The sequence below is a fragment of the Brucella haematophila genome, from assembly GCF_005938105.1.
Lineage (GTDB): Bacteria > Pseudomonadota > Alphaproteobacteria > Rhizobiales > Rhizobiaceae > Brucella > Brucella haematophila.
Genome location: NZ_VCPE01000004.1, coordinates 1 through 405,158 on the forward strand (window position 1 = coordinate 1; position 405,158 = coordinate 405,158).

Here is a 405,158-nt window from a genome sequence, read left to right on the forward strand (position 1 = left end):
TTTTCCATCGTCGCGCCGACTGAAACCCATTGGTATTCGCGCCGTCCCGACGCCTCCCACCCATCAGGAGGCGACCGCCATGGCGAGTGAACTCACTGACGCAGAAAGCAAGTGGCTGAAACGGCTCAAAAAAGCCTTGCGCGAATGCCCGTCCGAACGTCTGGGTTTTTACACAATCGGCGACGACGACGTGTTTGTCTATGACAAGAGTTTCGACGCAAAGATTGAGGAGATAGTGGGCACCGGGAAGGATTTTTGTACTGCGGTATATGAGCTTGACGCTGGCTTAGACAGCATCCTCTTTCCCTCAAACGTCCATTCAACGGCGGGGTGACGGCCATGACAAGTGAACGTCTGAATGCAGCTATTGCCGAAATGGCGAAACAGGACATTACATTCGCGAACTGCGATAGCACTTGGCAAAAGCGGGTCATGACGGCGGTGCTTGCGGCGGCTGACACCCGCCCCGCGCCTGCCGCTACAGATACGGGACTGGTGACGTATGAACCATACATAGAAACCGCATGTTCCAGCGATGACTATTATGAAACGGCACGTATGAAACGCTCTAGTGCAGGTAAATATGTCACCCGCTCGCAGGCTGAGGAGCTATTGGCGGCGAAGGATCGGCTTATCAGCGATCAAGCGGAACAACTTCAATCTGCGTCATTGGTCATAGATGATCTACAAACCGACAACGCGGCGAAGGGTGCGCGGGTTAAGGCAGAGACGGAACTGCGCGAAGATCATCAGCAACGTAACAAGGAACTCGAAGCCAAGCTGGCGGTGGCTGAAAAGGCGCTGGAGCCGTTCAGCAAGTTCGCTGGCGCGGTGTTTGAACGCAACTTCAATAACACCGATGTCATTTTCGAGATTTCAGCATCTGACGGTGGAGTGCTTGAGCTTAAGGGGAAGGACTTCTTCGAAGCCCGCGCCGCGCTGGGAGGGAAGCCGTCATGAGCGCCCTTCTTGTAACTACCGGTGTGATCTCTTTTTTCTTTGCCCTCGGCCTCTATCTGGGGAGAACGTTGAAATGACTTCTGACCTCGTTAACCGCCTCTCCAAGCTAGACGCACCGTGCAACCGGACTGACGTTTTGATCGAATTGGCGTTCTTCAAGCCAGACGAGAACTATAAATCAGCCCGCGCAAACGAGGCCGGGACAAAGGTGATTTTCACCAGAACTAACGGGAAGCGCGAAACATGCCGGGCCTATGACTACACGCTCACGCCAGAGCGACGGGCCAAGTCCATCGCCCTCTTGCGCGCAAAGGAGGCCAGCCTATGACCTCGCGTGACTTCAAACGGTTGCGCCGCATCGCTTCTGGCGCTGAAGTAGCAAGCATCTTTTGGTATTTCACCGATAGAAAGCTGCATCGAGCTGGATTTATCCGCCGATATTACACAGGCGACTACAACAAAGAGCGCCTGGGCATTACCGAGGCCGGTCGCCAAGCCCTGAAAGGCGGTTCCGAATGACTGATCTGTCGAAACTCACGCCACAGGCTTTGAAAGCTGCGATGACGGATGGCACCCAATCTTGGGGCCAGCACGGGAATTCTGAAACGCAGACCCGTTACATGGAGCCGCGCAAATCACGCCGGAAATGCCACTGCGGATGCAAAGGCCGAGAAACCCATATCGGAATGTGCAACGGCGTCGGTTTGGCATCTGGCTGCGAGTGGTCTATGTCGATCTGGGTCAAAGGTGGTCACGGAGCACTCATTCAATACGAAAAACGCCGCGCCGCACTGCGCGAGAAAGGCGGGGAGTGATGCTGACGCCAGAAGAACGCAAGCTTAGCGGCGAAATCTATGAGTACGGTGAGATCGAGCGCGAAGCCGCGATGCTGGCCGATTTCGCTACGCAGGGTGGCTTTTGGTTTCGGTTCTGGAAATGGATCGAGCGCATTTGTCGAGAAGAACGCGAATACCGCATCGATGAGCGCGCCGCACTGCGGGAAAGGGAGTGAGGATGAATAAATCAAAAAACGAGGGAATCAACATGCACCACGAAAACGACAACGAAGCAGATCTGTTAATGGGCGTCGAGCCAATCGCCAAGTATCTGGGCGTCACCAGGCGCCAAGCTTATCGGCTGATCTACGATAAAATTATGCCCAGCTTCAAACTAGGCGGCACAGTCGCTGCTCGCAGGTCCAGTCTCAAAAAATGGATGGAAGGCTTGGAGGCGGAGCACGCAGCGTAGACTGTGTGCCATGTGTCAAATCATGTGCCGTCGATTCCCCGCACAATCCTGAAAATGCCTGATTTTCTTGGAAATTCCTGAACATCTACGGCACACGGTCAATTAAGCCACATCAATCGTAAATATCTAATATTGCTGTACTTTTTTGGTGAGCGCGCAGGGATTCGAACCCTGGACCTACTGATTAAAAGTCAGTTGCTCTACCGGCTGAGCTACGCGCTCCCTGAGGAACAAATCGTCCCTGGAAGTGCGGCGGAACATAAGGGCGAGTTTTCGAATGGTCAACACCATAAAATCACGTTTCTCCAACATAAATTCAAAAAATCATGTCAACTGCACATAATCCAGCACCATAGAGAAATGAGAGGGGTATCAATCAGCGCAAGCTGATGGTTTTTAGCCCCTTTTTGCAAAAGAAAAGCCGCCTCGAAAGGCGGCTTTCTGTTCAATCAGGCCGAATCTATCAACGATACGGCGAATAGCACTGCTGGCGCGGACCGTTATAAGGCTGGAACGTATTGTCCGAGCTGCGGTAAGACCGGTAGCGGTCATAGCACCATTGAATATGTGAGCCGCTATTATAGACCGGTGCGCGATAGACTGGCGGAGGCGGTGGTGGTGGGGCAGCAATAGCGCCGCCAATGATCGCGCCTGCGCCAAACGCCGCCAGCGGATACCACCAGCCATCGCTGTGACGGCGATAGCCGTGGCGATAGCCATGATAACCGCGATGGCCGTTCCAATAGCCGGGCCCCGGACGATAACCACCGCCATGCCAGCCCGGACGCGGTCCCGGACGGTATCCGTTCCAATGTCCGCCGTGGCCTCTCCAGCGATGGTCGCGGACCTGCTGGATGTTTTCGTTGGCCGCAGCCGGTGCCGAAGGCATCATCGGTGCAGCGGATGCGGGTGCGATCGCGCCGATCAGAAATGTCGCGCCAATCGTTCCGGCCAGCAAGGCCTTGCCAGACCAAAAACTTGTGAAGTTGCTCTTCATTATGCTTCTCCTTTTCAGGTGCATGCATCATGAAGTCTCCCACATGAATGCACCCTGAATATGGTTCCCAACAGGGATACATTTCAAGTCTGACAAAAATATATTATTATATTTCAGTAAGTTGCAATGAAATACGGAACAGGGAATCCTGCTAATTTTAAGCGCAACAACAATCAAGCCATGGCTTCTCCCGTACCCATAGGTCAGAATCACACCAACAGATGCCGAAATTGCCTCGGATTCCAAAATTGGCTTAGCGACCACATAAAGCATTGAGTTCCGCTCGACACACCTTATAGAGCCTAGGGAAAGCTGCTGAATCTTGCCCCCAATTTTAATCGGTCTCTGGCCGGTTATCGATGGTTGCTGGAAATATGCAGCATATTGCGAGATTTTGGATATGGGTGGTGCGGCCTTGTTGAATGATGCAACGCGGTGGGGTTCTCAAACAGGCCTTGGTGCGACGGAAGAGGAATGGGTAGAGCTGGTATCCAATCTTTCCGACGACCAATCCCGGCTTTTGTCGGAGCTGGTTGAGCAGCACAAGCAGAGCTTCGTGGAAATTTTCTACAGCCGCCTGATGCAAAACCGCGAAGCCGCAGCCTTTTTGTCACAGACCATCGTTCATGACCGCCTGCAACATTCGCTGAGTGACTGGCTTGTACACCTCCTGGTAAGCCGTCCTACCGATGTCGCGGCTTTCGTTCAGGAACAACGCAAGATCGGCGAGGTTCACGCCCGCATTCAGGTGCCGATCCACATCGTCATGCAAGGCGCGCGATTGCTGAAGAATGAAATCATCCGGCAGTTGAAAGGCAGCGTTCTGGAGCGTGATGCGCTGGCGCGATTGATCGTGCATGTCAGCAATGCGGTCGATATTGCTATTGAAATCATGAGTCAGGCCTTCGTGAAAGATGCGCGCAAAAGCGCCCAGACAGACGAAGCTTATCGCGCCTTCACACTGAGCCACGACATTCCGCTCGAACGGGAATCACAGCGCGCTGCCCTGATGGAGTGGAGCCAGTCCTTGCTGTTCAACCTTTATGGGAACAGCGACAGCCCCCTGCTCTCGCTCGGCAGCTCGGATTTCGGTCTTTGGCTGCAGCACAAGGCTGACATGCTGTTTTCCGGCTCGACGACACTTGAGCGTCTGCGCCAGACCGTCAATCAGATAGATTATGAATTGTTGCCCAACCTGAATACGGCCCGCAAAAATGATCCCGCCGGGCTGGCGGCGATCATGGCCGAGTTCCAGACCAGGATTGGTGAAGCAAAGTTTCTGCTGGCGGAACTGTTTCAGGCGGCGGCAACCATGGAAACTGGGCGCGACCCGCTGACACGCGCCCTGAACCGCCGTTTCCTGCCGCCCATTTTGACGCGCGAAATTCGCATGGCTTCGCAGAAGGGCCTCGATCTCAGCATTCTCATGATCGACATTGATCACTTCAAGCGCATCAACGACACGCATGGGCATGGCGGTGGCGACGCCATATTGCAGCAGGTCGCGGAAACTATACTGGCGCATTGCCGCCCGGGAGATTTTGTCTTCCGTTATGGCGGCGAAGAATTTCTCGTCGCGCTTGTCGAAACCGATGAACACAGAGCCTTTGCAATCGGTGAAGAGCTGCGCGAGCTGGTGCAGCAACAGAAGTTCAACCTGACCAATGGTGCGGTGGATACAGTAACACTTTCCATCGGCATTGCGACTTTCAACGGCCATCCAGATTATACGCATCTGGTCGATGCCGCCGATCAGGCGCTTTATCGGGCCAAACAGTCTGGCCGCAACCGGTGCGAAACCGAAGTGCCGCTCGCGGTTCAGTGAAGAGCAGAGGCATTTTGACATCTGGAAACGCGCACTGAAAACCGCCATATGCTGCCATCATGACCAACACTGCTCCACTCATGGATAGTTCATCCAAGTCGCAACGCGACACGCTCAATGTGCAGTTTCTGCCTGTGGACGCCGATGCGCCGCCGGTGGAATGGCTGGTGGCGGACGGCCTTACCGATTACGAAGACGCCCTCGCCTTCATGGAAGCGCGGGTGCAGGCCATTCGTGAAGGCACGGCGAATGAACTTGTCTGGCTGGTAGAGCACCCTCCCCTTTATACGGCTGGTACGAGCGCGCGGGCGGAAGATCTGCTGACGCCCGACAGCCTGCCCGTGTTCAACACCGGACGCGGTGGCGAATATACCTATCATGGTCCCGGCCAGCGTGTGGCCTATGTGATGCTGGATCTGAAGCGCCGACGCGAAGATGTGCGTGCTTTCGTGGCGGCATTGGAACAATGGATTATTGAAAGCCTCGCCGAATTCAATGTGAAGGGCGAGCGCCGCGAAGATCGCGTCGGAGTCTGGGTGATGCGCCCTGAAAAGCCGCGCCTTGCCAATAGCGATATGTGCGAGGACAAGATTGCGGCCATCGGCATTCGTCTGCGTCGCTGGGTCAGCTTTCACGGCATCGCCATCAATGTCGAGCCTGATCTCGGCCATTACGGCGGCATCGTACCATGCGGTATTTCAGAACACGGTGTCACAAGCCTTGTCGATCTCGGCTTGCCGGTGACATTGGGCGATATGGACGTGGCGCTTGGCAAGGCCTTCGAAAATGTGTTCGGGCCACGCGCAATAAAGTAAGCGTCAGGCTTCGACCTTCAGCTTGCGCTCACGCATGAACACATAGAATCCTGAGCCGATAATGATCGCGATGCCGAACCATTTGGACGGCGTCGGAAAATCACCGAAGACGATCAGCCCGACTAGAACTGCATTCACGATTTCAAGATATTGAAACGGGGCCAGCATCGAGGCTGGCGCCAGCTTGAAAGCGTGCACGACCATCAGATGGCTGACCGTGCCGATCGTGCCCAGAATCAGCAATAGCAGCCATGGCTGGAGACTGTGCGGCAGACCGAAGCTGAGGTCCGCGAACCCCATCGACGGACCGACAAGCATGGCGAATCCTGCAAACACCCAACCGCCGATGCCAGCATAAAACTGCATGACAAGCGGGCTTTCCTTCGCGCCAAGTTTGCGGTTCAGGATCAGATAGATCGCGAATGTCACTGCCGTCGCCAGCGGCAGCAGCGAGACTGCGCCGAAAATCTCGAAGCTTGGCTGAATGACGATCATCGTCCCGATGAGGCCGATGCCGACCGCGCTGAACCGCCGCCAGCCGACTTTCTCCTTAAGGAAGATAGCCGAAAGCAGCGTGAGGATGAGCGGCTCTGCGAAGAACACGGCCATGGCGTCGGCCAACGGCATATATTTAACCGCTGTGAAGAAGCACAGGCCGCCGAATCCCATCAGCACGCCGCGTATGAGGTTTCCGGTCAAATGGTGCGTGCGAAGTGCTGCCACGCCACCGCCTGCTGCAAGCAGAATGAGAAACATCAGCAAGCTTTGTACGAAAAAGCGCATGAAAGTGACGGTTGCCGGGGGCATGTTGTCCATCATGGCCAGCCATTTGCCGATGGCGTCCATCAGCGGCAGCATCAGCACCGAGACGACCATAATGGCCATGCCTTTTACATGCGCTTCTACGCCGCCTGCCGCGCTGCCCTGCATTTCCCCACTCACTCATTTTCTATGGATGCTTGTTCATCCGCTCTATGCGAATGACCCCTGCTAATCCACCTTATTTGTCGAATGAACCGCCGCTTGTTTGACTTTCGCCGTGTTTCTGGTGCAAACCGACGGGAGATCACACGAAAACCTTTGATAAAGCCATGCGAAAGTGGAACGTAAGGCGAACTTCATTCGCCTTTCATGGCTGCGCATGGCATCATTCAGATGATTCGCAGACAGTATATTTTCGGTCCATGTCGAGCCGCCAAGCCGCATGGTCCTTCCTGAAATTCTGACAGAGAGCTTATCGGGCAAAGATGGACGACAGCAACGATCTCTTTTCAAGAGTGGTGAACAATGCCCGGGAGCGGCAGGTGGAACGGCGTACTGAAAAGAGCGCCGCGCCTCAACCCGTCGCGCCGCCGGTGGCGACGCCGTTGCCTTCCACGCCTGCTCCGCAGGCTGCAAAGCCCGTCGCGACCAAGGCCCCGCCAGTGTCATCCGGCGGCGATGATTATAACGCCTCGTCCATTCGCGTTCTCGAAGGGCTGGAGCCGGTACGTCTGCGCCCCGGCATGTATATCGGCGGCACCGATGAAAAGGCGCTGCATCACCTGTTCGCGGAAGTCATCGATAACTCGATGGACGAAGCCGTTGCGGGTCATGCAAACTTCATCGAAGTCAGCCTCGATGCCGAAGGTTTCATCACCGTTTCTGATAATGGGCGCGGCATTCCGGTTGACGAGCACCCACAGGTGCCAGGAAAATCCACGCTCGAAGTCATCATGACCAAGCTGCATGCTGGCGGCAAGTTCGACGGCAAGGCCTATGAAACATCGGGCGGCCTGCACGGCGTTGGTGTCTCCGTGGTCAATGCACTATCCGACGTGCTGGAAGTGGAAGTTGCGCGCAACCGTCGCCTCTATCGCCAGCGCTTTTCTCGCGGCATTCCGCAGGGCGGGCTGGAAGATGCAGGCGAAGTACACAATCGCCGCGGCACGCGTGTTCGCTTTCATCCGGACCCGGATATTTTCGGCAAAGCGGCTCATTTCGATCCGCACCGGCTTTATCGCATGGCGCGGTCGAAGGCCTATCTGTTCGGCGGCGTTGAAATCCGCTGGAACTGTGATCCATCGCTGCTCGACCCGAAAAAGGAAACGCCTGAAAAGGCAGTGTTCCACTTCCCCGGCGGTCTGAAGGATTATCTTCAGGCGTCGCTCGGCAAGGAGCATCAGGTCACCCGCGAGCTTTTTGCTGGCAAGACCGAAAAGCAGGGCGGACATGGCGCGGTCGAATGGGCGGTCACGTGGTTCGGCGGTGACGGCTTTGTTCATTCCTATTGTAATACGATTCCGACCGCCGACGGCGGCACGCACGAAGCTGGCCTGCGCATCGCGCTGACGCGCGGTCTCAAGGCCTATGCGGAGCTGACCAATAACAAGCGCGCTTCGATCATCACGACGGATGACGTGATGGTGTCGGCAGCGGGCATGTTGTCGGTGTTTATCCGCGAGCCGGAATTCGTCGGTCAGACCAAGGACAAGCTTGCGACGGTGGAAGCGCAGCGCATCGTGGAAAATGCAATCCGCGATCCGTTCGACCATTGGCTTGCCGCCTCGCCGCAGGAGGCCTCGCGCCTGCTCGACTGGGTCGTGGATCGGGCGGAAGAACGCCTGCGCCGTCGTCAGGAAAAGGAAACTGTTCGCAAAAGCGCGACACGCAAGCTGCGCCTGCCCGGCAAGCTGGCCGATTGCACGCAGAATGCGGCAGCGGGCGCGGAATTGTTCATCGTCGAAGGTGACTCGGCAGGCGGATCGGCCAAGCAGGCGCGTAACCGTGCCACGCAGGCGATCCTGCCGCTGCGCGGAAAGATTCTCAACGTGGCCAGTGCGGGCCGCGAGAAGCTGACCGCCAACCAGCAGATTGCCGATCTCATTCAGGCGCTGGGCAGCGGCACGCGGAAGAATTATCGCGAAGATGATCTGCGCTATGACCGCGTAATCATCATGACCGATGCTGACGTGGACGGCGCGCATATCGCATCGCTGCTGATCACCTTCTTCTATCAGGAAATGCCGGAACTGATCCGCAACGGCCATCTTTATCTGGCCGTACCGCCGCTTTACCGCCTGAGTCAGGGCGGCAAGACGGCTTATGCGCGCGACGAAGCTCATAAAGACGAGTTGATGCGCACCATGTTTACCGGGCGCGGCAAGGTTGAAATCGGTCGCTTCAAAGGCCTCGGTGAAATGCGCGCCGAGCAGTTGAAGGAAACCACAATGGACCCGAAGAAGCGTACGCTGCTGCGGGTGCAGGTGGATGAAGACTATGTCGATGAAACCCGCAATACCGTCGATGAGCTGATGGGAACCAAGCCTGAAGCCCGCTTCCGCTTCATTACGGATCGCGCCGCTTTCGTGGAAGAACTCGACATCTAGACGACGCTCAACACGGATAGAGCGGCACGCTGGTTCCGGCCAGCCGCCGCTCTTTTCATATCTGAGCCTGATATTCCAATGATTTGAAAAGACTGATGTTTATGCTTTCGCGTCGATACCCAGTCGCGACTCGATATCCTCCAGCGATTCTTTGACGAAGAATGTCTGATCGGCACTCATCGTCAGAATGCGGGTGCCGGTGCCATAGGCATTGTAAGACAGAACGTGGTTGAAATTGATTGCGAGTTTTTCGCCGCTCACATCCGTCAGCATGATCCACATGATAGCCATCCTCCACTAAAATCTGGTTCTCTTTAGAAGGATAGGCGCGCGGGACTGTTCGGCAACCGAGGATGGTTTAAAGCGTTGCACGCATGCGCACTTTTTCAACAACGCGACCCATGCTGGCAGAAGCTTCTTCGCCTTGCCACTCAATGCGGAAGCCCATTTTCTCGTAGAGACCAATGGCGGGAAGATTATCGGCATGCGTGCCGATTGTTGCGGTATCGAAACCGTCGAGCAGAATTTGCGCCATCAGCGCATCGAGAATGCGCCCACCGATGCCCTGCCCATGAAAAGGCGGATCGATCCAGAGATCGGCAATATAGTTGCTGCTGGGAACTCGTGCGCCCCAGCCGAGGATTTTCCCGTTTGCTTCCGCCACCAGAACGCCATCGGCATTTTCATGCAGATAACCGAGGAAATTCGCTTCCAGCTCCACGCGACGCTGATCGCATAACGGACCTGTCTTGGCCGGAATTTCCCATGCCCTGACCGCAAGAGCTACCATGGAAACAAATTCGCCGGGGAAGCCCCGGCGAATTAAGATATCCAAATTTACCACCATTTGGCCGGGGTGAAGCGCCCGGCAGCCTGCTCAATGGCATGGGCTGCCTGAAACAGCGTCTCTTCCTCGAACGGGCGACCGATCAGCTGAAGGCCGAGCGGCAGACCGTGCTCGTTAATACCAGCAGGTACGGCGATGCCCGGAAGACCGGCCATGTTCACCGTCACGGTGAAGATGTCATTGAGGTACATCTTGACCGGATCGTTAGCGAGGTCTTCATCAGCAAGACCGAATGCAGCCGACGGCGTCGCAGGCGTGAGGATAGCGTGCACGCCCTTGGCGAAAACATCCTCAAAGTCCTTCTTGATCAGTGTACGGACTTTCTGGGCGCGTAGATAATAGGCGTCGTAATAGCCAGCCGAAAGCACATAAGTGCCAATGACGATACGGCGCTTCACTTCCTTGCCGAAGCCAGCTGCGCGGGTCTGCTCGTACATGTCGGCAATGTCCTTGCCGGGCACGCGCAGGCCATAGCGCACGCCGTCATAACGCGCGAGGTTGGATGAAGCTTCTGCCGGAGCGACGATGTAGTAAGCTGGCAGCGCATATTTCGTATGCGGCAGCGAAATATCGACGATTTCAGCACCGGCATCCTTCAGATACTGAATGCCCTTCTGCCACAGTTCTTCGATCTCGCCCGGCATGCCATCGACGCGATATTCCCGAGGAATACCAATCTTGATGCCCTTCAGCGACTTGCCGATGGCTGCTTCGTAATCCGGCACCGGCAGATCGACCGAGGTGGTGTCCTTGAGGTCGAGCGAGGCCATGGACTTCAGCAGGATAGCGGCGTCTCGCACGTCGCGTGCAATCGGGCCAGCCTGATCGAGAGACGAGGCGAAGGCGACCGTGCCCCAACGTGACACGCGGCCATAGGTCGGCTTGATACCGACCGTACCGGTGAACGCGGCAGGCTGACGGATCGAACCGCCCGTATCCGTTGCAGTTGCGCCAGCGCAAAGCTGCGCGGCGACGGCAGCAGCCGAACCACCGGACGAACCGCCCGGCACGAGATCGGCATTGGAGCCCTTGGCGCGCCACGGGTTTTTCACCGAGCCGTAAAAGGAAGTTTCGTTGGACGAGCCCATGGCGAATTCGTCCATGTTAAGCTTGCCCAGCATGACCGCGCCGTCGGCCCACAGATTGGCGGTGACGGTCGATTCATATTCCGGCTTGAAGCCATCGAGAATATGCGAGCACGCCTGCGTATGCACGCCCTTGGTCGCGAACAGGTCCTTCACACCGAGCGGAATGCCTTCCAGCGCGCCCGCATCGCCCTTGGCAATGCGTTCATCCGAGGCCTTGGCCATGGAACGCGCCTGATCATGCGTAACCGTCACATAGGCATTGATGGCTTCATTGGCGGTGTCGATAGCGGCTAGATAGGCATCGGTCAGCTCGGTCGCGGTGATGGCCTTGGCCTTCAGCTTGTCGCGCGCTTCGGCAATGGTCAGTGCGGTCAGTTCGCTCATCGTCAAATCCTGTCAGTGCGCCTCGGAGAGACGCTTTTCAAAAAAGGCGCTGTATTCGGAGTCCGGATAGTCCAGAACCACACCGCAGCGCGTAAAACCCGAATTCTCATAAAGCCGCCAGGCACCGGCAAAACCGGGGCCAGTCCCGGTTTCAAGCACAAGGCGCGAAACATTCTTCGCATTGGCCAACCCGACAATCGCATCAACGAGAGCGGAACCCACGCGTTTGCCGCGCACTTCCGGGCGGGTAAACATGCGCTTCAGTTCACCAGTGCCATCTTCGTGCAGCTTCAAGGCGCCGCAACCGACGGCCTTGCCGTCTTCATCGCGCGCCACGAAAACCGTCGTGTCCGGCTCCGCCATCTGCTCGACCGTCATCTTGAACTGGAATTCCAGTGGTGACAGCGGCAGCATATGCGCGTTCAGGTGTTCCACCAGCTCGCGCACATCGTCTTGCAACGGGGTCTCGATCGAAACCCGAATGGTCATGACTTACTCCACGACCTTGGGAACGACGAAGAAATTGTCTTCCGTGACCGGTGCATTGGCGACTACGGCATCAGCAATGCCGCCATCGGTCACTTTGTCGTCGCGCAGACGCATATTCATCGGCGTCACCGAGGTCATTGGCTCGACGCCATCAACATTGACTTCGTTCAATTGCTCGACAAAGCCCAGAATTGCATTGAGTTCACCGGTCATGCGCTCGGCATCGTCTTCACTGACGGCGATACGCGCGAGATGCGCGACGCGTTTGACGGTGGAAATATCGACGGACATTCTGTTCTCCGCAAATGCTAGATCAGGGCGGCGAACCGCCACCCTGAAGGTTCTTTGCTACGGCTATAACGGCGCGATTGTTGAAGCGCAACATTTCTTGCGCTTCTACGGGGTTTAGAAACTGTGAACGGTGCCTGCCGGATCCGCCAGAACCTTCGTGCCCGGATGATCGGCCATACCAGCAATAAACTTGTCCGCCGTCTGGTCGATGATCGGGAAGGAACCGTAATGGCACGGCAATACGGCCTTGAAGTTAAAGTAGCGCTGGCAAGCCAGGGCCGCCACCGCGCCGCCCATGGTGAAGCGGTCACCAACCGGCACGATGCCGATTTCCGGCTGATGCAACTCGTTGATGAGCGCCATGTCGGAAAAAATATCCGTATCGCCCATATGATAAAGTGTCGGGTCATTTTCGAAATGGAACACCAGACCATTCGGGTTGCCGAGCGCCTGCGAAACACCGTTTTGGGTCAGATAAGCGGAGGAATGCAGCGCGTTGACAAAAGTGACCGAGAAACTGTCATGCGTCTGTGTGCCACCAGTATTGCCCATCTCCAGCTTTTCAACGCCTTGCGTACCGAGCCAGCTTGCCAGATCGGCATTGGCGATGACGGTCGCGCCATGATCCTTGGCGATGGTAACGGTGTCGCCGATATGATCGCCATGACCGTGGGTCAACGCAATATGGGTGACGCCCTTGGTCGCTTCCTTGAAGTCGATGCCTTTTGCACCGGGATTTCCGTTCAGGAACGGATCGATGAGGATGACGGCTTGTGCAGTTTCAATACGGAAGGCGGCGTGGCCGAGCCAGGTCAGTTTCATGAAGATTCTCCTTCGATCTCGATTTCCGGGTTGAGAACAGATATGACGCCCATAAAGTTGAAAGCAATATGAAGAGACTTCAAATTCCGATGAGGACTTATGGCTATCGTTGAAATCGAGGAAGTTCCGGCGCTGCTCAAGCCTGGTCATACGATTGCCGGATTGGATCTTGGGACCAAGACCATCGGGCTTGCCGTTTCGGACTTGGGTTTTTCCTTTGCGAATCCGCGCCCGGTCATCAAGCGCGTGAAATTCACGCTGGATGCGCAGGCGCTTTTGAAAGCGCTGGAGGCGGATAAAGTCGGCGTGATCGTGATCGGCTTGCCCATGAATATGGACGGCACCTCCGGTCCCCGTGTTCAGGCGACCCGCGCTTTCGTGCGCACCATGCAGCCGCTCACCGACCTGCCCTTCGTATTTTGGGACGAACGGCTATCCACCGTTGCCGCCGAACGCGCTTTGATCGGCATGGACGTTTCACGCGGCAAACGGGCCGAACGCATCGATTCGGCAGCCGCCGCTTTTATCTTGCAGGGCGCGCTTGACCGCCTGCATCTGATCAGGCGGTCAGAAGCAGACGACGATTAAGTCGGTCAGGGTTGGGCCGGATAAAGCTGATCGAGAATACGCATCGCATCATGGCGCGCATCGAGCATGCCATAGGTGCTGCGCCACTGACCGCCAAGGCGCGTTTCAATAAATGCGTCGGCAATATCGTCTGCGCCAAGCTGGCGCAACTCTGCCGCCGCTGCCGCATAGGCAAGCTGTTCCGTCAGAAGACGCGCGACGCCCTGATCGGTTTCCGTGAGCTGTAGAGCTGCGCGCAGAACGTCGATGGTGCCCTGCCCGCGCTGGCCAAGCTGACCGCCGATCCATTCCAGCACTTCGTCGAACAGGCCCGGCGCACGCGACAGCACGCGCGCCACATCCAGCGCCATGACGTTGCCGGAGCCTTCCCAGATCGCATTGACGGGCGCTTCGCGATAGGCGCGCGCCAGATTGCCCTCTTCGATATAGCCATTGCCGCCAAGGCACTCCATGGCTTCGTAAAGCAGCGCAGGCGCGATCTTGCATACCCAATATTTGACCACCGGCGTCATGCAGCGGGCAAAAGCCGCTTCGGCTCGGTCGCTAGCTGCCATATCGAAGGCACGGGCAAGACGCATGGAAAGTGCCGTGGCCCCAGCAACATCCAGCGCCATATCGGCCAGAACACGGCTCATCAAAGGCTGTTCGATCAGCGGTTTGCCGAAAACCTCGCGATGCCGGCAATGGTGCACGGCTTCTGCCAGACCGGAGCGCATCAGGCCTGCCGATGCAACTGCACAATCGAGCCGCGTCAGCGTCACCATGTCCATGATGGTTTTCACGCCCTCGCCCGGATTGCCGATCAGGTGGCCGATAGCGCCATCGAATTCGACTTCCGAAGAGGCGTTGGACTTGTTGCCGAGCTTGTCCTTGAGGCGCTGGAAGGCAAAGCCGTTGCCTTTACCTTCCGCTGTGAGGCGCGGAACCAGAAAGCAGGAAAGCTGCTCATCGACCTGCGCCAGAACCAGAAATGCATCCGACATTGGTGCGGACATAAACCATTTATGCCCGGTGATTGTATAGGTGCCATCCTCATTGACTGCCGCGCGGGTGGTGTTGGTACGCACATCCGTACCACCCTGCTTTTCCGTCATGCCCATGCCGAGCGTGACACCGTTTTTGCTCAGCGCGGGCTTTTGCGAAAGGTCGTATTTCCGCGACATGACCGCAGGCGACCATTCCTTGTAGATATCTGGCGCGCCCATCACTGCCGCAAGGGAGGCACTTGTCATGGTGAGTGGGCAAAGGTGTCCTGCCTCAAGTTGTGCCGTCAGGTAGAAACGCGCAGCGCGGGCTTGATGGCGACGACCAGTTTCGGCCGGATTATCCTCCCAGATTGAGCAATGCAGGCCGTGCGCAATCGAACGACGCATGAGCGCGTGATAGGCGGGATGATATTCGACAAAGTCGATACGATTGCCCTGCCGGTCATGCGTACGCAGTTTTGGCAGTTCCGTATTGGCCAGCCGCGCCAGATCCTGCGCTTCTGCCGACAACACAAAACGCCCTGTCTGCTCCAGCTCATTATGAAGCTCTGTTGGAAAACGAGCCGCAATCTGCATCAGAAGCGGATCGGCCAGATATGCATTGGTGCCTGCCATGGATGGCGTCTGGTTCGTGACTTCGTGCGTTTTCAAAGGCTCATTCCGTGCTGTTCGTTTGGGGGTAACTTAGTCCTCTTGCATCCAATTTGCTAAGAATTTGCCTTCCTTTCCCGAATTTCTTGCCGGGACGGCACAGGTTTTTCTTGGGGAATCGGCACGTGCCGTTATAAGTGTCTGAATAAAAAAAGCGGCAGGCCGTGGCGAAAATGGTGATTTCGAGAACCGGAGCGCAGCGTACTTTTAGGTACGTGAGCACCGGAAGCGCAGAAATTGCCATTTGCAGACAGGCATGGTGACTTTTGGATCAGACACTAAGGACAGTTGCGGAACCTGCCGTATGGTCCTATACGGGTGACTTGCCATGATAAAAGAACCGGTCTCTCCGCTTTTCCCTCACCGCCACCTGCTTGGCATCAAGGGGCTATCGCCCCTGGACATTCTCTGCCTCCTCGATCTTGCAGATCAGGAAATCGCCGTATCCCGGCAGCCAGAGAAGAAAAAGTCCGTGCTGCGCGGTCGCACGCAAATCAATCTTTTCTTCGAAGCATCGACGCGAACGCAATCGTCGTTCGAACTGGCCGGTAAACGGCTCGGTGCCGACGTGATGAACATGTCGGTCGGCAATTCGTCGGTCAAGAAGGGCGAAACGCTCATCGATACGGCGATGACGCTGAACGCGATGCAACCGGATATTCTGGTCATCCGCCATGCGTCAGCCGGTGCTGCCGCCCTGCTCGCCCAGAAAGTCGGCTGCTCGGTCGTCAATGCGGGCGATGGTGCACATGAACACCCCACACAGGCCCTGCTCGATGCGCTGACGATCCGTCGCGCCAAAGGCCAGATCGAAAACCTGATTGTCGCCATTTGCGGCGATGTGCTCCACTCCCGCGTGGCACGCTCCAACATTCTGCTTCTCAATGCACTCGGCGCGCGCGTTCGCGTCGTTGCACCATCCACGCTTCTGCCTTCCGGCATGGCCGATATGAGCGTCGAAGTGTTCAACTCGATGGAAGAAGGGCTGAAAGACGCCGATGTGGTCATGATGCTGCGCTTGCAGCGTGAGCGCATGGCCGGGTCATTCGTGCCTTCGGTACGCGAATATTTCCGCTTCTACGGCCTCGATAAGGAAAAGCTGAAGCACGCCAAGCCTGATGCGCTCGTCATGCATCCGGGCCCAATGAACCGCGGCGTTGAAATCGCCTCCGATGTCGCCGATGGCCCACAGAGCGTGATCCAGCAACAGGTGGAAATGGGCGTCGCCGTGCGCATGGCCGTGATGGAAGCACTGCTCGATCCGCGCCGTAATCCCAGCAACGGAGAAGCAGCATGAGCGCGGTTCTGTTTGAAAATGCGCGCATCGTTGATCCATCGCGCGGTCTCGATGAGGTCGGCAGTGTGATGATCCAAGACGGCAAGATTGTTGCCGCCGGAGCGGGTGCCCGCAATCAGGGCGCACCGGAAGGTGCGGAGATCATCGATCTGGAGGGTAAGGCCATTCTCCCCGGTCTGGTCGATTCGCGGGTATTTATCGGCGAGCCGGGCGCAGAGCACCGCGAAACCATCGCTTCTGCCAGTCGCGCTGCCGCCGCCGGTGGCGTGACGTCGATCATCATGATGCCGGATACTGATCCGGTTATCGACGATGTTGCACTGGTGGAATTCGTCAAGCGGACTGCGCGCGATACAGCCGTCGTCAATGTGCATCCGGCTGCAGCCATCACCAAAGGTCTGCACGGCGAAGAAATGACAGAAATCGGCCTGCTGCGCGATGCAGGCGCTGTCGCCTTCACCGAAGGTCGCCAGACCATTGCCAATACGCAGCTGATGCGCCGTGCGCTGACCTATGCCCGTGATTTCAACGCGGTCATCGCCTGCGAAACCCGCGATCCTCATCTCGGCGCTACCGGCGTGATGAATGAAGGCCTGTTCGCGAGCTGGCTCGGCCTGTCCGGCAGCCCGCGTGAAGCCGAAGTCATCCCGCTTGAGCGTGATCTGCGCCTCGCCGCGCTGACCAACAGCAAGTATCACGCGGCGCAGCTTTCCTGCGCCATGTCCGCCGACGCCATGCGCCGCGCCAAGGATCTCGGTTCAAAGGTGACGGCTGGCGTGTCGATCAATCACCTGTCGCTCAATGAGAACGACATTGGCGAGTTCCGCACTTTCTTCCGCCTGTCACCGCCGCTGCGGAGCGAACAGGACCGGCTAGCCATGGTCGAGGCGGTCAAGAACGGCACGATCGATATTGTCGTCTCCGCGCATGATCCGCAGGATGTCGACACCAAGCGCCTGCCCTTCTCGGATGCAGAAGCTGGGGCCATCGGTCTGGAAACGCTTCTGGGTGCTGCGCTTCGCCTCTACCACAATGACAGCATTCCACTGCTGCGTCTGGTTGAAGTGCTGTCTACCGCCCCGGCAAAGATTTTCGGTCTGGATGCAGGCACACTCAAGCCCGGCGCTTCGGCTGATCTTGCTATCGTTGATCTCGACGAGCCGTGGATCGTGCGCGAGGAAGACCTGCATTCGCTTTCGAAGAACAGCTGTTTTGAAAGCGCCCGCTTCCAGGGTCGCGTGGTCCGCACTATAGTCGCCGGCAAGACCGTGTATTCGGCATAAGAATCCATGGTCCCGAAAGGGGAATTCTCTCGGGACCATGGACGACAATAAAAGCCAGAGGGAATCTATATGGCCGAAACCGGTTTCTTTAATCTCGTGCTCGTCGCGACACTTATTTTCGGCTATCTCCTTGGTTCCATTCCTTTCGGGCTCATCCTGACCCGACTGGCTGGCTTGGGCGATGTGCGTTCCATCGGCTCGGGCAATATTGGCGCGACCAATGTGCTGCGCACCGGCAACAAGAAACTCGCCGCCGCAACGCTCATTCTCGATGTGCTGAAAGGCACCTTTGCGGTGCTGATTGCGTCGCGCTATGGCGAAGCAGCCGCGATTGCTGCCGGTTTCGGCGCGTTTATCGGCCACCTCTTTCCTGTTTGGATCGGCTTCAAGGGTGGCAAAGGTGTCGCCACCTATCTCGGCATTCTGATTGGCCTGGCCTGGCCCGGCGCATTGATTTTTGCCGCTGTCTGGATCGTGACGGCAATCGTCACGCGCTACTCGTCGCTGTCCGCCCTTCTTGCCAGTATCATCGTGCCGATCAGCCTTTATTTCAAAGGTGACCACGCGATTGCAGGCCTGTTCGCCGTGCTGACGGTGATCATCTTCTTCAAGCATCACGCCAATATAAAGCGGCTTCTGAACGGTACTGAAAGCCGTATCGGAGCCAAGGGGTGATGGAGGGCGCGAATTCGAAAACCGGAATTCGCCTATCAGATCGCCAGAGATTGAACTGGCTGCGCCTTATTCGCACCGACAATATCGGTGCGGTCACGTTTCGCGATCTTATCCTGTTTTGCGGCTCTGCCGCCAATGCACTGGAGCGGTTGCCCGACCTCAATATTCGGGGCGGCAGCACCAGACCGCTGCGCATTACGCCGATGGAAGATGCCGAGCGTGAGCTGGAGGCAATCGAGCGCCACGGCGCGCGCCTCGTCGGCATGGGCGAACCTGATTATCCGCAGCAACTGAAAAATTGCGAAGCGCCACCGCCTTTGGTGATCATCAAGGGCGGCGAAAGCGTGTTCCGCAAGCCGCCGGTTGCCATCGTCGGTTCGCGCAATGCTTCCGTTGCCGGTGCGCGCTTTACAGAAAAGCTGGCTCGCGATCTTGGTGACGCGGGCTTTTCCGTGATTTCCGGCTTGGCGCGTGGCATTGACGCCGCCGCGCACAAGGCCAGCATGACAAGTGGCACGGTCGCTGTGCTGGCTGGAGGACTGGATCGCCCCTACCCGCCTGAAAATCTGCCGCTCTATCGCGCAATTCCGGAACATGACGGCGCCCTGATTACGGAAATGCCGATGGGTGCAGAACCGCGATCCCGCGATTTTCCACGCCGCAACCGCATCATTGCCGGGCTTTCGCTCGGCCTCATCGTCGTGGAAGCGGCGGAACGCTCCGGTTCACTCATCAGCGCGCGCATGGCGGGCGAAATGGGCCGCACGGTCTTTGCCGTGCCCGGCTCACCGCTTGACCCGCGTGCTCGCGGCACCAATGCACTTCTGAAACAAGGTGCAACACTGGTCACGAGCGTAGACGATGTCATTGAAGCGCTCAATCCAATCATGCGACCGAAAGACCTCTTTGCTGTCGATCTTCCGTCGGTTGACGATCTCAACCGAATGGAAGAACCTCTGGACGAAATGCCAGCGCTCATGACGGATGAAGAACGTTACCGCATCGTGGATGTTCTCGGTCCAAGCCCTGTCGATATTGATAGCCTTGTGCGCCATACCGGCATCGGCGCCAGCCAGGTCCAGCTCATTTTGCTGGAACTCGATCTGGCTGGACGCCTAGTACGCTATCCCGGCAACCAGATCGCCCTTCTCCCCGAAGGATGATCTGTAACACATTCGATGAACTTAGAGCCTGAATCAAAAAGGCGGCATGTGTGTGCGAGAATGGTGATTTTCGAATGCCGGAGCGGAGCGTACTATTGGTACGTGAGCACCGGAATGCAGAAAATTGCCATTTGCAGCCACATAGGGCGACTTTTGGAACAGGCTCTTAATGATTCCGCCTTCCCTCAATCAAATCCTTCGCCTCTTCCGACGCCATCTGGATCATGTAAGCCAATAAGGGATTGTCGGTCTTCTTCGCCAGTTTCCCAAGTTCCCCGAGCATCTGTTCTATATAAATAAGTGTTTCAGGATTATCTTCACGACGTTGCTTCATGCTGCCCCCCAACAAATAAGCAAGTACCTTAATTAGAAAATCGCTATGCAAATGAATGAACGCTCCAATCATTTTTGGCTGCAAATCTACCAAAAGTTACATATCTGGCAATCACTATTTATGGTTGTATTTAGCGATTTTTTGTCTCGTCCTCTTGACCAAACGCCGCCCTCTGTTCATGTGGAAGGCAACTATTGTGACGCGGTTGGGAGGCAAAATGCCTCTGCGGGGCGCGAATCTGGGCTGTTTTAAATGAACGTCGTGGTTGTCGAATCGCCTGCGAAGGCGAAAACTATCAATAAGTATCTGGGCTCGAACTATAAGGTTCTGGCTTCTTTTGGTCACGTGCGAGACTTGCCAGCCAAGGATGGCTCGGTGCGTCCAGACGAAGATTTTGCCATGTCGTGGGAAGTGGATGGCAATTCATCCAAGCGACTTTCAGATATCGTCAAAGCGCTGAAAGACAGTGACGGCCTCATTCTCGCAACCGACCCTGATCGCGAAGGTGAAGCCATTTCCTGGCACGTGCTGGAAGTGCTCAATCAGAAAAAGGCGCTGAAGGGTAAGACCGTCAAGCGCGTGGCGTTCAACGCCATCACCAAGAAGGCCGTGCTCGACGCCATCGCCAATCCGCGCGATATCGATGAGCCGCTGGTGGATGCCTATCTTGCGCGTCGTGCGCTCGACTATCTCTTCGGTTTCACACTGTCGCCAGTTCTGTGGCGCAAACTGCCCGGCGCACGTTCGGCTGGTCGCGTGCAGTCGGTCGCTCTGCGCCTCGTCGCTGACCGTGAGTCGGAAATCGAGCGGTTCATTCGCGAAGAATACTGGAACATTGCCGCTCTTTTGAAGACGCCGCGCAGTGACAGCTTCACCGCGCGCCTGACCGCCGTGGACGGCAAGAAGCTTGGCAAGCTCGACATCAAAAATGGCGAACAGGCAACCGGCATCCGCACCATGCTGGAAGGCGCAAGCTTCAAGGCCATTTCGGTCGAAGCCAAGCCGACCAAGCGCAATCCGGGGCCGCCTTTCACGACCTCGACCTTGCAGCAGGCCGCTTCAGGCCAGCTCGGTTTCTCGGCATCGCGCACCATGCAGGTCGCGCAGCGTCTTTATGAAGGCGTGGATATCGGTGGCGAGACTGCCGGTCTCATCACCTATATGCGTACCGACGGTGTGCAGATGGCGCCGGAAGCGATCACTGCCGCACGTCAAGCCATTGGCGAAACATTCGGCGCGAAATATGTGCCGGAGAAGCCGCGCTATTATTCCAGCAAGGCCAAGAACGCGCAGGAAGCGCACGAAGCCATTCGTCCGACTGACTTTTCGCGTCATCCGAAGGAAGTGCGCCGTTATCTCGATGAAGATCAGGCGCGGCTTTATGAACTGATCTGGAAGCGCGCGATCGCCAGCCAGATGCAGGCTGCCGACATCGAGCGTACAACGGCGGATATCGAAGCCGTCAACGGCTCGCGCTCGGCAATGCTGCGCGCCAATGGCTCGGTGACGAAGTTCGACGGTTTCCTTGCAGCCTATATGGATCACCGCGAGGAAGAGGAAGACGACGAGGATAGCGCAAAGCTGCCGGAGATTCGCAGCGGCGAAGCACTGGCACGCGAAAAGATCGATGCGACCCAGCACTCGACCGAACCGCCGCCGCGTTATTCGGAAGCCTCGCTCATCAAGAAAATGGAAGAGCTGGGCATCGGTCGTCCTTCGACCTATGCCGCCACGCTCGCCACGCTGCGCGACCGCGAATATATCAGCATGGACAAGCGCAAGCTTATCCCGGAGCCGAAGGGCCGTCTGGTCACGGCATTCCTTGAAAGCTTCTTCGACCGTTATGTCGAATATGACTTCACGGCGAGCCTTGAAGAAAAGCTCGATCTCATCTCCGACGGCAAGCTGTCGTGGAAGGACGTGCTGCGTGATTTCTGGCGCGATTTCTCTGGCTCGGTCGATGACATCAAGGAACTGCGCGTTACTAATGTTCTCGATGCGCTGAATGAAGAACTGGCTCCGCTGGCTTTCCCGGCCCGCGAAGACGGCAGCGATCCACGGTCGTGCCCGACCTGTGGCACCGGCGTCTTGTCGCTGAAACTCGGCAAGTATGGCGCGTTTGTTGGTTGCTCCAACTATCCGGAGTGCAAATTTACCCGTCAGCTCGGCGGCGAAGCCAATGGTGAGGCCGCAGCAGCCGACGAACCGAAGTCGCTCGGCAAGGATCCGTTCACAGGTGAGGAAATCACTGCGCGGACGGGCCGTTTCGGTCCCTATATCCAGCGCGGCGATGGTAAGGAAGCCAAGCGCGCCAGCCTGCCAAAAGGCTGGACGCTGGATACGGTCGACCATGAAAAGGCTGTGGCACTGCTGTCACTACCGCGTGACGTCGGCCAGCATCCGGAAACCGGCAAGATGATTTCGGCGGGTATCGGCCGTTATGGACCTTATGTCAGCCATGACGGCACATTTGCCAATCTGGAAAATGCCGAAGAGGTTTTCTCGGTCGGTCTCAACCGTGCCGTTTCGGTGCTTGCGGACAAGCAGTCCAAGGGCGGTCGCGGTCGTTCTACCCCGGCAGCACTGGCAACGCTTGGTGATCATCCGGATGGTGGTTCCATCACCGTGCGTGACGGACGCTATGGTCCTTATGTGAACTGGGGCAAGGTCAATGCGACTTTGCCGAAGGGCAAGGACCCGGCAAGTGTCACGCTGGAAGAAGCGCTGGCGCTGATCACCGAAAAGGCCGGCTCGTCCAAGGGCAAGAAAGCCCCTGCCCGCAAATCCGCGGCCAGCACTGAAAAGAAAGCCGCTGCCAAGAAGCCGGCAGCAAAGAAAGCTCCCGCAAAGGCAAAAGCCCCATCGAAGGCTAAGAAGGCCGCAGCGGCAGAGGAGTAACAATTGGCACGTCGTTTTTCCAAACCCGATTCCGGTCGATCCGCACGGACCGAACGGCGTGCAGCACAGGCGAAATCGGAGGCGCATGCGGGCGACCCGCATGCGTTTTTGCCAACGCGTGAGGAAGTCCTCAAATATATCGAGGAAAATCCTGACCGCGCCGGAAAGCGCGAGCTGGCCAAGGCATTCAATATCAAGGGCGATGCGCGGGTTTATCTGAAAGACCTGCTGCGCGAACTGGCCGATGACGGTCTGGTCGAAAAACGTGCACGCAAGCTGTCCCGTCCTGGATCGCTGCCAAGCGTCACGGTACTGGATGTAACGGGACGCGACGACGATGGCGGGCTGCTGGCCCGTCCAACCGAATGGGACGAAGCCGCCTATGGCAAGCCGCCGGTGATGCTGGTGCGCCGCACACGGCTCAACAAGGCATCGGAAGGTGGCCCGGCAGTCGGTGTCGGCGACCGCGTTCTGGCAAAGATTTTCCGCAACGAAGACCGCGACGGCCCGGATTATACTGCCCGCGTGATGAAGCGGCTGGAACACCGCGCCAATGCGGTGCTGGGTGTCGTGCGCAAGCTTGGCAATGGCGAATGGCGGCTGGAGCCTGTGGACCGCAAGCAGGCCGAGGTGCAGCTTGATCCCGCTCAACTGGAAAATGCCGAAAGCGGCGATCTGGTGGAAGTCGAGCTGATCTCGTCGCGCCGTCAGGGATTGCCGCGCGGTAAGGTCCGGCAGGTGGTCGGTTCCATCGATAGCGAAAAGGCGCTGTCGATGATCGCCATTCATGAGCACGAAATCCCGCATGTTTTCCCGGATGAAGTCATTCGCGAATCCGAAGACGCGAAACCCGCCACCTTGGACGGTCGGGAAGACTGGCGCGCTGTGCCCCTTCTCACCATCGATCCGGCGGACGCCAAGGATCACGACGACGCGGTCTATGCGGAGCCGGATAGTGATCCGGAAAACCCCGGCGGCCAGATTGTCATCGTGGCGATTGCCGACGTGGCGGCCTATATCCGGCCCGGTTCGGCACTGGACCGCGAAGCTTTGAAGCGCGGCAATTCAGTCTATTTCCCGGATCGCGTTGTGCCAATGCTGCCGGAGCGCATATCCAACAATCTCTGTTCGCTGCGCGAACTGGAAGACCGCCCGGCGCTGGCTGTGCGTATGATCTTTGCCGCCGACGGTCGGAAGAAATCGCACAAGTTCCATCGCATCATGATGCGCTCTGCGGCCAAGCTTGCCTATGGTCAGGCTCAAGCCGCTATCGACGGCGCGACGGACGATAAGACGGCACCAATCCTCGACAGTGTATTGAAGCCGCTTTGGGCCGCTTACGCGGTCTTGAAGCGCGGTCGCGATGCACGCGAGCCGCTGGAACTCGATCTGCCTGAAAAGAAAATCCTGCTGACGCCGGATGGCAAGGTGGACAAGGTGATCGTGCCTGAACGGCTTGATGCGCATAAGCTCATCGAAGAGTTCATGATTCAGGCGAATGTCGCGGCAGCTGAAACGCTGGAAGATCATCGCCAGCCATTGATCTTCCGTATTCATGATGAGCCGGCGCTGGCCAAGCAGGAGAGCCTGCGCGAGTTTCTGCGCACGCTTGATCTCAACCTCGCCAAGGGCGGGCCGCTGCAACCGTCGCAGTTCAACCGTATTCTGGCGGCTGTCGACGACACAGATCATCAGGATCTGGTCAATCAGGTCGTGCTGCGCACCCAGAGCCAGGCCATTTACAGCCCCGAAAATATTGGACATTTCGGGCTGCATCTGCGCCGCTACGCGCATTTCACGTCGCCGATCCGCCGTTATGCCGACCTTATCGTGCATCGCGCGCTTATCAAGGCGCTGCGGCTTGGCAAGGATGGCATCACCACCGACGAGGAAGCGCGCCTTGACGAGATTTCTGCGCTGATTTCTTCCACCGAGCGCCGCGCCATGCTGGCCGAACGTGAAACGGTCGACCGGTTGATCGCCCACTTCCTCGCTTCGCATCTCGGTGACGAGTATGAAGGCCGCGTAACGGGCGTTACCCGGGCCGGTCTTTTCGTGAACCTTGCGACATATGGCGCGGATGGGCTGGTGCCCATTTCAACTTTGGGTCATGAATACTATTTATATGACGAAGCCAACCATGCGATTGCCGGTGAACGAAGCGGAAAAGGCTTCCGCCTCGGTGATACGGTCACGGTCAGGCTGGTCGAGGCGCTCCCCGTTGCGGGCGCGCTTCGTTTTGAGATGGTATCGGAACCGCATCCCCTGCCGATGTCGACGCGCTCGCATCACAAGGCAAGCAGGACGGTGCGTGGCCGAAAGGGCAAGCCTTCGGGCATCCCGCGTCACAAGAAGAGAGGTCGGTAATGAGCACGCTTGAGGCCAATTCCGCGCAGAACATTCAGGTTTTCGGTGGCGAAGCCAGCAGTAAAGCGCATCCCAAGCGTCCGCTTGGTGAAGCCATGTGGCGCGGTTTCCGCTGCCGCTGCCCGCATTGCGGCGAAGGCCAGCTTTTCTGCGCCTTCGTCAAGCCGGTCGCCAAATGTTCCGTATGCGACGAGGATTATACCGAACAGCGCGCTGACGATCTTCCGGCCTATCTGACGATCCTGATTGTCGGCCATATCGTTGTCGGTGCCTTCATGGGCGTGGAAGCAACGACCAATCTGCCGCTATGGGCACATATGGCGATCTGGGGACCGCTGACGATCATTTTGTCGCTGATCCTGCTTCAGCCGCTCAAAGGGGCAACCATCGGCCTGCAATGGGCGCTGTACATGCATGGTTTCGGGGGTAAGGGCGAAGGCGACTACGGCGACGTGACCTGATCCGTCTATCATGACAGCGACAGTTTCCACTCCCTTGGCTGAACAGAAGAAGAAGGTGCTGCGCCCGCGCGATGCAGCCTCGTTGCTTCTGATTGACCGCTCGGCAGGCACGCCGCGCGTGCTGATGGGCAAGCGTCATCACAGCCTCGCCTTCATGCCGGGAAAATTCGTTTTCCCAGGCGGTCGCGCCGATTCGATTGACGGCGCAATTGCAGCCGCAAACGAACTCAGCCACGATGACACACTGAAACTTTTGGATGGCATGGGCTCTCGCCCATCCATGCGCCGCGCCCGCGCGCTCGGACTATGCGCCATCCGCGAGACATTCGAAGAAACCGGACTGCGTGTAGCCTATCCGGTCGCCGATGATTCTTCCGCTGAACCACCGCACGGCCTTCCGGCCAATCATCAGGACTGGCGGGCTTTTCTCGGTCAGGGCGCTCTGCCTGCACTGTCGAGCCTGCGATATTTCGCCCGTGCCGTGACCCCGCCAGAACATGTCCGTCGATTCGATACCCGCTTTTTCATCGCGTTTTGCGACAGCCTGCCAGAATTCGGCAAGCAACAGCTCGCACCAAGTGGCGAACTGGAGAATCTCGACTGGGTATCGATTGATGATGTGACCAAGCTCGACGTCGCGCTCATCACCCAGATCATATTGAAGGAAGCCAAAAACCTTCTGGCTGAAACACGCCTTGATTTGCCTGCTGCCCTCCCGGTGGTGCAATACCGTATGCGGCACGGCCGCTTTGTCCGTGAAGTGATCTGAACTGATGAATAAAGAAATTCCAGCAACCGACCGTGCTTCTAACAAAACGAGCGCGGCAGGTGTAAAAGGCGCTCCTCCGCAAGAAGGCCAGATGCACTGGCGTTCGCTTGCAGCTGCCATTGCGACCATCAGTGCGGTGGGCGCTGCTATCGGGCTGGGCATTCCGCTTCTCAGCGTGCTGCTGGAAAGCCGTGGTCATTCGGCAAGCCTCATCGGCGCCAATACGGCAGTTGCAGGCCTTGCCTCCATCGCTGCGGCCCCGCTCGCCGCCCCAATCGCCGCAAGGCTTGGCGTGGTCAAGGCCATTTTCCTGATGCTCATCATCGGCGGCGTTGCCTTCCTCGGCTTTCATTTCTTCCAGCCGCTCTGGGCGTGGTTTGCGCTGCGCATCGTGCTGCATTTCGCACTGACGGTACTGTTCGTCCTGTCTGAATATTGGATCAATGCCTCTGCGCCGCCTGAAAAACGGGGGCTGGTGCTTGGCATCTACTCCACATCGCTTTCGCTCGGTTTCGCGCTGGGGCCGTGGCTTTTCTCGAAAATCGGCAGTGCCGGCGGCCTGCCGTTCTTCGTCGGATTCGCGATCATCATGGTTGCGCTCATCCCCGTGACGATTGCCTGGCGCGACAGCCCCGATTTTGAGGAAGGCGAACATGTTCCCTTCCTTCCGTTCATTTTCGCGGTACCGACCGCAACCATGGCGGTCTTCGTCTTTGGCGCCGTGGAAACGGGCGGCTTTGCGCTCTTCCCGGTCTTCGGTGCGCGGATCGGTTATCCGGAAGCAGATGCAGCGCTTCTGCTGACAATGATCGGTCTTGGCAATGTGCTGCTGCAAATTCCGCTCGGGATTATCAGCGACAAGATTCCGGATCGGCGTAAACTTCTGCTGTTTTGCGCAGTCACGGGTCTCATCGGCATGATCGCGCTGCCCTATCTGATGAACCAGTGGTATCTGATGGCGGGCGTCTTGTTTTTATGGGGCGGCGTCGTGGCTGGTCTTTATACGGTAGGCCTTGCCCATCTCGGCTCGGAACTGACTGGCCGCGAACTGGCCTCCGCCAATGCTGCCTTCGTGTTTTGTTATGCAATTGGCATGCTGGCAGGCCCGCAGGCCGTCGGTGTCGGCATGGATGCTTTCGGCCCGGCAGGTTTTTCGTGGACGCTTGGGGTATTTTTTGCCGCATATGCGATCTTTGCAGCAGGAAGACTGCTTTTCAGAAAGAAGCGGTCTTGACTTTTCGGCCCCAATCCGTAGTTATGCGGCGAATTTCCGCTGCCGGGTGAATTGCCGGAATCGCTGGCGGTTACCATCCATAGAGTATGACCCCGGAGAATGGGAACCCGATAAGCGGGTCCGGTTTCCGAAAAGGTGATGCTCCGGCAAAGTTAAAGAGCAGGTATTTCGATATGGCCAAGGCTACGACGATCAAGATCAAGCTTTTGTCGACCGCTGACACCGGCTTCTTCTACGTTACGAAGAAGAACAGCCGCACGATGACGGAAAAGATGACAAAGACCAAGTACGACCCGATTGCGCGCAAGCACGTCGACTTCAAGGAAACGAAGATCAAGTAATTCGTTTCCTGCGTTGCCCTTGCGGCAACCGGAATCAAAAAAGCCGTTTCTCACGAGACGGCTTTTTGTTTTTGATCTGATGTTTATCAAAACAGTCAGGCTGCCGAAGCGACCACCCGATTGCGCCCGTTCTTTTTTGCGAGATAAAGCGCGGCATCGGTTCTGTCGAACAACGCTTCAACGCTGTCACCCATCAGGCGCAAGCCTGCCAGACCGACACTGATCGTCATATTGACCTTGTGACGCCCGCTGGCGACCGAAAAGGGCACAGCCTCCACGGAGGTGCGGATACGCTCTGCAACAGCCGCTCCGGCCTGCAAATCCGTATCCGGCAGCACGACGATGAACTCCTCGCCGCCATAGCGGCACATCAGGTCCATGCCACGGATATTCTTGCGCAGGCGCGAGGCGAATTCACGCAGAACGTCGTCACCCGCATCATGCCCGTACTGGTCGTTGATGCGCTTGAAATAATCGAAGTCGATCATGATGACCGTCAGCGGGCGCTCCCGACCCGTTGCGCGGCTATACAGCACCGGCATATGCGTATCGAGATAGCGGCGATTGTGCAGGCCTGTGAGGTCGTCGGTGACGGCCATGGTGATGGAGCGGTTCAGGCTCTGCCGCAGCAGATCGTTGTAGCACTTGCGCTTGATCTGCGTGCGCAGCCGCGCAAAAAGCTCCAGCTTCTCCAGCGGGCGCATCAGATAGTCGTTGACGCCGAGTTCCAGCGCGCGAACGACAAGCGCGCCTTCATCTTCCCGCACAATGAGGATAATGGGCACCAGTCGGGTGCGCTCGATGGTGCGTAATTGCGAACACAGACGCAGCGGATCGTAATAGGTAAACGCTGCCGAAACGACGATGCTGTCATAATCCGCCTCGATGGCCTTGATCAGAGCGGTATTGGCATCATTGGCGATATCGACGCGGTAGGTTTCGCTCAAAATCAGGCGCAAACGCGCTGCTGCCGTTTCATCTTCGTCCACAATGAGAATACGGGCGGCGTCCTGCCGGTTCGGGCCCGAACCGGAAACCTTGGCTAAAAGCAGCGCTTCAACTTCTGCATCAGCCACGCTGTTGCTGCGCTGGAACAGTTCGTCCGACACCAGCTTCAGCCGGGCGAGGCTCTTCACGCGGGACATCAAGTGAAGATCGTTGACCGGCTTGGACAGGAAATCGTCTGCGCCCGCCTCCAATCCGCGAATCTTATCTTCCGGGCGGTCAAGCGACGTCACCATGACGACAGGAATGTTGGAGGTGCGCGGGTCGTCCTTCAGCTTGCGGCAGACCTCGAAGCCATCCATGCCGGGCATGAGAACATCGAGCAGGACGACATCAATCTGGCCGCCAAGACAAATCTCGAAGGCATCAACCCCGTTATAGGCGCTGACAACTTCATAATATTCAGCAAGCAGCCTTGCTTCCAGGAGCTTCACATTGGAAGCCACATCATCGACGACGAGAATTCTGGCAGTCATGATCCCCCTCGCCTGGTCGAGCCTAAGCGTCGCCCAGATAAGACTTTATCGTTTCTATAAATCTTGGAACAGAAATAGGCTTCGAAATATAGGCCTCACATCCGCCCTGCCGGATGCGCTCCTCATCGCCTTTCATGGCGAAAGCCGTGACGGCGATCACCGGAATATGGCGCAGTTCTTCATCGTCTTTCAGCCACTTGGTCACTTCCAGACCTGAGACTTCCGGAAGCTGGATATCCATGAGAATGAGATCTGGCCGGTGTTCGCGTGCGAGATCAAGCGCCTCGAGACCGTTTCGTGTCCGGATCGTTTCGTATCCGCTGGCTTCGATAAGATCGCGAAACAACTTCATATTCAATTCGTTGTCTTCGACGATCATTACGCTTTTCGTCATCGAAACTTCCCTGGGGCAATTCCCCGGCCCGATTTTTCATTCATCCACTGGCATTGGCTGACACCAGACAGTGCGCGCCGACATTCCCCTCGGTGCACTCTTTGATTTAACCTCATTTCATTGACGAAAGGCAAATAATTCCGTTGTCGCTACAAGGGCATGCATCTTATATGAAAACAATAGCAGGCCTTAGCGGCGGCTGTTTGAATTGCTTGAAATGGAGAGTGACGGTGAAAACGCTTATGAACGAAACAGAAGCGCAAGGCCTCGCCATTGAAGCTTTGGCATGGCTCGCGCAGGATAAGGATTTGTTGCCCCGCTTTCTGGCACTGACGGGCATCGAAGCCTCATCCATTCGTCAGGCTGCGCGTGAACCGGGTTTTCTGGCCGGTGTGCTCCAGTTTTTCCTGAGCCACGAACCGACACTGATGCGCTTCTGCGAGGAAACCGGGCGTGACCCAGCTATCATCGAGAAAGCGGCCTCGTTTTTGCCCGGCGGTGCAGGCCAGCATTTGCAGAGCGGCGCCGACTGATTCGAAGACGCCGTTCTGTTTCAAACCTGATTTCAGGCAGCAGTTGGACCGGTAACAACCTCTTCCGCTGTTGAAACGCTGATAACGTTCAACTCATGTGCTCGCCCGTCGCGTGCGGTCCATGAAATCGACTGGCCGGGCGCAAGGCCGATCAATGCCGTGCCAATCGGGGTCAGAATCGAAACCTTGCCCTGAGCAATGTCCGCCTCGCCAGGATAAACAAGCGTCACACGGCGCTCATGCCCGTCATTGGAACGGAATTCAACCACCGAGCCCATATGCACGACGTTCTGCGGCAGGCGCTTGGCGGGCACGACCTTGGCGCGGTCAAGTTCGGCCATCAACTCGTCGGCGATTTCCTCGTGCTGCTCGGAGACGCTGTTGGCCAGCCCCATCAGGCGCTCGTAGTCAACGTCACTGACGACAATATTAGGCTTCTTGCGATTCTTGACGCTCATGGCGATAGCTCACTGTTATAAAGATAAATATCTCCGAGCGCCTTGGCTCGAAGCGGATGATTGGGATGTTTTTGTGAAAGCGCTTATCGAGTTCGCTTGAGACAAGCGACGAACCATCCCCCGGAGCCCATCTGCGCTAGGCAGGGCTCGAGGGCCTTTATCCCGCGATCGGTTGAACCCGATGGAGTATGGCGGCGAAATGGTTGTTCATGACACTAAACTTGGTGATATCGCTGCCAATGTCAAGAGCATGGCGGTTAGGCTCGGCTCTGCCAGTGGCGCTGGGCAGGATTGATGATATAGAAGGTATGTTCCTTTTATGTTCGTCAGGCCAGCTACATTCCGATGATATCTGGCCCGCCGATAATGCTGTGCATGTTCACGATGGTTGAGAATTTCGCCGGAAACAGTTCTGAGCAAGGCTTATGCCGCGACTGTCTGTCGTTGCAAAAGAGCGCTTCCGTGCGCCGCTGTTACTCCTGCGGCAGTCCGCGCCTGATACGACACCCGGAACTTTACAGGCTGACGCTTGCCCATATCGACTGCGATGCTTTTTACGCGTCGGTGGAAAAGCGGGACAATCCTGAACTGCGCGACAAGCCGCTCATTATCGGCGGCGGTAAGCGCGGCGTCGTTTCCACCGCTTGTTATCTCGCCCGTATTCACGGCGTGCGCTCGGCCATGCCGATGTACAAGGCGCTTGACGCCTGTCCGGAAGCCGTCGTCATCAAACCCAATATGGAGAAATATGCCCGCGTCGGGCGCGAGGTGCGGCAGCTGATGCGCGATCTCACCCCTTTGGTCGAACCGCTTTCCATCGACGAAGCGTTTCTCGATCTCAGCGGCACCGAACGATTGCACAAGGCACCGCCCGCCGTTGTTCTGGCGCGCTTTTCCAAACGTGTTGAAAGCGAAATCGGAATCAGCGCGTCCATCGGCCTGTCCTATTGCAAATATCTCGCCAAGGTGGCTTCCGATCTTGAAAAGCCGCGCGGATTTTCCGTCATCGGAGAAGCAGAAGCGCTCGATTTTCTGCGCGACAAGCCGGTGAGCATGATCTGGGGCGTCGGCAAGGCATTTGCGGCCAAGCTGCAAAGCGATGGCATCCGCGACATCGGTCAGCTTCAGACGATGGACGAAGGCGCGCTGATGAAGGCCTATGGCACAATGGGCCAGCGTTTGTATCGCCTGTCACGTGGACAGGACAGCCGGCGGGTCGAACCTGATCACGACATGAAAAGTATTTCGGCGGAAACGACCTTCAACACCGATCTCTCGACCGCTGCCGATCTGGTTCCGGTTCTGCGTGCGCTTGCCGAAAAAGTATCGCGTCGCCTGAAAGCGGGCGAAATTGCCGGACGCACGGTCGTGCTCAAGCTTAAAACACAGGATTTCAAGCTGCGTACCCGCAATCGCCAGCTTTCCGACCCGACCCAGCTGGCCGACCGCATTTTCCGCCATGGATTGCAGCTTCTGGAAAAGGAGCTGGACGGCACCAAATTCCGACTGCTTGGGATTGGCGTCAGCGAACTATCCTCAAACGACCGCGCCGATCCGCCCGACCTCGTTGACACGCAAGCTACAAAGCGCGCCGTCGCCGAAACCGCCATTGATCGCCTGCGCAACAAGTTCGGGCTGAATGCAGTGGAAACGGGTTATACCTTCTCGAAAGGCAACCTCGCACGCACGCAGACACCATCAGACCGCGACGATGAGGATTGAGTGGTGTGCTGCCTGAGGGCATCCAAACCGCTCTGTTAAGCGACTAAACCAACTTGTTTCGCCGCGAGACTTACGGTTCAATCTCGGTGGATATAGACACGGAGGGTAGAATGCTCACAGGACCACTATGTCGAGCGGGCCGCGCACTCGTTGAAATTTCGCGCGATAATCTTGCGAAGCTGTCAAAAGTGGATGCATCGATTATCGAAGACTTCGAACGCAAAATCGATAAGCCTTCGGCCGAAGTCATCAACAAGCTGCAAGTTGCTTTAGAAGACCTGGGCGCGGTCTTTATCCCGGAGGACGAGCGCGGAGTTGGCGTTCGGTTGAAATTCACCGCCTCGGAAGCCAAACGCATAGCTATCCTTGAAGGTGAAGGCGGCATCATCGCTCAGGATGACGTGACCTGACACACCGCTCGTGTGGCCCCGCAAAGAGCCGTTGGTACGACAAATGCGCAATGCAATGGGAATCATGGCAGCAAGGCGCAAATGAGCGCCTGCCCCGCGTAAACGGGGCAAATCACTCAACCGCCCAAAATGGTCCGTCCACCGGCTAGGCCGGACCCCGAGCCTGTCGGGAATCCCGCCCTGTTCTTGCCAGCCGCGACGATAGTCGCGGTAGACTTTGCGGATTTTACTGTCTGAGTGTCTACGTTTCCGTTCGCTGGTGCGGCGGCAAATGCAGTTCCCGTTACCATGAATGCACCAATGGCTATCAAAGCTATGGCCTTCATCATTCCTCCTCTGCTGGTCTTGCCAGCATGACGCCGAAATACAATGAGATCATGCCGGCGTTGTCACACAATCCAGGTTGAGCAAACGCTAGAATTGGCTTCGGCGCTATACGGCACTTGTCGTATTTCGATACGAGAAGGCTATTTGGATGCGATCAACAATATTGAATCTTTACATGGCTGTAGCATAAGATCGATAATAGAAGTCTGGGCGGGACATGAACCATATTGGCAGGAGAGCCACCTTATGTCACCGAAGCTCAAAGCCGCGCTTGTCGGCGCAATCGTTGCAATTGTCGTAGGCTTCGCCGCATCGCAAGGGTTGATCAGCCAACAGACGGCCGAAGAAATCAAGGCCAAGACAAACGAAGTTCTTTCAGAAGAACCTGCCCCCGCTCCCACACAGACGCCTCAGCCGCAAACGAATGAACCCCAGCCGCAAGCACAGCAACAATAGGCTTGCACCTGTATTCCGACCAGCATCGCGCTAACAGCTGGCTTCGCACGCACAGCGGTTCAGACAGAAACCAACGGTACCGGAGAGGGTGCAGAGTGAACAGATTGCCACACTCAAGAAATTAATCATTGAGTGCCAAACACTTACAGCGATTGCGGGAAAGAGATGGAGGCCTCGCCCGGAATCGAACCGGGGTGCAAGGATTTGCAGTCCTCTGCGTAACCACTCCGCCACGAGGCCTTCCTGAGAGCGTTTCCAAATCAATTGGTTGTGCTCTGCGCAGTTCCAATATTGATCCCCGCCCGCTTCGTCAAGCGATTCGAGACCTTTGTGTAAAAATTCCTTGGTGTTTTCCATTGCCATGCGAATGAACGCCGGAATGCTGACAATCCGTTGCAAATTGGCACGAGTCAAATGTGATCGCGAGAATATTAGAACCTTGCGATCTGTTAACTCGTTGGAAAGAACAGGCTGTGCAACAATAGCACATGAGACAAGCCTCACCATGGAGACGCGTTAAACACGCCGTTTGCGTCGTGTTGAGAGTGGCAGTGCTCGCCGCCCCTATTCTGCTCGCATTGGCGGCCTTGACCATGGTGACCAATCCGGATGGCAACAGGGCGCCAGTTCCAGATAAGGGCGTTTCTGGAGGCACAGCCCCCACCGGCAACTGATCCCGTCAGACTCTGCGATAAATGGAACAGTTTGGTTTCAGCGCGGATAACTGAGCTGTGGAGCAATTTGTTGTTACAAATTGCAACAACGGGAAACCTTGCCGCCGGATCGTCGATTTAAATAGCTTTTAGAGATGCTGCCATCATTCAATTGCGGAGATGGTTTATGGTCAAGCTACAGCTCTTTTTCACAAAAGCCATGCCCTATATGGGAACGGGCTTCATGCTCGTCAATTTTGTGGCCTTACTCTATGCCGTCGTCATCCACTGACGATCTTTATGAGGTCCATCGGCCCCGAAAAGGGCGCCGTAGCGCCCTTCGTTACTTAACGACGTGCCACACGCCGCCCTTGCCATCACCCTTGGCGTCGCCCTTCTTCATGTCTTCGTGGTAACGATAAAGCGGCATGCCTTTATAGGCCCACATGTCCTTACCATCCATGGCCTTGACGACCGAGAAATCTGTGTCCGCTTTCGAGGCCTTTTCTGCATGAAATGCAGGCCACATTTTCAGACATTGGGCATCGCATGACGATTTACCGCCCATATCCTTGTCGAAGGTGTAGAGCGTCATGCCTTTCGGCGTGACCAGCATTTTGCCGGACGGGCTGTCCATCATTTTGGCAGGTTCGGCAGCAAATGCGCCAGCGGTCGACAGCGCGACCAATCCGAGTGCTAGAAACATCGTTTTCACGGCATATCCTCCTTGGATTCGGAAGACAGGCTTATGATCGTTATAACTTTGCCTGTTCCTTCCAAGGAGAATTGTGCGCCCGGTTACCGCCTGAAATATGGCGCAGCATCAGTTCGCGGCAGGAACCGGACAGCTCATATCGCCTTCTTCACAGCTCAGATATTTCTGGAACTGTTCGTTGCGCTGCTTGGTCAGATCGGTTTTGCAAGAGGCAACGAGCATCGAATGGATGGTGCCTCCCGATGAATCCGCGGTCGTGAAATCACATTCAGCATCGCGGAATGCAATCCAGGCACGCTGAGCTTTGACAAACAGCTTCTTGCCGTCCGCATCATCGGCGAGACGCTTCTGGATTTCCTTGAAGCTGGCATTCAGCTTCGTGTCTGCAGCAGAAAAATCATCGCCTGCACACTGGGTCATTGTGGCTTGGTCTTGCGCATTGGCGCATTTATTGGAAGCCGCTGTTGCCGGCAGTGAAAGAAAAAACAAAGAAACACTCAGAGCGGTAATCCGTAGCATTCAAACTCTCCCAAGCGCAAAAGACCCTTTCATAAAACTATAGTCTTTCCTGTTCGCAATGCATCTTAAACAGCTAATATAGGTTAACCGCCGAAAAGCCGAGAAAATTGCGGCTGATATTGCTTATTTCTGATCGCTGCTTGTGGCTCTTTGTTCAATCCAGTCGCGCGCGGCCTGCCAGCTCCCAAAAGCCTTGCGCTGATCGTGGATCGCATAGGCGACCCAACGTTCCCCGGGGTTATCGGAATCTTCGGGGATAATGGTGCCAATGCGATTACCATAGCTGTCCTGCACTGGATAAATCATCGAAGCTCCCTCCCCGGAGATTTTTTGTAATGGTCGTCTGCAACGACCTTTCTGTTCATTGTTTTTACACTCGATTGCCAGCGCCAAACCAGCAGTTATTATTGTTCCCACTATTTTGGGGTATGGCGGAGGAATAAACAATGCTCACTACACTTATAGAACTTCCCACCTACGCTGTATTTTTATTTTTCATCGCCTTTGCGATTATACTGTATAGCGCCGGTTATGGTGCACTGCGATATCTCAGCAGGCACGCGAAGCACGATATCTTTTCCATACCCGCTCCCGCTTTTCTCGGCACGATTGCAACGGCATGGGCGCTTTCAATGGGCTTTGTGGCTGCTGACGCCTGGTCGCTCAATTCCCGCGCCGATTTTTCCGTCAGCAAGGAACGCTCTGCCATCCATCGGTTGCTGGACACAGCGAGCCCCATCGTTCTCGACAACGCGGAATTGAAAACTGCGGTGCTGAACTATCGCACCATCGTCATCGACGACGAATGGGGTCAGCAGAACAATACGGTTTCCACATTGGACGTGGACCACGCGATTCTGGGAATTCGCGCAATCGTCCAAAAGATTGCACTTTCTGGCCTGCCCGGCCCGATAGTTTCGCAGCTCGTCAATGATTTTGATGAGCTTCAGGATGCCCGTAACGAGCGGCTGGCCGTCGCCAGCTCGTCGATTGACGAATCCAAGTGGTATCTCGTCCTGTTCCTGACCTTGCTGACGGCGATCACAATTGCCGCTGTCCATGCTGACCGTCCGCTCGCCGGAAAGCGCGCTCTGGTCCTTTATGTACTGACGGGCACGATCAGCCTCTGGATTCTAGCAAACCACGCCAATCCTTATGTCGGCATGGGGGACCTCAAGCCAGACCTGCTCTTCTCCGCACAACGGCATTCTCCAGCCCCGACACAGCCCGCTGGATCGTGAATGATGATTTTGGCGGGCCATATGGGAAATTGACTGATCACGCGCCTGTGCGCGTCCTGAGCCATTTATTTCGCAACGAACGAACAACATCAGCGTTGCGCTCAAATGCATCACCACATGAGAGCGATTCGCGCTCTGCACATGACAATCTGAAGACGGATGAATTTGGCAAACCAGAATGGACGCAGCACGAATGTGTCTTATTCTGCTGTTAAAGCAAAACTTGATCTGCGTTATGTAAGCTATTGAGATATTAGCGACTTCAAAAGTTGAAGTGGCTCCCCGGGCCGGATTCGAACCAGCGACCAACCGGTTAACAGCCGGTTGCTCTACCACTGAGCTACCGGGGAACAGGTGCTCGTTGCGTCAGCGAGGTGGCGTATAGCAAAAGGATTTCGGGTTTGCAAAGGGCAAAATTGAATTTTTTCCAACTTTTTGCATCTGCCTCACGAAACCCTATATTCTCTGGGACATTCAGACGTAAAAAATATCGAGCAGCAATGGAGAGACTTGGTCCAGTGAACGAAGAAACGAACCCAAAAGCGCCTCGCAAGGTCATTTTGATTCTCGGTCGGCGAATCCCGATTCCTCAATCGGTGATGATGCGGCGCGTTTTGGGTGGTTCTCTGGTGGCTGGGGGCGCACTTGGCTTCTTGCCGGTGCTCGGTTTCTGGATGCTGCCGCTTGGATTGATCGTACTTTCTCACGATTCTCATCGCGTTCGCCGCATTCGCCGGCGCAGCGAAATATACATCTGGCGGAAATGGGTTCGGCGCAACGCGTCGTCAAATGCAAACGGCAGTGCGGGGAGCTGACGCGCCTCCCCCTCGTTAACAACTTCCAGCAACATCCAGAATCAGCTCCAGAAAAGCGATATGGCCCAGCGAGAAGCCGGGCCATCCTGAGTCTGTCGTCAGTTGGTGTTTCAGGACAGGTTCTTCCGCCGTTGCGCATAACTACGCCGACGGACTTCTCCCGGTGTCAGATGGCGGTATTTGCGCAGCGCGGTCGTCATGTGGCTCTGGCTGGAAAAGCCCAGCGTGGCGGCAAGCTCGCTCAAGGAGATATCGGTTTCACGAAGACAGCGTTCAGCTTCGTCCAGCCGCAGCCGCATGAGGTATTGATGCGGCGTGAGACCGAAGCTCGCGCGAAAGCAGGTTGCAAAATGGCCCGCTGAAATACCGATCAATGACGCCATGTCGGGCACAGACACCTGCTGGCGATAATGTTCCTTAAGATAGTTCTCGATCTGGCGACAGGCATAGTTGCTGAGCCCGAACTGCTGCTTGTTGCTGCCCCTAGCGATTGATGCGTTGCGCACCAGCACACCCGTCAGCACGGTGCGGAAAGCATCCATGTAGGCCCCACTCACATGCGGTGAGACTTGCAGCTCGCCCCACAAAATTTGCGCCAGTTGCAGGCATTGCCTGTTGGAAAAATGCAGTGGCGTCCAATTGTGAGAAGCCTCATCACCCTCTTCCGCCGAGAAGAAGGAATCATCGAGCGTAACCGTCAGATGTGCGGTGTTTTTGGGCCATACGATTGCACAGCTCATATGAGCGGGAATGATGAACGTCATCCCCGCTGGACAGTTTATGATTTCCTCAGCCCCCTCGAAGGGTTTCCATTTCAGCCCACGCACCATTTCAAGCACGATGATGGCTATGGTTTCGAGTGACTGATAGGTCCTCTCACCAATGTCTGAAAAGCCATAATCTATATTCTGCTTGTCACCGCCACCCAGCGACGCCAGCTGCATTGAATTGATTACAGGCGATGGATCATAAGTCGATAAATTCATTGAATTATTCTTCATGACTATGCTCATACTATCCTCAATCATCAAACCGGAAAAAAGAATAAATATTGGGAGCACCACGGGTTCAAATGAATGGACTCAAAACCTGTATTCCCCCTGCGTTTCAGAAAATCAAAACGGCCTTCCCTCAAAAACCGTGTGAATGCCGCAAATCAATCATTAGTTGCAATTGAAAGTTTATGCAACCGAATTGTTGAAGCCGCGCAAATCGTGTTGTGACCCGAAGTAAGGCCGCGTTTTTGCACCCTCCCTTTGCTCTTATTAGCAACGTCTCATGTGAATCAGGCGGATATAGGGGCTATTGCACGCCATTGCATTTTTGCTTCCGTCGGAAACAGAAATGCAGCGCGGGTCAGCTTCCCGCGACGGCTCCATCATCGATCTTAAACAATGGACCTGACCTGTCCGAATTGAATGCAAAGCTGTCCACAATGGCTGCCCTGCGTCACACCGCTGTAATAAATCCCCATTAAACAACCATCCATGATGTTGGGGCAGCGCATCGTACCTGTTTCTCCAGTCGAACCAATTTGCCGCTTGTCGAGGTCTCACAAAGATGTTTCAATCTGAATTGCACGGCTGTGCAGAAAGAATAAAAACAGCCGGCGATCCTGGGGAGGAGACGCCTATGCCAGCTTTTCTGGAGGTTGCGAGCGCGCGCGTTCGTTACGGCAATAATGAGGTTCTCAAAGGGGTTGATCTGTCGGTCCGCAAGGGCGAATTCGTTGCCTTGCTCGGATCTTCGGGGTGTGGAAAAACAACCTTGCTTCGTGCAATCGCAGGTTTCAATACACCGAGCAGCGGCGCAATCAAGGTCAATGGTGCGGATGTAACCCGGTTGCCACCAGACAAGCGCGGCATGGCACTCGTGTTCCAGTCCTACGCGCTATGGCCTCACATGACGGTTGCGCAAAATATCGGTTATGGCTTGCGCATTCGTGGCATCGCAAAAGACACAATCAAGCAGAAGGTGCAGGACGTTGCCCGCCTGCTTGGCCTTGATGCGCTGCTGGAAAGAAAGCCCACGGCGCTTTCCGGCGGCCAGCGCCAGCGTGTTGCGCTTGGCCGCGCACTGGCCATACAGCCGGATATCCTGCTTCTCGACGAACCACTCTCCAATCTCGACGCGCGTATTCGCCTGTCGGTACGCCATGAGATTAGCGCCCTGCAACGCCGCTTGGGCATTACGGCCGTGCACGTTACCCATGATCGTGAAGAGGCCATGGTGATGGCCGACAGGATCGTCATTCTCAACAATGGCGAGATTGCCCAGGCTGGCGCGCCGGAGGAGGTTTATAATCACCCAGCCTCCGATTTTGTTGCCGCCTTCATGGGCGCGGAAAACCTGATCGAACTGCCGGTCTCCGTCAAAGCGGACAAGATTGAAATCGCGGCGGGCACACATAACAAGCCGAGCACCATTCCAGCCGGGAGAAGAAACCTTTCCGATGGCATCGCCTCCGCGCGTTTCCGTAGTGAAGCGGCACAACTCGCCAACCCGGGCACCGCGCCTAACCGCAACGAACCCGCACTCGTTCTTGCAGGCACGGTAGAGCAGACCAGCTATCCCGGTGGTCTCTGGCGGCACATGGTTCGTATTGGTGACCGCCACATTATGGTAGATGCGCAGGAGAGCCATCAACCGGGATCAGAGGTTGAAATCCATATACCCGAACAAGCACTTTTTCTCTTCGACAAGTAGTCCCGTAACAGCTTTGCCGGGCGGCATTGCGGCTCGGCCATTGTGAGTACTGCGGGCTTCAAATGGCCCGCAGCCGCCTGAAATTCCCGATGAAACAACAGGATGCATGGCATCCCAATCGCAATCAACAAAACCGGTCCATCCGGATTTAACAGGAGTTTTTCATGAGAACGGTCCTGAAAGCAGCAGTGGTGCTCGGCCTTACCGTTGCCCCTGCGTCTGCCGGCGAACTGACGGTACTCACCGCCGGCGACCAGAACATGGTCGACTACGTCAACCAGTATCTCGGACCTTTGTTCGAGAAGGAAAATCCGGGCACGACCGTGCGCGTTGTCGGCACCGGTCCGGGTGATGCGGGTTCGCAGAAGATTCTCGAACGTTTCGAGGCCCAGTCCAAGGCTGGCGTCGAAAAGTGGGATACGGATGTTGCCGTCATCCATGAGAAATTTGCCGGACCGATGGTCACCGGCAAGTTCCTCGAAAATTATCGTGGCAAGATCGAAACCGGCAAGCTGGTAACCCGCGACAATGCCAAGATGGCGCTCGGTACCAATGTTGACGGCTATGTCATGCCGATGTTCAACAGCCAGACCGCGCTTGCCTATAATCCGGCGCTCGTCCCAAACCCGCCGAAGAGCTACGACGAACTGGTCGCCTGGGCCAAGGAAAACCCGAAGCAGTTCGGCTATAACGGCATCAAGGGCGGCGCTTCGGGCGTCAGTTTCGTGATGGGCTGGATCTATGCCTATGGCGGCGATGCGAACAAGCTTCAGCAGGGACCGTTCGAAGAAGGCGAAGCCAAGAACTGGGATAAGGCTTTTGCATCGCTGAAGGAATTCACCAAGAACGCGACACTGACGCCGGGCAATGCCGGAACGCTCGACATGCTGAGCCGTGGTGAAATCGCCATGGGTCCGGTCTGGGTCGATATGTTCTATTCGTGGAAAGCCAATGGCCAGCTGCCACCGGAAATGAAGCTTGTTCTGCCGGAACCGGGCATGCCGGGCCAGCCGATGCACTATGTGATCCCGGAAAAGAGCGCGAATAAAGAACTGGCCGAAAAGTTCGTTGCGCTGGCGACCAGCCCCAAGGTTCAGGCAGAAGGTATCGTGAAGCGCTTCAACTGGTATCCGGGTATCGACGCCGACAACGTCAAGTCGGAACTCGACGCCGACACCTGGGCCAAGCTTTTCACCGATATCTCGGCTGACGATCTGGCGAAGTTCGGCAAGTCCTTCCCGATTGCTCCTTACAACACCGCGATTCTCGAAGCCTATGAACGTCAGGTTGGCAACTGATAACCGCAGTGCCGGATGCGCCATCTCTGGTGCATCCGGTATTCCATCGTTTTCATGAGGTCTCGAATGTCGCCAAGACTGACGGGTTTACTGCTGGTCGCTCCTGCATTGGCGATCGTCGTGGTATTGTTCATCGTGCCGCTGTTCGGTGCCCTGACCGGTGCATTCTATGTTTCCGGCGAATGGGGCTTCGGCAATTTCACCAAGACATTCGAGCTTTATTCAAGCGACATCCTGTTCACGCTGCTGATCGTCGTGCTGTCTTCAGTGCTGATCGCGCTGTTTTCTATCGCGATTGGTGGTTACCTGACGCTTGGCTCCAATCCACGAGCAGTCGCTGTGCTTCGCTGGCTCTATCGCTGGCCGTTGTTCATTCCGTTTATCGTCGTCGGCCAGATATTACGAACCTTCCTCGCCAAGAACGGTCTGATGAACAGCCTGCTGATCGAAACCGGCATACTGACGCCGTTACAGGCGATGAGCTTTCTTGACTGGCGCGGCATTACCATCGCGTTCGTCTGGAAACAGACACCCTTCGTCACCCTGCTTCTGGCAGGCGCCATGGCGTCACTCGACAGGAGCACCATCGAATCCGCCCGCAATCTGGGTGCAGGACGCCTTCGCATCCTGATTGAGATCGTTTTGCCGCAAGTGCGCCAGACGCTGCTCGTGGGCCTTATTCTAAGCTTCGTGACCATGATGTCGGTATTGTCCGTACCGCTGATGATCAATGCGCAATCGCCCACAATGATCACCGCCAATATGGCCTTCCGTATCAACGCCTATGGCGATTACGGGGTCGCCAACGCGCTCGGCACGATTTCGCTGCTGATGACCAGTCTGGTGGCGTGGATCTATCTGCGCCAGACCATGAAGGAGCACGGTAAATGAGCACCACCTTCGACTGGCGCTGGATTCCGCGCGGCATCGTCCTCGGCCTTCTGGCCTTCGCAATCTTTGGCCCGCTGGCCAACCTCCTCCTGTGGGCCGTCGCGGAACGCTGGTATTTTCCCCACACGCTGCCGCTGCAATATGGTTTCTCCTTCTGGGCCAATGTGTTCTCGCCGCGCGGCAATGCACTGTCTTCGCTTGGAACCAGCGTCCTCATCGCGATCCTGACCGTGATCGTCTCGCTTGGTCTGGCCATTCCGGCTGGCTATGCGCTGGCACGGCTGAAACTGCCATTTCGCGGCCTGATCCTGCTGACGCTTCTGATCCCGCAGGCCTTTCCGAACCTGCCGGTCTATGTGAACATCGCACAGATGTTCTACTCCTTCGGCCTCAACGGCACGATCATTGGCGTTGTGTTGGTGCATGTCACGCATGGGCTTGTCTATGCGGTCTGGATCGCAACCGCTGCCTTCTCAGCCATCGACAGCGAACTTGAAGAAGCGGCGCGTTCCATGGGCGCATCGGCACTGAAAACCTTCTTCGACATCACATTGCCAATTGCTGCACCGGGACTGCTGGCAAGCGCGATCTTCGTTTTCCTGGAATCGCTGGACGAGTTTACCGGCACGTATTTCGTGGGCGCACCGGACATTTCCACTCTGCCGCTCTTGCTCTATACGGCAAGTTCCGGCGGTAATTATCAGATTGCATCAATCAGCGCTCTGATACTGCTTGTACCGTCGATTGCATTCATGTTCGTTGTCGAGCGGTTCCTCCGCGCCGATGTTCTTTCGAAAGTGGGACGCTAGAAATGGCTCAGCAAGATAACGATGCCAATGGTGGCCCACGCTTCATCAGTGCCCATGAAGTGGCGCAGGAGGCTGGCGTATCGAGGTCTGCCGTTTCCCGCACTTTCACGCCGGGCGCGAGCGTTTCGGCTGCAACCCGCGAGAAAGTTCTCAAAGCCGCCGAAAAACTTGGCTATCAGGTCAATGACCTGGCTCGCGGCCTTCTTGCCCATCGCAGCCGCATCGTCGGCATGATCGCCGCTGATCCCGACAGCCCCTTTCGAGCGCGCCAGATCGCAACCCTTTCCCGGCGCCTTGCTGCGCGCGGCAATGTGCCGGTGCTGATCCCCACCGGCCAGCACGGGGAAAACCTTTCTGCGGCCCACGAGGCGCTGTTGCGTTATCGGGCGGAAGCGACGGTGGTCCTGTCGGGCATGCCGTCCTCCTCCTTTGTCGAGCTGGCACAACGTAACGGCCAGCCGCTCATTCTCGTCGGCAGAACAGAGGCCGGAGCAGACCACGTCCACGCCAATAACAAGCTTGCGGCGGAAACCGCCGTCGATGTTTTCGCGGCGCGCGGCTTCAAAAAACTCGGCCTGATCACATCCAATGTCGGCAGCTACAGCCTCGTGGAACGCGAGCAGGCCTTTGTGGCAAAGGCAAACAGTCTCGGTCTGCCGGTAGTCATCCAGCGTGGTGAACTGACCGATTATGACAGCGGGTTCGCCGCCGGTTCCTTGCTGCTTGGCGACAAGGACCGTGTCGAAGCCGTGTTGTGTGTCAATGATCTGATGGCGTTTGGCCTGATGGACTGCGCGCGCGATGTCTACAATCTCAGCATTCCCGATGATCTTTCGATCATCGGCTTCGACAATGTGGCCGAGGCGCGCTGGGGTGCGTATCGGCTGACGACATTCGACCAGAATGCGGAACGCCTGTCGGCGGAGATTGTTCGTCTGCTCGATGAACGGGAAAATGCACCCAACGAGCCGCCACAGACGGTTGTGCTGGATATGCCGCTCATTTTGCGCAGCAGTGTGCGGCCACTGAAGACAGACAATGCCAAGGGTGCAAAGGGTGCCTGACCACATGACATTTCATTCCGTCTGGCTGCGCCCGGCGCGGGGCGACCTGCAGTTCCTCGAAACGATAGTTCGCGATCTGGCACTTCGTTTCAACACCCCGGTTTTCGAACCGCATGCAACATTGATCCCCGATATGCAGCGTTCGGCTGAAGAGTTGCAGCCCTTGATCCTCAGCCTTGCAATGGGGCGCAAGCCGCTGGATGTCAGGATCGAAGGCATAGCGGCAACGGAATCCTATTTTCGTTCGTTCTACGCGGCGCTGGAGAAAACATCACCGCTGATGGATTTGAAGCGGGACACTATCGGCATTTCGGGCATGGACGACCTGGCGAGTTTCGTCCCACATGTGTCTCTCGCCTATGGTGTTCCGGATACGCCCGAAAAGCACGACGAGATGAAACGGCTTTCAGAGGCACTTTCCGGTCGCAGCCTGCGTTTCGACCGTATGGTGATCGTCAGCTCTTCCAGCATGACCCCGATCGACCAGTGGATCGTCAAGAACGAGATTTATCTGGCTGGTTGAACTCATGGAAAAGCCCGCCATTGAATGGCGGGCTTTTCACATTCAGCAGTATTGAATGCGATCAGAGCGGGCGCGGATTGTTGCGATAAACATCCGCAATATCAGCCAGCACCTCGTCCGACAGTTTCAGCTCATGGGCGGCAATATCCGTCTTCAGCTGGTCGACAGTCGTGGCCCCGATAATTACCGAGGTCATGAACGGACGGGTCAGCGAGAAGGCAATGCCCATCTGCGCAATATCGAGGCCGTGTTTCTTCGCAACGTCGATATAGGCGCGAACGACCGGTTCCGAATGGGAATTGTCGCGCCACAGGCCACCGTCAGTCACTGCTGCGCGCGAACCAGCCGGAACAGTGCCACCGAGATATTTACCGGTCAGCACGCCTGCGGCCAGCGTCGAATAGGCGAGCAGGCCGACATCTTCCGCGAGCGACACTTCAGCCATGTCGAAATCGAACTGGCGCTGTAAAAGCCCATATTCGTTCTGGATCGACGCCATACGCGGCAGGCCTTCTTCTTCGGCCATACGCAGCCAGCGCATCGTTCCCCAGGCGGTTTCGTTGGAAAGACCGACATGCCGGATCTTGCCTTCGCGAACCATATCGTCGAGGCCGAGCAAAGTGTCGTGCATGTGCTGCAATTCCGACTTCGCATCGTTTTTGCTGAAATCGAAATTCCAGCCCTGTCCAAAATGGTAATGCGAACGCATCGGCCAATGAATCTGGTAAAGATCGATATGATCGGTCTGGAGGCGTTTCAGGCTGTTCTCAACCGCTTCGCGCACGCTGGCGCGGCTTGGGCGGGCACCACCGCGAATCCACTCCTGACGACCGCCGCCTGCAATCTTGCTGGCGAGAATGACCTTGTCACGCTTGCCTGAAGCCTTGAACCAGTTCCCGATATAGGTCTCGGTCTTGCCGTAACTTTCGGCGCTCATCGGAATGGCATAGCCTTCCGCGGTGTCGATGAAGTTGATGCCAGCATCGACAGCAATATCCAGCTGCTCATGGGCATCAGCTTCGGTGTTCTGCACACCCCAGGTCATGGTTCCGAGGCAAATTTCGGTGACAGAGAGGCCTGTACGGCCCAAGGACTTCTTTTTCACGAGGATTTTCCGGATCAATTGGTCCGCAGAAATGCGGAATAATGTGAGGGGTGAAGTGATAGCCCCGCTTCACCACTCCTGACAACCCTGTCACAAAATATTCAACGATTACAGGAAACGCTCCGCCGAATATGGCGTCGGATCGATATAGGTTTGTTCTCCTGTCATCATTTCCGCAATGAGGCGTCCGCTTGCTGGCCCCAGCGTCAAACCGTGATGGGCGTGACCGAAATCGAACCAGAGCCCCTTGTGGCGTGGTGCCGGGCCGATCACCGGTCGCATGTCCGGCAGGCATGGGCGTAGACCGAGCCACGGCGCGCTATCCACCGGCTCACCGAGCTGCGGCACCAGACGCCGCGCGATCTTCTCCGTTTTTCCAAGCTGGATGCGATTGGCCGCAGCCAAAGGTGATGCGAATTCGATCCCGGTGGTCAGCCGCACGCCTTGCACCATCGGCGCCAATACGTAACCCGCTTCCTCGTCCACCACCGTATGGCCCAGCCGCGTGTTGTTGCGCATTGCGAAATGCAGGTGATGGCCGCGTTTAATGCCAAGGGGTATAGGATAACCAAATCGCCGGAAAATGAGTGCCGACTGCGGTCCAAGCGCTACAACAACTTCACGCGCGCTGACCGGCCCTTCCTGCGTCGTGACCTGCCAGCTATCGCCGTTCTGGGTCAGCGTTGCGGCGTCGCCATGCGCAAATCTGCCACCGCGCTGAAGGAACAGATCGGCATAAGCCTGCACAAGCCCAGCCGGATTGACGACGGATTTCGGGTCGAGCCAATGAATACCGCCGGCCACTTCGCCCAATGCAGTTTCACGCGTGCGCAAGGCGCCGGCATCCAGAATGTCATAGGCAAGATTGAAGCGCTGCAAATTGGGCAGACGACGCACCGCGGCATCAAAAGCGGACTGGTTGCGATAAACCTGCATCCAGCCCTGTTTGCGAATGAGCTTTTCGCATCCCGCTTCGGCCACCAGTGCATCATGCTCATTCACGCTCGCTTCGACGAGCGGCAACATGGCCCGCGTGGCAATTTCCAGACGTTCAGGCGATGATTCCCGCCAATAGCGGAAAAGCCAGCGCGCTATACGCGGAACATAAAGCGGAGAATAGCGAACATCTGTGCGAAGGTTTGTGGCGTAACGCAGAAGCTTCACAAATCCCTGCGGGAAGGAATAGGGAATAACGCTGGAGCGTTCGATCAGGCCCGCATTGCCGAAACTCGTTCCCTGCCCTGGCTCTGCCTTGTCGACCAGACAGACGGAACGCCCGCGCGCCTGCAAATGAAGAGCTGCGGACACGCCGACAACGCCAGCGCCTAGAACGATAACATCCTGATTTTGCATCGGTATTTCCGGCATTCAAATTGCAATACGCGCCGACCCTGGGCCGGCGCGTTTCTGCTTGTAGCAACACTTAAGCATTTCCAGCAAAAGTGCGAAGCGGTTTTGCGTAGGATAATGCGTGAATACTAATGATAGAGCGGTTCCGACGATTCCGTTACAATAGAAACCGCTCTAGCGGCGTTTAGGGATCAATAGATATCGAAGTCGAAATACTTCTTCACGATGGTGGCATAAGTGCCGTCATCGCGGATTTTCTTGATCGCTGCATTGAGCTGTTCACGCAGATCGTTGTCTTCCTGACGGACAGCAATGCCTGCTGCGGTTTCCGTTCCCGGAATATCGCCGAGCAGCTTGCAGCAATCGGCACCATCGGCCTTCAGCCAATCAACGAGCGGGAACTTGTCCGACACAACCGCATCCAGACGACCGCTCTTGAGGTCGGCATTGGCTTCGTCGGCTGTCGGGTAAAGCTTGGCTTCGGCACCGCCCTTGGCATAAACGTCTTCGGCATAGGTCGCCTGCGTCGTGGAGCCCTGCGCGCCAAGCGTTTTGCCCTTCATGGCTTCAACGTCGACGGACTTGATCGGGCTATCCTTCGGAACGGCGACTGCGAGCGGCGTCGAATAATATTTGTCCGTAAACGCAACCTGCTTCTTGCGCTCTTCGGTGATGCTCATGGAAGCGAGAACCGCGTCGAACTTGTTCGCCTTCAGGCCGGGGATCATGCCGTCCCAGTCATTGGCAACGATTGTGCACTTGGCTTGCATGGCGGCGCAGAGCGCGTTTCCAATCTCAACATCCAGCCCCTGAAGAGAGCCGTCAGCGGCGACGAAGTTGAAGGGCGGATATGCGCCTTCCGTGGCGATGCGGATTTCCTTCCATTCCTTCGCCTGCGCTGGCAGAACAGCGACGACAGTGGAAAGACCGGCAAAAAGGCCAGCGGCAAGGATCGATTTCAGCATGGTGGTTTCCCCTTAAATGCTTATTTTTGTTGACTGCTTTAATTAGCCCCGGCGGGAATCCGCAATTTAGTGCAGCGCACGAACCCCATCCGCTTCAGTTTGACTGAAGCACCGGACGCCGCCAACATCAAGTGGCGTTTTGACGGCGTCCGATGATATTTTGCGATCAATAGATGTCGAAATCGAAATACTTCTGACGGATCGTATCGTAGGTGCCGTTTTCGCGAATCTTCTTGATCGCGGCATTGAACTGCTCACGCAGATCGTCATCGCCCTTGCGCAGCGCCACGGCGATTTTCGTTTCAGAACCCGGAATATCGCCGAGGAACTTGCAGCAATCGGCACCCTGCTTCTTCAGCCAGTCAGCGGCGAGAAACTTGTCCGCTGCAATCGCATCCACGCGACCGCTTTCAAGATCGGCATTGGCTTCGTCGGCTGTCGGGTAGAGCTTCACGTCAGCGCCAGCCTTGCCATAAACGTCATCGGCATAATTGCCCTGCGTGGTGCCAGCCTGCGCACCAACGGTCTTGCCATCAAATGCCGACGGTTCCAGCGAGGTGAGATCCGAATCCTTCGGCACGACGACTGCAAGCGGGGTCGTGTAATAGCGCTCGGTGAAGGCAACCTGCTGTTCGCGTTCCGGTGTGATGGCCATGGACGCGATCACGGCGTCGAACTTGTTGGCCTGCAAACCGGGGATCATACCATCCCAATCATTGGCGACGACCGTGCACTTGGCTTCCATGGCTTCGCACAGAGCATTGGCGATATCGAGATCGAAGCCGACGAGCTTGCCTTCAGGCGACATGTAATTGAATGGAGGATAGGCGCCCTCACTGGCGATGCGGATTTCCTTCCATTCCTTGGCCTGAACCGGCAAGGCGATAACGACGGTGGCCAGACCGGCCAGCAAAACTGATTTCAACATGATTTCCCTGTTTCATAGTCCTGTGCAATTCCGGCTGTTGACCGGAGTGCCGTTGCATGAGGCGAGTTCTCGCCCGTTTCTCAAAGCCCTGGTGGCAAGCCCCCATAGGCCAGATGCACGAAAGGGCCCGTCACGCCAAAACGCGACAGGCCCTAATTTGTCAGCCTAGAAGATCAGGCAACCAGACGCGTGGAATGGTCGTCCTGCGCATAGGCCTTGCCGAAGCGGTTCGCGAGGAATGCTTCCAGCGTGATGTCTTCCTGACGAATGAAGCCTTTCTGCGGCAGATCGCCCTTGGCCAGCATGTCGAGCACCGCGCAAATGGCCGAAGCCGTGGTGATCTGGATGCCGGAACGAACGATCTTGCCGACCTGTGCAGCATAGACCTTGTTTGCGTAGGTTTCTTGAACCAGACGGCCATTCTTGGTGCCGGAAACGGTCACGAAGATCACGACAACGTCCTGAAGCGTGGTCGGCAGCGCGTTTTCGAAGATGTCCTTGAGAACTTCGCGGCGATGACGCAGGCCGAGATCGTTCAGAAGCGCCTTCATGAGCGCAACGTGGCCCGGATAGCGGATGGTGCGGTAGTTGAGCGTGCGCACCTTGCCTTCGAGCGTTTCGCACAGCGTGCCAAGACCGCCGGAGGTGTTGAACGCTTCATAGGTCACGCCATCGAGCGAGAATTCTTCGCGTTCTTCCAGAGCCGGAACTTCCGACAGCTCGCCATTTACGATGGCTTCGCAAGGCTCGATATATTCATTGATGACGCCGTCGGTGCTCCAGGTCAGGTTATAGTTGAGAGCATTGGACGGATACTGCGGCAGAGCGCCAACGCGCATGCGAACGCTGTCCAGCTTGTCGAAACGCTTGGCCAGATCGTAGGCAACGATGGAGATGAAGCCCGGAGCCAGACCGCACTGCGGGATGAAAGCCGTCTTGGCACCCTCGGCCAGTTCCTTCACGCGGCGCGTGCTGGCAACGTCTTCGGTCAGGTCGAGATAATGAACGCCCGCCTTGGCAGCGGCTTCAGCAATACGGGTGGTCAAATGGAAAGGAGCGGCGCTGAGCACGGCGAACTTGCCGGTAAGGGCAGCTTCAAGCGCCTTTGCGTCTTCAATGTCGAGCGCCTGCGTCTTGACCGCAGCGCCGGATTCTAGCGCATCGAGCTGTGCCTGCGAACGATCGACAACGGTGACGTCATATTCGCCTGTGGAAGCCAGAAGATCGGCAATGGTTGCACCGATTTTACCTGCGCCGACGACAACGATCTGTTTCATATGTTTTCCCCTTGGCCTTTCTGGTTCCACTGGAATGCAATTCGATGAACAAGAATCGCATAGTCTCGCGCAAAAAGAAGCGTATGAACCGACGATATGACGTTGTTTATTTGCACATTATGCCGTAATAATTATGCACTATGCCGACAAATGCAGACCTGAATCTCATCGCCCTTCTCCGTGAAAACGCCCGCGCCTCTACAGCCGAGCTTGCAAGACGCCTTGGCGTCTCGCGAACGACCGTGCAAAGCCGCATAGAAAAGCTGGAAAAGCAGGGCGTGATCGAGGGCTACACCGTTCGAATCGCACCGGAATTCGAGCGCGATCTCGTGCGTGCACATGTGCTGGTAACGGCGCTACCCAAACTCGCACCAAAGGTTGAAACTGTGTTGCGCGGCATGATGACGGTGCGGACGCTGCACTCCGTCAGCGGTCATTTCGACATGATTGTCGTGGTGGAAGCACCGTCCATTCAGGAACTGGATGCGGTTCTCGACAGGATCGGCGCGCTGGAAGGCGTGGAACGCACCATGTCGTCCATCGTGCTTTCCACGCGTATCGACCGGTAAGCTGCCTTCGGCCTCGGTCAGTCCTTCGAGCTGCCTTCCCATCCGGCATAGAAAACGCCGTTCTGCTTTTCCATGAAAGCGGTCACCGCCTCAACTTCTTGAGGCTCGATGGAGGTGCTGACCAATGTTGCCAGAATCTCGACCGTTTTCGCATTGCGATCGGTTATTTCCACATCGCTGACAGGATATTTCGCGTCTTCCAGCTTTTCGACCAGCAATTCGCGTATCTCCTCCATCCCCTCCTGCGAAGCGATGACGCGCACTTCGTAGGTCTGTTCCAACGCCCGCTCATGGATCGGGATACGGCTGATGAGATTGACGAGGTGACGCAGAAGCGTATTTCCAAACAGGATAAAGGCCGTGAGCAATGCGGCTTCGGCGACCATGTCGGTTCCCGCAAATGCGCCCACCGCTGCCGAACACCAGAGCGTCGCCGCAGTGTTGAGACCGCGCACATTCATGCCCTCCTTCATGATGACGCCCGCGCCCAGAAAACCGACACCCGACACAACATAAGAAATGACGCGCGTAGCCTCGGGCGCACCGGCAATCCGAACCGCGAGATCGACGAAAGCGGCAGCGCCGAGCGCCACCAGAGCATTGGTGCGCAGACCGGCGGTGCGCTGACGATACTGTCGCTCGGCACCGATCAGCGTGCCAAAAATGAATGCCGCCGTCAGGCTGATGACCGTGTCGAAAAAGGGAAAAAGCTCAAATGTCTTCAAAAACTGCATGGCAAAAAGTCCTTATTTGCCGGGCATATATAACAGTTCCTTGAAACGAATATGACGGCACACCGGAGTGTGCCGTCATTGAATTTAAACACCTGTCTGAACGGTTAGTACAGCAGGCGCGCGCGGATCGTTCCGGGGATTTCGCGCATCGCATTCAGAATGTCATCGCTGGCTTCGCCCACGCCGTCAGCTTCCATCACAAGGTAACCCACTTCGCCGTCCGTCTGAAGAAACTGGCTGGCGATGTTGATACCGTGCGTGGAGAAAATATTCATCAGGCTGTTGAGAATACCCGGACGGTTTTCATGCACGTGCATGAAGCGCGTGCCAGTCGGACGCGGCGGAAGCTGAACCTGCGGGAAGTTCACAGCGCCGAGCGTCGAGCCAACATCGGAATATTCAATCAGCTTGCGCGTGACTTCGATGCCAATACGCTCCTGCGCTTCTTCTGTCGAACCGCCGATATGCGGCGTCAGAATGACATTTTCGATATTCTGAATCGGCGAAACGAACTTGTCATTGTTCGAAGCAGGCTCGACCGGGAAAACGTCGATGGCCGCGCCAGCAAGGTGCCCTTCCTGAAGAACCTTGGCCAGAGCATCCAGATCGACAACCGTACCGCGCGCATTGTTGATGAGGAAGGCACCCTTCTTCATCTTGCGCAGCTTGGCTTCGGTGATCAGCTTGGACGTGGACTTGTTCGACGGAACATGCAGGCTGACGACATCGGAAATCTTCAGCAGCTCATCAAGGCTCGCCGTTGGCTTCACATTGCCATATTGCAGCTTGTCGGACGTGTCGTAATAGCGAACGGTCATGCCGAGGCTTTCGGCCAGATTGCCGACCTGCGAGCCGATATTGCCATAACCGATGATGCCGAGCGTCTTGCCGCGCACTTCGCGGCTACCCGTCGCGGTTTTGTCCCAACCACCGGCATGGGCCGATACGGAACGCGGGAAAATGCGGCGCATCAGCATGATGATCTCGCCGATCACCAGTTCTGCAACCGAGCGCGTGTTGGAGAACGGCGCGTTGAAAACCGGGATACCGCGCTTGCGGGCGGCTTTCAGATCGACCTGATTGGTGCCGACGGAAAAGCAGCCGACAGCCACCAGACGGTTCGCCGCAGCAAAGATCTCTTCGGTCAGCTGCGTGCGCGAGCGGATACCGATAATATGCGCGTGCGAAATCGCTTCGATCAGATCGGCTTTGTCCAGCGCTTTGGGCAGGTGCGTGACATTGGTATAGCCGGAGGATTTGAAATACTCGACGGCGGTCTGGTTGATGCCTTCCAGAAGAAGAACATTGATGCGATCACGGGCGAAAGAAAGACGTTCGGTCATTGTCAGGGTTTCCAGGCTGGAACAGCAAACGGTCGGATTACGACATGAATGAAGCGAAATCTGTCGTCAATACGATATTTTCACGCACGTCAGCTGCTTGCGCGGTGGGAGGCCGCCAGTTCTTGTTGCGCGGGTGCTTTAACACCGGAGAACCGCCGGGTACAGATATTAACGACCCTGCCCGCCATCAAATATGAGGTTTTACGGTCACATTTTACGGATCGGCTAGCCTTGTTGCGGAAATGTCGCGGCAGATGGACGAATAGGTCAATCGCGACGCCGAAACGACGACGCATCGATGTCGTGCCTTTGCAGTCTTGCGTAAAGACTGCGGCGCGGCAGTTGCAGCACTTCGGCGGCAGCGCCCACATCGCCATTGCAACGTTCGAGCGTGGCGCGAATGACGCCCTCCTCGAACCGATCCATCTGCTCGGATAGTGGCAATATGCTCGGTTCATGCGCGGGATCATGCCGCAAGCCCAGCACCACCTGCTTGGCATAATTGCGCAACTCGCGCACATTGCCCGGCCAGTCGTCGGAATGGAGCCGCGACTCGATTGCTGCATCGATTGCGGGACGTGGCTGCCCGAACTGGCTGGCGGCTTCATCCAGGAAATAGGCAAAAAGCAGACCGATATCCTTACGGCGCTCGCGCAAAGGCGGGATGCGCAGCCGCACCGTTTCGAGCCTGTAGAAAAGATCGGAACGGAAACGTCCCGCTGCAACGGCGCTGTCCAGGTCGCCTTTCGCGGCGGCAATCACCCGCAGATTGACGGCGCGCGGCTCGCCAGTCAGAGAGGGCAGCTCTCGCTCTTCGACAACCCGCAGCAACTTGCCTTGCAGACTTGCCGACATGCTGTCGATCTCGTCGAGAAACAGCGTGCCCCGATCTGCATCGGCAATCCTGCCGCGCTGGATACGGTTGCCGAACAAAACTTCGTCCGCCACCGCATCTGGAAGTGCGGCGCAATCAATCGCAACAAAGCCACGCGCATGGCGCGCACTCCACCGATGCAGCAGACGGGCGACAAGTTCCTTGCCCGTCCCCGTTTCCCCTTCGATCAGCACGTCGACATCGACGCTCGCCAATTGCCGGATCGTGTCGCGCAGCCGCACCATGACCGGCGTTTCGCCTAACAATGGATAGTCCTGCTCGGCCTCGGCAGCAGCACGACGCAGACGCCGGTTTTCCAGCACAAGACGGCGCATCTCGAGCGCTCTGCGCACACTGGAGATGAGATGATCGGCTGCAAACGGCTTTGCAATAAAATCGAAAGCGCCCTTCTTGAGCGCCGTGACAGCCATGCCGATATCGCCATGCCCGGTCATCAGGATAACCGGCAGTTCCGGATCGCGCGCCAGCAGTGCTTCCATAACGGCATGACCATCGATACGCGGCATACGTATATCGGTGACGACGATACCGGGAAAATCGGCGGTCAGACTGGCAAGCGCCGACTGGCCATCGCCATGAGTTTCAATATCGATCCCGGCAATCTCGAACGAATCCGCAAGGGCCGTGCGAAACGGCGCATCGTCATCAACCAGCATCACGCGCAAGGGTTCACTTTCCGTCATGCTCTCCGTCCTCATGCGCCCGTTTCCAGGTCGCGGCGAAAGCTGCGCCACCCAGTGGCGAAGGAACGACCCGCAGCGTTCCCTCCAGTTCCGTCATCAGATCGCGCGCGATACCAAGCCCCAGACCAAGCCCCTCCGGCTTACCGGTGACAAAGGGGCTGAAAATTTCGTCGGCCAGTTCCGGATCAATGCCGGGGCCGTTATCTGCAACAACCAACGATACTTGCTCTTCGTCTTGTTCGATGATGATTGCGACATGCGGATCGGAATGCGCCGTCACCGCATCCAGCGCATTTTGCAACAAATTGACGAGCACCTGTTCCGAGCGGATACGGCAAGCGAATACCATCAGATCGGAGCGTTCCGGCATATCCAGCGGAACATTGGCATTGCGAAAACGGTCGCCCATGAGCACCATCGTGCCATCGATCAATTCATCGAGCCTTATCGGACGCGCCACGCTGCCGCGCCGACGGGCAAAGCGGCGCATCTCCTGCGTGATGGAACCAATGCGCGCAGTCAGGTCAACAGAGGTCTCGAGATTTGCGGCAACCTTGTCGAGCTTGCCCCTGGACAGATAGTGCTGAGCATTCTCGGTCAGCGTACGAATGGTCGCAACCGGCTGGTTGATCTCGTGCACAAGGCCTGCGGTGATCGAGCCAAGCGAGGCCAGCCTGTTTGCCTGCGCCAGTTCCTCGCGTGCATCGCGAAAGCGCTTGTCGGCACGCTCGCGCTCGATCATCTCGGCACTCAGTTCCGCCGTGCGTTCGGCAACAGCCGTTTCGAGTGCCGCGCGGTCGGCGGCTGCGCGGGCAGCACGCGTCATACGCCAATAGACAGCCGCAGCAAGTAACAGCACCACCAGCATCGCCGCAACCGTGATCAGTCGCGCCAGATCATGTGCCGCCCGCATGGATGGTGCGGTCGGCTCGATATGGACAAGTTTCAGCTCGGTCCCGGCAATGGGTTCTTCAACGACAATGAACGGAGCGCCGGACGGTCCGCGCATCAACCCACCGGGCTCAAACGCATAATGGCTCGGCTGAAGATCGGCGGCATGAAACTGCCCGCTCTGGATGATTTTCGCCCGTTCGGTAGTGGTAATTGGCTGGAAAGACCGCAGGTCTTCCGGCGTATCGGTCGACGCCAGAATGATCCCGCGCGGATCAATCACGAAGGTCTGGCCCGGATCGTTCGCCCATGTGCCGACGAGCCGGTGAAACTCGAATTTCACCACCACCACGCCGACCGGATTGGCCTCGTCGCCAATGCGCTTGGAAAGGAATAGACCGAAACGTCCGCTCAGATCGCCGATGGCATAATATTCAGCGGCACCAGCAGCCATGGCGCCCTGAAAATAGGGGCGGTAGCTATAGTTGCGTCCGACAAAGCTCTCCGGCGTGCCCGCATTCGACGAGGCAATCACTACGCCGTCACGGGCGATGACATAGATGATCGGCGAGCCGATCTCGTGTGCCAGAAAACCGAGATTGGCATTCAAGCGCGCAACGGCATCCTGCGATCCGCCAGCCAGCACATCCCGCAGGTCGCTATATTCTTTCAAGGCGACCGGCAGGAGACGAAATTTGGCCAGTTCACTGTCGATCAGACGTGTTTGCTGACGCGCAACAAGCGTCGCGCTCTGACGCAACCGCTCGGTAGCGCCCTGCTCCGTCCATAGTTTTGCAGCCGTCCAGAAACCCGCTGCCAACACAATAGCCAGCACGAGAAGCAGGAGTTTCACCGCGTTTCGCGACATCCTCATTTGTGCAGGATTATGCAATCGCTCAATGAAAGTCACGCAGATTTTTGCACAAACCACGCAGACTTGCGCCGCATCTCGACTGTTTTTTCAATGAATTTCAACGAATTAAACTTTTTAACGCCGGTCGCTGGCGATTGAAAACCGCGTCCCGCATCTTATCGCCACCACGAAAATGGGAGTTTCGTCAGGAGGAGTTCACCAATGCAGCAACATCAATGCCCGTCTCAGGCTGGCCATATCGGGATTTCAGTTTCCCGAAAGCCAATGGCCGTTTTGTGGCAAAGCCCGGTTCGCTGCTGACCCTCTTTTCGCAATTTTGGAAAATTCGGTTTCGGGTTTCATGCCGTCCGGCACCATGCCCATTGGAAACCCGAAACAAAACAGCACCCGACAGTCAGCGCAACGAAGCCGCGCTTCAGCAACGGGTTGCACCTCAGATATCGAGACATGTGAAGGAACAATAATGGCCTCAATAACATCCGAACGGAGTGATGCGCCGAGCACCAACAGCCGGCTTAAATCGATCATCGGCGGTTCGACCGGCAATCTGGTCGAGTGGTTCGACTGGTATGTCTATGCTGCCTTCACGCTCTATTTTGCACCGCATTTCTTCCCGTCCGACAGCCAGACCGCGCAGCTCTTGAGCGCCGCAGCCGTCTTTGCGGTCGGCTTCGTGATGCGCCCGATCGGTGCGTGGATCATGGGCATCTATGCCGACCGTAAGGGTCGCAAGGCCGGTCTGGCACTTTCCGTTACGCTGATGTGCGCCGGCTCGCTGATCATCGCACTCACCCCCGGATATGAGACCATTGGCATTCTCGCGCCTGCCCTTCTTGTCCTTGCACGTCTGATGCAGGGCCTGTCAGTCGGCGGCGAGTATGGCGCAAGCGCCACCTATCTGTCCGAAATGGCCGGAAAGGACCGTCGCGGCTTCTTCTCGTCGTTCCAGTATGTCACCCTCATCTCCGGCCAGCTTCTGGCCATCCTCCTCCTGATCGTTCTGCAATCGACCATGGAAACCTCGGCGTTGGAAGCCTGGGGCTGGCGTATTCCGTTCTTCATCGGTGCCCTGCTTGCCGTCGTCGTTTTCTGGCTGCGTCGCGGCTTGGCCGAAACCGAGAGCTTCAAGAACGCCAAGGCGAATGATGCGCCGAAGTCGGGCTTCTGGACCCTGATCAAGTATCATCCGAAGGAAACCGCTCTGGTCATGCTGCTGACCGCTGGTGGTACGCTCGCCTTCTATGCCTACTCGATCTACATGCAGAAATTTCTGGTCAACACATCTGGCTTCAGCCGTGAAGTTGCAAGCCAGATCAATGCTGTCACGCTGTTCGTCTTCATGTGCCTTCAGCCAATAGCCGGTGCGCTTTCGGACAAGATCGGTCGCAAGCCTCTGATGATCGCCTTCGGTGCGGCGGGCGTGCTGTTCACCTATCCGATTTTCACCACGCTGGAACAGACCCGTGATGCATGGACTGCCGGGTTCCTCGTCATGGCGGCGTTGATTATCGTGACCGGCTACACCTCGATCAACGCGGTGGTGAAGGCAGAACTTTTCCCGGCGCATATCCGTGCGCTCGGCGTGGCCCTTCCCTATGCTCTCGCCAATACGCTGTTTGGCGGCACTGCGGAATATGTCGCGCTGAGCTTCAAGAATGGCGGCTGGGAACGCGGCTTCTACTGGTACGTCACGGTCATGATCGGCATTTCCCTGATCGTCTATCTCCGCATGCGGGATACGAGCAAGGACAGCATGATCAAGGAAGACTAACCCTGTTACCTCCCAAGCATGAAAAATGCCGGGCCATTGGCCCGGCATTTTTATTCGGAGGGCTCGATTTTCCGGAATGTGCCGGGGCTGCGTCCCATCCATTTCTGAAACGCACGGTAGAATGCGCTGGGTTCGCTGTAGCCGAGTTCAGCAGCCACCTCCGCCACGGTCAGCCTGTCCTCGCTCAAAAGCTGCTGTGCCGTCACGAAGCGCAACTCGTCCTTGATCGTCCCGAAGCTCTGGCCTTCAGCTTTCAGCCTGCGCCGTAGCGTCGGGGCGGACATTTTCAATTGAACAGCCATTTCCTCGAATGAAGGCCATTCCTGAGCGGGAATGTGACTCAGCTGCGCCCTAACCCGCGACGAGATATCGTGGTCGTGACGATAGCGGATCAGGATATTGGCCGGAGCCTCGCGTAGGAAACTGTCCAGCGCCACGTCGCTGCGGATGATCGGCAGAGCGAGATAGGATGAATCGAAAACCAGCCGCGTTGTCGGCTGATCAAAAAGCACCGGTGCGCCAAAGAATTTCCGATAATCCTGCCGGTCCTCGGGCGCCGGACAGGCGAAGTCGAGCGTTCGCAACGGGATGCGCCGCCCCACCAGCCAGCAGGCTACGCCCATCAGGATCAGCCAGTAAGCGCGATAGGCGAAGGCCGGTCGCGGCGGGCCTGCATCCGTCAGCACCACATGCGCCATGCCGTCGCGTATGCGCAATTCGCCGCGCGGATCATCCAGCACGACATTCAAAAACTGCAAAGCGCGGCGCAAAGCGCGCTCCAGAGTGCCCGCATGCAGAACGGCATGGCAGAGCAGGTTGAAACTACCGGGCCGCATCGGACGCGCTGCCAACCCGAAAAACTCATCATCGATGGTCTCGGCAATCAGCCACCACAGGCGACCATATTGGATATTCGTGACCGGCTCGGTCAACCTGTCCGGTAAACCGACTGCCGCCATCAATGGCGCTGTATCGATGCCTCGCTGGCGCACGCTTTCCAGAGCGTCCTCAACGAAGCCGGGTGTGATATTATGGCGTTCCATGAACTGATCTATATTGCAAAAACGATCAGCAATTAAGACCTCTAATGTCATTGTTTGCAATGATTGAGCGATTAACCTCTCCATCGCAGCGTTTCAAGAGGAGTTGGCGTTGCGGTGAGAAGTCTGGGAGGAATACCGGAATGACTGAAGCGTCTGCTGTCACGCAGCGTATGCGTTATGATGACGCCGTGGCAAAGTTTGAACTCGACCAAGCCATCACACAGCTCGTGGGCAATCCCGACACCGGCCTTAATGGCTGCGTTGAATGCTGCGACCGTTATGTCGGTGAAAACCGCATAGCGCTGCGCGCGATTTCCGCCGATGGCCAGTTGACCGAACTCACCTTTGAAGAACTGCGCGATCTCTCGGCAAAGGTCGGCAATGTCCTGAAGGACGCAGGTATCGGCGCAGGCGATGTCGTTGCCGGGCTGCTGCATCGCACACCGGAACTGGTTGCAACCATTCTCGGCGCATGGCGCATCGGTGCCGTTTATCAGCCGCTCTTCACCGCATTCGGTCCCAAGGCCATCGACCATCGTCTCAAGACAAGCGACGCGAAACTGGTCGTCACCAATCTCGCCAATCGCAGCAAACTGGATGAAGTTGAAAACTGCCCGCAGGTCGCGACAATACTCGCGCCCGGCGAAACGGCTCCTGCAGGCGATATTGATTTCCGCGCAGCCCTTGCTGCCGCATCCACCGATTGCCCGCCCGTGATGCGCAAGGGCGATGACCTGTTTATGATGATGTCGACCTCCGGGACGGCAGGCCTGCCAAAAGGTGTGCCGGTTCCGCTCTTCGCCCTGCTCGCCTTTGGTGCTTATATGCGCGAAGCCGTAGGTCTGCGGTCCGACGATATCTTCTGGAACATCGCCGATCCGGGCTGGGCTTACGGGCTTTATTATGCCGTGACAGGACCGCTGCAACTTGGCATTGCCACCACGCTTTACGAAGGCGGCTTTAACGCCGAAAGCACCTACGACATTATCGAACGTCTGGGCGTGACCAGTCTGGCCGGTTCGCCAACCGCATTTCGCCTGCTGATGGCAGCAGGCCCGGAAGCGGCCGCCCGCATCAAGGGGCGTCTGCGCGTGGTTTCGAGTGCAGGCGAGCCACTTAATCCGGAAGTGATCCGCTGGTTTGACGCCAATCTCGGCGCGCCTATCCACGACCATTACGGCCAGACCGAACTCGGCATGGTGGTCAACAACCATCACGGCCTTGAACATTCGGTGCGTCAGGGTTCGGCGGGTTATGCCATGCCGGGCTATCGCGTCGCTGTTCTGGATGAAGCCGGAAATGAACTCGGCCCCAACCAGCCGGGTATCCTGTCCATCGATATCGCAAAATCGCCGCTGCTCTGGTTTTCCGGCTATTACAAACAGGAAACGCCCGCCATTGCGGGCGGCTATTATCGCACCGGCGATACCGTGGAATTCGAAGACGACGGTTCCGTCAGCTTCATTGGCCGTGCCGACGATGTCATCACCTCATCCGGTTATCGCATCGGACCGTTCGACGTGGAAAGCGCCCTGCTTGAACACCCGGCGGTCAACGAGGCAGCGGTCGTCGGTGTTCCCGATCCGCAGCGCACGGAAATCGTCAAGGCATTCGTCATTCTCGCCCCCGGCCATGAAGGCACGCCCGCGCTTGCCGAAGAGCTGGCGCAACATGTGAAGAAGCGGCTTTCCGCCCATGCCTATCCGCGCGAGATCGATTTCGTCAGCGAACTGCCGAAAACGCCAAGCGGGAAAATCCAGCGCTTTCTGCTGCGCAAGGCGGAAATTGACAAACAGCAACAGACAAAAGCCTGAGGTAAAATTATGCAGATTCAAGATCGGGTATTTCTGATCACCGGCGCAGGTTCCGGCCTCGGCGCTGCTGTGGCCAAGATGGTTGTCGAAGCTGGCGGCAAGGTCGCACTTCTCGATGTCAATGCGCAGGCCGGTGAAGCGGCAGCGAAAGCGCTTGGCGCATCTGCACTTTTCCAGCGCACCGACGTTACGAGCGAAGCGGATGGACAGGCAGCCATCGCCGCCGCGTTCAAGGCCTTTGGCCGTATCGATGCGCTCGTCAATTGCGCAGGCGTTGCACCAGGCGAAAAGGTGCTGGGCCGCGAAGGTCCGCACAAATTCGACAGTTTCGCGCGCACCATTTCGATCAATCTGATCGGCACGTTCAACATGCTGCGCCTGGCCGCTGAAGCCATGGCGAAGAATGAGCCGGGCGACGGCGGTGAACGCGGGTTGATCATCAACACCGCCTCGGTTGCCGCCTTTGATGGCCAGATCGGACAAGCGGCCTATTCCGCCTCGAAAGGTGGCGTTGCAGCGATGACCCTGCCCGTCGCACGCGAGCTGGCGCGCCACGGTATTCGTGTCATGACAATTGCGCCCGGCATCTTCGAAACGCCGATGATGGCAGGCATGCCGCAGGAAGTGCAGGACGCGCTCGGCGCATCAGTGCCGTTCCCGTCGCGTCTTGGACGTCCGGCGGAATATGCAGCACTTGTGCGCCACATTGCGGAAAACCAGATGCTCAACGGCGAAGTCATCCGTCTCGACGGTGCGCTGCGCATGGCTGCGAAGTAAACACATCATCAGGAAGCGAGGAACGATCATGTCCAACAGCGATCCTATTGTCATTGTCGGCGCAACCCGCACGCCGATGGGCGGCTTTCAAGGCGACTTTTCCGGTGCGCAGGCGACCGATCTCGGCGCTGCCGCCATCAGCGGTGCGCTGGCCGGTGCCGGTCTCGCCGCGGAAGCCGTCGAAGAAGTGTTCATGGGTTGTGTCCTGCCTGCCGGTCAGGGACAAGCCCCGGCGCGTCAGGCTTCAATCAAGGCCGGTCTGCCCCTTTCAACAGGCGCCACCACCGTCAACAAAATGTGCGGCTCGGGCATGAAGGCCACCATGCTGGCGCATGATCTTCTGCTGGCTGGTTCGGCAGATGTGATCGTTTCGGGCGGCATGGAAAGCATGACCAATGCGCCATATCTGCTGCCCAAGGCTCGTGGCGGCTATCGCATGGGTCACGGCCAGATACTCGATCATATGTTCCTCGACGGGCTTGAGGATGCCTATGACAAGGGCCGCCTGATGGGCACTTTTGCGGAAGATTGCGCGGAAGCCTATCAGTTCACCCGCGAAGCGCAGGACGAATTCGCCATTGCCTCGCTGACCCGTGCCCAGAAGGCTATCAAGGACGGTCTGTTTGCGGCAGAGATCACCCCCGTCACGGTGAAATCCGGTCGCGCCGAGGTGCAGGTTTCAATTGACGAACAGCCCGGCAAGGCGAAGCTCGACAAGATCCCCTCGCTGCGCCCTGCCTTCCGCGACGGCGGCACGGTAACGGCGGCCAATTCCTCATCGATTTCCGATGGCGCTGCAGCACTTGTGCTGATGCGCGCATCGGAAGCGGAAAAACGCGGCCTGACCCCACGCGCGGTGCTGGTTGGCCATGCGACCTATGCCGACAAGCCGAACCTTTTTGCCACTGCGCCTATTGGTGCAATCAACAAGCTTTCGGAAAAGATCGGCTGGAACCTCAAGGATGTCGATCTGTTCGAGATTAACGAGGCTTTTGCCGTGGTCGCCATGGCGGCCATGCGCGATCTCGACCTGCCGCATGACAAGGTCAATATCCATGGCGGCGCTTGCGCGCTCGGCCACCCCATCGGCGCTTCCGGCGCGCGCATTCTGGTGACGCTGCTTGCCGCACTGGAAACGCATGGTCTGAAGCGCGGCGTGGCTGGCATCTGCCTTGGCGGCGGCGAAGCCACTTCCATCGGCATTGAAAGGATCGTGTGATGCTTCTGACCGATACGCAGGAGCAGATCCGTGACGCCGTCCGCGATTTCGCGCAGGAGCGTCTGGCACCGGGTGCTGCCCAGCGTGACCGGGAACATGCTTTCCCGCGCGCGGAACTGACCGAAATGGGCGAACTTGGCTTTCTCGGCATGCTGGTGCCGGAAGAATGGGGCGGCTCCGACCTCGGCATGGTGGCCTATGCGCTGGCTCTGGAAGAAATCGCCGCAGGCGACGGCGCCTGCTCGACCATCGTTTCGGTGCATTCCTCGGTCGGCTGCGCGCCAATCCTGCGTTTCGGAACGGAAGACCAGAAGCGACGCTTCCTGCCCAAAATGGCATCGGGTGAATGGATCGGCGGTTTTGCATTGACGGAGCCGCAGGCCGGCTCCGATGCGTCGGCCTTGAAAACCCGCGCACGGCTTGATGGCGATCACTATGTGATCGACGGCTCCAAGCAATTCATCACCTCCGGCAAGAATGGCGGCGTGGTGATCGTTTTTGCGGTTACCGACCCGGCGGCGGGCAAAAAGGGCATTTCAGCCTTTATCGTGCCAACCGATACGCCGGGCTACGAGGTCATGACGGTCGAACACAAGCTCGGCCAGCATTCGTCCGATACCTGCGCGCTGGCGTTCACCAATATGCGGGTGCCCCTGGAAAACAGACTGGGTGCGGAAGGCGAAGGCTATAAAATTGCACTTGCCAATCTTGAAGGCGGTCGCATCGGCATTGCCGCGCAGGCAGTCGGCATGGCGCGCGCCGCTTTTGAAACAGCCCGCGATTATGCCAAGGAGCGCATCACCTTCGGCAAGCCGATTGCCGAGCATCAGGCCATTGCGTTCCGCCTTGCCGATATGGCGACAAAGATTGAAACAGTGCGCCAGATGGTTCTGCACGCCGCAGCCTTGCGCGAAGCGGGCAAACCGTGCCTGACAGAAGCATCCATGGCCAAGCTTGTGGCGTCGGAAATGGCGGAGGAAGTCTGCTCCGCTGCAATCCAGATTCACGGCGGCTATGGCTACCTTGCCGACTATCCGGTTGAACGCATCTATCGCGATGTGCGCGTTTGCCAGATTTATGAAGGCACGAGCGAGGTTCAGCGGCTGGTGATCGCGCGCGGGCTTTAGCTCTTCAATACCTTGTCGTGAATGATCATGCCTGCCGCCATGGCAGCCACAAATAACCAGACCTGCGGCAGGCCGATAGACAAGGCCGAGACCGCAGGTCCGGGGCAGAACCCCGCCAATCCCCAGCCAAGACCGAACAACGCCGAACCAACCAGCAGAGGCCGGTCGATCTGCGTCTTTTCAGGCAGGTGAAAACTGTCGTCCAGCACCGGCTTTGCCAGCTTACGCTGAAGCATTACCCCCGGAATGGCGACCAGAAGCGCGCCGCCAAGCACGAATGCAAGGCTGGGGTCCCAGTGACCGCTCGCTATGTTCAAAAAGCCCTGCACCCGTGACGGGTCGATCATGCCCGAAAGGGACAATCCGAACCCGAACAGCGCGCCTGCAAAAAGTGCTGCCGCGAGACGGTAATAAGCAAACCTGTTCATAGCAGAACTCCCGCGAGGGTTGCCGCCGCCACACCTGTAATTAGGAACGTGATCGTCGCGGCGATAGAGCGTTTGGAAAAGCGCGCCATGCCGAGAATACCGTGACCGGATGTACAGCCGGAGCCCATACGCGTTCCGACACCGACCAGAAGCCCCGCCACGAGGATGACCGGCCATGAAGCCGCAATGGTTGTGGCAGGAAAGCTTCCGAAAAAGGCGGCATAGACCACAGGCCCAAGAATGAGGCCAAGAACGAAAGCTGCATTGAGCGCGGCTTGGCTTCCGTTCAGCAATCGGCCCACAATGCCACTGATACCAGCGATACGGCCATTGAAAATCAAAAGGAAAATTGCAGCTGCACCGAGAAGCATGCCGCCCGCCAGCGACTGGAGATAGGTCATCATGACAAATCTCCCTTCGGCGCGTCATTACAGAAGATGCTGTAGAGAGCCTCGATGAGCTGCGCCGCCTTGGTTTCCGTCAGGCGATAGAAAATTTGCTTGGCTTCACGCCGGGTCTCGACGATGCCGGATTCGCGCAGCACACCGAGTTGCTGCGACAATGTTGGTTGACGAATACCCAGCCCCTGTTCCAGTTCACCGACCGAATACTCTTTTTCCGCCAGCGCACAGGCCAGCATCAGACGGGCCGGATGCGACAGGGTGCGCAGCAATTCCGCGACTTCGCCTGCGCGATCTTCCATCTGCTGGCGCGACATGTCGGAACTGGTGTCCGTGACCATATTCATCAGACAACTCCAAAATCAATATACACTTACATATAATGTATATTGATAAAATCAAGTGCAGCATCTGGAGTTGCCTGAATGCAAAAATCACCGCCATCCTGACGAATGGCGGTGATTGATCTTTCAGCCGAGGAATTCCTGAACGGCGGTCAGTTCAGTCTGGCGCAATTCATGTCCGCCGGGATGCCAGACAAGATTGACGCCTGCCTTCTGGCTTTCAAAATAGCGCGCCAGCGCCTCTGTGAAATCCGGCGGGCAGATAGGGTCCATACGGCCAGCCGTTATCAGGATTTGCGTGCCTTCCAAGCCCGGATTATCCGCCGGTTTGAACGGGATCAGCGGATGCAGAAGCACCGCCTTGTCAAATATCCTACCCTTCTCGATCAGGAGATTGGCCATGATATTGGCCCCGTTGGAATAGCCCAATGCAATCACTTCCGACGGCTTATATTCTTCGACCAGAGCGGCAATATACCCGGCCATCTTGTCCGTGGCGCGGGCAAGATCCTGCATATCGTAGACGCCCTCGCCCGTCCGACGGAAAAAGCGGGCCGCACCAAATTCCGACACGTCACCGCGCGGCGAAACGATTGTCGCCTCCGGCAAAAGCTGTTCAGCCAAACCGAAAAACTGGTTTTCATCGCCGCCCGTGCCATGAAAGACAATGAACAGCGGCGCTCCGACCGCACCGGCCTTCAGCCGGTGCACGTAGGTTTGATTGGTCATTATTGGTCTCCTCAAGCGTGCTTAGATCTTGTCGAGATGTTCTTCGAGATAAGCACGAAGATGCTGGTGCTGCGACGGCAGTTTCAGGGCTTCGCCCAGATGCGCGGTATCCTCGTCGCGATCAAAGCCGGGTTCGTTGGTTGCCACTTCGAACAAAACACCGCCCGGGGTCCGGAAGTAGATCGCCCAGAAATAATCGCGGTCGATTACCGGCGTTACATTATAGCCGGTATCCATCAGCGCCTTGCGGACTTCGAGCTGCTTTTCGCGGTTTTCGACCGCGAAGGCGACGTGATGAACCGAACCTGCTCCTTGCTGGTTGCGTCCGACAGAAGGCAAGGTCTGAAGATCGATCACGCCAGCCCCGTTGCCTTCCGGCATGATAAGGCGGGTGATGCCGTCCTTCGCATCGAGTTTCTGATAGCCCATATATTTGAGCAGTTCCGACGTCGCACCCTCGTCACGCAAACGCATCGAAACCGAATGAAAGCCGCGAATGGCGTGGTCGGCATCGATGCCTTCATGCGCCCAAGGCTCACGCGGATCGTCCTTCACCTCGACCAGAGCGAAACTGTCACCGTCTGGGCCGTGGAAGAAGACGCGCTTTTCGCCAAAAGCTTCATCTTCCGACTCGACCTTAACGGCTGATTGAGCGAAGCGATCCTTCCAGAAGCCAAGCGAACCTTGCGGTACAGCGAACACAGTCGTGCCCACCTCACCCGTACCATCGCGACCACGCTGGATTCCGGGGAACGGGAAATAGGTCATGACCGTACCGGGCGTGCCGACTTCATCGCCGTAATAAAGGTGATAGACACTCGGATCATCGAAGTTCACGGTCTTCTTGACGCGGCGCAGTCCCAGCACATCCGTAAAGAACTTGTTGTTGGAACGGGCATCTGCTGCCAGCGACGTGACGTGATGGAGGCCTTTGATCTGATTAAGCATGGCGATCTCTCCTGTTGTGTTGCAGCAAGATATAATGATCGAAATGCATCTGGATATATTGACAATCATACACAGATTGTTTCCAGATAGAATACAATGGGCTGACCCTACTATTAGGGTATGGACGCCGGGCCATCAGAAAGTTTAGCTAAAGCATTTCCAGCAAAAGTGCGCAGCGGTTTTGCGTGGGACAATGCGTAAAATGAATAAATCGACCGGTTTCACGATTCCGTTTTAACCGGAACCGCTCCAGTCCCTATCGCAATGACAAAGAAAGGCCTTCCATGGCGTCCGGCTTGTTTGCACTTCTCGATGACGTGGCAGCAATCGCAAAAATGGCGGCGGCTTCTTTGGATGATGTGGCAGGACAAACCGCCAAGGCCAGCGCAAAGGCCGCAGGCATTGTGATCGACGATACGGCGGTGACGCCGAAATATGTTGTCGGACTGAAGCCGGAACGGGAATTGCCGGTGATCTGGAAAATCACCAAGGGATCGCTGCGCAACAAGCTGATTTTTCTGCTGCCACTGGCGCTGATCCTCAGCTATTTCGCACCCGGCCTCATCATGCCGCTTCTGATGATCGGCGGTGCCTATCTTGCTTTCGAAGGCACTGAAAAGCTGGTCGAGTTCTTCATTCCCCACAAGGATGAGGAGAATGTGGAGACCAAGGCCTCCACACCGAAGGAAATTGAAGCAACGACTGTGAGCGGCGCAATCAGGACGGACTTCATCCTGTCAGCCGAAATCATGGCCCTCACGCTCGCCGGTCTGCCGCCATCCAATATCTATACACAAGCAGCAATCCTTGCCTGTGTCGCTGTCCTGATCACCTTCGCCGTCTATGGCGTTGTCGGCTTTATCGTTAAAATCGATGATATGGGTGTAGCGCTTGCCCGCAATGCCCATACCGGTTTCGGCAAGCGGCTTGGCAAAGGGCTGGTTGCGGGCATGCCAGTCGTGCTCAAGGTACTCAGCACCGTTGGTACTGTCGCCATGCTCTGGGTTGGCGGCAGCATTATCGTGCACGGACTGGCATCAATCGGCGTTCACAGCGTCGAGGAATTCATCCAAAACATCGTCACCCATCTGCCAACCGAAGGCAGCAGCTTTGCCGGTGTGCTCGAATGGATCGCGACCTCTTTCCTGCAGGCCGTGCTTGCCATTCTGATCGGGATCGTCATTGTCGGCATCGTCCATACCGTCAAGGCAATCAGGTCCAAATCCTGATCACGCCAGATAGCGCTTGAACCAGTCGATTGTTCTGTCCCAGGCAAGCTTGGCAGCCGCTTCGTCGTAACGCGGCGTGGAATCATTGTGGAAGCCGTGATTGACGCCCGGATAGATATAGGCCTCGTAGGTCTTGCCGTTCTTTTTCAACGCTTCTTCATAGGCGGGCCAACCTTCATTGATCCCCTTATCCAGCTCTGCATAATGAAGCAGAAGCGGCGCCTTGATGCGCGGAACCTCGCTGACCGGCGGCTGGCGACCATAGAACGGCACGGCGGCGGCCAGTTCCGGAAACGCGACCGCAGCCGCATTCGCAACGCCACCACCATAGCAGAAGCCCGTGATGCCGACCTTGCCGGTGGTCAGATCGCTTTTCATCATGAAATCGACGGCAGCGAAAAAGTCATTCATCAGCCTAGTCGGGTCAACCTGCTGTTGTAACTCGCGGCCCTTTTCATCATTGCCGGGATAACCGCCGACCGATGTGAGACCATCCGGCGCGAGGGCAATGAAGCCCGCCTTGGCAACGCGGCGCGCCACATCCTCGATATAGGGGTTGAGACCACGATTCTCATGCACCACCACAACTGCGGGAACCTTGCCCTGCACCTTGGCCGGACGCACGAGATAGGCGCGTACATTGCCGTTCCCGTCTGGCGAGGGATAGGTGATATATTCAGCCAGAATATCAGGATCGGTAAACTCGACCTGCTGCGCCATGGCGTAGTCGGGGCTAAGCGATGCCAGAATGGCGGCTGCCGTCATCGTACCGATGGCGAACTTTGCGGCCCGGTCAAGAAACTCGCGTTTGCTGATCTTGCCATGCGCGTAGTAATCGTAAAGTTCGAGCAATTCCTGCGGGAAGTCCTTTGCCGTCAGACGTGTCATGGTCAGCCCTTTCCTTTAAGGACGATCAGTCTAACACAGGCGGCATTCTGGTAAATGACAGATACCCCACGCCGACAAGCGCGGGGTATCCTCGATCGTTGTGATCAGCGGTAAACGATACCGCCGTCCGTCAGGATGGCCTGGCCCGTGATGTAATCGGAATCCGCGCTCGCCAGGAAGGAAACGAGGGATGCTACATCGTCCGGCGTCTGGGCGCGACCAAGCGCAATGCCGTCGACATATTTCTTGTAGGTTTCACCTTTCGGCGCGCCGGTAATTTCGGAGAACCGCTCGTCGATTTCCACCCACATATCGGTGCCGACGATGCCGGGGCAATAAGCGTTCACGGTAATGCCCGCACTTGCATATTCCTTGGCCGCAGCCTGCGTCAGCGCACGCACGGCGAATTTCGTCGCGGAATAAACGCCGAGCATGGCGAAGCCGTCGTGACCAGCAATGGACGAGGCGTTGATGATCTTGCCCTTCTGCTTGCGCGCCTTGAACTTGGCGGCAGCCGCCTGAATACCCCAGAGCACACCGTCGACATTGATGCGGAAAATACGCTCAACTTCTTCGGGCTTCACATCCGCAATCGGCTGAACCTGCGCGATACCGGCATTGTTGACGATCACGTCAAAGCCGCCCAGTTCCTTTTCCGCATGATCGATAGCGGCGTAAACATCGTCGCGCTTGCTGACATCGGCTGAGAATGTGGACGCCTTGCGGCCCAAGGCTTCGACCTCTTTTTTGACAGCGGCGAGCTTGTCCGCCTTGAGGTCTACCAGAGCGATATCGAAACCATCCTTGGCCAGCCGAAGGGCAATACCCCGACCGATGCCCTGTGCCGCACCGGTAACGAGCGCAACCTTGGTGTTAGCCGACATGATTCATCCTTTCCTGAGTGATTGATGAATGGCAATGCAACGCATCCCAATGGCGATATGGAACACGTCCCGGCGCTATCAACCCATGCCAGCGGCTTGATTTCATTGATTGGGATCAAATTCCCATTATTAGAGCAAAGAAAAATAAAAAGCCCGGCAATGCCGGGCTTTTTGAATTCTTTGATAACCGCAAGGACTGGTCAGATATTGGGTTCGATCTGGCCTTTGGCATCGCCCTTGTTCTTATCCTTGGCGGTGAGCTTGTCGATATAGGCAAGAAACAGCGCCGATACGACGAAGGCCAGATGGATGATCGTGAACCACATCAGCTGGTTCGACGTATAGGTCGTGGCATTCAGGAATATCTGCAACAGATGGATCGACGAGATGGCCACGATTGTCGATGCGACCTTAATCTTCAGCGAACCGGCATCGATTGTGCCCAGCCAGTGCACCTCGTCGCCTGCCTGATCAAAGCGGCTGACAAAATTCTCATAGCCGGAGATGACCACCATCACCAAAAGGCTGGCAATCAGCGCCGCATCGATCAGCCCCAGTATTTTCAGGATCGTATCGGTGTCATTCAGCGACGTGACTTTGGTGGCGAAGTCGAACAGCTTACCCGCAAAGGATACAGCATAAATCGCCAGCGCAATGGCAAGGCCCAGATAGAAAACCACCAACAGCCAGCGCGAGGCCAGAATGATGTTCTCAATGATCAATTCAATGCGTTTCATGGATCCGTTTCCAGGTCTTCATTCAAGACACCTCATAAAAATTTTGCTTGCCACCAAGGATATTGGCCACGCTTGGCGTGGAATAATGCGCAAAAGCCAGAATGGTGATGACGACAACGAATTTCAATAAGTGCCAATGCACAAACCGCGCGTCTTTTAAGCAGACGGCGCTCTTCCCATCGAAAAGACAGCCAGAAGACAAAACCGCCTGCATTCACAAAGGAACGGCATTTTCTTATTTGATGTCATAAATATTGCTTCGCTGTGTCTTGAAAGCCGCTGGTCTAGACAACTCTTTCATAATATAAGGCGCCCCTGATATTTTATTGCCGCCTCACTCAAAAGCGTGGCGTTAAAAGCGGGAACCTAATGAATATCGAGACCGCCGTGAACGACAAAGCCAGCATCTTCGATCTGGCTCCTATTTCCCTTTGGCTTGAAGACTATAGCGGTCTTCGCAAGCAGTTCGACACATGGCGGTCAGAAGGCATTACTGACCTCAAGGCTTTTCTGACGGAAGACACCAGCCGTCTTCGCATCTGCACAAGCCATATCCGGGTTCTGGCGGTCAATCGCAAAACCCTCGCGCTCTTCGAGGCGAACGACATTGACCATCTGGTCGGCAATCTGGAACGGGTGTTCCGTGAGGATATGCTGGAGCCGCATATCGATGAGATGGTGCAGCTCTGGAACGGTTCCGATACGTTCTACAGCAACACGATCAACTATTCGCTGGCAGGCCGGCGCATCGATATCCAGCTCAAAGGCCGCATTCTGCCCGGTCATGAGCACAGCTGGGATCGTGTCCTGCTGTCGATTGAAGATGTGACAACCCGCGAAAATGCAATGCGCGAGCAGGATCGTCACAAGCGCCATGCGCAAGGTCTGTTCGAGCATTCGCCGGTTTCACTGTGGGTTGAAGATTTCAGCCGCATCAAGGAACTGATGGACGATGTGCGCCAGCGCGGCATTGTCGATTTCCGTGTCTTCACCGATGTTCACCCCGAATTCGTGCGTCAGTGCATGAGCGAAATTCGCGTGCTGGAAATCAACAATGAAACGCTTGAGCTTTTCCTGGCACCCGACAAGCCGACACTGCTGCAATCGCTGCCGCAGATTCTGCGCGGAGAAATGGAAGCGCATTTCCGCGAACAGCTCATAGACCTGTGGAACGGCATCCTGTTCCAGCGTCGTGAGGTGATCAACTACGCGCTGGATGGCACCGAACGCCATGTTCTGTTGCAGTTCTCGGTCCTGCCCGGTCACGAAAACGACTGGTCACTGGTACAGGTCGCGCTGACGGATATCACCGCGCGCAAAAAGGCGGAAGCCTATCTGGAGTATCTCGGCAAGCACGACGTGCTGACCAAGCTGCACAACCGCGCCTTCTACGTGGATGAACTCAACCGGCTGGAACGCAAGGGCCATCTGCCCGTCTCCATCATCATCATCGATCTGAACGGCCTCAAGTCTGCCAATGATCTGTGGGGACATGCGTCGGGTGACGGATTGCTGCGCCGTATTGGCGAAGTGCTGAACGAAGCCGTCAAGCTGCCCGGGCATGCCGCACGTATCGGCGGCGACGAGTTCGCAATCGTGCTGCCCTATGTGGACGAGCGCGGCGCGGAAGCCATGGTGGAAGACATCAAGCGACTGGTCGAAATCAACAACCAGTATTATTCGCAGCTGCAGCTCAACCTATCCATCGGTACAGCAACCACCACGCCGGGCGAAACGCTCGAAGCCGTTGCCAAGCGCGCCGATCTTCTGATGTATGAGAACAAGCGCCAGCAATATTCGTCCAAGGGCGGATTGCTTTAACAACAACAACAAAATGGCCGATCCTCTGATCGGCCATTTTGCCTTTTTAATCGTCGAATTTGATCACGGATTTACCGCGCGTCAGATCCGTTACAAGCCGCGACAGATCATCCTGTGCGGCAATGGGCATTGCGCCCGTTATTTCCACGCCGTTGGCCGTGAAATTTTCATGCGCAATCGCGACATGGTCCACAACAGTCAGACGTGCTTTCAAAAGCGCATGGTCGGAAAAATCGCAGGCGAAGGCAAAGCCGATCATCGGGATCACCTCGGTCTTTTCCGCCTGTCGCAGACAGGTTGCGGCAGTGCCGCCATATGCACGCATCAAGCCGCCGCTGCCAAGCAGAATGCCACCGAACCAACGCGTCACCACCACCGCAATATTGTCGAGCTGCTGGCCGTCAATCGCTTGCAGGATCGGCTTGCCTGCCGTGCCGCTCGGCTCGCCATCATCGCTGAAACGATAGTTCTGCCCGATACGCCATGCCCAGCAATTATGGTTGGCTGCAAGGTCCGAATGCTCGCTCAGAAAATCCTTCGCCGCCTGCTCGCTTGCAACAGGCGCAGCAATGGCCAGAAACCGACTTTTCTTGATTTCCTGACTATAGGTTTCGACGCGACTGATCGTGAACATGGCAATCCTGCAACTATGATTTTGCGGCCTATCATGTTCCTGTGTAGATGACGACCCCTTACGCGTTGCTCACCATTGCGCCCACAGCGCGGAGGGTATAAGGCATTTTAGAAATGTGCTGTTTTTTTAACAGCCTTGATCTTCCCGCAATGACTTAAGAGGCCTGCCGATGTTCGATTTGATTGTGAGAAACGCTAATCTCCCTGATGGTCGCGAGAAGCAGGACATTCTGGTCAAGGACGGCAAGATTGCCGATATCGTACCGTCAAAGGGCGAGCATCAGGCAACCAAGGAAATCGACGCTTCCAACCGTCTCGTGACGCCGCCTTTCGTCGACCCGCATTTCCACATGGATGCAACCCTGTCGCTCGGTCTGCCGCGTCTCAACCGTTCCGGCACGCTTCTGGAAGGGATTGCACTTTGGGGCGAGCTGAAGCCGATGCTGACCGTTGAAGCCATGGTCGAGCGCGCCTTGCGCTATTGCGACCTGGCCGTCAGCCAGGGCCTGCTGGCAATTCGCAGCCATGTCGATGTCAGCGATCCGCGTCTTCTCACTGCTGAGGCGATGATCGAGGTTCGCGAGAAGGTAAAGCCTTACATCGACCTGCAACTCGTCGCCTTTCCGCAGGACGGCTATTATCGCTCTCCGGGCGCGGTCGATCTTGTCAACCGCTCGCTCGATATGGGCCTCGATATCGTCGGCGGCATTCCGCATTTCGAGCGGACTATGGCAGACGGTGCCGCTTCGCTGGAGGAGCTTTGCCGCATTGCCGCCGAGCGCGGCCTGCCGGTCGATATTCACTGCGACGAAACCGACGATCCAATGTCGCGTCATGTGGAAACACTGGCCGCCCAGACCGTGCGTTTCGGCCTTCAGGGTCGCGTCTCCGGTTCGCATCTCACATCCATGCATTCCATGGACAATTACTACGTTTCCAAACTCATTCCGCTGATCGCGGAAGCGCAGATGAACGCAATACCGAACCCGCTCATCAACATCACGTTGCAGGGCCGTGCCGACACCTATCCGAAGCGTCGCGGCATGACCCGTGTGCCGGAGCTGATGGCTGCTGGCGTCAACGTCGCCTTCGGTCATGATTGCGTTATGGACCCGTGGTACTCGATGGGTTCCGGCGACATGCTGGAAGTGGGACATATGGCGGTTCATGTTGCGCAGATGACCTCCATTGAAGGCAAACGCCAAGTCTTCAACGCACTCACCGTCAATTCGGCCAAGGCGCTTGGTCTGGAAGGTTACGGTCTTGAAAAGGGCTGCAATGCAGACTTCGTCGTCCTGCAGGCGCGCGACCCGCTGGAAGCGCTGCGCCTCAAGGCAAACCGTCTGACCGTCGTGAAGCGCGGCAAGATCATTGCGGAAACGCCGCAGCGTGTCAGCGCGCTCAATCTTGCAGGCCGTCCGTCTTCGGTCGATGGCGCCGATTACGCACCGCTCGGCTGATTAAACACGAAGCAACGACAAACCGGTGCCTGTTTTTCAAGCGACCGATAAAAGCGCTTGAATTAAAGGCAGATTAGTCGGAAATACGAGACATTGCTCATGCTCCTCCTGATCAGGGCGCAGGGCAATCCGTCGCGCATGGAAAGCACGCACAAACACCACCTTAATGAGGGGTCCAAATGGCCAAACTATCGAACTTTACCCGCCGCGACATTCTTGCAATGTCTGCGGCTCTCGGCGCAACTGCGATTTCCACCCGTGTTTTCGCAGCCGACGAAAAGCTGAAGGTTGCGGGCATTCACGCCTCGCCGGTTGAAAATGCCTGGAACTCGCGCCTGCACGAAGCACTGAAGCAGGCCAATGACGAAGGCGTCATCGAATATGTCTTCTCCGAAGGCGTTTCGGCCAGCGACTATCCCCGCGCCATGCGTGAATATGCCGAACAGGGCATCAAGCTCATTGTCGGCGAATCCTATGCCGTCGAACGCGAAGCGCGTCAGGTTGCGGGCGATTATCCGCAGACGACCTTCATCATGGGTTCCTCTGGCAAGCCGCAGGGCGATAATTTCGGCGTGTTCGGCACCTGGAACTTCGAAGCAGCCTATCTTGCAGGTATGCTGGCTGGCTCGATGAGCAAGTCGGGCACCTTCGGCTCGGTCGGCGCTGTGCCGATCCCGGAAGTGAACATGCTGATCAACGCTTTCCAGGAAGGCGTGAAGGAAACCCGCCCGGATGCGAAATTCATCACATCCTTCATCGGCACCTTCTTCGATCCGCCGAAGGCCCGTGAAGCAGGTCTCGCAGCCATCGATTCCGGCGCGGACATTCTGTTCGGCGAACGCATCGGCACCGCCGACGCCGCCAAGGAACGCGGCATCAAGGCAATCGGCTCGCTGATCGACTATACGCCGCGTTACCCGGATACGGTTTTTGCCAATGCAATGTGGTACTTCCGCCCGATCCTTAATGCAGCGATTGCAGATGTGAAGGCTGCGCAGCCGACCGGCAAGGACTACACGCCGTTCAGCCTGATGAAGGAAGGCGGCAACGACATCGTCTACGTCAAGGGCGTTGCACCGGCAGAAGCCGAAGCCAAGATGGAAGCGCGCCGCGCCGAGATCAAGGCTGGCACCTTCAAGGTCGAGCCGAACCCGGCTGAACCAAAGTAAGACGGCAGCATAACAGGGCGGCATAAAGTGGCATTCGATAGCAAGCAACAGGACGCAACAGCACTCGCGCAGGCGATTGCCGGAGGCGTTTTAAGCGCACGAGAGGCCATGGATGCCGCCCTTGAAGCCGCAGAAAAATGGCGCCCTCTGGGCGCCATCGCATATCTCGACCCTGAACTTGGCCGCACCAATGCCGCAACCATTGACGCTGATGCGGACAAAGCGCCTTTTGCAGGCGTCCCGTCGCTGTTCAAGGATCTGGGCGGCCCCTGTGCCGGTCTGCCAATCCGGCTTGGCTCGCGCGCTTTCGAAAACGCGTCGCCGCAAATGGATTCCGAACTGGGTAGCCGCCTGCGCAAAGCTGGTCTCAACTTCTTCGGCACCACCACTGTGCCGGAATTTGGCCTTGCGCTCGCCAGCGAACCGGCAAGCGGTCCACAGGCCCGCCACCCATTCGATGAAGCGCTTTCGCCTGCTGGCTCATCCGGTGGTGCGGCCGCAGCCGTCGCAGCCGGGATTGTCGGCATTGCACATGCGACCGATGCAGGCGGCTCCATTCGCGTGCCAGCCGCTACCTGCGGTCTGGTCGGCCTGAAACCGAGCCGTGGCGCTATGCCTGCGGGGCCGCATTTCGGCAATTATCTCGCGGGCATTGCCAGCGAGTTCGCACTGTGCCGCTCGATCCGCGATGCCAAGACGCTGCTTCCGCTCGTTGAAGGCAAAACCGAAGGCTTCCTGCCTGATCCGGTAATGGGCACCGGGGAAATGCCAGAGCGCCTGCGCATCGGCTTTGTCACCGAAGACCTTGCTACCTATCCCGTTACCGCGGAACGTATGCAGGTTGTGACCGACGCCGCCCGTTTTCTGGAGGCGCAAGGCCATGCAATCCGCGAAATCCCAGCACAGGACTTAAGCCCGCATGTTGCCTCAAGCGCACGCGCTTTCGACCGCATCATTTCCGTCAATCTTGCCGCCGCAATCGACTTTCTGGCGATCGATCAGGAGAAGCTGGAACCTTTGACCCGCGCCGTTGCAGAGCGAGGACGCGGGCTAGACGCAACCGCGCTCTATCGTGCGATGAACGGTGCTGTCAGCGCTTCGCATATGCTCTGGCAGATTTTCCGCGATATTGATGTGCTGATAACCCCGATGCTGTCCAGAGCACCCTTGCCATTGGGCTCGTTTCCGATGAACCATAGCGATGTGGACATGCAATGGCGGAAGATGAACGAGTTTGCGCCCTATGCGGCGCTTGCCAATATTTCCGGTTTCCCGGCGCTTTCTCTGCCATTCGGAGAAGATGCAGACGGGATGCCGGTCGCCGTGCAACTGATCGCGCCGATGGGCGCTGACCGGCTTCTTCTGAACACCGGTCAGCGGCTTGAGGAAGATGGTCGCTGGCGGCATAAGTTTCCTGTTGCGGGGTTGAACCAATGACGACGACAACAGTTCTTGAACTGCAAAACATCACCAAGCGCTTTGGTGCACTGACCGCCAATGACGATATTTCGCTGAAGCTGGAGCGCGGCGAAATTCTCGCGTTTCTGGGCGAGAATGGCGCGGGCAAGACCACATTGATGAACATCCTGTTCGGCCATTATGTGCCGGATGAGGGGCGCGTCTTCGTGAAAGGCGTTGAAATCCCGCAAGGCAAGCCGCGTGCGGCCATTGATGCGGGCGTTGGCATGGTGCACCAGCATTTCACGCTCGCGCCCAACCTCACGGTTCTGGAGAACATCATCACCGGCACCGAAAGCCTGTGGAAGCTCAAATCCTCGCATGGCGCAGCACGGGCCAAGATCGCGCAGATTGCAGAGCGTTTCGGCCTCAAGGTCGATCCGGATGTGCGGCTTGGCGATCTTTCAGTCGGCGAACAGCAGCGCGTGGAAATTCTGAAAGCGCTCTATAACGATGCGGATGTGTTGATCCTCGACGAACCGACCGCCGTTCTAACGACGCAGGAAGCCGAAGGCCTGTTCGCGACGCACAAGGAAATGGCGCGGCAAGGTCTGTCGCTGATCTTCATTTCGCACAAACTGCATGAGGTTATGTCGGCTGCCGACCGAGTGATCGTGTTGCGCGGTGGCAAGCTTGTCGCCGAACGCAAGGCTTCCGAAACTTCCAAGGAAGAACTGGCAGAGCTGATGGTGGGGCGGCGCGTCTCGCGCCCTGCCCGTGCCGCAGCGACACCCGGCAAGACATTGCTGGAAGCCACAAATGTCACAGTTGTGGAAGACGGAATTGCTCGCCTGTCAGAACTGAATTTTCAGGTTCGCGCCGGTGAAACGCTCGGCATCATCGGTGTGTCCGGCAATGGGCAAGCAGCGCTCGGACGGCTCGTTTCCGGTCTGAGCCAGCCTGCAAGCGGCGCGCTTGTCATGTTCGGGCAAACCGTCACCAAATTCGATCCCCGCCGCTTTGTGGCGGAAGGTGTCGGGCGCATACCGGAAGACCGAAATGCCGAAGGCGCGATTGGCGACCTGACCTTGTGGGAAAATGCCATTTTGGAGCGCGTGCGCGATCCAAAATTCTCGAGCGGCCTTCTCGTCAATCGCACTGCGGCCCGCGAATTCACTGATCGTATCATCAAGGATTTCGATGTGCGCGGCGGCACGCCGGACAGCCGTATTCGCCTGCTTTCCGGCGGCAATATGCAGAAGCTCATTCTGGGCCGCAATCTGGAGACAGCACCACGCATTCTCATCGCCGCGCAACCGACACGCGGACTGGATGAAGGTGCTGTCGCGGCAATCCACACCCGCATTCTGGAAGCGCGCGCCAAGGGTGCTGCCGTTCTGCTAATTTCTGAAGATCTGGATGAAATCATCGGTTTGGCGGATCGTGTTCAAGCGATTGTTAAAGGCCGCCTCTCCCCGCCTATCGACGCAGAAGAAGCCAATGCGCAGAGACTGGGCCTCATGATGGCCGGCGAATGGCAGACAAATACCACGAAGGGGCTGAATTGATGCGTATTGAACGACGCGAAACACGGCCCATCGCATTGGTCGCGACCGCTCCGGTCATTGCGGTTCTGACTGCATTCGTGCTGGCAGGCCTGTTGATTGCCGCCGCTGGCGCACCGGTTCTCGAATCCTTCCGCCAGATCGCCATCGGCGCATTTGGCAACAAGCTTTCGATCAGCGAAACGCTGACACGCGCCACGCCGTTGATGCTGACCGGCCTTGCCGCAGCCGTCGCCTTTCGCTCCAAGCTCTGGAACATCGGCGCCGAAGGGCAGTTCTATATGGGCGCGCTGGCGGTGGTGGCCATGGGCACGCAATTGCAACTGCCAGCTCCTCTCCTCATTCCGCTGCTGCTGATTGTCGGCGCGATTGCGGGCATGATTTTCCTGCTCATTCCGCTCGGCCTTCGCCTGCGCTTCGGCGTTGATGAAGTGGTGACAACCCTGCTTCTCAACTTTGTCGCAGTGCTGTTCGTTTCCATGATGATCGAAGGTCCGATGAAAGACCCGCTGGCCTTTGGCTGGCCGCAGTCGGAACCGGTGCCGGATGCCGCCGTGCTACCGAAAATCATGACGGGTATGCGGCTGCATATCGGCATCCTGATTGCCATCGCGCTGGCGCTGATCATCGCCTATGTGCAGAAGCGCACCGTGTTCGGTCTTGAAACCAAGGCCGCCGGTATCAATCCGGGTGCGGCACGCTTTGCAGGCGTTCCGCTCGGTCGCACACTCATTAAGGTTGCCTGCATCTCCGGCGGACTGGCAGGCCTTGCGGGCGCTATTCAGGTCATGGGCGTGAAAGGCTATGTCACGACCGACCTTTCACCCGGCTTCGGCTATTCCGGCATTATCGTCGCCATGCTTGCCAATCTGAACCCGATCGGCGCGATCTTCTCGGCGCTCTTTGCCGCCGCCATGTTCGTTGGGGCAGACGGCATGAGCCGCGCTATCGGCATTCCGAGCTTTATTGCCGATGTGACTGTGGCGCTGTCACTCCTGACGATGCTCGTCGCTTTGTTCTTCACCCAATACAGGATCGCCCGATGAACGAGTTGATGGATATCCTGCTCTCCGCAGGCCTCTGGGTCTCGGTCCTGCGTATTGCAACGCCGCTGATCTTCGGTACGCTGGGCGCGCTTTATTGCGAACGTGCAGGTGTGCTTAATCTCGGCATCGAAGGCATCATGACCTTCGGCGCGATGATCGGCTGGCTGACCGTCTTTAACGGTGCGGACCTCTGGGTGGGCGTTCTTGCGGCTGCCGCTTCCGGCGCATTGTTCGGCCTGCTGCACGCGGCCCTCACCGTCCCGCTCGGCCTGTCGCAGCACGTGGTCGGTCTTGGCATCACGCTGTTTGCCTCCAGCCTCAGCTATTTCCTGTTCCGCCTGCTGGTGCCGCTTTCTTCAACGCCGCCGACAATCACGCCATTCCAGCCGGTGAATCCATCTTTCCTCGCCGATGTGCCTTTCCTCGGGCAGGTGTTGGGCACACAGACTGCACTGACGTGGCTCGCCATTCCGCTCGCTTTGCTGCTTGGCTATGTTCTTTTCCGTACGCCGCTTGGCCTTGCCATCCGCATGACGGGCGAGAACCCCCATGCTGCCGAAGCGCAGGGCATCAACCCGATCCGCGTGCGCATTTTCACGATCATGTTCGGCAGCGCCTTGATGGCGGTGGGCGGAGCGTTTCTGACGCTTTCGGCCTTCAACTCGTTCTTCCCGACCATGATGCAGGGACGCGGCTGGGTCTGTATCGCGCTTGTCGTCTTCGCATCGTGGAAGCCTGCTCGCGCGCTGCTGGGCGCATTGCTGTTCGCGCTGTTCGATGCGTTTCAGCTTCGCCTGCAAACGGTTTATGGCAAGGCTGTGCCCTACCAGCTTTTCCTCATGATCCCTTACATCATGTCGATTATCGCGCTGATCGTCATGGCGCGACGCGCACGTGTTCCGCAGGCGCTGATGCAGCCTTATCGTCGCGGAGAGCGTTGATCACATAACGGGCGGCAAGGCAGGCAACGGCGAATACGGCCAGCCCGCCGAGAAAGTCGCTCAAATGGTGTCCGCCGTGCAAAAGCAAAGCGGGCGCCATCAGCATATTCAGGGCCAGTACGGGCAAGCGCAGCCACACGATCTGCCATGTGAAAAACACCGACATGACCGCCATTACGGTATGGAATGATGGAAAGCCTATGAGGCCGAGCACATTGGCTGGCGATAGATAGTCGACGCCGTCTTTCGACAAACGAACGAGTTCTGCGGCGTAGGTCGGGCCAACGGGAAGACCAAGCTTTGCCTCGACATTTGCGGGCAGCGTCGAGACGGCGGATGCCCCGAATGACGGGAATAACGCCCATACCACCATGCAAAGCAGCGCGCCAATCATCCCGGTGAGGAGAAAATGCGCGAGCTTGCGGGATTGTCCGGTGAAGCCGAGCAGAAGCACCACGACCACGAGTTGTGGCAGAGACGAGAAATAGACGATTTTCAGAAGCGCCGAGATACCGGGCCGTTCGGAAAAGAACAGGACCAGACTTGGCCAGTGATAGCCCATCAGCTGGTCAACACTCACCCAGAAATCGTCAATTCGCGGGAAATGGATCGGCAGCAACATATAGTTGAAGACCGAGCCAACCAGTGTGAACAGTATGAAACCCGCCGTCAAAATGAGCGTTTCCGAAATACGCGCATCGCGCCTGACATGGCGGTAGAACAGGCCCAGCATGATCGTGCCAAGACCGATCATGCTGAGCATCCCGTAACCCGACCAGTCCACGCGAATACCCTTTGCCGCAATGAGTATGAGGTCGATTGCGCCAAGAGCCGCAACGACGGTCAGAACAAAACGCTCATAACGCGAGAATACCATCAGCGCCCCCAATCAGACGGCATGATCGACGACAGAGCTGAAATTCACGTTAAGCGTGCAAACAAAAACGGCGCCCGAAGGCGCCGTTTTCAACTTAATATCGAGAGCAATCAGGCAACGCTTGCCTTACCGCTCTTCTCGAAGCGCTTGCGCTCATTCGGGTCGAGATAGAGCTTGCGAAGACGGATCGACTTCGGCGTCACTTCAACCAGCTCGTCGTCCTGAATCCACGACAGAGCGCGTTCCAGAGTCATCTTGATCGGCGGGGTGAGCTTCACGGCTTCATCCTTGCCAGCGGCGCGGATGTTGGTGAGCTTCTTGCCCTTGAGCACGTTGACTTCCAGATCGTTGTCGCGGCTATGGATGCCGATCAACATGCCCTGATAAACTTTGACGCCAGCGTCGATGATCATCGGGCCGCGATCTTCCAGATTGAACAGTGCGTAAGCAACTGCTTCACCCTGGTCGTTGGAAATCAGAACGCCGTTGTTACGGCCAGAGATTTCGCCCTTATATGGCTGATAATCGTGGAACAGACGGTTCATGATCGCCGTGCCGCGCGTATCGGTCAGCAGTTCCGACTGGTAGCCGATCAGGCCACGGGTCGGAGCGTAGAACACCATACGAACGCGGTTGCCGCCCGAAGGGCGCAGCTCGACCATTTCGGCCTTGCGCTCGGACATCTTCTGAACAACGGTGCCCGAATATTCTTCATCAACGTCGATGACGACTTCTTCAACCGGCTCAAGCTTTTCGCCGTTTTCGCCGTCTTTCATGACGACGCGCGGACGCGAAACGCCAAGCTCGAAGCCTTCACGACGCATGTTTTCGATCAGAACTGCGAGCTGCAATTCACCGCGACCGGAAACGAAGAACGAATCTTTTTCGTTCGATTCTTCGATCTTGAGAGCGACGTTGCCTTCAGCTTCCTTGAGCAGACGGTCGCGAATGACGCGGCTCGTCACCTTGTCGCCTTCGGTGCCCGCATAAGGGCTGTCGTTGACGATGAAGGACATGGTCACGGTTGGCGGATCGATTGGCTGAGCAGCGAGAGGCTCGCTGACCGAAGGATCGCAGAACGTGTCGGCGACGGTGCCCTTGGAAAGACCGGCGATCGCTACGATGTCGCCTGCCTGTGCTTCGTCAATCGGCTGACGCTCGATGCCGCGGAATGCGAGAATCTTGGAGATACGACCGGTTTCGAGCAGCGAACCGTCCTGACCCAGAACCTTGACGGCCTGGTTCGACTTGATCGAGCCGGAATGAATACGACCGGTGATGATGCGGCCCAGGAACGGATCGGCTTCGAGGATCGTACCGATCATACGGAACGGGCCTTCGGCAACCTTCGGCGCCGGAACGTGCTTGAGCACGAGATCGAATAGCGGAGCCAGACCTTCGTCCTTCGGGCCTTCCGGGTTCAGCGCCATCCAGCCGTTACGGCCAGAGCCGTACAGGATCGGGAAGTCAAGCTGTTCGTCGGTTGCGTCGAGATTGGCGAAAAGGTCGAAGACTTCGTTGATGACTTCTTCATGGCGGCCATCCGGACGGTCGATCTTGTTGATCGCTACGATCGGACGCAGACCAACCTTCAGCGCCTTGCCAACGACGAACTTCGTCTGCGGCATCGGGCCTTCAGCGGCGTCAACGAGAACGATAGCGCCGTCCACCATCGAGAGGATACGCTCAACTTCACCGCCGAAGTCGGCGTGGCCTGGCGTGTCGACGATGTTGATACGGGTATTCTTCCAGACAACCGAGGTCGCCTTGGCGAGAATGGTGATCCCGCGTTCCTTTTCGATGTCGTTGGAGTCCATCATGCGTTCTGCAACGCGCTGGTTGTCGCGGAACGAGCCAGACTGCTTCAGGAGTTCATCGACCAGTGTTGTTTTGCCATGATCGACGTGTGCGATAATAGCGATATTACGCAATTCCATATGGAGATCACTTCTATATGAGTTGGGAGCCGCGCCAACAGACCCGCGCGGAAAATCAATGCGGCGCTCTTACAGGTTTTTTTGCGTTTTAGAAAGGGGCAGCGCGACACTGCCCCTTATTTCTCGCGAAAAACCGTTGTTTAGCGGCGTTTTTACACCGTCATTCTGTCAGTTTTTTGTCAGTATCAGCGCCATGTCGGCGCTGGGCGTTACAACAAAGTGCCGGAAAGAATGACGATGGCAACGCTGAAATAGATGACCAGACCCGTCACATCGACCAATGTCGCCACGAAAGGCGCTGACGCGCTGGCCGGATCGAATCCAAGCCGTTTTAGCGCAAAGGGCAGCATTGAACCGGTCAAAGAACCAAACATAACGATACAGACAAGCGCCATGCCAACGGTCAGAGCGACCAGCATCCAGTGTTCGCCGTAATCATAAATGCCAATCATCTGCCAGACGGCGATGCGGACAATGCCGATGAAGCCGAGGAAACTGCCGAGAGCGAGGCCCGTAGGCAGTTCGCGCAGCGCAACGCGCCACCAATCCTTGAGCTTCACTTCCTGCAACGCAAGCGCACGGATGATCAGCGAGGTTGCCTGCGAACCGGAATTGCCGCCTGACGACATGATGAGCGGTATGAACAGCGTCAAAACGAGCGCCTTTTCCAGTTCCATTTCGAAATGCTGCATGGCGCTTGCCGTCAGCATTTCGCCCAGAAACAGAACACCCAGCCAGCCAGCGCGCTTCTTCAGCATTTCGCCAAAGCCGATGCGCATATAGGGCTTGTCCAGCGCCTCCATACCACCGAAACGATAGGCGTCTTCGCTGGCATCTTCGGTGATGGCGTCGAGCACGTCGTCAACGGTCACGATGCCGATGATATGGCGGCTTTCATCCACGACAGGCACGGCCAGAAGGTCGTGCTTGCGGAACAGACGCGCGACATCTTCGCGGCTGGTGAGCGGGGAAATGGTGATCGGCTCTTCGTCGCGGACAATCGACAGAATCGGCTCTTCCGGCTGACGAATGATCAGGCGGCGCAAGCTGACCACGCCTTCCAAAGCGCGCGTCTTGGGATCGACAACATAGATCGCGTAGACGGTTTCGCGCGTGCGTTCGACCTTGCGAATATGATCGAGCGTCTCGGCCACATTCCAGTTCGACGGCACCGCGATGAATTCGGTCGTCATGAGCGAACCGGCCGTATTCGGCGGGTAGCCCATGAGTTTTTTCAGATTGGTCTTGGTTTCCGGGGCCAGAATGGCGAACAGCCGCGCACGGTCACTCTCGTCGAGTTCCTGAAACACGTCCGTCGAGCGGTCGGCTGACATGCCGTCCAAAAGGAGGCTCGCAAGCCCCGGCGCAAGCGCTGCTACGATTTCGGCAGTACGATGCAGTTCCGGCTGATCAAGCAGGCGGATGGCATCTTCATGGGTGAGCTGTCCGAAGACGGAGATTGCGTCATCATCTTCGAGCTCGTTCAATAGCTCAACGGCATCGCCCGTATGCATATCGGCGATACGTGCAGCAATTGCAGCCGCCGGGAGGTCGGCGACATCGAGCACTTCCGGAGAGAAGTTGTTGTCGGTCATAAGCTTGCCTTTCCGTCGATCCGCCGTCAAAGGCAGATCGTGCAAGCTGACCTCAAGCGATCAGTACACGGCTACCTTGACGGCTGACACAATCGACTGTGACTGTCGCTGGGCATAAGAGAATAAAACTCCGGTTGAAGATTGCTGCCGTAAAGAGATTGCGGACAGCCAGCGTGATGTGCGCTTGGTCGCCCCTAAAGTCAAGCCCCACTCAGGCGAAGTCGAAAGGTTTTTGCAGGCAAAGCGACAAACGTTGTCATCTCCCGCCTGAACCGTAAAAGCCGGTCGAACACCCTTGCCCGCCCGGCAGCGAGACCTTAAGTCTGGATGATCGAATTCAATTTGATCCGGAGTTACATGATGTCCGACAAGTCCACCTATAATCACGCGCTCACAGACTGGAACGGACCGCTGGGCCTGCCGGATTTCACCGCATTCAAGGACGAAGATTTCGCGCCCGCTTTCGATGCAACGCTTGCATCCGACCTTGCCGAAGTGGAAGCCATCGCTAAAGCCACGGGCGAAGCGTCGATTGAAAACACGCTGAAAGCCTTGCAGTTGACGGGCAAGGCGCTCGACCACGTGTCGGCCATTTTCTGGATGCGTGCTGGCGCCCATAGCAACGACGCAATTCAGGCGCTGGAGCGCGAAATTGCGCCGAAAATGTCGCGCCATTATTCGCGCATCATGATGGACCCGGCTTTGTTCGCCCGCATCGACGCGCTCTACGACAATCGCGATATGCTGGATCTCGACACAGAAACCAAACGCGTTCTGGAAAAGACCTGGAAGGGTTTTGTCCGTTCCGGCGCAAAGCTCGATGATGCAGGCAAGGCTGAACTGGCTGGCATCAATGAAAAGCTGGCCGGTCTCGGGGCGCGCTTCGGCCAGAATGTGCTGAAAGACGAGTCGAGCTGGGCGCTGTTCATCACCGATGAAGCCGATCTTGCAGGACTGCCGGATTTTCTGAAAAACGCAATGCAGAGCGCCGCAAGTGAACGCGGCAAGCCGGATGCTTATGCCGTCACGCTGTCGCGCTCCATTGTTGAACCATTCCTCACCTTCTCGCAAAACCGTGCCTTGCGTGAGCAGGCCTTCAACGCCTGGGCCAAGCGTGGCGAAAACGGCAACGAGTCCGATAATCGCGAGATCGTGCGCGAGATGGTCGAACTGCGCGAGCGCAAGGCCCATCTGCTCGGCTATGCCAATTTCGCAGCCTACAAGCTGGATGACACCATGGCCAAAACGCCAAAGGCGGTTATGGACCTGCTGGAACCGGTTTGGGACAAGGCGCGCGCAAAGGCTGCGGAAGAACAGGCCGAGCTTGAACGCCTGATCGCCGCCGATGGCGGCAATCACAAGGTCGCGCCATGGGACTGGCGTTTCTATGCAGAAAAGCTGCGTGCCGAACGCTTTGCCTTCGATGAGGCCGAATTGAAGCCTTATCTGCAACTGGAAAAGATCATTGAGGCCTGCTTCGATGTCGCCACCCGTCTGTTCGGCGTTCGCTTCGAAGAAAAGAAAGGCATTGCCGCCTGGCATCCCGACGTGCGCGTGTTTCAGGTTTTTAACCCGGATGGCAGCGAGCGCGGTCTGTTCCTCGGCGATTATTTCGCCCGGACATCGAAGCGTTCCGGCGCGTGGATGAGCGCGCTGCAATCCAGCCACAAGCTCGACGGCGGTCAGAAGCCAATCATCTACAATGTGATGAATTTCGCCAAGCCCAAGGCAGGCGAACCCGCTTTGCTGTCGCTCGACGATGCCCGCACACTGTTCCACGAGTTCGGCCATGCGCTGCACGGTCTCCTGTCGGATGTGACATGGCCCGCCGTTTCCGGCACCGCCGTATCACGCGACTTCGTGGAACTGCCATCCCAGCTTTACGAACACTGGCTGACCGTGCCTGCCGTTCTGGAAAAATATGCCGTGCATTACCGCACTGGCGAAGCAATGCCCAAGGCCCTGCTCGACAAGGTGTTGGCGGCGCGTTCGTTCAATGCCGGTTTCAACACGGTTGAATTCACCGCGTCAGCTCTGGTCGATATGGCTTTCCATACTGGCAATGAGAAGATCGCCGACCCGCTTTCCTTCGAGGCAAAGACGCTCGAAAAGCTGTCCATGCCGGATGCGATCATCATGCGCCACCGCACGCCGCATTTCACGCATGTGTTCTCCGGCGACGGCTACTCCGCCGGTTACTATTCCTACATGTGGTCGGAAGTGCTGGATGCGGATGCGTTCTCGGCCTTCGAGGAAACCGGCGACGCCTTCAATCCGGAACTTGCAGCCAAGCTGAAGCAGCACATCTATGCCGCTGGCGGCAGTCGCGACCCGGAAGATCTGTACAAGGCTTTTCGCGGCAAGATGCCGACACCGGATGCGATGATTGAAAAGCGCGGATTGAACTAAAGAAAAAGGCCGGGAAACCGGCCTTTTTTATTGCCTATGGCTGAGAATATTGACCAGCCGTCCATAGGGATCGCGGACGAAGAAACGGCGCACGCCCCATTCCTCATCAGCCGGACCATATTCGATTGCAAACCCGGCCTTAACGCAACGCTCCAGCGTGGCGTCCACATCGTCCACCTCAATAGAGAGTTCGGGCACCGGCGTCCCCGATCCGCCTTCGGTCGCGAAAGAGATCTGCACGCGCGCCTGCGCATCGGCTGCATAGGTAACAATCCAGCCGTGATCCATCACCACATCGAGGCCCAGAACCTCGCCATAGAACCGCTTGGCCGCAGCCGGGTCATCCGTGGCGATATTGGCGACGATGCGGCGGACAGCCATCAGTATTCGCCGAGCTTGATATCCGGCGTGTAGTCAACGCCGTCGACTTCCTTCACGACCGGCTGACCGCACTGCATCACGCCAGTTGCCGCGTTGAATGCATAGGTCGGCGAGCCATAGAGCTGCCAACCCTTGTTGAGCGCCGCCGTAACGCGATGACAAAATGCGGAATCATCCGGTCCGGTGATGAAACGATAGAGCTTCATGGTCAGTCTTCCTTTGTTAATTTTTAGACCCGCTTGAGTTCTTGGGTATCACGCATTTCCAAACGCAAAGCCGTTTCACGCTTTTGCTGGAACTGCTTTCGCGAGCAGCCTTTCGGCCATTTCCAGATGCAGGCGTTCGATCATCTGGCCATCGAGTGACACAACGCCCTTATCCGCATTTTCAGGTTGTGCAAACAGCTCCACGACAGCTCGCGCATGCGCTACTTCCTCATCCGTTGGCGAGAAGGCGCGATTGGCAGCCTCGATCTGGCCCGGATGAATCAGCGTCTTGCCGTCGAAGCCCATTGCGGCACCCTGCAAACACTCGGCTTCGAACCCAACCTGATCGCGGAAATCGTTGAAGACACCGTCGAGAACGGTAAACCCGCCCGCCCGCGCCGCGAGAATGATCTGCATGAGCCAGGGCACGAGATAGGGACGCCCGGCCTGCGGGCGAACGCCGGTTGCGCGCGCAATATCGTTTGGGCCGACAACGAAACAGGCGAGCCGCACTGCGGAGCGATGGCCCAGCATGGCAATCTCATCCGCATTCAGAATACCGCGTGGGGTTTCGATCATCGCCCAAACGCCGACAGATGGATCGGCATCCTTGCGATCCAGCCGGTTGGCCGCGTCGATAATGTCCTGCGGACGCTCCACTTTCGGCAGAAGAATGGCGTCGACGCCCATGTCAGCGGCAGCGGCAACATCATCCTTGCCCCAAGGCGTCTCGCCGGAATTGACGCGAATGATCCGCTCAAAGGCCGGTTTCGGATGGGCTGCAAAATGCGCAGCCAATGCCTCGCGCGCAGACTGCTTTGCCTCTGGTGCAACGGAATCTTCCAGATCGTAGATCACACAATCGGCTGCGAGCGTCAGCGATTTTTCCAGCGCGCGCGGATTGGCAGCCGGGACAAACAGAACGGAACGACGGGGACGAGCGATTGTTTTCATGGCCGATTTGTGCACGGAACCGCGCTACGGTGCAAGCCTCCGACACCGGTTAAACACCCCTCCAAAGCAGGGGCTTGAAATCCGGTCCCTGCCCGCCTATTTTCCAGCCTTCGGTTGAATGCGCCAGCCGCCCGCAGGTTTCAAGCCACGGTTAAGCATTCAGACTACACGTTCCTGTCCAGTGACGGCAGAAACGGCAATGCGGGCACCCGTTCATGAAAACGCCGCTCACAATCAGGAGCGAAAACAATGACCACAGCTATAACCGCTGGGCACACCACTATTGACTTCAAGCATCAGGCTCGCCGCTTGCGGCAAGCTTTGAGCGAGGAAGGTATTACCATAAGCCACGGCAAGGCGCTCGATCTCGTGGCCCGCCAGTCGGGCACGCGTGACTGGAATACACTTGCCGCCGCCGGCAGCAAGGCTGAAGCCGCGCCGGTTGCCGTGCAGGACGACACTGCACCCTATCGTGTCGGCCAGCGCACCTCTGGCATGTTTCACACCACGCCCTTCGACGCTCGCATTATCGGCGTCGAGGAAACCATAAAGCCCGATCTGTGGCGGATCACATTGCAGTTCGACCCGGCGATCGATATCGCCGTTTCCCCGAACATGTCGATGCGCCGCAGACGCTTTACGATTGTTGTCGGCAGCGACGGAAAATCCCGCCGCTTGACCGGCAGCGAGAGTGGCGGCGTGGTATTGAACGTCCAATAATTGCGGATGCGGCATTTGCAGCGCATGATTCAGAAAGGTTGACGCGCTTTTCCGACAGGATTATGCGCATCAATCAACAGTCGAACCATCTGCACCGCCTTGAAACGGTCTGGATGGTTCGATAAATCCGCCGCAGGTTGCGACCTATTGGGCAGTTTTGGCCTGAAACGTTGACTCTCGGCAATGCTGATGTAAACCAGTTCGCAATATAGCTAATAGCCAACCGACAGGTTCAGGACATGGATAAGTTCACCAAGCTCACCGGCGTCGCCGCTCCCCTGCCGATCGTCAACATCGACACGGATATGATCATTCCGAAGGATTACCTGAAGACGATCAAGCGCACGGGCCTGAGCAAGGGTCTGTTTGCGGAAATGCGCTTCAACGAAGACGGTTCCGAAAACCCTGATTTCGTTCTGAACAAGCCCGGCTATCGCAACGCCCAGATCCTGGTCGCTGGCGATAATTTCGGCTGCGGTTCCTCGCGCGAGCACGCCCCTTGGGCTCTGCTCGATTTCGGTATCCGTTGCGTGATCTCGACCTCCTTCGCCGACATCTTCTACAATAACTGCTTCAAGAACGGCATTCTGCCGATCAAGGTCAGCCAGGAAGATCTCGACAAGCTGATGGACGACGCCTCGCGCGGCGCCAATGCCACCCTCACCGTCGATCTCGACGCAAAGGAAATCCATGGCCCAGACGGCGGCACCATTTCCTTCGATCTTGACGATTTCAAGCGCCACTGCCTGCTCAACGGTCTGGACGATATCGGCCTGACCATGGAAAAGGCGAAGAGCATCGACACGTTCGAAGCCAAGCGCGCCGAACTGCGTCCCTGGGCCTGATGACACACACTGCGTTTTACGCGGCCTTTATGCCCGGTGGCCTGAGCAATTGAATAGGACACGATTGGCTGGAATGGCCCGAGAAGATCAAAGCGGCGACTGGGCGGGACGTTTCTCGCCCTCGCTGGACGAAGTTGAATCCATCGCGATCGAAGCTCTTGCGCATCTGCCGCAGGAGTTTCGTGCGTTGTGTGGCGACATTGTCATTCAGATCGCCGATTTTCCTGAAGACCAGATCATTGAAGATATGGGGCTGGATACGCCGTTCGACCTGCTGGGCCTTTTTGAAGGTCGGGGCATAGGTGAGCGTTTCAGCCTGCAAACTGGCGAAGGTCCGAACCGCATCACGCTCTATCGGCGCGCCATTCTCGATTACTGGTCTGAAAACGAGGAAACGCTGGGCGATATCATCACCCATGTGCTTATTCACGAGATTGGCCATCACTTCGGCCTGTCGGACGACGACATGGAAGCAATCGAAGCTCAGGCGGAATAATGCTCGGTGGATATCAATTGAAAAAGGCGCCCTGATCGGGCGCCTTTTTGTTTGAGGTCAGGCGACGCTCAAACGCACGTCGATATTGCCGCGCGTGGCATGCGAATAGGGACAAACAATGTGAGCGGCCTGCACCAGCTCTTCCGCTTTGGCCTTTTCGACACCGGGAAGCGCCACTTCCAGCGCAACATCAAGGCCGAAACCAGTGCCGTCTTCACGCGGACCGATACCGACAGTGGCTGTGACCGTGCTGTCGGCTGCAATCGCAACCTTCTCCTTGGAAGCCACAAACTTCAACGCGCCAAGAAAGCATGCTGCATAACCAGATGCGAAAAGCTGCTCAGGATTGGTGCCCTCGCCGCCCTGACCGCCAAGCTCCTTCGGCGTGTCGAGCACGACACTGAGGCGTCCATCTGCGGTCTTGGCGCTGCCGGTACGTCCGCCGGTTGCTGTCGACTGGGTGGTGTACAGAATAGGCATTCGGTTTCTCCTTCAGTTGAATTCATCTTCAAACACAAGCTATCGAAAATTAAATTGCGCGCAATCTAATTTTGCGAAAGAATTTCTCACAATTATGTGATGCACAATGCAATTGCGCATGACTTATGATAAGAAAGCTAAGCGCGAAAACGGCGCTTGAAGGAATTGGCGCATGACACAGGACTCATTTCTGAAACTCTCGAACATGGTCTGCTTTGCGATCTATTCGACCGCGAACGCCCTGACGCGCGCCTACCAGCCAATCCTGAGCAAGCTGGACCTGACCTATCCGCAGTTTCTGGTAATGCTGGTGCTGTGGGAAAAGAACGACCAGACCGTTTCCGAAATCGGCGCGAAGCTCAATCTCGACTCTGGCACACTGACGCCGCTTCTGAAAAGGCTGGAAACGGCAGGCCGCATCACGCGCCGCCGCGACCCACAGGACGAACGGCAAGTGCGTATCACACTCACCGACGAAGGCCTCAAACTGCGCGACGCGGCGGAGACTGTGCCGGATCAGATTTTCTGTGCGCTCGGTCAGCCGGTCGATGATCTGAAGGAGTTGCGCAGCCGCCTGCTCGACATTCGCAGCAATCTGGCCGACAGCGTGGAGCGCTAACAAATCACCTTAAAAGAAAAGCGCCGGTTTCCCGGCGCTTTCGCATTTCACAAGATAGCAAGGCCTATCAGGCAGCAAGTGCCTTCGGCTTGATCAGGTCGCGAGCAACCAGCAGCTCTGCGATCTGGATCGTGTTGAGCGCTGCGCCCTTGCGCAGATTGTCCGAGACAATCCACATGGCCAGACCGTTTTCGACAGTGATGTCTTCACGGATACGGCTGATATAGGTCGCGTCTTCGCCAGCGGATTCATATGGCGTGATGTAGCCACCGTCTTCGCGCTTATCGATAACCTGGCAACCCGGCGCTTCGCGCAGGATTTCGCGGGCTTCTTCCGGCGAAAGCGGGTTTTCGAATTCGATATTCACGGCTTCCGAATGACCAATGAAGACCGGAACGCGAACTGCAGTTGCCGTCAGCTTGATCTTCGGATCAAGCATCTTCTTGGTTTCGGCCACCATCTTCCATTCTTCCTTGGTGTAGCCGTCTTCCATGAAGACATCGATATGCGGGATCACGTTGAAAGCGATACGCTTGGTGAACTTCTTTGCCGTGACAGGATCGGCCACGAAAACAGCGCGAGACTGTTCGAACAGTTCGTCCATGCCTTCCTTGCCCGCGCCGGAAACCGACTGGTAGGTCGAAACGACGACGCGCTTGATCTTGGCAGCGTCATGCAGCGGCTTCAGAGCAACGACGAGCTGCGCGGTCGAGCAGTTCGGGTTGGCAATGATGTTCTTCTTGGTAAAGCCCGTGATGGCGTCCGGATTGACTTCCGGTACGATCAGCGGCACGTCCATGTCGTAACGCCAGGCCGACGAATTATCGATGACGACGCAGCCCTGCTTGCCGATCTTTGGCGACCATTCCTGCGAAATCGTGCCGCCAGCCGACATCAGGCAGATGTCCGTATCGGAGAAATCGTAAGTGTCGAGCGCGCGAACCTTCAGCGTCTTGTCGCCATAGGACACTTCCGTGCCCTGGCTGCGGCGCGATGCGAGCGCAACAACTTCATCAGCCGGGAAACCGCGTTCTTCGAGAATATTGAGCATTTCGCGCCCGACATTACCGGTGGCGCCGACAACTGCTACCTTGAAACCCATTTTTCGTCTCCTGTCCCTCTCCGCTTCCAGATCCGGAACCCCGCAGGCCACGCGGGTTATCCGTCCCCGGGCCAGACCCGGGGAGAGGGCGAGCAGGCCAAGGGAATCAGACCGTTTTCGTGGTCGTTTTAGTGATGGCCGTGAGTTTTTTGGTAATCGAAGGCATGCGCGCTGCCCCGGCAATGATGCCGGCAGTTCCAGACGAAACTGACGCTACGTAAACGCGATCCACGCGAGTTCTCCTTCGTTCGGGATTGCTTTTACGCGCTTTATGAATGGAGTCAATTCTCCACCGCTCCCGCCCTGTATTTTTTTGCGCTGCAAGTAACCACGAGCGGCGTCAAGCTGTCGTTTTTGTCTCATACTAAAGACTACTGCCCGAATCTCCTTTTTAGGTTCATCATAATTTTGTGAGGAGAGCGCCCTCTTGTTGGGAGACAAGTTGGCGCATCAGACTGGTTCCATTTGTACAGCGAATGAAGCGCAGTCTTGCATTACCCATCATGGGCTCTGTTTGGGAGGACAGATTAATGGCAGTCTCGTCAAGTGCCGACGTCGGCACACAGAAAATGACGGGCGAAGAACGCAAAGTCATCTTTGCATCGTCGCTTGGTACCGTTTTTGAATGGTACGACTTTTATCTTTACGGAACGCTCGCTTCCTTTATCGGCGCAGCCTTTTTCAACGAATATCCAGAAGCAACGCGCAACATCTTCGTCCTGCTGGCTTTTGCAGCGGGCTTTCTGGTGCGTCCGTTCGGTGCGCTCGTCTTTGGTCGCCTTGGCGATCTCGTCGGCCGCAAATATACATTTCTCGTGACCATCGTCATCATGGGCGCATCGACCTTTCTGGTCGGCCTTCTGCCCGGCTCTTCCACGCTCGGCATTCTGGCTCCGATTGTTCTGATTGCGCTGCGTATGCTGCAGGGTCTCGCGCTTGGCGGCGAATATGGCGGTGCGGCAACGTATGTCGCGGAACACGCGCCGAATAATCGTCGCGGCTTCTTCACCTCGTGGATTCAGACCACTGCAACGCTCGGCCTGTTCCTGTCGCTGTTGGTCATCCTCGGCATCCAGACGGTCATGAGCAAGGAAGCTTTCGCAGCCTGGGGCTGGCGTATTCCTTTCCTCGTCTCGATCCTTCTGCTCGGCATTTCCGTCTGGATTCGCATGCAGATGAGCGAGTCGCCGGCGTTCAAGCGCATGAAGGAAGAAGGCAAGACCTCGAAGGCACCGTTGTCCGAAGCTTTCGGTCAGTGGAAGAATGCCAAGATCGCGCTTATCGCACTGTTCGGCCTCACTGCCGGTCAGGCCGTGGTCTGGTATTGCGGCCAGTTCTACGCGCTGTTCTTCCTTCAGAACGTTCTGAAGGTGGAAAACCAGTCGGCCAATATCATGGTGGCCATCGCCCTTCTGCTCGGCACCGGCGGTTTCGTCTTCTTTGGCTGGCTGTCGGACAAGATCGGCCGCAAGCCGATCATCATGGCCGGTCTGCTTCTGGCTGCCGTGACCTACTTCCCGCTGTTCAAGGCGCTGACCAATGCCGCCAATCCGGCTCTGGCACAGGCTGAACAGACCATCAAGGCAACTGTCACTGCGGCGCCCGGCGATTGTAACTTCCAGTTCAACGCCACGGGCACGTCCAAGTTCACCAGCTCCTGCGATGTCGCGACCAGCTTCCTCGCAAAAAGCTCGGTGCCTTATGAGGTCGTTCAGACCGCTGCGGCTGGCACGCCTGCAACCGTCACCATCGGCGATGCAACGATCACGTCCTTCGACGCCATTCAGGCTGGTGCAGGTGCTGCCGCCAAGCAGGCTGAACTGGCCCATGGCGTGAACCTTGCTCTCCAGAAGGCGGGCTTCCCGCTGGTGCGCGATCCTGCAAAGGTGCCGGACAGCAAGCTTGATGCTTTCCTGACTGCCAATCCGGAACTCCAGCTCAACGCCGAAGCGGTTCGTGCCGGCGACAAGGCAATGGTTCCTGCTGCCGATCTGGTCAAGCAGAAGCTCCTGACCCAGACTGAAGCCGAAGGCCTCGGCGTCAGCACCGATCAGGCCGTCTACACCATCCCGAATGCAGGCGCATTCAAGATGGTGGCAGATCCGGCCAAGGTGAACTGGGTCATGACGATTGCGATCCTGACCATCCTCGTCATCTATGTGACGATGGTCTACGGCCCGATTGCTGCAATCCTGGTGGAGATGTTCCCGACCCGCATCCGCTACACCGGCATGTCGCTGCCTTATCATATCGGCAACGGCTGGTTCGGCGGTCTGCTTCCGGCTGGTGTGTTTGCACTCAGCGCGGCCAAGGGCGACATCTACTATGGCCTCTGGTACCCGATTGTCATCGCTTCCATCACCTTCGTGATCGGCATGATCTTCGTGAAGGAAACCAAGGGCGTCGACCTGCACAAGCTCGACTAATCCTGCCTCAACAACAATGCGAAACGCCGCCCTTTCGGGGCGGCGCTTTTGCGTCGGCATACGGAATTTCAGCGATATTGCGCTTCGATCTCGATCAGTTTCTGCTTGCGCCAAAGACCCCCGCCATAACCGGTCAACGACCCGTCGGCACCAATCACCCGATGACATGGAATGATAATGGCAATCTGGTTCGCCCCATTGGCACGCGCAACCGCCCTGACGGCGAGCGGCTTGTCGATAGCCTGCGCAAGCTCGCTATAGCTGCGCGTTTCCCCTGCCCCAATCATCTGAAGCTCACGCCACACGGCCTGCGTGAAGGCGCTGCCATGCAAGACCATCGGCAGATCGAAGGTCGGCGACCGACCCTCAAAGAAGGCGTTCAGCTGTCGCTCGACCAGATCATGCGTGCCGAAGCGACCAATGCCGATATCGCCGCGACAGGTGGCATAAAGTATCTTCAACTCGGTAGAGAGCGCCTTGCGGTCGGCAAATTCCAGCAGATGCAGATTTTTCGCATCGCAAATGGCAATCATCGTACCAAGCGGCGACTTGATCCAATCAGCACGCAAGAGGCCGTCACCCCGTAATTTCGCTGGTGGAAGACCAAGGATGCGGGCAAAGGCGCTACGAAACGCTTCCGGCGATTCAAAACCCGCATCAATCTGGGCGTCGATCACCCGGCCTCCATCGGCCAAGGCCTGAAAGCCATGGCGCAGGCGTTCCTGTCGCGCCATTTCCAGAAATGTCATACCGAAATGCCGCCGAAAGCTGCGCCGTACGGTGGAGAGATCAAGGCCCATCCGTGCGACATCGTCTTCGCTCCAGCGGCGTTCGGGATCGGCCTCCAAAGCGTCAAGCAGCCTTTTGATGGAAGGCTCCGCTTCTGCTGCGGGCTGCAACGGATGGCACCTTTTACAGGCGCGAAAGCCATCCGCCATGCATTCGGCAACCGTAGCGAAAAAGCGGCAGTTTTCCCGGCGCGGCTTCCGCGCAGGGCACGTCAGGCGGCAGAAAATGCCGGTCGAAACGACGCCGACATAGGCCCTGCCCTCATAAGAGGCATCGCGGGCCAACAACGCGTCGTAAAGTTTGTCTTGGTTTGGGAGCGTGAACAACATGACACGCATTCTTATCCGTCTATCCGGAAATTACAGCCTCAAATCGGGCATCTATTTTCGGAGCAAAGAGACGATCCCAATTGCTCACTTATCGACCTAAGAAATATTTACAATCGTAAAACTGGGGAAAGTGCTCACAGTGGACACAGATTCCTCTAGGTAAGGGAAAAGTAATTTCGCAATCGACCATACAATCAGTTAAATCCTTATATCCACACCATGGATTGTCGTCGTGGTGTTTAGCCTCATTGGCCACCTTCAGAAATTTCTGCGGGGGCCGTATGTGTAATAAACCCACAGCAGTACTTATGGGCGGGGAGTTTGGAGCAGCGTAAGCTACCATCGGACCCAAAAGTACAATGCCAAATGTCAAGGGTATCGCGTAGTTTTTCATGGCAATCTACCTCCTGATTTCAGTAGATATTTTAGATCCAACGCAAACCTGACGCATGTCCAAGTCGAGGTGAGCAAAAACCCGCTGGTATTATCCAGCGGGCTTTTCAGATTCGCAATTTTTCAGCAGGATGATTAAGCCGAAAGCGCCTTGAACTTGGCGAGGATCGCATCACCCATTTCGGTGGTGCCAACCTTGGTCGTGCCTTCCGACCAGATGTCCGCCGTGCGGATACCATCGTCGAGAACACCGGCAATCGCAGCTTCCAGACGATCCGCTTCGGCAACCAGATTGAACGAATAGCGCAGGCACATGGCAAGCGAAGCGATCATGGCGATCGGATTTGCAATGCCCTTGCCAGCGATATCCGGTGCCGAACCGTGTACCGGCTCGTAAAGCGCCTTGCGCTTGCCGGTCTTGGCATCGACTGCGCCGAGCGAAGCCGATGGCAGCATGCCGAGCGAACCGGTCAGCATGGCAGCGACGTCGGACAGCATGTCGCCAAACAGATTGTCGGTCACGATGACGTCGAACTGCTTCGGCCAGCGGACGAGCTGCATGCCGCCAGCATCGGCCAGCATATGCTCCAGTTCCACGTCAGAATGCTTTTCCTTGTGACGCGCAGTGACGACCTGATTCCAGAGCACGCCCGACTTCATCACATTGCGCTTTTCCATCGAGGTGACCTTATTGCGGCGCGTGCGCGCCAGCTCGAAAGCCACATCAGTGATGCGTTCGATTTCGTAGGTGTCATAAACCTGCGTGTCGATGCCGCGCTTCTGACCATTACCGAGATCGATGATTTCCTTCGGCTCACCGAAGTAAACGCCGCCGGTCAGTTCGCGCAGAATCAGGATGTCGAGGCCTTCGATCACTTCCGGCTTCAGCGAAGAGGAATGTGCGAGCGCCGGGTAGCAAATGGCCGGACGCAAGTTTGCGTAAAGCTGCATGTCCTTGCGCAGACGCAGAAGACCAGCTTCTGGGCGCACTTCATAAGGTACGCTATCCCACTTCGGGCCGCCAACAGCGCCGAACAGCGTGGCGTCAGCAGCCAGCGCCTTCTCCATATCGGCATCCGAAATCGCCTGACCATGCGCGTCATAAGCGCAGCCGCCAACCAGACCTTCCTCGGTTTCAAAGCCGAGCTTGAGGTCCGAATTGAGGTAAGCGATGATCTTGCGGACTTCCGCCATGGCCTCGGGACCGATGCCATCGCCGGGCAGGAGAAGAAGTTTTCTGGTTGCCATAATGCCAAGCCTCTGTTTTTCAATGCACAATCACGAAAAACCGGGCGTCTTCCGAAATTGTTTTTCAAAGTTCCGGGAGGGTTATAGAGCCCTGTTGCGTGGCAGGCAACAATCAGCAGGCATGAAACTTATGAAAAAGATCAGGGCTTGTGCAGAAATTAAATAACCGATGGGACGGTCAGTCCACCAGTGTTCGTGCTTCGGATGGCAGCATGATCGGAATGCCGCCACGCACCGGATAGGCAAGCTTTGCCTTGCGCGAAATCAGCTCGCTATGCTCCGCATCATATTCCAGCGGACCCTTGGTCAGCGGGCAGACAAGCAGCTCAAGAAGGCGCACATCAATGCTGCCGGTATCGGTCGTTTCATTCACCATTTCATATCCTCCGGATCATTGCAGGCGCGATCCGTAATCGTCGTCTTTCACTCTCGCCAGCACCATTTCCGTAATGGCGATCAGCGTCGCAGCGCGTGTCTTGAGGTCCGGGGCCTCCAGCAGCGCCTGTTTTTCCGCAGGGCCAAAGGGCGACATGATCGACAGCGCATTGACGAGCGTCTCGTTTCCGGCGCGGGCGATGCTCTCCCAGTCGGCTTCCAGATTATGCGCTTCGAGATAATCCCGGAAGGCGCGCAGCAAAGCTTCGCGGTCAATATCCGCCGTATCGCGCACCTCTTCCAGATCGGTCAGAAACGGCATGATGCGGCACTGGCGATATGGCTGGCGGCAATTGACCTCTTCCTTCACACGGAAGCGACAGATGCCCTGCAACGTGATCAGCAGTCGACCATCGCCAGTCTCCGCATAGGTCGTTATGCGACCGAGGCAGCCAATACTGCTCAGTGGCGGACGCAGACTTTCATCCAGTTCGTTGACGGTCTCGTCGTCTTCATCATCGATTTGTGGCTGGATCATACCGATGATCCGCTTGCCGGCGAGTGCACTTTCAATCATCGCCAGATAACGCGGCTCGAATATGTTCAACGGAAGCTGGCCGCCGGGCAAAAGCAGTGCACCTTTCAGCGGAAATACCGGAACCAGATCCGGTATGTCGGAACCCGTTCTGTAACGGGCATTACCCACTTGCATTGCAACCTCCTTTGGAATGCTTCGCGCAATTGTTGCGCGCAGCATCCCGACAGTCCTGTTTCCCGCCGCTAGGCTCGCTTACGAAAACAGCAGCGAAGACAATTTCCGGCGTGCCGAAAGCGTCGCCGGGTCCGTATTGCCCCATGCTTCGAAGAATTGGAGCAGTTGCATACGCGCGCCGTCTTCGTTCCAGCTGCGATCAGCCTTCATGATGGTCAGCAACTCGTTGGCGGCATCTTCGCGACGGCCCTGCGCATTGCGCACCTGCGCCAGATCAAAACGCGCCTGATAATCCTGCGGATCGGCCTGAAGGCGTTTTTCCAATGCAACCGGATCACCAATCAGCTTGACCTGATCGGCAAGCGCCAGCTTGGCATCAAGCGCGCGCACCGATGCCACATTCTGCATGTCGGCAGGAATGGTTGCGAGAATTTCGCGTGCCTGCTCCGCATCACCTGATTCCAGAACACAGGACGCCAGACCGACAATCGCATCGACATTGTCGGGTGCAGCCTGAAGGATCGAATTGAAAATGTCGCCGGCCTGCACGTAATCGCCAGACTCAAGCAGTTCCTGTGCGGCAGTAATCGCCTCGGCAATCGCGTTTTCCTGATCGCTCGGGCCACCGATCTTGGCGATGAATTCCTTCACCTTCGATTCCGGCAATGCGCCCATGAAACCATCGACCGGCTGGCCATTGACGAAGGCGATGACCGCCGGAATGGACTGAATGCCGAGCTGGCCCGGAATGGACGGATGATCGTCAATGTTCATCTTGACCAGCTTGACCGCACCGCCTGCTTCCTTGACAGCCTTTTCGATGACCGGCGTGAGCTGCTTGCAGGGTCCGCACCAAGGGGCCCAGAAATCGACCAGAACCGGCTGCTGGCGCGATTCGGCCAAAACGTCGGTCTGGAATGCCGCAGTCGTCGTATCCTTGATCAGGTCCGATCCGCCTGCTGGCGCGGACGCCGAACCGAAAGAAACATTTGCCGTCATCTGGCCGCCCGCATTGGCGTAAGGATTGTTCTGGCTGGTCATGGAATATTCCTCATATCTTCCGGCCCGTTCATGCACCCCGCATCACAGCCGGTGTCGATCTTTCAGTTCGTGCCAATCAATTTGTATCTGTTCCGGCGGATTTCAAGACGCGTAGTCTATACCGTTGCGTCTGCCTTCGCACCTTCTGATACTGCAAGGATACGCGGTTCGTGGCCGGTCGATTTCAGAAAAGTGATCAGGTCTTCACGGCGGATTGAGGTGGTTGCTTCATTGGTCAGCGGATGCCCGTTGATGACATCATATTTCATCAAATCTGCATCGATAATAACCTGAACATTGTGATCGCGGTCATTGATTGCGCCGAAGACGGTCACCGATCCCGGAATGACGCCCAGATATTCCAGCAGCTTCTCCGGTTTACCGAACGAAACGCGGCTTGCGGCACCGACCACCTGATGGATCGACTTCAGATCGACCACCGCATCCTCTTCCACGGTCACGAGGAAGAAATTGTCCTTCTTGTCTTTCAGGAACAGGTTTTTCGTGTGTCCGCCGGGAATTTCGCCGCGCAACCCTTGCGAATCCGCAACCGTGAACAAAGGCGGGTGCTCAACGGTCGTCACCTCGATGCCGAGGTTTTGCAGATGATCGAGAAGCTCCTTCGGCGACAAAGCCATGATTCCACCCATTTCTATTCGATATTCAAATTGTTCCGTAGAGGCTTATAGACCAAGCGCCCGATAGCTGTAACCATCCGAATGGAACTTTGGACAATCTCCGAAAATAGACATTTTATTGTAATTTCCCTGTTGCATTCCCAAAAGCCTTAGTCCATATAGCGCCTGCCTGACGGAAACGACTTCCTTCGGAAACGTTTTCAGGTCGAAACTGGCGCGAGCGGGTGTAGCTCAGGGGTAGAGCACAACCTTGCCAAGGTTGGGGTCGAGGGTTCGAATCCCTTCGCCCGCTCCAGTTTCCAGCAGGCACTATCAAAATCCCGGCTTCGTCCGGGATTTTTGCTTTCCTGGGCCTATTTTTCAAAACAAACTCAACAATCCGCCAGCAAAACTGAGCTTGCGCTCAGTTGCCGACAAATTCGAACTTGTCCACGTCCACCAGACCGCGATCCGTAATCTTCAAATGTGGAATCACCGGCAGTGCGACAAAAGCCAGTTGCAGGAACGGTTCTTCGAGAACAGAGCCCAGCTCTTCGGCTGCATGGCGCAGCTTGCGCAACTCCTCGCGCACAACCTCATAAGGCTGGTCGCTCATAAGCCCGGCAATCGGCAAAGGCAGCTCTGCCAACACCTTGCCATCCCGAACGACAACGAAGCCGCCTTCGATTTCGCCAAGCCGATTGGCCGCGACGGCGATATCTTCATCCGATGTGCCAACGACACAGATATTGTGGCTGTCATGGCTGACGGTAGAAGCAATCGCTCCAGCTTTCAGCCCAAAACCGTGCACGAAACCCGTGGCGATATTGCCGTTCTTGCCATGACGCTCGACCACCGCGATTTTCACAACATCCTGTTCAAGATCTGGTTCAACGCCCGTCGGACCGACTTTCAGCTCGAATTCGAGGCTTTCTGTGATGATCTTGCCGGGGATGATGCCGATGGCGCGCGTCTTGCCGCTGTTGGAATGCGAACGGAAATTGGCGGCACCGACGCGCTGCGCCTTCACGCTGTTACGCCCCACTTCGGCGATTGTCTTGCGCTGGGCAAACAGGTCTTCCGACACCACACGTCCTGCGGAAAGGACGATCTCGGCGTGGCAACCTTCCAGACTGTCCACGACAACAAGATCGGCGCGCTGTCCCGGCGCCACCAGCCCACGGTCGAACAGGCCGAAAGCACGGGCTGCCGATACGCTGGCCGCGCGATAGATAGCCAAAGGCGACACGCCACCCGCAATGGCGGTGCGGATCAGATAATCGAGATGGCCCTGATCGGCGATATCCAGCGGATTGCGGTCGTCGGTGCAAAGCGCCAGAAACTGCGCATGACGTTCCGTGATGATCGGCATCAGCGCCTTGAGGTCCTTGGAGACCGAGCCTTCGCGAACCAGAACATGCATACCCTTGCGCATCTTCTCCAGCGCTTCTTCCGCGCTTGTCGCCTCGTGCTCGGTTCGAATTCCAACAGAAATGTAACCGTTCAGGTCCTTGCCGCGCAGCAGCGGCGCATGACCGTCGATGTGTCTCCCTTGAAACGCCTGAAGCTTGGCCATGCATTCGGGGTCCTTGGCCAGAACGCCTGGAAAATTCATGAACTCCGCCAGGCCGATCACCTTCGGATGATCCGCAAAGGGCAGAAGATCGCCGATCAGCAATTCCGCGCCCGCCGTTTCCATATGGGTGGCCGGCACACAGCTCGACAGTTGAACGCGAATGTCCATCACGGTTTCCAGCGCGCTGTCGAGGAAGTATTTGATACCTTCCGCGCCCAGTACATTGGCGATTTCATGCGGGTCGCAGATCACCGTCGTCACGCCTTGCGGCAACACGCAGCGATCGAATTCATGCGGTGTGATATGCGAGGATTCGATATGCAGATGCGTATCGATAAAGCCCGGAACAACAATGCGTCCTGTAATGTCGATTTCCTGCTTGCCTTGATAGGTTCCGAACGTGCCGACAATGCGATCGTCACAGATCGCAATATCGCTTTCCACGAGTTCGCCGGTTACCAGATCGAAGAAGCGGCCACCCTTCAGCACGATATCGGCAGGCTCGCGGCCCACGCCCTGATCGATCATCCGTTCCAGCATCGCTTACTCCGTTCACAACTGAATCAATTCAAAGAGGTTATCATAATGCAAGACGCGGCGGTAAGGTCGCCCTTCCGCCGCGTCTTCGCCAAAAGCCATACTGTCTGTTACCGGCTATATTCCATCATGCGGCTGCGGCTCAAAACCAGTTCGAGACGATGATCGTCGAGTTGGTGCAAACATACGCGCCGCGTCCACGGACCATCCTGCAATGTGAAGAGCGCCCGGCCATTGCCAATATCTTCCAATGGCATGGCGCGGCGCGTGGGGCCTATGCCCGAAATCACATGCCCGTCCTTGATGTCGAAACTGGCGCCATAGGCCGATGCCTGCCAATGGCCATCCAGTTCTCTTCCGGCAGGCGTCACCGATGCCGGTTTCAGGCGACACGGCGCATAGCCGATTTCGCCTTCCAGCGCCTCGCCCGTCCAGCGCAGCTTGACAGGCGACGACGCCGAGAGCGATGAGCACCAGCCATCGCCGACATTGTAAAGCGTGTCTTCCGCATCGAGGCAGTTTGCGACGCCATTGCGCATCTCGAGCCATAACGGGCCGGTTTCGGCAACGTAAAGCCCATCAGGAATAGTGCAGCCTGTATCGGGTAGCTGTAAGCCGTACAGAGCGGCCATGCAGTCTCGTGCGATCTGGTAAGTGTTAGCATCTTCCCGATTGGAGACGACGACCATGCCGCTTTTCTCCTGCGGATCGAGCAGAAAATAGCTTTTGTAGCCGGGATGCGAACCGCCATGCCCGACAAATGCCTTGCCGTCCACCCCGTTCCAGCGCAGGCCAAGACCATAGCCTGTCGGGCGTCCGTTCGACAGGTTGCGCTCGGCTGACAGACTGGCGAGCAATCCCCTATAGGCGCCCTCACCCTCCAGCAGCGCTTGCGCCCATATGGTCAATGCCATGCCGCTGCCGACCAGACAGCCAGAAGCGGAAAGGTGCAGCCCGGCAGCGCTCAATTGCCATTTATCGCCCGACTTCCAGTAACCAGGTGCCAATCCCTTGATGGGATCGTTCCAGAGATCGGGCGCGTCGATTGAAAGACCAAGCGGAGCCGAAACTTCGGACTGGATGAAATCGCGGAAGTGGAAACCCTTGCGCTCCAGCGCGGTTTCCACCAGTCGATAGCCGGTATTGGAATAGGAAATTTCGCTGCCTGTTTCAAAATTGAGCCGCGTCAGCGATGCTAGAAAATCCAGAAGCTGGTTTGCTTCAGTCTGCGTGTAGACGGAAAGACCAAGCAGTGTCAGGCATTCGCGCGCATCAGGCAGGCCGCCAGTCATGTCTAGCGCCCGACCGACAGTTACATCGGCCAGCGGGCTTTGCAGTTCTGGCAGATGATCGCCAAGGCGATCATCAAGGCTGATGACATCGCTATGGCGCAAAACCATGGCGCAGAATAAATGCTTGGTGATCGAGGCATAGCGCACGACCGTATTGGCCGTAAACGGAACACCCGTTGCGAGGCTTTCCAGCCCGCCCGCATAAGCGAATTTGACCCCGTCCAGATCAAAACCGATAATCACACCACCAGGCTCGTCTTTCGCCCAGCTTCTCGAATAGACCTTCGCGGCCTGTGAGGCAGCGTTCCAGTCTGCATGCATTGACATAAAATCTCCGTCAGACAGCTCTTGCATTTCAACGCTCTCTGCGTGCGCAATTCCCCCGCCGCCGAGCTGTTCCACGATCCAGGATGCCGGATGTATGCTTTTTCAAGAAACATCGGGGGCGGCATGCCAAGCGATTGTGGCCGGATCGCAGATAAAGCGGATTCTCTTGTCCATGCAAGACCGCCAGACAGCGTCACGTGCGACACATGTTGCAGAAAACTCGTTTGCAATTTGCTTTCTGCGGGTCCACTACCCCCATAAACCGAACGATCAGCGTGAAGGAAAACTCCCAAGATGGCGACAGAACAACTGATTCCGGTATTCGACGGGCACAATGACGTTCTGCTGCGGTTGTGGTCTTCCAACAAGCCCGCGCCCGAAAAGCGGTTCCTTGAAGGCGAGGACGTTGGACATATCGACCTGCCCCGTGCCCGCAAAGGCGGGTTGGGCGGCGGACTATGCGCGGTGTATGTTCCGTCCCCTGCCCGCGAGCTGGATGCCGATGGCAATCTGCCGACGCCGAGCCAGCAGGACGCCATGAAGGCGACACTGGGCATGGCGGCAATCCTGCAAAATATCGAACGCAAATCGATGGGACAGGTGCGCATCTGCCGGACCGCCGCAGACATTCGCGATGCATTCGCCAACGGCATCTTTGCTTCTGTCTTTCATATTGAAGGGGTGGAAGCTTTCGATGAAAGCCTCGACGCGCTTTATGTGTTGCATGCCGCGGGCCTGAGAACACTCGGCCCGGTGTGGAGCCGCCCCAATATTTTTGCACATGGCATTCCCTTCCGCTTTCCGTCATCGCCGGATATCGGACCGGGCCTGACCGATCACGGCAAGGCGCTCATCCGCGCCTGCAACGAATTGAAGGTCATGGTCGATCTTTCTCATATGAATGAAAAAGGGTTCTGGGATATCGCAGCGCTGTCCGATGCCCCGCTCGTCGCGTCGCATTCCAATGCCCATGCGCTTTGCCAGCAGAGCCGCAATCTGACCGACCGGCAGCTCGACGCCATTCGCGATACCGGCGGCCTCGTCGGTCTGAATTTCGGTGTCGGCTTCCTGCGCGAGGATGGGCGGCGCGACCCGAATACCGATCTGAACGAACTGGTGCGTCATGCGGATTATATCGTCAACCGCATCGGTATTGATCACCTTGCGCTGGGTTCGGATTTTGACGGCACGACAATCTCGAACAGCCTGCACAGTGTTGCCGACCTTCAGCGCGTGATCGAGACCTTCCGCAAGCACGGCTATGACGATGCTTCCATCGTGAAACTCGCCCATGGAAACTGGATTGATGTGCTTGAACGCACCTGGGGCAAATAAGCCGCTGAACTGTACAACATATATCGACAGGATACCGAGGAGGCCTTTCAGGGCCTCCTTTTTTCGTTCAAGACAGCGGATGCTGCTTTCGCTACTGTTGCCTGACTGGCTCGTCTTCTGTGTCGAACCTTCGAAATAATCCACAGCCCTTCACAATTTTTCGCGTGGCTTTCGATTTTTTTCTTTTTTAGAGCTACTATTTTCGAGTTTACTCTGGCATTGGGAAAATCGAAGGTTGATCCTTCACAAAAAATTGCATTCATATAAGCGCTACATAAAAAATGGTTGCGCAAAGCGGACACGCCGGGATCGGCTAAGCCTGAATGCAGCCACTCAGCATGAGGAGGAAACATGCTTACCCGTCTGATCACGACTTCCGCGCTCACAGGCGTTCTTGCTCTTTCCATCGGTTCGCAGGCATTTGCCCAGACCGAATTATCCTGGTGGCACGGCATGACCGGCGCCAATAACGAAATGATCAACGAACTCACCAAGGAGTTCAATGAAAGCCAGAGCGATTACAAGATCGTTCCGGTCTATAAGGGCAGCTATCCTGAAACGTTGAATGCGGGCATCGCTGCGTTCCGTTCCAAGCAGCCGCCGGCAATCCTTCAGGTCTTCGACGCTGGCAGCGGCGTGATGATGGGCGCAGAAGGCGCCGTGGTTCCGGCAGCCGAAGTGCTGGAAAAGGGCGGATTCAAGTTCGACAAGTCGCAATATCTGCCGGGTATCGTTGCTTATTATTCCAAGCCGGACGGCACCATGCTGTCCTTCCCGTATAATTCCTCGTCGCCGATCCTCTATTACAACAAGGATGCCTTCAAGAAGGCTGGCCTGGACGAAAACAACCCGCCAAAGACCTGGCCGGAAGTCTTTGAAGCCGCCAAGAAGATCAAGACGAGCGGTGCTGCCCCTTGCGGCTTCACCTCGACCTGGCTGACCTGGATTCAGACCGAAAATTTCGCAGCCTGGAACAACGTTCCTTATGGCACCAACGAAAACGGCCTCGGCGGCACCGATGTGAAGCTGGAAATCAACTCTCCGCTTTACATCCAGCACTTCCAGTCGATTGCCGATCTCGCCAAGGATGGCGCATTCCGTTACGGCGGACGCACCTCGGAAGCAAAGCAGCTCTTCACGTCCGGTGAATGCGCGATGCTGACGGAATCGTCGGGCGGTCTCGGCGATGTGGTCAAATCCGGCATTAATTACGGTATTGGCCAGTTGCCTTATTATGAAGGTCACGGCCCGCAGAACACCATCCCCGGCGGTGCGGCTCTCTGGGTATTCGCTGGTCTCAGCGACGATCAGTACAAGGGCATTGCGCAGTTCTTCAACTTCCTGTCGCAGACCAAGATTCAGGTTAAGCTGCACGAGAAGTCCGGCTATCTGCCGGTAACGCTGGCCGCTTACGAGGAAACCAAGAAGTCGGATTTCTATGAAAAGAATCCGGGTCGCGAAACGCCGATCCTTCAGATGATGGGCAAGGAGCCGACCGAAAACTCCAAGGGCGTGCGCCTCGTCAACCTGCCGCAGGTACGTGACATTCTGAACGAAGAGTTCGAATCCATGCTCGGTGGCAAGCAGGACGCCAAGACTGCGCTTGAAAACGCCGTCAAGCGTGCGAATGACGCGATCGCAGCCGCGCAATAAGTTTTAAATCAAGCAATGCCGCCTGCTCAAAACCGAGTGGGCGGCTTTGTTTCCTGCAAGGAAATCGCCCGTGCAGAAAGTCACGTTTCCCAACAAGATCTTACCCTATTTCCTGCTGGCGCCGCAGATTGCGTTGACGCTGGTGTTCTTCTTCTGGCCAGCCAGTCAGGCCATTTATCAGTCCTTCATGCGTGAAGACGCATTCGGCCTGAAATCCACTTTCGTGGGACTGGCAAATTTCAGCACGGTTCTTTCGGACCCGAACTATCTGCATTCCTTCAGGGTCACGATTGTCTTCAACGTCCTGACCGCGCTTCTCGCTATGGGCGCAGCCCTGTTGTTGGCGACTGCGGCTGACCGCGTTATACGCGGCAAGACCCTCTATCGCACACTGTTGATCTGGCCCTATGCGGTGGCGCCTGCCGTCGCCGGTATGCTCTGGCTGTTCATGTTCAACCCGGCCATGGGCACGCTGGCCTATATCCTGCGCCGCAACGGCGTTGCCTGGGATCCGCTTCTCGACGGCAATCAGGCCATGGGCCTGGTCGTTTTTGCAGCCGCATGGAAACAGATTTCCTACAATTTCCTGTTTTTTGTCGCAGGCTTGCAGGCAATTCCTAAGTCGTTAATCGAAGCGGCGGCCATTGACGGTGCGCGCGGTGCGCGGCGCTTCTGGACCATCGTGTTTCCGCTGCTGGCCCCAACTTCATTCTTCCTGCTGGTGGTCAACACGACCTATGCCTTCTTCGACACGTTCGGCATCATCCACGCCGTCACCGGCGGCGGCCCTGCCAAGGCCACGGAAACGCTGGTCTACAAGGTTTACAATGACGGCTTCGTCAATCTGAACCTCGGCTCGTCGTCTGCCCAGTCGGTCATTCTGATGGCCATCGTCATCGCCCTGACTGCTTTCCAGTTCCGCTTCGTTGAGAAGCGCGTGCATTATTCGTGAGCGAGGCGGCCATGATCGAAAAACGCCCCATCTCCAATCTGATCGGCCATCTGATCCTGATCATCGGGATCATCATCGTTGCCTTTCCGATTTATTACACCTTCGTCGCCTCGACGATGAGTTCTTCGGAAATCATCCGTCCGCCAATCTCACTCCTGCCCGGCAATCACCTTGTCGAGAACTATAACGAAGCCATATTCGGCGGCGTGGAGCGCGTTGTCGGCGTCAGCCTTGAAAGGCTGCTGTGGAACTCGTTCGTCGTCGCGATGGCGATTGCCATCGGCAAGATCATCATCTCGTTCATGTCGGCTTTCGCGATTGTCTTCTTCCGCTTTCCGCTGCGCATGTTCTTCTTCTGGATGATTTTTGTGACGCTGATGCTGCCGGTCGAAGTGCGCATTTTGCCGACCTACAAGGTCATCGTCGATCTCGGCCTGATCGATACCTATGCGGGGCTGACACTGCCCCTGATGGCATCGGCGACCGCGACATTCCTGTTCCGGCAGTTCTTCCTCACCATTCCGGGAGAACTGGTCGAAGCCGCACGTATCGATAATGCAGGACCGTTCCGCTTCATGCGCGACATCCTCCTGCCCCTGTCGAAGACGAATATCGCGGCGCTCTTCGTCATTCTCTTCATTTACGGATGGACCCAGTATCTCTGGCCCCTGCTCGTTACCAATGACGCGAAAATGAACACCATCATCATCGGCCTGCGCCGCATGGTTGATTGGGCCGACGCTTCCACCCCGTGGAACTATGTCATGGTAACGGCAATTCTGGCCATCATCCCGCCGATCCTCGTTGTCGTGCTGATGCAGCGCTGGTTCGTCAAAGGTCTCGTGGAAACGGAAAAATAATGAGCAAGATCGTTCTTGATAATGTCCGCAAGAGCTATGGCGGCGGCATCGAAGTCATCAAAGGCGTTTCACTGGATATTCAGGATGGCGAATTCGTCGTTCTCGTCGGCCCATCGGGCTGCGGCAAGTCCACGCTGCTGCGCATGATCGCCGGTCTGGAAGGCATCACCGGCGGCACGATTGCCATTGGCGATCGTGTGGTCAACGATGTCGAGCCAGCCGAGCGCGACATCGCCATGGTGTTCCAGAACTATGCGCTTTACCCGCATATGACAGTGCGCGACAACCTCGCTTATGGCCTGAAGAACCGCAAAACACCGAAGGACGAGATCGAACGTCGTATTGGCAAAGCCGCCAAGGCGCTGGAGATCGAACAATTCCTCGACCGCAAGCCGCGCCAGCTTTCGGGCGGCCAGCGCCAGCGTGTCGCCATGGGCCGCGCCATTGTGCGCGAACCAGCGGCATTCCTTTTCGATGAGCCGCTTTCCAATCTCGATGCCAAGCTGCGCGTGCAGATGCGCGTCGAGATCAAGCGTTTGCAGCGTTCGCTTGGCACGACCAGTGTTTACGTGACCCACGACCAGATGGAAGCCATGACCATGGCTGATCGTCTCGTGGTGCTGAATGCCGGAAATATCGAGCAGGTCGGCACGCCTATCGAGCTTTACGAGAAGCCTGCCTCGACCTTCGTTGCGACCTTCATCGGCTCTCCGTCGATGAACCTGCTGGAAGGCGGCGCAAGTACAGTCTGGCAGCCGGGGAGCGCCATCAAAGCCCCGTCGGGCAAGTTTACGCTCGGTGTGCGTCCGGAAGACATGCGCATTCTCGAAGCCGGAGAACCGGCAGCCGACGGTTTCAATGCCGATGTGCGCATCGATGCAATCGAACTGGTCGGCGCGGAAAGCTTCATCCATGGCTCGCTGTCCGATGGCAAGCCTCTGGTCTTCCGCGTGGCCGGTCGTTCCAGCCACACAATCGATGAAGTTGTGAAGGTTGGCGCTTCGGCGCAGAACGTCCATCTTTTCGACGCGGAAGGTCGCCGTATCGGCGACTGATTGAAACAACCTTGCGCTCTACAACCGGAGCGCAAGGCACTCTCGCTTTTGCAGCGCGCATCATTCACGGCGCCCGAATAATCAATTTCCGTTTGAAATTTTATGCGTTACACAGAAAAGGAATAATTTTCTCATTTCTGGGAACGCGTACTGAATGACTCATCAACAAATACTATCCTTCGCTGTGATCGTACTTATGATGGGGGCATTTATCTGGGGCAAGTTTCGATACGACGTCGTGGCGCTTTGCGCGCTTTTGCTCGGTATCGCGGTTGGTGTTGTTCCCTTCGATAAAGCGTTTACTGGCTTTAGCGACGACATTGTGATCATCGTCGGCAGCGCACTGGTGGTCAGTGCAGGTGTTGCGCGCTCTGGCTTGATGCAGCTCGCCGTGCAGCGATTCCTGCCGGAAATGAACAGCGTTCGATTGCAGCTTGCCGTCCTCGTGGCCATCGTGACTGTCCTTTCCGCCTTCGTGAAAAATGTTGGCGCGCTGGCGATCATGATCCCGGTCGCCTTTCAGTTTGCCCGCCGCTCCAATGTCTCGCCCTCGACATTTCTGATGCCGATGGCCTTCGGCGCGCTGCTCGGCGGATTGATGACGCAGGTTGGCACCTCGCCCAATATCGTTGTTTCACGCATTCGTGGCGAAATGGTCGGCGAACCTTTCACCATGTTCGACTTCACGCCGGTTGGCGCGGTGCTTGCGGCTGTCGGTCTTGTCTATCTCGTTTGCTTCTACTGGCTGGTGCCGCAGCGTACCCGTGAAAACGTTTCTCTCAACGAAGCCATCAAGATCAAGAACTACGCTTCAGAAGCGCGCGTTTCAAAATCCTCTCCGCTGGTTGGCAAACAAATATCAGAACTCATCCGCCCAGCCGAAGGCGAAGCCATGGTCACGGCCATTATCCGCAAGGAAGGGCGCATCACGCCGCTGCCGGACACGGTTCTTGCCGAAGACGATATCGTCATGCTGGAAGGCGATCCGAAAGCACTCGACACAGTCGTCAGCGCCGGAAAGCTGACCCTGTCCGAAAATCGCGATCCGAAAGACACAAGTGGCTCGACCGACATTGAGGTGGTAGAGGCCGTTATCGGCAAGAACTCGCATCTGGTCGATCTCTCGGCGCAGCGGCTGGAGCTTTATGCGCGCTATGACGTCAATCTTCTCGCCGTCAGCCGCCCCGGTGAACGCATTACAGAGCGCCTGAGCGAAGTGCGCCTGCGTTTCGGCGACATTCTGGTGCTTCAGGGCAGACAGGCCAGCCTTTCGACCTTCCTGCCTGAATTCGAACTTTTGCCTTTGGCGCGGCGCAAGCTGATGCTCGGCAATGTCCGCAAAAGCCTCATCCCGCTGGCAATTCTGATTGTTGCCATTGGCGCGACCGCTTTGAGCATTGTACCGGTTGCAGTAGCGTTTTTCGCAGCCGCAGTTGCGATGCTGCTTTTCAAGGTCATCCCGCTCAACGAAGTCTATGACGAGATTGATGGGCCTATTCTGGTGATGCTGGCAGCGCTGATACCGGTGTCGGACGCGCTTCGAACCACAGGCGGCACCGATCTGATCGCCGAAGCGCTCGCCACCATAGGCCACCAGCTGCCACCCGCCGGCGCGCTGGCGCTGATCCTGGTGGCTGCAATGATGGTGACGCCGTTTCTCAACAATGCCGCCACAGTTCTGGTCATGGCGCCCATTGCGACCAGCTTTGCCTCCGGCCTTGGTTTCAAGCCGGAAGCTTTTTTGATGGCCGTGGCCATCGGCGCGGGGTGTGATTTCCTCACCCCTATCGGCCACCAGTGCAACACACTGGTCATGGGACCGGGCGGTTACAAATTCAGTGACTATCCGCGCCTTGGACTGCCGCTTTCCATCATCATCGCCATTGTGACTGTGCCGACACTGATGTTCTTCTGGCCACTGAAGTAATCAGAGCTTCTGGGCGCGGATCCAGATGAGGCTTTCCGCCACGATCTTCTCAATCGGGTCGGCCACATCAGCGCGGAAAACAAGCGGCTCACCCACCGGGCTTTCCAGCGTCGCAATCTGGCTTTCGAGCATGGCGACCGGCATGAAATGGCCTGTACGGTGACCCATATGCTCATGGAGAACTTCGAAAGTGCCGTCGAGAAAGATGATCATAACCGGCGCTCCGGCAGCGGCGCGCAAACGGTCACGATAGACTGCTTTCAGCGCCGAACAGGAAACAACAACGCCATCACTTGCTGCGGCAAGGTGTTCGCCGATCTTGTCCAGCCAGGGCCAGCGATCTTCATCCTGAAGCGGAATGCCCGCCGACATTTTATCGACATTGGCCTTTGGGTGTAGCGAATCCCCTTCCAGAAAGGGTAACTGCAATTCGGCAGCAATCTTCTCGCCGACGGTGGACTTTCCGGACCCCGAAACGCCCATAACAATCATACGCAGCATCAATATCCTCACAGGCTCGCCGATGCGCTGGCATCGGCATGCGAAGCCATAAAATCTTCGCAAAAACTAAACGGATCACGCAACACCAGCGATGTGCGGCGTAACCCGTCGACCTGTCAAGCTTCCGTGGAAAATAATCCGCCTTGGCGCAAAGGCTCTCAGTTCAGCGGGATCGCGTTGCCATCTTTCTGGGACTGATAGGCGCCGGACATCGCATCATATTTGGCACGAATGGCATCAAGACGCTTTTCAAGCCGCGAACGATCCGGTTCCGGCAAAGCCGCAACCAGCTTGGGCAAGGAATGACTATGCCAGAAGGCATTGTCGCGATTATAGCCGCCCGGTTCCAGCGTGAAGACTTCTTTCAAAATCTTCAGATCGTGCGGAATGGAAAATGCATCGCGCGAATCTTCATGGCTGAACAGATAATAGAAATTGTCGAAACCGCTCCAGGTGATGGCCGAGAGGCACATCGAGCATGGCTCATGGGTTGAAAAGAACACCATATCCTTGGTGTTCGGCCTGCCCTTTTCAGGCATTTCATAAAAGCGCTTCAGCGTGTGTACTTCACCGTGCCAAAGCGGGTTTTCCGTCTCATTGTTGGTTTCCGCCAGAACAAGCGACAGATCGGACTTTTGCAGCAGGGCTGCACCGAAAATCTTGTTGCCAGCGGCAACGCCTTTTTCCGTCAGCGGGATGATATTGTTCTCAAGGACTTCGATCAGTCGTTCCAGAAGCTTCAGATCATTCGACTGCAAAGGCTCTCTCCTCATCTCTCATCAGGAAATACGCCGGGCGCGAATGCCCGGCGTTACAAAACTATTCTGCGAAGAACGCGAAGCGGATCACGAACAGGGCCGCGACCAGCCAAGTTGCAAGGTGAACCTCGCGTGCCTTGCCGGTAAAGGCCTTGAGCACGACATAGCTGATGAAGCCGAAGGCAAGACCATTGGCAATCGAATAGGTCAGCGGAATAGCCAGTGCGGTAAGCGCAGCAGGGGTTGCTTCCGTAATGTCGTGCCAATCGATTTCAGTCAGTTCGCGCATCATGAGGCAAGCCACATAGATCAGTGCGGGTGCGGTTGCGTAAGCAGGGACCGAACCGGCGAGCGGCGAAATGAACAAGGCAGCCAGGAACAGCAGTGCGACGACCAGAGCCGTAAGACCGGTGCGACCGCCTGCCTGCACGCCAGAAGCGCTTTCGACATAAGCCGTCGTGGACGAGGTGCCCAGCAGCGAGCCGCCGAGAATAGCCGTGCTGTCAGCAAAGAGAGCGCGGCCGAGACGGTTCGGCTTGCCCGGTTCAATCAGGCCACCACGCTTGGCGACGCCGATCAGCGTACCCGTGGCGTCGAACACTTCCACCAGCACGAAGACCAGGATCACGTGCAGAATGCCGGTATGGAGCGCGCCCATGATGTCGAGCTGTAGGAAAGTCGGCGCAAGGCTTGGCGGGGCGGAGAACACGCCATTGAACTGGCTGATGCCAAGCGCAATTGATGCGACCGTCACAACCAGAATGCCGATCAGGATCGAGCCGCGCACCTTGAGCGCATCCAGAACAGCGATGATGAAGAAACCTGCGATAGCGAGCAGCGTACCGGCCTTGGTCAGATCGCCAAGGCCGACGAGCGTTGCTTCATTGTCAACCACGACGCCAGCAGTTTTCAGGCCGATGAGCGCCAGGAACATACCGATACCGGCTGCAATCGCGCTTCGAAGCGAATGCGGAATGCCTTCCACCAGCCAGCGGCGGATACCCGTTACCGTCAGAAGAAGGAAGATGATGCCGGAAATGAAAACCGCACCGAGCGCCTGCTGCCAGCTGAAGCCCATGGCTCCAACGACCGTGAACGCGAAGAATGCGTTGAGGCCCATGCCGGGCGCCATGCCGATCGGCCAGTTGGCGACAAGCGCCATGATGATCGAGCCGAGCGCAGCGGCGAGACAGGTCGCCACGAAAACCGCGCTTTTATCCATGCCCGTGGTGGACAGGATATCCGGGTTGACAAAGATGATGTAGGACATCGTCAGGAAGGTCGTCACGCCGGCGATGATTTCCGTCCGCGCGTTGGTGCCGTGTTCCTGTAACTTGAACAGCTTTTCGAGCATCGTTCCTCCGAGGCAAGTAGGCCCGTTTCTCGGGTGCCCACGCCAATTCCGCCACGGACAGAGTTGCTGTGCCGCCACGGAATGCAGAATGGAGCAAACCCTGTGGGATTGCCAAAATGTTAGACGCCGCCGCATTTTGCGCGGACGGACTGGTTCCCCTTACACCTCATTGCAGACAAAGCACAGTTCCCTACCGCGATCCGTACACAATTCTGCCTTGAGAATGCCTATTTATTGACTTGATGGAGTGTGGACTGACTTGCTCGCCGACGCCAGTTCCCCATTTGCCGGGAAATATTTGAAAGTGCTTCAAAAAAAGCGCCCACCTCGGCAGCGGGCGCATTGATCAATATATTGATTAGAAAGCGCTTTTCAGCAACAGCGCGGTCGCATAGAGGCCAAGCGCGAAAAATGTGTGCGCGACAAGGTTCATAATACGGACATGTCGTGCATTCGGCAGGCGGGATGCTGCCCAACCGATTCCCAGCCCCGGTTGCAACAAAAACCAGCCAGCCGCGACAGTCAGTATGCCAAAAATCCAGGCCGGAAGAAAGACGGGGTTCTCAAACCACGCCGCCCCGCCGTAAAATGCGAAAATTACACCGTAGAGAATACCAACAACATAATGCCCGATCCAGCCAAGCGCGACTTCGTGCCGGTAGGGCGTGGCCTTGCCGATGTCATCATGGAAAATCTGACCTTCGCGCAGATGCCAGAACCAGCGTCCAACCCGCCCCCAGTTCGGAAGCGACTGCCCCGGCATGGCAGCCAGCACGATTGCCCAAATATCCATCACTACAGTCGCGCCGATCCCGATCAGGATACCACGCCAAAAAAGATCCATCATCTTGCGAGCCTTTATGTCATCGGGCGATCAGTTAGCAATCTGATCGCCCGATGCGCAAGGATGCCAGTCTCAGTATAGATGTTTGCACACAATATTACGGCAAAGCCGCTGTAATAATCGCTTGAATAGTCATTGCTCTAAAAAGAGAGTGACAATGAAGAACACTCAAAGCCTGAACATCTCGACCGTGATATGCTCTTCATCATCAGCCCCCGCGAGACTGAGTATATGAAGGACTGCGCAGGAAACAATTCAAAGTTGTCTCATAACGGGATCAGAAATGTCCCAAATGCAAATGAATCCCGAAAAAACCGACGAAAATAGATCGGCTCGCAGAATGAAATGGCAAAGGCACGACATGTCTGCCGCCCGCCGAAAATGCCAGTTTTTCAATAGAAGGGTGAAAAAGTTTGCCAGCGAGAACGCGCTGAACGTACCAGAAAGAGCTAAAATACTATTTTGTGTATAGCTAAAAAAGCAAAAGCGCCGGGACTGGAGACCGACGCTTTGTCACTTTATTTCGATTGTACTTGACGGGCGATCCTTGGAAAGACGCTCCATACGCACTTATCGACCGAATACGGCGCTCTGGATCTGCGAACGCGAAACGCCGATGTCGGCAAGAAGATGGTCGTCCATTGCACCGAGTTCACGAACTGCACGGCGACGGGATACATACTGTTGGAATTTCTGACGAATGTTCATTTGCTCTCTCCTCGTTTGGATGATTATCAAATAGGCGTTTGTCTAAATTTCCACCACGGATATGATTGCAAATGAGGCATGCGTTTTCGCGAGGGCTCGAAGCCTTGAAAAAGGCGAAATCACACCTCTCAATTTATACTGGCGCGACGTCGATTTTTACTAAAATGTCTTTTGCCAACGCGCCACCAATCGATTAGAGGAACGGGAAAGAGCCTCCTCCCTCTCTTTCGGCCTCCGCGCTTTCGGACCCGTCTTTACGGACATTGTCATGCTTTACGGAATTTTCCTCGCGTTTGCTTCCTATGCCGCATTCGCCATCAGCGATGCCTGCGTCAAGTTTATTGACGGCTCGCTGTCTCCTTATGAAACTGCCTTTTTTGGCGCTGTACTTGGCCTCCTTGCTGTACCTTTTACCAAAAAGGCCAGTGACAGTTGGCTCGATATGTTTCGAACCACAAATGTGAAGATGTGGCTTCTGCGCACGGTCACGGCAACCATGGGCGTCGTCGGCAGCGTTACAGCCTTCACGCATCTTTCCATGGCTGAAGCCTTCGCGCTAATTTTCCTGCTGCCTGCTTTCGTCACCATATTGTCGGTCGTTTTCCTCAAGGAGCAGGTCGGCTGGCGACGCTGGCTGGCAGTTGCCATCGGCTTTGCCGGTGTGCTGGTGGTGCTGCGCCCCGGTTTCCGTGAACTGTCCATTGGCCATCTCGGTGCCCTCGCCGGCGGCATGGGCGGTGCGGTCGGCATCATCATTTTCCGCGTGATGGGTAAAAACGAAAAGCGCATCTCGCTTTATACAAGCGGCCTTGTCGGCCCCATCGTGATTTGCGGCGCACTGATGCTACCGACCTATCAGGCCCCCGACACGATGCAGTGGGTCTATCTTGCCGGATATGGCCTTCTCGCAGCACTCGCCAATATCCTTCTGATGCTGGCCGCCAATCACGCGCCCGCCAGCGCAATCGCCTCGCCGCAATATAGCCAGATGATCTGGGCGATCCTTTTCGGTTATTTCGTCTTCCATGATCATATCGACATGGCGATGCTGATTGGTATCGTGCTGATTGTCATCTCCGGCATGTTCACATTCATCCGCGAACGCCAGCGTGGCGTGGAAGGACCGCCAGCCGTCGCGACCTCCGATCCAACTGCGGCTCTGGTCGAAGAAAACCCTGCGCAGTAAGGATTTCGCGACCGCCGCTGCTTGCACCCATCATGGCAAGTTTGAATATCGGCTTGCCATGATCTAAAAACATGATAGTTATCCTCATATTAAATGGGGATATACCTGCCTGTTCCTGCCTGCGGGATACCCTTTTGATCTTCCCGAAAGGACGGTTCCGAGGTTGAGCTTCTGGCATTCCATGACCTGGCACGCAGAAGGCATTCGGGTGGTCGCCCCGGTCAAATGGCGCGTGTTCGACGGTCTGGTCAGCGCGTTTTGGGAAGCGGAAAGCCAGACAGGCGCGACCGGCTACTTTCTGTCAGACGATCCCCGCATCATGATCTTTTTCAACGATGTTTCATCGAACATCAGCATATCCAACACGCAAGGCACGCTGAAACAGCATTTTCGTCCGATGATGCGTGCGATCTATCTGCCCGCAGGACTGCCGCTTTGGACGAAGACAGTTTCGATGCATCGCTTCTCGCATCTGAACTTGCATTTTCATAAAGACCGGCTGCTCAAATTCCTGACACCGGCGGTCGGCACGTCGGCTGCGATGGCGGCGTTGCGAAGTCCTGCAGAAATTCAGGATATCGGGGCCGTCGAAACACTGGCCAGATTGCTGGTGGATGAGACCTCCAACCCTTCGAAACATGCACTTTTCGCGGAAAGTCTTGTTGGCAGCATTCTGGCCAGTCTCCTCGATATTTCGGGAGACGAGAATAGCCAGGGTTATGGCCGCTTGACCCAAGCTCAGATGAACAAGCTTCATGCCCGTTTTAATGCATGCAGTGACGGGCGGCTCAGCGTTGCCGAAATGGCGGCGACTGTGGGCCTCTCTGAAAGCTGGTTTTCCAATGTCTTCAAGCAGACAACCGGAAAGACCCCGCTGCAATGGCAGCTCGGCAAACGCATTGATCTGGCGCGGGATCTATTGATCGGCAACGGCGAAGTGACAGTCGCAGGCGTTGCCGCCCAGCTTGGCTTTACCGATCAGGCACATCTCACCAAGGCTTTTCGACAAATTGTCGGCGAAACGCCCGCCGCATGGCGTCGTTTGCAGCAGCGCCGGTCTGACTGAAACCATATCAGCACTGTGAAAAGCCCCACCCGAATATCATCGGATGGGGCCTGATTTTTACCAGGTCTGACGAAGCGTTGCCGTGATCTCGCGGCCCGGATTATAGAAATAGGCACCGGAGCCGCCATTGGCGACATGCTTTTCATCGAACAGGTTGCTCGCATTCACCTGAAGCGTGGTGTTTTCCTTGATATTATAACTGAACGACGCATCAACCACGACGCTGGACTCGCCCATGCCGATTTTTGGTGTCGGATTATTCGCATTGCCCAGATAATACGAGCTGATGTAACGCGCGCCCACACCGAAGGTCATGTCGCCTCGCGCGCCTTCGCCTTCCAGCGTATAGGTGCCCCAGATGGACGCCATATGTTTTGGAACCATGGCGAGGCGATTGCCGTCGTAAACACCGCCCGGCTCTTCGATCTTGGAGTCGATATAGCTATAGGCCGCGATCACGTTGATGTTGCGTGCAACTTCCGCCTTCGCTTCAAGATCGACGCCGCGATGCCGCACTTTCTCGACACTGGAAGGCAGATAGGTCACGCTGTCATAGACAGTGAAATTTTCCTTCGTCAGATCGTAGATTGCAGCGCTGAACAATGCCGGGAAAGCATCAGGCTGATATTTAACACCGATTTCATACTGCTTGCCGGTCGTGGGTTCGACACCGACATCGGCAGGCGCAACAGATTCCGCATAGCTGGCATAGGTCGCGAGTTCATCGGTTATGCGATATGTCAGACCGAAGCGCTTGCTGAAATCGCTGTGATCACCTTTATCGGTAACGCTCGTGAGCCGGTTTTCTTCGGTGAGGTCGAGCCAGTCATTGCGTAGTCCCACCGAGAAAATCAGCTTGTCGTACAGGACAACATCCTGCTGGAGATAAAGGCCGGTGGTCTTCTGCTTGTTTCGCTTGCTCGTATAGGGCGCGGTTGAAAGTGGGCCACCGGTATAAACGGGGTTTGTCCAGTCTATGCCGGGTGCCGCGCCCCACGACGTGGCGTTGGTCGACTTATAATTATTGTACTCAAGGCCAACCAAGGTGCGGGTTTCGACATTGTCGAAATTGGCCTCATAAAGAAAATGCGAGTCGATAATGAATTGCTCGTTGGAGCTTTCATTGCCGAAGAAATAGCGATCCGCGATTGTCGAACCATTTGTCGGCGTTCCACCGATATAAGCATAGCCGAAATCGCTGTCCGTCTTGCTGTAGCGTGCATTGGAGCTGAAGCTCAGACCATTGCCGAAGTCATGATCGAACATGGCGCTGAGCGCATTCCGCTTCGTTCCACGGAAATTATAATCCGGCTCGCCAAAAAAGCGGCTTCGGCTGAAATCCGTGCCAATGGGTTGCCCGCCGCTGCCGGGGGTGCCGTTCTTGTAGAGATGATCGTAAACTACAGTCAGGCTGGTTGCTGCATCGGGCCGCCAGGTCAGTCCACCCATGACGAATTTATCGTCATTGCGCGAATAGTCATATTCGGCATTGGCATCCTGAAACTTGCCGGTAAAGCGATAGGAAAGCGTGTCGTCCTTGGTGATGTTGTCGCCAAAATCGACGCCGACTTCCTTATGTTCGTAGGAACCGCCGGTGATATAGGCTTCCCCGAAGCGTTCGCTTTTCGGGCGCTTGGTGACATAGTTCACCGCGCCGCCGGGCTGTGCAACGCCGAAGCCTGAAGAGTTCGAACCCTTCAGAACTTCCACACGCTCATAGGCGAATGGTTCTTCGCGGATGCCGCCGAAAGGCGAGCCGACCACCAATCCATCACGGTAGGTGTAAGCGTCGAAACCACGGATCTTGAAGTAGTCGAAGCGGTCGTCAGAACCGTAAAAGTCGGTATTGACGCCAGACGTGTATTGCAACACCTGCTCGACAGTCTGCGCGTTGCGGTCCTGAATCTCCTTCGCCGTGATCACCGAGACCGAGGCTGGCGTATCGAGAATTTCTGCCGGGATCTTGCCGCCGATTGTCGTCTTGCGTGCAACGATGGACTTGGAATCGTCGTCGCTTCCGCCCGCGCCGTCGACGGTAATGGTCTGGAGCACAGTCGTAGAGCCAGACGTCCCCGCCGCATCCTGAGCGGAAGCCACGCCCGGCAGGATGAGCGCCAGCGCCGTACAGCCCAACAAGGCGGCATTGCGGTAACGGATTCTGGTTTGCCTGCTGTTATCAAGTGTCTTTGCGATGTTCATGCTCACGTTCCAGAATCCGGTTATGCGATGATCGTCGACAGCTAAAGCCGACAGCGATGCTTAGATTTTGGGATGTTGTCAGACGCTCTGCCTGGCCGAACCGTTGAAAACGTCCCCATTCAGCCGACCGGGAATCTAAACCTCAATACCCTCAAAACCGCATTAACTTGAGAGTAGTTGTCCAGTATTGTAGAAATCTGCTTTTTTGTAAAAAGCCACGGATATTTCATACAGCTCCGGCCAAGCCCCCGGCATCGCACTTGACTGCGTATATTTAACCTGAGAGTGAAAGGCCACTTTTAAAGCACATGAAAGCAAGGAGAATGCGCCCCATGTCGTGGTTCATTCGTTCGCCGCTGATGTTCGTCGCATCGATGCTGTTTGCAATGGGCGTGGCATTAGCCGCGACCGGCTCAGCATCCGCCGACGAAAGCCAGACCTATCCCATTGTGATCAAACATGCTTTCGGCACAACGACCATTCAGGAAAAGCCAAAGCGGATAGCGACCGTCGCCTGGGCGAACCATGAAGTGCCGCTGGCTTTGGGCGTGGTGCCGGTAGGTTTTGCCGCCGCTAATTTCGGCGATGACAATGGTGACGGTTTATTGCCATGGGTTGACGAACGGCTGAAAGAACTGGGCGCGGAAAAGCCAGTCCTGTTCGATGAGGGCGACGGGATCGACTTCGAAGCCGTGGCGGAAACCAAGCCTGATGTCATCCTCGCTTCCTATTCCGGCCTGAGACAATCAGATTACGATACGCTTAGCCAGATCGCGCCCGTCGTGGCCTATCCGGAAGCGCCATGGTCCACAGACTGGCGCGACATGATCCGCCTTAACAGTGCAGGCATGGGCATGGCTGCCGAGGGTGAAGCGCTCATCAAGAAAATCGACGGTGAAATTGCCGATGCCGTGGCTGCCTATCCGCATCTGAAGGGTAAGTCGGCGATGTTCGTCACCCATCTCGACGCAACAAATCTCAGCACGATCAGATTCTATACGACCAACGATACGCGGGTGCGGTTCTTCAACGATCTTGGATTGAAATCCCCCAAAAGCGTTGTCGATGCATCCAAGCCCGGCCAGTTTTCTGGCTCGATCAGTGCCGAACATGTCGATGCTTTCGACGATGTGGACATCGTAGTAACCTATGGCAGTCAGGAACTGTACAACGCCATGAAGAGCAATCCGCTGATGGCCAAAATGCCGGTGGTCACCCATAATGCCATCGTCATGCTGGGCAGGAATCCGCTCGGCACGGCTGCGAACCCGACGCCACTCTCTATCTCGTGGGTGCTGAAGGATTATGTCGCCTTGCTTGCGCAGGCGGCTGACAAGACGAAATGACAGCCCACAGCAGCCAGACTGCCCCTTACACACCGCAATTCGGCAAGACGCATCGCACAAGAGCAATGTGGCTGGCGGTCGTGATCGCCTGCCTTGCGCTTCTCTGTTTCCTGTCGGTTTCGCTTGGCACCCGCAACGTGAGTTGGGCAGACATAGTTACGGCGCTCGGCGGTCAGGTTGATACAATCGGTCAGGCGGCGGTGTCGCTTCGAATTCCGCGTACCTTTCTTGCACTGGTGGCAGGCGCAGCGCTTGGACTTGCCGGGGCCGTCATGCAGGGCGTGACACGCAATCCGCTGGCTGATCCGGGCATACTGGGCGTCAACATGGGCGCATCGCTTGCCGTGGTCATTGGTGTTGCATGGTTTAACATCGCCTCGTCGCAGGCCTTCATCTGGGCGGCCATTCTCGGTGCAGGCTGCGCAGCCGCCTTCGTTTATACGATCGGCTCGCTCGGTCGCGGTGGCGCGACACCACTCAAACTCGCGCTTGCGGGTGCCGCCACGTCCGTCGCTTTCTCGTCTATGGTGATTGCCGTCGTACTCCCCCGCAACGACATAGCAGGCGGTATCCGTTCCTGGCAGATCGGCGGGGTCGGCGGAGCAACATTCGACCGAATTTCCCATGTGCTGCCCTTTCTCGCTGTCGGCTTTCTCATCAGCCTTCTATCGGCGCGCAAGCTGAATTCACTGGCGCTCGGCGACGAACTTGCCGCTGGCCTTGGCGAAAACGTCGCCGTCGCACGCGCCATGGCGGCGCTCGGCGCCATCCTTCTTTGCGGCGCAACAACCGCCATTTGCGGCCCAATCGGCTTTGTCGGCCTGATTGTTCCGCATCTCTGCCGTCTGCTTGTCGGCGTCGATCACCGCTGGCTCCTGCCCTTTTCCGCCATGATCGGCGCATGCTTGCTGGTTGGCGCAGATGTGGTTGGTCGCCTTATTGCCCGACCGGCTGAACTCGATGTCGGCATTGTCACGGCTTTTGTCGGGGCGCCGTTCTTCATCTGGATCGTGCGGCGTCAGCGGGTGCGGGAGCTGTGACCATGTTATCGCCCACCGCAGCCACCATTGCGCAGAACCGCCGACTTCGTGCTCGCAAGCGAACAGCCATCATTGCACTATTGCTGGTGCTGCTGGCCGCGTTTTTCACGCTGACGCTAATGCTCGGTCAGTCCTTCACGCCGCCATCCGACGTGGTGCGTGTACTCCTCGGCGAGCACGTTCAGGGCGCAAGCTTCACAGTCGGTCAGCTACGCCTGCCCCGCGCAGTGCTGGCAGTTCTGGCCGGATTGAGTTTCGGGCTGGGGGGTGTCGCCTTTCAGATCATGCTGCGCAATCCGCTGGCGAGCCCTGACATTATCGGCATCAGTTCTGGGGCAAGTGCTGCCGCGGTTTTCGCCATCGTCGTGCTTTCAATGAGCGGCCCGGCTGTTTCCATCTTCGCCGTTGTCGCTGGATTGGGTGTCGCCTTGCTGGTCTATGGCCTGTCGTTTCGAAACGGTGTTGCTGGCACGCGGCTGATCCTTGTCGGCATCGGCGTTTCCGCAATGCTGGAAAGCTTCATCGCCTATATCCTCTCCAGCGCTCCAGCGTGGAACCTTCAGGAAGCGATGCGCTGGCTGACAGGTAGCGTCAACGGTGCCCGTCTGGACCAGACACTGCCGCTACTTCTGGCTCTTTGCGTTTTCGGTGGCCTGTTGCTGAGCCGCAGCCGCGATCTGGAGGCGCTAAGGCTGGGCGACGATACAGCAGCAGCACTTGGCACACGTGTTGCCACGACGCGCATCATCGTCATCGTCGCAGCCGTTGGTATGATTTCCTTCGCAACGGCGGTAACGGGACCGATTTCATTCGTCGCTTTTTTGTCGGGACCAATTGCTGCGCGCATCATCGGCAATAAAGGCTCGCTGCTGATCCCCTCGGCACTTGTTGGGGCCACGCTTGTGCTGGTTGGCGACTATTGCGGGCAATTCCTGCTGCCGAGCCGATATCCGGTGGGCGTCGTCACCGGCGCACTTGGCGCGCCTTACCTGATCTTCCTCATCATACGCGTCAACCGGACCGGAGGTTCGCTATGACCACCCACACACTCACCGTCAGCCAGCTTTCGTCGGGCTATGACGACACACTCATTCTCGACGGTCTCGACCTCGACGTTCCATCCGGCAAGATCACGGTGATCGTCGGCGCCAATGCCTGTGGCAAGTCCACTCTGCTGCGCACCATGTCGCGGCTGCTTGCGCCGCGCAAAGGCCAGGTGCTTCTCGACGGAAAATCCATTCACAAAATCCCTTCCCGCGAGCTGGCGCGAACTCTGGGTCTGCTCCCGCAATCGCCCATCGCGCCAGAGGGCATTACGGTTGCCGACCTTGTCAGCCGTGGCCGCAATCCGCATCAAAAAATGTTTGCGCGCTGGACACGTGAAGACGACGAAGCTGTCGCCGCCGCGCTAAACGCGACCCAGACTGCATTGCTTGCAGAAAGACCCGTCGATGAACTTTCCGGCGGTCAGCGCCAGCGCGTCTGGATCGCCATGGCATTGGCGCAGCAGACGGAAATTCTGCTCCTCGACGAGCCGACAACCTTTCTCGATATCGCTCATCAGGTCGAGGTTCTCGATCTTCTGACCGACCTTAACCGCGAACGCGGCACGACCATCGTCATGGTGCTGCACGATCTCAACCTTGCTGCCCGCTATGCCGATTTTCTGGTTGCGATGAACGACGGTCGTCTGCATGTGTCCGGCGCGCCGCAAGATGTGCTCACCGAGAAGACGGTTGCGGATGTTTTTGGCCTCGAAAGCCGCATCATCACTGATCCCACATCCGGTCGACCGATGATGCTACCAATTGGCCGCAATCGCATGAAAGCCGATATCGGGCAGGAAAAAGCCATCGCCTGATGGCTGCGGCTGTCACATGCACTTGCTGCATGGCAGGCATGCAAGGAATTCTATTCAAAACGAGGCTTTCCATCGCCATCTAACAATCACGGACGAAGAAACTGTTCGTAATGGAGATGAAAATGTTTGCCCGTTTTAACAATCGTTTCGGTCGTGCATTCGCGCAATTCGGCAGCGCAGTTCGCGCTTCTGCTGCTCTGCGGGTTGGTCATCAGCCTGCTGCGAAAGACCTTGAGACGCTTGGCATCAATGCAAAGCAGTTCCGCGAAATCCACGGATAATATTCGCGTAAAGAGTAATCAGTATCCGCGTTATGGACAGCCCCGGTAAAACCGGGGCTGTTTTGTTTTCATCAGTCTTCGTCGGTTGCCATCTGCGCCAGAAGAGCACCCTTGCCGCGCTGACGCATGATCATCGGCACCACGACAGCGGCGATTGCAAGCGCGATCAGCACAACCGACACCCAGGAATGGACGAGCGCCATCGGGTTTCCCTGGCTGATCTGCAACGCCTGACGCAGGCTCTTTTCCGCCATCGGCCCGAGGATCAGGCCAACGACCACAGGCGCAATCGGATAGGAAAAGCGCCGCAGCACATAGCCGAGAAGGCCGAATGCCAGCAACAGGCCCAGTTCGAACGAGACCGGCAGCCCGAACAACATCGACGTTGAAGCATTGGCGCCAATCGTGCCGAGCGTCGCGAACACCAGAATACCCGCATAAAGCCAATGGCGCGGGATGGTGAGCATCTTCACCCACAAGCCGATCAGCGGCAGGTTCAAGATGAGCAGCATCAGATTGGCAACGAGCAAGCTCGCCACCAGTCCCCAGACCAGTGAGGCATTGGTCACGAAGAGAAGCGGCCCCGGCTGCAAGCCGAACTGCTGGAAACCGGCCAGCATGATGGCCGCCGTCGCCGTGGTCGGCAGACCAAGCGTCAGAAGTGGCACAAGCGTACCGGCGGCTGAAGCATTGTTGGCGGCTTCCGGCCCGGCCACGCCTTCGATTGCACCCTTGCCGAATTCTTCCGGATGTTTGGAGAACTGGCGCTCTGCCGAATAGGACAGGAAGCTCGACACATCAGCGCCGCCCGCAGGCATGGCGCCAATCGGGAAGCCGATGGCGGTGCCGCGCAACCACGGCATCCACGAGCGTTTCCAATCGCTTTTGGTCATCCAGACCGAGCCTTTGACGGCGATGACTTCATCGTCTGGGCCAAGCTTCTTCGACACGACTGCCAATGTTTCGCCGATAGCAAACAGCGCCACGGCCAGCGTCGTAACATTGATGCCGTCGAGCAGGTTCGGCGTGCCCATGACAAGGCGCGCCTGTCCAGTCAGCTGATCGATACCGATCAGGCCGAGCGCAAGGCCGATGAACAGCGATGTGAGGCCGCGAAGGGTTGAATCGCCGAAAGCTGCCGAGACGGTCATGAAGGCGAGGAGCATCAGCGCGAAATATTCGGATGGGCCGAAGGACAGCGCGAATTTCACCACCCATGGCGCCACGAAGGCGAGCGCCAGCGTGGCAATGAGACCGGCAACAAAGGAGCCGATGGCCGCTGTGGCCAAGGCGGGACCGCCGCGCCCGGCCCTTGCCATTTTGTTGCCTTCCAGCGCCGTGACGATGGAGGCGCTTTCACCCGGCGTATTGAGTAGAATGGATGTAGTCGAGCCGCCATACATGCCGCCGTAATAAATACCGGCAAACATGATGAGCGAGCCGGACGGGTCCAGCTTGTAGGTCACCGGCAGCAAAAGCGCCACGGTGAGCGCCGGTCCGATGCCGGGCAGAACGCCAACCGCTGTGCCAAGCGTCACGCCGATCAGCGCGTAAAGAAGGTTTGACGGCTCCAGCGCCACCAGCAAACCGTTGGCGAGAAGTGCTACAGTATCCATGATATGCCCTGGCCGTTACAGCACATCCCGAAAAGTGTGAAACGGTTTTCGGATAAGATGTGCATTAAAACAAACAGTTAGAGCGCCGTTCTGATCCAATCAGATCAAAACCCGCTCTAGACGAAACGTTCAAGCCAACCGGATGGCAGCGACAACTGAAGACCACGCGCGAAAATGAACCAAATCACGAAGGCAAACACGATGCCTGCGGGAACGCTGATCCAGAACTTGCGATAGCCAAAGCCGCGCGCGGTTGCTGCAAACAGCAATCCGGTGGCGAGCGAAAACCCGGCGGTCTTCATCGTCAGCATCTGGATAGCCAGACCGCCGATGATCCATGCCATGGGGGCAATTTCCTGGTGCTCTCTTTTGGGAAAATCACCGCGTAGCGCCTCGATCACCGTCCAGATTGCAAGACCGAATAATCCGGCTGCAACGACATAAGGAACAGTCTTCGGGCCGACCGGCGAATAACTCATCACATCGTTGCCGTAGGCTGTGGACCACGCGATGGCAATGGCGACGACACCGAGAATGAAAGCGATGACAAGAGCGGCGAAATCCGGCGTCGCCCCTTCAGGGCGACGCTCTTCCTGCTGTTGAGATCCTGTCATTTGACGAGGCCGATTTCCTTGAGGATCGTTTCGGTCGCCGCGACATCCTTGGCGAGTTGCTCCTTGAAGGCCGGACCAGCGAGATAGGTATCCGCCCAGCCCTTGTCCTTAAGCGCCTTCTGCCAGGATTCTGACTTTACCAGCTTCTCGACATCGGCATTGATCGCTGCTTCCTGCTCGGCGGTAATATCCGGAGCGGCTGCAACCATGCGCCAGTTTTGAATGGAGACGTCCACGCCGCCTTCCTTGAAGGTTGGTGCATCAATGCCGTCCACGCGATGATCGCTGGAAATACCGATGATGCGCAGTGTGCCAGCCTTGATCTGCGAGTCGAACTCGCCGTAACCGGAAATGCCGACCGTTACCTGATTGCCGAGAATTGCCGCGAGAGCTTCACCACCGCCCGAAAACGCGATGTAGTTCACCTTGGTCGGATCGACCCCGGCAGCCTTTGCGAAAAGGCCAGCCGTGATATGGTCGGTGCCGCCTGCCGAGCCGCCACCCCAGGATACGGAGCCCGGATCGGCCTTCAGCTTGGCGACGAGATCGCCGAGGTTCTGGATATCGGATGCGGCAGGAACCACGATGGCTTCATATTCGCCGGTGAGGCGCGCAATCGGCGTTACCTGTTCGAGCGTTACCGGCGACTTGTTGGTCAGGATTGCGCCGACCATCACATAGCCGCCGACGATCAGCTGACTGGCATCACCCTTGTTCTGATTGACGAACTGCGCAAGACCGATGGTGCCGCCGGCACCCGGTACGTTGATGACCTGTACGCTACCGGAAATCTTTTCGTCTTGCAGCACGCTCTGCATGGTGCGTGCTGTCTGGTCCCAACCGCCGCCCGGCGCAGCAGGCGCAAGCAGCTTGTAATCTTCCGCCGAAGCCGAGCCAGCGAGCGCCAACGCAGCGACCGACGTAACGGCCAGAATAAACCTACGCATATGTCCTCCCAATATAGATGCAAAGCCGCCTTGCGACGGACCTCCCCATTGCCCGCTTCCTCTAGCGGGCACAAACTACATGGATATCGCAAAAAACAATTTCAATAGACAATAGCGCAGCAATGTTTGCTTTTAAACGTAACAGGTCGAGACTCGCTCATCCTAACGGCAATCTGTACATTTGCTTCGGAACATCCGATTCTTCTTGTAATCTTTGCTCTCCCCCACATTTTCGCCACGCTTGATGCTGGCAACCGGCAAGGAAATAGCCAATGGCCGCTGCTGAAACTGCAACCCATGCCGCCGAGGCTGCCCATCACGGCGGCTTCGATCTTGTTCCCATTGTCGTGCTTCTGGGCGCAGCCGTTATTGCAGTTCCCCTGTTCAAACGGCTCGGCCTCGGCTCGGTGCTCGGCTATCTCGCAGCCGGACTGGTCATCGGACCGTTCGGGCTTGGATTGTTTTCCGATCCGCAGGCGATTCTGCACGTGGCTGAACTCGGCGTCGTCATGTTCCTGTTCATCATCGGTCTGGAGATGCAGCCATCGCGCCTGTGGTCGATGCGCGGCGAAATCTTCGGGCTTGGTCTGGCGCAGGTTGCTCTTTGCATCGGCCTTCTCACCTTCGTCGGCCTTGCCCTTGGCTATCCGGTCGCGCAGAGCTTCGTTGCAGGCACCGGCTTCGTGCTAACGTCTACCGCCATTGTCATGCAAATTTTGGAGGAACGGCGCGCCATGGGCCTGCCGAAAGGACGCCGCATCGTGGCGATCCTGCTGCTTGAAGACCTTGCCATCGTGCCGCTTCTGGCGCTCGTTGCTTTTCTGGCGCCGGGTGGTGAAGAAACGACGCTTGCCGACCGTCTGACCGGTGTTGCCATTGGCCTCGCATCCATTGTCGGCCTGGTTCTGGCCGGTCGCTATCTGCTCGATCCCCTGTTCCGCATACTCGGCAAGGCAAAAGCCCGCGAAGTCATGACGGCGGCGGCGCTTTTTGTCGTGCTGGGTGCGGCGCTGGCCATGCAGCTCGGTGGGCTATCCATGGCGATGGGTGCATTCCTCGCTGGCGTGCTTCTGTCGGAATCCTCGTTCCGCCATCAGCTTGAAGCGGATGTGGAACCGTTTCGCGGCGTGCTTCTCGGTCTGTTCTTCCTCGGTGTCGGCATGTCGCTCGACCTTGCGGTGATCGCTGCAAGCTGGCAACTCATCATTGTGGCCGTCATTGCCTATATGCTCTTGAAAATGATCGGCATTTACGCAGTGGCCCGCCTGTTTCGCGCCAGCAATCGCGAAGCTGTCGAGCGTGCCGTGCTGATGGCGCAGGGCGGCGAATTCGCCTTCGTCCTTTATGCCGCCGCGACCTCGGTCAACATCATCGATGCAGAGGCCAATGCCATCCTGACGGCGACGATCATTGTCTCCATGGCTCTCACACCGATCATGATCATCCTGCACGACAGGCTGATGCCAAAACCCGCGCCATCGATGGAAGGCGTCGAGGCTGCGGACAATCTGTCGGCCAGTGTGTTGCTGATCGGCTTTGGGCGTTTCGGGCAGATTGTCAGCCAGCCGCTCCTCGGCAATAGCTGCTCAATTTCCATCATCGAAACCAGCACAGACGCCATCCGCAATGCGCGGGATTTCGGCTTCAAAATTTATTTCGGCGATGGTTCCCGCCTCGACATTCTGCATGCCGCAGGCGCAAATCGCGCAAGACTGATCATCATCGGCGTCGATGACCGCGAGGCGAGCCTGAAGATAGCCGAACTGGTGAAAGCGGAGTTTCCGCTGGTCCCCGTATTGGCGCGTTCGTTCGACCGTGAACATGCCATCGAACTGATCCATGCCGGTGTGGAATATCAAATCCGCGAAACCTTTGAATCGGCGCTGGCTCTTGGCGAAAAGGCACTGGAAATGCTCGACGTCGATGAAGAGGAACGCGAGCGTGTCATGGAAGATGTTCGCCGTCGTGACGGCGACCGCCTTACAATCGAAGTCACCGGCGGCCTTTATGCCGGGCGAGAACTCATTCACGGCAACGCGCCCATCAAGGACAAGAAAGGCGGGCCGGACAGCACCGAATGATCACTCGCAAAAAAGCGACTGGCCTGATCTGGTAAACGCTGTGGCTCTTCCTAGTTTATAGGTGGTAGAATGTTATCATTCGTCCAACCAAGGAGAAGCCTTATGACAAAGCCTCTGAAAAAGCCTGTGTCGTGGCATGCACCGAAGTTCATCGAAGTTAGCTGCGGCATGGAAATCAATCGCTATGCGCCAGCAGACGGTGACGAACCGATCCTGTTCTGACACGCCTCCCAAGACGCGTGAACAGTTTCATGACGGAGTTCCGCGCGATCGTGATCGGGGCCGCCGCTGGCGGCGGTCTCCCTCAATGGAATTGCGGCTGCGAAAACTGCCGTCTGGCGCGATTGGGTTCGTCGGACGGGATTGCACCGCAGACCCAATCCTCACTGGCCGTCACATCGGATGGTGAAAACTGGGCGTTGCTCAACGCATCGCCCGATATACGCCAGCAACTGATCAACACAGCCGCGCTGCACCCGCGTGCGCTGCGCGACAATCCGATCAAGACCGTTCTTCTGACCAATGGCGATATCGACCACATTGCCGGTCTTTTGACGCTGCGGGAAAAGCAGGCGTTCCGGCTGGTGATGACCGCCGCTATTCGCGATATCCTCGCTGTAAACCCGATTTTCACCGCGCTTGATCCTGCTTTCGTTACACAGGAAATCGTGGCGCTGAATGAACCCTTCATGCTGGCTCCGGGGATTGAAGCACGTTTATTTTCCGTTCCGGGAAAAGTGCCGCTTTTCATGGAAGGCGAAAATCCGGACACCGCCATCGAGGGCGAACAGACTGTTGGCGTAGAACTCGTCACCGCCAGACACCGGGTCTATTACATTCCGGGCTGCGCGGTGGTGCGCGACGACCTCAAGGCACGGATCAGCGGTGCCGATATTCTCTATTTCGACGGCACGCTTTTCACCGATGACGAGATGATCCAATCGGGCACCGGCATCAAGACGGGCCGTCGCATGGGACATATTTCGATGTCTGGCGACGACGGCAGCCTGAAAGCGCTTGCCGATGTCGCGGTGGATCGCAAAATATACGTCCATATCAATAATACGAACCCGGTCTGGCGTGATGGTCCCGAACGGAAGCTGGTCGAGGACAGCGGGTTTGAAATCGCCTTTGACGGCAAGGAGATCGCTCTATGAAACACGCTGCCGACAAGGAGACGTTCCACGCCCGCCTTCTGGCTATCGGGCATGAGCGCTATCACGACAAGCATCCGTTCCATATCCGGCTGCATGGCGGCGAATGCACCATCACGCAAGTGCGCGCCTGGGTGATCAATCGCTATTGCTATCAAAGCAGCATTCCCATGAAGGATGCGGCGTTTCTCTCGCGTTGCGAGGATGTCAACATGCGTCGCGCCTGGCGCTCGCGCATTGAAGACCACGACGGCGGCATCCATGAAGGCGGTGGTATCCGGCGCTGGCTGAAGCTGGCCGAAGCCGTTGGCCTTGATCCCGACTATGTGGCGTCCGGCAAGGGCATTCTGGCGGGAACGCGCTTTGCGGTCGGTGCTTATGTGCACTATGTCCGCGACAAGCCGCTTCTGGACGCAGTTGCGTCGTCGCTTACCGAACTTTTCGCACCCAAAATCCACAAGGACCGCATCGCGGGTCTGTTGAAGCATTATGCCTTCGCCGACGAACAGGCGCTGTCCTATTTCCGCCAAAGGCTCAATGAAGCACCGGTTGATGTCGAATATGGTCTTGCCTATGTGCTGGAACACGCCGACACTCTTGAAAAGCAGGATGCCGTCGCCGCTGCCCTGACCTTCAAAACCGATGTGCTGTGGGCGCAGCTTGATGCGCTTTATGCGGCCTATGTGGACCCCGGTATGATCCCGACTGGCGCATGGGACGGCAAGCAGGGCGTGAATGCCGGATGGGACAAGGCTCTGGCAGAAAAGAAGGTTTCCGCATGAGCGCGACAGACAGCGTTACCATCAAGGCCGCAGATATCGTCAGGCTTGCGCGCGGCGTGAGACTGCGTGTTGATGAGGTGCGCGGGCAAACCGTGCTTCTCGCGCCTGAGCGCGCCATGGCGCTGGACGATATTGCGATCCTGATCGTCAATGCGCTCGATGGTGTTCGCAGCGTCGATGCAATCTGCGATGCTTTTGCGTTGGAATTCAATGCGCCACGCGAACAGGTCGGAAGCGATGTGCTGGCCTTTGTTCAGGAACTCGCCAACCGCCGCATGATCGAGGTTCTGGGATGAATCTGGCAATTCAGGAAGCAAAGCTGAAGCGGCTGGCACCGCCGCCAATGGCTTTGCTTGCCGAATTGACGCATCGCTGCCCGCTTGCCTGTCCTTATTGCTCCAACCCGCTTGAACTGATTGGCGCAAAGCAGGAACTATCCACGGAAGAATGGATAGAGGTTTTTCGGCAGGCCGCGAAAATGGGTGTCCTGCATCTGCATCTCTCTGGCGGAGAACCGGCGGCGCGGCGGGACCTTCTTGAACTGACCAAGGCCGCCGTCGAACTTGGCCTTTACACCAACCTGATTACCTCCGGCGTTGGCCTTACGCAGGCACGTGTGGAAGCGCTTGGGCAAGCCGGTCTCGACCATGTGCAGCTTTCCATACAGGGCACCGATGCCGCATCGGCAGATCGGGTCGGCGGATATAAAGGCGGGTTCGAGCGCAAGATGGCCGTGGCCAATTGGGTCACGACAGCAGGCATTCCGCTGACCGTCAATGCAGTCTGCCACAAGCAGAATATGGACCAGCTCGACGCGATGCTGGAGCTTGCCCTGGCGCTTGGCGCGCGCCGCATCGAAATCGCAACCGTTCAGTTTCATGGCTGGGCGGAGAAGAACAAGGCCGCGCTGCTGCCGACGCGCGAACAGGTTGTCAAAGCCAACCAGACAGTAGCCGCAGCGCGCAAGCGCCTCGAAGGCAGGCTGGTGATCGACTACGTGCCGGCCGATTATTATTCGTCTTATCCGAAAGCCTGTATGGGCGGCTGGGGTCGTGTCGGCCTGAATGTCACGCCGGACGGGCGTGTGCTGCCCTGCCACGCCGCAGAAACAATCCCGTCGCTTCATTTCGACAATGTCCGCGACAAGGGGCTGGCCGATATCTGGTATGACGGCGAGGCCTTCAATGCCTATCGGGGTGATGACTGGATGCCCGATCTCTGCCGCAGTTGTGAGCGCAAGGATATCGACTTTGGCGGCTGCCGCTGTCAGGCGATGGCGCTTGCCGGCGATGCGAGCGCGACCGACCCGGTCTGCATGCGCTCCCCGCTCCGCGACATGGTCACGGCCATAGCGCAGGAAAACGCGTCCGCCCCAATTCCGGACAGTTTCGTCTATCGCAAGTTCTGAAGATTGTGACGCCATTTTGCCTCGCGCATATGATCAGAACCAATTGATCTCAGCAGCTTTTGGGATAACAATCCGCTATCCCTCCCTTTGATGAATCGTTCCCCATGACAGACACAGCCACACCCGTTTCCGTCTCCGTTCGCCCCTTTCAACAGGGTGATCTGGAAGGCGTATTTTCCGTCATTCTGCCAATCCAGCAGGAAGAATATGGCATCGCCATCACGGCGCAGGACCAGCCTGACCTCAATGCCATCGACAGTTTCTATCGACCCGGCGCCGGAGAATTCTGGGTTGCCGAGCATGACAGTCAGGTCGTGGGTACAATCGCGCTGAAGGATATCGGCAACAGTGAAGCCGCCTTGCGGAAGATGTTCGTCGCCGCGCCCTATCGGGGTTCGGGTATCGGCACTGCAAGCAAACTGCTGTCAGCCTTGCTCGCCCACGCCAGAGAAAACGGCATGCGCCGCATCTATCTTGGAACGACCGACAAATTTCTCGGTGCGCATCGCTTCTATGAGAAGAACGGTTTTACGGAGGTGGAGCGCAACGCCCTGCCGGAAAGCTTTCCCGTCATGGCCGTGGACTCGAAGTTCTACGTGATCGCGCTGCCTTAAATCGGTTTCCTGCAATCAGGCGCGATTGCGCCTTTGCTGGATCACCACCCACCAGCTGTTGCGGAACATGATCGCGCCGATGAGAAGCGCGACCACGCCAAGCACGATTGTGCCATAGGCAACGCCTTGATCGCCGAACTGTTCATAAAGCCAGCCGGACTTTTCAATGGCTTGCGCCGGTGTTCCCAATCGGAGAATACCGTTCACCAGTGCCGTGATCCCGACGATCAACATCCCGATGCTGCGCACCATGCTTGCTTTCCAATTCACGTCTAAAACCAGGGATTAATCTCTGCCTGCGGTTGATAACGGGAACGAAGCCCGATTGCAAAGATTGATCATCCATCGCTGCGTGACATCAGCGCTGTTTGCAAGAGACTGAATTTATACAGAAAAAGCGCTCATAAGGTATTTCCAGCAAAAAACTGCAATGGTTCTGCGCGAGATAATGCGTAACAACTGATAGATGGAATGACCTCGGAAACATCAATCAATGGGAACCATTAAACACACGGCTTTGACAAGACGACACGACGAAGAAGGGAAAACAGCCATGGTCAACGATCCGAAGACCAATCGTGCTGAAGCGCAAAAGGCCCAGCCTCGCACAATCGCGAAGGCGCCCAGAACACGCGGTCCCAGCCCCGAAAAAACAGCACGAACCCGCGAACTGATCATCCGGTCGGCAATGTGGGAATTTCTCGACAAGGGCTATGCCAATGCAACCATGGCCGGTATCGCCGAGCGCGCGAGCCTCGCCAAAGGCACGGCTTATCGCTATTTTGACACGAAAGAGGACCTCTTCGCCGGTATTGTCCGCGATATCGTGACAAACCCGCTTGATGAGATTGAAAACTATCCGATCCGACCGGACGAGCGGGTTTCCGACTATTGCAAACGAACCATGATCCCGGTGATGCGCAGCATTGAGAACAAAGGGCGCGCCACAGTGGCGCGGCTGGTGCTCGCCGAGGGCCATGCCTTTCCCTATCTCACGGAAGTTTATCGCACCGAAGTCTACGAGCCATTTCTGGAACGGATTCGCTGGCTGATCGACGTGGCCGCCGAACGCGGTGAGCTGAAAGGCACGATCCTTAAAACCTATCCGCACCTGCTCACCGCGCCCGTATGGATGGGCATTGTCCATAATGGCCTTCTCGGACAGGACAGCCTGATCGACACGGCAACCATGTTCGAGGCGCAGGTCGATCTTTTGTTCACCTGATGGGCCGCAGAATAACATTACGAAAAATTTATTTCGATATATCTTGTTTTTCGATATATCGAGATTTATCTTGTGGTCATGACAAACACAAGAAATGGCGATCCGGATCGCCGTCCAGAACATCCGGAACAAGAAGAAGCCCATCACCGTCACGGTCGTCATGGTGAACATCGGGGTGAACATAGAGGCGGGCGCTGGGGTGGTCCCTTCGGTGGGCCTGGCCGTCATCGCGGCGAACATCCCCACGCTGAACATCCTTTCGGAGAGCATGGCGAAGATCGAGGCGAACGGCGTGGTGGCCGGGGTGGTCACCGTCGCGAGCGCATCTTCGATTATGGCGATTTGCGCTTGCTCGTCCTCTCGATGATCGCCGAACGGCCCCGTCACGGTTATGAGCTGATCAAGGATATTTCCGAACAGTTGCAAGGCGTCTACACGCCAAGCCCCGGTGTGATTTATCCAACGCTCTCATGGCTTGAGGATATGGGCTACACCGTCACCGAAGCTGGCGATTCAGGCAAGAAGCTCAATCGCATAACGGCTGAAGGCGAGGCCTTTCTCGTCGCAAACCGCGCCGCCGCCGATGCTCTTTTGAGCAGGATAAACAGCTTTGCCGAGCACAATGGCGACATGCCACATGAGGTCATCCATGCGCTGAAAAGTCTGAAGGCGACCGTTCGTCAAAGACTGCATCGCGGGCCGATGGACGCCGCCAGCGCCGAAGCAATCGTGGCTGCCCTCAAGGAAGCCACGCGAATTGTGGAGGAAAGCTGATGAATGCTCCTGTCTCAACCAATGCTGCCGCGGAATCCGCGGCGGCTATCGAGACCGCCCATGCCAGCCGTTATTTGCAGCAGCTGGCCAAGCATTTTGCGCATAAGCTGCCGGTCACCTTTGAACCAGAAGCTGGGCAGATCAGCTTTTCCATCGGCGAATGCCGGTTGCGTGCCGACGACCAGTTTCTGCACCTTGCCCTCACCTCGCCAGACCAGCCTTCGCTGGCGCAATTGCAGGATGTCGTCGAACGGCATCTCGTGCGCTTTGCCTTTCGCGAAGAGCTTGCGATCCATTGGCGCAAGCTGACCGTCGGCGAGCATATGCTGGACAAAAAGGTGCAGGCTGTCCTTGATGAATATCATGCCCGGCAGCGTGAAGAACGAGATGCGCCGCGCATCGAGGCGCCGGGCGGCCGCGATGGTGGGCAGGATATGCGTATGCGCGCTATCGGTCCCGACACAGGGCGGTTTCTCAACACGCTGGCGCGAAGCCTGCAAAAGCCGACTATCCTCGAAATCGGCACCTCGTTCGGCTATTCCGGCATCTGGCTCGGTGACGCGGCGCGCGCCACCGGCGGCAAGCTGATCACCATGGAACTTCATGGCTACAAGTCTGACTTTGCAAGGGAAATGGCGACGAGGGCCGGGCTGGCCAACCAGATCGATTTCAGGATCGGCGATGCCGTCGCGATGATCGAAGCGTTGTCCGAAAAGGTCGACCTTGTTTTCCTCGATCTCTGGAAAGACCTGTACGTGCCTTGCCTTGAAGCCTTCTATCCGAAGCTCAATAACGGCGCGATTGTTGTGGCGGATAATATGATCCGGCCCGGCGGTGAAAACCTTCAGCGCTATAGTGACGCCATCCGCGCCAAAGCGGGTATAGGCAGCGTGCTCCTGCCCATCGGCACGGGACTGGAAGTCAGTCGCTTCGAAGCCTGATATGAGACTGCTGTTTTTGCCCGCCTAACCGGCGGGCATGACATTTTAATGCCAACCCCGATCCCAATCCGGCTCACCGCGAAAACTCTCGGCCAGATAGTCGACGAGGGTGCGCACCTTGATCGCCAGATGGCGCGCAGGCGGATAGACCGCATGGATGCCAAGCGGCTTGCTTTCAAAATCCCCCAAAACGCGTTGAACGCGCCCTTCACGGATGGATGGACCGGCAATGAATGTCGGCACATGCGCAATGCCCAACCCGGCCAAAGCCGCATTGAGACAAGCCTCGCCATTGGAGAAATGCAAACGACCCGTGACACTGACCGCCTCGGCATCGCCGCCGCTCTGCGGCGCGAAACGCCAGACATAGGGATCGCGGAAATTCGTATCGATGATGCAGCTATGCTGCATGAGTTCTTGCGGATGAATCGGCGCTCCATGCGCGGCGAGATAGGACGGCGCGGCCACAAGAACCACCCGCGCATCGCAGAGCCTGCGGGCAATCAGGCTGCTATCGAGCGGTTTTCCGATCCGCACGCCGATATCGAAGCCTTCATCGACCAGGCTGACAACGCGGTCGGAGAAGCTCACATCGATCTGAATATCGGGAAAAGACTGCGCAAATTTCAGCAATACCGGTGTCAATCGCAAGGTGCCGAATGACATCGGCGCCGTCAGCCTTATACGCCCGGTCGGAGCGCCTGATGCGTTGCGCACCGACGCTTCCAAGGCGTCGAAGTCCTGCAAAAGCCCCTTCATGCGCTCGTAATAGGCGTATCCGACCTCGGTCGGTGACAAGGCGCGTGTGGTGCGCTTGATGAGCTGGACGCCAAGATCGGTTTCCAGCCTTGATACGAGTTTGGATGCCTGACCGCTGCTTGTCCCAAGCCGTTGTGCGGCCGCTGAAAAACTGCCCGTATCCAGCACCGCAACGAACATACGTTCGCAGTCAAGCCGATCCATTGATTGCTTCCATTTCAGCTATTTTCCGTCTCACAGGACAGGAAAATAGCTGAATCTGGAAATTATCCAAGCTTCAAAACAGACCGCAAGAATGCGGCGGCCATGACCGCGCCTTCAGACGATATCGTATGCCCAACGCCGCGCAGAATATGGCAGGTGGCGTTCACACCTATACCCGCAAGGCGCGCATTTGCGCTTTCGGATTCGCTTGCCGGAATGACCGGATCGGCGCTGCCATGCACCAGCAGGGCCTGTGTCGCAAGTGTCGGTGTGAAAGGTTCCGGCGAAGCCAGTCTGCCGGAGAAGGCAACCACGGCGGCAACCGGCCAGCGACCCGAAACAAGCGCATCAAGTGACATGATCGCTCCTTGGGAAAAACCAACGAGCACTACACGGTCGAGCTTATCGGTAAAGCCATGCTCGGCAATGATCCGCGTCAGTGTTTCATCAAAAGCCGCACGCGCCTCGACAATTCGCTGCGGGCGGTTGGCGGGCGTGACGCCGCTGACACTGAACCATTGATGCCCGTTACCGCCCTGATCGAAGGGAAAGGGCGCATCCGGTGCGGCAAAGGCTGCACCGGGCAAGGCATCGGCCCAGAACTCGCCAAGCGAAGCGAGATCAGCGCCGCGACTGCCGACACCGTGGAGGAAAATAACCAAAGAATGCATCTGTCTGTCATTCGCTTTCAAATGTGAACCGGAGCCAACCCCGGCAAATCAGGCCCAAGTGGCACAATTCCGGTGGGGTTCAGCGCCTTGATGGAATAGTAGCCGCGCTTGATATGATCGATGTTGACCGTTTCGCGAATGCCGGGAATATCCAGAACACGCGTCAGCCAGATGCTGAGCGCAGAGTAGTCAACCAGCCGGCGCAGATTGCATTTGAACAGGCCATGATAGGCCGCATCGAAACGCACCAGAGTAACGAACAGGCGGATATCCGTTTCCGTGAAGCGATCCCCGAACAGGAATGGTCCCCTGCCTGAAAGGCGGGTTTCCAGCTCGTCCAGCGTGCGGAACACATCGCGGAAAGCTTCATCATAGGCAATCTGCGTGGTGGCAAAGCCGGCCCGATAGACGCCATTGTTCAGGCTTGGATAGATGTGCTCGTTCAACGCATCGATTTCCGCGCGCAAAGGCTCCGGGTAAAGATCGATATCGTTATTGGCAAGATCGCCGAAGCCAGTATTGAACATACGGACAATATCGGCAGATTCATTATTGACGATGGTTTTCGTCTTCTTGTCCCACAATACCGGCACGGTGGCGCGTCCCGTATAGTGGGGATCGGCCTTCGTATAAAGCTCATGCATATAGGTCGCGCCGTTGAGGCTATCGCGGTTGGAACCCGGATAGTCACCGAAACGCCAACCCTGATCGGTCAATGCAGGTTCAACGACGGAGATCGAAATGAGCTTATCCAGCCCTTTCAGCTTGCGCGCGATCAGCGTGCGCGATGCCCACGGGCAGATATAGGCGACATAGAGATGGTAGCGGTCGGCCTCGGCTTTGAAACCCGCCTCACCTGTCGGACCCGCGCTGCCGTCAGGGGTGATCCAGTTGCGGAAGCCGGAAATCTGGCGCACGAAGCCGCCTTTTTCATCCTTGGCCTGGACCGGCTGCCAATCTTCAGTCCATTTTCCGTCTACGAGCATGGCATCTATCCTTGATGATCGGGAAAAGTGCGGAGAGGAGCATAGGCCACCTCCCCGCATTGCGAAACAGTGTGTTTCAGGGTCAGTTCGCGGATGCGCCCGGCTTCAACGCAAAAGCGCCATTGCCTGCGAGCGCCACCACGGCGAGACCAACAATCCAGAATGCCGGGAATTCCCAGCCGCCATTGGCATTGGTGAAGAAGAAGCCAGCTGCGCCGTGCACTGTGACGATTGCACCGAGCAGGATCGGGATCAGGACTACAGCAGCAACACGCGGATAGAAACCAATGATCAGCGCGACCGCACCGACGATTTCCCAGAGGATGGTGACATAGGCGAACCAGCCCGGCAGACCAAGCGACCCGAAGAAGGCAGCGGTTCCGGCAGGGGTGAAGACGAAGAGTTTCAGACCTGCGTGGGCCAGAAACAGAATGCCTAGTGCGAGACGCAGAATGAAGATCGCATAAGGTGCGGTACGATTGTCGATCACGATGAACCTCGTTTCAAAACAGTGATTGTTGAAACGGACAATCTCAAAAAACATGCTCGTTGATTAGTCAGGCGGGCTGAAGCTAACTCCTTCCAATTTGGAAGGAATGAATAGAAATCCGTGGATAATCGCTCCGGTATAAGGCGTAAAGGCACGCTTTTGGCATGCCTACAGTCATTTCAGTGGCAGGTGATCGATCAGGCGACGATCTGCAATTCGGTACAAATCCGGTTACGGCCCAGATCCTTGGCGCGATAAAGCGCGGCGTCGGCACGACGGAAAACGGTCTCAAACCCGGAATCGGCTGCCGTGAGAAATGCAATTCCTGCACTCGTGGTCGTGCTGAATGGATCGCGTGTCGTGTCGAACGAAGCCGACGCAAAGGCCTTGCGAATTTTATCAGCGGTCGCGAGAACATTCACATTGGAGGTCTGCCGCAGGATGAGCACGAATTCCTCGCCGCCAATACGCGCAATGATCGCGCCTGGCCCGGAATGGGCACGGATGATGCTTGCGAACTCAAGCAACACGCGATCCCCGACCGTGTGACCATGACTGTCATTGATTGACTTGAATGCATCCAGATCGAACACAATCACGGAGTCGCCCGCGCGCATCTCATCGACCGCCAGACTGTCGTAAAGCGCCCGTCGGTTGAGCAGGCCCGTCAGGCTGTCGGTGCGCGCTTCATTGGCATGACGCCGCGCGATACGCGATTGCGTGAAGGTCAGCGACAAGGCCCCGATGCCGGTAATGCCGATAAGCGCCATCATAGCATTGAGATCTTCGGCCAGATTGCTCGGCAAACTGGTCATCACCCATTGCTGTTCATAAACGATGACGGAACCGCACAGGAAAAACGAAACGGCTGTCAGCAGATAGAGCGTCATCATGCCGACGACTGGAATCGGCGCTTCATGATAGACCAGGCCATATTCCTTGGCCGTGATGTAGAGCAGAAATGCCGCCACAAAATTGAAGGTGGCGATGCCAACGCCCACAAACCCCATCAGGATGGGTGCAAGAACAACACCGATTGCAACAATGGAAAGCACGAAGAGATAGCCCGTTGGCACCCGTCTGGCCGAAATCTGCTTTGCACCGACGAATAGGAAAACGAAGCCGACGGTCATCAGGCTGAAAGCGATCACCGACGCGGGAACCAAAGCCAGAAGACCCGAATAGCTGAGCACAGCGCCTGCGCCGAGCAGGATCATGCCCAGGCAACCCCAGAGCAGGAACTTGTCCATGCGGTTCTGATACCAGACGCTCAAAATCGTTAGCGCCACGGCGAGCGAACATAAGCCCGCTGCGAAAAAGAGCGTGTTTTGGTCTAGCTCCAAGATTTAGCTCCGCACCCCTTAAAACGCGTTCGGTTCTGACCTAGTCAAACCGGCGCTCCAGCCACTTTTTCTCGCGCACGTTCTGCCCGACGCCTGCGTTTGGCAGTTTTCGGTGCGTGCTCTCGCCCATACAGAACCGGGAGTTTAGCGGCAGAATGTCAAAGAATCGATACTTACTTATTTAGATCAAGATTATATTCTTACTTTATTCGCCTGACCGGCCAAAAGCTTTTACTTGACCATCTGAGCTTCGAGTGCAGAAGCCTGGCGCTCCCAAACGCCATAACGCCAATTTTTTCAATGGGTTTCAGCCACTTTCGGTTATTCATCCGTCACAGCATGAACACTCCAGAGCCATCCACACCGAAAAGGCTAACGCCAAACGCAACAGAAAGACACGTCAATCTCCGGCTCCAAAAAAACCCGCAAACGCAGGATCATGATAATAGCTATTGAAAATTATTACAGAAATTGCGTAAAAATTAGAAAAAATTACCACGAACGCAATCAACGGTCCCGATAGAACGGAACCAAATAGTACGCCTGCTACACAGGCCCCGTTACATAGAATGCGAGTACCCGCCATGTCGGATCACAACCCGAACTCTCTTTCCCCAAATCGTCGTCAGTTTTTGCTTGGAGCGGGCAGCGCGCTGGCGCTTGGCGCGACTGGCAGCTTCTGGATGCCTGGTCAGGCACGCGCGCAGGACGCCACGCCGCGCAAGGGCGGCCATTTGATCATGGGTCTCGACACGGCGTCGAGTTCGGATCGTCTCGATCCGGCCTTTTATCCCGAAGCCTATATGTATTCGGTGGGTTTCCAGCTCTTCAACACCCTGCTTGAACCGACGCCGGATGGCCGTCTTTATGGCGCGCTTGTCGAAAGCTGGGAAGCAACCAAGCCCGATGCATCGCAGTGGGTTTTCCGTCTCAAGAAGGGTATCCAGTTCCACAATGGCAAGGAACTGAAGGCCGAAGACGTCATCTACTCGCTGAACCACCATCGCGGCGAAAACAGCAATTCCGGCGGCAAGGGCTTCCTGCTTGCCGTGACCGAACTGAAGGCGACCGATCCTTACGAAGTGACGATCACGCTCGACAAGGGCAATGCCGACTTCCCGGCCGCCCTGACCGACGTGCATCTTGGCATCACGCCGCTCGATGCGGATTTCGACAAGGGCATCGGCACCGGCGCGTTCATTCTGGAAGATTTCCAGCCGGGCGTTCGCGCGCTGACGCGCCGCAACCCGAATTACTGGGCACCGGATCGCGCCAATGTGGAATCCGTCGAAACAATCGCCATGAGCGACGCGACGGCCCGCATGGCCGCGCTGCTCAGCGGACAGGTGCATGTCGTCAATCGTGTTGACGCTCGCTCGGTTGGCCTCGTTTCATCACGTCCCGGCGTGCAGATTCTGAAGACGCCTGAAAACACCATGTACTGCCTGCCAATGCGGGTCGACACGGCGCCTTTCGACAATAATGATGTGCGTCTGGCGCTGAAATATGCCATCGACCGTGAAGAGTTGCAGAAGAGCATTCTTGGCGGCACCGGCTCGATTGGCAACGATAACCCGATTTCGTCGTCGAACCCGTATTATTCCAAGGATATTCCGCAGCGCGCCTATGACCCGGAAAAGGCCGCCTTCCACTTCAAGAAGTCCGGCTATAGCGGCAATATTCCACTGGTCGTTTCGGAAAACGGCTTCCCCGGCGCGGTCGATGCGGCGCAGGTCTATCAGGCCGCCGCTGCCAAGGCCGGCATCACCATCGATGTGGAACGCGTTCCATCCGATGGTTATTGGGATGAAATCTGGCTGAAGCGTCCGTTCGTCGCCTCCAACTGGGCCGTTCGCCCGACCGCCGATGCGATGCTTTCGATGATCCTGCAGTCGGACGCACCGTGGAACGAAACCGCCTGGAAGAACGAAGCTTTCGACAAGCTGCTTGCCGAAGCCCGCGTTGAACTGGACGAGGAAAAGCGCAAGAAAATCTACCACGACATTCAGGTCATCATGGTGGACGAAGGCGGCGAAATCATCCCGCTCTTTGCCGACAACCTTGCCGCTGCGACCGACAAGATCAAGGGCTTCACTCCGACGCCATCCGGTGGCGACATGAGCGGCTATCGTCTGGCCGAAAAGATCTGGTTCGAAGAATAATCGAACCGAACACGAAAAAGCCTCGATAAAAAGGGCCCTCTTGCCGAAACGTCGGCAAGAGGGCCTTTCTCGTTGCCGCTTATTTTCCCCGCATCTGCTCCCCAGCGTTTTTGGCAAAACGCAGGTTCCAGAAAGTCGCCGTCAGCGAAATGCCGGTCACGACGAGGAATGCTGTCGAGAAATCGGACATGACGGGCACGTCGTGGGCATGCAAATTCATGGATGCATGAAGAACCAGCGCCGCCACGCAAACACCGACTGACAGCATGAGCTGCTGGAACGTTGAATAAAAGCTGTTGGCCGAGCTCATCCGCTTTGCGTCCACCCTGTCGTAGGCCACCGTGTTATAGGCGGTGAACTGGAATGACATTGAAAAACCAGACATGGCAAGCACGATAAAGATCAGCCAATGCGGCCATTCCGGGGTGAAGAATGCGCAGATCGCATAGCTGCACGCGGAGAATATGCCGTTGACCACCAGTGACTGCCGGAAGCCGAACCGCCGGATGATCCGCGGCGCAAAGGCTTTCATCGCCAGCGCGCCGAGCGCGGTCGCAAGCACCATATTGCCTGCCGCCACGGCCGACAAACCGAAGCCGATCTGAAGCATCAACGGCAGCAAGAACGGATGCGCGCCCTGCGTGATGCGGGTGATCGACCCTGCAATCATCGATGTCCCGAAGCTTTCAATGCGCATCAGCGAAAAATCGAGCATTGGCGCGGGATGGCGGCGCGAATGGACGATTGTAGCAACGCCGAAAACAACGCCGACGACAAACAGCTTCAGCGCGAAGTGCCCTTCCCCCGGATTGCTCGCCGTTTCCAGGCTGAACAGCAAAGCGCCAAGCGCAATACCCGACAGGATCAACCCCACGAAATCGAATGGTTCACGCGTTTCGCTTTTATATTCACCGATATAAAGCGACACGAACACCATGCCCAGAATCCCGATGGGCACATTGATGTAGAAAATCCAGCGCCAGTCGAGAAATGTCACAAACAGACCGCCAAGCGGCGGTCCGAGAATTGGGCCCATAAGCGCGGGCACCAGCATCCACGACATGGCGGCGATGAGATCCTTGCGTTCCACCGAACGGATCAGCACCAGACGGCCAACCGGCAGCATCATCGCGCCGCCTGCGCCCTGCAACAGCCGGGCCGCGACCAGACATGGCAGGTTTGGTGCCTGCGCGCAGAGCACAGAACCCAGAATGAAGATTGCAATCGCGAAGCGGAAAACCGTACGCGTGCCGAAACGGTCGGCAATCTTGCCACTGGCTGGGATAAAAATGGCGAGACTGAGCAGATAGGAGGTCAGCGCAACGCTCATGGATGGCGCGCCAACAGCAAAATCACGCGCCATGGTCGGAAGCGCCGTGGCCAGAATGGTCGCGTCGAGCTGTTCCATCAGCATGGCACTCGCAACGATCAGCGCAATGATGCGAAAATTGCTCTTGTCCCCCGAAGCTGTCGCTTCGGTGGTTGAACTCTGGCTCTCGATGCTGACACTCATGGCTATTCCAGCTCAGCGGGCAAAAAACGGGCGACCGCCATCAAACGCTGATGGCAGAGAATTCACGAACCTGGCTTATCCATCCGGGAAAAGGTGATGCGTGCCTTTTGGAGATATCCATGCCGCAAACGACGGTCGGCTCAAAAGAAACTGCGAGCAATAAACAATCTTGCTGACCGTTGACGGCATATATCACAGTTCGCGGCGAAACAAAGCCGCTCAAGAGAATTTGACTTCGGATTCATTTATTGTTCAGGGGGTTGTCGAGCTTGTGGTGCGCTTGAGCGACAGGCTGCGCTCCCGGAACATGGAAAAAAGACCCGCGCTAACCACGATGAAAGCACCAGCGATGACGTTCCATGTCAGGGTTTCGTGGAACACCAGCGTTGCGATAAAGGCACCGATAACCAGCTGGAGATAGGTCAGCGGCTGTACTTCGCCCGCTTCCAGAATATCATAAGCCCGGATGAGGCAATAATGGCTGGAAATGCCGCAAACGCAGAGCGCTGCCATCCAGAACCAGTCGTGCGGCGCGATCGGCACGAGATAAAAGATACCCACCGCTGTCAACACCACAACACCGCCGATCCCGGTATAGAAGAAGCTGGTCATGGCGTCGTCATCGCGGCTAACCGCGCGCGTCGCAACCGCATAAATCGCGAACATGAAGGTTGCCGCGACGGAGAACAGAATATTGGCGTCGAAATGGGCGTTGACCGGATTGATGATCAAAAGCACGCCGCACAGGCCGACGATAATTGCCGTCCAGCGACGCCAGCCAACCTTTTCACCGAGAAATGGCACGGAGAGCATGGTGACCAGCAAAGGTGCGCCCTGAAAGACCGACTGCGCCATGGCCATGCCCGCACGGCTGAGGCCAAAAATGAAGGTGACGATTTCCGCAGCCAGGATCACGCCGCGGGTAATCTGTAGAAACGGACGCTTGGTGGAAGCCGCCTTGGCAATGCCGCCGGAGCGTATGGCCAGCAGAATGACGAATGCGGCGAACACCCAGTAGCGGATCATCGTGATGAAGATTGGCGAGTAATGCGTGCCAAGATATTTCGAAATGCCATCCTGCACCGCGAAGATAGTCACCGCGAGGATCGTGAAGAAGTAGCCTTGGCTCTTGGGGGTCATACGCCGTACTCGAAGCCACCCGAAACGGGTGCCTGTCTGTCTTGAGGGGAATGAGTGTGAGTAATCCGAACTGCGACGGATTACTACAACAAAGCCCACTATTTTTCGCAAATGACGATGAAGAAACGCGATTTCGCTCACTTTTTCCGTTGAGGAAGCGTCACACGCTTATCCCACTCGAATAGCTCGCCTTTTGCATCGCCTGTCCTGCCAGGTGCGGGACGAATGTTGCAGCCTGTCGCATGATGTGCGCGCCAGATGCGGAACCGACCGTGCGCGCACCGGTTAACTCACCGCTGCGGGGCAAGCTAGAAAGTGAGACTACGACATGAAAAAGGCTCTTATTCTTACAACGGCAGCGTTTCTTGCGACCACCGGTCTGGCCGCCGCGCAAGATGCCGTCATTATCGAAGTGCCCCAGTCTGCACGCGATTATGTTATCGCCCATCCCGTTGATCCGGTCGTCATTCAAGACGACGTCGGTGAAGGCTATGTTGTGCCGGAAGCCGTTGTCGTGCGCTCCATCCCCGACAATCCGGACTTTGGCTATATCTATGTGAACGGCGAACCGGTCATCGTTTCGATGCAGAACCGACAGGTCGTCTATTATGACGAAGCGCCCAATGCAGGCCCGCCCGTCCCTGTCGTACCCGACGACGTGGTGACATTCGTGGAAAATAACCCGACGCAACCCATTGCTATTGATGGTGACGTGACCGAGGGCATGGTGATCCCGGAAGATGTGCCGCTTGCGGTCGTTCCTGATCAGCCACGATATTCCTATGTCTATATCGATCAGCGTCCAGCGCTTGTAGAGCCGCAGACGCGCCGCGTTATCTGGGTGAAGTAACTCCCCCTTTGATCCCCGCGCTGCAATGCGCGGGAATTTTCAGTTTCGGCCTGTTTAGGCTGCTCGCAGACTAGCCCTCAAGTCCTCTTTCCCTTGTACCGAAATTTTGGACACACGCCTCGGAAGCGTCTCATGGATAGGGATGCCGGCATCCCGCGGGCCATCCTATCTCCGCTCAATCCCCACAGTTGCCTTCACCATACAATCATTAGCGACTTGCGCGATTGCGCCACCATAAAATATAGATAATTTTAGAATCATATCTATTAAAAATGGGATGAATAGCTACATGGTTGAGATTAATGAGATAATTCGTGAGAATCGGGACGTCGATTCAAGCGACAAACAAAGCGATTCGCTCAATCTTGCTAAAATTATCTATAATTTACCATTCATTCAGCTCGTCTACCGCGCGCAGGAAATTCACCGACAGCATTTCGATCCTGACGCTATTCAGATGAGCAGGCTGCTTTCGATCAAGACCGGCGGTTGCGCGGAAGATTGCGGCTATTGCAGCCAGTCGGCGCATTATCCAACCGGGTTGAAGGCGTCCAAACTGATGGAAGTCGAGCGCGTGCTGTCGGAAGCACGCAAGGCGCAGGAAGGCGGCGCAACGCGCTATTGCATGGGAGCTGCCTGGCGCAGTCCCAAGGACCGCGACATGGACATGCTGGTCGCGATGGTGGAGGGCGTCAAGGCAATGGGCATGGAAACCTGCATGACGCTCGGCATGCTGTCGCCCGAACAATCTGCCCGCCTTTCCGACGCCGGGCTCGACTATTACAACCACAATATCGACACGTCGGAGCGGTTTTATCCAGAGATCATCACCACCCGGACTTTTGCAGACCGGCTGGAAACACTGGCGAATGTCCGCGATGCGGGCATCAAGGTCTGTGCAGGCGGCATCCTTGGCATGGGCGAAACCGTGGACGACCGCATTTCGATGCTGGTCACGCTGGCCAGTTTGCCGACACCGCCCGAAAGCGTGCCCATCAACATGCTGATCCCTATTCCCGGATCGCGCCTTGCCAATGCCGAGCCAATTGATCCGTTCGATTTTATACGCACCATCGCGTTGGCCCGGATTCTCATGCCGACATCCTATGTGCGGCTCTCCGCCGGGCGCACCGATATGAGCGATGAAATGCAGGCGCTTTGCTTCTTTGCCGGAGCCAATTCTATCTTTGTCGGCGACACGCTGCTGACAGCCGACAATCCCGGCGAAGATCACGACAGCGCGCTTTTCCGGAGGCTCGGCCTCAAGCCGATGACCCTGGAGCAGTTGCGTTGAGCAACCCGTCCCTTGCCCGTTATCAGGCGACACTGGACGGTCTTGAGCGGAAGTCTCGTTTGCGCGCTCTATCGCCGCAGAACGGCATCGACTTCACCTCGAACGACTATCTGGGTCTCGCCAGTTCACCGCGTCTCAAGGCCGCTATCGCTGCCGCGCTCGACCGGGGTGTTCCGGTTGGCTCAGGTGGATCGCGGCTGTTGCGTGGCAACCATATCGAGCATGAAGCACTCGAAGCCGAAGCAGCAGCCTTCTTCGGCGCAGAAAAAGTGCTGTATTTCGGCACCGGCTTCGCGGCCAATACGGCACTGTTTGCGACCTTGCCGCAGCGCGGCGACCTGATTGTCTGTGACGCGCTGATCCATGCCAGCGTCCACGAGGGCATAGCATCCAGCAAGGCGGATACCGTCTTTGCAAGGCACAACGACGTTGGCGCTTTCGACGCGGCCATCAGCGACTGGCGGCGCAAGGGCGGCAAGGGCCATCCGTGGATTGCCGTCGAAAGTCTCTATTCCATGGATGGTGATATCGCTCCCATCGCAGAACTGGCCGAACTGGCAGATCGCTACGACGGGTTTCTGGTGATCGATGAGGCCCATGCCTCCGGCATTTATGGCCCGCAAGGACGTGGACTGGCGGCAAATATCGAAAATCGCGACAATGTGCTGGTGCTGCACACATGCGGCAAGGCAATGGGTTTATCCGGCGCACTGCTGCAATTGCCCGCCATACTGGGCGACTATCTGGTCAACCGTGCCCGCAACTTCATCTATTCTACCGCACCGTCGCCTTTGATGGCGGCAGGCGTGCACGAGGCATTGCGCATGATCGCCGACGAACCAGAGCGTCGCCAGCAATTGCAAGAGCTGACCGGCCTTGCCGGGTCACTCGTCGTTTCACTTCTGGGTCTCAAGCCGAGCGGCTCGCAAATCATGCCGATCCTGATCGGTGACAATTTTCGCGCCATGCGGATTGCCGAAGCGATGCGCGCCGAGGGTTTCGATATTCGGGCAATCCGCCCGCCGACCGTACCGGAAGGAACCGCACGGCTCAGACTATCCATCACGCTTAATGTCAGTGAAAGCCAGATCCGCCAGATGTTCGACCGGCTTTCCATCGCAATCGGGAAAGACAGACCATGACAACGCGTTTCGTCGTCTCCGGCACAGATACCGGCATCGGCAAGACGGTCTTTTCAGCCGTCCTCACCGCCGCCCTCGACGGTTACTACTGGAAACCGGTGCAATCCGGTCTGGACGAAGAAACCGATAGTCAGGCCGTCGCACGGCTTGCCGGCCTGCCACAAGGCCGCATCTTGTCGGAAGTCTACAAACTCACGGCGCCGCTTTCACCGCACCAATCGGCAGCGCTGGACGGCACGGCGATTGCCGCCGATGCATTCGCCGTGCCTGCAACGGAGGGCCCACTGGTGATCGAAGGCGCGGGCGGGCTGCTGGTGCCGCTCTCGGACGATCTGGTTTTTGCCGACATATTTGCCCGATGGAAAATTCCGGTCATCCTTTGCGCCCGCACAAACCTTGGTACGATCAATCACACGCTGCTGTCAGTCGAAGCGCTGAAGCATCGCCGCATACCCCTATGCGGTATTGCCTTCATCGGCGACGAGAATATCGAAACCCAGCGCATCATCGCAAAAATGAGTGGTGCGCGCATTCTTGGTCGCCTGCCGTTCCTGCCCGAACCGGGCGGAAACGCGCTGCGACAAGCCTTTGAGGACAGCTTTGATCCAAGCAGTTTCGCGGAGGTGTGGGCATGAAGCAGCAGACTGTCTGGCACCCCTTTACCCAGCACGCGCTGGAACCGGAGATGCAACGCATCGTATCGACGGAGGGCGCTTATCTGATCGACGAAAGTGGCAAGCGTATTCTCGATGCAATCTCCTCCTGGTGGGTCATCACCCATGGCCATCGGCACCCGAAGATTATGCAGGTGATCCGCAGCGCGACAGAAAGCTTCGACCAGATCATCTTTGCCGAATATTCCCATGCGCCTGCCGAACAACTGGCCGAAGGGCTGATTGAAATCGCGCCGCCCGGCCTGCACCACGTGTTCTATTCGGACAGCGGTTCGACCGCAGTGGAAGTCGCGCTGAAAATGGCACTGGGCTATTTTCACAATATGGGCCAAGCGCGGGACCGTATCGTCGTGATGGAGCACGGCTATCACGGTGACACCATCGGCACCATGTCCACCGGCGAGCGCGGTGTTTTCAATGCGGCCTACGAACCTTTGCTGTTTGGCGTCGACCGGCTGCCCTTTCCGGAAAAGGGCAACGAGCAGCGCACGCTCGACATGTTCGAGGACCATTGCAGGTCAGGCCGCGTGGCGGCATTGCTGATCGAACCGCTTATTCTCGGCGCGGGCGGCATGAAAACCTATCGCCCGGCCCTGCTGACAGCTCTGAAAGAGATTGCCGAGCGGTTTGGCTGCCTGCTGATCGCCGATGAGGTGATGACCGGCTGGGGGCGAACCGGAACACTCTTTGCCTGCGAGCAGGCGCGCATCACACCGGATATTATGTGCGTATCCAAAGGACTAACCGGCGGGGCGTTGCCACTTGCCGCAACGCTTTGTACCTCGGCGATCTTCGACGCGCATCTTTCGACCGACCGCCGCAAGACCTTCTTTCACTCAAGCTCTTACACGGCCAACCCGATTGCCTGTGCCGCCGCGGTCGCCAATCTGGAAGTCTGGCGACAGGAACCAGTGCTCAGCCGCATTCGGTCAATCGAGGAGTTTCACGAACACAATCTGACGCGATTTGCAGGCGACCGACGCTTTGCGAATATCCGGCAGGCGGGAACGATTGCAGCGCTCGATATTGTTGTGCCGTCCGGTGGCTATCTCGCGGAAATCGGCCAGCACATGCGCAAACTGTTTCGTGAGCGCAACTTGCTGATCCGCCCGCTTGGCAACGTGCTTTATCTGATGCCGCCCTATTGCGTGACCAGCGCCGAACTGGCCCATATTTATGACGCGATTGACGAAGTGGCATCCATCGTGACGGGGCAATCGCAATGAGCCTTTGCCGTTCCTCCTGCATGGCAGGCTTCGGCCACGCCGTGCCCGAACGTTGTGTGGAGAACCGAGAGATCGAACAACAGCTCGGTCTTGAACCGGGCTGGATCGAACGACGCACGGGCATCCGCTCGCGCTATTGGGCAGGTGAAGGCGAAACTTTGAGTGGGCTTGCGGCCAAGGCCGGAGATATGGCGCTCGATAATGCCGCCATTGCCCGCGAAGACGTCGCGCTGACTTTGCTTGCTACGTCGACGCCGGATCATCTGCTGCCGCCGTCAGCGCCCTTGCTGGCGCATAAGCTCGGCCTTGCGCGGTCAGGTGCCATTGATCTGGCGGGCGCTTGTGCGGGTTTTCTCTATGCGCTTACTCTCGCAGACAGCTTTGTCCGCACACATAACCGTCCGGTGCTTGTGGTTGCGGCCAATATTCTAAGCCGCCGCATCAACCCGGCTGAGCGTGCAAGCAGCGTCCTCTTTGCCGATGCGGCAGGCGCAGTCGTGCTCGCACCAGACACGAACCCGCACCGCGGATTTTTAGCGGCTGATTTGTCTTCGGACGGAAGCGGCTATGACCTGATTTCTATCCCATCGGGCGGCAGCAACCGGCCATTCTCGCCCGACATGGCACCGGAGCAATTCCTGATGTCGATGCAGAATGGTCGCGAGGTGTTTTCCCGTGCGGTCGATTTGATGACGGTCACCTCCAGAAATGCGCTGGAAAAGGCAGACGTTGAGGCCGCTGACATTGATCGTTTTGTGCCCCACCAGGCCAATGCGCGCATGTTCGATGCCGTTGCACATAATCTGGATATCAATCCGGCCAAAACGGTGCGGACAATCGCAACCTACGGCAACTCCTCCGCCGCGACCATTCCGCTGTCGCTTTCAGTCGCAAATCAGACAGGTCCTTTTGCAGAGGGCGAGGCGCTTTTGCTGACCGCTGCGGGCGCCGGTATGATGGGCGGCGCAGCGGTCTATATTGCTTAGTCTTCCAGCTTACGACTGCGCCGTCTTCGCTGGAGCAGCTTTATGTTCCTCCTGCGGAGCGGCAGCCTTGCGCGCAACAAGACTGTAGACGACCGGCACCACGAAGAGCGTCAACAGCGTACCGAACGACATGCCGCCAACGATCACCCAGCCGATGGCCTGACGGCTTTGTGCGCCAGCACCGCTTGCAATCGCAAGCGGAATAGCGCCGAGCACCATCGCCCCGGTGGTCATGAGGATCGGGCGCAGGCGCATTACTGCGGCCTCCGTTACCGCATTGGCAACATCGCGTCCTTGATCACGCATATGATTGGCGAATTCGACAATCAGAATGCCGTGTTTGGTGATAAGCCCGACCAGCGTGACCAGACCGATCTGGCTGTAGACATTCATGCTCGCCCCCGCAAACCAGAGTGCGAGCAAAGCCCCGGCAATCGAGAGCGGAACCGTGAGCAGAATGATGAACGGGCTGACAAAGCTTTCAAACTGCGCTGCCAGAACCAGATAGATGAACAGAATGGCCAGACCAAACACGAACAGAATGCTCGAATTGGAGCTGGTGAAATCACGCGACTCCCCTTCCAGATCATATTGGGCATAGGTCGGAAACATCTCATTCGCCGTATTTTGCAGATAAGTCAGCGCCTCACCAAGTGAGTAGTCAGGTGACAGTCCCGCACTGATCGTCGCCGAGCGCAGCCGGTTGAAACGATAGAGATTGGCTGGTTCGACACTTTCCTTGACGGTTACGAGATTGGACAGCGGAATAAGCTGGCCGGACGAGCCGCGCACATTGACGATGTTGATGGAATCCGGCGTCGCACGGTCGCTCGCATCAAGCTGGACAAGGACATCCGATTGTTCGCCATCCCGGTCGATGCGTGTAACCTGACGGCTGCCGAACATCGTTTCCAGCGTACGGCCGACATCGGAAACCTGCAGACCCGCTTCGCGGATCTTCTCGCGGTTCATGTTGATTTCCATACGCGGCTTGTTGAGATCGAGATTCGATTCAACATTCAACAGTCCGGGGTTCTCCTTGATCTTGTCGACAAATGCGTTCGCGAGTGTGTTGAGATCCTCGTAGCTTGAGGAAGACTGGATCACAAACTGGACCGGATTGTTTGCCCCTGCCCCGCTACCCCGCGCGGTCGAGAGCGATGGCATGTTAAAGGCGAAGCCGCGAACGCCGGGGATCGCCGCCATTTGCGGACCGATGGACCGAATAATTTCCTGCTGACTGCGGTCGCGCTCATCCCAGTCTTTCAACAGCCCGAAGGCACTGAAATTGGTCACCTGCGGAAAACCGTAAATGGCAAAATATGTACTGACCTCAGGTATGTTGGAAAGAATTTCCTCGCTGACCTGGCCATAACGCTGTGTGAACTGAAGCGTCGAGCCTTCCGGAGCCGTGCCTGCCATACGGATGACACCGCGGTCTTCAACCGGGGCAAGCTCACTCGGCAGATTGACATAAAGGAAGCCGGCCAGAACCGCGGTTGCCGCAGCGCCAGTCAGCACGATCAGCTTGTGGCGCATGGCAAGCCCCAGCGCACGCCGGTAGTTCTCGTTGAGACTGTCGAGAAACCGTTCCAGTGCGCGCGAAATCCGGCCCTGATTTTCATTGTGACGCAAAAGCTTGCCACACATCATGGGTGTCAGCGTCAACGCCACGAAGCCGGAAACCAGCACCGCACCGGCAAGCGTTAGCGCGAACTCGATGAACAATTGCCCTGTTCGGCCCTCGGTGAACGCGATCGGCACATAGACAGCGGCCAGGGTGAGTGTCATCGCAATGACTGCAAAGGCAATTTCCCCTGTTCCGGCAATAGCTGCCTGTACTGGGGTTTCCCCTTCTTCGATGCGCCTGTGCACGTTTTCCAGAACAACGATGGCGTCATCAACCACCAGACCGATGGCAAGCACCATGGCGAGCAGGGTCAGTGTGTTGATACTGAAGCCGAAGGCAAACATGATTGCCAGCGTTGTGATGAGTGAAACCGGTATCGTCACGATGGGAATAAGGCTCGCGCGCACCGAGCGCAGGAAGAAGAAGATCACCAGGATCACGAGGATGATCGCCTCGCCAATCGTGCTGAACACCGCCGCAATGGAACGGTCAATAAAGATCGACGTGTCATAGGTGATTTCAGCCCGCATCCCATCCGGCAAACTTGCCTGAATGGCGGGGAGGACCGCACGCAGATTGTTCGCGACATCAAGCGGGTTCGCAGTTGCCTGTTTGACAACGCCAATAGATATAGCGGTTTGCCCCTGCTTGGTGGTTGCACGGCGTTCATCGGCAGCGCCCAGTTCAGTCCTTCCAACATCACGCAGACGCACCGGATAACCGTTCACGACATTGATAATGATATCCGCGAATTCTTCAGGCGTTCTCAGTGCTGTATTGGCAAGAAGTGTAAACTCCCGATCCTTGCTTTCAATACGCCCGGCGGGCACTTCGACATTCTGGTTTTCAAGCGCCGTCTCGACGTCCTGAACCGTCAGGCCATAACCCGCCAGCTTGCGGGCATCGATCCAGACACGCATCGCATATTCGCGCGCGCCAAGAATACGGGCTTCCGAAACGCCCGGCAGATTCTGGATGCGGTCAACAATCGTGCGATTGAGAACGTCGGTGATTTCAAGGCCGGAATGACGGTCGCTTGTAAACGCCACATACACGATGGGTTGCGCATCCGCTTCCACCTTGGCGACAATCGGCTCGTCAATCTCATCAGGAAGATTGCGCCTTGCGCGGGAAACGCGGTCGCGCACTTCGGCGGCAGCCACCTCTGGATCGGTACCGAGCGTAAAGCGCACCGTGATGGCGCTGGTTTCAGCGCGACTTGTCGATGACACCACATCGATACCGGCAATACCGGAAAGCTGGGTTTCCAGAACCTGCGTCACCTGACTTTCCACAATTTCGGCATTGGCGCCGGAATAGGTGGTGGAAACGGAAACTGTCGGTTCTTCGACATCAGGATATTCGCGGGTGCTCAGCCGCTCATAAGATACGATGCCGAGCAAAACCAGCACGAGACTAAGGACCGTAGCGAAGACCGGTCGGCGGACACACATTTCCCATATGGACATCAGACCGCCTCCTCCGCAGTTGCTTCCTGAACACGAACTTTGGTTCCTGTTCGCAGCTTCTGCTGACCGGCCGTCACGACACGTGCCTCCTTATCGAGGCCCGTGACAATCTCGACCATCCCTTCAAGCCGTTGCCCGAGCGTGACCGTGACCACCTCGACCGTATCGTCCGTATTGATGCGATAGACGGTCTGCGTTTCGCCACTCGGCACAATGGCGCTTTCCGGCACCAGCATGGCATCTGCCTTGGTGCCTGTCGTGACATTGACGCGCACAAAAAGCCCCGGCCTCAACTTCAGATCGGGATTGGCGATCAAGGCGCGCATGCGGATAGAGCGGCCTGTTTCATCGACGGAAGGCTCGATAGCATAGACCTGCCCCTGAAACGGCTGGTCTGGCAGCGCATCGGCCACCACCGACACGTTCTGCTGTGGCGAAATATTCGCCAGCGCGACTTCCGGCAGGGTAAACTCCGCCACCAGTGGATCGATCTGATCGAGCTTGGCAAGATTGGTCGTGCCCGCTGTAACATATGCGCCAACACTGACGGACCGCAGGCCTACCACGCCATCGAACGGCGCCTTGATCGAAGTCTGCGCCAGTTGGGCCTCGGCCAATGCGAGCGCGGCCTCTGTATTGCGCAGGTTCGCCTGCGCCTCTTCCAAAGCCTGCGTTGCGCTGATGCCGCGCTTGGACAAGGCTTCGGTGCGTTCGAAAGTCGACTGGGCAAGAATATTCGCCGCTCGGGCCGATTGCACGGAAGCGTTCAGAATGGACGTGTCCAGTTGAAACAGAAGAGTGCCTGCGTCAACGCGCTGGCCTTCCTGAAACAAAATTTTGTCGACGCGCCCGCCGATTTCCGACGAAAGCGTCACTGATTCCTTGGCACGCAAGCTGCCAACAGCCGAGATCGTGCTGTCCAGATCACGTGTTTGCACCAGAGCCGCTTCCACCACCGTGGCATTGGCCTGAACCGGAGCAATCGACGCCGTCGTCTCAGCGGATGTTTTTTGCGTGCCACGCCATGCAAAAAAAGCTGCGATCAGCACCAGCCCCAATACAAGAACTAGTATACCTCGTTTCCCAAGTTTCATATGCTAGCCTTTCATCGGGTCGGGCCATGAGTTTCCGCAGCGGGGCACGCGGACGGATCAAACAGGGCGAGAGTCAAATATTAGCTTTCAAAATATTTTACTTTACAGTAAAGTAAAATTAATCTTCTGTAATGTCAGGCTCTTGGCTAGCAGAGGGGTATCGGGGGAGGGACTGAAAAGCGTGGACAAGAAAATGAATGTGAGCACCGCAACAGTGCTCGATGCGACAAGAAAAATGCTGTCGGAGCACGGCTCTGCGGTCAGCCTGGAGTTGATCGCCGCCGAAGCGGGTCTGACGCGACAGACTTTGTATAATCGTTTTGGTAGCAAACAGGTTTTACTGAAGACCGCATTTGACGATATCCGCAATAAAATCCACGCCCGCCTCGATAATGCTCCGTGGGGAGCACAACCTGAAATCCTCCTGCCTGTGATCGGACGGATCGTGGCGGATAATTTTCTGGACCTGGAAATGGCGAAGCTTTTGCGCGCCATGCTTCAGGCGGTAGAAGAAATTCCCGAAATCGGCACCAGCCTGAGATCGGACAGGACCGGTCAGGTCCTGAGCAGTCTAAGCGCTTATCTTGAAGCGAAGACGAAAGCCGGTGAATTCCAGGTCGCGAACCCTGAAGTGCAGGCAATGCTGTTTTTAGGCAGCATCAGCGGGTTTCTCTTTCCCCGCCTGCTTCTTGGAACTGCCGCGCCGGACGAAGAGCGGAATCAGGAACTGGTCAACGAGGCGGTCAAAAGCTTCATCAGTCTCTGGCGCAAAAGTGAACTGCCCCCTCCCAACAAGTGAACGAGGCTTTCTGTGTTGAAACACTCCATGCATGCCGCTTTCATCGCCACTCTTATCGGCGCGGTTTCCGTGTCGGCGCCTTCGCTTGCGCAACAGACACGCGACATCGCCAAGGAAGAAGCCAACCGTAAAATCGTGCTGGAATTTTACGATGGTGTCTTCAACAAGCATGAAGTGGAAAAATACTCCGAAGTGCTCGCCGAAAACTACATCCAGCACAATCCCGGCGTTCCCGACGGGAAAGCCCCCTTCGTGAAATTTTTCACCCAGCGCTTCAAGGACAATCCGCAGGCGACAGCCCGCATCGTGCGCAGCGCCACAGACGGCGATCTCGTCTTCCTGCATCTTCAGTCCAAGATGAATGAAGCAGACAGGGGCCGCGCTGTCGTGGATATTTTCCGCGTTGATAACGGCAAGATCGTCGAGCACTGGGATGTCATTCAGGCTGTTCCCGAAACGTCAAAGAACAACAATACGATGTTTTAAATCTTTCATTCGCAACCGCATCGAAAGCCAGCCTCTCCGGCTGGCTTTTTCATTTTCACGGCAACAGGTCGACAAAAACTGTTCCCGGCGTCTGCTTCTCGCTTGTTTCTACCCAAAAGCGATCCTACGATGCCTTAATTCACCGGCCTACTGCGCCTTTCCCCAACAGATCAGCAGCAGTTAACAGCGCATCCACGCTCGCCAGTGCCATGGATTACAGTCGCAAGACAAACGAATTAAGGACTTGAGAAAATGACCGACAAGCAGGCCTCGAAGGCAATGTGGACCTATTACAAGGGCGAATGGCGCGAAGGCGATGTGCGCATTCTGGGCGCGGCCTCGCACGCAACCTGGCTCGGTTCTGCTGTATTCGACGGCGCACGCCTGTTCGAAGGCGTTACGCCGGACCTCGACCGTCACTCGGCCCGCGCCAATGATTCCGCCCGCGCGCTTGGCCTTGAGCCGACGCTCTCGGCCAATGACATCGAAGCACTGGCGCTGGAAGGCCTGAAGAAATTCGCCCCCGGCACCGATGTTTACATCCGCCCCATGTACTGGGCCGAAGACGGCGACAGCAGCACGGTCGCGCCGCTTGCTTCCTCAACCGATTTCGCCTTGTGCCTTGAAGCCATTCCGATGGTCGAGCCAAAGGGTTTCACCATCACCACGACCTCGTTCCGTCGTCCCTATCTGGAAGTCATGCCGGTCAATGCCAAGGCGGCCTGCCTCTATCCGAACAATGGACGCATGCTGCTCGAAGCCAAGGCCAAGGGCTTTCACAACGCAATCGTGACCGATGTGCTGGGCAATGTTGCCGAGACGGCAACCTCCAATATTTTCATGGTTCGCGGCGGCGAAGTCTTCACGCCGGTGCCGAACGGCACTTTCCTCAACGGCATCACGCGCCAGCGCGTGATCTCGCTGTTGCGCGCAGCAGGCGTGACCGTGCATGAAACCACGCTCAAGATCGAGGACTTCCGTCAAGCCGACGAGATTTTCTCCACCGGCAATATGAGCAAGGTTGTGCCGATCATCGGCTTTGATGATCGCAGGTTTGAGTACGGAGCCGTCACCAAGCGCGCCCGCAGCCTCTATTGGGAATGGGCCCACGCCTGATTTCCTGCCGAAAACTTCAACTTCCATGATGCTCCGGGTCGTTCTGCCCGGAGCCAATCCCTGACAGCGGCTGGCGCATGATCGAACATACACCCCTGTATCTGGCAGTCGCTATCACGGCGGCGTTTCTGGTTGGCATGTCAAAAGGCGGCCTGCCCTCGGTCGGCACGCTCGCTGTTCCGCTGATGGCACTCGTCATCTCACCCGTGACAGCCGCCGCCTTGCTGCTGCCGATCTATGTCATAAGCGACATGTTCGGGCTTTATCTCTACCGCCACCATTATTCAGCGCGCAATCTCGCCATCCTCACGCCCGCAGCCATTGTCGGCGTCGGCATTGGCTGGCTGTTCAGCTCGCATCTTTCCAGCACCTTCATCGGCATGCTGGTGGGGTTGGTCGGCATCCTGTTCTGCCTCAATGCCTGGATCGGCGCTCGCTATCGCCGAAAGGCCCGCAAGGCCGATGTTCCGGGCGGTGTCTTCTGGGGTGTTCTCACCGGCCTCACCAGCTTCGTGTCCCATTCCGGCGCGCCACCATTTCAGATGTATGTGCTGCCGCAGCATTTGGAAAAACTGGTCTTCGCGGGCACATCGACCATCCTCTTTGCCATCGTCAATGCCGTGAAGCTGGTTCCATACTGGCAGTTGCAGCAGTTTTCCAACCTCGATCTGTCAATGGGACTCTGGCTGATCCCTTCCGCAGTGATCGGCACTTTTGCAGGTGCGAAACTGACGCGGCTGCTTCCAGACGGTCCTTTCTTCCTGCTCGTACAACTCACACTGTTCGGGCTTTCCATCAAGCTGATAGCCGATTGGGTCATGCCGTATTTCTTTGGTTGAGACGCTTTCAGAGTTCTTGCCAGACGGCTTCGCTTCCGCCACCATGCGCGCAAAAATGAGGGGAGATTGTGCGAATGGCAGACGCGGATGCGATCATCATCGGCGCGGGGCTGGCGGGTTTGGCCGCAGCGAACGAACTGACCAGCGCGGGCAAAACAGTCATCCTTCTGGAACAGGAAGGCGAAAACTCCATCGGCGGTCAGGCGTTCTGGTCGCTGGGCGGCCTGTTCATGATCGACACGCCGGAGCAACGCCGTCTTGGCATCAAGGACAGTTTCGATCTTGCTGCGCAAGACTGGTTCGGTTCAGCACAGTTTGACCGGCCAGAGGACCTCTGGCCCCGAAAATGGGCCGAAGCCTATCTGCAATTTGCAACCGGTGAAATGCGCCCATGGCTGCGCAGCCTTGGCATGCGCTGGTTTCCCGTTGTCGGCTGGGCCGAACGTGGCGGCGCGCTCGCCCACGGGCATGGCAACTCGGTGCCGCGTTTCCACGTCACATGGGGCACAGGCCCTGGCGTCGTGGCCCCGTTTGAACAGCGGCTGCGGGAAGCAATGGCCAAAGGCCTGGTCACCCTGAAGTGCCGTCATCGTGTCAGTCAGATTACCAGTGAGAACGGACGCATCACCGGCGTTTTCGGCGAAGTGCTGGCTCCTTCCACCGTGGAGCGCGGGCAACCATCTTCCCGAGAGGTGATTGGCGAATTCGCATTTGGCGCTGACAACGTTATCGTAACGTCCGGCGGCATTGGCGGCGATCCTGAACGCGTGCGTCGGGCATGGCCGCGCGAAAGGCTCGGCAATCCGCCGAAGGAAATGGTGCTGGGCGTACCAGCCTATGTGGACGGGCGCGGCATCGATATGGCGGTGAACGCAGGCGGGCACGTCATCAATGCCGATCGCATGTGGCACTACACCGAAGGTTTGCGCAACTGGAACCCGATCTGGCCCAATCATGGCATCCGCATCCTGCCCGGCCCATCGTCCATGTGGTTCGACGCGCGCGGCAACCGGCTGCCAGCTCCCTATCTGCCCGGTTTCGACACGCTGGGCACACTCAAGCACATTCTCTCCACCGGCTATGATTATTCCTGGTTCATTTTGACCGAGAAGATCATCCGCAAGGAGTTTTCACTCTCCGGCTCCGAGCAAAACCCGGACCTGACCGGCAAAAGCTGGAAGCTGCTGCTGAAAAGTCGTCTCGGCAAAGCTCCACCACCACCTGTCAAAGCCTTCATCGATAACGGTGCCGATTTCATCACCGCCAAGACGATCGAAGAACTGGTCGCAGGCATGAACAATTTGAGCGGTGAGAAACTGCTCGATGTGCGACGGATTCGCGACCAGATCGAAGCGCGGGACCATGAAGTGGTCAATCGTTACACGAAGGACGCGCAGATCATGGCGATCCATAATGCGCGCGCCTATATCGGTGACAGGCTGACGCGCGCGGTACCGCTGCATGCGCTGCTGGATCCGGCCAACGGCCCGCTGATTGCCGTTAAGCTGCATATTCTGACCCGCAAAACGCTGGGCGGTCTGCACACCAATCTCCAGTCGGCGGTTCTGGGCGAGGAGGGCGAGCCGGTTCCCGGCCTTTATGCAGCGGGCGAAGCTGCCGGTTTCGGCGGCGGCGGGTATCACGGCTATAATGCGCTGGAAGGCACTTTTCTAGGCGGTTGTATATTTTCCGGGCGGGCGGCAGGCCGGGCGGTCGCTTCAATCTGAATTGCCAAATACCTTCTGAAAACACCAGTAACCAACTGATTTAATAAAATTTTCAGCCATATTTCTGCCAGCGTCCCCCGTGGCGCGCTGTCCCGTTTTCTATATGAGATTTTTATATCGCGGCTGGTTTCCCTGTCTCGAAACCCTATGCCGTAAGGTCACATAATCCCTGCATGGCAAAAAAGCCTTCACAACAGGGAGCCCCGCAAGGGGACGACATTATGGACATCGCCGTCCTGGCAATCGGCATCGGCTTCTTCGCTCTGCTCTTCGGCTATCTGCGCGTCTGCGAAAAGCTTTGAGGGCGTAACATGCTGATCGAATACATCGCTGGCGCTTTGGTCGCCATCTTCATCGCGATCTATCTTCTTTATGCGCTCATTCGACCCGAGCGGTTTTGAGTTGCAGCCCCACTGGGCTTGGGAAAAACCATGACAATCAATGGATGGATACAGATCCTCGTCTTTTGCGGGATCATCATTCTGCTCATAAAGCCGCTTGGCGGCTATATAACGCGAGTCTTCAACGGCGACCGGACATTCCTTTCGCCGGTTTTCGTGCCTGTCGAACGCGGGCTATACCGTCTTGCGGGCACTGGCGAGCGCGAGGAACAGCACTGGACGAGCTACACCGCCGCCATGCTGCTGTTCAATCTGGCCGGGTTTCTTCTGCTTTATGCGATGCAACGGTTTCAGGGCGCATTGCCCTTCAATCCTATGGGCATGAGCAATGTGCCCGCCGACCTCGCCTTCAACACCGCCACCAGTTTCGTGACCAATACCAACTGGCAGAATTATGGCGGGGAAAGCACCATGTCCTATCTGACCCAGATGGCCGGACTGACGGTGCAGAACTTCGTCTCGGCTGCGACGGGCGTTGCAATCGCGATGGCGCTTATCAGAGCTTTCTCGCGCAAATCAATGAAAACGCTCGGTAATTTCTGGGTCGATCTGACGCGCTGCACGCTCTATATCCTGCTGCCGATCTGCATCGTGATGACGCTTGCCTTCGTCGCACTCGGTGTGCCGCAAACGCTTGGCGCCTATGCGCAGGCCACGACGCTGGAAGGCGCACGGCAGGTCATCGCGCTTGGGCCTGTTGCATCGCAGCTGGCAATCAAAATGCTCGGCACCAATGGCGGCGGCTTCTTCAACGCCAATTCCGCACATCCTTTTGAAAACCCGGACGCCATCTCCAACATGATCCAGATGGTTGCGATCTTCGCCATCGGCGCATCGCTGACCAATGTTTTTGGCCGCATGGTCGGCAATGAAAAGCAAGGCTGGGCCATTTTTGCGGCCATGGGCGTGCTGTTCGTCGCAGGCGTGGCCATCTGCTATTGGGCAGAAGCTGCGGGTAACCCGCTGATCCACGCGCTCGGCATCGACGGCGCGAATATGGAAGGCAAGGAAGCCCGCTTCGGCATCACCATGTCCGCCCTTTTCGCCGTGGTCACAACTGCTGCATCCTGTGGCGCGGTGATTGCCATGCATGACAGCATGATGGCGCTCGGCGGTATGATCCCGATGATCAACATGATGCTCGGAGAAATCATCATTGGCGGTGTCGGTGCAGGCTTTTACGGCATCATCCTGTTCGTCATCGTGGCGATTTTCGTTGCTGGCCTGATGGTTGGTCGCACGCCTGAATATCTGGGCAAGAAGATCGAGGCCAAGGAAGTCAAGATGGCGATGCTGGCCGTGCTGTGCCTGCCGCTGTCGATCCTCGGCTTCACGGCAATCGCCTCCGTCATTCCGGCAGGCTTGAGTTCAATTGCCAATCAGGGACCGCACGGCTTTTCGGAAATCCTCTACGCCTATACGTCGGGCACCGCCAATAACGGCTCGGCATTCGGCGGGCTCTCCGGCAACACGCCCTGGTACAACATCACCATCGGCCTTGCCATGCTGATGGGGCGCTTCCTCGTCATCGTTCCCGCCATGGCCATTGCCGGATCGCTGGTCGCCAAGAAAATCGCACCGCAATCGGCAGGCACCTTCCCGACCCATGGTCCTTTGTTCGTGGGCTTGCTGATCGGCGTCATTCTGGTTGTCGGCGGGCTGATCTTCTTCCCTGCGCTGGCGCTGGGACCGATCGCCGAACACCTCGCCTTGATCCAGGGAAAGACTTTCTGATGCTGAAACCGTCGAGTTGCATTCTGTCGATCCTTGCCGTGATGCTCATCCTGTTTCTCGCCATCCGGCTGATCTGAGCGTCCGCTTCGCAAAACATCTACTGGAGCCTCGTTATGAGCCAGTCCAAATCCGCGAGCATTCTCGATGCCCGCATCCTTATCCCGGCGGTTGGCGATGCCTTCCGCAAATTGAACCCGAAAAGCCTTGCCCGAAACCCGGTCATGTTCGTCGTGGCCGTCGTTTCCGCCCTCACCACGGTGCTGCTTGCAAAAGACATCGTGACCGGTGGGGCCAGTGTCGGCTTTTCATTCCAGATCGTGCTGTGGCTTTGGTTCACGGTGCTGTTCGCCAATTTTGCCGAAGCGGTTGCCGAAGGGCGTGGCAAGGCCCAAGCAGAATCGCTGCGCCGCACGCGCACCGAAACACAGGCCAAGCTTCTGAATGGCGACAGCAAGACCGATTACAAAACTGTACCCGGAACCAGCCTCAAGGTCGGCGATATCGTTCTCGTCGAAGCGGGCGACATCATCCCGTCCGATGGCGAGGTGATCGAGGGTGTGGCTTCGGTCAATGAAGCCGCCATCACCGGCGAATCTGCGCCCGTCATCCGCGAATCCGGCGGCGACCGTTCCGCCGTAACCGGCGGCACGCAGGTGCTGTCCGACTGGATCAGGGTGCGCATCACGGCGGCTCAGGGCTCGACCTTCATCGACAAGATGATCAGCCTCGTGGAAGGCGCCGAGCGCCAGAAAACCCCGAACGAAATCGCGCTCAACATCCTGCTGGCAGGCATGACACTGATCTTCGTTCTGGCCGTGGTGACGATTCCAAGCTTCGCGACCTATGCGGGCGGCTATATCCCGGTCATCGTGCTGGTTGCCCTGTTTGTAACGCTGATCCCGACCACCATCGGCGCTCTGCTGTCAGCCATCGGCATCGCAGGCATGGACCGTCTGGTGCGCTTCAATGTGCTGGCCATGTCGGGTCGGGCGGTGGAAGCAGCAGGTGATGTCGACACATTGCTCCTCGACAAGACTGGCACGATCACGCTCGGCAATCGTCAGGCAACCGCCTTCATGCCGGTAACCGGCGTCAGCGAACAGGAATTGGCCGACGCCGCGCAACTGGCCTCGCTTGCCGATGAAACACCGGAAGGTCGGTCCATCGTGGTTCTGGCCAAGGAGAAATATGCCATTCGCGGTCGCGATATGCAGAGCCTGCATGCGACTTTCGTGCCCTTTACGGCACAGAGCCGCATGAGCGGTGTCGATATCGACGGTTCGTCCATCCGCAAGGGCGCTGTGGATGCCGTGCTGAAACATGTGGGCCAGAACCGTGCGACCGAAGAAAAGGTCACCCACGAGCTACAAGCCATTGCCGATACGATTGCAAAATCCGGCGGCACGCCGCTGGCCGTGGTCAAGGATGGCAGGCTGCTTGGCGTTATCCATCTCAAGGATATCGTGAAGGGCGGCATCCGCGAGCGTTTCTCCGAACTGCGGCGCATGGGCATCCGCACGGTGATGATCACCGGCGACAACCCCATGACGGCAGCGGCAATTGCGGCAGAAGCGGGTGTGGATGATTTTCTGGCGCAGGCGACCCCGGAGAACAAGCTGGCGCTGATCCGCGAGGAACAGGCCAAGGGCAAACTCGTCGCCATGTGCGGCGACGGTACCAACGACGCACCGGCCCTCGCACAGGCCGATGTGGGTGTCGCCATGAATACCGGCACCGTAGCTGCCCGCGAGGCAGGTAATATGGTCGATCTCGACAGCGATCCGACGAAGCTCATCGAGATCGTTGAAATCGGCAAGCAGCTTCTGATGACGCGCGGCGCGCTGACGACCTTCTCCATCGCCAACGATATCGCCAAATATTTCGCGATCATTCCGGCCATGTTTCTGGCCTTCTACCCGCAGCTCGGCGCGCTCAACATCATGAACCTTGCCACGCCGCAAAGCGCCATTCTCTCGGCCATTATCTTCAACGCGCTCATCATCGTGGCGCTGATCCCGCTTTCGTTGAAGGGCGTGAAATACAAGGCCGTCGGCGCAGGCGCCCTGCTCTCGCGCAACCTGCTCATCTACGGCCTCGGCGGCGTCATCGTTCCGTTCATCGGCATCAAGGCCATCGATATGGCCATCGTTGCCCTTGGCCTCGCATAAGGATTTTCACCCATGTTGAAGCAACTTCGTCCCGCATTGGTTATGATCGTCGCGCTTACCGTCATCACCGGCTTCATCTATCCGCTCGGCATGACCGGCATCGCCCAGGCAATCTTTCCGCAGCAGGCCAATGGCAGCCTGATCGAGAAGGACGGAACGGTCATCGGTTCCGAGCTGATCGGCCAGAATTTTAGCGGCGACCGTTATTTCCACGGCCGTCCATCCGCCGCGGGCAAGGATGGCTACGATGCATCCAGCTCGGGCGGCTCCAATCTCGGCCCGACCAATCCCGCTTTGATCGAGCGGATCAAGGGCGAGGCGGAAACCTTGAAACAGGCAACGCCTGACACCGCGATCCCTATCGATCTCGTGACCACCTCGGCCAGCGGTCTCGACCCGCATATTTCGCCGGAAACAGCCCTTTATCAGATACCCCGCGTCGCCAAGGCGCGAGGTATCAGCGAAGCCGCGCTGCGCGGCATTGTCGAGCAGCAGGTGGAAGACCGCGAGCTTGGCTTTCTTGGTGAACCTGTGGTCAACGTCCTGAAACTCAATCTTGTTCTGGACAGAACCGCAGCTAAATAAAGTAGAATACGGGCGGCACAAACGATGCCGCCCGCTTCGCAGGAGCATTATCATTGATGTCGGACGACATTCGCGCTGACAACACACGGCCCTCTCCCGATGCCCTGCTCGAACAGGCGGAGCGCGAAACGCGTGGCCGCCTCAAGATATTTCTGGGCGCGGCTCCCGGTGTCGGCAAGACCTATGAAATGCTGATGTCCGGCAGAGCGCGCAAAGCCGATGGCGTCGATATGGTGATCGGCGTGGTCGAAACCCACGGTCGCCGCGACACCGAGGCCTTGGTCGACGGGCTGGAAGTCATCCCCCGCGCCCGCGTTGCCTATCATGGCCATGAACTGGAAGAGATGGACATTGACGCGGTGCTGGCGCGCCGTCCGCAGCTGGTTCTGGTGGATGAACTTGCCCATAGCAATGCGCCGGGCAGCCGTCACCCAAAGCGCTATCAGGATGTGGAGGAAATCCTCGCGCAGGGGATAGACGTCTACACCACGCTCAACATCCAGCATGTCGAAAGCCTGAACGATGTGGTGGCGCAGATCACGCGCATTCGCGTTCGCGAAACGGTGCCAGACAGTATCATTGACCGCGCCGACGATATCGAACTGATCGACCTCACGCCCAGCGATCTCATCAAGCGGCTCAATGACGGCAAGGTCTATCTTCCCAAGACGGCTAAGCGTGCCATCCGCAACTATTTCTCGCCCGGCAATCTTACGGCCTTGCGCGAACTGGCACTGCGACGCACCGCGCAGCGGGTGGACGAACAGCTTCTCACCCATATGCGCGCCCATGCCATCGAAGGTCCGTGGGCTGCGGGGGACCGTATTCTCGTTGCCGTTGATGAACGGCCACGCAGCGCATCGCTGGTGCGCTATGCGCGCCGTCTGGCCGACCGGCTGCGCGCGCCCTGGGCGGTCATTCACATCGAAACGCCGCGCTCGGCGAACATGTCGGAGGATGAAAAAGACCGGCTGTCAGCCACCATGCGCCTTGCTGAACAGCTTGGCGGCGAGCCGATCATCATACCCGGCCAGTCGGTGGCGGAAGACATTATCCGCTATGCCAGCACGCATAATTTCACGCAGGTGGTCGCCGGAAAATCCGCCAAGCCGCGCTGGCGCGAAATTGTCGAAGGTTCGGTCGGGCACGACCTGATCCGCCGGGCGGGCGCTATAGATGTGCACATCACGGCGGGCATCGACCAGGAGGCTGCCAGCACTGCCCGCAAGGTCAAGACTGCCGCACCATCGGCAAGCCTGCAAATTCTGCCCTATGCAATCGGCACGGCAGTCGTCGCAGCCGCGAACGGCGTCGGGCTGCTGCTCGACCAGTTTCTGGATGTTCGCAGTATAGCGCTGGTCTTCGTCGTCGGCGTGCTTGGCGTTGCGGTTACGCTAGGTCTGTGGCCAGCGCTGTTCGTTTCCATCATCAGCGCCTTCGCCTATAATTTCTTCTTCCTGCCGCCGCTTTACACGCTGTCCATTGCCGACCCGGAAAGCGTGGTGGCCCTCGTCTTCTTCCTCCTCGTCAGCTTTGTAGCCAGCAATCTGGCAAGCCGCGTGCAGCGTCAGGCGGCATCGGCACGGCAGCGCGCGCGCATGACCGAGGATCTTTATCTTTTCAGTAAGAAACTCGCCGGCACCGGCTCGCTGGACGATGTGCTTTGGGCAACAGCCTTCCAGATTGCGTCCATGCTGAAGGTGCGTGCGGTCATCCTGCTGCCGGAGCGCGAGAGCATCGCGGTGCGCGCCGGATATCCACCGGATGACACACTCGACGATGCCGATATCGCCGCTGCCCATTGGGCTTGGGAGCACAATTTGCCCGCTGGACGTGGTGCCGATACGCTGCCCGGCGCACGCCGTCTTTACCTGCCGCTGCGCACCGCGCGAACTTCGGTCGGCGTTATCGGTCTCGACAATGACCGTCAGGGGCCGATCCTCACGCCCGAACAGCAAAGACTGTTCGAAGCGCTGGCCGATCAGGCTGCCATCGCCATTGAGCGTGTGCAGTTGGTGGAAGATGTCGAGCGCGCAAGGCTGGCCGCCGAAACCGACAAGTTGCGCTCCGCACTTCTCACCTCGATCTCGCACGACCTGAAAACGCCGCTTGCGGCCATCATGGGTGCCGCCACCACCTTGCGCGAATATCACGGCTCTTTACCTGCTGAAGATCAGGCCGATCTTTATCAGACCATCGTGGACCAGTCGGAACGCCTCAATCGCTTCATCGCCAATCTTCTCGACATGACCCGCATTGAAGCGGGTGCTATGGAGCCGAACCTTTCTCCGCATTATATCGGCGATATTGTCGGTGCCGCCTTACACCGGGCCGCAAAAATTCTTGCGCGCCATGCGGTGCGCGTCTCGGTGCCCGCCGATCTGCCGATGCTGCGGCTGGATGCGGTTTTGTTCGAGCAGGTTCTGTTCAATCTCCTCGATAATGCCGCGAAGTACGCGCCGGAAGCCTCTGAAATTGCTATTGAAGCCCATATCAGCGGCACGCGGCTCATTCTGGAGATCGCCGATCAGGGGCCGGGCATTCCTGCCGATGACCGGGAGCGGATTTTCGACAGCTTCTATCGCGTTCGCAAGGGCGATCACGTACAAGCAGGCACGGGCCTTGGCCTCTCCATCGCGCGCGGTTTTGTCGAGGCGATGGGCGGCACCATTTCCGCTCGTAATCGCAGCGACCATGACCACAATCGGTCTGGCGCAGTCTTCGTCATCTCACTGCCGCTTCCCTCCGGCGACGCTGAAACGGAAACAACGCAATGAATACGCAAAGCGTCAAAGTGCTGATCGTCGATGACGAACCGCCAATCCGTAAGCTCCTACGGGTCGGGTTGACCACAGAAGGCTATACGACCGTTGAGGCGGCCAATGCCACTGAGGCGATGGAGAAGATCGAGGCTGAAAGCCCTGACCTTGTGCTGCTCGACCTTGGTCTGCCGGATATGGACGGCCATCGACTCCTGCTGCAATGGCGGCAGGAAGGGCGCAACCTGCCCATCCTCATCCTGTCGAGCCGCACCGACGAGGTGGGTATCGTCAAGGCGCTGGAACTCGGCGCCGATGATTATGTGACCAAGCCCTTCGGCATGCGCGAACTTGCAGCGCGCATCCGCGTCGCGCTCCGTCACAAGCTACAACAGCAGGGCGAAAAGCCGATTTTCCAGAGCGGCGGTCTTTCGGTTGATCTGGTACGGCGCATCGTCAAGGTCGATGGTAACGACATCAAGCTGTCGCCCAAGGAATATGACATTCTCCGCCTTCTGGTGCAGCATGCAGGCAAGGTTCTGACCCATCAGTATATTCTCAATCAGGTCTGGGGCCCGGCGGCAGATGTGCAATATCTGCGCATCTATGTACGTCAGCTTCGGCAGAAGATCGAAGCCCTGCCCGACCAGCCGCAATATATTCTCACCGAAACCGGTGTTGGCTATCGCCTGCGCGAAGCGGACGCCCTATAATCAGAAAGACGCTGAGAAAACCGGTAACGGAGGTATTCGATGGTCGAGCTGACGAACAATCTGGACAATCTGGAATTCATCATTGCGAAGGCGCGCGAATATGACGTTCAGGTGCCTGCGGTGGACGAAGACTCCGGTTCCAATCCCGGCGACGACAGAGACGTCGATATTCTCGATGCTTCGCTCGACAATCCGACCCGGAAAGAGCTTTTCGCCGCCATACGCTCCCTGAATGAAGACCAACGCATCGAATTGCTTGCCTTGATGTGGGTTGGACGCGGCGATTTTTCGCCCGAAGAATGGGATGAGGCGTTATCCACGGCAAGCGACCGCCATAACGGGCGCGAGGCAAAATACCTGATCGGAACGCCGCTTCTGGGTGATTATATCGAGGAGGGCCTTGTATCGCTCGGCATTGATGTCGAAGCCTACGATAATGAATAAGAAAAATTGATGATTCCATCCGTCCTTCTGTTTTGACGCTGCCATATCCGGGCATTAAGGTTGCGCGCAAATGCAAACCGGTTCGATTTGGACCGGCTTGTAAAAGAACATATGGGAATTCAAAACCGACGGAGGAATGCGCCATGCTTCAGAAGAACCTGGTTCAGAAAACGGATTTTTACATCGACGGCGCCTGGCGCGCTCCAATCGACGCCAAGAGCATCGAAGTCGTTAATCCGGCCAATGAAAAGCCTTATGCGGTGATCTCGGGCGGTTCGGCTGCCGATATCGATCTCGCTGTAGCTGCAGCGCGCAAGGCATTTCCCGCTTGGGCCGAAACGCCAGCGAAAGAGCGTATCGCCTATATCCGCCGTATCGCAGAAATTTACGATTCCCGCATGGATGAAATGGCCAAGGCCATTTCGCACGAAATGGGTGCGCCGATTACGCTTGCGCGTGAATCGCAAGCTGCCGTTGGCGTGTCGCACATCAAGGCTTTTGTCGCCGCCTTCGAGAATTTCGAGTTTGAAGAAATTCTTTCTCCTAAATTTCCAAACCAGACCATCGTGCATGAACCTATCGGCGTTTGTGGGCTGATCACCCCGTGGAACTGGCCGATGAACCAGATTGCGCTGAAGGTCATTCCCGCGATTGCGGTTGGCTGCACGGTCGTGCTCAAGCCGTCCGAAATTGCGCCGATGTCGGCCATGCTGTTCGCCGAATTTGTCGATGCAGCCGGTCTGCCAAAGGGCGTGTTCAACCTCGTCAATGGCGAAGGCCCGGTGGTCGGCGAAGCCCTGTCGCAGCACCCGGATGTGGACATGATGTCCTTCACCGGCTCGACACGCGCAGGCACAGCGGTTTCCCGCGCTGCCGCGGCAACCGTCAAGCGCGTTTCGCTGGAACTCGGCGGCAAGTCGCCAAACATCGTCTTTGCCGATAGCGATCTGGAAAAGACCATCGAGCGCAGCCTCGCCCATTGCTTCGAGAACACCGGTCAGTCCTGCAATGCGCCGACGCGCATGCTGGTTGAGCGCTCGGTCTATGACAAGGCCGTCGAATTCGCGAAGAAGGTAACCGAAGGCACCAAGGTCGGTGATCCTGCGGAAGAAGGCGACCATATCGGACCGCTTTCCTCGTCGATCCAGTTCGAGAAGGTCCAGAAGCTCATCCAGAAGGGTATCGACGAAGGTGCACGCCTCGTTGCTGGCGGCACGGGCCGTCCGGACGGCTTCACGGAAGGCGACTTCGTCAAGCCGACTGTCTTCGCCGACGTGAACAACGACATGACCATCGCGCGCGAAGAAATCTTCGGGCCGGTGCTGGCCATGATCCCGTTTGAAACGGAAGAAGAAGCCATCGCCATCGCCAATGACACGCCTTACGGTCTGGCCGCCTATATCCAGACCGGCAGCCCGGAACGCGCCAAGCGCGTTGCGCGCAAGCTCCGCGCTGGCATGATCCAAATCAACGGCACGTCCCGCGCTCCGGGCAGCCCGTTTGGCGGATACAAGCAGTCGGGCAATGGTCGCGAAGGCGGCAAGTGGGGTCTTGAAGACTTCATGGAAGTGAAGCTCATCAGCGGCTGATTTTGACCAGCAGATGTTAAACATGAAAAAGCGCCGCTAAACGGCGCTTTTTCTTTATAAAACTTGCTCTTCAAACCGGAAAGTCAAGCAACCGGCGTGGATGGCAACAAGGCCTGCAAGGCATCGTAGCATGCCAGCACCGTTTCCATTTGCGCAGTGTGGCCTTTAACGAAAGCGCTGCCATAGATCGTCTCATCCGGATATTCCGTGATGAGCGTCAGCGGCACCGTATGGCGGTCATCGACACCGACAAGGCACGGGAAACCGTTGATAATGCGGAAGCCCGTTTCGCCTGCATGTTGCTCGAAAAGCCTGATCTGGGCGTTATTATAGGCAACCAAACCGTCAATGGCGGCCAGATGTTTTGTCACGCGGTCGATCAGTTCTTCTGCTTCCTTTTCCCAGGAGGCATGGTGGCGAATGATCAGGAAAAAGCCCTTCGGCAGCGTCCACATGGCAAAGGAACGCGGCACATAGCCGGAGAGCGGGCGCGTCCATTCATGCGACGGATAACCGTGCAGGTTGACGTGCAGTTTCGCATCAGTCCGCTTTTCCGCCTCGACGCGAATGGCTTTTTCGTAAAGCCCCTCGCCGCTGCGATATTCCAGATCGTCACCCAGCGCCGTATAGCGCGCGGCGTGATGCATGTGATGCGGCTGAAGTGCGCAAAGCCGTTTGTGTATCTCGTATCCGTCCGGGTTTTCCTGCGGAGAGATCGTGAAATGCGTGCCCTCGCGCGCCACAAGCCGGTTGGCCGCGCGCAACGCGCCAACAACACCTGTCGTTTCATTGGCGTGCTGCCCGGCGCTGATCATCATCGCGGCATCGCTGCCCTTGCGATACGTCGCGCGCACCGTTCTGCCAGAGCGGGTTCTGGCGTCGAATGGCTCACCGCCAAGTCTGGCAATTTCACGACGGATCTGATCGGCGGAAAGCGGCGCTTGCGCCGTTTCCAGAACCTGCTCTGCAGTCAATGCATCATCGGTGGAAAGCGGTCGCATTTCCACTTTGACTGACGGTTCGGCATCGCGGAAGCGGACTTCCGGCACGATCTGGCCCGGTTGCAAGCCACGGTCACCGACCGGGCGGCCGGACTTTTTCTGAAAGACTTCCAGCAGCGAGAAATAGATATCCTCGTGCATGGCCTCGGTCAGGCTCAGCGTCTCCTCATCGTAAGGCAGGCGGCGGTCGGTGATCGGCAGACTGACGGCGATGTTCAGCTCATCGAAATAAGGTTCACCACGCTTCCAGTCATGGGCGGCGATGGTCGAGACAGTGTCATGAAACAGCTTTTCATACGAAGTCTCATAGCGCGCGCTTTCTGTCTTGCCGTCCTGCGTGACAGTCAGCCAGCCGGTTGGCGAGACCAGTGTTTCGCCGATGAAATCCACATGCACGCGGTTCGGCGCAAAAACCCGATGGCTTTCGCTATGGCCATCCGCAAAGACCAGATCGACTTCATAATGAAAATCGTCTTTGCCCGAAGCTGCGAAAGTCACCTCTGCCTCCGGCAGCAACGCAGACAAGGGATAGGTTTCGAGCAGAAAACGGTTCTGTACGCAAGCCTCATGACGCGGATAACGGATCACCGCCGACTTCAGCGCCGCGCCATCCACTTCCTCCAGAAAGAAATGCAGAAGCGGCTTGTAAGCCGAATGCAGCCGCGCCTCGACGCCTGCTTCACGCAACTTCGTTTCGGCAGCAAAGCGGCTCGGCTGATCATCGAACAGCCATGCTTCCACCTTCGCGCCGCGCATTTCCGGTTTCAGAAAGTGCTCGACAAGCGCATGAACGGTGCGCGGATAGGTTTTCTCATAAAGCACGCTCATCGGGAAGTCCTGCCAGTTGGGTCGAGGCTGTCACGCAGCCAGTCGCCAAGAAGATTGAGACCAAGCACGGTGAAGAGAATGGCGAGGCCCGGGAAAATGCTCACCCACCATGCGGTCTGGAGATAGGTGCGCCCGTCGGCCAGCATGCCGCCCCAGCTTGGAATGGTCGGATCGACACCAAGGCCGAGGAAGGTCAGGCTCGATTCCAGCAAAATATTATTGGCCACATTGAGCGTCATCAGCACGATGACCGGACCGAGCAGGTTCGGCAGCAGATGCTGGAAGATGATGCGCCAGTCCTTCACGCCGATAGCGCGAGCAGACAGGATGAACTCGCGCTCGCGCAACGACAGCACCGAGCCGCGCACCAGTCGCGCATATTGCACACATTGCGAGACGATCAGCAGGATGATGGTGTTGAACAAGCCACCGCCCAGAATGGCCATCACCGTGATGGCAAGCAGGATGAACGGCATGGCCAGCTGAACATCGACAAAGCGCATCAGCGCCATGTCCCAGAAGCCGCGATAATAGCCGGCAACGAGACCCATGATCGTGCCGATGACCACGGAGCCGATCACCGAAACGAAACCGACAAACAGCGAAATCTTGCCGCCCGTGATAACCCGCGCCAGCACGTCGCGGCCCAGCGGATCTGTGCCGAAAACATGGGCCGGATTGACGAATGGCGGCGTCAGGCGCGCCAGAAGATCAATCTTGTTGGCGCCGCCCGGAAACAGATAGCCGGAGAAAATCACGGCCAGACAAATGCAACCGGTCAGCACGACGCCGACAATGAATTCGAGGCTCGCAAAACGCGAAAACAGAACGGATGAGGTCTTGGTTGCCATGGGTCCTACTCCGTGCGGATACGCGGATCGACAAGGCCATAGGCGATGTCCACGAGAAGATTGACGCCGATGATCAGCATGGAAAGGATCGCGATGGTGGCCTGCAAGACAGGATAATCGCGCCCGGCCACAGCGTCGAAGGCAAGCGTGCCCATGCCCGGCCAGTTGAACACGCGTTCCACCACGACGATACCGCCGAGCAGACCGCCAAACTGAAGGCCGAGATAGGTGATCAGCGGGATGGCGCAATTGCGCAGCGCATGCTTGTAGAGCACCTTGTTCTCGCTCAGCCCCTTAGCCCGTGCCACCATGATATATTGCGATTGCAGCGTCTCCAGCATCGCCGTGCGCACAAGGCGGACATTGGTCGCGGTCAGAATGATGCCCATGGTGAGCGCTGGCATGATGAAGCTTGCAATGCCGCTCATGCCGCTTGGCGGCAGCCATTGCAGCGTGATGCCGAACAGCAGCACCAGCATGGTTGCCAGCCAGAAATTCGGGAAGGACAGACCCACCAGCGAGCAGATACGGATGAGCTGATCGGCCCATTTTCCACGCGACACCGCAGCCTTGATGCCAAGTGGAACGGAAATCACGATGGAAACGAACAGGGAGGCGAAGGCCAGCATCAGCGTGGCAGGCAGAGCGCCGGCCACGAGCGTGGAAACCGGCGTGCCGCCAAGGAAACTGCGCCCCAGATCCATCGTGAACAGTCCCTTGAGGAACTGCCAATATTGAACGAAGAACGGCTGGTTGAGACCGAGACCTTCGCGGATGCGTGCGAGGTCGGCTTCGGTGATGCTGCCAGCACCCTGCGTCAGCATCAATGCCGGATCGCCTGTCAGGCGGACCGCGAAAGCGACAAGCAGCGTCATCGCGACAAGCACGAACAACGCCTGCAAAATTCGTTTGATCAGAAATCCGGCCACCAGTGCGCCTCCGAAATGCTGCGGCAAGCCGGTCATATCCGGCTTGCCGTATTGTCATTCTTGCTTATTCGACAGTGACGTCCGTCAGACGCAGACGGCTGTCAGGCACCGGCACGAAGTTCTTCACGCGCTTGTTGACGCCGAAGATTGCCTTGAGGTTGTAGAGCGGCATTTCCAGTGCGCGATCGGCTGCGTAATGCGCGATTTCCTGCAGGAGCTTCTCACGTTCACCGCGATCAATAACCGAGCGCTGCGCCTCCAGCATCTTGTCGAGCTTTTCGTCCTTGTCGTACGGGTTCCACTTTTCACCCGAATGGTACATGGAATAGGCGGTGTTATCATAGTCGAAGGTCCAGCCGCCCCAGGCCTGCTGGAACATCGCGCCGGTCTTGCCCTGCGGGATGATATCGTTCAGCAGAACATTGGTGTCGTAAGGCTTGATGGTTGCATTGACGCCGACCATCTGCAGGAAGCTTGCGATAACCTGCGCCACTTCATTGAAGCTTGCATCCTGACCGCGCACGTCGATCTGTACAGTTGCGCCGGGCTGAACGCCCGCTTCTTCTAGCAGCTTCTTCGCGCCTTCCGGATCGTAAGGCAGCGGCTTCATGTTCGGGTCGAAGCCGAAGGACAGCGAACCCTGAAAACTTGCAATCGGCTCTGCCTGACCTGCCAGAATGGACTGGATGATCGCGTCGCGATCAACCGCCATCGTCAGCGCCTTACGCACGCGCTCGTCCTTGGTGATGCCGTCAGCTGTGTTGAAACGCAGGGCATAGACCGTCGGGCCAGCCGTTGTGACGAGTTCCAGCTTCGGATCGCTCTGAATGGTCGGGATCATGCCAATCGGAATGGTCGGCGGGATGACCAGATCAACGCGACCGGCCTGAAGCTCGGCAACAGCGGTCGAAGGCTCGGTGATAAAGCGATATTCGAGTTCGGAAAGCTTCGGCGCGCCGCCCCAATGATCGGCGAACGCCTCAAGCTTGATGTTGACCTTCGGCTCATAGGAAACGAATTTGAACGGTCCGGTGCCGACCGGATGGGTGTTGAAATAGTCGTCACCCTTTTCCTGAATATATTTCGGCGGAACGATCATGCCGCCATAACCAGCCAGCTTGGTGATGAGGACTGGGTCCGGTGCCTTCAGATGAAAATCGACGGTCTTGTCGTCGATGACTTCCACCTTCTCGATGGCAATATAGTTGGAACGCTGCGGGCCTTTCGCGCCCTCGTCACCGAGCAGGCGATCAAAGGTGAACTTGACGGCTTCGGCATTGAACGGTTCGCCATTATGGAACTTGACGTTCTCGCGCAGATGGAAGCGGATGCGCTTGCCGTTATCCAGCTCTTCCCACGAGGTTGCCAGTGCCGGAACGATCTTGAGGTCCGGTCCGCGATAGACGAGACCATCGAAAATATTGGTAGCGACAGAAGCCCAGTTGACGAGGAAAGTGTCGATCGGATCCCAGCTGCCCGGGTCCTGCGGCGACGAAACGGTCAGCTTTCCGGCCGCGAAAGCCGGAGCAGATGCAAACACTGCCGCCGAGAGAGCGGAAGCCATGAGAACGGCTTTAAGTGTTTTCCTTATCATTGTTTTTCCCCTTTGGGTTTCTGTTGAACTTTGTGCGTCAGGCTGTTTCGGCCACGAAATGCCCGGTTGCGACCTCGCGATGGCGATAGATCGGCGGCTTGTCATCGATCCGGCGCGTTGTGCTTGGAATTTCACCTTCCAGCGCAGGCCGGTTGGTGCGCGCCAACGGATCAGCAATCGGCACAGCCGAGAGAAGCCGCTTCGTGTAGTCATGCGATGGTGTTTCGAAAACCTGCTGCCGCGAGCCGAGTTCCATGATCTGGCCAAGATAAAGCACAGCCACACGATGGCTCATCTTTTCGACCACCGCCATGTCGTGGCTGATGAAGAGATAAGCCAGCCCCTGCTCTTTCTGCAGGTCCATGAACAGGTTGATGACCTGCGCCTGAATGGAAACATCGAGCGCCGACAGAGCTTCGTCGGCGATGATGAGCTTTGGCTTGGAAGCGAGCGCACGCGCTATGCAGACGCGCTGGCGCTGACCGCCGGAAAATTCGTGCGGATAGCGCTTCGCATGTTCCGGGCCGAGGCCAACCCGCTCCAGCAATTCGGCCACGCGCGCATTGATTGCCTTGTCATTGTCGAGAAGGCCATGCGTGCGGATCGGTTCCGCAATGGAAAAGCCGACCGTCTTGCGTGGATCGAGCGACGCGAACGGGTCCTGGAAAATATACTGCACTTCACGGCGCATGGCATAACGCTCGGCAGCGCTCATGGCCGAATAGGCCTTGCCGTTGAAGCGAATATCGCCGGAAAGCGGCGTCTGCAATTGCTGGATGGTGCGCCCAATGGTCGATTTTCCCGACCCGGATTCACCGACCAGCGCCAGCGTTTCGCCCGGATAAATATCGAATGCGACCTTCGACACCGCGTTGCAGACATGCGTGACCTTGCCGAACAGGTTCTTCTTGATCGGAAAGCGCACGTAAAGATCGTCCACCGACAGCAACGGCTTGTCGCCATAACGCGCCGTGTCTTGAATGCGCTCCTCACCCGTCAGAACAGGCACGCCATCGCGCATGGTCATGACCGGCATTCGCTTCGGAAAGGCTTCGCCCGTCATGCTGCCAAGCTTCGGCACTGCCGACAGCAACGTCTTGGTATAGGCATGTTCCGGCTTCGAGAAAATCTGCCCGACCGGGCCTTCTTCCACCTTCCTGCCTTTCCACATGACGACGACATCGTCGGCCATTTCCGCCACCACGCCCATGTCGTGCGTGATGAAAATTACCGCCATTTCAAGCTCTTGCTGCAAATCTCTGATAATGTGCAGTATCTGGGCCTGAATGGTCACATCGAGTGCGGTCGTCGGCTCATCAGCGATCAACAGTTTCGGACGGCAGGCAAGCGCCATGGCGATCATGACGCGCTGGCGCATACCACCGGAAAGCTGATGCGGATAGCGCTTCAGAAGCCCTTCCGCATCCGGCAGCCGCACCATTTCCAGAAGCCGCTTCCCCTCGGCAAGCGCCGCCTGCTGGGTCATGCCTTCATGCAGCATCAGCACTTCGGATAGCTGGTTGCCGATGGTGAAAACCGGATTGAGTGACGTCATTGGCTCCTGGAAGATCATGGCGATCTCCTTGCCGCGAATGCCCCGCATTGTCTTCTGATCGGCCTTGAGCAGATCGCGCTCGCCAAACAGAATGCGGCCGGACGGGAATTTCGCGCCGCTCATATCGGCAAGCCGCATGATGGAAAGCGACGTGATGGACTTGCCCGAACCGGATTCGCCCACCACAGCCAGCGTGCGACCGGGATGGACCGAGAAACTCAGATCGTCAACGACACGGCTCGCGCCAAATTCGACACTGAGGCCATCGACGGTCAGCAGAGGTTTTGAAACTGGTTCGCTCAACTCGGTTCCGCTCAAACTTTCAACCCTCTTAAAGTGTGATGGCAGACCGCGTGGCCTGATTGAATGCACCGGACATAAAGCGCAGAAGGGCAGCCACTTCGGAAAGCGTTTCTTCCGATGGGCGCGCATTGGCCGTGGAATCGACCAGAAGACGCTCACGAATTTGCGCATAACGCGCGCAGGCATCGGCGCCCTTGGCGGTGATCTTCACCGTCTTTTCCTTTGCCGCTTTGCCGGTCGTCAGCAAGCCGGCATTTTCAAGCTTGCGGATGGCATAGGTGGCAATATGCGTGTCTTCAATGTCGAGAACGAGGCAGATATCGGCAAGCTTCTTCTCACGGTCGCGGTGGCGGATCGAATGGAGAATCAGCACTTCGATGGGGGAAAGCCCCGGCAAGCCCGCCGCTGCCATGCAGCGGACCATCCAGCGTGAAAACGCATGCGATGCGAGAATGAGGCCGTATTCAACCTCGGACATGCCGGGCGAACCGCCTTCGGCCAGATGCGCGGACGAAACAATGGGGCCAATCGAGGCAACCGGGCGCAAATGCTTGGGCAGCGTGACTTCATCGAAGCCAGCCTCCTGCATTTCGTCTCCGGTTTTAGGCTCTTCCTCAAAAGCCTTATCTTTACCCATTTTGACGCTCCCGCTTTTATGTGAATTTTATGTCATCATCTTATCGACATTTTGTCAATAAAATGTGACTATCAATTTCAGAAGTGTTTTCAGAATACACAACTCAATGCATCTGGAATTTTGTGTGAGGGAGCCAGCGATGAGCGGAACGGGACGCGGAGTATGGGACTTCTGGATCGACCGCGGCGGTACGTTTACGGACGTCATCGGGCGGGATCCACAGGGCCAGCTCCATGCACGCAAGGTTCTCTCCGAAAACCCGTCTGCCTATAAGGATGCCGCCGTTCACGGCATTCGCCTGCATCTTGGCCTCAAGACCGGCGAAGCGGTTCCCGCCGGAATCATCGGCGAAGTTCGCATGGGCACGACGGTCGCGACCAATGCGCTTCTGGAGCGCAAGGGCGAGCGGCTGGCCCTTGTCACCACCAAGGGTTTTCGCGATGCGCTGCGCATTGGCTATCAGGAGCGCAAGAACATTTTTGCGACCGAAATCATCAAGCCGGAAGCGCTTTATGAAAAGGTCGTGGAGCTGAACGAACGCGTTCAGGCAGACGGCACGATTGAAACGGCGCTCGATCCCTCCGAGGCCGAAGCAGCATTGGTTGCGCTGAAGGAACAGGGCTACAAATCCGTCGCTATCGCCCTCATGCATGCTTATAAGTTTCCTGCGCATGAGGCTGAAATTGCTCGCATTGCGCGTGGTCTCGACTTTGAGCAGGTCTCCGTCAGCCACGAGGTATCTCCGCTGATCAAGCTGGTCGGGCGCGGTGACACTACCGTCGTCGATGCCTATCTGTCGCCGGTTCTCCGCCGTTATGTTGCGCAAGTGTCCAACGAGCTGGATGTCGAGCGCACCGGCGCGCGCGTCATGTTCATGATGTCGTCGGGTGGTCTCACGGCAGCCGATCTGTTTCAGGGCAAGGATGCAATCCTTTCCGGCCCGGCAGGCGGCGTTGTCGGCCTCGCCCGTACCGGCGAAACGGCAGGCTTCCCCAAAGTCATCGGCTTTGACATGGGTGGCACCTCCACGGACGTCGCGCATTTCGATGGCGAATATGAACGCGCTTTCGAAACCGAAGTTGCCGGGGTGCGCGTTCGCGCGCCCATGATGCTGATCCACACCGTTGCCGCAGGTGGTGGCTCGATCCTGCATTACGATGCCGGACGTTTCCGCGTCGGCCCGGATTCGGCAGGCGCCAATCCCGGCCCGGCCTGCTACCGCAATGGCGGACCGCTCGCCGTCACCGACGCCAATGTCATGCTGGGCAAGCTGTTGCCGGAATTCTTCCCGGCGATCTTCGGTCCCGAACAGAACCAGCCGCTTGATGTGGAGCGGGTGCGTGAACTCTTCACCGCACTCGCAACCGAGATTGGCGATGGCCGTTCGCCGGAAGCAGTTGCCGACGGCTTCATCCGCATTGCGGTTGCCAATATGGTCGAGGCGATCAAGAAAATTTCCGTCCAGCGCGGCTATGATGTGACACGCTATGCGCTCAACTGCTTTGGTGGCGCTGGCGGTCAGCACGCCTGCCTCGTGGCGGATGCGCTTGGCATGAAGAATATTCTCCTCCATCCGATGTCCGGCCTGCTTTCCGCCTATGGCATGGGTCTGGCCGATATTCGCGCCACCCGTCAAAAGGCGCTCGGCGTCGCGCTCGATCCGGCTGCCCCCACAGCCCTGAAGGAGTTGGGCGAAGAACTGGCGCAGGAATGCGTTACCGAACTTCTGACCCAGGGCATCGAGGCCGCAGCCGTACAGCGTCATCTGCGCGCGCATATCCGCTATGCGGGCACCGACACGGTGCTGTCCGTTGAGGCCACCTTCCCCACTGAGGACAATGCTGATCGTCTTCGCGCCGAATTCGAGGCAGCCCATAAGCGCCGGTTCGGCTTCATTGCGGAGAACAAGGCTCTTGTTATCGATGCCGTGGAAGTCGAGGCCGTTGGTGGTGGCGCAGGCGAGACCGAAAGCGCCCAATCGCTCGATAGCGATCTGGAAGCTGAAACCGCCAAGCGGACCCGCTTCTTCTCGCAAGGCGAGTTGCACGATGCGGGCGTCGTCTTGCGCGAGCAGATGCAGCGCGGCCAGACCGTTACCGGCCCGGCGATCATCATCGAAAAGAACCAGACCATCATTATCGAAGATGGCTGGCAGGCTCGCCTGACCGCGCATGACCATGTGGTACTGACGCGCATCAAGGCGCTGCCCGTGCGCACGGCCATCGGCACCGAAGCCGATCCGGTCATGCTGGAGATTTTCAACAATCTCTTCATGTCCATTGCCGAGCAAATGGGCGTGACGCTTCAGAACACTGCTTATTCGGTGAACATCAAGGAACGTCTGGACTTTTCCTGCGCGGTTTTCGACGCGGCAGGCAATCTTGTCGCCAATGCGCCGCATATGCCGGTGCACCTCGGTTCCATGGATGCGTCGGTCGCCACCGCCATCCGCGAAAACAGCGACATCAAGCCGGGCGATGTGTTCCTCATCAACGCGCCTTATAATGGCGGCACCCATCTGCCCGATCTCACCGTCTGCACGCCGGTTTTCGATGACGATAATCGTGAAATCCGCTTCTGGGTCGCAAGCCGTGGCCACCACGCCGATATTGGCGGCATTGCACCAGGCTCCATGTCGCCGCTTGCGGTCAATATCGAGCAGGAAGGCGTCTATATCGACAATTTCAAGCTGGTCGATCGCGGCACCTTCCGTGAAGAGGCGCTCGCCGCTCTGCTGACTGGCGCCACCTACCCTGTCCGCAACCTGACGCAGAACGTCAACGATCTGAAGGCGCAGATCGCCGCCAATGAAAAGGGCGTCGCAGAGCTGAAAAAGATGATCCGCCTTTTCGGCGAGGATGTCGTGAAAGCCTATATGGGCCATGTTCAGGACAATGCCGCCGAAAGCGTGCGCCGCGTGCTCGACAAGCTGCCGGACGGTCACTTCACTTATGAGATGGATCAGGGCTGCCAGATCGAGGTGCGCGTCACCATCGACAAGGAAAAGCGTGAAGCGACCGTCGATTTCACCGGCACGTCAGAACAGCGTTCCGACAATTTCAACGCGCCGGAACCCGTCACCCGCGCGGCTGTGCTCTATGTCTTCCGCGTGCTGGTCGAAGGCGACATTCCGATGAATGCAGGCTGCCTGCGACCGATCAGGATCGTCGTGCCGGAAGGCTCGATGCTCTCGCCGCAATATCCGGCGGCGGTCGTGGCAGGCAATGTCGAAGTCAGTCAGGCTGTCACCAACTGCCTGTTCGGCGCGACCAAGGCTATGGCCGCAGCACAAGGCACCATGAACAATCTGACTTTCGGCAATGACGAATATCAGTATTACGAAACCATCTGTTCCGGTGCGCCCGCCGGTCCCGGTTTCAACGGTGCCGATGCTGTGCACACGCATATGACCAATTCGCGCCTGACCGACCCGGAAATTCTGGAAACCCGTTTCCCCGTCTTGCTGGAAGATTTCCATATTCGCGAAGGTTCCGGCGGAAAAGGCAAATGGCATGCGGGCGATGGCACCAAACGCACGATCCGCGCCTTGAAGACGCTGGAATTTGCCATTCTCTCGGGTCATCGCCGCGTGGCGCCTTTCGGTCTCGAAGGCGGCGAAGCCGGTCAGACCGGTCGCAACGAAGTGCGCCGCAAAGACGGTTCTGTCGATGTGCTCGGCAATTGCGACCAGACTGTTCTGGAAGCAGGCGAAGCCTTTACCGTCATCACGCCGACCGGCGGTGGTTTCGGCAAGCCTGAGTAAATCATTCCCCTAACCATTCCGTTCCATCTGAAAATGCACCGCCGCCAGCTAAAATTCTGGCGGCGTTTTGCATTCAAACGAAGCAAAATCGGCCCGTGGATAGGAAGCAAGCGAATGCTTTTTCCACCCTTCCGATCCTCACTGGAAAATGTTAGAATTATTCACCCAAATTCGTCATATAATTAGGAACACATCCTAATAATTGTGCCTTAATGGTCGTTTTGGACGCATCTTTAGAATTAAATTTCTGCGATCAATAGAACATCAACCAGTTCACGGATACCGAAAATGAAATTCGCTCAGATCATCGCTACCGCAGGCATCATTCAGGCAGCTCTCTTCACCGGCGCAATGGCCGGGGAAAATCTCGACGCCATCAAGTCGGCGGGCGTTCTGAAGATCGGCACCGAAGGCACCTATGCGCCTTTCACCTATCACGACAAGGACAACAAGCTCGTCGGCTTCGACGTGGAAATCGGTGAAGCCGTGGCTGCCAAGCTCGGCGTCAAGCCGGAATTCGTCGAAGGCAAGTGGGACGGCCTGATCGCCGGTCTCGACGTCAACCGTTACGATGCCGTCATCAATCAGGTTGGCATCACCGAAGAGCGCAAGAAGAAGTTCAACTTCTCCAACCCTTACATCGTTTCCAAGGTTGTTCTGATCGTCAACGACAAGAACGACACGATCAAGGATTTTGCCGATCTGAAGGGCAAGAAGTCGGCGCAGTCGCTGACCAGCAACTACGGCAAAATCGCCAAGGAAGCCGGCGCGGAACTCGTGGCCACCGATGGTTTCGACCAGTCGATCCAGCTCGTTCTGACGGGCCGCGCCGATGCGACGCTGAATGACAGCCTGTCCTTCCTCGACTTCAAGAAGCATCAGCCGAAGGCTCCGGTCAAGATCGTGGCCGAGAAGGAAAACGCTGACGCTTCGGGCATCATCGTTCGCAAGGGCGACGACGATCTCGTTGCAGCGATCAACAAGGCGCTGGACGACATCAAGGCCGACGGCACCTACGACAAGATCGCACAGAAGTATTTCGGTCAGGACGTTTCCAAGTAAGCTCCTGAACGCCGGAAATAGAGAAGCCGGAACAGGATTCCGGCTTCTTTTTTGTGTATGTAGAAATTTATTCCGAATAAATTTTCAAGTTCGCTTTCCATAAACTGTATAAGATGAATGAACGTACCTTTCCGGTGCCTGATCATCTCGGTTTGAACCGACACTGCTTTTCGTTCCAAGGAGCCGAACCCGGTGCCTGACTGGCTACAACTCATGATCGAGTCACTTCCGACCCTTCTCTGGGCGGGGCTGATCTTCACCATTCCGCTGACCTTGCTGTCCTTCATCTTTGGTCTGGCGCTGGCGCTGTTGACGGCACTCGTGCGGCTTTTCGCACCGGTCTGGCTCTCGTCGATTGCGCGCTTCTATGTCTGGATATTCCGCGGCACGCCGCTGCTGGTGCAGCTTTTCGTGATCTTCTACGGCTTGCCGAGCATGGGCATCTATCTCGATGCATTCCCGGCAGCTCTCATCGGCTTCACGTTGAATGTCGGCGCCTATAGTTCGGAAATCATCCGCGCGGTCATCTCGTCCGTGCCCAAGGGCCAGTGGGAAGCCGCCTATTCCATTGGCATGAGCTGGCGTCAGGCGCTGATCCGTACCGTGTTGCCACAGGCCACCAGAATAGCCGTGCCGCCGCTTTCCAATACGTTCATTTCACTTGTGAAAGATACGTCGCTCGCCGCCGCAATCACCGTGCCGGAGCTTTTCCAGTCGGCACAGCGCATCGTCGCCACGACCTACGAACCGCTGATCCTCTATATCGAAGCCGCGCTGATCTATCTGGCGCTGAGTTCGGTTCTGTCTGCCCTTCAGGTACGGCTTGAGCGACGTTTCGGGCGTTATGGCGGCACGCTGGAGACAAACGCATGATCGAGCTGAAACATATCGTAAAGCGTTTTGACGACGCTGTGATCCTGAACGACATCAATGTCACCATCTCCGAAGGCTCGGTAACGGCTCTCGTTGGCCCGTCAGGCGGCGGCAAAAGCACGCTTCTGCGCTGCATCAACCTGCTTGAAGTGCCCACATCCGGCAGTCTGTCGCTGGGCGGACAAACGCTGACGTTTGAGCCGGGGCGCAAGCCAAGCTGGCAGGCGATCCAGTCCATCCGCCGCCAGACCGGCATGGTGTTCCAGAATTTTCAGCTGTTTCCGCATCAGACGGCGATCCAGAATGTCATGGAAAGCCTTGTCACCGTGCTGAAATGGCCAAAGGCCAAGGCCCGCGAACGCGCCATGGAACTGTTGCAGAAAGTGGGCATGGCGCATAAGGCCGACGCCTGGCCGTCGACCCTGTCCGGCGGACAACAACAGCGCATCGCGATTGCCCGCGCTCTGGCACCTTCGCCCCGCGTGTTGCTGTGCGACGAACCCACCTCGGCGCTCGATCCCGAACTTGCATCGGAAGTGGTGGATGTGCTGAGCAAGCTTGCCAAGGAAGGCACGACGATGGTGATCGCCACCCACGATCTGCGCCTTGCCTCCAAGATTTCCCAGAATGTGGTGTTTCTGGAATCCGGCAATATTGTCGAAACCGGCTCGGCACACGATGTTTTCACGCGCCCGTCCCGTGAGCGTACCAAGCAGTTCGTCGCGACCATCAACGCCGCGCATAGTTACGACATCTGACCGACCATTTTGTCTTTCAGGAAAGGGCTTTCGCATTTGCGAAGGCCCTTTCGTTTTTGGCCTTATCGCATTTCATACGATCTTTTCGAAATTTTCCGCCGAGTCTCACCGGCCTGCCCCTTGGTAAAAGAGAAAACCGCTGTTACATTAAGGGCAACGTAATAAATCAAGCGTCCTGCTTGCGTCCTTTTGGTTCGCGCGGCGCTTATAAGGATCAGTACCTTGAAAAACCCCGAGGAGCGCCCCGTAGAAAAGGCGCAACAGGGGGCGTCCGGCGGACAATCGGGAAATGCTCAAGCCCGGAATCCGTCGACTAACGGCAAGCGCAAACCGCGCAAGGAAGCCGTTGCAGAAGCCGGGAATGCGCGTAGCGCACCCGATTCAGGACGCCCAAAGCCGCAAAGTGAAGCGGATGACAAGGGTTCCGGCAGCCAGCGGAAGCGTGCGCGCCGCCGTCACCGTGGCAAAGCGGCACGGAGACCGGAAGCGGTCGTCGCGCAGAAAGCTGCTGAAGATACCACTCTTCAGGAAGCCAAGTCCCCCGGCAAAATTTCGAATCGCCGCAGGCGCGCCCGTAAGAAGAAGCAGGCGCAGCAGCAGAACAATGCCGCGCCGCGGACAGCCGAACACGCGCCCAAGAGCACGCATGAAACACCGCGTCGTGACAATCACGCGCAGGTATCGTCGCATGCCAAGCGGAAAAACGGCGCGGCACAGCCGCCACGGCACGCCCACGCCGAGGCCCCGCTTTATGCAGCGCTTGACCTTGGCACCAACAATTGCCGCTTGCTGGTCGCATCGCCGACCAGACCGGGGCAGTTTCGCGTTGTGGATGCTTTTTCGCGGATCGTGCGGCTTGGCGAAGGGCTGAGCGCAACCGGCAGGTTAAGCGACAACGCCATGCAGCGCGCTATCGAAGCGCTCAAGATCTGCCGTGACAAGCTGGCCGGCAAGAAAATCCGCCGTTCGCGGCTGATCGCGACCGAGGCTTGCCGTGCTGCGTCGAATGGTGAGGAGTTTCTGGAGCGTGTACGCGAGGAAACCGGGCTTGAACTGGAAATCGTTGATCGCCAGACGGAAGCACGTCTTGCCGTTTCCGGTTGCGGAACACTGGTAGCGCGCGAAACCGAAGCGGTCGTTCTGTTCGATATCGGTGGCGGCTCCTCTGAAATCGCACTGATCGACGTTTCGCAGCGCCGGTCTCCGCGTCTTGCCGAACATATCATGGCATGGACCTCCCTGCCCGTGGGCGTTGTCACGCTCGCCGAGCGTTTCGGCGGTCGCGATGTCACGCAGGAAAGTTTCGAGGCGATGGTCGGTCACGTGACCGAGCTTCTGTCCAGCTTTGCCGAACGGCACTGCCTTGGCCAACTGGCTTCAAGCCCGCGTTTCCATTTGCTTGGCACATCCGGTACGGTTACCACACTGGCGGGTATTCATCTGGGGCTGGAACGCTATGACCGTCGCCGGGTCGATGGCATGTGGATGGGTTCAGAAGATGTGACGCAGATGACGAGCCGTCTCCTGTCCTGGGATTTCGACGCGCGCGTTGCAAATCCTTGCATCGGTGCAGACAGGGCCGATCTGGTGCTTGCGGGCTGCGCCATTCTCGATGCCATCCGCAAGGTCTGGCCGAGCGAAAAACTTCTGGTGGCGGATCGCGGCTTGCGAGAAGGCATCCTGACCGAACTAATGTCGCGCGACGGCGCATGGCGGCACAATCGCGCGCAATTGCGCCAATAAATGCGCTGTTGGCGCTAGAACAGGCAATTGAAAATGAGCAAAGCAGGCGGAAACAAGGGCGGCACGAAGACGGGCGCCAAAACGGGCGGACGCGGTGGTGCGGGCACCAGCAATCTGCACGTCCGCGTGAAGAAAAAGGCTGGCACGATCAAGGAATCGTCGCGTCGCTGGCTGCTGCGTCACCTGAATGATCCTTATGTGCACAAGTCCAAGCAGGACGGCTATCGCTCGCGCGCGGCCTACAAGCTGATCGAAATCAACGATCGCTATGATCTGCTCAAGAAGGGTCAGAAGATCATCGATCTTGGTGCCGCTCCAGGCGGCTGGTCGCAGATAGCAGCCAAGATTGTCGGCTCCACCGACGAAGATCCGCATGTTGTCGGCATTGACTATCTGCATGTTGATCCGCTGCCGGGCGTCATCCTGCTGGAAATGGACTTTCTTGACGATGAAGCGCCACAGAAACTGATGGAAGCGCTTGGCGACAAGCCAGATCTGGTCATTTCGGATATGGCTGCGCCGACCACCGGACACCGCCGCACCGACCACCTGCGCACGGTGCATCTGTGCGAAGTGGCGGCTGATTTTGCGGTTTCGGTACTCAAGCCCGGCGGCCACTTCCTGACCAAGACTTTTCAGGGCGGCACGGAAAATGAGCTTCTGGCCATGCTGAAGCAGAAATTCCGCTCCGTGCATCACGTCAAACCGCCCGCATCACGTGCGGAATCGGTAGAGCTTTATCTGCTCGCACGTGATTTCAAAGGCTGACAATGCAAGATAGGAGCCGATTGGCTCCTATTCTATTCTCCGGCTGCCGAGTTTACCGGCTTCACCACAACTGTAGCCTTGCCCTTCTGGCGCGGTGCTGAAGGTTCGGATAGTTCACGACCAGCTTCAGGCGAAAGCCGTGCAAACCAGAAGAATGCGACAGCGGACACCAAAGCCACAACAATGAAGCCGACATGGAAGTCGACCAGGGCCAGCGGTGCGCCGCGCACGCCGCTGCTGATTTCCAGTACGCCACCCGCAAGGGCAACGCCAATCGCCAGCGAAACCTGTTGTGCGACAGCGGTGATCGGCGTCGCCTGACTGGTCTTTTCATCCGGAATTTCGGCATAAGCCAGCGCATTGACGCCGGTAAAAAACAGTGACCGCGCAAAGCCGCCGACCAGCAGGAAGCTAAGAATGATCCAGATCGGCGTCATGGGCGTGAAAAGGCTGTTCACCGCAATGAAGCCCGCCGAAATGATCGAGCCCGACATCAAGGCGCGCCGGAAGCCGATCTTCGCAAAAATCCGCTTGGCACCAAACTTCATGCTGATCGCACCGATGGCTGACACGAAGGTTATCATGCCCGACTGAAACGGCGTGAAGCCGAAGCCCAGCTGGAACATAAGCGGCAGCAAAAACGGAATTGCGCCGATGCCGAAGCGGAAAATACTGCCCCCCAACACCGCCGACCGGAACACCTGATTGTCGAACAGCCGAAGATCGAGCAGCGGATCAGCACTGCGGCGGGCATGGATGATATACAGCACCGAACAGACCAGACCGATCGCCACCGTCACGAAACCGATAGCGGGCGGCAGCGCGGGCAGGCTGACAACAGACAGGCCGAACACCACGCCGGACATGGCAAGACCGGACAAAAAGAAGCCAGGCCAATCGAGGCGCTTGACGATGCGCTCGTCATTATCCGGCAGAAAACGCGTGGCAAACCAGATGCCGACAGCGCCGATGGGCACATTAATCAGGAATATCCAGTGCCATGTGAGAAAGGTCGTGATGAAACCACCAACAGGTGGCCCGACCAATGGGCCAACCATGGCGGGGATCGTCAGCCAAGCCATGGCGGAGACAAGTTCGCTGCGCGGTGTCGAGCGCACCAGCACAAGACGTCCCACGGGCGTCATCATCGCGCCACCCATGCCCTGCAAAAAGCGTGAAACGACAAAGGCAGTCAGCGAATTGGCGGCTGCACAGGCAATTGAGCCGACGACGAAGACGGCGATTGCGGCGCGGAAAACATTTTTGGCTCCGAACCGGTCGGCCATCCAGCCGCTGATCGGAATGAAAACCGCCAGCGCGACCAGATAGGCCGTAAGGGCCAGCTTGAGAGCAATTGGACTGGTGCCGATATCGGCGGCAATCGCTGGCAAAGATGTCGAAATGACATTCGAATCCATCTGCTCCATGAAAAGAGCAATTGCCAGCACAAGGGGAATGATGCGGTTCACGGTGAATTTCCGAATAAGCCGTGCTTTTACATAAAGCTTACCAAAGCTATGTCGTGCTTATTGGTAGATTGCTAGCCAATTTTTTCTCACATTGTGGTGACTTAGGCCCAATTTTAGCGATTTACCGGCTCAAAAACCCTTCACTCAGCGCCCAGTTGGGCCAAAAGCACCCATTTCTCACGGCAGATTTCAATCGTTCACAATTGTGTAAAGCGGGGTTGCGCATGCCGTAACGGACTGTTACATTCGGTAACAGTTTCACGAAGCTTCGAGTCTGGAAGGGGTGGTCCCGGCTCAAGGAGGTAGGAAATGAACGATATTACGAGAACTGCACTTGTTTATGGCATGATGATCATTTCGCTGAACACGGCGCTTGCAATCGGTCTTTTAGGACTGGATTTCCTGCGCTAACTTGGCTGCCCCATGAGGCTTGGCCAGTGTTTATGATGATCGCATATCGAGTTTGATTTTGCCCTCCAGGCAAATTATGAAAAAGAGCGCTTCCGATTTATCGGAAGCGCTCTTTTCGTTTTTGCCCGTAGTGACGCGTTAAGAGCAGCCCATAGAGGCGGGAAATCAGTCCTGAAACCGATTGCCCGTCTTTTGCTCATGATGCTCTACAGAATACGTCCCTGACTGGTCGGGTCGAAGAACACCGCCTTGTCGAGATTAAAGGCCAGCCGCGAAGCTTGGCCTGCCACGATGCGCGCATCGGCGCGCAGGCGGGCAACCACATGCTTGCCGCCAAGACGGGTCACCGCAAACGTGTCCGATCCTGCCGGTTCGACCACATCGATCAGGCAGTCGCCTTCCACAACCGCGCCCGCATTGCGATCCGCGCCGTCTGGATCGGTCAAAGCTTCCGGGCGAATGCCGAAAACAACCTGCTTGCCCACATAGTCGCCAAGAGCTTGCGGAGCGTTCTTCAACGGAAGCGTCAATGCCTGGCCATCACCGCGATCAAGCGAGATGGCATAATCCGCGCCATTCTTCTCGACAGCAACGGTTAGCAGGTTCATCGCCGGCGAACCCATGAAATCCGCCACGAACATGTTGGACGGGTTGTTGTAAATCTCTGCGGGCGTGCCGAACTGCTGCAGAACACCGTCTTTCAGCACGGCAATCTTGGTCGCCAGCGTCATGGCTTCGATCTGGTCGTGCGTTACATAGACGATAGTTGTCTTCATGCGGCTGTGCAGGCGCTTGATTTCGGTGCGCATATCCACGCGCAGCTTCGCGTCGAGGTTCGATAGCGGCTCATCGAACAGAAACACCTGCGGATTGCGTACAAGTGCGCGCCCCATCGCAACACGCTGGCGCTGGCCACCAGAAAGCTGGCTCGGCTTGCGGTCGAGCAGATGGCCGATCTGCAGCATATCGGCCACTTCCTGAATAGCCTTGTCCCGCTCGGGCTTCGGAACTTTTCGAATTTCCATGCCGAAAGCGATGTTTCCGGCAACCGTCATATTCGGATAAAGCGCATAGGACTGGAAGACCATGGCGATATCGCGCTGGGACGGGTGCAGGCCGGAAACCGACTTGCCCTTGATCGCAATGTCACCGGATGTGATCGGCTCGAGACCGGCAATCGTGTTGAGCAACGTGGACTTGCCGCAGCCCGACGGACCGACGAGGACCAGAAAGCCGCCTTCTTCAATCTCGATATTGATGTTCTTCAGGATCGAGACGGTGCCGTAGGACTTGTAAAGATCGGTAATTTTCAGAAACGACATAGTGAACTTATCCCTTGACGGCGCCGGACATCAGACCGCGCACAAAGTAGCGGCCGGACACGATATAGACGATCAGCGTCGGCAGAGCGGCCAGAATGGCGGCTGCGAAATGAACGTTATATTCCTTGACGCCTGTGGAAGAGGAAACGAGGTTGTTGAGCGCCACCGTCATCGGCGTGGAATTCGCGCCGGAGAAGGATGCGCCGAACAGGAAGTCGTTCCAGATATTGGTGAACTGCCAGATCACGGACACGACGATGATCGGCCCGGATGACGGCAGCAGAATGCGCCAGAAAATCTGGAAGAAACTTGCCCCGTCAATCTGCGCAGCGCGCACCAGCTCGGTCGGAAACGCTTCGTAATAGTTGCGGAAATAAAGCGTCGTGAAGCCAAGACCGTAAATGACGTGCACCATGATGAGGCCCCAGATCGTTCCGGCAATGCCAAAAAGTCCGAGCATGCGCGCCATGGGGATCAGCACGATCTGGAACGGGATAAAGCATGACAGCAGCAGCAGGCCGAAGAAGATATTCGAGCCACGGAAGCGCCATTTGGTCAGCACATAGCCATTCAGCGCACCGATAATGGTGGAGATCGCCACGGCGGGCACGACCATCAGAATGGAATTGATGAAGAACGGCTTCAGGCCGGTAGGCTGCACGCCGATCTGCGCCGTCGACCATGCCGAAAGCCAAGGCTCGATGGTCCATTGCTGCGGCAGGTTCAACATACCGCCCTGCCGGATTTCTTCCAGAGGCTTGAACGAGTTGACCAGCATCACATAGAGCGGCAACAGATAGTAGATGGCGAAGAGCAGCAGCGCGGTATAGATCAGCGCGCGCGTCAGCTTACCGCTGTTGATGGCGTTATCTTGCGACTGGGCGCTCATGACCGCGACCCTCCGCGAATTTCCGAATAGAGATAGGGAATGATGATCGAGAAGATCATCGCCAGCATGACAATCGCCGACGAAGCGCCGATACCCATCTGGTTACGGGTGAACGTATAGGAATACATGAATGTCGCCGGGAGTTCGGTCGCCTGTCCCGGTCCGCCGCCGGTCAGTGCTATGACAAGATCGTAGGCCTTGATCGCCAGATGCGCCAGCACCACGAAGGCCGACAGAAAAACCGGGCGCATCAAGGGAATGATGATGCGGCGATAGATCGTGCCGGTCGAAGCCCCGTCAATCTGGGCCGCCTTGATGATTTCATTGTCGACACCACGCAGGCCTGCAAGGAACATGGCCATCACGAAACCCGACGATTGCCAGACAGCGGCGATCACCAGGCAGTAGATCGCCATGGTGTTGCTCTTGATCCAGCCGAAGGTAAAGCTTTCCCAGCCCCACAGATGCATGGTGTTTTCAAGCCCGATACCGGGATCGAGAAACCACTTCCATGCCGTGCCGGTCACAATGAAGGACAGGGCCATCGGATAAAGATAGATCGGACGCAAAAAGCCTTCGCCGCGGATCTTCTGATCGAGCAGAATGGCCAGAAACAGGCCAATCACCGAGCAGATGATGATGTAGAGCGACGCGAAGATCGCCAGATTGGTGATCGCCCGCCACCAATGTGGCAGTGCCCAGAGTTTCTCATAATTGGACAATCCCACGAAGCCATAGGATGGCAGCATGCGGCTGTTGGTCAGCGAAAGCACGCCTGTATAGATGATAAACCCGTAGACGAAGACGAGGACGATCAGGAAGCTTGGAGCCAAGACCAGCTTGGGGATGATTTCCTGCAATCGGCTGTTACGCTGCATATTTGCGCCACCCAGTTTGCGCCGCTCGTGATGCCCTTTGAACGGGCATTCGAGACGATCGTTTCAGCGGCATTTATGCATGACCGGAGAACGACCCGGCTGCAAAATGCGTTGGTCCAACGATGCCTTCACCGGTTCCGATGGAACCATGCAAGACAACATCATGCAATGCTTGTTCTGAATTCCGAAATGCTGCTCCGGCTGGCTGTAAGGCGCTCTTCTCGCACCTCGGGCCGGATAAAAAACGTCCGGGAGGTTTAAACTCCCGGACGCCTGTTCAGCGTATTACTTCGCAGCAGCGACAGCCGAGACGAGTTCCTTGACAGCATCTTCAGAAGAAAGCTGTCCGTTGAACTCGCGGGTCACCACGTCGTAAATCGCATTCTTGACGGCGGCAGGATTGGCGTAGCCGTGCGCCATGGAACCGAGCATCGTGCCCTTGCCATCAGCTTCCTTCAGATCCGCGATGGCCTTCTTGCCGCAAGCATCGAAAGCAGTATCCGGCACGTCGGTGCGTGCAGGAGCCGAACCCTTGACCACATTGAAGGCCGACTGGAAGGTCGGGCTTTCAACAGCCGAAGCCATTTCCATCTGAGCCGGGATCTTGTCGTCAGCAACCTTGAACATCGCGAACATGTCGGAGTTGAAGGTTACTGCGCCCTGCGTGCCCGGATAGCGCATGCAGACGAAATCTTCGCCCGGCTTCTTGCCAGCCTTCACGAATTCGCCCTTGGCCCAGTCACCCATGAACTGCAGACCGGCCTTGCCTTCGATAACCATGGCCGAAGCCAGGTTCCAGTCGCGACCAGAGAAGTTGTCATCGACATAGCTGCGCAGCTTGGTCATGCGGTCGAAAGCCTGCTTCATCGTATCGCTGCCCAGGGTTTCCGGGTCGAGATCGACGAAAGCCTTCTTGTAGAAGTCGGTGCCGAACGAAAGAACGACAGCGTCAAAGATCGTCGCATCCTGCCAAGGCTGGCCACCATGCGCGATTGGCGTGATGCCCTGTTCCTTGAACTTGTCGAGAAGCGCAATCAGCTCATCCCAGTTTGCCGGTTCCTTGCCGCCTGCCTTGTCGAGCGCGGCCTTGTTGATCCACATCCAGTTGGTGGTGTGGACGTTCACAGGTGCAGCAATCCAGTGATCTTCATACTTGGCGAATGCCTGCAACGGAGCGGGAATAACCTTGTCCCAGCCTTCCTTGTTGGCAACTTCGTCGAGATTGCCGAGAGCGCCCTGCTCGGCCCAGTCGCGAATGTCGAAGCCGAGCATCTGCACGGCAGTCGGCGCGTTGCCAGCGGTAACGCGAGCGCGCAGAACGGTCATGGCTTCGGTGCCGCCGCCGCCTGCAACAGGCATGTCGGTCCAGCTGATGCCCTTCTTTTCGAGGTCCTTCTTGAGAACGTCGAGCGCGGCAGCTTCACCGCCAGCGGTCCACCAGTGCAGAACTTCAACGTTCTGCTTGGCATCAGCAGCGTTTGCGACAGGCGCCATTCCGGCGAGCAAAGCGCAGGCAGCCGTACCCATAGCGGCGAGTTTCAGAAGTTTATGCATGTCTACCTCCCGTAGAAACAAACGAAACTTGTTACACCGGATCGCCGTGCCGGGAATCCCGTCCCGACCGCGCAGCTATCCGTTTTGAATTTCCTTCGTCCTGTCCGCGCCTTGAGGCGCAAACTGAAACCGGTCGCTCCATACAACCGGCTCCTCCTCATTCACTGCCGCAACCCGATGCAGAGAGATGATCTCCGCCGGATACCCCGGCCAACTGACGCGACGTCCTCCGATGTCCTCCAAACCATCTTTACGCCGCCTCACCCCAATTGACAACGTTGTCTTTTATGAATGAACCGCATCCACCAGACAAGATGTATTGCCTAGGATAGGCTGAAACCCGGGATAGGTGTCAATATCCCCGATATGATAAATAGCGAGAAATTTAATCGATTAAAATTTTAAGTAGCATTCTGCGAACAATTTCTTATGAGAAATGAGGCGTTTAGGCTCTTTTCCGAGGCTTGGCAGCCATCACCTAACCCCTTGAATGACAGCGAACCAAAAATGCCGATACCCGTTCTTTAATGGGATAAAAATCCTGTGAAATGGCTGGACAAGCTCGCGACGCCCACTTAATTTGACAGGGCTTACGCAATAGTGCGTGGGCTTGTTCTCGGGGCGGGGTGAGATTCCCCACCGGCGGTATGGAAAGCGATTTCCGAGCCCGCGAGCGCCTGAAAGACGAAGCTGATTCGCTTCATCAATCAGGGTCAGCAGATCCGGTGAGATGCCGGAGCCGACGGTATAGTCCGGATGAAAGAGAGCAAAAGAGCGTGACGAATTGCGTCTTCCGACGCGAGTAATGCGTTCCTTTGTGCGCCCTGATTCTAGTTTCTTGAGGAACCTATGAACCAGAGCTATCCGAACAAGACTTCCTTCAAAGTAGCATTCATTCAGGCCCGCTGGCACGCCGACATCGTCGACGAAGCCCGCAAGAGCTTTATCGCTGAACTGGCCGCCAAGACGGGCGCCAATGTCGAAGTGGAAGTCTTCGACGTTCCCGGCGCTTACGAAATTCCGCTTCATGCCAAGACGCTCGCCAAGACCGGCCAGTATGCCGCCATCGTCGGCTCTGCTTTCGTCATTGACGGCGGCATTTACCGTCATGACTTCGTGGCAACTGCCGTGATCAACGGCATGATGCAGGTGCAGCTGGAAACCGAAGTGCCCGTGCTGAGCGTCGTTCTGACCCCGCACCATTTCCATGACAGCAAGGAGCATCACGACTTCTTCTTCAACCATTTCAAGGTGAAGGGCGTCGAAGCCGCTCATGCGACCTTGCAGATCGTTGGCGAACGTAGCCGTATCGCCGCATTGGTCTGATCATTGATCGGGACGGCCCTGCCCTGCGGGGCCGTCACTCAATCGGTCACAATTCGCTCGCCATGCGTATAGACGTCGAATTCCTCGCCGCGCACGATGGCGACAAGAGTGAGATTGGCCTCTTCCGCCGTCCTGATGGCAAGAGCCGTCGGCGCTGAAATAGCCGCCAGCACAGGCGCGCCAAGCTTCACTGCCTTTTGCACCATTTCAACAGATACCCGGCTCGTGATCACTGTTATGCCGTGGTCCGTTTCAGCCCCATCGCGCGCCAGAGCGCCAACGAGCTTATCCAGCGCATTGTGCCGACCGACATCCTCACGCGCAGCGATCAAACCTTGCTGCGGCCTGTAAAAGCCTGCGGCATGAACAGAATGGGTCATCGCATTCAATTGCTGTTCGCGCCCCAGCGCGGCCATCGCCACAGCAATGGCGCTCGCCGAAAAGCGCTGCTTGTCCGCCTTGAGTGGTGTTACCGGGCGTAGAGCCTGCTCGATGGAATCGATGCCGCACAGGCCGCAACCAACAGGGCCTGCCATGAAGCGGCGACGCGCCGCCAGCCGCTGTTCCGGCAACTCGGCAAGGCGCATCTGTACATCAACCCCTTGCGCGAAAGCGACAAGCTCGATGCTTTCGATCTGACTGGCATCATCGATAATGCCTTCGGTCAGACTGAACCCGACAGCGAAATCCTCCAGATCGGAGGGCGTCGCCATCATCACAGCCTGTGTGGAACCATTATAGCTCATCGCGACGGGCACCTCCTCGGGAACGGCGCGGTGCCCTTCCTGGAAGCCCGAAACGCGATGTGCAAGGCGCACCACATCCTGACTGATCTTGGGTATCGTCATGTCACTCGCCTGCTGGTTTCGCATCCCGACATATTGCTACAGTTTGATGTGGCATCATATCGGGTTTTATGTAAGGTGCCAGCGAACAGGCATGCAGCACAAAGCATTTCGGCCATGGCCGAATACAATTTTGTGTATGAAAGGCAGCGCCGATAGCGAGGATAAAATGGATATTCGCCAGATCGACGACAATTACTCAGTCTCAGGCCAGATTTCGCCCGACGACGTGCGCGACATTGCGGCAGAAGGTTTTCAGACAATCATCTGTAACCGTCCGGACGGCGAAGGCGGCCCGGAACAGCCGGATTTTGCCGAGATTGCCCGCGTAGCAGAGAAAGCTGGCCTCGCCACCTATTACATTCCGGTGGTTGGCGGCCAGCTGACGCAGGATGATGTCGATGCCATGGCGGCAGCACTCGACGAAGCGGAAGGCCCGTTCTTCGCCTATTGCCGCTCGGGCGCCCGCTCTACGAATATTTACGGGATCGTGCAGAGCCAAAAGCGCGGATAAAGAACGAGCGCAGGCTATATGGGCGGTGAGTGCGCAAGGGCATTGTTTCAGTTCTTGCAAACATAAGGCTCACCGTCCCGAAAGTCGCGTACGACGACCGAAGACGCCCTGCTGATTATGTGCGCAGTACTGGCGATAATAGGACAGACCGGCGCGAACCACAGTCGCGACGACGCCACCGGCGACGAGCACCCAGCCGAGCGCCTGCACCCAGTTGAACGTATCCAGTCCACCGCTCAGCGCAACGACCACAACACCGGCCCACAAAAGGGCAGCCGTGCGGCGCCAGAACACCGGGTTGAGTTCATCGAAAACCGCCTTCCACAGTGAGTGGACAAGGCAGGCGAAGAAGAGAGCCGCGGCCAGCCCGATGTTGAGCAATTCGACCGGGAGCCATTGCTGCGAAGTAAGCATAATATCCATCATCCAACTTAAGCCGCGATACGTCTGGTTAAAGCCGCCACTTGGCTTTTCCTTCCGAACCGAAGGTATTGTTTAGGTTTATATCCAGGCATCTTGCTTTCTAACAAAAACCGATTTTGTTTCTTGCTCGATGCTTCAGCCCCATTGAGCTGTCAATTTGTGGCTTCAACGTGTTAGAAGCACGGAAAGCTCCATGTAATAAATTCACTTATTATTGCGATCACGCGAAATATCGTGTTGAAAACATTATACTATCCCGGCTACCCTCCGCTGCGTCAGCCGCTGCAATCCCCTTGATAGTCTTGGACAATTCGCCTTCAAGCAATGCGTGCGCAGGCACGCGTGCCGCGCTCTATAAGCGCGTCACGCTACTGTCATGTAACAGCGTTGTAACAATTTGGCAGAGTATTCAGCCCCTGAGCCGGGGCCAGAACGTCGGGTTATTCACAGCGCCAAGCAAGTCGGCTCGTTCTCACTCGTCCACCAACTTCTTGTAGGGAACGTTATCCGACGGATCGGCAGCCCCCGGCGTGTGCGCTGGACGCCCGAACAGGAAGCCCTGCACCTGTGCGCAGCCCTCCTCGATCACCATGCGGTGCTGATGAAAGTTCTCGATGCCTTCCGCGACAACTGGCAGATCAAGGCTGCGCCCAAGTCCGACGATAGCGCGCACAATGGCGTGGGAGCTGACATCCGTTTCCATCGTATTGATGAAGCTGCGATCAATCTTGATCTTGTCGAATGGAAAGCTCTGGAGATTGTTGAGCGAAGAATAGCCTGTGCCGAAGTCGTCCATCACGATGCGCACGCCGAGTTTCTTGATACGGCGCAGCAATTCCAGCGTCGTGGGCCTGTCCTTGATAAGTGCGGCTTCCGTAACTTCCAGTTCCAGCCGGTAAGCGTCGAGACCGGTTTCATCCAGAACGGCAGCAACTGTTTCGGGTAGATTGGTCAACCGGAACTGGATCGGAGACACATTGACGGCAATCGTCAAATGACGGTCCCATGTCGCCGCTGTGCGGCACGCTTCCCGCAGCACCCATTCGCCAAGGGCGATAATCACGCCGGTTTCCTCGGCAATCGGAATGAATACTTCCGGCGGGATCGATCCGCGTTCGGGGTGGGTCCAGCGCAGCAGCGCTTCATAGCCCTTGCAGGAACCGTCGGCAGTTCCGATCAGCGGCTGATAGGCGATGGTGATCTGACCGCGTGACATGGCCTGACGCAGATCAGCTTCAAGTTGCCGTCTCTCGGTGATCTCGCGATCCATTTCCGGCGAATAGAATGCGACCATGCCCTTGCCGCTGGTCTTGGCGCGATAAAGCGCGACGTCTGCGGCATGGCGGAGCGTTTCCGCATCGCTGCCATCGGCCGGATAGATCGCAACGCCGATACTGACACCAACCGCCGTCTGGTCGGCGATCATATTCATCTCCGACTTGAATTCTTCCAATATCCGCTCGGCAAGCTTGCGGGCGCCGGAAGGTTGCGGCACGCCCACTTGCAGGATGACGAACTCGTCGCCGCCAATGCGGGCCGCCGTATCGACACCACTGATCGTGCGCCGCAGAATATTGGCAACGGTTTTCAGCACCCGATCGCCTTGCGCATGGCCGAAAATATCGTTCACCGCCTTGAACCGGTCGAGATCCAACGCGAAAACGGCGCAACGCTGCTGCGAACGCCCGCCAACCGCATTGCTCAGCCGCTGCTCGAAAAAGGCGCGATTGGGAAGATCGGTCAGCGCATCATGGTTCGCCATATGCTCGATCTGGCGTTGCGCGGCACGCTTTTCCGTCAGGTCGCGCACGGCAAGAACCTCACAGGCCTTGCCCTGATATTCAATCGTGTGGACGGCGAGTTCGAAAATCCGCTCGTCATTTTCCTGTCGTGGCTTCGCCTCGACAGCCGCCTGACGCGGTGCGGCAGCAGGCAGACCATCCGCCGTGAGCAACAGATCTTCCGGCGAACGTCCGACCAGCGCCTTTTCATTGCTGTTCATCAGTCGGGAGAAACGCGCATTCACTTCGACAATCCGGTCATCGCGGATGACGGCGAGGCCATCCAGCGTCGCATTCGCAAAGCCTTTCAAATCCGTCATATAACGGTCGATGAACACGGCGGCGACCGTCATGAACGCGATGAAGCAAGACACAGTCGCAACAGCACCGACAATCCACATGCGGCCCGTGCCAAGCGGATCAGCCGCCGGCAGGCTTGGGTCAGGGATCAGCGTAGTCGACGACATGGTGGTAAAATGCAAAACGCAGATCGAGCCGACGCCGAGAACAGTCGCCAGGGAAAGACGCATCCAGCGCCCTGACATGCGCATCGCTTCGAAAGCGCCAGCGAGCAGCAGCGTGGAGACGACAGCGCCGACAATAATCGGCATCGGATCAAACTGCACGGTAGCAGCCGCATTGATGGCGGACATGCCGGTAAAGTGCATCGCGGCGATAACCAGCGCACCGCAAAGCCCGGCCAGCAGATTTGCTTTCAAGCTGCTAAAGTCGAACAGGCGCAGCACGACCCAGAAACCGGCAATCGCAATAATCGCTGAAAGCGTCGTGATGACAAGATCGAACTCGAGCGCCACCGTGCCCTGATAGGCCAGCATCGCCACGAAATGTGTGGCCCAGACGCTCAAACCACCAGCAAAAGCGGCAGTCGCAAGCCAGCTGTCACGACGATGGTCGGCACATTCTCCCGCTCGCGCGAGCAAAAGAAAAAACGCAAAAACGCCAATAAGGGAAATGACCGCAGCCAGAACGACGATGGGTCTGTCATGTTGGACGGATATGCATTCTATAACTTTGAACATAACACGCCCCCGCTTTCATTTGTGCAAGGCCGCCGCCGGCCCTGACCGAAGCATTTTTGTGTTTTTGCTATACAACGCATAATTGTTTAGCCCAGACTACTTAAGCAATTATAAATCCGACCTAAAAGTGCATCGGATACCAAAGTGTAAGGTCTATACTTAATTCGCTTACTATATTAGATAGTAGTAATATTATCGAGCTTATTTGCCAACCCTGCGACCAACACGGGCAAGCAGGATAACCGGCACAATGCCGATGACGACAATTGCGAGTGCCGCAATTGACGCTTCTTCATATGTACCGCGCGCCGCCTCGCCGTAAAGATGCGTTGCGAAAGTTTCCATATTGAGCGGGCGCAGCAGCAATGTTGCTGGCAACTCTTTTACGCAATCCACAAAAACCAGCAATCCGGCAGCAACAATGGCCGTTTTGGAGAGCGGCAGGTGAATAGAGCGAAACGTCGCCGTCACGCTGCGTCCAAGGGTGCGTGACGCGTGATCAAGCGACAGCGGAATGCGCTCCAACCCCGCATCAATCCCGCCAGCGGCAATGGCCATAAACCGAACGCCGTAGGCATAAACCACCGCAGCGCCCGAACCGATCAGGATCAGACCGGCAGGCACGCCGAAGAAATATCCCGCCAGTTGGTTGAAGACATGATCGAAACTGCCGGAAACGACCAGAATGCCGATGGCGATTACCGTACCCGGCGCAGCATAGCCCATGGTCGACAGGCGGTAGAACCAGCGGGAGGCCGCTCCCGGAAACAGACGCACTGCATAAGCCACCATCATGCCACAGACCAGCACGATCGCTGTCGCAATCGACGCCAGCAATATGGTGTTGAACGCCTCCCCTGCGAGACGCGGCGATATGCCTGCAAAGCGCGCACGCTTGACCGCTTCGACGAGCAGATAAAGGGCGGGGCCAACGAAGCCAATGATGACTGGCAAGAACCCGAGCGCGAGCAGCCACAGGCCTCTTGCGGTGGAAACCTTTGACGGCTCGAAACCGCGCGAATGGCGTATGTTAGAGGCAAAGCGTTGCTTGCGCCGCGCCCAGCGTTCCAGTGAAACCAGCGCCACCACGATCAACAGCAAGGCCAGCGCGAGTTGCGCCGCGCCCGGCAGATCGGACCGGGTGATCCATGTTGTGTAGATGGATACGGTTAGCGTGCGAACGCCAAGAAATTCCGCAGCGCCAACGTCATTCAGCGTTTCCATCAAGGCGAGGCTTACACCAACGGCAACCGCCGGGCGCGCCAGCGGAAGCGCCACCCGCCAGAAAATGCCGCGACGGCTGACGCCGAGCGTCCGCGCCGCATCCATGAGACTGGCCGACTGGGTAAGAAACATCGCCCGGGTCGGGATATAAACATAAGGATAGAGCACAAAGCCCAGCAGCAGAATGCAGCCGGTCATCGAGCGAATATCTGGCAAGCGAAACTGACGCGGACTGTCAAAGCCCAATACGTAGCGGATCGCGCCTTGCACCGGCCCTATCGGATGAAGAATATCAAGATAGGCATAGGCGACAATGTAAGTCGGCACCGCCAGCGGCAGCAGCAGCGCCCATTCCAGAATACCGCGCCCGCGAAAGTCATAGGCCGTCACCAGCCACGCCATCGACGTCCCGACGAGTGCTGCAATACAGCCAACGCCGAGCAGCAAAATGACCGTATCGGCAAAGGCTGTCGGCAATAATGTGGAGAGCAGATGCTGCCACAGACCTGCCGAACCTTGCAAAGCCTCGCGAGCAAGCGCCAGAACCGGCAGGAAAACGAGGATAGCGATCACCGCCGCGGCCCAAAGCCAGACACGCCCCGCCCTTGAGGGCCGGAAAAGCGAATGTCGTGCTGTGGCGGGCATATTTGTCATCGTGCTCGTCATAATGAAACGCCGGCGCATGAAGCACCGGCGCTTTGTTCATACAGTTATTCTGGTTTTAGTTGTCGAAACCAACCTTATCAACCAGTTCGCTGGCTTCCTTGCGATGGCTGACGATTTCAGTCAGCGGGACCTTGTCGATCTTCAATTCGCCAAACGACTTCACAATCGCATCAACCGGAGCGCCCGGCTTCACCGGATACTCGTAATTGGCTTCGGCATAGATTTTCTGCGCTTCGTCAGAAACCAGATATTCGAGAAGCTTGATAGCTTCTTCCTTATGTGGGGCATTCTTGGCCACGGCTGCGCCGCTGATATTGACCTGCGTGCCACCGTCCTTGAAGGTCGGGAGAATGACCTTGATGCCCTCACCCCAGCCCTTCTGCTCATCGCCGCCCTTACCCGAACGCATCAGGCCGACATAATAGGAATTGGCAACAGCAATATCGCAAATGCCGCCGACAATATCCTTGGCGCCATCGCGGTCACCACCGGCAGCCTTGCGGGCCAGATTGGCCTTCAGGCCGGTCAGCCAGGCTTCAGTTTTTTCAGCGCCGTAATGGGCGATGTAATCGGCAAAGAGCGCGGTATTGTAAGGATGCTGACCAGCGCGAATGCAGATTTTGCCTTTCCACTTCGGGTCGGACAGATCTTCGTAATTGATGGCGTCGAGTTCCAGATCCTTGGCGGCATACACAACGCGAGCACGCAACGACAGGGCATACCAGTTGCCCTTGGCGTCACGGAGCTGTTCCGGCACGGCTTCGCTCAGCGTCTTGGATTCGACCGGCTGCGTCAGTCCTTTTTCGGCGAGATCAACAAGGTTGCCCGCATCGACAGTCATCAGAATGTCGGCAGGCGAGCTTGCGCCTTCCGAAGCAACGCGCTCAGCCAGACCATCCTTCAGAAACACCGTATTGACCGTAATGCCCGTCGACGCCTTGAATGCGTCAAGCAGAGGCTGGATCAGGCCCGGTTCGCGCGTTGTGTAAATATTCACCTCATTGGCGGAAGCAGTTCCGGATAGAAATGTCGCTGCAACGAGAGCAAGGCTGGCACGCGCGAAAATGGGCATTTTACCTCCGTTTGGAATAATTCCAAATTAAATGATGAGTGATGCAATCAACTTATATTAGCTGTTTCGGGTCCGGTCAATCGCCGCGCCGGGCAAAAGCGAACCACGCGAAATCAGCTGTGGAAGATCATGGCCTTATCGCGGTCGAAACGAACAAACACATGATTGACGGTGCTTGGCACATGGACCGGCGTGCGCAGACGCAAGCGCAATGGAGCAGCGTCGGCGTGGAGCACCAGCTCCTCCGTTTCACCGAGAAAGGTGCGCATCTCGATCAGGCATCGCAGATCGCCGGAAACGGCATCGTCATCTCCAACGATATGCAGATCGCCGGGACGCAGATAGACGGAGACGTCCCTAGCGGATTGCAGCGCTTTCGGCGCTTTGAACGAGCCGAAAGCGGTTTCTACCGTGCTGCCCTGCGACGCACCGGGAATGACATTGAAATCGCAGAAGAAGTCCGCCGCATAGCGGCTTTCAGGACGATCATGAAGATCGCGCGCAGTGCCGCTTTGAACGATCTCGCCTGAACGCATCAGCACCACGCGGTCACCGGTCGAAAGCGCTTCTTCCGCCTCATGCGTCACGATGATTGCCGTGGTGCCGAGCGAACGCAACAGGCTGACCGTCTCGCGACGTACCTTTGCCCGGAGGCCCCGGTCCAGATTGGAAAACGGCTCATCCATCAACAGAAGATGCGGCTTCGGCGCGAGTGCTCGTATCAGCGCCACGCGCTGCTGCTCGCCACCCGACAGCATATGCGGATAACGATCGGCCATATGCGACAGGCCGACAAGCTCGAGCAATTCGCGCACCCGGTCCTGTGCCGCGTCGCGGCGCATTTTACGCAAACCGAACAGGACATTGTCGCGAACGCTCAGATGCGGAAACAGCGCGTAATCCTGAAAAACCACGCCGATATTGCGCTTGTCAGGTTCCACGAAGGTGGTGGGAGAGGCCAGCACCTTGCCGCCCATGGTCAGCGAGCCGCCATCGGGCGCGTCGATACCGGCAATAATCCGCAGCATGGAGGTCTTGCCGCAGCCGGAATGACCGACCAGACAGATGATTTCACCGGCCTGCACGTCGAGCGACACATTATTGAGCGCGAGGACAGAGCCAAACTGGCGGGTAACGCCCGCAAGCGTCAGAGCCGGGCCGGATGCTCCAGCCTCTTCCTGCAATTGCTCAATCTGATTTCGCGCGTCCATACCTGACCGGAATCCCCATATCCATTCCGTCGCATATAGACACTGTTTTTCAGCTTCGCCACTAAAACAGGACCGATTTTCTCAAGAACTGGATAAGCGCCTCCATCTTTTTAAGAATTCGATGTTGCTTTGGGTATCAACTTGGTTGATTGCGAGCAAAAAGCAGAGCATGGTCGGCACTCTTCCGCATGCCCAATCACACTTCAGGAGAATGACCATGGGGCCCGTCACGGACAAGGTCGCGACAGCCGAACGCCTGCCGCAAGAAACGAAAATTGCCATTATCGGCGGCGGCGTTATCGGTGTTTCCACCGCCCTGTTTCTGGCCGAACGCGGCATTCCGGTCGCCCTGTTCGAGAAGGGTGAAATTGCAGGCGAGCAATCCAGCCGCAACTGGGGCTGGTGCCGTCGCACTGGCCGCGATACCCGCGAGATGCCGCTGATCGTCGAAAGCATGCGGTTGTGGGATGGAATGAACGAGCGCACGGGCCGCGAAACCGGCTTCCGCGTGACCGGCATTGCCTATGCGGCTGAAAAAGCCGAGCAGATGGCGAATTATGAGCAGTGGATTGCCGCTGCCCGCGAACATGGCATTGAAACCGACATACTGAACAGCCAGCAGGCCGAAGCACTGGCTCCGGGTCTGACCCGTCGCCTTGCTGGCGGCATGATCACGCCGCTCGACGGTCGCGCAGAGCCGCAAAAGGCCGTGCCCGCCTTTGCCGCCAAGGCGCAGGAAGATGGCGCAGTCATCATGCAGAATTGCGCCGTGCGCGGCATCGAAACGACCAATGGTCGTGTTACCGCCGTTCTGACGGAAAAGGGTCGCGTGCGTTGTGAGGCTGTCGTGGTGGCTGGCGGCGCCTGGTCGCGCCTGATCATATCGGAATTCAACGCCCGCCTGCCGCAGCTCAAGGTGCGCTCGTCGGTGTTTCGCACCACGCCGATTGAGGCTGGTGTCGAACCGGCCATCGCCTATTCGGATTTCGCGCTGCGCAAGCGCCTCGACGGCGGCTATACGGTCGCAAGCCTCGGCGGCTCAATCGCCGATATCGTGCCTGACAGCTTCCGCTATCTGAAGGATTTTCTTCCGTCGCTGTCGAGCGGCGAGTGGTTCAATGTGCGCTTCCGTTTCGGACAGCGCTTTTTTGAAGAAGCTTTCCAGTGGAAGCTGCGTCCTGCCGATCAGGTCTCGATCTTCGAGAAAGTCCGCATACTCGACCCGGAGCCGCACCGCGCTGCCAATGCGGCCATTCTGGCGAAGCTGAAACAGGCGATCCCTGCCTTTGCATCCGTCTCGATTGCACAGGAATGGGCGGGGATGATCGACACCATGCCGGATATCATTCCGACCATTTCGCCGATCCCCGGTGTTGAAGGCCTCATCGTCGCAACTGGTTTCTCTGGCCATGGCTTCGGCATCGGGCCCGGTGCTGGCCGTCTGGTTGCGGATATGGTCAGCGGTGAAACGCCGGTGGTCGACCCATCGCCGTTCCACATTTCCCGCTTTTCCGACGGCTCGAAACTGCGCATCGAAAACTGGGGCTAAGCCAGATGCAACGCAATCCCCGGAGCCGACAACTCCGGGGCATTTAACGCGGACTATTCAATCACGCCGCAGGCAAAGCGGGCACCGCCGCCACCGAGCGGCTTTGGCTCATCCGAATAATTGTCACCGCCGACATGGATCATGAGGGCGCGGCCCTTGACCTCATCCAGCGATTTGAGGCGCGGCGAAACCACACTGCCGATAATCTTGCCGTCTGCACCCGCTTTCAAGAGCGGCAGGTCACCCATATGGCCCTCGCCTTCCGGCCCCATATGGTGCTTGGTATGGCCCGGATCATAGTGACCGCCAGCCGCCTGTGCGGCAACGGTCTTTCCGTCCTGTTCCGCCGGTGCACAGCTTCCCTTCTCATGGACATGGAAGCCATGTTCACCCGCAGCGATGCCCTGAAGATTGGGCGTAAATTGCAGGCCGTCAGCGGTTTGCGAAATTGTTATCGTGCCGAGTTCCTTGCCCTGTCCTGTGGGCAGCGCTTCAAACATTTTCACGCTCACACCGTCCGCAAAGGCGGGCACGGTCGCAAGCGCCAGTATCGAACCTAAAATCAAACTGCGCATCGTCTCCTCCATCCTCAAATTCGTTTCGGGATAAAAACTAACGTATGGATCGACAAATTGTTCGGTTTATAAAGTTTGCAAAAGATTGCGCGGCAGTGTTCCGCCGCGCAATCCGGTATCGGATCAGACAGTTACGAACTGCCCCATCATGCCGACATCTTCATGCTCCAGCACATGGCAATGGAACATGAACGGATGACTGCGCACCGCTTCACGGTCGAAGTGTACCAGAAGCTCTGCCTTGCCATCAATCAGCGCTGTGTCTTTCCATCCCGACTGATGGGCGGGCGGAGCCTCGCCGTTCAAGGTCAGGATACGGAAAGAGGCTCCGTGGATATGGAACGGATGCGCCATTTCTTTCGTGGTCAACTCCCATATTTCCCATGAACCTTTCTTGGCCTCGACATCGATGCGCTTCATGTCGAAGGGTTCGCCTGCAATCGCCATGCGCACGCCGGATGTCAGCGCATCCAGCGCCGGACCGGCTTCGGCGGACGTACGACTGCCATGCATCATATCATGGTCCATCTGACCACCCTGCATGGCACTCATATCCATCTTGCCCATATCCATATTGCCCATATTGTGGCCAGCATGGGGGTCTGCGGCAGGCTTTTGCATCATCAGCTTCATGTTTTCAGCCATGCGCTCATCAAAGAAGAATGAACGCCTGCGCACCGATTTGCTGGGGTCTGGCGCTTCCGGCGCTTCGAGATTTGCCGGTATGTCTTTGACGCTTCCCTTGAGAGCGCTATCGACAACGAACCGCATCAGCATCTGGTCCCTGCCGCCGCTGTCGTCGCTGGCGGTCAGAAGCTCGACACCTTCGCCACCCGTCGAAAAATCGACCAGCACTTCATAACGCTCGCCGGGGCTGATCGTCAGCCGTTCGACGGCTTCCGGCCTGCCGGTAAAGCCACCATCCGAAGCGAACACATGCAACGGGCGATTATCGCTGAACCGTACATGGAAATTGCGCGCATTTGCGCCGTTGAGAATGCGCAGGCGCACGACCGCCGCAGGCACTTTCGCTTCCGGCGAGATAACGCCGTTGACGATCAGCCGGTCACCACGAAAACCATGCATCAGATCCATGATATCGGGCTGATACACCTTGTCGCCTTCAATGACACGACGGTCCTGAAGCACCAACGGAATATCATCCACACCATAGGTTTCCGGCAGGCCGCGCTCGGCATCCTTGCCGTCACTGACAATCATCAACCCGGCAATGCCCATATGCGCCTGACGGGCCGTGGAACCATGCAGATGCGGGTGAAACCAGTTGAACGAAGCTGGCTGATTGACCGTTACCTTCGGTTCCCAGCGCCCTCCCGCCGGAACGAGATTATGCGGCCCACCGTCAAGGATGGATGGGACGAACAGCCCGTGCCAATGCAGGGTTGTCTCCTCATCCATGCCATTTTCAACGGCAAGCGTAACGCTTTCGCCATTCTTGAGGCGCACGACGGGACCGAGATAGGTGCCATTGATACCTGCGGACGCCGCATCACTACCCGGCTCGAAAGAATGGCGGCCTTTGCCGATCTTGAGCTTTACGACGCCTGAGGCATCAGGTTCCAGCAAAGGCGGCAGGGGCAGGCTCTGGCCCTTGGTCGCCGAGGCCATTTCCATGGTGCCATGGCCCATATTCTGATGCGCATCCTGCGCAAAGCCGGTCAGAGGGCGAATGGCGGCAAAGCTTGCCGCGCCCGCGCCAAGCGCGAGCAGGCGGCGGCGAGTTAATCCACGCATGGTGAAGTCTCCAAATAAAATTCCAGACAATAATCCTGTCGCCGCCGATGGATCGGCAGCGCATTCGGCGATTAAAGCGGGAGTGCTATTGGAGGTCGGAGAAGGTCGTGCCGGGGATTACTGCTCATTGCAGCGACCAGCGGAGGAAGACCGAAATCCTGCGACGGTGCCAGCACGCCAACATCGGCGGTCAACTGAACAATACAGCCGCAGGTCATCATCACACAGGCGACCGGAGATTTTGCACCATGATCCATGGGCGCTTGTTGGCCCTCATGGTGCGACGCGGCCATAGGACTATCGGCGGGTTGCTGTTCGCTCATATGGCAGCCGACGGAAACGCCTGTCGTCGGCATATCATGCGCCATCGCGTAGCAAAGCTGAGTGGACACCAAAAACAGCAGCGACAGAACCGTCACCAGCGCGCGCGACGGCACATGCAGGAAGGAAAGCCCCCACATATTGTGCCGCCCGCCGATGTTGCGTTTCAAGAACTGCATTTCCGCATCCGAGATGATGCCCAATTGGTACCGACCCGAATCTAAGGATGCGTTGTGACAATTGAAAGGCCTATTCTTGCATCCCATGATTTTGATCGCACTTTCACTTTTCTTTCGAAAAGAAGAGTTCCGCGTTCATAAAATTACGCAAACACCCTTTTCCACTTGCGATTCCGTATCGCAAGGTTTTAAAGAACCTCATCTTGGCTGCTCCCAATTATAACAGCCCACAAAAACGGATAAAAAAAATGACTGTCGCTCAAGCGGTTGTTCCGCAGCAAAACTCCGCGCGCCGCGTTCTGGCCGCAAGCATGATCGGCACAACGATCGAATTCTTTGACTTCTATATTTATGCAACGGCCGCGGTGATTGTATTCCCGCATCTGTTCTTCCCGGCCAGCGATGGCAATTCTGCACTGTTGCAATCGCTTGCCACTTTCGCAATTGCCTTCTTTGCCCGCCCGATTGGCGGCGCGCTGTTCGGCCACTTCGGCGACCGGATCGGCCGCAAGGCGACGCTGGTTGCAGCACTCATGACCATGGGTATTTCCACGGTCGCCATCGGCTTTCTGCCGACCTATGAATCCATTGGCGTCTGGGCAGCTCTCCTGCTGGCACTGTGCCGTCTCGGCCAGGGCCTCGGCCTTGGTGGTGAATGGGGTGGCGCAGTGCTGCTCGCAACCGAAAACGCACCGGAAGGCAAGCGTACCTGGTACGGCATGTTCCCGCAGCTTGGTGCGCCGGTCGGCTTCATTCTGGCAACGGGCATTTTCCTGTTCCTGGCTGAAATCCTCACCGAAGAACAGTTCTTCGCCTTTGGCTGGCGCGTTCCGTTCATTGCCAGTGCAATTCTCGTCGCGGTCGGCCTCTTCATTCGCCTGAAGATCGCTGAAACGCCGGAATTCCAGAAGGCTATCGACAAGGCAGAACGCGTTGAAGTGCCGGTTGCCACGCTGTTCAAGCAGCACAAGCTGAACCTGTTCCTCGGCACCATCGCCGCAGTCGCAACCTTCGTGCTGTTCTACCTCATGACCGTGTTTTCGCTCGGTTGGGGCACGCGTGCCCTTGGCTACAGCCGTGAAGAATTCCTCGTTATGCAGATGATTGGCGTTGTGTTCTTCGGCCTGACCATTCCGCTGTCGGCTATCCTGTCCGACCGCTACGGCATGCGTCCGGTGATGATCATCGTCACGATCCTGATTGGCGTCTACGGCCTGATCATGGCTCCGCTTTTCATGGGCGGTACGGCTGGCGTTCTGGCCTTCCTCATCATCGGCTTCGGCCTGATGGGCATGACCTATGGCCCAATCGGCGCAGCACTTGCCGAACCGTTCCCGACCTCGGTTCGTTATACCGGCGCATCGCTGACCTTCAATCTGGCTGGCATTCTCGGCGCATCGGTCGCGCCTTATATCGCGACCTGGCTCGCCACGCATTATAGCTTCGACTATGTCGGCTACTACATGGTGGTTGCGGCCCTGATCTCGCTGATCGGCTTTACCTTCATCTCGTTCAAGCGCGGCAAATAAGACCAAGCTCAAGAACAAACAAAAGCCCGCGTGGAGCGATCCACGCGGGCTTTTTATTTTCTGTTGTCGAAATATTATTCGACGTCAGCAGCTTCCAGCGCAATTGCGACCGACTGGATGATCGACGCAAAACGCGCTGCCGTCTGAATGACTTCCGTCGTCACATTGGCCTTGCGCAGCACATCTTCATGCGCGTCAATGCACATCCCGCAACCGTTGATCGCCGACACGGCAAGCGACCAGAGTTCGAAATCGACCTTGTCCACGCCCGGATTGCCGATCACATTCATGCGCAGCTTGGCTGGCAATGTGCGGTAGTCCTTGTTGGAGGCCAGATGCACGAAGCGGTAATAGACATTGTTCATGCCCATAATGGACGCAGCCGACTTTGCAGCCTGAATCACCGATGCGTCGACCTTGCCTGCGGCTTCGGCAGTCAGCGCCTTGCGCACATCAGCATTGCGCGAAGCGATGCCGCAAGCCACGAACAGACCGTATTTCTGCTGCGGGGTCAGCGTTTCATCGCTGGCCATGGACGAAAGGTTGAGGCGGACATCCTTGGCGAAATCCGGAATTTTTGACTTCAGGTCGTCAATCGACATGGAACCCTCTTATTGCTTATTGCTGGATAAAAGAAAGGCGGGCCTGAACCCGCCTTTTGATTGCTTGTACGCGGCAGATCAGGCTGCCTTGAGCGTGTCGCCACCGACTTCGCGGTTGCAAGGGCACAGTTCATCAGTCTGCAAAGCATCGAGAACGCGCAGCGTGTCCTTCGGAGCGCGACCAACATTGAGGTTGGTTGCGTAAACGTGCTGGATCGTGTTGTCCGGATCGACAACGAAGGTGTAGCGATAGGCAACGCCATCCGGCGAACGAACGCCGAGGCCGTCAACCAGCGAACCATTGGTGTCGGCAAACGACCAGATCGGCAGCTTGTCGAGGTCCTTGTGGTCGCGACGCCATGCCAGCTTCACAAATTCATTGTCGGTGGAACCGCCGAGAACAACAGCGTCACGGTCTTCGAAATCCGAAGCCAGGCGGGCAAATTCAGCGATTTCCGTCGGGCAGACGAAGGTGAAATCCTTCGGGTAGAAAAAGATGACCTTCCACTTGCCTTCGAAGCTCGTTTCCGTCAGATCTTCGAATGCCGAAACGCCGTTTTCTTCGTGATGGTTGAAGCCGGGCTTTACGCCGGTGACCTTGAAAGAGGGAAGCTTATCGCCAATACCGAGCATCTTAACACCTGCCTGTAAACTCTATAAAGATTCAGAAAATTCAGAATTTTCAGAACTTTCTGCTTGCGAGTCATCTATAGTCGGCTTGCCCATATCGGTCAAAGCGATTAAAGCGATTGTTCATATCGATTATAACGATAAGTCCTTCATTTCATGCTCAATATCAGCGTCCGCCAGCTCCACTATTTTCTCTCGCTCGTGCAGGCAGGCTCCTTTTCGCGTGCAGCGGATGCCGTTGGCGTCACCCAGTCGACGTTGAGCGCTGCCATTCAAGCTCTGGAAGCGGAACTGGGCGTCACATTGATCGACCGTACGGGCCGACGCATGCAGCTCTTGCCCGCCGGAGATGATTTTCTGGCCCGCGCCCGTGATATTGTTGCGCGCATCGAAGAACTGCCCGAACATGCGCGACAGGCCGAACGCCCGCTGACCACGCGCCTGCGGCTTGGGGTCATTCCGTCCGTCGCACCTTTTTTCCTGCCGAAAGTCCTGCCTGCGACGGCCAGCGCCTTTCCCGAGCTGCAATTGACGGTTCGCGAAGGACTGACGCGCAGCCTGCTTGAAAGCTTGCGCTCCGGCACGCTGGATGTCGCGCTCGTGGCGCATCCCTATGATCTCGACGAGTTCGAAATGGCGGAAATCGGTCATGATCCGTTTTTCCTCGCCGTGCGTCGCGACCACGCGCTTGCCAATCGGGACCGCGTCGATGCCGACGACGTGCTGGATGAACCTTTCCTGTTGCTGGAAAGCGGCCATTGCCTGCGTGAACATGTGATGGCGGCCATCGGTTCAAAGCCTGCGCAAAGCGGTGGCGACGTGCATGCCACAAGCATCATGACGCTGGTTCAGCTCGTACAGTTCGGCATGGGCGTCACGCTGCTACCGGAGCTGGCGGTTAAGGCCAATGTGGCGCGTGGTACCGATCTCAGCATCGTGCCCTATGAAGGCAAGAACAATTACCGCTCGCTGGTTCTGGCGTGGCGGGCAAATGCGGCCCGGCGCAACGAATTTCAGCTATTCGCCAGCCATCTGCGCGACAACTGCATGGGCGACGAAGCCTGACCTGAGCTACAGAACGCCCCAGGCGCGAAAGCGGCCCCGACCCGTCATTTCCCGCAGGTTGAGTTCACCGATCAGCTTCAACGCGCCCTGCTGCGTGACTTGCAGTTCCTTCTCGATCATCTGGCTTGAAACCAGTGGATTGCTCAGGATCAGCTCCATCAATTGCGGCAAACGCGATGAAGAACGGCGGCCCTTCAGCTTGCGCTGCATTTGCTCGCGCGCCAGCATCAGGCGGTCATGCTCCTTCATGCCCGCTTCGGCAGCTTCTTCGATTGCTGCCAGAAAAACCTTGAGACGCATCAGCCGGTTCGGCGCACGGCGTTCATTCGGTTTCTTCGTCTGCAATCCGACGCTGATCGCGGGCAGATGATGGGCGGCAATGCCCGACTGGCTCAGGAATGAAGCCGTCAGCAGGCGGCCAATCCAGGATGAACGCTGCACCACCTGCATCGAAAACCATGCGTCATGCATGATTGCGGCACGCAGGAGCGGCGGCAAATGCCGGGTTGAATCGAAAATATCGCGCCATTCTTGCAGACGCTCGGCCTCGTCCCAGTCGTCTTCATAGATCAGCGTATCGCGTGGCAACGGCTTCGGCTTGCGGGTTTCACCCGTCACGCCTTTCAACAGGGCATCAGTCCGTGCCAAAAGCGCATCGATATCATCGAGCAGCGGATCGCTGTCATCATCATCTGACAGGGCGGATGGCTCCGGCTCCGGTGTTTCAGCGATGTCGGGGTTAAGTCCCAAGAGCTGCCGCATACCGACAGGGCTCATCGCCCAGCCAGCCGCGCGGCTCGCAATCTGGCGGCGCATGCGCAGCACCGCATGGGCGACGGTCAGGGCATGGCTCGGCGTGCGGCTATCCATCAGCGCATCATGGAGCACCAGATCTTCCAGATGCACCAGTTCGCCTTCCAGCCACATGGATGAAACGGCATCATGCATATGCATGCGCCGTATCAATCCGTCACAGATGGGAGAACGCGCCAGCCGCTCATCCAGCCGTGTCAGCGCGGCAGTCGCGCCAGTCACGGCCAGGAAAAGTTCCTCAAGCGGCAGGTCATCGATTTTGTAAGCCATATTCGCATATCGCAGCCTCGCGACCGGAAAGGCAAACGGAAATCAACGCTTAAGCAAGAACGTCCGCAACTTTCACCGTGCGCCCCTCTTTAACCGAGCGCAACGCCGCCTCGGCCAAAGCAAGGGCCTGCAAGCCATCCTCGGCGGAAGGCGACGGCGCTTTGCCGCTATCCAGCGCATCGATGAAAGATGCGATTTCCGCCGCATAGGCCTGTGTATAGCGCGTCATAAAAAAATCGTGCAGCGGCGGACGGGTGTAACCATCCTTGGACGCCACCTCAATTGACACCGGACGCTGGTTTTCCGCCGATGCCGCGCCCAGCGAGCCATGTACTTCGATACGCTGATCGTAGCCATAGGAGGCGCGACGCGAATTGGAGATAACGCACTGACGACCGGAAGCCGTGGTGAGGATAACACTGGCGCTATCATAATCGCCAAGTTCGCCAATCTTCGGGTCCACCAGCACCGAGGCTGTGGCCGAAACGCTGTCGATCTCCTCGGCCAGAAGAAACCGCGCCATGTCAAAATCATGGATCGTCATGTCGCGGAAAATCCCGCCTGAAACCTTGATATATTCAGCTGGCGGCGCGCCGGGATCGCGGCTCGTGATCGTGACCATTTCGACCTTGCCGATCTGGCCGTCGTCAATCGCCTTGCGGACCGCTGCAAAATGCGGATCGAAACGGCGGTTAAAGCCGAGCATCACCTTCGCGCCAGTCTCCTTGATGACTTTCAGGCAAGCCCGCACCCGGGCAATGTCGAGATCAATTGGCTTTTCGCAGAACACCGCCTTGCCCGCCCGCGCAAAGCGCTCGATCAGATCGGCATGGGTGTTGGTCGGCGTGCAGATCAACACCGCATCAACGTCATCCGACTTTTCGATCTCTTCGATTGTGCGCACATCCGCACCTGCGGCGTCGGCGATGGCATGCGCCGCCGCTTCGTTGGCGTCGGCGACGGCAACCAGCCTGGCGCGCCTGTCCGACGCTATCGCGCCCGCATGAACTTTGCCGATGCGACCTGCGCCAAGCAGTGCCAGACGTGTCACCATTGCCTCATCCCTCCCAGGAAACAGCCGTTGAACGGCTACAAAAATGCTTGATATTCCCACCGATGCATTTACCGCTAAATTGCCCCGTTTATTGGGGATCACGCGCAAGGCATATTGGAATATTTATTCTATTTTGCTAGAATGTAGCATAAAGATTGTCAAGACACCCTTTTGGAAAGTCCGCGATGGATAGTGTTTCCACTTCATCCCCAGCCCCAACAACCGTCAAGGAATTTGAAGCGCGTCTGCTGGAAGTTTCCGACCGTCTGCCAAAACGGCTCAAGCAATGCGCGGATTTTGTCGCGGCCAATCAGGATCGCATCGCGGTTTCGACAGTGGCGGAAATGGCCGATGGCGCAGGTGTTCAAAGCTCTGCCTTCATGCGGTTTTGCCAATTGCTCGGCTTTTCCGGCTTCTCGGAAATGCAGAAGCTTTTCCGCGAATCCTATGCTGGCGGCTGGCCGGATTATTCGACCCGTCTGGAACATCTGCGCGAGACAGCAGCCAACAGCGCGCCTGCCTTGCTGGCCGAGTTTGCCGAAGCCGGTCGCACATCGCTTGAAGGCCTGCTCAAGACCATAGAACCGGAAGCGCTGGAAAGAGCCGTGGAGATTCTGGCGCGCGCCGAGACCATCCATCTCGTCGGCATCCGCCGCGCATTTCCGGTGGCAAGCTATCTCGCTTATGCGCTGGAAAAGATGCAGGTTCCGGCCATGCTGCACAGCGCCGTCGGCAAGCTGGAAAACATGCACGCCATCCGCAAAGGCGATGTGCTTTTGGCAATCACCTTTTCTCCCTACTCTGCTGAAACCATAGAGATGGCGGAATCAGCTGCCGCTCGCGGCATCGATGTCGTTGGCATCACGGACACGATCGTCAGTCCCCTGAGCAAGCTTTCACGCCAGACCTTGCTTGTGTCCGAAGTGGATTTCGGCGCTTTCCGCTCTCTTTCCGCAACCCTTTGTCTGGCCATCGCGCTTGCCGTCGCGGTCGGCACCGCCCGCCAATCGGGCTAGGGCGGCGCTGTTTCTCATCAAAGCCGCCCTAGCATTTTGTTTATACGCATTTCCGAACGCAAAACCGCTTCACACTTTTGCTGGAAATGCTTGCATTCTATTTTTCGGTTGAAATGGAATAATAAATCCATTTTAATCAGAAATGGAATAACTGCTATGCGCACAGAATCGCATTGCGGTCATCATAAGAGATGCCGAGGGAGGAAGCGCATTTCATGGAGAAGCCGCTCGACTTGATAACGATTGGCCGGTCTTCGGTGGACCTCTATGGCGCGCAGATCGGCGGCCTTCTCGAAGATATGGCTTCCTTCAACAAATATGTCGGCGGCTCACCGACCAATATCGCCACGGGCACCGCCCGGCTCGGCCTCAAATCCGCGCTGATCACGCGGGTGGGCGATGAACATATGGGGCGTTTCCTGCTGCGCGAGCTGGAACGGGAAGGTGTCGACACGCGCGGCATCGTCACCGATCCGCAGCGTCTGACGGCACTGGTCATTCTGGGCATCCGTGACCAGCAGCATTTTCCGCTTATCTTCTACCGCGAAAACTGCGCCGACATGGCGCTCTGCGAAGACGATATCGATCCGGATTTCATCGCTGAGGCTGGGTGTGTTCTCGCAACTGGCACCCATCTGTCGCATCCGCGTACCGAAGCCGCTGTTCTCAAGGCGCTGCGTCTTGCGCGCCAGAATGGCAGCCGCACCGCGCTCGATATCGACTTTCGGCCCAATCTCTGGGGCCTGTCGGGCCATGGCGATGGCGAAAACCGTTTCATCGAGTCGGTTGCCGTCACTGCCAAGCTGCAATCGAGCCTGCCGCTGTTTGACCTCATCGTCGGCACGGAAGAAGAGTTTCACATTGCGGGCGGCTCAACCGATACGCTGGTAGCCCTCAACGCTGTTCGCAAGATCACCGATGCAGTGCTCGTCTGCAAACGCGGGCCGATGGGCGCGGTAGTTTTCGAAGGCGCTATTCCGGACAATCTCGACAAGGGACAGAGCGGAGAAGGCTTTCCCATCGACGTTTTCAATGTGTTGGGCGCGGGCGACGGCTTCATGTCCGGTCTGTTGCGTGGCTGGCTGAAAGGCGAAGACTGGCCGACCAGCCTCAAATTCGCCAATGCTTGCGGCGCCTTCGCCGTCTCCCGGCATGGCTGCACGCCTGCTTATCCAAGCTGGGAGGAAATGCAATATTTCTTCCGCACCGGCATTCGCGATCAGGCGCTGCGCAAGGATGCGCAACTGGAACAGGTGCACTGGTCGACCAACCGCAATGGTGAATGGCCGCATATGCGGGTCTTTGCTTTCGATCATCGCATTCAGCTGGAAGAAATGGCTGCCGAAGCTGGCGTGGATAGTGCCAAGATCGGTGAGTTCAAACGGTTGTGCCTTGATGCAGCCTTGCAGGTTTCCGGCGGAAGCGGCGGCTATGGCATTCTATGCGACGGCAGGCTGGGCCGGGATGCGCTCTATCGTGCGGCAGGTTCCGGTCTGTGGATCGGACGACCGACCGAATGGCCGGGATCGCGTCCGCTGCAGCTTGAACCGGACCTTGGGGCGGATTGCGGCGGCCTTGTTGAATGGCCGGTCGAGCATGTGGTGAAGCTCCTGTGCTTCTACCACCCGGACGATACGGCAGACATGAAGGCTGAACAGGAAGCCATCGTCAAACGGCTTTTCACGGCGGCGCGACGCAACCGGCTGGAATTTCTGCTGGAGGTCATTCCGTCCAAGCCAGGCCCCGTCGATGATGAAACCACCGCGCGCGTCATCCAGCGTTTCTATGATATCGGCGTCTATCCCGACTGGTGGAAGCTGGAGCCGATGAAGACCAAGGCGGCCTGGGCCAATGCCTGTGAAGCCATCACCCGTAACGATCCATACACCCGTGGTATTGTCGTTCTTGGGCTCGATGCGCCAGCGGAGGAGCTGGAATCGAGCCTCGCGGTAGCTGCGGGCTTCGATCTTGTGAAAGGTTTTGCCGTCGGCAGAACCATCTTCGGTGATGCAGCGCGCAAATGGCTGAACGGCAAGATCAGCGATGATGAGGCCATTGCCGACATGGTCGCGCGCTACAAAAACCTGTGCGATGTCTGGGACAAAGTGCGCAGACACTGATTCATATGTCGGGAGGAGACATGACAACCGTTCGACTGACCGCCGCGCAAGCGCTGGTGCGTTATCTCGCGAACCAGATGACGCCGGAAGGCGACACATTCATCGCAGGCGTCTGGGCCATTTTCGGTCATGGCAATGTGGCGGGGCTGGGTGAAGCGCTCTATGGCATCCGCGAGCAACTGCCGACTTGGCGCGGCCATAACGAGCAGACCATGGCCCATGCGGCCATCGCCTATACCAAGCAGCTTGGCCGCAAACGCGCCTGCGCCGTCACATCCTCCATCGGCCCCGGCGCAACGAATATGGTAACAGCGGCGGCGTTGGCCCATGTGAACCGCCTGCCCGTTCTGCTTATTCCGGGCGATGTTTTCGCCAATCGCGGCCCTGATCCTGTACTGCAGCAGATTGAGGATTTCGGCGACGGCACTATGACCGTCAATGACTGTTTCCGTCCGGTGAGCCGCTATTTCGACCGCATCACCCGGCCGGAACAGCTTCTTACCGCCTTGCCCCGCGCCTTCCGCACCATGACCGACCCGGCCGATTGCGGCCCGGTGACGCTCGCTTTTTGTCAGGACGTTCAAACGGAAGCCTATGACTGGCCGCTGGAATTCTTTGCGCCTAAAGTCTGGCATTGGCGTCGCCCTCCACCCGATGAGCTGGAGCTGGCAACCGCCATCGCAGCCATAAAGAGTGCATCCAAGCCTGTGATCGTCGCGGGCGGCGGCGTGCATTATTCCGGCGCACACGAGGCTTTGAAACAATTTGCCGAAGCGCACGGCATTCCCGTCATTGAAACGCAGGCCGGCAAATCCGCGCTGCCATGGGATCACGCGCTTAACTTTGGCCCCGTCGGCGTGACGGGCGCCGATAGCGCCAATGCCATTGCCGCCGAAGCGGATCTGGTGATCGGCGTCGGCACCCGCTTTCAGGATTTCACCACCGGCTCATGGGCTTTGTTCAAGCATCCGGGTCGCAAACTGCTGTCGCTCAACGTTCAGCCCTATGACGGGTCCAAGCACAATGCACTGCCTTTGGTGGCAGACGCGCGGATCGGGTTGCAAGCACTTAACGCTGGGCTTTCGGGTTACAAGCGCCAGCCGGTCGACACGCGCTTGAAAGACAAATGGTTCGCCGATGCGGACCGGATTACCGCAGCACCGGCGGAGGGCAATGCACTGCCCACCGACATGCAGGTCATTGGTGCCGTGCAGCGCCAGTCACGCGAGAACACGGTCGTCATGTGCGCAGCTGGCACGATGCCGGGCGAGCTGCACCAGCTCTGGAAAGCCGGGCGCACCATGTCCTATCACATGGAATATGGCTTCTCCTGCATGGGCTATGAAATCGCGGGCGGCCTTGGCATCAAAATGGCTGAGCCGGATCGCGACGTCATCGTGATGGTTGGCGATGGCTCCTACATGATGGCCAATTCCGAACTCGCCACCGCCGTGATGCTTGGCCAGAAAATCACCGTTGTCCTGACCGACAATCGGGGCTTTGGCTGCATCAATCGCCTCCAGATGGCCACCGGCGGCGCGGAGTTCAACAATCTGCTCGACCATTCGGCCCATGTGAACCCGTCGCAAATCGACTTTGCCGCGCATGCCCGCGCCATGGGTGCGGATACGCGCAAGGTTACCTCGATCCAGGAGCTGGAAGCGGCCCTTGCCGAAACGCGCGAGAGCCTGCGGACAAGCGTTATCGTCATCGATACCGATCCCTATCCAACGCCCGACACCGGCGGCTGGTGGTGGGACGTTGCCGTGCCGGAAGTATCGGAGCGCGAACAGGTGCGCGCAGCCCGCCGTGACTATGAAGCCCAGCTCAAGGAAAGAAACTGACCGATGATCCTTTACGGCACCAATCCCATTGCCTGGTCCAATGATGACGACCGCAGCCTTGGCGCGCATATCACGCTGGATCAATGCCTTGATGAAGCCGCGAAAATCGGCTTCGACGGCATAGAAAAGGGCCATAAATTCCCGCAGGAACCACAACCGCTCAAGGCCGTGCTGGAACCGCGCGGGTTGCGTTATGTTTCCGGCTGGCACTCGCTCAACCTGCTCGTCAATTCGGTCGAAGACGAGAAGGCCGCGATGCAGCCAGCGCTCGATCTTCTGAAAGCCATGGGCTCGAAGGTGATCATCGTCTGCGAAACCTCCAACGCCATTCATGGTGACAATGACAAGCCGCTTTCCGAGCGCCCTGTGCTGGAAGAGGCCCGTTGGGCAGCTTTCGGTGCGGGCGTTGAAGCGCTCGCCGCCTATGCGGCGGCACAGGGGATCACGCTCGTCTATCACCACCATATGGGTACGATTGTGCAGAGCGAGGACGAGATCGACTTGCTGATGCAACATACCGGCCCGGCGACGAAGCTCCTGCTCGATACCGGACACTGCCTCTTCGGAGGCGGCGATCCTGAGCGCGCAGCGAAAAAGCACATGGCGCGTGTCGGCCATATCCACGCCAAGAATGTTCGTCCGGCGATCGCGACCGAAGTCAGCGACCAGAGCCTTTCCTTCCTTGAAGGGGTGCGGCGCGGCGTGTTCACGGTCCCCGGCGACAAGGAAGGTGCTGTCGATTTCGTGCCCGTTCTCAAGCAAGCCGCCGAACATGGTTATCAGGGCTGGCTCGTCATCGAAGCCGAACAGGACCCGGATATTCGCAATCCGTTCGAATATCAGACGCTTGGGCTGAAATCGCTGAAAGCATTTGCCAGAGAAGCAGGGCTCGACAAGGGAGACTGAGACATGGCCAATCTGTTACGCAAGCCACAGGGCGCACATGGCAAAGTCCATGACATCACACCGGAAAGCGCCGAATGGGGCTATGTCGGTTTCGGTCTCTACCGGCTGAAACCGGGCGACACCGTTTCCGAACGGACCGGCTCCACCGAGGTCATTCTGGTTCTGGTGGAAGGCAAGGCCAGAATTACCGCATCGGGTGAAGATTTCGGCGATATGGGCGAACGCATGAGCGTTTTCGACAAGCTACCACCGCATTGCGTCTATGTTCCGGCGGAAAGCGACTGGATTGCAATGGCGACGACCGATTGCGTTCTGGCCGTCTGCACTGCGCCGGGCAAGCCCGGACGCAAAGCGCAGAAACTTGGCCCCGAAGGCCTGACGCTGGAGCAGCGCGGCAAGGGCGCCAACACGCGCTACATCCACAACATCGCGATGGAAGGCCGCGATGTTGCCGACAGCCTGCTGGTGACGGAAGTGTTCACGCCACAGGGCAACTGGTCGTCTTACCCGCCGCACCGGCATGACGAGGACAATTATCCCGATATGACCTATCTGGAGGAAACCTATTATCACCGGCTCAATCCGGCGCAGGGTTACGGCATCCAGCGCGTCTTCACCGAAGATGGCAGCCTTGATGAGACAATGGCCGTTTCAGACGGTGATGTGGTGCTCGTCCCGCAAGGGCATCACCCCTGCGGCTCGCCCTATGGCTACGAGATGTATTATCTCAACGTCATGGCCGGACCATTGCGCAAGTGGCGCTTCAAGAACCATCCCGACCACGACTGGATTTTCCAGCGCGATAATCCAACCTCGTAGAAGGTGAAGGTGAAGGTGAAGGTGAAGAAATACTGCCAGCTTGAAATAAGCCGAGAAAAACCTCTATTTTGAGATATTAATTATTTTATAAAACGAGGCTACAATGCTCGGAAAAGTAAAATTATATAACGAAACCCATCAGAAATATTTGGCTTATCTTCAAGATTCGAACAACAGTGCGACATATCCGGTTTTACTACTGGAAGACGACGCAAAAATCGGCGCTGGCTATGTTTGGCATGCGCTTCGTGTTGCAGACGGTATCGTCGTTCTGCAGGTGCCATCATTATTGGCCAATTTGGCCATCAACGGTGACGCAAGCCCCAGCGCCAACAAGAAAACATTTGTTGCCCGTCTCGCCAAAATGGATTCCATGTCTCCAGTCGAGCTAAAATATGACGAGGAAAAGCAGGCGATCATCACAATCTCCTCACCAGATTTATTGTATCTTTCAGGTATTTCAAAAGATCCTTATGCGTATTTCGTTGAACACACTATTGATAAATGGGAAATCCAATACCTCTAAAAAAAGCCCCGGAAATCCGGGGCTATTTCTTATAATCCAGCGGCTTTTTTTAAATCATCGACTGCGCCGGGACCGGAAACGAAGACCTTGTTCCCCTTGGTGATGTTCTCACCATCGGCCGGGAACGGATACGTATAGCCACCAGCCTCGCGCACAAGGCAAATCCCCGCCATGCAATCCCATGCGCGCATAAAGGGCTCGTAGTAACCGACGAGACGCCCCGCTGCCACATAGGCAATCATCAGCGCGCCAGAACCGTTGCGAATGAACGTTCCGCCTGCTTCAAGCAGGTTTTCGACGATCTTTGCAATCGTTTGCGGGGTCACGTGATGGTTTGCGCCGATACCGGTGACGGCATTGCGAATGGTGCGTGACGGATCGAGCATCAGCGTCTTGCCGTTGAGGGTCGCGCCCTGCCCTTCGGCTGACACGTAAAGCTCATCAAAGCATGGTGCATAGATAACACCGACAACCGGTTCGCCATTCTTGAGAACCGCAATGGACACACACCAGCTCGGCATGCCGTTGACGAAGGGGCTGGTGCCATCGATGGGATCGACAACCCAGATATAGTCGGACGAACCGGCATTCATCCCGAACTCTTCGCCTAGGAATCCGTCATCGGCAAGAGCTTCCGAGACGCGGGCTCGAATAAGCTGCTCGACATCACGATCAGCGATAGACACCACATCCTGCAAGTCGCCCTTGGTTTCGATCACCAGCGTCTCGCGGCGATTGAAATAATCCAGCGCCTTGGCGCCCGCTTCCTGTGCGAGCGTCTGTGCCAGAGCCAGCCGCGTTTCTAAATCCTGTCGAGATTGCAATGTCATAACTATTTTCCAGTGAGAATCGGACGAACAAACATGCGTTGCGCCTATCTCGCGCGGATGACAAGCCTATGAAAAAGGCGGCTCTGAAGCCGCCTTTTTCAAATATTCAAACGAAGATTGATCAGCCGATCGCCATCAGGCTGGCATTGCCGCCCGCAGCCGTCGTGTTGATCGAAGTCGAGACCTCTTCCAGCAGCCAGTTGAGGCAGTAAGCGTCATCCTTTGCAGCCAGTTCTTCCGTCGATGCCGCCTGCGTGAGAACCAACGGTCCCGGCAGCCCTGCGATCTTCTGGTTGACCTCAAGAATGCGCGCGCTGTCGCCTTCCACAAGTGCGCCGGCGAAAGGCGCATCCGCCTGCCAGTCCTTGCTCCAGCTGATACGGGCAACGACACTGGCCGGAAGGTCCTTCAGGCTTACCTGCAAATTGGAAGCTGCGTCAATTGCCGCCGTGTTGCCGGTGGCAAGCACTGCCGTCAGCTGGCGATAGAGACCGATTTCGGTCTGCGGCACCAGCAGAATGCGGCCACGTGGATGCAGCGCATAGAGGTTGCGTTCGCCGACCGGACCCGGCAGCTCGATATCGAGACCAAGTGCCGAAACGCTACCGGTCTCCCGTGCAGCCTGCGCCAGATCGTTCATGCCGCGCTGACCGAGCCACTTGGCGAAATCCTTGAGCGCTGCATCGGTGTGAACCGAGCTGTGACGCGGCGGGATCGGCGCTGTATCGACCAGTCGTCCGAGATAGAGCGGACCACCCGCCTTCGGACCGGTACCGGACAGGCCGCGACCACCAAATGGCTGCACGCCGACAATCGCACCGATGACGTTGCGGTTGATATAGACGTTACCGACGCGGATGCGATCAGCGACATTGGCGATGGTTTCGTCAAGACGTGTATGCAGACCGAAAGTCAGGCCATAGCCCGTTGCGTTGATATCGTCGATCAGGCGCTCCATGTCGTCGCGCTTGTAGCGCACAACATGCAGAACCGGGCCGAACACTTCACGCTTCAGGTCGCGCAGTGTTTCGATTTCGATGATAGTCGGCGCAACATAGGTGCCCTTGGCCGTTTCCGGTCCAAGCGGAAGCTGTTCGACCTTGCGGCCAAGCTCACGCATGCCCTGAATGTGCTTTTCGATGATGCCCTTGGCTTCATCGGTGATGACCGGACCAATATCGACTTTCAGCTTGTCGGTGCGTCCGATGGACAATTCGCGCAGCGCACCCTTCAGCATGGCCAGAATACGATCGGCCACATCTTCCTGCAGGCAGAGCACACGCAGCGCCGAGCAACGCTGGCCAGCGCTGTCGAAAGCGGAAGCGATAACGTCGAAGACGACCTGTTCCGCGAGCGCCGAAGAATCAACAATCATGGCGTTCTGGCCACCGGTTTCGGCGATCAGCGGGATCGGCTTGCCATTTGGCAGCAAACGCGAAGCAAGCTGCGCCTGAATGAGACGCGCAACTTCGGTGGAGCCGGTGAACATCACACCACAGGTTTCCGGTGCTGCGACCAGTGCCGCACCGATGCGGCCATCACCCGGCAGAAGCTGAAGCGCGTCAGCCGGAATACCGGCTTCATGCAGGATGCGCACGCCCTGCGCGGCAATCAGCGGCGTTTCTTCGGCAGGCTTCGCCAGAACGGGATTGCCAGCGACAAGTGCTGCAGCAATCTGGCCGGTGAAAATAGCGAGCGGGAAGTTCCACGGGCTGATGCAGACGATAGGACCCAGCGCCTTATGAGCAACGCCAAATGTGCGGCGCGTCTGTTCGGCGTAATAACGCAGGAAGTCGATGGCTTCGCGCACTTCTGCAATGGCGTTCGGCATGGACTTGCCCGCTTCACGCATCACAAGGCCAAGCAGCTCCGGCATGTCGCGCTGCATGATGTCGGCGGCACGGTCGAGGCAGGCGGCACGCTCAGCAGGTGCAACAGCCGACCAGCTTGCAGTGGCTTTCTGTGCGACAGCCATGGCCTTGGCAACATCAGCAGCATCGATTTCCGTAACCGTGCCGACAACGTCTTCGCGATCACCCGGGTTCAGCACCGGACGGCTTGCGCCCTTCACCTTGGCGCCTGCAACCTGCGGCTCGGATGTCCAGTTGCGATCTGCCGTAGCTTCGAGCTTCTTGCTCAGCGCATCAAGCGTCACTTCGTTGGACAGGTCGAAACCGGCAGAATTCTGGCGAGCGCCATAGAGGCCTTCCGGCAGCGCAATCTGGTCATGGCGCGCACCGACAACAGCCATGGAGCGCACAACCTCGACCGGATCGGCAACGAGTTCATCGACCGACACATTTTCATCGCCAATGCGATTGACGAAGGACGAGTTTGCGCCGTTTTCGAGTAGACGGCGAACCAGATAGGCCAGCAGTGTTTCATGCGTGCCAACCGGCGCATAAATACGGGCCGGACGGCCGAGCTTGGACGGGCCGACAACTTCGTCATAAAGCGGTTCGCCCATGCCGTGCAGGCACTGGAATTCAAACTGGCCGGTTTTGAAATCCTGCCCGGCAATGTGATAGATCGTCGCCAGCGTCTGCGCATTGTGGGTCGCAAACTGCGGGAAGACGGCATCGGTTGCCGCCAGCAGCTTGCGGGCGCAGGCGATGTAGGACACGTCGGTGTGCACCTTGCGGGTATAGACCGGGAAGTCTTCCAGACCGTCCACCTGCGCGCGCTTGATTTCGGCGTCCCAATAGGCGCCCTTCACCAGACGCACCATGACGCGGCGCTTGTTACTCCGAGCCAGATCGATGATGAAATCGAGCACAAACGGGCAGCGCTTGCCATAGGCCTGCACCACGAAACCGATGCCTTCCCAATCGGCCAGATCCGGATCTTCGATCAGGCTCTGCAACAGATCGAGCGACAGTTCCAGACGGTCAGCTTCTTCGGCGTCGATGTTGAGGCCGATATTGTAGGACTTGGCAATGGCCGCAAGCGCCTTCACCTTGGGCAGCAATTCACCCATGACGCGTTCGCTCTGCGAGCGGACATAACGCGGATGCAGCGCCGAAAGCTTGATGGAAATGCCGGGGCCGTCATAGATGCCGCGACCGGCGGAAGCGCGGCCAATGGCATGAATGGCGGTTTCGTAATCCTTGTAATAACGCTCGGCGTCGGCAGCGGTGGTCGCGGCTTCGCCCAGCATATCGTAGGAATAACGGAAGCCACGTTCTTCCAGCGGCTTGGCGCGCTTCAGTGCTTCGTCGATGGTTTCGCCGGTGACGAACTGCTCGCCCATCATGCGCATGGCCATATCGACGCCACGACGAATGACCGGCTCACCGCAGCGGGCGATAAGGCGCGTCAGGGCAGCCGAAAGACCGCGATCATTGACGGTGTTGGTGAGCTTGCCGGTAACGACAAGGCCCCAGGTTGCCGCATTGACGAACAGCGAACGACCGCCGCCAATGTGGGACTTCCAGTCGCCATTGGAGATCTTGTCGCGGATGAGCGCGTCGCGGGTTGCCATGTCCGGAATACGCAGCAGCGCCTCGGCAAGGCACATCAGCGCCACGCCTTCCTGGCTCGACAGCGAATATTCATGCACCAGACCTTCAACACCGGTGCCCTTGTGCTTGGCGCGCAGCGCCTCGATCAGCTTGCGCGCCGTGGCGCGAACGGACTTGGCTGTTTCTTCCGGGAGCGTCGCCTGCTCAACCAGAGCCGTCACGCATTCCGCTTCCGAGCGACGATAGGCGCTCGTAATGATCTGACGCAGAGCGCTCTGCTCGCGGATCGGCGGCGCAAAATTCTGGAAAACCGGATTTGTGGAAGCAGGAATTTTATCAGTCATGGTGCAAGGCTCGCAAAAGAGAACAGGCCCGGGCGTAGCGCCCAGTTTACCTCTGTTTTATTTGGGTGCACACTATCATCGGCGCAAATTGCATTCTGCCTTGATTTGAACCATATAAAGGAAAATCGATCTTATTATCGTGACATATAAAGGCAAAATGAATGCGAAAAATAGAGTCTGTAGACGATCTGGATCAGTTCGACCGGCGCATTCTGGAAGTCCTGAGCGAAGACGGCAGAATTCCGGTCACCGAGCTGTCGAAAAAGGTCGGTCTTTCCAAGACGCCATGTCAGGCGCGACTGAAAAGACTGGTCGATGAAGGCTATATTCTGGGCTTTCGCGCGGCGATCGACCCGGAAAAACTCGGCATCGATCACATCGCATTCACGACCGTCAAACTGTCGGACACACGCGAGGCGGCGCTCAACGCCTTCAACACTGCCGTTCGCAAGATACGTGAGGTTGAAGAATGCCACATGATCGCAAGCTCGTTCGATTATCTTCTGAAGGTACGAACGCCCAATATCCGTCGCTACCGCGAAGTGCTGGGCGAAAAGATTTCCAGCCTGCCCAATGTGGCAAGCACATCGACCTTTGTGGTGATGGAATCCGTCAAGGATAACCGGCCGGTGAGAGTCTATCCGGGCGCAATCTAAAAAAATGGCGGGCAATGCCCGCCATTTCCATCTTCCATTGCTGGAACTGATTAGTTCAGGCCGAGCGTACCGCGCAGCGTGGACAGGTCTTCTGCCAGCGTGGTCACCGGACCGGCAAGCGCCTTGCGGTCATCTTCCGACAGCTTGTCATAGGTCTCGTAACCGTCGCCCTTCTTGTACTTGGCAAGAATATCGTCAACAGTCTTGAAGTTGGCTTCAACCTTCTTGATCAGATCAGGATTTTCCTTTTCGATCAGCGGCTTGAACAGCTCGACAATCTTCTGCGCGCCATCGACATTGGCCTTGAAATCCCAAAGGTCAGTGTGGCTGTAACGGTCTTCTTCACCGGAAATCTTGCCAGCGGCCACTTCTTCCATAAGCGCGGCTGCACCACCCACGACCTTTTCAGGCGGAACGGTCAGATCCTTGACGCGCTTCTGGAGTTCCAGAACGTCGGCATAGAGCTTGTCGGCGAAAGGAGCCAGGCCATCGGTCGTGTTCTGTGCGAACAGACCATATTCAAGGCGGTGGAAACCTGTGAAGTCGTCCGACTTCTCGCCATTTTCATGATCGTCGGCGCGGCTGTCGATGGATGCATCGAGATCAGCGAAAAGCTCGGCAATCGGCTCAATCTTTTCATAAGAGACGCGTGAAGACGGATAGAGTTCCTTGGCTTTTGCCAGATCGCCAGCCTTGATCGCATCCGTGAAAGCCTTGGTGTCCTTCACGAGAATGTCGAGGTGCTCCTGCACATAGACCTTATAGTCGGCAATCGGCTGGACCAGATCCAGCGGCGAAACCTCGGCCTTGGCAGCACCGAAGCTGAGCGAGAGCGCGACGGCGCAAGCCGATGCTAGTAATGGCAGACGATACTTCATGTTTAGCCTCTCCATGATGATCGACAGAGCGTTCCGGCCTCAACCGTTCAAAAACGCCCTGTCATCTTGTTTGTGCATTTCACCAAACAGCTTGGGGCAGTTGGGAAATGCCTCCACCTCACCCGCGGGCGTTTTGCGGCCCGCTCGCCGCAAGCAATCCACGAGCGTAATAGTCCTGATCGTCCTTCACACCCGGCAGCGCGAAGAAATACCCGCCGCCGATGGGCTTGATATATTCTTCCAGCGGCTCGCCATTGAGGCGGTTCTGGACGGTGATGAAACCTTTTTCGAGATTGGCCTGATAGGCGATGAACAGGAGCCCCATATCGAGCTGGCCCGACTTGGTGACGCCGTTGGAATAATTGAAAGGACGGCGCAGGATCAGGTTCTCATGCGCCATGGCGTCGCGCGGATTGGCCAGACGGATGTGCGAATCCATCGGCGTGACCTTGCCTTCATGATCCTTGGCGTAATCCGGCACATCGGCTTCGGTCTTGCCGTCGAACGGCGCGCCGCTATCCTTGCGACGACCGAAAATCGTCTCTTGTTCTTGCAACGGCGTGCGATCCCAGCGCTCTACCATATTGCGAATGATGCGCACCGCGACATAGCTGCCATTGGCGGCCCAATCGGGCTCGTCGCTTTCCTTCTGCACCCAGACGACCTGCTGCATCAGCTTCTTGTCGGACGCATCCGGATTGGCCGAACCATCGCGGAAACCGAGGAAGTTGCGCGCGCTTTCCTTGGCTTTCGGCGAATGCGGTGGCTGGACCGGCACAGTGCCTTCCTGCTTCCAGCGCACCATCAGCAAGTCCGGCATGTTCTTCATGATGTCGCGCAGCGCGTGAATATTGGTGTCCGGCGTATTGGAGCAGAACTGGATCATCAGATCGCCATGGCAGATGTCTTTCTGCAAGGCGTCGTTTGGAAAGCCTGTCATGCGCTGCAGCAGCTTGGGCTTCATCGGCTTCAGACCAAACCGGTCATCGAATAACGAGTGGCCGAGCGCGATCGTAACGGTCAGATTGTCCGGCGTCACGGTCGGGCCAAGAATGCCTGAATCCGATGGCGGAAACTTCGCGTCAAGCTGCTGCGGCTCGCCGCCCTTCATCAGAAAGGCTGCGCGCTCGGTCAAAAGCTTGAACATGCGTTCGAGTTCGCCGCGATCCCGCGCCAGAACGTCGAAGGCCGCAACCAGACCGGCCGCCGGGCGTGCATTGACAATGCCCGGCTGGTGAACGCCATGGAACGGCTGGCTTTCGTGAATTTTGTCGCTTTCCGGCGCATTGGTCACGCTGTCGGAAGACAGCGCATGGGCCGGTTGCGGGTTCAACACGCCCGCCACGGCACCGGCAACGCCGGTTGCCCCGGCGCCAAGCAGCAATGCACGGCGTGAAGGTGAAACAGGATTATCAGTTTTCAAAAATTTCTTGGTCATTAATCCACTCCCAATTGATCGCGGAGTTTAGAGAATTGGGCGGCGAGCGAAGCTGCGCCGTCCTTGATCTTCGCCTTTTCATCAGACGAGAGATTGTCGTAGGCCTTGAAACCATTGCCTTCGGTATTGGCGCTCAAAAGAGCCTTCACCGCAGCCAGTTCCTTGTCGATGCCTTCAAATGCCTTCGCATCGACCTTGTCCACGATGGGACGCAATACATCAGCCGTCTTGGCCGCACCTTCGATGAGACCGGCAAAGGCTTGCAGGTCGGTATGGGCATAGCGGTCTTCACCTGTATCGCCTGCCGTGGAGGCGAAGCGATCAAGCGCCGATGCGGTGCCTGCGAGCATACGATCCGGCGAGATACGCAGGGCGCGAATACGCTCCTTCAGCGCACCGGCATCCTGTGCCAGCTTGTCCGCGACCGGGGCCATTCCGTCAGCTGATTTCTGCTCGAACAGGCCATATTCGATACGATGCAGGCCGCCGAAGGCGGGATCCTGCTCACGCTTTTCGAAATAATCCGCACGGGCATTGATGGCCGTATCGAGATCGGAGAACGCTTCCGAAACAGGCGCAATGCGGGCATAGGCAGCGCGAGCCGGACCATAGGCAGCCTGCGCGGTTTCCAGATTGCCGCTGGCAACCGCAGCCGACAGATCGCCGGTCGCCTTCTGGAATTCCGCCACTTCGGTTGCGAGATAAATCTGATATTCCGCCAGCGCGCCGATGAAGGCGGTCAGCGGCAGCTTCTTGCCCTTTTCGGCATCGCTTGCGGCGGATGGCGTCACCGTCAGCTTGCCACGCGGATTGGACAACAGACCACAGGTAATCTGATATTCGCCGGGAGCAAGCTTTGCCGTAATGGTCTGCTTGAAACCGGGCGCAATATTTTCGCGCTCTTCCAGCACCATGACGCCATCGAGAATTTCCCATTCGACGGTGCGGTCAGACTTATTGATGATCTCGAACACCGAGCGGCCAGCGGGAACGGTCAGCTCGTTCGGCTCACAACTTTTCGCATTGATCGCCACCTGAATCTTGCCTTCGGCATCCGCATGGCGCGCCTTGTCCGAAACGCGCGAGGCGTAATAGAAGGCTGCGCCTGCCGCCACGAGCAGCAGCACGGCCAGGACCAGTCCGATGCGAACCAGATTGCGGGAAAACGGTTCGGTGGCTTTTGGATTCGTCATGAAAATCTCGTTGACTAGGCGCTATGCTTGGCCTGCGCACCCTGAACGGGCGCAGACGGCGGCATCAGGAAAAGGATGAGGGCCGGGACAAGGAAGGCCACATAGGCCACAACTTCACTCACGGTCGGTGTGGCGATGTAGCCGAAGATACCGGCCAGAACCGAACCAAGCGTGCTGTCGAGCGGCAGAACATCGCTGGCATCAAAGACGACCGTCTGGAAATGATTCCAGAGACCAGCCTCATGCAGGGCCATCACCGAATTGGCCAGAATACCAGCGGCGATGATCAGGATGAAAACGCCCGTCCAGCGGAAGAAACGGCGCAGATTGAGCCTCAACCCACCCTTGTAGATGCAATAGCCAACAGCGGCAGCAAGCAGCACACCCAGCAAAGCGCCAAGCGGCGCTGCAGGTCCTTCGCTTTGCTGGAATGCGGCCAGCAGGAAGAAGACCGACTCCAACCCCTCACGCGCAACGGCGAAAAACACCATCAGGATAAGGCCGACACCTTTATGCGTCGGCGTTTCGAAAGCCGCATCGATGGAATGGTGCAGCTCGGACTTGATGGACCGCGCCGCCTTGCGCATCCAGAACACCATGGAGGTCAGCACGAAAACGGCGATCAATCCAATGGTGGCCTCAAAAAGCTCCTGCGCCTTTTGCGGAAACTCCGCGCTCAGAATTTGCAAGATCGCGCCAACGGTGAGTGACATGGCAAGCGCCAGCAGAATGCCGATCCAGACAACTGGCATCCAGGCGCTGCGTCCCGTCTGATGCAGATAGCTCGCGATGATGCCAACGATCAGCGCTGCTTCCACGCCTTCGCGGAACATGATGAGAAACGGTACGAGCATTTCGATCTATCCAAACAGACAGAGAAACCGGCCCGCCCCTTTTAATCAGTTCTCGGGTAAGTTCTCGATCAGCCTAAGGCTTCTTCAATGAATGCGCTGCACGACCGGCCGGGCGCACAAAGCACGCACTTAACTTTTCAATCCACGCATCGTGCTTACAAAAAATCGCGCTCGATTTAAGTGCCGACGGTTGGTCACCTTTTATAAGTAGCTCGCGCCCACTGCAAGACAAATGAACATGACTATGATAGGAATGTTTTAGAATTATTCTAATGATTTCATGCGTTTATGGGAGCAAATAAGGCAAGCCTGACAAAATACGGACGTTTGATCCACCCCGACTCATGGGCTATCCTACGGAAAAGATTTTGTATTTTAGCAATCGCAACCTGATCCGAAATGAAACACAACCCATGTTTGCATCGTTAGCCGCGACCATAAACGGGTGAAAAAGTTCATAATCTTCCGAAATCGTCAAAAAAAAGCGCCTAAGGGGTTGAACAATGGGGCCAACTGATCCATATCGGGGTTACTTACCGCTGTGCCTCCTCCCATTGCGCGCGGTAAGTGTTCCCCTCTGGAGGTTTGCCCAAGTGGCACCTTCATAACTAAGCCGGACTTCTTAGTCCGGCTCTTTTTTTATCTAAAACCAAGTTGTGGCCATCTATTGTAGAGCAAGACAAAGGACTTGTTCTTCAAAACGACTGTCAGCTTCATTCAAATCCGAGCATTTGAACCCACAAAGTTTCTTACAAACATAGAAGATATGAACCAGGGCCAAAGATAGCTGATGGCCAGCAGACTGACGCACAATCCTTCGTATGCGAAAGCGCACATGCTGCTGCATAGCTTTGGCTCGATACCATTGTTCCGGCCGATATGATCAATGCTGCGAGAATGGTCTTCTTCATGGCTTCCTCCTGTTGGTTACATGCCAGTTGTCTGGCACAGTAAACATACGCCTTCCCTCTGTTACGCACATGTCCAACAACGGTGGGGCAATCCCTTAAGGGCAAAGAAAAAGCGCCGCGTTTCCGCGGCGCTTTCGTATTTTCAATCGCCAGACTGGCAATCAACCATAGGCTGCAACTGGCGGGCAGGAGCAGATGAGGTTTCTGTCGCCGCCGACATTATCCACGCGGCTGACTGGCGGCCAGTATTTTGCCGTCGCGTCGAATTCACCGCCAAGGGCAATGGCCGGGAAAACCGCTTCCTCACGGGTGTAAGGATGCGTCCATTCGCTGGCCAGCGTATCACCTGCCGTATGCGGTGCATTGGCGAGCGGATTGTCATCCTGCGGCCAGACACCATCGGCAATTTTCTTCGCCTCGCCTGCAATGGCGATCATCGCGTCGCAGAGACGGTCGATTTCCGACTTCGGCTCGGATTCCGTCGGCTCGATCATCAGCGTACCTGCGACCGGCCACGACATGGTCGGTGCGTGGAAACCGTAGTCGATGAGGCGCTTGGCCACGTCTTCCACGGTCACGCCCGCGCTATCTTTCAGAACACGCGTATCCACGATGCACTCATGCGCCACGCGATCATGCGCGCCCGTGTAAAGGATCGGATAAGCGTCCTTCAAACGATGCGCGATATAGTTGGCGTTGAGGATCGCAGCTTCGGTTGCCTTTTTCAGACCCGCGCCACCCATCATGCGGATATACATCCACGTGATGACCAGAATGGACGCGCTGCCGAACGGTGCAGCCGAAACGGCGTGCTTGGAACCAAGGTCGACATGACCCGGCAGATAAGGCACCAGATGCTTTGCAACGCCAATCGGACCGACACCTGGACCACCGCCGCCATGCGGAATGCAGAAGGTCTTGTGCAGGTTCATGTGACAGACATCGGCGCCGATGTCGCAAGGGCGCGCAAGGCCGACGAGCGCATTGAGGTTTGCGCCGTCGAAATAGACCTGACCGCCATTATCATGGACGATTTCGCAGAAAGCCTTGATGCCTTCTTCGAACACGCCATAGGTCGACGGATAGGTGATCATGAAGGCGGCGAGATTATCGCGGTGCTTCTCGGCCTTGGCCTTGAGATCGTCGATATCGATATCACCATCCGGACGGCAATTGACCACGACAACGCTCATGCCTGCCATCGAGGCGCTGGCCGGATTGGTGCCATGCGCCGACGACGGGATCAGGCAGATGTTGCGATGACCTTCGCCACGTGACTGGTGATAATGGCGGATGGCCAAGAGACCGGCATACTCGCCCTGGCTGCCTGCATTTGGCTGCAGCGAAACACCCGCAAAGCCGGTGATTTCGCAAAGCCATGCTTCGACATCAGCCGTCATCTTCGCATAGCCTTCGGTCTGTGCCGCAGGTGCAAAGGGATGCAGATTGGCCACCGTGTTCCAGCTCACCGGCATCATTTCTGCCGCCGCATTGAGCTTCATGGTGCAGGAACCGAGCGGGATCATCGCGCGGTCAAGCGCCAGATCCTTGTCGGCCAGACGACGCAGGAAGCGCATCATCTCGGTTTCCGAACGGTGCGAATGGAATACATCCTGCGTCAGGAAGCCTTCACCGCGCGCGTCGCCCGGAACGAGAACCGCGTCACCTTCGACAGCCTTCGCGCCGAACAGAACAGCCAGTGCGGCCAGATCGTCTTCGGTCGAGGTTTCATCGAAAGTCACGCCAACCGTGTCGGCATCGATAACACGCAGCAGACGACCGCCCTTGTCGGCTTCGTCGGCGATTTTCGCAGCCTTGCCAGCCACCTTGACCGAAACCGTATCGAACAGGCTGTCACCGGCGATTTCGACGCCAGCGGCCTTGAGGCCAGCGGCAAAGCGGGCAGCAAGACCGGCAATGCGCGTTGCAATTACCTGCAAGCCTGCCGGACCATGCCAGATGGCATAGGACACCGCCATATTGGCGAGCAGCGCCTGCGCGGTGCAGATGTTCGAAGTCGCCTTGTCGCGACGGATATGCTGTTCGCGGGTCTGGAGCGCCAAACGATAGGCTGCGCGGCCATGCGCATCGACCGACTGGCCGACGATGCGGCCCGGAATGATGCGGGTGAGCGGCTCGGACACAGCGAGATAAGCGGCATGTGGGCCGCCAAAGCCCATCGGCACGCCGTAACGCTGCATGGAACCGACAGCCATGTCGGCGCCCCACTTGGCAGGTGCTTCCATGATGGTCAGCGCCAGCGGATCAGCAACGGCGATAACCAGCGCGCCCTTGGCTTTTGCATCGGCAATAACGCCGGAGAAGTCGCCATAAACGCCCCTGGTATCCGGCCACGGCACGATGACCGCAGCGGTGTTGTCGTCAACAGTGCTGCCAGCTTCAACCAGCCAGCCGAGTGGCTCGGCGCGCGTATTGACGACGTCGACGGTCTGCGGATGCAGATCGCCCGCCAGAAGCACGCGGCTGCGCTTGTCGCGGTGATGACGGCAGGCAACGCCGACAGCTTCCGCAACAGCCGTCGCTTCATCCAGCAGCGAAGCGCATGCCACCGGCAGGCCAGTCAGTTCGGCAACCAGCGTCTGGAAATGGAACAGCAGTTCCAGACGTCCCTGGCTGATTTCCGACTGGTACGGCGTATAAGCCGTGTACCAGGCCGGATTTTCAAACAGGTTGCGCTGGATCACCGGCGGCGTGTGCACACCATGATAGCCCGCACCGATGAAGCTCTTCTTCACCACGTTACGGCCCATGATTTCATTCAGTTCGGCCAGTGCCGCATGTTCGCTCAAAGGCGCTGGCAGATCCAGCGCACGGTTGAGGCGAATGGACGCCGGAACAGCCTGCGTGATGAGGGTTTCCATCGAAGGAAGGCCGAGCGCGGCCAGCATGGCGCGCTCGTCTTCAACTCTTGGCCCGATATGACGGGCAACAAAGGGAAGAACCTGCTGGGTCATCGCTTTATCCTACCAGTGCGTCGTAACCGGCCTTGTCGAGGAGACCGGAAAGCTGGCCTTCATCCGAAAGCTTCAGCTTGAACAGCCAGCCTTCGCCTTCGGCAGCCTGATTGATCAGAGCCGGATCGGACGATACGGCTTCATTGACTTCCACCACTTCGCCGTCAACCGGCGCATAAACGTCGGAAGCGGCCTTGACCGATTCCACAACCACGATGCCCTCGCCCTTGGAGGCGGTGCGGCCGACTTCCGGCAGCTCGACGAAAACGAGGTCGCCCAGCTGTTCCTGTGCGTGGATCGTAATGCCGACAGTGGCGACGCCGTTTTCGACGCTGATCCACTCGTGATCTTCGGTGAACAGGATTTTGGCCATGGAAATTATCCTTTGCGATAGCGATGCGGTGTGAAGGGAAGCGCCGAAACGTCAACGGGAACCTTGTTGCCGCGAACGTCAGCGAAAACACGTGTGCCGGGGGTGGCGAGGCTAGCCTCGACATAGCCCATGGCAACCGGGAAACCAGCGGAAGGACCGAAACCGCCCGATGTGACCGTGCCGATCTGGCGGCCGCTTTCATCGAACAGGTCTGCGCCGCCGCGTACCGGTTGGCGGCCTTCCGGCTTGAGGCCGACGCGCTTGGCGCTCGCACCCTTGGCAATAGTATCAAGCACCGGCTTCGCGCCGTTGAAGGCAGCCTTCTCGCGCACAGGCTTGGTGATCGCCCAGGTCAGACCAGCGGAAACCGGGTCGGTTTCCGGCGTAATGTCCTGACCGTGCAGGCAAAGTCCGGCTTCAAGGCGTAAGCTGTCGCGGGCGGCAAGACCGATCCATGCAACGCGCTCGTCGGCGAGAAGCTTGGTTGCCAGCGCACGCGCCTCATCGGCAGGCAGGCCGATTTCAAAACCGTCTTCGCCAGTATAGCCCGAGCGGGTCATGAACCAGCCCTGCTTGGGCTCAAAGCCGCTCATGAAGGCCAGATCGGCAGCGCCGGCCAGACCGGCATCGACGATAACGCTTTCGGCTTCCGGGCCCTGAATGGCAAGGAACACGCGGTCGAGCGGATTGACCGTGACCTGCTTGCCGGATGCGGCTTCATTGAGATGCTCGATATCGGCATCGGCATTGCCTGCATTGGCGACGACCATGAAGCGGTCTTCGCCGAGGCGCGTGACGATGAGATCGTCAAGAATGCCGCCCTTATCATTGAGGAAGAAAGTATATTTCGACTGGCCGGTCTTCAGTACCGTCGGATCGAGCGGGCAGGTTTCCGCCAGAAGTGCCGCAGCATCACTGCCGGAAACTTCGACCAGTTTCATGTGGGAAATGTCGAAAAGGCCCGTATGGTCACGCGTATGAAGATGCTCCTTCATGACGCCCAGCGGATAGGTGATCGGCATGTTCCAGCCTGCAAAGCCGCCGAAGCGCGCGCCAGCCTGTTCATGCAAATCCTGCAAAGGCAGGGTATTCAAATGTGCGGTATCGCCCATAACAACTCCAGAGTCGCACGTGTGCCTTCCGCAAAATGCGGTAGCTTCGTGCCCCTCTGTCTCAGGCCTGAGAGACTCGCATAGCAAAGCGCTATACTTACACCTTCGGCGCGGAGTTTCCCCCGACTTTCCAGAGTTGTCTTACCCGTCTGCGGTTCCTTGTACCTGAGAGATTTCGGGCGATTTCCCCTTCGGCGGCCAATTGGCGCTCTCCCGCAGACAGACAGTGAAAAAGCATTTGTAAAACGCATGCTTCGGCACCCGACACAAATCCCTTAGCTCAATCCGCTTTGGGAGTCATGTAGAATTGTGGTCTTCAACCGACAAATTCCAGAACTTTTGCGACAAAACTTGAGCCGCCTCGCCAACCACCCGAGGATTGGCCGTCATACATGTATAAATCGGAGATTTTCACTAGCTATGCGGAAAATGATAGCGATGGAGGCCGCTCAGACTCTCAAAAATGGTGATTTGGCCATGGAGAACGGCAATTGTGATAACATAATGACCGATCTGCGTAAAAAACATGCAATCTCCAAGCTTAATTGCACATCAGCTATGCAAATCTGGCTCTCCTTTTTCAGAACGCACAAGCCTATATGCTGTTTGCAACACAGAGAGATAGATTTTACTAGGTGAGAGAAATGAACCTGATCCGCTCGTACAACAACTGGCGCCGTTACCGTACAACCGTAAACGAACTGAGCCGCCTGAGCCCACGTGAACTGAACGACCTCGGCATCCTGCCTTCGGAAATTCCGTTCGTCGCACGCAAGGCTGCTGCTCGCTAATCAGCGGGAAAAGCGCCACCAGAAGGCATCAGCCTTCTTTCAGGATCGCGACCTCATAACTGCGCGGTCCTTATGGTTTCCAGAGCATTCAATTGCTCAAACAAGTTATCGCCGGGGTTTCCTCCTCCCATTTTTCCCTGGCGATCAAAAGACCGGACGTCCTCCTCCCCCATTGTCCGGTCTTCCCCATAAGCACCCGTCGCTCCTCCCGCGACGGGTGTTTTTGTTTGTACTGACCGCTTGGATGGCCGGTCAGCCTTCCTGCGAGGCAAGCGTCGTCGCCGTTCCCCGGTCCAGCAGCATCGAAATTCCGAACACGACCAGACCAGCCAGAGCCAACAGCGCGCCGACCGTACCGGTCGATGTCCAGCCATAGCCCCATGCAATCGCCAGACCGCCAAGCCATGCGCCGAGTGCGTTGGCGAGATTAAGCGCTGAATGGTTAAGCGCCGCTGCAAGCGTCTGTGCATCGGCGGCCACGTCCATCAGACGGGTTTGTAGTGCAGGCACCAGCGCAAAGCCGCCACCGACCAGAAGCACATTGAGGAAAGCAGTGAGCGGATGCTGCATTAGCAGCGGGAATGCCAGCATCACCGCCATGTCGTAAAGCAGCACGATCCCGACGGTTCCCATGACGGAACGGTCAGTCAGCCGGGAGCCAACAATATTGCCCAGCACCATGCCGAGACCGAACATGACGAAGACCAGCGGCATCCATTTCACATCGATATGCGAAACCTCCGTCACGGTGGCGGCGACATATGAAAAGACGGAAAACAGCCCACCGGTGCCAATAGCGCCAATGGCAAGCGTGAGCAGCACCTGCCTGCGGCGCAGCGCGCCCAGTTCACGCAGCGGCGACGCGCCTTCAGCAGCGGGCAGCCTGGGCACATAAAGCGTCACCATCACCATGGTCAGAATGGCAATCAGGCCAACAGAGCCGAACATGGCGCGCCACCCGGCCACCTGCCCCAGCCATGTCGCCAGTGGCGTGCCGCACAGTGTGGCAATCGTCAGACCCATCATCACACGCCCTACCGCCTGCGCGCGCTTGCCCGGCTCGGCCAGCGATGCGGCAACCAGCGATGCAACGCCGAAATAAGCGCCATGCGGAAAGCCTGCGATGAAGCGCATCATATAAAGACTGGAATAGTCCTGCATGAAAGCGCTGGCGAGATTGCCAAAGGCAAACAGGCCCATCAGCAGGAAAAGCAGCTTGCGGCGGTCCAGCTTGGCACCGATAACCGCCAGAACCGGCGCGCCAATCAGCACACCCAGCGCATAGGAACTGATGAGATGCCCGCCCTGCGGGATCGAAACATTGAGATCGCGGGCAATATCCGGCAAAAGCGCCATGATGGCGAATTCACCGGTGCCGATGCCGAAACCGCCAATGGCAAGCGCGAGTTCCGCCATACGCTCGGACGAGCGTGGCGAAGGTTCCCGCATCGCAGCGGAAGACTGAAATTCTGACATGAACAGGCCTGAAGGGAGCGTAGGTTGTCTCGCACACCTACCACCCATTTCAGGCAAAGGCGATACGCCTTCTTGTCACGCGTAAAGAATCAGAGCGCAGCCCGAAAAGTGCGAAGCGGTTTTCGGATAAGATGCGCAGTAGATCAACCAGCAGCCACAACTTCGATTTCGACCTTGAATTCCTCGCGGGTAAAGCCGGAAACGATCATCAATGTCGAGGCGGGCGCTGGCTGCGGAAACAGCCGGTCGCGCACGTCCATATAAGGACGCATGTGGGCGCGATCCGTGACATAGGCGTTGATGCGCACGACATTGGAAAGCTCCATGCCGCCATCGCGCAGGATGCGGCGGATATTCTCGAAGCAAAGCTCTGCCTGCGCGCCTGCATCTTCCGGCACGCTTCCATCCGGCGCAATGCCAAGCTGGCCGGAGCAGAACACCAGTTCGGCACCGGCTTTCACCTTCACGCCATGGCTATAGGCAGCAAAGGGTGCTGCCATGTCGGCGGGTAGCAAATGTTGCAAAGTGCTCATCGAATATTCCTTATGATTTGGGCGCGCTGGCCAGAAGTTCCTTCAAACGGGGCGCACCCGCGGCAATATCGGCTTCCGTGGGGTTGATTCCGGCAGCCAGCAGGCGACGGGCGATCATATGATCCGCCGGACGATTGATGGAATCGACCGCAACCAGCCTGTCACCGGCAAAATGGAAAACCGAGAAGGCATTATCGTCGGGATTGCCCGACAGAATATGACGGTCGGCTTCAAACGACAGGCCTGCCGTCTGAAGCTTCATGTCGCCCTGATCGGACCAGAACCAAGCCACTTCGCGGAACGGCGTGGCGCGACCGACAATGCTGCGGGCCACATGCTTTGCCTGATCGGTCGCGTTCTGTACCGATTCCAGCCGCACGCGACGACCGGCATGGAAATGATCGTAGCTCACACAATCGCCGATGGCGTAAACATGGTCCGCAGATGTGCGCATATGGTCGTTCACGACAATGCCATTGTCGATAATAAGACCTGCGGCAGCGGCAAGCTCCACATTTGGCAGCGCGCCCGTGCCAATCACCACAATATCCGCCGGGAACACGGTTCCATCGCTGGCCTTCACGCCCGTTACACGACCGTTTTCGCCCTCAATTGCCATCACACCGAGCCCGGTATGCAGCGTGATACCGACGGCGCGGCTGCGCGTTTCGACATGTGCGGAGATTTGCGTCGCGACCGAGCGACCGAGAACACGCGGGGCCGCTTCGATCAACACGGTGTTTTTGCCGAGCGCCAGCGCGCTATGCGCCATTTCAAGCCCGATAAATCCGCCGCCGATGATCACAACATTGCTGATCGTCGGCATCAGATCGGCAATGCGACGCGCATCTTCCATCCGGCGCAGCGTGACCACGCCGTCAAGATCGATACCCGGCATATCAGGAATGCGCGCGCGGGCACCGGTCGCAAAGACCAGATCGGACCAGTTCAGCACGCGACCATCATCGAGGGTCACCGTGCGCTCGGTCAGCGATACGCCCTCGACCCGATGCCCGAACAGCATCTCGATATTATTGTCGCGATAGGCGCTTTCCGGACGCAGCACCAGGCCGCCATGCTCCGGCGCTTTGAGATAAGACTTGGAAAGCGGCGGCTTATGATAGGGAATATCCGCCTCATCGTTGATGAGGACAATGTCTCCGGCATAGCCTTCCTGACGAAGGCTGATTGCGGCCTGCGAGCCCGCATGGCCCGCGCCTATAATAATGCATCTCTCGTCCATAGGACCTCCGGAAATTTCCGCGCATCATAGTCATGTGCCGGTCTCTCGCGTGGCGCATCTACCACGGATTCACATCTTAATTGCACGCCGCTCGCGATTTTTAAACATTTAGTTTGACCAATCGGTCAGATTGTTTAGTAAGGTTCCTGCTTCAATACGCCAAACAAACTTGGAGCGCCGCCTTGAAACGATATTGGTCCGATTACACCAGCGAGGCGTTTTCGCGTCTCGAGCGCGACAAGCTCGTGGCGGTGTTGCCCGTTGGCGCAATCGAGCAGCACGGACCGCATCTGCCGATGTGTGTGGACGCAGCCGTCGCCGACGGCATGGTGGCGGAGCTGATCAAGCGGCTGCCCGACACAAGCAATGTTCTGTTCCTGCCGACACAGGCCATAGCCAAGAGCAATGAACACAAGCGCTATCCCGGCACGCTGACATTTTCAGTCGAGACGGTCATCCGCATGTGGTGCGAGATCGGTGCCTGTGTAGCGGCAAGCGGCGTGCGCAAGATGGTGCTGTTCAACAGCCATGGCGGCAATATTCCGGTGATGGACATTGTCGCCCGCGAATTGCGCGTGCAGCACAATATGATGGTCTTCTGCCTCAACTGGTTTGGCCTTGGCATGCCCGATGGCGTTTACAGCGAGCATGATCTGAAGCATGGCATTCATGCTGGCGACATGGAAACATCGGTGATGCTGGAAATGCATCCCGATCTGGTCGTGATGGACAAGGCGCAGGATTTCCGTACGCTGACTGAAGTTTTCGCTGACGAATACAAGCATATCAGCCTCGGCGGCGGCGCCAAGCCCGCATGGCAGATGCAGGACATCAACGCCTATGGCGCAGCCGGCAATGCATCGATTGCAACCGCCGAAAAGGGCCGCAAGACCATCGATTTCGCCGCCGACCGGCTGATTGAAGCGCTGGGCGAGATTGAGCGCGCGCCGCTCTCCTGGCTCGACAACAATACTGCTTGGTAAGGACGATGAGCGTGGCCCCCAACTCGCAGAACCAGTCACCACTGATCGACATTAACGGTGTCTACAAGCAGTACGGCACCGGCGTCATGGCCGTGAACGACATGTCGCTCAAGATTGAGCAAGGTCAGTTCGTCAGCTTTCTTGGGCCTTCGGGCTGCGGCAAAAGCACGGCGCTCCGCATGATCGCCGGACTGGAATCGGTCTCGGCGGGCGAAATTCGCGTCAATGGCCATGCCCCCGGCAATAAAATGTCTGGGGGCTCTTCCGGCGCACAGGATATCGGCTTCGTTTTTCAGGAGCCGACACTGATGCCTTGGGCCAGCGTCTACGACAATGTCTATCTGCCGCTGCGGCTTTCCGGTGTTTCGCGCAAGGAAGCCAAGCCTCGCATTGAAGAAGTGCTGACGCAGGTTGGCCTGTCTCGCTTTGCCAATGCGTTTCCGCGTGAACTTTCGGGCGGCATGAAAATGCGTGTTTCCATTGCGCGCGCTCTGGTCACACGCCCGCGCCTGCTTTTGATGGACGAGCCTTTTGCAGCGCTCGACGAGATGACACGCTTCAAGCTCAATAATGATGTGTTGCGCCTTTGGCAGGAACACGGGCTGACCGTGATCTTCGTGACCCACAGCGTTTACGAGTCGGTCTATCTTTCCAACCGCGTGATCGTGATGGCGGCGCGTCCGGGCCGCGTCGTGGCCGATATTCCCATCATCGGCACTTATCCGCGGGCTGAAAACTACCGCACCACGGATTCTTACGCAAAATATTGCGCCAAAGTTTCCGATACGCTGACCGCGACGCTTTCCTCTGAAGATATCGATCACTGAGGACATGCAAATGAACCAGATGCAAAACGAACTGCCAGTCCTCAATTCCGAACAGGATCGTCTCGCCCGGCGCGAGCGCACCCTGCGCATTCTCATGCCGACGCTGGCGATCATCATCGCGCTCGGCATCTGGGAAGGTCTGGTGCGCTTCTATGAAGTGCCGCATTACCTGATCCCGGCCCCGTCGCTGATTGCGGAAACGCTTTTCAAGGACGGTCCGTCGCTGATGGCGTCCATGTGGTTCACCGTCAAGCTGACGCTGATCTCGCTAGCCTGCGCCATTATTGGCGGCGTTCTGCTCGGCATGGTGTTTGCGCTGTCTCGCCCGATTGAAATGGCATTCTTCCCCTTCGCCGTCATCCTTCAGGTGACGCCGGTGATCGCCATTGCACCGCTAATCTTGATCTATGTACGCGATACTTTCTCGGCCCTGCTCATCTGCGCATGGATTGTCGCTTTCTTCCCGATCCTGTCCAATACGGTGATCGGACTGCGCAGCGCCGACCACAATCTGCGCGATCTGTTCAAGCTCTATCGCGCCTCGCCATGGCAGCGCCTGCGCTATCTGCTGGCTCCGAGCGCTCTGCCCTATTTCATGGCGGCCCTCAAAATCGCCGGCGGCTTGTCGTTGATCGGCGCTGTGGTGGCCGAATTCGTCGCCGGCACCGCAGGCCAGAGCACTGGCCTTGCATCGCGTATTCTTGAATCAAGCTTCCGCAATGAAATCCCGCGCATGTTCGCCGCGCTCTTCCTTGTTTCGCTGCTCGGCATTGTGATCTTCCTGATCACCAGCTGGCTGTCGCGCCTTGTCCTCGGACGCTGGCACGAAAGCGAAATCCGCAGAGATCGCTGATATGTTGCAAGGTGTTGCCATCGCAGGCCGTCCGGGCCGATATGACCTGCATGTCGAGCATGGCCGCATTGCCGCGATCACGCCGTCGCAGGCAACCGGCGGCGGGTGTGTGACGCCGCTTCTGGCCGATGTGCATGTGCATCTCGACAAGACATTCACGATCCAGCGCATCGCGCAGAATGGCGACACCAAGGTCGAATGCCTGTTCGACGCCATCGACCTGATGAACACCGACCGCCAGAACTGGCACGCCGAAGATATCCGCGCCCGCGCCACCCGTGGCCTTGAGGCTGCCTTTGCGCAAGGCGTCGGCGCTATTCGCAGCCATGTGGATTGGACGAGCCCGGAAGTTCCGACCGCATGGCCGGTTCTCAACCAACTGCGTCAGGACTGGAAAGACCGCGTAGACCTTCAACTCGCGGCCCTTGTGCACGGCGATCTGGTGCTGGAAGCCGGTCGTGATATCGCGGCCCGGGTCAAAGCCGATGGCGGCGTGCTTGGCGCGTTCTTCTACCGCAATGCCGATCTTGCAGCCAAGATCGAGGAAATGTTCCGTCTCGCCGTCGAAAACGATCTCGATCTCGACTTTCATGTCGACGAAGGTCTGGATGTTGAAGCGGACGGATTTTCGCTGATCGTGGATGCCGCCCGGCGGCATCACATGGCGGGCCGCGTGCTGTGCGGCCATGCCTGCTCGCTTTCGCTCAGGACAGTGGATGAACTGACGCGCATTCTCGATGCCGCAGCGCAAGCAGGCGTCGCGCTCGTCTCGCTGCCCACCACCAATCTCTATCTGCAAGACCGGATCGGCGGAAAATCGCCGCGTCTTCGTGGCGTGGCTCCGCTGAAAGAAGCACGTCTGGCCGGTGTTGAAGCCATGCTTGGCTCCGACAATGTGCGCGATGCCTTCTACCCCTATGGCGACTATGATCCGCTTGCGATCCTGCGCCTTGCAGCGCCTGTCTGTCATCTGGAGCCGGACGCATGGCTCGACAGCATCACCACCCTGCCCGCACGCCTGATCAGGAGCGAGCGCGTACAGACGCTGTCAGCTGGCGGTGCCGCCAATTTTATCTGGCACGACGCCGAAGACCTCAACGATCTCATCAGCCGTCCGCAAGCCCTCCGCCGTGTCTGGCGCGACGGCATTGTTTCGGACCATGTTTACGGGAGAAACCCATGAATTCTGTCGCCCCGCAGCGCATCTATGACTGGGCCGCATTCCGCGCCGAAATCGACGGCATCCGCATCTATGACGACCCCAAGCAGGTCGAGCTGCGCTCCCGCGATTACTTCTGGTACAGCCCTATCCTGACCGAAGATATCGGCCACTATGTCGGTGACCTCGTCGTTATCCCGAAAGATCAGGACGAGGTGCGCCGCGTGGCGGCGGCAGCCGCGAAACTGCGCATTCCGATCACGGTTCGCGGCGGCGGCACCGGCAATTACGGCCAGTGCGTGCCCCTTGAAGGTGGCGTCATTCTCGACATGACCAAGATCGACCGCATCATCGCCATCGAGCCGGGCAAGGTGCGCGTTGAAGGCGGTGCACGCATTTCGCGTCTTGACGATGCCGTGCGCGAAACCGGACAGGAACTGCTGATGTATCCGTCCACCCGCCGCATCGCCACCATTGGCGGCTTCTTCTCCGGCGGTTCGGGCGGCATCGGCTCGCTGCGCCACGGCATGTTGCGCGATGACGGCAATGTCTATTCGGTCAAGGTTCTGACCGTCGAGCCGGAGCCGAAAATTATCGAGCTGACGGGCCGCGATATCCACAAGGTCCAGCACGCCTATGGCACCAACGGCATCATTCTGGAGCTGGAAATCGGGCTGACCAAGGCGACCGACTGGATCCACACTGCAGCGCTTTTCGATAGCTATGAAGCAACGCTGAACTTCTGCCTCAAGGCGCTGGAAGAAAATCTGGATTGCTATCTTCTGACCACTGTGGATCGGCGCTTTGCGCGCTTCTACACCAAGTTCGGCGATCTGTTTCCATCCGACAAGGATGCCGTTTTCGCCATGATCGCGCCGGAAGAGCGCGAGCGCTTCGCAGAGCTTGCGACCGAATTCAACGGTCAGGTGTCGTTCTCCATGACGCTGGACGAATTGCACAAGGCTGGTCTTCAGCCTGCCTATGAATGCGGCTGGAACCACACGACACTTCAGGCGCTGAAGGCGGAACCGGGCTGGACCTATCTTCAGGTTGCCTATCCACGTCCCTTCGACCCGGCCTTGGTCAATCGCCAGATCGAGCGTTATGGCGACACGCAATATATGCACCATGAAATGGCGCGCCTTGAAGGCGAAGTGCAGATTTTCGGCCTGCCGCTCGTGCGTTTCGAAGACCGTGATGCGATGTATAAGCTCATCGGTGAATTGGAACAGGTCGACGGTTGCGACATCTACGATCCCCATGCCTATACCATTGAGGATGGCGGCATGAAGGAGATCGACAGCGTGCAGATCGAGTTCAAGAAACTGGCCGATCCTTACGGTCTGCTCAATCCCGGCAAAACGCGCGGCTGGACCGCCGACATGGCACTTTCGAACTGATAACAGGGGAACGACACGAATGAAAAAAGCACTCTTTGCGGCAGTCGCCGCTTTCTCGCTTGGCCTTTCCGCACAGATGGCCTTTGCGCTCGACAAGGTGACGCTCGGCACCAACTGGCTGGCGCAGGCTGGCCACGGCGGTTTCTATCAGGCGCTCGCCGATGGCACCTATGAAAAATACGGCCTCGACGTAAAGATCGAAATGGGCGGACCGCAGGTCAACAACCGTCCGATGCTGGCCGCAGGCCGCCTCGACTTCCTGCTCACTGGCAATCTGCTTCTGTCCTTCAACAATGTCGCCAATGGCGTTCCAACCACGGTTGTGGCTGCCTTCTACCAGAAGGACCCACAGGCCCTGATGGCGCATGACGGCGAATATAAGGATTTCAAGGATCTGGTGAACGCACCGACAATCCTGATTTCCAAGGACGGCCAGTTCTCGTTCTGGCCCTGGCTGGTGAAGGAATTCGGTTTCAAGGACGAACAGCTGCGCCCCTATGGCTATAGCCTCGCCCAGTTCCTCGGCGACAAGAAGACCGTGCAGCAGGCCTATGCGACCGCCGAACCGCTTTATGCGGCCAAGGAAGGCGCAAAGGTCAAGACGTTCCTGCTCGCCGATGAGGGCTACAACACCTATGCAAACACCATCGAAACGCGTCAGGAGCTGGTCGACAAGAACCCCGACCTCGTACAGCGTTTCGTGACAGCTTCCATCGAAGGCTGGGTCAACTTCATGTATGGCGACCACAGCAAGGCCTATGAGATGATCCTCAAGGACAATGCGGATATGAGCAAGGAAACGCTCGACGCCGAACTGGCTAATCTCAAGGAACTTCAGCTGATCGACAGCGGCGATGCGGTCACCAAGGGCATTGGCGCCATCGATATGAGCCGCGTCAAGGCGTTCTACGAGCTGGCGCGCAAGTCCGGCATCGTCAGTGGTGAAGAACTCGACATGAGCAAGGTTGCGACCGACGCCTTCGTCAATAAGGGCGCAGGCCTCGACATCAAGAAGCAGTTGGGCCAGTAAGCCCACCACGAAAACGGAAAGCCGCCCCGCGTTTCTGAAATGCCCGGCGGCTTCTCCTCTGACCACGGTTACAAATATGACGATCGACGACGAGAATGACGACATCGAGCCGACCGGACGGGACAAGGTTCTCGACCGCCGACGGCGCATTCTCGGCGCGATCCGTACCGCGGCTATCGATGAATTTGCCGAAAAGGGTCTGGTTGGTGCATCCACGCAAGGCATTGCGCAACGCGCCGGCCTGACCAAGCCGCAGCTGCATTATTATATTTCCAGCAAGGAAGAACTCTACGAGGACATTATCGTCTTCATCCTCGATGAGTGGGAAGATATCTTCCTCGATGCCAGCGCGGAAGACGATCCGGCCAAGGTGATCCGCCAATATATTCGGGCGAAACTCGACTACAGCCAGAAGAACCCGAAAGCATCGCGGCTTTTCACCACCGAAATCGCCAATGGTGCGCCCTATCTCAGCCGCCACTGGACCAAGCATGTCACCGCCACCCATCGCGCGGTCAAACTGATCCAGTCATGGGTGGACACTGGCCGTATCAAGCCGGTCGACCCGCTGCTGTTCCAGATGCATATCTGGGCGGTGACGCAGCATTATGCCGATTTTGAAACGCAGGTGCGCAGCATGATGGAAGTCGGCAAGGACGATCCACTGGATTTCGAGCGCATCGAAAAAGAAGTCTCGACACTGTTTCTGCGCGTCTGTGGATTGGCTGACTGAAGTCAGCCGCATCAGCATTTGAATAGCAAAGCACCGCCTGAAAACAGGCGGCGCTTTATGTCGTTATGCAGTCGCCAGATTGCCGAGCGCGTTTTCCGCCTTTGCCCGTTCTTCCGGCGTCAGTTCGAGGCGCGCAAGTTGCTCATCAAGAAGGATCGGCAACGTGCCATCCGGATGCGCTGCGGCAACGCCGAATGTCTCATCGCTCTTTTCGTCGTAGTGGAAGAAAGGCGCTTCCTTCTTGCCGAAAACGGTCACGATATGCGGCGGCTTTTTCACACCGGTCAGCGGGCTGTAGCCGATGCGCGACTTGCCCATGCTGTCCTTGCGCGAAAGGATTTTCGCCCAGTAAAGCTGCAATTCCGCTTCGCTTTTTGCTGCACCCACCGTCTTCGAAATGTTGAGAAAACGCTTGATGAACAGGACAGAACAGCCAAGCATGATGCCAAGCAGGACGACGCCCACCGTCAGGCGGTTCCAGAACTCATCGAGAGCCAGCGACAGCGTGACATTTTCAGGATGCGATTTCTGCATCACGACATCGGTTTCATAATCGCCGCTTGAAAAGCTGACGAAAGAGAAATCGACGGATTTGATCAGGCGCTCGCCTTCATACTCATAGGAGATGTTGGCCTTGCAGTCGGTGATCATCTTCTTGGTCCGGCAATTGCCGTCGAAAATGGTCGCATCTTCGATCACCACCGGATCCTGCTTGATCTGATAATCCGCATAGAGGCCCGGACCCCAGGCCCAGACAACGACGAACGAAATGACAGGGAAAATAAGCGCCAGAAAAAGCATGCGCCAGCGATCGGCGAAACCAGCTTTTCCTACCTTTATTTTGCGCGCGGGGAGAATGCCGGATAAATCCGGAAGAGAATAGGTTGTAGCCATGTTGCTAATAATTTCTGGATATTTTCTGGTTGGGAGGAACCAGAACCTAACGCAACGTTAGCAATGACTTAAATAGCTTTTCTCGACTACCCAGTAACGTAAAATTACACTTTTGAAACGAGTTGAACGCTGTTTCAGCAAAATCAGCGCAATCCTTCCAGTTCGGCAATGCGTGCGGCGCTGTCCTTTTCCAGCATCCGCGTCATTTCGCGAATGAGGGTTTCAGCCAGCACAAACAGGGCCGCCGACGAATCCCATGCGGAGGGCACCGCCGTGCGGCCAGCCAGCACATGGCGCGCAACACGGGCAATCGGCGACAGCCACTGGTCGGTCACGAGAATGACCTCCACACCCCGCGCCCGCGCCTTTTCCGCAAGCTTCAGGAGACTGTCCTGATAGCGGCGAATGTCAAAAACGACGAGCACGTCGCGCTTGCCCATATCGAGCAACCGGTCGCGCCAGATACTTTCCTGTCCGCCAAGATGAAACACATGCGGACGAATGATCGTCATATGCGCCGTCATATATTGCGCGATCGGGTCGGTGAAGCGACCGCCGATCAGATAAATATTGCCCTTGGCATTCGAAAGCGCCGCCACCGCTTGCCGCAACTGCTTGGCGCCAAGGTGACGGAATGTCTCGCGGATATTCTCCTGCGTGTGCTCCACCGCCGGATAGGCCGTATCCAGGCTTTTGTCCGAGTGTTCATTGCGATGGTGCGGCGACTGCAATTGCGCCGCAAGCTCGTTTTGCAGATGCGCCTGAAACTCGGGATAGTTCTGGAAACCGAGCCGGTTCACGAAACGCAGGATGGTCGGAGAACTGACCCCTGCCTGCGCCGAAAATTCCGCCACCGTCTTCAACCCCAGCATGGGGTAATTGGCGATCAATGTCTGGGCTGCGGCACGCTCTCCGGCGGGCATCGTATCGATCCGTTCATTGATGCGTTCGGCGACGCTGGCGCTTTCCGACAAGGCGTTTTCCATTCGACGTTTCGGCCCGACAACACTTGTGAATTGTGAGCCAAATTATATTTGACAAATTATCATACGGCGTATCAAATAATCCGCAATAGCGCAGAATTTTAAAAAACGTAACATAAGTTACAGCGCAGGGAACAAACAGATGGCGGACGAGCGAGAGGGACGCCCGGCTTCGCATGAGCCGGTTTTTGTCGTCAACGAAACGGGGCAGAGTCCCTGGCTTTTCGTTTGCGAACACGCTTCCAATTATGTGCCGGAACGTTTCGACGGTTTGGGTCTGGGCGAGGATGCCCTGCGCGCCCATATCGCCTGGGACCCCGGTGCGGTTGAGGTTGCACGGCATCTGAGCGCCGCGCTCGACGCGCCGCTGGTTGAGTCGCGCCTGTCGCGTCTGCTGATTGATTGCAACCGTCCGCTCGACGCGCCGGACCTCATTCCGGAGGTCAGCGAAATGACTGTCATTCCGGGCAATCACGAGCTGAACTCGCTCGAACGCACGGCGCGAATCGACATGTCGCATCGCCCATTTCATGCGCGCATCGAACAACTGATCGCGGCGCGCGCGGCACGCGGCCTGCCGTCGTGGATCGTCACGATCCATTCATTCACGCCGGTCTATCGCGATGTGGCACGCCCCTGGCAGATCGGCATTATTCACGACGCGGACGACCGTGTAGCCGCGCCATTGATTGCGGCGTTGAAGCAGGATTCCGCGCTCAATGTGGGCGTTAATGAGCCTTACGCGCCTTCCGACCGTGTTTACTACACGCTGGAACGCCATGCACGCCCGCGCAATACGCCCTGCGCCATGATCGAAATCCGCAACAATGAAATCGCCGACGCAAAGGCGCAGACAGCATGGGCTTCACGGCTTGCGGAAATCTTCCGCAACCTGAAAGCCTGATCAGGTTTTATGACAAGAGAAGAAGACTGAAAGTACCATCCGCATGAGTGAGTAGAGAGCAGAGATCAAAGGGGAACAACCATGAGCTCAGATTACTCCGATAAAGATAAAAGCGAGGACATCAAAGTCCTGCATGGCATGGGTTACGCTCAGGAACTGCAACGTTCCATGAGCCGATTTTCGAACTTCGCAATTTCATTTTCCATCATCTGCATCCTGTCTGGCGGCATCAACTCCTTCGCCCAGGCTATTTCCTCGGTCGGCGGCGCTGGCGCAGGTATTGGCTGGATTGTCGGCTGTCTGATATCCGGCATGTTCGCCCTGTCGATGGCGCAGATCGCTTCGGCCTTCCCGACCGCTGGCGGCCTCTATCACTGGGCCTCTATTCTCGGTAACCGTTTCACCGGCTGGCTGACTGCATGGCTCAACCTGCTCGGGCTGATCACCGTTCTCGGCGCGATCAATATCGGCACCGCCTTCTTCTTTCAGGGAACGTTCGGCCACCTGATCGGCATGGATACCTCGGCAGGGCATATCGTGATTTTCGTCACGATCATCACCATCGGGCAGGCCCTGTTCAACCATCTCGGCATCAAGGTCACGACATTCCTGACCGATATTTCGGGTTATATCATCTTCATCACCACCGCCGCTCTGGTTGTCGGCTGTCTGGTCTATGCGCCAGCGCTGGATTTCTCGCGTCTGTGGACCTTCACCAACTATTCCGGTGCAGCGGGCGGCGAAGTCTTCCCGCAGAGCGACAACATGGCTTACCTGTTCCTGCTCTGCCTGTTGCTGCCGGTCTATACGATCACCGGTTATGACGCCTCGGCCCATACATCCGAGGAAACCATCAAGGCAGCCCATACGGTTCCGCGCGGCATTGTATCGGCAGTATTCTGGTCTTCGCTCGTCGGCTGGATCATGATCTGCGCCATCACGCTGGCAATCCCGGACATGAATGCAGCAGCCGCGCAAGGCTGGGGCATGTTCTTCGGCACCATGGACGCCATCCTGCCCGGACCGCTGAAGAATGTGATCTATTTCGCCATCGTCATCACGCAGCTACTCTGCGGTCTGGCGACGGTGACGTCCGCATCGCGCATGCTGTTCGCCTTCTCTCGCGATGACGGCATGCCGATCGGCTCCAAGACGCTCGCCAGCGTTTCGCCGAAATACCGCACGCCGGTTGCTGCGATCTGGACCGCTGCCTTCCTCGAAATCATCTATGTTTTCGCGGCGCAGTTCGTCTCCATCGGTGGCACCAACCTCTACACCATCGTCGTCAACTCGACGCTCGTCTTCCTGTTCCTGTCCTTCACCATTCCGCTCGTGCTGGCGATTTTTGCCTATGGCACGCCGAAATGGCCGAACCCGGGACCATGGGCCATGTCGGGCGGCCTCTACAAGCTGGTGACATTCCTTTCAGTCGTCGGCATGGCGATTATTTTCTACATCGCCGTGCAGCCGCCAAACGACAAGGTGCTGTGGATCGTTGTCGGCTTCGTCCTGCTTGCCGGTGTTCTCTGGCTGACCGTCGAGAACAAGCGTTTCCAGGGCCCGCCGGTCGGCGACCGGATCGCCAAGCGTGCGGCTGAAATCGCAGCCGCAGAACGGGCCGTCGGCGAAACTGCCCACTAACCAGCAACTCTGGCCGGTTCATCCGGCCAGAGTTTCCCATCGGATAATTTTTGGAGAGCACAAGAATGGCTGGATCCCTATCGTTTGAAGAACTCAAGAAAGCCGTTTCTGCCGGAGATATCGATACAGTTCTCGCCTGCATCGTGGATATGCAGGGGCGCCTGATCGGCAAGCGCTTCTATGCGCCGTTCTTCGTGGAATCCGCCTATGACGAAACCCATGGCTGCAACTATCTCCTTGCCGACGATATCGACATGGAGCCGGTGCCGGGCTATGAGGCCGCGAGCTGGGACAAGGGTTACGGCGACTTCGTCATGAAGCCGGATCTTTCCACCATCCGGCTTGCGCCATGGCTGGAAAAGACCGCCATCATTCTTTGCGACGTGCAGGATCATCACCATCACGATCTGGCCCATTCGCCACGGGCTATTTTGAAAAAGCAGCTCGCCCGCCTGCATGAGCGCGGCTATCGCGCCTATTTCGCATCCGAGCTGGAATTCTATATTTTTGACGAGTCCTACAAGACGGCCCGCAACAAGCATTGGCAGGCCATGGAAACGGCCTCGCCCTATATTCAGGACTATGTGATTCACCTGACGACCAGAGAAGAGCCGGTTCTGCGCGCCATGCGCAATCAACTGGCTGCGGCGGGCATTCCCGTCGAAAATTCGAAGGGCGAATGGGGTCCGGGGCAAGAAGAGCTGAATGTGCGTTATGCCGAAGCGCTGGAAATGGCCGACCGGCATGTAATCATGAAGACCGCAATGAAGGACATTGCCGAGCAACACGGCAAGTGCATCACCTTCATGGCAAAATATGATTACAACAAAGCGGGCAGTTCCAGCCATGTGCACAATTCCGTCTGGAGCGCCGACGGCAAGGAGCCGCTCTTCTTCGACCCGAAAGCGCCGCATACGATGACGCCGCTGATGCGGTCATGGGTGGCGGGCCAGTTAAAGTATGCGACCGACTACACTTATTTCCTCGCGCCTTACATCAATTCCTACAAGCGCTTTCAGGCGGGCACCTTCGCGCCGACCAAGATCACTTGGAGCGAAGACAACCGCACGGCGGGCTTCCGTCTCTGCGGTGAAGGCACCAAGGCGATCCGTATCGAATGCCGTATCGGCGGGGCCGACCTCAATCCTTATCTCGCTTTCGCTGCGCTGATCGCCGCCGGGCTTCAGGGCGTGGATGAAAAGCTGGAACTGGAAGAGCCTTTCGTGGGCGATGCCTATGGCGCGGTGAAACTGAAGGAAATTCCCTATACGCTGCGCGAAGCCGCCCTTGCTCTCAAGAACTCGTCTTTCCTGAAAGAGGCGCTCGGTGAGGATGTGGTCAGCCATTATGTTCACACGGCCCATTGGGAGCAGATCGAATATGATCGTCGCGTCACGGACTGGGAACTGCATCGCGGCTTCGAGCGCTACTGACCGGCCACCATCTAGAATGACATATGAAGGACATGCCCGATGAGCGGCACCGCCAAGATCATCTCGCCTATCGACGGTTCGGTCTATGCCGAGCGCCCATTTTTGAGCGAAACCGCCATCCAGTCCACGGTTGCTGCCGCGCGCGCGGCGCAAGCTGCCTGGGCCGAACTGAGCATAACGGAGCGGGCGCGTTATTGCCGTGCTGCGCTTGCAGCGCTTGCCGCGATGCAGGACGAAATCGTGCCGGAGATTGCCTGGCAGATGGGGCGACCAACCCGTTACGGCGGCGAAAACGGCGGCGTGCAGGAACGCGGTCAGTACATGATCGACATTGCCGGGGAAGCGCTGGAGCCTTATCTCCCAGCGCCGAAAGACGGTTTCCGCCGCTATGTCAAACATGTGCCGCTTGGCGTCGTGCTGGTGATTGCGCCGTGGAACTATCCGTATCTCACCGCCGTCAACACCATCATTCCCGCCCTGATGGCAGGCAACAGCGTTATCCTCAAACATGCCACACAGACGCTTCTGGCTGGTGAGCGCTTTGCACAGGCGTTTGAGAAGGCCGGGCTGCCCAAGGGTGTCTTCCAGAATGTCGTTCTGGATCATGCCTCCACCGAAAAACTGCTGGCTTCGGGCACGGTCGATCATGTGAATTTCACCGGATCGGTCGGCGGCGGTCGGGCCATTGAAAAGGCTGCCGCAGGCACCTTCATGACGATGGGGCTGGAACTTGGCGGCAAGGACCCGGCCTATGTTCTGCCGGACGTCAATCTGGACCACGCCGTGGCCAATCTGGTCGATGGCGCTTACTTCAATTCGGGTCAATGTTGCTGCGGCATCGAACGCATCTATGTGCATGAAGATGTCTATGACCGCTTTGTCGATGGCTTCATTGATCTGACACGCCAATATGTCGTCGGCAATCCGCTGGATGCTGGCACGACGCTTGGACCGATGGCGCAGGCGCGCTTCGCCGATCTCATCCGCGAGCAGAAAGCGGAAGCGCTGCGCAAGGGTGCCAAGGCGCATGTGAATATGAAGGTCGATCATGATGTGACCGGTTCGCCCTATATCGCGCCGGAAGTGCTCACCCATGTTGATCACCAGATGAGCGTCATGCGCGAAGAGAGTTTCGGCCCTATCGTCGGCATCATGAAAGTGCGCAACGATCAGGAAGCGCTCGCCTTGATGAATGACAGCATTTACGGCCTGACCGCTTCGCTGTGGACCACGGATACGGACCGCGCCGCAGCGCTTGGTGACCGCATTGAAACCGGCACGGTTTTCATGAACCGCTGCGATTATCTCGATCCCGGCCTTGTCTGGACGGGTGTCAAGGATACCGGCAAAGGCGCTTCCCTTTCGCCGATTGGCTACGGCAATCTGACCCGGCCAAAATCCTTCCACCTGCGTGAAAAAATCTGATCTGATCCCTGTTCTGCCCCACTTTGAAAGCAATCGATATGACGACACTGACCGCTAAATGGAACTTCCCGACCACCGTTCTTTTCGGACCCGGGCGCATCAAGGAACTGCCCGCCGTTTTGAAGGCAGCAGGCATTGCGCGTCCGCTTTTCGTCACCGATCCGGGTCTGGCGAAACTTCCCGTGGTCGCTTCCACGCTGGCCATTCTCGATGCGGCGGGCGTCAAGTACGGAGTGTTTTCCGACGTTAAGCCCAACCCGGTCGAAAGCAATCTCTATGCAGGCGTGAAGGTCTATCAGGATGGCAAACATGACGGCGTCATCGCCTTCGGCGGCGGTTCGGCGCTCGATCTGGGCAAGTTGATCGCCTTTCAAGCTGGCCAAACGCGCCCGGTCTGGGATTTTGAGGATATTGGCGATTGGTGGACCCGCGCCGACAGCGACGCCATCGCGCCGGTGATCGCCGTTCCGACTACCGCCGGCACCGGCTCGGAAGTGGGCCGCGCAGGCGTGTTGACCAACGAAGCCACCCACACGAAGAAGGTCATTTTCCACCCGAAAATGCTGCCAGTAACAGTCATTGCCGATCCTGAACTTTCCACCGGCATGCCGCCTTTCATCACGGCTGGCACCGGCATGGATGCGCTGGCGCATTGCCTTGAAGCCTATTGCGCACCCGGCTTTCACCCGATGGCAGACGGCATTGCAGTTGAAGGAATCCGTCTTGTGTTCGAAAATCTGCCCAAGGCCTATGCCGACGGCAACAACATTGAGGCCCGCGCCAATATGATGGCCGCTGCCGCGATGGGCGCCACCGCCTTTCAGAAAGGGCTTGGCGCGATCCATTCGCTGTCGCATCCGATTGGCGCGCTCTACGATACCCATCACGGCATGACCAATGCGGTCTTCATGCCCTATGTACTGCACCACAACCGCGCCGCTATCGAAAAGCGGATCGAGCGTCTTGCAGATTATCTGGGCATCAAGGGCGGTTTCGACGGCTTCGTCACTGCCATTGTGAAACTGCGCAAGGACCTCGGCGTGCCAAACACATTGCCAGAATTCATCAAGGGGCTGGAGATGGACGACGCCCGCAAGGATCTGATTGCCGAAATGGCAATTGTCGACCCGACAGCAGGTGGCAATCCGACTGAACTTACCAAAAAGGATGCGCTCAAACTTCTTGAGCAGAGCATCGTTGGCAACGGTTGAGGACAGCAATTACTTCCCGCAAAACTGTGTAACGTTTTGCTTGCAACAAAAATATAGAAAGCTAATAGTTAGGCCGACAAAAAAGCATCGCACCGAAGCGGGGGGCGATGCATCTGGAGAGCGGGCTCTTGGGGAGGAGCCCGCTCTCCTTCATTCTGTTACTATTCATTGGATCGATAGTCAGCGCGGGTAATGCCGTGACGCTGCATCTTGTCGTAGAAGGTCTTGCGCGGAATGCCGAGTGCCTTGATCGTATCCTGCACATTGCCGCTGTGGGCGGCAAGCGTTTCACGGATCAGCGTTTCCTCATAGCGCTCCAGACGCTTCGGCAAAGGCTCCTGATCATCCGACACCGGGCGACCCATACCATTGGCGGTCGAAACACCGAGCGCCACCCGGTCGGCAAAATGCGCCAGTTCACGCACATTGCCCGGCCAGGCATGGCCCATCAGATAACGATGCGTGGCCGCGTCGATCTCAGGCACATCGCGATTGAAGCGCTTTGCCGCACGCGTCAGAAAATGCGCGAAAAGCAGCGGAATATCCTCGCGGCGTTCCCGCAACGGCGGTATCGAAAGTGTCACCACATTGAGCCGGTAATAGAGGTCTTCGCGAAAATCTCCGCGTTGCGCCGGATCGCCGAGATCGATCTTGGCAGCCGCCACCACACGCAAATTGACCGGGCGGATTTCATTGGTGCCGAGCGGGGTGATCTCGCGCATTTCCAGCACGCGCAGCAGCTTCACCTGCGTTGCTGCTGGCATGCTTTCAATCTCGTCGAGAAACAGCGTGCCGCCGCTTGCATGTTCGATGCGTCCCAACCGCTTTTTCTGTGCGCCGGTGAAAGCACCGGCCTCATGGCCAAACAATTCGCTTTCAATCACGGTTTCCGGCAGCGCGCCGCAATTGAGCGCAACGAAATTGCCCTTGCGACGACGGCTCCAATTGTGCAGCAGCTGGGCCACGACCTCCTTGCCGCTGCCGGTTTCACCCGCCACCAGCACGTCCACATCCGTATCCGCGATGTCGCGCAGCGTGCGGCGCAGGTTTTCCATCGCAGGCGTCTGACCGATCAACGGCAGATCACCTTCCGCATCGGTTGCAGCAGCGCGCAGCGCCCGGTTTTCAAGCACAAGCTGGCGCTTTTCACCGGCGCGTCGAATGCTGTGCACCAGACGGTCGGCGGCAAAAGGCTTGGCAATGAAATCATAGGCGCCGTCCTGAATGGCCTGAACCGCCATCGGAATATCGCCATGGCCGGTAATCAGTATCACCGGCAGATCGGAATCGATGGATTTGATCCGCGCGAAGAATTGCAGGCCATCGATCTGCGGCATCCGCACATCGGAAACGATGACACCCTCAAAATCCGATGTGATATCCGCCAGTGCGTCGATGGCGTTGCCATAATCCACGACCATAAACCCGGCAAGCTCCAGCGTTTGCCGCGTGGCACGGCGCAATGCCTTGTCATCATCAACGAGAATAACGGAAAGAGAATTATCCATCATGCTTTTCTCAATTCGACGCGGAAGACCGTGCCCTCGGCACTGCTTTCCGCAGATATGGTCCCGCCATAATCGGTGACGATTTCCTTGACGATCACCAGACCGAGGCCAAGGCCCTTTTCCTTCGACGTGTTGAAGGGCGAGAACAGGTTGTCGCGAATATGTTGCGGCATGCCCGGCCCGTTATCGGATACGGTGACCAGCACGGTCTCGCTTCTTTCCGTAGCTCGCACTTCGATGCGCCCTTCATTGCCTTTGACTTCAACCGCCTCCAGCGCGTTCTGAAACAGGTTGATGAGAACCTGCTCCAGCCGCAGGGAATGGCCGACGACGCGCAGATCAGGCGGCGGCAATTCAATATCCAGTTGATCCATGCGCCCGGAAAAACGGCTGCGCAGCAGCACAAGCGCACCCGAAATGACCTGGCTGAGCGGCGTCGGCTCGGAAGGCGAACGCCCCTTGCGGGCAAGGGCCTTGAGGTCGCCGGTGATGGTGCCGATGCGGTCGGTCAGTGCAGCAATTTCATCAAGATTTTCCGCTGCCGCATCCAGCTGGCTTCGCGTGATGAAGGTCTTCGCATTGTCTGCATAGGCCCTTATCGTCGCGACAGGCTGGTTGATTTCGTGTGCAACGCCTGCCGCCACTTGCCCCATAATGGCCAGACGGTTGGCGTGAACCAGATCCTGCTGCACACCCTGCAACATGGATTCCGTGCGATGGTGGTCGCTGATTTCGGCTTCGAGGCGATCTCTTGCCAGACTGAGATCACGGGTGCGTTCCTCTACGCGCTGCTCCAGCTCCAGTTGCGTGCGCCCGGCGGCGGCTATGCGCGCAACGACCTTCTGCCGCCTGCGCAGCAGCAGCCCGGCGATTGTCGCAATGGCCGCCAGAATGATGAAGGCAATCAGACGCGCCTCGCGCACCGCTGCGGGAATCTGCGGTTTTGTCGGGGCCATGCTGTACATCTGCCAGGGCGTGGACGACACCGTGGAATGAATGGCCAGAAACTGCGTGCTGCGTCCCTCGCCCGGCAGTTGTGCGTTCATCAACAGCACGTCGCCCTCCCCCACCGGCGTCATGGACAGCGGCAAAGGTTGCAACGGCACATCACCAAATTGCAGGCTGTCGCGAATGGATTGGGATTGTTCCGGACCGATCCGACCGATGGTCATGAAACGCCATGATGGCTGACTGGTTATGAGCACGATGTTGCGCTCGTCCGTCACGAAAGTGGGGCGTCCCGCATTGCGCCAGTCCTGTTCCAGATCGTCGAATTCCAGTTTGACGACGATGACCCCAAGAGGCCCATTCGGGCCATCGACACGCCGCGAAATATAAAGGCCCGGGCGGAAACTCACATTACCGAGCGCAAAATATTCCTCGCCACCATTGATCAGGGCTTGCTGGAAATAGGGCCGAAACTTGTAATCATTACCGACAAAGCTGACAGGTCCGCGCCAGTTGCTGGCCGCAATCGCAATCCCGTCCATCCCCACCAGATAGATCACCGCTGCCTGCGTACCCTCCGCAAGCGTTTCCAGTTTCCGGTTTGCGGGAACGATGGTCGCAGCCGTGTTGTCCTGAAGCGCCGATGCCAGCTCTTCATCCTTTGACAGAACAAGCGACAACGCGCGTTGCTTGTCGAGAACAGCGCGCAGCAGCGCCGTGTTGAGATTGGCATCAATGCGCGCCTGTTCGCTCAAAGCCACCACGGCCCGCTCATGCGCGGTGTTGCCGACCAGCCAGAAGGCGAGCGCAAAGAACACGGCGCATATAAGCGCAAACAGAGCCCATGCCCGGCGATTGGCGGCTCTCAGGTTTGCTTCATCAATGATCGGCGCTGCCAGCTTATCCATCAGCAATATTGTGCGATATTTCGCACACATAGAAAAGTGAAATGTGTAAAATTTCGCACATATCAGCGAAAGCCCATCAGAACAACGACAATAATATTAATATATTTCAATAGGATAAGCAATTATCCGCCAACTGGCACGGACATTGCAAATAGAACCTCCAACAGCGGTCGAGGGCCGTTGACATCCCAAACTGAAAGGCTCGGGAGGCTGGACACAATCCAGGCTGAGCCAAACGGAGGACACAATGATTGCAATTCCGACAGGCACGGCGGATGAACCGCGCGGCCGCACCCCGCTTTATCGGCATCTCTATTTTCAGGTACTGGTCGCGATTGCCGCCGGTATTCTGCTCGGCCATTTCTATCCCGAGCTTGGCACGCAGCTAAAGCCGCTGGGCGATGCCTTCATCAAGCTTGTGAAGATGATCATCGCTCCCGTCATTTTCCTGACGGTCGCAACCGGCATTGCCGGAATGACCGACATGAAGAAGGTCGGTCGCGTTGCTGGCAAGGCGATGATCTACTTCCTCACCTTCTCCACGCTCGCTTTGATTGTCGGCCTCATCGTGGCCAATGTCGTGCAGCCGGGCGCTGGCATGCATATCGACCCGGCCTCTCTCGACCCCAAGGCCGTCGCGGATTACGCCACCAAGGCGCATGAGCAGAGCATCACCGGCTTCCTCAGCAACATCATCCCGACGACGATTGTCGGCGCTTTTGCCGAGGGTGACATTCTTCAGGTTCTGTTCTTCTCGGTCCTGTTCGGTATTTCGCTTGCACTTGTTGGCGACCGCGGCAAGCCAGTCACCGACTTCCTGCATGTCCTCACCGCACCGGTTTTCAAGCTGGTTTCGATCCTGATGAAGGCTGCCCCAATCGGCGCTTTCGGCGCGATGGCTTTCACCATCGGCAAATATGGCATTGGCTCCATTGCCAATCTCGCCATGCTGATCGGCACTTTCTACCTGACCTCGCTGCTTTTCGTACTCGTGGTTCTGGGTGCCGTGGCGCGCTATAACGGCTTCTCCATTCTGGCGCTGATCCGTTACATCAAGGAAGAACTGCTGCTCGTGCTGGGCACTTCCTCGTCGGAAGCAGCCCTGCCAGCCCTGATGAACAAGATGGAACGGGCCGGCTGCAAGCGCTCGGTCGTCGGCCTCGTCATCCCCACCGGCTATTCGTTCAATCTGGACGGCACCAACATCTATATGACGCTGGCCGCCCTCTTCATCGCGCAGGCGACGGATATTCCGCTGTCGTTGAGCGACCAGATCCTGTTGCTACTGGTGGCGATGCTCAGCTCCAAGGGCGCCGCAGGCATCACCGGCGCTGGCTTCATTACGCTGGCGGCAACCTTGTCCGTCGTACCGTCGGTTCCCGTCGCTGGCATGGCGCTCATTCTCGGCATCGACCGGTTCATGTCGGAATGCCGCGCACTGACCAACCTCGTCGGCAATGCGGTTGCTACCATCGTCGTCGCACGTTGGGAAAACGAGCTGGATCAGGACAAGCTTGCTGCAGCATTGGCTGGCGCACCGGTCATCACGGACGCCGTGCCACAGCTGGAGCCTGCGGAGTAAGTCTTATCCTCCCCCCAAGCAGAAACGGCCCGCTTAACGCGGGCCGTTTTTTAGATGCCACCGCCTTCGCCAAGAGAGCTGAAATGCTCAATCATGCGGTCGACTTTCGGCGTCAATCCCGTGAACAATTCGAACGCGCCGACGGCCTGAAAGACGGCCATACCGCCGCCATTAACGACACCGCATCCGCGCTTCGCCGCTTCGGCAAGGAGCTGGGTCTGAAGCGGGAAATAAACGATATCCGCCACCCAGTGTCGGGGCATCAGAAGGCTCGTATCCAGCGGCACGCCGGGGTGCTTCGCCATTCCGGTCGGCGTGGCATGGGCCAGTCCGTCGGCAGCCTCCAGCGCGGCGGCGATATCCTTGCCCGATTCAAACCGGCAAACATCGTGCCTTGATGCGAGTTGCGCGATCAGAGCTTCGGTTCGGGCAGCATCCAAATCGAAAACCTGAACGGCTCGCGCGCCCATCGTCGCCAGTGCATGGGCAACGGCCACTCCCGCCCCGCCTGCACCGATCAGCACAGCATTGTCGACCTTAGCGTCAGGCAATGCGCGGCGGAAGCCTTGTGCGAAGCCCCACCAATCGGTGTTATAGCCCGTTCTCCGACCATTTTTAAACGTCACCGTATTGATTGAGCCGAGTGCCGCCGCATCGGGTGACAATTCATCGACGAACTGGATCGCCGCCTGTTTGCAGGGGTAGGTGATATTCAGCCCGGCAAAGCCGTCTTTTTCCGCCTGATCCATCAGATGAGGCAGCGCTTCCACGCCTACGCCCAGCACCGAAAGATCGAGCCGATCATAGCGGTAATCGATGCCGTTCATGCGTCCTTCGTGCATATGCATGGCGGGGGTGCGAGAGGCACCAATGCCGCTGCCAATCAAGCCCACGCGAACCGACCGCGTCACTGTTTCCGTCACGGAATTTAAACTCCACCCCTATCGTCCCGCCATTTTCGCACGGCAGGTTTCTTGTTTTTGAAAATGTACGAACTGGTTAGTAACGTCAATCGGACGCCGTGACTATTTTTGCAATGCGCACCGAATTGAAGGCGCTTTGAGTCTCACGATTTCAGGTAAGCCAGAATCATATCCGCGATAAGCTGGCGATGCCGCGTTCGGTATTCATCCGCCATGAGGTTCCGATTGAAAAGCGCGCCGAATGTGTGCCGGTTAGCAACCCGAAAAAAGCAGGCGGCGCTGATCATCTGATGCAGGTCAACCGGATCGACCTTGCGGGAAAACACACCGCTTGCTTCGCCGCGCGCCAGAATTCCTGCAATAAGCCCAATGACACCGGAATTGGTGCGCTGGAGAACGCTGGAATTCTTCAGGTGCTCGGCGCGATGGATATTCTCGATGCTGACCAGCTGGACAAAATCAGGGTTGGCGTCGTCGTGATCAAATGTGGCTTCGATCAATCGGCGCATCGCCTCTTCCGGCTCGAAATCCTGAAGCTGAAGGCGGCTTTCCAGCGCCCTTATCTTGGCGTAAGCCCGCTCCAGAACGGCCAGATAGAGCCCTTCCTTGCTGTCGAAATAGTAATAGAGCATCCGCTTGGACGTCTTGGTCTTCTCGGCAATCGTATCGACCCGCGCACCGGAAAATCCTGAGTGAACGAATTCCTCGGTCGCGACTTCGAGGATATTTTCCTTGGTGCTGTCGGGATCGTTTTTCCGTCCCGCACGGGCCTGTGCAAGCTCCACTGCGCTATCCATTGTAATCGTCGGGCTGTTTTCAGAAATGTACGAACTGGTCTGTTATATAGGCGCATAGCGCCGCAAGGGGCAAGCACCCGGCGCTTCCCACGATGGCAAAGTGAAAAGAAGGGGCCGGAAACCGGCCCCTCCCCAAAACTAAACAAGTATGACGCTGCCTATTTGCCTGCCGCCTGCGCGGCATAGACATAGCTGTCATAGGTATATTCGGCGACGCGGAACCACTCGAAGCCCTCGTCACGGAATTTCTTCCAGCTCGGATAGATCTTCGCCCAGGCCGGGTTCTTCTCATTATATTCGGCATAGAGATCGAAGGTGACCTTGTAAGCCGCATCCAGCACATCGCGCGGGAGGGGTTTCAATTGCACGCCCTTCGAAACCAGCGAGCGAATTGCAGCGGTATTCTTGACGTCATAGAGCGAGATCATGTTCTGCGTTGCAGCCTGAGCGGCGGTGTTCAGAGCCACTTTGTAAGCTTCCGGCAGGCTTTCATATTGCTGCTTGTTGACGAAAAAATGCACCGAAGCGCCACCCTCCCAGAAAGCCGGATAGTAGTAATAAGGCGCGATCTGGTAAAAGCCGAGCTTTTCATCGTCATAGGGGCCGACCCATTCGGCAGCATCGATGGTTCCGCGTTCCAGCGACGGATAGATATCGCCGCCCGGAAGCTGCTGCGGTACGACGCCAAGGCGAGACATGACCTCGCCGGCCACGCCGGCAATGCGCATCTTCAGACCTTTCAGGTCTTCGAGGCTCTTGATTTCCTTGCGATACCAGCCGCCCATCTGCGCGGCGGTGTTGCCACCGACGATGCCGACAACGCCATAATCAGACAGAAATTCATTATAAAGTTCGTTGCCGCCGCCATGATAGAGCCATGCATTTTGCAGGCGCGTATTCATGCCGAAGGGAATGGCAGTACCGATGGCGAAAGCCGGGTTTTTGCCGGTGAAATAATAGCCGCATGTATGCGCGATTTCGACCGTATTGGCCTGCACTGCGTCGATTGCCTGCGGACCGGGCACCAGTTCGCCTGCCTGAAACACCTGAATCTGGAACTTGCCATCCGTCATCTTCGACAAGGCATTAGCCATATAGACGGCGCCGCCATAGATCGTGTCGAGATTGTTCGGGAAGCCCGATGTCAGACGCCAGCGCAAGGTTGGCAGTTCATCCGCAATGGCTGGCGTGGCAAGCGCTGCGCCGCTTGTTGCTGCTGCGGCACCAATGGCCGCGCCCTTGGTCAGAAATGTACGGCGGTTCAAATCCTGTTTCATGTCTTCCTCCTCTAAGACGATTGATCATAAATGACCCACGCAGTGACTGGTCTCCCCTATCCTCACTGCGCAGGCTTTTCCGGTTGTCCGAAACTTGGTGGCGGCGACCCGAAAGATGGCGCGGGCAGCGGGTCCGTGGACGGCGAAGGCGCACCGAAGGGGGCGGGCGCATTACCGAACGGGTTGCCGCCGCCCGCATCTGGTCCCAGACCCGGCATTGGAACGTTGATCTGGATCGTGGACGGATCAGCCGCCGGGTGGCTGGATTTGTAATGGGTGACTATGCCCGGAAAGGCGATAATGATCGCGACCATGACCAGCTGGATCAGCAGGAACGGGATCGACCCCATATAGATCTGGCCAGACGTGACCGGCTGGATCGTGGCACCCGTCATTTTGTCCTTATAGGCGCGCGAGGGCGCCACCGAGCGCAAATAGAACAATGAAAACCCGAACGGCGGATGCATGAACGATGTCTGCATGTTCACCGCCAGCATGACGCCGAACCAGACGAGATCGATGCCGAGAGCGTCGGCCACCGGCGCCAGAAGCGGGATAATGATGAAAGCCAGCTCGAAATAATCGAGGAAAAAGGCCAGAAAGAAGACAAGAAGATTGGCGACGATCAGGAAGCCGACTTCACCGCCCGGAATGGAAGTCATCAGATGCTCGACCCAGACGTGGCCGTTGACGCCATAGAAGGTGAGCGAGAAGACACGTGCACCCAGCAGAATGAAGATGACGAAGGACGATAGCTTCGCGGTAGCGTAAAGCGCCGAGGTCAGCATCTTCATGTTCAGGCGGCGGTTGATGATGGCCAGCAGCAATGCGCCGACCGCACCCATCGCGCCGCCTTCTGTCGGCGTAGCGACGCCGATGAAGATCGTACCCAGAACGAGGAAGATCAGCACCAGCGGCGGCACGAGCGAAACCACCACGCGCTGCGCCAGCTTCCACCCCTTCAAGGTGCGGGCGTGTGGCGGCAGAGCCGGTACGGTTTCCGGACGCAGGATCGACATGCCGATGATGAAGGCGCAATAGACACCGACCAGCATCAGACCCGGCACCAGCGCGCCCTTATACATGTCGCCGACAGAACGGCCGAGCTGGTCGGCCAGAACGATCAGAACGAGGCTCGGCGGAATGATCTGCGCCAATGTGCCGGAAGCGGCAATCGTGCCGCTCGCCACCTTGCGATCATAGCCGTAGCGCAGCATGATCGGCAGCGAGATGAGCCCCATCGAAATCACCGAAGCGGCAACAACACCGGTGGTCGCAGCCAGAAGTGCGCCGACGATGATCACCGCAAAGGCCAGACCACCGCGCACGGGGCCGAATAGCTGCCCGATCGTGTCGAGCAGATCTTCCGCCATGCCGCTTCGCTCCAGTATCAACCCCATGAAGGTGAAGAAGGGAATCGCAAGCAGAGTTTCGTTCGACATCTGGCCGAATATCCGGTCGGGTATGGCCCCGAACAGATTGACCGGCAAAAGCCCCATTTCGATGCCGACGAAACCGAAGGCAAAGCCGACAAAGGCGAGCGCAAAAGCCACTGGATAACCGAGCAAAAGCACGACGATCAGCGAGAGGAACATCAGCGGCGCAAGATTTTCCGCGAAGAAAGCAACCATATCCGTCCCCCTCAGAGCGCTTGTGCTTCTGCGTCTTCAGCCGCCACCGTGTCCGGTAGCCGCCCTTGCAGAATGGCAATGCGTTTGATGAGTTCAGACAGGCCTTGCAGCGCCAATAGCCCGAAACCGATGGGGATTAGCGTCCAGACCGGCCAGAGAACCAGCCCGCCGGTATTGTTCGAGGTTTCACCGCTGGCGAACTTCGCTTCCACAATGGGCCATGAAAGATAGATCGTGATGAGGCAGAAGGGCAGCAGGAAGACGATGGTGCCGAAAATCTCCACCAGAAGCTGTGTGCGCCGCGAGTAACGGCTGTAGAGCAAATCGACCTTCACATGTTCGCTGTGCAGCAGCGTATAACCCGCAGCGATCAGGAAAACCGCCGAGAACAGATACCACTGCGCTTCCAGCCATGCATTGGAACTGAGATTGAAAAGCTTGCGCGAAACCGCATTGATGGCGCTGATCAGCACCGCCACGAGTATCAACCAGGATACTGCTTTTCCGATGAAATCATTGGCCGCGTCGATAGCGCGCGACAACGCCAGCAAAACTGACATTGCTCCTCCCCTCTTGTTTCGGCCTCCTCAAGCCGTTTTCTTGAAGGATAGGTGCGGGAAAATTCACCCGCAAGCAGACGATAGTCGCAAGCGGCGCACGATACCCACTAGTGGGTAAGCAAGGGGCGATTCACCGCCGAAATGTCCAAAATATGGTCTATTTTACTGCCCGGCTATACTGAGCCTGTTTTCGATAGCATAGCGCGTAAGGCCAGCAGTGCTGGCAATGCCGAGTTTCTTTTTAATATTCTTGCGGTGAGTCTCGACTGTTGCTTCCGATATGCCGAGCGTCGAAGCAATCTCGCGGTTGCTGCTGCCTTCGGCAACCAGAACCAGAACATCGTTTTCCCGCGATGACAGGCCTTCCGCCTTCTTCTCGGCATTGTCGAGAAGTGCTTCCGAAACGCCGGACGAGAAATAGGTTCCACCCGACGCAACGGCATGGATGGCAGCGACAATTTCGCTCGTCGAAACATCCTTCAACACATAGCCCGAAGCGCCCCGCATGATCGATGTCGAAATATACTCGCGACTGTCATGCATGGAGAGCATCAAAATGCGCGTGCCCGGTAGTTGTCGCTTGAACAATTCAATAGCGTCGATGCCGTTGAGAAGAGGCATATTGATATCCATCAGCACGACATCTGGCTTGGCCGTCTGCGCCATTTCCAGCGCCAGACGTGCGTTCGAGGCCGCGCCCGCAATTTCAATGTCGTCATAGGTTTCAAGCACAGCGCGCAATCCGTCGAGCACCAGAGGGTGGTTGTCGACCAGCAATACGCGTATCTTGCATTCTTTCGTCATGCGACTTCCGGATTGAATAGTGGCGGCTTCGACATTGGCGGTTTCGTCATCGGTCTTTCGACTGCCGAAAGCGGCAGGCGCGCGGTCAACTGCGTACCATCGCTGCCGGTTTCCACCAAGAGCACACCGCCGAAATGTGCCATGCGTTCCTGCATATTTCGCAGGCCAAGCCCCGATGTTGCACCTTTCAGATCGTGACCGGCAAAACCATTGCCATTGTCGGCCACCGTCATCGTCACGCGCCCGTTCGAATCCCGGAGACGCACCTTCACCGCACTGGCGCCCGAATGCCGCTCGATATTCGTCAGCGCTTCCTGCGCGACCCGATAGAGCGCCGTGCTCGGCTCCGGTTTCAAATTGACCCGCAGCGTGTCGGCTTCAAAACGGGTCTCAATGCCTGTCCTTTCCGCGAAATGCTCGAAAAGCGCTTTCAGCGCCACCGTCATGCCCAGATCGTCCAAAATGCGCGGTCGCAGATCATGCGATAGTCGCCGCACTTCCTTGATCGCGCCGTTCAGCACATCCGAGGCCTTCTCAATGGCTCTCGGCGCACCGTCACTGCCCGTATGCACCTGGCGGCTGGCCAGATCGATGGCATAGCGCACGCCGACCAGATTTTGCGAAATGCCGTCGTGCAGTTCCCGCGCCAGACGGGCTCGTTCCTCCTCCTGTGTATCGATGATGCGCTGGGCAAGTTCCTTGAGCTTGTTGTCCGCCATGCGCCGCTCGCGCAGGTTCAACAACATGCATGTTGCGAAAACCAGCATGACCGCAGGCACGGCGATGAGGCTGACCACCAGAAAGGTGTTGCGGATATTGGCGCGAAAATCGGCATTGGCTGCCGCCGTCTGGGCATAGACATCATCCAGATAGACGCCGGTTCCGAGCATCCATTTCCATTTGTCGAGCCCGACCGCGAAGGACAGCTTGTCGGCTGTCTCGCCACTTGATGGCTTTTCCCATTTATACTGGTGCAACCCCCCGCCCTGCTTCGCCTTGTCGATCAGGTTGGCGATGACATGATCGCCATCGGGATCGACCAGATTGAGCCAGTTCTGGCCGGGACGAAAGGTCTGGCGCGGATGAACGACATTATTGCCATCATAGTCATAGACGAAGAAATAGCCGTCGCGCCCGTAATCGAGCGAGGTGAGAATGCTCGTCACCTTCTGCATGGCCGCAGTGTCGTTAGGACCGGCCTCGTCGTAGATTTTCTGGATTGCTGACAGCGCCAGATTGGTAAGGTTCAGGAGTTCGGTTTCCTTCGCCTTCAGCATGTTTTTTTCAAAGGTCGCTATGCTGCTCTGCACGAGATTGGCCGACTGCCAAGTGATAAAGGCCGTGACCGTCAGGATGGCAACGATCAAAGGCACAATCGCCAGTGCCAGAATTTGATATCGAAGCGTCACGCCTAGCTCCTCCCAACGTCGCCGGACAGCTTTTTTAACAGAGGACTTTAAAGCCCAGTACCCGAAGGCGGAAGAGGCGATCTGCAAGATCACTCATATGCGCTCGCTGTCTCTTGAGACCAATGAGCAGTAGCCAATTTGCGGCGCGTTGCCAGAGGGCAATATTATTTCGTATAGACTTATTTATGTAGATATAATGCAAAGCGCAGTCGGCTTTCCATTGCGCCTTGTTGCATGACCGGTATAGGAAGGGCTGAAACAAACGTTTGCGCGCTTCATTCGCGACCCGCAAGGCATTCCTGTACTGGCCGTCTTGTCCAACCCCCATCGCTGAAGCTGCGCCCTCGGAGGAGTGAAATATGCATTATTGCGGCAAGGCGCGTCGTCGGCTTCCCAAGGAGAGAGGCCGATGAACGCCGAAGTGAAGCTCGCACCATCGAGCAAACCCGGTACGACGGCCATCGAGCTGAAGAATGTACAGATATCGTTCAAGCTGGCCGATGGCGGTCGCTTTGATGCGGTTGCCGAAAGCAATCTCAAGGTCGCGGAAAACGAGTTCGTCGCCATTGTTGGGCCGACCGGATGCGGAAAATCCACCTTGCTGAACGCAGTTGCTGGTCTTCTGACACCCGCCGAAGGCATCGTCGAGATCAACGGCCAGCGCCTGCAGGGGCTTAATCGCAAGGCGGGTTATCTCTTCCAGCAGGACGCGCTGATGCCCTGGAAGACCGTTCTCGACAATGTCGCCATCGGCCTTGAGATTGCTGGCACGGCCAAGGCCGAAGCCCGCAGACAGGCACAGGAATGGCTTGCCCGCGTCGGGCTTTCGAGCTTCGGCGATCGCTATCCGCACATGCTTTCGGGCGGCCAGCGCAAGCGCGTCGGTCTGGCACAGGTGCTGATCCGCAACCCTAAATATCTGCTGATGGATGAGCCATTTGGTCCGCTCGATGCACAAACCCGCGTCATCATGGGCGATTTGTTGCTCGACCTGTGGTCGCAGGACAAGAAGGCGGTCATGTTCGTCACGCACGATCTGGAAGAAGCCATCGCCCTTGCCGACCGCGTCGTCATCATGTCTGCGGGTCCGCGCGCACGCATCATGGCAGAATATCGCATTCCGCTCGAACGCCCCCGCGAAATCTCTGAAATCCGCCTCGACAATCAGTTCCACGAAATTCACCGTGAAATCTGGGGTGCGCTGAAGGAGGAAGTCCTCAAAGGCTATCAGCAGACAAGTGGAGAACGCGCATGAAAAAGCCTGTGCTGTTTCTGGCGCAGCTCAGTGTCGCTGTCGCCATTGTCCTCGTGTGGCACGTCTTCACCGCCACGCATCTTTTCGGCAACCCGGCCAAGGCGAAGTTCTTCTTTGCCGCGCCGGGTGATGTTGCCTTGCGCATCTATAAATGGTTCGCCGAAGGCACGATCTGGTATCACCTCGGCATCACGCTGCTTGAAGCCATGCTGGCCTTTGCCATCGGCTCGATTGCCGGTGTTCTGATCGGCTTCTGGTTTGCGCGAAAGCCCATATTGGCAGCTGTTTTCGACCCCTATGTGAAAGCCGCCAACTCCCTGCCACGTGTTGTTCTCGCACCGATTTTCGCTCTCTGGCTCGGCCTTGGCATCTGGTCCAAGGTTGCGCTGGGCGTTTCGCTCGTCTTCTTCATCGTCTTCTTCAACGTCTATCAGGGCGTGAAGGAAGTGAACCAGACCGTGCTTTCCAATGCCCGCATGCTTGGCATGAACGAACGGCAATTGCTCCGCAATGTCTACCTGCCATCAGCCCTGTCGTGGATGTTTTCGAGCCTCCACACCGCCGTCGGCTTTGCCGTCGTCGGCGCAGTTGTGGGTGAATATCTCGGCTCATCCGCCGGTCTTGGCTATCTCATTCATCAGGCCGAAGGCGTGTTCGACGTGACCGGCGTTTTTGCCGGAATGCTCGTGCTGACTGTCTTCGTTCTGATCATCGACTGGGGCGTGACCATCATCGAGGAACGCCTGCTTGTCTGGCGTCCGAAAGCGGCAACCCACAACGCATAACGGCGCATGAATTCTTACTAGGAGGAAAATCATGAAGATTAGTCGCAGAGACGCCCTGCTGGGCGCCGCAGCTCTTGGGCTGGCCGGCATTGCTTCCCGCCTGCCTGCCTATGCGCAGGATGCATCGGCAACGCCAGAAAAGCCCGAACTGATGTTCGGTGTCGGCGGCAAGCCGCTGTTCTATTACCTACCGCTGACGATTGCCGAGCGCAAAGGCTTCTTTGAAGAACAGGGCCTGAAAGCGACCATCAACGATTTCGGCGGCGGCGCAAAGTCGCTGCAAGCCTTGATCGGCGGTTCGGTGGATGTCGTGACCGGCGCTTACGAACACACGATCCGTATGCAGAACAAGGGCCAGGACATCAAGGCAATCTGCGAGCTTGGACGTTTTCCGGGCATCTGCATCGGCGTGCGCAAGGACCTCGCAGGCGAGATCAAGACCATTGCCGATTTGAAAGGCCAGAATGTCGGTGTCACGGCGCCAGGCTCATCGACTTCGCTATTTCTGCAATATGCATTGATGAAGAACGGTCTGTCGGAAGACGCCGCGTCCATCATCGGCGTTGGCGGCGGTGCGAGCGCGGTTGCAGCCATCAAGAAGGGTGAAATCGCCGCTCTGGTCCATCTCGATCCGGTCATCACCCGTCTCGAGGTCGATGGCGACATCACCTTGCTGATCGACACCCGCACCGAGGAAGGCACGCGCCAGCTGTTTGGCGGCACCAATCCGGCTGCGACGGTTTACGTGCAGCAGAGCTTTATTGATGCGAACCCGATCACCACGCAGCGCGTCGTCAATGCGTTCGCCAAATCGCTGGACTGGATTCACAAGGCTTCGGCAGACGACGTGGCCGACGCTGTGCCGGAAGAATATCTGCTCGGCGACCGTGAACTCTACAAAACCGGCTTCGAGAAATCCCGCGCCATGTATTCCGAAAAAGGCCTGATTGCCGAAGAGGGTTTCAAAAGTCTCTATGAAATGCTGAAGGCGCTCGATCCGGAGCTTGCCAACGCGGATATTTCATTCGCGCAGACTTTCGACCCGCGCTTTGTGCAGGCGGCAAAGATCTAAAGCAAAAAGGACCGGGATCGCTTCAGATCCCGGTCCTTTTTAATATCCAAATTGCGATATGGAATTATACGCCGTCATGCGATGGACGGGCGATGTGCCGTTTCAACAGCGCGGCTGCAAATTCGAAATCCCCGGCCTCAATGGCCTGAAGAATTTCCAGATGATCCGTGCAAGCCTGATGAATGCGCGCGTCGCACAGACGATCAACTTCGCAGGATTCCGTCAGTCGCCGCAGATGATTCTGCCAGCGGATTGTCTGAGTGAGGAACCGGTTATTCGCCCATGACACCAGCGTTTCATGGAAGTTCGCATTGACGTCGAACCAGTAGCCATCAGGAAAATCGGATATCGAGCGTTCGAGTATCTCGATCTGCGTCTTTTTCAGCTCCTGAAGCTCGGACAGCACCGGGCTGTAATCGGCTTGCGTCAGCGCACCGCATTCGATGACCATCCGAAAAGAATCGCTTTCATGAACGGCATGTTCGTTATCGAGCGTTTCCGCGAAGCGCCAGCCATAGCCGGGTAAGCGCTCGGCCAGCCCTTCGGCGGCAAAGCGCATCAATGTCCGGCGTACCGTGCCGCGCGTTACTTCGAACTGGTCGGCAAGGGCAGCTTCCGAAATTTCAAGGCCAACTGCACCGGACGCGCGGGCGTTCATCAGCCTGTGATAGAGGTCCTCGAAATCGGACGGCGGCAAGATTTCGTTCGACAGCTCATCATGCTCGGGAAAACGTTGCAACAGATAACCACGGTTGGGCGCCTGCGCGACAATTCCCCGTTGCACCAGAAGATGCAAAACCTGCCGGACCGGGGAGCGGGAAACATGCAGTTCGCGCGCAATGGCAGCATCGGAAATGCGATCACCGATCTGCCAGCGCTCCTTGGTGATGAGCGTCAGCATCTTGTGAGCAACCTCCACCTGAAGATTGCTCAAACCGGTTTGCGTCGCTGTTCCGTCCGTCTTGGGTGCTGTCACGATGATGTTCACGCGCGGTAAATCCTCCATGACAAATTTATAACAGGAAACACTACGCGCGGGAGTTCCATTCACGCATGGGCACGCCAATGTGATCAGCGCGTGAAGACAGGAGGCGACAGCGATTTTCAGGGGCAGCGGTATGTCTTTAACGACCGGGGAGCGGCTTCGCTCGACCCGGGATAGCGCGCCTCAAAGAGGGAAGCAGACGCCACAATAAAAAACAGGCGACAGATCGGAGACCTGTCGCCTGTCAATAACAATGGACTGGAGGTCACATTATTATCAGCCGGTATTCTCAAGCTTCGTCAGACGACTCGACACATTGCTGCGCACATGAGCCTGGGCGAGGCTTGTTTGGATATCGGGGATTGCCCCGATATCCGATCTTCATACCCGTTATTAGAACGAGCGCTGGAAGCGAACGATACCGCCCCAAGCGTCCTTCTCGGAAACGCGATCGCGCCATTCGCCACCGAACTTGGTGTACGAAATTTCCGGGGTGATGGTGAAGCCAGGAACGAGCTGGTAAGCAACGTTAGCCGTAGCTGCGGTCTTGCCCCAATCGTCGTGTGCAGCCTGAATGTTGAAGACAGCCTTGTCGGTTGCCTTGAACTTCGCGCCACCCCAGACAGCCCAATCGCCGCCCCACTGGCCGTAGTTCTGCAGCGGGGATTCTTCCGAAGCGTAACCGCCCTGTACCCAAACCGAGAAACGGTCCGTGATGTTCACGTCGCCGCGAACCTTGGCAGACCATTCTTCGATGACCGAGTCGTAAGCTGCGATACCAGCGATCGAGCCCCAGCCGCCTTCGTACTTCAGACCGCCGAGGATGTGCGGGGTGTAGCCGTCGATGACGTAGCCCGTGCCGCCTTCTTCAACAGCCAGGATAGCCGAGAAGCCGTTGCCACCCTTGTAGGTGTACGAAATCTGACCGGTGGTGTAGCTGCCTGCGCCGATCACGTCATCGTTGATGACGCCGCCGAGGTAACCGGTGAAGGTGTGGAATGCGGATTCATCGATACCGACCTTGAAGCCGCCGAGCTGGATGTAGCCGATACGGAAGTCAACGCCGCTGTTGGTCGAGCCGTATTCACCGTCGTCGCGGGAATTGTTGGCGCCGTAGTTGAAGCGGGTTTCGGTGTAGGTCTTCAGGGTACCGAGTTCGGTTTCCGAAGCGGTGTGGGTGCGGAGCGTAAAGCGAGCGCCCTTGTCCCAGCCCTTACGGTCGCTACCGGTGTAGACGTCATCGCCGCCCTTTACGTCGTAACGGACGTAGCCGCTGATGCGCAGGCAGGTTTCGGTGCCCGGGATGTAGAAGTAGCCAGCGCCGTAAGCATCGCAAACGCGGACATATTCAACTGCTTCAGGTTCCGGCGCAACGATTGCGTCGGCGGCCTGTGCACCGGAAACTGCAACCAGGGCTGCAGCGGAGCCGAGAAGAAGGCTCTTGATGTTCATTTCTGACCTCCAGGATCAAGTGGATTGAAGTTTCGATTTTTTTACGAGTCGTTTTTTACGATTGCATAATACGATTTTCATTGATGGTTTCGTTAGTCAATGGCGTTTTTTCCTAACAAGATACAGCAGGTTACTTCTTGGTAGACCGTTGGAAATCTGCAACACCAAGCTTTAGCCGCAGATCATCCAGCCCCCGCTTCTGCGGGAGTTTCAGATTTTCATTGTCCCGGCAATCCGGAACGCTGTTTGAAGGATTTCTGCGCTATCTTCGCCCCGGCAGTGCCGTTCAGAAGACCAGTCCGTCTGGACCCATGCAGATGACGGCAACGGCTACATGCCGCGTGCAACTCTCTCGCATGCGAGCAACATCATGCGCTGCATATGCATCGCGCAAAACATTTTCCCGACAGTGCCGATAGCCAAACCCGCCATATTTCACCCCTCTTGAACACAAAAACCAAAGCTCGTTGTCCCCCAACGAACTGCGGAATGGCCGGATGCTTCTCCTACTTCTGTTACAATCAGATGACGAACAGTGAGCGTTGCAACCTTTCTCTGCCTTTTTAAACAAACCGCGGCAGAGTTCAGCTTATAATTTTTCATTGTTTTGCAGGTATTTAGCAAAATTCCCTACTGACGCAGGCATTTTCTTTTGCAGACGCTAATTTTGCGACCAGCTTTCGTGAAATCCAAACTGCGCCTCGCCAGAAGCCGGCAGTTTGGCGCAAATCACGCACCATGTGATGTGCGGTGGGCGACTCGTCAAACCTGTGCGAAATATAAAGCCGACAAATGATCGGGCGCCCTCGGAAAATACGCTATATATGCCGCCCACTGGAAATCAACGCCAATAAATGACCGAATAGAAATTCATTTGTGACAGTTATATGTAGATAACTGTAATTTTAATCAGAATTATACAGAAAACTACATTCTTTCACCGATACATTTCGCCGAACAATATTCATATAAACTTCATTGGAGGACTGCTTTCGGAATCGTTATTAGGGCGTGCGCTCAAAAAGATGCGCGTCTCAATATCGAGGGTTCTCATGCAGACCAAGGTTTTCAGCGCTATCGGCGCAGTTATCGCTACCGCTTTCCTTGCAAGTCCGGCTGCCGCCGAAAAGACCAAGATCGATTTCTGGTTCGGCAATTCCGGCGATATCGCCAAGCGCGTCGAGGAACAGTGCGACCGGTTCAACAAGTCCCAGAACGACTATGAAGTCGTCTGCACCACGCAGGGCACCTATGATGCCTCGCTGCAGAACACGATTGCCGCATTCCGCGCAGGCAAGCAGCCAACGATCGCGCAGGTATCGGATGCAGGCACGCTCGACATCATGCTTTCGGGCGCCTACTATCCGGCGAACAAGCTGATGGCCGATATGGGCTACAAGGTCGACTGGAACGACTATTTCTCCGGCATTTCCAGCTATTACGCGACGTCCAAGGGTGAAATGTATTCGTTCCCCTTCAACTCCTCGACCGCATTGTTCTACTGGAACAAGGACGCTTTCGCCAAAATCGGCAAGGACCGCGCGCCTGCAACCTGGGAAGAAGCGGCAGCCGATTTCAAGGCTCTAAAGACTGCCGGCTATGCCTGCCCGTTCGGCTTCGACATTTCCAACAACGAAGTCTGGCAACTCGTCGAACAGTTCGAAGCCGTGCATGGCGAACCGATTGCCAGCAAGCGCAACGGCTATGAAGGCCTTGACGCTGAGATGACCTTCAACAAGGGCAAGCTGGTCAATTTCATCAAGGAACTGAAGGGCTGGTACGATTCCGGCGAAGCCGTCATCAAGTCCAAGGCCACCGGCCAGACCTTTATCGAAGCTTTCTCGGCTGGTGATTGCCAGACGATGATGACCTCGGTCGGCGATCACGGCAATATCGGCCGCACGGCCAAGGAAGGCATGAACTGGGGCGTCGCAATGCTTCCGGTTTACGAAGGCACCGAACGCAAGAGTTCCTTCGTCGGCGGCGCTTCGCTCTGGACGCTGAAGGGCAAGTCGGAAGCCGAATATAAGGCTGCCGCAGCCTTCTTCAACTTCATCGCCAAGCCTGAGGAAGCCCTCACCTGGTCGACCGTTACCGGCTATATTCCGGTGCGCAATTCCGGCTTCGAATATCTCCAGAAGCAGGGCTTCTACGACAAGGCTCCCTATGCCGGTCGTGAACTCGCCATCAAGAGCCTGACCGCCTCGCCTGCCAACGATCCTGCGCCGCATGGCATCCGTCTCGGCGGCCTTCTGCAGATTCGCCAGGAAATCGCCAACGGCTTGCAGGCGATCTTCATCAACAATGAAGACGTTCAGGCGTCGCTGGATGCTTCGGCAGAACGCAGCAACCAGATTCTCCGTCGCTTTGAGCGCACCTACAAGGGCGCGCAGCTTCCCTGATCGTTCAAACCACAGCCTGATCGGCGCGTTCTGCGCCGATCAGCTTCGTTGCATGCACTATCATTCGGCTGCTGCCATACCAGCGCCGAGGAAAGCGAATGACCTTCCATGGAAAAGCGCGTCACTTTTTCTTCCACAACAATCGGCCTTCTATTCGTATTGCCGATGCTGCTTCTCATCTTTGTCTTCTTCTATTGGCCGAGCGCACAGGCACTCTATTGGGCCTTCACGCTGGAACAGCCATGGGGCGGCGGCAATGTGTGGGTTGGCTTCGATAATTTCGTACAATTGCTGCAAGACCCGATCTATTGGGGCGCGATCACCCGCAGCCTGATTTTCGGTCTCGCATCGACGTCGATTGCCATGGGCATCGCGCTGGTTCTGGCTCTGATCACCGACCGCGAACTGCGCGGCAACAAGCTTTATCGCTCGGTTTTCATCTGGCCTTACGCCATTGCAGCTCCTGCTCTCGGACTGGCGTTCCGTTTCATTCTGGCTCCCGAAGCGGGGCTTCTTTCGGTCATCAACCAGGTGTGGCCCGGTTTGTGGAACCCGGCCCTCGACGGCAAGGATGCGATGATCGCCGTCATCGTCGCCTTTTCCTGGAAATATATCGGCTACAATTTCATCTTCTTCCTGTCAGCACTTCAGGGCATTCCGCGTCCGCTCATCGAAGCCGCAGCTATGGATGGCTCAGGCCCGATGCGCCGCATCTGGGATATCCAATTGCCACTGCTGACGCCGACCCTTTTCTTCCTGCTGGTGATCAACATCACCGAGAGCTTTCAGGATTCCTTTGGTATCGTCGATGTTCTCACTCAGGGCGGCCCGGCCCGCGCCACGGAACTGATGGTCTACAAGATCTATTTCGACGGCTTCAAGGGCCTCGATTATTCCGGCGCTGCGGCACAGTCGATCATCCTCATGCTCCTCGTCATCCTGCTCACCATCGTCCAGTTCCGCTTCATCGAGCGGCGCGTACATTACAAGTGAGGCCCGGATCATGATCGAACGCACTCCTGTCTTCAATTTCATCTGTTATGCGATCCTGGTGCTCGGGCTCATCATCGCGCTGCTACCATTCGCAATCGTCATCATTGCATCGACGCTCGACATTGCAGCCGTCAACACAGTACCTATGCCACTGACGCCGAGCACCCATTTCTGGGAGAATATCCAGACCGCATGGGCGCGTGCGGATCTCGGCACCAAGCTGCTCAACAGCCTTATTTTCGCCGCCGCTGTTGCGGCGGGAAAAGTGATCCTTTCGGCAATGGCGGCCTTTTCGATCGTCTATTTCCGCTTTCGCGGACGCCAGTTCATCTTCTGGATCATCTTCATCACCTTGATGCTGCCGCTTGAAGTGCGCATTGTGCCCACCTACTCGATTGCCGCCAACGCCTTGCAGCCGTTCCAGACGATCTTCGACTATACCGGTATTTCATGGCTGTTCGCGTATCTCTTCGGCATTGAAATCAAGCTCGAATGGGGTCTGCTGAATTCCTATACCGGCCTTGTCCTTCCACTGGTCGCAACGGCCACCGGCACCTTCCTCTATCGCCAGTTCTATCTCACTGTCCCGGATGAACTTGCCGAAGCAACCAAGATGGACGGTGCAGGCCCGATCCGCTTTTTCAAGGATGTGCTGCTGCCCCTGTCGCGGCCCAACATGATCGCGCTTTTCACGATCATGTTCGTCTGGGCGTGGAACCAGTATCTCTGGCCGCTGCTGATTACCACCGATCCAAAATTCGGCATCGCCGTCACGCAGCTCAAGACACTTATTCCCTCCGAATTCGGCCTGCCCGACTGGAATGTCGCCATGGCCGGAACTCTCATCATCATGTCGCCACCGCTGATCCTCGTCATTCTGATGCAACGCTGGTTCGTGCGCGGCCTTATCTCCACCGAGAAATAAAGGATACTCTCTTGGCACCGATCTCCATTCGCGGCGTAAAGAAGAGCTACGGCAAAAACGCAGTCGTTCACGGCGTCGATCTCGAAATCAAATCCGGAGAATTCATCGTCATTCTGGGCCCGTCGGGCTGCGGGAAATCCACGCTCCTGCGCATGGTCGCCGGGCTGGAAGAAATTACCGGCGGTGAAATCGCGATTGACGGCACGGTCGTCAACCAGATGGAACCCCGCGCACGCGGTTGCGCCATGGTTTTCCAGAACTACGCCCTCTACCCCCACATGACCGTGGCGCAGAACATTGGCTATGCGCTCAAAGTGTCGGGCGTTTCAAAGGCCGATCGTAACCAGCGCATTGCCGAGGTGGCCAAAACCCTCGGACTGGAAGCCTTTCTGGATCGTCGACCCGCTGCATTGTCAGGCGGGCAGCGTCAGCGCGTCGCCATGGGCCGCGCCATGATCCGCGAGCCAAAGGTGTTCCTGTTTGACGAACCGCTCTCCAATCTCGATGCGAAACTGCGTATCGCGATGCGTTCGGAAATTCGTCGGCTGCACCGCAAGCTCGGTGCGACGTCGATTTTCGTGACACATGATCAGCACGAAGCCATGACGCTTGCCGACAGGATGATCGTCATGAATGCGGGCAAGGTCGAACAGGTGGGCACACCCGCCGAGGTCTATCACCGGCCAGCAAGCCGCTTTGTGGCCAATTTCGTCGGCACGCCGTCAATGAACCTGCTGGAAGGCAAGGTCGGCGACAACGGCATTCTGGTTCTCGATGGCGGCCAGTCGGTTGCCGTGCCGCCCGCGAAAGTAAACATGCTGGCGGGACAGCGTGTGGTGCTTGGCATTCGTGCCGAATCGACACGCCTCGTCTCGGCGGAAAAGCCGGGCGCACTGATTGCCACCATCGACTTTGTTGAAGAGCTGGGGGCAAGCCGCGTGGTTCACGCTGATCTTGACGGGACGCTCTTTGCCATCGCACTGACCGAAGCAGCCGATCTCAAAACCGGTGAACGAGTGGGCATCGAGATTGATCCGCAGGCGATCCACCTCTATTCGGCTGAAACCGGCGCATTGATCGACACCGCCGCCGCGAACAATGCGGCTAAAGCCAAGACCACCACATTTGCGTGAGAACAGCGATGAACTTTCAGTCTTTCTTCACGAACCCGCACTTTTCCACCCGCGCAGGCAATGATCAGTCCATCGTGACGCAAACCGTCGAAGCGCTTGACGTGCCGGCCTCATCCTTCTGGGAGGACGCGCGACAGGCAGCGCCAACGATGGAAGAACATGAGCGGCTGGCGGCACAACTCCCCGCCTTGTCGTCTGTTGAGGTCAGACTGCATGAAGCCACAGCGCCAGCCGCTGAGACCGGCATGCTGTCGGTCGCCGCATGGAATGCGGAACGCCTCAAATATCACACCGGCTCCGTTGCACTTCTCGCCGCGCACCAGCCCGATATCGTGCTGTTGACGGAAGCCGATATCGGCATGGCCCGTTCTGGCAACCGGCATACGGTGGCCGACCTCGCCCGCGATCTGGGCATGTCCTACGCTTATGGCGTCGAGTTTGTCGAAATGGGTCTCGGCGATCCACGCGAACGCGAATGGCACAAACACGAGACGAATTCTATCGGCTTTCACGGCAATGCGGTGCTGAGCCGCCTGCCTTTGCTTGATGCCGCGCTCATCCGTCTGGACGACGGCGGGGTCTGGTGGACCGACGAAACCGACGGTCAGGGTCGCTTCGGCAGCCGCATGGCAATAGCCACCCGCATAGAAACCGCGAGCGGATCAATTGTTGCCGTCGCGGCCCATCTCGAAAGCAAGAGCGACGCGGAAGACCGTGCACGCCAGACCATTCGCCTGCTCGACGCTATCGACAAGCTGGCCGGAGATTTGCCAGTGGTGATCGGCGGCGATTTCAACACCAATGTCCTACCGGACGGAACCCGCGACCCGGCCCAGTTCGAACCGCTATTCGATGCGCTCACCCAAAAGGATTATGACTGGGACGCGGCCAATGATTTTGCGCAGACGCAGCGCATCCGCCCGGATGGAACGCCGCAACCGCCTTTCGCCCGGCTGGACTGGATTTTCACGCGTGGTTTCACGGCACAAGAACCGCAAACCATCGCAGCCGTCGACAAGGACGGCGCTGCGATTTCCGACCATGAACTGGTCGTCGCAACGCTCAGCGCCTGAATATTCTATAAAGCACCTGTCTATTTTCAGGCGCTAACAATATTTAAATACCACGCATCGAAATTCATGGCTAAATATAGTCAGAACTCTATTCCCGGATTCTGGCTATGATCATTGACCATCCGATGCGTCGGCAGCTCCACAACGAACTTCACGCACGGCCGTCGATCTATTTCGACGCGCCTGCGGTTGTCTGGCATGACGCCTTCTATGTTCAGGATGCGATCAGCGAAATTCCGCAATCCCTGCTTGATCTCAATGGCGCCAATACGCTCGACGGAAAGAGCGGCATCGTCCGCACGACCAGCGGCCAGATCAAATGGGAGATGCACACCGAATTTGTGTCGCTCACCTATGTCGTGCCGTGGAACGGCGACCCGGATGTCATTCCGCTCAAGGACGCCACCTGGACTGACCTTGTCGGAAAGATGCCGGGCGAGCGCATCACCTCGGTGGAAGTTCTGGTGGGCAAGGCTGGCACCCATGACGCCAAGCAACTGCTCGGTTCGCATTCCGATGCGGTGGCCTCAACAGTCGGCGCTGGCGACGCGGAAGTCTGGACGACCTTCCGCCTGAATGAGCGCAACGCGATGCGCATCGTCGTGTTGAACCGCGCACTGAATGACTACCGGACCGGGCGCATGGTCCGGCGCATTCTCGAAATTGAAGACTATCGTATGATGGCCCTTCTGAGCCTGCCTTTGGCGCAGGACGCATTCGTACAGGGCGCGAAATTCGACAGCCGGTTGCGTTCAATCGTCGACGAACTGGGCGCAGGCACCAGCAGACAGGACGCCCTGCTCGACCGTATCGCCAAGCTTTCCGCAGATATTATCGATTTTTCAGGCAAAACGCGTGAACGCTTCAGCGCCACGGCGGCCTATGCCGATCTGGTCTTTGCCCGGCTGGAAGAAATTCGCGAGCAAAGGCTCGATGGCCATCAGCGGCTCGGCGTCTTCATCGACCGCCGCTTTCGCCCTGCGGTTCGCTTCTGCCATCAGGCCGACAAGAAGATCGAGAATTGCGCAGTGCGCACATCCCGCGCCAGCGATCTGTTGCGCACCTCCGTTCAGGTCGAACTTGAACAGCAGAACGCCCTGCTGCTCGAATCCATGGAAAAGCGCGTCTCGCTACAAGTGAAACTTCAGGAAGCCGTCGAGGGCCTTTCCATCGTGGCAATCAGCTATTACGCGCTGGGTATCATCAAGATGTTTCTGGAGAGCTTTGGCAAATATTACCACAATGAAGAGGTGCTCAAGGGGCTGTATCTTGCCGCCATACCGGCGGTGATCCTGCTGGTATGGTTCACCATCAAGCGAACGAAGCAGAAGATCACCGGCGGCGGTCACTAACCCTTGGAAAGCGCAATCACCGGATCAAGCTGCGAGGCGTTTCGCGCCGGGAGGTAGCCGAACACGACACCAATCAGCGTCGAACACAGGAAGGCCGCGACAATCGACGTGGTCGAATAGATCAGGCTGAAATTCGAGCTGATCAGGCTAAACAGCAATCCGAAGCCAAGCGCCGTCAGGATACCCAGAACGCCACCGATCAGGCAGACGAGCACAGCCTCGATCAGAAATTGCTGCAAAATATCGCTCTGCCGCCCGCCGACCGCCATGCGTACCCCGATTTCCGAAACGCGCTCGGAGACGGTGACGAGCATGATATTCATCACCCCAATGCCGCCGACAATCAGCGAGATGATGGCAATTGCCGCCACCAGAAGCGTCAGTGTCTGGGTCGTGCTGGTGATCGTCTTGCGAATATCGTCGGTATTCAGGATATAGAAATCCTTGGTGCCGTGGCGCTGCAACAGAAATTCGGTGACTGACTGCTCGGCCAGCGCCGTGTCGATTCCGTCCTTGACCTGCAAGGTGATGCTGCGCAGTGAATTGCTGCCCAGAAACCGCGCCTGAACGGTCGTATAGGGCAGATAAAGCGACAGATTCTGGTTCGAACCGAAGCCACCCTGCTGCGGCTCCATCACGCCGACAATCCGGGCCGGAACATTGCCGATCAGCAGCACCTGCCCGACCGGGTTGATATCGGCAAACAGGGCGTTCTTGGTGTTCTGGTCAATGACGACATCCTGAGCCGTGGTTCGCACGCTTTCGCGGTCGAAGAATTGCCCATCGGCAATCTTGCTGCCCTTGGCGACAAAATATTGCTCGCTGACGCCGTTCACCAGCGCATTGGACTCCTGTGAGCCGAAACGCACCGTGCTGTTCGTCGAGACCGTCGGCGTTGCGGCCGCGACATAGGGCTGTTTGGACAGTTCTATCGCGTCGGAAACCACCAGCGTTGTGATTTTTCCGGATCGCACATCGCCGAAATCCTTACCGGCAAAAATTTCCAGCGTGTTGGTGCCAAGACTGGAAATATTGGCCAGAACCCGTTCCTGCGAACCGCGCCCTAGCGCCACCACGCTGACGACCGACGCAATGCCGATGATAATGCCGAGCATGGTCAGGAAGGTGCGCAGCTTGTGCGCCCGCATCGAGAGCAAGGCCATCAGAAAGGCTTCGCGGATAGACCCCATCAAACCGTAGAGCGACAGCGAACGCTTGCGGGTCGACGTTGCATCGTCGGGATTGACGGTGCTTTCGACGATCTCGGTCTTTTCCACCGGACGGTCGGCAATGATCTCGCCATCGCTGATTTCGATGATGCGTTCTGCCTTGCTGGCAATCGACATGTCATGGGTGACGATGATGACCGTGCGCCCTTCGGCATGCAGCTCGCCCAGAATGCGCAGCACCTCTTCGCCGCTGTGCTTGTCGAGCGCCCCGGTCGGCTCGTCGGCCAGAATGAGGCTGGCGTCGTTCATCAACGCACGCGCAATGGATACGCGCTGCTGCTGGCCGCCAGATAGCTGACCCGGACGGTGATGCATCCGGTCGCCCATGCCGAGGCGTGTCAGCAAGGCCCCGGCGCGCTTGGCGCGCGTCGACGGATCGATCCCGGCATAAATTGCCGGTATCTCGACATTGCCGACTGCCGTCAGCTCAGGCAGCAGATGATAACGCTGGAAAATGAAGCCGAAATGCTCGCGCCGCAGCGCGGCCAGCTCATCGACATCCATGGAGGCGGTTTCCCGCCCGTTGATTTCGTAACTGCCCGAAGTGGGGCGGTCCAGACAGCCGAGAATATTCATCAGCGTGGACTTGCCCGAACCCGACGCGCCGACAATCGCCACCATCTCGCCAGCTTCAATGGTGAGATCGATGTCTTTGAGGACCGCAATAGAACTGTCACCCGACGGATATTCCCGCCGGACTTTTCTGAGACGGATCAACGGTTCCGTCATGATCAGAAGCCCATCGGCGGGCCGCGCCGACCGCCCGAACCGGAACTCGCCGCCGAGCCTGCCGCCAGTTCGCCGCTAATCACGCGATCACCTTCATCAAGGCCGGATTTCACCTGAACCATGACCTTGTTGTTCAAGCCGATCTCGATCTTCTTGCGTGTAATTTCGCCCTTGTCGTCAACCACGCGCACCGTATAGCGACCGTCCGCATCGGGCGCGCCCAAAGCAGAAGACGGAATGGTCAGGACATTCTTTTCCTGACCGAGAACGATATGAACTTCTGCCGTCATATAGGTGCGCAAATGCCCGTCTTCATTCGGGATGGTGAAAAGGCCATTGTATTAGATTGCTTCCGACGAGGTGCTGCTCGACGATGACGACGAGGTCGAACTTGAAGAACTGAAGCTGCTGTCGCTCTTGATCGATTCCGGCGCCGGTTCCACAGATTCAAGGCTCGCTTCATAACGACGATCCTGATCGCCAAGCACCGTGAAATACAGCGGCAGGCCCGGCTTGACCCGGACGATATCGGCTTCGGAAATTTCCGTATAAACCGTCATCCGGTCGAGCTGGCCTAGAATGACGATGGTCGGCGCGGATTGTGTTGCGTTGACCGTCTGGCCTTCCTGGCTGACGATGGAAAGAACCGTTCCTTCAATCGGTGCGGTAATCTGCGTATAGCCGAGATTGGCTCTGGCGGTCTCGACGGCGACTTCGGCTTCCTTGATCTGGGCCTTGATCGATTCAATCTGCGCTTGCGTGACATTCAGATCGGCGGCAGCCGTGTCGTAATCGGCTTGCGATACGGCATGTTTGGCGAGCATGGATTTCTGGCGTGTCAGCGTCTGCTGGTTCAGCACCAGTGTGGCCTGCTTCTCCTTGAGCTGCGCCTGCATATTGGCAAGCGATGCCTCGGATGTTCGCAGATCGTTTTTCTGTGTCGTGGAGTCGATCTCGGCAATGAGATCATTCGCCTTGACGGTCTGCCCGAGCTTGACTTTCACCGACGTGATACGGCCCGACGCCTGTGCACCGACGGCAACCAGACGAACGGGCTTGACGGTTCCCGTGGCAAGCACCGTGACCTCAATGTCACTGCGTGCCGCAGCGACAGTCATGATCGACTGCGATTGCGACCCCGATTGGCTGCGCCAGTAAAAATATCCGCATACGGCCACAGCGATGATGGCTGCGATCGTGACGACGAGACGTTTAAAGCGCATTCAGGGAACCTTGCATCTGCTCGTGGATTGAACGTGACCTCTGAAACGGGCCGAACGGGGCCGCATGATCAAGTGTCGGATTCGAAAAATCCACTAGAAATCTATAATTGCCAGCAATCTTTTCAATTCCGGCATCTGCTCAGCCCCGCTTGTGAGGCTGGAAACAGATGCCGGAATAAGATTTCCAATCCGGGTGAAGGGGCCGGATTACCGGTTTGTGTTTAGTTATTGGCGGCTGCCGCCACCGCTTGTCTCTTCGGAAGACGTGGGCCCGTATTCACGTCCACCACTTCCGGTTTGGACACCTCGATGGCGCCGCTCCAGCCGCCGCCGAGCGCCTTGTTGAGTGCGATATAATCCGTCGTGATCAGAACCTGGCTGGCGATCAGCGAATCTTCCGCCGAATAGAGCGAACGCTGCGCTTCCAGAAGATCGAGGAAGCTCTGCGTACCCGACTGATAGAGCGAACGTCCAAGCGACGCCGCTTCGCGATAATGACCCGCCGAGGTTGCAAGCTTGGAAGACTTGATCCGCTCCTGCGCCAGCGACACGATCGCGTTTTCAACTTCTTCAAGCCCGGTCAGGATCGAAGAGCGATAAGCGATGAAATACTGGTCGCGCTGTGCTTCCGCCAGTTCGACGGCTGCCTTGAGCTGACCGCCATTGAAGATCGGAACCGAGAGAGTTGGGCCGAATGACCAGCTGATCGAAGAGCTTTTGCCAAGATCGCCGATCTTGGTGGCCGATGTCGCAATATCACCCGTGAGGCTGAGGCTCGGATAACGGGCAGCTTCCGCCTGACCGACCTTGGCCGTGTATTGTGCATATTGGCGCTCCGCCAGCCGCACATCCGGGCGAGACAGCAGAATATCAGCCGGAATACCGGTCGGCATTGGCAGTTTCGGCTTGGGGATCGCCTTGACCTTTTTCATGCGCTCGGCAAGTGCGGCAGGCGCGCGACCCGTCAGCACGGACAGGCGATGCACGGAAGCTGCGTAGGCGGCTTCTAGGTCTGGAATATTCGCTTCCGTCGACGCGGCCTGTCCCGACGCATTGGAAAGATCGACCGCCGAGGACGCACCCGCCTCGAACTTGTTGCGGGTCAGTGTTGCCGTCTCGCGCTGCGAAGCGGCAGTCCGCCGGGCCAGCGCGATACGGGCCTGATAACCGCGTGCTTCAACATAGTTGGTCGTCACATCGCCGATCAGCGTCACGAGCGTATTGCGCAGGTCTTCCTCGGAAGCATCCATGCCGTATTTGGCAGCTTCCACCGACCGGCGGTTGGCGCCGAACAGATCGATTTCCCAGCTTGCATCCAATCCGCCCTGGAACTGGTTGCTGGTGCTTGAAGTACCGCTCACCGACGAGCCTGTTTTGCTGCGGCTCGCCGAAGCAGAACCATCCAGCGATGGCAGCAAGGTACCGACCGACTGGCGATAGGTCGCACGCGCTTCACGCACACGAGCCTTGGCGGTCGCAACGTCCAGATTGCCCGCAACGGCTTCCTCTACGAAAGCATTGAGCAATGGATCGTTGAGCCGCTTCCACCATTCGGCCAGCTCGGCGGGCTTTGCCGGCTTTTGCTGCTTCTTGTTGCCCCAGTTCGAAGGCATGTTGATCAAGGGCGACTGATAGTCCGGCCCAACCACACAACCGCTGACGGTGGCAACGAGGCACAGGGCGCCAAGCACCTTCAGATAGCGGCGGACACGCTGATCCTGTCTGGTGCAGGGCTCATGGTCAAAAGTCGCTGCAACGCGGGTAAGATCATTTGTCGTCATGGTTTGATTCCGTCTGCGTCTGCGGCGACACCGGTTGAGTTTGACTGGATTTGCCCTTGAATACGCGTCGAACGGTCACGAAGAGCAGCGGAACAAGGAAGACACCTATCACGGTTGCGGCGATCATCCCACCCATAACACCAATACCAATTGCGTTCTGCGCACCGGAACCGGCACCGCTTGCAATGGCCAGTGGCGTGACGCCCAGAATGAAGGCGAAGGATGTCATCAAGATCGGTCGCAGGCGCTGTCGCGAGGCTTCCAAAGTCGCCTCTACCAGCCCCATGCCTGCGGCTTGCCGCTCTATCGCAAATTCGACAATCAGAATGGCATTTTTGGCAGCAAGGCCGATGGTGGTCAGAAGCCCGACCTTGAAATAAACGTCGTTGCTTTGGCCGAACAACGTCGCCCCAAGCAGCGCACCGAAAATGCCGATTGGCACCGACAGCATGACTGCAAACGGGATCGACCAGCTCTCATAGAGCGCCACGAGGCACAGGAAGACCACCAGAACCGAAATTGCATAGAGGGACGTAGCCTGATTGCCAGACAACTGTTCCTGATAGGAAAGCCCCGTCCATTCATGCGCAAAGCCGGAAGGCAATTGCGTCATCAGATTGTCGATTTCATCCATGGCGACACCAGAGCTGACACCTTCAGCGGCAGCACCCTGAATTTCCACAGCAGACGACCCGTTATAGCGCTCCAGTCGGGGCGAACCGAATTTCCAGTAGCCGGTCGCGAAGGCCGAGAACGGCACCATGGTTCCAGCCGAATTGCGAACCTGCCACTTGGCCAGATCTTCCGGCTGCATACGAAACGCGCTGTCGCCCTGAATATAGACCGGCTTGATGCGGCCCCGGTCGATGAAATCGTTGACATAGGCGCTACCCCAGGCGGTGGAGAGCGTACTGTTGATATCGGCCAGAGAAACGCCAAGCGCGCTCGCTTTTTCCTGGTCGATATTGATGCCGAATTCCGGCGTGTCTTCCTGCCCGTTCGGGCGGGTGCCAGACAAAAGACTGCTCTTGCCTGCGAGCGCCAGCAATTGATTGCGGGCCTCGATCAGCTTGGCATGGCCTGCGCCATTGACGTCCTGAAGGAAGAAATCGAAGCCGCTCGAATTGCCCATGCCCTGAATGGCCGGGGGCGCAAGCGCAAAGACCTTACCGTCGCGAATTGTCGAGAAATATTTCATGGCGCGCCCGGCAACAGCGCTTGCCGAGAGATCGGCGGTCGTGCGCGTTTCAAAATCTTTCAGGCGCACAAAGGCCAGACCGACATTCTGCCCCTGCCCGCCATAACCGAAGCCGATGACGCTCATCACGCCTTCGACGGCATCCTTCTCCTGATTGAGGTAGAAATCCGTCACCTGCTTCATGACGCGCTCGGTGCGGTCCTGCGTTGCCCCCACGGGAAGCTGAACGCTGGTCATGAGCGTGCCCTGATCTTCTTCCGGCAGGAACGAGCTTGGGAGACGGTTGAACAGCCAGCCCATGGCGATGACGATCAAAACGAAGACCACCAGGAAGCGTGAAGACCGTGTGAGAATTCCGCTGACGCCGCTGCGATAGGCGTTCGTCGTGCGGTCGAAACCGCGATTGAACCAGCCCGAAATTCCGCGCTGCTTCGCATGCCCATGAACCGGCTTCAACAGCGTGGCGCACAGAGCCGGCGTCAGGATCAGCGCGACCACCACGGACAGAATCATCGCCGATACGATGGTCACCGAAAACTGTCGATAGATGACGCCGACCGAGCCTCCAAAGAAGGCCATCGGAATAAACACAGCCGAGAGAACCGTCGCGATACCAACCAGCGCGCCGGTGATCTCGCCCATGGATTTGATCGTGGCTTCTCTTGGTGGAAGCCCCTCCTCCTCCATCACGCGCTCGACATTTTCCACAACGACAATCGCGTCATCCACCAGAAGGCCGATGGCCAGCACCATGGCGAACATAGTGAGCGTATTGACGGAATAACCGAATATCGCCAGCACCCCGAAAGTGCCCAGCAGAACCACCGGAACGGCGAGTGTCGGGATCAGTGTCGCACGGATATTTTGCAGGAATACCAGCATGACGACGAAGACGAGAACAATCGCTTCGATAAGTGTCTTGATCACTTCCTCGATGGACAGGCGAACGAACGGGGTCGTGTCATAAGGATAAACGACCTCCACTCCGGTCGGAAGCGTTTCCTTAAAACCGGCAATAGCCGCCTGCACGCCTTCGGCGGTACTGATCGCATTGGCGCCGGTGGCAAGATAGATGCCGATGGCGCCCGAAGGCAGACCGTTATAGCTGGATTGGCTCGTATAGCTTTCCGATCCAAGCTCCACACGGGCTACATCGTTCAGCCGCACCAGCGAACCGTCGGTCGTGCTCTTCAAAATGATGTTGCGGAACTGCTCCGGCGTCTGAAGGCGGCTCTGGGCCGTCACCGTCGCATTGAGCTGCTGGCCTTTTTCAGCCGGTATCGCACCGAGCTGGCCCGCAGAAACCTGCGTGTTCTGCGCCTCGATGGCAGTGGTTACATCGCTCGGCATGAGCGCGTATTTGGTAAGCTTGTCCGGGTCCAGCCAGATGCGCATGGCATAGCCAGCACCGAAAATGCGGGTATCGCCAACGCCTTCGACGCGTTTCAGCGTATCGTTGAGCGTGCTGTCGATATAATCAGCCAGGTCGTTCGCCGTCAGCTTTTTGTCCGTAGAGACAAAGCCGATGACCATCAGAAAGCTTTCGGACGACTTGCTCACCGTGATCCCGGTGCTCTGCACGATCTCCGGCAGCTGAGACTGGACGAGTTGCAGCTTGTTCTGCACCTGCATCTGCGCCACATCCGGATCGGCCGCGCTGGTGAAGGTCAGCGTGATCGTTGCGGCCCCGGTCGAGGTCGAGTTGGCCGTCATGTAATCCAGATTATCGATACCGGTCATGCCTTGTTCGATCACCTTGGTAACCGAGTTTTCGACAGTTTCGGCATCCGCACCCGCATAGGTGGCGCTGATGCGCACCGTGGTTGGTGCGATCTGCGGATATTGCGAGATGGACAGTGAATTGAGGGCCAGCAAACCGCCAAGCATGATGACGATCGCGATAACCCAAGCGAAATTGGGTCGGTTGATGAAGAAATTCGACATGGTCTATTCCTTCACCGCCGCGCTGCTTGCCTGACCCTGAGCAAGCCGGGTGGCGGAATCTTCCGTCGCCTGAGCCTGCTTGCGCTCGCGCACTTCGCCTGTTGTATCGTCGACGGTCACATCCACCGGCTCGACATCCTGACCGGCGCGGACGAGCTGCGAACCTTCGACAATGACCCGGTCGCCAGCGGCAACGCCGCTGCTGACCAGCCAGTTGTTGCCGACGCTCTGACGCACTTCCAGAATGCGCTCTTCGACCTTGTTTTCCGCATTGACGAACAGACCCGTCGGCTCGCCCTTGGCGTTACGCGTCACGCCGCGCTGCGGCACGAGGAAACTGTTGGGCGCGACGCCTTCTTCAACCAGTGCACGAACAAACATGCCCGGCAGCAGCAGGCGATCCGGATTGGGGAATGTTGCGCGGAGCGTGAAGGTGCCCGTCGTTTCACTAACGGCGGATTCGGCAAATTCCAGCTTGCCCGACAGCGGGTAAATGGCGCCGGTTTCGAGCTTCAGGCGAACACTCACATTCTCGCCGCTGATCTTGATGCGACCGTCCTGAATTGCCTGACGCAGATTGAGAAGATTGGTGCTCGATTGGGTCACATCGACATTGATCGGATCAAGCGTGCGGATCGTTGTCAGCGCCGTATCCTGGCTGGCGGTCACCAGCGCGCCCGGTGTCAGGGTCGACCGGTCGATACGACCACCGATGGGCGCCTTGATCGACGTATAATCGAGATTGATGCGCGCGGTATCAAGCGCCGCCTTGGCTGCCGCGACATCCGCATTGGCTTGCGCCAGCGACGCGATTGCGTTGTCGAGGTCCTGCTTGCTGACCGCGTTCTGCTTGATCAGGCCCTGATAGCGCGTCACCATGGATTGCGCGCTTGGCACGGTTGCTTCCGCGCGCTGGAGCGCAGCCGCCGCACTGTCATAAGCAGCCTGATAGCTGGCTGGATCGATCTTGTAGAGAACGTCGCCCTCCTTGACCTCACCGCCTTCCGTGAACAGCCTCTGCTCGATAATACCGCCAACCTGCGGCCTGACATCTGCAACCAGCGAGGCCGTCGTGCGCCCCGGCATTTCCGCATTGATGGACACCGATTGCGGCTGCAACGTCACAACGCTGACCTGAGGCTTGGGCACATTTCCGGCGTTGGCATTCTGGGATTGCTCCTGCGAGCAGGCCGACACAAGTAGCAGCGAGGCGGCTGCCAAAGCCATTCCGAAAGGCCGCGCGCCGGGGAGCAGGCGACGAGACTTATCAAGGGAAATCAGCGGCTGAACCATACTATAGACCTTGTTTACAGAGCGTTTTTTTTGCCACCGGCAGCGTCACTGTTTGTGCAATACCGTTTGGCGTCTTGTTGGCGATATCGATGCACCCTCCCATGCGTTCGATAATCTCCTTTGCGATAGCTAGTCCAAGTCCTGCACCGGGATGCATTTTGCGGCGTCCCGCATCCACCCGGAAAAACGGCTCGAAGATGCGTCCCATCATCTCCTCGGGAATACCCGGTCCGTTGTCTTCTATAAAAACGATTGCCTTGCCGTTCTTCTCAACACTCGACACAACCGCGTGATGACCATGGGTTGCAGCATTGATCATCAGGTTGCGCAGCGCCCGTGTGAGCGCGATCGGGTTTGCCTGCACCATGATGGGCTGCGTACCCTTTGCTGCCTGCAACTCCGCCGAATAGCCAATCGCCCGCAGTTCGGTGACCAGTTCGCTCACGAGGCGGTCAAGCTGCAAGATTTCCGTCACACCATTGCTGTCCACTTCCTCCCGCACGAGGCGGATCGCGCTATCGGCAATGGAATCGAGTTCTTCCAGATCGGCCAGCCATTTTGCGCGTTCCGTCTCGTCCGTGACGAATTCGGCGCGAAGCCGCATACGCGTCATGGGAGTCCGTAGGTCGTGACCCGCGGCAGCGACCAGCCGCATACGACTTTCCATCGCGGTTTTAAGCCGTGTCGAAAGCTGGTTGATAGCCTTGGCGGTGGCACGCACCTCGCCCGATCCCGTCTCGGGTATCAGCGGCAGCACGCCATCCGGCCCGATACGCGTGACCGCGCCTTCAAGCAGACGCAGCGGTTTGGTGATCTTGTCGGCAGCGAACAATGAAATGCCGGCACTGCCCAGAACAATCAGGCAGATCCACAATGCCAGCACCCGGGCCGCTCCATCCGGTGGCCCCATCTGCGGAATTTGCACGATCAACCATTGCTCTTCACCAAGCTTGACAGAGACATTCTCTGTCCTCGGCGTGTCTGCATGGCTGACGACTATCGGCCAGCTTTTACCATTCGCCGCCAGTGCACGAGAAATGAAACTTGATCCTCTTTCATCGACGTCATTGTCGAGCGGCTGCTTTTGAAGCGTGAAACCGAGCTTCTCCGCCTCCTCAGGGTTCTTGTCGAACAACGAAACAAGCAGAATGATCTGGCGCGCCAGTGGATCGGATGTCAGTTCGCGCGACGGCGGGCTGAGCACACGGTCTGCCGCAAAAGTCGCAAGCCCCACAACGGCGACAATGGCGCAGATCAACAACAGCGCGATACGATTGCGCAAGGTGTTCATCGCGTCACGACCGACGTCTTGACGGGTACCGTCAGCTGATAGCCGCCATTGCGAACGGTTTTAAAAATATCTCCGGCCTGGCTGTCATCCAGCTTGCGGCGCAACCGGCTCATGAGCACATCAATCGAGCGATCCAGCGGGCCACGGCCACGCCCCTGCGTGAAATCAAGCAGTTGATCGCGCGACAGCAGGCGTCCCGGACGTTCCACGAATACTTTCAGCAAGTCAAATTCAGCCGCCGTCAGTTCGAGCTGTACGCCATCCTGCTTCACAACCTTGCGCAATTGCGGGTCGAGCGCGAAATCACCGAAATGAAAAATCGTCACATCGTCGTTCGTGGTTGAGGCAACATGCTGGCTGCGACGCAGCACAGCCTTGATGCGCGCCGTCAGCTCCCGGGGATTGAACGGCTTGCCAAGATAGTCATCCGCGCCGATTTCCAGACCGATGATGCGATCCACATCCTCTTTCAAGGCCGTCAGCAAAATGACCGGAATGCTCGGTTCCCGATCCCGCAGCCGTCTGCAAATATCGAGGCCGGAACCATCCGGCAACATGACATCCAGCACAATCAGATTGGGGTTCGTCTCCGTGAGCCGCTTCTCACATTCGCGTCGATCACCCGCCACAGAAACACGAAAACCCTGCTCACTGATATAGCGAGACAGCAGTGATCGAATTTCCGGGTCGTCATCGACAATCAGTATATGTGGAGGAACGCTCATTCAGACTCGTGTCGTTTAACATGGAGATATTGTTACACGGCACTATAGCTGCTTCTCGACGAGTATTTCTTATTTTTTTGTAACTGAATATTTCCATGCGAAAGCGAGAAACATTCAGCAACAAATCCGCCGGAAACGGCCTGCGCAGCAACACTCCAGCCGTTGGCGATCAAGCCCTTTCGCTGATCACACGCCGCAAAAGATTGTTGGCCATATTGATATCGGTGTTCTCAAATTCTCTGAACAGTTTCTGATGCACGCCATCGAGAAGTTTTTGCATGATGGAAACGACCCGATGCCCCTCTTCCGTCAACCTAATCCGGTTCGCCCGTCGATTGTTCTCATCAACCTCACGGCGCGCAAGCTGAAGCGCTTCCAGTGAATCAATCATCCGCACCAGCGATGCTGCCGTCAGCCCCATTTCGGTCGCGATATCGATCTGCTTGGCACCATCCCCCACATGCGCAATCCAGAAGAGGCAAGCTGCGATACTCGAATCAAGCCCTAAATCAAGCAGAGCCTCGTTTGCGAGCGATCGCCATATTTTTGCGGAAACAAGTATATTGGCCATCAAGTCCCGCAACAAAATCAATTTTTCTGTGTCAATTGCCATCGGTAATACTTCTTTTCTAATTACTCGCCCCTCAAGGCACGATTAAAACCTCACATTCTGCAATGCATGATTATACTATCAAGCATATTTCAAAAATCGCAACTTTTTGAAGAAAAATGAGAATTATATAATTAGCCATACAACTACTTTATAGAAATAATCCCAAATAGAATAATATTCATATAATTATTAAGTATAAATCTTTATCTATTCCGCTAATTGGTATCTTTGCTGCAACATTTAATCAATAGTTGAATGTATTGCCTTGGCGCTCGTTGAAGCTGTAAAATTGCCGCTGTATTAATAGGCCTCACAAAATTCACGCTGAATCGAGGCAACTCTTATGAAACTGACGACCGTTCTGATCTCTTCGGCCGCGACGATGATCTCGTTTTCATCGTTCGCTGCCGACGCAATCATCGCGCCAGAGCCGGAAGGCGTTGAGTATGTGCGCGTTTGCGACGCCTATGGTACAGGTTATTTCTACATCCCCGGCACCGAAACGTGCCTGCGTATCCATGGTTATCTCCGTTACGATGTAAAGGGTGGTGACGATGTCTTTTCCGGCATTGATCGCGAAGGTTGGGACAAGAGCGCTCGGTTTGCGCTTCGCACCTCAACCGCTTCGGAAACCGAACTCGGCACTTTGAGAACGTTTACCGAAACGCGGTTCAACTATTGGGCAAATAGTTCAGGTATCAGCGATGTATATGGTGATACGGATTCCGATGTTGTCCTGCGATATGCCTATATTGAATTGGGTGGTCTTAAAGTTGGTATCGACGACTCAGAATTCCACACTTTCACTGGCTATCTGGGCGATATCATCAATGACGATGTGGTCTCACCCGGCGCTTATCGCACAGGCAAAATCTCATACACATTCGCGGGCAGCAGCGGCTTTTCAGCGGTGATCGCTCTCGAACAGGGCGGCGACAATGACGGCGGCTATATAAATCCCGACGGTCATGACTACACCATCGACGGCTACCTGCCGCATGTTGTCGGTGGCCTGAAATATGCTGGCGGCTGGGGGGCAATCGCAGGTGTCGTGGCTTATGACTCAGTCATTGAGGACTGGGCCGCCAAGCTCCGTGGCGATGTCAACTTAACCGACCGTTTCTCGCTTTGGTTGCAGGGAGCCTATTCTTCAGAGGACGATCCGGACCAGATGTACGGGCAGTGGGGCGGTGATTGGGCCGTATGGGGTGGCCTGAAATTCAAGGCGACCGACAAGGTGGCGTTCAATCTGCAAGGCGCACATGACGATTGGGGCAAGACGGCGGCTGCGGCCAATGTCGCCTATGAAGTCGTCCCCGGTTTCACCGTTACGCCGGAAGTCAATTACACCAAATTCGGCGGCGAGTGGAAGCGATACGAAGCCGAAATGCGCAACAGTAACGTCAACGATGCCTGGGGCGGCACTGTCCGCTTTCAGCGTTCGTTTTAAAAGCAAAGCAGAATCCGATATTTCCATTGTGATGATCTGACCTCCAGTCGAGAAAACATCACAAAGGGGGCAGCGACAGACTCCGTGTCTGTCGCTGCTTTCTATCCTTAAAGCAACTATCGATGCGTTGCTTTAAGCAGACAGTCTTCCATAACTGGCCAGCACTTCGCGCAACTTGTCATGGTCGATAGCCTGAACGAGCAGACGGTCATAGGAAGTCCCGCCCAAGTCTTCCGCAGCCAGCATCGCATTGACAACTGCCTCCTCCACACTGTCGACTGCAGCGAGATAGCAAGGATCGAGCGGTTCATCATTGACCACTTCCATCTGGAGGAAGGGCTCGGAGCGATGCTGCATCGGGCGCTGATTGGCCGTCGAGAAGGCCAGGAAAATATCGCCTGAATTGTTACCGCCCGGCGTGCCGTTGCGACCAATGCCGATGGCAGCGCGGCGCGCCAGCCGCTGCAACTGATGCGGCATCAAGGGTAAGTCGGTTGCCAGAACCACGATGATGGAACCGCGCTCCTGCAACTGGCTTTGCGGCGTGCCGTCGCGCATGTGCTGACCGACCGGGACACCGGCAATGGTCAGCCAGTCGCGCTGGCCATGATTGGCCTGCACAAGCGCGCCAATCGTGAAGCTGCGACCGCCGAACTCCACGACACGCGAGGCCGTGCCGGTACCACCCTTGAAACCATAGGTGATCATCCCCGTGCCGCCGCCGCAATTGCCCTCCTGTACCGGGCCAGATGCAACACTGTCGAGCGCCTTGCGCACATCGGTTTCCGTGACGGGAAAGCCATTGATATCATTCAGTACGCCATCATAGGTTTCGGCGATGACTGGCATGATCCAGAGAAAATCATCGGTCTGGTAGGTCGAGGCATAGCGGTCCACCATCCAGCGCGTGGTGGCGTGGTGGGCCATGCCGATGCCATGCGTATTGGTGATGACCACAGGACCGAGAAAATAGCCGCCATCGGCGATCCAGTGCGTGCCGGTCATTTCGCCATTGCCATTGAAGCGATGAACACCGGCATAGACCGGAACCGGCCTTTCCGACTGCATATGCGGCAGAATGGCGGTCACGCCGCTGCGCACCAGACGCTTGCGGCCCGGACGCGGCTCGTTCTCGATGATTGTCTGGAAGCCGACACCGACGCCGTCGACATCGGTGATCGCATTATTGGGACCGGTGCGCCCGGTAAAAGGAATGCCGAGGTCACGGCCGCGCGGTTTACGAATAGGTGTCTTTGAAGTCATATTATTTCTGCCGAGAACGAAGATAGAGACCGAGCGAAGCCACGACGAAAGAGAAAGTCAGCATCATGACGGCGATCGCATTGATTTCGGGTTTGATGCCGCGTCGCAGCATGGCGAAGATGAACATCGGCAGGGTCGTAACATCAACGCCTGCGATGAAATAGGTGATGACGAGGTCATCCATGGAAATAATGAAGGCAAGCAGCGCGCCGCCGAGAATGCCGGGCATGAGCTGAGGCATGACGACCTTGCGGAACGTGGTCCATTCATTGGCGCCGAGATCTGCCGATGCATGTTCCAGCGTGCGGTCCATACCGGCCAGCCGGGCCGAAACCACGATGAAGACATAAGAGATCAGAAACGTGCATTGCCCGATAATGATCGTCGTCAGCCCCAGATGAATACCTGCATTGACGAAGAAGATCAGCAGTGCAATGCCCAGCACGATATCCGGCATCAGCATCGGCATGAAAAGCGTCACCTGATAGAAGCGCTTTCCCAGAAAATTATAGCGATGCATGGCCAGCGCCAGCGCGGTTCCGAGAATGGTCGAGATGAGCGTCGTTGAAATCGCAATTTTCAGGCTGTTGAACACGGCGGCCACAAGCTGGTCGGTCGATTCAATATAGAGCGCGCTTTCGGAAACGCCTGTCTTGAAGCCCAGCACCTGCGCATACCAGTCGGTGGTAAAGCCGCTCCACACCATCATGTTCACCGGATTGGCGTTGAACGAATAGACGATGATGAGCGCAAGCGGGATATAGATGAAGGCGAAGAACAAGGCGACGTAGAGCAGCAATCCGCCATTGAAGAGAGAACGGGCGATTTTCATGAATATCTCCCCTTACCGCGACAGCGCTTCGGCGGCATTACGCCGGTTGGTCAAAAGCACATAGAACAAGAGCAGCACCAGCATGACGGCCATCACCATCATGGCGAGCGCCGACCCGAACGGCCAGTTGCGCGCCGACAGGAACTGCCCTTCGATGAGATTGCCAAGCATCATCACCTTGGCACCGCCAAGCACGGCAGGCACAACGAAATTTCCGAGCGACGGAATGAAGACAATCACCGAACCGGCGGCAATGCCAGGTGCGGTCAGCGGCAGGACAATCCGGAAAAATGTCCGCACCGGACCAGCCCCCAGATCGAGCGACGCCTGCACCAGACGCCAGTCCAGCTTTTCAATGCTGGCATAGACCGGCATGAACATGAACGGCAGGAACACATAGACCATGCCCAGCACGATGGCCCCGTCGGTATAGATCATGTCGAGCGGGCGCGAAATGATGCCGAGCGACATCAGCGTTTCATTGATGAGACCTGTCGGGCGCAGGATCATCACCCAGACGAACAGCCGCACAATCAGACTGGCGAAGAACGGCAGAGTAATGAGGAAAATGCAGAAATTCTTCCACCGGTCGGGAAGCCTGCTGATGTAGAATGCAGCAGGATAAGCGACCAGCAAGGCGGCAATGACCGTTACGATGGCGATCCGGACCGAGCGAAAGAAAATCGAAAGATAGATCGGGTCGTATTCCTCGAATGCCGGGTCGGCAAAGCCCAGAATGCGCCCGAAATTATGCGGGTAGAACTCCCATTCGACACCGCCATAAAGACCGGGTGCAAGAAAGCTCGTCACCACCATAATCCCGAGCGGAATGGCGAAGAAGACCATCAGGAACAGCGTTGCCGGCCCAAGCAGAACCGTGAGTTGCATACGCCGCAGGGCAGCGAGGTTCATTGCACGCCCTCCCCTTCACACAGAAGGTGGACCGTAGCCGGATCGTAATACCAGCGCGCGGCCTGCCCTGGCTGCAGATCATTGACCGAGTTTCGGTCCACCGCTGGAATCTGCGCCATCAGCTTGCGCCCGGAAGCGAGACGCCCAAGCAGTTCGAAGGACGAACCGACAAAGACAATCTGGTCGAGCGTGACATCAAGCGCGCCATGTCTTTCATGGCGCGCGACAAGCGAGAAATTTTCAGGGCGCAGAAGTGCGGTGCCCTTGCCTTTGGCTGTGCCGTCACCGTGGTAATGCAGCACCGTCCCATCCCCCAGCACGAAGCCGTTGGCGTCGGCTTGGCCTTCCAGCAGATTGCTGGCGCCAACGAAATTGGCGACGAAGGCATTGACCGGGCGATCATACACAATACGCGGCGCGTCCAGCTGCTGGATGCGCCCATTGGAGAGCACCGCCACGCGATCCGACATGGTCAGCGCTTCCTGCTGGTCGTGAGTGACGAAGATGAAAGTAATGCCCAATTCGTGCTGCAAGGTCTTCAGCTCGAACTGCATTGCCTCGCGCAGATTCTTGTCGAGCGCGGATAGCGGCTCATCCAGCAGCAGAACTTTTGGCCGCGCTACAATGGCCCGGGCCAAAGCGACACGCTGCTGCTGGCCACCGGAGAGCTGACGCGGCAGGCGGGCTTCCATACCGGCCAGTCCCACCATCTGCAAAACAGCCCTGACCCGCTCCGTGCGCTCGGCCTTGCCGACACCGGCGACTTCGAGAGCATATCCGGCGTTCTGCCCAACGCTCATATGCGGAAACAGCGCATAGTTCTGAAAGACCGTATTGACCGGACGGCGATAAGGCGGTCGATCCGTCATGTCGACGCCGTCGATCTCGATCCTCCCGCTATCCAGTGCAGCGAACCCGCTGATTGCCTGGAGCAAGGTTGTCTTGCCGCAGCCCGACGGACCCAGCAATGTGATGAACTCATTCCGACCGATATCCAGATCGATACCGTCCAGTGCCTTGACCTCGCCGCCCTCCGGACTGGCAAAGGTCTTGGCGGCTGACACCAGCCGCACAATCGCATCGCGCATTTTTCGTTCCCCGAAATGTTATTGAATTAACTCTTGCGTGATTTGGTTATGTTGATACCATATTCCGGTACAAGTCAACGCCTCGAAGGCCCATCCTTTCCGTCACCAGCGATAAGCGGGAAAGGCTGTGGCCTTTGAGAAAAATGTGACAAACGACAAGGGGAACTACAATGACGACCTTCAAGGGTGCCGTTCAGCGCCTTGGGCTGATTGCGCTTACAGTTATGGGCATGTCTACCGGCAAAAGCTTCGCAGACGAGCTGAACATCTATAACTGGGGCGAGTATATCAATCCCGCCGTTCTTCAGAAGTTCGAGGAAGAGACCAAGATCAAGGTCAATCTTTCCACCTATTCCTCCAATGAGGAAATGCTGGCCAAGATTCAGGGCGGCGCCAGCGGCTATGACATCGTGTTTCCGTCCGTGCATATGCAGGACATCATGGCCAAGCTCGATCTGCTGGCCAAGACCGACATCAACACCTATGAGGGCTTCAAGAATATCGATCCGAAGTTCCTTCGCGCCAAAAGCGACCCGAAGGGCGAATATTGCCTGCCCTATGCCTTCGGAACGGTCGGCATTCTCTATAACCGCCGCGTGCTCGGCAAGGACATAACCGGCTGGAAAGACCTGCTGGCGACGGTCAAGGAAAAGGGGCTGAAGATCACCCTTCTCGACGATATGCGCGAAGTGCTGAGTGTTGGCCTCATCCTCAACGGCAATTCCGTGAATTCGACCGACCCGGCGCAACTTCAGAAAGCCGCCGATACGGTGATCGAGATGAAGCCCTATGTGGCCGCTTTCACCTATGATTCCCGACCGATGGTCGGCGCTGGCGATGTTGCCGCCGCGCATTTCTTCGTCGGTAGCATGATCGACGTCTTCGGCAATCCGAAAGACCTCGGCTATGTCATTCCGGAAGAAGGCGCGACCATGTATCAGGAAGATATGTGCGTTCTCAAAACGTCCCCGAACAAGGACAACGCTATCAAGTTCATGCAGTTCTACACGCGGCCTGAAATTGCGGCGCTCAATGTTGCCCAACAGACCAACGGTACGCCCAATGTGCCTGCCCGCCAGCTGACGCCGGACAACATCAAGAGCAGCACGGAAATCAACCCGACCGACGAAACGATGAAGCGGTTGCAGATCTTCGAAGATCTGGGCTCCGGCATTCGCCAGCTCGACCGGGTCTGGACAAAGGTAAAAACGGCACAATAAGCTGTTGCACCATCTCCAGTCGCCGCTATAGCGACTGGAGTACATCCCGAAGATCTTGAAACGGTTTTTGGATCAGATGGGCTTAAAACAAATAGATAGAGCGGTTTTGGTGATTTCGTTCCAGGGGGAACCGCTGTGGTGCTTACGGGAGGGGTAAGATTTGGCTAAAGACATTCTCGTACGCCTGCAAAGCGCCGAGCTGCGTAAATCCAAGGCCGACAAGCTGATCGCCAACTATATTGAGCGCAACATCGCCGATCTTCCATTTGAAACGGCAAAGTCCATCGCCGAACGGCTTGGCATTTCTCAAATGACAGTGGGCCGTTACCTGCGGCGGCTGGGCTTCGACGGACTGGAAGAAATGAAAGCCGCGCTCAGGCGCGGTCGTTCCAATCCGGCTTGGCAGGTGAAGGGACCGGTCGCCCGGCTGCAGCAGGATTTCCGCGAAGGAAAACTGCTCGCCGGTCTGGTTCAGGAGCAGATCGAGAATCTCGGCACCGTCTACGAACTGACCACCAGCCCGGAATGGCAGCAGACCATCGACGCGCTGATCGATGCGCGCGAAGTCTATGTTGCCGCCTATCAGAATGTGCGTGGCATTGCGCAATATTTTGCTTCGCAGCTTTCCTATTCGCGCCCCGGCGTCTCCTTCGTGGACGGGCTGAATGGCACCTATGCAGAACTGCTGGATGGCTCCGTCGAAAACCGCGTGCTGTTTCTGCACGATGTGCGCCGTTTTGCCTCCAAGGCGCGCCCTCTGGCGGTCGAAGCCCGCCGTGTCGGCGTGAAGGTAATCCTGCTGACCGACGAATTCTGCTCCTGGGCAAATGAAGTCGCCGACATCGCGCTCATCGTTCCCGGCTCTCACGGCCCGCTCTGGGATGGAGCGGCGACGATGACGGCGATCATGGACCTCATGCTTTCACATATCATCATTCTGCTCGGCAGCGCTGTCGATGAGCGGGTGCAACAACTAACCCGCTTGCAGGATATTTTCGGCGACTTCGAGAGCTAGGTTTATCCCTGCTCCACGAATTCATGCACGGATATGGTGCTGTTCCCGGTCCCGGCTGCCTGAATCGCCAGCACGGTCGCGAGTGTCATCATGCCATCGCGTGCGGACACCAAAGGCTCCGCCTCGCGACGGACAACCGATAGAAAATGGTCGAGCTGATTGACGTAGGCACGCGACCCATCCAGCGAAACATGCTGGCGCAGAAGCGGGTCCTGCCAGTTGCCATCCGGGTTTTCGTGACGCCACAAATCCATGCCAGGCCCAGTCAGGCAACCTTTCGTACCGCCGAAATAACAGGTGTTCTCCGGCTGATGTTGAAATAAATTGGGATACTGTTACTCTTCAACGCCCGCTTAAAATGGAAAAAAGATGAAATCTGTCGACTACACTATTTATAAGCTCTAAATACCCCATTGCAGGACGCGTTTTATGAAGCCTTACTTTAAGCTCTTCTTCTGCTTCGGAGAAAGATTTCATATATCCTCCAAAATATTTAATATCGTCATTTGTAAGGTTATTAATATTTTTATGGGTGTTATTTTTGTAAAAATTTAAATATTTACTCAATAAGTCCAATCTTTTTGCAGAATTAGATCTTTGATAAATCACACTTTTGCTAAAAGCGACATCAATGAGATTTAACTTTGATCCTTTTCCTCTTATATAATCAATATAATCATCGGATACATGAATCATTTCTTCATATTTTCCTATTTTTACTTCATAATGTTTAATCATACGCGATGATTGCGCCTTTAATTCCGACAAAATGCCAAATTCCTGCCTATCAGTCTCTTGACTACGATGCCCAAAGTGCTCTTCAAGATTTACTGGTTTGGACCAAAGCCGTCCGGAAATATTCTGATCACCAGGCGACCAGCCCTTGGTACGCCTTATGGGCGATGATGCGTCGCCGCTCATACCTAATGACGCTGAATGTACCTCGCTTAGGGCTATAACCTCATCAGAAGTACTTTCCCTTATAACTGGCTCTATCATCTTAAATCTCCGAAATTATAATACAAAACTAGAGCTGCACAGAAAATTTAAAAGCTGTTTCCAGTACCAGCCCCAATCACAAGACAAAGCACTTGCCAATAATGCGCATCCTCCGTTCCTCTATTGACCGCAAGATCACGGCATCGATCATAAGAGAATTGCCAAGAGCTCTGCCGTCGAACGGGAGTGCGATACTAGGCTAGGCCCGGGACCTGGCTTTGAAGCCGGGGGAGTGGATATGAGAAGCCGGATCTCCGGCGGTCATTTTGGGAGTCAAACAATCAGCAGCAGCCCGCCGCCTGCATGACGGCGCCATTTCGCACTGAAATAACGCTCGAGTTTTCCGATTCGCCCCACAATTATGGACAACTCGCAGATCATCCGAGAAAGTCTCACACTCTGCTGCAAGTCGGGATATCGCATTGTCACCGGAACGCGAGACATGTATGATAAACTGTCGAATATCTGAGATATCTACTAATGCGTTATGAATCCTCCAATGAGTCCATCGCTGAAAGCTGCTATCGCCGCATTCGCACCGATATTATCTTCGGGCGTCTGGCGCCTGCACAACGGTTACGGCTGGAAAGCCTGAAGGATTCATACGACACCAGCGTCAGCACACTGCGCGAAATTCTCAACCGTCTGTCGTCGGAGGGCTTTGTCGTTGCAGAGGGGCAGCGCGGCTTCGAAGTCGCCCCCATGTCGGATGCCGATCTCAAGGAAATCGCCGCATTGCGCCTGCTGCTGGAAACCCATGCGCTTGAACAATCCTTCGCCTTCGGCGGCATGGATTGGGAGGCACAACTGGTCTCGTCGCACTATAAACTGGCGCGGATGGAGCAGATCATGGCATCAGGCGATGCCAGCCGGGCGGAAGAGTGGAAGCGCTATGACTGGGAGTTTCATCAGGCGCTGATTTCTGCCTGCGGTTCCCGGTTGCTGATGGAAACCCATGCCACCGTCTTCGATAAGTATCTGCGCTATCAGATGGTTGCGCTGTCCTATCGCGGCGACGTCGCCGAAAAGGAACACAAGCAATTGCTCGATGCGGCACTGGCGCGCAATGCAACCGAGGCAAAAGCCATTCTTATCAAGCACATAGACGGCGGCGTCCAACATGCGCTTGCCGGGGGTACGCTGCCCTGATCGGCCACTCTTCCTGCCACCATTTTTGAACAGGACCGCTACGGAAAAGGACAAGCCATGCTGCGGGAAGACAGTGCATCCACCGAAACCGTCAGCGATGTGGTTTTCCGGCAGATCCGCAAGGACATCATTTCGGGAACATTGCCGCCCCGGACCAAGATCAAGCTTGAACAGGCAAAGGAGCGCTATTCGATCAGCGTTTCGTCACTTCGCGAAATCCTCAACCGGCTGACCACGGAAAATCTCGTCGTGGCCGAGGGGCAGCGCGGCTTTGAAGTCAGCCCTGCCTCCCGCAAGGAACTGGAGGAACTGGCCGATCTGCGCGGAGTTCTCGAAACCCATGCCATCGCGCTTTCCTTTGCAGCCGGTGACCTCGAATGGGAAGGGCGCATCGTTGCCGCTCACCACAAGCTGGCCGCGGCGGAACGGGTTTTGCTCGCGGGCGATGCATCGCGCACCATCGACTGGGTCCGTTACGACTGGGAGTTTCACCAGGCCATTGTGTCGGCTTGCGATTCGGAAACGCTACTGACGGCGCTATCCTCGGTGTTCGACCGCTTTCTGCGCTATCACATGCTGGCACAGACATTTCGCGGACGCGCTGTCGTGGATGACCACAAATTGCTGTTTGAACTTGCCGTTGCACGCGATGTCGAAGGCGCGCAAGCCGTCATACGCCGCCATATCCAGAGCGGTGTGGACCATATCCTCAAAAGCGGTCGTATTGCCTGATCCGTCATCCGCTTGTTCACGCCAACCATTCCGGCGGGCGAGCAAAAATGCGTTTTATGTAAAATTCAAAATCTCATATGATTTCGATAAACTCGGTTGATTAGCCAAGCATCATCTGCCAAACATATAATCATACGGCCATCTGATCCACGGGAGAGGATCGATAGAGCGCCAGTTTTTGGGAGGAGGAACGAATGCTTAAGTCTATGCTGACACGTCGTCACATGATGCTGGGTGCGGCAGCGCTGGTTGCAGCCGTTGGGCTCGCCAAGCCCGCAGCAGCCATTACGCCAGAGGAAATCAAGACGCGCGGCAAGCTCATCGTTGGTATTCAGGGCGACAATCCGCCATGGGGTTTTGTGACAAGCGCAGGCCAGCAGGACGGTCTCGACGCCGATATTGCCAATCTGTTCGGCAAGGAACTGGGCGTTCCGGTCGAATTTGTACCGCTTGAAGTCAATAACCGCATTCCCGCGCTGACCACGGGACGCGTCGATGTGCTGTTCGCTACTATGGCCATGCTGCCTGAACGCGCCAAGGCTGTGCAGTTCAGCAAGCCTTATGTAGCGAATGCCATCGTACTGATCGGCCCGAAATCCATGTCGATCAAGACCAATGACGACATGGCCAATCTCACCATCGGTGTTGCCAAAGGCGCTGCGCAGGACACGCAGGTTACCAAGAACGCGCCGTCCAGCGCCACCATCCGTCGTTATGACGGCGACGCGCCGAGCGTACAGGCTCTGGCTTCCGGTCAGGTGCAGGCGCTTGGCGGCAATATCTTCTATATGGATCGCGTCGAAAAGGCCCGTCCGGGTGAGTTCGAAAACAAGCTGGAATTCCAGAAGCTCTATAACGGTGCTTGCACGCGTCTGGGCGAAAAGGAACTCAACGCCGCGATCAACACCTTCATCGACAAGATCAAGGACAATGGCGAGCTGAAGAAAATCTACGACAAGTGGATGAAAGTGCCCGTTCCGGAATTCCCGGAAAAGCTTGAAGGCGTTTCCTTTACCGCGAACTGATAATTCAGCGATCCTGATTGCAGACGCTGGCTAACAGCATTTTCGGCAAAAGCGCGAAGTCGCTTTGCGTTCAAATGCACAAAAACGAGAATTGGAGAGGCTCCGGGGGGCGCTTCTCCGATTAACAAACGCCAGCGTCTGCAACCGTTTCCTCATGTCGTAAAACGGCCTGCCTGCCGTTTCGGGAAGCACCATGTCCAGAACCATCTTTATCTTGAACGGCCCCAATCTCAATCTGCTCGGCGAGCGCGAACCGACTGTCTATGGCACCACGACGCTTGCCGATATTCGCGACCGCGCAACACAAGTGGCCGAAACGCTTGGGTTTACGGTGGACTTTCGCCAGACCAATTTTGAGGGCGAACTGGTGGAAAGCGTGCATCAGGCGCGCAAGCAAGCTTGCGGTATCATCGTCAACCCGGCGGGCTATACATTCACTTCGGTCGCCCTGCTTGACGCCTTGAAGATGTTCGACGGCCCGAAGATTGAGCTGCATATTTCAAACGTCCATGCCCGCGAGAGCATCTACCACAATTCCCTCATTTCACGCGTCGCAACCGGCATCCTGATTGGCTTCGGCGCAAATGGTTATGAGCTGGCCGTGCAAGCCATGGCAAAGATGGTCGACAAAGACTGACCGAAAGACATCTGGCCACACCGGTCAATTGGAGCAAAGAGAACAACGGCGACCAGAAAGACGACGCGTCGCCCAAGGCTCAGGGCCTGTTGTTCAAGAGCAAACAGACAGAGCGAACGATGAATTATACTCTGGACTTCACGCCGGTCATCGATGGCCTCCCCAACCTGCTGCTTGCCTGTTTGGGAACCTTTACCATGGCCATATTCGGCATGTTGCTGGCAATCGTCATCGGTATTGGGGGTGTCCTGCTGCGCAGCTCACGCTTCTGGTTTCTGCGCTGGCTGGTCATCGGCTTTGTCGAACTCATCCGCAATACGCCATTTCTCGTCCAGATCTTCTTCATCTATTTCGCATTGCCGCTTGCCGGTGTCCGGCTCGACCCGACGCCAACCGCCATCATCGCACTGGGCATCAATGGCGGTGCCTATGCCATCGAGATCATTCGCGGCGGGGTTCAATCCATTCCAAAGGGCCAGATCGAAGCGGGTATCGCGCTTGGCCTGCATAAGGCGCAGGTCTTCAGGCTGATCGTGCTGAAACCGGCCTTGCGGGCGATCTTCCCGTCGCTGACAAGCCAGTTCATCCTGTTGACGCTGACGACCAGCATTGCCTCTGCAATCTCGGCCTATGAACTGACTTCCGTTGCCCAGCGCATCGAATCCGACAGCTTCCGCAGCTTCGAGGTCTATTTTACCGTCACGGCGTTCTATCTGGTGATTTCCTGGGTCATGATGCGCCTCTTCTCCTTCATCTCGGCGCGCTATTTCGCCTATCCGGTCAAGTAGGAGTTTCCCCATGGGTCACGATGAATTTGTCTTCCTGCTGATTGGATTGAAGTGGACAGTGGCGCTCTCGGCTGTTGGCTTTGTCTGCGGTTGCACGGCAGGCCTTGGCATTGCCTTGCTGCGCACATCTGGCATTCCAGCGCTGGAACGGATGACCGCTGGCTATATCGCGGTCTTTCAAGGCACACCGCTTCTGATGCAGCTCTTTGTGGTCTATTACGGCCTTGCGCTCATCGGCCTGAAACTCGATGCATGGCTTGCCGTTGCGATTGGCCTGACGCTGCATGCCAGCGCCTATCTGGGTGAAATCTGGCGCGGCTCCATTGAAGCGGTTCCCAGAGGCCAGACGGAGGCCGCGAAAGCGCTCAGCCTTCGTTATTTCTGGCGTATGAAGGACGTGATCCTGCCACAGGCGATCCGCATTTCGCTGCCTGCCACCATCGGCTTTCTGGTGCAGCTGATCAAGGGAACCTCGCTTGCCTCCATCGTCGGCTTTACCGAACTGACACGGGCTGGAAACATTATCTCGAACCAGATTTTCGAACCGCTCACCGTCTTCGGCATTGTTGGCGCGCTCTATTTCCTGATGTGCTGCCCGCTGACGATCTTCGGCGCGCATCTTGAACGCAAGTTTGCCGCATCAAGCCGTTGAGCCTGACCTATGCCCGGAGTGACCCGATGATCCACCAGCCCTCTGCCGAGACTTCCGATGCAATGATCCGCTTGCAGAATGTCGAAAAATGGTACGGCAATTTTCAAGCCCTGCACGATGTCAATCTGGCGGTGCGCAAGGGAGAAAAGATCGTTCTTTGCGGACCGTCCGGCAGCGGAAAATCCACGCTCATTCGCTGCATCAATCATCTGGAAACCTACCAGAAGGGCGAAATCCACGTCGGCGGCATTCTGCTCGGCCATGCGGGCAAAACCATTGATGCTGTGCGCCGCGAGGTGGGCATGGTGTTCCAGCAGTTCAATCTCTTCCCGCATCTCACCGTGCTGCAAAACTGCATGCTCGCGCCGATGCGCTCGCTGGGGGCCAGCAAGGCAGACGCGGAAAAGAGCGCCAAAGCGCTTTTGAACCGCGTGAAAATTCTCGAGCAGGCCGACAAATTTCCGTCGCAGCTTTCCGGCGGTCAGCAGCAGCGCGTCGCCATCGCCCGCGCGCTGTGCATGAAGCCGAAGGTCATGCTCTTCGACGAACCAACCTCCGCCCTTGATCCCGAAATGGTCAAGGAGGTACTCGACACCATGGTCAGCCTTGCGGATGAAGGCATGACGATGATCTGCGTTACCCATGAAATGGGCTTTGCACGACAGGTGGCCGACCGCGTGATCTTCATGGCCGAGGGCGCGATTATCGAACAGGCTTCTCCGGACGAATTCTTCGCCGATCCGAAACAGGAACGCACGCGTAAATTTCTGGGCGAGTTATTGCATCACTAGTAGTATTAAAGCGACGTTGTGCCTGCGCCGGTACTGGATACGGAGCGGGGCAGCGAAGCGCCGGAAACGTCGCGCAATATCTGGATGAGCATTTGCAGTGCCCCGGAGCTGACCGTGTCTGTCCGCATTGTCAGGCCCACCGGGCCGACAGTTTCGCTGGTATCGATGGGCAACATGACCAGTTTGCCTTCCGCTACATCGCGCGCGACAACTCCTTCGGAGATGATCCAGATCGCATCGCTGTCACGAACAAAAGCGCGCCCGAAAGCATCCGAAACGGTTTCCACCTGAATGGGCAGCGCGCCGATGCCATTGGCGATCAGCAGTCGTTCCACAAACGGGCGAATAATCGAATTCTGCGTCGGCATCAGCACCGGATAATCCGCCAGATGATCGAAGACTGGTCGCCCGTCAGTCAGCGGATGCCCTGCCCGAACCAGAAACCGCACCTGCTCGGAATAAAGGTGCTCGAAGGAAAAGCCGGTCATCTTTTCCGGCGCGGCCAGACGCCCGACAACCAGATCAAGATCGCCAACGCGCAATTGCTCCAGCAAAACCGCATTCTCGCCCGTGACGATCTTCACACGACTGCCCGCCTTTTCCGCCAGAAACAGGCTCATGGCTTTCGGCATGATGCGTGTGGAAACGGTCGGCAGAGCGCCGATACGGATCGGCGGGCCGGAACCGTCCAGCTCATGCGAGACGGAGTCGAGCCCCTGCCGCAAGGCCGTCAGCGCCGTGCCCGCATGGCGCAGAAACACCTCGCCGAAGCGTGTCAGGCGAATACCGCGGCCGTCACGCTCCAGAACCGGAACACCCAGCACATCCTCCAGTTCCCGGATTGTCTTGGTGACAGCGGGCTGGCTGATGTTCAAAATCTCAGACGCCTTGACCACACTCTTCTGCCGCGCCACTTCAACGAAGGTGTGCAGATGGCGAAACTTGATCCTGTTCCCGATCACGTAATTATATAACCTATAAGTTATGATTCAGACTGATAATATCATTTTACTTAACCAATTGGAAAGCGCAACAGTGCTGATCAAGAGGAGAAAGCCGTGCAATTCGCCAACGTAAATGACGTCGTGCTTCACTATGATTTGCAGTGGAGCGGAGATGAGAAGCCTGTTCTGGTTTTCATCAATTCGCTGGGAACCGACATGCGCATCTGGGATGATGTTCGGGCAAAGCTCGGCAACGATATCCCGACGCTGGTTTATGACAAGCGCGGACACGGCCTTTCCGATATCGGCAACACCCCCTACTCCATCGCGCTTCTGGCGCAGGACCTGATCGCGCTTCTCGAAAAGCTGTCGATCCGCCGCGTGGTGTTGTGCGGCCTCTCGGTCGGCGGTCTGATTGCGCAGGGTGTTTATGCCGCTCGCCCCGATCTCGTCGCAGGCATGATCCTGTCCAACACCGCACACAAGATTGGCACTGCGGACATGTGGAACGCCCGCATCGACGCTATTTTGCAGAACGGTCTGGCCAGCATTCTGGATGGCACCATGCCGCGCTGGTTCACCGATGATTTCCGCAAGCCCGACAATGATGCCTTCCGCGCCTATTGCAACATGTTCGTGCGCCAGCCGCTCGATGGCTATGCGGCCACCTGCGCAGCCCTGCGCGATGCCGATTTCACGGAAGCGGCGAAGGCGATTTCCGTGCCGGTGCTTTGTGTCGTCGGCGATCGGGATGGCGCAACGCCGCCTGCGCTCGTCAAGGAACTGGCAAGCTTCGTGCCCGGCGCGACTTTCGCTGAAATCGCGCATAGCGGCCACATACCCTGCGTGGAACAACCGGACGCCTATGTCTCGCTGTTGCGCGATTTTCTTTCAACCCGACTTTCAAATTAAGCTTCCAGGGAGAATTACCATGGGTGACACTGCCGAGCGCTCCGAGCGTTACAAGCTTGGAATGAGCGTCCGTCGCTCGGTTCTTGGCGATGCGCATGTGGACCGGGCATCGAATAGCGCCACGGGTCTTGATGCGCCGTTCCAGGAGCTTATTACCGAAACGGCATGGGGAACGGTCTGGTCACGTCCGCAATGGACCAAGCGCGAGCGTTCCATGGTAACGATTGCGCTTCTGGCCGCACTTGGCCAGGACGATGAAGTTGCAATGCATATCCGCGCCACGAAGAATACCGGCGCGACCAAGGAAGACATCTGCGAAGCTCTGCTGCATGTTGCGATTTATGCGGGTGTGCCCGCATCGAACCACGCGTTCAAGATCGCCAAACAGACCTACGCACAGATGGAAGCGGAGGAAGCCGAGAAATGAAAAACACACCGCCGGAAACGAGCCCCTTTTTCGCTCGCGATCTGACCATGCATCCACCGGCCTATACGCCGTGGTACAAGACATCCGTTCTGCGTTCGCCCACCCGCGCACTGCTGTCGCTGGAAGGCACCAAGAGCGAGGTTACCGGCCCGGTTTTCGGGCACGGCATGTTGAACGAACTCGATAACGACCTGATCCGCAATTATGCGCGCCCCGGCGAAATGCCGGTCGGCCCGCGCATTCTGGTGCATGGTCGCGTGCTGGATGAAAGCAATCGCCCGGTGCCGGGTGCGCTGCTCGAATTCTGGCAGGCCAATGCCGGCGGTCGCTACCGCCACAAGAAAGAAACCTATCTCGCCGCCATCGATCCGAATTTCGGCGGCGTTGGCCGTACCATCACCGATGAGAACGGCTATTACTGGTTCAAGACGATCCAGCCGGGCGCTTATCCGTGGCCGAACGGTGTCAATGACTGGCGCCCGGCCCATATCCACTTCTCGATCTTCGGACATGGTTTCGCGCAACGTCTGATCACCCAGATGTATTTCGAAGGCGATCCGCTGATCTGGCGCTGCCCGATCGTGAAGACGGTCCCTGACAGAAGCGCGGTCGAACGCCTCATCGCGCCGCTCGACATGAATGCGACCCTGCCGATGGATATGCTGGCCTACAAATTTGACATTGTGTTGCGCGGACGCCGCTCGACCTTCTTTGAAAACCGTCCGGAGGGCAACTGATATGGTACAGCCACTGGGTTATCTCAAGGAAAGCGCATCGCAGACTGCGGGCCCTTACGTTCATATCGGATTGACGCCGAATTTCGTCGGCATCAATGGCGTCTTCGCGGAAGATCTCGGCTCAACCCCGCTGACCAACGACAAGACGCTGGGCGAGCGCGTGACCATCAAGGGTCGCGTTCTTGACGGCATGGGCGCACCGCTGCGCGATGCGCTGGTGGAAATCTGGCAGGCCGACGCCACCGGGCTTTATAACAGCCCTTCGGAAACCGGCGGCAAGGCCGATCCCAATTTCCGTGGATGGGGCCGCTGCCCAAGCCATATGGAAACCGGCGAATTCACTTTCGAGACGATCAAACCCGGCCGTGTTCCTTTCCGGGACGGACGCCTGATGGCGCCGCATATCACGTTCTGGATCGTCGCGCGCGGCATCAATCTCGGCTTGCAGACGCGCATGTATTTCTCCGATGAAGCTGACGCCAATGCAGAAGATCCGGTGCTGGCGCGCATTGAGCATCGCGCACGTGTGCAGACCTTGATCGGCCAGCGCGAAGGTGACATCTATACTTTCGACATCCACTTGCAGGGCGAAAAAGAAACAGTCTTTTTCGATATTTGACGCATGAGCATTTCGGTATTCGAGCATCCATTTCTGGCGAGACTTTTTGGCGATGACGAAGAGATTTTAAGTCTCTTCACCGCGGCTGCGGATATTGCCGGAATGATCCGCTTCGAAGTGGTATTGTCGGATGCCCAGGCTTCACTGGGGATTATCCCCAATGAAGCCGCCGATGCGATCAGGCTTGCAGCCGAAACTTTTGAACCGGACCTGTCCGTTCTTGAAATTGGGACCGCACGGGATGGCGTCATCATCCCGGCACTCGTCAAGGAACTGCGTCAGGCGACCGGCCCGGAATTCGCGGCCCAACTGCATTTTGGCGCAACCAGCCAGGATGTTATCGATACAAGCCTGATGCTGCGGCTGCGTGAGGCAAACGCCATTGTACGCGGTCGGCTGCAACATCTGTCCGACCGCTTCAAATGGCTTGATGCGACCTTCGGCAAAAATGGCCTGACGGCCTATACCCGGATGCAGGCCGCCATACCCGTCACGGTTTCCGACCGCATCACGAGCTGGCAGACACCACTCGCCGATTATGACCGGAAGCTTGCCGCGCTCGTCTTCCCGCTGCAATTCGGCGGAGCTGCCGGAACGCTGGAAAAATTTGGCGATAAAGGCCCTGCGCTGCGCGCCCTTCTGGCGCAAAAACTTGGCCTGCATGATCGCCCGCAATGGCAAAGCCAACGCGCATTCATTGCCGAGTTTGGCAGTCTTCTTTCACTGATCACCGGCACGCTTGGCAAATTCGGACAGGACATCGCACTGATGGCCGAGCTTGGCGCAGAGCTTTCCCTGTCGGGCGGCGGCGGCTCATCCGCCATGCCGCATAAACAAAACCCGGTGGGCGCTGAAGTGCTGGTCAGCCTTGCCCGTTTCAATGCGGTTCAGATCTCAGGCCTGCATCAGTCGATGGTGCATGAGCAGGAACGTTCGGGCGCGGCTTGGATGCTGGAATGGATGATCCTGCCGCAGATCGTGACCGCCACCGGCAGCGCGCTTAATCTGGCCTCGGCACTCGTGGACAAGATCGTGCGCATCGGCACCGAGTAAACGCCCCTTCTTCGCATCAAAATTCGACCCTATCCTCGCCTGAATACGGAACCATTTGTGTTTTCAGGCGTTTAGATGCGTTGTTCCATACGGAGGGTTGCACATGAACATATTGAAAAAGGCATGCGCGGGGACCTTGGCGCTGGTCTTTGGTATTACATCTATCGTTCCGAGCATGGCTGCGCCGATGAACCTTGAGCGCCCTGCTCTCAACCAGAACGTCGAACAGGTTCGCGATGATCGCCGTCCGCCGCGGGGTCATGCCCAGCGTCACAAACGTCCGCCGAGCAATGCCCACAGGCCGGGTCGCCCGCATCACGCCAACAGGCCGGGCCGTCCGCCACACAGCAGCCATCGGCCTTCGAACCGTCCCGGCTACTGGCACGGTCATCATGGCTCGCGCTATTATCGCAACGGTTATCGCCGCCACAGCGACGGCTGGTGGTATCCGCTGGCAGCCTTCACGGCAGGTGCGATTGTTGGCGGCGCGCTCAACCAGCCGCGTGTTGTGCACACCAACAGCCATGTGCAGTGGTGCCAGAACCGTTATCGCACCTATCGCGTTTCGGATAACACCTTCCAGCCGAATAGCGGCCCACGCAGACAATGCGTTTCGCCCTATCGGTAAAGCACCATCAATCGACAGAAAGCGCCCTGCGGGGCGCTTTTTTATTGCCTGTCGATATGCTGAAGGCGTTGTGGCAACAGTGATCGCAAAGCAACCTGCCCGCACATCTTTCTTCTGGACGCTTTGTTCAAACAGGAATAAGCAATCTCGACGTCCGTCATGCCAACAATTAAGAATTTCTACAATTCGATTATTTTGCGACATGACAGGCGGTTTTGGAACATGCGTCGCAGAAAAAATATGCTGAATTCGCTCTGCAACGCCGGTTCATCTTTCGCATGTCGGACCTCATCCCGTGCCCGCAGCATTGAACATGCAGGCGGTATCAGGCGTTCGACGCAAGACCGAGTTTGACCCCGAGTTTGACATGTCGCAGACGACCGCCCCAGAGAGCCCCGCAACGAGCCCAACCCCTTCCAACGCCCAGTCCTTTGGTCAGCGCTGGGCCATGCCAATTCTGGTGGCCGGTGGCTTTGCCATTGCCAGCTCGCCGATTTTTGTGCGCCTTTCGGAAGTTGGGCCGCTTGCCACTGGCTTCTGGCGCGTAGCGCTGGCCGTCATCCCGCTCATGCTGATGAGCGGACGTGAGCGCAGCGACATCAAGGACAATGCGCGCCTCACCCTCACGGACTGTCTGCTGCTTGCCGTGCCTGGCCTGTTCATCGCTGCCGATCTCGGCGCGTGGCATTTGTCGCTGCATTACACATCGGTCGCCAATGCGACGCTTCTCGCCAATATGGCCCCGATCTTCGTAACGCTTGCGGCATGGCTGCTCTATAAGGCACATGTCAGCCAGTCGTTCATCATCGGGCTGGTCGTCGCTGTTCTCGGCGTTGTGGTGCTGAAAGGCGGCCCCGGCGAACTCCTGCATTCGCAATCGTCCGGCGATGCGCTCGCGCTGCTCGCGGCTGTCTTCTATGCCGGGTACATTCTGTCGGTCGGTCGCCTGCGCAACCGGTTCTCGACCATGCGCATCATGCTCTGGAGCAGCGCCATTGCAGCAATCGTATCGCTGCCGGTCGCCTATTTTGCGGAAGGGCAGATCATGCCCACCACGCTCTATGGCTGGCTTGTGCTGGCGGGCCTTGCATGGCTCACCCATGCCGCCGGACAAAGCATGATCGCCTATGCGCTGGCGTTTCTGCCTGCGTCCTTCTCGTCGCTCACCTTGCTGCTTCAGCCTGTTGTGGCGGCATTCCTCGCCTGGACTATTCTGTCCGAGCCGCTCGGCATGATGCAGGGGCTTGGCGGCGCGATTGTCATTGCCGGTATTCTCATCGCCCGCAGGGGATAAAAAAAGCCCCGCATGAGCGGGGCTTTTCCATATCTAGACTACCAATTATTCGGCAAGCCATTCCTTGATGCGGTCCGGATGGTCGGCGATATATTTATCGACGGCCTTCTCGTAAGACGTCTGCTGTGCGTCGAACATTGCCGATTCAAGTTCGTTGATCGGAATGTCGATCTTGGTCAGCAGCCCCGCGACCTTCGGGTTTTCTTCCTTGAAGCCCTTGCGGACGATCGCGTCCACATGCTCTGCACCGCCCAGCGCGCCTTCAGGGTCGGCGATATAGCGCAGCTTGTACTTGCCGAACATCCAGTGCGGGCTCCACGAGGTGGCTACGAACCAGCCGTCCGAACGGGTTGCGCGGTCAACCGTCGTCAACATGGCCGCTTCACTCGAAATGTTGAGCTTGTAATCAAGCCCATATTTCTTGATCGCTTCCTGCGACAGACGTGTCAGACCGGCACCCGGATCAATGCCCTGAATTTCGCCCTTCAGCTTTTCCTTCACTTCGGGCTTTTTCAGATCGGCAATAGAGCTGATCTCGCTTTCCGGGATATAATCCGGAACGATCCAGCCAAGCTTTGCGCCTTCATAGAGCGGTCCGAGATTTTCGACCTTGCCCTCGATGCGCTTGTAATAATCGGCGTGGGTTTCCGGCAACCAGGCCATCAGCATGGCGTCGATATCGCCACGGCTCACGCCCTGATAAAGCGGTGCAACATCGGTCTGCACCAGCTCGACCTTCTGGCCAAGATTGTCTTCGATCAGCTTCTTGGTCAGCTTGGTGACGAACTCGGCATCGGACCACGGGGCCCAGCCGATCTTTACCGTCTTACCGTCCTGCGCAAAGGCCGCGCCCATTGTCATGGTACCCGCCACCACTGCAGCCAGACCGAAACCTGCAAGTTTCTTCAACATGCCTACTCCTTTTCGATTGGATTCAGTTCCCGTTATTATTTCTGGTTGTCTCATGCTTCCTGCTTGCGAAAGGATGAGGCAGACTGTGTGTCTGCCGCCTTTCTCATTGATGCCAGCCGCTTGAAGAAGCCGGTGCCATTTCCCTTGCCGAAGCTCTGGGTGATGCGGTCGAGAATGACCGCCAGAATGACCACGGCCAGACCGCCTTCGAAGCCAAGGCCCACATTGAGGCGCTGGATACCGGTCAGGACCGTATTGCCAAGACCGCCTGCGCCGATCATCGACGCGATGACCACCATCGACAGGGACAGCATGATTGTCTGATTCACGCCGGCCATGATCGACGGCATGGCGTTCGGCAGTTGCACCTTGAACAGGAGCTGTCGCGACGTGCAGCCGAAGGCCAGACCCGCTTCGACGAATTCCGCGTGGACCTGACGAATGCCGAGATTGGTCAGGCGCACCACTGGCGGCATGGCAAAGATCACCGTTGCAATCGTGCCGGGCACGGCGCCAAGACCGAAGAACATCGCCGCCGGAATAAGATAGACGAAGGCTGGCATTGTCTGCATCAGGTCGAGCACCGGGCGCACGATCGACGCCACCATGTCGCTGCGCGCCATGGCGATACCCAGCGGGATGCCGATCACCATCGCAATAACGGTCGATGCCAGCACCAGCGACAGGCTTTCCATTGTGCCGCTCCACAATTCCATGTGGATGATGAGCGCCAAAGCGAGAATGGTGAAAATCGCGAACTTCCAGCCGACGCGCCACAGCGCGAGCAAGGTGAGGATAGCCACACCGGCGACAGGTGGAATAGCGATGAGAGCGTTTTGAATACCATCGGTCACGAAACCGATGGCCGCTGCGATTATGTCGAGTGCAGGCGTGAAATGGTCGAGAATATAATTGACCACCACATCAGCCGCACCACCAACACTGAAATTCAAATCCATGTTTTACCGTCCATTTCCGTATTTCTGGACTGGGTGAGAAGCATTTCCAGCAAAAGCGCGAACCGGTCTGGCTGGAAATGCGTCACACAAAGCGTGCGAGAGACGATTGGGGCGGGCAATCAGCCCGCACGACCCAAAGTTTCTAGCAATGCTGACTTGCTGATCGCGCCAACATAGCGGTTCTGCCGGTCGGTGACGGGCATCGGCCAAGGGCTGGCTGCAACCTGCGTCAGCAAACCGGACAACGGTGCTTCCGCCTCGATGGCGGCCACATCGTCAAGCCGCGTTCCGGCTTCGGCGACAGCGCCTTTGGCGAGCGCATCCCGGCTGACAAGGCCACGATAGGTGCGGTCGGCATCGACCAGCACGCCAAACACCTTGCCGCTGGCATCAAAACGCTCCAGCGCAGTTGCAAGCTGGTCGGGTTCGAACACGATCAGCTCATCCTCGCGGGCAACATCAGCGGCCCTGAAGACACGCGACACATCCACATTGCGGAAGAAGGAGCGGACATAATCGTTGGCAGGCTCCGAGACGATCTCGTTCGGCGTGCCAACCTGCACGACCTTGCCGTGCTGCATGATGCAGATACGGTCGCCAATGCGCATCGCTTCATCAAGGTCATGGCTGACGAAGATGATGGTGCGGCTGTGCTGGGCCTGAAGGCGCTTCAACTCGTCCTGCATTTCCGTGCGGATCAGCGGATCGAGCGCGGAAAACGCTTCATCCATCAGCAGGATGGTCGGCTCGCTGGCCAGAGCCCGCGCCAGACCGACGCGCTGCTTCATACCGCCGGAAAGCTGGTCCGGCATGCTGTTGGCATAAGGTTCAAGACCAACGGCTGCGAGCGCGCTCAGCGCCTTTGCGTGACGCTCGGCTTCACCCATTCCGGCCACTTCAAGGCCGAAGGCGGCGTTGTTCAGCACCGAACGATTGGGCAACAGTGCGAATGACTGGAAAACCATGCTCATGTCGCGGCGGCGAAGATCGATCAGTTCGCGCTTCGTCATTTTGACGATATCGCGGCCTTCCACTTCGATGGAACCGGCGGTCGGTTCAATGAGACGATTGAGCAGGCGCAGGAGGGTCGACTTGCCCGAACCGGACAGACCCATGATGACGAATACTTCGCCTTCATAAATATCGAAACTAGCATCATCGACACCGATGGTGGCCCCGAGATCGCTGTAAATCTGCGCTTTTGACTTACCCGCGCGCAACGCTTCCATTGCACGCTCCGGGTCGTCGCCGAAGACTTTAAACACGCCATTCAAGCTTATCTTTGTCTTAGCCGGCGACTTCATACTTTCATCCTTGTATAAAATACCATGCATTAAGTTTAACCCCGCTGTGCTGGCGGACTTAATCTCCTTTTCAAGATTGATAAAACTTCATTCCAGCGCAAATTGCGCACACACGATCTGCGTTCCGCGAACGAAACGCATGGAATGATTAGCGAAAGATTGCATGATTCTATATAGGTCATTTCCCGACATGTCCACCCACAGCCGTGAATTCATCCAAGCGCACCCATCCCCTTTAGTGATTTTTTGAAAGGTTGCGCGACGAAATATGCAGGCTGGCCGGGGCATTTTTTAAGTAGGTCGAAGTCGGCCAGCTTGAGGACAATAGTAGTCCTCCGCCACTCAATTGCACGAACGGCGTGCGACAAATATGCCATCAGCTGCGACATCAGCCCTATGACTATAGATTGAAGACGAAATAGCTATAATTTGAGAAAAACAGTATGATTATACTATGGATCGACATGTATTCGTCTATACATGAAAATAGGCGCAAACCGGCCTCATTTGCGCCCAAAAACACCTGAATCCGCTATTTTTTAGCGATATCTCATATAACCGACGAAGCCCGTAATTTTCCAGCGTGCGCCATCGCGACGGCAGAAATAAAGCGTCTGCCAGTTGAGGCGATCCACCGAGCCATCTTTTTTTGCGATGGTGCCGTAAAATTTTTTCCGCGCAACTGCGACATCGCCCGTAATGTCGATGACGCTGAGATCGGTTGCGCGGAAAATGCCCTCTGAAAGAGATTCGGCAAATTCCGTCGCAGCACTCTCCGCCGCCTGCCGCAGCCACTCGTCGCGATAGGCCGCCAATGTCGGAAATCCGGCATCCCATTTATCGGGATCGGCTTCATGATGCGCATGAATGCCAAGAAAGCGCATTTCGTCGAAATCATCGGCCACCAATGCCCAGTCCTGATTGACGAAAGCCTCGATATCACGCCGCACCAGCATGTCCCAGATCTGTGCGCGATCCTGATCACCATCGAACGGATTGATCGTTCCCATCATCTTCATCCCCTTGCTTGTCGCGGCTCTCTATGCCTCGACTATTTGCATTACAATGATCTCAGTCGCCCAGCGATAGACGCGGATCGTCAATTTTAAGCGTATTCAGGCTGTGTTTGATCCGGCGCAGGTTCGGCCGTCGCTGTGGCGATCATGTCGAGAATGGCAAGCAGCGCAAAGCACGAGGACGTCGGCTTGTAAATATTCCCGTCCTCATCAGCCTGAAACGGAATGATCCTGTCCGCCGCCCGCGCAAGATCGGAATCAGCGGGCGTAATAGCAATCGTCACGGCCCCATATTGCTTCGCCACCAGCACCGCCTCCACCACGGAGCGCGCAAAGCCCGAAACGAAAAAGGGGAGCCAAACCGGCTCCCCTTTTCTCGATAACGCGGCTTATTAAGCCCGCTCGATCACGATTTTCAGCACATTGCGGTCGCCGTCCCAATAGGGCAGCGCCTGTTCGGCTTCGTCGAACGGAAACACTTTTGAAATAAGCTTGTCGGCATCTGCGCCCAGCTTTTCCAGATGTGCGACAACCGCCTCGAAATCGGTCAGCGTCGCATTGCGCGACCCCATAATGTCCAGTTCCTTCAGATTGAAGAACTGGGTCTGGTAAGTCACTGGCGCTTTCGAATAGCCGACATAGACCACCCGTCCCGCAAAGCAGGCAAGGTCGACCGCCTGCGTGAAGGTGATTGGCAAGCCAACCGCTTCGAAAGCGACATCCACGCCGTCGTCTCCGGTCAGTTCCATGACCTTTTGCACGACATCTTCGCCGCTCTCCAGAACATGGGTTGCGCCGAATTGCAGCGCCAGCTCGCGCTTTTCCGCGCTCGGATCAATGGCGATAACCTTGGCGCCACGCGCCACCGCGCCGATCAGCACACCCATGCCGATCATGCCGCAGCCGAGCACAGCCACCGTATCGCCTGCCTCAACGCGACCGCGCGCCACGGCATGGAAGCCAACCGACAAAGGCTCGACCAGCGCCAGATGGCGTGGCTCCAGCGTATCGTTCAGGATCAGCTTTTCGGCAGGCAGAACAATCTGGTCGGCGAGGCCGCCGTTCTGCTGCACACCGAGCGTTTTGTTATAGCGACAGGCATTGAGCCGCCCCTTGCGGCAGGACGAGCACTCGCCGCAATTGGTATAGGGCAGCACGATGACCCGCTTGCCCGCAGCATAAGCCGCATCGACGCCCGCACCGGCCTCGATGATTTCGCCTCCGATTTCATGCCCCGGAATACGCGGCAGTTGCACCAGCGGATTGAGACCCTTGAAGGTGTTCAGATCGCTGCCGCACAGGCCGACATGACGCACATTGATGCGCACATGACCGGGCAGCAGCGGCGCTTCATCGATCTCGGCGAAGCGGGTTACATTTTCGCTCTCGATACGCAGAGCTTTGACCATCGGATATTCCTGTCGATTACATATTGAAAGATGCGGATCAGGTAACGGCGCCAACCTGCCATGGCACAAATTCGTTGTCGCCATAGTCGTAGATTTCACTCAGCGTCTTTTCGCCAGAGGCGGCTGCAATGATATATTCGAAGATGCGCGTGCCAGACTCTTCAATGGTTTCCGCGCCGGTGACGATGCCGCCGCAATTGATATCCATGTCTTCCTTCATGTGCTCGTACATTTCGGAATTCGTGGCGATCTTGATGCAAGGCGAAGGCTTGAAGCCGGAAACCGAACCACGGCCCGTCGTGAAGCAGATGACATTGCAGCCGCCAGCCACCTGACCGGTCACGGCCACAGGATCATAGCCTGGCGTATCCATGAAGACGAAGCCCGGCTCGGTGACCGTTTCGGCGAATTCATAGACGGCCTTGAGCGGCATGGAGCCACCCTTGGCAACGGCACCGAGCGACTTTTCAAGAATGGTGGTCAGGCCGCCAAGCTTGTTGCCATGCGATGGATTGTTGTTGAGTTCATCGCCGTTGCGCGCGGTATAATCGCGCCACCAGTCAATGCGCTGCAACAGCTTTTCCGCCACCGCAGGCGTCACAGCACGGCGCGTCAGAAGATGTTCCGCGCCATAGATTTCCGGCGTTTCTGCAAGAACAGTCGTGCCGCCATTGCGCACAATAAGGTCTGACGCATAGCCCAGCGCCGGATTGGCCGATATGCCGGAATAGCCGTCCGAGCCGCCGCATTCCAGCGCAACTTTCAGCTTCGACAGCGGCTGCCTGGTGCGCACCGCAGAATTGACCAGCGGCAGCATTTCCTTGATCTCGGAAATCGCATGATCGATGGTCTTGCGCGTGCCGCCGTGCTGCTGGATCGTCATGGTGCGCAGACGCGTGCCTTCTTCCATGCGGTAATGTTCGAGGATCGGCGCGATTTGGTTGGTTTCGCAACCAAGGCCGATCAGCAGGATGCCGCCAAAATTCGGGTGCTTGGCATAGCCCTGAATGGTGCGGATCAACAGGCGATAGCCTTCCGACTTGGTGTTGATCGCGCAGCCGCTGCCATGCGTCAGCGCGACGACGCCATCGACATTGTCGAAACCGTCAAGTCCGCCCATGCGGTTGAAATAGTCGGCGATATAGCGCGACACGGTGGCCGAGCAGTTCACCGACGAGATGACGCCGATATAATTGCGCGTGCCAACACCGCCCGGGCCGCGATCATAGCCCATGAAATGGCGGCGTTCGGCTTCCGGCAGCATGCCGCGTTCTTCGATATCAATGGAGAACTGGTGCTCATGTTCGGAAGGCAGCATGGCGAGGTTTTGCAGATGCACATGCTCGCCAGCTTCAATGTCCTTGGTGGCGACACCGATGACCTGTCCGTATTTCAGAACTTCCTTGCCTTCGGGAATGGCGCGAATGGCAACCTTGTGGCCACGACCGATCAGCTCGCGGGCATTGATGCCTTCCAGTCCGATGGGGTCGCCAGCGCGAACGGAAATGCGCGCAACCGCGACGTCGTCCGATGGATGCAGCAGGATGACCGGCGTTGCAGCCGGGGAAACGGAAATATTCATGTGTCTGACCTCACTCCCAATTCATGTCGCCGCGAATGACCTGTCACGCGGCTCGTTATCCATCCAACGCTGTTTGGATTGCTCCAGATGCGTTCGCATGGCTGCCTGCGCCTGAAGCGGATCCCTCGCCTCCAGCGCCGCATAGATGATTTCGTGCTCTGCCAAAGCCAGAACCCACGTATCGTTATTCTCAAACCGCGTCCTGATCTGCGACGTCAGCGGGCTGTGCCGCTCGTCGAAGAGGTCGCGGATGATCCGCACCACCACCGAATTGCCCGCCTGTTCGGCCAGCAACAGGTGAAACTGCCGGTCAAGCTCCATCGCCCGGCGGTCGACATGCACATTGGCCCGCATCTCGTCGAGCGTTGCGCGCAATGCGGCAAGCGGCTCCGGCGTCATGCGCGCACAGGCCATCACCACCACGCTGCCTTCAATCAGCTCACGCGCCTGCATGATTTCCAGCGGGCTTTCGCCGATGGATACACCTTGCGTAATGACACGCTTTTCCGGATCGGCATTGACATAGATGCCAGAACCCATGCGGATTTCGACATTGCCGGCAATCTCGAGAGCAATGAGCGCCTCACGCAGCGACGGGCGCGACACGCCCAGTTGCTGGGCAAGCTCGCGCTCAGCCGGAAGCCTGCTTCCCGCCGGAAACTGCCCGGCCTGAATCAGATTTCTGACCCGGTCGGCAATCTGCTGGTAAAGCCTGCGAGGTTCTGCTGTGGCCGCAAAGTCGCTCATCATTACTCCCAAATTGGCCTTACCATAATTCCAGCCAACGGGAAGCGCAATATGCCTGAATCGGTGCGAAAATGCGGCAAATCGCGCAGCGCTCCAGAAAAATTCAACCCTATTTTTGCGGTCAGAACCTATTGGCTTGACCAATTTAACGCAGATCGCGTAGCACTACGGTTACAAATTCGGGAGCATGCCATGCAAAACAAGCCAGCGATTCTTCAATTCGGTACCAGCCGTTTTCTGCTCGCCCATGCCGATTTCTTCGTCGCTGAAGCACTGGCGACAGGCGATGCAATCGGCACGATTGCCGTGGTGCAGACAACGTCGAATCCGCAGAGCGCGCAACGCATTGCCGCGCTGAATGAAGGCAAGACCTATCCCGTCGTGATCCGCGGTCTGGTCGATGGCAAGCCGTCGGAAACGGAGCACAACGCCAAGGGCGTGACCGCCGCCTATTCCGCCCATACCGACTGGGCCGAGATTCTCGATCTCGGCGCGACTGTCCAGGTGATCCTCTCGAACACCGGCGACAAGGGCTATGAACTGGATGCGAGTGACGACTCTTCACTGCTCGCCAATCCGCAGACCCTGCCGAAGAGCTTTCCCGCCAAGCTGCTCGTGCTTCTGCGCCATCGCTGGCAGAACAACCCGGATGTGCCGCTTTCGATTTTCCCGTGCGAGCTGATTTCCCGCAACGGCGACAAACTGCGCGCCATCCTGATCGGGCTGGCGCAGGAATGGAAGTTGCCGAGCGGCTTTGTCGAGTGGCTGGAAACGCGCTGCATCTTTGCCAATAGTCTGGTGGACCGCATCGTCTCCGAAGCGATTGAGCCGGTCGGCGCTATCGCTGAACCCTATGCGATCTGGGCTATCGAACAGGCGCAAGGCCTGACACTGCCATGCCGCCACAAGGATATTGTCGTCACCGACGATCTGGCGCGCTATGAGCGGCTGAAACTTTATCTGCTCAATCTCGGCCATAGCTTCATTGCCGAACGGTGGGTGAAGGGCAATCGCCCCAAAGACGAAATCGTGCTGGAAGCTATGCAGGATGAAACCATCCGCAGCGAGCTGGAAGCCCTGTGGCGCGAGGAAGTGCTGCCGGTATTTGCAGCCGATGGGCTTGGCGACGAGGCGGAAGCCTATGTGGTTTCCGTTCGCGAGCGTTTTCTCAACCCGTTCCTGAAGCACCGCATTGCCGACATTGCTTCCAATCACGAAGAAAAGAAGCAGCGCCGCTTTGCTCCGATCATTGCCCGCGCGGAAGAACTGGGGCTTGGACTGGAACAGCGCCGCTTAAAAGCCGCTCTTAGCTAATACTACAGGTGCAAATTCGTCAGGCTGCGGCGAAACGAGTGATTTTTGAGCACCGGAGCGTAGGAAATTGCTCGTTGCAGACCGGCATCACGAAGAATGCAACTGTAGTGCTAAGCTGTACGCAGCTGCAGCACCGGCGCTTCATGCACATGCCCCGGTGTGCAATAGCGGATATGACAACCGCTGGCACCCATATGCTCGACCTCCACATCGACGCCAAACACGGAGCGGATACGCTCTGCGGTTAACACCTCTCGCGGTGCGCCGAGCGCCACAAGCCGTCCCTTGTCCATCACCGCAATGCGGTCGCAGAACATGGCTGCATGATTGAGATCGTGCAGCGCTGCAACCACGGTCAGCCCGCTGGTCTGGCTCTGCCGGCGGACGAGATCGAGAAGCCCGATCTGATGACCGATGTCGAGGTGATTGGTCGGCTCGTCCAGCAGCAAGATGCGCGGCTGCTGCGCCAGAGCGCGGGCAATATGCAGGCGCTGGCGTTCTCCGCCCGACAGCGTATGCCAGTTGCGTTTGGCCAGATGCGTCATATCCACATGCGCCAGCGCATGATCGACGATGGCGTCATCTTCGGCAGACCACGGCGACAGAGCGCCGAGATAAGGTGTGCGCCCAAGCTCCACCGCCTGCCGTGCCGTGATGCGCTCGGTCGTTTCCGCCTGCTGTTCGACCAGCGCCAACAAACGCGCAATCTCGCGGCGGTTGAAGCGTTCAATCGGCGCTTCGCCGAGTTGCACCGCACCGCTGCGCGGACGCTTAAGACCTGAAAGCAGCGACAGAAGTGTCGTCTTGCCGGAGCCGTTCGGCCCGATAATGCCGAGAAACTCGCCTTCAATCACCTCAAGCGAGACGCCGCTCAGGATTTCCGCGCCGCCCGCCATCCAGGAAACATTGTGCGCCGTCAGCATCATGCGCGCGTCCTCCTTTGTCCGAGCAGCAGCGCAAAGGCCGGAGCGCCGACCAGCGCCGTCACAACCCCGATGGGCAGCACCTGTCCCGGCACGATAATGCGCGACACGATATCGGCCGCGATCATGAAGATTGCGCCGATCAGCGCACTGACCGGCAATAATGTGCCATGCCGCACGCCGACAATCATTCGCGCCGCATGGGGAATGACAAGACCGATAAAGCCGATGGACCCGACGATGGAAACCATCACCGCCGTCATCATGGCGCTGGCGCCAATCAGCACCGCATAGACGCGACGCACCGGAATGCCGAGCGAAGCAGCGGATTCTGCGCCAAAGGTGAAAGCATCAAGCGCGCGGGCGTGCCAGAGGCAGATGATGAGGCCGATCAGGCAGGCAGGCAGCGCCAGCGTCACATCGGGCCAGCGCACGCCGGAGAGATTGCCGAGAAGCCAGAACATGATGCCCCGCGCCTGTTCGGCATTGGCGGCCTTTGTCACGATGAACGAGGTCAGCGCGTTGAAAAGCTGCGAACCGGCTATACCGGCCAGAATGATGGCGCTGTTGCCGCGCCCGGCTTTCAGCGCCAGCAGTGAAACCAGAACGAATGCAAGTATCGCCCCGATGAATGCGCCAAGCGAAAGCGTGAGAACGCCAGCGCCAATGCCAAGAATGGCAACGCTGACGGCCCCGGTCGAAGCCCCGGCGGAGATGCCCAGAATATACGGATCGGCAAGCGAATTGCGCAGCAGCGATTGCAGCACAACGCCGGAAAGCGCCAGCGCGGCGCCGCAGCATGCCGCGACAACGGCACGGCTGAGACGATAGCTCCACACGATCCCCTCATCGATGGGATCGAGCACATAGCCTGCATGCCACAGCCGGTTGGCGACGGTCTTCGCCACCACATCCAGCGGTATGGCGGTTTCACCAATCGCCGCGCCAAGCCACAAGGCGGCAAGCAGCAGAATGAGCGCCAGAACTCCGGCGCTCACCTTGTTGCTGAAAGGAAGCCTTCCTATGGCCACCAAAGCTGTCATTTGTTGAGGTCCGAAGCAGCGATTGCCGCTGCCAGCGTTTCAATGCCTTCAATCACCCGCAGCGATGTGCTCATCGACTGCGCATCCATGTCGAAGACATGGCCGCCCTTGACGGCTGGCATCAGGCTCGTCACCGGATCGCTTTCGAGGAATTTGTGCTTCACGGCAATATCGTCCGCCGGATAACGGCGACGGTCCAGCTTGGCGGCCACGATCATCGACGGGCTGGACTTGGCAATCGTCTCCCAGCCGACAGTCGGCCATTCTTCTTCGCTGTCGACCACATTCTTGATGCCAAGCGCTGACAGAATATAGGCCGGAGCGCCAAACTTACCGGCGATATAGGGATCGGCGTCGATCTGCGTGCTGGAGAACCAGACCACAGCGGAGAGCTTGCCGCCGCTGGCGCCAATCTTGCTGCGTGCCGCTTCTTCGCGTCCCTTCAGCTCGGCAATCAGCTTTTCACCACGATCCTGCACGTTGAAGATCGCGGCCAGCTCGCCGATTTCCTGATAGACGATATCCATCGTGAAGGCTGCCGTGCGCACGCCATCGCCACCGCCGGAATTATCCTTGCCGACGCAATCCGAAGGCGACGTATAGGCGGGTATGCCCAGTTCCTCGAACTGTTCCGGCTTGGCGACGATGCCGTTCGGTCCGACATGCCACTGGAAATCTGCTGTCACGATATCGGGCTTCTGCGCCAGAACGCTTTCGAAGCTCGGATCATTATCGGCCAGCCGCTTGACCTTGGCGTTGACCTCTTCAAAGCCCTTGAGCACCGGGCCAAACCACACTGCCGTGCCGACGACCTTGTCGCCGAGACCGAGGCTGTACAGAATTTCCGTGCTGCTTTGGCCGACCGCCACCGCGCGCGTCGGGGCCTGTTTGAATGTGACGTCTCGTCCGCAGTTCTTCAGCGTCAGCGGATATTGCGTTTCCGCAGCCTGGAGCGCTGGCACGCCCGCGAACAATGAAAGAGCGCATAGAGCTGCGCGAAACGACGTCTTGCCGTGGAATGTCATGAGAATCCCCGAAATGATGAAAGATGTAGCCACGTCAGCAAGCGACGGCGATAAGGCACCGTGAGCAAACGGAGATATCCGGGGATATGAATGACGGTGTAAAAAAGCGCTTTGCAGCGCGATGTGCTGTCATAACCTGCTCCTGCTCCGGGCATCCCCGCCCGTGACAATGGATGATGGTGGGCTCAAGGCCCGTTGACGGCAGGTCTCCTGGCTTGCGGATGGTCGCTTCCATCTGCCTTCCCGTGTCTTTCAGCTTTCGCCGATCAAACACAGTGGCATGACGCCTGTCAGCGTCACGAGGATGGACAGCAATCCGCTTACAGTTGCGGGGGCAGCCACGGTCTCGGTCCCTTTTCGGGTCGTCCTCACCGTGTTCCCTATTAATCCCCTTCACTCTCGGTCGGGGAACCGTCGTAATACTATTACGTTCCTATTCTCAAACGGTCAAGTGTTTCCATCCTGATCGAACAGGTTTGGCACACATAAAGCCATGGTTAACAAAGCGTTAATATCACATTGATTTTATTTAATGTTTCAAAATGCTGCCATTCATCTTCCGTTCACTCGTCTCCCAATAGTGTCCAACCCACAGCAAAGGAGAACATGATGTTCAAAAAAGTCATTCTTGCAGCCGTAGCCCTTTCCTTCATCGGCGCACCGCTGGCAGCACAGGCGCAGGATTATCAGCGCAAGCCAGGTCCGCATCGCATGGAGCAGAAGCCGCGCCCGTCCTATGGCAAGGAATTTGGCCGCAATGATCGTCGTGATCATGGCCGTCAGAATTGGTCCAAGGGCCAGCGTTACAATGACTGGCGCCGCCAGCCGGAAGTTCGCGATTACAATCGCTATGGCCTCCGCCGTCCGGGTCCGGGCCAGCGTTGGGTGAAGGTCGACAACCAGTTCCTGCTGGTCACCACCGCAACCGGTATCATTGCGGGCATTCTCGCTGGCCGTTAAGCGCCATAAAGCCTGAAGCTATCGCCATTATGCAAAACATCGGCCAGAGCCCGGCTCTGGCCGATGTTTTTTGATCTTAGGAAAGTTTAACCAAAACCGGGTCATCGGACGCACGCAGCGGATGCGTAAAACAGCCTACCGATTACGAGCTTTCATCAATATCCAGACAAGAACAACCATCCCGACAAGCCCAATGACGAGGCCGACGAGCCCGCCATAAACAGCATCCGTGCTGCCACCGATCAGCGCACCAATGCCAGCCCCTAAAATCAGCAGGATGAGCGGCGGCAAGCATCCAATCATTGCAACGTCCTTGCAAACAACCTTCAAAGCCGCATATCTAGCCAAATTTGCCGCAAGCGACAACGGCTTCACGGCGAGATTGTCCAATCCGGCAGTAAACTCAACGTGTTAGTGAAATGGCCTGGGAGAGAAATGGTACGGTCGGTTGGAGTTGAACCAACGACCTCAGGAGCCACAATCCTGCGCTCTAACCAACTGAGCTACGACCGCGTACCTTTGCCGGTGTTAGCGCCTCAGCGCCGCCGACAGGGGGTCACATACGGAGAATCGATCCATATTGCAAGCGATTATAGCGCTCTTTTTTGAGAAATTCCCAATTGTCGGATTCAATGTCGAATTCCACCCATATTCTACAGAGACTGGTAACCATTGCAGGTGGCTGGCTGTGAACAACCGAAATATCGGGCACAACCTGTAAAATTGCCATTCCGGCATTAACTAATGAAACAGAAAGTCGGGCTCATACCGTATGGAAATATGGACCCGCGGCCTCAGTGAGCTTATTAACAGGCGGTTAATGGCTACGACGGGGCGGTCGAAAGAACAGATAAGGACCGGTATGTCTGGATCATACCCATTCATCGATATTGCCGCGCTGGACGCTATCCGCGAAGGCTTTGCCAAAGGCGATGCGCAGATCGTGCTGACACGCGATCTGTCGGCTGTGCTTTGGGTGAACGGCGCCGGAGCCAGACTGTTCGGCTTCGACCGTATCGAGGATATGATCGGCAGTGCAATCGATCTGCCTGTCGCCGCGCGCCGTCAAATCGCAGCCGCCAGCGATGACAACAGTGCAGAACCCCGCGCAGTGTCCGTGCGCCTTGGCGGCGGCCTGCGTTCGGAACTGACGCGCCTTTGGATTTCCCACATTGTTCTGCCCGATGGCGTGCCCGGTCTTGCGATCACCACCAGCGGCGCATCGAGCAACGCCGAAGATATCATCGCGGGTCTCAGCGATGACGACACGCATGTCGCGTTGATCGATGCCGACTGCAAGGTCATAGCGGCAAGCAAGCGTTTCGCCGCGCTCGATATTTCTGCTGCAACGCTTGAAGATCTGGTTGTCGAAGCCGCTGATACGCCTGACCGTATCGTCAAGCGCCGCATCCGTGCAGGCCGCCAGTCTGTTCCGGGCGCCATTGCCCGGCTGATTGATGCACCCGCGCTGCATCTTCTGTGCATCGTCGCCGAAGCCCCGGCGCAGGTCGCAACAGAGGCACCATCGGTTCAGGCGCACGAGCAAAACACTGTCCAGCCGCCAGAAGGCGCGGAAGAAATTCTTGAAGAAATGCTCCCTGAACAGGCACCGACCGTTCAGGACGAGCCAGTTGCTGCGCCAGTGGCTGAAACCGTCAGCGAGCCCGCAACGGAAACGCAAAAGCCGCAAGGCTTCCAGTTCGACCGCGATGCGCCGCCTGCCCGGTTCATCTGGAAGACCAGCGCCGACGGAGTGTTCAGCGAGATTTCGCCGGAGTTCGGCATTACCGTTGGCCCTAATTCGGCTGATGTAACGGGACGCCGTTTCAGCGATGTCGCCAATGTGTTCGGCTTCGATCACGATGGCAGCATTGCATCGCTGCTCAGCAAGCGCGACACATGGTCGGGCAAGCGCCTGATGTGGCCGGTCGAAGGCACCAATCTGCGCGTGCCGGTGGAACTGGCCGCTCTGCCGGTTTATTCCCGCGATCGCGCGTTCATCGGCTTCCGCGGCTTTGGTCTGGTGCGCCCTGACGAAGCAGTGGAAGATCCTGAAGAAATCGGCCTCGCTCTGGCGGGCGGCATTCCGCAAAAGCGCAAGCCGGAAGCTCACGAAGCAGTCCACAGCGATGTTTCTGACGACGATGTGCTGGCGCTGACCGAAGAGATCGCCAATGACGACCATCCCGGCGATACGCTGCCGAAGCCGCCACTCAACATCGCGCCCACAGCCGGACGTCGCGATTCAGACAAGGTGATCAACCTTCTGAATGCGGCTGCGCAAGAAAAGGTCGCATCCGATCAGGCGAAGCTCCTGAAAGTCAGAGAGCGCGAACAGCGTCCGGAAGGCGGGCTGACCAAGACCGAGCGCAATGCGTTCCGCGAAATTGCCGACCGTCTGCGCAAGCAGGGTCTTTCCAGCTCGCAGGCTGAGACGGCTTCCAACGTTCCGGCGGACACGCCTGTCATTACGCCGGAAGAAGTCACCGCAGAAGCAGCCCCGATAGCGCCGGTTATCGAACCTGCTGCTCCGATTGCGGAAATTCCCGTTGAGCAGTCCACGGTTTCGCACCGCGAAGAGCGGCAGGTCGAAAGCCTTGCCGAAGACACCACTCATGAACCGGCTGCTATCGACGAGACGGCGCTGCTGGCCAATCTGCCAGTTCCGGTGATCATCCATTCCGGCGACGAAGTGCATTATGTTAATCAGGCGCTGCTCGACCTCACCGGCTATGATGCGATTGAAGACATTCGCCATGCGGGCGGCGTTGAAGCGCTGTTCAACAGCGAAAGCGATGACAATGCGCCGCGTCAGGGCATGGTGTTGCGCCACGCCGATGGCAGCGAACAGCCGGTCGACGCGCATCTGAATGCAATTGCATGGCAAGGCGGTCGCGCCTTGTTGCTGAGCCTCATGCCCGTTGCCGAAGCCCCGGTTGCAGCTGCACCTGTTCAAACAGCCGTGCCGCAATCGGTCGCGGATGACGAGGAAAAGCAGGCGCTGGAAGCCCATGTGGATGAGCTGAAAACCATCCTCGACACGGCCACCGATGGTGTCGTGCTGATCGACCCGGAAGGGCGCATCCGCTCGATGAACCATTCTGCATCCGCTCTCTTCGGCTATGACCGTGACGAGACGGAAGGCAAGTTCTTCTCCATGCTGTTCGCCATCGAAAGCCAGCGTGCGGCAATGGATTATCTGAGCGGACTGTCCGGCAATGGCGTGCTGAGCGTGCTCAATGATGGACGCGAGGTGATCGGTCGTGAAGCCAAGGGCGGCTTCATCCCGCTCTTCATGACCATCGGCAAGCTGCCGCAGAAGCGTGGTTTCTGCGCCGTGCTGCGCGACATCACGCAGTGGAAGCGCACGGAAGAAGAACTGACCAATGCGCGCAAGGAGGCCGAACGCGCCTCCAACCAGAAAACCGATTTTCTGGCGCGCATCAGCCATGAAATCCGCACGCCGCTGAATGCCATTATCGGCTTTTCCGAACTGATGGCCGACGAGAAATTCGGCCCAATCGGCAATGATCGCTATCGCGATTATCTGCGGGATATCAACCGCTCCGGCAATCATGTGCTGGCGCTCGTCAACGACCTGCTGGATATTTCCAAGATCGAAGCTGGCGCGCTGGAAATGCAGTTTGAAGCGGTGTCGCTGAATGACGCAATTGCCGAGGCCATTGCACTGATGCAGCCGCAGGCAAATCGCGAGCGCATCATCATCCGCTCCAGCTTCCAGTCCAATCTACCGGACATCGTCGCGGATGCGCGTTCGATCAAGCAGGTGGCGCTCAACCTTCTGTCCAATGCCGTGCGGTTTACCGCGCCCGGCGGTCAGGTCATCGTCTCGACCAGCTATGAGATGAATGGCGACGTGGCGATGCGGGTGCGCGATACGGGCATCGGCATGACCAAGTCGGAAGTCGAGCAGGCGCTAAAACCGTTCCGTCAGGTCAATGCCTCGCAGCGCCGCTCGAGTGAACAGGCTCGCGACTGGCGCAATGAAGGCACCGGCCTCGGATTGCCGCTCACCAAGGCAATGGTCGAAGCCAACCGCGCCCAGTTCGCAATCGACTCGACGCCCGGTCGCGGTACTGTTGTGGAAATTCTTTTCCCGCCGACACGAGTTCTGGCTGACTGATCAGCTCCATCCTGATTTCCAAAAAAAAGCGCCGGGCAAAGCCGGCGCTACGAGAATCTCAGAGACAAAGACACAAAAGCAACTTGCAAGAGGATGCCGGAAACGGCGGCTCGATCATCACCCGTTGTGTTAACGCTTTCTCGCATAATGCCAGTTAATGCGACCTTAATTTCATCGTTCAGAATTTACACATTCGTAGCGACTGTAAAATCAGGGTTAAATTTCAGACAGTAATTGATTAACCATAGAGCGTTGCCAGCAAATTTGTGACACGGTTTTGCGTCAGGAACTGCGCGAAAACAATTTGAGCGATTCCCTTCAAGGCAGAACCGTTCTAAACCGAATCTGCGAAGGCGGCTTTGCTTTGTGGCGCTGCTCGTTTAAACGAGAATAAAAGGGATTAGGGATCGGATGGTTGATGCGCTGGCCTAAGTTCGCACGCCTTGTCATCGCGCTCGTCATTCTTTGCGCCGCGGCTGCAGCGACTTTGCTGGCCGTGGTGCCTTTCATCGTCTCGACCGATGCGATCCGCGTGCGTGTGGCGCAGGAAATCAGCGCCTGGACCGGCTATAGCGTCGAACTGCGCGAAGCCCCTCGCCTGAAAGTCTTCCCCGTGCTGCGCGCCTCGCTGAACGGCGTCACCTTGAGCAAGATGACTGAACAGGGTCAGAAGCCCTTCATGAGTGCCGCCCGTATTGATGTTGAACTGTCGCCGCTTGATGCGATCATGGGGCATATTTCCTTCTCGGAAACGCAGATCGTGCGCCCGCATGTCAATCTCGACGGGCCGGTTTCCAATTTCCCTGCGCTGCTCGACGCCATTGCCAATTCCAACGGCCGTCTCGGCACCGCAATTCGTGCGCAGCGCGCCTTGCAGCAACGCGGCACAAACAACAACACGCAGGCAGCCGAACAGGCATCGCAGCCTTTCGGGCGTGTGGTGGTGCGCGATGGAACGGTATCTTTTCCGCGTCCTGAACATGGCGGCGGGAACGGCGGCACCCCTGCCAAGGATGAACAGCTGACCAATGTGAACATGACGCTGGAATGGCCCCAGACGTCGAGCGCGGCGACGCTGCGCGGCAGCGGCAAGTGGCGCAATGAAGCCTCGCAGTTCAGCATCACGGCGGCACAGGCCCTGCCGCTTCTGGCAGGCGGCACCTCGGATGTGACGGCAAGCTTTACCGCCAATCCACTGAGCGTGAATTTTCAGGGCAAGGCCAATATTTCGGAAGACCGGTTCTTTGAAGGCGATCTGAGCGCGAAGACGCCGTCCTTGAGCGGTGCAGTGCGCTGGCTGAGCCTGCCGCCCATCGCGGGCAGTTCGCAGGTCGGCGCGTTCTCGCTCGATTCCACCATCACCGCCACGCCGAAGCGCTGGAAATTTGCCGATGTCGAGATGAACGCTGGCGACAGCCCTGCCAAGGGCGTGATTGAAATCGGCCTTGAACAGGAACAACCCGCCGTGACCGGCACGCTTGCCTTCGACAAGCTGGACCTTCGCAGCCTGTTCGCAGCTTTTGTGCCCCTGCCGGATACAACCGCACGCGCGCCGAATGATCGCGGCAATACGGACGCCATCGACACGAGCTTCTTCGACCGCTCGGAGTTCGATCTCCGCCTTTCCGCCCAGAACGCTACGGCAGGCCCCGTCACGCTGACGGGCGTTGCAGCCGCGATCCAGATCCGCGGCGGTCGCGCGATTTTCGATATTGGCGACGCCAAGGGGTTCAACGGCACCTTGCAGGCCAATGTACAGATCGTCCGCGATCTCAAGAGCGCCACGGGTGAGCTGCGTTTCAACGCGAGCGATATCGAGAGCACGCAGTTCCTGACGGCGCTTGGTTTCGACAAGCCGTTTATCAGCGGCAAGGGCAATGTCTCGTTGTTCATGAAAGGCCCGGTCAATCGCTGGTCCGGCCTGCTTTCAAGCGCACAGGGCAACGTGTCGGTGCAATTGAACAACGGCCAGATGCAAGGCTTTGCCGTTCAGGATTTTCTGGCCAAGGCGCAGAGCGAGCGCTTCTTCGCGCTGGAGCGCAAAGACAATGTTGCGCTGGCTTTCAACCGGCTCGACCTCAAGGCCAATCTTTCCGAAGGCGTGGCATCGCTGGAAAGCGCACGCCTCGACACTTCGGACGGAACGCTCAATCTTGCTGGCATCGTGCCTTTCGTGGATCGCAGTCTTGCGCTGAGCGGCGAGGTCATCTTCCCCAACAGCCAGACTGGAACGCCAGAGCCGCAGCAGCCACAGGCCGGAGCGGAAGGCCAGCCAGCACCAGCGCCCACAGAGAATGCGACGCCTGCCAAACCGTCATTGCATTTCTTTGTCGGCGGCTCGTGGGATCGGCCATTCATCTCGCCATCGACAACCGGATTGGGGCAGTAAAGCCCCCAATCAAAGCCAAGCATTTCCAGCAAAAGTGCGAAGCGTCTACGCAGGGAAATCAGTCCACTGGACTGATTTCTGATCCTGCTTCGATGCGTCGGATAATGCGTCAAAACAAATAGATAGAGCGGTTCCAAGATTCCGTTTTGACCGGAACCGCTCTAACCCATGCGGAATGCTGCCTGCTCATCGCGGCGACGCTGCACTTCACGGCGCTTGTTGACGATGGATGCGATGATAACGCCTGTGGTCACCAGCGCGATCAGAATGGTACAGACCGCGTTGATTTCCGGCGTGACGCCAAGGCGCACCTGGCTGTAGATTTTCATCGGCAGCGTTGTGGCGCCCGGCCCGGAGGTGAAGCTCGCGATCACCAGATCGTCGAGCGACAGGGTGAAGGCCAGCATCCAGCCGGAAACCACGGCAGGCAAAATCACCGGCAATGTGATCTTCATGAAGGTGGTGACCGGCGGCGCGCCGAGATCCATCGCCGCTTCCTCCAGCGAGCGGTCGAAACTCACCAGACGCGACTGCACCACGACCGCCACGAAACACATTGCAAATGTGATATGCGCCAGCGTGACCGTCCAGAAACCACGGTCGAAATTCATCGCCACGAAAAGCAGCAGAAGCGACAGGCCGGTGATGACATCCGGCATGACCAGCGGCGCATAGACCATGCCCGAAAACAGGATGCGCCCGCGAAAGCGGGTATAGCGCGTCAGAGCCAGCGCCGCGAGCGTACCAAGAACGGTTGCAATGGTGGCCGACAGGAAGGCGACGCGGATCGTCACCCATGCCGCATCCATCAGCGCCTGATTGCGGAACAGCTCAACGTACCATTTGGTCGAAAACCCCGCCCAGACCGTCACCAGCCGGGATTCATTGAACGAATAGATGACCAGCAGCACGATGGGCAGATAGAGGAAGGCGAAGCCGACAACCACCGATGCGATATTGAAACGGGACCAGTTGTTGTTCATCGCTTATTTCCCCTTTTCCTGCGCGCGCGCCTGCACCTGCTGGAAGATCACAATCGGCACGATCAGCAGGATCAGCAACACCACCGCAACAGCGGACGATACCGGCCAGTCGCGGTTGGAGAAGAACTCGCTCCAGATCGTCTTGCCGATCATCAATGTCTGCGATCCGCCGAGAAGATCGGGGATCACGAATTCACCGACAGCAGGGATGAAGACCAGGAAGCAGCCTGCCAGCACACCGGCGAGCGACAGCGGAAACGTGATTTTCCAGAATGCGGCAAACGGCGTGCAGCCCAGATCCTGTGCCGCTTCGATCAGCGAATAGTCCATCTTTTCAAGCGACGAATAGATCGGCAGCACCATGAAAGGCAGATAGGAATAGACGATACCGATGAAGACCGCCGTATCGGTGTTCAGAATATTGAGCGGCGTATCAATGACATTGAGCCACATCAGAAACTGGTTCAGCAGCCCTTCCGGCTTCAGAATACCGATCCACGCATAGACGCGGATCAGGAACGAGGTCCAGAACGGCAGGATCACCAGCATCAGCAGCGTCGGGCGGATTGTCGTCGGCGCGCGCGCAATGCCATAAGCCATCGGATAGGCCACCAGCAGCGTCAGGACGGTCGAAATGGCTGCGATGCGGACGCTCGACAGATAGGCCTTGTAATAAAGCGGATCATCCAGCAGCCAGAGATAATTGGCGAACGACAGCTGCTTGATCTTCTCCCAATTGGACGCGAAGCCCTGGGCCAGATCGAATGTCGGCATATAGGCCGGGATCGCCATCGCGACTTCCGACAGGGAAATCTTGAAGACGATGAAGAACGGGACGAGGAAAAATACCAGCAGCCAGAAATAGGGTATCGCAATGACGAGGCGGCTGGCGATGGAAGCAATCAGCTTCTGCATGGGGCAATCCTCACGCTGTGAGCACCAGACCGGCGTCGGTATCGAAGGAAACCCAGACGCGCTCGTCATAGGTCAGCGGATTTTCGGTCTTGCGCACCGCGTTGAGGCTGGCAGCCTTGATGGTACGGCCATTGTCGAGGCGCACGTGGAAAACCGTCATATCGCCGAAATAGGCGATATCCCACAACTCGCCTTCCACCGCGTTGACTGAAGCTTCTTCCGGCTTGGTGCGCGAAATGCGGGTCTTTTCCGGCCGCACCGCATACCAGACCTTCTGGCCGGGATTGAGCTGTTCACGCGTTTCGGTCTGGATATGGAAGCCGAATTTTTCGGTGGCGATTTCCGCCTCGCCGTTAGCGGACTTCACCACTTCGCCTTCGATAATATTCACATTGCCGATGAAGTCGGCCACGAATTTGGAGCGCGGCGCTTCATAGACTTCCGCCGGCGTCGCCACCTGCTTGATGCGGCCCTTGTCCATGACCGCAATACGGTCTGACATGGTCATGGCTTCTTCCTGATCGTGGGTCACGACCATGAAGGTCATGCCGAGCTTGACCTGCAAATCCATCAGTTCGAACTGGGTTTCTTCGCGCAGCTTCTTGTCGAGCGCGCCAAGTGGTTCGTCCAGCAGCAGCACTTTGGGGCGCTTGGCGACGGAGCGGGCAAGCGCCACGCGCTGACGCTGGCCGCCAGACAACTGATGCGGCTTGCGCTTGCCATATTGCTCCAGCTTCACGAGCTTGAGCATTTCCGCAACGCGCGCATCGATTTCCGATTTCGCCATACCGTCCTGCTTGAGGCCGAAGGCGATATTGCTCTCAACCGTCATATGCGGAAACAGCGCATAGGACTGGAACATCATATTGACCGGGCGCTTATAGGGCGGAATGCCGCGCATATCCTGACCGTCCAGCGTGATACGGCCCGATGTCGGCTCCTCGAAGCCTGCCAACATGCGCATCAGCGTGGTCTTGCCACAGCCGGAGGCGCCGAGCAGAGCAAAGAACTCGCGGTTGAAAACATTCAGCGACAGATCATCGACAGCAGTGAAATCGCCGAAGATTTTCGTCACATTCTCGAAAGAAATGTAGGGCTTGGCCGCCGCGTCATTCCAAGGCGCAAATTTGCGGCGAAAGCTGCCAAAAGATTCCATACCGTTCCCCTATCCGATCTACCCGGAACCAAAAGTTCGTCTCAAAACGAGACTGCTTTCGATGATTATGCAGCATTTACAAGACGTAGAGCGGCCCTCTGTCCAACAGTGAGCCGCTCTTCACAATGTCATATGCGGGTCAAACCCCGGCATAGCGTTCGATTATTACTGGCCTGTGACGATCTTGGTCCAGGCACGGGTCACCACGCGCTGGGTCTTGGTGTCGTAAGGCGTCGGCACGAACAGCTTCTTCATAACGTCTGCGGTCGGGTAGATCGCCGGATCATTAAGGATGTCCTTGTTGATGAATTCCTGCGAAGCCTTGTTGCCATTGGCATAGAACACATAGTCCGAAGCCTTGGCTGCCACTTCCGGACGCATGATATAATTCATGAATTCCAGTGCTTCCGGCACATGCTTGGCATCAGCCGGGATTGCCATCTGGTCGAACCACATCAAAGCGCCTTCCTTCGGGATCGAATAGCCGATCTCGACGCCCTGATTGGCCTTTTCGGCGCGATCACGTGCCTGGAAAATGTCACCCGAATAGCCGATGGCCATGCAGATATCGCCATTGGCGAGTGCATTGATATATTCCGACGAGTGGAACTTGCGAATATTCGGGCGGATCTTGAGATAGAGATCCTGCGCCTTCTGCAAGTCGTCCGGCGACGGAGAATTTGGATCAAGGCCGAGATAGTTCAAAGCCGGACGCAGCATTTCGCTGGCAGAATCCAGAAGATAGATGCCGCAATCCTTCAGCTTTGCCGACTTTTCCGGGTCGAACAGCACGTCCCACGAATCGATGGTGTCGGTGCCGAGCGCTTCCTTGATCTTGGCCTTGTTGTAGCCAATGCCCGTCGTACCCCACATATAATTGACCGAGTATTCGTTGACCGGATCGTAGGTTGCGGCGCGGCTCGAAATCTCGTCCCACATATTCTTGAGGTTCGGCAGCTTGTCCTTGTCGAGCTTCAGGAACACGCCAGCGGGAATCTGGCGGCCGAGAAATTCGCCCGACGGAACAACGAGATCGTAGCCGCTGCCACCGGCCAGAAGCTTGGTTTCGAGGATTTCGTTGGAATCATAGACGTCATAGACGACCTTGATGCCGGTTTCCTTGGTGAAATCCTTCAGGATGGAGTCGTCGATATAATCCGACCAGTTGTAGATATTGACCACCCGCTCCTGTGCGCTGGCGGAGAATGTGGCGGCGGCAACAACGCTCGTCACGACGGTGGTGGCCAGAAGGAAGGATTTGATCCCCATTATTTGCTCCATTCTACACGCTCATTTCCGGTGCAGGTACAGGTTGGATATACTATTCCTTGATTGCACTTTTTTAGATTGCACCGGTTTCGTCAACCGCCTGCGTCGATCACGAACATAAAAAATTGCAACCTGAGCGCCGCTGGAGGGGCGATGAGATTTCGGCTGTGTTGAGCCGAAAATGGTGGGGTTTGAGAACCGGAGCGGAATGTACTTCAAGCAAAGTCCCGAAAAGTTGCAGACTTTTCGGATAAGACTTGCGTAAAAGGAGCATACGTGAGCACCGGAAGCGAAAAACCACGCCATTTGCAGGCCATCACAACCGAAATATCGCGCCCCCTCGCGCCACTATTGGAAATCGAAGGCAGAAAGCCCCGCCACCATCTCGTCCAGTCCCAACGGGCGGGTCAAAGGCGGTTCGGCGCGGGTGACGCAGCCTTGCCGTTCGCACAGACGACAAGCCGGGCCAATCTCTGTATTGCCTGCCTTTGCGATGGCAGCGCCGTAAACGGTCTCTTCCCCCGCCTCCAGCGCGCAGCCAAGCAGGATAGCAGTGCGGCGCGGGCGCTCGTTGAATGCGCCTTGCGGCCCTTCCAAAGTGCGCGCGACGGTCAGAAATGCGGTGCCGTCCGGCAGTTCCGTTGGTTCGACCAGCACCTGGCCTGCCTGCGCGAAAGCCGCATAGACCGGCAGCTTCGGGCACTGCCCGCCAAACCGTGTCGGAAAGCCCTCGGCACCTGCGACGCGCAACCGGTTACCGGCATGGTCGATTTCCATCACAAAGAACGGCAGAGCACTCGCCCCCTGCCGCTGCAAGGTGGTGAGACGGCTCGCCGCCTGCTGGAACGAGACCCCGAACCGCGAGCGCAGCGCATCGACATCATAGCGCATCCGCACCGCGGCATCACGAAACTGGCGATAGGGCATCATCAACGCCTGCGCGGCATAGCGCGCCAGCTCGAACCGGGCGATACGCTTTGCTTCACCGGACGATAGTTTCAGCCCTTCCGTCTCCGCGCCGATCACCACCTGCATGCGGATGAGCGCCGCTTCCATGGCGATCTCCTGCAACTGATCAAAGGGCGATAGACGTTCCGAAATGAACAGGCGCTGCGAATGGCGATCATAGCGCCTGCGCCAGTTGGGCATGGTCGCGACCGGCAATGTGCGCACCGTGATACCATGCTCGCGCCGCAGCCATTCCTTCAAGGCTGCCGACAGATCGCCATCCGGTTTCAACAGCGCGAAAAAGCTCTCTGCTTCTTCTTCGATACGCGGATAGTGATTGGGACGTCGCGCCATCACATCGCGCACTTCATCCAGCGGCAGCCGTGTGGCGGAAAGCTGCGCCGCACTTCCCTCATGCGACAGCAATTGCGACAGATCAGACAGGCGCTGCTGCTGCTCGCGATAGGCCCGGTAGAGCTTCATGATTCCGACGGCGGCGTTGGGGGCCGCCTCGCCGATTTCGACCAGTTCCTGATCGCCCGGCAACTCGCCGGTCAAAAGCGGATCGGAAAACACTTCCTTCAATCCGGTGATCGTCGCGCCACTTTCGGCCTGCAAACTATCGAGGTCGAGCTTGTAAACACTGGCGAGCCGCAACAACAACTGCACCGTCAAGGGCCGCTGGTTGCGCTCAATCAGATTGAGATAGGACGGCGAAATGCCAAGCGCCTCGGCCATGGCCGTCTGCGTCAGGGACCGCTCGTTGCGAATGCGCCTGATGCGCGGCCCGGCAAAAATCTTGCGTTCGCTCAACTCTGTCCTCCCAAACCCGCAATGGTGATTTTTACAATTCATGACAAAATAGCTGCAAAGTCAGACTTTGACAATCTTTACAAATTTACAGAGTGCCTTCGTCAAATATCCGACAGCTTAACTTCAATTCTCTGGCGCTTTTGGCGCTTTTTCTAGCCACCCATCCAATGCGAATGTAAATTCAGTCACAGAAAGAGCAGCGACTAACCGCTCTTCGTGAACCAGTGATAAGTGTGAGGAGACACCGAAATGACAGATTTTTACAGCCTTATTCCTTCGGCACCCAAGGGTCGTTTCGACGGTATCGAACGTGCGCATACGGCCGAAGATGTAAAAAGGCTGCGCGGTTCGGTGGAGATCAAGTATTCGCTGGCTGAAATGGGCGCAAACCGCCTCTGGAAGCTGATCCATGAAGAAGATTTCGTCAATGCGCTGGGCGCGCTTTCCGGCAATCAGGCCATGCAGATGGTTCGCGCCGGACTGAAGGCGATCTACCTCTCCGGCTGGCAGGTTGCAGCGGATGCCAATACGGCATCGGCCATGTATCCAGACCAGTCGCTTTATCCGGCCAATGCGGCTCCCGAACTGGCCAAGCGCATCAACAAGACCTTGCAGCGCGCCGACCAGATTGAAACCGCCGAAGGCAAGGGACTTTCGGTCGACACCTGGTTTGCACCGATCGTTGCCGATGCTGAAGCAGGCTTTGGCGGACCGCTCAACGCTTTCGAGATCATGAAAGCCTTCATCGAGGCCGGTGCGGCAGGCGTGCATTATGAAGACCAGCTCGCTTCGGAAAAGAAGTGCGGCCACCTTGGCGGCAAGGTTCTGATCCCGACGGCAGCGCATATCCGCAACCTCAACGCGGCGCGCCTGGCGGCAGACGTGATGGGAACGGCCACGCTGGTCATCGCCCGCACGGATGCGGAAGCCGCCAAGCTTCTGACTTCGGACATCGACGAGCGCGATCAGCCCTTTGTCGATTACGACGCAGGCCGCACGGCGGAAGGCTTCTATCAGGTGAAGAACGGCATCGAGCCATGTATCGCCCGCGCGATTGCCTATGCGCCTTATTGCGATCTGATCTGGATGGAAACATCCAAGCCCGATCTCGAACAGGCTCGCCGCTTCGCGGAAGCTGTGCACAAGGCGCATCCGGGCAAGAAGCTCGCCTATAACTGCTCGCCGTCGTTCAACTGGAAGAAGAACCTCGACGACGCCACGATTGCCAAGTTCCAGCGTGAGCTGGGCGCGATGGGCTACAAGTTCCAGTTCATCACGCTGGCCGGTTTCCACCAGCTCAACTTCGGCATGTTCGAACTGGCACGCGGCTACAAGGACCGGCAGATGGCGGCCTATTCCGAACTGCAACAGGCGGAATTTGCAGCCGAAGCCAATGGCTACACCGCGACCAAGCATCAGCGCGAAGTCGGCACCGGCTATTTCGATGCCGTATCGCTCGCAATCACCGGCGGTCAGTCTTCGACCACCGCCATGAAGGAATCGACTGAAACAGCACAGTTCAGACCGGCTGCCGAGTAGCAGTCAGTAATCAAACAGGAGGAACAGTTCCATGAATTCGCCAGCACGCGTCAAGGAAAGAGCAGAAGAACAATCGTCGAGCATGTCCACGGATCAGCAGACCGTTATCCGTATGCTCGCCAACGATCTGCATCGCCTCAACTACACCGTCATGAAGGCGGTCGAGGCAGGCGTTTCGGTGGAACTGGTCCGCTCCGCCCGGCATCATGGTGGCGACGGCAACTGGGGTGATCTTCTGATCCCAGTCATCGTCACCCACGACAAATGATCACGACCCTGACAATTGCCGTCGCCACCATGTTCATTCATTTTGTGTGCCTTCGGCAACACGGGAATGGCGACGGCAACTGGGGCGATCTTCTGATCCCGGTTATCGTCACCCACGACAAATGATGACGATCCTGACTATCGCCGTCGCCACCATGCTTTTTGATCTTGCCGGTGGCGACGGCAGAAAGCCTATCCCGGTCATTGTTTTCAAAAGCCACTGACCGGCCAGACCACCAATGCCTTTCTCACCTTCACTCCGTCCCCGGCTGCCCCTCCAGCCGGGGATTTTTTTATCAGTTCGACGCACTGCGTGCCGGTTTCATAAATTTCTGTATTTTGCAAAAATTTCATAATTGTGAGTATAAATTTAATTCAACATTGGATATCGAAGTATATATTAATCCATGTTTTTAATAAAAATGTAAAACGTTTGAAACGGAGAAGACAATGAGGAACTATTTGCTCTTTCTGTATATTATATCAAGCGCAATAATTATTTCCGCAAATCATTCAATGGCTCAGGAAACTTCTACAACGGTGTATAAAGACCAAGCGACACGCGGCCTCGTCGACGACATCGAGTGCTTTTATAAGAAGGGATTCTTCGACCCCGAGTGCTGGAAATCATAACCATCGACTACCGGAAAAGCCCCTTAGATGGGGTTTTTCTGTTTCATCGGCGTAGAGACCTTCTAAACACAAGGATAGTCACATGAATTTCCTCCTCATATTTATCGCTACAGTGCTTATCCCTCTGATATTCGGCTCAGAATATTCTGTTGTTCAAAACGCCAATGCAGGCGCTCTCAGAGATCAACGAATATCAGCCTCAGACACTATCGATTTGAAACTTCCAATCTGCGTCATTGATCGGGAACTATGCGCTCCACGCATTTTGCCGTGATGATGAAGCAAGACAGAACCAAATCAGTCACTCGCCCTCCCGCCATGTGCAAGCCTCCGACTGCGGGCGGCGCTTGTATTTCCCACGACAACCCTCCCGCAGATGTTCTTCACTGGATTCACTGCTTGTGCTGTACGACGCTGAAATCCGCGCCCAGCCGGCTTCTGATTGCCAGCATATTCTTCTGGAAAGACACACCAATTTTAATAGATTCTCATGAATGTAAAATATCTTACAAAAAAATAATTCGATATTGGGCTATATAGATCGAATATTATCGTGCTTATCTGTAAATGCATCGATGCATATTTACTTTTAAAATTAATATTAGGATTTATATTATGAAGAAGTATTTAGTATATACCACTCTTGCACTTGCTACCATGGCTGCTTCTGCTGGTCAGTCTTATGCAAATCCCATTCACGATGTTCAAAGCCAGCTATCTGCGAACGGCCCGGACAATAGCTTTATTTGCATCGTAACGCCTTTCGGCAAGTGGTGTCCATTTAAGTAAGAACCCAATGATGGAAGCTTGGGCATCAGCCCAAGCTTCTCACATCAGCAGATAATCGACAGGCTGCGGGAGGTCCGGCAAATTGGCCTCCCCCAGGGCTTCCCGCAGGTTGATTTCGATCGTATCGGCAATTGCCTCTATCGGCAGATCGTTTGGCAGAACACCGAAAGGCTCTTCCAGTTCATCGCCCAGCGCATCAAGGCCGAAGAATGTATAGGCCACCAGCGTCGTCGCAAAAGGCGTGCCCCAGCCCAGCATGTCGGCAAAGCCGAACGGGATGAAGAAACAGAACAGATATGCCGTTCGGTGCAAAAGCAGCGTATAGCCGAAGGGCACAGGGGTGAACCGCAACCGCTCGCACGCCGCCTGTATCTCTGCCAGCGCGCTGACGGAGTTGTCGAGCGTCTGGAAATCAATCGGCTGGATATCGCCTTTCGCCCGCAGATCGGCCAGCACGCCGCCAAGCTTGCGCAGGATGAAATCGGGTCCGTTGCGGCTTGCGGCCATGGCGGCATGTTCATCCGCCGACAGCCATTTATCCCGCTTTACGGCGCTATTGCCCGGACGAAGATGGACAACCATCGCCTGAGAAAAACCTATGCCATAATGCAGCAACCGGGCGCGCGCGCCTTCTGCGCCGGGCACCACATCCAGAAACATCGTCTGACGCGCGAGATTGCGTGTCGTATAGACCAGCTTGCCCCAGATTTTGCGCGCTTCCCACCAGCGGTCGTAGCAGGCATTGTTGCGAAAACCGAGAAAGATCGACAGCGCAATGCCCAGCAAGGCGAAGGGTGTACCATTGTTGAATGCGGGCACCCAACCCGGAAAGACATGATGCCCGGCGACCACAAGCATCGACAGCAAAAACACTGCGCATATCTGCGGCAGTATGCGCAGCACAATGGAGCCTTTGACGATGAAGAAGAGCTGCCACAAGGGCGGGCGCGGGCGAACAATCATAGTATTTCAGTCCAGAAGCAAAGCGAGCCGCAAATAAAGCGGGAATAAACAGCCTATACACCCTTCTGCCAGCCAATAGCGAGCAGGAAGACCATCACGATCCTGTATTTTCTGCCCGTAGAATGCTGCACTGATCCCGATCATCTTGTGTATTCAACACAACCATGATCACGCAGGATAAAATGTCGGTTCAGTCTTTCATTGATAGTATCGCTTCGCAGACCGGCATCGACTCTGCGGTCGCCGAACGCGTTGCAGGGATCATGTTTTCCGTCGTTCAACACGAAAGACCGGATCTGGCGACACGCCTTTTCGACAAAATTCCAGGCGCGGAAGAACTGGCCAACGCCAATGACGTCATGGCCAAAAATGCGGAAGGCGGCTTGTTCAGCTGGATCGCCAATGCTGCCGGCAATCTAGCGGGTGAAAGAATCGGCGCCTTGCTGAAAGGCCTCGCCGCACTGAAGGCGAGCGGCCTGACAATGGAACAGATCAAGCAGGTCGGCTTGCAGGCGCTCAGTCACCTTCGTGAACTGGACACCCTGCTCGCAGATGAGCTTAAGGCGCATTTTCGCAGTTTGAAGGCACGGTTCGGCCTTTGAAAGCAGCACTACACCGCCCAAACTGCGACAGTTTTTGGGCTCCCAAAAAAGCCTGCTGGCCCCATTTGTCAACCACAGCCGACGCAGCTATCATGCACATATCGAAATCATTTTCTGGTGATGGATGTCTGCTGATACGACGGAAAAGAAGGTTACGCGTGCGCCGCGTCGCCGTACGCCTGCCTATGTCAAATCCCTGCGTGGGGTGAAGAACTGGAAGCAGGCAACCGAATGGCTAGCCTGGCGGGATATCGAAGACATCGAATGCATCACCCCCGATCAAGCGGGGGTTGCGCGCGGCAAAATGATGCCGTCCAAAAAATTCACGTCCAACACATCGCTGGCACTGCCATCCGCTGTCTTCATGACGACGATTTCCGGCGACTATCCGGAAGACGGCTACGGCTTCCATTATCCGGAAGACGATGGCGATCTGAGACTTTTGCCCGACCTTTCCACTCTGTCGGCTGTTCCTTGGGAAAGCGACCCGACGGCGCAGGTGATCTGCGATCTGGTCTATCAGGACGGACGCGCTGTTGAATTCACGCCGCGCAATGTGCTGCGCAATGTCGTTGCTGCTTACAACAAGCGTGGCCTGAAGCCGGTCGTAGCGCCGGAAATCGAATTCTATCTGGTGCGCAAGAACCCCGACCCGGATTATCCGCTGACCCCGCCGGTTGGCCGTTCGGGCCGCGCCATCGGCGGCGGACAGGGCTATTCGATTGCGGGCGTCAACGAGTTCGATGAACTCATCGATGACATCTACCATTTCTCCGAAGGTCAGGGTCTGGAGATCGACACGCTGATCCACGAAGAAGGCGCCGGTCAGCTGGAAATCAACCTGCGCCATGGCGATCCTGTCGAATTGGCCGATCAGGTTTTCCTGTTCAAGCGCACGATCCGCGAGGCGGCGCTCAAACATGACATGTATGCCACCTTCATGGCCAAGCCCATTCAGGGCCAGCCGGGTTCGGCGATGCATATCCACCAGTCGATCATCGACAAGAAGACGGGCCGCAACATTTTCACCAATGAGGATGGCAGCGAGAGCGAGGCCTTCCGCCACTTCATCGGCGGCATGCAGCGCCATGTGCCGAATGCTCTGGTAATGTTTGCGCCCTATGTGAATTCCTATCGTCGCCTGACGCCGGATGCCTCCGCGCCCGTCAACGTCAAATGGGGCTACGACAACCGCACCACCGCCTTCCGCGTGCCACGCTCCGACCCCAATGCGCGCCGCGTGGAAAACCGCATCCCCTCCTCCGACGCCAATCCCTATCTGGCGCTGGCGGCTTCGCTTGCCTGCGGTCTGATCGGCCTCGTCAACAAGATTGACGCGGAACAGCCCGCCACCACCAGCGTCAACACCAAGGAAGTCGAACTGCCGCGCGGCCTGATCGATGCCGTGGAATTGTTCGAAAGGGACGACGAACTGCGCAACCTGATCGGCAGTTCCTTCGTCACGACCTATGCCGCCATCAAGCGCGCCGAGTTCGAAACCTTCATGGAAGTCATCAGCCCGTGGGAACGCGAGTTCCTGTTGCTCAATGTGTAGGTTAGGGGAGTAGGGCAGTAGGGGAGTAGGAAATATGCGGGGGCATATATATGACAATCAATTCGTATCGCGATATTCTTGCATGGCAGCAAGCAATGGAGCTGGTAACGGCAGTCTATAAATCTACGGAGATATGGCCGAAAGAAGAGATCTATGGACTGACAAGTCAGGTGCGTCGCGCTGCAGTATCAGTTCCGGCGAATATAGCGGAAGGTTACGGGCGGGATACACGTGGCGCCTATCAGCAGTTTTTGCGTATCGCGCAAGGTTCGTTGAAAGAAGTGGAAACCCACATACTGATTGCTGAAAGATTGGGCTTTATCAAACAGGATACTATCGACCCGATAATGGCGAAGAGTGAGAGTGTCGGAAAACTGCTTAGACTTCTCATTCGCAAGCTATCGGACGGCTAACATACTCCCCTACTCCCTTATTCCCTTACTCCCTTAAAGCACGCGGAATCGCCGATGCCCTACCAGTCCCCAATCTCCCCCGGCCTTTCATGGTACGAAGCGAGTGTGCCGGAGCGGCCTGAATATCCAGAGCTTGACGGTTCGCGGCAGGCCGATGTCGTCATCATCGGCGGCGGCTATACGGGACTATCCGCAGCCTACCATCTGGCGAAACAGGGCGCGGATGTGGTTCTGATCGAGGCCGAGCGCTTCGGCGACGGCGCATCGGGGCGCAATGGCGGCCAGTTCGGCACCGGCCAGCGCACATGGGCGGAAGACCTCGAAGCCGAATATGGCTATGAGCGCGCCAAGGCCCTGTTCGACGTTGCTGAAGAGGCGAAAGCCTATCTGCTGGCCTTCGCGAGCGAGCACCAGATCGACATGGACTATGTGCCCGGGCAAATCTCCGTCGTGCACAAGCCGCGCTATCTCAAGCAATATGAGCGCCACGCGGAGCTGATGCAGAGCCGCTTCAACTATCCGCATTTGCGTTTTATCGGGCGCGATGAAACGGCGGCCTTGCTGGGGTCCAGCCGCTATCATGGCGGCGTCTACGATGCCGGAACCGGCCACATACACCCGCTGAAGCTGCTCATCGGCACCGCCAAGGCGGCAAAAGCGGCGGGCGCGAAGCTCTATGAGAATACCAAGGCAACCGGGATCAACACGGCCAGCGGGCGCGTGGAAGTCGCGACGACACGCGGCACGATTGTCGCGAAAAACGCCTTCATCGCCGTCAATGCCTATGGTGGCACGCTGGAGCCGATCAGCGCATCGCATGTCATGCCGATCCGCTCTTTTATCGGCGCGACGGTGCCGCTTGGCGATGACAGCCCGGTCATACCGGGTGGCGAGTCGATCGACGATTCCCGCTTTGTGGTCCGCTATTTCCGCCGCTCAAAAGATGGACGGCTGTTGTTTGGCGGTCGCGAAGCCTATACGGCAGATAATCCGCGTGAGATCAGCACGCATATCCGTCGCCAGATCGCGGAAATCTATCCCGCGCTTGGCAATGTCGAGATTACCCATGCCTGGGGCGGTTCGGTCGGCATAACCATGCCGCGCCAGCCTTTTGTCCGTGAAGTGATGCCGGGCGTCATTTCGGCAGGCGGTTTTTCCGGCCATGGCGTGATGCTGGCGAATTTCATGGGTAAGCTTTATGCGGACAGCATTTCCGGCAAGCGCGAGAAGCTCAAACTGTTTGAAGAACTGCGCATTCCATCTTTCCCCGGCGGGCGTACATTCCGCGCGCCGCTCCTCTTCCTCGCGCTGTCATGGTACGCGCTGATGGATCGCGTATAGATGGAGGCGAGGCGCCAATAGGCGCCTCGCCTTTCTTCGACCTGCATTCTTGCAGGCCGCTCCCCTAAGAGCACATCCCGAAAAGTGTAAAACGGTTTTCGGGAAAGATGTGCGTTAAAGCGCTCTAAGCCGCGCGCTCCCCGGCCCTCAAAGCCAGACGCTGATAGGTTTCTTCCACCACATCACGCATCGGCAACATGCCGCTGAGACACAACAATGCGCGCATATGTTCGCGTCCGCCCTCATAGCCCATGATCGGCGCGAAGGGCTGCATCACGATGTTTGGCTCGTCTGCGTAGAGCTGCTGATACTCGGCAAAATTCATGAAGCTCTTATAGCTGTCGCCACGCAGCAGATAGGTTTCAACCGCAGCCCCTTCGGCGAATATCGCTTCATGGCTGTCGAGCATAACATTGTAGTAATCGATGGATTGATCCATCGCCACGCGGTTAATGGAACGTCCGTTGACGAGATCCTTGGCGCGGATCAAAACGCCGTCGATGAAAAGCGCATGATTGGGCGAAAGATAAAGATCGCGACGCGGTGTCATGCGATCCAGCGCGTGGCTGGCGATGCGGATCGGCATCACGTCTTCGCCCCATTCTGCGCCGCCCTTTCTGTAGCGTTGCCAGCCGACCCATTTGACCGGCACGACCTTGCAATCAGCGGTCACGACAAGGTCGCCAACGGCGAGGTTTTCCACGGCAACCGGTCCGCTCATGGTTTCAACCAGCGTCCCTTTCAGCAGGCAGTTGGTGCCGCCGCCATCACCGCCACTGCCTCCATCCTCCCACCATTTGGCCCCCAAGGCACGGGCTGGCGTCGTGAGAGATGACGCCAGAGCGCCAATCGCGGCCGCCCTTGCGGCGGCAGCTCCCGCCACGCCCAAAAAATGGCGTCGCGCTCGGTTGCGTGGTGAATGCCTGTTTTGTTGTTCTGTCGACATAAATCCCTCCGCTCCATCTGTCTGTTACGACGCATCGCCCGCATGCAGCGCCGCGCGCTTTTGCCGGAAATACGGTTGGACATCGGCCTGAAAACCAGTGTGGAGTTTTGCAAAGCACGATGCACAGATTGAAAACCCGAAACGACGCTTGCCATTGCGTGGAAATTCGTCGTTTCGATCGCTTTGCCCCAAGACTACGGTTCTGATCTTAGCTGATCATTCTCCGCTGAATATTCCGGCAAAACGGACGAAATCCTCGGTAAACAGGCGTAGAGCCTACCTCCAAAGGGGAAGATTTTCGGCGTTTTCTCGTGTGCCACAAAGCTTCGCGAACTGATCGAGATTAAGCGCCGCCGCTTGCCGCCTGCGATTCTGCCGCTTGTCGCGATGCTAAAAATAGTATACCCCCCTATTTTATTAGGAGGCGGCAACATGAGCACGCATCATCCGCACGGCGATCATTTTCATTCACATGAGCACCCTCACCCTCATTCGCACGGGCGCCAGCTTGAAGCGCGGCACGAGCATGTGTTTCTGGGTGATAACCACCAGCGCAACGAGCGGCGCACGTGGATCGTGATCGCCATTACCGCCACGATGATGGTGATCGAGATTGTTGCGGGAAACCTTTACGGATCCATGGCGCTGGTTGCCGATGGCTGGCACATGTCCACCCATGCGGCGGCGATGCTCATTGCAGCGCTGGCCTATCTCTATGCCCGCAAGCATGCCAACAATCCACGTTTCACCTTCGGCACCGGCAAGCTCGGCGATCTGGCAGGCTTTGCCAGCGCCATCGTTCTGGCCCTGATCGCACTGCTCATCGGCTGGGAGAGCTTCCAACGCTTCAGTGCTCCGGTGAGCATCGATTTCCATGAAGCCATTCTGGTCGCCTGCGTCGGTCTCGCGGTCAATCTCGTCTGCGCATGGTTGCTGAAGGACGATCACGCGCATCACCACCACGGACATGAACACGCGCATGACCATGAAAAGGGTCACGACCAGAACCTGCGCGCCGCTTATGTCCACGTGCTGGCCGACGCGCTGACCTCGGTACTGGCAATTGCCGCACTTCTTCTCGGCAGCCTTTACGGCTGGCTATGGCTCGACCCGGCCATGGGCATTGTCGGCGCATTGGTGATTGCGCGCTGGTCCTGGGGCCTCGTTCGCGATGCGGGCGCGACGCTTCTCGATTATATTCCAGAAGGCGAGGATCTGCCCGAAGAGATCAGTGAAATCATTGCGAAGGAAGGCGGCGAGATTGCCGACCTGCATGTCTGGCAGCTTGGGCCGGGACATCACGGCGCCATCGTTTCGATTGTTACGGCAAGCCCGAAGGCGCCGTCCTATTACCGCAAGAAGCTTGCAGCGATCCACGATTTGTCGCATGTGACGGTGGAGGTGGAAGCCCGCCCCGCCTGACCGATCGACCATGCAGGAGCAGCCATGACCCATACCATTCGCGAGAAGCAGAAGCTTATCAACCGCGTGCGCCGCATTCGCGGGCAGCTTGAGGGTGTGGAGCGGATGCTTGAAGAGGAAAAGGGCTGTTCCGAAGTCATGCAGGTGATTGCTGGCGTGCGCGGCGCGGTGAACGGGCTGATGGCAGAGGTGATCGAGGATCACATCCTGATGCATGTCGCCGATGGCGACCTGCCGCAGAAGGATCGCGACGAAGGCGCTGGCGAGCTTGTGGATGTGGTTCGCGCCTATCTGAAGTGAGTTAGGCCTAAAGCGGCATTGCCGAGGTCTGCTTGACGGTCTGGCTGGGCACATCCGTCTTGAGGTTCTGCACACCCTTGATGCGGCTTAGATATTCCGACTGAAACCGCCGATATTCCTCAATATCTGCCGCGACCACACGGATCATCGCGTCGTAATCGCCCAGCATGAAATAGCATTCGAGCACCTGCGGCAGCTTCAAGATCTCGCGCGCAAATTCCTGAAGTGTCTCCTCGTCCTGCCTGTCCAGCCTGATGCGGGTGAAGAACGTCAGCCCCTTGCCGATCTTGGCCGGGTTGAGCACCGCGACATAGCGGTCGATCACGCCCGCCTCTTCCAGAAGCTTCACCCGCCTGAGACAGGGCGACGGCGACAGACCGACCTCGCGCGCCAGATCATTGTTGGCGATGCGCCCGTCGCGTTGCAGCACGCGCAGAATCCGCTTGTCGATCTCGTCCAGTTTCATTGGCCACCAATTCCATTTATGCCCATATTATTGGCATTAACTGCCAAATAGTGCTGCAATTGACCAATCTTTGCAACCCGATTGCTCAAGACATTGGCTATATTGCCGTTCGCTCTCAGGCAAAGATGCTCAAGCATTTCCAGCAAAAATGCGAAGCGGTTTTGCGTTGGATAATGCGTGAAAAAATGGACAGAGCGGTTTCGTAAAAACGGGAACCGCTCTGGAGTAACAGACAAGGGGCAGCCGCGAGGCCCGCCAACGGGAATTTTATGGATATTTCGCAGGCTTATGTGCCTCAACAAAGCAAATCCGGGCGCCGATCTGAATTCTGGCGGGGTGCCGCCGCCGGACTGCCGGTTTTGCTTGGCATTATTCCCTATGCTCTGGTTCTGGGCGCGCAGGCCGCACAGAAGGGTCTCAGCGTCGTTGAAGTACCCTTGATGACCGGCCTGAATTTCGCGGGCGGCTCGGAATTTGCAGCCATCCAGCTCTGGACCTCGCCGCCGCACGTCCTGCTCATTGCCGCGATCACACTTCTGGTCAACAGCCGCCATCTTTTGATGGGTGCTGCCCTTGCGCCCTTCATCCGCCATCTGCCGAAGCGCAAGGCTTTCGCCAGCCTGTTTCTGATGTGCGATGAAAGCTGGGCGCTTGGCCTTGCCGATGCGAAGCGCCGTCAGGCAAAGGGCGTCAATCCGGCGCTGAGCCTCAAATTCTATGCAGGCGTCGCCATCCCGTTCTACATCGCGTGGGTGGTGTTCACGACGCTCGGCGCGGCCTTCGGCCCGATGATGGGCGATTTGCGCCCCTATGGTTTCGACATGGCGTTTCCGGCAGTGTTTCTGGTGCTGCTGGCGGGCATGTGGAAGGGTTTTGCCGCAGCGCGTCCGTGGCTGGTCAGCCTTGTCGTCGCCGCTATCACCTATCTCACCATTCCCGGCGCATGGTATGTCGCCGCCGGCGCATTGTCCGGCCTCGTAGCCGCCTATCTTCTGGCAGGTGAAGAATGATCGACCCATTAGCCGTTCTCACCATCGTTTTGATGGCCAGCGTCACCTATCTCACCCGCATCGGCGGCTATGTGCTGCTGCGCAATCGCACGCTCAGCAAACGCGCCACCGCCGTGATGGAAGCCGCGCCCGGCTGTGTGCTGATATCGGTCATCGCGCCGGATTTTGTCTCCGACAAACCCGCTGATCTTCTGGCGCTGGCGATCACCATTCTTGCCGCCACGCGCTTTTCCATGCTGCCGACCGTGATAATCGGCATCAGCGCTGCCGGTCTTTGCCGCTACCTGATCGGGTAGCGACAACGCAACTCAGTGCAGGTGCTGCAACTTGTCGGGATTGCGGACGACATAGATCGCCGCAATCTTTCCATCTTCGATATCGAGCGCCGTGGTCTGGATCTGACCATCCGATTCAAGCGAGATAAAGCCCGGCAGACCATTGATGAAGGTGGTGCGCAAGAGCTTGGAACCATTGGCTCTGAAATAGCCGGCAAGCTTCTCGTGAATTTCCATGACATCGGTAAAGCCGAAAATCGGCTTCGGGAAAGCCGGACGTTTTCCGCCGCCATCCGCATGCATGTGCACATCGGCGGCCAGCATAGTGCCAAGCGCGTTCATATCGCCGCTGCGTGAAGCCGTGAAGAAAGCCTGCGCCAGTTCAAGACCACGCTGCTTGTCGACCTGAAAACGCGGGCGTTCTTCGCGCACATGTTTGCGTGCACGGGCCGCGAGCTGTCGGCAGGCCGCTGCATCGCGCTGGATTGTTTTCGAGATTTCATCGAAGTCGAGGCCGAAGACATCGTGCAACAGGAAAGCCGCCCGCTCCAACGGTGAAAGCCGCTCCAATGCCAGCATCAGCGGCAAGGTAACATCGTCGTCTTCCTCTTCCTCCTCGATCACCGGGTCTGGAATCCACGGGCCGAGATAGGTTTCGCGCTGCCGCTGGCCGGATTTAAGCCGGTCGAGACAAAGCCGCGTGACCGTGCGCCGCAGAAAGGCTTCCGGTTCGCGCACCTCGCTGCGGTCGGCGTTCATCCAGCGGATGAACGCCTCCTGCACCATATCTTCCGCATCGGCCACCGAGCCGAGCATGCGATAGGCGACGCGGATCAGTTTCGGACGCAGCGGATCGAAAATCTCCGCCGCGTCGTCATGAGCCTGCTCGCCCACCATCAGGCGACCGCCTCGGCGGCGGGCTTCTGGGCGGTGGCTTTTGCAGCCGCCGGATCGAACCAGAGACCAAAGCCAACGGCCATACGGTTCCAGCCATTGATAATGTTGATCATCAGCGTGAGATTCACCTGTTCCCCCTCCGTAAACTGCGCCTGCAAGGCCTTGCGCGCCTCGGCAAGATCATGGCCCTGCGAGAGGCGTGTCAGCGCCTCCACCCAGCCAAGCGCAGCGCGCTCGCGTTCAGAATAGCATGGCGCTTCCTGCCAGGCCGAGAGCAAATAAATCCGCTGTTCGGTTTCCCCCAGCGAACGGGCCTCAATCGTATGCATGTTGATGCAGTTTGCGCAGGCATTGATCTGCGACGAGCGGATTTTGACCAGTTCGATCAGGCTTCCTTCCAGACTGGAAGCGACGGCCTGCGAGGTGTTCATCCAGGACTTCATCAGGGCAGGAGCAACATTGAATGGGTTCAGCGTAGCAGTCATGGTCTCGTTCCTTTCGGGTTTAATTTGGTGGTTCGAAAGACATGACGAGCGAGCAACGCTGAATGTGACATGCGGGCAAAAAAATCTTTGCCGATGGCTGTTATTTTCCAAGCTCTCCCATGATCCATGCCCGAAAAGCCCGGATTTTCGGCACATTACGTCGGGATTCCGGATGGACCAGCCAATAGGAGCGGCCATCGTCGCAGAGGAGATCGAAGGGCTGGATCAGCAGGCCCGCAGCAACTTCAGCCGTGTGAAAGGCAGGTGTGAGGATGCCCATGCCAAGGCCTGCCGTGGCTGCACGCCCTTCCAGATGCTGCGCACCCAGCCGGTTCTGCGTGTTGCCGCGCAGTTGCGGATCGGGAACGCCAGCGGCTTCAAACCACAGCCGCCACCACGGATCGCTCGCATCGATGGCTGGCAGGCGCAGCAGGTCGGCGGGCTCGCGCACCCCGCCAATGCTCGCTGCAAGTTTCGGGCTCAGCATGGGCGTGAATTGCGCCTTGATCAGCTCATGACTGACCAGTCCCGGCCAGTTGCCAGTGCCGGTGCGAATGGCCAGATCGACCTCGCTTTGGGTGAAATCGATCAGCCGGTCATTGGTATCGAGCCGCACCGCCAGAAGCGGGTGCTCCATCTGGAAAGAGCCAAGGCGCTGAACCAGCCAGTTGGCTGCGAAAGTGGCGACCGAGCTGATTGTGAGAACACCTTCCGCATCCTCCCGCAAGGTGGCGAAAGCCGTGCGCATCGTTTCAAAAGCTTCGGTGATGGACGGCGCCAGTTGTTCGCCAAGCTCGGTCAGCTTCACTTGTCGCGGCATGCGCAGAAACAGGGGCGCTCCAACCCGCTCCTCCAGCATCTTGATCTGATAGCTGACGGCGGCCTGCGTCATGCCAAGCTCTTCGGCGGCCTTGGTAAAACTCGCATGGCGGGATGCGGATTCAAACACGCGAATGGCGGATAAAGGGGGAAGCGATGACACCATGATACATAAGTTCTCCTTATGTATGATAATCGACGTTCAATTGGAAAACAACAGCTTTTCCGGCCATATCTATAGGCAGAATTTAACTGAGCTGTCTCCCACCGCTCACAAAAGCAAAGCCGGAACCATGCAAAACATCGAGATAAATGCACCAGCCCTTGCAGGGGTCTGCACTGCGTCTGGCCCTTCCGATAAAGCCGCCACTGGCTGGTATCGCCTGTTCATGCGCCTGTTTCAGCGCAAACCAGCGCCCTATGTCGTCAGCGAACACTCGCCCGATTATCTGCTGCGCGACCTTGGCCTCATGGAAGGGCGCACGTCCCGTCTCCCGCGCGGCGGACACAGGCTGCCTGACTGGCGCTAGAGCGGTTCCGGTTAAAACGGAATCGTGGAACCGCTCTATCCATTTGTTTTTACGCATTGTCCTACGTATCGAAGCGGGATCAGAAATCAGTCCAGTGGACTGATTTCCCCGCGTAGACGCTTCGCACTTTTGCTGGAAATGCTTTAGTTCACGCGCTGATAACCGCAAAGCCGCGGGCCTTCAGGCCGCGACGGTCTTCATGCAAACTGTTGACGAGACGGTCGCGGCTGCCGCCCAGATGGGCGCTCAACAGCCTTGCCGCCTCGTCCGCATCGCCATTGCGAACCGCATCAAGGATCGCGTGATGTTCGCGCCAGGCCCGGGCAAGTGCTGCTTCATCGCGCACTTCCAGCCAGCGCGCCCGCGACAGGCGCTGCATTGCATCGCGCACGCCTCGGCCTAGAAACTCATTACCTGATAGGCGCGCCAGTTCGATATGAAAATCCATGCCGGCCCGATGCCATTCCTCCCGCGAGGTATCGGCATCGCAACTGTCCAGCATGGCGCCAATCGGCTCGACGCCGCTGCGATCATCAAGCGTCGCAGTCAGCCGGATCGCCGCCACTTCCAGCGCCTCGCGATAGACGCCGATTTGTTCAATTTCGTTGAGATTGATCGGCGAAACGGTCCAGCCGCGCCCTTCACGACAAACAAGCCCTTCCGCTTCCAGCCGTAACAGCGCTGCGCGGATCGGCGTGCGGGAAGCGGCGAACTGCGCCTCTACCCAACGCTCCGTCAGGCGCTCGCCCGGCCCAAGTTCAAGCCCCAGGATCATGTCGCGAAGCTGCTCTTCCACTTGCCTCATCTGTGACATTGCCGACCGGTCTCCTTATTCACCACGCCGTGAATGCCTTCTCTTGACGGGAGTTGACAAGGCGAAGCAACAGGCGCATGCATGTATTCCGTTTTGGTATCCCAAAATGGAATACAAGACAATCCCAATCCCGCATCGTCCATTCACACATCAAGATGCAATCGCAGGACATGACATGAGTACGACCCAAGCTGCCGCCAGGGACGCCGTCGCTTTAGACGGCTCCGCTGGCCCTATGGCTGGCCCGAAACAGGCTGAGGAAAACCACGAGCGCTACTGGAAACAAAACCTGCTCATTTGCCTCCTCGGTTCGTTCACCACACTGATCGCCATGTCGCTCCTGCTGCCTTTCCTGCCGCTTTATGTGGAACAGCTTGGCGTGTCCGATCATGCGGCCATCGTGCAGTGGTCCGGCATCGCCTATGGCGCCACCTTTCTCGCAGCCGCCTTCGTCGCGCCGCTCTGGGGCAAGCTTGGCGACCGCTATGGCCGCAAGTTGATGCTGATCCGCGCCAGTCTCGGCATGGCCATCGCCATGTCGCTGATCGGCATGGTAACGAGCGTCTGGCAGCTGGTCGCACTGCGCCTGTTCGTCGGCATTGCGGGCGGCTACTCCTCCGGCTCAATGATCCTCGTCGCGACACAGACCCCGAAAGACAAGACCGGCTGGGCGCTGGGCGCGCTTTCGGCGGGCATCATGGCGGGCAATCTGGCCGGGCCGCTGCTCGGCGGCGCATTGCCGCCGTTGATCGGCATTCGCGCCACTTTCTGGCTGGCGGGTGGCGTGATTTTCCTGACCTTCCTCGCCACGACCTTCCTGATCCGCGAAGAGCGCAAGCCGCCGAAGCCGACCAAGGAGCAGAAGGCGGAATCCATCTGGGCGGCCATCCCCGACAGAAAGCCGGTTCTGGCCATGCTGGTGACGGGCATGCTGCTGCTGTTCGCCAATATGTCGATCGAGCCGATCATCACGGTCTATGTCATGCAGCTGATGGACGACCAGACCAAGGTCACGCTGATTTCCGGCGTTGTGATGGCTGCGGCTGCACTGGGCAGCATCCTGTCCTCGTCGCGCCTCGGACGGCTGGCCGACCGCGTCGGGCACAGATATGTCATCATCGGTGCGCTGGCGGTTTCCGCGCTGCTGCTGATCCCGCAGGCTTTCGTCACGCAAGCCTGGCAACTGATCGGCCTGCGCTTCCTGATGGGGCTGGCGCTGGGCGGCCTCCTGCCCTGCATCACCAGCGTCATCCGGCACAATGTGCCTGACCGTGTGGCAGGTGGCATCCTCGGCTATTCGGTCTCGGCGCAATATGTCGGACAGGTCGCAGGCCCGGTGGCAGGCGGCTTTGTCGGCGGCCATTTCGGCATGCGCGCCGTGTTTCTCGGCACCTGCCTGATGATGGCATTCGGTGCGCTTTATAACTGGATAGTGCTGCGCCGCGCTTCACAGAACTGACGTAACCAAGGGATACTGGCTGTCACTCTATCACCTCCATGATTCTCTGAGACATTGAATGACAGACCATATCTTCGCGCCCTTCGAAGCGCTTGCCGCCGAGCTTCTGCCACATGCATTGGAACATGGTGAGGACGGATCGCACGATCTGTCCCACCTTGCCCGCGTCTGGAAAAATGCCTCGGCCATTCAGAGCGCGGAAGGCGGCGACGCCGAAATTCTCTGCGCGGCGGCAATTTTGCATGATTGCGTGAGTGTGGAGAAAAATTCACCCGACCGGCACAAGGCCTCGCGCCTTGCTGCCGACAAGGCTTCCGCACTGCTGCGCGGCCTCGGCTGGGACGAAGAGCGCATTGCCCGCGTCGCCCATGCGGTTGAAGCGCACAGTTTTTCCGCCAATATCGAGCCCGTGACCATCGAGGCGCAGACCTTGCAGGATGCCGACAGGCTCGATGCAATTGGCGTGATCGGCGCAGCACGTTGCTTCTATATAGCAGGTCGCATGGGAAGCGCCCTTTATGACTGGCGCGACCCACGCGCTGAAGATCGTGCGCTTGACGATAAAACCTATGCGCTCGACCACTTCCGCACCAAGCTGTTCAAGCTTGCTTCCGGGTTCAGAACGGAAACCGGAAGGCGCATGGCCGCCGAACGCCACAAGCGGCTGGAAGCCATTTATGATGACTTCCTCGCCGAAGCAGGCACCTAAATAGAGTAGCCGCCGTCAACGCTGAGCGCCGTCCCCGTCACCATCGAGGCGGCGTCGGATGCGAGCCAAAGGGCGGCTTCGGCCACATCTTCCGGCGTCGAAAACCGATCAAGCGGGATGGTTGCTTTCAGAGCTTCGCGCGCTTCCGGCGTATCGTCTTCCAGAAACAGCTTCAGCGCTTCGCTGTCGCTTTCCGCCGGGCAGATGCAATTGACGCGAATGTTCTTTTCGGCCAGCTCCAGCGCCATCGCCTTGGTCGCGCTGATAATCCAGCCCTTGGATGCGCTATACCAGACCAGCCCCTTGCGCGGACGCAGCGCGGTGGCCGAAGCGGTGTTGATGATGACGCCGCCGCCCTGATGCTCCATGATCGGCACGACGATCTGCGTCGAATAATAGAGCGCCTTCATATTGACCGCATTGATGAGGTCGAAATTGTGCTCGTCCACCTCGGTCAGCGGCATGTTGCGATGGGTGAAACCGGCATTGTTGACCATGATATCGATGCGCCCGAAAGCCTCGAAGGCTGCACGCGCCACGCGCTCGACATCATCCTTGCGCGACACATCCGCCTGAACCGACAGCGCATTCTTGCCGAGATGCGCCAGTTCGTCTTCCACGCGCTTCACATTGACGTCAGCCAGCACGACTTTCGCGCCTTCGGCTGCAAATCGGTGCGCCATGCCTGAACCGAAACCCGATCCGGCACCGGTGATGATTGCGACCTTATCCTGCAGCCTCTTCATGTCATTCTCCTTTGACAAAGTCGTTTCAGACTTTGTGTGCAAATCACTTGAAACACGATTGTTATTGAAATCCATGCCCGGACCAAGGGAGAATGTCTACAGCATCGCCACAGCTCGAAGCGGTTTCAAATTGAAATCAGCAGTGCGTAAACATAAATTTAAAATTCCATTTAGCAATAAATAGTTATGGAAATTTTGCGGTACCGAAATATTGACTTTAATATACTGTTATATTTCCAATCATAAAGGATAAATATTATGAAGTATGTTTTATTATTTTCTATACCAATTCTAGCGACACCTGCCTTCGCTCGCGGAGGGCCAATTCATATAATATGCCCCCAGCGTCCATATCAGGCCGTTTATGTATGTGCCGACATAGCGAAAGCAGCCTGCGCCGCAAAGAAGACAGAAGCCGAAAAGAAGCAATGCATAACAGACACGTATGTTCAATGCCGAGGCGACTGCGAATATCGTCAATAACTGTTTTCTATCGAATAACTTTGAATATATTTGTAAATATACGAAGCCGATATTAATTTCGGCTTCGTATTTGACATAAAATTTTCTGAACATTCACTAGGCTGGGCGGTATTTAACAAGAAAAGCATTCGGACAGTCTTAATTCGACTTTTTCGCGTATTACTGTCTTTGAAGAAGGCCCATGTTTGCTGGAATTTTGCCCCAGCATCAAAACAGATACCCGCGATGTATTCCTTCAGCACCCATCACATTATTGAGATCGCCTCCAATCGTGATTTATCAATATCGGGCAACACAGCCATTGAATTTAAATCGATTAAATTATAAACAGGGTCCGCGCATATGGCACCCTTGTCATAGTAAGCTGTGATCGTTTGGTGGATCCAAGGCTTCCGTCATCTGAATGAACTTCGCGTTCAATGACACAAAGCCTGGAAACCCGACGAGAGTTTATTAAGTCTCTGGTGTCCTTTCGCTTCTGGAATTCGTCACGTAGGCTGCTTCCCAAGCCATATGAATTTCAGAATCGAAGCATCAGACTGATTTGCGCGAACGAAAGAAGAGAGCGACAGATGACCAGCCAGACTATTCCGGTAGAGCCTTTCGACTGCATCGTTTTTGGCGGCTCGGGCGACCTAGCCGAACGCAAACTGATCCCGGCATTGTATCAGCGGCAGCGTGCAGGCCAGCTCTCCGACCCGACGCGGATTATCGGCGCGTCACGCAGCGCCATGACCGATGACGAGTATCGCAAGTTTGCGCGCGATGCCATTCATGAGCACGTCAAGCCTGCCGAAGTCGACGAAAAGCAGGTCGAAGAATTTCTGAAGCGTGTCAGCTATGTTGCGGTCGACGCCAAGTCCGAAGAGGGCTGGGATGCGCTCAAGACGCTGATTGGCAAGAAGCCGGAAAAGATTCGTGCCTTTTACCTTGCAGTCAGCCCGACCCTGTTCGGCGACATTGCCACGCGCCTCAAGAGCCATGGCCTCATCACCCGCGACACCCGCATCATCGTTGAAAAGCCAATTGGCCGCGATCTGGATTCGGCAATGGCGCTCAACGACACGCTGGGCAGCGTGTTCCGCGAAGACCAGATTTTCCGTATCGACCACTATCTGGGCAAGGAAACAGTGCAGAACCTGATGGCGCTGCGCTTTGCCAATGCGCTTTATGAGCCGCTTTGGAACTCCGCCCATATCGACCATGTCCAGATCACGGTTGCCGAAGCTGTCGGCCTTGAAGGTCGCGCCGGTTATTACAACACGGCAGGCGCACTGCGTGACATGGTGCAGAACCATATTCTCCAGCTGCTCTGCCTTGTGGCCATGGAACCGCCATCGTCGATTGAAGCGGATGCCGTGCATGACGAAAAGGTCAAGGTGCTGCGCTCGCTGAAGCCCATCACCAATGCCAATGTCGAGGATGTGACGGTTCGCGGCCAGTATCGCGCGGGCGCATCTGCCGGTGGTCCGGTTCGCGGTTATCTCGAAGACCTCGAAAGCGACACCAGCAACACGGAAACCTTCGTGGCGCTGAAAGCCGAAATCGCCAACTGGCGCTGGGCAGGCGTGCCGTTCTACCTGCGCACAGGCAAGCGTCTGGCGACCCGCGTTTCGGAAATCGTCGTGACCTTCAAGCCGATCCCGCATTCGATCTTCGGTGAAAGTGCTGGCAAGGTCATCGCCAACCAGCTCGTCATCCGACTGCAGCCCGATGAGGGCGTCAAGCAGTGGCTGATGATCAAGGATCCGGGCCCGGGCGGCATGCGCCTGCGTCATGTTCCGCTCGACATGAGCTTTGCCGAATCCTTCAGCGAACGCAATCCGGATGCCTATGAGCGGCTGATCATGGACGTTGTTCGCGGCAATCAGACCCTGTTCATGCGTCGCGACGAAGTCGAGGCCGCATGGCGCTGGGTCGATCCGATCCTCCAGGGATGGGAGTTGAACAGTCAGCCGGTCCAGGGTTACACCGCAGGGACGTGGGGGCCATCGTCGTCCATCGCATTGATTGAACGCGACGGTCGCACTTGGCACGAAACGTTGTAAGGACCCTGAAAGGAACGGCATGAACATCGAACGTCACGACTTCACCAGCGGAACGGAACTGGCGCAATCGCTTTCTGAGGCGATTGCAATCAAGCTGGCAGCCGCAATCGCTGAGCGGGGACAGGCCACACTGGCCGTCTCCGGCGGCACCACGCCGCTGAAACTGTTCGAGGTGCTGTCGCGCAAGATGATCGACTGGAACCTCGTCACGATTACCCTCGTTGACGAGCGTTTCGTGGCAACAGACAGCGATCGTTCCAACGAAAAGCTGGTACGGGACCATCTTTTGCGCGATCATGCAGGCGTGGCCCGTTTCATCGGCCTCTATAATCCGGCGGCGACGGCTGAAACGGCGGCGCTTGCTGCCGCCAGCCGCATCGACGCATTGCGCCGTCCTTTCGACGTGGTGGTGCTTGGCATGGGTAATGACGGTCATACCGCATCATTCTTCCCGAATGCCGACCGGCTCGATCAGGCGATCGATCCGGCAACGCGGGCGCTTGTCCTGCCGATCCATGCCGAAGGTGCGGGCGAAAAGCGCCTGACGCTGACTTTGCCGCTCATCGCCGAGGCCGACATGCTCGTGCTTCACATCGAAGGCGCGGCCAAGCAGGCGACGCTAGAAAAGGCGCTGTCCGGCGACGACGAACTTGAAATGCCGGTACGGGCCGTCTTCCACCATGCCCGCACCCCCATCCAGCTTTACTGGACCAGTTAAATTCCATTCAGGCCAGATTGGCACAGGTGATACCCATGCCCATGCAGTCCGCTCACAAACGCATTCAGGAAATCACCGAGCGCATCCGTGAACGCTCCAAACCAACCCGCGAGGCCTATATTGGCCGCGTGCGCGAGGCAGCGTTGAAAAAGCCGAACCGCACGGTTCTGGCCTGCGCCAATCTCGCCCATGGTTTTGCGGCCTGCGGGCCGCATGACAAAGCGGCGCTGACTGGCGACGAAGTGCTGAATCTGGGCATCATCACCGCTTATAACGACATGCTCTCGGCGCATCAGCCGTTCGAGACTTTTCCGCAGCTCATTAAACAGGCTGCCCGCGATGCGGGCGGCGTTGCGCAGGTGGCAGGCGGCGTACCGGCGATGTGCGATGGCGTCACTCAGGGTTTCGCCGGGATGGAACTGTCGCTGTTCTCGCGTGAAGTCATTGCCATGGCCGCTGCTGTCGGCCTGTCGCATGACATGTTCGATGCCGCGGTTTATCTCGGCGTCTGCGACAAGATCGTGCCGGGCCTGATCATCGGCGCACTGACCTTCGGTCATCTACCTGCGATCTTCGTGCCTGCGGGTCCGATGACCAGCGGCTTGCCGAATGACGAGAAGGCAAAGACCCGCCAGCTTTATGCGGAAGGCAAGGTCGGGCGCGAGGAACTGCTGATCTCGGAATCCAAGTCCTATCACGGTCCCGGCACCTGCACGTTCTACGGCACCGCCAATTCCAACCAGATGCTGATGGAAATCATGGGCCTGCATTTGCCGGGCGCATCCTTCATCAATCCGGGCACGCCGCTGCGCGATGCGCTGACGCGCGAAGCCGCCAAGCGCGCGCTGGCGATCACGGCCTGCGGTAATGAATATACGCCTGTCGGCGAAATGCTGGACGAACGTTCTTTCGTCAACGGCATCATCGGCCTCAATGCCACTGGTGGTTCGACGAACCATACGATCCATCTGATCGCCATGGCTGCGGCGGCTGGCATCAAGCTGACCTGGCACGATATTTCCGAGATTTCGGACGTGGTGCCGCTGCTGGCCCGCGTCTATCCGAACGGTCTTGCCGATGTGAACCATTTCCACGCTGCTGGCGGCATGGGCTTCCTCATCCGCGAGCTTCTCGACGGCGGCATTCTTCATGAAGATGTGCGCACCGTCTGGGGCGAAGGACTGCGCCCTTACGCCATCGAGCCAAAGCTTGGCGCTGACGGCACCGTCATACGCGAGCCGGTTCCCGAAAAGAGCGGCGACGACAAGGTGCTGGCGAAAATTCATTCGCCATTCCAGCCGAGCGGCGGCCTCAAGGTGCTGACCGGCAATATTGGCAATGCGATCATCAAGGTTTCCGCCGTGAAGCCGGAGCGTCAGGTGATTGAAGCGCCTGCAAAGGTGTTCAACGATCAGGCCGAATTGCAGGCTGCCTTCAAGGCAGGCGACCTGACCGGCGATTTCGTTGCGGTGGTTCGCTATCAGGGCCCGAAAGCCAATGGCATGCCGGAACTGCACAAGCTGATGACCGTTCTCGGCATCCTGCAGGATCGCGGTCAGCGCGTGGCCCTCGTCACCGATGGTCGTTTGTCCGGCGCTTCGGGCAAGGTTCCTTCCGCAATCCATGTCACGCCGGAAGCACTCGATGGCGGCGCCATCGGAAAAATCCGCAATGGCGATGTTATCCGCCTGGATGCCGTCAATGGTACGCTGGAAGTTTTGATCAATCACGCGACACTCGACGCCCGACTTCAAGAGCGTCCCGATCTTTCCGCCAACGAACATGGCATGGGTCGCGAATTGTTCCGCGCCTTCCGGCAGATTGCCGGGCGGGCGGATGAGGGCGCTTCGGTCTTCTAGCACTACAGTTGCATTCTTCGCCATGCCGGGCTGCAACGCGCAATTTCCTGCGCGCCGGTGCTCACGTACCCAAAAGTACGCTCCGCTCCGGTGCTCGAAAATCACTCGTTTCGCCACGGCCTGACGAATTTGCAACTGTAGTGCTAAGAGGCGACGCCAACAAAATAAGGCAAAGCGGGTTTTGCACCGCTTTGCCTCTCAAATCGCACCAAATGGCGTAAAGAGGCGCGAAAAACGCCTCTCAATTGTGTCAGAAAACGGGCTTTTTTACGCCCGCACTGCGGCAAGCCGCCGTCAGCGTATTTGCCATCAGCATGGCGATGGTCATCGGGCCCACGCCGCCCGGAACCGGCGTGATTGCGCCCGCAACCTTCTCCGCATCCGCAAAATCGACATCGCCGACGAGGCGGGTTTTACCCTCGCCCTTTTCCGGTGCCGGAATGCGGTTGATGCCGACATCGATAACCGTCGCGCCGGGCTTGACCCAATCGCCCTTGACCATCTGCGGACGGCCAACTGCTGCGACCAGAATATCCGCCGTGCGTGCAATCGCCGGCAGGTCCTTGGTGCGGCTATGGGCAACCGTGACCGTTGCATTGGCCGCGAGCAGCAGATTGAACATCGGCTTGCCGACAATGTTGGAACGCCCGATCACCACGGCATTGAGACCGGAAAGATCGCGGCCATGAACACGCTCGATCATGATCATCGCACCGGCTGGCGTGCAGGGCACGAAGGCCGTATCGACCTCGCCAGTGCCCAGCTTGCCGACATTGATGAAGTGGAAGCCGTCCACGTCCTTGTCCGGTGAAATCGTCTGAATGACGCGGCCTGAATCGATATGCTTCGGCAGCGGCAGCTGCACCAGAATGCCGTGAATGGCCGGATCGTTGTTGAGGCTCTCGATCAGGTCGAGAAGCTCCTGCTCCGAAGCCGTGTCCGGCAGATCATGCTGAACGGAATGGAAGCCGCATTCCTTGGCCTTGCGGCCTTTGGAGGCGACATAGACCTGGCTCGCCGGGTCTTCACCCACGATCACCACGGCAATACCGGGAACGACGCCGGTCGCTGCAACGAGCTTTTCGGTTTCGGTCTTCACCGTGGAAACCACATCCTCGGCGAGCTTCTTGCCATCGATCAACTGGGCCATAGCGAGCGCTTCTTTCTGTTCGAAATATTGGCTTTGCGAGATAAACGGGCTGCAATGTCTGGGAGATACATCACATCCGTCGGGCATACATGCCAATAAGCGTCATGGCGCGCGATGACAATTGGCGAAAGCGCGACAAAGTGAAAATCGGGACAGGATTTTCAGAAGTTTCAGGAATGATGTCAGAACCGCGTGCCACGGTTCGCGCGTACATCGTCGATGGTGCGCTGCAACTCGTCCGCTTCTCCGACCGTATCAGCCCGATTGTTCTCGACTTCCCAGCGCGCGTTCGCTTCGCGAATGACGGCGGCAAGCCGCGTTTCGCCATAGGTTTCGAGCACATCTTCGGCTTCTGGTTCGTCCGGCGCCTGCCCTTCTCTCGACGGTTCCACCCTGCTTCCAAACAGGCACGAGAACAGACCGAGCCAGAGTCCGCCGAGCAATCCGGCCAGAAGTGAATTCTGCAACGACAGACCGTGCTGACTGGATGACAAATTCGCCGGTGCGACGAGGCGCACCGTGGCTCCCGTCGCCGACAAGGTGCTCATATCACCTTGCGCCGCACGCATTTGCGCATCTTCATAAAGCGCCTGCCGTGCCGCCAGATCGCGCTCCATCGCCTGAAGGCGATTGCGGTCTTCATCCGTCGCGGGCGCTGCATTCAGCCCCCTCATTGCAGAAGCCGCCTTCTGTTCGTTTTCGACAGCTTTTCGCAGATCGGCCTGAATCAGACTACGCTGATTGGCGATTTCCGTATCGATTTCAGCAGCAAGGGTTTTGGCCGCATCGCTTTGACCGGCCGCGCGATATTGATCGACGAGCGTACCCAGCACACCTGACCGCATGTCTTCCGGCAAACCATCCTGTAACAGGCTTTCCGCCGTCATATTGCTCAAGCGACCAGCCTCGGCACCGATCCGCGCCGTTTCTGCCTTGGCGTCGGCAAATGCACTCTCAAGCGCCGCACGATCACCGTCGCCGAAATTCCGGCTGGCGCGGAATGCTTCAACCGCCGCCTTGGCGGAAGCTGCATCCGCTTCCAGCGCCTGCAAACGTTCAGGCAAACCAACATCCGGCCCGCCCGTGCTTCCTGTCAGCTGATCGCGGAAAGCCTGCGCAACGGCATTAGCAACAGCCGTTGCCGTTTGCTGTGTTGCGGCCTTGGCTTCAACCGTGACGATGCCGCTATCGAGCGCCTGCGAAAATTCCAGATGCGGGCGAAGCAATGCCGCGCCCGTTTGCCCGGAAGGCGTCGCGGGGGCAGCCTCGCCTTCCGCTGTGGTGAAACGATCAAGCGCGTGGCGTAGCTGGTCAAGAAGTGGTGGAGGCCCGAAATCCTCCGGCGACTGGATACGCGCCAGCTGGGCAGCGCGATTCAGCACCGCCTCGGATGCTATCTCGCTGCGACGTTCGGAAGGAAACACCTGCAAGGATGTAGACACGCTATAATGCTGCGGATTAAGGGCCGCATAGCCAAGTCCCAGCAACCCGCCCAATAGGGTGAAGCCCAGAATGCGGCCCCAACGCAGACGCCAGCGCCCGCGAGGCTTGGCAGGCTGCGCCATAGCGGCTGGAGCAACAACAGCAGACACCGCGTGTTCCGTTTCGGCCTGCCTTTGCACGTCCGGCGCAGGCACTGCCGTTTGCGGTGCTGTTTCCGGCTCAAGCCGGGACTGCAATTCGGCGCGTATGGCGCTCATGCGCTGGCGCATATCGGCAGCAGGATCGTGAGCCATCGAAGGTGCAGCCGGTTCGCCGTCCAGCATTTCCTGCTTGCGGCGTAGAAGCTCATCGCGACGCCTGCGATGCTCACGCTCGGCCAGCAATTCTTCGGCAAGCTCGGCGGTGGTCCTGGTCGGGCTGACATCGGGCGCGACACCCTGAGACCGGGCCAGAAACTCGGGAGCATAAGCTAATAAGGGGCGCACAACAGCAGTTTGTCCCTTGTTGTTTTGCTCAACCATCGCTTTTTCCCGATGCCTATCCAAGCCCATCTACCGGTCCGAATGCCCGGACCATCCGCCCATGATCATGCCATAGCACAGACCACGAGAATTATGGCATCCACCATGGCAAACAAACCGTTAAAATTGTAATTTTCCATAGTGATTCATACCGATGCGCGACTGGAGGAAGCCAAGATGCCAACCAAAATGGAACATCCGGTCGATATGGGACGCCTCGAAGGCATTATTCAGTTCATTCAGGCAGCAGAACGCCTGAAAAGCACATTGCGTTCCGGCCATACCGCCGAAGGCCGTCCGGAAAGTACCGCCGAACACAGCTGGCGGCTGTGTCTTCTGGTTACATTATTCGACAAGGAGCTTGGCGATTGCGACCGCCTGCGTCTTCTCAAAATGTGCCTTGTGCATGATTTGGGCGAGGCGATTTCCGGCGATGTCCCGGCCATTCACCAAAGCGCCGACGATGGCCGCGCCGAGCGTGAAAAGGCCGATCTCATAAAACTATGCGCGCCGCTTCCCGACGATCTGCGTGCGGAAATTCTTGACCTGTGGGCCGATTATAATCGCGGCACCTCCCCCGAAGCGATCTTCGCCAAGGGTTTCGACAAGATCGAAACCATGCTCCAGCATAATATCGGGCTAAACCCGCCCGATTTCGATTATGCATTCAATCTCGGCTATGGCCTCAAGCAGACCGAGCGCCACCCGCTATTGCGCCAGTTTCGCACCCTTGTGGATGCGCAAACAGCGCGCAATGCCGACCGCCAGAAGCGATCAGTTTAGCGTCGCGAAGTGTCGCAGCGTGAAGACAATCTGGTAGAGCAAGGCGAGTGTAGCAAAGACCGCATGATAACGCCGGTTGTCCCAGAACATGGCGATGACGCTGAACACGATGAAACAGACCGTCTGGATCGGATATTCGATGCCATAGAGATGATAATGATCGACGCCTTTCAACAAGGTGTCGAGGACGTCCACGACATGGATCAGCGCCAGAATACCGAAGAACCACTTGCGCCGTGACAGGAAATAATCACGATAGCCGGTATATTCCTCCATGCTGTCGGGAAAGAGCAGCGTGCATTGCAGGAAATAAAGCCCGGCATAGAAAATAACGAAAAGATATTTTTCGAATGTCCATTGAGGAATAATTCTGAGGCCAAACTCGAACCACCAGAAATGCACCACCGACAGCAGCACGAAGGCCACCCAGGCCATATGCACCGGATAGATTCTCTGCTTGCCGGGATGCTGGATGAAACGCGCAACGCCGGTGAGAAGGCGCGAAACGCACAAGCCCAGAATCATGCCAATGATGATGCGGACGTGGCCGAATGCTTCTGCTGGCGGAATACCAGTAGTCAAAGACGGATCCATTGGCCCCTCATTCCAACCGCGCGGATAAACTTAAAAATCCGCAATTTCCATGCAATTTCCTCAAGACATACTGAGCGATATTTTATGAGGCTTCAATAATTCACGGGCAAGAAAGCTATAGTTTCCGCAGTTTTATGTTTTGTCTGCTCGTATCGATCAAATATGGCACAGCCGCCTTGCGGATCGCGAAGGCAGAGGTTTATACCGTCTGCAAACAACCCGGGCGCTCCGGCGCCGAAACATTCAGACAGGCGGAACAATCACTATGCAGGATACGGTCATTCTCGTCGGTTGCGGCAATATGGGCTTCGCCATGCTCAAAGGCTGGCTCGACAACGGCATTTTGAAAGCTGGCGACGTTCATGTCGTCGAGCCGACGGATGCGCTGCGCGAGCGCGCTGCGGGCGCTGGCGTTCATGCCTATTCCAGCGCGGAAGCGCTGCCTGCCGACCTCAAGCCGCGCATGATACTGGTTGCCGTCAAGCCGCAGGTCATGAACGCTGTTCTGCCTGCCTATAAGCGCTTTGCGCCTGCCGCCACCTTTGTCAGTGTTGCAGCCGGCATCCCGGTTGCGCTGTTCGAGACGCATCTGGGCCACGATGCAGCCATCCTCCGCTGCATGCCCAATACGCCTGCCGCCATTGGCAAGGGCATGATGGTGACCTTCAAGAACGCCAATGTGACCGCCGATAATGAAGCTTTCGTCGCACGCCTGCTCGCCACTTCGGGCAAAGTTACAAGCGTCGATGACGAAGCGCTGATGGATGCCGTCACGGCGGTTTCGGGCTCCGGCCCGGCCTATGTGTTCCACTTCATCGAAGCACTGACCGATGCTGGCGTCACCGCTGGTCTGCCCCGTGAAACGGCAGGGCTTCTCGCCATGCAGACCGTGATGGGTGCGGGCGCGCTTGCCGATGCCAGCACCGACACGCCGTCGAAACTGCGCGAGCAGGTGACGAGCCCGAACGGCACCACGGCTGCTGCGCTGGAAGTGCTGATGGGCGGCGACCGCCTCAAGACGCTTGTTGCCGAGGCCGTTGAAGCAGCGCGCAAGCGTTCCGAGGAACTCGGCAAGGCCTAATTAGCAAGTCTCGGCACCGCTTCGATCAGCGCTCTGGTAACGGGCGCTTGCGGTGTCAGGATCAGCTCCTGCGTCGGGCGGTTTTCAACAACCCGCCCGCGTTCCATCACCGCAATGCGATCCGCCATAAGTGCTGCAACCGCAAGATCATGGGTGATGAAGAGATAGGCCGTCTGTTCGGCCCTTTGTATCTCCCGCAACAGATCGAGAATTGCGCCGCGCACCGTCACATCGAGCGCCGAAACTGCTTCATCCAGCACAATCAGTGAAGGGGATGTCGCAAGCGCGCGGGCAATTGCCACGCGCTGTCGCTGGCCGCCGGAAATTTCGTGCACCCCACGCCGCGCAAGCGCCGGATCAAGCCCGACCTTTTCCAGCAGATCTGCGATATCGCGTTTGATGCCGTGAATGCGCAGCGGTTCATGCAGAAGATCGCTGACACTGGTGCGGGGATTGAAAGCGGATAGCGGGTCCTGAAACACCATCTGCATGCGCGCACGGCGCCTGCGCAGTACAGCACCTTGCAATGCCAGCCAATCCTCGCCTTCGAAACGGATCGCCCCGCTTTCCAGCGGGTGCAGGCGCAGCAAAGCACGCGCAAGCGTGGACTTGCCGCTGCCCGACGGGCCGACCAGCGCCAGCGTTTCACCTTTGGCGATCTCAAGGCCGACATGGTCGAGCGCCAACGCATCGCCATAACGCGCCACCAGCCTGTCAGCCTGCAACAAAGCCTCAGCCATGGGGTGTCAACTCCAGTGCAGGCACAGCCGCAATCAGCGCGCGCGTATAGTCCGTCTGCGGTGCGTCGATGATCACCCGCGTTTCGCCGCTTTCCACAAGCCCACCCCGGCGAAAAACTGCGATACGATCCGCAAGCCCGGATGCGAGTGCAATATCATGCGTGATGAAGATCAGGGTCATGCCGTCTTCGCGCACCAGTTTGCGCAGCAGCGCCACGATTTCCTTTTGAACGATGGTGTCGAGCGCGCTTGTCGGCTCGTCGGCGATCAGCACACGGGGATTGGCAGCAATGGCCAGCGCTATGGCGATACGCTGCTTTTGCCCGCCGGAAAACTGATGCGGATAGCGGTGAAAACTCTGTTCCGCATCGGGGATATGCACGCGCTCAAGCAGGGCGAGCGAGCGCACCTTGGCGGCTTGTCTATCCAGTTTGTCGTGTGCGCGAATGGTTTCTACCAATTGCGCGCCGATACTCATCAGCGGGTCGAAGCTCGACGCCGGGTCCTGAAAGACAAAGCCGATATCGCGTCCGGGCTTCATCGGCCCCTCGGCCCAGTCAATGCGCCCCGATACCCGCGCATTGACAGGCAGAAGCCCGGCAAGCGCCAGCGCCAGCGTGCTTTTACCGGAGCCGCTCTCACCGATAATGGCAAGCGTTTTGCCCGCTTCTACATCAAGCTGGACTTTGCCCAGCGCCGTTTCGCGCCCATAGGTGACAGAGAGATTTTCCAGCTTCACAAGCAGGCTCATGATTGCACCTCGCGCCGTGTAGCGGCGGCCGTCACACCCTCGCCCGCCAGATAGACGCCAACGACGGTCAATGCCAATGCCAGTCCCGGCACAATCGAAAGCCACGGCGCGGAGCGCAGCACCGTCCGGCCTTCCGCAATCATGCCGCCCCATGTGACCCGGTTCGGATCACCCAGCCCCAGAAAGGACAGCGCCGCCTCGATCAATATGGCCGAAGCGACGATCACCGGCACCAGCGCCAGAACCGGCGGCAAGGCATTGGGCAAGATCTGACGAAAGGCGATCTCCAGCGGATGCATACCGATGGTGCGAGCCGACGCCACATAATCGCGTTCGCGGATCGATAGCACCTGCCCGCGTGTCAGCCTTGCTGCCTGCGTCCAGCTTGAAAGCACGATTGCCGCCACCAGAACCGGCAATGACGGCCCGGCAAGACTGACCAGCGCCAGCGCCAGGAGAAAGCCCGGCACGGTCTGAAAGGCCTCGGTGATCCGCATCAGGATTTCATCGACAATCCCGCCTGCAAAGCCTGCCAGCACACCGACCGCGCTGCCGACAAGGATGGAGGCCAAAGCCGCCGCAAGCCCGACAATCAGCGAGGTGCGCCCGCCATGGAAAAGCTCGGCCAGCACATCGCGCCCGAGCCGGTCTGTACCGAGCGGAAAGGCGCTATTTTCGAATGGCGCCAGCAAGGGGGAAGCAACGATCCGCAGCGGATCACCGGGGAAGAGGAGCGGCGCCAGCAGCGCGGCTGCGACGAGGATCGTCAGGATGATCGAACCCGCCAGACCTTCGCCGGTTTTGAGGCTGCGCAGAAAAACCTTCATGCCCGGGCCTTTCCTGCCGTCCGCTGGGCAATGCGCGGGTCGAGCCAGACATAGAGAAGGTCGACAACAAAATTGACCACGATCACCATGATCGCACTTGTGAGAATGACGCCCAGAAGCAAGGGCGTATCGCGGCTTGCAACGGCTTCCTGCGCCAATCGCCCGAGGCCGGGAACCGCAAAGACGCTTTCAATCACCACGCTGCCGCCCAACATGCTGGCCGCCTGCAATCCGAGCAGGGTGACCAGCGGTAACAGCGCATTGCGCGCCACATGGCGCAACACGATGCGCGGTCGTGAAATGCCGCGTGCGCGCAAAGCCCGCACGAAATCCATCCGCCATATGTCAGCCATCGCAGCGCGCATGACACGCAGATAGAGCGCCAGATAAATCAGCGCCAGCGACACAACCGGCAGCACCAGATGACGCATTACATCGCCTGCTCGCGCCAAACCCTGCTTGCCCGATGCAATCGTTTCGATGCCGCTCGATGGCAACCAGCGCAGTCGGATCGAAAACAGGATGACCAACACCAGCGCCAGCCAGAAACCCGGAATGGCATAGAGCACGAGAGAAGTGATCGACAGAAACCGATCCCGGAAACTGCCGGGTCTTGCGCCTGCGACAAGCCCAAGCAAAGTGCCGACAGCGAAGGACAGTGCCGTCGCCGCGCCCATGAGCAGAAGCGTATTGGGCAACCGCTCCAGAATGACGCCGAGAATAGGCCTGTTGAAACTGACCGACCAGCCGAGATTGCCCTGCAAAAGAGAGGCGAGATAGGCGACAAGCCGATGCCAGACCGACTGATCCAGTCCCCAGCGGGCGCGCATATCAGCTATCTGCGTTGCATCACCGCCAAAACTGACGGCATAGGCGTCAACCGCATCGCCGGGGGCAAGTTCCAACATCAGAAAGCAACCGACGACAACAATCAGCAGCACAAGAATGCTGCCGATCAAACGTTTCCGGAGAAGGGTTAGAATCTGCGCCACGCCGCGACGATACAATCAACGCGATGTTTCGTCACCGTTCTATCGCGGTTCAACCCAGGTATCGGCCCAGTTGGAAACAGCCCAGCGCGGATTGTTGGAAACATTCTTCACCCGCTCATTGGCAACCGTGATGAAACCCCATTCGGCAACATTGATAAGCGGCAGGTCCGCTTCCACTTTCTGCTGGAACTGATGGTAAAGCGCCGTGCGTTTCGCCTCATCAATCTCGCGTGCTGCGGCGGCAATCAGGGTATCCAGTTCTGCATTGGCATAGCCGCCCTGATTGGAGAATGGCACACCCGCTGGAATGCCGCTTTCAACCAGAATAGTCGTGGAGATAGCCGGATCGCCACGATAGACGGTTGGCGCAATAGCGAGGTCGAAGTCGTGGTCGGTATAGACCGCCTTCTGATGCGCCGCCGCGTCGTTGTTGACGATGCGCGCATCAATGCCAATCGCGGCCAGAGCCTGGCGCAGATAATCACCGAACTGTCTGGTCTCGTTGAAATAGGGCGCAGGCAGCAGCTTCAGCGCGAAGCGCATTCCGCCATCGCCCCGCTTGTAGCCCGCCTCGTCCAGCAGCGCATTCGCCTTGGCCACATCGAACGGATAGGACGGCACATCATCCGTATAAAACTGACTATCATAGCGTGGCACAGGACCGGTCGATGTCTTGGCATAGCCAAGGAATATGGTCTTCACCACAAAGTCGCGGTCGATCGCATGGGCAATCGCCTGACGAACCTTCAGATCCGCCAGTTCCTTGCGGCGATGATTGATTTCCACCACGAGCTGATAGGTCAGGGCCTCATAGCCCTTGGAAACGACCGTCAGCCCCGGCACTTTCGAAATACGGTCAAGGTCGGCCAGCGGCACGGCGGAGAACGCAGCCAGATCAATCTCTTCGGCCTCCAGCGCGCCGGCTGCGGCAGCCCGGTCGGGCAGAACACGATAGACGATCTCGTCGAGATAGGGCTCGCCCCCGCCCCAATAGGCATCATTCCGGACCAGCCGGTAATATTCGCCGGTCTTGTGCTCCGCATATTTGAACGGTCCCGTACCGATTAGCTTTTCATTGGCCGGATTGGCCGCAATATCGGTTCCCGCGAAAACATGTTTCGGCAGAACAGCAGTCAGCGCTGGAAGAGCGTTGCGTATGAGCTGGAACGGTGTCGGCTCCGAGAAATGAAAGATGGCGGTATGATCATCCGGCGTTTCCACCTTTTCCAGCGCCTTGAACACGACGCGGCCAAGATTTTGCAATGGCTTCCAGACCTCAAGCGCGGAAAAGGCCACATCTGCCGCCGTAAACGGCGTGCCGTCATGCCATTTGACGCCTTCACGCAGGCGGAATGTTACCGTCAGCCCGTCAGCCGAGCCTTCCCAGCCGGTGGCCAGACGTGGGCTCAAGCCGTTTTCGCCGTCGAATGAAGCTTCGGCCAGAGGTTCTACAATCTTGCTTGCAACGAAAAACACGCCATTGGAAGCGACGATAGCCGGATTGAGATTGCGCGGTTCGGAATCCGCAGCCACCACAAGCCGCCCGCCCTTTTGCTCATCACCAGTTGCCCGCGCCCATTTTGGCCATGCGGTTGACGCGGCCAAAAAAGTCGAGCCGACCAGAAAAGTTCTTCGCGACGTGGTGAATTGAGACATGACCCCTCCGGCCCCGCATTTTTCTTACCGTCAGCATATTTCTATCGCAGCCGTCCGCAAATGACAGGGTCAAAACCTGTCACCACGACAATAAATATTGAAAATCATTTCCTTTTTTGAATATTTTTACCAATAGATCAATACAGTATAATCCAATTATATGCCCGCTGATTGTTCAGTATTTCGCAGAATATTGCTGAATTAATTTTTCACATAATGCCTATCTTAAGAAATTCTCCTCTTGCCAAACAGGCGCCTTTGCATAGATCATGGTTAATTATGTGTTGTCGCATTTCGTGAGGAGCGAGCACGATCAGCACATGACGACAGGAGAATACCCCTGCTCCTGTTTCACCCACTTGCAGGCCCGATAGAAATCCGGCTGCGAGTTTTTTGAAGCTGAACCACATTGGAAGAGAGGAAACAGAAATGTCTAGTTTGCTGCCCCCGCTTCATGACGGTCACGCACCGATCTATCTTCATCACGCATTTCAGGATGCAGTTGACGCTTATGAAGATTGGACTTTGGAATCGGCCGAGCCGGTTGTTCAGGTCAATGGCAAGATTACGCGTATCAGCGTTGTCTTTCGCCGCCTGTGGAACTGCACCGACATGGTGCCGCGCCACACGCTGGAAGCATTGAAGGATATCGTTCCGTCGACACTGGTGCATGCGGAACGCTGGAAAGAAAACGCAACTTTTTCGGAAGCCGCCCATGTCATGCGCGCGGCTTTGGAACGGCGTAAGGCACGACGGCTCCCTGTCGTGTGCTGATATTTTGAAAACAGCCGAGCGGGCGGGTTCATACCCGCCCGCTTTTTTGTGCACGAAAGGTCGAACGCGGAAAGTATGATCTTTTTCAGCCGGAACGATCCCTTTATGAGCAATCAATAAGCCTCCCAAGCCCCATACAAATCATCTCAGGAGTTCCGATGCGTAAGCTGCTTACCGCCGCCCTCATTCTCGCTTTCTGCACAGCCGGATCGGCGATGGCAAAAACCATACGCGTCGGCGTCACACCCGGCCCGCACGCCCAGATCATGGAAAAGGTCAAGGAAGTGGCCGCCGCCAAGGGTCTGGAAATCGATATTCAGGAATTTTCCGATTACGTCATTCCGAACATGGCGCTGGCCGATGGCGCGATAGAAGCCAATTCATTCCAGCATCAGCCCTATCTCGACAATCAGGTTGCCGACCGCAAGTTCGACATTGTGAGCGTGGCGCAGTCCGTCAACTTCCCGATGGGCATGTATTCTAAGAAGCTGAAGGATATCTCCGAGCTTGCCGATGGCGCGACGGTTGCGATCCCCAATGATCCGACCAATGGCGCTCGCGCCCTGCTGGTTCTGGCCGATAACGGCCTGATCAAGATCGATCCGGCCAAGGGTCTGCGCGCCAGCGTCATTGATGTGACCGAAAACCCGAAGAACCTCAAATTCGTCGAGCTTGATGCAGCACAATTGCCGCGCTCGCTGGAAGATGTTGAGGCCGCCGTCATCAACACCAATTACGCCATGGAAGCTGGCCTTAACCCGGCCAAGGATCCGCTGATCCGCGAAGGTGAAAAGGCGCCCTATTTCAACATCATCGCCGTGCGCACCGCAGACAAGGACGCCGACTGGGTCAAGGAACTGGTCAGCGCCTATCACAGTCCCGAAGTGAAGGCCTTCATCGAAGATACCTTCAAGGGCTCGGTTCAGCCGTCCTGGTAAGCGGCTTCGCCCGACGCTAGAGCGGCTCCGATTAAAACGGAATCGCTCTATCTATTTGTTTTTACGCATTATCCTACGCATCGAAGCAGGATAAGAAATCAGTCCAGTGAACTGATTTCCCTGCGTAGACGCTACGCACTTTTGCTGGAAGTGCTCTATCGCAAAAGAAAACGCCGGCCCGAGAGTATCGGACCGGCGTTTTGCATTGGTTGACTGAATAGATTCAGAGCTTGCGGAACCGCACGCGTGCGCTGCGCTCGATAGCGGCAACGGTCAGTTCGTCCAGCGTCCAGCGGTCGCGCAGCATCTGGAGAAACTCCAGTTCTTCCTGCTCGACATGCAGATCGGCGGCGGCGACTTCAACCGCCAGCGCATAAGCCGTATCGTAGAGCTTTTCCGGCAGCGCGTCATGGGCAAGGTCGAGGATCTTTTCCAGACCGTCTTCATCGGCCAGCAGTGCGTAGCATTCATTGGCAAGGCGCGGCAGCTCGGCCGTATCGAACCCACGGAACACCGGAAGGCGCGTCACCACATTACCGATGGACTCCAGTTCGGCATCGGACATCGTCGTATCGGCAGCCGACGTTGTGATCATGATGTAGACGAGCGCATCCTGCGGCGAGATTTTCTTCATCGGGTACTCCTCAGCAACACTAGAGCATTTCCAGCAAAAGTGCGTAGCGGCTTTGCGTAGGATAATGCGTAAAAACAAACAGATAGAGCGGCTCTGCGATTCCGTTCCAACCGAAACCGCTCCAGGATCGGAATCAGCGTTTCCGGTTACAATTTGCGGGAAAGTTAGGAAGCCTCCTGCGGTTACGCAAGGAAATTCCGCACCAGCCGTTGACGACACGGGGTTGGCGCGCCATAGAGCATAAGCACGGATTTGTGCACCGTTTTTCAAAAATCACGCCCTTCACAGGATATCAGGATAAAACCATGACCTCGCATCGTCTGCCCGAAATCACGCTGACCCCGGAACTGACCGCGGCGGCTGCAGACGTGAAAGCATGGCCCTTTGAAGAGGCAAAGAAAATCCTCAAGCGCTATGCCAAGACCGGCCTGCCGGACACGGTGATCTTCGAAACCGGCTATGGCCCGTCAGGCCTGCCGCATATCGGCACCTTCGGCGAAGTGGCCCGCACCTCGATGGTGCGCCATGCCTTCCGTGTTCTGACGGAAGACAAGGTGAAGACGCGCCTGATCTGCTTCTCCGACGATCTCGACGGCATGCGCAAGATTCCGGACAATGTGCCGGACAAGGCCGCTCTCGAGCCTTATCTGCAAATGCCGCTTTCGTCGGTGCCGAACCCGTTCGGTGGTGAATACAAGAGCTTTGCCGAGCATAACAATGCCATGCTCTGCCGCTTCCTCGACACCTTCGGCTTCGACTATGAATTCGCAAGCGCAACGGAATATTACAAGTCCGGCAAGTTCGATGCCGTGCTGCTCAAGGCCGTCGAGCGCTATGACGATATCATGAAGGTCATGCTGCCGACGCTCGGCGAAGAGCGTCAGGCGACCTACAGCCCGTTCCTGCCGATTTCACCCAAGTCAGGCCGCGTGCTCTACGTGCCGATGAAGAAGGTCGACGCCAAGGCTGGCACGATCACTTTCGACGATGACGGCGTTGAAACCACCCTTCCCGTCACGGGTGGCAATGTGAAGCTGCAGTGGAAGCCGGATTTCGGCATGCGCTGGGCAGCGCTCGGCGTCGACTTCGAAATGTTCGGCAAGGACCACCAGACTAATTCGGAAATCTACGACCGTATCTGCGTTATCCTAGGCGGACGCGCGCCGGAACATTTCGTCTACGAACTGTTCCTCGACCAGCTCGGCCAGAAGATTTCCAAGTCCAAGGGCAACGGCATCTCGATCGATGAATGGCTTTCCTATGCGCCGACCGAAAGCCTTGCGCTGTACAATTATCAGAAGCCGAAGACGGCAAAGCGTCTTTATTTCGATGTCATCCCGAAGGCGGTGGACGAATATTTCACCTATCTTTCGGCCTATGACCGTCAGGAATGGAAAGACCGCCTGAACAATCCGGTCTGGCATATCCATTACGGCAATCCGCCAAAGGTCAACCTGCCGGTTACCTTTGCCCTGATGCTCAATCTCGTCAGCGCGTCGAATGCAGAAAGCCCGTCGGTTCTGTGGGGCTTCATCTCGCGCCACGCACCGGGTGTCACGCCGGAAAACAATCCGGAGCTGGACGCGCTTGTCGGTTACGCGATCCGTTACTTCAACGATTTCGTCAAGCCGACCAAGCAGTTCCGCGCACCGGACGATGTGGAGCGCGCTGCACTGGAAGCGCTGGATGCGAAGCTTGGAACCCTGCCTGCCGGAACCGATGGCAATGACATCCAGAACGCCATTCTGGACGTTGCCCGCGCCATCGAACGCTATCAGGATCACACCAAGAAAAGCCCGGAAGGCGGCCCCGGCGTGTCGGTTTCCTTCTTCCAGATGCTCTATGAAGTGCTGATCGGTCAGGAACGCGGTCCCCGCTTCGGCTCTTTCGTCGCGCTTTACGGTATCGACGAAACTCGCGCCCTGATCAAAAAGGCGCTGGCAGGCGAACTGGCCTGATCCGACATCCCAATGAGAAGCCCCGCAGCCACCACCCGGCGCGGGGCTTTTTTTGTGCCTGAAATCACCGCCGTGGTTTGCACCGATTGACTCTGCTCCTCACAGTAGGTAGTACGGTCTACCTACTGTGAGGAAATCCGAGATGACGACCGTTCAAACTCCATTTCCGGCTTCGACGGAAAGCGCGCGCGAAAAGCTGCTCAACGCCGCTGCAGTCCTTTTCTACAATCATGGGATTGGCGGAACGGGTATCGACGCGATCGTTGAAAAGGCAGGCGTTGCCAAGAAGAGCCTCTATAACAATTTTGCGTCCAAAGCCGATCTCGTGAACCAGTATCTCGAAGTGCGGCATGCCGAATGGCTGGGCCTTTACGATGTGCGCCTGCAACAGGCGGTCACGCCACAGGAGAAGGTTCTCGCGATTTTCGACGCCTATCAGGATCACGCCGAATTTGCCTATGAGCACGGGTTTCGCGGGTGCGGTTTGTTGAATGCCGCAGCCGAACTAACCGTCGGCGATATCGGGCGTCAGGCCGTAAAAAATCACAAGCGTGAAGTTGAAGCCTTGCTGGCGGGCCATTTGGCAGAACTGCTGCCGGAAGCGCCCGAGCGGGCGGCGGCACTGGCCCGGACATTATCCTTTCTGCTGGAAGGAGCGATGTCACGTGCCGGACTTGAGGGAAACAGCACCTGTATTCAGGAAGCGCGGGCAATGGCATCGGACATGCTGGGGACATTATGAGCACTTCATCCCGCAATTATGCGATTGGCGTCGCCGCCATTCTGTTTTCCTCCGCAGTCTGGGGCACGACCGGCACAGCGGCCACCTTTGCCCCGGAAGTGGGTGCTGCCGCTATCGGCGCGGCCGCCATGGGTGTGGGCGGACTGATGCAGGCGGTCCTTGCCGGGCGCGGCATCATGCGCGCATTGCCGCAGCTGGCCCAGCACCGGCGCAATCTCGCCCTGGGCGGACTGGCCGTCGCCATTTATCCGCTCGCTTTCTACGCCTCGATGCGCATGGCTGGCGTGACCATCGGAACCGTGGTGACGCTCGGTTCCGCACCACTGCTTTCTGCGCTGATCGAATATGTGTTCGACGGGTCCCGACTGTCCCGGCAATGGTTGTGGGGGGCCATGATCGGGCTGCTTGGCATGATCCTCATATCAGTCGCCGAGGGATCGGCCCATAGCGGCATTCAAACCGGAAGCTCCGTGCTGATTGGTATCGGGCTGGGACTGGTCGGCGGTTTGACCTATGCGCTCTATTCATGGACCGCACGCGGACTGATCCTGAGCGGCATACATTCATCCGTCGCGATGGGTGCGACCTTTGGCATTGGCGGTCTGTTGCTGATGCCGGTCCTGCTGATGACCGGCGCGCCCTTCCTCGCCTCCTGGAACAATGCCGCAGTCGGCATCTACATGGCGCTGGTGCCGATGTTCCTCGGCTATGTCTGCTTCGGCATCGGCCTTGCGCGTATTCCGGCGAGCATGGCCACGACGATCACGCTGGTCGAGCCGGTTATCGCCGCGCTGCTGGCCGTGATCATTGTCGGGGAACGCCTCCCAGCCATGGGCTGGCTGGGCGTTGCACTGGTCATCGCCTGCCTGATTGTCATCACCGTTCCGCTGAAACCAGCCTCACGCACAATCCCGAAGGCAACAGCCGAAGCCTAGTTTGCCGGTGCAGGTGTTGGCGCCGCCGGCGCTGGCGGGAATTCACCCTGCTGCGGAGAAGGTGAGGACGGTTGCGGCTCCGTTTCTGGCGCGAGCGGCGACGGATTGTTCAAACCATTGCCCGGGTCAGGCTCGAGGCTCTGCAAAGAAGCATCGGGCTTGTCTCCGAAAATGCCAAGACGTGCATCTTCCGCCTTGCGGCCCGCATCGGCATAAGCACCGTCTGGCGCGGCCTTTGCCCAGCCATTCGTCACCAGCCATTCGGCGGCATCGTCATTGCCCAGCTTGCAAGCAGTGGCGATAGCAGCGCCGCTGTCGTTCTGCGGCAGTCGGCACATGATGGCACGCGAACGCAGCCATTGCCGGAAAGCCGTCCGCGCCTGCATGCCGCAAGGCCAGCTTTCCCCTGCTGCCGTCTGGCAAGTCTGCTCGACCGGCACGACCTCGATGCCCTGCAAATCAATCAGGCGACCCTGGCTTTCCAGCCGTCCCGCAGCCACAGCGACGGGGCGTTGCAGAAGCTGCATATCCTCGTTCTCGCCAACCTGCGTGAGTGGCTGAGTGCTGGTCTCCGTCGGCGCGACGGGTTCCGGCGGCTTTGGCGAGGCGGCCAATCCCAGATCGCTGAGCGGCGGCCGCGGCGCTTCACGTTGAAGCCCGTTTGCCTCATCGCTGGAATTGCCGGATGGCGCATTTTGTTGATCACCCGCAGGCGGGGTCTGTGTCTTCGCGTCGGCGTTGCTATCCGGTTCGTTATAATCGAACTGTTCGACAACAATGCCGTTGCCGGAACCGCCATTCGGCTTCGCCGCATCGCCATCACTGGTGATCACCTGCACCGGCCCATCGAGCGCGCCGTAAAAAGGGGCAATGAAAGCTGCGGCCAGCAGCGCGCCGGTCAATCCGGCGAGACTGCCATAAACGAAGCGCGAATGGCTTCTTGTCTGCGACTGCGCCATTACTGGCTGGCCCATAGAATTCTGGCGATCCATTCCACATCCTTGGTTTCAAAGCTGCGGTTTGAATGCTCTGGATTGAGCGAATGCAATTCGATTGTACGTGGTGTCTGGCGATAAAGGATTTTGGCCATGACTTCTCCGTCCTTGGTTCGCACCACCACGCGGTCGCCGCGACGCACCGGCGCATTGGGCGCGACGATCAACGTATCGCCGTCACGGTAAAGGGGCAACATGCTGTCGCCCGAAACTTCCAGCGCATACACACCTTCGCTGGTGCCCACAGGAAATTCCACAATGTCCCAGCCCTGCCCTGCGGGAAAACCGGCATCGTCGAAATAGCCGCCTGTACCAGCCTCCGCCATGCCAAGAAGCGGGATCGGCTGCGGATCCTGCAAATACTCGCCGAAACCCTGGTTCGCAGTACCGCTGCCACCCATCAGGCGCGTGAGTTCTTCAAAGCTCGCGCCAGTGGCTTCCATCACCTTGGCGAGCGACTCCGTCGAGGGCCAGCGCGCGCGGCCATCGGCAGCGTAACGCTTCGATTTGTTGAAGGTCGTGGGGTCAAGACCGGCGCGGCGCGCTAGCCCCGACGCGCTCAGGGAATGACGCTCGGCCAACGCGTCTATCGCCGCCCAGATGCTGTCGTGAGAAAACATGGTATGATCCGCCAATTTCAGGCAGGTCTCTTCCCACGACGAACTCGAAACCATGGGGGACGCGCCGCTTAGGATTTTAAACCTATAACTTGTGCCGACTTTTGCCAGAACCTACCGAAAATTGGGGTTTTGCGCAAGATGCACGAATTGACAGGGAAAATTTTCTTAATTAGCTGTCGCCGAAAAGTGGGGGCAATAAAAAAGCGCGGTGTTTTCACACCGCGCTTTCCAGATTTTCGAAGCCTATGGATCAAGCCGCTTTTTTGGTTTCGCCCTTGTAGGGGTTGAACCGCTGGTAGAAGCTTTCGCCGTTCTCGGCCATGTCGAGAAGCAGCTTCGGGGCCTTGAATTGCTGGCCGTATTTCTTCTGCAACTCCTTGGCAAGCTTGACGAATTTCTTCGCGCCCATGCCATCAATATAGGACAGCGTGCCGCCCGTATAAGGTGCAAAACCGAAAGCCAGGATCGAGCCGACATCCGCCTCGCGCGGATCGGTGACAATGCCTTCTTCCATCACGCGGGCAGCTTCGAGAGCGATGGTGACGAGGAAGCGTTCCTTCAGCTCCTTCACATCGATCTTGTCGGGGTCCTGCTGCGGATAGAGATCCTTGAGACCAGCCCAGAGATGCTTCTTGGCAGGCTTGGCCGGGTATTCGTAGAATCCCTTGCCATTCTTGCGGCCCTTGCGGTCGAACTCGTTGACGAGCCTGTCCACCAGTTCAACATGGCGCGGATCGACAGCCTTCTCGCCAAGATCGGCAAGCGTTGCCTTGAGGATCTTCTGCGAGAGATCGATGGCGGTTTCGTCATTGAGCGCCAGCGGACCAACGGGCATACCGGCCATACGGGCGGCATTTTCGATCATCGCAGCCGGAACGCCTTCGACCAGCATGTTGTAGGCTTCCGACATATAGCGCAGCACGCAACGATTGACGTAGAAGCCGCGCGTGTCGTTAACAACAATCGGCGTCTTCTTGATCGCGCGGACATAATCGAGCGCGACGGCCAAAGCCTTGTCGGAGGTCTTCTTGCCGAGAATGACTTCCACCAGCATCATCTTATCAACAGGCGAGAAGAAGTGGATGCCGATGAAGTTTTTCGGACGCTTCGAGACCTTGGCAAGACCACTGATCGGCAGGGTCGAGGTGTTCGATGCGAAAATCGCCGAAGACTTCAGCACTTCCTCGGCCTTCTCGGTCGCAACGCGCTTGACGTCGCGGTCTTCGAACACGGCTTCGATCACCAGATCGGCGCCGTCGAGTTCAGCATAGTCAGGCGTTGCAGTGATGAGCGACAGGAGCTTTTCCTTGTCGGCCTCGGTGGCACGGCCCTTCTGCATTTCCTTGGTCACGAGATCAGCCGTATGGGCCTTGCCCTTGTCGGCGGCTTCCTGATCGCGGTCGATCAGCACCACCGGAATGCCCGCCTTGGCGGTGACATAGGCAATGCCTGCACCCATGAAACCAGCGCCGATGACGCCGATTTTCTTGAGCTTGGTCGGCTTTTCATCCGCCGGGCGGCGTGCGCCCTTGTTCAGTTCCTGCAACGACACGAACAGCGAACGGATCATCATGCCCGCTTCGGTCGTCTGGAGGATTTCGGTGAAATAGCGCTGCTCGATTTTGAGGCCGGTATCGAATGGCACCAGCAGGCCCTCGTACACCGACTTCAGAATAGCCAGCGCCGCCGGGTAATTGCCGGATGTTTCGCGGCGCAGAATGGCGGTCGCAGCAGGCCAGAGATTGGCGCCTGCGGCGGAATAGATCGCGCCGCCCGGCAGCTTGAAGCCCTTCTCATCCCAAGGCTGAACCGGCTTGAGGCCGCCCTTGATGAGCTTCTTGGCGGTTTCAACCAGCTTCTTTGCCGGTGCGACTTCCGTGACGAGACCCATCGCCTTGGCGCGCTGCGCCGTCAGGCTGGAGCCGGTCGTCATCATCTGGAGTGCATCCTGCTGGTTGGCAAGACGCGGAACGCGCTGCGTACCACCAGCGCCCGGGAACAGGCCGACCTTCACTTCCGGCAGCGCCAGCTTCACACCCGGCGCATCCGACACAACACGCGCATGGCAGGAAAGCGACATTTCAAACGCACCGCCCATGCAGGTGCCGTTGATGGCTGAAACCCACGGCTTGCCGCTGGTTTCCAGCTTGCGGAACAGACCACTCATCTTGCCGACATTGTCGAAGAGAGACTGGACAGCGCCCTGTGGGTCCTTGGCCTTCTGCTTCTGGAACTCCTTGAACATGCCTTCCAGCATGGTCAGGTCGGCACCGCCGGAGAAGCTTTCCTTACCGGACGTGATGACCACGCCCTTGATCTTGTCGTCCGCGACCACCGCGTCGATGATGGCGTTCAGTTCCTGCATCACCTCGACGGTGAACACATTCATCGACTTTTCAGGCATGTCCCAGGTAACGAGGGCAATGCCGTCGGCGTCGGTCTCAACTTTGAAATTCGTGTAAGCCATTCGTAAAAACCTCCCTCGCTTTATACGCGCTCGATGATCGTCGCCGTGCCCATACCGGCACCGATGCACAAGGTCACCAGCGCGGTGTTGAGATCGCGGCGTTCCAGCTCATCCAGCACCGTACCGAGGATCATCGCGCCGGTTGCGCCAAGCGGATGGCCCATAGCAATCGCGCCGCCATTGACGTTGATCTTGTCGTGCGGAATATCGAAGGCCTGCATGTAGCGCAGGACCACAGCGGCGAAAGCTTCGTTGAGTTCGAACAGGTCGATGTCCGAAATCTTCAGCTTGGCCTGCTTGAGCAGCTTTTCCGTTACATCGACCGGGCCGGTCAGCATCAGCGCCGGGTCGGAGCCGATATTGGCGAAAGCGCGGATGCGGGCACGCGGCTTGATGTCGAATGCCTTGCCTGCCTTCCTGGAGCCAACCAGAACGCCCGCCGCACCGTCGACGATGCCCGACGAATTACCGGCATGGTGGACGTGATTGACCGTTTCGATTTCCGGATGCGCCTGAATGCCAACGGCGTTGAAACCGCCCATTTCGCCCGGCATAACGAAGGACGGGTTCAACTGTCCAAGCGCCTGCATGTCGGTCGTCGGGCGCATATGTTCATCATGGTCGAGAATGGTCAGGCCATTCTGATCCTTGATCGAAATGACCGAATTCTTGAAATAACCCTTTTCCCACGACTTGGCGGCGCGCTTCTGGCTTTCGACAGCATAGGCATCGACATCGTCGCGGCTGAAACCGTATTTCGTGGCAATCAGATCGGCAGAAACGCCCTGCGGCATGAAATAGCCGGGGAAGCCGACCGATGGGTCCATGTACCAGGCGCCGCCCGACATGCCCATGCCGACGCGGGACATGCTTTCAACGCCGCCAGCAACCACCAGTTCGTCCGCGCCGAAAGCAACTTTCGCGGCAGCGAGGTTGATCGCATCGAGACCAGAAGCACAGAAGCGCGAAATCTGGATGCCCGGAGCCTTGAAGTCGTAACCGGCTTCAAAAGCGGCAGAGCGCGGAATGACAGCGCCAGCTTCGCCGACCGGATCGACACAGCCGAAAATAATGTCATCGACCTTTGCGGTATCGATGCCGTTGCGGTCGCGCAGGGATTCCAGAACCTTCGCGCCCAGACGCACGGCAGGCACTTCATGCAGGCTACCGTCTTTCTTGCCGCGCCCGCGCGGCGTCCGCACGTGATCGTAAATATAAGCCTCAGCCATTTTTTCTCCTTCCCGCCGGGTCCGAAGAACCCGGCCTAACCTTTAAAATGTCAGCAGAAAATCAGAACGCGTCCGCAGGCAGCGCCATCATGCTATCCGCACCCGACTGGATGCGCGCGAGATGGGCGGCACTTTCCGGCATAATACGCTCGAAATAGTACCGTGCAGTGACGAGTTTCGCTTCAAGATAAGCCTTGTTGCCTTCGCCTGCCGCCAGCTTTTCTTCTGCGACCTTGGCCATGCGGCCCCACATCAGCCCCAGCGCAACCAGGCCGAACAGATGCATGTAGTCATTGGACGCAGCACCGGCATTGTCGGGCTTCGCCATGGCATTCTGCATCAGCCACATGGTGGCGGCCTGAAGATCGTTGAGACCTTTCTTCAGATGCTTGGTGAAGAAGGACAGCTTTTCATTGTCGCGATTGGCTTCGCAGAATTCGCCCACTTCCTTGAAGAAGGTCGTAACAGCACGGCCGCCATTCAGCGCCAGCTTGCGGCCGACCAGATCGAGCGCCTGAATACCGTTGGCGCCTTCATAGATCATGGCGATACGCGCATCGCGCACATACTGGCTCATGCCGTGTTCTTCGATATAGCCGTGGCCACCGAAGACCTGCTGAGCCATGACGGCATGTTCAAAACCCTTGTCGGTCAGAACGCCTTTCAGAACCGGCGTGAGCAGACCGACCAGATCGTCGGCGGCCTGACGCTCGGCCTCGTCACCGGAGCGGTGCGCAATGTCGGAGTTCAGCGCCGTCCAGAGGATGAACGCACGGCCTGCTTCGTTGAAAGCGCGGATCGTCATCAGGTTCCGACGGATATCCGGATGCACAATAATCGGATCGGCCTTCTTTTCCGGCTCTTTCGCGCCGGAAAGGGCGCGGCCCTGAATGCGCTCGCGGGCATAGATCGCTGCATTCTGATAGGCGGTTTCGGCGATTGAAAGCCCCTGCAAGGCAACGCCCAGACGCGCCTCATTCATCATGGTGAACATGGCGCGCAGACCCTTATGCGCCTCACCGATCAGGAAGCCGGTCGCCTCGTCGTAATTCATGACGCAGGTGGAATTGCCGTGAATGCCCATCTTTTCTTCAATAGAACCACAGGAAACGCCGTTGCGTGTGCCCGGATTGCCATTCTCATCCAGAATGAACTTCGGCACGATGAAGAGCGAAATGCCCTTCACGCCTTCCGGTGCACCGTCGATACGGGCGAGCACCAGATGGATGATGTTGTCCGACATGTCGTGTTCGCCAGCCGAGATGAAAATCTTCTGGCCGGAAATCTTGTAGGAGCCGTCGCCCTGCGGCGCAGCACTGGTGCGCAGAAGGCCCAAATCCGTGCCGCAATGCGGCTCGGTCAGGTTCATCGTGCCGGTCCAGGTGCCTTCCACCATCTTCGGCAGATAGGTATCCTTCTGCTCATCCGTGCCGTGCGCGAGGATTGCGGCAATCGCGCCCTGCGTCAGGCCGGGATACATGGTGAGCGCCATATTGGCGGACGACATATATTCGCCAACTGCGGTGTGTAGCAGATAAGGCAGGCCCTGGCCGCCATATTGCTCCGGCACGGCGAGGCCGAGCCAGCCGCCTTCGCGGTAGAGATCGAAGGCTTCCTTGAAACCCTTCGGCGTGGAGACACTGCCATCGGAGGCGCGCTTGCAGCCTTCGCGGTCGCCGCTGTGATTGACCGGAAACAGGGTGCCCTCAGCGAGCTTCGCACCTTCCGACAGGATCGCCTCGACCACGTCGGGCGACGCGTCGGCAAAGCCCGGCAGATTGTTGTAACGCTGATAGTTCAGAACGTCGTTGAGTACGAAATTCGTATCTTCAACGGGCGCGCGATAGCTCGGCATCAAAATCCTCCAAATTCATCACCTGAGCCAGCCCCGCGATAGACGGATACCGGCTCCAAACCGCGTTTCACACCTGCTGCCTGCTTTATTAGAAAAACATCGTGACAGCCGATATGTTGCAACAAAAAAGGACGTTCTCACTCGAAAACCTGCCATTTTTGCAGCATTCTGGCCAGCCTCAACCCAATCTCAGGTCGAGCCGGACCAGTTCGGACTCAAAACTAGCGCAGTTTGACGTTTCCGTAAACGTCAAAATTTCGCGAGCAGATGCGTTGCGTGAGAAGGCAGTTTTGCGGGGGCCAAGATGGCCACGTGAATAGAGACCGCAGCAGTATGGCAGAAGCCTTTCGTCAAACCAAAAACTCGCCCGCAACAAGCAAGACCATACAAGCGATCGCTAATGTAAAATTGCCACCGCTCTTTTGCCGTTTCGCGAAGTAATAATTACTTCAATAATAAGCTGCCTTCATAAAAAGGCGCATTTTAAAAAATTGGGAGAAGTACAATGCATACTAAAAGCAATCCTGCGATCAAGTCCGCGGTCGCATTTGAAGATGTGTTAAAGGGTCTTTCTGCAACACTCACGGCACCAGACAATACTGAAGACTGCCCAGGATTTACAAAGAGAAAATAATTAAAACTCTGCTTAAGCTCATTAATCAATGCTGGATGGAGATTAGGGGGTAATTCACCCCCTAATTTTTCAATTGGAAAGGATGACTTTCATGACGAAACATTTTGAAACACCGGTTATCTTTTCGCTCGATCCAGAGGCGGCAATTGATTTCTGCGATCAGTATTTGACGAAGAACGGCATCATGCTCTCGCTTGCAGATTTGCGCGACAAAGAGCTGACGGCGGACCTGGCAAGTCAGGCAGCATACGTTTTTGCCGATTTGCTCACAGACCTGCAATTTCAGTTGGATAGCCTCGAAATCGGGATCGTCGCGGTCGATATTCCATCCATCTTTGAAGATGCCACATTAGACGCCACTGCTGGAGCCTTGTTAGGTATCGCGCTGATTCAGGCGCTTATGCCGACCCTTTATGATGGGAAAAACCAGACACCATTTTCTGTCTTTACGACATCGACAGATAGCCGCCAAAGGCTGGAGCGCGTCGGCTTGCAGGATCTGGTTCCGTTGGGCCGACTGGAGTTTCACTCCGACAGTTCTATCACCGGAAAGACCGTGTCCGTTCCCGACTATATAGCGCTTTATAACATCGCCATTAACTTTGAAGAGCGCGGCTGTTTCCACTGGGTGCCGACATGTAAAATCGACGGCATTGCCGAGCTTGTGAACAAGGTTGGCTTATCGAAAGAATATTATTTCAAGCTCAACCCCGCCGTCTACGAAGATGGGCAGAATGATGTGATGGTCATAGAGCATCGCGTCAAAGCGGCCATTTTCAGCAGCGCCCAGAATGGTTCTACCACGACCTATATGAGCGGAAGTTTCGACGGGACCGTCGGTGAAGAACACACAGAATCCCGCGATCTTTTCACCGATATCGTAGACGCCATATCAGCAAACAAATTTCGTTATTCCATCCCGCAGGAAAGCCGCAGGCTGCTTATAATGAATAACGCAAACGGCTTTCATGCCCGCGATGGTTTTGAAAAGCCCTTGCCCGACGTTTCCGTCAACCGGGTTTACCTTCGCTGCACATCGGTGGCTGGCAAGGTGGTCGGCGAAGTTTTGGATGAGTGATGCAGCCAAGCTCTCAACCAGCCAAGGCTGACCAGTGCCCACTCAGTGGCTCAGCAGCGTCTGCATTCGGTCCTGATGGTGCAAGCCCACTTCCCGGACAATCTCGGCAATCTGCTTGAGTTGGGACGACAGCGGATTGCTTTTGCGCCAGACCAGACCAATCGTTCGCGACGGACGCGGCTCGGCAAGGCGGAACATGCAGACATTCGCCGCGAGCGTTTCCGTATAAACAGCCATCTCCGGCACGAGCGTGATGCCTATACCTGCGCCCACCATCTGGACAAGCGTAGACAGCGAGCTGCCTTCCATCAGTTCGCGCGGTGGCGCATCCGCAATATTGCAGAAAGACAGGGCCTGATCGCGGAAACAATGCCCTTCTTCCAGAAGAAGCAACCGCATTTCATGCAGTTTTTCGGCGCTTGGAACCGGCTTGCCCGCATCTTCCAGCGGGCGCATCAGCACAAATTCCTCCTCAAAGAGCGGCACTTCCTGCAAGGAAGGCTCGGAAATCGGCAAAGCGACGATCGCCGCATCCAGCCGCGCTTCCAACAGGTCTTCGATCAGCTTCTGGGTGATTGCCTCACGCGGGCGGGGCTCCAGCCCCGGATAACGCTGGGTCAGCGTCTTGATCACTTCCGGCAGAAGATAAGGCGCAACCGTCGGGATCACGCCGAGACGCAGACGACCGGTGAACGGGCCATGCGCCGCACGCGCCAGCTCTTCCAGCTCGTCAACCGAGCGCAAAATGCCGCGCACCCTTTCCGCGAATTCCTCACCGAGCCCGGTCAGGCGGATTTGCCTGCCGCCACGCTCCACCAGCGGCGCGCCGATCAGGTCTTCCAGCTCCTTGATCTGCAAGGACAATGCGGGTTGAGAGATGGAACATGCCGCCGCTGCACGCCCAAAATGGCTCAATCGCGCCAGCGAGTCGAAGTAGCGGAGGTGTTTCATCGAGAGGCCAATCATAAGCTCAGCATATCGCAGCCTTTAGAATATACAATTGGAATTTATCGAACGCATTGGTTACCGTACCCATACTGACTGTTGGTTCCGGAGTGACCGCCTTCATAATGCGGTCGCTTCGGCGTGCCAGTGTCAGCCGCTCGTTCTATTTAGCGAAAGCCATCTTTGGGAAAGCCATCGGAGAGCAATCATGGACGTAAAGACGAAATCGGCCGGAAAATGTCCGGTCATGCATGGCGGCAATACCGCGCTTGGCAATTCTGTCATGGAATGGTGGCCCAATGCGCTGAACCTCGACATTCTGCACCAGCATGACACCAAGACCAATCCGCTGGGCAAGAACTTCGATTACAAGGAAGAACTGAAGAAGCTCGACGTGGAAGCTCTCAAGACCGATCTGCGCGCACTCATGACGGATAGTCAGGAGTGGTGGCCTGCCGATTGGGGCAGCTATGTCGGCATGATGGCTCGCGTGACCTGGCACGCCGCCGGTTCGTACCGCACCTCTGACGGTCGCGGTGGCGCCAGCACCGGCAACCAGCGTTTTGCTCCGCTCAATTCCTGGCCGGATAACGTCAACACCGACAAGGGTCGCCGTCTGCTGTGGCCGATCAAGAAGAAGTACGGCAACCGGCTTTCCTGGGCCGACCTGATCGCGCTTGCCGGTACGATTGCCTATGATGTCGCCGGTCTCAAGACTTTCGGCTTCGCCTTCGGTCGCGAAGATATCTGGGCGCCTGAAAAGGACACCTATTGGGGTGACGAAAAGGAATGGCTGGCGCCAAGCGACGGTCGTTACGGCGATGTGACCAAGCCGAGCACGCTGGAAAACCCGCTTGCTGCGGTCCAGATGGGCCTCATCTATGTCAACCCGGAAGGCGTCAACGGAAAATCCGATCCGCTGGCAACGGCAGCGCAGATGCGCGAAACCTTTGCCCGTATGGGTATGGATGATGAGGAAACCGTGGCTCTGACCGCTGGCGGCCATACCATCGGCAAAACCCATGGCAATGGCGATCCGGCCAATCTAAGCCCTGATCCGGAAGATGCAGGCCCTGAATATCAGGGACTGGGCTGGATGAACACCAAGGGCCGCGGCATTGGTCGTGACACGGTTGTTTCGGGCCTCGAAGGCGCTTGGACCACCGAACCGACCAAGTGGGACAATGGCTTCTTCGAGATGCTGTTCAAGCACGACTGGCATCTGGTGAAGAGCCCGGCTGGCGCATCGCAGTGGGAACCTGTTTCGATTGCCGAGCAGGACAAGCCGGTTGACGTGGAAGACCCGTCGATCCGTCTGAACCCCATGATGACCGATGCGGATATGGCGCTGAAGGTAGATCCGATCTACCGCGCGATTTCCGAGCGTTTCATGAACGACTTTGACGCGTTTTCGGAAGTCTTTGCCCGCGCATGGTTCAAGCTGACCCATCGCGACATGGGCCCGAAGACCCGTTATATCGGCCCGGATGCGCCGACCGAAGATCTCATCTGGCAGGACCCGATCCCGGCTGGTCGCACCGATTACGACGTAAAGGACCTCAAGGCCAAGATCGCCGTTTCCGGTCTTTCGGTTTCCGATCTGGTTTCCACCGCCTGGGACAGCGCCCGCACCTATCGCGGTTCGGATTTCCGCGGCGGTGCAAACGGCGCCCGTATTCGTCTCGCTCCGCAGAAGGATTGGGAAGGCAACGAGCCGGAACGTCTGGCCCGTGTTCTCTCGGTTCTGGAACCGATTGCAGCGGCATCTGGTGCAAGCCTGGCCGATGTCATCGTGCTGGCTGGCAATTATGGTGTGGAACAGGCAGCCAAGGCCGCCGGTGTCGACATTGAAGTGCCATTCGCTCCGGGACGCGGCGATGCAACGGCCGAGCAGACCGATGCTGAAAGCTTCGCTCCGCTTGAACCGCTGGCAGACGGTTTCCGCAACTGGCAGAAGAAGGACTATGTTGTCAGCGCCGAGGAACTGCTCCTCGACCGGGCACAGCTCATGGGCCTCACCGCCCCTGAAATGACGGTCCTTGTCGGCGGCATGCGCGCCATCGGCACCAACCATGGCGGCACGTCGCATGGCGTCTTCACGGACAAGGTCGGCGCTTTGACGACGGATTTCTTCGTCACACTCACCGACATGCATAATTCGTGGGTTCCGACGGGCGAAGGCCTCTACGAAATCCGCGACCGCAAGACCGGTACGCCGAAGTTCACCGCAACACGCGTCGATCTCGTTTTCGGTTCGAATTCGATCCTTCGCGCCTATGCGGAAGTCTATGCCCAGGACGACAGCAAGGAGAAGTTCGTGAAGGACTTCGTTGCCGCCTGGACCAAGGTGATGAACGCCGACCGTTTCGATCTGGCATAAACACTGATCCGACGAAAAAGCCTCCCCCGAATGTTCGGGGGAGGCTTTTTTTATGCGCCTCGCTGAAATGGCTTCAGCGAGGCATGTTTCCTTACTTCGCCACGTCGATGGCAGCGCTCAACTCTTCAACCGCCTGATCCGCCGTCAGCTGACCGTTGAACTGGCGGGTGATGACATCGAACATCGCATTCTTGATCGCGGTCGGCTGTGCGTGCGATTGCGAGAAGGAGCCGAGCAGCGATCCGCTCTTGTCGGCGGCGGCCAGATCCTTGATCGCCTTTTGTCCGCATTCGTCGAATGCCGTGGTCGGCACATCGGTACGCGCCGGTGCCGAGCCTTTCACCACATTGAAGGCCGACTGGAAATTGACGTCTTCCACAGCGGTTGCGAGTGCAAGCTGCGCCTTGCGCTTGTCCTCACCCACTTCAAAGACAGCAAACTGATCGGCATTGAACGCCACGGAACCTTCCGTTCCGGGGAAACGACCGCAAACGAAATCAGCGCCGGGCTTTTTTCCAGCCTTGGTGAACTCGCCCTTGGCCCAATCGCCCATGAACTGCACGCCCGCCTTGTCATCAATGACCATGGCCGAGGCGAGATTCCAGTCGCGTCCCGAGAAATTGTCGTCCACATAAGTGCGTAGCTTCGCCATCCGCTCGAATACCTGCTTCATGGTATCGCTCTTCAGGGCTTCCGGATCGAGATCGATCAGCGCCTTCTTGTAAAAATCCGGCCCGAACGACATCACGACACTGGTGAAGATAAGCGCTTCCTGCCAGGGCTGTCCGCCATGGGCAATCGGCGTGATGCCCTGCGCCTTGAACTTGTCCAGCAGCGCGATAAGCTCATCCCAGTTTTGCGGTACTTTTCCGCCAGCCTTGTCGAGCGCGGCCTTGTTGTACCAGGCCCAGTTGGTGGAGTGCACATTGACTGGCGCAGCGATCCAGTGGCCGTCATATTTCGAGAAGTGCTGGATTGCGGGCGGGATAACCTTATCCCAGCCTTCCTTGTCGGCTACCTCGTCCAGATTGCCGAGCACGCCCTGCTGTGCCCAATCCAGAATATCGAAGCCCTGCATCTGCACGGCAGCTGGCGGATTGCCCGCCGTCACACGGGCGCGCAAGGTCGTCATGGCAGCCTCGCCCGCACCACCTGCAACCGGCATATCGACCCAGCCAATACCTTGTTTCTGAAGGTTTTCCTTCAGGAGATTAAGCGCTGCGGCTTCGCCGCCCGAAGTCCAGTAATGGAGGACTTCCACGCTTTCCTCGGCCTGCGCAAAACTTGCCCCACCCAAAATGCTGACACCCGCCAGCAGCATTCCCATCATCAAGCGCATTCTCATATCTCCTCGTTAAGAATGATGTAACTTATCATGGACTTGGGCGAACGAAATTCACTATAGCGTTGGCGCGAACATGCTGTTGGCTACCAGCTTACACTTCATCTTTCAGCGTTTCTTTCTGCGTAATGAGGCGCGCCGAATGCTGCCCCGAAATGAAGACCCAGAGCCAGCTGAGCGCCACCGCCAGACGGCTGCGCGTACCAATGAGAAAATAGATATGGGCAAGCCCCCATATCCACCAGGCGATCCAGCCCTTCAAACGCAATGACCCGAAATCGATAACAGCCGCGCTTGGGCCAATGGTGGCAAGGTTGCCAAGATGCTTGTAACGGAAAGGGCCCGGTGCCGCACGATTGGCAAAGCGCGCATTGATCACCTTCGCCACATATTTGCCCTGCTGCTTGGCGGCAGGCGCAATGCCCGGCACCGGCTTGCCATCAGCGGTTTTGACCAGAGCCGTATCCCCGACGATGAAAATTTCGGGATGGTCTTTCACCGTCAGGTCCGGTTCAACTACGGCGCGGCCTGCGCGATCCTGCTCGGCGCCCACCCATTCGGCGGCTTTTGATGCCTGCACACCCGCCGCCCAGATAACAGTGCGGCTGGCCACCTGTTCGTCACCGATGGAAATGCCCCTGGCATCGCAGGCCGTGACGGGCGTGCCGGTTCTGACTTCAACGCCCATTTTCGTCAGCGATTTCTCCGCATAATCCGAAAGCGACGGTGGAAAAACCGGCAGAATGCGCGGCCCTGCTTCGACGAGAATGATACGTGCTGTGGACGTATCGATATTACGGAATTCTTTGACCAAGGTGCGGTGAGCCAGTTCCGCAATGATCCCCGCCAGCTCCACGCCGGTCGGCCCCGCACCAATGATGCTGAATGTCAGCAGCGCCTTGCGAACCTCGGGATCGGTTTCCAGCTCGGCCTGCTCAAAAGCCAGTAGAAGACGACGGCGAATTGTCGTTGCGTCTTCCAGCGCCTTCAGGCCCGGTGCATAGGGCTCCCACTCGTCGCGTCCGAAATAGGCGTGCCGCGCACCGGTCGCCAGAACAAGCGTGTCATAATCGATGCTCGGCCCATCCCTGAGATGGACCTTGCGCGCCTGCGTGTCCACGCCGGTCACTTCAGCCAACAGGGTGGAAACCTCTTCGCGATTGCGAAAAACGGAGCGGATTGGCCAGGCAATTTCCGACGTTGCAAGCACAGTCGTAGCAACCTGATACAACAATGGCTGAAAGAGATGATGATTTCTGCGATCGATGATGGTGATCGATGTGTCCGGACTTTGCAGATCTTTCGCCAGCTGCAAACCCGCAAAACCGCCGCCGACAATCACTACGTGATGCTGAACCAATTCGCTTTTCCTTTCGCAGCCTGCACCCTGTCGAGGACACACCATACACGCGAGAGCTTGATCCGCCTTTCAATAATCAGTGTTAGCGTGGGGGATGTCCGCTCGGTGTAATAAGTAGCGCTGCGCGGAAAAAAGTCAGCCCGCAGCCGATGGTCGGATGCGGGCTTTTGAAACTGAGAATGGCATTCGATAGTGCGGACTGGCCTCAGCGCAGAAGATAGGCTGGTGTTTTGGGGTCGAAGCCAACAATGCGCTGCCCCTCGGCAAAGGCTGCACGCAGCGTCTCGCGAAGCGATAGCCGCGCCGTCATGGCCGCCGCCGGGTCTGTCGCAAGCAACTGATCGATATCGGCGGGGAATTCCACACGGCGAATATCGGCGGGAAACTCAAGCTTCTGCCCTTGAGAACGCGCTTCAACGCGTGGATCGTCCAACTGCCAATCGGCCACGATGCGATCCGACGGAAGCCCCGCATTGATGCCGACCATCGGACCATAGTAATCGTTATGATAGGTGGAGGATGTGGCGCCAAGGCTTGCAATATTCAAACCGGCATTGACCGCTCGAATGGGATCATAGGTCCAGCGCACAAGCGTCACGCCTCTTGCAAGGCACCAGTCGCGCTGAAACCACTTCATGCGCGCACCTAGCTTCAGGCCTCGCGCTTCCGGCAGAACCGCCAGACGATGCGAGTGCTGAATACCCGGCGTTGCGGTCGGGAAACCGAAGATGAAACCCATCATCTTCTCGCCCTCGAAAGCGCCGGCGACAAGGCCGCCTTCATGCTGGATGGCGAGGAGCAAGTCGGAAGCATCGACAGGATCGTCGTCGCCCCAGACAAGCCGCTGCACATTTTCCGAATCCTTCATCTCGGCGAGAGATGCGAGTTCGCGGATGATGATTTCGCTCATGCGGCAAATTCCTCGCGATGGTTCGTCACCGTTTCGAGGAAGGCGTGGTCGAGGGTCACACCGATACCCGGGCCGTTTTTCGGAACGGCCATGCGACCGTTTTCGGCTTCAAGCGGTTCGTTGACGATGTCACGCGGGAAATAGCGGCTGGCGGATGACGTATCCCCCGGCTTGGTGAAATTCGCGAGCGTCGACAGGTGGATATTATGCGCCCGCCCGATGCCGGCTTCCAGCATACCGCCGCACCATACGGGCACATCGAAAGCAGCGCAGACATCATGAATGGCCCGCGAAGCGCTATGGCCGCCGACACGTCCGACCTTGATATTGATCACGCGGCAGGCGCGTGCAACGAGCGCCTTGCGCGCATCCACCGAAGAGCGAATGCTTTCGTCCAGACAGATGGCCGTCAGCAGTTTTTCCTGCACATGCACATGGTCGGTAATGTCATCGAATGCCAGCGGCTGCTCGATATAATCGAGCGCAAAGGCATCCATCGCTTTGAGAAGCGGCAGATCGGACAGACGGTAATCCGTGTTGGCATCCACGGTCAGCTTGGCTACCGGGAAGCGGTCGCGCACGGCTTGCAACATCGCAAGATCATGGCCGCGCTTGATCTTGAGCTTTACGCGCTTGTAACCGGCGTCGAGCGAAGCCGCGACCCGGTCAATGGTGGTTGGAATATCGGCAATACCGAGGCTAACGCCAACATCGATGGCATCGCGGACACCGCCAAGCGCAACGCTCAATGGCAGGTTCAGCGCTTTCGCCCAAAGGTCCCAAACGGCCATTTCAACCATGGCCTTGCTCATTCTATGCCCGCGCCACGGATCGAGAATGGCAGCGAGATCGGCCGGGCCGTTGAAGCGCTTTCCGACGATCTGCGGCAGCAGCACATCGCGCAGGAACGAGAGCGAGCCGGAGATGGTTTCTTCCAGATAATCAGGCAAGGGGTCCATCACGCCTTCGGCATAGCCTTCAAGGCCTTCCGCTTTCAAGGTAAGGATCGGTATGATTTTTTCAGTCATTGTGCCGGTGGAGATCACGAAAGGCACGAGCAGCGGCAACCGTATGACCCGTATTTCAGCCGCCTCGATCTTTAATCCGGCAAAAATTGGCGCAGTCTGCATCGGACACTCCATCCGTAGGTACAAATGATCAATCTGGTCCGGGGAAATTGATGACGATCCGTCGCTTCCCTGCTTCCCCCAACCGATCGGATAAATTCCCTGTTCGCTGTCAAAAGTCCAATAGATTCGTCAGCGCATTCACTGTTGCCGATCCGGCACCGCATCCAGCGGGAAAACCGGACGTCGCAACCGGGAATAGGTGCGTCTCGACAGATCCGGCGAACTCAGACCGCCTGCATCGGTGACGATGATCTGCGTTGCAATCGGGCCGAAAGCCCCTTTGAAATGCTGCATCGATTTGACCGCAACAATTGCCTTTTCCTTCGGCTCGATCCCGACAATCCGGAATATGTTCTGATCGAGCATCTGCATCCGTTCGGAGACGATCATGATATCGATCCCGTCCACGCGCAGGCACACGGATTTTCCCGTCGTTCCGGGCAGGCCCGTAAACATCGGGCCTTCAAAGACAAAGCTGCCCTCGCTGATCGCCACGACACGCCCCGTCACCGTCAGCGGTCCACCGCCAACCGATGGATCGGACTTGCCGCCAATCGTCACCGTGATGGTCTCGCCAATTGCCTTGGTTGCAATCTCGGCCACGGCTTCCGGGTCGAGCAACGCGCCGGCGGCAGCGTTGGTCACACCGGCTTCCAGCATTGCCGCAATCAGCGCGGTGCAATCGCTATAGGCGCCCGAGCCGGGATTGTCCGAGAAATCGGCAACGACAATCGTGCCCTCGGCGTCGCGCGCCTCTTTCAGCAGCGCGATACACTCATCAAGCGGCAGCGGCTGCGACCACTGATCCTTATAAGCCCAGATTTCATCGCAGATCTTTTCCGCGACATTGCTGGCGGTTTGCCGCTCCACGCTTTTCGCATCGAAGGTCACGATGACACTCGGTCCCGCCGCCCAAACATCGGCATCGGTGAAACCGGCATTGATCGCGACATTGAGGATGCCGGGCTGTTGCATTTCACGGGCCGCACTTTCGAGCAGGCGGCACATCGGGCCGTTATCCGTCGTGCGACCGTCGTCGCAGCCAAGCAGCATCGGTGGACGCGAGATGGCGAGAGCAGGTTCGATTTCGCCCTTCATGGCCCGGTCCAGCAAAGTGCAAGCTTCAACCCCGACCTCGTTCATGTCGATATGAGGATAGGTCCTGAATGAAACGGCAATTTGTGCCAGATCGGCCAGTTCATCGAAAATATTCGCGTGCAGATCAAGCGTGATGGCAATCGGCACATCATATCCGACCACCGAGCGGATTTCGCGCAGGAACTGGCTATCGCCATCCTGATCCGTTTCCGTCACCATGGCGCCGTGCAGGGCGACGAAGAGTCCGTCAAACGGTCCGGACTCCTTCAGTCGCTGCAGGCATTCACTGGTGATTTCCACACACGCGCTTTCCAGCACCGCGCCATTCGGTTCCGCATGGGCAGCAGTGATATAGACAGGCGTCCAACCCTTTTCATCTGCGACCTTTATCGCGCCACCGACTTCCGAACCCGTGCCACGGAAATTGGCCGGAATCTCATCACCCTTGAAATAATGGGACGCCCTGAAATCGCTGATGCTTGTGCGATTTCGTGTGAAGGTATTACTTTCATTGATGAGTTCGATGATCGCAACACGATAGGACACGGGTCGACCTTTCTATTGTCGGCGAAGACCAGTCTGGATTGGTCGAGAATGAAACTGCTGAAGCCGGATCGAACCGTAAAAGCCATGCCCTCAGGCAAGACGGACACCTGATCTGATGTGGTGCTTCAAATCAGGCGTCCTTTCGGCACGAATTACTTTCCGAAGATTTCGCTGGCGAATTTCGGCTTTTCTCGGATGTCGAAGTCAAAATACTTGGCGCGGATTTTGTCATAGGTGCCGTCCGCGATAATCTCTGCAAGTGCCTTGTTGACACGCGCGCGCAGCTCTTCGTCATCCTTGCGGAACGCCATGCCAGCGCCTAGTGTGCCATCCAGCAGGAACTCGTTGCCGACGAACTCACAGCAGCTCGCACCCTTCGAAATCCAGTCGCTGAGCGCGAATTTGGATTCGAGCACGAGGTCGATACGACCGTTCTCAATATCCAGGAAGGCTTCTTCCAGCGTCGGATAGAGCTTCACCTCATTATCCGGGAAAAAACGCTGCAAAACATCGACCGCGATAGAGCCGGTCTGGGTGCCGATGACCTTGCCCTTGGCGCTCTCCGGTGTCACATCCTTCAGGCCAAGCTCCTTCAACGCCACAAACCGCATGGTGTTGTAGTAATAAGGATTGGAGAAGTTGACCTGCTGCATGCGCGATTCAGTGATGGCCATCGACGACGCCATGACATCGAATTTCTTCGCCTGAAGTGCAGGAATGATCCCGCTCCATTCATTGGCGCTCCAGACGCAATCCGCCTTCAGCTTTTCGCAGATAGCATCGCCAACATCGATATCGAAGCCTTTCAGCTTGCCGTTGGGATCGAGAAAATTAAACGGCGCATAAGCGCCTTCGGCTCCCATGCGGATTTCCTCGGCATAGGTCGGGAAAGCACCGAGCACGGCAATAGCCGCTGCAATCATTCCCATTTTGAATTGCTTATGCATGTTCCGATCTCCTGTTATTGGCCCTTTGCTGGCATCGCAGATCACCGACAATCCATGTCTTCGGGATCGTGAACCGGTGAGAAGGCTCCCCTTGGGCAACTTTTATTGATTGACGATTATGCTTGTGCCTGCGGTCGATCAATGCAAAAGATCTATTCAATGCTATTAGAAAAATTAATGATGTCATGAGCTCAAGAACGACACGCAGAAGACTTCCAAGCTTGAAAGCCTTGCGGGCCTTTGAGGCCGTGTCGCACTGCCAAAGCTTCACTGCTGCAGCGGAAGAGCTTGCGGTCAGTCAGGGCGCTGTCAGCCATCAGATCAAGCTTTTGGAACAGGCCTTGGGCTGCCAATTGCTTATTCGAGGGCCGCGCGGTGTGACCGTTACCGCAGAGGGCGCTCTGTTGACCGAAGTCTGCAGCCGCGCCTTCGATGAAATCGGCGCAGTAACCACCCTGATTGGCCAGGACAATCGAGCACAAATTCTACGCGTGCGGGCTGGGCCGTTTTTCTCAATGGAAGTGATTGCCAGCCGGATAGCCGGGTTCCTGAAACAGAACCCCGGCATCCAGCTTCATCTCAACAATCTCGATATCGATTCCATTGCGCAGGACAGGGAAGATGCGCAGATTAAATATTGTCTGCATGCGCCTCCCGGCGCCTATAGTATCGACCTGCTGACGGAAAAGCTTGTGCCGGTTTGCAGTCCCGCACTCCTGGAAGGCGTGGCAAATCCCGAGGGCCTACTCACCAACCCGGATATCCCTCGCCTACACTACCGCGACATGAGCGATTGGAAACGATGGATTGGGCAACACGGCCTTGGAGATATAGCCGCAAATTCAAACCTGTATTTGACGACCAGCACACACTACTGGCAGCAGCGCGTTCCGGACAGGGTATCGGCTTTTCTCATCGGTCGCTTCTCGAGAGCGACGTGCAACGCGGTAGCCTTGGCGTCGTGTCCGAGAAGTACTTCCAGCCAAAGGAATCCTACAAGTTCATCTGCAGCCACGAGAGCATTGCCTCTAACACAGCACTGCGGCTCTTTCGCGACTGGCTCATCGCCGAGGTTTCGACGATTAGTTAGGCGCATGGGCTCACCACGGCCTATCGCCGTTTGTTTCGTAGACATTCAGGCGTATAAACGCGGAAAGCCCCGCATTTTTTTGCGGGGCTTTTTGTTGTATTCAGATGGTTTTGGTTGCGGGGGCAGGATTTGAACCTGCGGCCTTCAGGTTATGAGCCTGACGAGCTACCGGGCTGCTCCACCCCGCGATAAACTTTGTG

367 protein-coding genes, 6 tRNA genes, 3 pseudogenes and 3 riboswitches are annotated in these 405,158 nt (G+C 57.3%); of the genes and pseudogenes, 190 read left to right on the forward strand and 186 right to left on the reverse strand.

What is annotated here, in order from left to right; all coding sequences use genetic code 11:
• Positions 1–79 precede the first annotated feature (79 nt).
• The 7 genes from FGI60_RS07555 to FGI60_RS07585 all read left to right on the forward strand — a co-directional run bounded on the left by FGI60_RS07555 (position 80) and on the right by FGI60_RS07585 (position 2,208).
• Positions 80–334 (forward strand): hypothetical protein, encoded by a 255-nt coding sequence (locus FGI60_RS07555; protein WP_138784666.1) that lies wholly within the window; start codon positions 80–82, stop codon positions 332–334.
• Positions 335–339: 5 nt separating this feature from the next.
• Positions 340–960 carry a hypothetical protein gene (locus tag FGI60_RS07560; protein ID WP_138784667.1) on the forward strand — a complete coding sequence of 207 codons (621 nt, stop codon included), beginning with the start codon at positions 340–342 and terminating at the stop codon, positions 958–960.
• Between the two features lie 73 nt (positions 961–1,033).
• Entirely contained in the window at positions 1,034–1,288 is a 255-nt protein-coding gene (locus FGI60_RS07565; protein ID WP_138784668.1) for a hypothetical protein, read from the forward strand.
• Positions 1,285–1,479: a hypothetical protein gene (locus FGI60_RS07570; RefSeq protein WP_138784669.1), complete on the forward strand. Its 195-nt coding sequence runs from the start codon at positions 1,285–1,287 to the stop codon at positions 1,477–1,479. Before FGI60_RS07565 ends, FGI60_RS07570 begins: the two co-directional genes overlap by 4 nt.
• A complete protein-coding gene (locus FGI60_RS07575; RefSeq protein ID WP_210238432.1) occupies positions 1,476–1,775 on the forward strand; it encodes a hypothetical protein in 300 nt (99 codons plus the stop codon). Before FGI60_RS07570 ends, FGI60_RS07575 begins: the two co-directional genes overlap by 4 nt.
• Positions 1,775–1,972: a hypothetical protein gene (locus tag FGI60_RS07580; protein ID WP_138784670.1), complete on the forward strand. Its 198-nt coding sequence runs from the start codon at positions 1,775–1,777 to the stop codon at positions 1,970–1,972. Before FGI60_RS07575 ends, FGI60_RS07580 begins: the two co-directional genes overlap by 1 nt.
• A 2-nt stretch (positions 1,973–1,974) precedes the next feature.
• Positions 1,975–2,208: an excisionase family DNA-binding protein gene (locus FGI60_RS07585; protein WP_235889763.1), complete on the forward strand. Its 234-nt coding sequence runs from the start codon at positions 1,975–1,977 to the stop codon at positions 2,206–2,208.
• Positions 2,209–2,354: 146 nt separating this feature from the next.
• On the opposite strand, the gene FGI60_RS07590 is transcribed toward FGI60_RS07585, so the two are convergent.
• Both FGI60_RS07590 and FGI60_RS07595 read right to left on the reverse strand, forming a co-directional pair.
• Positions 2,355–2,430 (reverse strand) — tRNA-Lys (locus FGI60_RS07590).
• Positions 2,431–2,671: 241 nt separating this feature from the next.
• A complete protein-coding gene (locus FGI60_RS07595; protein WP_138784671.1) occupies positions 2,672–3,205 on the reverse strand; it encodes a BA14K family protein in 534 nt (177 codons plus the stop codon).
• Positions 3,206–3,527: 322 nt separating this feature from the next.
• On the opposite strand from FGI60_RS07595, the gene FGI60_RS07600 reads away from it, so the two are divergent.
• Both FGI60_RS07600 and lipB read left to right on the forward strand, forming a co-directional pair.
• A complete protein-coding gene (locus tag FGI60_RS07600) occupies positions 3,528–5,030 on the forward strand; it encodes a GGDEF domain-containing protein (RefSeq protein WP_235889764.1) in 1,503 nt (500 codons plus the stop codon).
• Between the two features lie 80 nt (positions 5,031–5,110).
• Positions 5,111–5,845: a lipoyl(octanoyl) transferase LipB gene (lipB, locus tag FGI60_RS07605; RefSeq protein ID WP_374843063.1), complete on the forward strand. Its 735-nt coding sequence runs from the start codon at positions 5,111–5,113 to the stop codon at positions 5,843–5,845.
• Between the two features lie 3 nt (positions 5,846–5,848).
• Here the strand turns inward: lipB and FGI60_RS07610 are convergent, their stop codons facing one another.
• On the reverse strand, positions 5,849–6,775 hold the full coding sequence (locus FGI60_RS07610) for a DMT family transporter (RefSeq protein WP_138784673.1): 927 nt from the start codon (positions 6,773–6,775) through the stop codon (positions 5,849–5,851).
• A gap of 317 nt (positions 6,776–7,092) precedes the next feature.
• Here FGI60_RS07610 and parE point away from each other — a divergent pair, with 317 nt between their 5' ends.
• A complete protein-coding gene (parE, locus tag FGI60_RS07615; protein ID WP_138784674.1) occupies positions 7,093–9,213 on the forward strand; it encodes a DNA topoisomerase IV subunit B in 2,121 nt (706 codons plus the stop codon).
• Between the two features lie 99 nt (positions 9,214–9,312).
• On the opposite strand, the gene FGI60_RS07620 is transcribed toward parE, so the two are convergent.
• The 6 genes from FGI60_RS07620 to FGI60_RS07645 form a co-directional block, all read right to left on the reverse strand.
• On the reverse strand, positions 9,313–9,495 hold the full coding sequence (locus tag FGI60_RS07620) for a hypothetical protein (RefSeq protein WP_078336968.1): 183 nt from the start codon (positions 9,493–9,495) through the stop codon (positions 9,313–9,315).
• 76 nt (positions 9,496–9,571) lie between these two features.
• A complete protein-coding gene (locus tag FGI60_RS07625) occupies positions 9,572–10,003 on the reverse strand; it encodes a GNAT family N-acetyltransferase (protein ID WP_235889765.1) in 432 nt (143 codons plus the stop codon).
• Positions 10,004–10,050: 47 nt separating this feature from the next.
• On the reverse strand, positions 10,051–11,532 hold the full coding sequence (gatA, locus tag FGI60_RS07630; protein WP_138784676.1) for an Asp-tRNA(Asn)/Glu-tRNA(Gln) amidotransferase subunit GatA: 1,482 nt from the start codon (positions 11,530–11,532) through the stop codon (positions 10,051–10,053).
• Between the two features lie 12 nt (positions 11,533–11,544).
• Complete coding sequence (locus tag FGI60_RS07635; protein WP_138784677.1) at positions 11,545–12,021, reverse strand: GNAT family N-acetyltransferase; 477 nt, start codon at positions 12,019–12,021, stop codon at positions 11,545–11,547.
• A 3-nt stretch (positions 12,022–12,024) separates the two neighbouring features.
• Positions 12,025–12,312, reverse strand: a complete 288-nt coding sequence (gatC, locus tag FGI60_RS07640; RefSeq protein ID WP_078336964.1) for an Asp-tRNA(Asn)/Glu-tRNA(Gln) amidotransferase subunit GatC — start codon at positions 12,310–12,312, stop codon at positions 12,025–12,027.
• 114 nt (positions 12,313–12,426) lie between these two features.
• Entirely contained in the window at positions 12,427–13,134 is a 708-nt protein-coding gene (locus tag FGI60_RS07645; RefSeq protein WP_138784678.1) for a metal-dependent hydrolase, read from the reverse strand.
• 99 nt (positions 13,135–13,233) lie between these two features.
• On the opposite strand from FGI60_RS07645, the gene ruvX reads away from it, so the two are divergent.
• Entirely contained in the window at positions 13,234–13,722 is a 489-nt protein-coding gene (gene ruvX / locus FGI60_RS07650; RefSeq protein WP_138784679.1) for a Holliday junction resolvase RuvX, read from the forward strand.
• Positions 13,723–13,727: 5 nt separating this feature from the next.
• Here the strand turns inward: ruvX and FGI60_RS07655 are convergent, their stop codons facing one another.
• On the reverse strand, positions 13,728–15,359 hold the full coding sequence (locus tag FGI60_RS07655) for an acyl-CoA dehydrogenase family protein (protein WP_138784680.1): 1,632 nt from the start codon (positions 15,357–15,359) through the stop codon (positions 13,728–13,730).
• A 328-nt stretch (positions 15,360–15,687) separates the two neighbouring features.
• On the opposite strand from FGI60_RS07655, the gene FGI60_RS07660 reads away from it, so the two are divergent.
• The 4 genes from FGI60_RS07660 to dprA all read left to right on the forward strand — a co-directional run bounded on the left by FGI60_RS07660 (position 15,688) and on the right by dprA (position 19,777).
• On the forward strand, positions 15,688–16,656 hold the full coding sequence (locus FGI60_RS07660) for an aspartate carbamoyltransferase catalytic subunit (RefSeq protein WP_078336960.1): 969 nt from the start codon (positions 15,688–15,690) through the stop codon (positions 16,654–16,656).
• Positions 16,653–17,939 carry a dihydroorotase gene (locus FGI60_RS07665; RefSeq protein WP_138784681.1) on the forward strand — a complete coding sequence of 429 codons (1,287 nt, stop codon included), beginning with the start codon at positions 16,653–16,655 and terminating at the stop codon, positions 17,937–17,939. Before FGI60_RS07660 ends, FGI60_RS07665 begins: the two co-directional genes overlap by 4 nt.
• A gap of 69 nt (positions 17,940–18,008) precedes the next feature.
• Complete coding sequence (gene plsY / locus FGI60_RS07670) at positions 18,009–18,614, forward strand: glycerol-3-phosphate 1-O-acyltransferase PlsY (protein WP_138784682.1); 606 nt, start codon at positions 18,009–18,011, stop codon at positions 18,612–18,614.
• On the forward strand, positions 18,611–19,777 hold the full coding sequence (gene dprA, locus FGI60_RS07675) for a DNA-processing protein DprA (RefSeq protein WP_138784683.1): 1,167 nt from the start codon (positions 18,611–18,613) through the stop codon (positions 19,775–19,777). The genes plsY and dprA overlap by 4 nt, the downstream gene beginning before the upstream one ends.
• A 166-nt stretch (positions 19,778–19,943) precedes the next feature.
• Here dprA and FGI60_RS26240 read toward each other — a convergent pair whose 3' ends face one another.
• Positions 19,944–20,111 (reverse strand): hypothetical protein, encoded by a 168-nt coding sequence (locus tag FGI60_RS26240; RefSeq protein WP_171058733.1) that lies wholly within the window; start codon positions 20,109–20,111, stop codon positions 19,944–19,946.
• 252 nt (positions 20,112–20,363) lie between these two features.
• On the opposite strand from FGI60_RS26240, the gene topA reads away from it, so the two are divergent.
• From topA to rpmG, 6 genes are all read left to right on the forward strand, one after another.
• Positions 20,364–23,009, forward strand: coding sequence for a type I DNA topoisomerase (gene topA / locus FGI60_RS07680; protein ID WP_138784684.1), 2,646 nt, complete (start codon positions 20,364–20,366; stop codon positions 23,007–23,009).
• Positions 23,010–23,012: 3 nt separating this feature from the next.
• A complete protein-coding gene (gene rnr, locus FGI60_RS07685; protein WP_138784685.1) occupies positions 23,013–25,376 on the forward strand; it encodes a ribonuclease R in 2,364 nt (787 codons plus the stop codon).
• Positions 25,376–25,837, forward strand: coding sequence for a DUF983 domain-containing protein (locus FGI60_RS07690; protein WP_138784686.1), 462 nt, complete (start codon positions 25,376–25,378; stop codon positions 25,835–25,837). The genes rnr and FGI60_RS07690 overlap by 1 nt, the downstream gene beginning before the upstream one ends.
• Positions 25,838–25,847: 10 nt before the next feature.
• Positions 25,848–26,606 (forward strand): NUDIX hydrolase, encoded by a 759-nt coding sequence (locus FGI60_RS07695; RefSeq protein WP_138784687.1) that lies wholly within the window; start codon positions 25,848–25,850, stop codon positions 26,604–26,606.
• A 91-nt stretch (positions 26,607–26,697) separates the two neighbouring features.
• Entirely contained in the window at positions 26,698–27,840 is a 1,143-nt protein-coding gene (locus tag FGI60_RS07700) for an MFS transporter (RefSeq protein ID WP_078337081.1), read from the forward strand.
• A 173-nt stretch (positions 27,841–28,013) separates the two neighbouring features.
• Positions 28,014–28,181 carry a 50S ribosomal protein L33 gene (gene rpmG / locus FGI60_RS07705; RefSeq protein ID WP_007878621.1) on the forward strand — a complete coding sequence of 56 codons (168 nt, stop codon included), beginning with the start codon at positions 28,014–28,016 and terminating at the stop codon, positions 28,179–28,181.
• 95 nt (positions 28,182–28,276) lie between these two features.
• Here the strand turns inward: rpmG and FGI60_RS07710 are convergent, their stop codons facing one another.
• Both FGI60_RS07710 and FGI60_RS07715 read right to left on the reverse strand, forming a co-directional pair.
• Positions 28,277–29,662: a PleD family two-component system response regulator gene (locus FGI60_RS07710; protein ID WP_138784688.1), complete on the reverse strand. Its 1,386-nt coding sequence runs from the start codon at positions 29,660–29,662 to the stop codon at positions 28,277–28,279.
• A gap of 22 nt (positions 29,663–29,684) precedes the next feature.
• Positions 29,685–30,056 (reverse strand): response regulator, encoded by a 372-nt coding sequence (locus FGI60_RS07715; protein ID WP_007878616.1) that lies wholly within the window; start codon positions 30,054–30,056, stop codon positions 29,685–29,687.
• Between the two features lie 230 nt (positions 30,057–30,286).
• Between FGI60_RS07715 and FGI60_RS07720 the strand changes: the two genes are divergently transcribed.
• Positions 30,287–30,589, forward strand: coding sequence for a DUF3572 domain-containing protein (locus tag FGI60_RS07720; RefSeq protein ID WP_138784689.1), 303 nt, complete (start codon positions 30,287–30,289; stop codon positions 30,587–30,589).
• 32 nt (positions 30,590–30,621) lie between these two features.
• On the opposite strand, the gene rnk is transcribed toward FGI60_RS07720, so the two are convergent.
• Positions 30,622–31,047: a nucleoside diphosphate kinase regulator gene (gene rnk, locus FGI60_RS07725; protein ID WP_138784690.1), complete on the reverse strand. Its 426-nt coding sequence runs from the start codon at positions 31,045–31,047 to the stop codon at positions 30,622–30,624.
• Between the two features lie 384 nt (positions 31,048–31,431).
• Here rnk and FGI60_RS07730 point away from each other — a divergent pair, with 384 nt between their 5' ends.
• The 3 genes from FGI60_RS07730 to FGI60_RS07740 all read left to right on the forward strand — a co-directional run bounded on the left by FGI60_RS07730 (position 31,432) and on the right by FGI60_RS07740 (position 33,962).
• Entirely contained in the window at positions 31,432–32,769 is a 1,338-nt protein-coding gene (locus tag FGI60_RS07730; protein WP_138784691.1) for a DNA polymerase IV, read from the forward strand.
• A gap of 110 nt (positions 32,770–32,879) precedes the next feature.
• The gene (locus FGI60_RS07735; RefSeq protein WP_138784692.1) at positions 32,880–33,179 is read left to right on the forward strand and encodes an XRE family transcriptional regulator; all 300 of its coding nucleotides are present in this window, start codon (positions 32,880–32,882) and stop codon (positions 33,177–33,179) included.
• A gap of 573 nt (positions 33,180–33,752) precedes the next feature.
• The gene (locus FGI60_RS07740) at positions 33,753–33,962 is read left to right on the forward strand and encodes a hypothetical protein (protein WP_138784693.1); all 210 of its coding nucleotides are present in this window, start codon (positions 33,753–33,755) and stop codon (positions 33,960–33,962) included.
• A gap of 166 nt (positions 33,963–34,128) precedes the next feature.
• Here FGI60_RS07740 and FGI60_RS07745 read toward each other — a convergent pair.
• The 4 genes from FGI60_RS07745 to FGI60_RS07760 form a co-directional block, all read right to left on the reverse strand.
• Positions 34,129–34,202 (reverse strand) — tRNA-Cys (locus FGI60_RS07745).
• Between the two features lie 756 nt (positions 34,203–34,958).
• Positions 34,959–35,330 (reverse strand): COG4315 family predicted lipoprotein, encoded by a 372-nt coding sequence (locus tag FGI60_RS07750; RefSeq protein WP_138784694.1) that lies wholly within the window; start codon positions 35,328–35,330, stop codon positions 34,959–34,961.
• 108 nt (positions 35,331–35,438) lie between these two features.
• The gene (locus FGI60_RS07755; protein ID WP_138784695.1) at positions 35,439–35,849 is read right to left on the reverse strand and encodes a lysozyme inhibitor LprI family protein; all 411 of its coding nucleotides are present in this window, start codon (positions 35,847–35,849) and stop codon (positions 35,439–35,441) included.
• Between the two features lie 123 nt (positions 35,850–35,972).
• A complete protein-coding gene (locus tag FGI60_RS07760) occupies positions 35,973–36,155 on the reverse strand; it encodes a hypothetical protein (RefSeq protein ID WP_138784696.1) in 183 nt (60 codons plus the stop codon).
• Positions 36,156–36,295: 140 nt separating this feature from the next.
• Between FGI60_RS07760 and FGI60_RS07765 the strand changes: the two genes are divergently transcribed.
• Entirely contained in the window at positions 36,296–37,090 is a 795-nt protein-coding gene (locus tag FGI60_RS07765; protein WP_138784697.1) for a bestrophin-like domain, read from the forward strand.
• A gap of 275 nt (positions 37,091–37,365) precedes the next feature.
• Here FGI60_RS07765 and FGI60_RS07770 read toward each other — a convergent pair.
• Positions 37,366–37,440: transfer RNA gene (locus tag FGI60_RS07770), tRNA-Asn, on the reverse strand.
• A gap of 249 nt (positions 37,441–37,689) precedes the next feature.
• On the opposite strand from FGI60_RS07770, the gene FGI60_RS07775 reads away from it, so the two are divergent.
• Positions 37,690–37,905 carry a hypothetical protein gene (locus FGI60_RS07775; protein ID WP_235889774.1) on the forward strand — a complete coding sequence of 72 codons (216 nt, stop codon included), beginning with the start codon at positions 37,690–37,692 and terminating at the stop codon, positions 37,903–37,905.
• Between the two features lie 110 nt (positions 37,906–38,015).
• Here FGI60_RS07775 and FGI60_RS07780 read toward each other — a convergent pair whose 3' ends face one another.
• Entirely contained in the window at positions 38,016–38,969 is a 954-nt protein-coding gene (locus tag FGI60_RS07780) for a helix-turn-helix domain-containing protein (RefSeq protein WP_235889766.1), read from the reverse strand.
• A gap of 568 nt (positions 38,970–39,537) precedes the next feature.
• Between FGI60_RS07780 and FGI60_RS07785 the strand changes: the two genes are divergently transcribed.
• The 6 genes from FGI60_RS07785 (at position 39,538) to FGI60_RS07810 (ending at position 45,196) form a co-directional block, all read left to right on the forward strand.
• A complete protein-coding gene (locus tag FGI60_RS07785) occupies positions 39,538–40,611 on the forward strand; it encodes an ABC transporter ATP-binding protein (RefSeq protein ID WP_138784698.1) in 1,074 nt (357 codons plus the stop codon).
• 164 nt (positions 40,612–40,775) lie between these two features.
• Positions 40,776–41,909: an ABC transporter substrate-binding protein gene (locus FGI60_RS07790; RefSeq protein ID WP_138784699.1), complete on the forward strand. Its 1,134-nt coding sequence runs from the start codon at positions 40,776–40,778 to the stop codon at positions 41,907–41,909.
• 66 nt (positions 41,910–41,975) lie between these two features.
• Entirely contained in the window at positions 41,976–42,800 is an 825-nt protein-coding gene (locus FGI60_RS07795; RefSeq protein ID WP_138784700.1) for an ABC transporter permease, read from the forward strand.
• Positions 42,797–43,609, forward strand: a complete 813-nt coding sequence (locus FGI60_RS07800) for an ABC transporter permease (protein WP_138784701.1) — start codon at positions 42,797–42,799, stop codon at positions 43,607–43,609. Before FGI60_RS07795 ends, FGI60_RS07800 begins: the two co-directional genes overlap by 4 nt.
• 2 nt (positions 43,610–43,611) lie before the next feature.
• The gene (locus FGI60_RS07805; protein ID WP_138784702.1) at positions 43,612–44,673 is read left to right on the forward strand and encodes a LacI family DNA-binding transcriptional regulator; all 1,062 of its coding nucleotides are present in this window, start codon (positions 43,612–43,614) and stop codon (positions 44,671–44,673) included.
• Between the two features lie 4 nt (positions 44,674–44,677).
• Positions 44,678–45,196: a 2'-5' RNA ligase family protein gene (locus tag FGI60_RS07810; protein ID WP_138784703.1), complete on the forward strand. Its 519-nt coding sequence runs from the start codon at positions 44,678–44,680 to the stop codon at positions 45,194–45,196.
• Positions 45,197–45,257: 61 nt separating this feature from the next.
• Here the strand turns inward: FGI60_RS07810 and FGI60_RS07815 are convergent, their stop codons facing one another.
• The 5 genes from FGI60_RS07815 to FGI60_RS07835 all read right to left on the reverse strand — a co-directional run bounded on the left by FGI60_RS07815 (position 45,258) and on the right by FGI60_RS07835 (position 50,821).
• Positions 45,258–46,301, reverse strand: coding sequence for an aldo/keto reductase (locus FGI60_RS07815; RefSeq protein ID WP_138784704.1), 1,044 nt, complete (start codon positions 46,299–46,301; stop codon positions 45,258–45,260).
• 108 nt (positions 46,302–46,409) lie between these two features.
• The gene (locus tag FGI60_RS07820; protein WP_138784959.1) at positions 46,410–47,660 is read right to left on the reverse strand and encodes an NAD(P)/FAD-dependent oxidoreductase; all 1,251 of its coding nucleotides are present in this window, start codon (positions 47,658–47,660) and stop codon (positions 46,410–46,412) included.
• Between the two features lie 182 nt (positions 47,661–47,842).
• Complete coding sequence (locus FGI60_RS07825) at positions 47,843–48,604, reverse strand: ABC transporter substrate-binding protein (RefSeq protein ID WP_374843064.1); 762 nt, start codon at positions 48,602–48,604, stop codon at positions 47,843–47,845.
• 178 nt (positions 48,605–48,782) lie between these two features.
• Positions 48,783–49,544: an ABC transporter substrate-binding protein gene (locus tag FGI60_RS07830; RefSeq protein WP_138784705.1), complete on the reverse strand. Its 762-nt coding sequence runs from the start codon at positions 49,542–49,544 to the stop codon at positions 48,783–48,785.
• A gap of 173 nt (positions 49,545–49,717) precedes the next feature.
• Complete coding sequence (locus FGI60_RS07835; protein ID WP_138784706.1) at positions 49,718–50,821, reverse strand: saccharopine dehydrogenase family protein; 1,104 nt, start codon at positions 50,819–50,821, stop codon at positions 49,718–49,720.
• A 140-nt stretch (positions 50,822–50,961) separates the two neighbouring features.
• On the opposite strand from FGI60_RS07835, the gene FGI60_RS07840 reads away from it, so the two are divergent.
• Complete coding sequence (locus FGI60_RS07840; RefSeq protein WP_138784707.1) at positions 50,962–51,390, forward strand: Lrp/AsnC family transcriptional regulator; 429 nt, start codon at positions 50,962–50,964, stop codon at positions 51,388–51,390.
• A gap of 17 nt (positions 51,391–51,407) precedes the next feature.
• On the opposite strand, the gene FGI60_RS07845 is transcribed toward FGI60_RS07840, so the two are convergent.
• The 4 genes from FGI60_RS07845 to FGI60_RS07860 form a co-directional block, all read right to left on the reverse strand.
• Complete coding sequence (locus FGI60_RS07845; RefSeq protein WP_138784708.1) at positions 51,408–52,124, reverse strand: MgtC/SapB family protein; 717 nt, start codon at positions 52,122–52,124, stop codon at positions 51,408–51,410.
• A gap of 104 nt (positions 52,125–52,228) precedes the next feature.
• Positions 52,229–53,467, reverse strand: coding sequence for a phosphoglycerate dehydrogenase (serA, locus tag FGI60_RS07850; protein WP_138784709.1), 1,239 nt, complete (start codon positions 53,465–53,467; stop codon positions 52,229–52,231).
• A 267-nt stretch (positions 53,468–53,734) separates the two neighbouring features.
• Positions 53,735–55,045: a sigma-54-dependent transcriptional regulator gene (locus tag FGI60_RS07855; RefSeq protein ID WP_138784710.1), complete on the reverse strand. Its 1,311-nt coding sequence runs from the start codon at positions 55,043–55,045 to the stop codon at positions 53,735–53,737.
• Positions 55,032–56,810, reverse strand: a complete 1,779-nt coding sequence (locus tag FGI60_RS07860) for a sensor histidine kinase (RefSeq protein ID WP_138784711.1) — start codon at positions 56,808–56,810, stop codon at positions 55,032–55,034. The genes FGI60_RS07855 and FGI60_RS07860 overlap by 14 nt, the downstream gene beginning before the upstream one ends.
• A 463-nt stretch (positions 56,811–57,273) precedes the next feature.
• Between FGI60_RS07860 and FGI60_RS07865 the strand changes: the two genes are divergently transcribed.
• Positions 57,274–58,581, forward strand: coding sequence for an MFS transporter (locus FGI60_RS07865; RefSeq protein ID WP_138784712.1), 1,308 nt, complete (start codon positions 57,274–57,276; stop codon positions 58,579–58,581).
• Between the two features lie 50 nt (positions 58,582–58,631).
• On the opposite strand, the gene FGI60_RS07870 is transcribed toward FGI60_RS07865, so the two are convergent.
• Positions 58,632–59,624: an AraC family transcriptional regulator gene (locus FGI60_RS07870; protein ID WP_138784713.1), complete on the reverse strand. Its 993-nt coding sequence runs from the start codon at positions 59,622–59,624 to the stop codon at positions 58,632–58,634.
• Between the two features lie 140 nt (positions 59,625–59,764).
• Here FGI60_RS07870 and FGI60_RS07875 point away from each other — a divergent pair, with 140 nt between their 5' ends.
• The 4 genes from FGI60_RS07875 to FGI60_RS07890 are packed head-to-tail and all read left to right on the forward strand — an operon-like array spanning position 59,765 to position 64,561.
• On the forward strand, positions 59,765–61,438 hold the full coding sequence (locus FGI60_RS07875) for an acyl-CoA synthetase (protein ID WP_138784714.1): 1,674 nt from the start codon (positions 59,765–59,767) through the stop codon (positions 61,436–61,438).
• Positions 61,439–61,447: 9 nt separating this feature from the next.
• The gene (locus FGI60_RS07880; protein WP_138784715.1) at positions 61,448–62,215 is read left to right on the forward strand and encodes a 3-hydroxyacyl-CoA dehydrogenase; all 768 of its coding nucleotides are present in this window, start codon (positions 61,448–61,450) and stop codon (positions 62,213–62,215) included.
• A 28-nt stretch (positions 62,216–62,243) separates the two neighbouring features.
• Positions 62,244–63,434 (forward strand): acetyl-CoA C-acyltransferase, encoded by a 1,191-nt coding sequence (locus FGI60_RS07885; RefSeq protein ID WP_138784716.1) that lies wholly within the window; start codon positions 62,244–62,246, stop codon positions 63,432–63,434.
• The gene (locus FGI60_RS07890) at positions 63,434–64,561 is read left to right on the forward strand and encodes an acyl-CoA dehydrogenase family protein (protein ID WP_138784717.1); all 1,128 of its coding nucleotides are present in this window, start codon (positions 63,434–63,436) and stop codon (positions 64,559–64,561) included. The genes FGI60_RS07885 and FGI60_RS07890 overlap by 1 nt, the downstream gene beginning before the upstream one ends.
• On the opposite strand, the gene FGI60_RS07895 is transcribed toward FGI60_RS07890, so the two are convergent.
• The 5 genes from FGI60_RS07895 to FGI60_RS07915 form a co-directional block, all read right to left on the reverse strand.
• Positions 64,558–64,989 (reverse strand): YeeE/YedE family protein, encoded by a 432-nt coding sequence (locus tag FGI60_RS07895; RefSeq protein ID WP_078336924.1) that lies wholly within the window; start codon positions 64,987–64,989, stop codon positions 64,558–64,560. The genes FGI60_RS07890 and FGI60_RS07895 overlap by 4 nt on opposite strands.
• Positions 64,986–65,393: a YeeE/YedE family protein gene (locus FGI60_RS07900; protein WP_138784718.1), complete on the reverse strand. Its 408-nt coding sequence runs from the start codon at positions 65,391–65,393 to the stop codon at positions 64,986–64,988. Before FGI60_RS07900 ends, FGI60_RS07895 begins: the two co-directional genes overlap by 4 nt.
• Positions 65,390–65,731, reverse strand: coding sequence for a sulfite-sensing transcriptional repressor BigR (gene bigR, locus FGI60_RS07905; RefSeq protein WP_210238434.1), 342 nt, complete (start codon positions 65,729–65,731; stop codon positions 65,390–65,392). The genes FGI60_RS07900 and bigR overlap by 4 nt, the downstream gene beginning before the upstream one ends.
• 129 nt (positions 65,732–65,860) lie before the next feature.
• Positions 65,861–66,463, reverse strand: a complete 603-nt coding sequence (locus FGI60_RS07910; protein WP_078336921.1) for an alpha/beta hydrolase — start codon at positions 66,461–66,463, stop codon at positions 65,861–65,863.
• A gap of 21 nt (positions 66,464–66,484) precedes the next feature.
• A complete protein-coding gene (locus FGI60_RS07915; protein WP_138784720.1) occupies positions 66,485–67,411 on the reverse strand; it encodes a VOC family protein in 927 nt (308 codons plus the stop codon).
• A 284-nt stretch (positions 67,412–67,695) separates the two neighbouring features.
• Between FGI60_RS07915 and FGI60_RS07920 the strand changes: the two genes are divergently transcribed.
• Positions 67,696–68,640, forward strand: a complete 945-nt coding sequence (locus FGI60_RS07920) for a DUF808 domain-containing protein (protein ID WP_138784721.1) — start codon at positions 67,696–67,698, stop codon at positions 68,638–68,640.
• Here the strand turns inward: FGI60_RS07920 and yghX are convergent, their stop codons facing one another.
• The 3 genes from yghX to FGI60_RS07935 form a co-directional block, all read right to left on the reverse strand.
• Positions 68,641–69,528, reverse strand: coding sequence for a YghX family hydrolase (gene yghX / locus FGI60_RS07925; RefSeq protein WP_138784722.1), 888 nt, complete (start codon positions 69,526–69,528; stop codon positions 68,641–68,643).
• Positions 69,529–69,632: 104 nt separating this feature from the next.
• Complete coding sequence (locus FGI60_RS07930) at positions 69,633–70,412, reverse strand: acetoin reductase (RefSeq protein WP_113533438.1); 780 nt, start codon at positions 70,410–70,412, stop codon at positions 69,633–69,635.
• Positions 70,413–70,612: 200 nt separating this feature from the next.
• A complete protein-coding gene (locus FGI60_RS07935; RefSeq protein WP_138784723.1) occupies positions 70,613–71,149 on the reverse strand; it encodes a TIGR00645 family protein in 537 nt (178 codons plus the stop codon).
• Positions 71,150–71,518: 369 nt separating this feature from the next.
• On the opposite strand from FGI60_RS07935, the gene FGI60_RS07940 reads away from it, so the two are divergent.
• A complete protein-coding gene (locus FGI60_RS07940; protein ID WP_138784724.1) occupies positions 71,519–72,970 on the forward strand; it encodes a sensor domain-containing diguanylate cyclase in 1,452 nt (483 codons plus the stop codon).
• Positions 72,971–73,016: 46 nt separating this feature from the next.
• Here the strand turns inward: FGI60_RS07940 and FGI60_RS07945 are convergent, their stop codons facing one another.
• Entirely contained in the window at positions 73,017–73,604 is a 588-nt protein-coding gene (locus tag FGI60_RS07945; RefSeq protein WP_138784725.1) for an IMPACT family protein, read from the reverse strand.
• Between the two features lie 169 nt (positions 73,605–73,773).
• Here FGI60_RS07945 and FGI60_RS07950 point away from each other — a divergent pair, with 169 nt between their 5' ends.
• From FGI60_RS07950 to FGI60_RS07975, 6 genes are all read left to right on the forward strand, one after another.
• On the forward strand, positions 73,774–75,063 hold the full coding sequence (locus FGI60_RS07950; protein WP_138784726.1) for an amidohydrolase family protein: 1,290 nt from the start codon (positions 73,774–73,776) through the stop codon (positions 75,061–75,063).
• Positions 75,064–75,242: 179 nt separating this feature from the next.
• Positions 75,243–76,232, forward strand: coding sequence for a BMP family protein (locus tag FGI60_RS07955; RefSeq protein WP_138784727.1), 990 nt, complete (start codon positions 75,243–75,245; stop codon positions 76,230–76,232).
• A gap of 27 nt (positions 76,233–76,259) precedes the next feature.
• Positions 76,260–77,669 (forward strand): amidase, encoded by a 1,410-nt coding sequence (locus FGI60_RS07960; RefSeq protein ID WP_138784728.1) that lies wholly within the window; start codon positions 76,260–76,262, stop codon positions 77,667–77,669.
• Positions 77,666–79,198, forward strand: coding sequence for an ABC transporter ATP-binding protein (locus FGI60_RS07965; RefSeq protein ID WP_138784729.1), 1,533 nt, complete (start codon positions 77,666–77,668; stop codon positions 79,196–79,198). The genes FGI60_RS07960 and FGI60_RS07965 overlap by 4 nt, the downstream gene beginning before the upstream one ends.
• Positions 79,198–80,241 carry an ABC transporter permease gene (locus FGI60_RS07970; protein WP_138784730.1) on the forward strand — a complete coding sequence of 348 codons (1,044 nt, stop codon included), beginning with the start codon at positions 79,198–79,200 and terminating at the stop codon, positions 80,239–80,241. Before FGI60_RS07965 ends, FGI60_RS07970 begins: the two co-directional genes overlap by 1 nt.
• Positions 80,238–81,182: an ABC transporter permease gene (locus tag FGI60_RS07975; protein ID WP_078336910.1), complete on the forward strand. Its 945-nt coding sequence runs from the start codon at positions 80,238–80,240 to the stop codon at positions 81,180–81,182. Before FGI60_RS07970 ends, FGI60_RS07975 begins: the two co-directional genes overlap by 4 nt.
• Here the strand turns inward: FGI60_RS07975 and FGI60_RS07980 are convergent.
• From FGI60_RS07980 to mgtE, 3 genes are all read right to left on the reverse strand, one after another.
• Positions 81,118–82,059 (reverse strand): phosphatase PAP2 family protein, encoded by a 942-nt coding sequence (locus FGI60_RS07980; RefSeq protein ID WP_138784731.1) that lies wholly within the window; start codon positions 82,057–82,059, stop codon positions 81,118–81,120. The genes FGI60_RS07975 and FGI60_RS07980 overlap by 65 nt on opposite strands.
• Before the next feature lie 110 nt (positions 82,060–82,169).
• Positions 82,170–83,996 (reverse strand): translational GTPase TypA, encoded by a 1,827-nt coding sequence (gene typA / locus FGI60_RS07985; protein WP_078336908.1) that lies wholly within the window; start codon positions 83,994–83,996, stop codon positions 82,170–82,172.
• A gap of 209 nt (positions 83,997–84,205) precedes the next feature.
• Complete coding sequence (mgtE, locus tag FGI60_RS07990; RefSeq protein ID WP_078336907.1) at positions 84,206–85,591, reverse strand: magnesium transporter; 1,386 nt, start codon at positions 85,589–85,591, stop codon at positions 84,206–84,208.
• A gap of 360 nt (positions 85,592–85,951) precedes the next feature.
• Here mgtE and FGI60_RS07995 point away from each other — a divergent pair, with 360 nt between their 5' ends.
• Positions 85,952–88,000 carry a M3 family metallopeptidase gene (locus FGI60_RS07995; protein WP_138784960.1) on the forward strand — a complete coding sequence of 683 codons (2,049 nt, stop codon included), beginning with the start codon at positions 85,952–85,954 and terminating at the stop codon, positions 87,998–88,000.
• A 27-nt stretch (positions 88,001–88,027) separates the two neighbouring features.
• On the opposite strand, the gene FGI60_RS08000 is transcribed toward FGI60_RS07995, so the two are convergent.
• The 3 genes from FGI60_RS08000 to FGI60_RS08010 all read right to left on the reverse strand — a co-directional run bounded on the left by FGI60_RS08000 (position 88,028) and on the right by FGI60_RS08010 (position 89,541).
• Positions 88,028–88,381, reverse strand: coding sequence for a VOC family protein (locus tag FGI60_RS08000; protein WP_138784732.1), 354 nt, complete (start codon positions 88,379–88,381; stop codon positions 88,028–88,030).
• Complete coding sequence (locus tag FGI60_RS08005; protein WP_078336905.1) at positions 88,381–88,587, reverse strand: DUF1737 domain-containing protein; 207 nt, start codon at positions 88,585–88,587, stop codon at positions 88,381–88,383. Before FGI60_RS08005 ends, FGI60_RS08000 begins: the two co-directional genes overlap by 1 nt.
• Before the next feature lie 75 nt (positions 88,588–88,662).
• On the reverse strand, positions 88,663–89,541 hold the full coding sequence (locus FGI60_RS08010; protein ID WP_138784733.1) for an HpcH/HpaI aldolase/citrate lyase family protein: 879 nt from the start codon (positions 89,539–89,541) through the stop codon (positions 88,663–88,665).
• 249 nt (positions 89,542–89,790) lie between these two features.
• On the opposite strand from FGI60_RS08010, the gene FGI60_RS08015 reads away from it, so the two are divergent.
• The 3 genes from FGI60_RS08015 (at position 89,791) to FGI60_RS08025 (ending at position 91,602) form a co-directional block, all read left to right on the forward strand.
• Entirely contained in the window at positions 89,791–90,261 is a 471-nt protein-coding gene (locus FGI60_RS08015) for a glyoxalase superfamily protein (protein WP_138784734.1), read from the forward strand.
• Between the two features lie 239 nt (positions 90,262–90,500).
• The gene (gene leuD, locus FGI60_RS08020) at positions 90,501–91,106 is read left to right on the forward strand and encodes a 3-isopropylmalate dehydratase small subunit (protein WP_078336902.1); all 606 of its coding nucleotides are present in this window, start codon (positions 90,501–90,503) and stop codon (positions 91,104–91,106) included.
• Positions 91,107–91,179: 73 nt separating this feature from the next.
• Positions 91,180–91,602, forward strand: a complete 423-nt coding sequence (locus FGI60_RS08025; protein WP_078336901.1) for a metallopeptidase family protein — start codon at positions 91,180–91,182, stop codon at positions 91,600–91,602.
• Between the two features lie 57 nt (positions 91,603–91,659).
• On the opposite strand, the gene FGI60_RS08030 is transcribed toward FGI60_RS08025, so the two are convergent.
• Positions 91,660–92,082 carry an organic hydroperoxide resistance protein gene (locus FGI60_RS08030; protein WP_078336900.1) on the reverse strand — a complete coding sequence of 141 codons (423 nt, stop codon included), beginning with the start codon at positions 92,080–92,082 and terminating at the stop codon, positions 91,660–91,662.
• Between the two features lie 172 nt (positions 92,083–92,254).
• Between FGI60_RS08030 and FGI60_RS08035 the strand changes: the two genes are divergently transcribed.
• The gene (locus FGI60_RS08035; RefSeq protein ID WP_138784735.1) at positions 92,255–92,701 is read left to right on the forward strand and encodes a MarR family winged helix-turn-helix transcriptional regulator; all 447 of its coding nucleotides are present in this window, start codon (positions 92,255–92,257) and stop codon (positions 92,699–92,701) included.
• 67 nt (positions 92,702–92,768) lie between these two features.
• On the opposite strand, the gene FGI60_RS08040 is transcribed toward FGI60_RS08035, so the two are convergent.
• Positions 92,769–93,803, reverse strand: coding sequence for an aspartate-semialdehyde dehydrogenase (locus tag FGI60_RS08040; protein WP_078336898.1), 1,035 nt, complete (start codon positions 93,801–93,803; stop codon positions 92,769–92,771).
• Between the two features lie 530 nt (positions 93,804–94,333).
• On the opposite strand from FGI60_RS08040, the gene FGI60_RS08045 reads away from it, so the two are divergent.
• A complete protein-coding gene (locus FGI60_RS08045; protein WP_138784736.1) occupies positions 94,334–96,229 on the forward strand; it encodes an MFS transporter in 1,896 nt (631 codons plus the stop codon).
• Positions 96,230–96,297: 68 nt separating this feature from the next.
• On the opposite strand, the gene FGI60_RS08050 is transcribed toward FGI60_RS08045, so the two are convergent.
• From FGI60_RS08050 to FGI60_RS08075, 6 genes are all read right to left on the reverse strand, one after another.
• Positions 96,298–97,347 carry a bifunctional transcriptional activator/DNA repair enzyme AdaA gene (locus FGI60_RS08050; protein ID WP_138784737.1) on the reverse strand — a complete coding sequence of 350 codons (1,050 nt, stop codon included), beginning with the start codon at positions 97,345–97,347 and terminating at the stop codon, positions 96,298–96,300.
• A 528-nt stretch (positions 97,348–97,875) separates the two neighbouring features.
• Positions 97,876–98,988 carry a 3-isopropylmalate dehydrogenase gene (gene leuB / locus FGI60_RS08055; protein WP_078336896.1) on the reverse strand — a complete coding sequence of 371 codons (1,113 nt, stop codon included), beginning with the start codon at positions 98,986–98,988 and terminating at the stop codon, positions 97,876–97,878.
• A 178-nt stretch (positions 98,989–99,166) separates the two neighbouring features.
• Entirely contained in the window at positions 99,167–99,364 is a 198-nt protein-coding gene (locus tag FGI60_RS08060; RefSeq protein WP_210276438.1) for a Trm112 family protein, read from the reverse strand.
• A gap of 15 nt (positions 99,365–99,379) precedes the next feature.
• A complete protein-coding gene (locus FGI60_RS08065) occupies positions 99,380–100,075 on the reverse strand; it encodes an LON peptidase substrate-binding domain-containing protein (RefSeq protein ID WP_138784738.1) in 696 nt (231 codons plus the stop codon).
• A gap of 78 nt (positions 100,076–100,153) precedes the next feature.
• Positions 100,154–101,116, reverse strand: coding sequence for a thioredoxin (trxA, locus tag FGI60_RS08070; RefSeq protein WP_138784739.1), 963 nt, complete (start codon positions 101,114–101,116; stop codon positions 100,154–100,156).
• 116 nt (positions 101,117–101,232) lie between these two features.
• Complete coding sequence (locus tag FGI60_RS08075; RefSeq protein WP_138784740.1) at positions 101,233–101,754, reverse strand: prolyl-tRNA synthetase associated domain-containing protein; 522 nt, start codon at positions 101,752–101,754, stop codon at positions 101,233–101,235.
• A gap of 220 nt (positions 101,755–101,974) precedes the next feature.
• Here FGI60_RS08075 and FGI60_RS08080 point away from each other — a divergent pair.
• Positions 101,975–102,049, forward strand: a tRNA-Gly gene (locus FGI60_RS08080).
• 108 nt (positions 102,050–102,157) lie between these two features.
• On the opposite strand, the gene ade is transcribed toward FGI60_RS08080, so the two are convergent.
• Positions 102,158–103,849 (reverse strand): adenine deaminase, encoded by a 1,692-nt coding sequence (ade, locus tag FGI60_RS08085; RefSeq protein WP_138784741.1) that lies wholly within the window; start codon positions 103,847–103,849, stop codon positions 102,158–102,160.
• Between the two features lie 107 nt (positions 103,850–103,956).
• Positions 103,957–105,465 (reverse strand): serine hydrolase domain-containing protein, encoded by a 1,509-nt coding sequence (locus tag FGI60_RS08090; RefSeq protein WP_138784742.1) that lies wholly within the window; start codon positions 105,463–105,465, stop codon positions 103,957–103,959.
• 294 nt (positions 105,466–105,759) lie between these two features.
• Between FGI60_RS08090 and FGI60_RS08095 the strand changes: the two genes are divergently transcribed.
• The 6 genes from FGI60_RS08095 (at position 105,760) to FGI60_RS08120 (ending at position 113,247) form a co-directional block, all read left to right on the forward strand.
• Entirely contained in the window at positions 105,760–106,800 is a 1,041-nt protein-coding gene (locus FGI60_RS08095; protein WP_138784743.1) for a dipeptidase, read from the forward strand.
• Between the two features lie 351 nt (positions 106,801–107,151).
• Positions 107,152–108,453, forward strand: coding sequence for a sn-glycerol-3-phosphate ABC transporter substrate-binding protein UgpB (gene ugpB, locus FGI60_RS08100; protein ID WP_138784744.1), 1,302 nt, complete (start codon positions 107,152–107,154; stop codon positions 108,451–108,453).
• A gap of 70 nt (positions 108,454–108,523) precedes the next feature.
• Entirely contained in the window at positions 108,524–109,405 is an 882-nt protein-coding gene (gene ugpA / locus FGI60_RS08105; protein ID WP_078336890.1) for a sn-glycerol-3-phosphate ABC transporter permease UgpA, read from the forward strand.
• An 11-nt stretch (positions 109,406–109,416) separates the two neighbouring features.
• Positions 109,417–110,265 carry a sn-glycerol-3-phosphate ABC transporter permease UgpE gene (ugpE, locus tag FGI60_RS08110; RefSeq protein WP_138784745.1) on the forward strand — a complete coding sequence of 283 codons (849 nt, stop codon included), beginning with the start codon at positions 109,417–109,419 and terminating at the stop codon, positions 110,263–110,265.
• Positions 110,265–111,320 carry a sn-glycerol-3-phosphate import ATP-binding protein UgpC gene (locus FGI60_RS08115; RefSeq protein WP_138784746.1) on the forward strand — a complete coding sequence of 352 codons (1,056 nt, stop codon included), beginning with the start codon at positions 110,265–110,267 and terminating at the stop codon, positions 111,318–111,320. The genes ugpE and FGI60_RS08115 overlap by 1 nt, the downstream gene beginning before the upstream one ends.
• A 154-nt stretch (positions 111,321–111,474) precedes the next feature.
• Positions 111,475–113,247, forward strand: coding sequence for an SLC13 family permease (locus FGI60_RS08120; RefSeq protein ID WP_138784747.1), 1,773 nt, complete (start codon positions 111,475–111,477; stop codon positions 113,245–113,247).
• Here the strand turns inward: FGI60_RS08120 and FGI60_RS08125 are convergent, their stop codons facing one another.
• The 5 genes from FGI60_RS08125 to FGI60_RS08145 form a co-directional block, all read right to left on the reverse strand.
• Positions 113,248–113,748, reverse strand: coding sequence for a gluconokinase (locus FGI60_RS08125; protein WP_138784748.1), 501 nt, complete (start codon positions 113,746–113,748; stop codon positions 113,248–113,250).
• Positions 113,749–113,906: 158 nt separating this feature from the next.
• Positions 113,907–114,506: a deaminase gene (locus tag FGI60_RS08130; RefSeq protein WP_138784749.1), complete on the reverse strand. Its 600-nt coding sequence runs from the start codon at positions 114,504–114,506 to the stop codon at positions 113,907–113,909.
• 61 nt (positions 114,507–114,567) lie between these two features.
• Positions 114,568–115,860, reverse strand: coding sequence for an NCS2 family permease (locus FGI60_RS08135; protein WP_138784750.1), 1,293 nt, complete (start codon positions 115,858–115,860; stop codon positions 114,568–114,570).
• Positions 115,861–116,218: 358 nt separating this feature from the next.
• Positions 116,219–116,707 (reverse strand): DUF2938 domain-containing protein, encoded by a 489-nt coding sequence (locus tag FGI60_RS08140; RefSeq protein ID WP_138784751.1) that lies wholly within the window; start codon positions 116,705–116,707, stop codon positions 116,219–116,221.
• A 567-nt stretch (positions 116,708–117,274) separates the two neighbouring features.
• A complete protein-coding gene (locus tag FGI60_RS08145; RefSeq protein ID WP_078336882.1) occupies positions 117,275–117,412 on the reverse strand; it encodes a DUF1127 domain-containing protein in 138 nt (45 codons plus the stop codon).
• A 268-nt stretch (positions 117,413–117,680) separates the two neighbouring features.
• Between FGI60_RS08145 and FGI60_RS08150 the strand changes: the two genes are divergently transcribed.
• Together FGI60_RS08150 and FGI60_RS08155 are read left to right on the forward strand one after the other, a co-directional pair.
• On the forward strand, positions 117,681–118,598 hold the full coding sequence (locus FGI60_RS08150; RefSeq protein ID WP_138784752.1) for a DMT family transporter: 918 nt from the start codon (positions 117,681–117,683) through the stop codon (positions 118,596–118,598).
• A gap of 163 nt (positions 118,599–118,761) precedes the next feature.
• Entirely contained in the window at positions 118,762–119,664 is a 903-nt protein-coding gene (locus FGI60_RS08155; protein WP_210238433.1) for a helix-turn-helix domain-containing protein, read from the forward strand.
• Between the two features lie 57 nt (positions 119,665–119,721).
• Here FGI60_RS08155 and FGI60_RS08160 read toward each other — a convergent pair whose 3' ends face one another.
• Positions 119,722–121,863, reverse strand: a complete 2,142-nt coding sequence (locus tag FGI60_RS08160) for a TonB-dependent siderophore receptor (protein WP_138784754.1) — start codon at positions 121,861–121,863, stop codon at positions 119,722–119,724.
• 359 nt (positions 121,864–122,222) lie between these two features.
• On the opposite strand from FGI60_RS08160, the gene FGI60_RS08165 reads away from it, so the two are divergent.
• The 5 genes from FGI60_RS08165 (at position 122,223) to FGI60_RS26245 (ending at position 126,391) form a co-directional block, all read left to right on the forward strand.
• Positions 122,223–123,209 carry an iron-siderophore ABC transporter substrate-binding protein gene (locus FGI60_RS08165; protein WP_235889775.1) on the forward strand — a complete coding sequence of 329 codons (987 nt, stop codon included), beginning with the start codon at positions 122,223–122,225 and terminating at the stop codon, positions 123,207–123,209.
• Positions 123,206–124,249 (forward strand): FecCD family ABC transporter permease, encoded by a 1,044-nt coding sequence (locus FGI60_RS08170; protein ID WP_138784756.1) that lies wholly within the window; start codon positions 123,206–123,208, stop codon positions 124,247–124,249. Before FGI60_RS08165 ends, FGI60_RS08170 begins: the two co-directional genes overlap by 4 nt.
• A gap of 2 nt (positions 124,250–124,251) precedes the next feature.
• Positions 124,252–125,286 (forward strand): FecCD family ABC transporter permease, encoded by a 1,035-nt coding sequence (locus tag FGI60_RS08175; protein ID WP_138784757.1) that lies wholly within the window; start codon positions 124,252–124,254, stop codon positions 125,284–125,286.
• Positions 125,283–126,110, forward strand: coding sequence for an ABC transporter ATP-binding protein (locus tag FGI60_RS08180; protein WP_138784758.1), 828 nt, complete (start codon positions 125,283–125,285; stop codon positions 126,108–126,110). Before FGI60_RS08175 ends, FGI60_RS08180 begins: the two co-directional genes overlap by 4 nt.
• Before the next feature lie 122 nt (positions 126,111–126,232).
• Complete coding sequence (locus FGI60_RS26245) at positions 126,233–126,391, forward strand: hypothetical protein (protein ID WP_171058734.1); 159 nt, start codon at positions 126,233–126,235, stop codon at positions 126,389–126,391.
• A gap of 71 nt (positions 126,392–126,462) precedes the next feature.
• Here the strand turns inward: FGI60_RS26245 and FGI60_RS08185 are convergent, their stop codons facing one another.
• The 3 genes from FGI60_RS08185 to FGI60_RS08195 all read right to left on the reverse strand — a co-directional run bounded on the left by FGI60_RS08185 (position 126,463) and on the right by FGI60_RS08195 (position 129,568).
• Entirely contained in the window at positions 126,463–128,007 is a 1,545-nt protein-coding gene (locus tag FGI60_RS08185) for a tripartite tricarboxylate transporter permease (protein WP_138784759.1), read from the reverse strand.
• A 116-nt stretch (positions 128,008–128,123) separates the two neighbouring features.
• Entirely contained in the window at positions 128,124–128,621 is a 498-nt protein-coding gene (locus FGI60_RS08190; protein ID WP_138784760.1) for a tripartite tricarboxylate transporter TctB family protein, read from the reverse strand.
• Positions 128,618–129,568, reverse strand: a complete 951-nt coding sequence (locus FGI60_RS08195; RefSeq protein WP_138784761.1) for a Bug family tripartite tricarboxylate transporter substrate binding protein — start codon at positions 129,566–129,568, stop codon at positions 128,618–128,620. The genes FGI60_RS08190 and FGI60_RS08195 overlap by 4 nt, the downstream gene beginning before the upstream one ends.
• 272 nt (positions 129,569–129,840) lie before the next feature.
• On the opposite strand from FGI60_RS08195, the gene FGI60_RS08200 reads away from it, so the two are divergent.
• The 7 genes from FGI60_RS08200 (at position 129,841) to FGI60_RS08230 (ending at position 135,607) form a co-directional block, all read left to right on the forward strand.
• Positions 129,841–131,649, forward strand: a complete 1,809-nt coding sequence (locus FGI60_RS08200) for a monovalent cation:proton antiporter-2 (CPA2) family protein (RefSeq protein ID WP_138784762.1) — start codon at positions 129,841–129,843, stop codon at positions 131,647–131,649.
• Between the two features lie 126 nt (positions 131,650–131,775).
• On the forward strand, positions 131,776–131,871 hold the full coding sequence (gene pqqA, locus FGI60_RS08205) for a pyrroloquinoline quinone precursor peptide PqqA (RefSeq protein WP_078337071.1): 96 nt from the start codon (positions 131,776–131,778) through the stop codon (positions 131,869–131,871).
• A 29-nt stretch (positions 131,872–131,900) separates the two neighbouring features.
• Positions 131,901–132,806, forward strand: a complete 906-nt coding sequence (gene pqqB, locus FGI60_RS08210) for a pyrroloquinoline quinone biosynthesis protein PqqB (RefSeq protein WP_138784763.1) — start codon at positions 131,901–131,903, stop codon at positions 132,804–132,806.
• Positions 132,803–133,585, forward strand: a complete 783-nt coding sequence (gene pqqC / locus FGI60_RS08215; protein WP_138784764.1) for a pyrroloquinoline-quinone synthase PqqC — start codon at positions 132,803–132,805, stop codon at positions 133,583–133,585. The genes pqqB and pqqC overlap by 4 nt, the downstream gene beginning before the upstream one ends.
• A complete protein-coding gene (gene pqqD / locus FGI60_RS08220; protein WP_138784765.1) occupies positions 133,582–133,881 on the forward strand; it encodes a pyrroloquinoline quinone biosynthesis peptide chaperone PqqD in 300 nt (99 codons plus the stop codon). The genes pqqC and pqqD overlap by 4 nt, the downstream gene beginning before the upstream one ends.
• Entirely contained in the window at positions 133,878–134,993 is a 1,116-nt protein-coding gene (gene pqqE, locus FGI60_RS08225) for a pyrroloquinoline quinone biosynthesis protein PqqE (RefSeq protein ID WP_138784766.1), read from the forward strand. Before pqqD ends, pqqE begins: the two co-directional genes overlap by 4 nt.
• A gap of 104 nt (positions 134,994–135,097) precedes the next feature.
• Complete coding sequence (locus tag FGI60_RS08230; protein ID WP_138784767.1) at positions 135,098–135,607, forward strand: GNAT family N-acetyltransferase; 510 nt, start codon at positions 135,098–135,100, stop codon at positions 135,605–135,607.
• 15 nt (positions 135,608–135,622) lie between these two features.
• On the opposite strand, the gene FGI60_RS08235 is transcribed toward FGI60_RS08230, so the two are convergent.
• Positions 135,623–135,859, reverse strand: coding sequence for a hypothetical protein (locus FGI60_RS08235; protein ID WP_235889767.1), 237 nt, complete (start codon positions 135,857–135,859; stop codon positions 135,623–135,625).
• 301 nt (positions 135,860–136,160) lie between these two features.
• On the opposite strand from FGI60_RS08235, the gene FGI60_RS08240 reads away from it, so the two are divergent.
• The 5 genes and pseudogenes from FGI60_RS08240 to FGI60_RS08250 all read left to right on the forward strand — a co-directional run bounded on the left by FGI60_RS08240 (position 136,161) and on the right by FGI60_RS08250 (position 138,547).
• The gene (locus FGI60_RS08240; protein WP_138784768.1) at positions 136,161–136,832 is read left to right on the forward strand and encodes a TetR/AcrR family transcriptional regulator; all 672 of its coding nucleotides are present in this window, start codon (positions 136,161–136,163) and stop codon (positions 136,830–136,832) included.
• A gap of 94 nt (positions 136,833–136,926) precedes the next feature.
• Positions 136,927–137,199, forward strand: a complete 273-nt coding sequence (locus tag FGI60_RS26495) for a hypothetical protein (RefSeq protein ID WP_235889768.1) — start codon at positions 136,927–136,929, stop codon at positions 137,197–137,199.
• Positions 137,181–137,606, forward strand: coding sequence for a PadR family transcriptional regulator (locus tag FGI60_RS26500; protein WP_235889769.1), 426 nt, complete (start codon positions 137,181–137,183; stop codon positions 137,604–137,606). The genes FGI60_RS26495 and FGI60_RS26500 overlap by 19 nt, the downstream gene beginning before the upstream one ends.
• Positions 137,606–137,896: pseudogene (locus FGI60_RS26250) on the forward strand (DUF2218 domain-containing protein); the annotation flags it as partial. The gene FGI60_RS26500 and the pseudogene FGI60_RS26250, both read left to right, overlap by 1 nt.
• Positions 137,897–137,932: 36 nt before the next feature.
• On the forward strand, positions 137,933–138,547 hold the full coding sequence (locus tag FGI60_RS08250) for an O-methyltransferase (protein WP_210238435.1): 615 nt from the start codon (positions 137,933–137,935) through the stop codon (positions 138,545–138,547).
• A gap of 45 nt (positions 138,548–138,592) precedes the next feature.
• Here FGI60_RS08250 and FGI60_RS08255 read toward each other — a convergent pair whose 3' ends face one another.
• From FGI60_RS08255 to FGI60_RS08275, 5 genes are all read right to left on the reverse strand, one after another.
• A complete protein-coding gene (locus FGI60_RS08255; RefSeq protein ID WP_138784771.1) occupies positions 138,593–139,510 on the reverse strand; it encodes a LysR family transcriptional regulator in 918 nt (305 codons plus the stop codon).
• A gap of 62 nt (positions 139,511–139,572) precedes the next feature.
• Entirely contained in the window at positions 139,573–140,202 is a 630-nt protein-coding gene (locus tag FGI60_RS08260; RefSeq protein ID WP_268898799.1) for an alpha/beta hydrolase, read from the reverse strand.
• Positions 140,199–141,167 carry a glutathione S-transferase family protein gene (locus FGI60_RS08265; protein ID WP_138784773.1) on the reverse strand — a complete coding sequence of 323 codons (969 nt, stop codon included), beginning with the start codon at positions 141,165–141,167 and terminating at the stop codon, positions 140,199–140,201. Before FGI60_RS08265 ends, FGI60_RS08260 begins: the two co-directional genes overlap by 4 nt.
• An 82-nt stretch (positions 141,168–141,249) precedes the next feature.
• Entirely contained in the window at positions 141,250–141,657 is a 408-nt protein-coding gene (locus tag FGI60_RS08270) for a DoxX family protein (RefSeq protein ID WP_138784774.1), read from the reverse strand.
• Between the two features lie 197 nt (positions 141,658–141,854).
• Positions 141,855–143,000, reverse strand: coding sequence for a GGDEF domain-containing protein (locus tag FGI60_RS08275; protein ID WP_138784775.1), 1,146 nt, complete (start codon positions 142,998–143,000; stop codon positions 141,855–141,857).
• A 584-nt stretch (positions 143,001–143,584) separates the two neighbouring features.
• On the opposite strand from FGI60_RS08275, the gene FGI60_RS08280 reads away from it, so the two are divergent.
• On the forward strand, positions 143,585–145,162 hold the full coding sequence (locus FGI60_RS08280; protein ID WP_113533425.1) for an ABC transporter substrate-binding protein: 1,578 nt from the start codon (positions 143,585–143,587) through the stop codon (positions 145,160–145,162).
• Between the two features lie 79 nt (positions 145,163–145,241).
• On the opposite strand, the gene FGI60_RS08285 is transcribed toward FGI60_RS08280, so the two are convergent.
• Complete coding sequence (locus FGI60_RS08285; RefSeq protein WP_138784776.1) at positions 145,242–146,675, reverse strand: DHA2 family efflux MFS transporter permease subunit; 1,434 nt, start codon at positions 146,673–146,675, stop codon at positions 145,242–145,244.
• A gap of 252 nt (positions 146,676–146,927) precedes the next feature.
• Positions 146,928–147,815: a DMT family transporter gene (locus tag FGI60_RS08290; protein ID WP_138784777.1), complete on the reverse strand. Its 888-nt coding sequence runs from the start codon at positions 147,813–147,815 to the stop codon at positions 146,928–146,930.
• Positions 147,816–148,143: 328 nt separating this feature from the next.
• Here FGI60_RS08290 and FGI60_RS08295 point away from each other — a divergent pair, with 328 nt between their 5' ends.
• The 6 genes from FGI60_RS08295 (at position 148,144) to FGI60_RS08320 (ending at position 153,987) form a co-directional block, all read left to right on the forward strand.
• A complete protein-coding gene (locus FGI60_RS08295; RefSeq protein ID WP_138784778.1) occupies positions 148,144–148,665 on the forward strand; it encodes a DUF1236 domain-containing protein in 522 nt (173 codons plus the stop codon).
• Positions 148,666–148,963: 298 nt separating this feature from the next.
• Positions 148,964–149,959 (forward strand): biotin synthase BioB, encoded by a 996-nt coding sequence (bioB, locus tag FGI60_RS08300; protein ID WP_374843065.1) that lies wholly within the window; start codon positions 148,964–148,966, stop codon positions 149,957–149,959.
• Positions 149,956–151,101 carry an 8-amino-7-oxononanoate synthase gene (locus FGI60_RS08305; protein ID WP_138784780.1) on the forward strand — a complete coding sequence of 382 codons (1,146 nt, stop codon included), beginning with the start codon at positions 149,956–149,958 and terminating at the stop codon, positions 151,099–151,101. Before bioB ends, FGI60_RS08305 begins: the two co-directional genes overlap by 4 nt.
• Positions 151,098–151,736, forward strand: coding sequence for a dethiobiotin synthase (gene bioD / locus FGI60_RS08310; RefSeq protein ID WP_138784781.1), 639 nt, complete (start codon positions 151,098–151,100; stop codon positions 151,734–151,736). Before FGI60_RS08305 ends, bioD begins: the two co-directional genes overlap by 4 nt.
• Entirely contained in the window at positions 151,733–153,001 is a 1,269-nt protein-coding gene (locus FGI60_RS08315; RefSeq protein WP_138784782.1) for an adenosylmethionine--8-amino-7-oxononanoate transaminase, read from the forward strand. The genes bioD and FGI60_RS08315 overlap by 4 nt, the downstream gene beginning before the upstream one ends.
• Entirely contained in the window at positions 152,998–153,987 is a 990-nt protein-coding gene (locus FGI60_RS08320; protein ID WP_138784783.1) for a beta-ketoacyl-ACP synthase III, read from the forward strand. Before FGI60_RS08315 ends, FGI60_RS08320 begins: the two co-directional genes overlap by 4 nt.
• Positions 153,988–153,996: 9 nt before the next feature.
• On the opposite strand, the gene FGI60_RS08325 is transcribed toward FGI60_RS08320, so the two are convergent.
• Together FGI60_RS08325 and FGI60_RS08330 are read right to left on the reverse strand one after the other, a co-directional pair.
• Positions 153,997–157,086, reverse strand: a complete 3,090-nt coding sequence (locus tag FGI60_RS08325; protein ID WP_138784784.1) for an efflux RND transporter permease subunit — start codon at positions 157,084–157,086, stop codon at positions 153,997–153,999.
• On the reverse strand, positions 157,086–158,180 hold the full coding sequence (locus FGI60_RS08330) for an efflux RND transporter periplasmic adaptor subunit (RefSeq protein WP_138784785.1): 1,095 nt from the start codon (positions 158,178–158,180) through the stop codon (positions 157,086–157,088). Before FGI60_RS08330 ends, FGI60_RS08325 begins: the two co-directional genes overlap by 1 nt.
• A 181-nt stretch (positions 158,181–158,361) precedes the next feature.
• On the opposite strand from FGI60_RS08330, the gene FGI60_RS08335 reads away from it, so the two are divergent.
• The 14 genes from FGI60_RS08335 (at position 158,362) to FGI60_RS08395 (ending at position 173,540) form a co-directional block, all read left to right on the forward strand.
• Positions 158,362–158,979 carry a TetR/AcrR family transcriptional regulator gene (locus FGI60_RS08335; protein ID WP_138784786.1) on the forward strand — a complete coding sequence of 206 codons (618 nt, stop codon included), beginning with the start codon at positions 158,362–158,364 and terminating at the stop codon, positions 158,977–158,979.
• Between the two features lie 27 nt (positions 158,980–159,006).
• Positions 159,007–159,465, forward strand: a complete 459-nt coding sequence (locus FGI60_RS08340; RefSeq protein ID WP_138784787.1) for a nuclear transport factor 2 family protein — start codon at positions 159,007–159,009, stop codon at positions 159,463–159,465.
• A 252-nt stretch (positions 159,466–159,717) separates the two neighbouring features.
• A complete protein-coding gene (locus FGI60_RS08345) occupies positions 159,718–160,581 on the forward strand; it encodes a branched-chain amino acid aminotransferase (protein WP_138784788.1) in 864 nt (287 codons plus the stop codon).
• Between the two features lie 77 nt (positions 160,582–160,658).
• A complete protein-coding gene (locus tag FGI60_RS08350) occupies positions 160,659–161,420 on the forward strand; it encodes a sulfite exporter TauE/SafE family protein (RefSeq protein ID WP_138784789.1) in 762 nt (253 codons plus the stop codon).
• Positions 161,421–161,494: 74 nt separating this feature from the next.
• Positions 161,495–163,147, forward strand: a complete 1,653-nt coding sequence (locus tag FGI60_RS08355) for an FAD-binding dehydrogenase (protein WP_138784790.1) — start codon at positions 161,495–161,497, stop codon at positions 163,145–163,147.
• Positions 163,148–163,320: 173 nt separating this feature from the next.
• Positions 163,321–163,449: a hypothetical protein gene (locus tag FGI60_RS26650; protein ID WP_268898800.1), complete on the forward strand. Its 129-nt coding sequence runs from the start codon at positions 163,321–163,323 to the stop codon at positions 163,447–163,449.
• 9 nt (positions 163,450–163,458) lie between these two features.
• Positions 163,459–163,548 (forward strand): K(+)-transporting ATPase subunit F, encoded by a 90-nt coding sequence (kdpF, locus tag FGI60_RS08360; RefSeq protein ID WP_078336841.1) that lies wholly within the window; start codon positions 163,459–163,461, stop codon positions 163,546–163,548.
• 30 nt (positions 163,549–163,578) lie between these two features.
• Entirely contained in the window at positions 163,579–165,282 is a 1,704-nt protein-coding gene (kdpA, locus tag FGI60_RS08365) for a potassium-transporting ATPase subunit KdpA (RefSeq protein ID WP_138784791.1), read from the forward strand.
• Between the two features lie 113 nt (positions 165,283–165,395).
• Complete coding sequence (kdpB, locus tag FGI60_RS08370) at positions 165,396–167,450, forward strand: potassium-transporting ATPase subunit KdpB (protein WP_138784792.1); 2,055 nt, start codon at positions 165,396–165,398, stop codon at positions 167,448–167,450.
• 12 nt (positions 167,451–167,462) lie between these two features.
• Positions 167,463–168,035 (forward strand): potassium-transporting ATPase subunit KdpC, encoded by a 573-nt coding sequence (gene kdpC, locus FGI60_RS08375; RefSeq protein ID WP_138784793.1) that lies wholly within the window; start codon positions 167,463–167,465, stop codon positions 168,033–168,035.
• 56 nt (positions 168,036–168,091) lie between these two features.
• The gene (locus FGI60_RS08380; RefSeq protein ID WP_138784794.1) at positions 168,092–170,812 is read left to right on the forward strand and encodes a sensor histidine kinase; all 2,721 of its coding nucleotides are present in this window, start codon (positions 168,092–168,094) and stop codon (positions 170,810–170,812) included.
• Positions 170,809–171,507, forward strand: coding sequence for a response regulator transcription factor (locus FGI60_RS08385; protein WP_138784795.1), 699 nt, complete (start codon positions 170,809–170,811; stop codon positions 171,505–171,507). Before FGI60_RS08380 ends, FGI60_RS08385 begins: the two co-directional genes overlap by 4 nt.
• 39 nt (positions 171,508–171,546) lie before the next feature.
• Complete coding sequence (locus tag FGI60_RS08390) at positions 171,547–171,951, forward strand: DUF3775 domain-containing protein (protein WP_078336835.1); 405 nt, start codon at positions 171,547–171,549, stop codon at positions 171,949–171,951.
• Positions 171,952–172,094: 143 nt separating this feature from the next.
• Complete coding sequence (locus tag FGI60_RS08395) at positions 172,095–173,540, forward strand: aldehyde dehydrogenase family protein (protein WP_078336834.1); 1,446 nt, start codon at positions 172,095–172,097, stop codon at positions 173,538–173,540.
• Positions 173,541–173,623: 83 nt separating this feature from the next.
• On the opposite strand, the gene FGI60_RS08400 is transcribed toward FGI60_RS08395, so the two are convergent.
• From FGI60_RS08400 to FGI60_RS08425, 6 genes are all read right to left on the reverse strand, one after another.
• The gene (locus FGI60_RS08400) at positions 173,624–175,369 is read right to left on the reverse strand and encodes a M14 family metallopeptidase (RefSeq protein WP_138784796.1); all 1,746 of its coding nucleotides are present in this window, start codon (positions 175,367–175,369) and stop codon (positions 173,624–173,626) included.
• Complete coding sequence (locus FGI60_RS08405) at positions 175,366–176,220, reverse strand: ABC transporter permease (RefSeq protein ID WP_138784797.1); 855 nt, start codon at positions 176,218–176,220, stop codon at positions 175,366–175,368. The genes FGI60_RS08400 and FGI60_RS08405 overlap by 4 nt, the downstream gene beginning before the upstream one ends.
• Positions 176,221–176,225: 5 nt before the next feature.
• Entirely contained in the window at positions 176,226–177,149 is a 924-nt protein-coding gene (locus FGI60_RS08410) for an ABC transporter permease (protein WP_113533509.1), read from the reverse strand.
• Between the two features lie 64 nt (positions 177,150–177,213).
• Positions 177,214–178,743 carry an ABC transporter substrate-binding protein gene (locus FGI60_RS08415; protein ID WP_138784798.1) on the reverse strand — a complete coding sequence of 510 codons (1,530 nt, stop codon included), beginning with the start codon at positions 178,741–178,743 and terminating at the stop codon, positions 177,214–177,216.
• Between the two features lie 37 nt (positions 178,744–178,780).
• A complete protein-coding gene (locus FGI60_RS08420; protein ID WP_138784799.1) occupies positions 178,781–180,616 on the reverse strand; it encodes an ABC transporter ATP-binding protein in 1,836 nt (611 codons plus the stop codon).
• A 13-nt stretch (positions 180,617–180,629) separates the two neighbouring features.
• Positions 180,630–181,238 (reverse strand): winged helix DNA-binding protein, encoded by a 609-nt coding sequence (locus FGI60_RS08425; protein ID WP_171058735.1) that lies wholly within the window; start codon positions 181,236–181,238, stop codon positions 180,630–180,632.
• 139 nt (positions 181,239–181,377) lie between these two features.
• Between FGI60_RS08425 and FGI60_RS08430 the strand changes: the two genes are divergently transcribed.
• The 6 genes from FGI60_RS08430 (at position 181,378) to FGI60_RS08455 (ending at position 190,205) form a co-directional block, all read left to right on the forward strand.
• A complete protein-coding gene (locus tag FGI60_RS08430; protein WP_138784800.1) occupies positions 181,378–185,001 on the forward strand; it encodes a hydantoinase B/oxoprolinase family protein in 3,624 nt (1,207 codons plus the stop codon).
• Positions 185,002–185,289: 288 nt separating this feature from the next.
• Positions 185,290–186,063, forward strand: coding sequence for an amino acid ABC transporter substrate-binding protein (locus tag FGI60_RS08435; protein ID WP_078336827.1), 774 nt, complete (start codon positions 185,290–185,292; stop codon positions 186,061–186,063).
• Between the two features lie 192 nt (positions 186,064–186,255).
• Complete coding sequence (locus FGI60_RS08440) at positions 186,256–186,936, forward strand: amino acid ABC transporter permease (protein WP_138784801.1); 681 nt, start codon at positions 186,256–186,258, stop codon at positions 186,934–186,936.
• Positions 186,933–187,694, forward strand: a complete 762-nt coding sequence (locus FGI60_RS08445; RefSeq protein ID WP_078336825.1) for an amino acid ABC transporter ATP-binding protein — start codon at positions 186,933–186,935, stop codon at positions 187,692–187,694. The genes FGI60_RS08440 and FGI60_RS08445 overlap by 4 nt, the downstream gene beginning before the upstream one ends.
• A gap of 222 nt (positions 187,695–187,916) precedes the next feature.
• Positions 187,917–189,437 carry a Ppx/GppA phosphatase family protein gene (locus FGI60_RS08450; protein ID WP_138784802.1) on the forward strand — a complete coding sequence of 507 codons (1,521 nt, stop codon included), beginning with the start codon at positions 187,917–187,919 and terminating at the stop codon, positions 189,435–189,437.
• Between the two features lie 33 nt (positions 189,438–189,470).
• Complete coding sequence (locus tag FGI60_RS08455; protein ID WP_109367223.1) at positions 189,471–190,205, forward strand: RlmE family RNA methyltransferase; 735 nt, start codon at positions 189,471–189,473, stop codon at positions 190,203–190,205.
• 32 nt (positions 190,206–190,237) lie between these two features.
• On the opposite strand, the gene FGI60_RS08460 is transcribed toward FGI60_RS08455, so the two are convergent.
• From FGI60_RS08460 to FGI60_RS08480, 5 genes are all read right to left on the reverse strand, one after another.
• Positions 190,238–191,674, reverse strand: a complete 1,437-nt coding sequence (locus FGI60_RS08460; protein WP_138784803.1) for a DHA2 family efflux MFS transporter permease subunit — start codon at positions 191,672–191,674, stop codon at positions 190,238–190,240.
• Positions 191,675–192,291: 617 nt separating this feature from the next.
• Positions 192,292–193,407, reverse strand: a complete 1,116-nt coding sequence (locus FGI60_RS08465; protein ID WP_138784804.1) for an ABC transporter ATP-binding protein — start codon at positions 193,405–193,407, stop codon at positions 192,292–192,294.
• 7 nt (positions 193,408–193,414) lie between these two features.
• Positions 193,415–194,296, reverse strand: a complete 882-nt coding sequence (locus FGI60_RS08470) for a carbohydrate ABC transporter permease (protein WP_078336820.1) — start codon at positions 194,294–194,296, stop codon at positions 193,415–193,417.
• Entirely contained in the window at positions 194,293–195,174 is an 882-nt protein-coding gene (locus tag FGI60_RS08475) for a carbohydrate ABC transporter permease (RefSeq protein WP_138784805.1), read from the reverse strand. Before FGI60_RS08475 ends, FGI60_RS08470 begins: the two co-directional genes overlap by 4 nt.
• Positions 195,175–195,459: 285 nt before the next feature.
• Positions 195,460–196,728, reverse strand: a complete 1,269-nt coding sequence (locus FGI60_RS08480) for an ABC transporter substrate-binding protein (protein WP_171058736.1) — start codon at positions 196,726–196,728, stop codon at positions 195,460–195,462.
• Positions 196,729–197,336: 608 nt separating this feature from the next.
• Positions 197,337–197,500: riboswitch (FMN riboswitch) on the forward strand.
• 77 nt (positions 197,501–197,577) lie between these two features.
• Here FGI60_RS08480 and FGI60_RS08485 point away from each other — a divergent pair.
• On the forward strand, positions 197,578–198,054 hold the full coding sequence (locus tag FGI60_RS08485; RefSeq protein ID WP_138784806.1) for a 6,7-dimethyl-8-ribityllumazine synthase: 477 nt from the start codon (positions 197,578–197,580) through the stop codon (positions 198,052–198,054).
• Between the two features lie 38 nt (positions 198,055–198,092).
• Here the strand turns inward: FGI60_RS08485 and fdhD are convergent, their stop codons facing one another.
• Positions 198,093–198,902: a formate dehydrogenase accessory sulfurtransferase FdhD gene (gene fdhD / locus FGI60_RS08490; RefSeq protein WP_138784807.1), complete on the reverse strand. Its 810-nt coding sequence runs from the start codon at positions 198,900–198,902 to the stop codon at positions 198,093–198,095.
• Between the two features lie 166 nt (positions 198,903–199,068).
• Here fdhD and FGI60_RS08495 point away from each other — a divergent pair, with 166 nt between their 5' ends.
• Positions 199,069–199,413 (forward strand): TIGR01244 family sulfur transferase, encoded by a 345-nt coding sequence (locus tag FGI60_RS08495; RefSeq protein WP_078337067.1) that lies wholly within the window; start codon positions 199,069–199,071, stop codon positions 199,411–199,413.
• Positions 199,414–199,482: 69 nt separating this feature from the next.
• Here the strand turns inward: FGI60_RS08495 and FGI60_RS08500 are convergent, their stop codons facing one another.
• The 5 genes from FGI60_RS08500 to FGI60_RS08520 form a co-directional block, all read right to left on the reverse strand.
• On the reverse strand, positions 199,483–199,836 hold the full coding sequence (locus FGI60_RS08500; protein WP_235889776.1) for a hypothetical protein: 354 nt from the start codon (positions 199,834–199,836) through the stop codon (positions 199,483–199,485).
• A 472-nt stretch (positions 199,837–200,308) separates the two neighbouring features.
• A complete protein-coding gene (locus tag FGI60_RS08505; RefSeq protein WP_138784809.1) occupies positions 200,309–202,657 on the reverse strand; it encodes a bifunctional diguanylate cyclase/phosphodiesterase in 2,349 nt (782 codons plus the stop codon).
• Between the two features lie 201 nt (positions 202,658–202,858).
• On the reverse strand, positions 202,859–204,535 hold the full coding sequence (locus tag FGI60_RS08510; protein WP_138784810.1) for an ABC transporter permease: 1,677 nt from the start codon (positions 204,533–204,535) through the stop codon (positions 202,859–202,861).
• Between the two features lie 67 nt (positions 204,536–204,602).
• Complete coding sequence (locus FGI60_RS08515; RefSeq protein WP_138784811.1) at positions 204,603–205,619, reverse strand: Fe(3+) ABC transporter substrate-binding protein; 1,017 nt, start codon at positions 205,617–205,619, stop codon at positions 204,603–204,605.
• A gap of 113 nt (positions 205,620–205,732) precedes the next feature.
• Positions 205,733–206,830, reverse strand: coding sequence for an ABC transporter ATP-binding protein (locus tag FGI60_RS08520; RefSeq protein ID WP_138784812.1), 1,098 nt, complete (start codon positions 206,828–206,830; stop codon positions 205,733–205,735).
• A gap of 217 nt (positions 206,831–207,047) precedes the next feature.
• On the opposite strand from FGI60_RS08520, the gene FGI60_RS08525 reads away from it, so the two are divergent.
• Positions 207,048–208,379, forward strand: a complete 1,332-nt coding sequence (locus tag FGI60_RS08525) for an NAD(P)/FAD-dependent oxidoreductase (RefSeq protein WP_138784813.1) — start codon at positions 207,048–207,050, stop codon at positions 208,377–208,379.
• A gap of 53 nt (positions 208,380–208,432) precedes the next feature.
• On the opposite strand, the gene sodC is transcribed toward FGI60_RS08525, so the two are convergent.
• The 3 genes from sodC to FGI60_RS08540 form a co-directional block, all read right to left on the reverse strand.
• Positions 208,433–208,954 (reverse strand): superoxide dismutase family protein, encoded by a 522-nt coding sequence (gene sodC / locus FGI60_RS08530; RefSeq protein ID WP_138784814.1) that lies wholly within the window; start codon positions 208,952–208,954, stop codon positions 208,433–208,435.
• Between the two features lie 123 nt (positions 208,955–209,077).
• Positions 209,078–210,709: a multicopper oxidase CueO gene (gene cueO, locus FGI60_RS08535; protein ID WP_138784815.1), complete on the reverse strand. Its 1,632-nt coding sequence runs from the start codon at positions 210,707–210,709 to the stop codon at positions 209,078–209,080.
• A gap of 71 nt (positions 210,710–210,780) precedes the next feature.
• The gene (locus FGI60_RS08540) at positions 210,781–211,209 is read right to left on the reverse strand and encodes a hypothetical protein (protein WP_138784816.1); all 429 of its coding nucleotides are present in this window, start codon (positions 211,207–211,209) and stop codon (positions 210,781–210,783) included.
• A gap of 248 nt (positions 211,210–211,457) precedes the next feature.
• Between FGI60_RS08540 and FGI60_RS08545 the strand changes: the two genes are divergently transcribed.
• Positions 211,458–212,738 (forward strand): MFS transporter, encoded by a 1,281-nt coding sequence (locus FGI60_RS08545; protein WP_138784817.1) that lies wholly within the window; start codon positions 211,458–211,460, stop codon positions 212,736–212,738.
• Positions 212,739–212,812: 74 nt separating this feature from the next.
• Here FGI60_RS08545 and FGI60_RS08550 read toward each other — a convergent pair whose 3' ends face one another.
• On the reverse strand, positions 212,813–213,340 hold the full coding sequence (locus FGI60_RS08550) for a carboxymuconolactone decarboxylase family protein (RefSeq protein ID WP_138784818.1): 528 nt from the start codon (positions 213,338–213,340) through the stop codon (positions 212,813–212,815).
• 78 nt (positions 213,341–213,418) lie between these two features.
• On the reverse strand, positions 213,419–213,973 hold the full coding sequence (locus FGI60_RS08555; protein WP_138784819.1) for a peroxiredoxin: 555 nt from the start codon (positions 213,971–213,973) through the stop codon (positions 213,419–213,421).
• Between the two features lie 153 nt (positions 213,974–214,126).
• On the opposite strand from FGI60_RS08555, the gene FGI60_RS08560 reads away from it, so the two are divergent.
• Positions 214,127–215,035 carry a hydrogen peroxide-inducible genes activator gene (locus FGI60_RS08560; protein ID WP_138784820.1) on the forward strand — a complete coding sequence of 303 codons (909 nt, stop codon included), beginning with the start codon at positions 214,127–214,129 and terminating at the stop codon, positions 215,033–215,035.
• 6 nt (positions 215,036–215,041) lie between these two features.
• Here the strand turns inward: FGI60_RS08560 and FGI60_RS08565 are convergent, their stop codons facing one another.
• A complete protein-coding gene (locus FGI60_RS08565) occupies positions 215,042–216,118 on the reverse strand; it encodes an RHE_PE00001 family protein (protein ID WP_138784821.1) in 1,077 nt (358 codons plus the stop codon).
• A gap of 49 nt (positions 216,119–216,167) precedes the next feature.
• Complete coding sequence (gene iolG, locus FGI60_RS08570; RefSeq protein ID WP_138784822.1) at positions 216,168–217,172, reverse strand: inositol 2-dehydrogenase; 1,005 nt, start codon at positions 217,170–217,172, stop codon at positions 216,168–216,170.
• A 185-nt stretch (positions 217,173–217,357) separates the two neighbouring features.
• Between iolG and FGI60_RS08575 the strand changes: the two genes are divergently transcribed.
• The 6 genes from FGI60_RS08575 to FGI60_RS08600 all read left to right on the forward strand — a co-directional run bounded on the left by FGI60_RS08575 (position 217,358) and on the right by FGI60_RS08600 (position 224,403).
• Complete coding sequence (locus tag FGI60_RS08575) at positions 217,358–218,188, forward strand: MurR/RpiR family transcriptional regulator (protein WP_138784823.1); 831 nt, start codon at positions 217,358–217,360, stop codon at positions 218,186–218,188.
• A gap of 215 nt (positions 218,189–218,403) precedes the next feature.
• On the forward strand, positions 218,404–220,308 hold the full coding sequence (locus FGI60_RS08580) for a bifunctional 5-dehydro-2-deoxygluconokinase/5-dehydro-2-deoxyphosphogluconate aldolase (RefSeq protein WP_138784824.1): 1,905 nt from the start codon (positions 218,404–218,406) through the stop codon (positions 220,306–220,308).
• Positions 220,309–220,328: 20 nt separating this feature from the next.
• Entirely contained in the window at positions 220,329–222,152 is a 1,824-nt protein-coding gene (iolD, locus tag FGI60_RS08585; protein WP_138784825.1) for a 3D-(3,5/4)-trihydroxycyclohexane-1,2-dione acylhydrolase (decyclizing), read from the forward strand.
• A gap of 3 nt (positions 222,153–222,155) precedes the next feature.
• Positions 222,156–223,058, forward strand: a complete 903-nt coding sequence (gene iolE / locus FGI60_RS08590; RefSeq protein WP_138784826.1) for a myo-inosose-2 dehydratase — start codon at positions 222,156–222,158, stop codon at positions 223,056–223,058.
• 3 nt (positions 223,059–223,061) lie between these two features.
• Positions 223,062–223,877, forward strand: a complete 816-nt coding sequence (gene iolB, locus FGI60_RS08595) for a 5-deoxy-glucuronate isomerase (protein ID WP_138784827.1) — start codon at positions 223,062–223,064, stop codon at positions 223,875–223,877.
• A gap of 103 nt (positions 223,878–223,980) precedes the next feature.
• Entirely contained in the window at positions 223,981–224,403 is a 423-nt protein-coding gene (locus FGI60_RS08600) for a hypothetical protein (RefSeq protein WP_138784828.1), read from the forward strand.
• Between the two features lie 29 nt (positions 224,404–224,432).
• Here the strand turns inward: FGI60_RS08600 and FGI60_RS08605 are convergent, their stop codons facing one another.
• Together FGI60_RS08605 and putA are read right to left on the reverse strand one after the other, a co-directional pair.
• Positions 224,433–225,233, reverse strand: coding sequence for an inositol monophosphatase family protein (locus FGI60_RS08605; protein ID WP_138784829.1), 801 nt, complete (start codon positions 225,231–225,233; stop codon positions 224,433–224,435).
• Between the two features lie 121 nt (positions 225,234–225,354).
• Positions 225,355–229,038 (reverse strand): trifunctional transcriptional regulator/proline dehydrogenase/L-glutamate gamma-semialdehyde dehydrogenase, encoded by a 3,684-nt coding sequence (gene putA, locus FGI60_RS08610; RefSeq protein ID WP_138784830.1) that lies wholly within the window; start codon positions 229,036–229,038, stop codon positions 225,355–225,357.
• A 161-nt stretch (positions 229,039–229,199) separates the two neighbouring features.
• Here putA and FGI60_RS08615 point away from each other — a divergent pair, with 161 nt between their 5' ends.
• Positions 229,200–229,694, forward strand: coding sequence for an Lrp/AsnC family transcriptional regulator (locus FGI60_RS08615; RefSeq protein ID WP_078336797.1), 495 nt, complete (start codon positions 229,200–229,202; stop codon positions 229,692–229,694).
• A 50-nt stretch (positions 229,695–229,744) separates the two neighbouring features.
• On the opposite strand, the gene efeO (FGI60_RS08620) is transcribed toward FGI60_RS08615, so the two are convergent.
• The 7 genes from efeO (FGI60_RS08620) to gcvT all read right to left on the reverse strand — a co-directional run bounded on the left by efeO (FGI60_RS08620) (position 229,745) and on the right by gcvT (position 239,428).
• Positions 229,745–230,572: an iron uptake system protein EfeO gene (gene efeO, locus FGI60_RS08620; protein ID WP_078336796.1), complete on the reverse strand. Its 828-nt coding sequence runs from the start codon at positions 230,570–230,572 to the stop codon at positions 229,745–229,747.
• A gap of 118 nt (positions 230,573–230,690) precedes the next feature.
• Positions 230,691–232,010, reverse strand: coding sequence for an iron uptake transporter deferrochelatase/peroxidase subunit (gene efeB / locus FGI60_RS08625; protein WP_138784831.1), 1,320 nt, complete (start codon positions 232,008–232,010; stop codon positions 230,691–230,693).
• On the reverse strand, positions 232,010–233,203 hold the full coding sequence (efeO, locus tag FGI60_RS08630) for an iron uptake system protein EfeO (RefSeq protein ID WP_138784832.1): 1,194 nt from the start codon (positions 233,201–233,203) through the stop codon (positions 232,010–232,012). Before efeO (FGI60_RS08630) ends, efeB begins: the two co-directional genes overlap by 1 nt.
• 14 nt (positions 233,204–233,217) lie before the next feature.
• Complete coding sequence (gene efeU / locus FGI60_RS08635) at positions 233,218–234,057, reverse strand: iron uptake transporter permease EfeU (RefSeq protein ID WP_138784833.1); 840 nt, start codon at positions 234,055–234,057, stop codon at positions 233,218–233,220.
• A 1,072-nt stretch (positions 234,058–235,129) separates the two neighbouring features.
• The gene (gene gcvP, locus FGI60_RS08640; RefSeq protein WP_138784834.1) at positions 235,130–237,943 is read right to left on the reverse strand and encodes an aminomethyl-transferring glycine dehydrogenase; all 2,814 of its coding nucleotides are present in this window, start codon (positions 237,941–237,943) and stop codon (positions 235,130–235,132) included.
• Positions 237,944–237,947: 4 nt separating this feature from the next.
• A complete protein-coding gene (gcvH, locus tag FGI60_RS08645; RefSeq protein WP_138784835.1) occupies positions 237,948–238,316 on the reverse strand; it encodes a glycine cleavage system protein GcvH in 369 nt (122 codons plus the stop codon).
• Between the two features lie 5 nt (positions 238,317–238,321).
• Entirely contained in the window at positions 238,322–239,428 is a 1,107-nt protein-coding gene (gcvT, locus tag FGI60_RS08650) for a glycine cleavage system aminomethyltransferase GcvT (protein WP_138784836.1), read from the reverse strand.
• 142 nt (positions 239,429–239,570) lie between these two features.
• A riboswitch (glycine riboswitch) is annotated at positions 239,571–239,654 on the reverse strand.
• A 418-nt stretch (positions 239,655–240,072) separates the two neighbouring features.
• Here gcvT and FGI60_RS08655 point away from each other — a divergent pair.
• Entirely contained in the window at positions 240,073–240,219 is a 147-nt protein-coding gene (locus tag FGI60_RS08655; RefSeq protein ID WP_078336788.1) for a DUF1127 domain-containing protein, read from the forward strand.
• 252 nt (positions 240,220–240,471) lie between these two features.
• Here the strand turns inward: FGI60_RS08655 and FGI60_RS08660 are convergent, their stop codons facing one another.
• From FGI60_RS08660 to FGI60_RS08670, 3 genes are all read right to left on the reverse strand, one after another.
• Complete coding sequence (locus tag FGI60_RS08660) at positions 240,472–241,695, reverse strand: MFS transporter (RefSeq protein WP_078336787.1); 1,224 nt, start codon at positions 241,693–241,695, stop codon at positions 240,472–240,474.
• Between the two features lie 143 nt (positions 241,696–241,838).
• Entirely contained in the window at positions 241,839–242,228 is a 390-nt protein-coding gene (locus tag FGI60_RS08665) for a RidA family protein (RefSeq protein ID WP_138784837.1), read from the reverse strand.
• Between the two features lie 10 nt (positions 242,229–242,238).
• Positions 242,239–243,471, reverse strand: coding sequence for an NAD(P)/FAD-dependent oxidoreductase (locus FGI60_RS08670; RefSeq protein WP_138784838.1), 1,233 nt, complete (start codon positions 243,469–243,471; stop codon positions 242,239–242,241).
• 182 nt (positions 243,472–243,653) lie between these two features.
• Between FGI60_RS08670 and FGI60_RS08675 the strand changes: the two genes are divergently transcribed.
• The 7 genes from FGI60_RS08675 to FGI60_RS08705 all read left to right on the forward strand — a co-directional run bounded on the left by FGI60_RS08675 (position 243,654) and on the right by FGI60_RS08705 (position 250,456).
• On the forward strand, positions 243,654–244,454 hold the full coding sequence (locus FGI60_RS08675) for a creatininase family protein (protein WP_138784839.1): 801 nt from the start codon (positions 243,654–243,656) through the stop codon (positions 244,452–244,454).
• Positions 244,455–244,459: 5 nt separating this feature from the next.
• On the forward strand, positions 244,460–245,281 hold the full coding sequence (locus tag FGI60_RS08680) for an ABC transporter ATP-binding protein (RefSeq protein WP_138784840.1): 822 nt from the start codon (positions 244,460–244,462) through the stop codon (positions 245,279–245,281).
• Between the two features lie 10 nt (positions 245,282–245,291).
• Positions 245,292–246,134, forward strand: coding sequence for an ABC transporter permease (locus FGI60_RS08685; protein WP_171058738.1), 843 nt, complete (start codon positions 245,292–245,294; stop codon positions 246,132–246,134).
• 1 nt (position 246,135) lies between these two features.
• Complete coding sequence (locus FGI60_RS08690) at positions 246,136–247,317, forward strand: amidohydrolase family protein (RefSeq protein ID WP_138784841.1); 1,182 nt, start codon at positions 246,136–246,138, stop codon at positions 247,315–247,317.
• Positions 247,314–248,693 (forward strand): FAD-binding oxidoreductase, encoded by a 1,380-nt coding sequence (locus FGI60_RS08695; RefSeq protein ID WP_138784842.1) that lies wholly within the window; start codon positions 247,314–247,316, stop codon positions 248,691–248,693. The genes FGI60_RS08690 and FGI60_RS08695 overlap by 4 nt, the downstream gene beginning before the upstream one ends.
• A 19-nt stretch (positions 248,694–248,712) precedes the next feature.
• Positions 248,713–249,723, forward strand: coding sequence for an ABC transporter substrate-binding protein (locus tag FGI60_RS08700; RefSeq protein WP_138784843.1), 1,011 nt, complete (start codon positions 248,713–248,715; stop codon positions 249,721–249,723).
• Positions 249,724–249,799: 76 nt separating this feature from the next.
• Positions 249,800–250,456: a TetR family transcriptional regulator C-terminal domain-containing protein gene (locus FGI60_RS08705; RefSeq protein WP_138784844.1), complete on the forward strand. Its 657-nt coding sequence runs from the start codon at positions 249,800–249,802 to the stop codon at positions 250,454–250,456.
• A gap of 63 nt (positions 250,457–250,519) precedes the next feature.
• Here the strand turns inward: FGI60_RS08705 and FGI60_RS08710 are convergent, their stop codons facing one another.
• Both FGI60_RS08710 and FGI60_RS08715 read right to left on the reverse strand, forming a co-directional pair.
• Positions 250,520–251,350 carry a hypothetical protein gene (locus tag FGI60_RS08710; protein ID WP_138784845.1) on the reverse strand — a complete coding sequence of 277 codons (831 nt, stop codon included), beginning with the start codon at positions 251,348–251,350 and terminating at the stop codon, positions 250,520–250,522.
• A gap of 143 nt (positions 251,351–251,493) precedes the next feature.
• Positions 251,494–252,336, reverse strand: a complete 843-nt coding sequence (locus FGI60_RS08715; protein WP_138784846.1) for a MurR/RpiR family transcriptional regulator — start codon at positions 252,334–252,336, stop codon at positions 251,494–251,496.
• A 139-nt stretch (positions 252,337–252,475) separates the two neighbouring features.
• Here FGI60_RS08715 and FGI60_RS08720 point away from each other — a divergent pair, with 139 nt between their 5' ends.
• The 5 genes from FGI60_RS08720 (at position 252,476) to FGI60_RS08740 (ending at position 258,947) form a co-directional block, all read left to right on the forward strand.
• Entirely contained in the window at positions 252,476–253,237 is a 762-nt protein-coding gene (locus tag FGI60_RS08720) for an N-formylglutamate amidohydrolase (protein WP_138784847.1), read from the forward strand.
• Positions 253,238–253,318: 81 nt separating this feature from the next.
• The gene (locus FGI60_RS08725) at positions 253,319–254,878 is read left to right on the forward strand and encodes an amino acid permease (protein WP_138784848.1); all 1,560 of its coding nucleotides are present in this window, start codon (positions 253,319–253,321) and stop codon (positions 254,876–254,878) included.
• Between the two features lie 65 nt (positions 254,879–254,943).
• Positions 254,944–256,311, forward strand: a complete 1,368-nt coding sequence (locus FGI60_RS08730; protein WP_138784849.1) for a glutamine synthetase family protein — start codon at positions 254,944–254,946, stop codon at positions 256,309–256,311.
• Between the two features lie 39 nt (positions 256,312–256,350).
• Complete coding sequence (locus tag FGI60_RS08735; protein WP_138784850.1) at positions 256,351–257,736, forward strand: aldehyde dehydrogenase family protein; 1,386 nt, start codon at positions 256,351–256,353, stop codon at positions 257,734–257,736.
• Between the two features lie 38 nt (positions 257,737–257,774).
• The gene (locus FGI60_RS08740; protein ID WP_138784851.1) at positions 257,775–258,947 is read left to right on the forward strand and encodes an iron-containing alcohol dehydrogenase; all 1,173 of its coding nucleotides are present in this window, start codon (positions 257,775–257,777) and stop codon (positions 258,945–258,947) included.
• A gap of 161 nt (positions 258,948–259,108) precedes the next feature.
• On the opposite strand, the gene FGI60_RS08745 is transcribed toward FGI60_RS08740, so the two are convergent.
• Both FGI60_RS08745 and FGI60_RS08750 read right to left on the reverse strand, forming a co-directional pair.
• Entirely contained in the window at positions 259,109–260,455 is a 1,347-nt protein-coding gene (locus tag FGI60_RS08745; protein ID WP_138784963.1) for a sigma-54-dependent transcriptional regulator, read from the reverse strand.
• Positions 260,455–262,311 carry a sensor histidine kinase gene (locus FGI60_RS08750; RefSeq protein ID WP_138784852.1) on the reverse strand — a complete coding sequence of 619 codons (1,857 nt, stop codon included), beginning with the start codon at positions 262,309–262,311 and terminating at the stop codon, positions 260,455–260,457. The genes FGI60_RS08745 and FGI60_RS08750 overlap by 1 nt, the downstream gene beginning before the upstream one ends.
• A gap of 247 nt (positions 262,312–262,558) precedes the next feature.
• Between FGI60_RS08750 and FGI60_RS08755 the strand changes: the two genes are divergently transcribed.
• Positions 262,559–263,893, forward strand: coding sequence for a dicarboxylate/amino acid:cation symporter (locus FGI60_RS08755; RefSeq protein ID WP_138784853.1), 1,335 nt, complete (start codon positions 262,559–262,561; stop codon positions 263,891–263,893).
• 50 nt (positions 263,894–263,943) lie between these two features.
• Here the strand turns inward: FGI60_RS08755 and FGI60_RS08760 are convergent, their stop codons facing one another.
• The 7 genes from FGI60_RS08760 to mctS form a co-directional block, all read right to left on the reverse strand.
• Positions 263,944–264,816: a shikimate dehydrogenase gene (locus tag FGI60_RS08760; protein ID WP_138784854.1), complete on the reverse strand. Its 873-nt coding sequence runs from the start codon at positions 264,814–264,816 to the stop codon at positions 263,944–263,946.
• A 143-nt stretch (positions 264,817–264,959) separates the two neighbouring features.
• Positions 264,960–265,613, reverse strand: coding sequence for a TetR family transcriptional regulator (locus tag FGI60_RS08765; protein ID WP_138784855.1), 654 nt, complete (start codon positions 265,611–265,613; stop codon positions 264,960–264,962).
• A gap of 158 nt (positions 265,614–265,771) precedes the next feature.
• The gene (locus FGI60_RS08770; protein WP_138784856.1) at positions 265,772–266,890 is read right to left on the reverse strand and encodes a TRAP transporter substrate-binding protein; all 1,119 of its coding nucleotides are present in this window, start codon (positions 266,888–266,890) and stop codon (positions 265,772–265,774) included.
• Between the two features lie 62 nt (positions 266,891–266,952).
• Complete coding sequence (locus FGI60_RS08775) at positions 266,953–268,521, reverse strand: TRAP transporter large permease (RefSeq protein ID WP_138784857.1); 1,569 nt, start codon at positions 268,519–268,521, stop codon at positions 266,953–266,955.
• 11 nt (positions 268,522–268,532) lie between these two features.
• The gene (locus FGI60_RS08780; protein WP_138784858.1) at positions 268,533–269,081 is read right to left on the reverse strand and encodes a TRAP transporter small permease subunit; all 549 of its coding nucleotides are present in this window, start codon (positions 269,079–269,081) and stop codon (positions 268,533–268,535) included.
• Between the two features lie 162 nt (positions 269,082–269,243).
• Positions 269,244–269,885, reverse strand: coding sequence for a two-component system response regulator MctR (gene mctR, locus FGI60_RS08785; RefSeq protein ID WP_138784859.1), 642 nt, complete (start codon positions 269,883–269,885; stop codon positions 269,244–269,246).
• Positions 269,882–271,294 carry a two-component system sensor histidine kinase MctS gene (mctS, locus tag FGI60_RS08790; RefSeq protein ID WP_138784860.1) on the reverse strand — a complete coding sequence of 471 codons (1,413 nt, stop codon included), beginning with the start codon at positions 271,292–271,294 and terminating at the stop codon, positions 269,882–269,884. The genes mctR and mctS overlap by 4 nt, the downstream gene beginning before the upstream one ends.
• Positions 271,295–271,703: 409 nt before the next feature.
• On the opposite strand from mctS, the gene FGI60_RS08795 reads away from it, so the two are divergent.
• From FGI60_RS08795 to FGI60_RS08805, 3 genes are read left to right on the forward strand one after another with little or no spacing between them, the layout of a single operon-like run.
• The gene (locus FGI60_RS08795) at positions 271,704–272,549 is read left to right on the forward strand and encodes an ABC transporter ATP-binding protein (protein WP_138784861.1); all 846 of its coding nucleotides are present in this window, start codon (positions 271,704–271,706) and stop codon (positions 272,547–272,549) included.
• The gene (locus FGI60_RS08800; RefSeq protein WP_078336767.1) at positions 272,546–273,334 is read left to right on the forward strand and encodes an ABC transporter permease; all 789 of its coding nucleotides are present in this window, start codon (positions 272,546–272,548) and stop codon (positions 273,332–273,334) included. Before FGI60_RS08795 ends, FGI60_RS08800 begins: the two co-directional genes overlap by 4 nt.
• Before the next feature lie 31 nt (positions 273,335–273,365).
• Positions 273,366–274,406, forward strand: coding sequence for an ABC transporter substrate-binding protein (locus FGI60_RS08805; RefSeq protein WP_078336766.1), 1,041 nt, complete (start codon positions 273,366–273,368; stop codon positions 274,404–274,406).
• Positions 274,407–274,470: 64 nt separating this feature from the next.
• Here FGI60_RS08805 and FGI60_RS08810 read toward each other — a convergent pair whose 3' ends face one another.
• Positions 274,471–275,394 (reverse strand): GntR family transcriptional regulator, encoded by a 924-nt coding sequence (locus tag FGI60_RS08810; protein WP_235889770.1) that lies wholly within the window; start codon positions 275,392–275,394, stop codon positions 274,471–274,473.
• 390 nt (positions 275,395–275,784) lie between these two features.
• A complete protein-coding gene (locus tag FGI60_RS08815; RefSeq protein WP_138784863.1) occupies positions 275,785–276,843 on the reverse strand; it encodes a porin in 1,059 nt (352 codons plus the stop codon).
• Positions 276,844–277,895: 1,052 nt separating this feature from the next.
• Here FGI60_RS08815 and FGI60_RS08820 point away from each other — a divergent pair.
• From FGI60_RS08820 to FGI60_RS08845, 6 genes are all read left to right on the forward strand, one after another.
• Complete coding sequence (locus tag FGI60_RS08820; RefSeq protein WP_138784864.1) at positions 277,896–279,245, forward strand: extracellular solute-binding protein; 1,350 nt, start codon at positions 277,896–277,898, stop codon at positions 279,243–279,245.
• A gap of 108 nt (positions 279,246–279,353) precedes the next feature.
• The gene (locus tag FGI60_RS08825) at positions 279,354–280,238 is read left to right on the forward strand and encodes a carbohydrate ABC transporter permease (RefSeq protein ID WP_138784865.1); all 885 of its coding nucleotides are present in this window, start codon (positions 279,354–279,356) and stop codon (positions 280,236–280,238) included.
• A gap of 10 nt (positions 280,239–280,248) precedes the next feature.
• A complete protein-coding gene (locus FGI60_RS08830; protein WP_138784866.1) occupies positions 280,249–281,163 on the forward strand; it encodes an ABC transporter permease subunit in 915 nt (304 codons plus the stop codon).
• A gap of 11 nt (positions 281,164–281,174) precedes the next feature.
• Positions 281,175–282,296 carry a sn-glycerol-3-phosphate ABC transporter ATP-binding protein UgpC gene (gene ugpC / locus FGI60_RS08835; RefSeq protein ID WP_138784867.1) on the forward strand — a complete coding sequence of 374 codons (1,122 nt, stop codon included), beginning with the start codon at positions 281,175–281,177 and terminating at the stop codon, positions 282,294–282,296.
• An 8-nt stretch (positions 282,297–282,304) separates the two neighbouring features.
• Entirely contained in the window at positions 282,305–283,369 is a 1,065-nt protein-coding gene (locus FGI60_RS08840) for an endonuclease/exonuclease/phosphatase family protein (protein ID WP_138784868.1), read from the forward strand.
• Positions 283,370–283,476: 107 nt separating this feature from the next.
• Complete coding sequence (locus FGI60_RS08845; protein WP_138784869.1) at positions 283,477–284,721, forward strand: DUF3422 domain-containing protein; 1,245 nt, start codon at positions 283,477–283,479, stop codon at positions 284,719–284,721.
• On the opposite strand, the gene FGI60_RS08850 is transcribed toward FGI60_RS08845, so the two are convergent.
• The 8 genes and pseudogenes from FGI60_RS08850 to FGI60_RS08885 all read right to left on the reverse strand — a co-directional run bounded on the left by FGI60_RS08850 (position 284,718) and on the right by FGI60_RS08885 (position 296,747).
• Positions 284,718–286,679 (reverse strand): MacB family efflux pump subunit, encoded by a 1,962-nt coding sequence (locus FGI60_RS08850; protein ID WP_138784870.1) that lies wholly within the window; start codon positions 286,677–286,679, stop codon positions 284,718–284,720. The two genes, FGI60_RS08845 and FGI60_RS08850, sit on opposite strands and share 4 nt — an antisense overlap.
• Positions 286,680–286,681: 2 nt before the next feature.
• Positions 286,682–287,902, reverse strand: a pseudogene (locus tag FGI60_RS08855) (efflux RND transporter periplasmic adaptor subunit).
• Positions 287,903–288,123: 221 nt separating this feature from the next.
• The gene (locus FGI60_RS08860) at positions 288,124–289,683 is read right to left on the reverse strand and encodes an efflux transporter outer membrane subunit (RefSeq protein ID WP_138784871.1); all 1,560 of its coding nucleotides are present in this window, start codon (positions 289,681–289,683) and stop codon (positions 288,124–288,126) included.
• Positions 289,670–292,825 (reverse strand): efflux RND transporter permease subunit, encoded by a 3,156-nt coding sequence (locus FGI60_RS08865; protein WP_138784872.1) that lies wholly within the window; start codon positions 292,823–292,825, stop codon positions 289,670–289,672. Before FGI60_RS08865 ends, FGI60_RS08860 begins: the two co-directional genes overlap by 14 nt.
• Before the next feature lie 3 nt (positions 292,826–292,828).
• On the reverse strand, positions 292,829–294,052 hold the full coding sequence (locus FGI60_RS08870; protein WP_138784873.1) for an efflux RND transporter periplasmic adaptor subunit: 1,224 nt from the start codon (positions 294,050–294,052) through the stop codon (positions 292,829–292,831).
• A gap of 67 nt (positions 294,053–294,119) precedes the next feature.
• Positions 294,120–295,409 (reverse strand): ATP-binding protein, encoded by a 1,290-nt coding sequence (locus tag FGI60_RS08875; protein ID WP_138784874.1) that lies wholly within the window; start codon positions 295,407–295,409, stop codon positions 294,120–294,122.
• Entirely contained in the window at positions 295,406–296,134 is a 729-nt protein-coding gene (locus tag FGI60_RS08880; protein ID WP_138784875.1) for a response regulator, read from the reverse strand. The genes FGI60_RS08875 and FGI60_RS08880 overlap by 4 nt, the downstream gene beginning before the upstream one ends.
• Positions 296,135–296,303: 169 nt before the next feature.
• Complete coding sequence (locus FGI60_RS08885; protein WP_138784876.1) at positions 296,304–296,747, reverse strand: MarR family winged helix-turn-helix transcriptional regulator; 444 nt, start codon at positions 296,745–296,747, stop codon at positions 296,304–296,306.
• Positions 296,748–297,090: 343 nt separating this feature from the next.
• On the opposite strand from FGI60_RS08885, the gene FGI60_RS08890 reads away from it, so the two are divergent.
• Positions 297,091–298,197, forward strand: coding sequence for a porin (locus FGI60_RS08890; RefSeq protein WP_138784877.1), 1,107 nt, complete (start codon positions 297,091–297,093; stop codon positions 298,195–298,197).
• Positions 298,198–298,329: 132 nt separating this feature from the next.
• Here the strand turns inward: FGI60_RS08890 and FGI60_RS08895 are convergent, their stop codons facing one another.
• From FGI60_RS08895 to FGI60_RS08910, 4 genes are read right to left on the reverse strand one after another with little or no spacing between them, the layout of a single operon-like run.
• A complete protein-coding gene (locus tag FGI60_RS08895) occupies positions 298,330–299,460 on the reverse strand; it encodes a DmpA family aminopeptidase (protein ID WP_138784878.1) in 1,131 nt (376 codons plus the stop codon).
• A 1-nt stretch (position 299,461) separates the two neighbouring features.
• A complete protein-coding gene (locus FGI60_RS08900; protein WP_138784879.1) occupies positions 299,462–300,292 on the reverse strand; it encodes an ABC transporter permease in 831 nt (276 codons plus the stop codon).
• Between the two features lie 12 nt (positions 300,293–300,304).
• Positions 300,305–301,204, reverse strand: a complete 900-nt coding sequence (locus FGI60_RS08905; protein ID WP_138784880.1) for an ABC transporter permease — start codon at positions 301,202–301,204, stop codon at positions 300,305–300,307.
• Positions 301,201–302,292 (reverse strand): ABC transporter ATP-binding protein, encoded by a 1,092-nt coding sequence (locus FGI60_RS08910; RefSeq protein ID WP_138784881.1) that lies wholly within the window; start codon positions 302,290–302,292, stop codon positions 301,201–301,203. Before FGI60_RS08910 ends, FGI60_RS08905 begins: the two co-directional genes overlap by 4 nt.
• A gap of 170 nt (positions 302,293–302,462) precedes the next feature.
• Here FGI60_RS08910 and FGI60_RS08915 point away from each other — a divergent pair, with 170 nt between their 5' ends.
• Together FGI60_RS08915 and FGI60_RS08920 are read left to right on the forward strand one after the other, a co-directional pair.
• Positions 302,463–303,512 carry a polyamine ABC transporter substrate-binding protein gene (locus FGI60_RS08915; protein WP_138784882.1) on the forward strand — a complete coding sequence of 350 codons (1,050 nt, stop codon included), beginning with the start codon at positions 302,463–302,465 and terminating at the stop codon, positions 303,510–303,512.
• Positions 303,513–303,672: 160 nt separating this feature from the next.
• A complete protein-coding gene (locus tag FGI60_RS08920; RefSeq protein ID WP_138784883.1) occupies positions 303,673–304,527 on the forward strand; it encodes a MurR/RpiR family transcriptional regulator in 855 nt (284 codons plus the stop codon).
• A gap of 2 nt (positions 304,528–304,529) precedes the next feature.
• On the opposite strand, the gene FGI60_RS08925 is transcribed toward FGI60_RS08920, so the two are convergent.
• Positions 304,530–304,781, reverse strand: coding sequence for a hypothetical protein (locus FGI60_RS08925; RefSeq protein WP_138784884.1), 252 nt, complete (start codon positions 304,779–304,781; stop codon positions 304,530–304,532).
• Positions 304,782–304,869: 88 nt separating this feature from the next.
• Positions 304,870–305,526: a hypothetical protein gene (locus FGI60_RS08930; protein WP_138784885.1), complete on the reverse strand. Its 657-nt coding sequence runs from the start codon at positions 305,524–305,526 to the stop codon at positions 304,870–304,872.
• A 480-nt stretch (positions 305,527–306,006) separates the two neighbouring features.
• Here FGI60_RS08930 and FGI60_RS08935 point away from each other — a divergent pair, with 480 nt between their 5' ends.
• From FGI60_RS08935 to FGI60_RS08965, 7 genes are all read left to right on the forward strand, one after another.
• Positions 306,007–306,675, forward strand: a complete 669-nt coding sequence (locus FGI60_RS08935; protein ID WP_078336742.1) for a GntR family transcriptional regulator — start codon at positions 306,007–306,009, stop codon at positions 306,673–306,675.
• A 57-nt stretch (positions 306,676–306,732) separates the two neighbouring features.
• The gene (locus FGI60_RS08940; RefSeq protein WP_138784886.1) at positions 306,733–307,407 is read left to right on the forward strand and encodes a GntR family transcriptional regulator; all 675 of its coding nucleotides are present in this window, start codon (positions 306,733–306,735) and stop codon (positions 307,405–307,407) included.
• A 194-nt stretch (positions 307,408–307,601) separates the two neighbouring features.
• On the forward strand, positions 307,602–308,432 hold the full coding sequence (locus FGI60_RS08945) for a transporter substrate-binding domain-containing protein (protein ID WP_138784887.1): 831 nt from the start codon (positions 307,602–307,604) through the stop codon (positions 308,430–308,432).
• Between the two features lie 193 nt (positions 308,433–308,625).
• A complete protein-coding gene (aroQ, locus tag FGI60_RS08950) occupies positions 308,626–309,069 on the forward strand; it encodes a type II 3-dehydroquinate dehydratase (protein ID WP_078336739.1) in 444 nt (147 codons plus the stop codon).
• A gap of 119 nt (positions 309,070–309,188) precedes the next feature.
• On the forward strand, positions 309,189–309,857 hold the full coding sequence (locus tag FGI60_RS08955; RefSeq protein WP_138784888.1) for an amino acid ABC transporter permease: 669 nt from the start codon (positions 309,189–309,191) through the stop codon (positions 309,855–309,857).
• A gap of 10 nt (positions 309,858–309,867) precedes the next feature.
• Positions 309,868–310,509 (forward strand): amino acid ABC transporter permease, encoded by a 642-nt coding sequence (locus FGI60_RS08960; protein WP_138784889.1) that lies wholly within the window; start codon positions 309,868–309,870, stop codon positions 310,507–310,509.
• A gap of 62 nt (positions 310,510–310,571) precedes the next feature.
• Entirely contained in the window at positions 310,572–311,300 is a 729-nt protein-coding gene (locus tag FGI60_RS08965; RefSeq protein ID WP_138784964.1) for an amino acid ABC transporter ATP-binding protein, read from the forward strand.
• Between the two features lie 5 nt (positions 311,301–311,305).
• On the opposite strand, the gene pcaQ is transcribed toward FGI60_RS08965, so the two are convergent.
• The gene (pcaQ, locus tag FGI60_RS08970; RefSeq protein WP_138784890.1) at positions 311,306–312,262 is read right to left on the reverse strand and encodes a pca operon transcription factor PcaQ; all 957 of its coding nucleotides are present in this window, start codon (positions 312,260–312,262) and stop codon (positions 311,306–311,308) included.
• A gap of 96 nt (positions 312,263–312,358) precedes the next feature.
• On the opposite strand from pcaQ, the gene pcaD reads away from it, so the two are divergent.
• The 7 genes from pcaD to FGI60_RS09005 all read left to right on the forward strand — a co-directional run bounded on the left by pcaD (position 312,359) and on the right by FGI60_RS09005 (position 317,914).
• The gene (gene pcaD / locus FGI60_RS08975; RefSeq protein ID WP_138784891.1) at positions 312,359–313,156 is read left to right on the forward strand and encodes a 3-oxoadipate enol-lactonase; all 798 of its coding nucleotides are present in this window, start codon (positions 312,359–312,361) and stop codon (positions 313,154–313,156) included.
• A 19-nt stretch (positions 313,157–313,175) separates the two neighbouring features.
• Positions 313,176–313,583: a 4-carboxymuconolactone decarboxylase gene (gene pcaC / locus FGI60_RS08980; RefSeq protein ID WP_138784892.1), complete on the forward strand. Its 408-nt coding sequence runs from the start codon at positions 313,176–313,178 to the stop codon at positions 313,581–313,583.
• Positions 313,580–314,320, forward strand: coding sequence for a protocatechuate 3,4-dioxygenase subunit beta (gene pcaH, locus FGI60_RS08985; protein ID WP_138784893.1), 741 nt, complete (start codon positions 313,580–313,582; stop codon positions 314,318–314,320). Before pcaC ends, pcaH begins: the two co-directional genes overlap by 4 nt.
• Before the next feature lies 1 nt (position 314,321).
• Positions 314,322–314,939, forward strand: coding sequence for a protocatechuate 3,4-dioxygenase subunit alpha (gene pcaG, locus FGI60_RS08990; protein WP_138784894.1), 618 nt, complete (start codon positions 314,322–314,324; stop codon positions 314,937–314,939).
• Positions 314,940–314,942: 3 nt separating this feature from the next.
• Positions 314,943–315,992 carry a 3-carboxy-cis,cis-muconate cycloisomerase gene (locus FGI60_RS08995; protein WP_138784895.1) on the forward strand — a complete coding sequence of 350 codons (1,050 nt, stop codon included), beginning with the start codon at positions 314,943–314,945 and terminating at the stop codon, positions 315,990–315,992.
• Positions 315,993–316,095: 103 nt separating this feature from the next.
• Entirely contained in the window at positions 316,096–316,620 is a 525-nt protein-coding gene (locus FGI60_RS09000; protein WP_138784896.1) for a BA14K family protein, read from the forward strand.
• A 367-nt stretch (positions 316,621–316,987) separates the two neighbouring features.
• Positions 316,988–317,914 (forward strand): DMT family transporter, encoded by a 927-nt coding sequence (locus FGI60_RS09005; protein WP_374843062.1) that lies wholly within the window; start codon positions 316,988–316,990, stop codon positions 317,912–317,914.
• 45 nt (positions 317,915–317,959) lie between these two features.
• Here the strand turns inward: FGI60_RS09005 and FGI60_RS09010 are convergent, their stop codons facing one another.
• The 8 genes and pseudogenes from FGI60_RS09010 to FGI60_RS09045 form a co-directional block, all read right to left on the reverse strand.
• Complete coding sequence (locus tag FGI60_RS09010; protein ID WP_138784897.1) at positions 317,960–318,826, reverse strand: glycine betaine ABC transporter substrate-binding protein; 867 nt, start codon at positions 318,824–318,826, stop codon at positions 317,960–317,962.
• Positions 318,827–318,876: 50 nt separating this feature from the next.
• On the reverse strand, positions 318,877–319,785 hold the full coding sequence (locus FGI60_RS09015; protein ID WP_078336728.1) for an ABC transporter permease: 909 nt from the start codon (positions 319,783–319,785) through the stop codon (positions 318,877–318,879).
• 119 nt (positions 319,786–319,904) lie between these two features.
• Positions 319,905–321,089: a glycine betaine/L-proline ABC transporter ATP-binding protein ProV gene (proV, locus tag FGI60_RS09020; protein WP_138784898.1), complete on the reverse strand. Its 1,185-nt coding sequence runs from the start codon at positions 321,087–321,089 to the stop codon at positions 319,905–319,907.
• 539 nt (positions 321,090–321,628) lie between these two features.
• The gene (locus FGI60_RS09025) at positions 321,629–322,102 is read right to left on the reverse strand and encodes a hypothetical protein (protein ID WP_138784899.1); all 474 of its coding nucleotides are present in this window, start codon (positions 322,100–322,102) and stop codon (positions 321,629–321,631) included.
• A 58-nt stretch (positions 322,103–322,160) separates the two neighbouring features.
• Positions 322,161–322,455, reverse strand: a pseudogene (locus tag FGI60_RS09030) (SIS domain-containing protein); the annotation flags it as partial.
• 42 nt (positions 322,456–322,497) lie between these two features.
• Complete coding sequence (locus tag FGI60_RS09035; protein ID WP_138784900.1) at positions 322,498–323,514, reverse strand: zinc-binding alcohol dehydrogenase family protein; 1,017 nt, start codon at positions 323,512–323,514, stop codon at positions 322,498–322,500.
• 37 nt (positions 323,515–323,551) lie between these two features.
• On the reverse strand, positions 323,552–325,096 hold the full coding sequence (locus FGI60_RS09040; protein ID WP_138784901.1) for a UxaA family hydrolase: 1,545 nt from the start codon (positions 325,094–325,096) through the stop codon (positions 323,552–323,554).
• Positions 325,097–325,117: 21 nt separating this feature from the next.
• Positions 325,118–325,843, reverse strand: a complete 726-nt coding sequence (locus tag FGI60_RS09045) for a FadR/GntR family transcriptional regulator (protein ID WP_138784902.1) — start codon at positions 325,841–325,843, stop codon at positions 325,118–325,120.
• Between the two features lie 192 nt (positions 325,844–326,035).
• On the opposite strand from FGI60_RS09045, the gene FGI60_RS09050 reads away from it, so the two are divergent.
• Entirely contained in the window at positions 326,036–327,157 is a 1,122-nt protein-coding gene (locus FGI60_RS09050; protein ID WP_138784903.1) for a mannitol dehydrogenase family protein, read from the forward strand.
• A gap of 110 nt (positions 327,158–327,267) precedes the next feature.
• On the opposite strand, the gene FGI60_RS09055 is transcribed toward FGI60_RS09050, so the two are convergent.
• From FGI60_RS09055 to FGI60_RS09065, 3 genes are read right to left on the reverse strand one after another with little or no spacing between them, the layout of a single operon-like run.
• Complete coding sequence (locus FGI60_RS09055; RefSeq protein WP_138784904.1) at positions 327,268–328,083, reverse strand: ABC transporter ATP-binding protein; 816 nt, start codon at positions 328,081–328,083, stop codon at positions 327,268–327,270.
• Entirely contained in the window at positions 328,080–329,123 is a 1,044-nt protein-coding gene (locus FGI60_RS09060; RefSeq protein WP_138784905.1) for a FecCD family ABC transporter permease, read from the reverse strand. The genes FGI60_RS09055 and FGI60_RS09060 overlap by 4 nt, the downstream gene beginning before the upstream one ends.
• Positions 329,120–330,148: an ABC transporter substrate-binding protein gene (locus FGI60_RS09065; RefSeq protein ID WP_138784906.1), complete on the reverse strand. Its 1,029-nt coding sequence runs from the start codon at positions 330,146–330,148 to the stop codon at positions 329,120–329,122. Before FGI60_RS09065 ends, FGI60_RS09060 begins: the two co-directional genes overlap by 4 nt.
• Before the next feature lie 183 nt (positions 330,149–330,331).
• Positions 330,332–330,579, reverse strand: a riboswitch (cobalamin riboswitch).
• Positions 330,580–330,757: 178 nt separating this feature from the next.
• On the opposite strand from FGI60_RS09065, the gene FGI60_RS09070 reads away from it, so the two are divergent.
• Positions 330,758–331,108, forward strand: a complete 351-nt coding sequence (locus FGI60_RS09070; RefSeq protein WP_138784966.1) for an RcnB family protein — start codon at positions 330,758–330,760, stop codon at positions 331,106–331,108.
• 135 nt (positions 331,109–331,243) lie between these two features.
• Here FGI60_RS09070 and FGI60_RS09075 read toward each other — a convergent pair whose 3' ends face one another.
• Positions 331,244–331,498: a hypothetical protein gene (locus tag FGI60_RS09075; RefSeq protein WP_138784907.1), complete on the reverse strand. Its 255-nt coding sequence runs from the start codon at positions 331,496–331,498 to the stop codon at positions 331,244–331,246.
• Between the two features lie 46 nt (positions 331,499–331,544).
• Positions 331,545–331,621: transfer RNA gene (locus FGI60_RS09080), tRNA-His, on the reverse strand.
• Between the two features lie 349 nt (positions 331,622–331,970).
• On the opposite strand from FGI60_RS09080, the gene pdhS reads away from it, so the two are divergent.
• Both pdhS and FGI60_RS09090 read left to right on the forward strand, forming a co-directional pair.
• The gene (pdhS, locus tag FGI60_RS09085) at positions 331,971–335,252 is read left to right on the forward strand and encodes a cell-division control histidine kinase PdhS (protein ID WP_138784908.1); all 3,282 of its coding nucleotides are present in this window, start codon (positions 331,971–331,973) and stop codon (positions 335,250–335,252) included.
• Positions 335,253–335,670: 418 nt separating this feature from the next.
• Positions 335,671–337,641: an AsmA family protein gene (locus tag FGI60_RS09090; RefSeq protein WP_138784909.1), complete on the forward strand. Its 1,971-nt coding sequence runs from the start codon at positions 335,671–335,673 to the stop codon at positions 337,639–337,641.
• Between the two features lie 161 nt (positions 337,642–337,802).
• Here the strand turns inward: FGI60_RS09090 and FGI60_RS09095 are convergent, their stop codons facing one another.
• The 5 genes from FGI60_RS09095 to FGI60_RS09115 all read right to left on the reverse strand — a co-directional run bounded on the left by FGI60_RS09095 (position 337,803) and on the right by FGI60_RS09115 (position 343,725).
• Positions 337,803–338,624, reverse strand: a complete 822-nt coding sequence (locus FGI60_RS09095) for an ABC transporter permease (protein ID WP_078339788.1) — start codon at positions 338,622–338,624, stop codon at positions 337,803–337,805.
• A gap of 3 nt (positions 338,625–338,627) precedes the next feature.
• Complete coding sequence (locus tag FGI60_RS09100) at positions 338,628–339,539, reverse strand: ABC transporter permease subunit (protein ID WP_138784910.1); 912 nt, start codon at positions 339,537–339,539, stop codon at positions 338,628–338,630.
• A gap of 10 nt (positions 339,540–339,549) precedes the next feature.
• Positions 339,550–340,695, reverse strand: coding sequence for an ABC transporter ATP-binding protein (locus FGI60_RS09105; RefSeq protein WP_138784911.1), 1,146 nt, complete (start codon positions 340,693–340,695; stop codon positions 339,550–339,552).
• 165 nt (positions 340,696–340,860) lie between these two features.
• Positions 340,861–341,964, reverse strand: a complete 1,104-nt coding sequence (locus tag FGI60_RS09110) for a polyamine ABC transporter substrate-binding protein (protein WP_138784912.1) — start codon at positions 341,962–341,964, stop codon at positions 340,861–340,863.
• A gap of 348 nt (positions 341,965–342,312) precedes the next feature.
• Positions 342,313–343,725 (reverse strand): helix-turn-helix domain-containing protein, encoded by a 1,413-nt coding sequence (locus tag FGI60_RS09115; RefSeq protein ID WP_113533365.1) that lies wholly within the window; start codon positions 343,723–343,725, stop codon positions 342,313–342,315.
• A gap of 249 nt (positions 343,726–343,974) precedes the next feature.
• On the opposite strand from FGI60_RS09115, the gene aceA reads away from it, so the two are divergent.
• Genes aceA through FGI60_RS26655 form a run of 3 tightly spaced genes read left to right on the forward strand, consistent with a single transcriptional unit; the run spans position 343,975 to position 345,657 of the window.
• On the forward strand, positions 343,975–345,264 hold the full coding sequence (gene aceA, locus FGI60_RS09120) for an isocitrate lyase (protein ID WP_078339792.1): 1,290 nt from the start codon (positions 343,975–343,977) through the stop codon (positions 345,262–345,264).
• A 31-nt stretch (positions 345,265–345,295) separates the two neighbouring features.
• The gene (locus FGI60_RS09125) at positions 345,296–345,532 is read left to right on the forward strand and encodes an SMc00767 family acetate metabolism repressor (protein WP_078339793.1); all 237 of its coding nucleotides are present in this window, start codon (positions 345,296–345,298) and stop codon (positions 345,530–345,532) included.
• A complete protein-coding gene (locus FGI60_RS26655; protein ID WP_268898801.1) occupies positions 345,529–345,657 on the forward strand; it encodes a hypothetical protein in 129 nt (42 codons plus the stop codon). The genes FGI60_RS09125 and FGI60_RS26655 overlap by 4 nt, the downstream gene beginning before the upstream one ends.
• A gap of 1,335 nt (positions 345,658–346,992) precedes the next feature.
• Here FGI60_RS26655 and FGI60_RS09130 read toward each other — a convergent pair.
• Entirely contained in the window at positions 346,993–347,916 is a 924-nt protein-coding gene (locus tag FGI60_RS09130; RefSeq protein ID WP_138784913.1) for a bestrophin family protein, read from the reverse strand.
• A 182-nt stretch (positions 347,917–348,098) separates the two neighbouring features.
• Here FGI60_RS09130 and FGI60_RS09135 point away from each other — a divergent pair, with 182 nt between their 5' ends.
• The 4 genes from FGI60_RS09135 to FGI60_RS09150 all read left to right on the forward strand — a co-directional run bounded on the left by FGI60_RS09135 (position 348,099) and on the right by FGI60_RS09150 (position 351,827).
• Positions 348,099–348,518 (forward strand): DUF2267 domain-containing protein, encoded by a 420-nt coding sequence (locus tag FGI60_RS09135; protein ID WP_138784914.1) that lies wholly within the window; start codon positions 348,099–348,101, stop codon positions 348,516–348,518.
• Positions 348,519–348,642: 124 nt separating this feature from the next.
• On the forward strand, positions 348,643–350,073 hold the full coding sequence (locus FGI60_RS09140; protein ID WP_138784915.1) for a glutamine synthetase family protein: 1,431 nt from the start codon (positions 348,643–348,645) through the stop codon (positions 350,071–350,073).
• A 50-nt stretch (positions 350,074–350,123) separates the two neighbouring features.
• Positions 350,124–350,486: a four helix bundle protein gene (locus FGI60_RS09145; RefSeq protein ID WP_138784916.1), complete on the forward strand. Its 363-nt coding sequence runs from the start codon at positions 350,124–350,126 to the stop codon at positions 350,484–350,486.
• A 54-nt stretch (positions 350,487–350,540) separates the two neighbouring features.
• Positions 350,541–351,827 carry an NAD(P)/FAD-dependent oxidoreductase gene (locus FGI60_RS09150; RefSeq protein ID WP_138784917.1) on the forward strand — a complete coding sequence of 429 codons (1,287 nt, stop codon included), beginning with the start codon at positions 350,541–350,543 and terminating at the stop codon, positions 351,825–351,827.
• Positions 351,828–351,951: 124 nt separating this feature from the next.
• Here the strand turns inward: FGI60_RS09150 and FGI60_RS09155 are convergent, their stop codons facing one another.
• A complete protein-coding gene (locus tag FGI60_RS09155) occupies positions 351,952–352,773 on the reverse strand; it encodes a Hint domain-containing protein (RefSeq protein ID WP_138784918.1) in 822 nt (273 codons plus the stop codon).
• Between the two features lie 432 nt (positions 352,774–353,205).
• On the opposite strand from FGI60_RS09155, the gene dmeF reads away from it, so the two are divergent.
• The gene (dmeF, locus tag FGI60_RS09160; protein ID WP_138784919.1) at positions 353,206–354,195 is read left to right on the forward strand and encodes a CDF family Co(II)/Ni(II) efflux transporter DmeF; all 990 of its coding nucleotides are present in this window, start codon (positions 353,206–353,208) and stop codon (positions 354,193–354,195) included.
• Positions 354,196–354,219: 24 nt separating this feature from the next.
• Positions 354,220–354,495, forward strand: coding sequence for a metal/formaldehyde-sensitive transcriptional repressor (locus FGI60_RS09165; RefSeq protein WP_138784920.1), 276 nt, complete (start codon positions 354,220–354,222; stop codon positions 354,493–354,495).
• A gap of 7 nt (positions 354,496–354,502) precedes the next feature.
• Here FGI60_RS09165 and FGI60_RS09170 read toward each other — a convergent pair whose 3' ends face one another.
• Positions 354,503–354,961 (reverse strand): Lrp/AsnC family transcriptional regulator, encoded by a 459-nt coding sequence (locus tag FGI60_RS09170; RefSeq protein WP_109367034.1) that lies wholly within the window; start codon positions 354,959–354,961, stop codon positions 354,503–354,505.
• Here FGI60_RS09170 and FGI60_RS09175 point away from each other — a divergent pair.
• From FGI60_RS09175 to FGI60_RS09185, 3 genes are all read left to right on the forward strand, one after another.
• Positions 354,961–355,167: a hypothetical protein gene (locus tag FGI60_RS09175; RefSeq protein ID WP_138784921.1), complete on the forward strand. Its 207-nt coding sequence runs from the start codon at positions 354,961–354,963 to the stop codon at positions 355,165–355,167. The two genes, FGI60_RS09170 and FGI60_RS09175, sit on opposite strands and share 1 nt — an antisense overlap.
• 63 nt (positions 355,168–355,230) lie before the next feature.
• Positions 355,231–355,971, forward strand: a complete 741-nt coding sequence (locus FGI60_RS09180; RefSeq protein ID WP_138784922.1) for an AzlC family ABC transporter permease — start codon at positions 355,231–355,233, stop codon at positions 355,969–355,971.
• Complete coding sequence (locus FGI60_RS09185) at positions 355,968–356,267, forward strand: AzlD family protein (RefSeq protein ID WP_078339808.1); 300 nt, start codon at positions 355,968–355,970, stop codon at positions 356,265–356,267. The genes FGI60_RS09180 and FGI60_RS09185 overlap by 4 nt, the downstream gene beginning before the upstream one ends.
• A gap of 12 nt (positions 356,268–356,279) precedes the next feature.
• On the opposite strand, the gene FGI60_RS09190 is transcribed toward FGI60_RS09185, so the two are convergent.
• The 3 genes from FGI60_RS09190 to FGI60_RS09200 all read right to left on the reverse strand — a co-directional run bounded on the left by FGI60_RS09190 (position 356,280) and on the right by FGI60_RS09200 (position 358,613).
• The gene (locus FGI60_RS09190) at positions 356,280–357,143 is read right to left on the reverse strand and encodes a sigma-70 family RNA polymerase sigma factor (RefSeq protein WP_078339809.1); all 864 of its coding nucleotides are present in this window, start codon (positions 357,141–357,143) and stop codon (positions 356,280–356,282) included.
• The gene (locus tag FGI60_RS09195) at positions 357,143–357,628 is read right to left on the reverse strand and encodes a carboxymuconolactone decarboxylase family protein (RefSeq protein ID WP_138784923.1); all 486 of its coding nucleotides are present in this window, start codon (positions 357,626–357,628) and stop codon (positions 357,143–357,145) included. Before FGI60_RS09195 ends, FGI60_RS09190 begins: the two co-directional genes overlap by 1 nt.
• A 100-nt stretch (positions 357,629–357,728) precedes the next feature.
• Positions 357,729–358,613 carry a LysR substrate-binding domain-containing protein gene (locus FGI60_RS09200; protein ID WP_138784924.1) on the reverse strand — a complete coding sequence of 295 codons (885 nt, stop codon included), beginning with the start codon at positions 358,611–358,613 and terminating at the stop codon, positions 357,729–357,731.
• Positions 358,614–358,740: 127 nt separating this feature from the next.
• Here FGI60_RS09200 and FGI60_RS09205 point away from each other — a divergent pair, with 127 nt between their 5' ends.
• Positions 358,741–358,977, forward strand: a complete 237-nt coding sequence (locus tag FGI60_RS09205; protein WP_138784925.1) for a hypothetical protein — start codon at positions 358,741–358,743, stop codon at positions 358,975–358,977.
• A 148-nt stretch (positions 358,978–359,125) separates the two neighbouring features.
• Here the strand turns inward: FGI60_RS09205 and FGI60_RS09210 are convergent, their stop codons facing one another.
• Entirely contained in the window at positions 359,126–359,791 is a 666-nt protein-coding gene (locus FGI60_RS09210; RefSeq protein WP_138784926.1) for a GntR family transcriptional regulator, read from the reverse strand.
• Positions 359,792–359,966: 175 nt separating this feature from the next.
• Here FGI60_RS09210 and FGI60_RS09215 point away from each other — a divergent pair, with 175 nt between their 5' ends.
• On the forward strand, positions 359,967–361,250 hold the full coding sequence (locus tag FGI60_RS09215) for a multidrug efflux MFS transporter (protein ID WP_138784927.1): 1,284 nt from the start codon (positions 359,967–359,969) through the stop codon (positions 361,248–361,250).
• 58 nt (positions 361,251–361,308) lie between these two features.
• A complete protein-coding gene (locus FGI60_RS09220; RefSeq protein WP_138784928.1) occupies positions 361,309–361,959 on the forward strand; it encodes an HD domain-containing protein in 651 nt (216 codons plus the stop codon).
• On the opposite strand, the gene FGI60_RS09225 is transcribed toward FGI60_RS09220, so the two are convergent.
• Positions 361,956–362,705, reverse strand: coding sequence for an SDR family oxidoreductase (locus FGI60_RS09225; RefSeq protein ID WP_138784929.1), 750 nt, complete (start codon positions 362,703–362,705; stop codon positions 361,956–361,958). The two genes, FGI60_RS09220 and FGI60_RS09225, sit on opposite strands and share 4 nt — an antisense overlap.
• A 1,055-nt stretch (positions 362,706–363,760) precedes the next feature.
• On the opposite strand from FGI60_RS09225, the gene zwf reads away from it, so the two are divergent.
• The 3 genes from zwf to edd are packed head-to-tail and all read left to right on the forward strand — an operon-like array spanning position 363,761 to position 367,813.
• Complete coding sequence (zwf, locus tag FGI60_RS09230) at positions 363,761–365,236, forward strand: glucose-6-phosphate dehydrogenase (protein WP_078339816.1); 1,476 nt, start codon at positions 363,761–363,763, stop codon at positions 365,234–365,236.
• Positions 365,237–365,255: 19 nt separating this feature from the next.
• The gene (gene pgl / locus FGI60_RS09235) at positions 365,256–365,954 is read left to right on the forward strand and encodes a 6-phosphogluconolactonase (protein WP_138784930.1); all 699 of its coding nucleotides are present in this window, start codon (positions 365,256–365,258) and stop codon (positions 365,952–365,954) included.
• A 35-nt stretch (positions 365,955–365,989) separates the two neighbouring features.
• Positions 365,990–367,813 (forward strand): phosphogluconate dehydratase, encoded by a 1,824-nt coding sequence (gene edd, locus FGI60_RS09240; protein WP_078339818.1) that lies wholly within the window; start codon positions 365,990–365,992, stop codon positions 367,811–367,813.
• A gap of 250 nt (positions 367,814–368,063) precedes the next feature.
• Here edd and folD read toward each other — a convergent pair whose 3' ends face one another.
• Together folD and FGI60_RS09250 are read right to left on the reverse strand one after the other, a co-directional pair.
• Positions 368,064–368,963 carry a bifunctional methylenetetrahydrofolate dehydrogenase/methenyltetrahydrofolate cyclohydrolase FolD gene (folD, locus tag FGI60_RS09245; protein WP_138784931.1) on the reverse strand — a complete coding sequence of 300 codons (900 nt, stop codon included), beginning with the start codon at positions 368,961–368,963 and terminating at the stop codon, positions 368,064–368,066.
• 182 nt (positions 368,964–369,145) lie between these two features.
• Positions 369,146–370,927 carry a GumC domain-containing protein gene (locus tag FGI60_RS09250; RefSeq protein WP_138784932.1) on the reverse strand — a complete coding sequence of 594 codons (1,782 nt, stop codon included), beginning with the start codon at positions 370,925–370,927 and terminating at the stop codon, positions 369,146–369,148.
• Between the two features lie 177 nt (positions 370,928–371,104).
• Here FGI60_RS09250 and FGI60_RS09255 point away from each other — a divergent pair, with 177 nt between their 5' ends.
• Complete coding sequence (locus FGI60_RS09255; protein WP_138784933.1) at positions 371,105–371,710, forward strand: HD domain-containing protein; 606 nt, start codon at positions 371,105–371,107, stop codon at positions 371,708–371,710.
• Here the strand turns inward: FGI60_RS09255 and FGI60_RS09260 are convergent.
• Positions 371,702–372,304, reverse strand: coding sequence for a hypothetical protein (locus FGI60_RS09260; RefSeq protein WP_078339821.1), 603 nt, complete (start codon positions 372,302–372,304; stop codon positions 371,702–371,704). The two genes, FGI60_RS09255 and FGI60_RS09260, sit on opposite strands and share 9 nt — an antisense overlap.
• Before the next feature lie 265 nt (positions 372,305–372,569).
• Here FGI60_RS09260 and proC point away from each other — a divergent pair, with 265 nt between their 5' ends.
• Positions 372,570–373,385: a pyrroline-5-carboxylate reductase gene (proC, locus tag FGI60_RS09265; protein WP_138784934.1), complete on the forward strand. Its 816-nt coding sequence runs from the start codon at positions 372,570–372,572 to the stop codon at positions 373,383–373,385.
• Here the strand turns inward: proC and FGI60_RS09270 are convergent.
• The 5 genes from FGI60_RS09270 to FGI60_RS09290 are packed head-to-tail and all read right to left on the reverse strand — an operon-like array spanning position 373,382 to position 378,351.
• The gene (locus FGI60_RS09270; protein ID WP_138784935.1) at positions 373,382–374,125 is read right to left on the reverse strand and encodes an ABC transporter ATP-binding protein; all 744 of its coding nucleotides are present in this window, start codon (positions 374,123–374,125) and stop codon (positions 373,382–373,384) included. The two genes, proC and FGI60_RS09270, sit on opposite strands and share 4 nt — an antisense overlap.
• Entirely contained in the window at positions 374,118–374,876 is a 759-nt protein-coding gene (locus FGI60_RS09275) for an ATP-binding cassette domain-containing protein (protein ID WP_138784936.1), read from the reverse strand. The genes FGI60_RS09270 and FGI60_RS09275 overlap by 8 nt, the downstream gene beginning before the upstream one ends.
• Positions 374,873–375,703, reverse strand: coding sequence for an ABC transporter permease (locus tag FGI60_RS09280; protein ID WP_138784937.1), 831 nt, complete (start codon positions 375,701–375,703; stop codon positions 374,873–374,875). The genes FGI60_RS09275 and FGI60_RS09280 overlap by 4 nt, the downstream gene beginning before the upstream one ends.
• Positions 375,700–376,695, reverse strand: a complete 996-nt coding sequence (locus tag FGI60_RS09285; RefSeq protein ID WP_138784967.1) for an ABC transporter permease — start codon at positions 376,693–376,695, stop codon at positions 375,700–375,702. The genes FGI60_RS09280 and FGI60_RS09285 overlap by 4 nt, the downstream gene beginning before the upstream one ends.
• Before the next feature lie 39 nt (positions 376,696–376,734).
• The gene (locus tag FGI60_RS09290) at positions 376,735–378,351 is read right to left on the reverse strand and encodes an ABC transporter substrate-binding protein (RefSeq protein WP_138784938.1); all 1,617 of its coding nucleotides are present in this window, start codon (positions 378,349–378,351) and stop codon (positions 376,735–376,737) included.
• Positions 378,352–378,780: 429 nt separating this feature from the next.
• Between FGI60_RS09290 and FGI60_RS09295 the strand changes: the two genes are divergently transcribed.
• The gene (locus tag FGI60_RS09295) at positions 378,781–379,125 is read left to right on the forward strand and encodes a BRA0787 family protein (RefSeq protein WP_138784939.1); all 345 of its coding nucleotides are present in this window, start codon (positions 378,781–378,783) and stop codon (positions 379,123–379,125) included.
• A gap of 158 nt (positions 379,126–379,283) precedes the next feature.
• Positions 379,284–380,063, forward strand: a complete 780-nt coding sequence (locus FGI60_RS09300) for a MetQ/NlpA family ABC transporter substrate-binding protein (RefSeq protein ID WP_138784940.1) — start codon at positions 379,284–379,286, stop codon at positions 380,061–380,063.
• A 223-nt stretch (positions 380,064–380,286) separates the two neighbouring features.
• Here FGI60_RS09300 and FGI60_RS09310 read toward each other — a convergent pair whose 3' ends face one another.
• A complete protein-coding gene (locus tag FGI60_RS09310) occupies positions 380,287–380,697 on the reverse strand; it encodes a tellurite resistance TerB family protein (protein WP_138784941.1) in 411 nt (136 codons plus the stop codon).
• A 305-nt stretch (positions 380,698–381,002) separates the two neighbouring features.
• Between FGI60_RS09310 and FGI60_RS09315 the strand changes: the two genes are divergently transcribed.
• From FGI60_RS09315 to FGI60_RS09325, 3 genes are all read left to right on the forward strand, one after another.
• Complete coding sequence (locus FGI60_RS09315; RefSeq protein ID WP_138784942.1) at positions 381,003–382,655, forward strand: lysine--tRNA ligase; 1,653 nt, start codon at positions 381,003–381,005, stop codon at positions 382,653–382,655.
• 142 nt (positions 382,656–382,797) lie between these two features.
• Positions 382,798–383,397 (forward strand): TetR/AcrR family transcriptional regulator, encoded by a 600-nt coding sequence (locus FGI60_RS09320; RefSeq protein ID WP_138784943.1) that lies wholly within the window; start codon positions 382,798–382,800, stop codon positions 383,395–383,397.
• The gene (locus tag FGI60_RS09325) at positions 383,394–384,332 is read left to right on the forward strand and encodes a DMT family transporter (protein WP_138784944.1); all 939 of its coding nucleotides are present in this window, start codon (positions 383,394–383,396) and stop codon (positions 384,330–384,332) included. The genes FGI60_RS09320 and FGI60_RS09325 overlap by 4 nt, the downstream gene beginning before the upstream one ends.
• On the opposite strand, the gene FGI60_RS09330 is transcribed toward FGI60_RS09325, so the two are convergent.
• The 5 genes from FGI60_RS09330 to FGI60_RS09350 all read right to left on the reverse strand — a co-directional run bounded on the left by FGI60_RS09330 (position 384,329) and on the right by FGI60_RS09350 (position 391,498).
• Positions 384,329–385,291 (reverse strand): thermonuclease family protein, encoded by a 963-nt coding sequence (locus FGI60_RS09330; RefSeq protein WP_138784969.1) that lies wholly within the window; start codon positions 385,289–385,291, stop codon positions 384,329–384,331. The genes FGI60_RS09325 and FGI60_RS09330 overlap by 4 nt on opposite strands.
• The gene (locus FGI60_RS09335; protein WP_138784945.1) at positions 385,291–385,947 is read right to left on the reverse strand and encodes a S24 family peptidase; all 657 of its coding nucleotides are present in this window, start codon (positions 385,945–385,947) and stop codon (positions 385,291–385,293) included. Before FGI60_RS09335 ends, FGI60_RS09330 begins: the two co-directional genes overlap by 1 nt.
• Positions 385,948–386,197: 250 nt before the next feature.
• A complete protein-coding gene (locus tag FGI60_RS09340; RefSeq protein WP_138784946.1) occupies positions 386,198–388,414 on the reverse strand; it encodes an FAD-dependent oxidoreductase in 2,217 nt (738 codons plus the stop codon).
• Between the two features lie 20 nt (positions 388,415–388,434).
• A complete protein-coding gene (locus FGI60_RS09345; RefSeq protein ID WP_138784947.1) occupies positions 388,435–389,643 on the reverse strand; it encodes an acetyl-CoA C-acetyltransferase in 1,209 nt (402 codons plus the stop codon).
• Between the two features lie 61 nt (positions 389,644–389,704).
• Positions 389,705–391,498: an acyl-CoA dehydrogenase C-terminal domain-containing protein gene (locus FGI60_RS09350; protein ID WP_138784948.1), complete on the reverse strand. Its 1,794-nt coding sequence runs from the start codon at positions 391,496–391,498 to the stop codon at positions 389,705–389,707.
• A gap of 725 nt (positions 391,499–392,223) precedes the next feature.
• Between FGI60_RS09350 and FGI60_RS09355 the strand changes: the two genes are divergently transcribed.
• Complete coding sequence (locus FGI60_RS09355) at positions 392,224–393,210, forward strand: hypothetical protein (protein ID WP_138784949.1); 987 nt, start codon at positions 392,224–392,226, stop codon at positions 393,208–393,210.
• A 42-nt stretch (positions 393,211–393,252) separates the two neighbouring features.
• Here FGI60_RS09355 and FGI60_RS09360 read toward each other — a convergent pair whose 3' ends face one another.
• A complete protein-coding gene (locus FGI60_RS09360; RefSeq protein ID WP_138784950.1) occupies positions 393,253–394,176 on the reverse strand; it encodes a hydrogen peroxide-inducible genes activator in 924 nt (307 codons plus the stop codon).
• 187 nt (positions 394,177–394,363) lie between these two features.
• Here FGI60_RS09360 and katG point away from each other — a divergent pair, with 187 nt between their 5' ends.
• Positions 394,364–396,535 (forward strand): catalase/peroxidase HPI, encoded by a 2,172-nt coding sequence (gene katG, locus FGI60_RS09365; RefSeq protein ID WP_138784951.1) that lies wholly within the window; start codon positions 394,364–394,366, stop codon positions 396,533–396,535.
• 91 nt (positions 396,536–396,626) lie between these two features.
• Here katG and FGI60_RS09370 read toward each other — a convergent pair whose 3' ends face one another.
• From FGI60_RS09370 to FGI60_RS09395, 6 genes are all read right to left on the reverse strand, one after another.
• The gene (locus FGI60_RS09370; RefSeq protein ID WP_078339842.1) at positions 396,627–397,874 is read right to left on the reverse strand and encodes an ABC transporter substrate-binding protein; all 1,248 of its coding nucleotides are present in this window, start codon (positions 397,872–397,874) and stop codon (positions 396,627–396,629) included.
• Between the two features lie 97 nt (positions 397,875–397,971).
• Positions 397,972–399,237 (reverse strand): NAD(P)/FAD-dependent oxidoreductase, encoded by a 1,266-nt coding sequence (locus FGI60_RS09375; protein WP_171058739.1) that lies wholly within the window; start codon positions 399,235–399,237, stop codon positions 397,972–397,974.
• A 205-nt stretch (positions 399,238–399,442) separates the two neighbouring features.
• Entirely contained in the window at positions 399,443–400,147 is a 705-nt protein-coding gene (locus FGI60_RS09380) for a GNAT family N-acetyltransferase (protein ID WP_138784953.1), read from the reverse strand.
• Positions 400,144–401,277, reverse strand: a complete 1,134-nt coding sequence (menC, locus tag FGI60_RS09385) for an o-succinylbenzoate synthase (RefSeq protein ID WP_138784954.1) — start codon at positions 401,275–401,277, stop codon at positions 400,144–400,146. The genes FGI60_RS09380 and menC overlap by 4 nt, the downstream gene beginning before the upstream one ends.
• A gap of 138 nt (positions 401,278–401,415) precedes the next feature.
• On the reverse strand, positions 401,416–402,921 hold the full coding sequence (locus FGI60_RS09390; RefSeq protein WP_171058740.1) for a M81 family metallopeptidase: 1,506 nt from the start codon (positions 402,919–402,921) through the stop codon (positions 401,416–401,418).
• A 152-nt stretch (positions 402,922–403,073) separates the two neighbouring features.
• Positions 403,074–403,868 carry an ABC transporter substrate-binding protein gene (locus tag FGI60_RS09395; protein ID WP_235889772.1) on the reverse strand — a complete coding sequence of 265 codons (795 nt, stop codon included), beginning with the start codon at positions 403,866–403,868 and terminating at the stop codon, positions 403,074–403,076.
• A 185-nt stretch (positions 403,869–404,053) separates the two neighbouring features.
• On the opposite strand from FGI60_RS09395, the gene FGI60_RS09400 reads away from it, so the two are divergent.
• Positions 404,054–405,091 carry a LysR family transcriptional regulator gene (locus tag FGI60_RS09400; protein WP_235889773.1) on the forward strand — a complete coding sequence of 346 codons (1,038 nt, stop codon included), beginning with the start codon at positions 404,054–404,056 and terminating at the stop codon, positions 405,089–405,091.
• Here FGI60_RS09400 and FGI60_RS09405 read toward each other — a convergent pair.
• A tRNA-Met gene (locus FGI60_RS09405) sits at positions 405,070–405,146 on the reverse strand. The genes FGI60_RS09400 and FGI60_RS09405 overlap by 22 nt on opposite strands.
• Between the last annotated feature and the right edge of the window lie 12 nt (positions 405,147–405,158).

Excerpts from the sequence above, each read along its gene's own strand:
- leuD (WP_078336902.1), top strand. The coding sequence starts at position 90,501 with ATGGATAAGTTCACCAAGCTCACCGGCGTCGCCGCTCCCCTGCCGATC.
- FGI60_RS07995 (WP_138784960.1), top strand. The coding sequence starts at position 85,952 with ATGTCCGACAAGTCCACCTATAATCACGCGCTCACAGACTGGAACGGA.
- FGI60_RS07775 (WP_235889774.1), top strand. The coding sequence starts at position 37,690 with ATGATGCGGCGCGTTTTGGGTGGTTCTCTGGTGGCTGGGGGCGCACTT.
- proV (WP_138784898.1), bottom strand. The coding sequence starts at position 321,089 with ATGAAGTCGCCGGCTAAGACAAAGATAAGCTTGAATGGCGTGTTTAAA.
- efeO (WP_138784832.1), bottom strand. The coding sequence starts at position 233,203 with ATGACGAATCCAAAAGCCACCGAACCGTTTTCCCGCAATCTGGTTCGC.
- FGI60_RS08240 (WP_138784768.1), top strand. The coding sequence starts at position 136,161 with ATGGTCAACGATCCGAAGACCAATCGTGCTGAAGCGCAAAAGGCCCAG.
- FGI60_RS07880 (WP_138784715.1), top strand. The coding sequence starts at position 61,448 with ATGCAGATTCAAGATCGGGTATTTCTGATCACCGGCGCAGGTTCCGGC.
- FGI60_RS09360 (WP_138784950.1), bottom strand. The coding sequence starts at position 394,176 with ATGATTGGCCTCTCGATGAAACACCTCCGCTACTTCGACTCGCTGGCG.
- FGI60_RS08390 (WP_078336835.1), top strand. The coding sequence starts at position 171,547 with ATGGTCGAGCTGACGAACAATCTGGACAATCTGGAATTCATCATTGCG.
- FGI60_RS07875 (WP_138784714.1), top strand. The coding sequence starts at position 59,765 with ATGACTGAAGCGTCTGCTGTCACGCAGCGTATGCGTTATGATGACGCC.
- FGI60_RS08665 (WP_138784837.1), bottom strand. The coding sequence starts at position 242,228 with ATGAGCACTTTGCAACATTTGCTACCCGCCGACATGGCAGCACCCTTT.
- FGI60_RS08885 (WP_138784876.1), bottom strand. The coding sequence starts at position 296,747 with ATGGCAATTGACACAGAAAAATTGATTTTGTTGCGGGACTTGATGGCC.
- FGI60_RS08115 (WP_138784746.1), top strand. The coding sequence starts at position 110,265 with ATGAGCAAGATCGTTCTTGATAATGTCCGCAAGAGCTATGGCGGCGGC.
- FGI60_RS07810 (WP_138784703.1), top strand. The coding sequence starts at position 44,678 with ATGACATTTCATTCCGTCTGGCTGCGCCCGGCGCGGGGCGACCTGCAG.
- FGI60_RS09070 (WP_138784966.1), top strand. The coding sequence starts at position 330,758 with ATGTTCAAAAAAGTCATTCTTGCAGCCGTAGCCCTTTCCTTCATCGGC.
- efeU (WP_138784833.1), bottom strand. The coding sequence starts at position 234,057 with ATGCTCGTACCGTTTCTCATCATGTTCCGCGAAGGCGTGGAAGCAGCG.
- FGI60_RS08575 (WP_138784823.1), top strand. The coding sequence starts at position 217,358 with ATGGATAGTGTTTCCACTTCATCCCCAGCCCCAACAACCGTCAAGGAA.
- FGI60_RS07950 (WP_138784726.1), top strand. The coding sequence starts at position 73,774 with ATGTTCGATTTGATTGTGAGAAACGCTAATCTCCCTGATGGTCGCGAG.
- FGI60_RS07695 (WP_138784687.1), top strand. The coding sequence starts at position 25,848 with ATGACAGCGACAGTTTCCACTCCCTTGGCTGAACAGAAGAAGAAGGTG.
- FGI60_RS09125 (WP_078339793.1), top strand. The coding sequence starts at position 345,296 with ATGAATTCGCCAGCACGCGTCAAGGAAAGAGCAGAAGAACAATCGTCG.
- efeO (WP_078336796.1), bottom strand. The coding sequence starts at position 230,572 with ATGAAGTATCGTCTGCCATTACTAGCATCGGCTTGCGCCGTCGCGCTC.
- FGI60_RS07930 (WP_113533438.1), bottom strand. The coding sequence starts at position 70,412 with ATGTCGGCTAACACCAAGGTTGCGCTCGTTACCGGTGCGGCACAGGGC.
- FGI60_RS08960 (WP_138784889.1), top strand. The coding sequence starts at position 309,868 with ATGGGTCACGATGAATTTGTCTTCCTGCTGATTGGATTGAAGTGGACA.
- FGI60_RS08500 (WP_235889776.1), bottom strand. The coding sequence starts at position 199,836 with ATGGATATTATGCTTACTTCGCAGCAATGGCTCCCGGTCGAATTGCTC.
- FGI60_RS09185 (WP_078339808.1), top strand. The coding sequence starts at position 355,968 with ATGATCGACCCATTAGCCGTTCTCACCATCGTTTTGATGGCCAGCGTC.
- FGI60_RS09400 (WP_235889773.1), top strand. The coding sequence starts at position 404,054 with ATGAGCTCAAGAACGACACGCAGAAGACTTCCAAGCTTGAAAGCCTTG.
- FGI60_RS08280 (WP_113533425.1), top strand. The coding sequence starts at position 143,585 with ATGTCGGATCACAACCCGAACTCTCTTTCCCCAAATCGTCGTCAGTTT.
- FGI60_RS08695 (WP_138784842.1), top strand. The coding sequence starts at position 247,314 with ATGAATTCTGTCGCCCCGCAGCGCATCTATGACTGGGCCGCATTCCGC.
- FGI60_RS08475 (WP_138784805.1), bottom strand. The coding sequence starts at position 195,174 with ATGCAGCGTAACAGCCGATTGCAGGAAATCATCCCCAAGCTGGTCTTG.
- folD (WP_138784931.1), bottom strand. The coding sequence starts at position 368,963 with ATGGCCCAGTTGATCGATGGCAAGAAGCTCGCCGAGGATGTGGTTTCC.
- FGI60_RS08710 (WP_138784845.1), bottom strand. The coding sequence starts at position 251,350 with ATGGCTACAACCTATTCTCTTCCGGATTTATCCGGCATTCTCCCCGCG.
- FGI60_RS08325 (WP_138784784.1), bottom strand. The coding sequence starts at position 157,086 with ATGTCCATATGGGAAATGTGTGTCCGCCGACCGGTCTTCGCTACGGTC.
- FGI60_RS09200 (WP_138784924.1), bottom strand. The coding sequence starts at position 358,613 with ATGGTGTCATCGCTTCCCCCTTTATCCGCCATTCGCGTGTTTGAATCC.
- FGI60_RS09300 (WP_138784940.1), top strand. The coding sequence starts at position 379,284 with ATGCGTAAGCTGCTTACCGCCGCCCTCATTCTCGCTTTCTGCACAGCC.
- FGI60_RS08930 (WP_138784885.1), bottom strand. The coding sequence starts at position 305,526 with ATGATAGAGCCAGTTATAAGGGAAAGTACTTCTGATGAGGTTATAGCC.
- plsY (WP_138784682.1), top strand. The coding sequence starts at position 18,009 with ATGGCCGAAACCGGTTTCTTTAATCTCGTGCTCGTCGCGACACTTATT.
- FGI60_RS09065 (WP_138784906.1), bottom strand. The coding sequence starts at position 330,148 with ATGACATTCCACGGCAAGACGTCGTTTCGCGCAGCTCTATGCGCTCTT.
- FGI60_RS07865 (WP_138784712.1), top strand. The coding sequence starts at position 57,274 with ATGGCCTCAATAACATCCGAACGGAGTGATGCGCCGAGCACCAACAGC.
- ugpE (WP_138784745.1), top strand. The coding sequence starts at position 109,417 with ATGATCGAAAAACGCCCCATCTCCAATCTGATCGGCCATCTGATCCTG.
- FGI60_RS07940 (WP_138784724.1), top strand. The coding sequence starts at position 71,519 with ATGAATATCGAGACCGCCGTGAACGACAAAGCCAGCATCTTCGATCTG.
- FGI60_RS08200 (WP_138784762.1), top strand. The coding sequence starts at position 129,841 with ATGGCCGCTGCTGAAACTGCAACCCATGCCGCCGAGGCTGCCCATCAC.
- FGI60_RS08170 (WP_138784756.1), top strand. The coding sequence starts at position 123,206 with ATGACAGCCCACAGCAGCCAGACTGCCCCTTACACACCGCAATTCGGC.
- FGI60_RS07785 (WP_138784698.1), top strand. The coding sequence starts at position 39,538 with ATGCCAGCTTTTCTGGAGGTTGCGAGCGCGCGCGTTCGTTACGGCAAT.
- FGI60_RS08230 (WP_138784767.1), top strand. The coding sequence starts at position 135,098 with ATGACAGACACAGCCACACCCGTTTCCGTCTCCGTTCGCCCCTTTCAA.
- pqqC (WP_138784764.1), top strand. The coding sequence starts at position 132,803 with ATGAAACACGCTGCCGACAAGGAGACGTTCCACGCCCGCCTTCTGGCT.
- FGI60_RS08550 (WP_138784818.1), bottom strand. The coding sequence starts at position 213,340 with ATGTCGATTGACGACCTGAAGTCAAAAATTCCGGATTTCGCCAAGGAT.
- FGI60_RS07715 (WP_007878616.1), bottom strand. The coding sequence starts at position 30,056 with ATGACGAAAAGCGTAATGATCGTCGAAGACAACGAATTGAATATGAAG.
- mctR (WP_138784859.1), bottom strand. The coding sequence starts at position 269,885 with ATGACGAAAGAATGCAAGATACGCGTATTGCTGGTCGACAACCACCCT.
- FGI60_RS08470 (WP_078336820.1), bottom strand. The coding sequence starts at position 194,296 with ATGAGCGCCCAGTCGCAAGATAACGCCATCAACAGCGGTAAGCTGACG.
- FGI60_RS09280 (WP_138784937.1), bottom strand. The coding sequence starts at position 375,703 with ATGAAGGTTTTTCTGCGCAGCCTCAAAACCGGCGAAGGTCTGGCGGGT.
- FGI60_RS09355 (WP_138784949.1), top strand. The coding sequence starts at position 392,224 with ATGACGAAACATTTTGAAACACCGGTTATCTTTTCGCTCGATCCAGAG.
- FGI60_RS07955 (WP_138784727.1), top strand. The coding sequence starts at position 75,243 with ATGGCCAAACTATCGAACTTTACCCGCCGCGACATTCTTGCAATGTCT.
- FGI60_RS08320 (WP_138784783.1), top strand. The coding sequence starts at position 152,998 with ATGAGCCTTTGCCGTTCCTCCTGCATGGCAGGCTTCGGCCACGCCGTG.
- pcaG (WP_138784894.1), top strand. The coding sequence starts at position 314,322 with ATGGTACAGCCACTGGGTTATCTCAAGGAAAGCGCATCGCAGACTGCG.
- FGI60_RS07980 (WP_138784731.1), bottom strand. The coding sequence starts at position 82,059 with ATGGTATTCTCGCGTTATGAGCGTTTTGTTCTGACCGTCGTTGCGGCT.
- FGI60_RS09315 (WP_138784942.1), top strand. The coding sequence starts at position 381,003 with ATGACCTCGCATCGTCTGCCCGAAATCACGCTGACCCCGGAACTGACC.
- FGI60_RS08795 (WP_138784861.1), top strand. The coding sequence starts at position 271,704 with ATGAACGCCGAAGTGAAGCTCGCACCATCGAGCAAACCCGGTACGACG.
- FGI60_RS08400 (WP_138784796.1), bottom strand. The coding sequence starts at position 175,369 with ATGAGCGTGCTTTATGAGAAAACCTATCCGCGCACCGTTCATGCGCTT.
- FGI60_RS07805 (WP_138784702.1), top strand. The coding sequence starts at position 43,612 with ATGGCTCAGCAAGATAACGATGCCAATGGTGGCCCACGCTTCATCAGT.
- FGI60_RS07760 (WP_138784696.1), bottom strand. The coding sequence starts at position 36,155 with ATGATTTATCCAGTGCAGGACAGCTATGGTAATCGCATTGGCACCATT.
- pqqD (WP_138784765.1), top strand. The coding sequence starts at position 133,582 with ATGAGCGCGACAGACAGCGTTACCATCAAGGCCGCAGATATCGTCAGG.
- FGI60_RS08705 (WP_138784844.1), top strand. The coding sequence starts at position 249,800 with ATGACGATCGACGACGAGAATGACGACATCGAGCCGACCGGACGGGAC.
- FGI60_RS07860 (WP_138784711.1), bottom strand. The coding sequence starts at position 56,810 with ATGAGGATGTCGCGAAACGCGGTGAAACTCCTGCTTCTCGTGCTGGCT.
- FGI60_RS08875 (WP_138784874.1), bottom strand. The coding sequence starts at position 295,409 with ATGAACACCTTGCGCAATCGTATCGCGCTGTTGTTGATCTGCGCCATT.
- ugpB (WP_138784744.1), top strand. The coding sequence starts at position 107,152 with ATGCTTACCCGTCTGATCACGACTTCCGCGCTCACAGGCGTTCTTGCT.
- FGI60_RS08160 (WP_138784754.1), bottom strand. The coding sequence starts at position 121,863 with ATGAACATCGCAAAGACACTTGATAACAGCAGGCAAACCAGAATCCGT.
- FGI60_RS09270 (WP_138784935.1), bottom strand. The coding sequence starts at position 374,125 with ATGGCTGAGGCTTTGTTGCAGGCTGACAGGCTGGTGGCGCGTTATGGC.
- FGI60_RS09275 (WP_138784936.1), bottom strand. The coding sequence starts at position 374,876 with ATGAGCCTGCTTGTGAAGCTGGAAAATCTCTCTGTCACCTATGGGCGC.
- gcvP (WP_138784834.1), bottom strand. The coding sequence starts at position 237,943 with ATGACCCAGCAGGTTCTTCCCTTTGTTGCCCGTCATATCGGGCCAAGA.
- FGI60_RS08290 (WP_138784777.1), bottom strand. The coding sequence starts at position 147,815 with ATGACCCCCAAGAGCCAAGGCTACTTCTTCACGATCCTCGCGGTGACT.
- FGI60_RS09380 (WP_138784953.1), bottom strand. The coding sequence starts at position 400,147 with ATGAGCGAAATCATCATCCGCGAACTCGCATCTCTCGCCGAGATGAAG.
- FGI60_RS08840 (WP_138784868.1), top strand. The coding sequence starts at position 282,305 with ATGAACTTTCAGTCTTTCTTCACGAACCCGCACTTTTCCACCCGCGCA.
- FGI60_RS07970 (WP_138784730.1), top strand. The coding sequence starts at position 79,198 with ATGCGTATTGAACGACGCGAAACACGGCCCATCGCATTGGTCGCGACC.
- pdhS (WP_138784908.1), top strand. The coding sequence starts at position 331,971 with ATGTCTGGATCATACCCATTCATCGATATTGCCGCGCTGGACGCTATC.
- FGI60_RS07625 (WP_235889765.1), bottom strand. The coding sequence starts at position 10,003 with ATGGTAGCTCTTGCGGTCAGGGCATGGGAAATTCCGGCCAAGACAGGT.
- FGI60_RS08515 (WP_138784811.1), bottom strand. The coding sequence starts at position 205,619 with ATGCCCATTTTCGCGCGTGCCAGCCTTGCTCTCGTTGCAGCGACATTT.
- FGI60_RS08720 (WP_138784847.1), top strand. The coding sequence starts at position 252,476 with ATGGCGGACGAGCGAGAGGGACGCCCGGCTTCGCATGAGCCGGTTTTT.
- FGI60_RS09130 (WP_138784913.1), bottom strand. The coding sequence starts at position 347,916 with ATGATTGTTCGCCCGCGCCCGCCCTTGTGGCAGCTCTTCTTCATCGTC.
- FGI60_RS09210 (WP_138784926.1), bottom strand. The coding sequence starts at position 359,791 with ATGTCACAGATGAGGCAAGTGGAAGAGCAGCTTCGCGACATGATCCTG.
- FGI60_RS08765 (WP_138784855.1), bottom strand. The coding sequence starts at position 265,613 with ATGGATAGCGCAGTGGAGCTTGCACAGGCCCGTGCGGGACGGAAAAAC.
- FGI60_RS08730 (WP_138784849.1), top strand. The coding sequence starts at position 254,944 with ATGGCTGGATCCCTATCGTTTGAAGAACTCAAGAAAGCCGTTTCTGCC.
- FGI60_RS07965 (WP_138784729.1), top strand. The coding sequence starts at position 77,666 with ATGACGACGACAACAGTTCTTGAACTGCAAAACATCACCAAGCGCTTT.
- dmeF (WP_138784919.1), top strand. The coding sequence starts at position 353,206 with ATGAGCACGCATCATCCGCACGGCGATCATTTTCATTCACATGAGCAC.
- FGI60_RS07560 (WP_138784667.1), top strand. The coding sequence starts at position 340 with ATGACAAGTGAACGTCTGAATGCAGCTATTGCCGAAATGGCGAAACAG.
- FGI60_RS07945 (WP_138784725.1), bottom strand. The coding sequence starts at position 73,604 with ATGTTCACGATCAGTCGCGTCGAAACCTATAGTCAGGAAATCAAGAAA.
- FGI60_RS09395 (WP_235889772.1), bottom strand. The coding sequence starts at position 403,868 with ATGCATAAGCAATTCAAAATGGGAATGATTGCAGCGGCTATTGCCGTG.
- FGI60_RS07730 (WP_138784691.1), top strand. The coding sequence starts at position 31,432 with ATGGTTGAGAATTTCGCCGGAAACAGTTCTGAGCAAGGCTTATGCCGC.
- FGI60_RS07895 (WP_078336924.1), bottom strand. The coding sequence starts at position 64,989 with ATGAACAGGTTTGCTTATTACCGTCTCGCGGCAGCACTTTTTGCAGGC.
- FGI60_RS09310 (WP_138784941.1), bottom strand. The coding sequence starts at position 380,697 with ATGAAGAAAATCTCGCCGCAGGATGCGCTCGTCTACATCATGATCACA.
- FGI60_RS09325 (WP_138784944.1), top strand. The coding sequence starts at position 383,394 with ATGAGCACTTCATCCCGCAATTATGCGATTGGCGTCGCCGCCATTCTG.
- FGI60_RS08660 (WP_078336787.1), bottom strand. The coding sequence starts at position 241,695 with ATGTCAGAATTTCAGTCTTCCGCTGCGATGCGGGAACCTTCGCCACGC.
- FGI60_RS08955 (WP_138784888.1), top strand. The coding sequence starts at position 309,189 with ATGAATTATACTCTGGACTTCACGCCGGTCATCGATGGCCTCCCCAAC.
- ruvX (WP_138784679.1), top strand. The coding sequence starts at position 13,234 with ATGGCTATCGTTGAAATCGAGGAAGTTCCGGCGCTGCTCAAGCCTGGT.
- FGI60_RS09190 (WP_078339809.1), bottom strand. The coding sequence starts at position 357,143 with ATGGTGGGCGAGCAGGCTCATGACGACGCGGCGGAGATTTTCGATCCG.
- FGI60_RS07855 (WP_138784710.1), bottom strand. The coding sequence starts at position 55,045 with ATGACGGAAAGTGAACCCTTGCGCGTGATGCTGGTTGATGACGATGCG.
- FGI60_RS07975 (WP_078336910.1), top strand. The coding sequence starts at position 80,238 with ATGAACGAGTTGATGGATATCCTGCTCTCCGCAGGCCTCTGGGTCTCG.
- FGI60_RS08350 (WP_138784789.1), top strand. The coding sequence starts at position 160,659 with ATGATCGAACATACACCCCTGTATCTGGCAGTCGCTATCACGGCGGCG.
- iolD (WP_138784825.1), top strand. The coding sequence starts at position 220,329 with ATGACAACCGTTCGACTGACCGCCGCGCAAGCGCTGGTGCGTTATCTC.
- FGI60_RS07565 (WP_138784668.1), top strand. The coding sequence starts at position 1,034 with ATGACTTCTGACCTCGTTAACCGCCTCTCCAAGCTAGACGCACCGTGC.
- FGI60_RS09110 (WP_138784912.1), bottom strand. The coding sequence starts at position 341,964 with ATGGGGATCAAATCCTTCCTTCTGGCCACCACCGTCGTGACGAGCGTT.
- FGI60_RS08805 (WP_078336766.1), top strand. The coding sequence starts at position 273,366 with ATGAAGATTAGTCGCAGAGACGCCCTGCTGGGCGCCGCAGCTCTTGGG.
- FGI60_RS08265 (WP_138784773.1), bottom strand. The coding sequence starts at position 141,167 with ATGCTCGTAGACGGAAAATGGACTGAAGATTGGCAGCCGGTCCAGGCC.
- FGI60_RS08095 (WP_138784743.1), top strand. The coding sequence starts at position 105,760 with ATGGCGACAGAACAACTGATTCCGGTATTCGACGGGCACAATGACGTT.
- FGI60_RS08655 (WP_078336788.1), top strand. The coding sequence starts at position 240,073 with ATGAACCTGATCCGCTCGTACAACAACTGGCGCCGTTACCGTACAACC.
- FGI60_RS08565 (WP_138784821.1), bottom strand. The coding sequence starts at position 216,118 with ATGGCTTACAAAATCGATGACCTGCCGCTTGAGGAACTTTTCCTGGCC.
- FGI60_RS08910 (WP_138784881.1), bottom strand. The coding sequence starts at position 302,292 with ATGCGCGATGCGATTGTGCGGCTGGTGTCAGCCGCCAAGACCTTTGCC.
- iolE (WP_138784826.1), top strand. The coding sequence starts at position 222,156 with ATGATCCTTTACGGCACCAATCCCATTGCCTGGTCCAATGATGACGAC.
- FGI60_RS08700 (WP_138784843.1), top strand. The coding sequence starts at position 248,713 with ATGAAAAAAGCACTCTTTGCGGCAGTCGCCGCTTTCTCGCTTGGCCTT.
- FGI60_RS08715 (WP_138784846.1), bottom strand. The coding sequence starts at position 252,336 with ATGGAAAACGCCTTGTCGGAAAGCGCCAGCGTCGCCGAACGCATCAAT.
- FGI60_RS09215 (WP_138784927.1), top strand. The coding sequence starts at position 359,967 with ATGAGTACGACCCAAGCTGCCGCCAGGGACGCCGTCGCTTTAGACGGC.
- FGI60_RS08755 (WP_138784853.1), top strand. The coding sequence starts at position 262,559 with ATGATTGCAATTCCGACAGGCACGGCGGATGAACCGCGCGGCCGCACC.
- gatA (WP_138784676.1), bottom strand. The coding sequence starts at position 11,532 with ATGAGCGAACTGACCGCACTGACCATTGCCGAAGCGCGCGACAAGCTG.
- FGI60_RS08345 (WP_138784788.1), top strand. The coding sequence starts at position 159,718 with ATGACCGACAAGCAGGCCTCGAAGGCAATGTGGACCTATTACAAGGGC.
- FGI60_RS09195 (WP_138784923.1), bottom strand. The coding sequence starts at position 357,628 with ATGACTGCTACGCTGAACCCATTCAATGTTGCTCCTGCCCTGATGAAG.
- FGI60_RS09340 (WP_138784946.1), bottom strand. The coding sequence starts at position 388,414 with ATGGCTTACACGAATTTCAAAGTTGAGACCGACGCCGACGGCATTGCC.
- FGI60_RS09330 (WP_138784969.1), bottom strand. The coding sequence starts at position 385,291 with ATGGCGCAGTCGCAGACAAGAAGCCATTCGCGCTTCGTTTATGGCAGT.
- FGI60_RS08845 (WP_138784869.1), top strand. The coding sequence starts at position 283,477 with ATGATCATTGACCATCCGATGCGTCGGCAGCTCCACAACGAACTTCAC.
- FGI60_RS08140 (WP_138784751.1), bottom strand. The coding sequence starts at position 116,707 with ATGATGGATCTTTTTTGGCGTGGTATCCTGATCGGGATCGGCGCGACT.
- FGI60_RS08425 (WP_171058735.1), bottom strand. The coding sequence starts at position 181,238 with ATGGGTAAAGATAAGGCTTTTGAGGAAGAGCCTAAAACCGGAGACGAA.
- FGI60_RS08415 (WP_138784798.1), bottom strand. The coding sequence starts at position 178,743 with ATGATAAGGAAAACACTTAAAGCCGTTCTCATGGCTTCCGCTCTCTCG.
- FGI60_RS08670 (WP_138784838.1), bottom strand. The coding sequence starts at position 243,471 with ATGGACGAGAGATGCATTATTATAGGCGCGGGCCATGCGGGCTCGCAG.
- FGI60_RS08315 (WP_138784782.1), top strand. The coding sequence starts at position 151,733 with ATGAAGCAGCAGACTGTCTGGCACCCCTTTACCCAGCACGCGCTGGAA.
- FGI60_RS08035 (WP_138784735.1), top strand. The coding sequence starts at position 92,255 with ATGACACAGGACTCATTTCTGAAACTCTCGAACATGGTCTGCTTTGCG.
- FGI60_RS08915 (WP_138784882.1), top strand. The coding sequence starts at position 302,463 with ATGACGACCTTCAAGGGTGCCGTTCAGCGCCTTGGGCTGATTGCGCTT.
- FGI60_RS08510 (WP_138784810.1), bottom strand. The coding sequence starts at position 204,535 with ATGACAAATATGCCCGCCACAGCACGACATTCGCTTTTCCGGCCCTCA.
- FGI60_RS08895 (WP_138784878.1), bottom strand. The coding sequence starts at position 299,460 with ATGACTTCAAAGACACCTATTCGTAAACCGCGCGGCCGTGACCTCGGC.
- parE (WP_138784674.1), top strand. The coding sequence starts at position 7,093 with ATGGACGACAGCAACGATCTCTTTTCAAGAGTGGTGAACAATGCCCGG.
- FGI60_RS08865 (WP_138784872.1), bottom strand. The coding sequence starts at position 292,825 with ATGTCGAATTTCTTCATCAACCGACCCAATTTCGCTTGGGTTATCGCG.
- bigR (WP_210238434.1), bottom strand. The coding sequence starts at position 65,731 with ATGGTCACGGACACCAGTTCCGACATGTCGCGCCAGCAGATGGAAGAT.
- FGI60_RS09155 (WP_138784918.1), bottom strand. The coding sequence starts at position 352,773 with ATGTCGACAGAACAACAAAACAGGCATTCACCACGCAACCGAGCGCGA.
- FGI60_RS08495 (WP_078337067.1), top strand. The coding sequence starts at position 199,069 with ATGGATATTCGCCAGATCGACGACAATTACTCAGTCTCAGGCCAGATT.
- menC (WP_138784954.1), bottom strand. The coding sequence starts at position 401,277 with ATGCAGACTGCGCCAATTTTTGCCGGATTAAAGATCGAGGCGGCTGAA.
- gcvT (WP_138784836.1), bottom strand. The coding sequence starts at position 239,428 with ATGGGCGATACCGCACATTTGAATACCCTGCCTTTGCAGGATTTGCAT.
- katG (WP_138784951.1), top strand. The coding sequence starts at position 394,364 with ATGGACGTAAAGACGAAATCGGCCGGAAAATGTCCGGTCATGCATGGC.
- FGI60_RS08010 (WP_138784733.1), bottom strand. The coding sequence starts at position 89,541 with ATGAAAACAATCGCTCGTCCCCGTCGTTCCGTTCTGTTTGTCCCGGCT.
- FGI60_RS08195 (WP_138784761.1), bottom strand. The coding sequence starts at position 129,568 with ATGCGTAGGTTTATTCTGGCCGTTACGTCGGTCGCTGCGTTGGCGCTC.
- FGI60_RS08145 (WP_078336882.1), bottom strand. The coding sequence starts at position 117,412 with ATGAACATTCGTCAGAAATTCCAACAGTATGTATCCCGTCGCCGTGCA.
- bioD (WP_138784781.1), top strand. The coding sequence starts at position 151,098 with ATGACAACGCGTTTCGTCGTCTCCGGCACAGATACCGGCATCGGCAAG.
- FGI60_RS08380 (WP_138784794.1), top strand. The coding sequence starts at position 168,092 with ATGTCGGACGACATTCGCGCTGACAACACACGGCCCTCTCCCGATGCC.
- FGI60_RS08780 (WP_138784858.1), bottom strand. The coding sequence starts at position 269,081 with ATGTCAGTTTTGCTGGCGTTGTCGCGCGCTATCGACGCGGCCAATGAT.
- trxA (WP_138784739.1), bottom strand. The coding sequence starts at position 101,116 with ATGACCAGCCAGAACAATCCTTACGCCAATGCGGGCGGCCAGATGACG.
- kdpA (WP_138784791.1), top strand. The coding sequence starts at position 163,579 with ATGACAATCAATGGATGGATACAGATCCTCGTCTTTTGCGGGATCATC.
- FGI60_RS08025 (WP_078336901.1), top strand. The coding sequence starts at position 91,180 with ATGGCCCGAGAAGATCAAAGCGGCGACTGGGCGGGACGTTTCTCGCCC.
- FGI60_RS09370 (WP_078339842.1), bottom strand. The coding sequence starts at position 397,874 with ATGCGCTTGATGATGGGAATGCTGCTGGCGGGTGTCAGCATTTTGGGT.
- FGI60_RS09090 (WP_138784909.1), top strand. The coding sequence starts at position 335,671 with ATGCGCTGGCCTAAGTTCGCACGCCTTGTCATCGCGCTCGTCATTCTT.
- FGI60_RS08680 (WP_138784840.1), top strand. The coding sequence starts at position 244,460 with ATGAGCGTGGCCCCCAACTCGCAGAACCAGTCACCACTGATCGACATT.
- FGI60_RS09145 (WP_138784916.1), top strand. The coding sequence starts at position 350,124 with ATGACAATCAATTCGTATCGCGATATTCTTGCATGGCAGCAAGCAATG.
- FGI60_RS08580 (WP_138784824.1), top strand. The coding sequence starts at position 218,404 with ATGGAGAAGCCGCTCGACTTGATAACGATTGGCCGGTCTTCGGTGGAC.
- FGI60_RS08465 (WP_138784804.1), bottom strand. The coding sequence starts at position 193,407 with ATGTCGTTTCTGAAAATTACCGATCTTTACAAGTCCTACGGCACCGTC.
- FGI60_RS08860 (WP_138784871.1), bottom strand. The coding sequence starts at position 289,683 with ATGACGACAAATGATCTTACCCGCGTTGCAGCGACTTTTGACCATGAG.
- FGI60_RS07665 (WP_138784681.1), top strand. The coding sequence starts at position 16,653 with ATGAGCGCGGTTCTGTTTGAAAATGCGCGCATCGTTGATCCATCGCGC.
- FGI60_RS09290 (WP_138784938.1), bottom strand. The coding sequence starts at position 378,351 with ATGTCTCAATTCACCACGTCGCGAAGAACTTTTCTGGTCGGCTCGACT.
- FGI60_RS08150 (WP_138784752.1), top strand. The coding sequence starts at position 117,681 with ATGCTTTACGGAATTTTCCTCGCGTTTGCTTCCTATGCCGCATTCGCC.
- FGI60_RS07935 (WP_138784723.1), bottom strand. The coding sequence starts at position 71,149 with ATGAAACGCATTGAATTGATCATTGAGAACATCATTCTGGCCTCGCGC.
- FGI60_RS08545 (WP_138784817.1), top strand. The coding sequence starts at position 211,458 with ATGACTGTCGCTCAAGCGGTTGTTCCGCAGCAAAACTCCGCGCGCCGC.
- FGI60_RS08015 (WP_138784734.1), top strand. The coding sequence starts at position 89,791 with ATGACCACAGCTATAACCGCTGGGCACACCACTATTGACTTCAAGCAT.
- sodC (WP_138784814.1), bottom strand. The coding sequence starts at position 208,954 with ATGCGCAGTTTGATTTTAGGTTCGATACTGGCGCTTGCGACCGTGCCC.
- FGI60_RS07765 (WP_138784697.1), top strand. The coding sequence starts at position 36,296 with ATGCTCACTACACTTATAGAACTTCCCACCTACGCTGTATTTTTATTT.
- pqqE (WP_138784766.1), top strand. The coding sequence starts at position 133,878 with ATGAATCTGGCAATTCAGGAAGCAAAGCTGAAGCGGCTGGCACCGCCG.
- FGI60_RS08285 (WP_138784776.1), bottom strand. The coding sequence starts at position 146,675 with ATGAGTGTCAGCATCGAGAGCCAGAGTTCAACCACCGAAGCGACAGCT.
- FGI60_RS07700 (WP_078337081.1), top strand. The coding sequence starts at position 26,698 with ATGCACTGGCGTTCGCTTGCAGCTGCCATTGCGACCATCAGTGCGGTG.
- FGI60_RS09135 (WP_138784914.1), top strand. The coding sequence starts at position 348,099 with ATGTCGGTTCAGTCTTTCATTGATAGTATCGCTTCGCAGACCGGCATC.
- FGI60_RS09250 (WP_138784932.1), bottom strand. The coding sequence starts at position 370,927 with ATGGTTGAGCAAAACAACAAGGGACAAACTGCTGTTGTGCGCCCCTTA.
- topA (WP_138784684.1), top strand. The coding sequence starts at position 20,364 with ATGAACGTCGTGGTTGTCGAATCGCCTGCGAAGGCGAAAACTATCAAT.
- FGI60_RS07910 (WP_078336921.1), bottom strand. The coding sequence starts at position 66,463 with ATGACCAATCAAACCTACGTGCACCGGCTGAAGGCCGGTGCGGTCGGA.
- FGI60_RS09205 (WP_138784925.1), top strand. The coding sequence starts at position 358,741 with ATGCAAAACATCGAGATAAATGCACCAGCCCTTGCAGGGGTCTGCACT.
- FGI60_RS07840 (WP_138784707.1), top strand. The coding sequence starts at position 50,962 with ATGCCGACAAATGCAGACCTGAATCTCATCGCCCTTCTCCGTGAAAAC.
- FGI60_RS08060 (WP_210276438.1), bottom strand. The coding sequence starts at position 99,364 with ATGGTGAATGAAACGACCGATACCGGCAGCATTGATGTGCGCCTTCTT.
- FGI60_RS08120 (WP_138784747.1), top strand. The coding sequence starts at position 111,475 with ATGACTCATCAACAAATACTATCCTTCGCTGTGATCGTACTTATGATG.
- FGI60_RS07835 (WP_138784706.1), bottom strand. The coding sequence starts at position 50,821 with ATGAAACAGATCGTTGTCGTCGGCGCAGGTAAAATCGGTGCAACCATT.
- FGI60_RS09255 (WP_138784933.1), top strand. The coding sequence starts at position 371,105 with ATGCCAACCAAAATGGAACATCCGGTCGATATGGGACGCCTCGAAGGC.
- rpmG (WP_007878621.1), top strand. The coding sequence starts at position 28,014 with ATGGCCAAGGCTACGACGATCAAGATCAAGCTTTTGTCGACCGCTGAC.
- FGI60_RS26495 (WP_235889768.1), top strand. The coding sequence starts at position 136,927 with ATGGCGATCCGGATCGCCGTCCAGAACATCCGGAACAAGAAGAAGCCC.
- typA (WP_078336908.1), bottom strand. The coding sequence starts at position 83,996 with ATGGAATTGCGTAATATCGCTATTATCGCACACGTCGATCATGGCAAA.
- FGI60_RS07735 (WP_138784692.1), top strand. The coding sequence starts at position 32,880 with ATGCTCACAGGACCACTATGTCGAGCGGGCCGCGCACTCGTTGAAATT.
- FGI60_RS09055 (WP_138784904.1), bottom strand. The coding sequence starts at position 328,083 with ATGATGCTGACGGCGCACAATGTTTCCTGGATGGCGGGCGGCGCGGAA.
- cueO (WP_138784815.1), bottom strand. The coding sequence starts at position 210,709 with ATGCGTGGATTAACTCGCCGCCGCCTGCTCGCGCTTGGCGCGGGCGCG.
- FGI60_RS08235 (WP_235889767.1), bottom strand. The coding sequence starts at position 135,859 with ATGGTGCGCAGCATCGGGATGTTGATCGTCGGGATCACGGCACTGGTG.
- mgtE (WP_078336907.1), bottom strand. The coding sequence starts at position 85,591 with ATGACCGACAACAACTTCTCTCCGGAAGTGCTCGATGTCGCCGACCTC.
- leuB (WP_078336896.1), bottom strand. The coding sequence starts at position 98,988 with ATGGCAACCAGAAAACTTCTTCTCCTGCCCGGCGATGGCATCGGTCCC.
- ade (WP_138784741.1), bottom strand. The coding sequence starts at position 103,849 with ATGCTGGAACGGATGATCGATCAGGGCGTGGGCCGCGAGCCTGCCGAT.
- FGI60_RS08540 (WP_138784816.1), bottom strand. The coding sequence starts at position 211,209 with ATGCAGTTCTTGAAACGCAACATCGGCGGGCGGCACAATATGTGGGGG.
- FGI60_RS08330 (WP_138784785.1), bottom strand. The coding sequence starts at position 158,180 with ATGAAACTTGGGAAACGAGGTATACTAGTTCTTGTATTGGGGCTGGTG.
- FGI60_RS08125 (WP_138784748.1), bottom strand. The coding sequence starts at position 113,748 with ATGCTGCGTATGATTGTTATGGGCGTTTCGGGGTCCGGAAAGTCCACC.
- FGI60_RS08395 (WP_078336834.1), top strand. The coding sequence starts at position 172,095 with ATGCTTCAGAAGAACCTGGTTCAGAAAACGGATTTTTACATCGACGGC.
- FGI60_RS07790 (WP_138784699.1), top strand. The coding sequence starts at position 40,776 with ATGAGAACGGTCCTGAAAGCAGCAGTGGTGCTCGGCCTTACCGTTGCC.
- FGI60_RS08900 (WP_138784879.1), bottom strand. The coding sequence starts at position 300,292 with ATGAAAATCGCCCGTTCTCTCTTCAATGGCGGATTGCTGCTCTACGTC.
- FGI60_RS08880 (WP_138784875.1), bottom strand. The coding sequence starts at position 296,134 with ATGAGCGTTCCTCCACATATACTGATTGTCGATGACGACCCGGAAATT.
- FGI60_RS07800 (WP_138784701.1), top strand. The coding sequence starts at position 42,797 with ATGAGCACCACCTTCGACTGGCGCTGGATTCCGCGCGGCATCGTCCTC.
- FGI60_RS08065 (WP_138784738.1), bottom strand. The coding sequence starts at position 100,075 with ATGCAAGTGGGTAATGCCCGTTACAGAACGGGTTCCGACATACCGGAT.
- FGI60_RS07610 (WP_138784673.1), bottom strand. The coding sequence starts at position 6,775 with ATGCAGGGCAGCGCGGCAGGCGGCGTAGAAGCGCATGTAAAAGGCATG.
- pcaH (WP_138784893.1), top strand. The coding sequence starts at position 313,580 with ATGAAAAACACACCGCCGGAAACGAGCCCCTTTTTCGCTCGCGATCTG.
- FGI60_RS08615 (WP_078336797.1), top strand. The coding sequence starts at position 229,200 with ATGCGAAAAATAGAGTCTGTAGACGATCTGGATCAGTTCGACCGGCGC.
- FGI60_RS08180 (WP_138784758.1), top strand. The coding sequence starts at position 125,283 with ATGACCACCCACACACTCACCGTCAGCCAGCTTTCGTCGGGCTATGAC.
- FGI60_RS08340 (WP_138784787.1), top strand. The coding sequence starts at position 159,007 with ATGCATGCCGCTTTCATCGCCACTCTTATCGGCGCGGTTTCCGTGTCG.
- FGI60_RS08165 (WP_235889775.1), top strand. The coding sequence starts at position 122,223 with ATGTTCGTCGCATCGATGCTGTTTGCAATGGGCGTGGCATTAGCCGCG.
- iolB (WP_138784827.1), top strand. The coding sequence starts at position 223,062 with ATGGCCAATCTGTTACGCAAGCCACAGGGCGCACATGGCAAAGTCCAT.
- FGI60_RS07585 (WP_235889763.1), top strand. The coding sequence starts at position 1,975 with ATGAATAAATCAAAAAACGAGGGAATCAACATGCACCACGAAAACGAC.
- FGI60_RS08605 (WP_138784829.1), bottom strand. The coding sequence starts at position 225,233 with ATGACATTGCAATCTCGACAGGATTTAGAAACGCGGCTGGCTCTGGCA.
- FGI60_RS08740 (WP_138784851.1), top strand. The coding sequence starts at position 257,775 with ATGACGACACTGACCGCTAAATGGAACTTCCCGACCACCGTTCTTTTC.
- FGI60_RS08555 (WP_138784819.1), bottom strand. The coding sequence starts at position 213,973 with ATGCTCGGTATTGGCGATAAGCTTCCCTCTTTCAAGGTCACCGGCGTA.
- FGI60_RS09045 (WP_138784902.1), bottom strand. The coding sequence starts at position 325,843 with ATGAGCGACTTTGCGGCCACAGCAGAACCTCGCAGGCTTTACCAGCAG.
- FGI60_RS08690 (WP_138784841.1), top strand. The coding sequence starts at position 246,136 with ATGTTGCAAGGTGTTGCCATCGCAGGCCGTCCGGGCCGATATGACCTG.
- FGI60_RS08405 (WP_138784797.1), bottom strand. The coding sequence starts at position 176,220 with ATGGCAACCAAGACCTCATCCGTTCTGTTTTCGCGTTTTGCGAGCCTC.
- aroQ (WP_078336739.1), top strand. The coding sequence starts at position 308,626 with ATGTCCAGAACCATCTTTATCTTGAACGGCCCCAATCTCAATCTGCTC.
- FGI60_RS09010 (WP_138784897.1), bottom strand. The coding sequence starts at position 318,826 with ATGTTGAAGAAACTTGCAGGTTTCGGTCTGGCTGCAGTGGTGGCGGGT.
- serA (WP_138784709.1), bottom strand. The coding sequence starts at position 53,467 with ATGACCGAACGTCTTTCTTTCGCCCGTGATCGCATCAATGTTCTTCTT.
- FGI60_RS07920 (WP_138784721.1), top strand. The coding sequence starts at position 67,696 with ATGGCGTCCGGCTTGTTTGCACTTCTCGATGACGTGGCAGCAATCGCA.
- FGI60_RS07830 (WP_138784705.1), bottom strand. The coding sequence starts at position 49,544 with ATGTTGAAATCAGTTTTGCTGGCCGGTCTGGCCACCGTCGTTATCGCC.
- FGI60_RS08445 (WP_078336825.1), top strand. The coding sequence starts at position 186,933 with ATGATCGAGCTGAAACATATCGTAAAGCGTTTTGACGACGCTGTGATC.
- FGI60_RS09350 (WP_138784948.1), bottom strand. The coding sequence starts at position 391,498 with ATGCCGAGCTATCGCGCGCCCGTTGAAGATACGAATTTCGTACTCAAC.
- FGI60_RS08965 (WP_138784964.1), top strand. The coding sequence starts at position 310,572 with ATGATCCGCTTGCAGAATGTCGAAAAATGGTACGGCAATTTTCAAGCC.
- FGI60_RS08935 (WP_078336742.1), top strand. The coding sequence starts at position 306,007 with ATGCGTTATGAATCCTCCAATGAGTCCATCGCTGAAAGCTGCTATCGC.
- FGI60_RS09295 (WP_138784939.1), top strand. The coding sequence starts at position 378,781 with ATGTCTAGTTTGCTGCCCCCGCTTCATGACGGTCACGCACCGATCTAT.
- kdpF (WP_078336841.1), top strand. The coding sequence starts at position 163,459 with ATGCTGATCGAATACATCGCTGGCGCTTTGGTCGCCATCTTCATCGCG.
- FGI60_RS08050 (WP_138784737.1), bottom strand. The coding sequence starts at position 97,347 with ATGTTGTTCACGCTCCCAAACCAAGACAAACTTTACGACGCGTTGTTG.
- FGI60_RS08825 (WP_138784865.1), top strand. The coding sequence starts at position 279,354 with ATGGAAAAGCGCGTCACTTTTTCTTCCACAACAATCGGCCTTCTATTC.
- iolG (WP_138784822.1), bottom strand. The coding sequence starts at position 217,172 with ATGGTGACACGTCTGGCACTGCTTGGCGCAGGTCGCATCGGCAAAGTT.
- FGI60_RS08435 (WP_078336827.1), top strand. The coding sequence starts at position 185,290 with ATGAAATTCGCTCAGATCATCGCTACCGCAGGCATCATTCAGGCAGCT.
- FGI60_RS09225 (WP_138784929.1), bottom strand. The coding sequence starts at position 362,705 with ATGAAGAGGCTGCAGGATAAGGTCGCAATCATCACCGGTGCCGGATCG.
- FGI60_RS07635 (WP_138784677.1), bottom strand. The coding sequence starts at position 12,021 with ATGACCATTCGGGTTTCGATCGAGACCCCGTTGCAAGACGATGTGCGC.
- FGI60_RS08745 (WP_138784963.1), bottom strand. The coding sequence starts at position 260,455 with ATGGATAATTCTCTTTCCGTTATTCTCGTTGATGATGACAAGGCATTG.
- FGI60_RS09050 (WP_138784903.1), top strand. The coding sequence starts at position 326,036 with ATGCAAAACAAGCCAGCGATTCTTCAATTCGGTACCAGCCGTTTTCTG.
- FGI60_RS08190 (WP_138784760.1), bottom strand. The coding sequence starts at position 128,621 with ATGACAGGATCTCAACAGCAGGAAGAGCGTCGCCCTGAAGGGGCGACG.
- pgl (WP_138784930.1), top strand. The coding sequence starts at position 365,256 with ATGAACATCGAACGTCACGACTTCACCAGCGGAACGGAACTGGCGCAA.
- yghX (WP_138784722.1), bottom strand. The coding sequence starts at position 69,528 with ATGACACGTCTGACGGCAAAGGACTTCCCGCAGGAATTGCTCGAACTT.
- FGI60_RS26655 (WP_268898801.1), top strand. The coding sequence starts at position 345,529 with ATGATCACGACCCTGACAATTGCCGTCGCCACCATGTTCATTCATTTT.
- FGI60_RS08485 (WP_138784806.1), top strand. The coding sequence starts at position 197,578 with ATGAACCAGAGCTATCCGAACAAGACTTCCTTCAAAGTAGCATTCATT.
- zwf (WP_078339816.1), top strand. The coding sequence starts at position 363,761 with ATGACCAGCCAGACTATTCCGGTAGAGCCTTTCGACTGCATCGTTTTT.
- FGI60_RS09005 (WP_374843062.1), top strand. The coding sequence starts at position 316,988 with ATGTCGCAGACGACCGCCCCAGAGAGCCCCGCAACGAGCCCAACCCCT.
- FGI60_RS08480 (WP_171058736.1), bottom strand. The coding sequence starts at position 196,728 with ATGCATAAACTTCTGAAACTCGCCGCTATGGGTACGGCTGCCTGCGCT.
- FGI60_RS08750 (WP_138784852.1), bottom strand. The coding sequence starts at position 262,311 with ATGGATAAGCTGGCAGCGCCGATCATTGATGAAGCAAACCTGAGAGCC.
- FGI60_RS07885 (WP_138784716.1), top strand. The coding sequence starts at position 62,244 with ATGTCCAACAGCGATCCTATTGTCATTGTCGGCGCAACCCGCACGCCG.
- rnk (WP_138784690.1), bottom strand. The coding sequence starts at position 31,047 with ATGAGCGTCAAGAATCGCAAGAAGCCTAATATTGTCGTCAGTGACGTT.
- FGI60_RS08820 (WP_138784864.1), top strand. The coding sequence starts at position 277,896 with ATGCAGACCAAGGTTTTCAGCGCTATCGGCGCAGTTATCGCTACCGCT.
- FGI60_RS08005 (WP_078336905.1), bottom strand. The coding sequence starts at position 88,587 with ATGAAGCTCTATCGTTTCATCACCGGACCGGATGATTCCGCATTTTGT.
- FGI60_RS07690 (WP_138784686.1), top strand. The coding sequence starts at position 25,376 with ATGAGCACGCTTGAGGCCAATTCCGCGCAGAACATTCAGGTTTTCGGT.
- FGI60_RS07580 (WP_138784670.1), top strand. The coding sequence starts at position 1,775 with ATGCTGACGCCAGAAGAACGCAAGCTTAGCGGCGAAATCTATGAGTAC.
- FGI60_RS07740 (WP_138784693.1), top strand. The coding sequence starts at position 33,753 with ATGTCACCGAAGCTCAAAGCCGCGCTTGTCGGCGCAATCGTTGCAATT.
- efeB (WP_138784831.1), bottom strand. The coding sequence starts at position 232,010 with ATGACCAAGAAATTTTTGAAAACTGATAATCCTGTTTCACCTTCACGC.
- FGI60_RS08525 (WP_138784813.1), top strand. The coding sequence starts at position 207,048 with ATGGGGCCCGTCACGGACAAGGTCGCGACAGCCGAACGCCTGCCGCAA.
- FGI60_RS08905 (WP_138784880.1), bottom strand. The coding sequence starts at position 301,204 with ATGAACCTCGCTGCCCTGCGGCGTATGCAACTCACGGTTCTGCTTGGG.
- FGI60_RS26245 (WP_171058734.1), top strand. The coding sequence starts at position 126,233 with ATGTTTGCCCGTTTTAACAATCGTTTCGGTCGTGCATTCGCGCAATTC.
- FGI60_RS08995 (WP_138784895.1), top strand. The coding sequence starts at position 314,943 with ATGAGCATTTCGGTATTCGAGCATCCATTTCTGGCGAGACTTTTTGGC.
- FGI60_RS09170 (WP_109367034.1), bottom strand. The coding sequence starts at position 354,961 with ATGAAACTGGACGAGATCGACAAGCGGATTCTGCGCGTGCTGCAACGC.
- FGI60_RS08295 (WP_138784778.1), top strand. The coding sequence starts at position 148,144 with ATGAAAAAGGCTCTTATTCTTACAACGGCAGCGTTTCTTGCGACCACC.
- FGI60_RS08385 (WP_138784795.1), top strand. The coding sequence starts at position 170,809 with ATGAATACGCAAAGCGTCAAAGTGCTGATCGTCGATGACGAACCGCCA.
- FGI60_RS09140 (WP_138784915.1), top strand. The coding sequence starts at position 348,643 with ATGTCTGCTGATACGACGGAAAAGAAGGTTACGCGTGCGCCGCGTCGC.
- FGI60_RS08735 (WP_138784850.1), top strand. The coding sequence starts at position 256,351 with ATGAGCGGCACCGCCAAGATCATCTCGCCTATCGACGGTTCGGTCTAT.
- FGI60_RS08455 (WP_109367223.1), top strand. The coding sequence starts at position 189,471 with ATGAGCAAAGCAGGCGGAAACAAGGGCGGCACGAAGACGGGCGCCAAA.
- proC (WP_138784934.1), top strand. The coding sequence starts at position 372,570 with ATGCAGGATACGGTCATTCTCGTCGGTTGCGGCAATATGGGCTTCGCC.
- FGI60_RS08830 (WP_138784866.1), top strand. The coding sequence starts at position 280,249 with ATGATCGAACGCACTCCTGTCTTCAATTTCATCTGTTATGCGATCCTG.
- FGI60_RS08945 (WP_138784887.1), top strand. The coding sequence starts at position 307,602 with ATGCTTAAGTCTATGCTGACACGTCGTCACATGATGCTGGGTGCGGCA.
- FGI60_RS09100 (WP_138784910.1), bottom strand. The coding sequence starts at position 339,539 with ATGCAGAAGCTGATTGCTTCCATCGCCAGCCGCCTCGTCATTGCGATA.
- FGI60_RS07575 (WP_210238432.1), top strand. The coding sequence starts at position 1,476 with ATGACTGATCTGTCGAAACTCACGCCACAGGCTTTGAAAGCTGCGATG.
- FGI60_RS08520 (WP_138784812.1), bottom strand. The coding sequence starts at position 206,830 with ATGGACGCGCGAAATCAGATTGAGCAATTGCAGGAAGAGGCTGGAGCA.
- FGI60_RS07755 (WP_138784695.1), bottom strand. The coding sequence starts at position 35,849 with ATGCTACGGATTACCGCTCTGAGTGTTTCTTTGTTTTTTCTTTCACTG.
- FGI60_RS07915 (WP_138784720.1), bottom strand. The coding sequence starts at position 67,411 with ATGCTTAATCAGATCAAAGGCCTCCATCACGTCACGTCGCTGGCAGCA.
- lipB (WP_374843063.1), top strand. The coding sequence starts at position 5,111 with ATGGATAGTTCATCCAAGTCGCAACGCGACACGCTCAATGTGCAGTTT.
- FGI60_RS09000 (WP_138784896.1), top strand. The coding sequence starts at position 316,096 with ATGAACATATTGAAAAAGGCATGCGCGGGGACCTTGGCGCTGGTCTTT.
- FGI60_RS26650 (WP_268898800.1), top strand. The coding sequence starts at position 163,321 with ATGGCAAAAAAGCCTTCACAACAGGGAGCCCCGCAAGGGGACGACATT.
- FGI60_RS08815 (WP_138784863.1), bottom strand. The coding sequence starts at position 276,843 with ATGAACATCAAGAGCCTTCTTCTCGGCTCCGCTGCAGCCCTGGTTGCA.
- FGI60_RS07555 (WP_138784666.1), top strand. The coding sequence starts at position 80 with ATGGCGAGTGAACTCACTGACGCAGAAAGCAAGTGGCTGAAACGGCTC.
- FGI60_RS09040 (WP_138784901.1), bottom strand. The coding sequence starts at position 325,096 with ATGAATATTTCCGTTTCCCCGGCTGCAACGCCGGTCATCCTGCTGCAT.
- FGI60_RS09335 (WP_138784945.1), bottom strand. The coding sequence starts at position 385,947 with ATGTTTTCTCACGACAGCATCTGGGCGGCGATAGACGCGTTGGCCGAG.
- aceA (WP_078339792.1), top strand. The coding sequence starts at position 343,975 with ATGACAGATTTTTACAGCCTTATTCCTTCGGCACCCAAGGGTCGTTTC.
- putA (WP_138784830.1), bottom strand. The coding sequence starts at position 229,038 with ATGACTGATAAAATTCCTGCTTCCACAAATCCGGTTTTCCAGAATTTT.
- FGI60_RS07890 (WP_138784717.1), top strand. The coding sequence starts at position 63,434 with ATGCTTCTGACCGATACGCAGGAGCAGATCCGTGACGCCGTCCGCGAT.
- edd (WP_078339818.1), top strand. The coding sequence starts at position 365,990 with ATGCCCATGCAGTCCGCTCACAAACGCATTCAGGAAATCACCGAGCGC.
- FGI60_RS08040 (WP_078336898.1), bottom strand. The coding sequence starts at position 93,803 with ATGGGTTTCAAGGTAGCAGTTGTCGGCGCCACCGGTAATGTCGGGCGC.
- FGI60_RS09180 (WP_138784922.1), top strand. The coding sequence starts at position 355,231 with ATGGATATTTCGCAGGCTTATGTGCCTCAACAAAGCAAATCCGGGCGC.
- FGI60_RS08725 (WP_138784848.1), top strand. The coding sequence starts at position 253,319 with ATGAGCTCAGATTACTCCGATAAAGATAAAAGCGAGGACATCAAAGTC.
- FGI60_RS09165 (WP_138784920.1), top strand. The coding sequence starts at position 354,220 with ATGACCCATACCATTCGCGAGAAGCAGAAGCTTATCAACCGCGTGCGC.
- FGI60_RS08175 (WP_138784757.1), top strand. The coding sequence starts at position 124,252 with ATGTTATCGCCCACCGCAGCCACCATTGCGCAGAACCGCCGACTTCGT.
- FGI60_RS07645 (WP_138784678.1), bottom strand. The coding sequence starts at position 13,134 with ATGAAACTGACCTGGCTCGGCCACGCCGCCTTCCGTATTGAAACTGCA.
- FGI60_RS09105 (WP_138784911.1), bottom strand. The coding sequence starts at position 340,695 with ATGGAATCTTTTGGCAGCTTTCGCCGCAAATTTGCGCCTTGGAATGAC.
- FGI60_RS09035 (WP_138784900.1), bottom strand. The coding sequence starts at position 323,514 with ATGGTCAAAGCTCTGCGTATCGAGAGCGAAAATGTAACCCGCTTCGCC.
- FGI60_RS09095 (WP_078339788.1), bottom strand. The coding sequence starts at position 338,624 with ATGAACAACAACTGGTCCCGTTTCAATATCGCATCGGTGGTTGTCGGC.
- FGI60_RS09015 (WP_078336728.1), bottom strand. The coding sequence starts at position 319,785 with ATGGATTTGAATTTCAGTGTTGGTGGTGCGGCTGATGTGGTGGTCAAT.
- FGI60_RS08800 (WP_078336767.1), top strand. The coding sequence starts at position 272,546 with ATGAAAAAGCCTGTGCTGTTTCTGGCGCAGCTCAGTGTCGCTGTCGCC.
- FGI60_RS08685 (WP_171058738.1), top strand. The coding sequence starts at position 245,292 with ATGAACCAGATGCAAAACGAACTGCCAGTCCTCAATTCCGAACAGGAT.
- kdpB (WP_138784792.1), top strand. The coding sequence starts at position 165,396 with ATGAGCCAGTCCAAATCCGCGAGCATTCTCGATGCCCGCATCCTTATC.
- FGI60_RS09345 (WP_138784947.1), bottom strand. The coding sequence starts at position 389,643 with ATGGCTGAGGCTTATATTTACGATCACGTGCGGACGCCGCGCGGGCGC.
- FGI60_RS08075 (WP_138784740.1), bottom strand. The coding sequence starts at position 101,754 with ATGGCTTTGTCGCCGAAGGAGCTTCTCGATCATCTGCAAAACCTCGGC.
- FGI60_RS07870 (WP_138784713.1), bottom strand. The coding sequence starts at position 59,624 with ATGGAACGCCATAATATCACACCCGGCTTCGTTGAGGACGCTCTGGAA.
- FGI60_RS08185 (WP_138784759.1), bottom strand. The coding sequence starts at position 128,007 with ATGGATACTGTAGCACTTCTCGCCAACGGTTTGCTGGTGGCGCTGGAG.
- FGI60_RS09060 (WP_138784905.1), bottom strand. The coding sequence starts at position 329,123 with ATGACAGCTTTGGTGGCCATAGGAAGGCTTCCTTTCAGCAACAAGGTG.
- FGI60_RS09150 (WP_138784917.1), top strand. The coding sequence starts at position 350,541 with ATGCCCTACCAGTCCCCAATCTCCCCCGGCCTTTCATGGTACGAAGCG.
- gatC (WP_078336964.1), bottom strand. The coding sequence starts at position 12,312 with ATGTCCGTCGATATTTCCACCGTCAAACGCGTCGCGCATCTCGCGCGT.
- FGI60_RS08000 (WP_138784732.1), bottom strand. The coding sequence starts at position 88,381 with ATGGCTGTCCGCCGCATCGTCGCCAATATCGCCACGGATGACCCGGCT.
- FGI60_RS08355 (WP_138784790.1), top strand. The coding sequence starts at position 161,495 with ATGGCAGACGCGGATGCGATCATCATCGGCGCGGGGCTGGCGGGTTTG.
- FGI60_RS09320 (WP_138784943.1), top strand. The coding sequence starts at position 382,798 with ATGACGACCGTTCAAACTCCATTTCCGGCTTCGACGGAAAGCGCGCGC.
- FGI60_RS08135 (WP_138784750.1), bottom strand. The coding sequence starts at position 115,860 with ATGCTCGAAAAGCTGTTCAAGTTACAGGAACACGGCACCAACGCGCGG.
- FGI60_RS08505 (WP_138784809.1), bottom strand. The coding sequence starts at position 202,657 with ATGTTCAAAGTTATAGAATGCATATCCGTCCAACATGACAGACCCATC.
- FGI60_RS08770 (WP_138784856.1), bottom strand. The coding sequence starts at position 266,890 with ATGAAACAGGATTTGAACCGCCGTACATTTCTGACCAAGGGCGCGGCC.
- FGI60_RS08940 (WP_138784886.1), top strand. The coding sequence starts at position 306,733 with ATGCTGCGGGAAGACAGTGCATCCACCGAAACCGTCAGCGATGTGGTT.
- FGI60_RS08890 (WP_138784877.1), top strand. The coding sequence starts at position 297,091 with ATGAAACTGACGACCGTTCTGATCTCTTCGGCCGCGACGATGATCTCG.
- FGI60_RS08600 (WP_138784828.1), top strand. The coding sequence starts at position 223,981 with ATGCTCGGAAAAGTAAAATTATATAACGAAACCCATCAGAAATATTTG.
- FGI60_RS07845 (WP_138784708.1), bottom strand. The coding sequence starts at position 52,124 with ATGCAGTTTTTGAAGACATTTGAGCTTTTTCCCTTTTTCGACACGGTC.
- FGI60_RS08560 (WP_138784820.1), top strand. The coding sequence starts at position 214,127 with ATGCTCAATATCAGCGTCCGCCAGCTCCACTATTTTCTCTCGCTCGTG.
- FGI60_RS08255 (WP_138784771.1), bottom strand. The coding sequence starts at position 139,510 with ATGGATCGGCTTGACTGCGAACGTATGTTCGTTGCGGTGCTGGATACG.
- FGI60_RS08090 (WP_138784742.1), bottom strand. The coding sequence starts at position 105,465 with ATGTCAATGCATGCAGACTGGAACGCTGCCTCACAGGCCGCGAAGGTC.
- FGI60_RS08925 (WP_138784884.1), bottom strand. The coding sequence starts at position 304,781 with ATGGATTTGTGGCGTCACGAAAACCCGGATGGCAACTGGCAGGACCCG.
- FGI60_RS08045 (WP_138784736.1), top strand. The coding sequence starts at position 94,334 with ATGGCAGTCTCGTCAAGTGCCGACGTCGGCACACAGAAAATGACGGGC.
- FGI60_RS09025 (WP_138784899.1), bottom strand. The coding sequence starts at position 322,102 with ATGATGGGAACGATCAATCCGTTCGATGGTGATCAGGATCGCGCACAG.
- FGI60_RS07660 (WP_078336960.1), top strand. The coding sequence starts at position 15,688 with ATGATAAAAGAACCGGTCTCTCCGCTTTTCCCTCACCGCCACCTGCTT.
- kdpC (WP_138784793.1), top strand. The coding sequence starts at position 167,463 with ATGTTGAAGCAACTTCGTCCCGCATTGGTTATGATCGTCGCGCTTACC.
- FGI60_RS26240 (WP_171058733.1), bottom strand. The coding sequence starts at position 20,111 with ATGAAGCAACGTCGTGAAGATAATCCTGAAACACTTATTTATATAGAA.
- FGI60_RS07795 (WP_138784700.1), top strand. The coding sequence starts at position 41,976 with ATGTCGCCAAGACTGACGGGTTTACTGCTGGTCGCTCCTGCATTGGCG.
- FGI60_RS07620 (WP_078336968.1), bottom strand. The coding sequence starts at position 9,495 with ATGTGGATCATGCTGACGGATGTGAGCGGCGAAAAACTCGCAATCAAT.
- FGI60_RS08775 (WP_138784857.1), bottom strand. The coding sequence starts at position 268,521 with ATGGTTGCTTTCTTCGCGGAAAATCTTGCGCCGCTGATGTTCCTCTCG.
- gcvH (WP_138784835.1), bottom strand. The coding sequence starts at position 238,316 with ATGGCCAAAATCCTGTTCACCGAAGATCACGAGTGGATCAGCGTCGAA.
- pqqB (WP_138784763.1), top strand. The coding sequence starts at position 131,901 with ATGACGGAGTTCCGCGCGATCGTGATCGGGGCCGCCGCTGGCGGCGGT.
- FGI60_RS07570 (WP_138784669.1), top strand. The coding sequence starts at position 1,285 with ATGACCTCGCGTGACTTCAAACGGTTGCGCCGCATCGCTTCTGGCGCT.
- FGI60_RS08030 (WP_078336900.1), bottom strand. The coding sequence starts at position 92,082 with ATGCCTATTCTGTACACCACCCAGTCGACAGCAACCGGCGGACGTACC.
- pcaC (WP_138784892.1), top strand. The coding sequence starts at position 313,176 with ATGGGTGACACTGCCGAGCGCTCCGAGCGTTACAAGCTTGGAATGAGC.
- FGI60_RS08430 (WP_138784800.1), top strand. The coding sequence starts at position 181,378 with ATGAGCGGAACGGGACGCGGAGTATGGGACTTCTGGATCGACCGCGGC.
- FGI60_RS09260 (WP_078339821.1), bottom strand. The coding sequence starts at position 372,304 with ATGGATCCGTCTTTGACTACTGGTATTCCGCCAGCAGAAGCATTCGGC.
- FGI60_RS08850 (WP_138784870.1), bottom strand. The coding sequence starts at position 286,679 with ATGACGGAACCGTTGATCCGTCTCAGAAAAGTCCGGCGGGAATATCCG.
- FGI60_RS07710 (WP_138784688.1), bottom strand. The coding sequence starts at position 29,662 with ATGACTGCCAGAATTCTCGTCGTCGATGATGTGGCTTCCAATGTGAAG.
- FGI60_RS07900 (WP_138784718.1), bottom strand. The coding sequence starts at position 65,393 with ATGATGACCTATCTCCAGTCGCTGGCGGGCGGCATGCTTCTCGGTGCA.
- FGI60_RS09220 (WP_138784928.1), top strand. The coding sequence starts at position 361,309 with ATGACAGACCATATCTTCGCGCCCTTCGAAGCGCTTGCCGCCGAGCTT.
- fdhD (WP_138784807.1), bottom strand. The coding sequence starts at position 198,902 with ATGACGATACCCAAGATCAGTCAGGATGTGGTGCGCCTTGCACATCGC.
- FGI60_RS08870 (WP_138784873.1), bottom strand. The coding sequence starts at position 294,052 with ATGGCTTTGGCAGCCGCCTCGCTGCTACTTGTGTCGGCCTGCTCGCAG.
- FGI60_RS07595 (WP_138784671.1), bottom strand. The coding sequence starts at position 3,205 with ATGAAGAGCAACTTCACAAGTTTTTGGTCTGGCAAGGCCTTGCTGGCC.